Source organism: Winslowiella toletana (assembly GCF_017875465.1).
GTDB lineage: Bacteria > Pseudomonadota > Gammaproteobacteria > Enterobacterales > Enterobacteriaceae > Erwinia > Erwinia toletana.
In genome coordinates this window covers 1,260,240-1,721,612 of sequence record NZ_JAGGMQ010000001.1, presented here as the reverse complement: position 1 = coordinate 1,721,612, position 461,373 = coordinate 1,260,240, and the positions used below count along the sequence as shown (strand labels likewise).

At 54.1% G+C, this 461,373-nt stretch carries 396 protein-coding genes, 10 tRNA genes, 3 rRNA genes, 1 other RNA gene, 3 pseudogenes, 1 riboswitch and 1 other annotated feature (2 of these 415 running past the window's edge); of the genes and pseudogenes, 252 read left to right on the top strand and 161 right to left on the bottom strand.

The annotated features are described in order from the left end of the window. A protein-coding gene (locus J2125_RS07975) for an MFS transporter (protein ID WP_017801354.1) crosses the window boundary here: on the bottom strand, positions 1-527 show its 5' end (the start). It extends 784 nt beyond the left edge of the window; 527 of the gene's 1,311 nt are visible here — the first part of the coding sequence; the start codon lies at positions 525-527; the stop codon falls past the left edge of the window. A 446-nt stretch (positions 528-973) separates the two neighbouring features. Here J2125_RS07975 and uxaC point away from each other — a divergent pair, with 446 nt between their 5' ends. From uxaC to J2125_RS07960, 3 genes are read left to right on the top strand one after another with little or no spacing between them, the layout of a single operon-like run. Next, a complete protein-coding gene (gene uxaC, locus J2125_RS07970; protein ID WP_017801353.1) occupies positions 974-2,383 on the top strand; it encodes a glucuronate isomerase in 1,410 nt (469 codons plus the stop codon). A gap of 13 nt (positions 2,384-2,396) precedes the next feature. Next, positions 2,397-3,848, top strand: coding sequence for a tagaturonate reductase (locus tag J2125_RS07965; protein ID WP_017801352.1), 1,452 nt, complete (start codon positions 2,397-2,399; stop codon positions 3,846-3,848). Positions 3,849-3,855: 7 nt separating this feature from the next. Further along, positions 3,856-5,346 (top strand): UxaA family hydrolase, encoded by a 1,491-nt coding sequence (locus J2125_RS07960; protein WP_017801351.1) that lies wholly within the window; start codon positions 3,856-3,858, stop codon positions 5,344-5,346. A 64-nt stretch (positions 5,347-5,410) separates the two neighbouring features. Here J2125_RS07960 and sstT read toward each other — a convergent pair whose 3' ends face one another. The 3 genes from sstT to J2125_RS07945 all read right to left on the bottom strand — a co-directional run bounded on the left by sstT (position 5,411) and on the right by J2125_RS07945 (position 9,094). Continuing rightward, positions 5,411-6,643, bottom strand: coding sequence for a serine/threonine transporter SstT (gene sstT, locus J2125_RS07955; RefSeq protein ID WP_026111729.1), 1,233 nt, complete (start codon positions 6,641-6,643; stop codon positions 5,411-5,413). A gap of 207 nt (positions 6,644-6,850) precedes the next feature. Next, entirely contained in the window at positions 6,851-7,819 is a 969-nt protein-coding gene (locus J2125_RS07950) for a TerC family protein (protein WP_017801349.1), read from the bottom strand. 279 nt (positions 7,820-8,098) lie between these two features. Further along, complete coding sequence (locus J2125_RS07945; protein WP_017801348.1) at positions 8,099-9,094, bottom strand: Gfo/Idh/MocA family protein; 996 nt, start codon at positions 9,092-9,094, stop codon at positions 8,099-8,101. Positions 9,095-9,264: 170 nt separating this feature from the next. Between J2125_RS07945 and J2125_RS07940 the strand changes: the two genes are divergently transcribed. Continuing rightward, on the top strand, positions 9,265-10,959 hold the full coding sequence (locus tag J2125_RS07940) for a chloride channel protein (RefSeq protein WP_017801347.1): 1,695 nt from the start codon (positions 9,265-9,267) through the stop codon (positions 10,957-10,959). Here the strand turns inward: J2125_RS07940 and J2125_RS07935 are convergent. Then, entirely contained in the window at positions 10,956-11,459 is a 504-nt protein-coding gene (locus J2125_RS07935; protein WP_017801346.1) for a M48 metallopeptidase family protein, read from the bottom strand. The two genes, J2125_RS07940 and J2125_RS07935, sit on opposite strands and share 4 nt — an antisense overlap. A gap of 210 nt (positions 11,460-11,669) precedes the next feature. Here J2125_RS07935 and rlmG point away from each other — a divergent pair, with 210 nt between their 5' ends. Both rlmG and J2125_RS07925 read left to right on the top strand, forming a co-directional pair. Beyond that, positions 11,670-12,797, top strand: a complete 1,128-nt coding sequence (gene rlmG, locus J2125_RS07930; protein ID WP_017801345.1) for a 23S rRNA (guanine(1835)-N(2))-methyltransferase RlmG — start codon at positions 11,670-11,672, stop codon at positions 12,795-12,797. Between the two features lie 290 nt (positions 12,798-13,087). Then, positions 13,088-19,132, top strand: coding sequence for a hypothetical protein (locus tag J2125_RS07925; protein WP_209499482.1), 6,045 nt, complete (start codon positions 13,088-13,090; stop codon positions 19,130-19,132). Positions 19,133-19,153: 21 nt separating this feature from the next. Here J2125_RS07925 and J2125_RS07920 read toward each other — a convergent pair whose 3' ends face one another. Beyond that, a complete protein-coding gene (locus tag J2125_RS07920) occupies positions 19,154-21,175 on the bottom strand; it encodes an NADPH-dependent 2,4-dienoyl-CoA reductase (RefSeq protein ID WP_017801343.1) in 2,022 nt (673 codons plus the stop codon). A gap of 282 nt (positions 21,176-21,457) precedes the next feature. Here J2125_RS07920 and idnD point away from each other — a divergent pair, with 282 nt between their 5' ends. Genes idnD through idnR form a run of 4 tightly spaced genes read left to right on the top strand, consistent with a single transcriptional unit; the run spans position 21,458 to position 25,694 of the window. Then, positions 21,458-22,489, top strand: a complete 1,032-nt coding sequence (gene idnD / locus J2125_RS07915; RefSeq protein ID WP_017801342.1) for an L-idonate 5-dehydrogenase — start codon at positions 21,458-21,460, stop codon at positions 22,487-22,489. Between the two features lie 13 nt (positions 22,490-22,502). Further along, positions 22,503-23,267 (top strand): gluconate 5-dehydrogenase, encoded by a 765-nt coding sequence (gene idnO, locus J2125_RS07910; RefSeq protein ID WP_017801341.1) that lies wholly within the window; start codon positions 22,503-22,505, stop codon positions 23,265-23,267. Between the two features lie 58 nt (positions 23,268-23,325). Further along, the gene (locus J2125_RS07905) at positions 23,326-24,645 is read left to right on the top strand and encodes a gluconate:H+ symporter (protein WP_040462407.1); all 1,320 of its coding nucleotides are present in this window, start codon (positions 23,326-23,328) and stop codon (positions 24,643-24,645) included. A gap of 53 nt (positions 24,646-24,698) precedes the next feature. Beyond that, positions 24,699-25,694, top strand: a complete 996-nt coding sequence (idnR, locus tag J2125_RS07900) for a DNA-binding transcriptional regulator IdnR (RefSeq protein WP_017801339.1) — start codon at positions 24,699-24,701, stop codon at positions 25,692-25,694. Here the strand turns inward: idnR and J2125_RS07895 are convergent. Further along, on the bottom strand, positions 25,691-26,407 hold the full coding sequence (locus J2125_RS07895; RefSeq protein ID WP_017801338.1) for a purine nucleoside phosphorylase YfiH/LACC1 family protein: 717 nt from the start codon (positions 26,405-26,407) through the stop codon (positions 25,691-25,693). The genes idnR and J2125_RS07895 overlap by 4 nt on opposite strands. Positions 26,408-27,079: 672 nt before the next feature. On the opposite strand from J2125_RS07895, the gene J2125_RS07890 reads away from it, so the two are divergent. From J2125_RS07890 to adhP, 4 genes are all read left to right on the top strand, one after another. Next, positions 27,080-27,715: a carbonic anhydrase gene (locus J2125_RS07890; protein WP_040462466.1), complete on the top strand. Its 636-nt coding sequence runs from the start codon at positions 27,080-27,082 to the stop codon at positions 27,713-27,715. Beyond that, on the top strand, positions 27,712-29,187 hold the full coding sequence (locus tag J2125_RS07885) for a SulP family inorganic anion transporter (RefSeq protein ID WP_017801334.1): 1,476 nt from the start codon (positions 27,712-27,714) through the stop codon (positions 29,185-29,187). The genes J2125_RS07890 and J2125_RS07885 overlap by 4 nt, the downstream gene beginning before the upstream one ends. 273 nt (positions 29,188-29,460) lie before the next feature. Beyond that, on the top strand, positions 29,461-30,885 hold the full coding sequence (locus J2125_RS07880) for a GGDEF domain-containing protein (protein WP_017801333.1): 1,425 nt from the start codon (positions 29,461-29,463) through the stop codon (positions 30,883-30,885). 108 nt (positions 30,886-30,993) lie between these two features. Further along, positions 30,994-32,004, top strand: coding sequence for an alcohol dehydrogenase AdhP (gene adhP, locus J2125_RS07875; RefSeq protein ID WP_017801332.1), 1,011 nt, complete (start codon positions 30,994-30,996; stop codon positions 32,002-32,004). A 33-nt stretch (positions 32,005-32,037) separates the two neighbouring features. Here the strand turns inward: adhP and J2125_RS07870 are convergent, their stop codons facing one another. The 6 genes from J2125_RS07870 to J2125_RS07845 are packed head-to-tail and all read right to left on the bottom strand — an operon-like array spanning position 32,038 to position 37,637. Continuing rightward, positions 32,038-32,874: a phosphodiesterase gene (locus J2125_RS07870; protein WP_026111726.1), complete on the bottom strand. Its 837-nt coding sequence runs from the start codon at positions 32,872-32,874 to the stop codon at positions 32,038-32,040. Beyond that, complete coding sequence (locus J2125_RS07865) at positions 32,874-33,878, bottom strand: ABC transporter ATP-binding protein (protein ID WP_017801330.1); 1,005 nt, start codon at positions 33,876-33,878, stop codon at positions 32,874-32,876. The genes J2125_RS07870 and J2125_RS07865 overlap by 1 nt, the downstream gene beginning before the upstream one ends. Beyond that, a complete protein-coding gene (locus J2125_RS07860; RefSeq protein WP_017801329.1) occupies positions 33,878-34,699 on the bottom strand; it encodes an ABC transporter permease in 822 nt (273 codons plus the stop codon). The genes J2125_RS07865 and J2125_RS07860 overlap by 1 nt, the downstream gene beginning before the upstream one ends. Next, positions 34,696-35,583, bottom strand: coding sequence for an ABC transporter permease (locus tag J2125_RS07855; RefSeq protein ID WP_017801328.1), 888 nt, complete (start codon positions 35,581-35,583; stop codon positions 34,696-34,698). The genes J2125_RS07860 and J2125_RS07855 overlap by 4 nt, the downstream gene beginning before the upstream one ends. Continuing rightward, a complete protein-coding gene (locus J2125_RS07850; RefSeq protein ID WP_017801327.1) occupies positions 35,583-36,602 on the bottom strand; it encodes an ABC transporter substrate-binding protein in 1,020 nt (339 codons plus the stop codon). Before J2125_RS07850 ends, J2125_RS07855 begins: the two co-directional genes overlap by 1 nt. A 27-nt stretch (positions 36,603-36,629) precedes the next feature. Beyond that, positions 36,630-37,637: a LacI family DNA-binding transcriptional regulator gene (locus J2125_RS07845; RefSeq protein ID WP_017801326.1), complete on the bottom strand. Its 1,008-nt coding sequence runs from the start codon at positions 37,635-37,637 to the stop codon at positions 36,630-36,632. A 229-nt stretch (positions 37,638-37,866) separates the two neighbouring features. Here J2125_RS07845 and J2125_RS07840 point away from each other — a divergent pair, with 229 nt between their 5' ends. Beyond that, complete coding sequence (locus J2125_RS07840) at positions 37,867-38,544, top strand: helix-turn-helix domain-containing protein (RefSeq protein ID WP_017801325.1); 678 nt, start codon at positions 37,867-37,869, stop codon at positions 38,542-38,544. A gap of 4 nt (positions 38,545-38,548) precedes the next feature. Here J2125_RS07840 and J2125_RS07835 read toward each other — a convergent pair whose 3' ends face one another. From J2125_RS07835 to J2125_RS07810, 6 genes are all read right to left on the bottom strand, one after another. Beyond that, positions 38,549-39,142: a beta/alpha barrel domain-containing protein gene (locus J2125_RS07835; RefSeq protein ID WP_017801324.1), complete on the bottom strand. Its 594-nt coding sequence runs from the start codon at positions 39,140-39,142 to the stop codon at positions 38,549-38,551. Next, positions 39,132-40,025 (bottom strand): 2-dehydro-3-deoxygalactonokinase, encoded by an 894-nt coding sequence (locus J2125_RS07830; protein ID WP_017801323.1) that lies wholly within the window; start codon positions 40,023-40,025, stop codon positions 39,132-39,134. The genes J2125_RS07835 and J2125_RS07830 overlap by 11 nt, the downstream gene beginning before the upstream one ends. Next, entirely contained in the window at positions 40,022-40,918 is an 897-nt protein-coding gene (locus J2125_RS07825) for a dihydrodipicolinate synthase family protein (protein WP_017801322.1), read from the bottom strand. The genes J2125_RS07830 and J2125_RS07825 overlap by 4 nt, the downstream gene beginning before the upstream one ends. Continuing rightward, entirely contained in the window at positions 40,912-42,075 is a 1,164-nt protein-coding gene (locus J2125_RS07820; RefSeq protein WP_017801321.1) for a mandelate racemase/muconate lactonizing enzyme family protein, read from the bottom strand. Before J2125_RS07820 ends, J2125_RS07825 begins: the two co-directional genes overlap by 7 nt. A 24-nt stretch (positions 42,076-42,099) precedes the next feature. Beyond that, entirely contained in the window at positions 42,100-43,341 is a 1,242-nt protein-coding gene (locus tag J2125_RS07815; RefSeq protein ID WP_017801320.1) for an MFS transporter, read from the bottom strand. Positions 43,342-43,657: 316 nt separating this feature from the next. Further along, positions 43,658-44,620 (bottom strand): zinc-dependent alcohol dehydrogenase family protein, encoded by a 963-nt coding sequence (locus tag J2125_RS07810; protein WP_017801319.1) that lies wholly within the window; start codon positions 44,618-44,620, stop codon positions 43,658-43,660. Between the two features lie 912 nt (positions 44,621-45,532). Between J2125_RS07810 and J2125_RS07805 the strand changes: the two genes are divergently transcribed. The 4 genes from J2125_RS07805 (at position 45,533) to J2125_RS07790 (ending at position 47,303) form a co-directional block, all read left to right on the top strand. Next, positions 45,533-45,853, top strand: coding sequence for a DUF1493 family protein (locus J2125_RS07805; protein WP_017801318.1), 321 nt, complete (start codon positions 45,533-45,535; stop codon positions 45,851-45,853). Continuing rightward, complete coding sequence (locus J2125_RS07800; protein ID WP_017801317.1) at positions 45,846-46,070, top strand: phage regulatory CII family protein; 225 nt, start codon at positions 45,846-45,848, stop codon at positions 46,068-46,070. The genes J2125_RS07805 and J2125_RS07800 overlap by 8 nt, the downstream gene beginning before the upstream one ends. A 69-nt stretch (positions 46,071-46,139) precedes the next feature. Beyond that, positions 46,140-46,955: an RNase A-like domain-containing protein gene (locus J2125_RS07795; protein ID WP_017801316.1), complete on the top strand. Its 816-nt coding sequence runs from the start codon at positions 46,140-46,142 to the stop codon at positions 46,953-46,955. A gap of 9 nt (positions 46,956-46,964) precedes the next feature. Next, positions 46,965-47,303 carry a contact-dependent growth inhibition system immunity protein gene (locus tag J2125_RS07790; protein WP_017801315.1) on the top strand — a complete coding sequence of 113 codons (339 nt, stop codon included), beginning with the start codon at positions 46,965-46,967 and terminating at the stop codon, positions 47,301-47,303. A gap of 323 nt (positions 47,304-47,626) precedes the next feature. Here the strand turns inward: J2125_RS07790 and J2125_RS07785 are convergent. From J2125_RS07785 to J2125_RS07770, 4 genes and pseudogenes are all read right to left on the bottom strand, one after another. Beyond that, positions 47,627-48,773: pseudogene (locus tag J2125_RS07785) on the bottom strand (IS3 family transposase). 44 nt (positions 48,774-48,817) lie between these two features. Continuing rightward, on the bottom strand, positions 48,818-49,555 hold the full coding sequence (locus J2125_RS07780) for a hypothetical protein (protein ID WP_017801278.1): 738 nt from the start codon (positions 49,553-49,555) through the stop codon (positions 48,818-48,820). Between the two features lie 120 nt (positions 49,556-49,675). Continuing rightward, a tRNA-Ile gene (locus J2125_RS07775) sits at positions 49,676-49,751 on the bottom strand. A 198-nt stretch (positions 49,752-49,949) separates the two neighbouring features. Further along, entirely contained in the window at positions 49,950-50,750 is an 801-nt protein-coding gene (locus J2125_RS07770; protein WP_017801277.1) for an SDR family NAD(P)-dependent oxidoreductase, read from the bottom strand. A gap of 163 nt (positions 50,751-50,913) precedes the next feature. Between J2125_RS07770 and J2125_RS07765 the strand changes: the two genes are divergently transcribed. Next, the gene (locus J2125_RS07765; protein ID WP_017801276.1) at positions 50,914-51,498 is read left to right on the top strand and encodes a TetR/AcrR family transcriptional regulator; all 585 of its coding nucleotides are present in this window, start codon (positions 50,914-50,916) and stop codon (positions 51,496-51,498) included. An 18-nt stretch (positions 51,499-51,516) separates the two neighbouring features. Further along, positions 51,517-52,044 carry a G/U mismatch-specific DNA glycosylase gene (gene mug, locus J2125_RS07760; protein ID WP_017801275.1) on the top strand — a complete coding sequence of 176 codons (528 nt, stop codon included), beginning with the start codon at positions 51,517-51,519 and terminating at the stop codon, positions 52,042-52,044. Here the strand turns inward: mug and J2125_RS07755 are convergent. The 4 genes from J2125_RS07755 to rpsU all read right to left on the bottom strand — a co-directional run bounded on the left by J2125_RS07755 (position 52,041) and on the right by rpsU (position 57,366). Next, entirely contained in the window at positions 52,041-52,979 is a 939-nt protein-coding gene (locus J2125_RS07755) for a glycosyltransferase family 32 protein (protein WP_017801274.1), read from the bottom strand. The genes mug and J2125_RS07755 overlap by 4 nt on opposite strands. 251 nt (positions 52,980-53,230) lie before the next feature. Continuing rightward, entirely contained in the window at positions 53,231-55,072 is a 1,842-nt protein-coding gene (rpoD, locus tag J2125_RS07750) for an RNA polymerase sigma factor RpoD (protein ID WP_017801273.1), read from the bottom strand. 195 nt (positions 55,073-55,267) lie between these two features. Continuing rightward, complete coding sequence (gene dnaG, locus J2125_RS07745) at positions 55,268-57,013, bottom strand: DNA primase (protein ID WP_017801272.1); 1,746 nt, start codon at positions 57,011-57,013, stop codon at positions 55,268-55,270. A 137-nt stretch (positions 57,014-57,150) separates the two neighbouring features. Further along, positions 57,151-57,366, bottom strand: coding sequence for a 30S ribosomal protein S21 (gene rpsU / locus J2125_RS07740; RefSeq protein ID WP_001144069.1), 216 nt, complete (start codon positions 57,364-57,366; stop codon positions 57,151-57,153). A 305-nt stretch (positions 57,367-57,671) separates the two neighbouring features. On the opposite strand from rpsU, the gene tsaD reads away from it, so the two are divergent. Continuing rightward, positions 57,672-58,685 carry a tRNA (adenosine(37)-N6)-threonylcarbamoyltransferase complex transferase subunit TsaD gene (gene tsaD, locus J2125_RS07735; protein ID WP_017801270.1) on the top strand — a complete coding sequence of 338 codons (1,014 nt, stop codon included), beginning with the start codon at positions 57,672-57,674 and terminating at the stop codon, positions 58,683-58,685. A 138-nt stretch (positions 58,686-58,823) separates the two neighbouring features. Here the strand turns inward: tsaD and plsY are convergent, their stop codons facing one another. Then, the gene (gene plsY / locus J2125_RS07730) at positions 58,824-59,438 is read right to left on the bottom strand and encodes a glycerol-3-phosphate 1-O-acyltransferase PlsY (RefSeq protein ID WP_017801269.1); all 615 of its coding nucleotides are present in this window, start codon (positions 59,436-59,438) and stop codon (positions 58,824-58,826) included. A 107-nt stretch (positions 59,439-59,545) separates the two neighbouring features. Here plsY and folB point away from each other — a divergent pair, with 107 nt between their 5' ends. Together folB and bacA are read left to right on the top strand one after the other, a co-directional pair. Further along, entirely contained in the window at positions 59,546-59,905 is a 360-nt protein-coding gene (gene folB, locus J2125_RS07725) for a bifunctional dihydroneopterin aldolase/7,8-dihydroneopterin epimerase (protein ID WP_017801268.1), read from the top strand. Positions 59,906-60,053: 148 nt separating this feature from the next. Next, positions 60,054-60,878, top strand: a complete 825-nt coding sequence (gene bacA / locus J2125_RS07720; protein WP_017801267.1) for an undecaprenyl-diphosphate phosphatase — start codon at positions 60,054-60,056, stop codon at positions 60,876-60,878. A 29-nt stretch (positions 60,879-60,907) separates the two neighbouring features. Here the strand turns inward: bacA and J2125_RS07715 are convergent, their stop codons facing one another. Together J2125_RS07715 and J2125_RS07710 are read right to left on the bottom strand one after the other, a co-directional pair. Beyond that, a complete protein-coding gene (locus J2125_RS07715) occupies positions 60,908-62,128 on the bottom strand; it encodes a multifunctional CCA addition/repair protein (RefSeq protein ID WP_017801266.1) in 1,221 nt (406 codons plus the stop codon). Between the two features lie 147 nt (positions 62,129-62,275). Beyond that, the gene (locus J2125_RS07710; protein WP_017801265.1) at positions 62,276-62,896 is read right to left on the bottom strand and encodes a TIGR04211 family SH3 domain-containing protein; all 621 of its coding nucleotides are present in this window, start codon (positions 62,894-62,896) and stop codon (positions 62,276-62,278) included. Between the two features lie 220 nt (positions 62,897-63,116). On the opposite strand from J2125_RS07710, the gene J2125_RS07705 reads away from it, so the two are divergent. The 3 genes from J2125_RS07705 to hldE all read left to right on the top strand — a co-directional run bounded on the left by J2125_RS07705 (position 63,117) and on the right by hldE (position 68,853). After that, positions 63,117-64,442 (top strand): CYTH domain-containing protein, encoded by a 1,326-nt coding sequence (locus J2125_RS07705; protein ID WP_017801264.1) that lies wholly within the window; start codon positions 63,117-63,119, stop codon positions 64,440-64,442. A gap of 58 nt (positions 64,443-64,500) precedes the next feature. Further along, positions 64,501-67,356 (top strand): bifunctional [glutamate--ammonia ligase]-adenylyl-L-tyrosine phosphorylase/[glutamate--ammonia-ligase] adenylyltransferase, encoded by a 2,856-nt coding sequence (glnE, locus tag J2125_RS07700; protein WP_017801263.1) that lies wholly within the window; start codon positions 64,501-64,503, stop codon positions 67,354-67,356. Between the two features lie 66 nt (positions 67,357-67,422). Next, on the top strand, positions 67,423-68,853 hold the full coding sequence (gene hldE / locus J2125_RS07695; protein ID WP_017801262.1) for a bifunctional D-glycero-beta-D-manno-heptose-7-phosphate kinase/D-glycero-beta-D-manno-heptose 1-phosphate adenylyltransferase HldE: 1,431 nt from the start codon (positions 67,423-67,425) through the stop codon (positions 68,851-68,853). Positions 68,854-68,894: 41 nt separating this feature from the next. On the opposite strand, the gene ubiK is transcribed toward hldE, so the two are convergent. After that, complete coding sequence (gene ubiK, locus J2125_RS07690) at positions 68,895-69,182, bottom strand: ubiquinone biosynthesis accessory factor UbiK (protein WP_017801261.1); 288 nt, start codon at positions 69,180-69,182, stop codon at positions 68,895-68,897. Positions 69,183-69,329: 147 nt separating this feature from the next. Next, positions 69,330-69,481: riboswitch (FMN riboswitch) on the top strand. Between the two features lie 108 nt (positions 69,482-69,589). Between ubiK and ribB the strand changes: the two genes are divergently transcribed. Together ribB and ygiD are read left to right on the top strand one after the other, a co-directional pair. Beyond that, on the top strand, positions 69,590-70,228 hold the full coding sequence (ribB, locus tag J2125_RS07685; protein ID WP_017801260.1) for a 3,4-dihydroxy-2-butanone-4-phosphate synthase: 639 nt from the start codon (positions 69,590-69,592) through the stop codon (positions 70,226-70,228). 173 nt (positions 70,229-70,401) lie between these two features. Continuing rightward, complete coding sequence (ygiD, locus tag J2125_RS07680) at positions 70,402-71,187, top strand: 4,5-DOPA-extradiol-dioxygenase (protein ID WP_017801259.1); 786 nt, start codon at positions 70,402-70,404, stop codon at positions 71,185-71,187. 89 nt (positions 71,188-71,276) lie between these two features. Here ygiD and J2125_RS07675 read toward each other — a convergent pair whose 3' ends face one another. From J2125_RS07675 to tolC, 3 genes are all read right to left on the bottom strand, one after another. Next, a complete protein-coding gene (locus J2125_RS07675; protein WP_017801258.1) occupies positions 71,277-72,437 on the bottom strand; it encodes a glutathionylspermidine synthase family protein in 1,161 nt (386 codons plus the stop codon). Between the two features lie 8 nt (positions 72,438-72,445). Further along, positions 72,446-73,111, bottom strand: coding sequence for a DUF1190 family protein (locus J2125_RS07670; protein WP_017801257.1), 666 nt, complete (start codon positions 73,109-73,111; stop codon positions 72,446-72,448). Positions 73,112-73,257: 146 nt separating this feature from the next. Next, on the bottom strand, positions 73,258-74,745 hold the full coding sequence (gene tolC / locus J2125_RS07665) for an outer membrane channel protein TolC (protein WP_017801256.1): 1,488 nt from the start codon (positions 74,743-74,745) through the stop codon (positions 73,258-73,260). Positions 74,746-74,959: 214 nt separating this feature from the next. Between tolC and nudF the strand changes: the two genes are divergently transcribed. Genes nudF through parE form a run of 5 tightly spaced genes read left to right on the top strand, consistent with a single transcriptional unit; the run spans position 74,960 to position 79,426 of the window. Beyond that, on the top strand, positions 74,960-75,595 hold the full coding sequence (nudF, locus tag J2125_RS07660; protein ID WP_017801255.1) for an ADP-ribose diphosphatase: 636 nt from the start codon (positions 74,960-74,962) through the stop codon (positions 75,593-75,595). Continuing rightward, positions 75,592-76,017 carry a DUF1249 family protein gene (locus tag J2125_RS07655; RefSeq protein ID WP_017801254.1) on the top strand — a complete coding sequence of 142 codons (426 nt, stop codon included), beginning with the start codon at positions 75,592-75,594 and terminating at the stop codon, positions 76,015-76,017. The genes nudF and J2125_RS07655 overlap by 4 nt, the downstream gene beginning before the upstream one ends. Before the next feature lie 46 nt (positions 76,018-76,063). Further along, positions 76,064-76,891: a 3',5'-cyclic-AMP phosphodiesterase gene (gene cpdA / locus J2125_RS07650; protein ID WP_017801253.1), complete on the top strand. Its 828-nt coding sequence runs from the start codon at positions 76,064-76,066 to the stop codon at positions 76,889-76,891. A 3-nt stretch (positions 76,892-76,894) separates the two neighbouring features. Further along, positions 76,895-77,476, top strand: a complete 582-nt coding sequence (gene yqiA / locus J2125_RS07645) for an esterase YqiA (RefSeq protein WP_017801252.1) — start codon at positions 76,895-76,897, stop codon at positions 77,474-77,476. Between the two features lie 54 nt (positions 77,477-77,530). Further along, complete coding sequence (gene parE, locus J2125_RS07640) at positions 77,531-79,426, top strand: DNA topoisomerase IV subunit B (RefSeq protein WP_026111716.1); 1,896 nt, start codon at positions 77,531-77,533, stop codon at positions 79,424-79,426. A gap of 85 nt (positions 79,427-79,511) precedes the next feature. Here the strand turns inward: parE and J2125_RS07635 are convergent, their stop codons facing one another. Next, positions 79,512-80,597 carry an iron-containing alcohol dehydrogenase family protein gene (locus J2125_RS07635; protein WP_040462404.1) on the bottom strand — a complete coding sequence of 362 codons (1,086 nt, stop codon included), beginning with the start codon at positions 80,595-80,597 and terminating at the stop codon, positions 79,512-79,514. Positions 80,598-80,599: 2 nt separating this feature from the next. Further along, positions 80,600-81,784 carry an aminotransferase class I/II-fold pyridoxal phosphate-dependent enzyme gene (locus J2125_RS07630; protein ID WP_017801249.1) on the bottom strand — a complete coding sequence of 395 codons (1,185 nt, stop codon included), beginning with the start codon at positions 81,782-81,784 and terminating at the stop codon, positions 80,600-80,602. Between the two features lie 217 nt (positions 81,785-82,001). On the opposite strand from J2125_RS07630, the gene J2125_RS07625 reads away from it, so the two are divergent. The 8 genes from J2125_RS07625 to J2125_RS07590 all read left to right on the top strand — a co-directional run bounded on the left by J2125_RS07625 (position 82,002) and on the right by J2125_RS07590 (position 90,316). Continuing rightward, positions 82,002-82,817, top strand: coding sequence for a MetQ/NlpA family ABC transporter substrate-binding protein (locus J2125_RS07625; protein WP_017801248.1), 816 nt, complete (start codon positions 82,002-82,004; stop codon positions 82,815-82,817). A gap of 8 nt (positions 82,818-82,825) precedes the next feature. After that, on the top strand, positions 82,826-83,839 hold the full coding sequence (locus J2125_RS07620) for a methionine ABC transporter ATP-binding protein (protein WP_026111715.1): 1,014 nt from the start codon (positions 82,826-82,828) through the stop codon (positions 83,837-83,839). Further along, complete coding sequence (locus tag J2125_RS07615; RefSeq protein ID WP_017801246.1) at positions 83,832-84,500, top strand: methionine ABC transporter permease; 669 nt, start codon at positions 83,832-83,834, stop codon at positions 84,498-84,500. The genes J2125_RS07620 and J2125_RS07615 overlap by 8 nt, the downstream gene beginning before the upstream one ends. 52 nt (positions 84,501-84,552) lie before the next feature. Further along, a complete protein-coding gene (locus J2125_RS07610) occupies positions 84,553-86,874 on the top strand; it encodes a molybdopterin-dependent oxidoreductase (protein WP_040462403.1) in 2,322 nt (773 codons plus the stop codon). Positions 86,875-87,027: 153 nt separating this feature from the next. Further along, entirely contained in the window at positions 87,028-88,047 is a 1,020-nt protein-coding gene (locus J2125_RS07605; protein ID WP_017801244.1) for an isopenicillin N synthase family dioxygenase, read from the top strand. A gap of 28 nt (positions 88,048-88,075) precedes the next feature. Then, positions 88,076-88,879 (top strand): MetQ/NlpA family ABC transporter substrate-binding protein, encoded by an 804-nt coding sequence (locus J2125_RS07600; RefSeq protein WP_017801243.1) that lies wholly within the window; start codon positions 88,076-88,078, stop codon positions 88,877-88,879. Further along, positions 88,872-89,660, top strand: coding sequence for a methionine ABC transporter ATP-binding protein (locus J2125_RS07595; RefSeq protein WP_017801242.1), 789 nt, complete (start codon positions 88,872-88,874; stop codon positions 89,658-89,660). Before J2125_RS07600 ends, J2125_RS07595 begins: the two co-directional genes overlap by 8 nt. Continuing rightward, a complete protein-coding gene (locus J2125_RS07590; protein ID WP_017801241.1) occupies positions 89,648-90,316 on the top strand; it encodes a methionine ABC transporter permease in 669 nt (222 codons plus the stop codon). The genes J2125_RS07595 and J2125_RS07590 overlap by 13 nt, the downstream gene beginning before the upstream one ends. A gap of 180 nt (positions 90,317-90,496) precedes the next feature. Here J2125_RS07590 and J2125_RS07585 read toward each other — a convergent pair whose 3' ends face one another. Next, positions 90,497-92,545, bottom strand: coding sequence for a DUF4034 domain-containing protein (locus J2125_RS07585; RefSeq protein ID WP_017801239.1), 2,049 nt, complete (start codon positions 92,543-92,545; stop codon positions 90,497-90,499). Between the two features lie 272 nt (positions 92,546-92,817). Between J2125_RS07585 and J2125_RS07580 the strand changes: the two genes are divergently transcribed. After that, a complete protein-coding gene (locus J2125_RS07580) occupies positions 92,818-94,095 on the top strand; it encodes an acid phosphatase (RefSeq protein WP_017801238.1) in 1,278 nt (425 codons plus the stop codon). A gap of 128 nt (positions 94,096-94,223) precedes the next feature. Then, the gene (locus J2125_RS07575) at positions 94,224-95,123 is read left to right on the top strand and encodes a LysR family transcriptional regulator (RefSeq protein WP_017801237.1); all 900 of its coding nucleotides are present in this window, start codon (positions 94,224-94,226) and stop codon (positions 95,121-95,123) included. Positions 95,124-95,156: 33 nt separating this feature from the next. Here J2125_RS07575 and J2125_RS07570 read toward each other — a convergent pair whose 3' ends face one another. After that, positions 95,157-95,465, bottom strand: coding sequence for a putative quinol monooxygenase (locus tag J2125_RS07570; RefSeq protein ID WP_017801236.1), 309 nt, complete (start codon positions 95,463-95,465; stop codon positions 95,157-95,159). 29 nt (positions 95,466-95,494) lie between these two features. Next, positions 95,495-96,076, bottom strand: a complete 582-nt coding sequence (locus J2125_RS07565) for an NAD(P)H-dependent oxidoreductase (RefSeq protein WP_017801235.1) — start codon at positions 96,074-96,076, stop codon at positions 95,495-95,497. Between the two features lie 190 nt (positions 96,077-96,266). Here J2125_RS07565 and J2125_RS07560 point away from each other — a divergent pair, with 190 nt between their 5' ends. From J2125_RS07560 to J2125_RS07545, 4 genes are all read left to right on the top strand, one after another. Then, the gene (locus J2125_RS07560) at positions 96,267-97,001 is read left to right on the top strand and encodes a transporter substrate-binding domain-containing protein (RefSeq protein WP_100229633.1); all 735 of its coding nucleotides are present in this window, start codon (positions 96,267-96,269) and stop codon (positions 96,999-97,001) included. A gap of 168 nt (positions 97,002-97,169) precedes the next feature. Next, positions 97,170-98,309: an LLM class flavin-dependent oxidoreductase gene (locus J2125_RS07555; protein WP_017801233.1), complete on the top strand. Its 1,140-nt coding sequence runs from the start codon at positions 97,170-97,172 to the stop codon at positions 98,307-98,309. After that, positions 98,309-99,163: an ABC transporter substrate-binding protein gene (locus J2125_RS07550; RefSeq protein WP_017801232.1), complete on the top strand. Its 855-nt coding sequence runs from the start codon at positions 98,309-98,311 to the stop codon at positions 99,161-99,163. Before J2125_RS07555 ends, J2125_RS07550 begins: the two co-directional genes overlap by 1 nt. Further along, on the top strand, positions 99,160-100,116 hold the full coding sequence (locus J2125_RS07545) for an aliphatic sulfonate ABC transporter substrate-binding protein (RefSeq protein WP_017801231.1): 957 nt from the start codon (positions 99,160-99,162) through the stop codon (positions 100,114-100,116). Before J2125_RS07550 ends, J2125_RS07545 begins: the two co-directional genes overlap by 4 nt. 46 nt (positions 100,117-100,162) lie before the next feature. Here the strand turns inward: J2125_RS07545 and J2125_RS07540 are convergent, their stop codons facing one another. The 4 genes from J2125_RS07540 to J2125_RS07525 all read right to left on the bottom strand — a co-directional run bounded on the left by J2125_RS07540 (position 100,163) and on the right by J2125_RS07525 (position 102,991). Next, positions 100,163-100,501, bottom strand: coding sequence for a hypothetical protein (locus J2125_RS07540; RefSeq protein ID WP_017801230.1), 339 nt, complete (start codon positions 100,499-100,501; stop codon positions 100,163-100,165). Further along, on the bottom strand, positions 100,498-100,866 hold the full coding sequence (locus J2125_RS07535; protein WP_017801229.1) for a tlde1 domain-containing protein: 369 nt from the start codon (positions 100,864-100,866) through the stop codon (positions 100,498-100,500). Before J2125_RS07535 ends, J2125_RS07540 begins: the two co-directional genes overlap by 4 nt. A 101-nt stretch (positions 100,867-100,967) precedes the next feature. After that, positions 100,968-101,840, bottom strand: coding sequence for a VOC family protein (locus J2125_RS07530; RefSeq protein ID WP_241763952.1), 873 nt, complete (start codon positions 101,838-101,840; stop codon positions 100,968-100,970). Continuing rightward, complete coding sequence (locus J2125_RS07525) at positions 101,840-102,991, bottom strand: amidohydrolase (protein ID WP_017801227.1); 1,152 nt, start codon at positions 102,989-102,991, stop codon at positions 101,840-101,842. The genes J2125_RS07530 and J2125_RS07525 overlap by 1 nt, the downstream gene beginning before the upstream one ends. A gap of 246 nt (positions 102,992-103,237) precedes the next feature. On the opposite strand from J2125_RS07525, the gene J2125_RS07520 reads away from it, so the two are divergent. Further along, a complete protein-coding gene (locus tag J2125_RS07520) occupies positions 103,238-104,419 on the top strand; it encodes an amidohydrolase (RefSeq protein WP_017801226.1) in 1,182 nt (393 codons plus the stop codon). Here J2125_RS07520 and J2125_RS07515 read toward each other — a convergent pair. The 6 genes from J2125_RS07515 to J2125_RS07490 all read right to left on the bottom strand — a co-directional run bounded on the left by J2125_RS07515 (position 104,416) and on the right by J2125_RS07490 (position 109,745). After that, positions 104,416-105,282: a ketose-bisphosphate aldolase gene (locus J2125_RS07515; RefSeq protein ID WP_017801225.1), complete on the bottom strand. Its 867-nt coding sequence runs from the start codon at positions 105,280-105,282 to the stop codon at positions 104,416-104,418. The genes J2125_RS07520 and J2125_RS07515 overlap by 4 nt on opposite strands. An 87-nt stretch (positions 105,283-105,369) precedes the next feature. After that, the gene (locus J2125_RS07510) at positions 105,370-106,221 is read right to left on the bottom strand and encodes a class II fructose-bisphosphate aldolase (protein ID WP_017801224.1); all 852 of its coding nucleotides are present in this window, start codon (positions 106,219-106,221) and stop codon (positions 105,370-105,372) included. Between the two features lie 11 nt (positions 106,222-106,232). Next, on the bottom strand, positions 106,233-107,324 hold the full coding sequence (locus tag J2125_RS07505) for a PTS fructose transporter subunit IIC (RefSeq protein ID WP_017801223.1): 1,092 nt from the start codon (positions 107,322-107,324) through the stop codon (positions 106,233-106,235). A gap of 25 nt (positions 107,325-107,349) precedes the next feature. Continuing rightward, entirely contained in the window at positions 107,350-107,664 is a 315-nt protein-coding gene (locus tag J2125_RS07500) for a PTS fructose transporter subunit IIB (RefSeq protein ID WP_209499481.1), read from the bottom strand. A gap of 23 nt (positions 107,665-107,687) precedes the next feature. Beyond that, on the bottom strand, positions 107,688-108,158 hold the full coding sequence (locus J2125_RS07495; protein ID WP_017801221.1) for a PTS sugar transporter subunit IIA: 471 nt from the start codon (positions 108,156-108,158) through the stop codon (positions 107,688-107,690). A gap of 21 nt (positions 108,159-108,179) precedes the next feature. Beyond that, on the bottom strand, positions 108,180-109,745 hold the full coding sequence (locus tag J2125_RS07490; protein ID WP_026111713.1) for a BglG family transcription antiterminator: 1,566 nt from the start codon (positions 109,743-109,745) through the stop codon (positions 108,180-108,182). Between the two features lie 461 nt (positions 109,746-110,206). Between J2125_RS07490 and parC the strand changes: the two genes are divergently transcribed. The 3 genes from parC (at position 110,207) to ftsP (ending at position 114,913) form a co-directional block, all read left to right on the top strand. After that, positions 110,207-112,480 carry a DNA topoisomerase IV subunit A gene (gene parC, locus J2125_RS07485; protein ID WP_017801219.1) on the top strand — a complete coding sequence of 758 codons (2,274 nt, stop codon included), beginning with the start codon at positions 110,207-110,209 and terminating at the stop codon, positions 112,478-112,480. A gap of 147 nt (positions 112,481-112,627) precedes the next feature. Continuing rightward, positions 112,628-113,365: a 1-acylglycerol-3-phosphate O-acyltransferase gene (locus J2125_RS07480; RefSeq protein WP_017801218.1), complete on the top strand. Its 738-nt coding sequence runs from the start codon at positions 112,628-112,630 to the stop codon at positions 113,363-113,365. Between the two features lie 123 nt (positions 113,366-113,488). Then, positions 113,489-114,913, top strand: coding sequence for a cell division protein FtsP (ftsP, locus tag J2125_RS07475; protein WP_017801217.1), 1,425 nt, complete (start codon positions 113,489-113,491; stop codon positions 114,911-114,913). Between the two features lie 32 nt (positions 114,914-114,945). On the opposite strand, the gene dkgA is transcribed toward ftsP, so the two are convergent. Next, positions 114,946-115,770 carry a 2,5-didehydrogluconate reductase DkgA gene (gene dkgA / locus J2125_RS07470; RefSeq protein WP_017801216.1) on the bottom strand — a complete coding sequence of 275 codons (825 nt, stop codon included), beginning with the start codon at positions 115,768-115,770 and terminating at the stop codon, positions 114,946-114,948. A 222-nt stretch (positions 115,771-115,992) separates the two neighbouring features. Between dkgA and J2125_RS07465 the strand changes: the two genes are divergently transcribed. After that, the gene (locus J2125_RS07465; RefSeq protein WP_017801215.1) at positions 115,993-116,877 is read left to right on the top strand and encodes an AraC family transcriptional regulator; all 885 of its coding nucleotides are present in this window, start codon (positions 115,993-115,995) and stop codon (positions 116,875-116,877) included. Positions 116,878-116,907: 30 nt separating this feature from the next. Here the strand turns inward: J2125_RS07465 and J2125_RS07460 are convergent, their stop codons facing one another. The 5 genes from J2125_RS07460 to J2125_RS07440 form a co-directional block, all read right to left on the bottom strand. Beyond that, positions 116,908-117,573 carry a DedA family protein gene (locus J2125_RS07460; protein ID WP_017801214.1) on the bottom strand — a complete coding sequence of 222 codons (666 nt, stop codon included), beginning with the start codon at positions 117,571-117,573 and terminating at the stop codon, positions 116,908-116,910. Positions 117,574-117,708: 135 nt separating this feature from the next. Beyond that, positions 117,709-118,899, bottom strand: coding sequence for a cystathionine beta-lyase (gene metC / locus J2125_RS07455; RefSeq protein WP_209499480.1), 1,191 nt, complete (start codon positions 118,897-118,899; stop codon positions 117,709-117,711). Positions 118,900-119,013: 114 nt separating this feature from the next. Beyond that, the gene (locus J2125_RS07450) at positions 119,014-120,306 is read right to left on the bottom strand and encodes a TRAP transporter large permease (RefSeq protein ID WP_017801212.1); all 1,293 of its coding nucleotides are present in this window, start codon (positions 120,304-120,306) and stop codon (positions 119,014-119,016) included. Positions 120,307-120,315: 9 nt separating this feature from the next. Beyond that, positions 120,316-120,822, bottom strand: coding sequence for a TRAP transporter small permease (locus J2125_RS07445; RefSeq protein WP_017801211.1), 507 nt, complete (start codon positions 120,820-120,822; stop codon positions 120,316-120,318). Between the two features lie 13 nt (positions 120,823-120,835). Beyond that, complete coding sequence (locus tag J2125_RS07440; RefSeq protein ID WP_026111712.1) at positions 120,836-121,804, bottom strand: TRAP transporter substrate-binding protein; 969 nt, start codon at positions 121,802-121,804, stop codon at positions 120,836-120,838. A 318-nt stretch (positions 121,805-122,122) separates the two neighbouring features. Between J2125_RS07440 and exbB the strand changes: the two genes are divergently transcribed. Together exbB and exbD are read left to right on the top strand one after the other, a co-directional pair. Continuing rightward, complete coding sequence (gene exbB / locus J2125_RS07435; protein WP_026111711.1) at positions 122,123-122,857, top strand: tol-pal system-associated acyl-CoA thioesterase; 735 nt, start codon at positions 122,123-122,125, stop codon at positions 122,855-122,857. Positions 122,858-122,862: 5 nt separating this feature from the next. Next, the gene (gene exbD / locus J2125_RS07430) at positions 122,863-123,285 is read left to right on the top strand and encodes a TonB system transport protein ExbD (RefSeq protein ID WP_026111710.1); all 423 of its coding nucleotides are present in this window, start codon (positions 122,863-122,865) and stop codon (positions 123,283-123,285) included. A 37-nt stretch (positions 123,286-123,322) separates the two neighbouring features. Here the strand turns inward: exbD and J2125_RS07425 are convergent, their stop codons facing one another. Next, positions 123,323-125,401 (bottom strand): putative bifunctional diguanylate cyclase/phosphodiesterase, encoded by a 2,079-nt coding sequence (locus J2125_RS07425; protein ID WP_017801207.1) that lies wholly within the window; start codon positions 125,399-125,401, stop codon positions 123,323-123,325. Between the two features lie 177 nt (positions 125,402-125,578). Continuing rightward, the gene (locus J2125_RS07420) at positions 125,579-127,681 is read right to left on the bottom strand and encodes a putative bifunctional diguanylate cyclase/phosphodiesterase (protein WP_017801206.1); all 2,103 of its coding nucleotides are present in this window, start codon (positions 127,679-127,681) and stop codon (positions 125,579-125,581) included. A gap of 553 nt (positions 127,682-128,234) precedes the next feature. Between J2125_RS07420 and J2125_RS07415 the strand changes: the two genes are divergently transcribed. The 14 genes and pseudogenes from J2125_RS07415 to J2125_RS07350 all read left to right on the top strand — a co-directional run bounded on the left by J2125_RS07415 (position 128,235) and on the right by J2125_RS07350 (position 149,855). Continuing rightward, a complete protein-coding gene (locus J2125_RS07415) occupies positions 128,235-128,807 on the top strand; it encodes a Csu type fimbrial protein (RefSeq protein ID WP_017801205.1) in 573 nt (190 codons plus the stop codon). Between the two features lie 71 nt (positions 128,808-128,878). Continuing rightward, entirely contained in the window at positions 128,879-129,361 is a 483-nt protein-coding gene (locus J2125_RS07410) for a Csu type fimbrial protein (RefSeq protein ID WP_051050841.1), read from the top strand. Between the two features lie 31 nt (positions 129,362-129,392). Continuing rightward, positions 129,393-130,094 carry a fimbrial biogenesis chaperone gene (locus J2125_RS07405; RefSeq protein ID WP_017801203.1) on the top strand — a complete coding sequence of 234 codons (702 nt, stop codon included), beginning with the start codon at positions 129,393-129,395 and terminating at the stop codon, positions 130,092-130,094. A 3-nt stretch (positions 130,095-130,097) separates the two neighbouring features. Continuing rightward, complete coding sequence (locus J2125_RS07400) at positions 130,098-132,548, top strand: fimbria/pilus outer membrane usher protein (RefSeq protein ID WP_017801202.1); 2,451 nt, start codon at positions 130,098-130,100, stop codon at positions 132,546-132,548. After that, positions 132,545-133,540 carry a Csu type fimbrial protein gene (locus J2125_RS07395; protein ID WP_017801201.1) on the top strand — a complete coding sequence of 332 codons (996 nt, stop codon included), beginning with the start codon at positions 132,545-132,547 and terminating at the stop codon, positions 133,538-133,540. The genes J2125_RS07400 and J2125_RS07395 overlap by 4 nt, the downstream gene beginning before the upstream one ends. A 322-nt stretch (positions 133,541-133,862) precedes the next feature. After that, positions 133,863-135,506 carry a ShlB/FhaC/HecB family hemolysin secretion/activation protein gene (locus J2125_RS07390; RefSeq protein ID WP_017801200.1) on the top strand — a complete coding sequence of 548 codons (1,644 nt, stop codon included), beginning with the start codon at positions 133,863-133,865 and terminating at the stop codon, positions 135,504-135,506. Positions 135,507-135,518: 12 nt separating this feature from the next. After that, positions 135,519-145,118 carry a hemagglutinin repeat-containing protein gene (locus J2125_RS07385; protein WP_017801199.1) on the top strand — a complete coding sequence of 3,200 codons (9,600 nt, stop codon included), beginning with the start codon at positions 135,519-135,521 and terminating at the stop codon, positions 145,116-145,118. Positions 145,119-145,120: 2 nt separating this feature from the next. Next, the gene (locus tag J2125_RS07380; RefSeq protein ID WP_017801198.1) at positions 145,121-145,405 is read left to right on the top strand and encodes a hypothetical protein; all 285 of its coding nucleotides are present in this window, start codon (positions 145,121-145,123) and stop codon (positions 145,403-145,405) included. A gap of 136 nt (positions 145,406-145,541) precedes the next feature. Beyond that, on the top strand, positions 145,542-145,937 hold the full coding sequence (locus J2125_RS25255) for a hemagglutinin repeat-containing protein (protein WP_083865636.1): 396 nt from the start codon (positions 145,542-145,544) through the stop codon (positions 145,935-145,937). Between the two features lie 22 nt (positions 145,938-145,959). Then, a complete protein-coding gene (locus J2125_RS07370; protein WP_017801195.1) occupies positions 145,960-146,214 on the top strand; it encodes a type II toxin-antitoxin system ParD family antitoxin in 255 nt (84 codons plus the stop codon). A gap of 5 nt (positions 146,215-146,219) precedes the next feature. Further along, a complete protein-coding gene (locus J2125_RS07365; RefSeq protein WP_017801194.1) occupies positions 146,220-146,522 on the top strand; it encodes a type II toxin-antitoxin system RelE/ParE family toxin in 303 nt (100 codons plus the stop codon). 322 nt (positions 146,523-146,844) lie between these two features. Next, positions 146,845-147,051: pseudogene (locus J2125_RS07360) on the top strand (Imm8 family immunity protein); the annotation flags it as partial. Positions 147,052-147,437: 386 nt separating this feature from the next. After that, complete coding sequence (locus J2125_RS07355; RefSeq protein WP_017801192.1) at positions 147,438-148,322, top strand: Rpn family recombination-promoting nuclease/putative transposase; 885 nt, start codon at positions 147,438-147,440, stop codon at positions 148,320-148,322. A 123-nt stretch (positions 148,323-148,445) separates the two neighbouring features. Further along, on the top strand, positions 148,446-149,855 hold the full coding sequence (locus tag J2125_RS07350; protein ID WP_026111707.1) for an aminotransferase-like domain-containing protein: 1,410 nt from the start codon (positions 148,446-148,448) through the stop codon (positions 149,853-149,855). 1 nt (position 149,856) lies between these two features. Here J2125_RS07350 and J2125_RS07345 read toward each other — a convergent pair whose 3' ends face one another. Both J2125_RS07345 and J2125_RS07340 read right to left on the bottom strand, forming a co-directional pair. Next, positions 149,857-150,342 (bottom strand): YlaC family protein, encoded by a 486-nt coding sequence (locus J2125_RS07345; protein ID WP_017801190.1) that lies wholly within the window; start codon positions 150,340-150,342, stop codon positions 149,857-149,859. 118 nt (positions 150,343-150,460) lie between these two features. Further along, positions 150,461-150,748, bottom strand: a complete 288-nt coding sequence (locus tag J2125_RS07340) for a hypothetical protein (protein ID WP_157819443.1) — start codon at positions 150,746-150,748, stop codon at positions 150,461-150,463. 568 nt (positions 150,749-151,316) lie between these two features. On the opposite strand from J2125_RS07340, the gene J2125_RS07335 reads away from it, so the two are divergent. Further along, on the top strand, positions 151,317-152,324 hold the full coding sequence (locus tag J2125_RS07335) for a sigma-54 interaction domain-containing protein (RefSeq protein WP_209499479.1): 1,008 nt from the start codon (positions 151,317-151,319) through the stop codon (positions 152,322-152,324). A gap of 11 nt (positions 152,325-152,335) precedes the next feature. On the opposite strand, the gene J2125_RS07330 is transcribed toward J2125_RS07335, so the two are convergent. Then, complete coding sequence (locus J2125_RS07330) at positions 152,336-152,800, bottom strand: hypothetical protein (protein ID WP_017801187.1); 465 nt, start codon at positions 152,798-152,800, stop codon at positions 152,336-152,338. Continuing rightward, entirely contained in the window at positions 152,775-153,734 is a 960-nt protein-coding gene (locus tag J2125_RS07325; RefSeq protein WP_017801186.1) for a winged helix-turn-helix domain-containing protein, read from the bottom strand. Before J2125_RS07325 ends, J2125_RS07330 begins: the two co-directional genes overlap by 26 nt. A gap of 533 nt (positions 153,735-154,267) precedes the next feature. Between J2125_RS07325 and J2125_RS07320 the strand changes: the two genes are divergently transcribed. The 14 genes from J2125_RS07320 (at position 154,268) to mdcH (ending at position 167,113) form a co-directional block, all read left to right on the top strand. Beyond that, positions 154,268-154,957 (top strand): FliA/WhiG family RNA polymerase sigma factor, encoded by a 690-nt coding sequence (locus J2125_RS07320; protein WP_017801185.1) that lies wholly within the window; start codon positions 154,268-154,270, stop codon positions 154,955-154,957. Positions 154,958-155,189: 232 nt separating this feature from the next. Further along, entirely contained in the window at positions 155,190-155,795 is a 606-nt protein-coding gene (locus J2125_RS07315; RefSeq protein ID WP_026111705.1) for a cupin domain-containing protein, read from the top strand. A gap of 188 nt (positions 155,796-155,983) precedes the next feature. Continuing rightward, complete coding sequence (locus J2125_RS07310; protein ID WP_017801183.1) at positions 155,984-157,423, top strand: circularly permuted type 2 ATP-grasp protein; 1,440 nt, start codon at positions 155,984-155,986, stop codon at positions 157,421-157,423. Continuing rightward, positions 157,417-158,346, top strand: coding sequence for an alpha-E domain-containing protein (locus J2125_RS07305; RefSeq protein ID WP_017801182.1), 930 nt, complete (start codon positions 157,417-157,419; stop codon positions 158,344-158,346). Before J2125_RS07310 ends, J2125_RS07305 begins: the two co-directional genes overlap by 7 nt. Further along, positions 158,343-159,140, top strand: coding sequence for a transglutaminase family protein (locus J2125_RS07300; RefSeq protein WP_017801181.1), 798 nt, complete (start codon positions 158,343-158,345; stop codon positions 159,138-159,140). The genes J2125_RS07305 and J2125_RS07300 overlap by 4 nt, the downstream gene beginning before the upstream one ends. A 23-nt stretch (positions 159,141-159,163) precedes the next feature. Continuing rightward, positions 159,164-159,868, top strand: coding sequence for a proteasome-type protease (locus tag J2125_RS07295; RefSeq protein WP_026111703.1), 705 nt, complete (start codon positions 159,164-159,166; stop codon positions 159,866-159,868). 206 nt (positions 159,869-160,074) lie between these two features. Beyond that, positions 160,075-161,730, top strand: coding sequence for a malonate decarboxylase subunit alpha (gene mdcA, locus J2125_RS07290; RefSeq protein WP_209499478.1), 1,656 nt, complete (start codon positions 160,075-160,077; stop codon positions 161,728-161,730). After that, positions 161,730-162,584 (top strand): triphosphoribosyl-dephospho-CoA synthase, encoded by an 855-nt coding sequence (locus tag J2125_RS07285; protein ID WP_017801178.1) that lies wholly within the window; start codon positions 161,730-161,732, stop codon positions 162,582-162,584. The genes mdcA and J2125_RS07285 overlap by 1 nt, the downstream gene beginning before the upstream one ends. A 17-nt stretch (positions 162,585-162,601) precedes the next feature. After that, positions 162,602-162,901: a malonate decarboxylase acyl carrier protein gene (gene mdcC, locus J2125_RS07280; protein ID WP_017801177.1), complete on the top strand. Its 300-nt coding sequence runs from the start codon at positions 162,602-162,604 to the stop codon at positions 162,899-162,901. Beyond that, the gene (locus tag J2125_RS07275) at positions 162,894-163,730 is read left to right on the top strand and encodes a biotin-independent malonate decarboxylase subunit beta (protein WP_017801176.1); all 837 of its coding nucleotides are present in this window, start codon (positions 162,894-162,896) and stop codon (positions 163,728-163,730) included. The genes mdcC and J2125_RS07275 overlap by 8 nt, the downstream gene beginning before the upstream one ends. Further along, on the top strand, positions 163,727-164,530 hold the full coding sequence (mdcE, locus tag J2125_RS07270; protein WP_017801175.1) for a biotin-independent malonate decarboxylase subunit gamma: 804 nt from the start codon (positions 163,727-163,729) through the stop codon (positions 164,528-164,530). The genes J2125_RS07275 and mdcE overlap by 4 nt, the downstream gene beginning before the upstream one ends. 108 nt (positions 164,531-164,638) lie before the next feature. Then, positions 164,639-165,598, top strand: a complete 960-nt coding sequence (locus J2125_RS07265) for an AEC family transporter (RefSeq protein ID WP_017801174.1) — start codon at positions 164,639-164,641, stop codon at positions 165,596-165,598. A 4-nt stretch (positions 165,599-165,602) separates the two neighbouring features. Continuing rightward, complete coding sequence (locus J2125_RS07260) at positions 165,603-166,214, top strand: malonate decarboxylase holo-ACP synthase (protein WP_017801173.1); 612 nt, start codon at positions 165,603-165,605, stop codon at positions 166,212-166,214. Then, positions 166,211-167,113 (top strand): malonate decarboxylase subunit epsilon, encoded by a 903-nt coding sequence (mdcH, locus tag J2125_RS07255; protein WP_017801172.1) that lies wholly within the window; start codon positions 166,211-166,213, stop codon positions 167,111-167,113. Before J2125_RS07260 ends, mdcH begins: the two co-directional genes overlap by 4 nt. On the opposite strand, the gene J2125_RS07250 is transcribed toward mdcH, so the two are convergent. After that, the gene (locus J2125_RS07250; RefSeq protein ID WP_017801171.1) at positions 167,079-168,029 is read right to left on the bottom strand and encodes a LysR family transcriptional regulator; all 951 of its coding nucleotides are present in this window, start codon (positions 168,027-168,029) and stop codon (positions 167,079-167,081) included. The genes mdcH and J2125_RS07250 overlap by 35 nt on opposite strands. 260 nt (positions 168,030-168,289) lie before the next feature. On the opposite strand from J2125_RS07250, the gene J2125_RS07245 reads away from it, so the two are divergent. Next, positions 168,290-170,752 carry a sensor domain-containing protein gene (locus tag J2125_RS07245; RefSeq protein WP_017801170.1) on the top strand — a complete coding sequence of 821 codons (2,463 nt, stop codon included), beginning with the start codon at positions 168,290-168,292 and terminating at the stop codon, positions 170,750-170,752. A 36-nt stretch (positions 170,753-170,788) separates the two neighbouring features. On the opposite strand, the gene ftnA is transcribed toward J2125_RS07245, so the two are convergent. Next, positions 170,789-171,301 carry a non-heme ferritin gene (ftnA, locus tag J2125_RS07240; protein ID WP_017801169.1) on the bottom strand — a complete coding sequence of 171 codons (513 nt, stop codon included), beginning with the start codon at positions 171,299-171,301 and terminating at the stop codon, positions 170,789-170,791. A gap of 541 nt (positions 171,302-171,842) precedes the next feature. Here ftnA and J2125_RS07235 point away from each other — a divergent pair. From J2125_RS07235 to J2125_RS07225, 3 genes are read left to right on the top strand one after another with little or no spacing between them, the layout of a single operon-like run. Continuing rightward, on the top strand, positions 171,843-172,514 hold the full coding sequence (locus J2125_RS07235) for a nucleoside recognition domain-containing protein (protein ID WP_026111702.1): 672 nt from the start codon (positions 171,843-171,845) through the stop codon (positions 172,512-172,514). Continuing rightward, positions 172,504-172,977 carry a YjiG family protein gene (locus J2125_RS07230; protein ID WP_017801167.1) on the top strand — a complete coding sequence of 158 codons (474 nt, stop codon included), beginning with the start codon at positions 172,504-172,506 and terminating at the stop codon, positions 172,975-172,977. Before J2125_RS07235 ends, J2125_RS07230 begins: the two co-directional genes overlap by 11 nt. Positions 172,978-173,006: 29 nt before the next feature. After that, positions 173,007-174,110, top strand: coding sequence for a M20 peptidase aminoacylase family protein (locus J2125_RS07225; RefSeq protein WP_017801166.1), 1,104 nt, complete (start codon positions 173,007-173,009; stop codon positions 174,108-174,110). 50 nt (positions 174,111-174,160) lie between these two features. Here J2125_RS07225 and J2125_RS07220 read toward each other — a convergent pair whose 3' ends face one another. Further along, positions 174,161-175,792, bottom strand: coding sequence for an ABC transporter ATP-binding protein (locus J2125_RS07220; RefSeq protein ID WP_209499477.1), 1,632 nt, complete (start codon positions 175,790-175,792; stop codon positions 174,161-174,163). A gap of 286 nt (positions 175,793-176,078) precedes the next feature. Here J2125_RS07220 and J2125_RS07215 point away from each other — a divergent pair, with 286 nt between their 5' ends. The 13 genes from J2125_RS07215 to J2125_RS07155 all read left to right on the top strand — a co-directional run bounded on the left by J2125_RS07215 (position 176,079) and on the right by J2125_RS07155 (position 191,237). Further along, entirely contained in the window at positions 176,079-176,585 is a 507-nt protein-coding gene (locus J2125_RS07215; protein ID WP_017801164.1) for a MarR family winged helix-turn-helix transcriptional regulator, read from the top strand. Between the two features lie 111 nt (positions 176,586-176,696). Next, positions 176,697-178,028, top strand: coding sequence for an NAD(P)/FAD-dependent oxidoreductase (locus J2125_RS07210; RefSeq protein WP_017801163.1), 1,332 nt, complete (start codon positions 176,697-176,699; stop codon positions 178,026-178,028). A gap of 58 nt (positions 178,029-178,086) precedes the next feature. Next, entirely contained in the window at positions 178,087-179,751 is a 1,665-nt protein-coding gene (locus tag J2125_RS07205) for a peptide ABC transporter substrate-binding protein (protein WP_017801162.1), read from the top strand. 21 nt (positions 179,752-179,772) lie between these two features. Continuing rightward, positions 179,773-180,723, top strand: coding sequence for an ABC transporter permease (locus tag J2125_RS07200; protein ID WP_017801161.1), 951 nt, complete (start codon positions 179,773-179,775; stop codon positions 180,721-180,723). 10 nt (positions 180,724-180,733) lie between these two features. After that, positions 180,734-181,618, top strand: coding sequence for an ABC transporter permease (locus tag J2125_RS07195; RefSeq protein WP_017801160.1), 885 nt, complete (start codon positions 180,734-180,736; stop codon positions 181,616-181,618). 24 nt (positions 181,619-181,642) lie between these two features. Continuing rightward, positions 181,643-182,965: an NAD(P)/FAD-dependent oxidoreductase gene (locus J2125_RS07190; RefSeq protein ID WP_017801159.1), complete on the top strand. Its 1,323-nt coding sequence runs from the start codon at positions 181,643-181,645 to the stop codon at positions 182,963-182,965. A gap of 26 nt (positions 182,966-182,991) precedes the next feature. Further along, a complete protein-coding gene (locus J2125_RS07185) occupies positions 182,992-183,696 on the top strand; it encodes an SDR family NAD(P)-dependent oxidoreductase (RefSeq protein ID WP_017801158.1) in 705 nt (234 codons plus the stop codon). A gap of 8 nt (positions 183,697-183,704) precedes the next feature. Further along, the gene (locus tag J2125_RS07180) at positions 183,705-185,033 is read left to right on the top strand and encodes an NAD(P)/FAD-dependent oxidoreductase (RefSeq protein ID WP_017801157.1); all 1,329 of its coding nucleotides are present in this window, start codon (positions 183,705-183,707) and stop codon (positions 185,031-185,033) included. A 229-nt stretch (positions 185,034-185,262) separates the two neighbouring features. After that, complete coding sequence (locus J2125_RS07175; protein WP_026111699.1) at positions 185,263-186,282, top strand: LacI family DNA-binding transcriptional regulator; 1,020 nt, start codon at positions 185,263-185,265, stop codon at positions 186,280-186,282. Between the two features lie 17 nt (positions 186,283-186,299). Further along, on the top strand, positions 186,300-187,127 hold the full coding sequence (locus J2125_RS07170) for a sugar phosphate isomerase/epimerase family protein (RefSeq protein WP_017801155.1): 828 nt from the start codon (positions 186,300-186,302) through the stop codon (positions 187,125-187,127). Between the two features lie 277 nt (positions 187,128-187,404). After that, on the top strand, positions 187,405-188,133 hold the full coding sequence (locus J2125_RS07165) for a gluconate 2-dehydrogenase subunit 3 family protein (protein ID WP_017801154.1): 729 nt from the start codon (positions 187,405-187,407) through the stop codon (positions 188,131-188,133). Between the two features lie 18 nt (positions 188,134-188,151). Beyond that, positions 188,152-189,921 carry a GMC family oxidoreductase gene (locus J2125_RS07160; protein ID WP_026111698.1) on the top strand — a complete coding sequence of 590 codons (1,770 nt, stop codon included), beginning with the start codon at positions 188,152-188,154 and terminating at the stop codon, positions 189,919-189,921. 2 nt (positions 189,922-189,923) lie between these two features. Beyond that, positions 189,924-191,237 carry a cytochrome c gene (locus J2125_RS07155; protein ID WP_017801152.1) on the top strand — a complete coding sequence of 438 codons (1,314 nt, stop codon included), beginning with the start codon at positions 189,924-189,926 and terminating at the stop codon, positions 191,235-191,237. 41 nt (positions 191,238-191,278) lie between these two features. On the opposite strand, the gene J2125_RS07150 is transcribed toward J2125_RS07155, so the two are convergent. Together J2125_RS07150 and J2125_RS07145 are read right to left on the bottom strand one after the other, a co-directional pair. Then, a complete protein-coding gene (locus J2125_RS07150) occupies positions 191,279-192,628 on the bottom strand; it encodes an amidohydrolase family protein (RefSeq protein WP_071590509.1) in 1,350 nt (449 codons plus the stop codon). Between the two features lie 49 nt (positions 192,629-192,677). Continuing rightward, entirely contained in the window at positions 192,678-193,145 is a 468-nt protein-coding gene (locus tag J2125_RS07145) for a heme-degrading domain-containing protein (RefSeq protein WP_026111697.1), read from the bottom strand. A 305-nt stretch (positions 193,146-193,450) separates the two neighbouring features. Between J2125_RS07145 and J2125_RS07140 the strand changes: the two genes are divergently transcribed. Next, positions 193,451-194,899: a sugar porter family MFS transporter gene (locus J2125_RS07140; RefSeq protein WP_040462400.1), complete on the top strand. Its 1,449-nt coding sequence runs from the start codon at positions 193,451-193,453 to the stop codon at positions 194,897-194,899. Positions 194,900-195,011: 112 nt separating this feature from the next. Here J2125_RS07140 and J2125_RS07135 read toward each other — a convergent pair whose 3' ends face one another. From J2125_RS07135 to J2125_RS07105, 7 genes are all read right to left on the bottom strand, one after another. Then, on the bottom strand, positions 195,012-195,692 hold the full coding sequence (locus J2125_RS07135; RefSeq protein WP_017801148.1) for a DUF1989 domain-containing protein: 681 nt from the start codon (positions 195,690-195,692) through the stop codon (positions 195,012-195,014). A gap of 13 nt (positions 195,693-195,705) precedes the next feature. After that, on the bottom strand, positions 195,706-196,371 hold the full coding sequence (locus J2125_RS07130; protein ID WP_017801147.1) for an amino acid ABC transporter permease: 666 nt from the start codon (positions 196,369-196,371) through the stop codon (positions 195,706-195,708). Then, positions 196,371-197,021 carry an amino acid ABC transporter permease gene (locus tag J2125_RS07125; RefSeq protein ID WP_017801146.1) on the bottom strand — a complete coding sequence of 217 codons (651 nt, stop codon included), beginning with the start codon at positions 197,019-197,021 and terminating at the stop codon, positions 196,371-196,373. Before J2125_RS07125 ends, J2125_RS07130 begins: the two co-directional genes overlap by 1 nt. Before the next feature lie 7 nt (positions 197,022-197,028). Further along, positions 197,029-197,682 carry an urea carboxylase-associated family protein gene (locus tag J2125_RS07120; RefSeq protein WP_026111695.1) on the bottom strand — a complete coding sequence of 218 codons (654 nt, stop codon included), beginning with the start codon at positions 197,680-197,682 and terminating at the stop codon, positions 197,029-197,031. A gap of 1 nt (position 197,683) precedes the next feature. Further along, positions 197,684-198,295, bottom strand: coding sequence for a DUF1989 domain-containing protein (locus J2125_RS07115; RefSeq protein ID WP_017801144.1), 612 nt, complete (start codon positions 198,293-198,295; stop codon positions 197,684-197,686). A gap of 4 nt (positions 198,296-198,299) precedes the next feature. After that, positions 198,300-199,145: a transporter substrate-binding domain-containing protein gene (locus tag J2125_RS07110; RefSeq protein ID WP_017801143.1), complete on the bottom strand. Its 846-nt coding sequence runs from the start codon at positions 199,143-199,145 to the stop codon at positions 198,300-198,302. Between the two features lie 266 nt (positions 199,146-199,411). Next, complete coding sequence (locus tag J2125_RS07105; RefSeq protein WP_017801142.1) at positions 199,412-200,263, bottom strand: MurR/RpiR family transcriptional regulator; 852 nt, start codon at positions 200,261-200,263, stop codon at positions 199,412-199,414. Between the two features lie 218 nt (positions 200,264-200,481). Between J2125_RS07105 and J2125_RS07100 the strand changes: the two genes are divergently transcribed. Beyond that, positions 200,482-201,306 carry a Cof-type HAD-IIB family hydrolase gene (locus tag J2125_RS07100; protein ID WP_026111694.1) on the top strand — a complete coding sequence of 275 codons (825 nt, stop codon included), beginning with the start codon at positions 200,482-200,484 and terminating at the stop codon, positions 201,304-201,306. An 80-nt stretch (positions 201,307-201,386) separates the two neighbouring features. Here the strand turns inward: J2125_RS07100 and J2125_RS07095 are convergent. Further along, a tRNA-Phe gene (locus J2125_RS07095) sits at positions 201,387-201,462 on the bottom strand. A 545-nt stretch (positions 201,463-202,007) separates the two neighbouring features. Between J2125_RS07095 and J2125_RS07090 the strand changes: the two genes are divergently transcribed. From J2125_RS07090 to J2125_RS07070, 5 genes are all read left to right on the top strand, one after another. Continuing rightward, the gene (locus tag J2125_RS07090; protein ID WP_017803471.1) at positions 202,008-203,480 is read left to right on the top strand and encodes an MOP flippase family protein; all 1,473 of its coding nucleotides are present in this window, start codon (positions 202,008-202,010) and stop codon (positions 203,478-203,480) included. Further along, positions 203,477-204,403 (top strand): glycosyltransferase family 2 protein, encoded by a 927-nt coding sequence (locus tag J2125_RS07085; protein WP_071590561.1) that lies wholly within the window; start codon positions 203,477-203,479, stop codon positions 204,401-204,403. The genes J2125_RS07090 and J2125_RS07085 overlap by 4 nt, the downstream gene beginning before the upstream one ends. Positions 204,404-204,428: 25 nt before the next feature. Then, a complete protein-coding gene (locus tag J2125_RS07080; RefSeq protein WP_017803473.1) occupies positions 204,429-205,265 on the top strand; it encodes a glycosyltransferase in 837 nt (278 codons plus the stop codon). Between the two features lie 28 nt (positions 205,266-205,293). Further along, positions 205,294-205,572, top strand: coding sequence for a type V toxin-antitoxin system endoribonuclease antitoxin GhoS (locus J2125_RS07075; RefSeq protein ID WP_017803474.1), 279 nt, complete (start codon positions 205,294-205,296; stop codon positions 205,570-205,572). Between the two features lie 528 nt (positions 205,573-206,100). Continuing rightward, positions 206,101-208,242, top strand: coding sequence for an ornithine decarboxylase (locus J2125_RS07070; protein WP_017803475.1), 2,142 nt, complete (start codon positions 206,101-206,103; stop codon positions 208,240-208,242). A gap of 107 nt (positions 208,243-208,349) precedes the next feature. Here the strand turns inward: J2125_RS07070 and J2125_RS07065 are convergent, their stop codons facing one another. After that, the gene (locus tag J2125_RS07065) at positions 208,350-208,976 is read right to left on the bottom strand and encodes a TetR/AcrR family transcriptional regulator (RefSeq protein ID WP_017803476.1); all 627 of its coding nucleotides are present in this window, start codon (positions 208,974-208,976) and stop codon (positions 208,350-208,352) included. A 292-nt stretch (positions 208,977-209,268) separates the two neighbouring features. On the opposite strand from J2125_RS07065, the gene J2125_RS07060 reads away from it, so the two are divergent. Together J2125_RS07060 and J2125_RS07055 are read left to right on the top strand one after the other, a co-directional pair. Continuing rightward, the gene (locus J2125_RS07060; protein ID WP_017803477.1) at positions 209,269-210,489 is read left to right on the top strand and encodes a Tm-1-like ATP-binding domain-containing protein; all 1,221 of its coding nucleotides are present in this window, start codon (positions 209,269-209,271) and stop codon (positions 210,487-210,489) included. Positions 210,490-210,491: 2 nt separating this feature from the next. Further along, positions 210,492-211,322 carry a phosphoenolpyruvate hydrolase family protein gene (locus J2125_RS07055; RefSeq protein WP_017803478.1) on the top strand — a complete coding sequence of 277 codons (831 nt, stop codon included), beginning with the start codon at positions 210,492-210,494 and terminating at the stop codon, positions 211,320-211,322. Between the two features lie 144 nt (positions 211,323-211,466). Here J2125_RS07055 and mltC read toward each other — a convergent pair whose 3' ends face one another. Genes mltC through mutY form a run of 3 tightly spaced genes read right to left on the bottom strand, consistent with a single transcriptional unit; the run spans position 211,467 to position 213,957 of the window. Next, positions 211,467-212,546, bottom strand: coding sequence for a membrane-bound lytic murein transglycosylase MltC (gene mltC / locus J2125_RS07050; protein WP_017803479.1), 1,080 nt, complete (start codon positions 212,544-212,546; stop codon positions 211,467-211,469). Positions 212,547-212,596: 50 nt separating this feature from the next. Beyond that, entirely contained in the window at positions 212,597-212,869 is a 273-nt protein-coding gene (locus J2125_RS07045; protein WP_017803480.1) for an oxidative damage protection protein, read from the bottom strand. After that, positions 212,869-213,957 (bottom strand): A/G-specific adenine glycosylase, encoded by a 1,089-nt coding sequence (gene mutY, locus J2125_RS07040; RefSeq protein ID WP_017803481.1) that lies wholly within the window; start codon positions 213,955-213,957, stop codon positions 212,869-212,871. Before mutY ends, J2125_RS07045 begins: the two co-directional genes overlap by 1 nt. A 155-nt stretch (positions 213,958-214,112) precedes the next feature. On the opposite strand from mutY, the gene trmB reads away from it, so the two are divergent. From trmB to J2125_RS07025, 3 genes are all read left to right on the top strand, one after another. After that, positions 214,113-214,832, top strand: a complete 720-nt coding sequence (gene trmB / locus J2125_RS07035; RefSeq protein WP_017803482.1) for a tRNA (guanosine(46)-N7)-methyltransferase TrmB — start codon at positions 214,113-214,115, stop codon at positions 214,830-214,832. Continuing rightward, the gene (locus J2125_RS07030; protein ID WP_017803483.1) at positions 214,832-215,158 is read left to right on the top strand and encodes a YggL family protein; all 327 of its coding nucleotides are present in this window, start codon (positions 214,832-214,834) and stop codon (positions 215,156-215,158) included. The genes trmB and J2125_RS07030 overlap by 1 nt, the downstream gene beginning before the upstream one ends. 93 nt (positions 215,159-215,251) lie before the next feature. Beyond that, positions 215,252-215,965, top strand: coding sequence for a YggN family protein (locus tag J2125_RS07025; RefSeq protein WP_017803484.1), 714 nt, complete (start codon positions 215,252-215,254; stop codon positions 215,963-215,965). 46 nt (positions 215,966-216,011) lie between these two features. Here the strand turns inward: J2125_RS07025 and hemW are convergent, their stop codons facing one another. The 4 genes from hemW to J2125_RS07005 are packed head-to-tail and all read right to left on the bottom strand — an operon-like array spanning position 216,012 to position 219,041. After that, a complete protein-coding gene (hemW, locus tag J2125_RS07020) occupies positions 216,012-217,148 on the bottom strand; it encodes a radical SAM family heme chaperone HemW (RefSeq protein ID WP_017803485.1) in 1,137 nt (378 codons plus the stop codon). After that, on the bottom strand, positions 217,141-217,734 hold the full coding sequence (locus J2125_RS07015) for an XTP/dITP diphosphatase (protein ID WP_017803486.1): 594 nt from the start codon (positions 217,732-217,734) through the stop codon (positions 217,141-217,143). The genes hemW and J2125_RS07015 overlap by 8 nt, the downstream gene beginning before the upstream one ends. 33 nt (positions 217,735-217,767) lie before the next feature. Further along, complete coding sequence (locus J2125_RS07010) at positions 217,768-218,319, bottom strand: YggT family protein (protein ID WP_017803487.1); 552 nt, start codon at positions 218,317-218,319, stop codon at positions 217,768-217,770. Positions 218,320-218,327: 8 nt separating this feature from the next. Continuing rightward, entirely contained in the window at positions 218,328-219,041 is a 714-nt protein-coding gene (locus tag J2125_RS07005) for a YggS family pyridoxal phosphate-dependent enzyme (protein ID WP_017803488.1), read from the bottom strand. A 16-nt stretch (positions 219,042-219,057) separates the two neighbouring features. Between J2125_RS07005 and J2125_RS07000 the strand changes: the two genes are divergently transcribed. Continuing rightward, positions 219,058-220,119, top strand: a complete 1,062-nt coding sequence (locus J2125_RS07000; protein ID WP_017803489.1) for a type IV pilus twitching motility protein PilT — start codon at positions 219,058-219,060, stop codon at positions 220,117-220,119. On the opposite strand, the gene ruvX is transcribed toward J2125_RS07000, so the two are convergent. The 8 genes from ruvX to metK all read right to left on the bottom strand — a co-directional run bounded on the left by ruvX (position 220,088) and on the right by metK (position 227,516). Continuing rightward, entirely contained in the window at positions 220,088-220,504 is a 417-nt protein-coding gene (gene ruvX / locus J2125_RS06995; protein ID WP_017803490.1) for a Holliday junction resolvase RuvX, read from the bottom strand. The genes J2125_RS07000 and ruvX overlap by 32 nt on opposite strands. Next, entirely contained in the window at positions 220,504-221,067 is a 564-nt protein-coding gene (locus J2125_RS06990) for a YqgE/AlgH family protein (protein WP_017803491.1), read from the bottom strand. The genes ruvX and J2125_RS06990 overlap by 1 nt, the downstream gene beginning before the upstream one ends. A gap of 93 nt (positions 221,068-221,160) precedes the next feature. Then, positions 221,161-222,105, bottom strand: coding sequence for a glutathione synthase (gshB, locus tag J2125_RS06985; RefSeq protein ID WP_017803492.1), 945 nt, complete (start codon positions 222,103-222,105; stop codon positions 221,161-221,163). Positions 222,106-222,243: 138 nt separating this feature from the next. Beyond that, the gene (gene rsmE / locus J2125_RS06980) at positions 222,244-222,975 is read right to left on the bottom strand and encodes a 16S rRNA (uracil(1498)-N(3))-methyltransferase (protein ID WP_017803493.1); all 732 of its coding nucleotides are present in this window, start codon (positions 222,973-222,975) and stop codon (positions 222,244-222,246) included. Positions 222,976-223,050: 75 nt separating this feature from the next. Then, on the bottom strand, positions 223,051-223,764 hold the full coding sequence (endA, locus tag J2125_RS06975) for a deoxyribonuclease I (RefSeq protein ID WP_017803494.1): 714 nt from the start codon (positions 223,762-223,764) through the stop codon (positions 223,051-223,053). Between the two features lie 120 nt (positions 223,765-223,884). Continuing rightward, entirely contained in the window at positions 223,885-224,397 is a 513-nt protein-coding gene (locus J2125_RS06970) for a SprT family zinc-dependent metalloprotease (RefSeq protein ID WP_026112047.1), read from the bottom strand. A 78-nt stretch (positions 224,398-224,475) separates the two neighbouring features. Further along, entirely contained in the window at positions 224,476-225,873 is a 1,398-nt protein-coding gene (locus J2125_RS06965; protein WP_026112048.1) for a sugar porter family MFS transporter, read from the bottom strand. Between the two features lie 491 nt (positions 225,874-226,364). Beyond that, complete coding sequence (gene metK, locus J2125_RS06960) at positions 226,365-227,516, bottom strand: methionine adenosyltransferase (protein ID WP_017803497.1); 1,152 nt, start codon at positions 227,514-227,516, stop codon at positions 226,365-226,367. 860 nt (positions 227,517-228,376) lie between these two features. Here metK and speA point away from each other — a divergent pair. Beyond that, on the top strand, positions 228,377-230,353 hold the full coding sequence (gene speA / locus J2125_RS06955; RefSeq protein WP_026112049.1) for a biosynthetic arginine decarboxylase: 1,977 nt from the start codon (positions 228,377-228,379) through the stop codon (positions 230,351-230,353). Positions 230,354-230,486: 133 nt separating this feature from the next. Further along, positions 230,487-231,410 (top strand): agmatinase, encoded by a 924-nt coding sequence (gene speB / locus J2125_RS06950; RefSeq protein WP_017803499.1) that lies wholly within the window; start codon positions 230,487-230,489, stop codon positions 231,408-231,410. Positions 231,411-231,417: 7 nt separating this feature from the next. Here speB and idi read toward each other — a convergent pair whose 3' ends face one another. From idi to loiP, 4 genes are all read right to left on the bottom strand, one after another. Then, the gene (gene idi / locus J2125_RS06945) at positions 231,418-231,978 is read right to left on the bottom strand and encodes an isopentenyl-diphosphate Delta-isomerase (protein WP_017803500.1); all 561 of its coding nucleotides are present in this window, start codon (positions 231,976-231,978) and stop codon (positions 231,418-231,420) included. 66 nt (positions 231,979-232,044) lie between these two features. Beyond that, complete coding sequence (locus tag J2125_RS06940; protein ID WP_017803501.1) at positions 232,045-233,019, bottom strand: terpene synthase family protein; 975 nt, start codon at positions 233,017-233,019, stop codon at positions 232,045-232,047. 2 nt (positions 233,020-233,021) lie between these two features. Further along, a complete protein-coding gene (locus J2125_RS06935) occupies positions 233,022-234,389 on the bottom strand; it encodes an FAD-dependent oxidoreductase (protein WP_017803502.1) in 1,368 nt (455 codons plus the stop codon). Between the two features lie 98 nt (positions 234,390-234,487). Next, the gene (gene loiP, locus J2125_RS06930; protein WP_017803503.1) at positions 234,488-235,240 is read right to left on the bottom strand and encodes a metalloprotease LoiP; all 753 of its coding nucleotides are present in this window, start codon (positions 235,238-235,240) and stop codon (positions 234,488-234,490) included. Positions 235,241-235,531: 291 nt separating this feature from the next. Here loiP and tkt point away from each other — a divergent pair, with 291 nt between their 5' ends. The 7 genes from tkt (at position 235,532) to J2125_RS06895 (ending at position 243,941) form a co-directional block, all read left to right on the top strand. After that, a complete protein-coding gene (gene tkt / locus J2125_RS06925) occupies positions 235,532-237,523 on the top strand; it encodes a transketolase (RefSeq protein ID WP_017803504.1) in 1,992 nt (663 codons plus the stop codon). 332 nt (positions 237,524-237,855) lie between these two features. Then, positions 237,856-238,875 carry an erythrose-4-phosphate dehydrogenase gene (gene epd / locus J2125_RS06920; RefSeq protein WP_017803505.1) on the top strand — a complete coding sequence of 340 codons (1,020 nt, stop codon included), beginning with the start codon at positions 237,856-237,858 and terminating at the stop codon, positions 238,873-238,875. Positions 238,876-238,926: 51 nt separating this feature from the next. Next, a complete protein-coding gene (gene pgk / locus J2125_RS06915) occupies positions 238,927-240,090 on the top strand; it encodes a phosphoglycerate kinase (protein WP_017803506.1) in 1,164 nt (387 codons plus the stop codon). A gap of 96 nt (positions 240,091-240,186) precedes the next feature. After that, complete coding sequence (gene fbaA / locus J2125_RS06910; protein WP_017803507.1) at positions 240,187-241,266, top strand: class II fructose-bisphosphate aldolase; 1,080 nt, start codon at positions 240,187-240,189, stop codon at positions 241,264-241,266. Positions 241,267-241,458: 192 nt separating this feature from the next. Further along, a complete protein-coding gene (gene mscS / locus J2125_RS06905; RefSeq protein WP_017803508.1) occupies positions 241,459-242,337 on the top strand; it encodes a small-conductance mechanosensitive channel MscS in 879 nt (292 codons plus the stop codon). 144 nt (positions 242,338-242,481) lie between these two features. Continuing rightward, positions 242,482-243,105, top strand: coding sequence for an arginine exporter ArgO (gene argO, locus J2125_RS06900; RefSeq protein ID WP_026112050.1), 624 nt, complete (start codon positions 242,482-242,484; stop codon positions 243,103-243,105). A gap of 107 nt (positions 243,106-243,212) precedes the next feature. After that, the gene (locus J2125_RS06895) at positions 243,213-243,941 is read left to right on the top strand and encodes an oxidative stress defense protein (protein WP_017803510.1); all 729 of its coding nucleotides are present in this window, start codon (positions 243,213-243,215) and stop codon (positions 243,939-243,941) included. A gap of 30 nt (positions 243,942-243,971) precedes the next feature. Here the strand turns inward: J2125_RS06895 and J2125_RS06890 are convergent, their stop codons facing one another. Then, positions 243,972-244,871: a LysR family transcriptional regulator ArgP gene (locus J2125_RS06890; RefSeq protein ID WP_017803511.1), complete on the bottom strand. Its 900-nt coding sequence runs from the start codon at positions 244,869-244,871 to the stop codon at positions 243,972-243,974. 194 nt (positions 244,872-245,065) lie between these two features. On the opposite strand from J2125_RS06890, the gene rpiA reads away from it, so the two are divergent. After that, positions 245,066-245,725 (top strand): ribose-5-phosphate isomerase RpiA, encoded by a 660-nt coding sequence (gene rpiA / locus J2125_RS06885; RefSeq protein ID WP_017803512.1) that lies wholly within the window; start codon positions 245,066-245,068, stop codon positions 245,723-245,725. A gap of 314 nt (positions 245,726-246,039) precedes the next feature. After that, on the top strand, positions 246,040-247,278 hold the full coding sequence (gene serA / locus J2125_RS06880) for a phosphoglycerate dehydrogenase (RefSeq protein ID WP_017803514.1): 1,239 nt from the start codon (positions 246,040-246,042) through the stop codon (positions 247,276-247,278). A 76-nt stretch (positions 247,279-247,354) separates the two neighbouring features. Here the strand turns inward: serA and J2125_RS06875 are convergent, their stop codons facing one another. The 3 genes from J2125_RS06875 to zapA form a co-directional block, all read right to left on the bottom strand. Continuing rightward, positions 247,355-247,945 carry a 5-formyltetrahydrofolate cyclo-ligase gene (locus tag J2125_RS06875; RefSeq protein WP_017803515.1) on the bottom strand — a complete coding sequence of 197 codons (591 nt, stop codon included), beginning with the start codon at positions 247,943-247,945 and terminating at the stop codon, positions 247,355-247,357. A 65-nt stretch (positions 247,946-248,010) separates the two neighbouring features. Further along, a non-coding RNA gene (gene ssrS / locus J2125_RS06870) (6S RNA) lies at positions 248,011-248,194 on the bottom strand. Positions 248,195-248,234: 40 nt separating this feature from the next. Continuing rightward, positions 248,235-248,564, bottom strand: coding sequence for a cell division protein ZapA (zapA, locus tag J2125_RS06865; RefSeq protein ID WP_017803516.1), 330 nt, complete (start codon positions 248,562-248,564; stop codon positions 248,235-248,237). Positions 248,565-248,735: 171 nt separating this feature from the next. Between zapA and J2125_RS06860 the strand changes: the two genes are divergently transcribed. The 9 genes from J2125_RS06860 (at position 248,736) to trhA (ending at position 259,549) form a co-directional block, all read left to right on the top strand. Then, entirely contained in the window at positions 248,736-249,314 is a 579-nt protein-coding gene (locus tag J2125_RS06860) for a YecA/YgfB family protein (protein WP_040462574.1), read from the top strand. A 78-nt stretch (positions 249,315-249,392) separates the two neighbouring features. After that, entirely contained in the window at positions 249,393-250,664 is a 1,272-nt protein-coding gene (pepP, locus tag J2125_RS06855; RefSeq protein WP_051050864.1) for a Xaa-Pro aminopeptidase, read from the top strand. Beyond that, positions 250,661-251,839 carry a 2-octaprenyl-6-methoxyphenyl hydroxylase gene (gene ubiH / locus J2125_RS06850; protein ID WP_017803519.1) on the top strand — a complete coding sequence of 393 codons (1,179 nt, stop codon included), beginning with the start codon at positions 250,661-250,663 and terminating at the stop codon, positions 251,837-251,839. The genes pepP and ubiH overlap by 4 nt, the downstream gene beginning before the upstream one ends. Before the next feature lie 13 nt (positions 251,840-251,852). After that, positions 251,853-253,055 carry an FAD-dependent 2-octaprenylphenol hydroxylase gene (ubiI, locus tag J2125_RS06845; protein WP_017803520.1) on the top strand — a complete coding sequence of 401 codons (1,203 nt, stop codon included), beginning with the start codon at positions 251,853-251,855 and terminating at the stop codon, positions 253,053-253,055. A 418-nt stretch (positions 253,056-253,473) separates the two neighbouring features. Beyond that, positions 253,474-254,571 carry a glycine cleavage system aminomethyltransferase GcvT gene (gene gcvT, locus J2125_RS06840; RefSeq protein ID WP_017803521.1) on the top strand — a complete coding sequence of 366 codons (1,098 nt, stop codon included), beginning with the start codon at positions 253,474-253,476 and terminating at the stop codon, positions 254,569-254,571. Between the two features lie 29 nt (positions 254,572-254,600). Further along, on the top strand, positions 254,601-254,987 hold the full coding sequence (gene gcvH, locus J2125_RS06835; protein ID WP_017803522.1) for a glycine cleavage system protein GcvH: 387 nt from the start codon (positions 254,601-254,603) through the stop codon (positions 254,985-254,987). A 111-nt stretch (positions 254,988-255,098) separates the two neighbouring features. Then, the gene (gene gcvP / locus J2125_RS06830) at positions 255,099-257,972 is read left to right on the top strand and encodes an aminomethyl-transferring glycine dehydrogenase (protein WP_017803523.1); all 2,874 of its coding nucleotides are present in this window, start codon (positions 255,099-255,101) and stop codon (positions 257,970-257,972) included. A gap of 64 nt (positions 257,973-258,036) precedes the next feature. Then, a complete protein-coding gene (locus tag J2125_RS06825) occupies positions 258,037-258,780 on the top strand; it encodes an SDR family oxidoreductase (protein WP_017803524.1) in 744 nt (247 codons plus the stop codon). A gap of 115 nt (positions 258,781-258,895) precedes the next feature. Continuing rightward, on the top strand, positions 258,896-259,549 hold the full coding sequence (gene trhA, locus J2125_RS06820; RefSeq protein ID WP_017803525.1) for a PAQR family membrane homeostasis protein TrhA: 654 nt from the start codon (positions 258,896-258,898) through the stop codon (positions 259,547-259,549). A gap of 41 nt (positions 259,550-259,590) precedes the next feature. Here the strand turns inward: trhA and ygfZ are convergent, their stop codons facing one another. Continuing rightward, entirely contained in the window at positions 259,591-260,571 is a 981-nt protein-coding gene (gene ygfZ, locus J2125_RS06815) for a tRNA-modifying protein YgfZ (RefSeq protein ID WP_017803526.1), read from the bottom strand. Between the two features lie 230 nt (positions 260,572-260,801). On the opposite strand from ygfZ, the gene sdhE reads away from it, so the two are divergent. Both sdhE and J2125_RS06805 read left to right on the top strand, forming a co-directional pair. Next, on the top strand, positions 260,802-261,068 hold the full coding sequence (sdhE, locus tag J2125_RS06810; RefSeq protein ID WP_017803527.1) for an FAD assembly factor SdhE: 267 nt from the start codon (positions 260,802-260,804) through the stop codon (positions 261,066-261,068). Further along, a complete protein-coding gene (locus tag J2125_RS06805; RefSeq protein WP_017803528.1) occupies positions 261,049-261,441 on the top strand; it encodes a protein YgfX in 393 nt (130 codons plus the stop codon). The genes sdhE and J2125_RS06805 overlap by 20 nt, the downstream gene beginning before the upstream one ends. A gap of 27 nt (positions 261,442-261,468) precedes the next feature. On the opposite strand, the gene fldB is transcribed toward J2125_RS06805, so the two are convergent. Then, complete coding sequence (gene fldB / locus J2125_RS06800; protein WP_017803529.1) at positions 261,469-261,987, bottom strand: flavodoxin FldB; 519 nt, start codon at positions 261,985-261,987, stop codon at positions 261,469-261,471. Between the two features lie 75 nt (positions 261,988-262,062). Here fldB and xerD point away from each other — a divergent pair, with 75 nt between their 5' ends. The 7 genes from xerD to J2125_RS06765 all read left to right on the top strand — a co-directional run bounded on the left by xerD (position 262,063) and on the right by J2125_RS06765 (position 269,652). Continuing rightward, positions 262,063-262,986, top strand: coding sequence for a site-specific tyrosine recombinase XerD (gene xerD / locus J2125_RS06795; protein ID WP_017803530.1), 924 nt, complete (start codon positions 262,063-262,065; stop codon positions 262,984-262,986). A gap of 35 nt (positions 262,987-263,021) precedes the next feature. Next, positions 263,022-263,726, top strand: coding sequence for a bifunctional protein-disulfide isomerase/oxidoreductase DsbC (gene dsbC, locus J2125_RS06790; protein ID WP_017803531.1), 705 nt, complete (start codon positions 263,022-263,024; stop codon positions 263,724-263,726). 6 nt (positions 263,727-263,732) lie between these two features. Further along, positions 263,733-265,463 carry a single-stranded-DNA-specific exonuclease RecJ gene (recJ, locus tag J2125_RS06785; protein WP_017803532.1) on the top strand — a complete coding sequence of 577 codons (1,731 nt, stop codon included), beginning with the start codon at positions 263,733-263,735 and terminating at the stop codon, positions 265,461-265,463. A gap of 184 nt (positions 265,464-265,647) precedes the next feature. Further along, positions 265,648-266,746, top strand: a protein-coding gene (gene prfB / locus J2125_RS06780) for a peptide chain release factor 2 (RefSeq protein ID WP_100229665.1) whose coding sequence is annotated in 2 segments (ribosomal slippage) — positions 265,648-265,722 and positions 265,724-266,746 — 1,098 coding nt in all. Because the reading frame shifts where the segments join, the coding sequence is not laid out codon by codon here. 9 nt (positions 266,747-266,755) lie between these two features. After that, a complete protein-coding gene (gene lysS / locus J2125_RS06775) occupies positions 266,756-268,279 on the top strand; it encodes a lysine--tRNA ligase (protein WP_017803534.1) in 1,524 nt (507 codons plus the stop codon). Positions 268,280-268,435: 156 nt separating this feature from the next. After that, positions 268,436-268,957 carry a cupin domain-containing protein gene (locus tag J2125_RS06770; RefSeq protein WP_017803535.1) on the top strand — a complete coding sequence of 174 codons (522 nt, stop codon included), beginning with the start codon at positions 268,436-268,438 and terminating at the stop codon, positions 268,955-268,957. Then, a complete protein-coding gene (locus tag J2125_RS06765; protein WP_017803536.1) occupies positions 268,957-269,652 on the top strand; it encodes an amino acid racemase in 696 nt (231 codons plus the stop codon). The genes J2125_RS06770 and J2125_RS06765 overlap by 1 nt, the downstream gene beginning before the upstream one ends. A 33-nt stretch (positions 269,653-269,685) precedes the next feature. Here J2125_RS06765 and J2125_RS06760 read toward each other — a convergent pair whose 3' ends face one another. Further along, on the bottom strand, positions 269,686-270,312 hold the full coding sequence (locus tag J2125_RS06760) for a hypothetical protein (protein WP_026112053.1): 627 nt from the start codon (positions 270,310-270,312) through the stop codon (positions 269,686-269,688). 492 nt (positions 270,313-270,804) lie between these two features. On the opposite strand from J2125_RS06760, the gene J2125_RS06755 reads away from it, so the two are divergent. Then, positions 270,805-271,968: an MFS transporter gene (locus J2125_RS06755; RefSeq protein ID WP_017803538.1), complete on the top strand. Its 1,164-nt coding sequence runs from the start codon at positions 270,805-270,807 to the stop codon at positions 271,966-271,968. Here J2125_RS06755 and J2125_RS06750 read toward each other — a convergent pair. After that, positions 271,965-272,885: a LysR family transcriptional regulator gene (locus J2125_RS06750; protein ID WP_017803539.1), complete on the bottom strand. Its 921-nt coding sequence runs from the start codon at positions 272,883-272,885 to the stop codon at positions 271,965-271,967. The two genes, J2125_RS06755 and J2125_RS06750, sit on opposite strands and share 4 nt — an antisense overlap. A gap of 115 nt (positions 272,886-273,000) precedes the next feature. Here J2125_RS06750 and lysA point away from each other — a divergent pair, with 115 nt between their 5' ends. Continuing rightward, a complete protein-coding gene (gene lysA / locus J2125_RS06745) occupies positions 273,001-274,254 on the top strand; it encodes a diaminopimelate decarboxylase (RefSeq protein ID WP_017803540.1) in 1,254 nt (417 codons plus the stop codon). Between the two features lie 79 nt (positions 274,255-274,333). On the opposite strand, the gene J2125_RS06740 is transcribed toward lysA, so the two are convergent. Continuing rightward, entirely contained in the window at positions 274,334-274,648 is a 315-nt protein-coding gene (locus tag J2125_RS06740) for a PTS lactose/cellobiose transporter subunit IIA (protein WP_017803541.1), read from the bottom strand. A gap of 184 nt (positions 274,649-274,832) precedes the next feature. On the opposite strand from J2125_RS06740, the gene J2125_RS06735 reads away from it, so the two are divergent. From J2125_RS06735 to J2125_RS06705, 7 genes are all read left to right on the top strand, one after another. After that, positions 274,833-276,167, top strand: a complete 1,335-nt coding sequence (locus tag J2125_RS06735) for a PTS sugar transporter subunit IIC (RefSeq protein WP_017803542.1) — start codon at positions 274,833-274,835, stop codon at positions 276,165-276,167. Between the two features lie 11 nt (positions 276,168-276,178). Further along, complete coding sequence (locus J2125_RS06730; RefSeq protein ID WP_017803543.1) at positions 276,179-277,606, top strand: glycoside hydrolase family 1 protein; 1,428 nt, start codon at positions 276,179-276,181, stop codon at positions 277,604-277,606. Between the two features lie 10 nt (positions 277,607-277,616). Further along, positions 277,617-277,934: a PTS sugar transporter subunit IIB gene (locus tag J2125_RS06725; protein WP_017803544.1), complete on the top strand. Its 318-nt coding sequence runs from the start codon at positions 277,617-277,619 to the stop codon at positions 277,932-277,934. Between the two features lie 117 nt (positions 277,935-278,051). Further along, complete coding sequence (locus J2125_RS06720; protein WP_017803545.1) at positions 278,052-278,825, top strand: FCD domain-containing protein; 774 nt, start codon at positions 278,052-278,054, stop codon at positions 278,823-278,825. Further along, complete coding sequence (locus tag J2125_RS06715; RefSeq protein WP_017803546.1) at positions 278,825-279,292, top strand: GNAT family N-acetyltransferase; 468 nt, start codon at positions 278,825-278,827, stop codon at positions 279,290-279,292. Before J2125_RS06720 ends, J2125_RS06715 begins: the two co-directional genes overlap by 1 nt. 4 nt (positions 279,293-279,296) lie before the next feature. After that, positions 279,297-279,929 carry a YitT family protein gene (locus tag J2125_RS06710; RefSeq protein ID WP_017803547.1) on the top strand — a complete coding sequence of 211 codons (633 nt, stop codon included), beginning with the start codon at positions 279,297-279,299 and terminating at the stop codon, positions 279,927-279,929. Positions 279,930-279,959: 30 nt separating this feature from the next. Next, positions 279,960-280,154, top strand: coding sequence for a hypothetical protein (locus tag J2125_RS06705; RefSeq protein WP_017803548.1), 195 nt, complete (start codon positions 279,960-279,962; stop codon positions 280,152-280,154). Positions 280,155-280,205: 51 nt separating this feature from the next. On the opposite strand, the gene J2125_RS06700 is transcribed toward J2125_RS06705, so the two are convergent. From J2125_RS06700 to galR, 4 genes are all read right to left on the bottom strand, one after another. Continuing rightward, positions 280,206-280,499 (bottom strand): DUF805 domain-containing protein, encoded by a 294-nt coding sequence (locus J2125_RS06700; RefSeq protein WP_017803549.1) that lies wholly within the window; start codon positions 280,497-280,499, stop codon positions 280,206-280,208. Positions 280,500-280,931: 432 nt separating this feature from the next. Further along, on the bottom strand, positions 280,932-281,132 hold the full coding sequence (locus tag J2125_RS24950; RefSeq protein ID WP_241764048.1) for an ADP-ribosylation factor GTPase-activating family protein: 201 nt from the start codon (positions 281,130-281,132) through the stop codon (positions 280,932-280,934). A gap of 102 nt (positions 281,133-281,234) precedes the next feature. Next, on the bottom strand, positions 281,235-281,504 hold the full coding sequence (locus J2125_RS24945; protein WP_241764049.1) for a hypothetical protein: 270 nt from the start codon (positions 281,502-281,504) through the stop codon (positions 281,235-281,237). Positions 281,505-281,728: 224 nt separating this feature from the next. After that, positions 281,729-282,730, bottom strand: coding sequence for an HTH-type transcriptional regulator GalR (galR, locus tag J2125_RS06690; protein WP_017803551.1), 1,002 nt, complete (start codon positions 282,728-282,730; stop codon positions 281,729-281,731). A 225-nt stretch (positions 282,731-282,955) separates the two neighbouring features. Here galR and J2125_RS06685 point away from each other — a divergent pair, with 225 nt between their 5' ends. The 12 genes from J2125_RS06685 (at position 282,956) to lplT (ending at position 307,518) form a co-directional block, all read left to right on the top strand. Continuing rightward, the gene (locus tag J2125_RS06685) at positions 282,956-285,238 is read left to right on the top strand and encodes a molybdopterin guanine dinucleotide-containing S/N-oxide reductase (RefSeq protein WP_017803553.1); all 2,283 of its coding nucleotides are present in this window, start codon (positions 282,956-282,958) and stop codon (positions 285,236-285,238) included. Between the two features lie 269 nt (positions 285,239-285,507). Then, entirely contained in the window at positions 285,508-287,223 is a 1,716-nt protein-coding gene (locus J2125_RS06680) for a penicillin-binding transpeptidase domain-containing protein (protein WP_017803554.1), read from the top strand. Positions 287,224-287,658: 435 nt separating this feature from the next. Continuing rightward, positions 287,659-288,789 (top strand): efflux RND transporter periplasmic adaptor subunit, encoded by a 1,131-nt coding sequence (locus J2125_RS06675; protein ID WP_017803555.1) that lies wholly within the window; start codon positions 287,659-287,661, stop codon positions 288,787-288,789. Between the two features lie 10 nt (positions 288,790-288,799). After that, positions 288,800-291,928 carry an efflux RND transporter permease subunit gene (locus tag J2125_RS06670; protein ID WP_017803556.1) on the top strand — a complete coding sequence of 1,043 codons (3,129 nt, stop codon included), beginning with the start codon at positions 288,800-288,802 and terminating at the stop codon, positions 291,926-291,928. After that, positions 291,921-293,318 carry an efflux transporter outer membrane subunit gene (locus J2125_RS06665; RefSeq protein ID WP_017803557.1) on the top strand — a complete coding sequence of 466 codons (1,398 nt, stop codon included), beginning with the start codon at positions 291,921-291,923 and terminating at the stop codon, positions 293,316-293,318. Before J2125_RS06670 ends, J2125_RS06665 begins: the two co-directional genes overlap by 8 nt. A gap of 174 nt (positions 293,319-293,492) precedes the next feature. Further along, the gene (locus tag J2125_RS06660) at positions 293,493-294,704 is read left to right on the top strand and encodes an MdtA/MuxA family multidrug efflux RND transporter periplasmic adaptor subunit (protein ID WP_051050865.1); all 1,212 of its coding nucleotides are present in this window, start codon (positions 293,493-293,495) and stop codon (positions 294,702-294,704) included. Continuing rightward, on the top strand, positions 294,701-297,856 hold the full coding sequence (locus J2125_RS06655; RefSeq protein WP_017803559.1) for a multidrug efflux RND transporter permease subunit: 3,156 nt from the start codon (positions 294,701-294,703) through the stop codon (positions 297,854-297,856). Before J2125_RS06660 ends, J2125_RS06655 begins: the two co-directional genes overlap by 4 nt. Continuing rightward, a complete protein-coding gene (locus J2125_RS06650) occupies positions 297,853-300,951 on the top strand; it encodes a multidrug efflux RND transporter permease subunit (RefSeq protein WP_017803560.1) in 3,099 nt (1,032 codons plus the stop codon). Before J2125_RS06655 ends, J2125_RS06650 begins: the two co-directional genes overlap by 4 nt. 3 nt (positions 300,952-300,954) lie before the next feature. Further along, positions 300,955-302,382 (top strand): efflux transporter outer membrane subunit, encoded by a 1,428-nt coding sequence (locus tag J2125_RS06645; RefSeq protein WP_017803561.1) that lies wholly within the window; start codon positions 300,955-300,957, stop codon positions 302,380-302,382. 80 nt (positions 302,383-302,462) lie between these two features. Further along, entirely contained in the window at positions 302,463-304,016 is a 1,554-nt protein-coding gene (locus J2125_RS06640; protein ID WP_017803562.1) for a methyl-accepting chemotaxis protein, read from the top strand. A gap of 140 nt (positions 304,017-304,156) precedes the next feature. Then, positions 304,157-306,313, top strand: coding sequence for a bifunctional acyl-ACP--phospholipid O-acyltransferase/long-chain-fatty-acid--ACP ligase (gene aas, locus J2125_RS06635; RefSeq protein ID WP_017803563.1), 2,157 nt, complete (start codon positions 304,157-304,159; stop codon positions 306,311-306,313). Further along, entirely contained in the window at positions 306,310-307,518 is a 1,209-nt protein-coding gene (gene lplT / locus J2125_RS06630) for a lysophospholipid transporter LplT (RefSeq protein WP_017803564.1), read from the top strand. The genes aas and lplT overlap by 4 nt, the downstream gene beginning before the upstream one ends. Before the next feature lie 113 nt (positions 307,519-307,631). On the opposite strand, the gene J2125_RS06625 is transcribed toward lplT, so the two are convergent. From J2125_RS06625 to mutH, 4 genes are all read right to left on the bottom strand, one after another. Continuing rightward, entirely contained in the window at positions 307,632-308,672 is a 1,041-nt protein-coding gene (locus tag J2125_RS06625) for an NADP(H)-dependent aldo-keto reductase (RefSeq protein WP_026112056.1), read from the bottom strand. A gap of 163 nt (positions 308,673-308,835) precedes the next feature. Continuing rightward, entirely contained in the window at positions 308,836-309,051 is a 216-nt protein-coding gene (locus J2125_RS06620; RefSeq protein WP_026112057.1) for a YgdI/YgdR family lipoprotein, read from the bottom strand. A gap of 119 nt (positions 309,052-309,170) precedes the next feature. Further along, on the bottom strand, positions 309,171-309,881 hold the full coding sequence (locus J2125_RS06615; protein ID WP_017803567.1) for a TerC family protein: 711 nt from the start codon (positions 309,879-309,881) through the stop codon (positions 309,171-309,173). Between the two features lie 68 nt (positions 309,882-309,949). Then, positions 309,950-310,636, bottom strand: coding sequence for a DNA mismatch repair endonuclease MutH (gene mutH, locus J2125_RS06610; protein ID WP_017803568.1), 687 nt, complete (start codon positions 310,634-310,636; stop codon positions 309,950-309,952). A gap of 687 nt (positions 310,637-311,323) precedes the next feature. On the opposite strand from mutH, the gene rppH reads away from it, so the two are divergent. The 4 genes from rppH to thyA all read left to right on the top strand — a co-directional run bounded on the left by rppH (position 311,324) and on the right by thyA (position 315,980). Continuing rightward, positions 311,324-311,851: an RNA pyrophosphohydrolase gene (gene rppH / locus J2125_RS06605; protein ID WP_017803569.1), complete on the top strand. Its 528-nt coding sequence runs from the start codon at positions 311,324-311,326 to the stop codon at positions 311,849-311,851. A gap of 12 nt (positions 311,852-311,863) precedes the next feature. Then, on the top strand, positions 311,864-314,110 hold the full coding sequence (gene ptsP / locus J2125_RS06600; RefSeq protein ID WP_017803570.1) for a phosphoenolpyruvate--protein phosphotransferase: 2,247 nt from the start codon (positions 311,864-311,866) through the stop codon (positions 314,108-314,110). Between the two features lie 196 nt (positions 314,111-314,306). After that, a complete protein-coding gene (gene lgt / locus J2125_RS06595; protein WP_017803571.1) occupies positions 314,307-315,179 on the top strand; it encodes a prolipoprotein diacylglyceryl transferase in 873 nt (290 codons plus the stop codon). A 6-nt stretch (positions 315,180-315,185) separates the two neighbouring features. Then, positions 315,186-315,980, top strand: coding sequence for a thymidylate synthase (gene thyA, locus J2125_RS06590; protein ID WP_017803572.1), 795 nt, complete (start codon positions 315,186-315,188; stop codon positions 315,978-315,980). A gap of 84 nt (positions 315,981-316,064) precedes the next feature. Here thyA and J2125_RS06585 read toward each other — a convergent pair whose 3' ends face one another. Next, positions 316,065-316,505 (bottom strand): DUF943 family protein, encoded by a 441-nt coding sequence (locus tag J2125_RS06585; protein ID WP_017803573.1) that lies wholly within the window; start codon positions 316,503-316,505, stop codon positions 316,065-316,067. A gap of 252 nt (positions 316,506-316,757) precedes the next feature. Here J2125_RS06585 and J2125_RS06580 point away from each other — a divergent pair, with 252 nt between their 5' ends. From J2125_RS06580 to recD, 8 genes are all read left to right on the top strand, one after another. Beyond that, positions 316,758-317,231: a prepilin peptidase-dependent protein gene (locus J2125_RS06580; RefSeq protein WP_017803575.1), complete on the top strand. Its 474-nt coding sequence runs from the start codon at positions 316,758-316,760 to the stop codon at positions 317,229-317,231. Then, positions 317,222-317,773: a prepilin peptidase-dependent protein gene (locus tag J2125_RS06575; RefSeq protein ID WP_026112058.1), complete on the top strand. Its 552-nt coding sequence runs from the start codon at positions 317,222-317,224 to the stop codon at positions 317,771-317,773. The genes J2125_RS06580 and J2125_RS06575 overlap by 10 nt, the downstream gene beginning before the upstream one ends. Beyond that, positions 317,770-318,207, top strand: coding sequence for a DUF2509 family protein (locus J2125_RS06570; protein WP_040462577.1), 438 nt, complete (start codon positions 317,770-317,772; stop codon positions 318,205-318,207). The genes J2125_RS06575 and J2125_RS06570 overlap by 4 nt, the downstream gene beginning before the upstream one ends. Further along, the gene (locus J2125_RS06565; protein WP_017803578.1) at positions 318,197-318,502 is read left to right on the top strand and encodes a prepilin-type N-terminal cleavage/methylation domain-containing protein; all 306 of its coding nucleotides are present in this window, start codon (positions 318,197-318,199) and stop codon (positions 318,500-318,502) included. Before J2125_RS06570 ends, J2125_RS06565 begins: the two co-directional genes overlap by 11 nt. A gap of 108 nt (positions 318,503-318,610) precedes the next feature. Then, the gene (recC, locus tag J2125_RS06560; protein ID WP_017803579.1) at positions 318,611-321,979 is read left to right on the top strand and encodes an exodeoxyribonuclease V subunit gamma; all 3,369 of its coding nucleotides are present in this window, start codon (positions 318,611-318,613) and stop codon (positions 321,977-321,979) included. A 138-nt stretch (positions 321,980-322,117) separates the two neighbouring features. Continuing rightward, positions 322,118-325,009: a pitrilysin gene (ptrA, locus tag J2125_RS06555; protein WP_017803580.1), complete on the top strand. Its 2,892-nt coding sequence runs from the start codon at positions 322,118-322,120 to the stop codon at positions 325,007-325,009. Further along, positions 325,006-328,551, top strand: coding sequence for an exodeoxyribonuclease V subunit beta (recB, locus tag J2125_RS06550; RefSeq protein WP_017803581.1), 3,546 nt, complete (start codon positions 325,006-325,008; stop codon positions 328,549-328,551). The genes ptrA and recB overlap by 4 nt, the downstream gene beginning before the upstream one ends. Further along, positions 328,545-330,380, top strand: coding sequence for an exodeoxyribonuclease V subunit alpha (recD, locus tag J2125_RS06545; RefSeq protein ID WP_017803582.1), 1,836 nt, complete (start codon positions 328,545-328,547; stop codon positions 330,378-330,380). Before recB ends, recD begins: the two co-directional genes overlap by 7 nt. A 40-nt stretch (positions 330,381-330,420) precedes the next feature. Here the strand turns inward: recD and J2125_RS06540 are convergent, their stop codons facing one another. From J2125_RS06540 to argA, 3 genes are all read right to left on the bottom strand, one after another. Continuing rightward, a complete protein-coding gene (locus J2125_RS06540; RefSeq protein ID WP_017803583.1) occupies positions 330,421-330,984 on the bottom strand; it encodes a helix-turn-helix transcriptional regulator in 564 nt (187 codons plus the stop codon). Between the two features lie 101 nt (positions 330,985-331,085). Further along, positions 331,086-331,307, bottom strand: a complete 222-nt coding sequence (locus J2125_RS06535; RefSeq protein WP_017803584.1) for a hypothetical protein — start codon at positions 331,305-331,307, stop codon at positions 331,086-331,088. A gap of 241 nt (positions 331,308-331,548) precedes the next feature. Further along, positions 331,549-332,895 (bottom strand): amino-acid N-acetyltransferase, encoded by a 1,347-nt coding sequence (gene argA, locus J2125_RS06530; RefSeq protein ID WP_085939541.1) that lies wholly within the window; start codon positions 332,893-332,895, stop codon positions 331,549-331,551. A gap of 214 nt (positions 332,896-333,109) precedes the next feature. Between argA and amiC the strand changes: the two genes are divergently transcribed. Then, positions 333,110-334,354: an N-acetylmuramoyl-L-alanine amidase AmiC gene (amiC, locus tag J2125_RS06525; RefSeq protein ID WP_017803586.1), complete on the top strand. Its 1,245-nt coding sequence runs from the start codon at positions 333,110-333,112 to the stop codon at positions 334,352-334,354. An 88-nt stretch (positions 334,355-334,442) separates the two neighbouring features. On the opposite strand, the gene J2125_RS06520 is transcribed toward amiC, so the two are convergent. Next, positions 334,443-334,519, bottom strand: a tRNA-Met gene (locus J2125_RS06520). A 72-nt stretch (positions 334,520-334,591) separates the two neighbouring features. Then, positions 334,592-334,668: transfer RNA gene (locus J2125_RS06515), tRNA-Met, on the bottom strand. A 208-nt stretch (positions 334,669-334,876) separates the two neighbouring features. Here J2125_RS06515 and mltA point away from each other — a divergent pair. Together mltA and tcdA are read left to right on the top strand one after the other, a co-directional pair. Continuing rightward, entirely contained in the window at positions 334,877-336,028 is a 1,152-nt protein-coding gene (mltA, locus tag J2125_RS06510; protein WP_017803587.1) for a murein transglycosylase A, read from the top strand. Between the two features lie 134 nt (positions 336,029-336,162). Continuing rightward, entirely contained in the window at positions 336,163-336,969 is an 807-nt protein-coding gene (gene tcdA / locus J2125_RS06505) for a tRNA cyclic N6-threonylcarbamoyladenosine(37) synthase TcdA (RefSeq protein ID WP_017803588.1), read from the top strand. Here tcdA and csdE read toward each other — a convergent pair. Beyond that, entirely contained in the window at positions 336,966-337,403 is a 438-nt protein-coding gene (csdE, locus tag J2125_RS06500) for a cysteine desulfurase sulfur acceptor subunit CsdE (RefSeq protein ID WP_017803589.1), read from the bottom strand. The genes tcdA and csdE overlap by 4 nt on opposite strands. A 2-nt stretch (positions 337,404-337,405) precedes the next feature. Continuing rightward, positions 337,406-338,611 (bottom strand): cysteine desulfurase CsdA, encoded by a 1,206-nt coding sequence (gene csdA, locus J2125_RS06495; RefSeq protein WP_017803590.1) that lies wholly within the window; start codon positions 338,609-338,611, stop codon positions 337,406-337,408. Positions 338,612-338,834: 223 nt separating this feature from the next. On the opposite strand from csdA, the gene J2125_RS06490 reads away from it, so the two are divergent. The 4 genes from J2125_RS06490 (at position 338,835) to rlmM (ending at position 341,870) form a co-directional block, all read left to right on the top strand. After that, positions 338,835-339,059 carry a YgdI/YgdR family lipoprotein gene (locus J2125_RS06490; RefSeq protein WP_017803591.1) on the top strand — a complete coding sequence of 75 codons (225 nt, stop codon included), beginning with the start codon at positions 338,835-338,837 and terminating at the stop codon, positions 339,057-339,059. Between the two features lie 350 nt (positions 339,060-339,409). Further along, positions 339,410-340,327, top strand: coding sequence for a transcriptional regulator GcvA (locus J2125_RS06485; RefSeq protein ID WP_017803592.1), 918 nt, complete (start codon positions 339,410-339,412; stop codon positions 340,325-340,327). A 51-nt stretch (positions 340,328-340,378) separates the two neighbouring features. After that, complete coding sequence (locus J2125_RS06480) at positions 340,379-340,774, top strand: DUF423 domain-containing protein (protein ID WP_017803593.1); 396 nt, start codon at positions 340,379-340,381, stop codon at positions 340,772-340,774. Continuing rightward, entirely contained in the window at positions 340,767-341,870 is a 1,104-nt protein-coding gene (gene rlmM / locus J2125_RS06475) for a 23S rRNA (cytidine(2498)-2'-O)-methyltransferase RlmM (RefSeq protein WP_017803594.1), read from the top strand. The genes J2125_RS06480 and rlmM overlap by 8 nt, the downstream gene beginning before the upstream one ends. 57 nt (positions 341,871-341,927) lie before the next feature. On the opposite strand, the gene J2125_RS06470 is transcribed toward rlmM, so the two are convergent. The 4 genes from J2125_RS06470 to queF form a co-directional block, all read right to left on the bottom strand. Next, positions 341,928-342,491 carry a DUF943 family protein gene (locus J2125_RS06470; RefSeq protein ID WP_083865675.1) on the bottom strand — a complete coding sequence of 188 codons (564 nt, stop codon included), beginning with the start codon at positions 342,489-342,491 and terminating at the stop codon, positions 341,928-341,930. Between the two features lie 151 nt (positions 342,492-342,642). After that, positions 342,643-343,401, bottom strand: a complete 759-nt coding sequence (gene xni, locus J2125_RS06465) for a flap endonuclease Xni (protein ID WP_017803596.1) — start codon at positions 343,399-343,401, stop codon at positions 342,643-342,645. 41 nt (positions 343,402-343,442) lie between these two features. Continuing rightward, positions 343,443-344,807, bottom strand: a complete 1,365-nt coding sequence (ppnN, locus tag J2125_RS06460; protein WP_026112061.1) for a nucleotide 5'-monophosphate nucleosidase PpnN — start codon at positions 344,805-344,807, stop codon at positions 343,443-343,445. Between the two features lie 192 nt (positions 344,808-344,999). Continuing rightward, positions 345,000-345,845: an NADPH-dependent 7-cyano-7-deazaguanine reductase QueF gene (queF, locus tag J2125_RS06455; RefSeq protein ID WP_017803598.1), complete on the bottom strand. Its 846-nt coding sequence runs from the start codon at positions 345,843-345,845 to the stop codon at positions 345,000-345,002. A gap of 121 nt (positions 345,846-345,966) precedes the next feature. Between queF and syd the strand changes: the two genes are divergently transcribed. The 4 genes from syd (at position 345,967) to J2125_RS06435 (ending at position 348,696) form a co-directional block, all read left to right on the top strand. Further along, positions 345,967-346,509, top strand: a complete 543-nt coding sequence (syd, locus tag J2125_RS06450; protein WP_017803599.1) for a SecY-interacting protein — start codon at positions 345,967-345,969, stop codon at positions 346,507-346,509. Between the two features lie 620 nt (positions 346,510-347,129). Further along, positions 347,130-347,459: a YqcC family protein gene (locus J2125_RS06445; protein ID WP_017803601.1), complete on the top strand. Its 330-nt coding sequence runs from the start codon at positions 347,130-347,132 to the stop codon at positions 347,457-347,459. Further along, entirely contained in the window at positions 347,459-348,238 is a 780-nt protein-coding gene (truC, locus tag J2125_RS06440; RefSeq protein ID WP_017803602.1) for a tRNA pseudouridine(65) synthase TruC, read from the top strand. Before J2125_RS06445 ends, truC begins: the two co-directional genes overlap by 1 nt. Before the next feature lie 11 nt (positions 348,239-348,249). Beyond that, on the top strand, positions 348,250-348,696 hold the full coding sequence (locus J2125_RS06435; RefSeq protein ID WP_017803603.1) for a flavodoxin: 447 nt from the start codon (positions 348,250-348,252) through the stop codon (positions 348,694-348,696). An 82-nt stretch (positions 348,697-348,778) separates the two neighbouring features. Here the strand turns inward: J2125_RS06435 and garD are convergent, their stop codons facing one another. Continuing rightward, positions 348,779-350,338, bottom strand: a complete 1,560-nt coding sequence (garD, locus tag J2125_RS06430) for a galactarate dehydratase (RefSeq protein WP_017803604.1) — start codon at positions 350,336-350,338, stop codon at positions 348,779-348,781. 515 nt (positions 350,339-350,853) lie between these two features. Between garD and J2125_RS06425 the strand changes: the two genes are divergently transcribed. The 7 genes from J2125_RS06425 to J2125_RS06395 all read left to right on the top strand — a co-directional run bounded on the left by J2125_RS06425 (position 350,854) and on the right by J2125_RS06395 (position 358,432). Then, positions 350,854-352,200: an MFS transporter gene (locus J2125_RS06425; RefSeq protein ID WP_017803606.1), complete on the top strand. Its 1,347-nt coding sequence runs from the start codon at positions 350,854-350,856 to the stop codon at positions 352,198-352,200. A gap of 8 nt (positions 352,201-352,208) precedes the next feature. Further along, positions 352,209-353,546: an enolase C-terminal domain-like protein gene (locus tag J2125_RS06420; protein WP_017803607.1), complete on the top strand. Its 1,338-nt coding sequence runs from the start codon at positions 352,209-352,211 to the stop codon at positions 353,544-353,546. Positions 353,547-353,573: 27 nt separating this feature from the next. Beyond that, entirely contained in the window at positions 353,574-354,914 is a 1,341-nt protein-coding gene (gene gudD / locus J2125_RS06415; protein ID WP_017803608.1) for a glucarate dehydratase, read from the top strand. A 36-nt stretch (positions 354,915-354,950) separates the two neighbouring features. Then, positions 354,951-355,721, top strand: a complete 771-nt coding sequence (garL, locus tag J2125_RS06410; RefSeq protein ID WP_017803609.1) for a 2-dehydro-3-deoxyglucarate aldolase — start codon at positions 354,951-354,953, stop codon at positions 355,719-355,721. A gap of 24 nt (positions 355,722-355,745) precedes the next feature. After that, positions 355,746-356,630: a 2-hydroxy-3-oxopropionate reductase gene (gene garR, locus J2125_RS06405; RefSeq protein ID WP_209499476.1), complete on the top strand. Its 885-nt coding sequence runs from the start codon at positions 355,746-355,748 to the stop codon at positions 356,628-356,630. Between the two features lie 75 nt (positions 356,631-356,705). Next, complete coding sequence (locus J2125_RS06400) at positions 356,706-357,851, top strand: glycerate kinase (protein ID WP_017803612.1); 1,146 nt, start codon at positions 356,706-356,708, stop codon at positions 357,849-357,851. A 146-nt stretch (positions 357,852-357,997) separates the two neighbouring features. After that, positions 357,998-358,432: a DoxX family protein gene (locus J2125_RS06395; RefSeq protein ID WP_017803613.1), complete on the top strand. Its 435-nt coding sequence runs from the start codon at positions 357,998-358,000 to the stop codon at positions 358,430-358,432. 8 nt (positions 358,433-358,440) lie between these two features. Here the strand turns inward: J2125_RS06395 and barA are convergent, their stop codons facing one another. Beyond that, a complete protein-coding gene (gene barA / locus J2125_RS06390; protein ID WP_017803614.1) occupies positions 358,441-361,173 on the bottom strand; it encodes a two-component sensor histidine kinase BarA in 2,733 nt (910 codons plus the stop codon). 655 nt (positions 361,174-361,828) lie between these two features. Between barA and relA the strand changes: the two genes are divergently transcribed. The 5 genes from relA to queE all read left to right on the top strand — a co-directional run bounded on the left by relA (position 361,829) and on the right by queE (position 369,088). Beyond that, positions 361,829-364,063 (top strand): GTP diphosphokinase, encoded by a 2,235-nt coding sequence (relA, locus tag J2125_RS06385; RefSeq protein WP_017803616.1) that lies wholly within the window; start codon positions 361,829-361,831, stop codon positions 364,061-364,063. Positions 364,064-364,216: 153 nt separating this feature from the next. Then, on the top strand, positions 364,217-364,999 hold the full coding sequence (mazG, locus tag J2125_RS06380; RefSeq protein ID WP_017803617.1) for a nucleoside triphosphate pyrophosphohydrolase: 783 nt from the start codon (positions 364,217-364,219) through the stop codon (positions 364,997-364,999). A gap of 215 nt (positions 365,000-365,214) precedes the next feature. Continuing rightward, positions 365,215-366,852, top strand: coding sequence for a glutamine hydrolyzing CTP synthase (pyrG, locus tag J2125_RS06375; protein WP_017803618.1), 1,638 nt, complete (start codon positions 365,215-365,217; stop codon positions 366,850-366,852). Positions 366,853-366,977: 125 nt separating this feature from the next. Beyond that, entirely contained in the window at positions 366,978-368,273 is a 1,296-nt protein-coding gene (eno, locus tag J2125_RS06370; protein ID WP_017803619.1) for a phosphopyruvate hydratase, read from the top strand. 143 nt (positions 368,274-368,416) lie between these two features. Beyond that, positions 368,417-369,088, top strand: coding sequence for a 7-carboxy-7-deazaguanine synthase QueE (gene queE, locus J2125_RS06365; RefSeq protein WP_017803620.1), 672 nt, complete (start codon positions 368,417-368,419; stop codon positions 369,086-369,088). 130 nt (positions 369,089-369,218) lie between these two features. Here queE and queD read toward each other — a convergent pair whose 3' ends face one another. Further along, on the bottom strand, positions 369,219-369,578 hold the full coding sequence (gene queD / locus J2125_RS06360; protein WP_017803621.1) for a 6-carboxytetrahydropterin synthase QueD: 360 nt from the start codon (positions 369,576-369,578) through the stop codon (positions 369,219-369,221). A 293-nt stretch (positions 369,579-369,871) separates the two neighbouring features. Between queD and cysJ the strand changes: the two genes are divergently transcribed. From cysJ to J2125_RS06340, 4 genes are all read left to right on the top strand, one after another. Continuing rightward, on the top strand, positions 369,872-371,677 hold the full coding sequence (gene cysJ / locus J2125_RS06355; RefSeq protein ID WP_017803622.1) for an NADPH-dependent assimilatory sulfite reductase flavoprotein subunit: 1,806 nt from the start codon (positions 369,872-369,874) through the stop codon (positions 371,675-371,677). Further along, positions 371,677-373,389, top strand: a complete 1,713-nt coding sequence (gene cysI, locus J2125_RS06350; protein ID WP_017803623.1) for an assimilatory sulfite reductase (NADPH) hemoprotein subunit — start codon at positions 371,677-371,679, stop codon at positions 373,387-373,389. The genes cysJ and cysI overlap by 1 nt, the downstream gene beginning before the upstream one ends. Before the next feature lie 15 nt (positions 373,390-373,404). Next, the gene (locus J2125_RS06345) at positions 373,405-374,139 is read left to right on the top strand and encodes a phosphoadenylyl-sulfate reductase (RefSeq protein WP_017803624.1); all 735 of its coding nucleotides are present in this window, start codon (positions 373,405-373,407) and stop codon (positions 374,137-374,139) included. A 311-nt stretch (positions 374,140-374,450) separates the two neighbouring features. Further along, positions 374,451-375,170 carry a GNAT family N-acetyltransferase gene (locus tag J2125_RS06340; protein WP_157819483.1) on the top strand — a complete coding sequence of 240 codons (720 nt, stop codon included), beginning with the start codon at positions 374,451-374,453 and terminating at the stop codon, positions 375,168-375,170. A 33-nt stretch (positions 375,171-375,203) separates the two neighbouring features. On the opposite strand, the gene J2125_RS06335 is transcribed toward J2125_RS06340, so the two are convergent. Beyond that, a complete protein-coding gene (locus J2125_RS06335; RefSeq protein ID WP_017803626.1) occupies positions 375,204-376,235 on the bottom strand; it encodes an aminopeptidase in 1,032 nt (343 codons plus the stop codon). Between the two features lie 255 nt (positions 376,236-376,490). On the opposite strand from J2125_RS06335, the gene cysG reads away from it, so the two are divergent. From cysG to J2125_RS06310, 5 genes are all read left to right on the top strand, one after another. Continuing rightward, the gene (gene cysG, locus J2125_RS06330; RefSeq protein WP_017803627.1) at positions 376,491-377,906 is read left to right on the top strand and encodes a siroheme synthase CysG; all 1,416 of its coding nucleotides are present in this window, start codon (positions 376,491-376,493) and stop codon (positions 377,904-377,906) included. Positions 377,907-377,915: 9 nt separating this feature from the next. After that, on the top strand, positions 377,916-378,824 hold the full coding sequence (cysD, locus tag J2125_RS06325; protein WP_017803628.1) for a sulfate adenylyltransferase subunit CysD: 909 nt from the start codon (positions 377,916-377,918) through the stop codon (positions 378,822-378,824). 11 nt (positions 378,825-378,835) lie between these two features. Then, positions 378,836-380,263 (top strand): sulfate adenylyltransferase subunit CysN, encoded by a 1,428-nt coding sequence (cysN, locus tag J2125_RS06320; protein WP_017803629.1) that lies wholly within the window; start codon positions 378,836-378,838, stop codon positions 380,261-380,263. After that, a complete protein-coding gene (gene cysC / locus J2125_RS06315; RefSeq protein WP_017803630.1) occupies positions 380,264-380,872 on the top strand; it encodes an adenylyl-sulfate kinase in 609 nt (202 codons plus the stop codon). Between the two features lie 83 nt (positions 380,873-380,955). Further along, entirely contained in the window at positions 380,956-381,276 is a 321-nt protein-coding gene (locus J2125_RS06310; RefSeq protein WP_017803631.1) for a DUF3561 family protein, read from the top strand. Between the two features lie 41 nt (positions 381,277-381,317). On the opposite strand, the gene J2125_RS06305 is transcribed toward J2125_RS06310, so the two are convergent. Genes J2125_RS06305 through J2125_RS06295 form a run of 3 tightly spaced genes read right to left on the bottom strand, consistent with a single transcriptional unit; the run spans position 381,318 to position 383,607 of the window. Continuing rightward, positions 381,318-382,040, bottom strand: coding sequence for an amino acid ABC transporter ATP-binding protein (locus J2125_RS06305; protein ID WP_017803632.1), 723 nt, complete (start codon positions 382,038-382,040; stop codon positions 381,318-381,320). Further along, positions 382,027-382,791 (bottom strand): amino acid ABC transporter permease, encoded by a 765-nt coding sequence (locus J2125_RS06300; RefSeq protein WP_017803633.1) that lies wholly within the window; start codon positions 382,789-382,791, stop codon positions 382,027-382,029. The genes J2125_RS06305 and J2125_RS06300 overlap by 14 nt, the downstream gene beginning before the upstream one ends. A 54-nt stretch (positions 382,792-382,845) precedes the next feature. Next, positions 382,846-383,607, bottom strand: coding sequence for a basic amino acid ABC transporter substrate-binding protein (locus J2125_RS06295; RefSeq protein WP_017803634.1), 762 nt, complete (start codon positions 383,605-383,607; stop codon positions 382,846-382,848). 196 nt (positions 383,608-383,803) lie between these two features. Here J2125_RS06295 and ftsB point away from each other — a divergent pair, with 196 nt between their 5' ends. The 9 genes and pseudogenes from ftsB to rpoS all read left to right on the top strand — a co-directional run bounded on the left by ftsB (position 383,804) and on the right by rpoS (position 391,208). Beyond that, positions 383,804-384,121, top strand: a complete 318-nt coding sequence (gene ftsB, locus J2125_RS06290) for a cell division protein FtsB (RefSeq protein WP_017803635.1) — start codon at positions 383,804-383,806, stop codon at positions 384,119-384,121. A gap of 3 nt (positions 384,122-384,124) precedes the next feature. Continuing rightward, positions 384,125-384,832 (top strand): 2-C-methyl-D-erythritol 4-phosphate cytidylyltransferase, encoded by a 708-nt coding sequence (gene ispD / locus J2125_RS06285; protein ID WP_017803636.1) that lies wholly within the window; start codon positions 384,125-384,127, stop codon positions 384,830-384,832. Positions 384,833-384,844: 12 nt separating this feature from the next. Further along, a complete protein-coding gene (gene ispF / locus J2125_RS06280; RefSeq protein ID WP_017803637.1) occupies positions 384,845-385,324 on the top strand; it encodes a 2-C-methyl-D-erythritol 2,4-cyclodiphosphate synthase in 480 nt (159 codons plus the stop codon). Then, entirely contained in the window at positions 385,324-386,373 is a 1,050-nt protein-coding gene (gene truD / locus J2125_RS06275; RefSeq protein ID WP_017803638.1) for a tRNA pseudouridine(13) synthase TruD, read from the top strand. The genes ispF and truD overlap by 1 nt, the downstream gene beginning before the upstream one ends. 246 nt (positions 386,374-386,619) lie before the next feature. Next, positions 386,620-387,210, top strand: a pseudogene (locus J2125_RS06270) (hypothetical protein). A 316-nt stretch (positions 387,211-387,526) separates the two neighbouring features. Continuing rightward, on the top strand, positions 387,527-388,288 hold the full coding sequence (gene surE / locus J2125_RS06265; RefSeq protein ID WP_017803641.1) for a 5'/3'-nucleotidase SurE: 762 nt from the start codon (positions 387,527-387,529) through the stop codon (positions 388,286-388,288). Beyond that, a complete protein-coding gene (locus J2125_RS06260; RefSeq protein ID WP_017803642.1) occupies positions 388,282-388,908 on the top strand; it encodes a protein-L-isoaspartate(D-aspartate) O-methyltransferase in 627 nt (208 codons plus the stop codon). The genes surE and J2125_RS06260 overlap by 7 nt, the downstream gene beginning before the upstream one ends. Positions 388,909-389,091: 183 nt before the next feature. After that, positions 389,092-390,156 carry a murein hydrolase activator NlpD gene (gene nlpD, locus J2125_RS06255; RefSeq protein WP_017803643.1) on the top strand — a complete coding sequence of 355 codons (1,065 nt, stop codon included), beginning with the start codon at positions 389,092-389,094 and terminating at the stop codon, positions 390,154-390,156. A gap of 59 nt (positions 390,157-390,215) precedes the next feature. Then, positions 390,216-391,208 (top strand): RNA polymerase sigma factor RpoS, encoded by a 993-nt coding sequence (rpoS, locus tag J2125_RS06250; RefSeq protein ID WP_209499475.1) that lies wholly within the window; start codon positions 390,216-390,218, stop codon positions 391,206-391,208. A 76-nt stretch (positions 391,209-391,284) separates the two neighbouring features. On the opposite strand, the gene mutS is transcribed toward rpoS, so the two are convergent. Further along, positions 391,285-393,840 carry a DNA mismatch repair protein MutS gene (gene mutS, locus J2125_RS06245; RefSeq protein WP_017803645.1) on the bottom strand — a complete coding sequence of 852 codons (2,556 nt, stop codon included), beginning with the start codon at positions 393,838-393,840 and terminating at the stop codon, positions 391,285-391,287. 473 nt (positions 393,841-394,313) lie between these two features. Here mutS and J2125_RS06240 point away from each other — a divergent pair, with 473 nt between their 5' ends. Further along, positions 394,314-394,754, top strand: coding sequence for a flagellar protein FlhE (locus J2125_RS06240; protein WP_083865676.1), 441 nt, complete (start codon positions 394,314-394,316; stop codon positions 394,752-394,754). A gap of 96 nt (positions 394,755-394,850) precedes the next feature. Here the strand turns inward: J2125_RS06240 and flgE are convergent, their stop codons facing one another. From flgE to J2125_RS06220, 4 genes are all read right to left on the bottom strand, one after another. Then, on the bottom strand, positions 394,851-396,059 hold the full coding sequence (flgE, locus tag J2125_RS06235; RefSeq protein WP_017803648.1) for a flagellar hook protein FlgE: 1,209 nt from the start codon (positions 396,057-396,059) through the stop codon (positions 394,851-394,853). Between the two features lie 245 nt (positions 396,060-396,304). Continuing rightward, positions 396,305-397,456, bottom strand: coding sequence for a porin (locus tag J2125_RS06230; protein ID WP_017803649.1), 1,152 nt, complete (start codon positions 397,454-397,456; stop codon positions 396,305-396,307). A 287-nt stretch (positions 397,457-397,743) separates the two neighbouring features. Next, positions 397,744-398,625, bottom strand: coding sequence for a hypothetical protein (locus J2125_RS06225; protein ID WP_017803650.1), 882 nt, complete (start codon positions 398,623-398,625; stop codon positions 397,744-397,746). 45 nt (positions 398,626-398,670) lie between these two features. Further along, a complete protein-coding gene (locus J2125_RS06220; protein WP_157819484.1) occupies positions 398,671-399,891 on the bottom strand; it encodes an alpha/beta fold hydrolase in 1,221 nt (406 codons plus the stop codon). Between the two features lie 759 nt (positions 399,892-400,650). Between J2125_RS06220 and J2125_RS06215 the strand changes: the two genes are divergently transcribed. After that, positions 400,651-400,989, top strand: coding sequence for a zinc ribbon domain-containing protein YjdM (locus J2125_RS06215; RefSeq protein ID WP_017803652.1), 339 nt, complete (start codon positions 400,651-400,653; stop codon positions 400,987-400,989). A 42-nt stretch (positions 400,990-401,031) separates the two neighbouring features. On the opposite strand, the gene J2125_RS06210 is transcribed toward J2125_RS06215, so the two are convergent. Further along, a complete protein-coding gene (locus J2125_RS06210) occupies positions 401,032-402,198 on the bottom strand; it encodes an alpha/beta hydrolase (protein ID WP_017803653.1) in 1,167 nt (388 codons plus the stop codon). Between the two features lie 84 nt (positions 402,199-402,282). Further along, positions 402,283-403,173, bottom strand: coding sequence for a dihydrodipicolinate synthase family protein (locus J2125_RS06205; RefSeq protein WP_017803654.1), 891 nt, complete (start codon positions 403,171-403,173; stop codon positions 402,283-402,285). Positions 403,174-403,384: 211 nt separating this feature from the next. Between J2125_RS06205 and tam the strand changes: the two genes are divergently transcribed. From tam to luxS, 15 genes are all read left to right on the top strand, one after another. Beyond that, complete coding sequence (gene tam / locus J2125_RS06200; RefSeq protein WP_017803655.1) at positions 403,385-404,158, top strand: trans-aconitate 2-methyltransferase; 774 nt, start codon at positions 403,385-403,387, stop codon at positions 404,156-404,158. 124 nt (positions 404,159-404,282) lie between these two features. Continuing rightward, complete coding sequence (pncC, locus tag J2125_RS06195) at positions 404,283-404,792, top strand: nicotinamide-nucleotide amidase (RefSeq protein WP_017803656.1); 510 nt, start codon at positions 404,283-404,285, stop codon at positions 404,790-404,792. Positions 404,793-404,872: 80 nt separating this feature from the next. Next, on the top strand, positions 404,873-405,937 hold the full coding sequence (gene recA / locus J2125_RS06190; RefSeq protein WP_017803657.1) for a recombinase RecA: 1,065 nt from the start codon (positions 404,873-404,875) through the stop codon (positions 405,935-405,937). Between the two features lie 359 nt (positions 405,938-406,296). Further along, the gene (locus tag J2125_RS06185; RefSeq protein ID WP_017803658.1) at positions 406,297-406,806 is read left to right on the top strand and encodes a regulatory protein RecX; all 510 of its coding nucleotides are present in this window, start codon (positions 406,297-406,299) and stop codon (positions 406,804-406,806) included. Positions 406,807-406,944: 138 nt separating this feature from the next. Beyond that, positions 406,945-409,572: an alanine--tRNA ligase gene (gene alaS / locus J2125_RS06180; RefSeq protein WP_017803659.1), complete on the top strand. Its 2,628-nt coding sequence runs from the start codon at positions 406,945-406,947 to the stop codon at positions 409,570-409,572. 247 nt (positions 409,573-409,819) lie between these two features. Further along, a complete protein-coding gene (csrA, locus tag J2125_RS06175) occupies positions 409,820-410,005 on the top strand; it encodes a carbon storage regulator CsrA (protein WP_026112062.1) in 186 nt (61 codons plus the stop codon). Positions 410,006-410,291: 286 nt separating this feature from the next. Next, positions 410,292-410,384, top strand: a tRNA-Ser gene (locus tag J2125_RS06170). Between the two features lie 8 nt (positions 410,385-410,392). Further along, positions 410,393-410,469 (top strand) — tRNA-Arg (locus J2125_RS06165). 84 nt (positions 410,470-410,553) lie between these two features. After that, positions 410,554-410,630, top strand: a tRNA-Arg gene (locus J2125_RS06160). A gap of 83 nt (positions 410,631-410,713) precedes the next feature. Beyond that, positions 410,714-410,790: transfer RNA gene (locus J2125_RS06155), tRNA-Arg, on the top strand. 174 nt (positions 410,791-410,964) lie between these two features. Next, positions 410,965-411,041 (top strand) — tRNA-Arg (locus J2125_RS06150). A 345-nt stretch (positions 411,042-411,386) separates the two neighbouring features. After that, a complete protein-coding gene (yqaB, locus tag J2125_RS06145; RefSeq protein ID WP_017803661.1) occupies positions 411,387-411,953 on the top strand; it encodes a fructose-1-phosphate/6-phosphogluconate phosphatase in 567 nt (188 codons plus the stop codon). Then, the gene (locus J2125_RS06140) at positions 411,950-412,381 is read left to right on the top strand and encodes a YqaA family protein (RefSeq protein WP_026112063.1); all 432 of its coding nucleotides are present in this window, start codon (positions 411,950-411,952) and stop codon (positions 412,379-412,381) included. Before yqaB ends, J2125_RS06140 begins: the two co-directional genes overlap by 4 nt. 31 nt (positions 412,382-412,412) lie before the next feature. Continuing rightward, on the top strand, positions 412,413-414,017 hold the full coding sequence (gene gshA / locus J2125_RS06135) for a glutamate--cysteine ligase (RefSeq protein ID WP_017803663.1): 1,605 nt from the start codon (positions 412,413-412,415) through the stop codon (positions 414,015-414,017). Between the two features lie 155 nt (positions 414,018-414,172). Further along, positions 414,173-414,688: an S-ribosylhomocysteine lyase gene (gene luxS / locus J2125_RS06130; RefSeq protein WP_017803664.1), complete on the top strand. Its 516-nt coding sequence runs from the start codon at positions 414,173-414,175 to the stop codon at positions 414,686-414,688. A 62-nt stretch (positions 414,689-414,750) separates the two neighbouring features. Here luxS and J2125_RS06125 read toward each other — a convergent pair whose 3' ends face one another. After that, positions 414,751-416,037, bottom strand: a complete 1,287-nt coding sequence (locus J2125_RS06125) for an HlyC/CorC family transporter (protein ID WP_017803665.1) — start codon at positions 416,035-416,037, stop codon at positions 414,751-414,753. A 25-nt stretch (positions 416,038-416,062) separates the two neighbouring features. Continuing rightward, complete coding sequence (locus J2125_RS06120) at positions 416,063-416,851, bottom strand: cytochrome C assembly family protein (RefSeq protein ID WP_017803666.1); 789 nt, start codon at positions 416,849-416,851, stop codon at positions 416,063-416,065. A 169-nt stretch (positions 416,852-417,020) separates the two neighbouring features. Between J2125_RS06120 and ffh the strand changes: the two genes are divergently transcribed. The 5 genes from ffh to rplS all read left to right on the top strand — a co-directional run bounded on the left by ffh (position 417,021) and on the right by rplS (position 420,547). Continuing rightward, entirely contained in the window at positions 417,021-418,382 is a 1,362-nt protein-coding gene (gene ffh / locus J2125_RS06115) for a signal recognition particle protein (RefSeq protein WP_017803667.1), read from the top strand. A gap of 149 nt (positions 418,383-418,531) precedes the next feature. After that, complete coding sequence (rpsP, locus tag J2125_RS06110; protein WP_017803668.1) at positions 418,532-418,780, top strand: 30S ribosomal protein S16; 249 nt, start codon at positions 418,532-418,534, stop codon at positions 418,778-418,780. A gap of 18 nt (positions 418,781-418,798) precedes the next feature. Beyond that, positions 418,799-419,347, top strand: a complete 549-nt coding sequence (gene rimM / locus J2125_RS06105; protein WP_017803669.1) for a ribosome maturation factor RimM — start codon at positions 418,799-418,801, stop codon at positions 419,345-419,347. A 35-nt stretch (positions 419,348-419,382) separates the two neighbouring features. Continuing rightward, entirely contained in the window at positions 419,383-420,153 is a 771-nt protein-coding gene (trmD, locus tag J2125_RS06100) for a tRNA (guanosine(37)-N1)-methyltransferase TrmD (protein ID WP_017803670.1), read from the top strand. A 46-nt stretch (positions 420,154-420,199) separates the two neighbouring features. Next, positions 420,200-420,547, top strand: a complete 348-nt coding sequence (gene rplS, locus J2125_RS06095) for a 50S ribosomal protein L19 (protein ID WP_003849035.1) — start codon at positions 420,200-420,202, stop codon at positions 420,545-420,547. Between the two features lie 313 nt (positions 420,548-420,860). Here rplS and J2125_RS06090 read toward each other — a convergent pair whose 3' ends face one another. Next, positions 420,861-421,358, bottom strand: coding sequence for a DUF2335 domain-containing protein (locus tag J2125_RS06090; RefSeq protein WP_241764050.1), 498 nt, complete (start codon positions 421,356-421,358; stop codon positions 420,861-420,863). A 465-nt stretch (positions 421,359-421,823) separates the two neighbouring features. Continuing rightward, positions 421,824-422,954: an AI-2E family transporter gene (locus J2125_RS06085; protein ID WP_017803672.1), complete on the bottom strand. Its 1,131-nt coding sequence runs from the start codon at positions 422,952-422,954 to the stop codon at positions 421,824-421,826. Between the two features lie 291 nt (positions 422,955-423,245). Here J2125_RS06085 and J2125_RS06080 point away from each other — a divergent pair, with 291 nt between their 5' ends. Beyond that, complete coding sequence (locus J2125_RS06080) at positions 423,246-424,892, top strand: hypothetical protein (protein WP_157819485.1); 1,647 nt, start codon at positions 423,246-423,248, stop codon at positions 424,890-424,892. Between the two features lie 17 nt (positions 424,893-424,909). Here J2125_RS06080 and J2125_RS06075 read toward each other — a convergent pair whose 3' ends face one another. Then, positions 424,910-425,437: a GNAT family N-acetyltransferase gene (locus J2125_RS06075; protein WP_017803674.1), complete on the bottom strand. Its 528-nt coding sequence runs from the start codon at positions 425,435-425,437 to the stop codon at positions 424,910-424,912. A gap of 339 nt (positions 425,438-425,776) precedes the next feature. Here J2125_RS06075 and J2125_RS06070 point away from each other — a divergent pair, with 339 nt between their 5' ends. Next, positions 425,777-426,856 carry a 3-deoxy-7-phosphoheptulonate synthase gene (locus tag J2125_RS06070; RefSeq protein WP_017803675.1) on the top strand — a complete coding sequence of 360 codons (1,080 nt, stop codon included), beginning with the start codon at positions 425,777-425,779 and terminating at the stop codon, positions 426,854-426,856. Between the two features lie 3 nt (positions 426,857-426,859). Continuing rightward, entirely contained in the window at positions 426,860-427,981 is a 1,122-nt protein-coding gene (tyrA, locus tag J2125_RS06065; RefSeq protein WP_017803676.1) for a bifunctional chorismate mutase/prephenate dehydrogenase, read from the top strand. A 52-nt stretch (positions 427,982-428,033) separates the two neighbouring features. On the opposite strand, the gene J2125_RS06060 is transcribed toward tyrA, so the two are convergent. The 5 genes from J2125_RS06060 to raiA all read right to left on the bottom strand — a co-directional run bounded on the left by J2125_RS06060 (position 428,034) and on the right by raiA (position 431,697). After that, positions 428,034-428,798 carry a molybdate ABC transporter substrate-binding protein gene (locus J2125_RS06060; protein ID WP_017803677.1) on the bottom strand — a complete coding sequence of 255 codons (765 nt, stop codon included), beginning with the start codon at positions 428,796-428,798 and terminating at the stop codon, positions 428,034-428,036. Next, on the bottom strand, positions 428,798-429,850 hold the full coding sequence (locus J2125_RS06055; RefSeq protein WP_017803678.1) for an ABC transporter substrate-binding protein: 1,053 nt from the start codon (positions 429,848-429,850) through the stop codon (positions 428,798-428,800). The genes J2125_RS06060 and J2125_RS06055 overlap by 1 nt, the downstream gene beginning before the upstream one ends. Before the next feature lie 109 nt (positions 429,851-429,959). Then, positions 429,960-431,120, bottom strand: coding sequence for a bifunctional chorismate mutase/prephenate dehydratase (gene pheA, locus J2125_RS06050; RefSeq protein ID WP_017803679.1), 1,161 nt, complete (start codon positions 431,118-431,120; stop codon positions 429,960-429,962). Between the two features lie 22 nt (positions 431,121-431,142). Beyond that, positions 431,143-431,267: a sequence feature (Phe leader region), on the bottom strand. After that, positions 431,219-431,266: a hypothetical protein gene (locus J2125_RS06045; protein ID WP_198510918.1), complete on the bottom strand. Its 48-nt coding sequence runs from the start codon at positions 431,264-431,266 to the stop codon at positions 431,219-431,221. It overlaps the preceding feature by 48 nt. 97 nt (positions 431,268-431,364) lie before the next feature. Continuing rightward, the gene (gene raiA, locus J2125_RS06040; protein ID WP_017803680.1) at positions 431,365-431,697 is read right to left on the bottom strand and encodes a ribosome-associated translation inhibitor RaiA; all 333 of its coding nucleotides are present in this window, start codon (positions 431,695-431,697) and stop codon (positions 431,365-431,367) included. Positions 431,698-431,817: 120 nt separating this feature from the next. On the opposite strand from raiA, the gene J2125_RS06035 reads away from it, so the two are divergent. Continuing rightward, on the top strand, positions 431,818-431,988 hold the full coding sequence (locus J2125_RS06035; protein WP_157819486.1) for a hypothetical protein: 171 nt from the start codon (positions 431,818-431,820) through the stop codon (positions 431,986-431,988). Here the strand turns inward: J2125_RS06035 and bamD are convergent. After that, positions 431,966-432,697 (bottom strand): outer membrane protein assembly factor BamD, encoded by a 732-nt coding sequence (gene bamD, locus J2125_RS06030; RefSeq protein WP_017803681.1) that lies wholly within the window; start codon positions 432,695-432,697, stop codon positions 431,966-431,968. The genes J2125_RS06035 and bamD overlap by 23 nt on opposite strands. 129 nt (positions 432,698-432,826) lie before the next feature. Between bamD and rluD the strand changes: the two genes are divergently transcribed. The 8 genes from rluD to J2125_RS05990 all read left to right on the top strand — a co-directional run bounded on the left by rluD (position 432,827) and on the right by J2125_RS05990 (position 444,418). After that, complete coding sequence (rluD, locus tag J2125_RS06025) at positions 432,827-433,804, top strand: 23S rRNA pseudouridine(1911/1915/1917) synthase RluD (RefSeq protein WP_026112065.1); 978 nt, start codon at positions 432,827-432,829, stop codon at positions 433,802-433,804. Continuing rightward, on the top strand, positions 433,804-434,535 hold the full coding sequence (yfiH, locus tag J2125_RS06020) for a purine nucleoside phosphorylase YfiH (RefSeq protein WP_017803683.1): 732 nt from the start codon (positions 433,804-433,806) through the stop codon (positions 434,533-434,535). The genes rluD and yfiH overlap by 1 nt, the downstream gene beginning before the upstream one ends. A gap of 114 nt (positions 434,536-434,649) precedes the next feature. After that, positions 434,650-437,235 (top strand): ATP-dependent chaperone ClpB, encoded by a 2,586-nt coding sequence (gene clpB, locus J2125_RS06015; protein WP_026112066.1) that lies wholly within the window; start codon positions 434,650-434,652, stop codon positions 437,233-437,235. Between the two features lie 484 nt (positions 437,236-437,719). Further along, positions 437,720-439,262: ribosomal RNA gene (locus J2125_RS06010) — 16S ribosomal RNA — on the top strand. Positions 439,263-439,436: 174 nt separating this feature from the next. Continuing rightward, positions 439,437-439,512 (top strand) — tRNA-Glu (locus J2125_RS06005). A 226-nt stretch (positions 439,513-439,738) separates the two neighbouring features. Then, a 23S ribosomal RNA gene (locus tag J2125_RS06000) occupies positions 439,739-442,646 on the top strand. A gap of 114 nt (positions 442,647-442,760) precedes the next feature. Further along, positions 442,761-442,876 (top strand): 5S ribosomal RNA (gene rrf / locus J2125_RS05995). The 16S, 23S and 5S rRNA genes sit together here with 1 tRNA gene alongside, the layout of an rRNA operon. 237 nt (positions 442,877-443,113) lie before the next feature. After that, complete coding sequence (locus J2125_RS05990; RefSeq protein WP_017803075.1) at positions 443,114-444,418, top strand: MFS transporter; 1,305 nt, start codon at positions 443,114-443,116, stop codon at positions 444,416-444,418. Here J2125_RS05990 and J2125_RS05985 read toward each other — a convergent pair whose 3' ends face one another. The 5 genes from J2125_RS05985 to trxC all read right to left on the bottom strand — a co-directional run bounded on the left by J2125_RS05985 (position 444,419) and on the right by trxC (position 450,252). Then, positions 444,419-444,784, bottom strand: coding sequence for a YfiM family lipoprotein (locus tag J2125_RS05985; RefSeq protein WP_017803076.1), 366 nt, complete (start codon positions 444,782-444,784; stop codon positions 444,419-444,421). Positions 444,785-444,787: 3 nt separating this feature from the next. Next, a complete protein-coding gene (gene pssA / locus J2125_RS05980; protein WP_017803077.1) occupies positions 444,788-446,143 on the bottom strand; it encodes a CDP-diacylglycerol--serine O-phosphatidyltransferase in 1,356 nt (451 codons plus the stop codon). 117 nt (positions 446,144-446,260) lie between these two features. Continuing rightward, complete coding sequence (locus tag J2125_RS05975) at positions 446,261-448,918, bottom strand: bifunctional acetate--CoA ligase family protein/GNAT family N-acetyltransferase (RefSeq protein ID WP_017803078.1); 2,658 nt, start codon at positions 448,916-448,918, stop codon at positions 446,261-446,263. A gap of 33 nt (positions 448,919-448,951) precedes the next feature. Next, on the bottom strand, positions 448,952-449,653 hold the full coding sequence (locus J2125_RS05970) for a tRNA-uridine aminocarboxypropyltransferase (RefSeq protein ID WP_017803079.1): 702 nt from the start codon (positions 449,651-449,653) through the stop codon (positions 448,952-448,954). A gap of 179 nt (positions 449,654-449,832) precedes the next feature. Further along, entirely contained in the window at positions 449,833-450,252 is a 420-nt protein-coding gene (trxC, locus tag J2125_RS05965) for a thioredoxin TrxC (RefSeq protein ID WP_017803080.1), read from the bottom strand. Between the two features lie 207 nt (positions 450,253-450,459). Here trxC and J2125_RS05960 point away from each other — a divergent pair, with 207 nt between their 5' ends. Further along, positions 450,460-451,500: a tRNA/rRNA methyltransferase gene (locus tag J2125_RS05960; protein WP_017803081.1), complete on the top strand. Its 1,041-nt coding sequence runs from the start codon at positions 450,460-450,462 to the stop codon at positions 451,498-451,500. 76 nt (positions 451,501-451,576) lie between these two features. On the opposite strand, the gene emrB is transcribed toward J2125_RS05960, so the two are convergent. The 8 genes from emrB to nrdF all read right to left on the bottom strand — a co-directional run. Next, entirely contained in the window at positions 451,577-453,112 is a 1,536-nt protein-coding gene (gene emrB / locus J2125_RS05955) for a multidrug efflux MFS transporter permease subunit EmrB (protein WP_017803082.1), read from the bottom strand. 17 nt (positions 453,113-453,129) lie between these two features. Beyond that, a complete protein-coding gene (emrA, locus tag J2125_RS05950; protein WP_017803083.1) occupies positions 453,130-454,299 on the bottom strand; it encodes a multidrug efflux MFS transporter periplasmic adaptor subunit EmrA in 1,170 nt (389 codons plus the stop codon). Positions 454,300-454,452: 153 nt separating this feature from the next. After that, positions 454,453-454,983 carry a transcriptional repressor MprA gene (mprA, locus tag J2125_RS05945; RefSeq protein WP_017803084.1) on the bottom strand — a complete coding sequence of 177 codons (531 nt, stop codon included), beginning with the start codon at positions 454,981-454,983 and terminating at the stop codon, positions 454,453-454,455. A 535-nt stretch (positions 454,984-455,518) separates the two neighbouring features. Next, positions 455,519-456,703: an MFS transporter gene (locus J2125_RS05940; RefSeq protein ID WP_026111980.1), complete on the bottom strand. Its 1,185-nt coding sequence runs from the start codon at positions 456,701-456,703 to the stop codon at positions 455,519-455,521. Between the two features lie 191 nt (positions 456,704-456,894). Continuing rightward, entirely contained in the window at positions 456,895-457,890 is a 996-nt protein-coding gene (proX, locus tag J2125_RS05935; RefSeq protein WP_017803086.1) for a glycine betaine/L-proline ABC transporter substrate-binding protein ProX, read from the bottom strand. A gap of 60 nt (positions 457,891-457,950) precedes the next feature. Further along, positions 457,951-459,150, bottom strand: a complete 1,200-nt coding sequence (proW, locus tag J2125_RS05930) for a glycine betaine/L-proline ABC transporter permease ProW (protein WP_017803087.1) — start codon at positions 459,148-459,150, stop codon at positions 457,951-457,953. Next, positions 459,143-460,342 carry a glycine betaine/L-proline ABC transporter ATP-binding protein ProV gene (gene proV, locus J2125_RS05925; protein WP_017803088.1) on the bottom strand — a complete coding sequence of 400 codons (1,200 nt, stop codon included), beginning with the start codon at positions 460,340-460,342 and terminating at the stop codon, positions 459,143-459,145. The genes proW and proV overlap by 8 nt, the downstream gene beginning before the upstream one ends. Positions 460,343-460,738: 396 nt before the next feature. Beyond that, on the bottom strand, positions 460,739-461,373 hold the 3' portion of the coding sequence (gene nrdF / locus J2125_RS05920; RefSeq protein ID WP_017803089.1) for a class 1b ribonucleoside-diphosphate reductase subunit beta. Its footprint extends 328 nt past the window's final position; 635 of the gene's 963 nt are visible here — the last part of the coding sequence; its start codon lies beyond the right edge, outside the window; it ends in the stop codon at positions 460,739-460,741.

Sequence of the window (461,373 nt, the reverse complement as noted above, 5' to 3'; positions counted from 1 at the left end):
ATCATACTCAGCACACCGGTGATCACAAACGCCATCTCCCAGCTATGGGCGACGATCGCCCATACCACTAATGGCGGGGCAAGCATCGCGCCAATCGAAGAGCCGACATTAAAATAGCCGACGGCAATCGAGCGCTCTTTAGCCGGAAACCACTCGCTGGTGGCTTTTAAACCCGCCGGGATCATTGCCGCTTCTGCCGCACCAACCGCGCCACGGGCCAGCGCCAGCCCACCCCAGCTACCAGCCAGCGCCGTGGCGGCGCAGAAGATCGCCCACATAACGGCAAACATCGCATAGCCGATTTTGGTGCCGACGATATCGAGGATATATCCGGCAACCGGCTGCATAACGGTATAACAGGCTGAGTAGGCCGCTATGATGTAGGAGTATTGCTGAGTGGTGATATGCAGATCGGTTTGCAGCGTCGGCGCCGCCACGGCAATCGCATTTCGTGTCAGATAACCTAATATCGTACCGATGGTGACCAGCCCGATCATATACCATCGTAACCCTTTAATTTTACGCATTTAATACCTCTTCCAGTCTCTGTTTTCATGCGCTGATGGCATGTCTTGTTATCTGGAGCGGGACCGCTTTCGCTGGTTTATGGCCAGCACTACCCGCGAACGCGCAGCATGGCTGAGCGCCTTAAATTACTTCTTCCTCGCCAGCCCCTCGGGGCAAACATGCCAGCTTTCGATAGCGGGCTAAAGATAACTTGTCATACAGATTTAAAAGTTGAGAGCCATCACAAAAACCATCTTTCTTGTGTGGGATAATAAATTCGTCGTTTTGTCAGGGTATTAGCGATTTGTCTGGTTACAAATGGAGAAATCGAAACGATAAACATGCTGCTAATGTGAGCTGCATCTCAAAATTAGCGCTGCGCGGAGTATAATTGGTATGATAACTTTTTAGCGTCACGGCCACGCAGGCCACGACGATAAAAACGTCGATCAAAGAGGAAGCAGGTATGTCCCATTTTATGAGCGAAGATTTTTTACTGGATAGTGAGTTTGCCCGTCGGTTATTCCATGATTACGCGGCTGATCAACCGATTTTCGATTATCACTGTCACTTGCCGCCGCAGCAGATAGCCGAAAACACGCGTTTCAAAAACCTGTATGACATCTGGCTGAAGGGCGATCACTATAAGTGGCGGGCGATGCGCGCTAATGGCGTGCCGGAAGCGTTCTGCACCGGTGACGCCACTGACCGTGAAAAGTTTGACGCCTGGGCGCGCACGGTGCCACATACCATCGGTAATCCGCTCTATCACTGGACGCACCTTGAACTACGCCGTCCGTTTGGCATTACCAATGTGCTGCTGTCAGAGAAAACCGCCGACAGCATCTGGCAGCAGTGTAATCAACTGCTGGCGCAGGACGCCTTTAGCGCTCGCGGCATTATGACGCAGATGAAAGTGAAAATGGTCGGCACCACTGATGACCCGATCGACGATCTGCAATATCACGCTGCGCTGGCGCGCGACAGCAGTTTTGCCACCAAAGTGCTGCCTTCATGGCGTCCGGATAAAGCCTTTAATATTGAAGCAGAAGGCTTTGTCGACTATCTGCAGAAGCTTTCGGCCAGCGCCGATGTGGCGATTTCCCGGTTCGATCATCTGCGCCAGGCGTTAAGCAAACGGCTGGACCATTTTGCTGCCCACGGCTGTAAAGTCTCGGATCACGCGCTGGATGTGGTGCTGTTTGCCGAAGCCGATGAGGCGACGCTGGATGCCATTCTGACGCGCCGTCTCCAGGGCCAGACGCCGGATCACGCGGATATTGCGCGTTTTAAAACCGCAGTGCTGGTGTGGCTGGGGGCGGAATATGCGCGCCGCGGCTGGGTGCAGCAATATCATATTGGCGCGCTGCGCAATACCAACCGCCGCCAGCTGACGCTGCTGGGGCCGGATGTCGGTTTTGACTCGATTAATGACCGTCCGCTGGCGGAACCGCTGGCTCGCCTGCTTGATGCGCAAAACCGCAATAATGCGCTGCCAAAAACCATTCTTTACTGCCTGAACCCACGCGACAACGAAGTGCTCGCCACCATGGCCGGGAATTTCCAGGGCGAAGGCGAACCTGGCAAGATGCAATTTGGCTCTGCCTGGTGGTTTAACGATCAGCTGGATGGCATGCAGCGTCAGATGACGCAGCTGGCGCAAATCGGTTTATTAAGCCGTTTTGTCGGCATGCTGACCGACAGCCGCAGCTTCCTCTCCTATACCCGTCATGAATATTTCCGCCGCCTGCTGTGCCAGATGATTGGCCGCTGGGTAGAAAATGGCGAAGCGCCGGGAGATATCGCGTTGCTGGGCAAGATGGTGCAAAACATCTGCTTTAACAATGCTCGTGACTATTTCGCCATCGAACTTTAACCAGGGATTGACTATGCAAACGCTAAATCGCCACCAGTTTCCAGGCCGGCAGCATCCCGACCGTATTATTCAGTTTGGCGAAGGTAACTTTTTGCGCGCTTTTGTTGACTGGCAGATCGACCTGCTTAATGAACATACCGATCTCGATGCCGGTATTGTGGTGCTTCGCCCGATTAACAGTCAGACGGATAAAAGCCTGAACAGTCAGGATGGCCTTTATACCGCCCTGATCCGTGGCCTGAATGATCAGGGTGAGGTGGTAAGCGAACCGCGGCTGGTGCGTTCGGTAAACCGCGAAATCCATATTTATCGCCAGTTTGACCAGTTTCTGGCGCTGGCGCGCGATGAGCGGATTCGTCTGGTGTTCTCCAATACCACTGAAGCCGGTATCGCTTACGATGACGCGGACCGGCTGGAAGATACCCCGGCAAACAGCTTTCCGGCCAAACTGACGCGCCTGCTGTATGAGCGCTTTAAACACTTCAACGCGGCGGCGGATAAAGGCTGGATTATTCTGCCGTGTGAGCTGATTGATGATAACGGCGCGGCGCTGAAAGCGCTGGTATTACGTTATGCGCAACAATGGCAGCTGCCCGCCGCGTTTACGCAGTGGCTGGAACAGCACAACACTTTTTGTTCGACACTGGTGGACCGGATTGTCACCGGCTATCCGCAAGATGAAGCGGAGCAAATCTTCCAGCAGCTGGGCTACCGCGATGACTATCTGGATACTGGCGAGGTCTATTACCAGTTTGTGATTCAGGGACCGGCGTGGTTACAGCAGGAGCTGCGGCTGGATCGCTTTCCGCTGAATGTACGGCTGGTCGATGACATCAAACCTTATAAAGAGCAGAAAGTGGCGATCCTCAATGGCGCCCATACGGCGCTGGTGCCGTTGGCGTACCTTGCCGGGCTGGATACCGTCGGTGAGGCGATGAATGACGAAGATATCGCCGCTTTTGTCGACCGCATGCTGCGTGACGAAATTATTCCAACCTTAGATCTGCCTGCCGCACAGCTGCACGCGTTTGCTGATGCGGTATTAAGTCGTTTCCGCAATCCGTTTATTCGCCATCAGCTGTTATCTATCGCGCTCAACAGCATGACCAAATTCCGTACCCGCCTGTTGCCGCAGTTACTGGTCAGTCAGCAGCAGCAAGGCCACTGGCCGCGCCGGCTCACTTTTGCCTTCGCGGCGCTGCTGGTGTTTTATCGCGGCCAGCGTCATGGCGAGACATTTTCCCTGCAGGATGATGCTCACTGGCTGGAACGCTTCGCCACGCTGTGGCCACAGCTTGATCGCGGTGAAATTACGCCACAGCAACTGGTAGAAACGGTGCTGGCAGATAAAACCCACTGGCAACAGGATCTGACGCAGTTACCGGGACTGGTGGCGGCGGTTACCGAACACCTGCAAATAATTGTCGAGCGCGGTACACGCGCCGCAGCACAACAACTGGGGTAACACGGCTATGCAACGCATGATTAAAATAGACCCGCGCGATAATGTCGCTGTGGCGCTAAGCGACCTGGCTGAAGGGGAGACCCTGCAGCTGGGCGATCTGTCGGTGAAACTGCTGCAGCCGGTGGCGCGTGGCCATAAATTCGCGCTTCTGCCGCTGGAACCGCAGGCGCTGATTATTAAATATGGCCTGCCGATTGGTCATGCCACCCAGCCGGTGGCGGCGGGTGAGGTGATCCACTCGCAAAATGCGCGCACTAACCTCAGCGATCTCGATCAGTATCAGTATCAGCCCGACTTTCTGACGCTGCCCGCGCAGGCGGCGGATCGCGAAGTGGCGATCTATCGTCGCGCCAGTGGTGAAGTCGGTATCCGTAACGAGCTGTGGATCCTGCCAACGGTCGGTTGCGTTAACGGTATTGCGCGGCAAATTCAGGCGCGCTTTCTGCGCGAGACGGAGAATGCTGCGGATATTGATGGCGTTCATCTGTTCAGTCATCCGTTTGGCTGTTCGCAGTTGGGTGAGGACCACGAGAACACCCGCACCATGTTGCAGAATATGGTGCGTCATCCGAATGCCGGTGCGGTGCTGGTGATTGGTCTGGGTTGTGAAAACAACCAGGTGGATGTGTTTCGTGAAACCCTTGGCGAGTTTGAGAGCGATCGCGTTACTTTTATGATCTGCCAGCAGCAGGATGATGAAGTTACAGCCGGTGTTGAGCGCCTGCATCAGCTGTATAGCGTGATGCGCAACGATCGGCGTCAGCCGGGCAAACTGAGTGAACTGAAGTTTGGCCTTGAGTGTGGCGGCTCTGACGGTTTATCCGGTATTACCGCCAACCCGCTGCTGGGGCGCTTCTCTGATCAGATGATCGCCAATGGCGGTACGACAGTGCTGACCGAAGTGCCGGAGATGTTTGGCGCTGAGCGCATTCTGATGAGCCGCTGTCGTGATGAAGCGACATTTGATAAAACCGTCAGTATGATCAACGACTTCAAACAGTATTTTATCGCCCATCAGCAACCGATTTATGAGAACCCGTCACCGGGTAATAAAGCGGGCGGCATCACCACGCTGGAAGAGAAATCACTGGGCTGCACGCAAAAAGCGGGGCAGAGCCAGGTAGTGGATGTGCTGAAATATGGTGAGCGGCTGCAAGTGCATGGACTCAATCTGCTCAGTGCGCCGGGTAATGATGCGGTGGCGACCAGTGCGCTGGCGGGAGCGGGCTGCCATATGGTGCTGTTCAGCACCGGACGCGGCACACCCTATGGTGGTTTTGTACCAACGGTAAAAATCGCCACTAACAGTGAGCTGGCAGGCAAAAAGCCGCACTGGATCGATTTTGATGCCGGTAAGCTGATTCATGGCACCAGTATGGATGCGCTGTTAACTGAGTTTGTTGATCAGATTGTGGCGATTGCCAATGGCAAGCTGACCAACAATGAGCGTAATGATTTTCGCGAGCTGGCGCTGTTTAAAAGTGGGGTAACGCTGTAATACGGGAGCCGGGAACGGCTCCCCTACAATAATGCAGAGGCGGCGTTCCCGGCTCCCGTAACTATTACGCCTGCTGCGAAATACGGTTCTCTTCTGCCTGACAGACGGCCGCCGTAAACAGAATATCGGTCGAGGAGTTTAGCGCGGTTTCCGCCGAGTCCTGCAGTACACCAATAATAAAGCCGACCGCAACGACCTGCATCGCCACTTCATTCGGAATACCAAACATATTACAGGCCACCGGGATCAGCAGCAGCGAGCCACCGGCAACACCGGATGCGCCACAGGCACAGAGTGACGCCACCAGACTCAACAGAATCGCCGTCGGCACATCAATGCTGATACCCAGCGTATGCACCGCCGCCAGCGTCAGCGTGGTAATGGTAATCGATGCGCCTGCCATACTGATGGTCGCGCCGAGCGGAATGGAAACTGAATAAGTGTCTTCATCCAGGTTCAGACGTTTTGCCAGCGCCATATTCACCGGAATATTGGCTGCTGAACTGCGGGTAAAGAAGGCGGTAACGCCACTTTCACGCAGGCAGGTAAATACCAGCGGATAAGGATTGCGGCGAATTTTCCAGAACACCAGCAGCGGGTTGAAGACCAGCGCCATCAGTACCATACAGCCCAGTAGCAGCGTCAGCAGATGGGCGTAGCTCCACAGCACATCAAAACCGGTGGAAGCGAGAATTGACGCCACCAGACCAAAAATACCAATCGGCGCACAGCGGATCACCAGACGCACCATCCAGGTAACCGCGTCAGAAGCATCGTTCAGCAAGGTTTTGGTGGTATCGCTACTGTGGCGGAACGCCAGACCTAAGCCGATGCCCCACACCAGAATGCCGATGTAATTGGCATGCAGCAGCGCATCAATCGGATTGGAAACCATACTCATCAGCAAACCGCGCAGCACTTCGACAATGCCCGACGGCGGAGTAATGTCGTTACTGGCGGCGCTCAGCGTCAGGGTTTGCGGATAGAGATAGCTGCATACCACCGCCACGATGGCGGCGAAAAAAGTGCTCAGCAGATAGAGCATTACAATCGGGCGAATATTGGTTTTGGTGCCGTGCTTGTGGCTGGCAATCGCCGAGATCACCAGCACCAGCACCAGCAGTGGCGCCACCGCTTTCAGCGCGTTGACAAACAGCGAACCGAGCAGACCGACTGCCAGCGCCGTGTCTTTTGAGAACCAGGCGAGGGCAATACCGGCGACCAGGCCAAGCATAATCTGTTTCACCAGGCTGCCACCAAGAAGGCGTGCGAGCAACCCGGAAGGCTTCTTTTCCATCATCATGTTCAAAACCATTACATTAATCGTTATAAAAGTTTTTCATCCGGCATCCCTGGGTGTTGCTCCAGATGAAGTGTTTGCCCGGGGGAGTATAAGGAAATGAGATGGCAGGAAAAGAGGAAATTGCCACTATTTGATGCGGGCGGCGAGAACGCCGCCCCGGGGGAAAGGGTACAGAGTCGGCATTCTCGCCGCCCGTAAAGGTTACTGGCTGATTTTTTTCTGGTCGTTGCGGTGGTTAACCCAGGCATTGATCAGCAGGGTCAGCGCCAGAATACCGCCGACGACGCCCAGCGACACCGATACCGGAATATGGTAGATATCGACAATCAGCATCTTCGCACCGATAAACACCAGCACAATCGCCAGGCCATACTTCAGCATGGAGAAACGTTCCGCCACATTAGCCAGCAGGAAGTACATCGCACGCAGGCCGAGGATGGCGAACAGGTTAGAGGTCAGCACGATAAACGGGTCGGTGGTGACGGCAAAAATCGCCGGAATACTGTCGACAGCAAAGATCACGTCGCTCAGCTCCACCATTATCAGCACCAGCAGCAACGGCGTGGCAAACAGTACGCCATTTTTACGGGTAAAGAACTTCTCCCCTTCCAGGCTATCAGTCATCCGCAGATGGCTGCGCAGCCAGCGCACTACCGGTTTATCGCCCACCGCACTGTCATCTTCTTTCGCCAGCGCCATTTTAATGCCGGTAAACAGCAGGAAGGCGCCGAAGATATAGAGGATCCAGCTAAACTGTGTGACCAGCCAGCTACCGGCAAAAATCATAATGGTACGCAGCACAATGGCGCCGAGCACCCCGTAGATCAGCACGCGTCGTTGCAGCGCCGCCGGTACGGCAAAGTAGCTAAACAGCATCAGCCAGACAAAGACGTTATCGACCGCAAGAGCTTTTTCCAGCACATAGCCGGTGAGGAAGGCGAGGGCCTGCGTATCTGCCACTTCGCGGCCAAGGGTGCCATTAAGGTGCCACCAGAAGGCAGCGCTAAACAGTAGCGAAACGGAGATCCACACCAGCGACCAGACGGCGGCTTGTTTTAGCGACATAGTGTGGGAGCCGCGACGTCCCTGCAACAGCAGGTCAATCGCCAGCATAATAACAACGACGACAGCGAAGCTGCCCCAGAGTAACGGTGTGCCGACAGTATTCATAACTTATCCTGTAAAAACAAAAACGGCTGACATCGGAAGACGTCAGCCGCTCTGTTGACGTGCAAGCAAAACCTCGCCTTCCGGCAAGGTCTCACTTACAACGCAGGATAAGGTGCTATCCGGGTTGCCCAGTAACCGGGCTAAAATCACGCGTAATGCGCGGATTTATCATGGCCGTAATGACGATTAACTGGCTAAGAAGTTACTCCCCTTTGCTACAACGTAAGATACGTTCAGCGGCAGTCATGGTCAACGAAACAATGAAATATTTAGAAATATTTACATAGCCGAGAAATTGCGGCTGTCTGCCGGGAACACCACGCCGGTCTGACGACGAATTTCGGTCAGCAGTCTGGCGGTAATCCGCGATGATGTCAGTCCCGCATGATTCACTTCATGGTTAGCCACCAGTGCGGCGAAGTGCTCCGCTTCATACAGCATGGTATTAATATGCTGTGGCTGACTTAGCTCTCTGGCTTTGCCGCCGCGCGGCGTCAGGGTGATGCGCTGGCAGTGCGAAAGCTGGTCTATCACCAGCGAGCCGTCTTCACCCTGGATTTCGCTGGGGATCAGTGAATCACTGACTTTGGAGTGCAAAATAGTGACATCAAAATCACCGTAACTCATTACCACGGCGCCGTGGGCATCGACGCCGCTTTCCAGCAGCGTCGCCTGTGCTGTTACACGCTGTGGCTCACCCCACAGCGCGACGGCGCTGGCGAGACTGTAATAACCGATATCCATAATGGAGCCGTTCGACCAGGCGGGATTAAAGGTATTCGGGTTTTCACCATCCAGATAGCGCTGATAGCGTGAAGAGTACTGGCAGTAATTAAACAGCGCTTTACGCAGTTTGCCGACATCGGCAAGCGCCTGGCGCAGGATGGTAAAATTAGGCAGGCTGGCGGTTTTGAATGCTTCGAACAGGATCACCTGATTTTCCTGCGCGCAGGCAATCAGCTGCTCAACTTCCGCTAAGTTGGACGCCAGCGGTTTTTCGCAAATCACATGTTTTTTGTGGCGCATAAACAGCTGAGCCTGTTCTGCATGCAGGGCATTCGGGCTGGCGATATAGACTGCATCGATATCTGCCGACTGCGCCATCTGCTCCAGAGAGACAAACAGGTGTTCAACCGGGTACTCGTGGCTAAAAGCCTGCGCCTGCTCCAGCGTGCGGGAATAGACGGCGGTGAGTTTTATTTTACCGCTTTCATGCGCGGCATCGACAAACTGGCGGGTAATCCAGTTGGTGCCAACAACAGCGAGGCGAATCATGCTTTTAAGCTCCACTATCCTGTGAGTGAAGCAGCAGATTAGCACAGCCAGAAGTGAGAGCAATGATGAAGCGTGCGGCGAATTTGATACTGAGATCATGCTTCCAATATGATAGTTTTCAGCCTTTCCCGTTGCAGCCGCGGGTGTAAAAAAAAGGATCAGCAGTGGGTATGACAGTCGCCGGAAATAAACATGCACTGAACTGGACCAGCATTCTGGTGGCGATCCCGGCAGGGATTGTCGCTTCCCTGGTAACGCTGGGATTTCGTCTGGTCATTGAGCTGATCAGCCAGCTGCTGTTCGGCAGTGAGCAGGATATCACCCAGGCAGTGACGGTCTGGCCGTGGTTTTGCTGGCCGCTGATTGTGGGCCTCGGTGGGGTGATTGCCGGTTTCTTTCTTAAATACGCGACTTCGATTGAACAGCAACAGACGGTGAAAACCGACTATCTGGAGGTGATCAATGCGCGCCTTGATGCGGTGCCGACCCGAACCTCACTGTTTCGCGCGCTCTCTTCGATCGCCAGTATCGGCAGCGGTGCCTCGATAGGTAAAGAGGGGCCGATGGTGCAGCTGTCGGCGCTCAGCGGCAGCATTCTGGGCCGCTACTGCTTTAAATCGCTGGCGCTGAAAAACAGTGACGTGGTGGCGATGGCGGCCGCCGCCGGACTGGCCTCGGTCTACCACGCACCGCTGGCCTCGGCGATCTTTGTGGCAGAAATCGCTTTTGGCATCTCGGCGCTGCAACGACTGATTCCGCTGATTATCTCCGCGGCGGTGGCGGTGCTGACCATGTGGACGCTGGGCTATCGTTCGGCGATCTATCCGTTTGCCGATGTGCAGTTCCAGCTGACGCCAGCCACCATCGCGCTGACGGTGGTGATTGGTCTTGCCGCCGGACTGGCGGGCTGGCTGATGATCTTTCTGATTGGCAAAAGCAAAGGGCTGTTCTCACGGCTGAAAAGTCTGCCGTTACGGCTGGGCATCGGCGGGTTTGCCGTCGGCGTGCTGGCGATAGCGTCCAGCGATATCCTCGGCAATGGCTACGAAGTGATTGTGGAAGTGATGGCCGGTAGCCTGGCATTGCAGGCGTTGCTGTTACTGCTGGTGCTGAAAATGGTGGCTACGGCGTTATCGGTGGGATCCGGCGCGGTCGGCGGGCTGTTTACGCCATCGCTGCTGATTGGTGCGTTGCTGGGTGTGGCGATCGCCAGCGTTGCCAGCGCACTGGGGTTACCAGCGGGCAATGCGCTGCTGTATGCGGCGATCGGCATGGCGGCGGTGCTGGCTTCAGTCAGTCAGGCGCCGCTGATGGCGATCATTATGGTGCTGGAAATGACGTTAAACAGCAGCCTGCTGTTTCCGGTGATGATCGCGGCGGTGCTGGCGTCGATGATGGTGTACCGCCTGCAATCAGCCAGCACCTATCCGGTTATCAGCCATCACTTCAGCCGTTCTGACGCCAAGTTTGATTTTGATAACGGCATTATCTCGCAGTTTATTGTGCCGGGCGCGGCGCTGCTGCCGGAGCAGTCAGTGGGGGAAGCGCTGGCGGTCAGCTCGCTGAAGCGTGAACGCTTTGTCTATATCGTTAACCATCACGGTCAGTTTCTGGGCGTGGTATCGATTCATGATATCTCGCGTAAAATCCTCGACGGTGAAATTACGCTCGATTCGCCGGTCAGCACGGTAATGGACGGTGATTTCCCGTTTATCTGCGCCAGCCAGACTATTCGCGAAGGCTGGGAGGCGTTTGCGCAGGTGACGCTGGAACGCTTGCCGGTGCTGAATAATCCGGTAGAAAGAAAGTTTCTTGGCGCACTGACGAAAACCAGTCTTATCCAGAAGGCGAAAGGTTTTATTTAAGCGGCATTCCCCTCCAGCGCCTGCGCCGTCAGCCATAAACGGGTATCGAACTCAAACTGATGATAGTTGGGTTCCATATGGCAACAGAGCTGATAGAACGCTTTGTTATGGTCTTTCTCTTTGATATGCGCCAGTTCATGCACCACGATCATGCGCAGAAAAGCTTCCGGCGCGTGTTTAAAGATGGTGGCAACGCGGATCTCCGCTTTAGCCTTCAGCTTACCGCCCTGCACGCGGGAAACTGCAGTATGCAGACCAAGCGCATGCTTCATCACCTTGATTTTGCTGTCGTAAGCCACTTTATTGAGCGGCGCGGCGTTACGCAGATAACTGTTTTTCAGATCCAGCGCGTACTCATACAGGGCTTTATCACTGGTGATGTTATGCCCATCTGGATAGCGTTTCTGCAATACTTCAGCTAAACGTTGCTGTTCAATCAGCGTTTGTACCTGGCTGAGCAGTGATTCAGGGTATCCCTGCAAATAGATCAACGATGACATTAATTAGGGCTCCCGGGCGAAAAGAAAGTATACTGCGCCCCCATTTTGGGGTTATACCCGTCATACTTCGCGCTGCAGGTACGTTGGCTGCGCCTGCTCACCCCACTCACATAGTTATCTATGCTCCTGGGATTCGCAGGCTTGCCGCCTTCCTGCAACACGCATTATTTAGGGTACAGAACGCGCAAATATTATCATGCTGGAGATCCAATGAGCCAACTCGAACTGAGCAACCGCACGCTGACGCTGCATCGCTTCCCGCAAATGGATGATGAGAGCCCGTTGCAGGCCTGGGATGCCGCAGATGAATATTTGCTACAGCAGCCGCTGCCTGTCGCCAGCGACGGCCCGATCCTGATCTTCAACGACAGCTTTGGCGCGCTGGCCTGCGCACTGAGCGAGCATCAGGTGTATAGCATCGGCGACTCACTGATGAGCGAGCTGGCGACGCGCAAAAATTTAAGACTGAATGAGCTGGATGAAGATAGCGTCATCTTTCTCGACAGCATGGCGGAGCTGCCCGCTGCGCCCTCCTGCGTAATCATTAAAGTTCCTAAAACGCTGGCGCTGCTTGAACAGCAGTTGCGCGCTTTGCGTCAGGTGCTGACGCCGGACACGCTGATTATTGCTGGCGCCAGGGCAAAAGATATTCACAGTTCAACGTTGCAACTTTTCGAACGCGTGCTGGGCGAGACCAAAACCTCGCTGGCATGGAAGAAAGCGCGACTGATTTACAGCACATTCACTAAACCTGCGCTGAAAGACGCGGAGATGATCGCCGTCTGGCCGCTGGATGATACCCCTTATCAGATCCATAACCATGCCAACGTGTTTTCACGTAATGGCCTTGATATCGGCGCGCGTTTCTTTATGCAGCACCTGCCGGACAATCTCGACGGTGAGATTGTCGATCTGGGCTGTGGCAACGGGGTCATTGGTTTACTGGCGCTGGAGCAAAATCCACTGGCGGACGTGCATTTTATCGATGAGTCATCGATGGCGGTGGCGTCAAGCCGTCTGAATGTTGAGGTTAACCGCCCGCAGGATCTGAGCCGCAGCCACTTTGCGGTCAATAACTCACTAAGCGGTTTCCCGTCGGATCGCCTGAATGCGGTGCTGTGTAACCCGCCATTCCATCAGCAAAGCGCGATGCATGACTATATTGCCTGGGCAATGCTGCGTGATGCGCGCCGTTGTCTGCAATATGGCGGTGAGTTGCGTATTGTCGGCAACCGTCATCTCGGCTATTACCAGAAGATGAAGAAGCTGTTTGGCAACTGCACCACGCTGGAGTCCAATCAGAAATTTGTCATTTTGCGTTCAGTGAAATTGCGTTAAAAGCCGTAATGCCTTTCTCGGCTCCGACCGGAGCCGATTCTTCTGATTACAACCTAAATTAATTAGAGTGATAATTAATTTATTTCCAGCGATATTATTTTTTTTCGAAAAGGTATTAAATCAGATAAAGTGTCGCCAGTAATAATTCGGACATATTAATGCACTGTATTTTGCTTATTTTTTGTTTTTTTCTGAGGTGTAATCTACCTTCTTAAATAAATATCTTATTAAGAATAGCGCCATTTATCAGCAGGCACTGGTTAACAATTACATTTAACAAGATAAATCCCATGACTGATTTAAGTATTCTTAAATTTGCCGATCCCTGTGCCGGTGAGTTAAAAACTGCCGACAATAACAAATCCGCTTCCACGGTTTCTCTTATCTATTTTTCGCAACTGCATGATCATGTTAATGCTATCTGTTCAGACAGCGAACTTAATTATGAAACCTGCCAGCTGATACGTGAGGCAATCAGAGATCTGCCCTTTACGGTAATTAATAAGCTGAGATTTAACCCGATGCTTATTGATGTGCAAGATAGTGGTGAATCTTTTGATACGGTAAATAACCGGGTCTTCCTGCGTCAGCTATTGGCGCAGGGGCGTAAGCAGAGTATTGATACTGTCGGTGAAGCAGAGGTGGAAAAGCTGCGCGAAGCAATTATTGCTGAACTGACCAGTTATGCTGATTACTGGCACGAAAAAAAAAACAGTGTTTGCCCGATACCGCTCAGTTCCACTGCGCGCTCAGCTAATCCGCAGAATTATGCCGCCTTACAAAAACATGCCGATGCTCTGCAACGTAAGATCTTAAGCCATCTGATTGGGGAATCTCTGCGCCGGGCGTTTGCCGGCAGTGAAGTGGCAGCACTGGCCAGCTTGCTGCCGGATGTGGTGCTGACGCTGAAACAAATTTTTGCTGACTGGAAAGGATCGTCCCATCAGCTTGCGCTGAATAAACTGCGCCATATTGTGCCGGGGGATTCTGCGAATCAGCAGATTCGCGCGCTGCGCCTGTTGCTCGATACGCTGGTGAGCGTAGTTGAGGTGATACAGGATCCAAAATGTAGCTGGGTTGAATTACAGTTGAGAATAGGACAGCTGCAGCAGTCATGCCAGCCGGGTCAGACCCTGCAGCAGCTGTTGCCGCTGGCGGTGACTGAGCGCCTGCATCAGGGACTGCGTATTTGCGCGTTGCTGGCCGAAAAAATTGCCCAGCAGAACGCCATAAGCGGCGCCTTAAATTATGCCGAATGGCTTACCGATACAGCATGGCTGAACCAATTATTGCCACAGAATCTCCACGGGCTGGCGGCAGCGGGAGGGGAGATTTACCGCATTGGTCAGGCGATGGGTACCGTACGCAAGTTGTCGCCCGATGCCAGCCATTTGCAGCAAACTGAGCAGCTACTGCGTTTAATTAGCGCCAGTGGTTTACACAGTCAACTGAGTGTTTATCTTGGCGATCAGCTGGATGCTGTCTTCAGCACGCTGTCCGGCGCGCTCACCACTCTGGATACGCTAAGGCGTCTGCCGCAGGCCGATGCGGGCACGCTGCTCAGCGGTCTGGCGACATTGCTGGCTGACAGTCGTCTGGCATTTCCGTCACGGCTGATGGCTGAACTGACTACCTCCGCAGTATTATTACAACAGCAGGTCAGCGATCTGCCAGCGTGGCCTGCGGACGATCGCTTGCAGCAATCTCTGTGGCTGATGGCAGTGGTTAACATCCTGGCGACCTCGCCGGGGCTGGCGGGCTATTTATCTCCCCAATTTGGCTGGCTGCTCAGTCTGGCTCAGCAGGCGCAGTCGCTGGGAGAAACCGCGTTTGCCGTTAAAGCCCCAGTGGGAGCCGCAGCGCAGGCGAGCTGGCTGACTGGATTGCTCAGCGACACAGCGGTAAACCATCTGCTGCAAATGTTGTTGCCAGAGACCAGTTTCCAGCCAGTGAAAAAGGTGATGGATCGACTGGAGCAGGGATGCATGGTGCTGGAGAAGGTGCAGACTTTTCCATACCAGGGCAGCAGATCGCAGCAAGCGGGATGGATATTGCAGCTGATGGCCTGGCCGCAAGCTTTTGGCATGCTGGAGATGATCTGTCCTGGCCATTTCGGCGCGGTAGCGGACAAACTGCAAAGTTTGCTGCAGCTGCATCAGAAGTGGCTGGCTCTGCCGCCGGATGCATCCTGGGCGATGACGCTGAAAGCGATAAGTGATGAACTGCTGGCGTTGGGTCAGCAACAGATTATCGCCCGCCCTGAATTACTGCTGTCCGTGTTAAAACAGTATCCGCAAGTGGTGATTTTACATGCCGCTTTCAATGCGCAAGCCAGCATGCCTGCCAGCCTGACGCGCAGGCAGCAGCTCGAATTTATCGCTTATGAGATGGCTAACGCGCTGAGCGGCAACTGGATATTACTGTTGCGCAGCATTAAGCAGGCGCCGACATGGTTCTGCGCTGTACGTCAGTGTTATCGCTGGTATCGCGACCCGGCTAAAGCGGAACAGGCGCTGATGCATCTCGCCAGTCTGTTGCGCGATATAAGCGGTCATCCGCTGCTGGTGAAGCTATTGCCAGCGCTGCCCGGACTGTATGAAATATGGCGACGTTTCGACCTTCCGGCTGGTGCACTATATACATGGCGGGATCTCAGTCAGCTGGTGATGCTGGCGGATAATAGCAGTAATAGCGCATTGCAGGCGTTGATGGTTGAAATGGAAGAGGAGCTGAGCAAGGCCATCGCCGCTCTGCTGATCCGCAGTTTTGATCGGGTAAAGGATCAGCTGGCGGCGATATTACCCGCAGCGCATGCCACTACGATAATGCCGGAGGCAGATGTCCCGCTGGCAAGTGAGGTGAAAAAGAATATTGCGGATTTTCTGCGCATTCAGCTGGCCCACCTGCTGGACGATCAGCATAAGGTCATTACACCACCGGCGCGAGTGGTACTGGAGCAACATCTGGCCGCGCTGACGGATGATTATCTGCGCGATTATCAGACGTTATATCAAAACCGGCATGATGCTGCGGTGCGGGCGTTACTGGTTGCCCCGCGTGAGCTGGTGGATAAATCCGCAGATGCGTCTGACTCACCAAAATATCAGCAAGACGATGAGTATTGGCATGACCTGTTATTTTGCGCAGACCTGAATGCTTACCAGTTTTTGGACAGAGTGCAGATAACCGGAATCAGTTTTACCGGTTCGTCAGTACATCAGCTGAAAAACTTGCTGCAACCTGAACCGCCACGCAAATCAGAGTTTGAAGCAGCATTACAGGATCGGGCAATTGTTGCGTTGCAGAGTGAAATAGACTCCTATGAACTCGATAATCTTTGTGAGGAAGTCTTTATCGTCGCCCGGCCTCTGCTGGCGAAATGGATCACCGGATCTGCGATGTCAACCTATGCGGAATGGTACAAATCAATGCAGCAAGGGAAGGCGTTTGCGCCAGTGACATCCTCGCTTTCGCATCACGAGCTATGGTTCCGCTCATCGGGACAGGAAGCGATGCTGGATCTCTTCAGCGCAGAGTTGTCTCGCGGCATTAACGCTGCTGTGTTAGCGGCGCTGAAAGAAGTCAAACCGGGTATTGTATTGGTAAAATCTGCCGATGTGGACAAACTGGCCGATATTTATAATGACCACCTCCACCAGATTAATGAATATGGTAAGAGATATAATTACGCTAATATCAGGGACCATATTATTTCAGAAGAAATACAAGCGGTTTATGATTTGGGGTTAAGTTACAGCTGGCAGGCGAATTCGCAGCGGCTGGAAACCTTCCATGAACCGCTGGAAGAACAGCTGCAGCTTGATACCGCTATGCAGGTAGTGATTGATAATGAATATAAATCCTATACGATGCGCGAAATTGCCATGGGGGCGGTATTTAAAGACTCAGGTTCATTTTCGTCAGTTTATTATGACTGGCAGCATGGAGGTTCAGCACATAGTGTTGCCTATGTGGCAAAACTGTGGGAGCTGCCAGGGCGAGTTCAGGAGCGCCTGCAGAATGTTTTTGCTAAGTTAAAACACGATATTAAAGCCGCTGAGAGTATCAAAAAGCTCTTCTCGCTTTCAATTAACGCCTGCCTGTATCTGGTAAGGAACAAACTGGATAAGGAGTTAGCTGCGGAGTTTGGTGATATTATCGACGGATTTATCAAAGGCGAGATAGCGCCTGAATTTCTGACCATACAAAGCGGTGAGCTTTCGCAGATTATCGCACTGAAAGGCAAGAAAAACCGGCGTCTGCTTATTTCAGCGATGGATGGTAATTTTAATATCGTTAATGAAATGGAAGTGAATACGATATCATCTGGCAATGCCAGAAAACTAAGTGTGTTTGATAAAACTGATATTTCGGATGAAAAATTACGGGAGTGGTTATCCAGGCACTTATTGTATGCCGAACAGGAGAAGGTCGATGTTGCCTTTATGGGGGCCAAGTTTGACTCGCCTTCGATGGTATTTAGTTTGCCAAAAAAAGAGCGGAATTACCGGCCGATTATTTACACTGTCTCAGCTGATTACCGGACAGAACTTTTCAGACGTTATATCAATAAAAGTGCCGCCGATGCTGATGCCAGCATTAAAACGCAATTCGAGAAAGACGTGGACCGGGTGCTCGACCTTGCCAGTTACGCTGCTGGCGCGCTGGCCTTTGGCATGCCTGGCACACTTGCCGGACGCCTTATTTCACTGTTTCTGGGGCTGGCGGTTGAACCAGCGATTCAGGTGAGCAAGTTCCTGAATGCTGACACGCATGATGAAAAGGATCAGGCTATCTGGGCAATGCTGTTTGCTGGCGCCACTGGCATGCTGTTCGATGTGCCGGTGGTGGCGAAAGCCTTACGTAACAGGCTGGCAAAGCAATTTTTGGCGCGAAAATTGACGGATGGCGGCAAGACAGCGGTACTCCCTGAAGCCGTTACCAAAGCGACTACCCGTGCTGCGCCGCTGGATACAACTTACCGCTTGCAGGAATTGGTGGCGCAAGGAAAAACGGGGAGTATCTATCAGCTGGAAGCTGGTACCTTTATTAAGGATTATAAACCGTCCGTTATTGCCGCGAAGGCTCTGTCAGAGAGTGATAGTGCGGAAAAATATAGCCAGATTTTAATTGAAGCCAATAATGATTCACTGGCCTTAAACCGCTTTTATGGTCCGGGAAGCGCTATGGTTGAAATTTATCATGGTGCCGAAGTGGTGAGAGGTAATATCATTATACATATCAATAAAATTGACGGAGACTCGATTGATACGGTGTTAAAATCATTTGATGAGAAAAAATTCTACGATTTAAAATATTTTTTATCAGATGAGATTTTAGTAAATAAGAAAATCATTGAGTTATTTTCCAGGTTAAAACAAAATGGTATCTCACTGGATAATGTACGCTGGCAGGACATTCTTTTTGATAACCAGAAAAAAACCTTAAACCTGCTCAATTTTGACGGGGTGAAAGTGCGGCCAAAAAGTAACGGAGAGATAATCCCTTTATCGTCAGGTGAGTTGTCTAAGATTAAAATGGATTTCAGGCTGGAAAGGATTAAGTTAAAAAGACAACTGGATAAAATCGATCTGCTGGATCTGACTATTAACAATGATATTCCTCTTGAGAAATTAACAGGGCCACGCTGCATTGTGAAGCGTGGCGGTAAAGCAGCTTGTGTAGTTAGCCCGCTGGATATGGATCTGCTGAAAGCAAAAGAGAAAATGTTGAACGATTATCTTAATGGCTATAGCTATCAATTTGAAATGAAATTCACCCCTGAACTGAGAAGAATCAGAAAGGTCGAGGATTTAAGCCAGTACGACTATGATATCGAGAAAACCTTATTCCGCGCGCATACCGCGCAAAAAGAAGACATTGTCAAAAATGGCCTGCTGCGTCGGGTTAGCTTAAATGAAAATCGTTACCTTACAGATTTTGATATCTACCTGCGCGATATTTTCCTGCATGTGGGTTCAAACGGCACCCGGGGAAAAGCATTGTCGTTATCGACAACCCGAAGAGTTTCAGAAAGTTTTTTGCAGGATGCTGAAGCTCGATCGTTAGTTAAAATTGGCATCAAGGATTCCGAGAAGGGGCGCTTTATGTCGACGCCAGATATTATTAAAACCTATGGTGGTTATGCACTTGATAAAAATTTAATTAGTGATGAAGAAATTTGCAACAGCCTGAAGAGCCTGGAAGCCTCCTTTAGTGAAAGAGAGGTGTTCTTTATGGGGAAATATTCTGGCCTGAAATGGGGCGAGTTGCCGGTCAGGAAATGCAGCGTGATAAATGCCGGAAACGGCATCAGAAAACTGAGCTGCATCTGACTATCACTACTGACAGGCTGATTAAATCTCCAGCGCCAGCCGGGTTCCCTGCGCTATTGCCCGTCGGGCATCGAGTTCCAGCGCCACATCAGCGCCGCCGATAATATGCAGCGGAATGCCCAGTGGAGTCAGTGACGCCAGTAACGCCCGGTTTGGCTCCTGCCCGGCGCAAATCACCACATTATCCACTGCCAGCGTGAGTGGCTGACCATCACGCAGGATATGCAGCCCCTGATCGTCAATGCGCTGATATTGCACGCTTCCCCACATTTTCACGCCGTGCGCCTGTAAACTGGCGCGATGGATCCAGCCAGTGGTTTTACCCAGCGTGGCGCCAGGTTTGCCTGCTTTCCGCTGCAGAAGCCAGATTTCGCGCGGGCTGGCTGGCGCTTGCGGACCGGCGGGCGCGAGACCGCCAGCGTGCTGCAGCGAGCGGTCAATACCCCATTCGCGACAGAAGGTATGGATATCGAGGCTGCTGGCGTCTCCGGTGTGACAAAGGTATTCGGCGGTATCAAAACCGATGCCGCCTGCGCCGATAATCGCCACACGTTTTCCCACCGGCTTTTTCTGTGCAATCACCTCGAGATAACTCAGGACGCTGGGATGATCGATACCCTCAATCTGCGGCATGCGTGGTGAGATGCCGCTGGCGAGAATCACTTCATCAAATTCCGCCAGCACTGTACTGTCGGCCCACTGGTTGAGTCGCACCGTGACACCGGTCAGCGCCAGCTGACGACGAAAATAGCGCAGGGTTTCATCAAACTCCTCTTTGCCGGGGATCTGGCGCGCGATATTAAACTGCCCGCCAATATCACTGGCGGCATCAAACAGCGTGACCTGATGGCCGCGTGCGGCGGCATTGACCGCAAATGCCAGTCCTGCCGGTCCGGCGCCCGCCACTGCCAGCTTTTTCACCCGGGACGCGGCGATAACCGGCATCAGGGTTTCATGGCAGGCGCGTGGATTGACCAGGCAGGAGGTGACCTTACCGGCAAAGACTTGATCGAGGCAGGCCTGGTTACAGCCAATGCAGGTATTGATCTCATCGGCGCGGTTCTGCTGCGCTTTCCGCACAAACTCGGCGTCAGCGAGAAAGGGGCGCGCCATCGAAATCATATCGGCACAGCCCTCATCCAGCAGCGACTGCGCAATATCCGGATGATTAATCCGGTTAGTGGCAATCAGTGGCAGAGTGACATACTGCTTCAGGGTTTGCGTCACCCAGCCAAACGCGGCGCGCGGCACCGAGGTCGCGATGGTCGGTACGCGCGCTTCATGCCAGCCGATGCCGGTGTTGATCAGTGTGGCGCCAGCTTGTTCAATCGCCTGCGCCAGCTGGATGGTCTGCTCAAGGGTATTGCCTTCCTCCACCAGATCAAGCATCGACAGGCGCCAGATAATAATAAACTGCTCGCCGACCGCGGCACGTACCGCGCGGAGGATCTCAACGGCAAAACGCATACGCTGACTGAAATCGCCACCCCATTGATCGTCTCGCTGGTTGGTGCGCGCAGTCAGAAACTGATTAATCAGATAGCCTTCGGAGCCCATAATCTCCACGCCATCATAACCGGCCTGTTGCGCCAGTCGGGCGCAGTGGGCGAAATCCGCTATCAGCTGCACAATTTGCTGATGCGTCAGCTGCTGTGGTTTAAACGGATTAATCGGCGCCTGCAACGGGGAAGGGGCCACCAGTGCGGGCTGATAGCTGTAACGCCCGGCATGCAGAATTTGCAGGGCAATCTTGCCACCCGCTGCGTGTACCGCCTGCGTCACCGGGCGATGATGCGCCAGCTGCTGCTCACTGTTCAGCACCGAACCGCCAGCCACCACCACCCCTTCCGGCGAGGGAGCAATTCCGCCGGTAACGATCAGCGCCACGCCGGCGCTGGCGCGCTCCGCATAAAATGCCGCCAGCCGTGCGGCACCATCAGGATGCTCTTCCAGCCCGGTGTGCATCGATCCCATCAGCACACGATTTTTTAGCCGGGTAAAACCGAGATCGAGAGGGGAGAAAAGCGAAGGCGCTGCCTGCATAGAAATGTCCACCGGAATGTTGCAATAATGTTATGTGGTCGGATGAGTTGACTGTAGCGCCTGGCCACAGAAAAGCGCAAGCGTCGGCGATAAAGCTGTGAGGCGGGTCAAAAAAAATCCCTGGCGCAGGGAAGGGGTGAAAACCTCGCCGTTAAAGCACAACCTGGTTCACGTTATGCGTAACATCCATTCCGTAACACCCTTTTAAGTGATCTTGTTCACAGTTTTGTACTGCAGAAAGCTATCTGATGTGCAGCTGGCGGTTCAGGTGATGAGACAACAATGAATATGAAAACGCAGTCCTGCATGATTAATGGCAAAGAAAACGTCGAAGTGATCACCCAGGAAGTGAATTATCAGGGCGAGGGCACGCTGGTGCGCATCACCCGTGGCGGTATCTGTGGTTCCGATCTGCACTACTATCAGCATGGCAAAGTCGGCAGCTTCGAAGTCAAAATGCCGATGATTCTCGGTCACGAAGTGATTGGCTATGTGGTGAAAAGCGACAATCCGGCGCTGAAAGCGCAGCAAAAGGTGGCGATCAACCCGTCTAAACCCTGTGGCAGCTGTAAATATTGCCTGAATGATGAAGAGAACCAGTGTGTCAGCATGCGTTTCTTTGGCAGCGCCATGTACTTCCCGCATGTTGATGGCGGCTTTACCCAATTTAAAGTGGTGGATAGCGCGCAGTGCGTGCCGTTCGCCAGTGATGCTGATGAAACGGTAATGGTCTTCGCTGAGCCGCTGGCGGTATGCATTCATGCCGCCAATCAGGCGGGCGATCTCAGCGGCAAAAAAGTGTTTATCTCCGGCGTTGGTCCGATTGGCTGCCTGATTGCGGCGGCAGCAAAAGCCAAAGGCGCGTCAGAAATCGTCTGTGCCGACGTCAGTGAACGTTCACTGTCGATGGCGGAAAAAATGGGCGCCACCAGCCTTATCCATGCCGCCAGCGGCGATTTTACCCCGTACCTGGCGGATAAAGGTTACTTCGATGTCTCATTTGAAGCCTCCGGCCATCCTTCCTCGTTGCAGCGCTGCCTCGAAGTGACGCGCGCGAAAGGCACGCTGGTGCAGGTTGGTATGGGCGGCGCGGTGCCGAACTTCCCAATTATGTTGCTGATTGCGAAAGAGATAAAACTGGTGGGTTCCTTCCGCTTTACCCACGAATTTAACACCGCAGTGGAGTGGCTGGGCAATGGCACCGTCAACCCGCTGCCGCTGTTTAGCGGGGAGTATTCTCTGGCCGAGATTGATGCCGCGCTGGTGTTTGCCGGCGATAAACAACAAGCCGCTAAAGTTCAGCTGACCTTCTGATTCGGGGATAACCATGAGCACTCTTTTTTCGTTAAATAATAAACGCGTATTAATTACCGGTTCCGGTCGTGGCATCGGTTTCTTACTGGCAAAAGGTCTGGCGGAAGCCGGGGCGGAAGTGATTATTAATGCCACCACCCAGGCGGGGGCGGAGAAGGCGGCGCAACAGCTGATCGCCGCCGGGCATCAGGCCCATGCGGTGGCGTTTGATGTGACCCAGTCAGCGGCGGTAAATGCGGCGGTTGAGCAGATCGAAAGCGAGATTGGCGCTATCGATGTGCTGGTGAATAACGCCGGTATCCAGCGCCGTCGTCCGTTCCTCGAATTCCCGGAACAGGACTGGAATGATGTGATCGCAGTCAATCAGACCGCCGTCTTCCTTGTTTCGCAGGTGGTGGCGCGCAAGATGGTGACGCGTCAGAGCGGCAAAATTATCAATATCGGCTCCATGCAGAGCGAACTGGGTCGCGACACCATTACGCCGTACGCCGCATCAAAAGGCGCGGTGACCATGCTGACCCGCGGCATGTGCGTCGAGCTGGCGCGCCACAATATTCAGGTCAACGGCATTGCACCGGGTTACTTCAAAACCGAAATGACGCAGGCGCTGGCGGATGACCAGGACTTTACCGCCTGGCTGACCAAACGTACTCCGGCAGCACGCTGGGGCAACCCGGAAGAACTGATCGGCGCGGCGGTATTTTTAGCCACCAAAGCCTCGGATTTTGTGAACGGCCACCTGCTTTTCGTCGATGGCGGCATGCGCGTCGCGGTGTAAGCAACTATACCTTGCATACCTGTTAACTGATTCACCTGTACCCTTAAAGGAAATTTCTATGCCAATTACAATAATAGCGATAGGCGTGATTTTGCTGCTGGTGTTAATGATTGTGTTTAAGGTCAACGGCTTTATCGCGCTGGTCTTTGTCGCGGCAGTGGTCGGTATCGCCGAAGGAATGACGCCGCTGGAAGCTGTGGCGTCGATCCAGAAAGGGGTCGGCGGCACGCTTGGCAGTCTGGCGCTAATCCTCGGCTTTGGCGCGATGCTCGGCAGGCTGGTATCTGATACCGGCGCAGCGCAACGCGTCGCCACCACGCTGATTAAGGCTTTCGGAAAAGATAAGCTGCAATGGGCGCTGATGATCACCGGCCTGATTGTTGGCCTGGCGATGTTCTATGAAGTCGGTTTTGTGCTGCTGCTGCCGCTGGTGTTTACCGTGGTTGCCGCGGCGCGTATGCCACTGCTGTACGTCGGCGTACCGATGGTGGCAGCGCTGTCGGTAACTCACTGCTTCCTGCCGCCGCATCCGGGCCCCACGGCAATCGCGACTATCTTTGGTGCAAACCTCGGCACCACCCTGCTGTACGGGATGATTATTACCATTCCGACGGTGATTATTGCCGGGCCGATTTTCTCTAAGTTTCTGAAGAACTTTGAGAAAGAGCCACCGGAAGGGCTGTATAACCCGAAAATTTTTGAAGATCATGAAATGCCGGGCTTCTGGACCAGTATTTTTGCGGCGATTATTCCGGTGATCCTGATGGCGGTAGCGGCGGTGTTTGAACTGACGATGCCGAAAGAGAATCCGGCACGCCAGTTCTTCGAATTTATTGGTAACCCGGCGGTGGCGCTGTTTATTGCGGTGGTGATTGCGATATTCACCCTTGGCCTGCGCAATGGCCGCAAGGTTGAAGAAGTGATGGATATGTGTGGCGATTCGATCTCCGCCATCGCCATGATCGTATTTATTATCGCGGGCGGCGGCGCCTTTAAGCAGGTGCTGGTGGACAGCGGTGTCGGTACCTATATCGCCGATATGATGAAGGGATCTTCGCTATCGCCACTACTGATGTGCTGGACAGTTGCCGCCATGCTGCGTATTGCGCTTGGTTCCGCAACGGTGGCCGCCATTACGACCGCCGGGATTGTGACGCCGATTATTGCCGTTACCGGCGCCGATCCGGCGCTGATGGTGCTGGCAGTGGGTTCCGGCAGTGTCATCGCCTCACACGTTAACGATCCGGGTTTCTGGCTGTTTAAAGGCTACTTTAATCTCAGCGTGGTCGAGACGCTGAAAACCTGGACGGTGATGGAAACCCTGATCTCGTTCCTCGGTTTAGCTGGCGTACTGATTTTAAACGTGATAATTCATTGATTTGGCGGGCGGGTAAATCCCGCCCTTTCTCTCGCTGTAACGGACATCCCGCTGTGCGCTCCCATCGCATTTCACTACAAGATATTGCCACCCTCGCGGGCGTCACCAAAATGACGGTCAGCCGCTATCTGCGCACGCCGCATAAAGTCGCGGCCAGCACCGGCGAAAAGATCGCACAAATCATCGAAGAGATTAACTATGTGCCCAATCGCGCGCCGGAGATGTTGCTGAGTGCAAAGAGTTACACCATTGGCGTACTGATCCCCTCATTTAAGAATCAGATCTTTGCCGATCTGCTGGCGGGGATTGAAGCGGCGACCAAAGAGGGACGCTACCAGACGCTGATTGCCAACTATAACTACAATCCGCAGGCGGAAGAGGAGCAGATTATTAATCTGCTGTCGTGGAACATCGACGGCATTATCCTCAGTGAAAAGTCCCATACGCTGCGGGCGGTAAAATATCTGCGCGCCGCCAAAATTCCGGTCGTTGAAGTGATGGATACCGAAGGCGGCTGTCTGGATATGGAAGTGGGCTTTAATAATTTTAACGCTGGCTACGATATGACCAGGACCCTGCTGGAGCAGGGGCGGCGGCAGATTATTTACTTTGGATCGCAGGATGACCGGCGCGACGATCACCGTTTTCGTGGTTACAGCCAGGCGATGGCCGAGCGGGGCTTGTCGGCGCATCGCGTTAACCCGAAGTCGATCTCTTCGCAGCAGCTCGGCGCGCGCATGCTGGAGAGCGCATTACAGACGTTTCCCACGCTGGATGCGATCTTCTGCACTAATGATGATCTGTCGCTCGGTGCGCTGTTGTGGTGCCAGCGGCGTGGTATTGCGGTGCCACAACAGATTGCGATTGCCGGTTTTCACGGGCTGGATATCAGCCGTGAAATGTATCCCAGCGTCGCCAGCGTGATTACGCCACGTTACGCCATCGGCTATACCGCCGCTGAACTGCTGCTGAAAAAGATCGGCGACGCCGATTTTGTCGCCGATTCGGTGGATCTGAGTTATCAGATTTTTATGGGCGAAACCATTTAGTCCTGCCGCTGGATCCACGAATAGCGCGACGCATAGCCGTCCGCGAAATGGGTGTTGCGGCGATAGCTGGATCGCGGTTCTGCCATACAATAGGTGCAGACGGGCACTACGTCGATTTGCGCCGCCGGGATCCCCATCTGTTGCAGCATCTGTTGCGCCAGCGCGGGCAGATCAAACCAGATCCCGCCGGTGGCGCCCACCGCCTGCGGACGAATCGCCTGCGCATTCACCGGTTGTTGCTGATGCCAGCGCACTGGCTGTCCCAGCAATGGCATTTTTTCCAGTACCTCTTTTCCCAGTTCATAGCAACAGGAGCCAATCGACGGTCCGATGGCGACATACAGGCTGTCGGCAGTGGCGCCCAGCGCGAGCAGACGCTGCACCGCACTAAACAATACGCCGCTTAGCGCACCTTTCAGCCCCGCATGTACCGCTGCAACATGATGCGTGCGATCGTCGGCAATCAATACCGGTAAACAGTCTGCGGTGTACACCGCCACCGGACGTTGATCAACCGCTATCACCCCGTCAGCATCACGGCTTTTTGCCGGAGTGGTCTCTTCCGCCAGCACCACTTCGGCGCTGTGACGCTGATGCGCCCAGGTGGCGTCTGCGGGCGGCGTAGCGCCAGCAGGCAGAAACGCGTGCTCGACCCAGCCAAGCCCGGCAAGCAGTGATGAGGAGCGGGAATAAGGAGAGGGGCTGTTTTGCATAACGCGATCCTTGTGATGACTGATGGCAGAAATAGAACTCACTCTACCCTACGCGCAAAGGGTGACATTTTTAAATCTTTTCTCTGCCCTGTGACAGTGCGCCTGGCGAAAGGTGTGATTGTCAATGACGCCAGAGACAGCGCGTTTATGTAACTAAAAAAACTTATTAAATATCTGCATCAACAGCGGATTAAATAAATCATCTTTATTTAAAATAGAGTCTGGTGCAGACGCGGCAATCTTTGCACCGAAAGCATGCAATGAGCTTCATATCCTGGGTTAATTAATTTGAGACTTTGGTCTTTTATTTTCTATATCCATATAGATACTGTTGTTATGTTTTATTTGCAGTAAATGCAATGCATCTTTATTAATAATCTATTGTATTTTAAGGTTTTTATTTGTTGCGCTATTTAGTCAGTAATTACAAGTGATATCTCATTAATTTACTTAATGAATACATTAAATTTAAATAAACTTACATTAGAAGTTTTATTTAACTTTATGGGAATATTCCTAATCCTGTATTAATCTATAAAGTGTTAGAACTTATTTCGCAGGTTGTGAGCCTGTGGCTATCGCCGAGGTTAATTCCGCTGAAATTCAGTGATAAAGGTTACGCGATTTATCTGTCGCCCAGGTAGAAGCCTGTTTGTTCCCGGAAGAGAGACTATTATTTTGACGACACTTAAACCCTTGTTAGCAAAGAACCGCAGTTGGGCACTACAACGGCGCCAGCGTAATCCGCAATATTTCGACAAAAATCTGCATCAGCAGAAGCCGCACTCGCTGTGGATTGGCTGCTCTGACAGCCGCGTTCCGGCGGAAGTGCTGACCGGCGCGCATCCTGGTGAACTGTTTGTCCATCGTAATATCGCCAATATGGTGATCGACAGCGATGACAACTTTATGAGCGTGTTGCAGTACGCGCTGGAGTATCTGAAAGTCTCACGCATTGTGCTGTGCGGCCACTATGGTTGTGGCGGCGTGCAGGCCGCAGTGGCTTTGCCAGACAGCCCACTGGATAACCAGGACACGGCGCTGGCGCGACGGATTGGCCAGCTGCGTGCTGCGCTGGAGACCGGTTTAACCGCTTTTCATGCCGATGAAGATGAGGAGAGCAACCGCCAGAATCGTCTGGTGGAAGCGAATGTTATCGCCCAGTTTTCCCGGCTGGTGGCGACAGAACCGGTGATTGCCGCCTGGCGACAGGGCATTGCGCTGGATGTGTTTGGCTGTGTTTACGATCTGCAGTCAGGACATCTGAAAGAGTTAATCCAGCAATCCACAGAGGAATCCACACCATGAATCTGAGAACGCTTCGTCAGGATCTTCCTGCCGGTCTCGTCGTGTTTCTGGTGGCGTTGCCGTTGTGTCTCGGCATCGCCCAGGCCAGTGGTTTGCCGCCGTTTGTTGGCCTGCTTACCGGGGTGATTGGTGGCCTGATTGTCACTTCGCTCAGCCCGTCGCGTTTTGCCGTCAGCGGGCCTGCTGCCGGACTGGTGACCATTGTGGTGGCCGCCATCGAGACACTGGGTTCTTTCTCCGCTTTTCTGCTGGCGCTGGTGCTGGCGGGTGTCCTGCAATTTATGTTCGGCGTGATCCGCGCCGGACGCTTTATCACTTTAGTACCCGGCAGCGTAATTAAAGGCATGCTGGCGGCTATTGGCATTCTGTTGATTATGCAGCAGATCCCGGTAGCACTCGGCGCTTCAGGCGACACTGAACTCGCATCACTGTTTAGCGGCGAGTTCAGTTTCTCTTTATCGGCGATTGCAGTGGCGGCTGTCGGACTGACGGTGCTGTGGTTGTGGACCACGCCGCTGGTGAAGCGGGTAAAAGCGCTGAACTGGATCCCCGGACCACTGATTGCGGTACTGCTTGGCTGCATGGCGACGGTATTTGGCGATCGCATTCAGCCGGAGTTTGTCAGTAACCTGCCACGCATATCTCTGCCGGAATTTGGTTCGCCCGGCGCACTGGCCCGCGAGCTGGAGCGACCTGACTGGCAGGCATGGCGTAATCCTTCAGTGTATGTGGTGGCGGTGACGCTGGCGCTGGTTGCCAGTCTGGAAACCCTGCTCAGCCAGGAGGCTCTGAAGAAACTGCGGCCACAGAATCCCGCGCCTTCACCGGATAAAGAGATGCGCGCGCAGGGTATCGGCAACCTGGTCGCGGGTTTTCTTGGCGGCTTGCCGATTACCTCAGTGATTGTGCGCAGTTCGGTAAACGTCAGCGCTGGTGCGCAGAGTAAACTCTCGATATTAGTTCATGGTGTATTGCTGCTGGTGTGCGGCCTGTATTTCAGCAACTTGCTCAATGCGATTCCGCTGGCGAGTCTGGCGGCAGTGCTGCTGTATACCGGTTATAAGCTGGCGCCGCCGCGTCTGTTTATCGATCAAATCCGTATGGGCGCGCAGCAGTTTGTGCCCTTTATCGTCACCATTGGCGGGATTATCGTGTTTGGTATGCTGGCGGGTATCGGGCTGGGTATTGCCACGCAGATTCTGTACAGCGTGTATAAAAGTCATCGCAATGCATTGCAGCTTACGCGTTATGACGATCACTATGTGCTGCGCTTTCAGCAGAATCTGACCTTTATGCATAATCCGCGTTTACAGGGATTACTGGCCGAAATTCCGGAAAATAGTGTGGTGATCGTCGACCATGATAACGCCGAGTATATTGATCCGGATGTAAAAGCGGTGCTGAAAGATTTTAGTGAAAATGCCAATGAGCGTGGCATCCGACTCAGTCAGTGGCCAGCTGCGGCGAAATAATTCTGTCAGCGATTGATTAAAGCGAGTGATGCCCTTCTGGCATCACTCGCTTTCTTATGCCCGTTAACTATTTCCTGTGATAAAATTAGCCGCGCTGTAGCCAGGATTAATCTTATAAACCAATAGGCTACAGAATAATATTGCGATTATTTTTGTTTGAGTAGCTTAAAATAAAGCTCAGACTCTGCCTGATTGTTTTGCAGAAATCGCATCCGATCTCAGCTGAAACCGGCTGAGATCGTTTCAGGGGAATTATTATGGGTATCAGGGCGTATGCGATTCAAACTTTTTGACGAAAATAATAATAAAGCTAACGGGATAACGATCTTTGTTTTCACCGTCGTGTTTTGTTTTATCGGCGCCCATTTGCGTATGCCGCAGGAATTATCATTATTCTGGCCGGTGAATGCGCTGATCGCCGCCATAATTGTCCGTTTCCCTTTTCTGCATAACACCCGTATTTATCTGATCACTTATCTGGCAATGATATTCTACGATATGATGTTTTCCGGCTGGGCATCGCTGTCGGTCACCATTAACTTTGCCAATATTATTTTTATCTTTGTTGTAGCTAACCTGCTGATTAAGAAAAATAAACCAGTTGCCGGCTTCCGGCGGCCGGTGCGCGCATTACAGATTTTTCCCGCCAGCCTGCTGGGCGCTCTGCTTAGCGCCAGCTGGGGAACGCTGGCTCAGGATGGCTGGATGGGCGGCAACTTCCTTACCGCCTGGAGTGACTGGGTCAGTGAACAGTTCTCGACCGGCGTGCTGCTGCTGCCTTTTCTGCTGACCTTACCCGCCAGCATTAAGCTGGTGCTCAGACCCTGTCGCTTAAAGGATCTGTTACCGGTGGCCGCGCTGGCCGCTTCAGTGGCAGTGGCGGCGGTTATTGGCGGCGGCGGCAGTCTCTCCTTTCCGTTACCGGCGTTAATCTGGTGCGCAATCGCTTATCCACTGCATGTCACCAGTCTGATTACCCTGATTACCGGCGTTAGCGAAATTATGCTGGTGGTCAGTGGGGTGATGAATATTCAGGGCGGCGATGAGTTTCTGGCGCTGAGTCACCTGGTGTCTGCCCGCCTCGGCATTGCCACGCTGGCCATCAGTCCGCTGATTGTCGCCGTCAGTATGGATGCGATTTTGCAGCTTAATAAGCAGCTGGCGTTGCGCGCAAATTATGATTTCCTCACGCGTCTGCTGTCCCGCTCGGGTCTGTATGAACAGCTGCGTCTGCGCGATGATCAGGCGCATAACAAACCGCAGAGCGCTGGCGTGATGCTGATAGATATCGACTATTTTAAAGCGATTAATGACAGTTTTGGTCATGACTCCGGTGATGCGGTGCTGGAAGAGATGGCGAACCGGATGCGCAATGTGGTTGGCGATCACGGACTGGTGTGCCGCTTTGGCGGTGAAGAGTTTGTGGTGGTGTTTTTTGATCTGGAGCGCGCGGCGCTATTCCAGTTCGCCGAACAGATACGGCAGTCGATTGTGGCGCATAAATTTGCTCTGCAGGGCAATACCGTCGGGGTTACCGTCAGTATCGGTATTGCCAGCGAGCATCAGCAGATAAACAGCTGCGTTGAAACGGTTAATGCTCTGATTTCCGCAGCTGATAAACGTCTGTACCACTCAAAACGTAATGGTCGCAACCAGACTTCACCGCGTCTCGAGCTTGAACTGGAAGAGGTGGTCTGAGTCCGGTATTTTGATTAATATCAGGAGTGATTAAACTATTTATCGTCAGATAAAGCAGATGTTCTACGCTTAATTTTATTTAACGCGTTATCAATCAGAGGGATTTTTATGAAAGCAGCTGTGGTTACTCAGGATCATTCCGTTGAAATTCAGGACAAAACTCTGCGTAAGCTGGAACATGGTGAAGCGTTGCTGAGCATGGAGTATTGCGGGGTCTGTCATACCGATCTGCACGTTAAAAATGGTGATTTCGGTGAAGTGCCGGGAATTATTCTTGGCCATGAAGGGATCGGCATCGTTAAGCAGATTGGCCCGGGCGTGACCTCACTGAAGCCGGGCGATCGCGCCAGCGTGGCCTGGTTCTATCAGGGCTGTGGGCACTGTGAATATTGTAATAGCGGCAATGAAACCCTGTGTCGTGATGTGAAGAACGCCGGTTTCTCCGTTGATGGCGGCATGGCGGAAGAGTGTATTGTGGTGGCCGATTATGCGGTGAAAGTGCCGGACGGCCTTGATCCTGCCGCCGCCAGCAGCATTACCTGCGCCGGTGTCACCACCTATAAAGCGGTAAAAGTGTCACAAATTAAACCTGGTCAGTGGATTGCAATCTACGGTCTTGGCGGACTGGGTAACCTGGCGCTGCAATACGCCAAAAACGTGTTTAACGCCAAAGTGGTCGCGATTGATGTTAACGATGCGCAGCTGGAGTTTGCGAAAAGCATGGGCGCAGATCTGGTGATCAACCCGATTAAAGAAGATGCGGCGAAAATTATGCAGGAGAAAATCGGTGGCGCACATGCCTCGGTTGTCACTGCGGTCGCGCGTTCGGCATTTAATTCAGCAGTAGATTGCGTGCGTGCCGGTGGCCGCATTGTCGCCGTTGGCCTGCCGCCAGAATCGATGGATCTGAATATTCCGCGCCTGGTGCTGGATGGTATTCAGGTCGTGGGTTCGCTGGTCGGCACCCGTGAAGATCTGAAAGAAGCTTTCCAGTTTGCCGCAGAGGGCAAAGTGGTGCCAAAAGTGAGTAAACGTCCACTTAAAGATATCAATACCATTTTCGAAGAGATGAAAAACGGTAAAATTACTGGCCGTATGGTGATCGATTTATCGCTGTAATTGAAGGGTCGCAGCAATGCGACCCGTAAATATTTAATCCAGCAGTGCGCCATCGGCACTATAAAACGGCCAGGGGCCGGGAAATTTATCGATGACGCACTGATGGGTCACCATCCCTTGCTGTTCACGCCAGCGGTGCAGCAGAAAACCGGCCGGTTCAAGACAGAAATGAGCCGGGCCGTCCGGCTGTAAATCCAGCGCTACCTGATGCGATGCGCCCGGCGCGCTGCACGCCAGCGTGCCAGCGAAACGCACCTGCATACTGCGATGCAGATGACCGCAAAGCACGCGCTCCACCTGCGGATGACGCACAATAATCGCCGCCAGATCCTGCGGATTGATCAGCCGCTGGCGATCCATATGGTCGATGCCGCTGATAAAAGGCGGATGGTGCAGCATCACCAGCGTTGGACGATGTGGCTGAAGCTGCAGCTGTTGATCAAGCCATGCAAGGCTTTCCACCACCAGTTCACCGTGCGGCTGGCCCGGCACCGATGAGTCCAGCGCCAGCAGACGTAGCGGACCACACTCCGCCTGCCATTCCACCCGCTCCGCATGCTGATCGAGATAAGGATGATCGGCAAACGCTGCTTTCAGCTGCTGACGATCGTCATGATTTCCTGCCATCACATACCACGGAATATCCAGCGCCTCTAACGCTTCACGCAGGGTCTGATACTCATCGGCACGGCCAAAATCCACCAGATCGCCGGTGATCACCACGCAATCCGGACGCGGCTGCAACTGATTCAGGGTGGCAATCGCCTTGTGCAGCGCGCCGAGGGTATCGACTTTGCCATAAGAGAGTTTTCCCTGCGCTTTGATATGCAGGTCGCTGATCTGCGCGATTAATACGGTTTGTGCGGACATCAGCACACTTCTCCCTGTTTACTGTGAAAATGCATCAACAGATCGGCGGCGATAAACACGCCGACCTGCTGACCGCTCTGCCAGACTTCACGCGCCGGACGCTCAACCTGCAGTGGCTGCTGGCCACCGGTATCAATGATCAGGCGCTGGCTGGCGCCAAGAAATAGCTGCTGCACGATGCGACCGCGGTGAGGCGCATCGCCGACTGGACCCAGCGTGATATCTTCCGGGCGGCAGTAGAGGCCGGGGCGATCGGCTGATTCCGCTTGCAGGCAGTTAATCGCTCCGACGAAATCGGCGACAAAGCGCGTGGCGGGCTGCTGATAAAGGGTCTGTGGCGTGGCAATTTGCGCAATTCGCCCTTTTTCCAGTACCGCGATGCGATCGCCAAGCGCCATCGCTTCCTGCTGATCGTGAGTGACATAAACGGCGGTGATATGTAGCTGGCGTAATAGCTGTCCGATATCTTCGCGCAGTTTTTCGCGTAATTTGACATCCAGCGCCGCCAGCGGCTCATCGAACAGCAGCACTTTGGGCCGTGCCGCCAGTGCGCGCGCCAGAGAGACGCGCTGTTTCTGACCGCCGGAGAGCGCATTGACCGGACGCTGCGCCAGATGTTGCAAATCGACCATGGTCAGCATCTCATCGACGCGACGGTTGATCTCGGCGCGCGGCAGACGCTGGATCCGCAGACCGTAACCGACGTTCTGCGCCACGTTCATATTCGGGAACAGAGCATAGTGCTGGAACACCATGCCGACATTGCGTTTTTCAATCGGCAAGGCGGTGACATTGCGATCGCCGAACCATACTTCACCACCGGCATCCGGTTGTTCCAGGCCGCTAATAATCCGCAACGTGGTGGTTTTGCCGCAGCCCGACGGACCCAGTAGCACCAGAGTTTCCCCGGCGTTGATATCCAGATCGAGCGGGTGCAGTGCGATAGCATCGTCGCTGAAACGACGGGCGCACTGACGTAAACGAATGGCAACAGATTGAGACATCAGTGTGACTCCTGAGGCGTGGCAGGCGCGGCTTTGGCCGGGCGCTGACTAAAGCGGGAAATCCAGCTGAGCGCCAGTAATAGCGGTAAGATCATTGCAAGGAAGATCAGGGTATAAGCTGAACCGATCTCCAGGCGCATTGAGGCATAGCTGTCCGCCAGTCCGACCGGCAGGGTTTTGGTTAATGGCGTATGCAGCATCCAGGTAATATTGAATTCGCCAATCGACAGGGTCAGCACCATAAAGGCACCGGCCAGAATGCCGTTACGGCAGACAGGAATAATCACGGTAAAAAAGCGTTGCCAGAAACCAGCACCGAGACTGGCGGCGGCCTCTTCCAGCTGTGGCAGCTGGCTGGCGCGCATTACCGACAGCACCGGGCGTACCATAAACGGCAGGGTAAACAGCACATGGCCAATTAAAATAAACAGCCAGCTGCCGCGTAACCAGTGCAGATGACCATAAATCAGCAATATACCAAGCGCCGTCGCCAGCCCCGGCAGCGCCACCGGCAGTAGCAGGCACTCTTCGATGCGGCTCGCCCAGCGGGCTGGCATTTTTAACAGCGCCCAGGCTGCGGGAACACCCAGTAGCGTAACCAGCAGCAGGCAACAAACCGCAATCAGCAGCGACAGCCAGACGGTATCAGCATACATCGTCCACACCTGCTCAACCCAGCGCAACGTCAGGCCACTTTTTAGTCCGATAAAGGCGTTATTAGTGACGCCGGCGAGGCAGGATAACAACACCGGCACCAGCATAAACAGGCAGATAAACAACGTAAATCCGAACTGTAACCAGAACAGTGAACGCCGCTTCATCGCGTCCCCTCCCGACTTTCGCCCGCCAGCTTACGCGCCAGAATCAGCGCCAGCCAGGCAACGCCACCCATCACGACCGAGAGCGCAGCGGCGGTGGCAAAGTTGGCATAATTAGTAAACTCACCGTAGAGGGTAAGCGGTAAGACGTTGAGGTCAGTGCCGAGGGTAAAGGCGGTGCCAAAAGCGCCCATGCTGGTGGCAAAACAGAGCGCGCCGCTGGAGATCAGCGCTGGCGCCAGTCCGGGCACAATCACGTCGCAAATTATCCGCCACTGGCTGGCGCCCAGCGAACGTGCCGCTTCTTCCAGCGTCGGATCGAGTTTTTCGCAGGCGGCGACCAGCACCATAATCACCCGCGGAATGGAGAAGTAGAGGTAACCCATAAACAGTCCGCTCAGGGAGTAGGCAAACATCCAGCGTTCGCCGACCAGTGCTAACCCCAGCTGGGCCAGCAGCCCCTGGCGTCCGGCGAGCATCACCACCAGAAATCCAACCACCACGCCGGGGAATGCCAGCGGAAAGGTGAGGATCGCCAGCAGCAGTGATTTAGCGGGAAACTCATGACGGGCAAGAAAGCAGGCAACCACCGCCGAAATCGCCACCGCCGCCAGCGATACCAGCAGCGACAGCAGCAGGGTAATGCCAAGACTTTCCAGATACTGCGGACGGCTCAGCACCGTCCAGTAAGCATTGATATGCGAGCTGTTATCCGGCTGACTGCCCATTGCAATCAGCGTGGCAAACGGCAGCAACCAGAAAGCGGCAAAAAACAGTAAGGCAGGCATCAGCATCCACGGCAACTGGCGGCGTCGGCGCGACACAAAGCGGCTGAATAACGCCCCCGGACGGGGACGCTGCGTGTGGCGCGTTGCTGAAACGCTCATTAACGGATCTCGCTCAGGTAACGGCTGGAGAAGGCTTTCTGCACGTCAGCCATCTGCTGATAGTCGACGGTGCTGGCACGGGCATAGTCGCTGTCCGGCAGGAAACGCTTTTTCGCATCAGCTGACAGAGTGCTGGCGCGCACCGGGCGCAGGAAGGCATTGGCCCAAAGCGCCTGACCTTTATCTGACAGCACATAGTCGATCACTTTTTTGCCATCATCCGCATGCGGGGCGTTTTTCACCAGACTGATGGTGTAAGGCACGGTGATGGTGCCTTCCTGCGGAATCACAAACACCACATTGGCGTTATCTTTATATCTGGCGCGGTAGGCGTTGAAATCGTAGTCCATCATGATCGGGATTTCGCCCGACAGCACGCGCGCGTAGGCGGTTTGCTTTGGCACGATGGGTTTATTGGCCGCCAGCTTTTTAAAGTAGCTGATACCCGGTGCAAAATTATCGAGGGTGCCGCCGAGCGCTTGATTGGCCGCCACCGCTGCCACATAACCGACAAAGGCGCTGGAAGGATCAAGGAAACCGACCATGCCTTTGTATTCAGGTTTCAGCAGATCATTCCAGGATTGTGGCACCGGCAGGCCATTCAGCGCATCGACGTTAACCATAAAGCCCATGGTGCCACTGTGCAGCGCGACCCATTTGCCGTCCGGATCTTTCATTCCGGCCGGAATATCATTCCACTCTTTGGGCTTGTAAGCGGTCACGACATCGGACTTCGCCGCCTGAATGCCAAAGCTGACCCCGAGGTAAGCCACATCAGCTACCGGATTGGCTTTTTCAGCCACCATCTGCGCCAGTGCCTGGCCGGAGTTTTTATTGTCCTGCGGCACGCTGATGCCAAGATCTTTTTTGATCGCCTGTAACTGTGTGCCCCAGTCCGCCCATTCTGGTGGACAGTTGTAGCAGATGGCTTCAGCGGCCGCAGCCATCTGACTGAACAGCGCACTGCCTGCCAGCAGAGTGGCCAGCGCCAGTTTTTTAGCGGATGTATGTTGTGACATAAGATTTCCCTGGTGTTGGTTAAGTCATCAAAGTGTTTGTGCGGTGGGTGGAGCAATACTCTCCCCGTAGCGGAACTGGTGAGCCAGGCAGCCGGCCGGTGGGATCTCTCCGGCGATTTGCGCCAGTAAATGGGTGATCGCCAGGCGGCCCATCTCTTCCAGTGGCTGCACCACGGAGCTGAGTGAAGGAAACTGCATTCGTCCCATTTCGATGCCATCAAAGCCAATGACTGAGATTTGCTGCGGGATCTGGTAGCCGGTACGCATCAGTTCGCCCATCACGCTTAGCGCCAGCAGATCGTTGGTGCAGAGCAGGGCGGTAAAGGCGCGCGGGCCATGCAGTAGCGGCCGCAGAGTATTTAGATCGGAATGGATATGACTTGGCATTTCGATGACATCAGCGGGAGTCAGTCCGGCCTGCGACATCGCATCGCAATAGCCCTGATAGCGCTGGCGTGCGCGGTCAGATTGCAACATCGGCCCGGCAATCATGCCGATATGGCGATGGCCGAGTTGCAGCAACACCTCGGTGGCCTGCATCACTGCGAGGCGATTGTCGACGCGTACTGCCGGCAACGCGAGGCGCTGTGGCGAGTTATGCACCAGCACCAGTGGAATCGCTTCACGTTGCAGATCCAGCAGTACTGCGCTGTGATCCGCATCGGCGACCGTCAGCACCAGCCCGTCAACCCGCTGGCGCAGCATATTCTCCACTATCGCCGCTTCACGCTGTGGCTGGTAGTTACTGGTGGCGACCAGCAGCGAGTAACCATGCAGCTGAGCAAGATTTTCCATCGCCTGTAACTGGGCGGCGAAAATCGGATTTTGTAACGAAGGCAGCAATACGCCAATAATGCGCGTCGACTGGGTACGCAGCTGGCGCGCAATATGATTGGGACGAAAACCCAGCTGCTCCGAGGCGGCAAATATCTTGTTGCGTGTCGCTTCCCGCACCAGATCCGGCGACGAAAAAGCGCGCGCGGCGGTTGCCCGCGAAACGCCTGCCAGTTTTGCTACCTGCAATAAATCACTCATTCGCTGCTCACTTTTGCCGCATGAGATCGATCTCATTGGCAGCAAATTAACAGCGCTTTATGACGGTTATATGATGTTTTGAGGTGCGGGAGATGACAGTAAAACGTGATGCGGCAAATAGCATGGCAACAAAAATCGCTGAGACAACATCACATATCAGTATCACCGTTGTTCAGCTGCGGCGCGGCGAGCGGTAGTATAAACCCGTTCTGTTGCGGGGAGATATGGCATGTTAAATCACTCAATCTACGACGCTTTCCGTTGTCTTGATCTGTTAGCGGCCAGTCGCGAACCTGTCGGTATTCGTGATATGGGGCGCAGGCTTAATCTGGATTCCGCCAAAGTCACCCGTATTATGCAGTCGTTATTGTCGCTGGATATGGTGCATCGCAACGAAAAGCGCAAATACTCCGTCGGTATCGGCGTGCATCGTATCTCGGCGCTGTCGATACATCACTCTGCGTTCTACACTGCGGTGATAGATACGCTGGAAGAGATTGGCAAACACGACATTTCTATTGTGATTGGCGTGCTTAAAGATCGCCATGTGGTCTACCTGATTCATACCCGAAAAGGTGTCAGCGTGGCGCGCGCGATTGGCAATTACCATACGGTCGCGGCGATTGACTCGGTGATTGGTTTAAAGCTGCTGGCGCAAAAGAGCGATGAAGAGATTATCGCCTTGACTGGCATCCATGATTTCAACCTGATTGCCGACGACCTCGCACAGGCGCGTAAGAATCAGGTGTTGGTGAAAACCTTCCAGGACGATGAGTATCGCATGGCCTGCATGATCCCCGGTATGCAGGCGGCGATTGCACTCTCTAACTTTACCGGTAGCATAAAAGATCTGGATAAGCTGCAGAGCTTTCTGCTGTGCGCCGCGCAAAAGATTGGCGGGGTATAAGCCACTACAGCTGTGCGATTAGCTGGCGGCAGCGCGTATGCATCTGCTCCAGCGACTGGCCCGGCTGGTATAGCGCTGATCCAATCCCCACGCCGTCATAGTGGGATAAATACGCGGCAATATTCTGCAAGTTGATGCCGCCAACGGCACAAAACGGTATCGGCTGTTGTAGTGGCCCTTTAATCAATTGCGGATAATCGACGGGCAACGCTGCGGCCGGGAAAATCTTCAATGCATCTGCGCGTAGTGCACAGGCACTGAATATTTCGCTGGCGCTAAACACCCCGGCGCAGATTTTCAATCCTGATGTCTGAGCGTGACGTATCACTGCCGGATTAAGATTGGGCGTCAGAATATAATCTGCTCCCGCCCGCGCGCTGGCCTCTGCCAGCTGTGGTTCAGTGATGGTTCCGGCGCCAAGATGAACACTGCTGCCAAACTGCTGCTTCAGCAGGCGAATCGTTGTTTGCCAGTCAGGCGAATTGGCTGGGATCTCAATATCAGTAATGCCATATTGCAGCAGACACTCTACCTGCGACAGGCATTCATGCGGCGTGATGCCGCGTAAAATAGCCACCACCGGTCCGTTAAACATCATGTTCAAATACCTTATTGAGTCCGGCAATTAATGCCTCTTCCGCCAGCAGCGTGGTGCAGGGCAGCCCGAGATGGTGACTGGCCAGCTGGTAATGTTCCAGCAGTGATGAAGCGCCGATAAAGCACACCGACTGCTGGCGCGGGTGCCCGGTCAGCAGCTCATGGGCGGTGAGAAAGCCGGACAGCCAGCAGGCGGCGTAAGCGGCATCAAACTGTCCGAGGATATAGCGTCCACGGCAGCGAAATAGCTCGGTCATCAGATCGCGCTGCTCCGCTTTTGCCAGCGCAGCGCTATCGACGCCCGTAAGAAAATGTTCGCGGGAGAAGGTCTGTGGCGGCAAGCCTTTGCCGACCACCGAATGATTTAATAGCAGGCTATATAGCTCACCAGACATCAGGGTACAGAGGGTCGTAATCTGCTGGCGGTCACGATCAACGGTGAGCCATTTGCTGTGGGTGCCAACTGCGGAGAAAACCCGGGCATCGCTCAGATATAAAGCGCCAAGCAGCTGCATCTCCTCACCGCGACACACTTCCCACTCCGCCACGCTGGAGATACCTGCTTTAATAGTGAGTGGATTTGGCAGGATGCCGGGAAGCGGAATGCCTTTATCCTGCAGGGCGCTAAACGCCAGCGGCAGGGACTGATAACCGGCATCGTAGATACCGATATTACTGCCTGCCATGCCGCATAAAATCACCGGCAGCTGCTGATTGTAATCGTCACCGAGGCGCGTGATCTGCTGCTGCAATATCAGCGGCAGCATTTCGCGCTGGCAACGCCCAACCCCCTGATCGGACTGAACGATGGCAGCGATTTGCCCATCAGTGACGCGTATGGCGCGAAAGTTACTGGTTCCCCAGTCGACGGCGATATAGTTCATTTTGCCGCCTCCAGTATCGCCAGCGGCAGATAATCAGTTATCTGGCGCAGCTCTTCCCGCGTCTGGTCATCGATGCGTTTTGCCGGATCGCGCACCCTGTCGGTGGCGAACAGTCCCGCCTGATAAATAATCGTTTTATGGATGGCAACGCCAATTCCAGGCTGGACGCCGTAGCGTAACAAGGGCAGGTAACGATAGAAGATCTCACGAGCCTGCTGCCGATCATGCTGCCAGGCAGCAAGAATGCGATTAATGACATCAGGAAATTCACAGGCGGGCATAGTTCCGATAATGCCGCGCGCCAGCTCTTCATAAAGAAATCCGGCATTCAGACCACCGAACAGGCCAATATCATCAGCTAAAGCCTGTTTTAACTGACTGATTTTCAGGGTTGTTGGTGGTTGTTCAACTTTGATATAACGAATCTGCGGAAAGGTCTGGCACAGGCTGACCAGGGTGGCGACCGGCAGAGTTACTCCAGTCATCATCGGTGCATCCTGAATCATAATTTCAATATCGCACTGTGCGCAGATATCGCGATAGAAGCGGAAAATCTCCTCCGGTCCGGGCTTTACCACTGACGGTGGATTGACCATCGCCACCTGTGCCCCCATGCGCTCTGCCAGCTTAATCTCTTCAATGGCTACCTGACTGGAAGCACCACCCGCCGCAACCACCAGCGGTAAATCCGCCGTCATCTCCTTCACCGCAGAGAAAATAGTCTGTTTTTCGGCGCCAGTGAGGGCATAACCTTCGGAAGCATTACCAAACAGCGCCAGGCCATCGATGCCTTGTCGCAGCAGAAATGCCACCAGTTTGCGGATGGAGGGGATATCCACTTCACCCTGCAGGTCAAATGCGGTGGCCAGAATCGGTACGTTACCTTTTAGCATGATGGGCTCCAGAGATGTTCTTGTACCACGTCTTCATTGATTTCGATGCCGAGGCCTGCGCCCGACGGCAGCTGGTAGTGGCCCTCGGCGCAAACCAGCGGGGTATGCAGCAGGCTGTTTGCCACGGCAAATACCGGCGGCTGAAACTCCAGCATAAAGAGATTGGGCAGGGCCGCGGCGACGTGGATGGATGCGGCGATGCAGGGCGCCAGGCCGACGCTGAGATGCGGAGCAACCTTCAGGTTGTGGGTTTCCGCCAGTGAGGCAATACGCATCAGTTCGCTGATGCCGGTGCGTCCGACATCGGGCTGCAAAATATCTACCGCCCGCTGCTCAATAAAGGGGCGGAACTGATAACGGGTACGTTCGGTTTCGCCGAGGGCGATGGCAACGCTGGATTTCTGACGCAGCTCACGATGGCCCGCCACATCCTCCGGCAGTAAGGGCGCTTCAAGAAAACGCAGGCCAAGGGGTTTAAGTTCCTCCAGCAGGTCGCAGGCTTCGCTAACGCTATAGTTCCAGTGGGCATCAAGAAACAGCGCAATGTCATCACCGACCGCCGCGCGAATTGCGCGTACATTTCTGACGTCTTCCGCCACTCCGTAACCAAGCGCCAGTTTGATGGCGGTAAAACCGCGTTCACGCCAGCTTATGGCCAGCTCGCAGCGCTGCTCAAGTTCCGCTTGCGGTAATCCGGAGACATAGCAGGGCACCGACTGACGCCAGGCGCCACCCAACAGCTGCCAGACCGGCAAACCGAGACATTTGCCTTTTAAATCCCATAGCGCAATATCCACCGCAGCAATCGCATCCACCTGATAGCCAGTGATATAACCACGGTCGCGCATGGAGTCATACATTTTAGCCCCCAGAACATTGCTGTCGAAAGGGCTGGCACCCAGCAGTAACGGTTTAAAAAGATGATTAATAATCTCCGCAACAATATGCGGCACCACTGGCGCCAGTGCTTCTCCCCAGCCAACCAGGCCGTTATCTGCGGTGATTTTTATCAGACAGGTTTCCATTTTGCGTGAATAGACACAACGATATTCATCGCGATAATAATAATCTGGCAGGCTGTCATCTGTTTTACCGCCCAGATAAATATCCTGTGGTTTTATCTTCAGGGGGAAACACTGGATATCAACGATTTTCATACTGCACTCCCGTTATTGTTATCTTTAATCAAGGATCTTGCCGGCGGTCTCTTTACACATAAGTACGGCAATAAAAGAAATAACCGCAGTCGCCATCACATAATATGCAGGGGATAACGGGTCGCCGGTAAAGGAGATAAGTGAGGCTGAGGCCAGTGGGGTAACACCGCCAAAGAGGGCTACTGTCATGTTATAGGCGATGGCAATACTGCCGTAACGGATCGCTGTCGGAAATAACTCCACCATTGCTGCGCCACAACCACCATTGAATAAGGCAACAAATATGCCAAGCATGCTCATGGCGCCCACGGAGGTGGCGACTGAGCCCTGGGTCATTAACAGCATCGCCGGATAAGTCAGCAAAATAAATCCGCCACATCCCAGCAGCATCACCGGGCGGCGACCAATACGGTCAGAGAGATAACCGGTAAATGGCATGCAAATCGCGACGCTTAATAAACCCAGAGTGGTAATTAAATAGGAGTCGGTACGACTGTAATGCAGATGGGTCGACAGATAACCGGGCATAAATGACTGTAACACCCAGCTACTTACCGCTTTCACCACCACAAAGCCGACACAGAACAGCAACGCTTTACCCGAGGTGCGCAGAGATGTACGCAACGGAGATTTATCAATTTTCCCGCTGCTTTTCAGTTTATGAAACTCGGCGGAGTCTTCCATATTGCGGCGCATATATAAGCCACCGAGGCCAAGCGGGGCGGCAAGTAAGAACGGGATACGCCAGCCCCAGTCATTCATCGCTGGCTCACCAAGCGTGTGAGTTAACAGCAGAACCAGACCTGAACCGCATACAAAGGCCATAAAGCTGAAGTTCTCACTCCAGCAGGTGAGCGTGGCCCGGCGATGAGGTTTGGCGCTTTCCGCCAGATAAGTAATCACACCGGAACTTTCACCGCCAGCAGCAAATCCCTGTAATAAACGTGTTAACACCAGTAATGTCGGGGCAACAATACCAACCTGATGATAGGTCGGTAAAATACCCATAATAAATGTTGAGAATGAAGTAATAACGATAACGGTGACGAGTACCTTTCTGCGCCCCAGCCGATCACCCATCGAACCGAAATAAAGACCACCAAGTGGACGCATCAGAAAGCCGGAACCAAAGACGGCAAAAGATTTTAATAATGCTACTGCGGGATCACCACTGGCAAAGAAATTGCTGGCAATAATCGCCGCTAGCGTGCCGTACAGACCAAAATCAAACCACTCAATAAAATGTCCGATACCGGCAGAAAGCATTATTTTTCGGGTTCTTCCCGCCGTGTTCTTGTCTGTAGCGCCCTGATAATGTCCGGCGCTTTGCGTATTGGAATTGTCCACTTTTCCTCCAGGTAAATAGATTATTTACCACTGCCTGCGCAGAGAGTTCTGCCCTTATACGTGTCTGTGTGTCGGAACCAGGTTATGACTCTTTACCTGAAACGTAGCTGGAGTGTATCGGTACAGAGAAGTGTTGCCATTGCCGTGTATGGTTACGTGAGAGTACTCATAAAAAACGACGACATAATGCTTCACATAGTGAAGCAGTACCGTTTGACGGGAGGTGTGTGCAGGTTTAACACTGAATCAGTATCTTGCCTGTGTGACGTTGTTGCTGATAAAAATGCAGCGCTTCGGTGATTTCTGCCAGTGGGAAGATGGCGGCAATACGAGTAGTGGCCACACCATCGCGGATTAGCGCAAACACTTCATCCAGTCTGGCGGCAATCTGCGGCTGGCTGGCTTGATGGATCCACTGCCTGAGATGGAAATAACAAAAATCGATATCCGGACGTTGCAACCAGAAGGCGTTAGGAATCGCCTGCCCGGAAAGCAGGCCATAGGAGATAAACTTACCACCCGGTTTAAGCGCGGTTGCCAGCGTAAGCGCGCTATTGCCACCGATACAATCCAGCACCGCATCGACGCCTCCGGCAGCTTTTAACGCCTGCGCAGCATGTCGATCTTCTGCAGAGGCCATAATCATCACTGATGCAGCATCCAGAGATTGCGCCGCCTGCTGACTACGCACAATTGCCACCACATCCAGTTGCAGACGTTTTGCCATTTTTAACAGCATCAGACCGATCGCGGAGTTCGCCGCATTGATCGCCAGCTTTGCGCCAGCAGGCAAATGCACGGCTTCGGTTAGCATCATCCATGCCGTCATTGGATTGACATAGCTGGTGGCGGCCTGCTCGTCGGAGAGCCAGTCCGGCACCGGGAAACACCAGGCTGGATCGCTGTATTTGATCTGCTGCCATGCTCCGGCAGTCCCAAGCGGCAGCACCCGCTGGTTGCCTGCGGCGGAAGCCACGCTGCCAACCCCTTCAAAACCAGGAATAAAAGGTAATTGAGTGCGGGTGGGATAGGCGCCCGAGATGGTAATCAAATCAGAGGGATTGATGGCCGCTAACCGCATATGTACGGCAATATTGCCGGGTGACGGCGAGCGATCATTATACTGCTCAAGCTCGACGCAGTGCGCTGCAATACCAAACTGACGAACAACCGCACGTAATAAAGGAGTCGGGGACATAGCGTTCTGTCGTAATCAGCGAAAAATGGCATAGTAGCAGAATCTGGTGAGAGGAGAATGTTTTGCGGCTGATTAATGCAGTATTTCTTAGGGGTAAATAATTGTGTGTTGAATAATTTTAAATACTATATTTATTTGTAATTGCTTTATCATAAATATTACATAGTTATCAGATCTGATTCATATTTTATAAATTCCCGCTCACGCAATAGATTCAATAAGGTAAACCCGCCTGGCGGGTGCTCTGGATTTTTTTGTCCTGAGCATATGTAAGGGACAGAAAGATAAAGGCCCCACCTGATTTTAAACCAAGTGAGGCCACCCTTATGCCGACAACATAAAGGTAGCCTTTTCTCCGCTGAAAAGCAATGGAAGAAGGAGCCAAAGATGGCAGCAAAACTACTTTTACTTAGCGTGGTATTTATATACGTAACTTTCTTTTCGTTTACGTTTATAACGCGAGGTTCTCTCTGTGAAATGTCTGTTAAATACGGAGGGTGAGAGGTTGTCGCCAGGCTGGCCTGCGAATCCATCAGGTAAGGCAACCCAACGGCGGGGCAGGTCCCCGCCCGTTGGATGTTGCAGGCATAATCCATGAGCACCTTTTTTTAAATATAGTAAAGTCAGTGCGAAAGTTGTTGCGGACTAAATAGTAAGCGCTGCCCTGCTTGTTAGTATAAACGCACAAGAGGTTTATATTCCTGATTCAGTTAACAGGAAGCTATATTAAATTCAGCGTGTAACTCTGGCATTGGGGGTTGTTCCTGACATTGCATGTTCCTTTCGTTACGTATAGTGATTGTAGTTGGGGGGAAAGAAGCTGACAAGGATGCTTCAGGAATGTCTGGGGATAAGCATTAAAAAACTATTGCCAGTTGGGTTTGGATGTTTTACTGAAAAGGATAAACTTTGGTGGGGGTCTTATCAGACGACGAAATCGTTGCAGTGATACTTAAAAAGCTGCCACTGGTCACGACTATTACTTTTCGCAAAATAGAAATTGATGAGCGCTCGCCGCTTCAGGATACCTTTGAAGCTGATGATATTGAGCAGACGGCAGAAGTTGTTTTCGGGCAATTCGGTACAGATGGAAGCAGTTTCACCCTTCATCATTACTACCCGTGGAAAACAAAAGGCTTCTTTTCAAAAAAAGCGCCAGAGCAGGATAAAAAAGCACTGACTGTCAGTATGTTTGTTGAATCGGTGAAGGCCGGAAAATGGCTATATGACTGATCATGTTCTGCCCCTGACTGGTGCGTTACCGGTTTACGTTATGAAAACCATGGCTGAAGTAGGGCAGCTGGCGGCCAGCGCTGTATCAACTGAACGTATGACACCATCACGTAAAAGTGCGTTCTCAGTTAACCGAGCTGTAGTAAAAAATATTTTTGACGACGGCAATGTTGAACAAAGAGCGCAGCAAGGCGTTATTCGTATTCCGTTTGGTTGATTGAATTCTTTTTTGGGAATACCCTTACTTTCATTCAAAATTCATATTCACAGCTAAAAGGATTTGAAAATGAATGAAAATGAGGGATTAACATTAGCTGTATCACCGGTACAAATGGCAGCAATACTGCATAAGAAAACGGTGAGTGAAGGCGAAACCTGGAGTAACCGCCTTTGGGGTGGGCTGGGTGTAGTTGGCGGTGTTGTGGAATCGTTTGGCGCTGGTGCGCTATGCGTTGTGCCTGAACCAACAATGATAACCAAGGCGGGGTGCGTGGTAGTTGGAGCGCACAGTCTTGATACAATCAGGACATCGTTAAACCAGGTTATTACCGGTCGTGAATCGCAGACAGCTACAGCTGAGCTGGCTAAATTGGCCGCTGAGCAACTTGGGGCTGATGCCGCAACGGCATATAAAGTTGGTGTTACTGTTGATTTGCTGGTTCCGCTGGCTTTCGCCAGTGCTGCAGGTGCCGCGCGAATTGCATCGGTATACTCAGGTCGGATTAGGCTGGCGGAGCATGAAGGCGGGGCGCTGGGACATACCATATCGCGCCACGTAGGTCAGACATCGGAACAGTTGATAGCCCGGCTGACCGCTCCAAGTGCACCAACCCGCGCCAGTACTTTCCTGAATACACGACATGCTGAGTTGCTGATTTCAGAGGTGCTGACGCTTAAACGATTTCAGATTGAAAACGCATTAAAATATATGCGTCCGGGATCCAGACTTCGCCTCGAACATCGATTTTATTTTTCGGTTGGGCGATATATAGAGAAAGGCACTACTGCCGTTAAAAAAGCATACGGTGTAAGGGTGATTATTGAGGCTAAACAATATGGCAATAAGACTTACTATATTGTAACTGCATATCCGGTGCCGTGAGAGGGAAGAATGGATACAAATATCGAAAAATCATGTGAACTGGATAATCTGGTTATTATCTATTTTGGGCAGGATTGCGATATCTTTGATGAGAATTGCGATTTTGACAATCTACTTAATGAGTATCTGAATACCTCATCAGATTTTTCTTTAAGAATGTTGCTGGCTAATTTGACTGAGCTGAATGGCCAGGCTGACAGAAGTGAGGTGCTACTGGCTCGTTATGGTGGTGAGTTTGCGCCGGATCGCTGGGAAATGTCTGCACAAGAATGGCTTGATATCGTCAGCCAGCGTCTCGTTGAGTACATGCATGACAAAGGCTACTCCACCGAGCTGTCCCATTTTTAGAACCCGTTTTCGCTACTAACAAACCATGCATTTGTGCATGGTTTCGCATGAGTGGATCCCTCGTCTGGATCCTTTTTAGCGCCAGATCCGGTGCGGCTTCGGTGAGTTCATGCAGCTGCATGAAAACCACTACACAAAGCGGGCAGGCGTGGCCGGGGTGTGAGCACGCGCCACGGGATAAATGAATTATTGTCCGCAAAGTGCTGAGCACCAGAAATTGCGTGTGATGCAAAAGGGCAGCGGTTATACTGTGAACAGGAATCAACTATCAGAATTAACAAAATAAGGAGGGGATGAGATGACTATGAATCGCCACGGATAATTTAGACACTTCTGAGCCGTTGATAATATAGGTTTTCATATTCAGCCGGTGGCATCTGCTCGCTCGAGCCATGCCGACGCTTATTGTTATAAAAAATTTCGATGTAATCAAAAATATCGCTTCTGGCTTCGTCTCTCGTTCCGTAGATCTTTTTCTTAATCCGTTCGCGTTTCAGTAGCTGGAAAAAGCTTTCCGCAACCGCATTGTCGTGGCAGTTACCGCGACGACTCATGCTGCCTTCCAGACCGTGTAATTCAGGAACGACTGCCACTCATGGCTCGTGTACTGACTGCCCTGATCAGAGTGAACCAGTACCTGCTTTCGAGGATTACGCCTCCACACCGCCATAAGTAATGCGTTCAGGGCAATCTCTTTTGTCATGCGGGGTTGCATTGACCAGCCGATAACCTTACGTGAGAACAGGTCAACAACCACGGCCAGATACAGCCAGCCTTCGTGGGTCCTGATGTAGGTTATGTCCGTTACCCAACGCTCATCCGGAGCATCCGGATTGAACTGTCGCTGGAGCCTGTTGGGCGATGTGATGCTGGCTTCGCCTTTACGTGCCCGTGGGCTACGGCACCCAACCTGAGCTTTTATTCCGGCACGCTTCATCAGTCGCCAGACCCGGTTCACTCCGCACTGCTGCCTGGTATCACGCAGATCGAGATGGATCTTGCGATAACCATAGACGCAGCCAGACTCAAGCCAGAACTGTTTGATCTGCCCGGTCAGCATCTGGTCTGTCTGGTGACGCTGTGAATGTGGCTGCTGAAGCCAGAAATAAAATCCACTCGGATGCACATCCAGAACCCGACAGAGCAAACGAACAGGCCAGCAACGGCTGTTGTCGCGGATAAAGGCGTACCTCAGTCGGACAGCTTTGCGAAGTACGCCGCGGCTTTTTTTAATATGTCCCGTTCGTCGGTAACCCGCTTCAGCTCTTTCTGGAGACGGCGGATCTCGGCCTGAGCATCTGACTGTTCTTTATTAGTGGAAGAATCCGGACCGTACTTCTTTATCCAGGCGTAAAGGCTGTAGGTGGTGATATCGAGACGTGTTGCAACGCTGGAAACAGAATGACCACGATCAACAACCTGTTTGACTGCTTCAATTTTAAACTCTTCAGGATAACGCTTACCGCTCATGGGCACCTCTCTTTAAGTCATCTTAAATGACTCTGAGGTGTCTGTTAAACCCGTGGCGATTCAGACAGTGGGGAAGAGCCACTACTCCAAAGATGGTGGCCGAGATTTTCTAACTCTTTTGAGAGCATTGTTGGCGTTGGGACAATGCTTGTCAGAGCCTCTTTTGTTTTTTTCTTCCACAGCTCTGGCTCGTTATAAAGCAAGTACAGGGCAGCAAGAAGAATCTGCTCGCGGTTAGTAGCATGTCGTTCCGCATTAGGGTGTGGATCACGTAACGCTTTTTGCAGACGTGCGTTTTCTGACTTTAATAGCTCTATTTCGGCTATTAAAGTAGCTTCATGCCCTGTTACTAAAGTTGGAATATCTGCGGTATCGGTAAAATCTGTATCGAAGGCGCTTTTTAGATCGGCTTTTTGATATCCGTAAAGAGCTAGCTTCGGGTCGTTGATGCTTTCTTCATTCAGTTTTCTCATCAATGTTTGAGCCGACGTTCCCATAAAACGCCCCATCTCCTCAAATGAACGAGGCTTACTGTCCCTCTCTCTCTCCAGGGAAGCATTGACGATGGAAACATCAAGCATTGCTCCGTTTTCCAATCGATAAAGCTTAGGAGGGGCTTGTAGAGCAAGAAGCGTAGTTACAAAACTATCGGCAAGATCTTGCCATGAAGCTGATGGCCTGACAGATTTCATATACAAGCAAATCTGATTAAGGCTGACGAAACCAGCTTCTTTGTCACGCCGCTCACTCACTTTCTTGTCGAATCTGTCAAACAGGTTCATGTGCTCTTTATCCTGAACACAGGTCATGCAGCATGTGAGTTACATCACCCACTACGTCACCTGTAACGCCAAAAAACAAAAAGGACTCAGCCAGTTTCCTGTCTAAGTCCTTGATAAATTTGGTGGCCCCTGCTGGACTTGAACCAGCGACCAAGCGATTATGAGTCGCCTGCTCTAACCACTGAGCTAAGGGGCCTGCGGGGCGGGATTATAAAGTAACTCCGGTGCGCAATCCAGTGATAAGCATTCAGTTGTCTTTTTTTTCAGCAACTCCCGCCTGACGCAAAGCTTCTGAATCACAAGGTTTTAATCCCTCGTCCCGCACTTGCCGTTTTGCTTCGGCATCTCAATTTGGTCGGTTTTTGTTTAATCACGGCACGAAGCCCTGAAAACATTACTGACGATAGCGTGACGCCGGTTGGCTAAGCGACAGGCCGGGGATCATCGCTGAGCGTGCCGTATCGTATTGCTGCCACTGCCCGATATCTTCCAGCGCAGGAATAGTTACCACTTCGCCTGAATCCAGTCCTCTCAGGCTGGCATCCACCATCGTGGCCACTTCCATCACCATATGTGCCGGAAGATCGTCGATTGAACGACCTGAACGCTCGAAGATCTCGGTGCGGGTTAAGCCCGGCAGCACCGCCTGTACGCGTACGCCGTGTCCCTGCAATTCTCTGTCCAGTGCGCGCGTCAGCGTCAGGACAAAGGATTTGGTGGCGTTATATGCGCCATTAGCACTCTCATGCACCAGTGATAATACCGATGAAACATTGATAATCGTGCCCTGTCTGCGCGTCTTAAAGCTGTTACCGGCGGCATGGGCGAGGCGGGTTGGCGCTGTAACATTAAGCGCGATCATGACTTCAATTTTATTGATATCGGCTGTAAGGAAATCACCGTCAACGCTCATTCCGGCATTATTAAGCAGCAGTGAGATCTGCGCATCATCCGTCAGGCGCTGAGCGATGCGGCTCACATCCTCGTCGCGTGTCAGATCTGCCGCAACCACTTCAACATGCACGCTATAAGTGCTGGCCAGTGTGGCCGCCAGTGATTCAAGGCGCGCCCGATCGCGCGCCACCAGAATAAGGTCGTAGCCGCGCTGCGCCAGGCGTTCGGCGTAGGTTGCGCCAATGCCGGCAGAAGCACCGGTGACTAATGCAGTACCTGAAGATTGGTTAGCTAAAGACATGGTTAACTCCTGAATATGATGGTCATCATTTATATGCACCGATAAATATGACGATCATCATATAAACAGTCAATAGCTGCCAGGGTTTGAATATGACGGACGTAATAATTATGATGATTGTCATAACCTGTAATGGTGACTGAAGGCGAAGCGGGAGAGTGAGATGGACAATTTGAGTCACAAAGCGCGCACCCGGCAGCGCATCCTTGACGAAGCCGCCAGCGCAATGCGTGTGTTGGGCACTGAGGGAATTGGTGTCGCCGCATTGATGAAGCGGGCGGGGTTAACCCACGGCGGTTTTTATGCCCACTTCAGCTCACGTGACGAGCTGGTCGCCCATACCATCGACCATATTTTTGCCCAGTCGCAGGCAGCACTGGCGGCGACGCTGAATGAGCCTGATGCAAAAGTCGCCCTCAGGGCATTTATTGATGCCTATCTCGCCGACAGGGTGCGTCTGGCGCCAGAGCAGAGTTGCCCGCTGCCTGCGCTATCTGGTGAGGCTGCACGGTTGCCAGAAGCGGCCCGGGTGCGTTTTGATTGCGGCGTTCAGTATATGCAGCAGTTAATCAGCACGCGGCTGCAACAGAACGGAGAGAGTGATGCTGATGCGATGGCAAGCTCAGCGCTGGCAGAGTTGATTGGTGCGATGGCGCTGGCGCGCGCCTGCCCTGATGAGCAGCGTGCGGCGCAGATGCTGGTCAGTTCGCGCCATAACCTGAAGCAGCGTTTACATCTGTTACCTTAAGCGATAACCCGGAACCTTATGAACAATAATACTGAACAGCCGATTACCGATATTCTGGCGCCAGGCCTGCGCGTGGTGTTTTGTGGCATTAACCCCGGCAAATCCTCGGCGCATCATGGATTCCATTTTGCCCATCCGGGCAACCGTTTCTGGAAAACCGTCTGGCAGGCGGGATTTACTGACCAGTTGCTGAAGCCGGAACAGGAGCAGAGGCTGCTGGAGACGCGTTGCGGGATCACCATGCTGGTTGAGCGTCCCACCGTACAGGCCAATGAGTTGTCAGCACTGGAACTGCGTGATGGCGGTAAGGCACTGATTGAGAAAATTCAGCAGTTCCAGCCGGTTGCGCTGGCGGTATTAGGTAAAGAGGCATTTAAGCGCGCCTTTCGTCAGAGCAAGGTGGAGTGGGGCAGACAGGCAATCACGATTGGCGCCACCGAAGTCTGGGTGCTGCCGAATCCCAGTGGCCTCAATCGCGCGACCCAGGAGAAGATGGTAGCGTCTTATAAAGAACTCGATTCCACGCTGGCGCTGCGCGGTCTTTAACGTCTGCGGTAGAGATCGCCAATAATGCTGTTCTTATTAAGCAGCTTCAACCGCATTATGGATTCAATACCACTGCGATTCGCGCTGTTAAGTTTGATCAGTGGCGGCGGAACCAGTGGCGCGTTATTCAGGCAGAGCCATTTCGCCAGCTGATAAGCATCCCAGTTAAGATGTTCCTGATACAGAAAAGCGTTTGCTTCACTGCGTTTCAGATAAAGATTGAGGTTATCGCATTGCCGCTGCGCAATCTGCTGCGCCAGATAGACCAGCAGATAGTCTGGTTTATGGATCTTTTGTGCAATCTCGGCATAGTCATCTCTTGCCAGCATCAGCTGGTAATAGCCTCTGGCGCCCAGCTCTTTTAGCGGCGATAAAACATCCAGCCATTTTCTGATAAAGGGATTATCAGGTGGGGTACAGAGAAACCAGCTTTCAATCACCGGATAATTTCTGTTGGTGGTAGAAATATCCCGGTAAAAGCCTATCAGGTCGTGATTTGCCGCCTGATTAACCTGATGCACCCACGCCAGGCTGTGATAAAGCAGAGTAGACGCATCAATCCAGATGCCGCCAAATCTCGCGAGGATCTCCAGACGTATAATATCGGATTGATTCGCCAGCGGAATATCAGTAGCGGTAAAGTTAACGGGCAGGATATAGTCACACAGATTGTTGGCATTAAGTAATATTAACGTGTGGTCCGGATTTTGTGACTGCATGCGATTGACCATCCGCTGAATATAATCAGGCAGATTTTCATCCTGCCAGTAGATCCAGATAGTTTTGGGGATTACCCCCTTTTTTACAGACGACGTGATAACACTGATATCATCTTCGTTTAGCTGGTTATAACTGAAAAGTGGTGTGTTTTTCTGGGCTAGCGCATAGGCGGCAACATCCAGTATTTTCTTTACCCGGCTGGCAGTCTTATTCATTTATAGCCTCTGTGAAAATGAAGAAGAAATAAAAACAGCTGCCATCCTGGCATTATTTATCGCCATTTTCACACGGGGTAAAATCTGATAATTAATTTGTTAAGAGTGGGTTGAATTAAAACTGGTGCGGTTTTTAACACGGTTATGATTAATAATGAGCCAGTTAGACCGTCGCTAAAATAAAAAATAACCAGGATTCTGGCAATAAAAAACCCCGGCAAGCCGGGGTTTTTTGTCACTTCAACGCACGATTAATCGTCGAGGAAGCTACGCAGGACTTCAGAACGGCTTGGATGACGCAGTTTACGCAGCGCCTTCGCTTCAATCTGACGAATACGCTCACGCGTTACATCAAACTGTTTGCCCACTTCTTCCAGCGTGTGGTCAGTGTTCATATCGATACCGAAACGCATACGCAGCACTTTAGCTTCACGCGCGGTCAGGCCAGCCAGAACGTCATGCGTTGCAGAACGCAGGCTTTCTGACGTAGCGGAGTCCAGCGGCAGCTCCAGCGTGGTGTCTTCGATAAAATCGCCCAGATGTGAATCTTCATCATCACCAATTGGCGTCTCCATAGAGATCGGCTCTTTAGCGATTTTCAGCACTTTGCGAATTTTATCTTCCGGCATCAGCATGCGTTCAGCCAGCTCTTCCGGCGTCGGCTCGCGGCCCATCTCCTGTAGCATCTGGCGTGAAATACGGTTGAGTTTGTTAATGGTCTCAATCATATGCACCGGAATACGGATGGTTCGCGCCTGGTCGGCGATCGAGCGGGTGATAGCCTGACGGATCCACCAGGTTGCATAAGTTGAGAACTTATAACCACGGCGATATTCAAACTTATCAACGGCTTTCATCAGGCCGATGTTACCTTCCTGAATCAGGTCAAGGAACTGCAGACCGCGGTTGGTGTATTTCTTGGCGATCGAAATAACCAGACGTAAGTTTGCTTCCACCATCTCTTTCTTCGCACGACGCGCTTTCGCTTCGCCGATTGACATGCGACGGTTGATATCCTTTACCTGCTCGATGGTCAGGCCGGTCTCTTCTTCAATCTGCGCCAGCTTCTGCAGGCTGCGATAAACATCATCAGCCACGTCGTTCAGCTTCTCAGACCATGGCTTGTTCATTGCCAGTGCTGCTTTGAACCAGGTCTGGCTGGTTTCATTGCCGGTGAACAGCGTAATAAAGTTCTTCTTCGGCATTTTGCACATTTCAACGCACAGCTTCAGGATCAGACGTTCCTGCGTACGAACGCGGTCCATCATGATACGCATGCTGTTAACGAGGAAATCGAACTGTTTCGGCACCAGACGGAACTGTTTAAACACGTCAGAAAGATTCTGAATCTCAGCGGCGGCTTTCGCATGGCTACGGCCATTGGCTTTGATTACGGTACGTGTGATTTCGTACTGGTTACGTAAATCAGTAAATTTCTCGCGCGCCAGTTCCGGATCGATGCTGTTGTCATCTTCGGCGTCGTCGTCGTCATCTTCGCTATCGTCGTCGTCATTGTTACGCTCTGCTTCAGAGAGTTCAGAGCCGACGTGGGTAGCGGTTGGTGCAATATCTTCTTCGGCGTTCGGATCGACAAAGCCGGTGATCAGATCGGACAGACGCGCTTCGCCCGCTTCTACGCGGTCGTACTGCTCAAGCAGATAGGTTATGGCTTCCGGATATTCAGCAACAGAACACTGTACCTGGTTGATACCGTCTTCGATGCGCTTGGCGATGTCGATTTCGCCTTCGCGCGTCAGCAGTTCTACGGTACCCATTTCACGCATATACATGCGAACCGGGTCGGTGGTGCGTCCAATTTCAGATTCTACGCTGGATAACACTTGAGCAGCCGCTTCTGCAGCGTCTTCATCGGTATCAGAACTGTTTTCATTCAGCATCAGATCGTCAGCATCAGGCGCTTCTTCGACTACCTGAATGCCCATGTCGTTGATCATCTGGATGATGTCTTCGATCTGATCGGAGTCGACGATATCTTCCGGCAGATGGTCATTGACCTCGGCATAGGTCAGATAGCCTTGCTCCTTACCACGGGTGACAAGTAGCTTTAGCTGTGACTGCGGGTTTTGCTCCATAAGACGGTATCCACACTTCTGTTAAATTAGATTGGTGTCGGTCGGCCATGCAGCCAACAATAACAGTTGAAGGCTTTTAGGTTATTGCCGCTGCCCTCGTTGCGGCTGTCGGGTCCAGCCCGAACGATATTCGGCACTTAAGCCGCTGAGTTCTGTTCTGCAGGAGGGCTTTTTCGCCACCCTGATTAAATTTTGTTACTTTCGCGCCAGCGCCTGGTTTAGTGACCACAGCTCGCGGCGCTCTTCGGCATTCAGACCTTTGGTCCGTTCACGCGCGATAAGCTCTTCCTGGCGCTGTTCCAGCGCTGAATCGTACATGCTGGCCAGCGAATCTTTAAACATGGTTTCGACTTCTTCATCTACTACCATGTGGTTCCATGTCGCCAGCGTTTCAAGGTTCTGGCTAAAATTTGTTCCGCGATATAACTCTAGTAGCTGTCCGGTGGTCAGGCCAGGATGAGCAGTGCAAGTATTCACTAACTCAACAAACAGCGGCAGACCTGCCATCTTCGACTGCTCCAGGCCCTGCAACGATGGCACCATCGCCGCAAGCTGCGGATTTTGCACCAGCAGTCCAATAAGTATACGCATGGTGGTGCGTTTTAGCTGTGGCGCCAGATTCGGCGTGGCATTATCAGCTTTTTTCGGTAACAACTTTTCCAGCTGGTTGTCATCGAGAATGCCTAAATTTTTTCCCAGCTCCTGACGCATATAAATGCGTAGCGTTTCGCCCGGGATCTGGCTAATCAGCGGCAGCGCCAGGGTACTGAGTCGCGCACGGCCATCACGCGAAGATAAATCGACCTGCGGCATCAGTGAATCAAACAAGAAGGTGGAGAGCGGTGTTGCCTGCTCCATCCGCGCTTCAAACGCCACTTTGCCTTCCTTACGTACCAGCGTATCCGGGTCTTCGCCGTCCGGCAGGAACATAAAGCGTAGCTGACGACCGTCGGTCATGTAAGGTAATGCCGTCTCTAAAGCACGCCATGCGGCTTCGCGACCGGCACGATCGCCGTCATAACAACAAATTACGTTATCGGTCGAACGAAAAAGAAGTTGAATATGGTCAGCCGTGGTCGATGTGCCCAGCGAAGCCACAGCATAATCAATGCCAAACTGCGCCAGCGCCACCACGTCCATATAACCTTCCACAACCAACAAACGTGCAGGTTCTGGATGGTTTCTGTGCGCTTCATACAGGCCATAAAGCTGTCGGCCTTTGTGAAAAATCTCGGTTTCCGGTGAGTTCAGGTATTTCGGCATGCCATCACCTAATACTCGTCCACCAAAACCGATTACACGTCCGCGTTTATCGTGAATTGGAAACATCACGCGTTCACGAAAACGGTCATAGCTGCGACCTTTATCGTTGGTCACCAGCATGCCAGCATCAATCAGCGACTGACGATTCTCTTCGTCGCGACCAAAGCGTTTTAATACGTTGTCCCAGCCTGGCGGGGCAAAACCAATCGCAAACTGCTTAATGATTTCCGCGCTAAGTCCGCGTTGCGCCAGATAGTCACGGGCCGTCGCCGCGTTATCCTGTGGTAGTGCTTGTTGATAGAAGGTGCTTAAGCCTTCCATTAACTGATACAGGCTTTGGCGCTGATGACGTTCCAGCTGACTTGGGCCACTCCCGGCTTCATACGGCACTTCCAGGCCATATGCAGTGGCAAGCTCTTCAATGCTTTCAACAAATTCCAGACGATCGTAGTTCATCAGGAAATCAATTGCATTGCCGTGTGCGCCACAGCCGAAGCAGTGATAAAACTGTTTTTCACCATTTACAGTGAAAGAGGGGGTTTTCTCATTATGAAAAGGACAGCATGCGTGATAGTTCTTACCTTGCTTCTTTAGCTTTACGCGCGCATCGATAAGATCCACGATGTCCGTGCGAGCCAATAAGTCATTGATAAATACACGTGGAATACGTCCAGCCATAAGCCCCGTTGTTCTGCCTGTGAAAGTGATTCAGCTCATAAACGAGAACAAGCCGCGCATTCCTTTCGGAAAGCACGGCCTCTTAGTGACTCTGTCTGCGCGTAATACGCGGCGGAGGCGTGAACCTCCAGAAGAAATTAGTACAGACGAGTGCGGCGTGCGTTTTCGCGAGCCAGTTTCTTCGCGTGGCGTTTTACTGCAGAAGCTTTAGCGCGCTTACGCTCAGTCGTAGGTTTTTCATAAAACTCACGACGACGAACTTCAGCCAGAACGCCTGCTTTCTCACAAGAACGCTTGAAGCGACGCAGTGCTACGTCGAATGGCTCGTTTTCACGTACTTTAATTACCGGCATGTAACTCTCACCTCGGATAAATTCGGTTTTGCGGCTGACGTCAGTGTCAGCTCATTTCAAAATGGTGCGGAATTTTACTCCAACATACGCTGCGTTGTAAAGCACCATAAACTTATGAAACCAACAGAAGCGCCTGTGCGGCTGCCGGTTAATTTTCAGGGGGCTGATTATACATCAATCAATTTGCTCCCGGGGGAATATTTTGCGCCTTTTGGCGATTAAATAAGCGATCAGCCGTCAAAATAGCCGCAGTCAGAGGGGGGCTTATGCTAAAATGCGCGCCGCGATAATGAGGTAAATAATTGATGCGTGTACTGGGAATTGAAACATCCTGCGATGAAACCGGCATCGCAATTTATGATGATATCAACGGTCTGCTGGCTAACCAGCTGTATAGTCAGGTAAAACTGCATGCGGATTATGGCGGTGTGGTGCCAGAACTGGCCTCGCGCGATCATGTGCGTAAGACCGTGCCGCTGATTCAGGCGGCATTGCAAGAGGCCGGACTGACGGCGCAGGATATCGATGGCGTCGCTTATACCGCAGGCCCTGGTCTGGTCGGCGCGCTGCTGGTCGGCGCGACCATTGGTCGCTCGCTGGCGTTTGCCTGGGGCGTGCCTGCGGTGCCGGTACATCATATGGAAGGTCACTTGCTGGCGCCAATGCTGGAAGATAATCCCCCGGCGTTTCCTTTTGTGGCGCTGCTGGTTTCTGGCGGACACACCCAGCTGATTAGCGTGACCGGCGTGGGTGAATACACCCTGCTGGGCGAATCAGTGGATGATGCCGCTGGTGAAGCCTTCGATAAAACCGCCAAGCTGTTAGGGCTGGATTATCCCGGCGGACCGCTGCTGGCGAAAATGGCGCAGCAGGGACAGGCCGGACGCTTTACCTTTCCACGTCCGATGACCGATCGTCCGGGGATGGATTTCAGCTTCTCGGGGCTGAAAACCTTCGCGGCGAACACCATCCGTGAAAACAGTGCTGATGCGCAGACGCATGCCGATATCGCCCGTGCCTTTGAAGACGCGGTTGTGGATACGCTGGCGATTAAGTGTAAGCGCGCGCTGGAGCATACCGGCTATCAACGGCTGGTGATTGCGGGTGGCGTCAGTGCTAACCGCACGCTGCGCAGTAAACTGGCGGAGATGATGCAGGCGCGGGGCGGCGAAGTATTTTATGCGCGTCCGGAATTCTGTACCGATAACGGTGCGATGATTGCCTATGCTGGCATGGTGCGGTTAAAAGGCGGCACCCGCGGTGAGCTAAGCGTAACCGTGCGACCGCGCTGGCCGCTGGCTGAGTTGCCAGCCATTTGAATTTACCCGTCATACTTCGAGCTGCATCTGTGTTGGCTGCGTTCGCTCACCCGAATCACGTAGTTTGCTACGTTCATCGGGATTCGCGCACTTGCCGCCTTGATGCAGCTCGAATTATTGAGGGCAAATAGTCAGGCATTATGCGGATTTTTTGTTTTTACCCTTCTTTCTCTTCCAGATGCGGGTTTCCTGACCGCGCCACAGACGCTGAATATTGTCATGATGACGTAACAGTATCAGGCAGGAGAGCATCGCCACCGGAAAGGTGAACTGCGGCTTAAACCACCAGACGTAGAAAGGGGCGATCAGCGCGCTGATAATCGCGCCGAGCGAAGAGTAACCGCTGAGCAGCACGGTCAGCAGCCAGGTGCCGGTCATCAGGCCGGTCAAATCCCAGCCGATGGGCGCAATCGCGCCCAGCGCCGTCGCAACCCCTTTACCGCCTTTAAAATGGAAGAACAGCGGGTAGATATGGCCAAGGCAGGCGGCAATGCCGGTCAGGCCAAGGAAAACCGGTGAGACGCCAAGGAAGTAAGCCAGCCATACCGGCAACATTCCCTTCAGTACATCAAACACCAGCACTGCAGCAGCGGCGCCTTTACCACCGATTCGCAGCACATTGGTGGCGCCGGGGTTACCGGAACCGCTAAGGCGAGGATCGGGTAAACCTGCGAGGCGACAAACCAAAATCGCACTGGAAATGGAGCCGCACAGATACGCGAAAATGATCATACCAGGCGCGATTGCACTCATAACAACGTTCCGTTTCGTAAGGGTCGTTTTATTCTCGTCATCTGTGGATAATACGCATAATCAGCCGGAAGTGGTATCCGGCTAACGCAAAAACAGAGAGCGTCATCATGGATATCGTATTTATTGAGCAACTGACCGTCATCACCACTATTGGTGTTTATGACTGGGAACAGACCATTCAGCAGAAGTTAGTGTTCGATGTCGAAATGGCGTGGGATAACCGTAAAGCGGCCGCCAGCGATGATGTTAACGACTGTCTGAGCTACGCCGACGTCTCGGAAGCGATTATCTCCCACGTCGCGAACGGCAAATTTGCGCTGGTGGAACGTGTAGCGGAAGAGGTCGCTTCATTACTGTTGTCGCGTTTCGCTTCGCCTTGGGTGCGGATCAAAGTGAGTAAACCCGGAGCGGTAGCGCAGGCGGCGCAGGTTGGCGTATTAATTGAACGCGGGACTAATCTGAAATAAACCCAATGTGATTGCCATCACAATGAAACCAAACCACATTATGGTGTGTCATAAGCCTGTTCCGTATGTAGCTGGCATATTTTTCTGGCGGTAGCCTGCGCAGCGACCGCCTTTTTCATGGTTTAAAATTTAGGGTAGAGGACATTTGATGGCAGATATTCATCAGCTTTGGGTGGCAGCAATCCTCGGGATTGTTGAGGGGCTTACCGAGTTTCTTCCAGTCTCATCCACCGGTCATATGATCATTGTCGGCCATTTGTTGGGATTTGAAGGGCAGAAAGCTGAAACGTTTGAGGTGGTGATTCAGCTGGGTTCGATTCTTGCGGTAGTGGTGATGTTCTGGCGCCGGTTGTTTGGTCTGATTGGTATTCACTTTGGTGGCAAACCGGTTAAACATGAGGGAACCGGCAAAGGGCATCTGACGCTGATCCATATTCTGCTGGGGATGGCTCCAGCAGTGGTGATTGGTCTGGTGCTGCATGACCAAATCAAATCGCTGTTTAATCCGATTAATGTGATGTATGCACTGGTGGTCGGCGGTGTGCTGCTGCTGGCGGCCGAATTCCTGAAGCCGAAGAAACCTAAGGCGGAAGGGGTTGATGATATTACCTGGCGTCAGGCGTTTATGATTGGTTGCTTCCAGTGTCTGGCGTTATGGCCGGGCTTCTCACGCTCTGGCGCCACCATCTCCGGCGGGATGCTGATGGGGGTCAGCCGCTATGCCGCCTCAGAGTTCTCATTTATTTTGGCGGTGCCGATGATGATGGGCGCGACGGTGCTGGATCTCTATAAGAGCATGGGCTTCCTCACCATGGCTGATATGCCGATGTTTGCCGTCGGTTTTGTCACCGCGTTTATTGTCGCGCTGATCGCCATTAAGGCCTTCCTGCATATCATCAAACGTATTTCGTTTGTGCCATTCGCTATCTATCGCTTTATTCTGGCGGCAGCGGTTTATATGGTGTTTGTCTAGATTTGTTCAGGGGCCAGCGCTGCTGGCCCTTATCCTGCTTTCCACGCCGCTAGCGCCGCCACTCTTCTGCGCGTCAACTCTTCCCGCACTGCCGGGCCTGTAAAGCCTTCTGCAACCACCGCTTTACTGGAAACCGCTAACGCCACCTGAAAAGCTTCACGCAGATAGTCACCCTGCGGATAAGGATTGCTTTCAAAACCGGTGCGTCCACGCGCATCTGCCTCACTGGTCAGAGCGATCTGCTCCACACGCTGCGGTTTGCGCCAGCCATCAATCCGGTCAAATAGCTGGATCAGCGTTTCGGGCGCATGGTTCTGCACGCCATGCACCAGATCGTGAAACTCAGCGACCAGCATTGCCAGGTCGCGCGCTGCGTTCGGCACGCGCAGACGCTGGCACAGTGCAGCCACGATCGGTACACCTGCAGGGCCGTGACCGGGGTGGCTGGGCCATTTCTCCGGCGGCGTCAGCGCCTTGCCAACATCATGACACAGAGTGGCAAAACGGATATCCACTTCCGGGCTGAGCTGGGCGGCAATCGCCAGTGTCATCAGCGTATGTACGCCGGTATCGATTTCCGGATGCCATTTCACCGGCGCCGGTACGCCATACAGATTATCGATTTCCGGGAACAGCACTGCCAGCGCCTGGCAGTCGCGCAGCACCTGGAAATAGACCTGCGGATTGGGTGACTGCAGGGCGTTTTCCGTCTCTTTCCACACCCGCTCGGCGGTCAGTTCGGCCAGTTCACCGCTGGCGGCCATCTGCTGCATTAACAGCATGGTTTCATCGGCAATCCGGAAGCCAAGATGGGCAAAGCGGGCGGCGAAACGCGCCACACGCAGCACACGCAGCGGATCTTCGTTAAAGGCGGCAGAAACATGGCGTAGCAGACGCTGCTCGAGGTCAGCACGGCCACCACAGGGATCGATATATTCGCCATGCTCATCACGAGCAATGGCGTTAATCGTCAGGTCGCGGCGCAGTAAATCCTGCTCAAGCGTTACGTCGGCGGAAAAGTCGGTGACAAAACCGGTGTAGCCTTTGCCTGACTTACGTTCGGTGCGCGCCAGCGCATACTCTTCACGGCTGGCAGGATGCAGAAATACCGGAAAATCACGGCCTACCTGTTGATAACCCTGATCCAGCATGGCTTGCGGCGTGGCGCCGACCACCACCCAGTCTCTGTCTTTGATCGGCAGCTTAAGCAGTCCATCGCGTACCGCGCCACCGACAAGGTAAGTTTTCACTAACAGCTCTCCAGAACGATTTTGTCGCGAAATTCGGGGAATGAAAATCAATTAGCGTAATTGTCGCACAAATGGCGGGAAAATGCGGGCATAACAAAGAGGGCATCAGACAATGCCCTGCAATAACCGGGTTCACAACCGCCGGGTTTAGTTCATCCAGCGATCGTTCTTTTTACGACGTGGGATCATATGCGGCAGCAACAGACCCAGCAGCAGACCGACGCCCGCCACGCCGCCGCCATACATAAACCACTGCATAATAATGGTGCGCTGCTTATCATCCAGCTGCACATTGGCGGCGCTCACTTTCTTCTGCGCCACCACTAACTCATTCTTCAGTTTCTGATTTTCATCTTTCAGCCCGTCGATCACGCTATCACTGGCCGAGACTTTTTTCTGCATATCGGCGGTGCGCTGATTCCAGCTGCCATCAATATTGGCCAGCTTGTCGGTCAGATCTTTCACTTGTTGCTCTAATTCCGGCACCCGGGTGCGCAGGCTCGGTTGCGCGCTCAGCTGCGCCAGCGGGATCCAGGTGGTGCGGCCATTGGCATCGCGAATCTGACCATACTTGCTGCTGTCGTTGGTCTGCAACAGCGTCACTTCTTCGCCTGCATTGACGCTTCCCACCAGGCGGTAATCGTCACTCGGGCCACTGCGAACCCAGGTGGAAAGCTCATCGGAAATGTAACGTTTCTCTTCAGCGTGAGCGGAAAGGGCGACGGTAAAAGTGAGCAAAGTCAGGCCAATAAGCTGTGATTTCTTCATTAGATGTCGTTTTTGCATAATGTCCGGAAAAGTAAGGGCACAGTCTGGAGAGGCTCCGCATAAATCTGAATGAGAACTTTCCTGTTCTCAGCGTGATGCAAATGCGCTCGCGAAAATGTAAGAAAGCCGAGACAGCAGCGGTTTTTCTGCATTACTCTTCACTCTTAACCATTTGCTAAATCTCAGCTGCCTGTGCCAGTGAGTAATTGAATAAGAAATTATGACCATCGAAATCGAACTAAAGTTCATTGTATTGCCGCAAGCGGCAACAAAACTTGCCGCACAACTGGCGGCATGGCCACATCAGCACACCCCGGCGGTGGCGCTGACCAATATCTATTATGAGACGCCAGACAATCAGCTGCGGCGCTGGGATATGGGGCTGCGCATCCGTGGCTTTGGCGAACGTTATGAAATGACGTTAAAAACCGCCGGACAGACTATTGGCGGCCTGCATCAGCGCCCGGAATACAATATCGACTTGCAGCAGCCAGAGCTTGATATCAGCCTGCTGCCGGCTGACATCTGGCCCGCGGGCAGCGATCTGGCTGTGTTGCAGCAACAGCTGCGCGCGCTGTTCAGCACCCATTTCCAGCGCGAGAAATGGCTGGTGAGTTATCAGAACAGTGAAATCGAGGTGGCGTTTGATCAGGGCGATGTCTCGGCAGGGGAGCTGAGCGAACCTTTACATGAGATTGAGCTGGAACTGAAAAGTGGCGAACGAGATGACTTGCTGGCCTTTGCTGCTGAGCTGGCCAAAATGGGCGGTTTACGTCTGGGCAGCCTGAGTAAAGCCGCGCGTGGTTATGCGCTTAAGCAGGGCAAACCGCCGCTGGCGTTACGCCCGGTGCCGGTAATGCGCGTGAAGCGTAAGGCAACGGTAGAAGAGGGGATGCGTGCGGCCTTTATGCTGGCGCTCAGTCAGTGGCAGTACCACGAAGAGCTGTGGCTGCAGGGCCATTCGGCAGCGTTAAGCTCCGTGCAGGAAGCGCTGGAAACCCTGCGTCAGGCATTTTCCCTGTTCGGTACGCTGGTGCCGCGCAAAGCCAGCAGCGATTTGCGGCAGAAACTGACCGCGCTGGAAGAGGCGTTGCTGGAAGAGAATCTGGATGCGCAAAACGTCTGTTTCAGTCCGCTCTGGCTGGATACCCAGTTAGCGCTTACTAACTGGCTGGCAACTGAACGCTGGCGCCAGTTTATCGATGCCAAAGCGGATGCCAGACTGCAAGGCTCCTTTAAGCGCTTTGCCGATATTATGCTGGGGCGTATCGCTGCGGATCTGAAAGAGACCTTTGCCCATGTCCACCATTCTGGCGAATACCAGGATAAAGCGACGCGCCTGATGCGCCAGCTGTTAGCGGTACATTTGTTAGCTGGCGCCTACGACAACGCGGTGGTGAATAGCTGGCTGGGCAGCTGGCAGCAGCTGTTGCAGGCGATTCGCGATGGCCAGGAGAGCTGGCTGGAAGCCCATTGCCGTCAGGCGCTGAAGCAACCGGCATTCTGGATGAACGGCAGCGTAAAAGATCGTCCGGAAAGCGAGTAACGATTAACGGCCACGGGTAGCGTGGCCGATTCTGACAAAACAGGTTCAGGGAGTGTGTATGTTGCCTTTGTTATCACAACCATTGCCCGCATTATTGCTGGAGCAGGCTGCAAACGCCTGCGAACGGCTGGCGCTGCCGTTATCTCAAGCCAGCGTGCAGCAGCAGGCGGTGCTGGCGTTCAGTGATTTCGTCAGTGAAAACGTGGCTCAGCATCCGGAGTGGTGGCAACAGCTGCAACAGGCGACGCCTGAGCCTGACGAGTGGCGACACTATGCTGGCTGGCTGGATCAACAGCTGACAGCCGTCAGTGATGAAACCAGTCTGATGCGCGAACTGCGGCTGTTTCGTCGTCATATGCTGGTGCGAATCGCCTGGATGCAGACGCTGGCGATCAGCAGCACCGAGCAGTCGCTGCAACAGCTCAGCGTGCTGGCGGAAACCCTGATTATCACCGCGCGCGACTGGTTATATCAGGTCTGCTGCAACGATTTTGGCACCCCCTGTAATGCTGCTGGTGAAGCGCAACCGCTGCTGATTTTAGGCATGGGTAAACTGGGCGGTGGCGAGCTGAACTTCTCCTCCGATATTGACCTGATCTTCTCTTATCCGGAAAACGGCAGCACACGCGGTGGGCGCCGTGAGCTGGACAATGCGCAGTTCTTTACCCGTCTTGGCCAGCGACTGATTAAAGTGCTCGATCAACCGACGGTCGATGGTTTTGTCTATCGCGTGGATATGCGTTTGCGTCCGTTTGGCGACAGCGGTCCACTGGTGCTGAGCTTTGCGGCGCTGGAGGACTACTACCAGGAGCAGGGGCGTGACTGGGAGCGCTATGCGATGGTGAAAGCGCGGCTGATGGGCGGCGCAGACGATCGCTGGAGCCAGGAATTGCACCAGATGCTGCGGCCATTTGTTTTTCGTCGCTATATCGATTTCAGCGTGATTCAGTCGCTGCGCAATATGAAAAGTATGATAGCGCGTGAAGTACGACGTCGCGGACTGACCGACAACATTAAACTGGGCGCTGGCGGCATCCGTGAAACCGAATTTATCGTGCAGGTTTTTCAGCTGATTCGTGGTGGACGTGAGCGCTCGCTACAGCTGCGCTCTTTGCTGCCTGTGCTCCGGTCGATTGGTGAACTGAATCTGTTATCGGCTTCGCAGCTTAGCCAGCTGCATGATGGTTACCTGTTTTTACGTCGTGTGGAAAATCTGCTGCAAAGTATCGCCGACGAACAGACCCAAACGTTACCCGCTGATGAGCTGAACCGTACGCGGCTGGCCTGGGCGATGGGCTTTAGCGACTGGCAGGCGCTGCATGCCAGGCTGGATCGGCACATGGCGGCGGTGCGGGCGATTTTTGATGAGTTAATTGGCGATGACACGCCGGACATTGATGAACAGCAGGATGCCGCCGATTACGGCGTGTTGTGGCAGGATACGCTGGATGAAGCCGAACTGGCGCCGCTGGTGCCACATCTGGACGATATCGGCCGCCACAGCCTGCTGCGCGAAATTAATGATTTCCGCAAGGATGTGGATAAACGCACCATCGGGCCGCGTGGCCGTCAGGCGCTGGATCAACTGATGCCGCGTCTGCTCAGTGAAGTCTGTCCGCGCGATGATGCGGCGATTACCCTGAGCCGCCTGACGCCACTGCTGCTTGGCGTGGTGACCCGCAGCACCTATCTGGAGCTGCTGACCGAATTCCACGGCGCGCTGAAGCATCTGATTAGCCTGTGCGCCGCATCGCCGATGCTGGCCAGCCAGCTGGCGCGCCATCCGTTGCTACTGGACGAACTGCTTGATCCCGCCACTCTGTATCAGCCTACAGCTACCGACGCTTATCGCGATGAGTTGCGCCAGTATCTGCTGCGTATCCCGGAAGATGATGAAGAGCAGCAGCTGGAAGCGCTGCGCCAATTTAAGCAGGCACAGCATCTGCGCATTGCGGCGGCGGATATTGCGGAAACGTTGCCGGTAATGAAGGTCAGCGATCATCTCACCTGGCTGGCGGAAGCGATTATCGAATCGGTAGTGCAGCAGGCGTGGAATATGATGGTGCAGCGTTATGGCGCGCCTGCGCATCTGACGCAGGGCGGTGAGCGCGGTTTTGCCGTGGTGGGCTATGGCAAGCTGGGCGGCTGGGAGCTGGGATACAGTTCCGATCTCGACTTAGTGTTTCTGCATGACTGTCCGGTAGATGCGGTGACCATTGGCGAACGCAGTATCGATGGCCGCCAGTTCTATCTGCGTCTGGCGCAACGAATTATGCATCTGTTTAGCACCCGTACTTCGTCCGGTATTCTGTATGAGGTGGATGCGCGTCTGCGTCCGTCTGGCGCGGCGGGTATGCTGGTCAGTACGTTTGACGCTTTTGATGATTATCAGCGCAATGAGGCCTGGACCTGGGAGCATCAGGCGCTGGTGCGCGCCCGGATAGTCTATGGTGAGCCGCAACTTAGCCGCCGTTTTGATGATATCCGGCGCGGTATTCTCTGCCTGCCGCGCGACGCTGAACAGCTGAAAACCGAAGTGCGTGAGATGCGTGAAAAGATGCGTGCCCATCTTGGCAGTAAGCATCGCGGGCGCTGGGATATCAAAGCTGATGCAGGAGGTATCACGGATATTGAATTCATTACGCAATATCTTGTCTTACGTTACGCTTCACAACAGCCGAAGTTAACGCGCTGGTCGGATAATGTGCGCATCCTTGAACTGCTGTCAGCGTACGGCAAGATGGAAGAGGCGGAAGCGAAAGCGCTGACCACCGCTTATGTCACATTGCGTGACGAGCTGCATCATCTGGCATTACAGGCGTTGCCGGGGCATGTTGATGACGAGTTGTTCTCTGAGGCGCGTCAGGAAGTTACCGCCAGCTGGCAGCGCTGGTTTGATCATCCGCAGGGATAGATAGCAGCTAGCGCAATTGTGCTATTATCCCGCGCAATATTTTTTTCGTAGTCTGGAGTGTCAGGAATGAAAGTAACACTGCCCGATTTTAGCCGTGCAGGCGTGCTGGTAGTTGGCGATGTGATGTTGGATCGTTACTGGTATGGCCCAACCAGCCGGATTTCCCCGGAAGCACCGGTGCCGGTCGTTAAAGTGGATAACGTTGAAGAGCGTCCGGGCGGCGCGGCTAACGTGGCAATGAATATTGCGTCGCTGGGAGCCGGGTCGCGACTGGTGGGGCTGACCGGTGTCGATGACGCCGCGCGTGCGCTCAGCGCGACGCTGAATAACGTCAATGTGCAGTGCGATTTTGTCGCGGTGCCGACCCATCCGACCATCACCAAATTACGTATCCTTTCACGTAATCAGCAGCTGATTCGCCTCGATTTTGAAGAGGGCTTTGAGGGTGTTGATCCGCAGCCGATCCATCAGCGTATCAGCGCTGCGTTACCGCATATTGGTGCGCTGGTGCTATCAGATTATGCGAAAGGCGCGCTGGCCAGTGTGGAAACCATGATCAAACTGGCGCGTGCGGCAAATGTGCCGGTGCTGGTCGATCCGAAAGGCACCGACTTTGCCCGCTATCGCGGCGCAACGCTGCTGACGCCGAACTTCTCGGAGTTTGAAGCGGTGGTCGGCAAGTGCAAGGATGAGGCGCAGATTGTTGAGCGCGGCATGCAACTGATTGCGGACTTTGAACTGTCGGCGCTGCTGGTGACGCGTTCAGAAAACGGCATGACCCTGTTGCAGCCGGGCAAAGCGCCGCTGCATCTGCCGACTCAGGCGCAGGAAGTGTTTGATGTTACCGGCGCTGGCGATACGGTAATTGGCGTGCTGGCGGCAACGCTGGCGGCCGGAGATACGCTGGAAGAAGCCTGTTTTATGGCTAATGCGGCTGCGGGCGTGGTGGTTGGTAAGCTGGGTACGTCAACCGTCAGCACCGTGGAGCTGGAAAATGCTATTCGTGCGCGTCCGGAAACCGGGTTTGGCGTGATGGATGAAGCGCAGCTGAAACATGCGGTTGAGCAGGCGCGTAAGCGTGGCGAGAAAGTGGTGATGACCAATGGTTGTTTCGATATTCTGCATGCCGGCCATGTCTCTTACCTCGCGAATGCGCGCAAGCTGGGCGATCGTCTGATCGTGGCGGTAAACAGCGATGCGTCGACCAGACGTCTGAAAGGCGAAAGCCGTCCGGTTAACCCGCTGATCAATCGTATGATCGTGCTGGGTGCGCTGGAAGCGGTGGACTGGGTTATTCCGTTTGAAGAGGATACGCCACAGCGTTTAATCGCTGATGTGTTGCCGGACCTGCTGGTAAAAGGCGGCGACTATAAACCGGAAGATATCGCAGGCAGCAAAGAGGTGTGGGCGAACGGCGGTGAAGTTCGTGTGCTGAACTTTGAGGACGGTATCTCGACCAGTAACATCATCAAAACCATTCGTTCCGGCAAAAGCTGACGTCTGGCAAGGGGACGGGCAAGGCCCGTCCCGATTCAGTTTTACTGTGGATCTTCGGTTTTAATCACTTCTTTCGGCACATTTTCGCTGGCACGACTTTCCAGTGTCGCCAGGCGTTGTTCCAGTGCCGCCAGTTTTTCACGTGTACGCAGCAACACCTGAGTCTGCACATCAAACTCTTCGCGATTTACCAAATCCATTCGCGTTAGCTGTGCCTGTATTACCTGACGGATTTTCTTTTCAACGTCGTCGCCGAATTCACGAATGCCTTTAGGCATCGACTCATGAACCTGACGAGCAAGTTGTTCAATTTTTTTCGGGTCAATCATGGCGGTTTCCTGGTCACAACAAGTATCTGATAAGTGTAATGCCTGAATGCAAAAGGATAAACCTCTAAACGATAAAGCAGCAATCTGCATATCAATTTGCCGTTTTTGTTCGTTGCTCTGATTTTTTATTGGCGCTATAGTGAGTTTGCTTATTCTCAGGGCGGGGCGAAATTCCCCACCGGCGGTAAATCAGCTTATGCTGAAAGCCCGCGAGCGCTTCAGGCCGCCAGGTCTGAAGGTCAGCAGACCCGGTGTAATTCCGGGGCCGACGGTTAGAGTCCGGATGGGAGAGAGTAACGGCAATTGTCGGACTGAAGTCCGGCTGCGTTATTTTTTTGTCACTGCATGACACTCCTCAAGATCGCCCTGATTCTGGTAACCCATACACTTATAAAGGTTTATTTACCATGAATCAGACGCTACTTTCTGAATTTGGCACGCCGGAACAGCGTGTAGAACGTGCAATCTCAGCGCTGCGTGATGGCCGCGGCGTAATGGTCCTCGACGATGAAAATCGTGAAAACGAAGGTGATATGATCTTCGCTGCTGAGACCATGACGGTTGAACAAATGGCCCTCACCATTCGTCACGGCAGCGGCATTGTCTGCCTGTGCCTGACCGAAGATCGTCGTCAGCAGCTTGACCTGCCGATGATGGTGGAAAACAACACCAGCTCCTACGGCACCGGCTTTACCGTCACTATTGAGGCGGCAAAAGGTGTAACTACCGGTGTGTCGGCCAGCGACCGTCTGACCACAATTAAAGCCGCCATCGCCGATAATGCTCAGCCTTCAGACTTAAACCGTCCGGGCCATGTATTCCCGTTGCGTGCCCATCCGGGCGGCGTACTGTCACGTGGTGGCCATACCGAAGCCACCATTGACCTGGTGACGCTGGCAGGATTTAAACCGGCTGGTGTGTTGTGCGAACTGACCAATGATGATGGTTCAATGGCCCATGCGCCTGAAGTTATTGCATTTGCGAAACAACAGAATATGCCGGTAGTAACGATTGAAGATCTGATTGCTTATCGTCAGAGCCGTTAATCTGAACGTTATGGGCGGTGAGATCGCCGCCCATGCGATAACCCACCTCAGCACACTCCTCAACTCCGTTCAAAATTATTGACTATCTTCATCACGCTTATCCGGGTTCATCTGATAACCAAAGGGCGTAATGTAACTGACATCAACCATTACACTCTTTCCGGGGATCAATTATGAGTCAGACTCGTATGCCGGCTCTGTTCCTGGGCCATGGCAGCCCAATGAACGTGCTGGAAGAAAATATCTATACCGAAACCTGGCGCAAGCTGGGTGAAACCCTGCCGCGCCCGCAGGCGATTGTCGCGGTCTCTGCACACTGGTACACCCGTGGCACCGCCGTGACGGCGATGGAAAAACCGCGCACCATTCATGATTTCGGTGGTTTTCCGCAGGCGCTGTTTGATACCCGCTATCCGGCGCCCGGATCACCTGCGTTAGCGCAGCAGATTGCCGAACTGTTATCACCAGTTGATGTGCAGCTCGATCAGGAGTGGGGTTTTGACCACGGTTCCTGGGGCGTGTTGATCAAAATGTATCCGGATGCGGATATCCCGGTGGTGCAGCTGAGTGTCGATGGTACTAAACCACCGGCTTATCATTTTGCGCTGGGCCGTAAACTGGCGGCACTGCGCGATCAAGGGGTAATGATTGTCGCCAGTGGTAATGTGGTGCATAACCTGCGGATGGTGAAATGGCAGGGCGCTGCGGGAGCTTATCCGTGGGCTGAGTCGTTTAATCAGTATGTGCGCGATAATCTGAGCTGGGAAGGGGCCGTTGAAGAGCATCCACTGGTGAACTTTATGGATCATGAAGGTGCTGCTCTCTCTAACCCAACGCCGGAACACTATCTGCCGCTGCTGTATGTTCTGGGCGCCAGAGCGCAGGGCGAAGCAGTGTCGATCCCGGTGGATGGTATTGAGATGGCGTCGTTGAGTATGTTGTCGGTGCAGGTAGGTTAAGTTGTAGTGCAAATCATTGGCACGGGCGGCGATAACGCCGCCCCTACACCATTACTCCGTAGGGGCGGCGTTATCGCCGCCCGTTACAGTCACTCGATAAAAGCGTGCGGATAGAAGCGTGACAGATCCTGGGTGATCAGCGCGCGATCTTCGCGCAGACCAATACCTGCCGGTTGATCATCAATCAGCCAGCTACCGATTAGCGTATAACTGTCGCCAAACTTCGGTAGTTCGTGGAACTGCTGCACAATCATGCCCTCTTCGCCATATGGCCCGTCGACACGCGCAATTTCCTGACCATTTTCGACAATGCGAATATTGGCCCCTTCACGCGAAAACAGCGGTTTCACCACATATTTATCCATCGCCGGCACATCATCTTCGGCAAAGTAAGCGGGCAGAAGATTAGGGTGATTGGGGAACATCTGCCACAGCAGCGGCAGCAGTGCTTTATTGGAGATAATGCTCTTCCAGCCTGGTTCCAGCCAGCGCACGCCAGCATCTTCCAGTTTGGTGGAGAACATCTCGCGCAGCATAAACTCCCACGGATAGAGCTTAAACAGGTTACCAATCACCTGATCGTGCACATCAGTAAACTGGCCCTTTTCACCAAGGCCAATTTCATCGATATAGAGAAATTCGCTCGGCAGACCGGCTTCGGTGGCGCAATCCTGCAAATACTGCACGGTGCCACGATCTTCATCGGTATCACGGCAGCAGGCAAAGTGCAGCCAGCTAAATCCGTGTTGCTGATGCAGGGTGGCGAAGCGCTCAATCAGCTTCTCCTGCAGGCTGTTAAACTGGTCGCTGCCCGCCGGAAGATGGCCGGCATTCAGCTGGTCTTCCAGCCAGATCCACTGGAAAAATGCTGCTTCATACAGCGAGGTCGGTGTATCGGCATTATTTTCCAGCAGCTTAGCATCGCCCTTACCATCCCAGGCGAGATCGAGACGCGAATAGAGTGACGGCTGCGAGGTTTTCCACGAGTGACGCACAAAGTCCCAGGTGTGTTTTGGAATGCGGAACTTAGTTAACAACTCTTCGCTGTTAACCACTTTTTCCACCACCTGTAAGCACATCTGGTGCAGTTCGCGCGTGGTATCTTCGAGGTAATCGATTTGCTCCAGCGTAAACTGGTAGTACGCGTCTTCACACCAGTAGGGTTCACCGTGCATGGTGTGAAAACGAAAACCGTACTCGGTGGCTTTCTCGCGCCAGTCTGGTCGTTCGGTAATAGCAATACGCTTCATCAGGCTGATTAGCCTCCGTAAGAACGGCTGGAGCCAGAAGCGGCGCTGCTGCGTTGCATGCTGGTTTGCTTCGCTACGCTTTCACCAAAGCCGCCACGGGTGACGGTGCTGGTAGTCGCAGGCTTCGGCGCCAGCGCGGTTTTTGGCACGGTCATCGTACGGCCTGAAGTGGCGTTGCCGTAGTTACGACCGCTGGCGTCAACAAACTTACCGTTGGCCGGGCTGTTTGGCGCGCGTGAGGTAAACAGCGGTTGCGATGCGCCACCACCCATCATGCGGCCCATCATATAACCGGCCATCAGCGGCATCCAGAAGCTGCCGCTCTGCTGCGTTTCGGCATTGTTGGTGGTGGTCCCCACACCTGCCTGCGCAGGCGTCTGCTGACACTGACTTTCGCCAAACTCAGCCACACAGTCTTCGCGGGTCGCATATTTCGGCGCGGTTTTTTCCGCTTCTTTTAATGCGGTGTTATAGGCGGTAGTGCACTGTGCGCTCTGGTCTGGATTGGCTTTCGAACAGTCATCGGCGTTCTGGTACATAGAGACGGTTTCATCTGACTGCTCACAAGCTGACAACATAAATACTGCAGTAACGGCCAGCGCAACTGGCGTTAAATGACGTGCGCTCCAGCTCTTACGGAAGGAGGCATGATTAATTTGTTTAGTCCGTTTCATAGCAATCTGTCCTGTGCCCAAAGGTAAGCGCATAGAATAGGGGAAGAGTGGTGAAATATGAAGCGATCAACCCAGGTGAAATGGGGATCTTTACTTAGCTATACGTTTGATTGTGAAAGGGGCAGTGATTACTGCCCCTGCAATGCTTATTGTGCGAACGGGTTACGTGAAGAGCTGGCGGCAGCGCGTGGTGCCGCGGCAGGTTTTGCCTGTGCAGCAGCCGGAGCTGTGGCCAGATTGCCACCGTTATCGGCGGCGCTATCCTGTTGCGGATTTTCTGGCGCGACCGCTTCTGGCGTAGTGGCGATATCCTTGCCTAAACGGTTGTTCAGCGCCAGCAGATCTTGTTCGTTCAGCGTACCCAGCGCAGATTTAATATTCAGCTCGTTAATCATATAGTCATAACGGGCGTCAGACAGCTGCTGCTTGGCATTGTATAGCGTGGTGGTGGCATCCAGCACATCAACGATAGTGCGCGTACCTACCGAGTAACCGGCTTCCATCGCATCCAGTGAACTCTGCGCCGACACCACAGCCTGCTTGTAGGCATTGATGCTGCTGATCGAAGCATTCACATTATTGAATGATGAACGCACGGTCTGCACTGTAGAGCGGTGCGCGCTTTCCAGCTGCTCACTGGCGCTAACGAAGGCGTACTGCGCCTGTTTCACCTGTGAGGTCACTGATCCGCCACTGTACAGCGGCAGCGTAAAGCTCAGGCCCACCTGGTTGCTGCCGGTGATGCTGTCGTTGGACGAGGTGCTCTGTCCGGCGCGGCTGCCGCCATATTTGCTGTTGGTCATACCGCTGGAGGCGGTCAGATCAACCGTCGGCATATGGCCGGTTTCTGCGGAACGAATCTGCTCACGCGCCAGATCCTGTGACAGACGGGCGGATAACAGACTCAGGTTACGACTTTCCGCCTCTTTCAGCAGCGTATTGACCGGCTGTGGCTTATCCGTCTTAAAGTTATCGACATTCAGCGACGCCAGTGACGGATAGTAATTACCGGTCACCTGACGCAGGGTTTCCAGCGCATTATCCAGGGCATTACGGGCAGAGACTTCATTCGCCAGCACACTGTCGTACTCGGAGCGTGCGTTCTGCACATCGGTGATCGCCACTAAGCCGACGTTAAAACGCTGAGTGGTTTGATCCAGCTGGCGATAGATCGACTGTTTCTGCGCTTCGGTGTAAGAAAGTGAGTCAATGGCGCGTAATACGTTGAAATAGGCGGTGGCGGTGTTCAGCATCAGCGTCTGCTGCGCCGTCTGATAAGTGACGTCCTGAATACCGGCGGTTTTTTCCTGCAGTGTCAGCGCACGCCATTTTGACATATCGAACAGAGTTTGCGTCAGCTGCAACGTCCCGCTGGTCGTATTGGAGTGCAGACCGCTGCTGTCGCGATAGCCGTTGTTATAGGTATAATCTGCGCCTAAACCGAGTTGTGGCAACAGTGGGCTGCGAGCTTCATTGATTTTTTCGAATGCAGCATCACGGTCGGCAGCCGAGCTACGAAGGTCAGGGTTAGTAATGCGTGCCTGTTGATAGATCTGCAACAGGTTCTCTGCCTGACTTGCGACGCTGAAGCCACCCAGGCTCAGGCCGATAAGTAATGGGAGCAGTTTCTTCATTTGCATTCCTTGTAGTGCAGCAATATTGCTATGGTAGCGCTGACATAAGTCAAAAAATAATCGCCGATTCTAGCAGAGTCTGCCGTGAGGATAAGTTGGCTGAACGTGCCATCTTTCCTTAATTTACGTAAATAATTCAGAAAGAACCATACTTCTGCAGGATTCAAATTTCAGAACCCCGATTTTATTGCCGAATGATTAAGGAAGCGGAACGATGAGCAGTGAAAAAAAATCCCCTGTGACTTTTACAAAAAACGATGTAGAAATTATTGCACGTGACTCGCTTTACGACGGTTTTTTTTCATTACAGCGTTATCGCTTTCGTCATCGCCTGTTTAGTGGCGAGATGAGCGGCATCGTCGAGCGCGAAATTTTTGAGCGTGGTCATGCCGCAGTGCTGCTACCCTATGACCCAGTCCGCGATGAAGTGGTGTTAATCGAACAGATCCGCATCGCTGCTTACGATACCAGCCCGACCCCCTGGCTGATGGAGATGGTGGCCGGTATCATTGAGCCGGGTGAAAGTGTTGAAGATGTGGTGCGGCGTGAAGCGGTCGAAGAGGCCGGCGTCAATGTTGGCCGGGTCAAACCGGTGCTGAACTATCTGGCCAGCCCTGGCGGCACCAGCGAGCGCTTATCAATTATGGTTGGCGAAGTGGATGCCAGCGTGGCGAAGGGATGCCACGGTCTGGAGGAAGAGAATGAGGATATTCTTGTCCATGTGGTAAGTCGCGAACAGGCTTATCAGTGGGTGGAAGAGGGGAAAATAGATAACGCTGCTTCTGTCATCGCCTTGCAATGGCTGGAGCTGCACCATAAGAAACTACGCGAAGAGTGGGATCCGAAATGACCAAGCGCTACACTCCTGATTTCCCCGAAATGATGCGCCTGTGCGAAACTAATTTCGCTCAGCTGCGTCGCTTACTGCCGCGCAACGATGAGGCGGGTGAAGCGGTGACTTATCAGGTCAATAGCGCCAGCTATAGCATCACTATTCTGGAGTCTACCCGTTACACCACGCTGGTTGAAGTGAAGCAAACCGCGCCCGCCGTCAGTTACTGGAGCCTGCCATCGATGTCGGTCAGGCTGTACCATGATGCAATGGTTGCGGAAGTGTGTTCAACGCAGCAGATCTATCGCTTTAAAGCACGCTATGATTATCCGAATAAAAAGTTGCATCAACGTGACGAAAAGCATCAAATAAACCAGTTCCTTGCTGACTGGTTGCGCTACTGTCTGGCGCATGGCGCGATGGCTGTACCGGCCTGTTAACCGTGCGATTAAGAAGCGATAATGGCGTGGAGACTAAGGATACTCTTTGGATAGCCTGTTAAAACTTCCTGTGTCGAGTGGGGACAAAATCAGGATTTTACAAATAACGGATACCCACCTTTTCGCAGGTAAAAATGAAACGCTGCTGGGTGTGAATACCTGGGCAAGTTATAACGCGGTGCTGGAAGCGATTGAGGCAGAAGGGCGTTATTACGATTTGATCGTTGCGACTGGCGATTTAGCTCAGGATCATACGGTCGAAGCCTATCAGCATTTCGCTGAGGGTATCTCGCGCCTGCCTGCGCCATGTGTCTGGTTACCGGGCAATCACGATTTCCAGCCTGCCATGTTTAATACCCTGGCCGAGGCGGCGATTGCTGACGCCAAGCATGTGCTGCTGGGCGAGCACTGGCAGGTGGTGTTGCTGGACAGTCAGGTATTTGGCGTGCCGCACGGTATGCTGAGCGACTATCAAATTGAGTGGCTGGAAAAGACCCTTGCCCTGCAGCCGCAGCGCCATACGCTGGTGTTACTGCATCATCATCCGCTGCCATCGGGTTGTAACTGGCTTGATCAACACAGCTTACGTAATCCTCATACGCTGGATGCGGTGTTGCAGCACTACCCGCTGGCGAGAAACCTGTTATGCGGCCATATCCATCAGGAGCTTGATCTGCAGTGGAATGGACGGCGCGTACTGGCTTCCCCTTCGACCTGCGTCCAGTTCAAACCGCACTGCACCAACTTTACCATCGACTCAGTCGCGCCGGGCTGGCGCTGGTTAGATCTGTATGCCGATGGGCGCATGGAAACTGAGGTTCAGCGCCTGCAGACCCAGGCGTACAGCCCCGATCTCGATGCCGAAGGTTACTGAGTTATGGCCACGCTGCTCTATCTGCATGGTTTTAACAGTTCGCCACAGTCGGCCAAAGCGACGCAGTTTAAACAGTGGCTGGCGCAGCATGCGCCGGAGATCGAGATGCTGGTGCCGCAGCTGCCTGCTTTTCCTGACCAGGCGGCGTTATTGCTGGAAAAACTGGTGATGGATCGCGCTGGTGAACCCCTCGGCGTAGTGGGCTCCTCATTGGGGGGGTACTATGCCACCTGGCTGTCGCAATGCTTTCTGTTACCGGCGGTGGTGGTTAACCCGGCGGTGCGCCCGTTTGAGCTGCTGGCTGACTATCTGGGCGACAACGAGAACCCATACACCGGTCAGCAATATGTGTTAGAGTCTTGCCACATTCACGATCTGAAAGTCATGCAAATTGACCCGCTGGAGTCGCCGGATCTTATCTGGTTACTGCAACAAACGGGCGATGAAGTGCTCGATTACCGTCAGGCGCTGGACTACTACAGTGCCTGCCGCCAGACGGTAGAAGAGGGCGGAAACCATGCCTTTATCGGATTCGAACGCCATTTCTCGCCGATTCTCGACTTTATTGGTCTGAATCACGCCTGAAGCGCTTGCGCGAGCATGGCTAATCGTTTTTAAGCCACCAATCAGATTTATACGATGACTCAATCCAGCTATAACGCTGATTCCATTGAGGTGCTCAGCGGCCTCGAACCCGTTCGCCGACGTCCGGGAATGTACACCGACACCTCGCGCCCGAACCATCTCGGCCAGGAAGTCATAGATAACAGCATTGATGAAGCGTTAGCTGGTCATGCCAAACGTGTGGAAGTGATTCTGCATGCCGATCAGTCACTGGAAGTGATCGATGACGGCCGCGGTATGCCGGTAGATATTCATCCGGAAGAGGGAGTGCCAGCCATTGAGCTGATCCTCTGTCGTCTGCATGCCGGTGGTAAATTCTCCAACAAAAACTACCAGTTCTCAGGCGGCCTGCACGGCGTCGGTATCTCGGTGGTTAACGCCCTGTCGACGCGCGTGGAAGTCACCGTACGCCGTAATGGCGAAGTGTACGAAATGGCCTTTGAAAATGGCGATAAAGTGCAGGATCTTACGGTAACCGGCACTGTCGGTAAGCGTAATACCGGCACACGCGTGCATTTCTGGCCAGATGTCTCCTTCTTTGATAGTCCACGTTTCTCGGTCACTCGTCTGGCGCATGTGCTGAAAGCCAAAGCGGTGCTCTGCCCGGGCGTGGAAATCGTATTTAAAGATAAAGTTAACAACACCGAGCAGCGCTGGCACTACGAAGATGGTCTGAATGACTATCTTGCGGAAGCGGTCAACGGCCTGCCGACGCTGCCGGAAAAACCGTTTATCGGTTCGTTCTCCGGCGATGTTGAAGCGGTGGACTGGGCGCTGCTGTGGCTGCCGGAAGGCGGCGAACTGCTGACCGAAAGCTACGTTAACCTGATTCCGACCATGCAGGGCGGCACCCATGTTAATGGCCTGCGCCAGGGGCTGCTGGATGCGATGCGTGAGTTCTGTGAGTTCCGCAATATCCTGCCGCGCGGCGTGAAGCTGTCGGCGGAAGATATCTGGGATCGCTGTGCTTATGTGCTGTCGGTGAAAATGCAGGATCCGCAGTTTGCCGGTCAGACCAAAGAGCGTCTCTCTTCACGTCAGTGTGCGGCATTTGTTTCCGGCGTGGTGAAAGATGCTTTCAGCCTGTGGCTGAACCAGAATATCCAGATCGCCGAACAGCTGGCGGAACTGGCGATCTCCAGCGCCCAGCGGCGGATGCGTGCGGCGAAAAAGGTGGTGCGTAAAAAGCTTACCAGTGGTCCGGCGCTGCCTGGCAAACTGGCGGACTGCAGCGCGCAGGATTTGACCCGCACCGAACTGTTCCTGGTGGAAGGGGATTCGGCAGGCGGATCGGCCAAGCAGGCGCGCGATCGTGAATATCAGGCGATCATGCCGCTGAAAGGTAAGATCCTTAATACCTGGGAAGTCTCTTCCGATGAGGTGCTGGCCTCACAGGAAGTGCATGATATTTCGGTGGCGATCGGTATCGATCCGGACAGCGAAGATCTGAGCCAGCTGCGTTACGGTAAAATCTGTATCCTTGCGGATGCGGACTCCGATGGTCTGCATATCGCCACGCTGCTGTGCGCGCTGTTTGTGCGTCATTTCCGTACGCTGGTGAAAAATGGTCATGTCTATGTGGCGATGCCACCGTTGTACCGTATTGACCTCGGCAAAGAGGTCTATTACGCCCTCGATGAAGAGGAGAAAGCGGGTATCCTCGAGCAGCTGAAGCGTAAAAAGGGCAAGCCTGGCGTGCAGCGCTTTAAAGGTCTGGGTGAGATGAACCCGCTGCAATTGCGCGAAACCACGCTCGATCCCAATACCCGCCGTCTGGTGCAGCTGACGATCGACGACGATAATATCGATCAGACCTTAGCGGTGATGGATATGCTGCTGGCCAAAAAGCGTTCGGAAGATCGCCGTAACTGGCTGCAGGAAAAAGGCGATACGGCTGAGATTGAAGTTTAAGTTTCACCGCATCCGCACTGACTGTGTTCCGGGCAACCCCTGCCCGGAACCGGTTGGAAAAAACGTGGTTTACAGCGATAAGTAATTAAACTGCGGTATCGATACTATCCGTAGCGATAAAGGCGGCAAGCACCTGCTCGCGGGTGACCGTAAACGGCAGCTGTGCCGGGATATCCGTAGCGACAACGATCGCCTCAGCCAGCGTCGTAAGCAGGCTACTCTGTTGCGCCAGACCAAATTGTTGCAGGGTGGCTGGTGCATGATAACGCCTCAGCAGTTTCCTTAATCCCTGTTGTCGTTCATCTTCAATCTCTTCCAGCTGGCTCTGGACGTTAAGGCTGAATCCAACCATCTCACCGTGTAGCCAGCCATGACATTGCGGGTAGCGGGTGAGCACATCATGAATTAAATGCGCCATCCCCGCGCGCGGCACATCATCGAAAATACTGTTTGCCAGCCCGGCTAAAGCAATATTCGCATCGATCACCTGGCTTAACGCGCCTGAGACGATATGCTGTGTATTGTCGGCTACCGCCTGCCCGCCATAATGATTAATCACCTCCAGCGCAGATTTGGCTGCCTGAATTTTCAGTTGTAAGCCCAGTCCGGCGTCGCTGTGGTGCTGATAGAGTGAAAACTCGTACCATTTGGCAATCGCATCGACAATGCCGGCCCTTAAATAACGCACCGGCGATTGCGCAATAATCGCGGTATCGACCAGCACCCAGACCGGCGGGCGCTGCTGCACTACTGAGTTATGATGTCCGCCCTGTTGATCATATAGCACGGTGATCGGTGACCAGGCGGCGCAGGTCGCGGCAATCGTCGGGACATTAATCACCGCCAGATTACCCAGCAGTCCGCCAATTCCCTTCGCCGCATCCATTACCCGGCCGCCGCCGACACCGGCAATCAGCTCTGCTCCCTGTTTGTCGATCTCTATGGCGAACTGTTGCAGCGTCTCCAGGCAACAGGGGCCGGTGAGAAACCACACCTGATAGTGAATAGCATGGCGTTGCAGGCTGGTTTCAACCGCCTGACGAGTGACTTCCCATGCGGTCGGGCTGGTGATCAGCGCAATGCGTTGTGCCAGCGGCGCAATATAATCGCCGATCTGATTAATCCCCCCGGATTGATTCAGATAATTTCCCGGCGTTTTAATGGCTATCATCGTCATCCTTGCTGGAACAGTTGCAGCGCCGCAATGCGCTGTAAGGCGCTGCATAAAGCGTCATCATCAGCGGTCAGACTGATACGAATAAAACCTTCGCCGCCCGCGCCAAAGCCCGCGCCCGGCGCTACCAGCACATGGGCTTCTGTCAGTAATCGGCGGGTCAGTTGCTGGCTGCTGTAGCCCACCGGTACTGGCAGCCAGAGGAAAAAGGTGCCCTGATTCGGCGGAACTGGCCAGTTCATCTGCGCCAGTGTTTCCACCACCTGCTTACGCCGTCGGTGATAATGCGAAAGATGCTGTTCAAGACGCGCAGCCGGCATCGCCAGCGCCGTCACCGCCGCATCCTGAATCGCGCCAAACACCGTGCTGTAGCTATGGGTATGCAATTTTTTAAACGCCTGAATAATAGAGGCATTACCTGCCGCAAAGCCAAAACGCCAGCCCGCCATATTGAAGGTTTTTGACAGCGTATAGGTTTCCACCCCCCACTCTTTCCCTCCGGCTATCGACAGCAGACTTACCGGTGGCTGCTGTGGCGTGCTGCCAATAGCGGCGTAGGCGAAGTCATGCAGTATTGGTATCTGGTAACGTTGCGCGAAGGCCAGCGCCGAGTGGAATAGTTCAGGCGTGGCCATCGCGCCGGTAGGGTTGTGCGGATAGTTAAGCAGCAGCAGACCGGCTTGTCGGGCGATATCAGGCGGTACCTGGTCAAAATCAGGCAGGAAACCGCGCTGCTGTTCCAGCGGAATGCCAAAAAATTGCGCCTGCGCCTGGATTGCGGCCGAACGGTAGATCGGATAGCAGGGATCGGTGGAAATAATCGTCTGACCGGGACTGACCACCGCGCGCGGAATGCCGCTGACGCCAATATGCGAGCCCTGAAAAACGGCAATTTCGCGCTCAGGATCGAGTTCGACAGCATAATTACGCTGATAGAAAGCCGCAATCGCCTCTCTGACTGCGGGTTTACCCCAGAAAGAGGGATATTCATGATTTTCCGCGTTATCTACCGCCAATTTCAGCGATGCGATAATTTCCGGCGGCGTACGTTGATGCGGGCTGCCGCTCGACAGGTCAATCAGCGGCTTATCGGCAGTATTAAACTGCGCCGCAATTTTTTCCAGCACGCTAAACAGGTTCTCTTCCAGCTGATTTATCAGCGGCGAGGCAGCAAAATCAGGCATATATTTCTCTGAGTTTTTATTTGTACCGCTGTAATGCTCTGCGGCAAAAGAATTTATCTGATAATGATAATAACCGGCACAGATTCAACAATGCATGAATCTTTTATGGATAACGTTATCAGTAAATAGCAATTGAAAACGCATCAACCTCTCTTTTAAAGCCTATATACCTGTGGTTTAATCTTTTTTCTTGCGGAAACTATTCAGAGAGTTAGTTATGAAGGCATTATCATTGCGTCGGTTTTTATTGCTGGTTTTATCTGCCGCCTCATTTCTGGCGAGTGCTCAGGGTCAGGACGATAAAACGATAAGATTAGGTTTTAATCCAGGTCCTTACAAAGAGCAGTTTGAAAAAGGTGTGGCGCCATTACTGATAAAAAAAGGCTATAAAGTAGAGTATAAAGATTTTAGTGATGGCATTCAGGTCAACGACGCAGTCAATAGTGGCGCGATTGAAGCCAATATTATGCAACATCCCATTTATCTTAAATCGGTAAATGATCGTTTAGGCATTAATAATATTGGCATTGTGCAGGTGCCAACGCCGCCAATGGGCATCTATTCGCAGAAGTTTAAACAGGTGGATAAACCTGCCGCCGGAACCACCATTTCAGTGCCGAATCAGGCCTCCAATGAATACCGCGCCGCGCTGTTATTGCAGAATCTCGGCTGGCTTAAAATCAGCCAAAACAGCGATCCTGCTACCTTTTCACAGAAAAATATTACGGAAAATCCGTATAAAATCATACTGAAAGAGATGGATAACGCCCAGCAGGTTCGTGCCTTACCGGATGTGGATTTTGGCGTTATTCAGGGTAACTTTGCGGTATCGAGTGGTATGAAACTCTCTTCGGCGCTAAAGCTGGAGGATCCGGTGGTTGGTTTTATCAATGTGGTGACCATTGCCGGTAAAAATAAAGATGCGCAGTTTGCCAAAGACATTATCGATGGTTACCATTCAGCAGAGTTTAAACAGTACATTCTTACGCATGAGCAGTATCAGGGTTATCTGTTGCCCGATTATCTGAAATGAGTCATACGATGATTGAATTTCGTCATGTCAGTAAAGTTTTTTCCCGCAAGGGTAATGATTTCCTTGCCCTGGATAATATCGATCTGAAAGTTGAACAGGGTGATATTTTCGGCATTATTGGTTATAGCGGTGCCGGGAAAAGCACGCTGTTACGCTTAATTAACAATCTTGAAACCCCAACGCAAGGTGAAGTGATTGTTAATCGCAAGGCGTTGCAGGAATTTAGCAAAAGTCAGCTCAATGCCGTAAAGAAAAATATCGGCATGATTTTTCAGAATTTCAATTTGCTGAATGCCAAAACCGTTTATCACAATGTGGCGATCCCGCTGATTCTGCAAGGACGCGATAAAGCCTTTATTCAGGCGCGGGTTAAAGAGTTGCTGGCGTTTGTTAACCTCAGTGAAAAGATCCATAGCTATCCTGATGAATTATCCGGCGGGCAGAAACAACGCGTCGGTATTGCCCGCGCGCTGGCCACCAACCCATCGATTTTGCTATGCGATGAAGCCACTTCAGCGCTGGATCCGCATACCACCGTACAAATTTTGCTGCTGCTGAAAGAGATCAACCTGCGTTACGGCATCACTATTGTGCTGATCACCCATGAAATGTCAGTGATCCAGAAGATCTGCAACAAAATGGCGGTGATTGAGCAGGGACGGGTAGTCGAGCAGGGAGAGGTGCTCAGCCTGTTCGCCCATCCACAGCACCCGGTGACAGCAAGCTTTGTGCAGACGGTAATTCACGACCGTCTGCCGGAGAAGGTGGTGCAGTCACTGCGTGATAGCGATAGCAGCGTGTTGCTGCGGCTGGAATTTCTCGGCGCCACCGCCCGCCAGCCGTTGATCACTGAAGTGATCAAAGCATATGACTTAGAGGTCAATATCCTGTTCGCCAGTATGTCGGAAGTCCAGGAGACGATCCTCGGTTTTATGATTGTGCAGTTACGCGGGGATCGTTCGCAAACTGAAGCGGCAATGGGTTTTCTCAGTTCTGCGGGGGTAAAAATCAGCCATGTTTGATCTGTTTAATACCGCGGTCACCGGCGACCAGTTTTTACTGGCGATGCATGATACCCTGGTGATGATCAGCGTCTCGCTGGCCTTTGGCTCACTGCTGGGTATTCCTCTGGGGATCCTGTTAGTGGTTTGCCGTGCCGGCGGCATTTTGCCGAATCGCTTTGTCCATCGGGTACTGAATCCGGTGATTAATATTATCCGCTCATTACCGTTTATCATCCTGCTGATCACTATCCTGCCGCTGACCCGGCTGATTGTGAACACCACCATTGGCACACCGGGCGCTATCGTGCCGTTAATTCTGTTTATCGCTCCCTATATTTCACGGCTGGTGGAAAACTCGCTGCTGGAAGTGGATGCCGGCATCCTCGAAGCCGCTAACGCGATGGGCGCCACCACGCTGCAAACCATCTGGCATTTTATGCTGCCGGAAGCGGCCTCTTCACTGGTGCTGGCGCTGACGACCGCCACTATTGGCCTGCTGGGCGCGACGGCGATGGCTGGCACCGTGGGTGGCGGCGGCATTGGTGACCTGGCGATTACCTATGGCTATCAGCGCTTCGACGCCTTTGCCACTTTCTCTACCGCATTGGTGCTTATTGTGATTGTTCAGTTACTACAAACCATTGGCGCCTGGCTGGCTCGCCGCATCCGCCGCGAGTAACCGTTACCAGCGCTTGTTATTGCTTAAATAATGCACTAATCGGGTTAAGCAGATGAAGCCTTCAGCAGAGCAATACCATGATTTAGCGGTTATGCATTGGGGCACCTATCGGGTGCGCACCGCGAACGGCCAGCTAACCGGGATGGATCCGGTTGAGTGGGATCGCAACCCTTCGGCTATCGGCCAGTCCCTGACCGAATCCGTGCAGGGACCGGTGCGGATCAAACGTCCGGCGGTGCGCCTCGGTTTTTTGCAAAATCGCGCCGCATCGCGTGATGCGCGCGGGCAGGAACCCTTTGTTGAAGTCAGCTGGGAGCAGGCGCTGACGTTGGTGGCCGGTGAACTGGCGCGGGTCAGATGCGAGCAGGGCAATCAGGCGATTTACGCAGGCTCCTATGGCTGGTCCAGCGCTGGCCGGTTTCATCATGCTCAGAGCCAGCTGCACCGCTTCTTTAACTGTTTTGGCGGTTACAGCGGCAGTACCAATACTTACAGTATTGCCGCCGGTGAACGCATTCTGCCGCATATTCTCGGCGATCTCGATACCCTGCAACGGCAGCATACCCACTGGTCGGTACTGGCTGAGCATTGCGAATTATTTGTCGCGCTTGGCGGCTTGCCATTGCGTAATGCGCAGGTTAATGGCGGCGGCGCCAATGATCATGGGCTAAATGACTGGCTACAAAAGATGAGTCGCAATGGCGTGCGATTTATCAATATCAGTCCGGTCAAAAACGATCTTTCCGCTATCCCGCAGGCGCAGTGGCTGGCGATCAGGCCGGGAACCGACACCGCATTGATGCTGGCCATCGGCTATCTGCTGGTGACTGAAAATCTCTACGACAGGGATTTTGTCGCCAGCCATACGGTAGGGTTTGCGCAATATAGCGCTTATCTGCTCGGCGAGCAGGATGGTGTCGCCAAAACGCCCGCCTGGGCTGCCGCCATCACCGGGCTGGCTGCCGCTGATATTACCGCGCTGACCGGTGAAATGGCGCGTCATAAAACAATGATCAATATTGCCTGGTCCATACAGCGCGCCCGTCAGGGAGAGCAGGCGTATTGGGCTACTGTGGCGACCACCGCGCTGTTAGGGCAAATTGGCACCGCTGGTGGCGGATTAGGTTTTGGCTATGCCTGCACCAACCTTGCTGGCGCGGAGCGGCGCGTGTTTTCCGGACCGCGTCTGCCGGTGGGCCATAATGCGGTTGCGACGCGTATCCCGGTCGCGCGTCTGGCGGATATGTTACTGCAACCCGGTGAACCCTATGATTTTGACGGCCAGCGATTGCGCTATCCTGATATCCGTCTGGTTTACTGGGCCGGTGGCAATGCCTTTCACCATCATCAGGATCTCAATAAGCTGATTACCGCATGGCGGCGTCCGGAAACGGTTATCGTCCATGAGCAGTACTGGACGGCACAGGCAAAATTTGCCGATATTGTGCTGCCCGCCACCACCTCGCTGGAACGTGAAGATATCGGCAGCGCCAGCAATGACGGTTTTATGATTGCCATGCGCCAGCATATCGACGCCTTTGCTGAAGCGCGCAGCGATTACCATATCTTTAGCGCACTGGCGGAAAAGCTGGAGTTTGCCGCATCCTTTACCGAAGGGCGGGACAGCTTCGCCTGGCTACAACATCTGTATGAGGCTTCACGGCCACGGGCGGAGGCTGATGGTATTACCTTGCCGCCGTTCGCGGAGTTCTGGCGTACAGGCAAGCTGGAATATGCCCGGCCCGATCGGCCGCAAATCCTGTTGCAGGCATTTCGTGATAATCCCGAACTGGCGCCACTCAGCACGCCTTCCGGCAGGATTGAACTGTTTTCGCAAAGCGTGGCGGATTTCGCTTATGCCGAGTGCCCGGGGCATCCTTACTGGCACCAGCCGGAAGCTGACTATCAACAGGCAGTAGCCCGCGAGTGGCCACTCCAGCTGCTTTCCAGCCAGCCACGCACCCGTCTGCACAGCCAGTACGATCATGGCAAGGTCAGCCAGAAGAGTAAAATTTCCGGTCGTGAACCTATCTGGCTGCATCCCGCTGACGCCGCCGCACGTGGTATTGCTGCGGGAGACATCGTAAAAGTATTCAATCAGCGCGGCGCTCTGCTGGCCGGAGTACAGCTTAGTGAGGCGATTATGCCCGGCGTGGCGCAAATGGCGACCGGCGCCTGGTACGATCCGCTGGATGTGACGCAACCCAACTCGCTGGATAAGCATGGCAATCCGAATGTGCTGACCGAAGATTGCGGCAGTTCAAGAGTAGGGCAGGGATGTACGGCGCAAAGCTGCCGGGTGGAAATTGTGCGTTTTGATGATCCCTTGCCACCGATAACCGCTTATCAACCGCCGCGATTTGTTAATTATTGATCCGCAATTGCGGCAGGATGTTATTAACCTTTTATTCTGTCTTCCGTTATTTTTGAATCCCACTTTCTGGCTATGGATAGCATATTATTTTCGTAGCTGAATTTCAGGCAAACTGGCAAGGTGAAGTTTCATAAATAACAGGAGTATTTATTAATGAGTAACGTGAAGCCGCTGGATCTTCCGGTTATTGATTTTTCATTGCTGCACGGTGATGAAAGTCAGCGTCAGCATTTTTATGAAAAACTTGGCCAGGCTGCGCGTGATGTTGGCTTTTTTTATCTAATCAATCATGGCATTGATGCGCAGTTATTAAATAACGTTCAGCACGTATCGCGGGCATTTTTTGATCTGGATAAAGAACAGAAACTCAGCGTGAAAATGGCGAACTCCCCCCATTTTCGCGGCTATAATCTTGAAGGGGTGGAAATCACCCGCGGTGAGCCAGATTATCGTGAACAATTCGATCTTGGCGCAGAACGACCAGCGCTGACGTTAGATGAAAATTCGCCCGCCTGGGCGCGTTTACAGGGACCGAACCAGTGGCCCGGCGCGTTACCGGAATTGCAGACAGTGTTAACCACTTATCAGCGGGCAATGACCAGCATGGCGCTGGAAATGCTGCGCGCATTTGCTGTCGCGCTGCATCTGCCGCGCAATGCTTTTGATAATCTTTATGGCTCGAAGCCTAATGAACATATCAAGCTGATTCGCTATCCGGGCAGGCCGGGAAAGGGTTCCCGTCAGGGCGTGGGCGCGCACAAAGACTCCGGATTCCTCACTTTTCTGTTGCAGGATAAGCAACCGGGATTACAGGTTGAAGTGACGCCAGATCATTGGGTCGACGCGGTGCCGGTTGACGACGCTTTTGTGGTCAATATTGGAGAGCTGCTGGAGCTGGCGACCAACGGTTATCTGCGCGCCACCGTCCATCGGGTGGTGTCGCCGCAGGCAGAGAATGAGCGTCTGTCGGTGGCCTTTTTCCTTGGCGCTGAACTTGGCGCTGTCGTGCCGGTTTATCAGTTACCGGAGTCACTGGCCAGCCTCGCTCAGGGGCCAGCCAGCGATCCGCTTAATCCGCTATTACGCGATGTGGGCTGGAATTACCTGAAAGGGCGACTGCGCTCGCATCCTGATGTGGCAAAACGTTTTTATGCCGACCATATCCAAAAATAATCACACACAAAAAATAAGAGCCAATAAAATGATCAAATCAACCGCATTAACGTTGTCCGGCTTAATTCTGTTAATTTCACAGGGGCTGCAAGCCGCCCCATTGCGGGTCGCTGCCGATCCGCTGCCCCATGCGGAAATTTTAGAATATGTGAAGAAAATAGATCCATCGCTCGATTTTACCGTTATTGAATTAAGCAATGGCGTGAATGCTAATGAACTGCTGGCGGCCGGTGATGTTGATGCTAATTACTTTCAGCATTTACCTTATTTGCATGATCAGGAGAAAGCATTAGGCAAAACATTTAATGTCGCCGCCAGCGTGCATATCGAACCGCTGGGCATCTATTCACACAAAGTAAAGAGTCTGGCGGCGCTGCCTGAAGGGGCAAGCATTGCGGTACCGAATAATACGACCAATTTAAGCCGTGCGCTGTGGCTGTTGCAGGATAAAGGGGTAATTCGCCTGAAAGCGGAAGGTGGGGCGGGATCGACGCTGGTGACCCCGGCGGATATCAGTGAGAACCCTAAGAAAGTGAAAATCGTGGAAATTGAATCGCCGCAGATCCCACGCGCTCTTGATGATGTTGATGCGGCCATTATCAACGGCAACTACGCGCTTGAAGCGGGACTGGTGCCAGCTAAAGATTCGCTGGGGCTGGAGTCTGCGGTCCATAACCCCTACGCCAACTTGCTGGTCACTAACCCACAGCTGGCGAAGGATCCACGCGTAATTCAGCTGGCAAAAGATTTAACTTCACCGCAGGTGGCTGAGTTTATCCGTCAGCACTACAACGGCTCGGTGATTCCGGTTGCGGATCAGAAGAATGATTAAACTGGAAAAGCTCTCGAAACATTATCCTGATACGCCGATGCCGGCTTTGCAGGAGGTTTCGCTACAGATTGAGAAAGGGAGCATTTTCGGCATTCTGGGTCGCAGCGGCGCAGGCAAGAGCACCCTGTTGCGCTGTCTCAATTTACTTGAACGGCCCACTTCGGGTGCAATCACTGTCGACGGGCATGATATTACCCGCTTAAGCGTGGCTGAGTTACGTCGTCAGCGGCAGCAGATGGGGATGATCTTCCAGCATTTTAACTTACTGCATTCGCTAAATGTGGCGGCGAATATCGCCTTGCCGCTGGAGATCGCCGGTATGCCGGTAAGCCAGCGTCGGCAGCGCGTCAAAACGCTGTTGCAACTGGTGGGGCTGGAAGAGTTTGCCGATGCCTGGCCTTCTCAGCTATCCGGCGGCCAGAAACAGCGCGTTGGTATTGCCAGAGCATTAGCGGTGCAGCCTGACTATTTACTCTGTGATGAGGCGACCAGCGCGCTGGATCCTGAAACCACGCTGTCAATTCTGGATCTGCTGGCGGATATTCAGCGCCAGTTACATATCACGGTGGTGTTGATCACCCATGAAATGACGGTGGTGAAACGCATTTGTCATGGCGCTGCGTTGCTGGAAAAAGGCCGGCTGATTGAAAGTGGTTCCCTGCCACAGATTATGGCTAACCCGCATAGTCGTCTGCGCCAGATGCTGGTACAGGATGGCGCAGCGGATCGCGCATTTCTTGCCAGACACTGTGCAGAGGAGCTTTCTCAATGGGTAGCGTAAGCTGGGATCGCTTTCAGACATTGCTGCTGAACGCCACGCTGGAAACCTTATATATGGTGGCGCTGGCGACGCTGTTTACGGTGATTATCGGCCTGCCGGTTGGCGTGCTGCTGTTTCTCACCCGTCAGGATGGCATCTTTCCGCAGCGCTGGCTCTCGCGACCATTAAATTTGCTGGTGAATATTGGCCGGGCATTGCCCTTTGTGGTGCTGCTGATTGCGCTAATCCCCTTTACCCGCCTGCTTATCGGCACCACGTTAGGCAGCACGGCGGCGGTGGTGCCGATTACATTGGGCGCTTTCCCCTTTTTCGCCCGAATTGTTGAGAATGCCCTTGAAGAAGTCGATCGCGGACGGGTGGAAGCGGTTATCTCGATGGGCGGTTCCAACTGGCATATCGTCAGCCGCGTATTGCTTCCTGAAGCCTTACCGGCGCTGATGAGCGGCATTACGCTGACGGTGGTGATGCTGATTGGCTTTTCCGCGATGGCAGGCGTTATCGGCGGCGGCGGGCTGGGTGATCTGGCGATTCGCTACGGCTACCAGCGTTTTAATAACCAGATAATGATCGCCACGGTGATTGTATTACTGCTGCTGGTCTGGCTGGTGCAAAGGATGGGAGACCAGCTGGTGCGCGGGCTGGCGCATCGTCGCTAGCGGCCAGCACGGCTTAACGCCGGAACGCGTAAATCTTTCCTCGTTCCGGCGTTAAACGTTGTCGTTTACTTACGGCGCGGCAGTGGATCTTTCAGGTAACGCTGAACATTTTTCTTATGCTTACGCTGCGCAAATACGGCGGCGATCAGTCCGAAAAAAATCATTAAATACATCATATTGTTATTCTCCTGAAGGCATCATATTCACTAAGTCCATTTGCCATGCCGGTACTTTAGAGGCGTCCTGTTTTGCGCGGATACGAAAGATAAAACGCAGAGTAAAATAGTCGGTCATCATTCGGCGCATCTGACGGTAATCCTCAGCACCATCCCAGCTTTGCGCATACTCAATCCAGTATTTCGCCAGCCACATATTTTTCGCCATACCCCGGCCATTCCAGGCTGCATAAGCATACAGATAGGCGATATAGGCGGTTTGTTGCGGACCCACTTTGCCATCCAGTAGCAGCAGAGCGCACTGCTGCTCCAGCGCAGAACGCTGATCGACAGCATCATCTGACCAGAACAGCACGCAGGCGTAATCATATCGCGCCATGGCATGCCCGCGATCTGTCGCCTCGATCAGTAATGTTATCCGCTCAGCATTCAGGCGACTGCTCTCTGCCGGTGACGATGCGGCCAGCGCCTGCTCTTCCAGCGCACGGCTCTTACGGAACAGCGCCTCGGCGGAACGCTTCTGACAGGCGATATCCAGGTAGTATTCAGCTTTATCGGCCGCGGGGGTAAGCTCCAGCCGCTCAGCCAGTTTAGGATGTTGTCCGGCAAAGAGTTCTGTTAGTAAAAGCGTGCCAGGCAGATACTCTCGGGCGCTTAGCTGCAACAAAAAATCTTTCGCCCCTGTCGCATGGCCTAAACCACAGAGGCGCTTGATAATCACCCCCAGCATCTCCACTGGCATCGACTCAGCGGAATCCAGCAGGCGCTGAAGCCACCGATCGGCGGGTTGCTGTAGCTCAATATCAGGTGTCAGATAAAGGCGGGCAAAAGCGCTGAACACCAGCTCGGTGAAATTTTCACCATTACCTTGTGTCGCTTCCAGATAACGCTTTAACAGGTGATCAGTATCAGCAACCTGGTAATCCGGGTGGGAGGTGATTTCACTTAGCCACAGGATAAGACTCTCACCGAGGCTGTAAATTACCCAGCTTTGATCGCTGTTAAGCACATACCTGATGCTGTCATAAATACGGCGGGCAAAATAAGGGCTTTGCGCGTAGAGCTTGCCATTATTATCCAGCAGGAAATGTGAACACATATCGATATAGACAATATGCGTCACCGCCATATCATGCGCTGGCATATTAAGTGATAACAGCTGGCGGAACTTTTCATCGTGCTGCTTTAATTTTTTGGCATTACTGTAATCTGGCCAGTGCTCAATGTTATTCACTTTATCCAGCATTTTGGTGCGATACAGGATATTACGCTGCGGCTCGCTCAGGCTTTGACAGTAATCACCAGCCAGAAATGTATCTATTGCCTGGTGCTTCTCATCGCCATACCAGCGTGGATAGAGGTAGTTAATGTAGAGGGTGCGGGCAACAATATTTTGCGCATCGCATTCCAGTGCACGGTTTAGCCAGTAGAGTGGCGCGAATGTAGCTTCTTCCGCGCTGGGCTCCGGCAGACCGGTGTTAAATGGTGCATCGGATAACGGTAAGCCGCCTTTTGACTGGGCAAATTCCAGGGCTGTTGAACCATACCAGGCTAAGTCGAACTGCACCGCCTCATGACGGTTGCGAAACCACTCCGGCTCCTGAAAATGGCCTGTTGCTGAAAGCAGGTGTTGATAAAGCGTTGTGCAATGATTGTCGAGGGAAATGGCTTTTGCCGCCCAGTAAAACATTAAATTGTTACTGATAGCGGCACGCTGCCACTGATTATGGCTGACAACCTCAGCGTACTGACCGCCGCGCTCTTCGCCAGCAATAGTCAGCCAGTGCTGCGCCAGTAACTGGCAGGGATAGCTGCTCATCGGCTGAGCCTGGTGCCAGTCGATTAAATATTGCGAGATGGTTTTGTGGCTGTATATTTTCGGGCTAAGCAAAAAATCAAAATCGATAATATAGAGGTAGACACTATTATCGCGATTAGCCTTAAAATCGGCATGGGCGTTGGCGAAGCATTGCGTTAGTTTTTCATACTGTTTGCTCTGCAGGTACTCTCTTAATTGTTGACGTAGAGCAAATATTTCATTTAAAGACAGCACAATGAGATCCTTCCCGTTTGGTAATAGGCATTTCATTATATGACGCTGATTGCATATTGCAGTAAATAAGGTGATAAATTTCAATATGTTTAATAACGTATTGGAACTATCTGTTATTTACTGGAGAGCGGTTTCCGCCATGACCACCTCAGGAAAGATTTTTTCTGCGCGTATCAAGGCATGTCAAAACGTTACCTTGCCACAAAAGTGTCATCCGGCACTGCCAGACTCGAAAACAGGCAAGGTAATGTTCTGATTATAAGGAAAAATAAATGAAAATTCGCTTAACGGTAGTGGCGGCTGCATTGCTGTTCGCTCAGCAGGTGCAAGCCAGTACAGCTTCTTTGTCACAAGCGGCCGCGCTGGCAAACAGCACTTCACCAGCCTCGACCAGTCAGACATTTGGCGCGCTGGAGATGCAGATCCTGCAGGCGCAGCGCAATGCGTTAAAAGGCACAGCGGCGACGCTGACGCGTGACCAGCTGGAGAAGGCGCAGCAAACGGATACCCAGGCTGACCGTGCATGGCTGAAGGCCAGCGGCTATCACTTCCAGACCAAAGCCATGCAGCAGGCGGGCATCGAACTGTTATCCGCTTTCAGCTCGCTACCGGATTCCGTATTGCAGGCCAACCGCGACACGGTGGCGTCGATCAACCTTAATGCTGTTCAGGGCACGCGGCATCAGGCGCTGGCGGATGCTGAAGGCATTTCCTGTCTCTATTATCTGGCTGATGCCCTGGGCCCGCGCTTAGGCCAGGCTTTCCTGACTGCCTATGACAAAGGCGAGCTTAGTAAAGCGGCGGCGCTGATTAAAGCCAGTGAAGTCAGCACCAGCGCAGCGAAAAAACACTTTAACTATCCGCGTCCTTTCCTGGTGAAAGGCAACAGCATTCATCTGGTGCCGGATGATGTGGTGGTGAAAGATAACCAGCCCTACACCGCCGATGGCGGCTCATTCCCGAGCGGACATACCAATACCGGCTATACCGACGCGCTGCTGCTGGCGGAAATGGTGCCGGAGCGCTTTGACTCGCTGGTGGAGCGTGGCGCGCGTTATGGCTACTCGCGTATTGTGCTGGGCGTGCATTACCCGCTGGATATTATCGGTTCCAGGATGGTAGTTCAGCGCAATGTCGCGCATTACCTTAACGATCCGCGCTATCACGCCCTGTTTAGCGAGGCGCGGGATCAGCTGCGCAGCGCGCTGGAAAAAGAGTGTGGCACCTCACTGGCTGAATGCGCGCAAACCGCTGGCAAGGATGATCCTTATCGCTCCCCGGCAATGAAAGATTTCTATCGCTTTACCATGAGTTATGGCCTGCCGCAGCAGCAGGCGTCCTCATCGCGCCTGGTGGCGCCAGAAGGGGCGGAAGTGCTGCTGGAGACCGCGTTACCTGAGCTGTCTGCCGCCCGGCGCCGTGCGTTAATGGTCAACAGCGCGTTACCGGCCGGTTACCCACTTTCCGGTTCGTCGCCCGACCAGGCGTTCTGGCAGCGCCTCGATCTGTCGGCAGCCTTTGCGCTGGCGAAGCCTGCTCACCGCCACTGATTTAGGCCAAAAATGTCAATTGATGGCCCGGAAAACATGATAAGTTGAATTAACGTTTTGCGTTAAATTTACCAAAGTCAGGGCGACAACCAGGTCGCCCTTTTTGTTTCCGGTGTGCGGGATAGTCTGTGAAAATCACCCTTGAAGAACTACGTGCCTGGGTGGTGGTGGTCGATACCGGTTCGATTACTGCTGCTGCTGAACAGCTTAGCCAGACCAGTTCCGGCATCAGCCGCGCGCTGAGCCGCCTGGAAAATAAGCTGCAAACCACTTTACTCCACCGCACCACGCGCCGGCTGGCGCTGACCGAAGAGGGGCAGGTATTTCTGGAACATGCGCGGCAGATCCTCGCCTCGGTGGAAACCGCCGAAGAGCAGATCGCCCAACGCCGTGAGATCCCATCTGGACGACTGCGGGTGAATGCCGCCACGCCTTTTATGCTGCATGTGATTGTGCCGCTGGTGGCGGAGTTTTCGGCGCGCTTTCCGCTGATCCAGCTTGAACTGCATACTGACGATGTGGTGATCGATCTGCTGGAGCAGCAGACTGATATTGCCATCCGCATTGGTGAACTGCGCGATTCAACCATCCATGCGCGCAATTTAGGCAGCAGTAAACTGCGTTTGCTGGCCAGCCCGGCCTATCTGGCAAAATATGGTCAGCCCGCCAGCGTCGCCGATCTGGCTAATCACCGGCTGATCGGTTTTACCCAGTTAGATAAACATAATATCTGGCCGGTATGGCGCAGTGAGGGGCAGTTTTTGCAGGTAAAGCCAGATGTGTCAGCCTCCAGCGGCGAAACCATTCGTCAGCTGGCGGTGTATGGGCAGGGGATTGCGCGGATCTCGGACTTTCTCAGTCGTGAGGATCGTGACAGTGGCCGGCTGGTGCCGGTGCTGGAGCAGGAGACGCAGGAGATGCGCCATCCAATCAGTGCCGTATATTACCGTAATACCACGCTATCCGCGCGTATCACCTGTTTTCTCGATTTCCTCAGCGAGCAAATCGCCAGCAAACCGTTGTTATAAGCCGGACGTAGCAAACGCTGCCCGGCTTACCGATTATTTTGCAGCTTCCAGCACAAAAATCTTCACATCCAGCACATCATCTTTAATCGCGTTGCGATGGGTTTCCATATGCGGCATCTGCTGATGCTGCTCGAGGTGACGCAGCGAATCCCAGTGTTCCAGCATAAAAATGGAGTCCGGTGAGTGTTGTTTCCACGGCACCTGCGCTTTATGGTCAAGTAGTGCCTGATAAGAGCCGCAACCCTCCTCCTGCAATACCACAGGGGTTAAACGCGCGATCGCGGCCATCACGTGGTCGCGACGGCCCGGTTTAACACAGATTTCAGCAATTACGGTCAGCATACTGCGACTCCTGAGGGCGGATAACTAAGTTAAGCAAAGATCTTGCCGAGATGCTCACGATAACGCGCGATATCGCGTGGAACATCGGGCTGCTTCATTACATCGTTGCAGATAAAGGTCGGCAAACCTTCCATGCCAAGGAACTGGTTTGCTTTATGGAAGTGCAGATACAGACCATCGACGCCGACACCTTCAAAGAACTGTTCCGGATCGGTAAAGGCCTGTAGTGGTGCGTTCCAGGTCAGCGACAGCATATAGGTTTTGCCCTGGATCAGGCCGCCGGAACCATATTTTTTCTCCGCATCGGAACGGGTGCGACCATCGCTGGCATACAGTTTGCCGTGGCCTTCGGTAAACACTTCATCAATATATTTTTTCAGGATCCATGGCTCACCCATCCACCAGCCAGGCATCTGATAAATAACCGTATCCGCCGCGAGGTACTTCTCAATTTCGGCTGAGACGTCATAGCCTTCATCCACCATGGTGATCCCGACATCATGGCCGTTATCGCGCAAAAAGGTGGCGGCAACGTTGGTCAGGGTATGGTTCAGCTCACCTTTGGAATGGGCAAACGATTTACCCGCATCAATAATAAAAATCTTGCTCATGCGCTTTTTCTTCTCCAGTTCATGAATTTAAGTCAGTGTACGCGCGTACCGGCCAGAGAAAAATGTGCGTTTGATCACAACACCTTTGCTTTGGCAGCAATAATGGCGACGGCTGGGGTAAGGTTTCCGCCGATAAAGAAACAGAAAAGAGGACAGTGCAGTGATAAATAAATTATGCGCCGTGGCATTAATGATGGTGGCAGGTGGCGCCAGCGCGCAGTCACATCTTGATCGTGTGATGCAGAGCAAAACCCTGAACGTTTGTACCACCGGCGATTACAAACCCTATACGTTTTTGCGCAGTGACGGCAGCTATGAAGGCATCGATATCGCCATGGCGCAGTCGCTGGCGGAGAGTCTGGGGGCAAAAGTAAACTGGGTGGCCACCAGCTGGAAAACCCTGACGCCGGATTTCCTGGCAAAACAGTGCGATATCGCGCTGGGCGGGGTATCCGTGACGCTGAAACGTCAGCAAACCGCGTGGTTTGCTAATCCGCTGGGCACCGACGGCAAAATTCCGCTGGTACGCTGCGCGGATAAAAAGAAATATCAGACCATCGAACAGCTGAACAAGCCGCAAGTGCGACTGGTGGAACCGGCGGGTGGCACCAATGAAGCCTTTGTCCACAGCCATCTGCCCAACGGCAATCTGACCCTGTTCCACGACAATGTCACTATCTTCCAGCAGCTGGTGGATAACAAAGCCGATGTGATGATCACCGATGCTTCGGAAGCGCTGTATCAGCAGAAACGCTATCCGCAGCTGTGTGCGGTCAACCCGGATAAGCCGATGCAGTACGGCGAAAAAGCCTGGATGTTGCCGCGCGATGATATCAGCTGGAAGCTGTACGTTGACCAGTGGCTGCATCTGAGCACCGCCACCGGTGAGTACCAGAAGATTGTCGGCCAGTGGCTGGCTATCTGAAACGCCGCCCCTACATAAGCCTGAGATTTTCTGTAGAGGCGGCGTTCTCGCCGCCTTTATACCCTCTAATGCCGCTTTCAGGCAAAGCTTACCCATTTTGATTGTTTTTCACTGGCTGACAGATTTGCTATTGCTGTGGTTCTTTTTTTTCAGCCAGGACACAACGTAATGGAAATTTACTGGTATCTCACCGCGCCAGACGGCCCGCAACCCTGGACTGCCAGCGGCAGTCGTCAGGTGAATTACGCCTATTTTCAGCAGGTGGCGCGCGCGGTAGATCATCTCGGCTTTACCGGTGCGCTGCTCGCCACTGGCGCACACGATCCCTGGATCCTTGGCGCATCGCTGATCCCCTATACCGAGCGGATGAAGTTTCTGATCGCTATTCAGCCGGGCCTGATCTCGCCGACGCTGCTGGCGAAAATGGCGGTCACCTTTAATCAGTTCTCCAAAGGGCGCGTGCTGCTGAATGTGGTCAGTGGCGACAAAAATACCCTCGGCGCTTACGGCATGCATCTTGACCATGATGAACGCTATGCGCTGAGTGATGAGTTTTTGCGTGTGCTGCGCCCGTTGCTGGCGGAGCAGCAGGTCGACTTTGATGGCGACCATTACCAGATCTCTGCGGCGAAACTGGCGCTCAGTAATGGCGGTTATCCACCGCCGTCGCTGTGGTTTGGTGGCTCGTCTGCCGCGGCACAGGAGGTCGCGGCGCAGCATATTGATACGTATCTCTCGTGGGGAGAAACCCCGCCGCAGGCCGCAGAGAAAATTGCCGAAGTGAAGGCGCGGGCGGCGAAATATGGCCGTCAGTTGCGCTTTGGTATCCGGTTGTATGTGATTGTGCGGGAAACTGATGAGCGCGCCTGGCAGGCGGTAGATGAACTCTATGCCTCAATGGATGATAAGGCGATTCAGGCACGGCAGCAGCTGGCGCAAGGCTCCGACTCGGTGGGACAGGCGCGAATGGGGGCGCTGCATAATAATCAGCGTCCGGACAATGCACGCGATCTGGAAATCTACCCCGGTCTGTGGGCTGGTATCGGGCTGGTTCGCCCCGGCCCCGGCACCGCGATTGTCGGCAGTCCGCAGACGGTAGAACGTACGCTGCGCGCCTATCAGGACGCGGGTGTTGAGGTGTTTATCCTCTCCGGTTTTCCGTTGCTGGAAGAAGCCTATCGCTTTAGCGAGTTAGTGATGCCGCTGCTGGATGTCACGCGTGACGAAAGTCCGGCGGCCGACCGCCATGATACCTTTACCTGGGGCAATCTGTGGGATCGTCCGGTCAGCGAAGTGGAGCCGAAGTGATGCAGATTCGGCTCGGCAGTCATCCCAACAATCTGTCACTGTTTATTTTACGCCATCGCGGCGTGCTGGAGCCTGCGGCGCAACAGCAAGGCTGGCAGATAGCCTGGCTCGACTATCAGCAGGGCGGTGACAGTGGCCGTTTGCTGCGCGAGGATCGGCTGGATATCGTCGGCACCGGCTCGACACCGCCGGTCACCAGCGCGGCAGGCGGGCTGGATGTCGCTTACCTCGCCAGCTCCACGCCGCGAAATGCCAACTGCGCTTTGCTGAGCGTGGCGGGCAACGATCTGACTTCGCTGCGCGCTAAACGTCTGGCGGCGATGGTGGGTTCCTTTACCGATCACTTTCTGGCGCGCCTGTTACAGCAGCAGGGTCTGCGCCGTGACGATATCGATTTACAGGATCTGCGCGGACAGGCGGCGCTGGATGCGCTGCTCAGTGGTGAGATTGATGGCTGGCTGGCGATTGATCCCTGGCTGACGCGCGCTGCCGTCACTGCAGGCGTGCAGCGTATTGCTGAAGTAGGTGAGTTAATCGTCAACCGTTCACTGTTCTGGACGCGCCGCGACTGGTCTGCGGCCCATCCGCAGGCCGCTGCCTGGCTGGTGACGCAGCTACAGCACAACGATCGCTGGATTGCGCAGCATCAGCCGGACGTGGCTGATTTACTGCACCGTCATCTGAATAACACCATTACCCGTGAAGAGTGGCAAAGCACGCTCGCCGCCCGTCCATGGGGCATTATCCCTGCCGATGCCGCACTGCTTAATGAGCAACAACAGCAGGCTGATGACCTGTACGCTGCCGGTTTTATTGACACCTCTTTTTCGTTAACACCACGGAGTAACGCATGACCCTCTGGAAAAAAAACGGCTGGCTGGGCGCACTGCTGCTGTGCAGCGCGCTTAGCGGCGCGCATGCCGCTGATGAGATTACCTTACGTATTGGTTTTCTGCGTGGGCCGACCGATCTGGCGCTGGCAAAAGAGAAAGGTACGCTGGAAAAAGCGCTGGCGGCCCATCAGGTCAAAGTGCAGTGGGCAGGGCCGTTTTCCGCTGCGGCGCCGGCTTATGAGGCGCTGAACGTTGGCTCGATTGATATGACTACCGGCAGCTCCACCGCCTTTGTCACCGCCATTGCCGCCGGATCGCCATTACGCTTCTTCGCTTATCAGGCAATGCCTGCCGACGGTGAAGGGATTGTGGTGCGTAAAGACAGCCCGATAAACAGCATCGCCGACCTGCGCGGCAAAAAGGTGGCGGTTAATAAAGGCGGCACCGGCGAATATCTGCTGTCACGCGCGCTGAGCAGCGCCGGGCTGGCGGAAGATGCGGTTCAGAAGGTCTATCTCAGTCCTTCTGACACCGGCACCGCATTTGTTGGCGGCCATGTTGATGCCTGGGCTATCTGGGATCCGTTCCTGTCGCTGGCGCAACAGAGCTACGATGCACGCCTGTTAAGCAACGGCAAAGCGGTGGGATCTGAAAACGCCGCCGGTTACTTTGTCAGCGATGCATTTTACCAGCAGCATCCGCAGGTGCTGAAATGGGTCTACGAGGTACTGCAACAGGAGAACGCCTGGGCGAAAGCGCATCCGCTGGAGGCGGGTAAAATCTGGGCGTCGCAGATGGGTCAACCCGGTGACGCACTGGCGCAGCAGCTGGGTAACGTCAATACCGTGCCGGTCACTACGCTGGGTGAAAAAGAGGTGGCGCATATCGCGCATATCGCCGCCTGGTATCAGCAGCAGGGAATTATCAAAGCGCTGCCGGATATCGCCAGCCATGTGATTAATCTGGCTGAATAACTGCCGGTAAAGGGGACTACGAGCGCCCCTTTTTATTCAATCAACATTAGTGATTGATTGAGGTTTTCGACACCTGGAAAACGTTTACCTCGCTGGCAGAGCACTCTTCCTGAGTGGCATCGCTTTGTGTAATCAGGTCATACGATTTACTGTGTTTATCATGGAAGGTAAAATGATAAACCTGAGTATACAAACCTCCCTTTTTCTTTTCAGACGCGAGTAATTTAAACTCTGTCTTTGGCTCATCCAGTTGGTTTATATCCACGATTTTTTCGTTTTTCAGCCAGACCTCCGCCATATTCATCGGCCAGGAGTGGCAATCAGGCATTCTGGCAGTAACAGACACAGAAAACAGTAGCCCGGCAGTTAGCAAAGCCTTTTTCATGGCACAACCTCCACACGACGATCTCCACTGGACCAGATTGTATGCCGGATATTCAACGGCATAACGATACACCCATTAGAAGCGCTGCCAGGATGAGCGGCACTATCACCATGTATAAGGAACCCGGCACGGCCGTACATAATGTTTGAAGGATCAGGTTGCAAACGCATGGAGTAATTACCGGTGTGGGGGTGATGAAACGGATGGCCGATAATTGTGTATTTACCTCTCGGTAGTGGCCCGGTGTCGGCAGTCGCCTGTAACTCGGGATTGTTCTTTCCACCGTCTTTGCCCGCATACCCGGTAGCGATCAGTTTACCATCCCGCGAGAGCCTTCCTGTACTCTGCTGAAAAATCCAGGTCATAATTGATATCCTTATCTTAAGTATCAGTCCATTTAAAGCCAGATGCATGATAGCGCCAAACCAGGAAAGTAAAAAATATGTTTTAAAGTCTCAAAGCGCGCTTAACGGTGAAAACGCAGCGTCAGATTAAACGCATTTGCGGCATCGACCACCAGCGCATCCTGCTGTTCACGCCATGGCACCTCGCCGCGCAGCAGGCTGGAGCGGGTTTTGGTCAGATCGTCACTTTGCAGGCTGATTGCCACCATCCGCGCCTCACCCTGATAATCAGCGGGCAACGCGCCAAAGCGGTTCTCGACATAGCTGGCGGCGGCAAAGCGCACGGTGGCCGCGCCAGCACGTAATACAAACGCGCCATCCAGACAGGCCAGAATACGATTGCTGCCAAACAGCTGACTGTAAACCTGCGCCACCCGCGCCGGATCCTGGGCGACAATGACAAATTCGCTGATATGGCTGACGGCGTTCGGATGCTGTTGCCACGCGGGTTGCCATACTGACTGCGGCGTCAGGTGCTGGCAGAAAAAACTGCGTCCGTTGGCGACCAGATCAGGGCGTAATGGCACAGTGCGAAAGCGCGCCTCCTGCTGGTTGCCATCGGGCAGGGTAACCGCACGATAAAAAGCTGCTGGCGCAGCGCCATCCAGATCCTGGCGTTGCAGATGCTGATAAACCGCATCGACATCGTCAGTCTTCCACACCAGCGCATTCAGACCCGGTGCAGAATGTTGCAAATCCGCACGCAGATGGGTGCGTCCGTTCTCCAGCCCCAGCAGCTCAAGATAGTTATGTTTAAACACCGCCAGATGATTACTGAAGCCGGTCGAATGGTGACCACGCGGTGTCAGCTGGAAACCCAGCCGCTGGTAAAGCGCGCTGGCGCTATCCAGCTGGCCGGCAACTGTGATTACCACATGATCCAATTCCGGAACCGGCACCGGAATCACCACCGCGACTCTCCTTGTTTTTGCCATCAGGATGCCAGGCTCTCCTGCTGCGTCAGAGCGAGCAGGGCGCGTGGCGCCAGCGTGGTAAAATAGTCGACCGCCGGTCCAATCAGCGCTTCAGCGGGATCAAATCCCGGATGGTGCAGACCAAATTCACTGGCGCTGCCAATGCTGACAAACGCCCCCGGGATCTGTTGCAGATAGAAAGCGAAATCCTCACCCCCCATCTGCGGCGTCGCCACCTCGCTGCGATAACCGGACTCCTGCGCCAGTTGCAGGGCAAAATCCGCCCACTCTGGCGTATTCACCAGCGCTGGCGGGCCGGCCTGCCAATCCAGCTCAGCCTCAGCGCCAAAACCGGCGGCAATACCGCTGATAATCGCCTTAATACGCTGCGGGATCTGCTGACGAATCGCATGGTTATGGGTGCGTACTGTGCCCTCCAGTTCGACAGTTTGTGGCAATACATTCCAGGTATTGCCAGCGCTAAAGCGCGTAACGCTTACCACCACTGACTCCAGTGAACTGAAGACGCGGCTCGGCAGCGCCTGCAACGCCAGTACAATCTGGCTGCCAATGACAATGCTATCCACCCCTTCATGGGGGCGGGCGGCATGCGCGCCTTTACCATTAATGCGGATCACAAAGCGATCAACATTGGCATACAGCGCGCCACCACGGGTTTTCAGCGTGCCGAGCGGCAGATCTGGTGCATTGTGCATGCCGAATATCGCCTGTACGCCCTGTAATGCCCCGGCATCGATCAGCTGCTGCGCGCCATTAAAAGTCTCTTCGGCAGGCTGAAACAGAATGCGCACCCGGCCAGGCAGCGATTGCTCCTGCTGGCGCAGACGATGCGCCACGCCGAGCATCACCGAGCTATGCACATCATGGCCACAGGCGTGCATCACGCCGGGGTTTTGCGATTTCCATGAGTGGCTGGTGTCTTCTTCAATCGGCAGTGCGTCGATATCGGCGCGCAGGGCAATCAGCCCCTGACCATGGCCGATTTCCGCCACCACGCCGGTTTTCAGCGACAGCGGCAGCAGACGAATATCCGCCTGTTGCAGCCAGCGGGTAATACGTCTGGTGGTATCGAATTCGTGGTTCGACAGTTCAGGATGCTGATGCAGCTCGCGACGCCAGCGTACCAGTTGTTCCGTGGAGATCTCCGCCATGCTTATCCTCAGGATTATGTAACCAGGAGCCAGCTGCCTATCATGTTCAATTGAGCGGTGTGAGAGAAACCAATGATTTGCACTAAGCTTTTGCGAAAATAAGCAATAGGGGGAGTGGGTGGCGGCAAAGCCAGACCGCGCCTTTCTTATGCCATTTTTTAAGGTCACTAACGCAGATTTGTTGTTTTACCAAATAAGCTCCCGATCCCACTATCAATACCATTGATAGCTGAAAAGGAATCTGTGATGAGCGAACGTCTGGAAGCCCAACTGATCACCTGGCGGCGTGAGCTGCATAGCTGGCCGGAACTGTCGAATCACGAACAGGCGACCAGCGCGCGTATTCGTGGCTGGCTGACTGAGGCGGAGATCCATATTGTTGATTACCCGATTGCCAGCGGCGTGATTGCTGAAATTGGCCACGGGGAGCCGCTGATCGCCCTGCGCGCTGATATTGATGCATTGCCGATCCATGAAGCCACCGGGCTGAGCTATCGCTCGCGCCATGAAGGGGTAATGCACGCCTGTGGTCACGATATTCACAGCGCGGTGATGCTAGGCGCTGCACGGCTGTTAAAGGCGCAGGAAGCGGAACTGCCTGGCCGTATTCGCCTGTTGTTCCAGCCGGGTGAAGAGAACTGTACCGGCGCGCGCCAGCTGATTAAAGCGGGCGCGCTGAATGGGGTGCAGGCGATTTTTGGCATGCATAATGAACCCGGCCTGCCGACCGGCACCTTCGCTACGCGTGCGGGCGCTTTCTATGCCAATGCCGACCGCTTTGTGATCCGCGTGGAGGGCAAAGGCGCGCATGCCGCGCATCCGGAGCAGGGCGTCGATGCGATTGTGATTGCCAGTCAGATTATCCAGGCGCTACAGGCGCTGACCAGCCGCAGTTTCAACACGCTGGACAGCCTGGTGCTTAGCATTACGCGTATTGACGGCGGTAAAACCTGGAACGTGTTACCCGGCGTGGTGGAGTTTGGCGGCACCGTGCGGACGCATGATTTGCAGGTGCGCGCCCGGCTGGAGCAGCGGGTGCGTAAGGTGGTGGAATCGGTGGCACAGGGTGCGGGGGCACAGGCGACGCTTAGCTGGCATCCGGGTCCGCCGGTGCTGATCAATGATGCGGCATGGGCAGCTTTCAGCAGCGAGGTGGCGCGCCAGAGTGGTTACCGGGTGCAAACCGCCGATCTGCATCTTGGTGGCGAGGATTTTGCCATCTATCTGCAGCAGATTCCGGGGGCTTTTGTCAGCATTGGCAGCGGCAGTGAATACGGTTTACATCACGGCGGGTTCAATCCTGACGAAGCGCTGATTGCCCCCGCTGCGCACTACTTCGCCGCGCTTGCCCGCCAGGCGCTGCAGCGGCTGAACCGGCAAACTACCAGCCCTGTCAGCGTGCTGACAGGGCATAATCAGCGCAATTAATGACGATACAGATGTGCTTTACCGGTACCGCCAAATAGCGCCATTTTATAGCGGATCACCTCTTTTGCCGCCTTGATCGGCTCCGGATAGATGGCATTGGGATCCCACCAGCTTTCACGGCTGAGGATCTCACGCGCTTTGGCGAAGTAAGCATATTTCATATCGCTGGAGATATTGATCTTGCCGACGCCAAGGGTCACCGCTTCCGCCACTTCCGCATCCGGATTGGCGGATCCGCCATGCAGCACCAGCGGGATCGCGACGCGCTGCGAGATATCGCGCAGGATATGCATCTGTAGCTCTGGTTTCATATTTTTCGGGTAGATGCCGTGCGCGGTGCCAATCGCTACCGCCAGCGTATCGACGCCGGTACGTTTAACGAAATCTTCCGCCTGCGCCGGATCGGTGTAGATCACTTTACTGACCCCGCCTTCAATGGTGGTGCCGGTATCGCCTATCGTCCCCAGTTCACCCTCCACCGAGATGCCAACCGCATGCGCCAGTTTCACCACTTCGCGGGTCAGCGCCACGTTTTCTTCATACGGCAACAGCGAGCCGTCGATCATTACCGAGGTAAAGCCGCACTGGATCGCACGCTGTACATGGGCAATTGAGGCACCGTGATCGAGGTGGATGACAAAAGGCACTTTACTGCGCAGGGTTCTTTCACGCACATAGGCAAAGAACTCGTCGGTCACAAACTCCAGCTCGCTGGGGTGAATCGAGATAATCGCCGGGGTATCGGTAGATTCTGCTTCTTCGACTACCGCACGGATAAAGCAGCTGTCGGCAACATTAAACGCGCCAATCGCAAAACGGTTTTCACGGGTAGGTTTCAGCATTTCGTGCATTGAAATCAACATGTTACTTCTCCATCAGGGTTAATTTTGGCATAAGTGTTCCCGCATCAGTACACAGGCACTGACGGGCATAACGGTAAAAGGGTCAGATCAGGCTTTGCTGGCGGCGCCTGACCAGCTGAGGTACTGATACACCACCTGCTGACAGGCGGACTCCATCTGCGCCAGCAGATCGGCCAGTTCGGCAGCCGGTTGCTGTTGCAGGGCAGTTTGCAGCGCATTTTTTCCGGCTTCAAACACCGCCGCGCCGACGTTGATTTTCGCTACGCCATGCTGGCTGACGCGGCGGATATCATCGGCTTTAGTGCCGCTGCCACCGTGCAGCGCCAGCGGCACGGGAGATTCGCGATGCAGCGCCGCCAGACGCTCAAAGTTAATTTGCGGCGTAACGTTCGCCGGGTAGAGGCCATGCGCGGTGCCGACCGAGACCGCCAGCAGATCGATGCCGGTCTGGCTGATAAACGGCATCACATCCTCCACCTGGGTCATTTTTACCGCCGCATCGTCGAGGTCATATACCGGCGCATCGGCGATATGTCCCAGCTCTCCTTCAACGCAGACATCGGCGGTGGATGCCATCTGCACCACCTGGCGCGTCTGGCGAATGTTTTCCGCCAGCGGATGGCTGGAGGCGTCGATCATCAGGCCGGTAAAGCCCGCGCGGAACGACTGACCAATCAGGTCAAAGGCTTTGCCGTGATCGAGGCTCAGCGCCACCGGCACCGAGGCCTGTTGCGCCAGCGCCTGCACCAGCGGCATGGCGATATGTGGCGGAAAGTGACGGCTATGGCCCTGATATACATTGAGAATCAGCGGCGCCTGCTGCTGTTCTGCGGCGGCGATGGCGGCGCGCGCAGTCTCCAGGTTAAAACAGTTAATCGCTAATACCGCGTACTGGCGCTGCCAGGCGTCATCAATCACGGCTTTCATTGAGGCGTACATAGCTGCTCCTGTTATTCGAGGGTGAATTTAATGTCTTCATCACGCACATTGTGGTCTTCGACGTCATCGAACTCTTCGTCGGCCTTGGTGACCGGTTTCTTAATCAGCGACAGCATGACGCCGCAGATGGCGGTACCGATAGCGAGTGCCAGACAGAACATCAGCGGTTTGGTAAACAGCGGCACCACAAACATTCCGCCATGCGGCACCGGCGCTTCCACGCCCCACACCATAATCAGGCCACCGGCAATCGAAGAGGCGACGACACAGCTAGCGACGACTCGCAGCAGATCCCGCGCGGCGATCGGAATCACCCCTTCGGTAATCATGCAGATACCCATCGGAAACGCCGCCTTCAGCGCCTCTTTTTCCGCCCCGGTATATTTGTGGCGCGTCAGCAGAAACGACAGGGTGATACCAAATGGCGGGATAATCGAACCGACAAACTTCACCGCTTCCGGGCCGTAGATACCATCAACCAGCATGCCGTCGGCAAACAGCGACATGGTTTTATTGACCGGTCCGCCGAAGTCGAAAGTGGCCATCGCGCCAAGGATCGCCCCCAGCAGAAACTTCGAGCCACCCTGCATCGATTCCAGTAGCGCGATCAGCGCCTTCTGTAACCAGATAATCGGCTGGCCGATAAAGGTCATCATCAGCAGCCCGGCGATAATGGTGCTCAGTACCGGCAGGATCATCACCGGCATCAGTCCCTGCATCGATTGCGGTAATTTAATGCTGCGTCGCAGCAACAGGACGGTGTAACCGACGAGAAAACCACCGAGGATCCCGCCGATAAAGCCGGTCTGAATCTGGCCGCAGATAAAGCCGACAATCAGGCCAGGGGCGAAACCAGGGCGATCGGCAATCGAATAAGCAATTGCGGCGCTAATCAGCGGCACAATCAGTCCCATGCCCCAGCCACCGATTTGATTCAGCATCCAGGCGATACTGCCGGTTTTTTCCGCGACGTTAGTGCCGCCAATCACCTGGCCGAGGGCGATACAGATACCGGCGGCGACAATCAGCGGGATCATCCACGAAATTCCGGTAAGCAGATGCCCCTTAATCTGCTGACCGACTCTGTTTTTGTTGTCGTTCATCATGTCTCTTCCGAAAAGTTAATATTCAGGCGCGTTCTAACGAGCCCGCCACTTTTTCCAGAAACTTAACCGGGGACTTAATCACAATATCGGTTTTCACCCGTACCACAGGTTTGCCTTTAAAGCGCTCTTCGCCTTTGATCTTGATATCGATAGCTAAAATCACTACATCGGCGGCGGCGATTTCACTGGCGGTTAATTCATTTTCGATGCCGATGGTGCCCTGCGTTTCAACGCGAATATCATGGTTTAACGCTCTGGCGCCTTTCAGCAGTTTTTCGCGCGCAATATAGGTATGCGCGATGCCTGCGGTACAGGCGGCTACACAAACTATTTTCATGGTATGCCTCGTCTTATTAAGGGTTAGCAGAGGTCGGTTTCCGCATACTGACTGAACAGTTGAATAATCCTTTCCGGGTCGGTCTCCTGTAACAGCTGAGCAATCACCTCATCGTCGGCCAGCGCACTGGCAACCTGAGACAGCAGGCGAATATGTGTGGTGTTCTGATCTTCCAGACGCACGGCAAACAGAATAATGCAGCGTACCTTGCTGCCATCCAGCGTCTCCCAGGCGATATCCTGGCGTGTGCGGCCAATCGCCAGCGTGGTCTGTTTTACCGCCGAGGATTTGCCGTGCGGAATGGCAATATGGTTTTCAAAGCCGGTAGAACCTTCGGCTTCACGCAGATAAACATCACGAATAAACGCCTCTTTGCAGCTGAGCGCGCCATCCTGATACAGCAATTCGGTCAGCTCCTGAATCGCCTCATCCTTGGTGGTGGCGTTCATGGTTAACGTGACGCGATTTGCATTAAGAATTTTATTAATATCCATTTACTTCACCTCATCAGAAAATTAATGCTCAGCCGCTGAGAGTGCATTCACCGCCTGATGCAATTTGCTGGCAATCACGCTCTCAGTGACGCGTTTAATATCGTCGTCATTAAAAAATGCCGAAACATAGACCACCGGAATCTGTGGCGCCTGCAAATGAATGGTGGAGATCACCAGCTCAATATCTTCATGCTGGCAAAAGCTGACCATATTGCTGGCGGAGACTACGCCGACGATGATCCAGTCAGGAAAGGCGCGCAAAATACGGCTTTTCAGCAGGTGCGAGGTGCCAACACCGCTGGAACAGACCAGCAGGATACGTTTATGGGCAATCTGGCGTTCCAGCGCGGCCTGAAAATGAATGCTCAGATAACCGGTTTCATCTTCAGCAATGTCCTGTAGCTGGAAGCGCAGGCACAACTGGCTAATCGCCTGTTGCGTAATCTGGTAAATATCACGCAGTTCATTTTTAATATCGTCTAATAACGGATTGCGAATGCGGATATGATATTTAAGCCGGTTAAGTAACGGTTTGACGTGAATTAACAGGCCGTCATAGAGCAATTTATCACTGCGCAGGTCAATATTAATCAGGTCGGAAAACAGATCAATTAATGACAGCGTTAAACGCCTTGATTCACCATTGGCATATTTATAATGCGGCGGCTGGTTGTCGGCGCGCTCTTCCAGCACAATACCGGAGGAGATAATATACTGGTAAATAAACCACACTTCATCGGCGGGCAGTGAATTCGCCACGCGCTGTTCGATTTGCTGCACCATATTGCCAGCGATAGTAAAAATATGATTATCCACCTGCTGATAAATGGTCTCATCGCTAAGGGTTAAGCAATTTCCCGCCGCCATACGGTGCATCATAATTAAGATATGGGTAAAAATATTGACGTAGTAAGGTTCGCCCAGCTGCCATGCCAGCTGTTGCTCCATCTCCTGTAGCAGCTGCTGGACAAAATCGACATCCGCTGCGCCAAAATAGTGAGTCAGGGCATGATAGCTGCCTGGGTCGAGGCGCGAATGGTTGACCATCCCCGGCTCTTTATGGCTCATCACCTGATTGATTAACGACACCATCGCCTGGCGCACGCAGCTTTCGCTGCCTTCAATATGGGTGCCGCTCTGGCTGCGTACCAGCGTCAGGCCGAGCGGCTGCATCCAGCTTTCAATCACCTTCAGATCGTTAACAATCGATGCGCTGCTGATAAAATAGCGTTCGGAGAGCTTGCTGATTGAGGTTTCCCGTGGCGTATCGCTTAGCAGCTGCGAGGCAATCTTCACCCGGCGTGCATTGTTGGCCAGCGCGTCGCTTTCGCCGTCATCCACCACAATCTGCTGCTCCAGCAGAATTAAACGCTGGTTATCGGCGGCGATTAACATAATGCCGGCGCCGACCTTTTTGTCCGGGTAAATATTCCACGCGGCAAGCATGGCCTCAACAAACTGCATATCGCGATGAACGGTTTTTTCTGAGACATCCAGATAATGTGCAATATTTTTAACCGTTACATGCTCCTGATGTTGCAGCAAGTATTTCAATAACCGGTTTTGTCGTGAGGTAAGAGGCTGCATCATATTACCCTTCTTATGTGCGTCAGATTTTCTGATGCTTATTATTGATGAGTGTTGGTTACAGGTTTCCTTAGTTGTTTTCGGGTAGTGAATGGATGTTTAACGGACTGTGATGATTAATCTAGTCGCCGTTAGCCAAAGCGACAATACTAAATACTGTCCGCCGGATGGGACAAAATTAAAACATCGGCCAGCATGGCTAATTAATTGAGATGGCGGTCACACTCTGGCGCCAAATAAATAAGTGTGACCCCGTTCGCATATTAAATATAATTTTAATCATTGCAGGGAAATAATCCGCCTTAAACTATTCCAGCGATCGCAGAGGGTTTTAGCCGCGCGGGCTCGCGGTTCTCTGTGACAGAACATCACCAGATAAGGTACTATCCTCGCCAAACTTACCGCTGTGCGGCGTGTCGAAGTGAGCAGTCATCGCGCTGCGATGTGAGGAAATGAGAATAATGAGTGACTTGACGCAGGATGGTGCAGAGCGTCTTGCCCTGCATACCTTTACAGAGAATGCGTACCTCAACTACTCCATGTACGTCATCATGGACAGGGCGCTTCCTTATATTGGCGATGGCCTGAAGCCGGTTCAGCGCCGCATTGTCTACGCCATGTCGGAGCTGGGGCTGAACAACAGCGCCAAATTTAAAAAATCCGCGCGTACCGTCGGTGACGTGCTGGGTAAATACCATCCTCATGGCGACAGCGCCTGTTACGAGGCGATGGTATTAATGGCGCAGCCATTCTCCTATCGCTATCCGCTGGTTGATGGTCAGGGGAACTGGGGTGCGCCGGATGATCCGAAATCCTTTGCGGCGATGCGTTATACCGAATCGCGCCTGTCTAAATATGCGGAAGTGTTGCTCGGCGAACTGGGGCAGGGCACGGTGGATTATGTGCCGAACTTTGACGGCACCATGCAGGAGCCGAAAATGCTGCCTGCGCGCCTGCCCAATATTCTGCTGAACGGCACCACCGGCATTGCGGTGGGGATGGCGACCGATATTCCGCCACATAACCTGCGTGAAGTGGCGAAAGCGGCGATTACGCTGATCGACAGCCCGAAGACCTCGCTGGATGAACTGCTGGATATCGTGCAGGGGCCGGACTACCCGACCGAAGCGGAAATTATTACGCCACGTAATGAGATCCGTAAGATCTATGAAAATGGTCGTGGATCGGTGCGGATGCGTGCGGTGTGGAAGCGCGAAGATGGCGATGTGGTGATCACCGCCTTACCGCATCAGGTTTCCGGCGCGCGCGTGCTGGAACAGATCGCGGCGCAGATGCGCAATAAAAAATTACCGATGGTCGAGGATCTGCGTGATGAATCGAATCACGAAAACCCGACGCGACTGGTGATTGTGCCGCGCTCCAACCGGGTGGATATGGATCAGGTGATGAACCACCTGTTTGCCACCACCGACCTGGAAAGAAGCTACCGCATTAACCTGAATATGATTGGCCTCGACAATCGTCCGGCGGTGAAAAACCTGCTGGAGATCCTCAGCGAGTGGCTGGTGTTCCGCCGCGATACGGTGCGTCGTCGTCTGAATTACCGTCTGGAAAAAGTGCTGAAACGCCTGCATATCCTTGAAGGTTTGCTGGTGGCATTCCTCAATATCGACGAAGTGATCCATATCATTCGTACTGAGGATGAGCCGAAGCAGGTGCTGATGTCGCGCTTCGATATCAGCGAAACCCAGGCCGAAGCGATTCTGGAATTAAAACTGCGTCATCTCGCCAAACTGGAAGAGATGAAGATTCGCGGTGAGCAGGATGAGCTGGCGAAAGAGCGTGACCAGTTGCAGGCGATTCTCGCTTCAGAACGCAAAATGAATACCCTGCTGAAAAAAGAGCTACAGGCTGACAGCGATGCCTATGGCGATGACCGTCGTTCGCCACTGCGGGAACGTGGTGAAGCGAAAGCGATCAGTGAACATGAGCTGGTGCCATCAGAGCCGGTGACGATTGTACTGTCACAGTCTGGCTGGGTGCGCAGCGCCAAGGGCCATGATATTGACCCGGCGGGGCTGAGCTATAAAGCGGGCGACAGCTATCGTGCGGCGGCGCGCGGCAAGAGTAATCAGCCGGTAGTGTTTATTGACTCTACTGGTCGCAGCTATGCGCTGGATCCGATTACGCTGCCGTCGGCGCGCGGACAGGGTGAGCCGCTGACCGGCAAACTGACGCCACCGCCGGGCGCGGTGATTGAACAGGTGCTGATGGAGGCCGACGATCAGAAACTGCTGATGGCGTCTGACGCCGGTTATGGTTTTGTCTGTACCTTTAGCGATCTGGTTTCACGCAATCGCGCCGGTAAAACCCTGCTGTCGCTGCCTGCCAATGCCCGCGTGATGACGCCAATGGCGATTCACGACGACAACGATCTGCTGCTGGCGATCACCAGTGCCGGTCGTATGTTGCTGTTCCCGGTGGGGGATTTACCGCAGCTGTCGAAAGGCAAAGGCAATAAGATTATCTCTATTCCATCGGCGCAGGCCGCATCGGGTGAAGATAAGCTGGTATGGCTGCTGTTGCTGCCTGCCAACAGCGCGGTAACCCTGCACGTTGGCAAGCGCAAACTGACGCTGCGTGCCGAAGAGCTGCAGAAGTTCCGTGCTGAACGTGGTCGTCGCGGCACGCTGTTGCCGCGTGGTCTGCAACGTATCGACAAGGTTGAGGTTGATGCGCCTGCACGCCCGACGGTGGCGGATAGCGAAGAATAACGCTAATACCGGGCGCGTTGACGGCACGATAAGTGTTGCTGCGCCCGGTGTGTTTTCTGCGGAAGACAGTATACTGAGCGTCTGGCGCCCAAAGGTAACAATAGCCTGCCGTCAGGTTCTTAGCTCGGAAGTAACCACGAGGTTGTGATGCTCTTAATTTTACGTGCCATTTTTGTCGTTATTTATTCGGTTCTGGTTTGCGTGTTTGGCTGTATTTACTGCCTGTTTTCACCACGAAATCCTCGTCATGTTGCGACGTTTGGACGCCTGTTCGGACGCCTGTCGACGGTTTTTGGCCTGAAAGTGGAGCTGCGCAAGCCTGAAGGTGCTGAAAACTATGGTAATGCTATCTATATAGCTAATCACCAGAATAACTACGATATGATCACTGCCGCCAATATGGTGCAGCCCACCACCGTGACTATCGGCAAGAAAAGCCTGTTATGGGTGCCGTTCTTTGGCCTGCTGTACTGGCTGACCGGCAACCTGCTGATTGATCGCGACAACCGCGCCAAAGCTGCGGGCACCATTGGTGAAATGGTGAAGCAGTTTCAGAAGAAGCGGATCTCGTTCTGGATGTTCCCGGAAGGTACGCGCAGCCGTGGTCGCGGTTTACTGCCGTTCAAAACCGGCGCTTTTCATGCCGCGATGACCGCTGGCGTGCCGATTATCCCGATCGTCGTCTCTACTACGCACGACAAAATTAAACTGAATCGCTGGAACAATGGCCTGGTGATTATCGAAATGCTGCCGCCGGTAGATGTGAAGCAGTTCGAAAATCAGTCGGTGCGTAAGCTGGCGACCCACTGCCGTGAGCTAATGACTGCTAAGCTTGAACAGCTGGATGCCGAAGTGGCCGAGCGCGAAGCGAATAACAAGGTTTAAGCCGATATTCAGGGCTGACGGCGCATCATAGTGTCGTCAGTTATTAACACAGCACATCTCATATCATAAAAAAATGGAAAGCGGCCTGTTCTCCTTAGCCGCGCTTACGGGTACGGAGTTTTTATGTCCTTCAGTCGACGTCAATTTATTCAGGCATCGGGCATCGCCCTGTGCGCGGGCGCAGTGCCTTTCAGCGCCCGTGCCGCGGCAGCTAAGGGAACCGCGCTGCCGGTTCCGCCGTTGCTGGAATCCCGTCGCGGTCAGCCACTGTTTCTCACCCTGCAACGCAGCCACTGGTCATTTAGCGGTGACAATAATAACAAAGTGCCGGTGTGGGGTATTAATGGCATCTACCTTGGGCCGACGGTACGCGTCTGGAGCGGTGATGATGTCAAACTGATATACAGCAATCGCCTGAATGAACCGGTATCAATGACGGTGGCTGGACTGCAAGTACCGGGCGCACTGATGGGCGGCGCACCGCGGATGATGTCGCCAGGCATTGACTGGTCGCCGGTAGTGCCGATCCGTCAGGCCGCCGCCACCTGCTGGTATCACGCCAACACCCCGAACCGTATGGCGCCGCATGTCTATAACGGCCTGGCCGGGATGTGGCTGGTGGAGGATGAGATCAGTAAAAATCTGCCGATTCCTAATCACTACGGCGTCGATGATTTTCCAGTTATTATTCAGGATAAACGGCTGGATAATTTTGGCGCGCCGAAATATGAACCCCCAGCCAGTGGCGGCTTTGTCGGCGATACGCTGCTGGTCAATGGCGTGCAAAATCCTTATGTCGAGGTATCGCGCGGCTGGGTGCGTTTACGTCTGCTGAATGCGTCCAACTCGCGTCGCTATCAGCTGGTGATGAGTGATGGCCGCCCGTTTAATGTTATCGCCAGCGATCAGGGCTTTTTGCCTGCGCCGGTGGCGGTGCTACAGCTGTCACTGGCGCCGGGCGAACGCCGTGAAGTGCTGGTCGATATGTCGCAGGGGGAAGAGGTGTCGATTACTGCCGGAGTGGCGGCGGGGGTGATGGATCGTCTGCGTGGTTTCTTTGAGCCTTCCAGCATTCTGACCTCGACGCTGGTGCTGAACCTGCGACCTACCGGGCTGCTGCCGTTAGTGACTGATAACCTGCCGATGCGACTGGTCGCCGATCAAATCCTTGATGGCCTGCCGGGTCGTACACGCGAGTTCCGTCTGGGCGATGCGCTGCCGGGCATCAATGGTGCGCTGTGGGATATGACGCGCATTGATACGCAGTCGCAACAGGGGACGTTTGAGCGCTGGATTATCCATGCGGATTCGCCGCAATCCTTCCATATTGAAGGGGTGATGTTCCTGATCAAAAGCGTTAATGGCGCGCAGCCGATGGGTGAAGATCGCGGCTGGAAAGATACGGTCTGGGTGGATGGCGATGTGGAACTGCTGGTGATGTTTACCCAGTCATCGTCAGAGCATTTTCCGTTTGTCTATCACAGTCAGGTGCTGGAGATGGCCGACCGTGGCTCCGCAGGGCAGCTGCTGGTGCAGCCTGCGATCTGATAAGGGCGACAAGAACGCCGCCCTTGCTGCAATTAATTCAGCTCATCCGGATCCGGGCCTAACCGGTTGCCTTTATCCAGCTTCGCAATGTCGCTGATCTCCGGTTTTTCCAGACGGAAATCAAACACTTTAAAATTCTCTTCAATGCGCGCCGGGGTGATGGATTTCGGGATCACCACCAGGCCGCTGTCGAGGTGCCAGCGAATCACAATCTGCGCCGGGGTTTTGCCATATTTCTTCGCCAGGTTTTTAATAATCTCCTGATCAAAGACCCCTTTACCTCCCTGCGCCAGCGGGCTCCAGGATTCGGTCTGAATCTGATGCATCGCATTCCACGCATGCAGTTCACGCTGTTGCAGCATCGGGTGCAGCTCAATCTGGTTAACCACCGGCGTGACGCCGGTTTCATCAATCAGGCGTTTCAGATGCGGCTGGTTGAAGTTACAGACGCCGATGCTTTTGGTCAGCCCCTGTTTTTGTAACGCAATAATCGCGTTCCACGCTGCCACATAGTTGTCTTTTTGCGGACAAGGCCAGTGCATCAGATAGAGATCAACACTCTCCAGCTGCAGTTTTTTCAGGCTGGTTTCCAGCGCCTGTTCGGCATTTAGCTGGTCGTCATTCCACAGTTTGGTGGTAATAAAGATATCGTCACGCGGCACATCCGTTTCCTGCAGCGCCTGACCAATGGCCTCTTCATTTTTATAAATGGCGGCGGTGTCTATCGAACGATAACCAACGCTAAGCGCTTTAACTGCCGCATTGCGTGCGTCCTCAATACTTGCCTGCCAGACGCCAAGCCCCAGTTGCGGCATCATATTGCCATCGCGGAGTTTAATAATCGGTTGATCTGCCATAACGTCTCCTTTCGAGCGAGTGAACCGGCGCCAGCGACGCCGGTTTAACTTTAGAGTCTAGTCAAGAAGCTGAGTTCAATGGGATTATAATATCGCTGGTGAAACAAATGGCCTGCTTCCCGTGCCCGTTTCTGCTGTAATCTTGCCTGATTCTGCAAGTCGCTGGAGAAAAGCGCACTGAACAGGCATATTTATTCTGTTGCTAAGCAAGCGGGAATTTTTATGGATCATCAGGCTATCTGTACACGGCTGGCGCAGCAGCTGCTGGCACTTCAGGCCAGCGGCAAAGCGGCGTCGGTGAAGGACATTAATCTGTTTTGCGCCAGTCAGCCATCGGGCCGTACGCCGGTGATGTACAAGCCGGGGATTGTGATTCTGTTTCAGGGGCAGAAGACCGGTTACCTCGGCACCAGTGTATTTCATTACGATGCCACCAAGTATCTGATGCTGACGGTGCCGCTGCCGTTTGAGTGCGAGACTTTTGCCACCGCAGAAGCCCCGCTGGCCGGATTATCTCTGCATGTTGATACCATCACGCTGCAGGATCTGCTGATTGATATCGGTGATGACGACAGCTTCCATCCGCAGCCGCAAACGCGCGGGATTCACTCGTCGCTGCTGACCGAAGAGATGCTGTGCGCCTGCGAACGCCTGCTGGATGTGATGTCCAGCCCGCGCGACGCCCGGGTGCTGGGGCCGCAGATTGTGCGTGAGATCCTCTACCATGTGCTGGTGGGGCCGTGTGGCGGTGCGCTGCTGTCGCTGATTAGTCGTCAGACGCAGTTCAGCCAGATAACCCGCGCGCTGCGCCGCATCGAGCATCACTATACTGACAACCTCAGCGTTGAACTGCTGGCTGCCGAGGTCAATATGAGTGTGTCAGCGTTTCATCATAACTTTAAAGCGGTGACCAGCACCTCGCCATTGCAGTATCTGAAAAGCTATCGTCTGCATCAGGCGCGTATGATGATGCTGCACGACGGTCTGAAGGCCAGCGCGGCGGCAATGAAAGTAGGCTATGAGAGCGCATCGCAGTTTTCGCGCGAATTTAAGCGCTTCTTTGGCGTCACGCCGGGAGAGGAAGTGTCGAGAATGCGCGCGCCCTGAGGCGGCGCATGACCAGCAGGCCTGACATGTTCAGGCCCGCTGCTTGTTCTTTTTGTGTTTCCACACCATCACAATGCTGCCGGTCAGACCGATAAACAGCAGCGCAACCGGCAGAATCATCAGCACCGCCATCATCTGATCTTCATGACGTTTAATAAACGGCACCTGGCTGATGCCATAGCCAAACGCCACGACAATCGTCACCCACAGCAAGCCACTCAGCCAGTTAAAGAACTGAAAACGACCGTTTTTCAGCCCCGAAATACCGGCCATTGTCGGTAACAATGTACGCACAAAAGCGAGAAAACGTCCTACCAGCAGCGCCATTAAGCCGTGACGATTAAACATATGCCAGGCGCGCTGATGATATTGCGCGGGCAGATGCAACAGCCAGCTTTTCACCAGCTGGGTATTACCGAGCCAGCGGCCCTGTAAATAGCTTAACCAGCAGCCGAGACTGGCGGCGGTGGTCAGGATCACCATGGTCGGGATAAAGTCCATCACCCCTTTGGCCACCATTGCGCCAGCCAGCAGCAGCAGGCTGTCGCCGGGTAAGAAGGAGGCGGGCAGCAAGCCATTTTCCAGAAACAGAGTAATAAACATCACTCCATAGACAATCCACACCACATCCGGATTGGCCAGCGCAGCAAAATCCTGATGCCAAAGCGCCTGCACAATCTCATGTAACACACCCATGTTTCATCCTGTTTGCTGCGGTTATCAATAATTGTAACCGCAAAAGGCAAGCGACATCTTGATCTATGGCGCGAAGGTGCGGGTTGGTTGAGCTTTAATTAACATTTCTCACCGCAGCCTGCGCCTGTTTTGTGGTTATTGCGTCAGTCGGGCAAATCCGGCGGCCAGGTCGTCGATTAAGTCATCAACATTTTCCAGGCCGATATGGACGCGCACCAGTGTACCGCTAAAGTCGACACCGGCGACAGGACGGATTTCCGCCAGCTCCTCCGGCTGGTTGGCCAGAATCAGCGACTCATAGCCACCCCAGGAGTAGGCCATGCTGAAATGCTCAAAATGATCGAGGTAATCAGCCAGCTGCTGCGCGGTTAATTTCTCTTTCAGCACAAAGGAGAACAGGCCGCTGCTGCCGCTAAAATCACGTTGCCAGAACTGATGCCCTTTGCACTGCGGCAGCGCCGGATGATTAACCACCGCCACTTCCTCACGTTCCGCCAGCCAGCTGGCGATGCGGAGGCCGCTCTCTTCATGCTGACGCAGACGGACAGCCAGCGTGCGCAAGCCACGGCTGGCCATATAGGCGGTATCGGCATCCACCATCTGACCCATCAGATAGGAATTTTCCCGCAGCTGCGCCCAGCAGCGCTCATTGGCCACGGCAGTACCAATCATGGCGTCAGAGTGACCGATCAGATATTTCGTCCCGGCCTGAATTGAGATATCCACGCCAAAATCGAGGGCGCGGAACAGAATGCCAGCTCCCCAGGTGTTATCCAGCATAATCACCGCATCCGGCGCTTTACTGCGCACCGCGGCGACAATCGCCGGAACATCCTGCACTTCCATGGTGATCGACGCCGGTGATTCAAGGAACACCACTTTGGTATTCGGCTGCACCAGATCGGCAATTTCCGCGCCGCTGCTGTGATCGAACCAGCTGGTGGAGACATTCATTTTGCTAAGGATTTTCGTGCAGAAGTCCTGCGTCGGTTCATACACCGAGCCGCTCATCAGGATATTATCGCCCGCGGCGACAAAGGCGAGAATCGCATTGGCTACCGCCGCCGCACCGCATGGATAGAGCGCGCAGCCCGCGCCGCCTTCCAGCTCGGTCATCGCTTCCTGTAATGAAAAGTGGGTCAGGGTGCCGCGACGGCCATAAAACAGCTCGCCGCTGGCGCGTCCGGCGGCGGCGCGTTTTTTATCGGCCACGGTGTCAAAAACCAGTGAAGAGGCGCGCTGAATAACGCTGTTAACCGAACCCTGAGTGAATTTTTTTGCCCGACCAGCACTGATCAGTGTGGTCTCAATTTTCTTCGTCGTCATACCAAAGCGGCCCTGCTAAATCGATAAGAAAGAAATAACTTAACACGATTAACCACCACGGGTTTAGACGGAATATTAATAACAGCATCACGCCCGGCAGGCCCGGGCGCTCCTTTAGCCAGTCATCACGCCAGCCAGTCGTGGCAGCCACAGCGAGATGGCCGGCACATAGGTAATCAGCAACAGAATAAACAGCAGCGCGCCATAGAACGGCAGCATCGCGCTGACGACCTGTTCAATCTTCTGCTTGCTGACCGCACTGGCGACAAACAGCACCGAACCGACCGGCGGTGTAATCAGGCCGATCCCCAGATTGACCATCATAATCATGCCAAAATGCACCGGATCGATGCCAAGCGCGTTGGTCACCGGCAGCAGCACCGGGGTTAATATCAGAATAATTGGCGCCATATCCATCAGAGTGCCAATCAGCAGCAGCATGATATTAATGCACATCAGGATCACATACTTATTATCGGAGATGCTGGTGAAGAAGTCGGTGATGCGATCCGGTAGTTGCATCCAGGTCATTACGGCGCCAAAGGCGGCGGCAAAGCCGATCAATACCATCACAATGGTGACGGTTTTCACCGTGCGGCACATCAGTTTCGGCAGTTCATGCCATTTATAGTCGCGATAGATAAACATGGTGACGAAAAAGGACCACAGGCAGGCAATCGCCGCGGACTCGGTAGCGGTAAACACCCCGCTGAGAATCCCGCCGAGGATAATCACCACTGTCATCAGGCCCCAGAGCGCATCGAGCAGAATTTTTAGCGCCTGTTTAAAGGGAATACGCTCGCCCTTCGGGTAGTTGCGGCGATGGGCAAAGGCGATGCACATCACCATCAGGGTGATCCCCAGCAGCAGACCCGGCAGCACGCCAGCCACAAACAGCGCGGCAATCGACACCGTGCCGCCCGCCGCCAGCGAATAGATCACCGCGTTATGGCTCGGCGGGATCAGGATCGCCTGCACCGATCCACTGGCAGTCACTGCGGCGGCGTAATCGCGCGGATAGCCTTTCTCCTCCATCTGCGGGATCATTACCGATCCAATCGAGGCGGTATCAGCCACCGAAGAGCCGGAAATGGCGCCAAAAAAGGTGGAGGCGACAATATTCACCAGCGACAGGCCGCCGCGGATAAAGCCGACAAACACATAGGCGAAATTCACCAGCCGTCGCGCAATACCGCCTTCGGCCATAATCGCTCCGGCGAGAATAAAGAAGGGGATCGCCAGCAACGAGAATTTATTTACGCCGCTGGTCATCTGAATCATCAGCGCTTCCAGCGGCAGATCGATCCACCAGGCGCCGACCAGCGCGCTGAGTCCCACCGCATAGGCGACCGGCATGCCGACCGCCAGCAATACAGCTAAGCTAAAAAGCAGTACAAAAGCATCCATGGTGAACCCTCAGGTATTACCCATAATGACAACCGGACGATGTTCCTGCGAACCAAACGCCAGACGTTCCAGCACAAACAGCAGCGTCAGCGCGGCGCCGATCGGCACCGGCAGATAGCTCTGCCCGGCGCTTAACAGCGGGAATTCCGCGATCGGCTGGCCCCACAGTTGCAGACAGAGCTGGCTGCTGTACCAGAGAATAAACAGCGAAATCACCAGCATCAGCAGATCGGCGACGCGTGACGCCAGCAGGCGCAGGTTTTCCGGCAGCCGGTCCGTCAGCATTGATACGGCAATATGCGAACCGGCACGATAGCTCACCGCCGCGCCGATAAAGGTAAAGGTCACCATACACATAATCGCCAGCGGTTCCGGCCATGGCGAGCCGTCGTTCAGCACGTAGCGCATAAAAATGGCAAAGGGCACCACCAGCGTCATTACCAGCAGCGCGGCGCCGGAAAGCACCATTGCCGCCAGATAGATCCCATCCATCAGGCTGTGACATTTATTGGCCATGATTGGCTCCTGATTATTGAACGTCAGCGATGGCTTGCATCAGCTGCTGATGTTGCGCGGCATATTTATCGCGCACCGGTTTAGTGGCGGCGATATAGGGGGTTTTATCGATGTCATGGAACTGCACGCCACCGGCTTTCATTTTATCAATCGACTGCTGATTGTAGGTCGCCCATAGCTGGCGCTGCTCCGCCTGCGCCTCTTTCGCCAGTTTGATAATCAGCTGCTGATCTTCCTTGCTCAGCTTGTCCCATTTCACTTTTGAATAGAGAAACAGCTCCGGAATAATAAAGTGGCCGCTCAGGGTGTAATTTTTAACTACCGGCAGATAGTTATGGGCGACAAAAGTCGGTGGATTGTTTTCCGTACCGTCAATCACCCCGGTCTGCATGCCGCTAAACACTTCACTGACGCCCATCGGCACCGCATTGGCGCCCATCGCTTTTAACGTATCAATCGCTACCGGACTGCCCTGCACGCGGATTTTCATCCCGCGCAGATCGTCAGCTTTCAGTACCGGTTGTTTGGTGATCAGATTGCGCGTTCCGCCATCCATCCAGCCAAGAAACACCAGCTTTGAAGCGGGGTTATTAGTAATTTTATCGCCAATCTGCTGGCCGATTTGGCCATCCAGCACCTTATGCAGATGATCTTCATCACGGAACACATAGGGCAGGGTAAAGACTTCGATCTCTGGCAGAATCGCCGCCACCGGCGCCATCGAGACACGAATAATATCGATTGCACCCAGCTGCGCCTGCTCGATCATCTGTTTTTCATCCCCCATTACGCCGCTGGGAAACACTTTAATTTCAAGGCGATCATCGGTGGCTTGCGCCAGCTTCTGACCCATATGTTCTACCGCCACTACGTTGGGATAACCTTTGGGGTGGACGTCGGCGGCACGGAGGGTAGCGGCTTGCAGCGCAGGGAATGAGGCAGTCAACAAACACAAGCTGAGTACAGTTCGGGTTAAATTCATCTCAGGCTCCAGAGGTCAGGTCATTGTCATACTAAGTGGCTAAAAAAGTAGCGGTAAAAATCATCAGCCGCGGTGAAGCGACTCACAGTTTTGTAATATTTTGAAATGTCATTCGCTAATTAATAAAACATCATTTCATAAATGTGATGGCGGTTGGATGTTCAGAGTTAAGCTGGTCTTGCTTTTAAACAATACGGGCGCTGAAAAACGCCAGTAAAATGTAAATAGTAATGAGAACTACTATCAATTCAGCGCTAATTTGATATGATCCGCGCTTGATTTATTGATGTTGTTAATCGAGGTTGGAGACACAGCGTGGTGACCAATAATCTGATGCAAACAGATCTCTCTGTTTGGGGTATGTATGAACATGCCGACATCGTAGTAAAAGCGGTAATGATTGGACTGTTGTTGGCATCCGTCATCACCTGGGCGATCTTCTTCAGTAAGAGCGTCGAACTGCTGTCAGCGAAACGCCGTCTGAAGCGTGAGCAGCAGGCGCTGGCGAGCGTGCGTTCGTTGAATGAAGCAACGGAAAACAGCAAAAGTTTTAAAGCGGGCAGTCTCAGTACTCAGCTGATTCATGAAGCGCTGAACGAACTGGAACTCTCTGCCGGTTCAGATGATAACGACGGCATTAAAGAGCGCACCGGCTTCCGCCTGGAGCGTCGTGTGGCGGCCTTTAGCCGACATGCCGGCCGTGGTAATGGTTATCTTGCCACCATCGGCGCCATCGCGCCGTTCGTCGGTCTGTTCGGTACTGTCTGGGGCATTATGAACAGCTTTATCGGCATTGCGAAAACCCAGACCACCAATCTGGCGGTGGTTGCGCCAGGTATCGCTGAAGCGCTGCTGGCGACCGCGATTGGTCTGGTGGCGGCGATCCCGGCGGTGGTGATTTACAACGTCTTTGCCCGCATGATTGCAAACTACAAAGCCTCGCTGGGCGATGTGGCGGCGCAGGTATTGCTGTTGCAGAGCCGCGATCTGGATCTGGCCAATAGTGCCGATACGCATCGCAGCGCCGCGGCGCACAAGCTGCGGGTGGGTTAAGCATTATGGCCATGCGATTAAACGAAGATCTCGACAGCAACGGTGAAATGCATGAGATCAACGTCACGCCGTTTATCGACGTGATGCTGGTGCTGCTGATCATATTTATGGTTGCCGCGCCGCTGGCGACAGTGGATGTCCGCGTTAATCTGCCTGCGTCAACCAGTGCGCCACAACCGCGTCCGGAAAAACCGGTCTATCTGTCGATTAAAGCGGATAAGCAGCTGTTTATCGGCAATGAAGCCGTCAGCACCAGTAACCTGGTTGCGGTGCTTGAAGCGCAGACCGAAGGGAAAAAAGACACCACTATTTTCTTCCAGGCGGATAAAAGCGTCGATTACGAAACCCTGATGGGCGTAATGGATTCACTGCGTCAGGCTGGCTATCTGAAGATTGGTTTGATGGGTATGGAAACCGTCAGTAAGTAACGCCGATACGGGAGCTGATATCAGCTCCCGCACATCCCTATTTTGTCTCTTCCTCGCCACCGACATAATTTCTCAGCTCCGTCACTTTCTCCGGAGAAATGGGACGACCCAGCAGATATCCCTGTAGCGTATTGCAACCCAGCCCGGTCAGAAATTCCTGCTGTGCGGTGGTTTCCACCCCTTCAGCCACCACCTTCAGATTGAGTGATTGCGCCAGCGCGACAATCGCCGAGACGATAGTGGCATCTTCGGTATCAGCCTGTAATTCATTCACAAAGGCGCGGTCGATTTTCAGTTCACTGGCTGGTAAGCGCTTCAGATAGAGCAGACTGGAGTAACCGGTGCCAAAATCGTCAATCGATGCCTTTACCCCCAGCTGGGTTAATTCGGTCAGAATACGCACGCTCTCATCCGGATCCCGCATGGCGGTGGTTTCGGTGACTTCCAGCGTCAGTAAATCCGCCGGTATCTGATGATTTTCCAGCGCATTAACCACCGTTTCCACCAGGTTGTTCTGTTCAAATTGCAACGCTGACAGGTTAACTGCCACCGACCAGTGCGGATGTCCCTGCAGATGCCAGACCCGCAGCTGACGACAGGCTTCGTCAATCACCCAGTTGCCAATATTGACGATGATGCCGGTTTTTTCCGCCAGCGGCAGGAAGACGTCCGGCGTCAGCAGGCCGCGCTCCGGATGCTGCCAGCGCAGCAGCGCTTCAAAGCCAATAATCGGGCCGTGGGGCGCGCAGTATTTTGGCTGATAAAACAGCCGTAGTTGCTGATGCTCCAGCGCCAGCCACAGATCGTTAATCAGCTGCAGCTGATTTTGCGCAATGCTGTTCATCGATGGCTGGAAGAAGTTGTAGCCGTTACGGCCATTATTTTTGGTGTGATACATCGCCGCATCAGCATTAAATAGCAGCTCGCGTTCATCGACGCCGTCGCCCGGAAATACGGCGATGCCAATACTCAGTGATACCACCAGTTCGTAACGCGAGATCTCAAACGGTCGATCAACGGCTTTCACCAGCATATCGGCGACGGCGGCGGCATCATTGGGATCATCAATCTCGATTAACAGCACAAACTCATCACCGCCAAGGCGTGCGAGCGTAAAGTGGCCGGTCATATTGGCTGTCATACGTTCGGTGACGGCAATCAGCAGGTTGTCGCCAATATGGTGACCAAAGGCATCGTTGACCGCTTTAAAGCCATCAAGATCCATAAACATCAGCGCAAACTGCGATTTTTCGCGGGTAGCTTTATTAATCGCCTGATCGAGACGATCTTCCAGCAGGATACGGTTGGGCAGACGGGTCAGATTATCATGCAGCGCCAGCTGCGCCAGTTCGCGATTGGCTTCCGCCAGTGAGGAGGCGAGAATGGAAGTACGCGCCTGCATACGCGCATCCAGCATCGATACCAGCAGAGTGATACCGAGGATCGCCAGCGTCACCACCATCACCAGAATCGCCAGCCAGTTGCTGTTCACGCCATAATGCGTGGTGTGACTGCCTTGCGGAAAGTTGGCGGCAGCCATTCCGGTATAGTGCATACCGGCAATGGCGATACCCATAATCATGGCGGCGCCAGCGCGTAACCAGCCGGTATGAGCGCTGTGTTTACGCAGATTAAACGCCAGCCACAGCGCTGCGCCGGAAGCGCCGAGTGCAATTAATACCGAGCAGGCCACCCAGCCCCAGTTCCAGACAATACCCGGCTGAAACATCAGTGCGGCCATGCCGGTGTAGTGCATGGCGGCAACGCCGCTGCCCATCACTACGGCACCGATGCACAACCGCAGCAGCGGCAGCTCGCCATAGCAAACAATCCACAGGGCAAATATCGACGCGGCAATGGCGATAACCATCGACAGCGCAGTCAGTGAGGCGTTATAGCTCATCACCATCGGTAAACTCATCGCCAGCATGCCGATAAAATGCATTGACCAGATGCCTATCCCCATGGCGAAACCACCACCGAGCAGCCAGATAATCGCGGTTTTACCACTGTTGCCGCCGACGCGCCCGGCCATATCCAGAGCGGTATAGGAGGCCAGGATCGCGACAATAAACGAGACGATGACCATAACCTGATCGTAAGAGCTAACAAGCATAAGTATTTCCAGGTGCGGTGAACCAGCAAGCTGGCTGCAGAGAGTTAATCGTATTATAAGACAATATTTTTAATAATTTTCAGGTTGAAATATCGGCAGATCACCGCTATCACTTCAGCCGACTTCGATGAAAATCACCGATGCCACTGAGCAGTTTTTTTGGTAAATGCTTTAACTTCAGGCGGAGGCCAGCGGTTGCTGGCTGTCGACATCAGGAGGTGGCGCAGCCTCACTGATAAACTGCAGTTCGCCCACCTGATCGGCAGGCATCGGTTTACCTAATAAATAACCCTGCAAAGTATCAAATCCCAGACCGGTTAACAGCTGTTGCTGCTCAAGGGTCTCAACTCCTTCGGCCACAATGCGTAAGTTAAGGCGCTGCGCCATCGCCACCATCGCGGTGATAATGGTGCTGTCGTCGCTGCCCAGTTTGAGTTTATTGATAAATGTGCGGTCGATTTTTAGTTCACTTGCCGCCAGCCGTTGCAGATGCAGCAGGTTGGCGTAGCCAATGCCAAAATTATCGATCGATATCCTGATACCCAGTTCCGCCAGCGCCGCAATAATATGCTGACTGAATTCCGGATCGCGCATCGCGATCGCTTCAGTGACTTCCAGCATCAGTGACGACGCCGGCAGCTGATAGTGCTGCAGCGCATGCTGGACGGTAAATATCAGCTCGCGCTGGGCAAACTGTAATTCCGATAAGTTGACTGATACCGTCCACTGCTGATGCCCCTGCTGGCGCCAGCTTTGCAGCTGACGACAGGCTTCATTAATCACCCAGTTGCCGATCGAAATAATAAATCCGGTTTTTTCCGCCCGCGGCAGAAACATCTCTGGCGTCAGCAGACCATGTTGCGGGTGCTGCCAGCGTAGCAGCGCTTCAAAGCCCAGCAGGGCGCCATCGGCGGCAGAGAACTTCGGCTGGTAGAACAGGCGCAGCTCATCATGCTCGAGGGCGGTCCACAGATCGTTGGCCAGTTGCAGCTGATGTTGCGAGAGGGTGCCCATCGACGGTTCAAAGAAGTGCCAGCCGTTACGCCCACTGTGTTTGGTGTGGTACATCGCCATATCGGCATTCAGCATCAGGTCGTGTTGTTCAATGCCATCATTGGGAAACAGCGCGATACCAATGCTGAGTGATACCGATACATGGTAGCGCGCCATTATAAACGGTTCTTCGATGGCCCTGACCAGCGTGGCGGCAAGCTGCGCGGCATCATCGGCCCCGGCGTCCTCCAGCAGCAGAACAAACTCATCACCGCCCAGTCGGGCCAGCGTATGGCGGACATTGAGCCGGCTTAACAGCCGTTCTGCCACACAGGTCAGCAGCCGATCGCCAACATGGTGGCCGTAAGCATCATTGACGGCTTTAAAACCATCGATATCCATCAGCATCAGGGCAAAGTGCGAATTACGCTGCGTGGCCTGTCTGATTGCCAGATCGAGCCGCTTTTCCAGCTGAATGCGGTTTGGCAATTGGGTCAGCGGATCATGGGTGGCGAGCTGCTCCAGCTCGTGGTTGGCGTGCGCCAGGCGGGCGGTTAAGCGCGAGGTGCGTATTTGCGCCTCCAGCATCGATACCAGCAGGGTAATGCCAAGGATGGCAAGGGTGATGGCGGTGACCCACACCGCCAGACCATGCTCGCTGACGCCGGTGGTGAACATCTCACTGCCATCGGCGAACTGCGCGGCAGCCATGCCGGTGTAGTGCATACCCGCAACCGCAATGCCTAAAATGATCGACGCCAGCGCGCGACGCGCCAGCAGCCCACGCTCGCCGCGTCGCAGATGAAAAGCCAGCCACATCGCGCTGCCGGAAGCCAGCAGCGCGATAACCAGCGACAGCGCGACCAGCCCCGGTCGCCACTGAATGGCCGGCGTGATCATCAGCGCCAGCATGCCGATAAAGTGCATCGCTGCCACGCCAGACGCGAGCAGCAGCGATCCGCGCATCAGGCGGGCTGGCGTCAGCTCACTGCGGCACACCTGCCATAGCGCCAGTATTGAAGCGACGATGGCGCTAATCAGTGAAGCGCCGGTCAGCGCCAAATCGTAATGCATCTCCATTGGCAGCATCATCGCCAGCATACCGATAAAATGCATCGCCCAGATGCCGATGCCCATGGCGGTGCCACCACCCAGTAGCCAGTAAAGCGCGGCGCGTCCCTGTGATATCGCCACCCGTCCAGCGATATCAAGTGCAGTAAATGAGGCGATAAATGCAACGAAAAAGGAAACGGCGATCAGTACAGGATCCCAACTGGTGACGAGCATGACTCATTCCTCGTGTGGCCAAGAACACCGCCAGAGATGCTGGTCGGTTATATAAAAATTATTGTTATGTCGTGCTCAGAATTATGCCGCCAGCACTACGTATTAACTGCTGCGCGAGTTATTTTTCATCTAAGGAAAGTCTGAGTCACGTGGCGCTCATCGCTGACGATGAATACCCATATAATTTATTAAGTTAATTAATATCGTTTGATATTCCCTAAAAATACCATCCGAACCAAAATTCGGATAGATCCTGTCGACATTATCTTTGTAAGCGCAGCGTAAGCCTTGATTTGTCACGCGGGTAAATCATTAATCAGCCTGAAAATAAAACTTAAGTATAATTTTTGACTTTGCGCTGACGATTACTACCAGCCTGTTCTATAGTAAATAAATCTGATGTGTGATGATAAATGCAAACCTTGGGGTCGCACGCAGAGAAACTCTTAATATCGCCATTCAGAGCGAAAACATTACGTTTTTTTATTTCTTGTTGCTGATTGCTCACCAGACTGGAAAGCACACAAATCACTCTTATCTGTAAGGAATGGTTATGAAAATAAAGCTTTTTCTGGTGGGCTGTGGCCTGAGCCTCGGTGTTGCCTCTTCAGGCTTTGCCGCCACCACAACGGGAACAATGAACGCCACCCTGACGCTGACAACGGGTTGTCTGGTCAATGGCGGGACTGCAACGACCGGGGTTAACTTCGGTACTTTAGACTTCGGTAGCAGCGCCGCCACCTTTGACACCCTCAATGCTACCCTGGTGGCGCCGGGTTCAGCAGGCAATGGCATCAATGTGCGCTGTACCACCGGTCAGACTTTCAATGTGCGTATCACCAGCAGTAATCCGGCGCCAGGTACGGTGTATGGCACCGTAACCAGCGCACCGCGTTACCTGGTGCTCGGCAGTGATGCTACTCAGGGCATCGCCTATACCCTCTATAGTGATGCTGGGTTCGCCACCTCAATTGCCAACAACGCCGATCTGGTCTCCAGTGGCACGCCTGACCCGGTACTGGGCACTAACTTCCCGGTTTATGGTCGTGTCACCGGTGGTGGTCAGAATGCCGCCATTCCCGCAGGGACTTACACTGATACCATTAATGTCGCTGTGAACTACTGATCGGGGCTGGCAGGGAGGTCACAGTGCCGGGGAAGCCATGGATTATCGCGGTCTGCGTACGGCCGCTGTGCATGTTGCTGATGCTGTATGTCAGCAGTGCACAGTCATTGCCGACGCAGACCTTTCAGGTCGCCGCATCGATTGTGGCGGGCTGCGTGGTTTCCAGTACTAACACCGGCGTATTTGGCGCACTTGATTTCGGCACACGATCCGGTGTCGAAACCAGCAGCGTCAGCGCCAGCTATGTACAGAGCTCCACTTTCACCCTGGCCTGCACCCCTGGCACCACCCTGAATATGAGCATTAATGGCGGCAGCAACTACTCCACGACCCGTAACCTGAAACTGGCGAACTTCAGTAATGTTGTCGGCTACAAAATTTTTACCAGCTCCAGCCACAGCGCTGCCAGTGAAATCCCGGTCAATCAGAACGTCGCGTTGAGCTACAGCAATGCTAATAACATCACCTTACCGATTTATGGCCTGCTGCAACTCAACGGTGTCAACCGAGCCGGAAATTACACTGACACGCTGACCATTACCCTGAGCTGGTAATGCTTTACTTCTCTTTATAAGGACATCAGGCATGAATATCCGCGCCGCACTGCTTTTTCTGGCATCCCTGTTTGCCACTGTTGCCCACGCAGGTAACTCGGTGCTGATTTGGCCCATCGATCCTAAAATCGTCGGCGACGAGAAAGCGACTGAGTTATGGCTGGAGAATCGTGGCGCCAGCACCACCCTGATGCAGGTACGCGTGTTTAGCTGGGCGCAGGTCAATGGACAGGAGCAGTATCAGACCCAGCAACAGCTGGTGGCCAGTCCACCGCTGGTGCGCATTGAGCCGGGGCAGAAACAGCTGGTACGTCTGATTAAGCAGACCGCACCGCCAACCGGACAAGAGGCGGCTTATCGCGTGCTACTCGATGAGATTCCCACGCCGCAGCAGCCGGGAGATAATCAGGCCGGGCTGAATTTCCAGATGCGCTATTCGGTACCGTTATTTGTCTACGGCAACGGCCTTGACGCGGACAGCGCCAGACCGCAACTAAGCTGGCAGATTGTCCGTCAGCAGGGCAAACCTTTCCTTGAGATGACCAATCGTGGCGCCGGTCATGCGCGTCTGAGTAAAGTGACGCTTGGCGGGCGTAGTTTGTCCGACGGTCTGCTGGGCTATGTGCTGGCTAATTCTACGTATCGCTGGCCGCTGCCGTTCCCGGCTTCGGCCAGTTCCGAGCTGGCAGCGGAACTGAATAATAAAAGCTGGCGCAGTACCGGTTCACGCTAACGGATGAGCACTTCTTCGCTGGCTCCTCCGCAACGTTACTCGCTGTTGATGACTGCGCTGTTAAGTTGCCTGTTTCCGTCAGCCGGCAGTGCGGAAACCTATGACGCTTTACCGCCGCCGCCAGCGGTGACCAGTGGCGCCAGTAACCAGCAATATATGCTGGGTCTGGTAGTGAACGGGCGCGATAACGGCGATATTGTGCCGGTTGAGTTTCGTGATGGACACTACCTGATTCGCGCCGGGGATCTGCAACGCGCCGGTCTGCCGCAGGAGAAACTGGGCGCTCCACAGGTGGATGTGTCGGCGATGCCGGAAGTAAAGGCGGAGTACGACAGTCAGCGTCAGCGCATTCTGTTAACCGTGCCTGCCGGCTGGCTGCCAGCGCAGACCATTGATGGTGAAACGAAAGGGCCGCGCTATCCGGGACGCACCAGTACCGGCGCGCTGATTAACTATGACTTTTATGCCAGCCGTACCGAGAGCAGCGGCACCCGTCTTTCGGCATGGAATGAATTTCGTCTGTTTGGCGATGCGGGTCAGTTTGTCAGCAACGGCACCTGGCAGCAGCAGCTGGAAGGCGGCGCCGGAACGCTTGATGAAGGTTATCTGCGTTATGACACCTTCTGGACCAACCAGGATGAAGCCGACACGCTCAGCTGGCGCGCAGGTGATCTGGTGACCGACGCGCTGTCATGGAGCAGTAGCGTGCGCCTTGGCGGGTTGCAGATTGGCCGCGACTTCTCGCTGCGTCCGGATCTGGTGACCTACCCGTTACCGACCTTTGCCGGTCAGGCGTCGGTGCCATCAACCGTTGATCTGTTTATTAATGGTTACCGTAACAGCTCAAATGATGTGCAGCCTGGCCCTTACTCGCTGACCAATATGCCGTTTGTTAACGGCGCCGGTAATGCGGTGATTGTCACCACCGATGCGGTCGGGCGCCAGGTGACCACCACACTGCCTTTCTATGTTTCCAGCAATCTGCTGAAACCCGGTTTATCTGATTTCTCCTTTGCCGCCGGGTCGATCCGTGAAAATTATGGCATCAGCAATTTCGATTATGGCCCGGCGGCGGTCAGCGGCTCATATCGTTATGGCGCCACCGACTGGCTGACGCTGGAAACCCATGCCGAGGGGGCGGAATCGCTGGCGCTGGGCGGCGGCGGGGCGCAGGTCAAAATGGGGCCGTTGGGGGTGATTAATGGCGCAGTGGCGCAGAGCCAGATGTCAGGCCAGACCGGCACCCAATACAGCTGGGGTTATCAATATAATGCCAACTGGTTTAGCGTCGGCACCCAGCATACGCTGCGCACCAGCGAATTCGGCGATCTGGCGCTATATGGCAATCGCCTGGGCAGCACCGCCAGCAGTAGCTATACGCTGAGTCGCCGCAGCGCACAGTACAACGCCAGTATTTCACTGGATCGTTATGGCAGCATTGGCGCCGCCTTTATCGATATCACCGGTGGCGCAGGCGATCGTACCCGTTTATGGAATCTCTCCTGGAGTAAAAATATCTGGGGCAGCAGCAGCCTGTATATCTCCGCCAGCCGCGATCAGCAGCAGGGGGACTGGACCGGCGCTATCTCGCTGATGATTCCGTTTGGTGAACATGGCAACGCCAGCCTGAGTGTTGAGCGCGATCAGCAGGGCGGCGCTACCCAGCGCGCCTGGGTATCACGTTCGATGCCGAGTGATGGCGGTATCGCCTGGGACGCCTCCTGGGCGAATCAGAGCACCGGAGGGGATTACCGCCAGGGCAGTCTGAACTGGCGCACGCAGAAGATGGAAACCTCAGCGGGCTTCTATGGCAGCGACGACAACACCACCGAATGGGCGGATCTCTCCGGTGCGCTGGTGTTAATGGATGGCGGATTCTTTGCCGCCAATGCGGTTAACGATGCCTTTGTGCTGGTAAAAACCGGTTACCCGGATGTCAACGTACGTTATGAGAATCAGTCGATGGGCAAAACCGATAAGCAGGGCTATCTGCTGGTGCCGGGCATCAGCTCCTATTATCCGGCGAAATATGATATCGACACCCTCGATCTGCCTGCCGATATGACAGCTTCACGGGTTGAGCAACGTTTTGCGGTGAAGCGCCAGAGTGGCTATCTGCTGAACTTCCCGATTGAAACTCTGCGCGCGGCCAGCGTGGTTTTGCACGATCAAAATGGTCAGCCGCTGCCGGTTTCGACGCAGATTATGCGTCCGGGCCAGGCGACAGAATATGTCGGCTGGGATGGTATCGTCTGGATGGACAATCTGGCGGCGGATAACCCGATAGCCGCGCTGACCCCGGATGGTCGCCGCTGCGAAACCCGCTTAGCGATTGCCGGAGGCCAGCCGAAAGCGCTGAACACTTATGGCCCGTTAATCTGCTCATTGCCGCCGCTGCCTGCGGGGGCTTCCAGCGCGCCACAAACCAATACGCTTTCAGGAAACCGACCATGAACCGACTCTTATCCGTCTTTATCGCGCTGATCGCCCTCGGATTTGCCGCCAGCAGTCAGGCGGCCTGTACCCTGCCCGCCTCAAGCGCCAGCTTTGGCACCGTGACTTCATTTACGGTCGGTAGCGCGGTCAGCTCCACTTCCACTACCGCCAACGTCAACTGCGGCTCAGGCCTGATTATCGGCTTACTGAACAGCAATAACATCACCCTGGCGCTGGGATCCGCCACCAATGTCGCCAGCGCGCGCGGCATTATGAAACGCGCAGGCGATACCGGCAGCGATAATATTCCGGTGCAGCTCTGTTCGGTATCGACCTGCGCAACCGAGATGACCATCGGCGCCACGCCGGTAACCTACAGCTCCAGTTCGCTGCTTAACCTCGGGCTGGGCGGCACCTATAACTTTGCCCTGCCGCTCTATTTGCGCACTATGTTACCCAGTCAGCCGGTGGCCGCTGGCACTTATACCGTCACCTTAAATGTCGCGGTAACCTATCGTATCTGTACCGGGCTGGGGATAGGGGGATTGATCTGTCTTTCCGGTCAGGATCAAAACGGATCCGGCACTATTCCGATCACTGTCACTATGGTTGTCACCAATGACTGCACCACCATCACCGCCCCCAATGTCAGCTTCGGCAGCGCGCCGCTGGTCAGTAGCTTTATGCCCGTATCGCAGTCAATCAGTGTAATTTGCACCAAAGGCAGCACCTATACTGTAGGTTTAAGCAATGGCTCCCATGCGGCAGGCAATGTGCGCAATATGGCCAATGGCAGCGCGATGCTTAGCTATGAGATTTATAAAGGCTCTTCCACAACTGACCGCTGGGGACCAACGGGCAGCGAGCGTCAGAGCAGCGCCAACGCCAGTACCACCAGCACCGATGGCGTCACGCGCACTTATAGTTACACCGCCAAAGTACTGGCTACCCAGAATACGCCAGCAGCCGGTAATTACACTGATAATGTGGTGGTTGATTTATCGTTCTGATAATAACCAGCAGAGCGTTAATTTGCGTTATCTTTATTGTTAAATAAATATGGATAATGCAAATAACGCACTGTCAGGAGATTGTAAGGGAGATTGTAGTCTTATTTATTTCTGCGCTACAGTATGCTGCTATTTTGTTAATTATGATAACTAATTTGGCTTTATTATTTGTTCTGCGCTTATCTTAAGCGCAATTTATTATATTTAATCTTTTATTAGTCTGAGTAAACTGTATTTCTAAATATTAATGGTAATCTGTTGCGCATTCTTTGTTCATCAGAATTATCTGTTTATTATGATCACTTTCCGTGTATGGAAACACATGCTCGCCCTGATGGCGCTGACTGGCGCGCCGGCCTGGGCCGCGCCGGTGACACCCGCTGAGCGTGACCAGCAACAGCAAACACAGCAGTCACTGTTGCAGCAAAACCAGCAACAGCGTGAAGAACTCAGCCGCAGTTTTATGTTGCCAAAGCCCGAAGTCAATCATCAGCCAAGCGACGAACAGCGCTGCTTTATTATTCATTCGATTCAGATTGAGCAGGCGACATTATTATCGCCATCAGTACGCGAACGAATTACTGCTCCGTTTATCAATCAGTGTCTGGGTATTACCAAAATAAGTCAAATGGTGGCGCAAATCTCTGACTGGTATATCAGTCGCGGTTACGTTACCAGTCGGGCTTTTCTGGTCGAACAGGATCTCAGTTCCGGAGAATTGCATATTCCGGTACTGGAAGGGAAATTACAAAAAATCGTGATGGATAATACGCCATCACGCCAGCTGTATATGGCCTTCCCGGGTCTGCAAGGCAAGGTGCTTAATCTGCGCGATATTGAGCAGGGAATGGAACAGATTAATCGCCTGCGCAGCCAGCCTGCGCAGATAGAGATTCTGCCGGGCGATCAGGCGGGCTACTCGATTGTTAACCTGACGGCGACACCAGAATTTCCGTTAACTGCATCCTTCGGTTTTGATAATAGCGGCCAGAAAAGTACCGGTACTGGCCAGCTTAACGCCTCGCTGGTGGCGAATAACCTGCTCGGGCTGGCCGATAAATGGTTTATCGGCGGCGGACGCAGCAGCGACTTTTCTACCGCTGGCGATGCCAGCAATCTGCAAACCGGCGTCAGTATTCCCTGGGGTTATGGTTTGCTGGATTACAGCTACAGCCGCAGTGACTATCGCAGCACCTTCGATAATCAGGGCTTTGCGTGGTACTCCCGTGGCGACAGTCAGGTTCATCGTCTGACCGGTAACTGGGTGGTTTTTCGCAACGGTGATATGAAGAGCGGCGTAATGGCCGGTATCAGCCACCATATCAGCCGCAACTGGCTGAATGACGCCCTGTTGCAGAGCAGCAGCCGCAAGCTTACCAGCCTGCAATTCGGCATTAACCATACGCAAAAACTGGCGGGCGGCGTCGCCACCTTTAACCCGACCCTCAGTCGCGGTGTCAGCTGGTTTAACGCCGAAAGCGACGGCGATAAAACCGCCGACCAGCCGAAAGCACAGTTTCGTAAATGGAGCCTGAGCGCCAGTTTCCAGCGCCCGCTGGCGCAGGATCTCTGGTGGTTAAGCAGTCTGTATGGCCAGTGGTCACCCGACCGGCTGTACGGCAGCGAGCGCTTAACGCTGGGTGGCGAAAGCTCGGTGCGCGGTTTTAAAGAGCAGTACCTCTCCGGCGATAACGGCGGCTATCTGCGTAACGAAATCAATTACACCCTGTTTACCCTGCCGGTGATCGGCCAGGTCAGCGCCCTTGCGGCGGTGGATGGCGGCTGGCTGCAACAGGATCAATATGACCCCTGGGCGTCCGGCACCTTATGGGGCAGCGCTATCGGCCTGGGCACCACCAATCGCTATGTGGCAACCCAATTTACCCTTGGTATCCCGGTGAAGTACCCCGACTGGCTGGCGCCAGATCATCTCACCGCCTACTACCGTATTTCACTGGTGTTTTAAAGGGCTATGGTTATGGAAAATCGTCTTCACCCGCTGCGTCTGCCGCAACGTCTGCTGAGCTATCTGATTTGCGGCTTAATCGCCTGGCAGCCGCTGCTGCCGGCGATCGCAGCCAGCATTAACCCGGTTAATGGCAATACGCAGCTGGATAAAGCGGGCAATGGCGTGCCGGTGGTCAATATCGCCACGCCGAATAACGCAGGCATTTCCCATAACCAGTTTAAGGATTACAACGTCGGTAAAGAGGGGCTGATCCTTAATAACGCCACGGGACAGCTGACGCAAACACAGCTGGGCGGGCTGATCCAGAACAACACTCATCTGACCGCTGGCAAAGAAGCGAAGGGCATTATCAACGAAGTGGTGGGCGCTAACCGCTCTCAGCTGCAGGGTTACACCGAAGTGGCGGGCAAAGCCGCCAACGTGATGGTCGCTAACCCCTATGGTATTACCTGTAGCGGCTGCGGTTTTATCAATACGCCAGACGCCACTTTAACTACCGGCAAGCCTTCGTTTGACAGCAACGGCAATTTACAGGCGCTGACCGTCAGCAAAGGCACCATCACGGTTGAAGGTCAGGGGCTGGATGCCAGCCAGAGTGATGCGCTGTCGATAATCGCGCGCGCCACTGAAGTGAATGCGGCGATTTATGCCAGAGATCTGAAAGTGGTTGCTGGCGCCAGTAAAGTGGCGGCAGACGGTAGCGTCACCGCCATTGCGGGCGAAGGCATTGCGCCGACAGTGGCGGTAGATACCGGCGCGCTCGGCGGAATGTATGCCAACCGTATTCATCTGATCTCCAGCGATAAAGGCGTGGGGGTCAACCTTGGCAACCTTAATGCCCGTCAGGGCGATATGGTGCTGGACGCCAGTGGCAAGCTGGCGCTGAATAACAGCCTGACCAGCGGCGCGCTGACGGCCAAAGGCGCCAGCGTCACGCTGAGTGGCGATAACAAAGTCAGCGGTGGCGCAACCGTCACTGCGCAGCAGGATCTCACGCTGCAAAATGGCGCGCTGGTCAGTGATAAAAGTATCGCGCTGAGTGGCGGCGAAAATATGCGGCTCAGCAACGCGAAACTTACCGCTGGCGGAGATATTCAGCTGGCAGCGGGCGATCTGACGGTGGATAAAGCCAGCGCCGCTGACGCCACCGGCAAGATCGGTGTCAATGCGCAACGCAGCATGGATAACGCCGGGCAGTTTACCGCCGGATCGGATATCGATCTGCGCGCCGCCACTGCCAGCAACAGCGGTACGCTGGTGGCAAAAAAACAGCTCAGCAGCCGTAGCGAGCAGCTGACCAACAGCGGCAAACTGGTTGGCGACACGCTGGATATCGACAGCAAAATGCTGAATAACCGCGGAGAGCTGCTGGCGGGCCAGCAGCTGAAGGTTGCCGCCAGCAGCCTGCAACAGAGCGGCACGCTGAATGCCAGAGGCAGCGCGCAACTGGCGGTCAGCGGAAAAATCATTAACGCGGCTGGCGGTAAAATCAGCGGCGACCAGCAGTTGCAGATCAGTTCGGCGGCGCTAGTCAATAACGGCACCCTGTCGGCAAATAACTTAGCGCTGGATAGCCGCGAGATCGGCAACAGCGGACTGATGCAGGGGACGCAGTCGCTAAGCCTGCTTAGCGACAAGCTCGACAACCTGACAACCGGCAGCATTTATACGGCGGGCGGTCTGACGCTCGATCTGCCGCAGTTTACCAACAGCGGCTTGCTGACCAGCGACAGCGCTATGTATCTGAGTGGCGACCGGCTAACCAACGATGGAGAGATTAACGCTGCGACACTGACGGCGGATAACCGCCTGTTTAATAATGGCGCGCAAGGGGTGATGCTGGCAAGCGGTACGATGCAGTTAAATCATGCTCAGCTGGATAACAACGGTCAGCTGGCGGCGAATCGCCTCGACCTGCATGCTGATACGCTGAATAACAACGGTAAGATTATCGGTCAGCAGGCGGTTGACGTTGAATCCGCTACCGTCGATAACCGCGGCTGGCTGACTGGCAAAGCGCTGACGCTGAAGGGCGATCTGGTAAATAGCGGCCTGCTGCAGGGTGACCAGAGTCTGGTATTGCAGGGCGAGCAGCTGGTCAACGCCAGTGAAGGTCAGGTGCTGACTGGCGGCAACGCCACTATTGCGGCGGATAGCCTGGAGAACCGTGGTCTGGTACAGGCGGATCGATTGCAGGTCAGTGTCCGTCAGTGGGATAACCGCGGCACGGCGCTTGCCACCAGCACGCTGGATGCTGAACTGACCGATAAGCTGGATAACAGCGGTTCGCTGCTGAGCAAGGGGGCGATGCAGTTATACGCGCAGAGCCTGACTAACAGTGGTTCGTTGCTGGGTGGCGAAGATATCACGCTAAATGGCGGTATGCTGACCAATAGCGGCAGCGTGCAGGGTAAAACGCTGGGTATCGCATCGTCGCAGGTCAGCAACCGTGGCGCGCTGATCGGTCTGCAGGCGCTGACGCTGGGTCGGGGACTGCCTCCGGTGGGACGTATGGCGTTAGCTGCACCGGCACAGGAATTACGCAATGAAAGCAACGGTACGCTGTTAACCCAGGGAACCCTGACGGTAAATGGCGGCATGGTGACCAATAACGGCAGCTGGCAGGGACAGCAGATCCTGCTGAACGCGCAGCAGCTAAATAACAACGGCGCTATCCAGAGTGCTGGCGATCTGCAACTGGTACTTAGCGACAGCCTGAACTCGGCTGCTGGCAGCAAAATCAGCGCCAGCGGTAATGCCGCATTGCAGGCACTGGCGCTGACCAGTCAGGGGGAGTGGATCGCCAAAAATCTGACGTTAAATGGCGGCACGCTCAATAATGATGGCGCCATTAGCGGCGTGGAGAGCCTGACGGCAGATCTGAGCGGAGGCTTTACCCAGCAGCAGAATAAAAAGATGTTAAGCGGCGGCGCGCTGACACTCAATGCTGCCTCGGTAAACAACCTGGGAAGTTTGCAGGGCGATACGCTGCAGATTGGCAGCGGCGTGCTGACGAACAGTGGTCGTTTGCAGGGTGATAATCGCCTGACGCTGAATCTGACCGGCAACCTGACCAACACTGCCTCCGGCACGCTGCTGAGCCAGCAAGGGGTGAATCTCACCACGCCGAACCTGATTAACTACGGCCTGATTCAGGGCGGGGCGACCTCGACGGTCAATGCCACCAGCAGCGCGCGCAATGAAGGTAAATTACTGAATAGCGGTCAGCTGACGCTTACTACACCGCAACTGACTAACAGCGGCTGGTTGCAGGCGACCACGCTAATTCTGAATGCCGCTAATGCAACTAACAGCGGCACCTTACTGGCGGAGCAGCAGGGCACGCTGACCGGTAATACGCTGACTAACCAGGGCGCGACCCAGGCCGCTAATCTGGCGGTCAATTATCAGCAGCTAACCAACAGCGGCACACTGCTGGGCAATAGCCAGCTAACTGTGACGGCGGCACAGGTAACGCAGCAGGCGGCGGGCAAACTGTTTAGCGGCGGTAATCTGCTGCTGGCCAGCAACGGTTTCGACCAGCTGGGTCAGGTGGTGGCGCTGGGCGATGCAACCCTGAAGCTGGTCAATGCCTTTACCGGCCGTGGCACTGTCGCTGCCGGGAATCGCCTGACGGTCAGCAGTGATGGCAATTTGCTGAATAGCGGCGTCATGCAGGGGCAGGGACTGACGTTAACCGCTGGCGGCACGCTGACCAATAACGGCCAGCTTACCAGCGGCATTGGCGACAGCGCGTTCAGCGGCAGCCAGATTGCGATGAACAGCGCTGGCTCATTGCAGGGCGGCGGTAATGTCTCGCTGACCAGCCGGGGCAATATCACGCTCAATGGTTTTACCGGCACCAAAGGCACCATGACGCTGACGGCGCCGGGCAGCATTATCAATACCGCACTGCTGTATGCCGGTAATCATCTCTATCTGCTGGCGAACAGTATTAAAAATCAGCGCGGCGATATCCTCGCCGGTAATAGCTTATGGTTACAGCGCGATGCGGCGGGTAACGCCAGTACAGAAGTGATCAATACTTCCGGCACCATTGAGACCAATAACGGCGATATTACGATTAAGACCGGGCATTTATTGAATACGCGGGAAGGATTGAGCGTTACCTCAACAGCGCAAAAAGCATCTGATGTGCCAGAGGGAACAGGTGCGGCTACCGTGGATGTCCGTTTGGGAGACCTGGATGAAAGTGAGCTGGGTTACAACCTCAGGACACGCGAAAGTGGTGGGAGTGAAGCTAACGGCGCTGGCAAGCACGAAATTAGATATTACACTCTGGCGCCGAATGAACTGGGAGCTGTGAAACGTTATTTGTCGGAAATTTTAACTCTCGAAGTGACTGCAACAGGCGGTAGTGGACGTATTGCCTCAGGACGTAACTTAGATATTACTGCCACAACACTGGATAACCAGGCCAGCGCCATTCTGGCTGATAAAATGATTACGTTACGAGGCAGTTCACTAAATAATGCATCCTGGTTGAACAGTGTTCGAAATACATATTTAACTTATCAGTTTGATGGCCAGCCAGCGACATACGAACTGGATGAAGATCATGGGATGACCTATTTTGCTGGACTGCCGATCGTAACGAATACCCAGGTTCGGGTTAATAATTTAGATTCACATGTCACTTACCGTCTTGCCAGCGCACCTGAGTATGAAACCCTATCGACTGGCGGCAATTATCGTTCTGTTATCCAGGCAGGGGGGACAGTTAACGCCAGTTTCAGCAACAATATCAGCAACACCAGTACCAACGCCAATGCAGGCGGCATCAGCAATACACTCGCCGCACCTTCGCTCAATACGCTGAGTCAGGCTGGAATCAGTGGCGCGCAGCAGAAGCAAGCGCTGTCTGGCAGCGACAAAGTAACGATAGATTCGCCACAGTGGCACGATCAGTTGCAGGATGCGCTACAGATAATCAGTGGTGGCGATCCACTGGCTAATTCGGGTACCTCCGATAATTTGCAGGGAAAATCGGTCGACACCAGTGCTTACCCACTTCCAACCAGTAATAGCGGCTATTTTGTCACCTCGGGCGATCCGAAAAGTCCCTACCTGATTAATGTTAACCCGAAGCTAAATGGTCTGGGGGAATTAGATCAGAACTTATATGGCGATCTGTACAAGTTACTGGGGCAACAACCGACGGGGGCGTCGCAGGAAACCCGCAGCCAGTATACCGATGAGAAGCAATTTCTTGGTTCCGCTTATCTGCTGGATCGCCTGCAACTGAATCCCGAATATGATTATCGTTTTCTGGGAGATGCGGCTTTTGACACGCGCTACGTCAGCAATACCGTGCTGAACCAGACCGGTAGCCGCTACCTTAATGGCCTCGGTTCTGAGCTGGATCAGATGCGTTACCTGATGGATAACGCTGCGGCCACACAGCAATCGCTGGGGTTAGAATTTGGCGTGTCGCTCACCGCCGACCAGGTGGCCGCGCTGGATCACAGCATCATCTGGTGGGAAGCGAGCACAGTCAATGGCGAAACGGTGATGGTGCCGAAAGTTTATCTGTCGACAAAAGATGTGACGATAAATAACGGCAGCGTGATTGCCGGTAATAGTGTGATGCTGGACGCGGGTTCCGTGACCAATACCGGCAGTACAGTGATCGCCGTAAATGATCTGACTGTTGATAGCCATAATAGCGTCAGCAATCTCAATGATGCGTTGGTTAAAGCTGGCGGTAATCTGCAACTGAGCGCGCTGGGCGATATTAATAATATCGGTTCCGCTATCAGCGGGAAAATGGTCGCTCTGGAAAGCACCAACGGCAGCATTAATAATATCACTCAAGCTACGCAGTGGCAGTTAAATAGCTCAGAGGAGGGTGGCGAAAAAGTTGGCCTCAGTCATACCTGGCTGGGTAATAGTGCTGCTATTACCTCGCTGGACAGTCTTACGCTGAACGCCGGGAAAGATATTGCCATTACTGGTGCGCAGATTAAAGCAGGCGGTGACTTACAGATGAATGCCAGCGGTGATATTGCCATCACGGCAAATACCATCAATGACAGTCAAAGCCAGTCTGGATTTGCTTATAACGCGCGGAATCAAGTGCAGAGTTCCAGCAACACCGACGTTAGCCATGAGGGCAGCACAGTTTCTGCTGGTGGCAATATCGGGATAAGTGCCGGGAATAATCTGACTGTCAGCGCCAGCGCGGTGGATGCGGGTAAAAACGCCAGTCTGGCGGCGGGCAATGATCTTAATCTGGAAGCAAAAACTACCCAGCAAGCCAGCAGTAAAGGCCATGCTGAATCACATGCCAGTGGACTGGATCGCACCACCCTGACCAGTGGCGGCGATCTGACATTAAACGCCGGACGTGACCTTACCAGTCAGGCGGCAGCGATGGCGGCGGAAGGGGATGTGGCGCTGCAGGCCGGACGCGATATCAATTTGCAGGCGGTGGCGACCACTTCTGGCAGCAGCTATCACTCGAGCAATAAAACCGAAATCGATGAGTCGGTGCGTCAGCAAGGGACGGAGATTGCCAGCGGGGGTGATATTGCGATGCAGGCGGGCCGTGATATCTCAGCTAAGGCGACGACGGCAAATGCCATTGGTGATTTAGCGCTTCAGGCCGGACGTGATATTGCTATCGGTACGGCGACGGAGAGTGATTACAGTTACGATGAAGAGACCAAAGTTAAGAAAGGCCTGTTCTCGAAAAAAACCACGCACACCATTGTTGAGGATTATGCCACCACCGAACAGGCGTCGTCGCTAAGTGGCAACAAGGTCACTATGGTGGCGGGCAATAACCTCGGTGTGACAGGCTCCAGCGTCGTGGGCGAGGGTGATGTCACGCTGAAAGCGGGCAATAATCTCGTTATCACCGCTGCTACTGAAGAGCAGTCCAGCTATCGCCTGAAAGAAGTGAAAAAGAGCGGCATGTTCAGTGGCGGCGGCATTGGCGTGACTTTCGGTAGCGCCTCATCACGCCAGCAGCTCAATCTTGACGGTACCACCCAGAGCCAGAGCGCCAGCGCGGTAGGCAGTACCGGCGGCAACGTTAATCTGATTGCGGGGGGCAACGCCCATATCAGTGGGTCGGATGTTATTGCCCGTAATGATCTGAATGTGGTGGGGGGATCGGTCACTATTGATCCTGGTAATGATCTCCTAACCCGCAGGCAGGTGATTGAGCAGAAGCAAAGCGGTCTTACCCTGCAGCTGACCAGCCCGGTTACTGATGCGCTGCTTTCACTGGCGAGTACCGTAAAACAGTCATCCGAGGCCGGTGATAGCCGTCTGAAAGCGCTGTATGCGGTGAAGGCGCTGGAAAGTGGCTGGGCGTCAGCGACAGATAAGGAGACCATGAGTTCGGCGGCGGCTATGGCGAAAGGCGATATGGATAATGCCGGGATTAAGATCCAGTTAAGCGTGGGCGCCAGCAAGAGTATATCTACCTCGGAATATGCGCAAAACACGGTTAACGGCAGTACGCTGAATGCAGGTGGTAATGTTGCGGTGGTCGCTACGGGTAGCAATGGTCAGAGTGGTGATTTGAATGTGATCGGCAGTGGAATTACCGGTAAAGATGTGACGCTGGCGGCCAAAAATGATCTGAATCTGGTAGCGGCCAGTAACAGCGCCGAGCAGAAAGGCAGCAATAAAGCCAGTGGCTGGAGTGGTGGGGTACATATCGCCATTGGTAAAGAGACCGGCATCGGTATTCAGGCCAGCGGTTATATGATGAATGGCGAGGAGAACGGTAACACGACAGAATTCGTTAATACCCGTGTTAACGCCAGCGATACGCTGACACTTAGCAGTGGCAACGATACGGTTCTTGCGGGCGCACAGGCGCTGGGTAATCGTATTGTTGCTGATGTTGGCAATAATCTGACAATGACCAGTCTGCAGGACATTGATAACTACCAAAGCAAGCAGACCAGCGTAAGTGGCGGTTTTAGCTTTACCTTCGGGTCAATGACCGGCTCGGCCAGCCTTAATGTCAGCCAGTCAAAAGTGAACAGCGAATACGCCAGCGTAGGCGATCAGAGTGGGCTTTTTGCCGGTGATGGCGGCTATGATATCTATGTGGGTAATCATACCCAGCTGAACGGCGCGGTTATCGCTTCAACTGCCGATGCGGCTAATAATGCACTCTCCACCGGAACGCTGGGATGGGACAGCATAGAAAACTATGCCGATTATCAGGCCAGCAGCTTCTCGGCAGGTGGTTCCGCAGGAACCAGTGGTGGCTCTTTTGCCCCACCGGCTGCGGTACATATCAGTGAAAGCGCTTCAGGCACGACGCGTTCGGCGGTATCTGACGGCAGCATCACCATACGTAATACAGATGCGCAGAGTCAGGATGTGGCGACGCTCAGTCGTGATACTGACAATGCCAACGGCAGCATCGATAAGATTTTCGACAAGGAGAAAGTTGAGAATCAGATGGAGTTTGCGAAGGGCGTGATGCAACTGGCCGGGCAGTTCACCAACGACCTGAGCCGCAATAAGATGCAGGATGCCGAGGCGAAGGCCAGAGCGAAACTCAGTGCGGAAGACCCGGATTTTGCACAGCTCTCTGCAAAGGAACAGAGTGCGCTTATCGGCAAAGATCCTGACTATCAGGAAACAAATAAAACCTGGGGCACCGGTGGCACCTTCGCCATGGCCGGAGCTGCGGTCAGCGCCGCGCTGGGTGGCTTAAGCGCCGGTAATCTTGCCGCTGCTGCCAGTGGAGCAGCGGCGCCTTATCTGGCCAGTGCCATTAAGCAGGCCACCACCACAATTGATCCGGTCACCGGGAAAGAGAGCACCAACGTTGTTGCCAACGCCATGGCGCATGCGGTTGCGGGAGCCGTACTGGCACAGATGGCAGGCAACAGCGCCACAGCGGGTGCGGCAGGCGCTGCCACGGGTGAGCTTGGTGCCAGAGCAATTATTGCGGTAATGTATCCGGGACGTGAAGCGAGCGAACTGACCGAAGAAGAAAAACAGACCGTCAGTGGTCTGTCGCAGCTTGCCGCAGGGATTGCCGGAGGGGTAAGCAGTGACTCCGTTGCTGGCGCTACCAGCGGGCAGATAGCTGGTAAGAATGCGGTGGAGAATAATGCGCTGGGCTGTACGCCTCTCACCTGCAAAACCGGGATCGACCTTAACGGCGGCCCGATGGGCGGTGGTCTTATCTCCGGCGGCGGTGGCGCAGCTATCGGAGCAGTGATCGCTGACGGGCTGTCGGATGATAAGGATGGCGGCCAGCCAAATGCTGGTAAGGATCTGACGGATGCTGAGAAAGCAGAGGTGGGTGGATCGGGTTCAGGTACGCCGGGCGGCTGGGAGCCAGGGGATGATGGACAGGGCAGTCATAAGGAGCTTAGTACTTCTGATCAAAGGTCAGTCAAGTCTCTGGAAGAACAGATTAGGGTTCACGAAGAAAAGCTTGAAGCGTACAAGAATGATCCTGATGCCTTTGATAACAAAGGTTATCTTCAGAATGCACCGAGCGAAGAGGTCAGACAAAATATAATCAATGGCCGTATCCGCCATCTTGAACAAGAGATAAAAACGTTCCAGAAAAACATTGGTGAAATTAAAAATGGTAAGGGTTGAATATGGAAATAGATCTTGATGTTCTGGAAAGTGCGGTGCAAAAGATATTCTCGGACATGCGTTCACAAGGTGTTAACAGTGTGCCTTTGGAGGCTGATTTTTACTGGAATATCCCTTCAGAGGCGCTTTACGACCCTTACAATAAGCCAGCAGATCTGGATATAGGGCAGTTAGAAGAAGACTATGAAAACCTTGTTCAGACAAGTAAGAGAGATCTTTTAATAGGTTATAACTTAAAAAATATCTCAGTATTACTTCGATACCTATCAGAAAAACATCCATCGTAAAGAAAACCCTCGGCCATCGAGCCGGGGTTTTACGTTATTAGCCTACCGGATGGTTATCTGCCCCGGCTGCGCGATCACTTCTATCTTTTGCCCGATCTCAAATCCAAATTTATCCATCGCGTGGATCTCGGGCTGACTGCGTAAACTGTCGCTAAGCCTAAGTAAGTCATATGCAGTTGAATCAGATATCACCCTTGATGCTGCGCGGGATATCACGCTACAGGCGGCCAAAGATAGCCAGAAACAGGAGGGGAGTAATTCCAGCAAAGGCGGGTCCATCGGCATTGGCCTGACTGCGGGACCCGGCGGAACCGGCCTGACGATTTCGGCCAGTATGAACGCCGCAAAAGGCAATGAGAAAGGCAACAGCACCAGCTGGAACGAAAGCACCATTGATGCAGGCAACCAGGCAAATCTTATCAGCGGTCGTGATACCACACGGAAAGGCGCACTGGTCAATGGCGACAGCCGAATAAATCAGCAGTTGATGATAAAGCACGACTCTGAAATACTAACAGATAATAACTGTTAGTAATCGAGGCGGAGAAAGCATCATGCCAACCAGTGTAGCCCTTAGTCCCTACTTCGAAGCATTCATCCGGGAGCAAATCGATAGTGGACGCTATAACAACACCAGCGAGGTTATCCGTGCCGGACTGCGTGCGCTTGAGGAACGGGAACAACAGCTGAAGCTTGAAGCGTTACAAAAAGCGGTCAGCGCAGGGATCAATAGCGGTGAAGGCAGGGATGCTGAAGAAGTATTCGGTCGTCTGTCACGTAAGTATCGCCGTATGGCCGAAGGTGACTAAAAAGCATGAAGCTGAGTGTATCGCCACTGGCCGAACAGGATATAGAAGCCATCGGTGACTATATCGCACAGGATAACCCGGTAAGAGCAGTCGGTTTCACCGAAGAGCTGTACCAGCAATGCCTGCTAATAGGTGAAACGCCGGTGCATTATCGGCAAAGGCCTGAGCTGGGAAGACATATCAGAAGCTGTGCTTACGGGCGTTATCTTATTGTGTTCAGTGCTCGTGATACGGAAGTAAGAATTGAACGGGTACTGCACGGAGCCAGAGATATCAACAACCTGTTCCAGGAACCACCAGAAAGCTAACTGGTTATCTGTAAGCCTCTTTGGTTTGCCGCCGAGGAGTAAAACAAAATGGACAGCGGACGTTCCAGCCTAAAGGGCAGCAGCAATAATAACGGCAGCAGTACTGATGTGATGTATGGAGTCTGGCTCCTTAAAACAGTAGAAAAATGCGCGTCGGGGCAAAACGCTGCGGTGCCGAAAATGCACGGGCGAAAACTTGCTGCAAGCTGCTGACTGCACAGGGAAATGCGGTGTACGGCGGCTGACTCCGCAACGGAAGATGTTGTTGTGGAGAATAATGCGCTGGGCTGTACGCCTCTCACCTGCAAAACTGGGATCGACCTTATGCAAACATCACTGGCTACCTGAACTGATGCGACACACGCTTCTGGTACGTAAATACGATTTGGATGAGATCACAAAAACCATCACAAATTATACAGATCAATGCGAAGATAAAGACTGGATGGAAATAGCGCAAAAAATCTTCCGTGTCTTTGCCTGGGAATATGAAGACTATCAGCCTTATACGACAAATCCCGACGACTAAGCCGGGATTTTACATGCTCAGCCGGGTGTCGCCAGCCGGATGATCATCTCTCCCCGCCTGGTCTCAAACCCCAGTGCCGCCATCAGATAGCTCTTAAAGATAGTGGGCGCGGTTGGGGTAGTAGTAAGAGATAATTTTACGGGATTAATAAATCTGGGGTTATGCCAGTATGTTATTTAACTTCTATCGTTAATATGAAATATCTATTAACCTGGTGTTTATGAAAACGCCTGAAAAAAATCATATTTTTCTACGGCATTTCTCACGAATATATAAATTGCGCCTTTGTTTTTATTTTCTTCCTGGTTATTTTTACCACCGCTCTAATGCAAGGCTTTTCTGCTGAAAGCCAGGTAATGTCAAACGGAATGACGGGACGAAGTAACATGGCCATCACCTCTACACCACATGATACGGTGTTTAAACAATTTCTCTCTGACCCGGCAATAGCCAGATATTTTCTGCAGGCTCATCTGCCAGCTGCTTTTTTACGGCGTTGCAATCTGGATAGCCTGCAGCTGGCGTCAGGCAGTTTTATCGACAATAACCATCGGGAACTTCGCGCGGATATCTATTACTCAATGAAAAGTACTAGTGGAAACGGTAATATTTATTGCGTGATTGAACATCAGAGTTCACCCCACAGACATATGGCTTATCGGCTGTTGCGCTATGTTGTTGCCGGGATGCAGCCCTGGTACGATGCCAGACGCAAGTCATTACCGCTGGTTATTCCGATTGTTTTCTATCATGGGCGTCAAAGGCCCTATCCACATTCACGCTATTTGCGAAAGACTACTAATGAGCCGGAATTGGTGATGGGACTGCATGACACCTGTTTTCTGCTGGTGGATATTTCAACCATTCCCGATGATGAAATTATCAGTCATAAAGGGTTGGCACTGCTTGAGTTTATGCAGAAGAATATTTTTGCGCGAGATCTGTCGGTACACTTTGAGCAGCTGGTTATGCTACTGGAAAGCAATATGAATACGGAGGCACAGCGCGCTGCGGCGATTAAATATATACTACGGGCAGGAGACACAGCAGACACAACATCATTTATCCATATGCTGGCGAAACGTTTACCACAAGACAAGGAGTTAATTATGACTATGTCGCAGAAACTGGAGCTGAAAGGGCGTCAGGAAGGGCGTCAGGAAGGCGTGCTTAAAGTTGCCCGTGCAATGCTCCGGGAAGGAATGAAAATGTCTACCGTGATGAAAGTAACCGGTCTGACAAAAGCCGATCTTAAACGACTCGGTCATTGATAACTGTTAAAGGTGGCATATCAGCCCGTACCATTCACTGCCACCTTCACTATCCGCCACGACAATCCCGCCGCCATTATCTATAATAGTTCCCTTCTAACCCCAAATGGCCTGTAACAGATCGTGGCAAAATACCAGCAGTTGGTGCATCAGATACGTGCGCAGATTGAAGCAGAAGTGTGGCAACCTGGCGAACGCCTGCCTTCATTGCGCGAGCAGGTAGCGCTTAGCGGCCTGAGCCTGATGACGGTGATGCATGCTTATCAGGTGCTGGAGAGTCAGGGCTGGATCCTGTCGCGTCCGCAATCTGGCTACTATGTGGCGCCGCGCGCAGAGTTCCTGAGCCAGCCGGTCAGCCATCAGAAGGTGCAACTGGCGGAAACCGTTGATATCAATGCCTTTATCTTTGATGTATTACAGGCCTGCCGCGATCCTGCGATTATGCCGTTTGGTTCCGCTTTTCCCGATCCGGAGCTGTTTCCGCAGCGGCAGCTGATGCGCTCGCTTAATAGCGTGTCGCGCACGCTCACCTCCGCCGATGCGATTAATAACCTGCCGCCGGGTAATGAAGCGCTGCGCAAAATGCTGGCGCAACGCTATGCCCAGCAGGGCGTTACCGTATCACCAGATGAAATTGTGATTACCAACGGCGCGATGGAAGCGCTGAACCTTAGCATGCAGGCAGTGACCGAACCGGGTGACTGGGTAGTGATTGAGAACCCTTCATTTTACGGCGCGTTACAGGCGATTGAGCGGCTCAAACTCAAGGCGGTGGCCATTGCCACCGACCCGCAGCATGGTATGGATCTCGATGAGCTAAGAAGGGCGCTGGCGCGCTGGCCAGTCAAAGCCTGCTGGCTGATGACCAACCAGCAGAATCCGGTAGGCTTTACACTGACGGCGGAAAAAAAACAGCAACTGGTCGCGCTGCTGGCGGAATATAACGTGGCGCTGATTGAAGATGATGTTTACAGCGAGCTCTATTTTGGCGGCGAAAAGCCGTTACCGGCAAAGGCGTTCGATCACGCCAGCAATGTGCTGCATTGTTCTTCATTCTCGAAAAATCTGGTCGCCGGTTTCCGTGTCGGCTGGGTGGCAGCGGGCAAACATGCCCAGCGCATTCAGCGTTTACAGCTGATGAGCACCCTGTCGACCAGTACGCCGATGCAGCTGGCACTGGCCAACTATCTTGGCACACGCAGTTACGACAGCCATCTGCGCAAGCTGCGTCAGCTGCTGGAGCAGCGTAAAAATCTGGCGCGCCAGTCGTTAAAACGCCACTTGCCGGATGGCACGCGGATTAACGATTCGCGTGGTGGCTATTTTCTCTGGATTGAGTTGCCGAAGCAGGTCAATGCCACTGAGCTTTATTACCAGGCGCTAAGCCACCAGATCAGTATTGCGCCGGGCAGCATGTTCTCGTCAGGCCAGCAGTATACGAACTATTTTCGTTTTAATGCGTCGTGGGCATGGGATGATGCGCAGGAAACGGCAGCGGCGACGCTTGGCGGCCTGATAGCCGCCATGATGTGATTTAAACTGTGGCCGCCGGGGTGTTGCCCCAGGTCAGAGAATAGACGTCATAAAAATCCACTTCGCCTTTCTTCGATAGCAACTGGTTAATGCCGGCTTTGACATTTTCCGGGGTGGCGTGATGGTTAAGGATCTCGGTGATCGCCTTATCAGACAGGGTGCGCACATAATACCATTCGCCGTAATAACAGACGCGCAGATCGTGCAGGTGGTCGATATCCTCAAAGCGATATTTCGGATTAATATCCAGCAGCATCAGCACGCTCATCACCAGGATAAACACCGTTGCGCCCCAGAATGCCGGCCAGCCAAGAAAATCGGTGGTAAAGATCAGTACCACGGTCAGGGCGTAACAGATATACATCGACAGCCACAGGCCAGGATGGGTTTTAAGAAAGTTAAAGCTGAAGCGAGGTTTATTGTCGCGCTGCTCTTCACGATTGAGTACGTCGATCTCACGCTGCAGGATCTGTTTTATTTCGTTCATTATTCACCTCGGTGCACAAACTCCAACCAGAGTAAAATTAGAACACGTGGCGCCAGATAATAACAGACACAGTTATGGCTCATTTTTCTATAACAGTTACTGCAGGTGGCGCAAAATGCTACTCCTGGACGTGCTGGCGATCTTTTGCCGCGGCGTCGCCATCCGGGCCATCTTCCGGTTCAGCTGGCTGGCTATCACTCCGACGCAGTATCAGGCTGGCGACCATCATTGCCGCCGGGATCGGCAGCAGAGTGACGAGGAATTTGAGTACTACCAGCACATTGGTCAGCATCAGCTGACCAGGCGCGCTGTTTTCACTGAGCTGCATCGCAATCTGATTGATCGACTCAATAGCGTCCTCGATCAGCTGCTGATAGTAAGAAAAGAAAAATGCTACGGTAAACACACTGGTCACCAGACCCGTCGTCAGGGTGGCATCTATTAAACGCGGGCGCCTCCTCTTGACGCGCGCCCGCGCCTCACACCGTTTGCTAACATCAGGCTTTTCACTTTTATCACCACTACTGTTACCTGACATCATTACGTCCTCAAACGTTAAACTCCTTCGCCAGACCGTAATAATGCTGAAAAGTATTCAGTAGTAATACGCGTGGATTTAAAACTTTGGTTGCCAGCGGTGATGATAAAAATCTGACGATTTTTATCAATCAATCTGAAATTGTACCGGTTTTAACGTGACAAACAGGTGCGCCTTATCATTCAACTCCGCAGGGAATGTATTTGTCTGCATTAAATAGGATGCTTATGTAACATGCAATACCGTTTCGCTTATTAATGAATTAATTTTTATTTTATGAGATAATTAATATTAATTTATAACTGCATGATTTTATTGAATTAAAGCTTTAATTTTCCATTAATTCTGGTTATGAAATTAGTCATGAGTATATACTTGTGAGATGTTTTAACGGCAGCTGGTAATATTTAAAGCTACAGGGTGGAGGATTATTGTTATGGATTGGATTGGGGGTTTTCCCGATAAAAAACATGGCGATTATATTGCTAAAGCACCATCCAGTGTCAGTCTGTTCTCGCTGGCCAGCCGGCTGGCTCAATTCAATGTTCCGGTATTGATTACCGGTGAAACCGGTACCGGAAAGGAGTGCGTGGCGAGATATATTCACCACGCCGCTTTTGATCAGGCAGCACCCTATGTTGGGGTTAACTGTGCGGCGATTCCGGAGAATATGCTGGAAGCCGCTCTCTTTGGCTATGAAAAGGGCGCTTTTACAGGTGCGATTAACAGTCAGCCGGGAAAATTTGAGCAGGCAAATGGCGGAACATTATTGCTGGATGAAATCGGCGATATGCCACTCTCATTGCAGGTTAAATTACTGCGCGTGTTACAGGAGCAGGAAGTTGAGCGACTTGGCAGCTATAAAAAAATCTCTCTGAATATCCGGCTGATCGCCTCGACCAATAAAGATCTCGGTGTGGAGATCGCTGAAGGGCGCTTCCGCCTGGATCTCTATTATCGGCTTGCGGTGGTGCCGATTCATATTGCACCGCTGCGTGAGCGTAAGCAGGAGATTATTCCACTGGCCGAATTCTTTATGCACAAATATCGTCAGTTGCTGCCACAAACGCCGACGCTAACCGATGACGCCCGCCTGCTGCTGGAAGGTTATCACTGGCCTGGTAATGTACGCGAGCTGGAAAATATCGTTCAGCGCGGGCTGATTATGAGTGTCGATGGCAAGCTAAACGCCGCGTGCTTTGGTCTGCAACTTTCAGGTGAGTTAGTGTCGGAGGTGATGCTGAGCAGCGGTATGCCGGGGGAACTGAGCGGCAAAATTTCGATCAAACAGCGTGGACGTATCGCCGAGTTTCAATACATCGTCGATCTGCTCAATCACTATCAGGGAAATAGAGCAAAAACCGCTGAGTTCCTCGGCATTACACCGCGGGCGCTGCGTTACCGGCTGGCCTCTATGCGCCAGCAGGGGTTTAATCTGGGATGAACAGTCGACACTCATTTATCGTAACTCAATATCAATCCTGACGGCATAACCACCACCCGACGATTTTCAAACTCAAAACCATTCAGCGTTGCGCCGTTATGCGCCATAAAACTTAAAACATTCTGCACCAGTCGATGACCTTGCGGGTTGGCATAGTAGAGTGGCTGATAACTGTAAAGTAAGCCGGCAGGAGTGCGGTGTTGCAGCTGCATCTTTATTCTGCTGCTGAAGCGGTTATCATCAGGGCTGGTGAGGGTGATAAACACCACCCCGCCGCGCACTTCAAAGCGCGGATTGTAAAGCTCACGTTTATTGCCCAGTAAATCGTAATAGCCCAGCTGAAGATTTTCGCTGGTGATCTGCGGTAAAAAAATATTGCTGGTATTGGTCGCTGGCAGCGAACGGACCAGCATTGCCAGCAACAGAATCAGAAATACCAGTACCATCAGGCTAATTGACGCAAACTGCCATTTCATTAAGTTTTCGCTCCGTTTCATCGAAAATCAGGGAATTAAGCTGAGTGATATCCTGCCGCCAGTGAAAGAGATTCATTGCCAGCTGACGTTGATCGCAACGACTGCGTAAACTGATTGTCAGGTTGAGCAAGGTAATCGATGAGTGAAAATAGATATCCATTTTCACCTGTCGCTCTTTGAGAAGGTGATCGAGCTTTAATAGTGTGGCGCCCATGATGCTATTTAACTCTTCACGTGTTCCTTCATTACCAGGATTAAATTGCTCTAATTGCAGCAGCCGAATCTGGCGGTAAACCCCGGCCTGATATTCTGTAAAGCGCGGTTGCGGCGTATGATCGTTAAGCCAGATTACGGTGGCTAAGGTCAGCACGATAATCTGTAACAGAAAAATCCCCTGCCACAAACGACGCGAATGTTTACCGTGTTGCGTGGCAGACTGTTGTTCGTTTTCCGGCAGTGGTGCTGCCATCCACTCCTCCGCCGGTGAGCTTTCCGCTGGCGGCAATCTTTCTGGCTCCTCGCCAGCAATCCGCTCTTCACCGTTTTCTGACGGTTCATGCTGCGGATCTTTTTCATGGCGACGAAAATGACAAAAGGAGGCATCCAGCATATAGCCTTTTTTCGGAATGGTTTTAATAATGCGCTGCTGTTTACCGTCATCTTCCAGTGCCACACGCAGCGCATGAATGGCATTCGGTAAGCTGTTACTGCCAATCACCCGGCGTTCCCACACCAGCGTATTCAGCTCTTCACGTGTAAGAATCTGGTCAGCATGCTTGATCATCACAATCAGTAATTTCAGCTGATATTCACCCAGCCGCCGCTGTTCACCACTCTGCTGGTGAATTAATGCGCCTGCGCTGATATCGATAAGCCAGTTGTTAATGACACATTCGGCATTTATGCCGGTCCGCAAGGTTGAAATACTTAGCATTGCTATAATGAATCACTCAAAAATGCGCCTGATGTAATTAAAGCAAGAAAAATCTTAATCCGCCAGGGCTGAAGATTAATTCACTTGCCGTATATTGTTTATATTTAGCGCAGGGTTATTGCGCCATTTAACCTATTCTGAAACGCTTTAAGAGTAAAGGGCATTTTTTTGATGTTTCGGACTTCTCTTTTTTTAATAACAGCTTATATATCAAGGCATTTTAAAAGGCACTGTTCAATAATGTTAAAAAATATTAATAACTTTTAAATGATATTATATTTACATAAATGGTTTTAACTTTCCGTTTAAGATTGGTTTATTTTACGTTGCGCTTATTTCCGTTTCAGGGAGGTTAACTTCCCCTGGAGCGGAAGAGAAATTTCCTATGGTTTTGCCATCAGGCTGGTTTTATTCTGTTTTAAATCCTGGCATGCGCTTTGCTATATAACTGGCCTGGCATTTGCCTGGATGGTGATAAGTTGCCTTTTGCGGACGTATTAATTTATGGAATGATTTTCTGATGATTATTTAGCATGAGCGTATTTAACGATATTACCACTCTTACACCAGCAGAAGAGAGTCACTATTTACAGCAGTGGTTGCCATTAGTTAAAGGTGTGGTGCGCCAGCTCCTGATGCAGGCCGATAGCGTCATGGGACGCGACGATTTGGAGCAGGTGGCATTAATCGGGTTGCTGGACGCGCTGCGCCGTTATGGTCGTCCCGACGAGCAGTTTGCCTGCTACGCCTTACAGCGCGTCCGCGGAGCGGTGCTCGATCAGTTGCGGCTGCACGACTGGCGCCCGCGTCGTTTGCGACAGAAAACGCATAAAATCAACGATGCAGTACGCGAACTGACGCGCAAGCTGGGTTATCAGCCCACCGAGGAGGAGATCCGTACTCATCTGGGCCTGAGCAGCAAAACATTCCATGAATATCTGCTGCTGGAAACCGCCGGCAGCATGGAAAGCTTTGACGATCTGCTGCTGGTTGACGGGCTGGGTTCGGCATTACAGGGACGGATTATGGAGGAGGAAATTGAGGTTCAGCGCACCTTTATGCTGGCGCTCAGTTCACTTGATGAGCGTGAGAAAGTCATTCTGATGCTCTATTACCAGAAAGAGATGAGTCTGAGGGAAATAGCGTTAATGCTGGATTTAACAGAGGCGCGCATTTGCCAGCTGAATAAAAAGATCAGTGAAAAAATCAGAAAATTCTTCTGAGTGAAACCCGCATCCGGGCCTGCCCGACAATCAGTTGCTCATGTTTTAGAACTCTGTCATTGGTTCTGCCGGTGAACATCGACACCGGTTTTTTTTGCTTATTAATGGAATTTGACTTAAGTGGATAAAAATTAAGTGATTATGTGATCGTGATGGCCATGATTTGTGTTGCACCTCTGTTAATAACTGCCACACTGAATATATCGGTTTTCTTTTTAACGGGAGAAGTCATATGTTCCCCTCCTCAGGCAATTTGTTATTAATGATGTCATTTGCCGCCGGAACCTTTTCAGCCGGGATCTCTGGCAATCCTCAGCATCTGATGCTGGGAGCGCCAGCCAATGGTGTGCCCAATAATCCCTTGCCGCTGATTATTTATCCGCGCGTGGTGCCGGATGAGATTGAAGATATTGCGGCTTATTTTGAACAGCAGTTTGCTCAACATGGCTGGAGCCCACGCTGGCGTGCGCCGGTGTTTCCTTATACCCATTATCACTCCAACACCCATGAGCTGCTGGGCGTCTGTGAGGGTTGGGCTGAAATCCTGTTTGGTGGCGAGAGTGGTCGTATGGTGACTCTGCGCGCTGGCGATGCGGTACTGATCCCGGCGGGGGTCGGTCATCGACAAGTTGCCGCCAGTGAGGAATTTTTCACCGTTGGCGCCTATCCTCAAGGTATGGAGCCCGATACGTTGCGCGATGACCAAAGTAAAATGGCGCAGGCTATCGAAAATATTCAACGTGTGCCGATGCCGCCAACCGATCCGATTACTGGCGGCGAAGGCGCCGTGACGGAACTCTGGCATCCCATCGCGACCCAGGAACGATTTGCACTGTAATGGTGCGTGAAGTCTCTTTCACCGCATTACCCTTTGACGGGAGCGCACAGCGGCGCTCTCGTTGACATTTCTTACCCTCTCGCAGGGAGCGAATTGACTCGCTCCGCATCAACACCGATATCTGTTGAACTGACTGGCACACTTTGTGCAGTTCAATAGCTGGGTCCACTGACAGCGGTAGGGAAATCATGAATCAAAGCTATGCACTGGCGCCAAATTTTTATGATGAGATGTTGCTGAACGATGGCCAATATCGTCAGCATTACCGCGAATACTGGAACTGGTTAAAGCAGGCTGATAAAGAGGCGATTGCGCGTAAGCGTGAAGAAGCCGAACTGCTGTTTCACCGTGTCGGCATCACCTTTAACGTCTATGGCGATGATGACGGCGCTGAACGCCTGATTCCATTCGACAGCGTACCGAGGATTATTCCCGCCAGCGAATGGGCGATGCTGGATCGCGGGATCCGCCAGCGCGTTCAGGCGCTGAATACTTTTCTGCATGATATCTACCATCAACAACATATCCTGAAAGCGGGCATTATTCCGCCCGAACAGGTGATGGTAAACGATCAATACCAGCCCTGCATGCAGGGGGTCGATCTGCATCGCAATATCTATGCGCATATTGTCGGTGTCGATATGGTGCGCAATAACGATGGCGAATATTACGTTCTCGAAGATAACCTGCGTACCCCGTCCGGCGTCTCCTATATGCTGGAAAACCGCAAAATGATGATGCGGCTCTATCCCGAGCTGTTTGCCCAGCAGCGTATCGCGCCGGTGGAGCGCTATCCTTCGCACTTGCTGCAAACCCTGCGTGAAAGCACGCCGGTTAATGATCCGGTGGTGGTGGTACTGACGCCGGGGCGTTTTAACAGCGCCTATTTTGAACACAGTTTTCTCGCCCAGCAGATGGGTGTGGAACTGGTGGAAAGCGCCGATCTGTTTGTTAAAGATGGCGCGGTGCTGATGCGCACCACCGCCGGGCCGTGCAAAGTGGATGTGATTTACCGCCGCGTGGATGATGCTTTCCTCGATCCGCTGGCGTTCCGTCCGGATTCAATGCTCGGCGTGCCGGGGCTGCTGTCGGTCTATCGCGCCGGCAATGTGGTGCTGGCCAATGCCATCGGCACCGGGGTGGCGGACGATAAATCGATCTACCCGTATGTACCGGATATGATCCGTTTTTATCTCGATGAAGATCCGATTCTGAATAATGTGCCGACCTGGCAGTGCCGACGCCCGGCGGATCTCTCGTGGGTGCTGGCCAACCTGCCCAAACTGGTGGTGAAAGAGGTGCATGGTGCCGGTGGTTACGGCATGTTAATTGGCCCGGTGGCCAGCCGCAAACAGCTGGAAGATTTCCGCGCGCTGCTGCTGGCGAAGCCGGAAAACTATATTGCGCAGAATACGCTGGCGCTTTCCACCTGCCCGACATTTATTGATAACGGTCTGGCGCCGCGGCATATCGACCTACGTCCGTTCGCCCTGAGCGGCGCCGAGATGCGATTGGTGCCTGGTGGTCTTACCCGCGTCGCGTTAAGCGAAGGCTCGCTGGTGGTCAACTCCTCACAGGGTGGCGGCACCAAGGATACCTGGGTTCTGGAGGATGACGCATCATGCTAAGTCGCACAGCCAGTGGGCTTTACTGGATGGCACGCTACCTGGAGCGCGCGGAGAATATCGCCCGTATTCTCGATGTCACTAACCGCCTGACGCTGATGCCGGTCCGCGGCAGTCACGAAGATGAACTGCTGGTGCCGCTGAGCCTGACCGGCACCAAAGCGCTGTTTGATAGCCTTAGCCTGCCACTCACCATGCCGGAGCTGTTTAAATTCTTTGTACTGGATGAGCGCAACCCGAGCAGTATCTTCAGCTGTCTGCAGGCAGCATGGAACAATGCCCATGCGGTGCGCGGCAGCCTGTCATCAGAAGTGTGGGAAAGTATTAATTCCAGCTGGATCGATATGCGCAATATCCGCCGCAAAGGGGTAGTGAATGCTGATGCCGACAGCTTTTTTGACTGGGTGAAGGAGCGCTCGCATCTGTTTCGCGGCGCGATGTTTGGCACTCTGCTGCGCGGTGATGCGATGTCGTTTATTCGCCTTGGCACCCTGCTGGAGCGCTGTGACTGCACCGCGCGTCTGCTGAATATTAACCAGTATCTGCTGGAGAAGCATGACGATTCGGTGCGGGAATACTATCGCCTCGATACCCTGCTGCGTGCGGTGTCAGCGCGTGAAGCCTATAACGCCATTTTTAAACAGCAGCTGATGGCGGAAAACGTCAGTGAGATGCTGATTCTGCGCAATGAAAGTCCGCGCTCCCTGCGCGCCTGCATTGAAGAGATTGATAATCAGCTGGGGCTGATTGGCAGCAGCGGCGACGATCGGCCGCGCTATCTGGTCAGCGTGCTGCATGCGGAAATGCGTTTTACCAGTTACGCCACCCTGACCAGTGACGGATTACATCGCTGGCTGGACCGTTTTCTCAGTGATATCAACACCCTCGCCATAAGTATTAACCTGACCTATCTGGAGGCAAAATGAGGCTGAATATTGAGCATAAAACCGCTTATACCTACGAAAGTCTGGTAAAAAGCAGTACGCAATATCTGCGTCTGACGCCCCAGGATTCGGTACACCAGCATATTATCTCCTGGCAGCTGATTCTGCCGGAAGATGCGATCCGCACTACCGACACTTATGGCAATGTGCTGCATGTGCTGACCATGGACAAACCGCATCAGCTGCTGGAAATTGAGGCGCGCGGAGTGGTGGAGATCTACGATGAAGTGGAAATGGCGCCCGATCCGGAGTGCCTCCTGTCGCCGCTGATCTTTCTGCGCTTTAGCCCGCTGACGCAGCCCGACGCGGCGATCCGTGATTTTGCCCAGCGTTACTGGCGCGCTGAGGCGCCGCTGGAGAGTCTGGAAACGCTGATGGCTGAACTGCTGCTGAAAATGCCTTATCAGCCGGGCAGCACCACGGTGACCGATAACGCAGCGAAAGTATTTGCCGCCGGGACCGGGGTTTGCCAGGATCACAGTCATGTATTTTTAGCCTGTTGTCGTAGCTTAAGTATCCCGGCTCGCTATGTCAGTGGATACCTTTATACTGACAACGTCGAACATGTCGCCACTCACGCCTGGGTTGAAGTCTGGCTTGATGGCAGTTGGCACAGCTTTGATATCACTAATAATACCCGCAGTTTACGACAGCATCTGAAACTGGCCGTCGGCGTCGATTATCTTGATGCCTGTCCGGTGCGGGGGATGCGTCTGGGCGGCGGCGGTGAAGATATGCTGGCAATGGCTGCAGTGCAGAAGGCGCACCCGCAGTAGAGATCCATTTATCGGGCGTTTTTATGACTTATTGTGTGGCAATGCGGCTGTCATCAGGGATGATCTTTGTTTCCGATACGCGCACGAATGCGGGTGTCGATCATATCTCTTCATTCCGTAAACTTCATGTCTTTCAGCAGGATGATGAGCGAACGCTGGTGCTGCAAAGCGCCGGTAATCTGGCGACGACGCAAAGCGTGCTGAGTCTGCTGCGGCGTGACTGCGGCAGCGCGGAAAAAGCCAATCTGATGAGCTGCAGCAATATGTACGATGTGGCGCTGCTGGTGGGCGATATGCTGCGCGACGTGCTGAAACGTGATGGCGAAGAGTTTAGCGGTACGCTGCTGCTCGGCGGGCAGATTAAGGGCGAAGAGCCGCGTCTGTTCCAGATCTACCCGCAGGGCAATTTTATCGAAGCCAGTGTTGATACGCCGTACTTTCAGATTGGTGAAAGCAAATATGGCAAGCCGATTATCGATCGCGTGTTGCGTTACGATACGCCGCTGGACCAGGCGATGCAGTGCGCGCTGATTTCGATGGACTCCACCCTCGCCAGTAATATTTCGGTCGGTCTGCCGCTGGACGTGATGTTTTATCACAGCGATACCTTTAGCGATGGCGAGCAGTACCATATCACTGAGCAACATCCCTACTATTCACAAATCCGCCAGTTATGGAGCAAAGGGCTGCTGAGCGTGTTTTCTCAGCTACCGCCGTTGCAGTTGTAGACAGGACGGGCGGCGTGCTCGCCGCCATTTTGTGACCTCAGCCACTCCCACCAGTTTTTAACTCCATGAATATTTTACTAAAATTATAATCATTACCCTCAGGCTAATGTTCCGTCGCGCTGCTTGATTGATGCCGCCTGGTCAACTTCTTACACTTAATCTCAGTCAGGTTATTCACAGAACTGAATTGAATCAGGAGGTTAACCATGTTGCCTGGACAAGCGTCTCCACGTGTCTGGGATACGCGCCGCAGCGAAAAGCGACGTCGCATCGCATCCCTGAATTTACAGGGAAAAGTCTTACCCACTGCCGATTTACCGGCTTTACTGGAAAAACTGATCGCCCCCGGCGATCGGGTGATCCTCGAAGGTAATAATCAGAAACAGGCCGATTTTCTTTCTCGCATGCTGGCGGAAGTCGATCCGGCGAAAGTACACGATCTGCATATGATTATGCCGAGTGTCGGGCGCAGTGAGCATCTGGATATCTTCGAGAAAGGCATTGCGCGTAAACTCGATTTCTCCTTTTCTGGTACGCAGAGCCTGCGTATCTCGCAGCTGCTGGAAGATGGCGTGCTGGAGATCGGCGCGATCCACACCTATATCGAACTCTATGCCCGTCTGTATGTCGATCTGATCCCCAATGTAGCGCTGGTGGCGGGCTTTAAAGCTGACCGCAAAGGCAATCTCTACACCGGAGCGAGCACCGAAGATACGCCCGCACTGGTGGAAGCGGCGGCTTTCCGTGATGGCCTGGTAATTGCGCAGGTCAACGAGCTGGTGGATGACGAGAGCGATCTGCCGCGCGTCGATATTCCCGGCTCCTGGGTCGATTTTGTGGTGGTGGCGGACAAGCCATTCTTTATCGAACCGCTGTTTACCCGCGATCCGCGCATGATCAAACAGGAACATATCCTGATGGCGATGATGGCGATTAAAGGCATCTACGCTGAGCATCAGGTGCAGTCGCTGAATCACGGCATTGGCTTTAATACCGCAGCAATCGAACTGCTGCTGCCGACTTACGGCGAGCAGCTGGGTCTGAAAGGCAAAATCTGCCGTCACTGGACGCTTAATCCGCATCCAACGCTGATCCCCGCCATTGAAAGCGGCTGGGTGGAGAGTGTCCACAGCTTTGGTAGCGAGCTGGGGATGGAAAACTATATCGCCGCGCGTCCTGATGTGTTCTTCACCGGATCCGACGGATCGATGCGATCGAATCGCGCCTTCTGTCAGCTGGCCGGGCAGTACGCGGTGGATATGTTTATCGGCTCGACGCTGCAAATCGATGGCTACGCCAACTCCTCAACCGTGACCCGTGGACGCCTCTCCGGCTTCGGCGGTGCGCCAAATATGGGCCACGATCCGCATGGTCGTCGCCACGCGACTCCCGCCTGGCTGGCGATGATCGACAAACCCGATCCGATGGTTCGCGGTCGCAAGCTGGTGGTGCAGATGGTGGAAACCTTCCAGGCCGGGGTTAAGCCGACCTTTGTCGAAAAACTCGATGCGGTTGAAGTAGCGAAAGCGGCGGCAATGCCGCTGGCGCCGGTGATGATCTACGGCGATGACGTTACCCATGTGCTGACCGAAGAGGGAATTGCCTACCTCTATCGTGCGCAGTCGATGGAAGAGCGTCGCGCCATGGTGGCGGCGGTAGCGGGTATTACCGATATCGGCCTCGGCGTTGATGCTGGTCGTGTGGCGCAGCTGCGTCGTGAAGGCAAAGTGGCGTTCCCGGAAGATCTGGGGATCCGCCGTACCGAAGCCAGCCGTTCATTGCTGGCGGCCGGTAGTGTGGCGGATCTGGTCGAATGGTCCGGCGGTTTATATAACCCGCCAGCGAAATTCCGGAGCTGGTAATGAAGCTACAACCTGGTTTTTCCACCACTGACGCCGAGCAGAGCGCCGGGTATTTAGCCCGAGTGGCGACGGCGTGTCTGATTGCGGAAGCCCGCCTCAGTCCGAAACCCGGGCTGGTGGATGCTCGCGGCAATGGCGCGCATCAGGATTTAACTCTGGCGCTGATGGAACGTTCAGCCCACAGCCTGACGCCAACTTTTTATCACCTGGCGCTGCACAGCTGGCAACGCCGTGCGGATATCGCGCTGCGTCAGCAGGCAGGAAAACTGGGGCGCGAGGGGGAGGCCAGCATGATGGCGGCGACCGCCGGGGTGAATACCCATCGCGGCGCCATCTGGGCGCTGGGTCTGCTGGTATCGGCGGCGGCGATGCATGCTGGTATCGCCACTGCTGCGCAGCTTACCGACAGCGCCGCCCGTCTGGCGCGGCTGCCTGATGAGGCGGCGCCGAAGTCATTCAGCAAAGGTCTGCGCGCCACCCGGCGCTATCAGGTTCCGGGTGCGCGTGAAGAGGCGCAGCAGCGCTTTCCGCATGTGATGCAGCTGGCGCTGCCGCAGCTGCATTGCAGCCGTCAGCAGGGCGCCAGCGAAGCGGAGGCGCAACTTGATGCGCTGATGGCGATTATGACCTCGTTAAGCGATACCTGCGTGCTGTCGCGTGCCGGACTGGCTGGCTTACAGGCGATGCAGCAGGGCGCGAAGGCGGTGCTGAGCGCTGGCGGCTGTGCGCAGCCTGACGGACGCGCAGCCCTGGCGCAGCTCGACAGTCAGATGCTGGCATTGAATGCCTCGCCGGGCGGCGCTGCGGATCTGCTGGCCGCCACCCTGTTTTTAGACCGAATAACAGAAAATTAATTATCTGAGAGGACGTTATGGAACAAATCACCTTATCGTTTCCGGCCACGCGCACCCTGCAAGGCAGAGCGCTGGCGGGCGTGGTGGGTTCTGGCGATCTGGAAGCGCTGTTTGTGGCGAACACTGACAGCACGCTGCATGTCGCCATTACCACTTCGGTAGACAACAGTGAAGCGCGCTGGCGTGCGCTGTTTGACCGCTTAACCGCGCTCAGCAATCTGCCGGGCGGCACGCTGACGATTCACGACTTTGGCGCCACGCCAGGTGTGGCGCGTATCCGTATTGAACAGGTATTTGAGGAGGCGAGCGATGCGTGACGATCGCAGTTTTATCGAGCTGAAAGCGCGTGAGCGCGCCCGTCAGCTGCTGGATAGCGGCAGCTTCCGTGAACTGCTCGACCCTTTTGCTGGCATCACTTCTCCCTGGCTAAGTGGCCAGGGTATCGTGCCGCAGGCCGATGACGGCATGGTAGTAGCCAAAGGCACAATTAACGGTCAGCCCGCGGTAGTTATCGCTGTTGAAGGGGCGTTCCAGGGCGGCAGTATGGGCGAAGTTTCCGGCGCGAAAATGGCGGCGGCGCTGGAGCTGGCGGCGGAGGATAACCGCAACGGCATTGCCACCCAGGCGGTGCTGTGCCTGGAAACCGGTGGCGTGCGCCTGCAGGAAGCCAACCTCGGGCTGGCGGCGATTGCCGATATCCATGCGGCAATTGTCGATTTGCGCCGTTATACCCCGGTGATCGGCGTGATCGCCGGCACCGTCGGCTGCTTTGGCGGGATGTCGATTGCAGCGGCGTTATGCAGTTATCTGATTGTCACCCGCGAAGCGCGCCTCGGCCTCAATGGCCCGCAGGTAATAGAGCAGGAAGCGGGAATTGATGAGTACGACTCACGCGATCGTCCATTTATCTGGAGTATGACCGGCGGTGAAGTGCGCTATCAGAGCGGGCTGGTCGATGCGCTGGTCGGCGACGGTATCCAGGCGGTGAAACAGGCGGTCAATGCCGCGATTGCCAAAGGGGTGCCGCTACAGCATCGCTCTGATAACTATCACTACTATCTGCCGCTGTTGCAGCGGTTCGATACCAGCAAACAGGCCGACGCGCAGCAGATTCAACAGCTGTTCGCCGACAAGGAGGGTTTATGAGTCATCCAGTCAGTCGCGGTGAACGCTGGCTTTCACTGCTAAGCGCAGGCGGTCAGCGCCTGACAGGTCTCTGCCCGTCAGTACAGGTGGTGGATGGCAGCCTGGCGGGTCAGCCAGCACGATTTATCGCCGTGGTGCCGGATGCGGATAATCACTATCCGCGCGCGGCCAGAGGGGAAGTGGGACTACTGGAAGGCTGGACGCTGGCCAAAGTGGTTAACGAAGCAGTCGTCGCCGACGCCGGGCGTGCGGAAAAACGCATTATCGTGGCGGTGATTGATGTGCCAAGCCAGGCCTATGGCCGTCGGGAAGAAGCTTTTGGCATTCACCAGGCGCTGGCTGGCGCCGCAGGCGCATACGCTAACGCGCGGCTGGCCGGTCATCCGGTGATTGGTCTGATCGTCGGCAAGGCGATGTCCGGAGCATTTCTGGCTCATGGTTACCAGGCTAATCAGCTGATTGCATTTAACGATCCTGACGTGATGATTCATGCAATGGGCAAAGAGTCGGCGGCGCGCATCACCCTGCGCAGCGTTGAGGCGCTGGAGAAACTGGCGGCCACGGTGCCACCGATGGCCTACGACATCGGTAACTATCAGACGCTGGGCTTACTGGACAGCTTGCTGGATATTCAGCACCCCGACCAGCCCACTGAGGCTGATGTTCAGCAGGTAACCGACACCCTGATCGCCGCGGTCAGTCAGGCACGGGCTGGCGATCGCACGCTGTGTCACCGCCTGCGTGGCGCTAACCGACGCAGTTCCGCGCGGGTGCGCGAGCGTATGCGCGCCGACTGGTAAACCATTCCAGGACAAACCTGCCAGGGGTGTCCGTTATGGCCGCCCCTGAAAAAATAATAAATTCATCGCACCTGTGCTTAATCATAACTAATTGTTAACAGGTGATTTATGACTTACGTAATTGTTCATGCCCTTGCACCGATCTTTATTATTATGCTGTTAGGGTTTTATGCCGGTAAGGCGAAAATGGTCGATAACCATAACGTCTCACTGCTGAATATTTTTGTGATGGATTTTGCTCTGCCTGCGGCGCTGTTTGCCGCCACCGTGCAGACGCCGTGGAGCGGCATTGTGCAACAGTGGCCGCTGGTGGTGGTACTGACGCTGGCGATGTGGATCACCTATGGCGCTATCTATCTGCTGTGTACCAAAGTATTTGGTAAAACTCCGCAGGATGCGGCGGTGCTGACCCTGACCGTGGCGTTACCAAACTATGCCGCGCTGGGACTGCCGATTCTGAGCAGCGTGCTGGGCGATGGATCCACCACTTCGCTGTCGGTCGCGGTGTCGATTGCCTGTGGTTCGGTGCTGATGACGCCATTTTGCCTGCTGATCCTCGAACGTGAGAAAGCGTTAAAAGCGGGCGGTCACGCCGGTTCTTCGCTGGCGATGCTGCCGGTGCTGATGTGGCGTTCCGTCACCAAACCGATTGTCTGGGGACCGCTGCTGGGCGTGGTGCTGTCAGCTTTTGGCCTGCGGATGCCGGAGCTGCTGCTGACCTCGATCAAGCCACTGGGTCTGGCCGCTACCGCGGCGGCGCTGTTCCTGACCGGCGTAATTTTGTCGGCGCGCCAGCTGAAAATTAACCGGGTGGTGATAATTGGTAGCCTGGTGACCATGCTGGTTCAGCCGTTTATTGCCTGGGGACTGGTATTTATCCTCGGCATCCATGGCTCGCTGGCGATCACCGCGATTCTGATGGTGGCGCTGTCAGCCGGTTTCTTTGGCGTGGTGTTTGGTAACCGCTTTGGCGTTGAGTCGCCGGATGCTGAAGCCACATTGCTGATTAGCTCGGTGCTCTGTATTGTCACCCTGCCGCTATTTATCTCTCTGACCGCAGGAATCTGAACTGATGTCGCCACGCCCGCACGACCTGATCTGGCTGAATGCCGTTAACGCACTACAGGGAGAGCTGCCAGAGTGGGTCAGCAGCCAGTGGCGCGTCGCGCTGCCGCTGGTGGTGCGCCGTGATAGTCATCCGCAGGGGCTGATTGCGGTTGGCGTGCGTGGCCTGCGCCGCGACCAGCGTGCGGCGGGTTGGGTGGCGCCTGACGCCATTCAGCGCACGTTGACGCCGGAAACGCTGGCCGATGTCCAGCGGCTGCTGCGCTCGCCGTTTGTCTCACAGCAGCCGGTCCAGGCGGCGATTTTGCTGGCACAGCAATCCTGGTCGTGGTCGTGGGGCATTACCGGCAGCTGCGGCTATGCGCTGGCCAGCGAGGTGCCGGTGATGCATGGCGACAGCGATCTCGATCTGCTGATCCGCGCGCCGCAGCAGCTGGCCGCTGAAGAGCTGGCGCGCTGGAGCAGGAGGGTGGCCAGCCTGCCGTGTCGGGCGGACACTCAGGTAGAGACCCCGTATGGCGCTTTCGCCCTTAATGAATGGCTGCGCGATGGCCGGGTATTGCTGAAAACCAATTCTGGCCCGCGCATCACCTCAACCCCCTGGCAGGAGGCCGAATGAAAATCTTATTTACCTTTCCGGGACAGGGGCCGCAGCGTCCCGGCATGTTGCAGAATCTGCCGGATGGCGACAGTTTGCTGGATTGCGCCAGCGATATTCTCGGCGAGGATGCGCGCCAGCTCGATAGTGCTATGGCGCTGCAACATACCCGGGCGGTGCAGCTCAGTTTATTGATCTGCGGTGTGGCCTGGGCGCGGCAGTTAATTGCGCAGCAGGTGACGCCGGATTTTGTCAGTGGTCTGTCAATTGGCGCGTTTCCGGCGGCAGTAGTGGCCGGATCGCTGAGCTTTAACGATGCCCTCAGACTGGTGGCACTGCGCGGTGAACTGATGGAGCAGGCGTATCCGCAGGGTTACGGCCTTACCGCGATTGTCGGTCTGACGCAGAACCAGCTGGAGCCGCTGCTGGGCGCAACCTATCTGGCGAATATCAATGCTGAACAGCAACTGGTGATTGCTGGCAGCGATGCGGAGATGGCGGCAACCGCACAGCGCGCGCTGGCGGCAGGGGCACATAAAGCCCACCGGCTGGCGGTTAGCGTACCGTCCCACTGCGCGCTACTTCAGCAACCGGCGCAGCAGCTGGCGGCGGCTTTCACTGAGGTGAGGTTGCAGCGTCCGCGCTATGGTTATCTCAGTGGTAGCAGCGGCCGGGTGTTGTGGCAACCGGAGCGGATTGCGCAGGATTTAGCGCTGAATATGGCGCATACCGTCTGCTGGCACGAGGCAATGGTCGCCGCCAGCGAGCGCGAAGTCGGGCTGGCGATTGAGATGCCGCCGGGCGCGGTGCTCAGTGGCCTGACGCGCCAGGCGTTTTCCCATGGTGAAGCTATCGCGCTGGAGCAGAGCGGCAGCGAGCTGGCAATTAAACTGGCTCGTCGGGTGCGGGCGTTGCGCTAAACGGGGTATCACGGCTGTACATGCGTCCTTCAGCGACTAACGCCAGCAGGTTAGGGTCATGCTCACGGTTACTGTTAAAGACGATAGCGATGGTTTGTCGCATCTGATACGGTTCGGCCAGCTTCATCAGTTGCACTGAATTTTCATACACCTTTTTCATCCGGCCCGGCACCAGAGTCAAGCCCACACCGGCCTGGACCAGGCTCAGCAGCGAAAAGATGTCATTCACCCGCATCACGATATCCGGCTCAAATCCGGCGGTATGAAAGGCCTCCTGAAAACCGTGCCAGGTGGCGAAGCCCTCCGCCAGCGAGACAAATTTATGCTGGTGAAAGTCGCGCAGATCCGCTTCGCCGCTGAACTGCAGTGCTGAAGTGACAGGAGCGGCGAGAAAAATATCATCTTCAAACAGCGGCAATATCTGATGGCGACGGGAATCGATCTGGCTGTCGGTCAATGACAGTAAAATAGCATCCAGCTGATCCTCTTTCAGCTTATCGAGCAGCATCTGGTTGGAACCCATCACCAGCTCCAGTTCGATATCCGGACGGCGCAGTTTCATCCCCATAATCAGGCGCGGCACGGTTTCCAGCGTCAGTGAGTAGAGTGTGCCAATGCGCATCCGCCCCAGGCCAATGCCTGCGGCATTTCGCGTTTCGGTAATGCCGCACGCCATTACCTCCACCGCATCGATGCTATGCGCCAGCAAGGTATGCGCCGCCGGTAGTGGCACCAGATATCGCCCTTTATGCATAAATAGCGGGCAGCGCATATTCTCTTCCAGCGTGTGCAGCGCGCGATGCACGCTAACGCTGCTCAGGCCAAGCGCTGCGCCGGTACTGGCTATATTGCCACTCGCCATAAATGCGATAAAGATTTCCAGTTTACGGAAAGTTATATCAGTATCGATTTTCATCTGCTGACCTTAAGCTGAAATTAACTTGCTGTAAATAAGCGTAAAGCATCGTTTTTGCGGCTGCAGCGCGGTTTGTAGCACAAAATAGCGATGAATATTTTTTCATCAATGCCGATAAATTCCTACACAAACTATGACTGTCGCTGATAGTCACTTGTGGGCATGGGCATTTTCAGTTAATAGCTGGTTAAAACGTTAAAAATTATTGCCGTCTCTTTTTGGTTGCCTTCAACCGGCTCAGCAATCGGGTAAAAAATATAATGAATGAAAACTCTGATGTAATGTATCGGCTGTTGGTACAGAGCGTGGTTGATTACGCCATTTATATGCTAAAGCCAGATGGTACCGTGGCAAACTGGAATGCAGGCGCGCAGCGGGCCAAGGGGTATCTGTCCGAAGAGATTGTCGGCAAACATTTTTCGCTGTTTTACAGCGTGCAGGAGCGGATGGCTTACATCCCGGAAAAAAACCTGCAACAGGCGTTTCGCACCGGACGCTTTGAAGATCAGGGCTGGCGTTATCGCAAAGACGGCAGCGCCTTCTGGGCGAATGTGGTCATCGACGCTATTTACGATGACGCCGGAAAATTAATTGGTTACGCCAAAATCACCCGTGACTGCACGGAAGAGCAGCGCGCCAGGCGTGAGCAGAGTGAGCAGGAGCAGAAGTTTCGCCTGCTGGTGGAAGGGGTCACCGACTACGCCATCTATATGCTGGATCCGCAGGGCCGGGTCGTCAACTGGAACGCCGGTGCGCAACGCGCCAAAGGCTATCTGACGGATGAAATTGTCGGACGCCACTTTTCGGTGTTTTACAGCGCTCAGGATCGTCTGAACAAATTGCCGGAAGTGAATCTGGCTACTGCACTGCGAGTCGGGCGCTTTGAAGATGAAGGCTGGCGTTATCGCAAAGATGGCAGCGCCTTCTGGGCCCATGTGGTGATTGACGCCATCTACGATGACAATCGCAGCCTGATTGGCTACGCCAAAATCACCCGCGATGTCACCGAACGCCGTGAGTACGAGCAGCAGATCCTGCGTGCGCGTGATCTGGCTGAAGCCAACAGCACAGCGATGGATGCACTGTCAAAGTTCCTCGATACCATTATTACCAATATCCCTTCCTGCGTGATCGTCGAGGATGCGATCTCGCGTGAGATTTTGCTGGTGAACAGCAAAGCAGAATCGCTGCTCGGCAGCTCCAAAACGCGTATGCAGGGGAAAAAGCCCCATGAGTGTATGACGGCGGAATTAAGTGACTATTTTAATCGTCTGTCTGATGAAGCATTACGTAGTGAAGGTTTGCATAAAAGTGAGCAATTACTTGCAACCTCCGGCGGCGATCGCATTCTGCATACCCGGGCAGTAATGGCGCGAGGTAGCGATGCGCGCACCCACTATGTATTGCTGATTGCCGATGATGTTACTGACCAGCGCGCCGCTGATGCGCGTATTCACCATATGGCGCATCACGATAATCTCACCAGCCTGCCCAACCGCGTGTTGTTTAGCCAGCGGCTGAATGATGCGCTGCGCCATGATGCGGCCAGCGGCAAGCGGACGGCGGCATTGTGTCTCGATCTGGACAACTTTAAAAACGTTAATGACTCGCTGGGACATCAGATTGGCGACGAACTGCTGCGCGCGGTGGCCAAACGGCTGCGTGGGGTGCTGCGCGATGAAGATACGCTGGCGCGAATTGGCGGCGATGAGTTTGCTATCGTGTTGCCAGCGTTGAGCCATCAGGAAGAGGCTGAAGCGATTGCCATACGCCTGATTGATGTGGTGCGGCCGGTGGTGAATATTGAAGGGCATAATTTAGCCGTCGGGCTAAGTATTGGCGTGGCGCTGGCCTGCGCTGATCTTACAACCCCCGATCATCTGCTGCGCTGCGCCGATATGGCGTTGTATGAAGCCAAGCGTAACGGGCGTAATCGCTATGAGAATTTTACCCTCGAGATGGACAATCTGGCGCGTAAACGGCGTATCGTGGAAAACGATCTGCGAGAGGCGATCACCAGCGGACAGCTGAAGTTGTACTATCAGCCCATCACCAATGCCGAACAGCGCGATATTATTGGCTATGAGGCGCTGATGCGCTGGCACCATCCGTTGCAGGGGCTGATTATGCCCAATGACTTTATCCCGATTGCCGAAGAGACCGGGCTGATTCACAGCCTCGGAGCCTATGCGCTGTATGAAGCCTGTCGTGAAGCGGCGAAGTGGCCTGCGCATCAGACGGTGTCAGTCAATCTTTCGCCGTTGCAGTTTAAAAATAGTGAACTGGTATCGGTGGTAGAAGCTGCACTTAAGGAGTCCGGACTGGAACCGCATCGTCTGGAGCTGGAGATCACCGAGTCGGTGCTGCTGGATGATTCGCTGGGGAATTTGCGCGTGCTGCAACAGCTGAAAGGTCTGGGCGTGCTGATTGCGCTGGATGATTTTGGTACTGGCTACTCTTCGCTGAGCTATCTGCGCTCGTTTCCGTTCGACAAAATCAAAATTGATAAGTCATTTATCAATGATATGCACAAGAGTCGTGAAGCACTGGCGATTATTCGCGCCATTACCGGTATGAGTCGCAGCCTGGATATTCAGATTACCGCCGAAGGGGTGGAGAGCGCCGCACAGTTTGAAAAGCTGAAGGCTGAAGGTTGCACATTGTTCCAGGGCTATCTGTTTGGCCGTCCGCAACCCGCGGAAACCCGGTTAAAGGATTTGTAGTCACAGGGCTGGCCGGGGATCCCCGGCCAGCCGATATCAGGCCGCAGGACCGTGATTTTCGCCGCCCATCTTGCCAAGATCTTTATCAATAAAGAACAGGCCTTCGCCGCTGTTGCCCAGCAATGCCAGTTTATCCAGCACCGATTTAAACAGCTTCTCTTCTTCATGCTGCTCGGAGACATACCACTGCAGGAAATTAAAAGTGGAGTAATCCTGAGAGGTCATGGAGAAGTGCGCCAGCTCATTAATTTTGCTGGTGATCAGTTTTTCATGCTCGTAAGCTTCTTTCAGTACTTCGCCCAGCGAGTTAAATGAGACCGGTGGTGCGGTGATGGTGCCCAGCACCGGCATCGCGCCGGTATCCGCCAGATAGTCAAACAGGCGCTGCATATGCTGCATCTCTTCGCGTGAGTGTTCTCTGAGGAACGCCGCTGCGCCTTCAAAGCCTTTATCACCACACCATGCGCTCATCTGCAGATAAAGATTGGCGGAGTAGAACTCCAGATTCAGCTGGTCATTCAACCGCGCGGTCATTTCATTGGTCAGCATAGCAGCTCCATAAAATTATACAGGGGAATTTATTCTTAATGGTTAAGAGTGAATTATGCATCAGTAAATATAAAAGAGATATATTTTTAACGAAAAAACCACAAATAGATCTGTTGTTTTTAAATATAATTACTTCACTTGTTGAATGCTATTGATTCTCATTTTTGCCTGGATTACGGGTAACCGGCGGCAGACGGGAAAACCGCACGCGGATAAATAAATATATTTAGCGGCGAATTAATATTAATCGCTGGGGGCTATATTTATTTTTCCGCAGAGGATAAGCATAATTTTATTATCAGTCTGGTTATTATTTCAGCACGCCCGTCCATAGTGCCGCTGCCCCATTATCATGCACTAAAATGATCGGCTGATTGCGTGCTTATTGAACGACTAAATATACAGACTGGTTTTTCTGTTTAATAAAACAACAATCGCACGGATTAACCCCATTCTGGCACAGAAGATGCTTTATCCAGTTACAGACAGCAATTATCGACAGACCATTGAGCATTTTTTTATCGCCACAGGGAATAGCATTATGTCAGATGAGAAAGTATTGCCGCAAACTGAGAGCCTGGTCGCCGGGAAAGGGGCTTATCTGGCGTTGATCGCCGCGATTCTGTTTTTCTCCGGACTGTTTTTTAAGGTAGAGGGGATGCAGTGGCTGGGAGCGTTTGATTTCACAACGCTTGGCGGCAGCTTTGGCACCATGAAAGAGGCCGGAAGCAGTACCTTTGTGGGGAGCGGCGGCGTCAGTGCGAAAGCTGGTTTCCTGTTTGCGCTGTCGCTGGTGCCGACGGTGATGCTGGCGCTGGGGCTGCTGGAGATTTTTACCCATTACGGCGCGATTCGTGCCGCACATAAATTATTAACTCCGTTACTAAAACCGTTATTAGGTCTGCCGGGTCGCTGCGGACTGGCGTTAATTACCGATCTGCAAAGTACCGATGCCGGTGCAGCGTTGACCAAAGAGTTATATGACAGTCAGCAGATTAATAAAAAAGATGTGGTGGTAATGGGTGCCTGGCAATATTCCGGCGCCGGACTGATTAATAACTACTTCTCCATCGGTTCGGCGCTGTTTGCCTCCATGACATTGCCGATTATTATTCCGCTGGTGGTGATGTTTGTGCTGAAATTTGTCGGCGCCGCGCTGGTGCGTGCGGTACTGAATAGCGTATATAAAAAGGACTTCAATCATGGCGAATAATAATCCAGCTACTACCAGTAACAATCCATTTGATATTTTTGTGACTGGCGCGCGCAAAGGCTTCCATATCGCCATTAATAATCTGCTGCCCAATGTGCTGATGGCGTATGTGATCGCCGAAGTGCTGAACCTGCTGGGGATTATGGGCTATATCGGCCAGATCTTTGCGCCGGTGATGGGGTTATTTGGTTTACCCGGCGAGGCGATCACCGTACTGTTAACCGCATGGCTCTCGTCATCTGCCGGTACCGGGGTTGCGGTCAGCCTGCTGGCGAAAGGCGTGCTGGCCGGGGGCGATATCACCATTCTTGCCCCGGCGATTTTCCTGATGGGTTCGCAGCTGCAATATATGGGGCGTCTGCTGGGCGTTTCTGATGTACCGAAAAAATACTGGCCGCTGTTAATGCTGACCAGCATCCTGAACGCCGCCATCTCAATGGTGGTAATGCGCTTTTTCGCCTGAGGCCACCACCTCACCAGGAGATAACTTACGTGTCGAATGTTTTACAGCACTATCACTACTTACATGAAATTCCTGAACTGGGTTTTCAGGAGTTCAAAACCTCCGCTTATCTCGCTGCGGCGCTGGAGCAGGCGGGATTTAAGGTCACGCGCAATATTAATCAAACTACCGGCATTGTGGCGGAGCTGGATAGCGGTGTACCCGGCCCGGTGCTGGCGCTGCGCGCCGATATGGATGCTCTTGGTCATGTGATTGATGGTGTTGCCTGCGCGCGCCATACCTGCGGCCATGATGCACACTCATCCGTGGTGCTGACCGCTGCCGAGGAGATTATCCGTCAGGGCATGGTTAAAAAAGGACGCCTGAAAATTCTGTTCCAGCCCGCTGAAGAGCTGGGAGCCGGAGCGCTGGCGATGGTTGAAGGTGGCGCACTGGACGATGTCGACATGCTGCTGGGTTTTCATCTGCGTCCGCTGGAGGAGTGTACGCTCGGCCAGGCGGTGCCAGCGATGATCTACTCGGCATGCAGTACCCTCGAAGCCACCATTAAAGGCGTACCTGCGCATGCCGCCCGCCCGCACCTTGGGGTGAACGCGCTGGATGCGGCGGTGATGGCGGTGCAGGCGGTTAATGCCATCCATCTGGCGCCGGGTTTAAGCTGGAGCGCCAAAGCGACCCGCTTCCTGTGTGATGCCGGGGTAACGAATTCGGTGCCGGATCTGGCGCGCGTCTGCTGGGATCTGCGCAGTCAGAGCAATGCGCCGATGGATGAGCTGAAAGCGAAAGTTATCCGCGCCATTGAACAGAGCGTGGCTGCGCTGGGAGCCAGTGCGGAAGTGGTGGTGCTGAAAGAGATGCCGGCGGCGGAAATTCATCCGGAAATGACCGCGCTGATAAGTGAGTCGATTGTTGAAGTGCTGGGCGCGGCGGGATTAACTGAGGCGAAAACGACGCCGGGCAGCGAAGACTTCTTCCACTATGCGGTACAGCGTCCGCAGGTGAAAGCCGGATTCTGGGGTTTAGGTACCAATCTGACGCCAGGACTGCACCATCCTGAGATGCGTTTTGATCTCAGTTCGCTGGAAATCGGCGTGAAGATTTTTAAAACTGCGGTCAGTAAAGTGCTGGGATAAATCCTCACAGGGCGGCTAACGTCGCCCTGTATTAACACCTGTAAGCCATCTTAGCGGTCACTGCCCGGTATCGCGCTGACCAGTGTTTGCGTATAGCGATGTTGTGGCGCAGTAAACACTGCTTCCGGCGTACCGGTTTCCACCACATCGCCTTTATACAATACCAGAATTTCATCGCAAATCTGGCTGGCGACACGCAGATCGTGAGTAATAAACAGAATCGAGACATGGGTTTTGCGTTGTACTTCAGTCAGTAACGCCAGCACCTGCGCCTGCACCGAGACATCCAGCGCTGAAACCGACTCATCCGCCACCAGCAGCAGCGGATCGAACATCAGCGCCCGCGCAATACCAATTCGCTGGCGCTGGCCACCGGAAAATTCATGCGGATAACGCTCGTAAGCACCGGGTTCCAGCCCGACCAGCGCCAGCAACCGCAGCGCCTTTTGCCGTACTTCAGCGGCGGTCATGCCGCCATGGGTCAGCGGGCCGACCGAAAGAATGGTGCCGATGGTATGGCGCGGATTCAGTGAGGCGAACGGATCCTGAAAGATCATCTGAATCAGCGGGCGCAGCGGACGAAACTCATTTTCCTTAATCGGCACAATATCGCGGCCATCAAAGAAGATCTGCCCGGAATCCGCCGCCAGCAGTTTGACCAGTACGCGGCCCAGTGAAGATTTACCCGAGCCTGATTCGCCCACCACACCGAGGGTTTCCCCTTTGCGCAGCGTAAAGCTGACGTTATTCAGCGCTCTGACCTCGCGGCCACGGCTGAAGAAGCCGCTATTTTTCTGGTAGGTTTTACACAGATCCACCACTTTCAGCACTACCGGTGGATTAACCTGACGCGACCTGGCTGCATTTCTCAGCTGTGGTACTGCATCAAGCAGCTGGCGGGTGTAAGGGTGCGCTGGATCGGTTAACAGCTGGCGCGCCGTGCCCTGTTCAACAATCTGGCCACTGCGCATCACAATAACCCGATCGGCAATCTCTTCGACCACGCCAAAATCATGGGTGATAAACATCACGCTCATCTGTTTACGGCTTTGCAGCGTGCGGATCAGCTGCAAAATTTGCGCCTGGGTGGTGACATCCAGCGCGGTGGTCGGTTCATCGGCAATCAGCACATCGGGATCAAGCGCCAGCGCCATGGCGATCATCACGCGCTGGCGCTGACCGCCTGACAGATTAAACGGGTACTGATGTTGCACACTGGCGGGATCCGGCAAACCCACCTCTTCCAGCAGCGACAGCACTTTCTCCTGACGACTGGCGGCGGTGCCAACATTGTGCGCCGACATCACTTCGGCAATCTGCTTGCCGATGGTCATAATCGGATTCAGCGCCGAAAGCGGATCCTGAAATACCATGGAGATGGTATTGCCTTGCAGGCTGCGCAGCATGGCGGGTGAGGCGGTAAGGATATCCTGGCCGGTTAACACCATTTCACCACGGGTGACGGTTAATGCTGCCGGTAGCAATCCCATGGCGGCATGGGCGGTGACCGATTTTCCGGAACCGGATTCACCAATAATGCACAGGATCTCGCCGGCAATCAGATCAAAAGAGATATCTTCAACGGCACAGGCGCGATCCATTCCTTCAGGCAATGACACCGTTAAATGGCGAACCGACAGTAGCGGCGGCTGATGCAAAGGTTGGGTCTGTTCCATGGTCATTTACCTCTATCCTGGTGGTGACAGAAGAAATACAGGGGGCCGGAAAGTTAAATTATCACCCGCTTATCTGGTGCGATAAGATCGTTTTATTATGGCGGCCATAAATCATAAATTTAACCTGCTGTTCACCATGTAATCACAAAATCGTATGGTAAAACTGGTTGTGACTGTCCACTAATCTGTTAATAATCGATTTGCAGCCACAATTAAGCCATTAATGTTGTTCCCGGCGAATGCCACAGGGGAGCAGCAAGCAAAGAACTCTTATTCTGTGCAAGGTGAAACCATGACGAAAGTGGAAAGTGCGGCAGAAAATAAACCTCCTGACTTTACCGATTTAGGCGGGCTGGAACAGCTGCTAAGTTTCTCTATTCGTTGCCTTAATATTGTCGTTTCACGCGATCTCGACAGAAAACTATCCGGCCTGGATGTGGCGAAAGGAACCGGTAAAATCAGTACCTTACTGATTGTCTCACGCCATCCCGGCATCCGTCCTTCCTGTATTGCTGATCTGATTATGCGCGACCGCTCATCAATGGGCCGACTGATTGATAAAATGGAATTGCAGGGTTTACTGCGGCGCACCGTTGCGCCGGATGATAGTCGATCGCAGGCGTTATATCTTACCGGGCAGGGAAAAAAGCTGGCCAGCAAGGTTATTCTGCTGGCGCAGAAACAGGATGGTGATTTTTTTCACGCCATATCCGCACAGGATAAATCGACGATGATTACTCTCTGTAAAAAAATACTCGCCAGTCATCGTGAGCAGCAGTCCAATTATTTAATCTATTAACGTTATGGCTGGCGATTAATAGTGTTATTAACATTTAATCCACCGCTGGCTAAATAGATCGGTTACTGATTTCATCCTGATAAATAATGCAACCTGGGGAAAAGTCTGCTTATGCCTGGTCCACGTGTGACGCCGGTTTATGGCGATAACGATTTACCTGCAAGCGTTGATGTGGTGGTGATCGGCGGCGGCATTATTGGCGTCTCAACTGCACTGGAGCTGGCGGAGCAGGGCATCCGCGTCGCGCTTTGTGAAAAGGGCCAGATTGGTCATGAACAGTCGAGCCGTAACTGGGGCTGGGTGCGCATCTCGCGTCGCGACCCGCGCGAAGTGGCGTTAATGGCTGAAGCGCTGTCAATCTGGCAAGGCCTTGATCGCCGTATTGAAGCCGATAGCGGCTACACCCGGGCGGGAATTGTGTTTGCCTGTCACGATGAACAGCAACTGCAACAGAATCAGCAGTGGCTGGAGCAGGTCAGGGATTATCCGGTCAGCTCGCAGATGCTGGATGCGGGCCAGTTCCGGCAAAAATTTCCGGGCGCCAGACTGGCAGTGAAAGGTGCATTGTACACACCGGAAGATGGCCGCGCCGAACCGCAGAAAGTGGCGCCAGCGATTGCCGAAGCCGCACGACGTAAAGGCGCTTTTATCCTGACGGAATGTGCAGTGCGCGGCATCGAAACCCAGGCGGGCAAGGTTTCTGCGGTGATCACCGAGCGCGGCGAAATCGCCTGCCAGAGCGTGGTGCTGGCGGGTGGCGCCTGGTCGTCGCTGTTTACCGCGCGCCACGGTATCCGCTTGCCGCAGCTTAAAGTGATGAACTCGGTTATTCGCACCGCACCGCTTAGCGGTGGACCGGAAGAGGCGCTGTGGTGTCATGACTTTGCTATTCGCAAACGTCAGGATGGCGGTTATACCGTGGCGGATGGTCATGCCAATATCGCCGATATTGTCCCTGACTCTTTCCGCTACGCCGCTGATTTCTTCCCGGCGTTGCGCAGTGAATGGCGCGCGTTACGTCTGCGCCTTGGCGCTCGTTTCTTCGATGAAGCGCGCTTCAATCGCAACTGGCGTATGGATCAGGCGTCGCCGTTTGAGTATTGCCGGGTGCTGGATCCGCTGCCGTCATATCCGATGGCCGATGGCGCGCTCAGCAAGCTGCAACGTGATTTTCCGCTATTTCGCGAAGCGAAAATTGCCCAGTACTGGGCGGGTTGTATCGATGTAACGCCGGATGCGGTGCCGGTGATCTCGGCGGTCGACAGCCAGCCCGGTTTTTTTATCGCCACCGGTTTTTCCGGCCACGGTTTTGGCATTGGCCCGGCGGCGGGACGCCTGATGGCGGATCTGGTGCTGGCCCGGCAACCGGTGGTTGATCCCCATGCATTTCGTTTTTCCCGTTTTTCTGATGGCTCAAAAATTCAAATTCTAAGCGGTGTCTGACGGCGCGCGGCGCTGAAGGCAGTTATTCGTTTGATTAAACGTAACCAGAGGAATCCAGATGACCAACAAGTTCAACGACAGGCTGCATCTCTCCCGGCGTCAGGCGCTGGTGTATATGGCGGCGGGCGCGGCTTCGCTGGCGCTGCCCAATCTGTTTGGTATCGGTATGGCGCAGGCGGCGGTGACGCCGCAGCGCAAAGGTCAGATGGTGATTGGCTTTTCTCAGGAGCCAACGGTGTTTAATCCGCATATGCCGCATATTGAAGTGGATGAAGGGATCCACTTCAGTGTGTTTGACCCGCTGTTTGCCATTGATGATAAAGGGGCGTTTATTCCCTCGCTGGCGCTGGAAGTGCCGACGGTGGAGAACGGCGGCATCTCCGCCGATGGCTTACAGTTCCATATTAAACTGCGCGACAAGGTGAAGTGGCATGACGGCAAGCCTTTTACTGCTGAGGATGTGAAGTTCACCCTTGAACTGCTGGTCGATCCTGATTTCCGCAGCTGGCGTAAAACCGGCCATGATCTGGTGCGCGATATTAAAGTGATTTCGCCGACGGAAATCAGCTGGCGGATGGATAAACCTTTCGCCCCTTATCCGGCGATTCTGGCGTCGACCTTTATTGTGCCGCAGCATATTCTCGGCGCGGTAAAAGATAAAAACAGCACGCCATTCAACAATGCGCCGGTCGGCACCGGGCCATTCAAATGGGTGCAGCGCGTGCCGGGCGATCATATCGAACTGGCGGCCAACACCGACTACTTTAAGCCGGGGCCGTACCTTGACCGCGTGGTGTATAAATATATTCCCGACCTCAATGTGATGTATACCCAGTTCGCTTCCGGCGATATTGATGTGGTGGGCTTACAGTGGATTTCCGCCGATCACTACGATGAGGCGAAAAAGCTGCCGGGCAAACAGGTGGATGTCTCTTCAAGCGCCACCATCGAAAACTTTGCCTTTAACCTTGGCCGTCCGCAGTTTCAGGAGCTGGCGGTGCGTCAGGCCATCTACTACGCCATCGATAAACAGACGATTATCGACTCGCTCTATTACGGCCTGCCAAAGCCCACCGAAACCTATATGCCGCTCGGCTCTTATTACTACAATCCGGCGCTGCCAAAACATGAGTTTAACCTCGACAAAGCCAAAGCGTTGCTGGACAGCGCGGGCTGGAAACCGGGCGCCGATGGCATCCGCCAGAAAAATGGCGTGCGCTTAGCGTTTACCAACTCCACCACTGCAGGTAACCACCTGCGCGAACAGACGCAGCAGTTCCTGCAACAGACCTTCCAGGAGATTGGTATGGAGATGAAAATCGCCAACCTGCCACCGGCGGTGATGTGGGGCGAATACTGGATGATGTCGAAATTTGACAGCGTGATTGTCGGCATGAGTTTCCTCACCGGCGCCGATCCTGATACCTCCGACTATCTGCGATCCAGTTCGATCCCGGCGAAAGGCGGCGCAGGACAGAATACTTTCCAGTACCAGAGCGCGCAGGTCGACGATCTGCTGACGCAGGGCAGCAAGCTGTTTGTCCCGGAGGAGCGCAAAGCGGTGTATCTGAAAATTCAGGAAATCGTGCGCCAGGATATGCCGTTTCTGCCCCTGTTCCCGTTTGCCAATGTACGCGGCCATAAGCAGGGCGCCAGCAATGTGATCCCGAACGTCAACGTGCGTATCGACAGCTGGAATGTGGGAACCTGGTATTGGGCGTAACCGCCGCAGGAGAGGACTGATATGCTGAACTTTCTGCTACGACGCTTAGGCCAGAGTGTGGTGCTGCTGTTTCTGGTGTCGCTGATTGGCTTTGCGGCGCTGACGCTGGCCCCCGGCGGCCCGCTGTCGCAATACGCCCTGACGCCCGGGATGAGCCAGCAGGCGCTGGATCGCCTGGCGGAGCAGATGGGGCTGAACCGGCCGCTGCCGGTGCAGTATTTTGACTGGCTAATCCATTTGCTGCGCGGCGACTGGGGACGGTCCTATCGCGATGGTCAGCCGGTGCTGGCGGTGATCTTCTCCCATCTGCCCGCTACCCTGCTGCTGATGGTGACCTCCACCATTCTGGCGATCGGTATTGGCGCCTGGGTAGGGGTTAAAAGCGCGGTCAAACGCTATAGCCTGTTTGATGACGTGGCGACCATGGCGTCGATGATTGCGCTGTCGATTCCCACTTTCTGGTTCGGACTGGTGGCGATCTATTTCTTTGCCCTGAAATTACAGTGGTTCCCGGCGGGCAATATGTACACCATGGGCGACGGCTCGGTGCTGGATGTGCTGCATCATCTGGTGCTGCCGGTGATGGTGCTGACCTTTGTCGATGTGGCGGTATGGAGCCGTTATATGCGCAGCGCCACGCTGGAGACCATCAATCAGGACTTTGTGAAAACCGCGCGCGCCAAAGGTCTGGCGCCGCGCCGGGTACTGCTGCGCCATGTGGTCGGCAACGCGATGCTGCCGATGATTGCGCTGGCCGGTATGCAGCTGCCGACCATTCTGGGCGGCGCGCTGGTGGCGGAAACCGTCTTCACCTGGCCCGGTATGGGACGCCTGTTCCTCGACAGCCTTGGCTACAGTGATTATCCGGTGGTGATGGGGCTGTTGATGTTCTCGGCAATTTTAGTGCTGCTGGGCAATCTGGCGGCAGACATCATTACCGCGCTGGTCGATCCGCGCATCCGTCCCGCTTAAGGAGCTGACTATGGTTGTATCTGGCGTTTTGGCCTCGCCCGCTGGCGCGGCGCGCTGGTGGCAGAACCGTACGCTGCGCCGTTTCCTGCGTCATCGTATGGCCTGCGCCGGCCTGATTCTGATTATCCTGATGGCGCTGGCCTGTGCCTTTGGCCCGCTGCTGCTGCCGTTTGACGATCTGCATATCGATTTGCGCAACCGTTTTGCCCCGCCGCTGACCGGCTGGCATATCCTTGGCAGCGATCCGTTAGGGCGCGATACCCTCGCGCGTCTGCTGATGGCCGGGCGCATTTCACTGCTGGTGGGCTTCTTCTCGATGCTGCTGAGCATCGCCTTTGGCGCGGTCATCGGCATTATTGCCGGTTATTACGGCGGACGGACTGGCAGTGTCTTAATGCGTATTGTCGATGCGTTTCTGTCGTTTCCCAGCGTGTTTCTGCTGCTGGCGCTGGCGGCGTTTCTGAAACCCAGCCCAATGATGATTACGGTGATTATTGCCATAACCAGCTGGATGGAAGTGGCGCGTATTGTCGAGACCGAAGTGCGTTCACTGCGCGAGCGTGAATTTATTCTGGCGGCGAAAATGCTCGGCTTGTCCGGACGCTGGATTATGTTCCGCGAGCTGCTGCCAAACGTGGTCGGGCCGATTATTGTCGCGGCGACGCTGACCGTAGCCCGCGCCATCCTGCTGGAGGCCTATATCAGCTTTCTTGGTTATGGCATTCAGCCGCCATTGCCCAGCTGGGGCAATATGCTGAATGGCGCGCAGCAATATCTGGTGCGCGCACCCTGGCTGGCGCTGGCGCCCGGACTGGCGATTACCCTCGCGGTAACCTGTTTTAACTGTATCGGCGATGGCCTGCGTGATGCACTGGATAGTCGCAGCCAGCAATAGTTCTGGTCACGGGAGTGAGAAGAGATGGCGATATTTTCACCGTTTGAGCAGTCGTTATGGTTTGCCACTGCGCCAGATGCCGCTGCTGGCAGCATGCTGGAGGGGGAAGTGCAGGCGGATGTCTGTGTGGTCGGCGGCGGTTATACCGGCCTGACTACCGCGCTGGAGCTGGCGCGTCAGGGCGTCGCGGTGGTGCTGCTGGAGGCGCAGGAAGCGGGATTTGGTGGTTCAGGGCGCAATGCCGGGCACTGTACACCGACATTTACCCACTACAGTTTGCCGGAATTGCATAAGCTGCTTGGCGCGCCCTGGGCCGAACGACTGATTGCGCGCCAGACGCAAGCCAATAAGCGGGTAGCGGCGATGATTGAACGCTATCAGATTGCCTGCGAATGGCAGCAGAACGGTTATATCCAGGCTGCCGCGTGGCCCGGCGCGGTGAAAACCATCAGACAGAAAGTGCGCGATTATAACGCCGCTGGCGCGCAGACCCGGTTGTTGTCGGCGCAGGAAGTGGAAACCCTTAGCGGCAGTCCGCGTTTTTATGGCGGCTGGTTTCATCCCGAAGGTGGACACCTTAATCCACTGGGTTACGCGCGTGGGCTGGCGCGGGCAGTGATGGCGGAAGGCGGACGCATTTTTACCCGCTCCGCCGTCAGTCAGGTGACAAAACAGGGACAGCGCTGGCGAGTGGCGACTGAGCGCGGCAGCGTGCTGGCGGAAAAAGTAATTTTCGCCACCGGCGCTTATACGGTTAATGGCTGGCCGGGTCTGGCAGAGAGTTTCAAAATCATGAAGGTGTTTGTCGCCGCCACGCAGCCGTTAGCTGACGCCACACGGCGTCAGGTTCTGCCCGCGAACACCACCATTCATGACGGCCGCGGTGATATCTATGTCTATAAATACAACGCCGAAGGGCGGATTGTCGCCTCCATGTTCCCGATGGGCCAGCGCGGGCGCGATCTGGCGCTGACCCATAAGATCATGAGCGATCGTCTGCAGTGGCTGCATCCGCAAATCAGTGAGCCGATCCGCTGGGATTATCTGTGGTTTGGCGAGCTGGATATGCAACAGCGCACCATCCCGCGACTCTATCAGCTGGCACCCGGCGTGGTGGCGTTAACCGGTCTTTCCGGCCGCGGCGTGCCTACCGGCAGCATGCTGGGCAGCATTCTCAGTGAATGGGCGCTGGATGTACCGCAAAATCAACTGGCGCTAAAAATTGAACCACTGCATCGCGCGCCGTTCTGGATGGGGTTTGGCCCACATTTAACTCTGCGTTATTACCGGGTGCGTGACTGGATGCGCAGTAAAGCGCAGAGATCGCAGTTGCCGCCGCACGCCTGATAACTGAAAACTGCAAAGAGGACGTTATGTCGCAAAGCATCACACGCGTTGCCATGATCAGCGGAGGCAGCCGCGGCATTGGCGCTGCTATTGCCAGCGATCTGCTAGCCCATGGCTGGGCGGTCAGTCTTGGTTGTCGCACGCCGCACGCCGTGGCGAATGATCACCCCGGCCAGCAGATTAACTGCCACTACGATGCGCTGGATGCCGACAGCGATGCGCGCTGGATTGCGGAAACCCTGAACGCCTTTGGCCGTATTGATGCGGTGATCCATAACGCCGGCATGATGATCCCGCGCTCGGTGCTGGAGGCCAGCGACGAGGAGTTTGATCAGCTGTTTGCGGTTAACGTGAAAGCGCCGATGCGTCTGAGTCGCAAAGTTTGGCCATATCTGAAACAGAGCGGCAGCGGACGGATTGTGATGCTGGTTTCCCTCTCAGGAAAACGGGTGAAATCGGCGCAGTCCAGCCTGTACGCCATGAGCAAGTTTGCCGCACTGGCGCTGGCTCATGCATTGCGACGACTGGGCGATGAGGAGGGGATTCGCAGCAGCGCCATCTGCCCGGGGTTTGTCGCCACCGATATGGGCACCGCGCTGACCGAAGTGCCCGCCGAAAAAATGACCCAGCCGCAAGATATCGCCGTGCTGGTTCGCACCTTACTGCACTTACCCAATAGCGCCAGCATCGCCGAAATTCCGGTTAACTGGACGGTTGAAGACAATTACTGAGGTAGATAATGGGACCAAATGTGGATTTAGTCACCTCGTCAGCGGAGTTTCCCAAAGAAACCGAGGTGGTGGTGATTGGCGGCGGGATTATCGGTGTGGCAACCGCGCTATCGCTGGTATCACGCGGCGTGCCGACGGTGCTGCTGGAAAAAGGGCTGGTAGCCGCCGAGCAGTCGAGTCGCAACTGGGGCTGGTGTCGCCGCACCGGGCGCGATCTGCGTGAATTGCCGCTGATTAATCTCAGTATGCAGCTGTGGGAAGGAATGAATCAGCGGCTGGGGCGTGAAACCGGCTTTAGCGTCACCGGTATTGCCTACGCTGCGCGCAGCGAGAAGCAGTGGCAGCGCCATCAGCAGTGGCGTGAAGCGGCGCGGCAGCACGATATTCATAGCGAGTTACTTGATGGCGATCAGCTGCAGGCGCGTTTTCCCGATCTGCAGGGAGCGTTTAACGGCGCGCTGTTTACCGCGCTGGATGGGCGTGCGGAACCGCAAAAAGCGGCGCCGGCGATGGTGATGGCGGCGAAAGATCTGGGATTAAATCTGCAACAGCACTGTGCGGTGCGCAGCATCGAACAGGCGGCGGGGCAGGTCAGTGAAGTGGTGACGGAGCGCGGCGCTATCCGCTGCCGTGCGGTGGTAGTGGCCGGTGGCGCCTGGTCGCGCCTGCTGATGCAGGGCTGCGGTCTGACGCTGCCACAGTTAAAAGTACTGAGTGCGGTTTATCGCACCAGCCCGACCGATTACGATCCGGGGATCTGTGTCAGCTTCGGCAAAGTGGCGTTACGCAAACGGCGCGACCAGGGGCTGACCGTTGCCAGTTCCGCCACCAGTATTACCGATCTGACGCCGGACAGTGTGCGGTTCAGCCGGTTGTATATGCCCGCTTACCGTGAAGAGCGCCAGAGCATCAATCTGCGTTTGGGGAGTCGTTTCTGGGAAGAACTGACGCGCTGGCGTGCCGGTGAGCCGGATAAAATCTCGCTGTATGAACGCATTCGCGTACTCGATCCCCATCCGGAAGCCAGAGTGGTGCGCGCCATCCGGCAGAATCTGGTGGATACCCTGCCGGGTCTGGCGTCGCTGGCGATTGAGCAGAGCTGGGGTGGTTTGATCGATACTATGCCGGATGCGATTCCGGTGATTTCGGCCATCGATGCGCGTCCCGGCTTATATCTGGCTACCGGCTTCTCCGGTCATGGTTTTGGCATCGCGCCGGGCGCGGGTCAGTTAATGGCGGATCTGGTGACCAGCAGTACGCCATCCGTTGATGCCCATGCTTTCCGCTTTAGCCGTTTTAGCGATGGCGAAGCGATTAAGGCTCAGCACTGGTTGTAAGGACAAGGGCGGTATGATCTATGCCGCCCACACTCTGACGATAAACTTTGCACCCGGTTGCAAGAAGTATTTGCAATCGGGTGCAAACGGCAACATAATCGCAACATGATGGCAGGTAAGGAGAATGACCTGCGTTTTTATGATGAAGGTTGATGCTGGAAGTAGTTTTTCCGCTGTGTTTCGCGTTCAATGTCTTAAAGATAAAGCCGAACAGCAAAATGCAGGGAATATGACGAAGAAATCCGCAGCAGTACCGCATAAAAAAGCGACTGCCACTGATGTGGCGCAGCTGGCAGGCGTATCGAAATGGACGGTGTCGCGGGCGTTTACCGCAGGCGCATCGATATCCGACAACGCGCGTGTTCAGGTGCTGGCGGCGGCGAAGCGCTTAGGCTATCGCCCTAATCTGCTGGCGCGCAGCCTTTCGCAGAAGCGTACTCATATTGTCGGCGTTGCTATCGATCAGCTGCAAAACCCGCATGCGATGTTATTGCTTGATGAGGTGTCAAAGCAGCTGCAGCTGCGCGGCTATATGGCGTTGCTGATGAATATCACCGAAGGCAAACATTATCAGTCGATAATGGCGATGGCCGATCAGTTGCAGGTGGATGGCATCCTGTTTCTCGGCACCATCCTGACCGATGAGCTGATTACCATTGCCCATGATATGCACCATATTCCGCTGGTGCAGGTGGGACGTAACACCGATGGCCAGGATCTGGATATGGTCAATGTCGATGGCTATCAGGCCGGGCAACAGATCGCCAGGCTGCTGCTGGATCAGGGCTATCAAAGCTTTGGTTATATGAAAGGGCCAGATACCCCCTCCAGCCATCTGCTGCGCATGGACGGGTATCGCGATGCCCTGCAGGCGGCCGGCCGGCAGCTCAATACCGAGCTGATCGCCGGGCATTATGATCGCCAGCGGGCGTATCAGACGATGGCGGATTATTTGCGTATAACGCCGGTTGCAGAGCGTGTCGACGCGATGTTCTGTGAGAACGATATTCTGGCGCTGGGCGCAATGGGCGCGCTGCGCACCGCCGGGCAGCAAAGCACGATGGGCATCGTGGGCTTTGATGATATTGACGAAGCCAGCGCGCCAGACTGGCAACTGACCAGTTACAGTCAGGGCACGGGCAGGCTTATTCATGAAGCGCTTAACCGTCTGATTGATGGTGAAGCCAGTGAAGAGGGTGAGTGGCGTAAGGGGGAACTGCGCGTCAGACGGTCTCATCTGAAAACGTAAACCGGCAAGGAATAGAGATGAAGTTGTCATTGCACGGCGTTTCGCTGTGGTACAGCAATGCTGTCACCCAGTTACGTGTTGCCCGTGATGCTGATTTTAGCGGGCTGGAACTGCTGCCTGAGCATCTGTTTCGTTATCTGGAAAATGGTGGCAGTTTCGCCGCTTATCGCCAGCTGATGGCGCAATACCAGATCGAGATCACCTGCATCAACGCTCTGAAGCGCATCGGTCGCCACCAGCCGGAAGAGCGGGCGGCGATGCTGCAGGAAGCAGAGAAAATCTGCCGTGCGGCGGTGGAGCTGGGATGCCCGGTGGTGCAGATTATGGCGCTGACGGAACTTGATCATCTCTCTGAGTCAGAACGAAACCGTATCCTGCTGGAAAATATCTCCGCCATTGCCGATATCGGCAAGCCGATGGGCATCAAATTCCAGATCGAAGTGGTCGCCTTTACCGCCTTTAACTCTCTGAGCCAGGCGCTGAACATTATTGCGCAGAGCGGCAAAGACAATGTCGGGCTGGTGATCGATTTCTGGCACCTGCATGCTGGTGGCAAAACCCAGCCAGCTGAAGTGGCGGCGATGGATAAACAGCTGATTTATGGCGTCCATTTCTGCGACGGCCGCGCCGCTGATGCGGGTGAAGCCTGGGACGAGTGGGTACAGCGTAACTATGCGCCGGGCGAGGGCGAGGTGGATATTCCGCGTTGGGTCGAAGCGGTGAAAGCCACCGGTTATAGCGGCGTCTGGTCGCCGGAATGGCTCAGCCCGCGGTGCTGGGAACAGGATCTCTGGGAGACTGGCCGTCAGAGCCGGGAAAGTCTGAGCCATTATGGCGTGGCATAATATCACGCATAAACCAGATCAGTTATTCAGACAATAAACTTTGTACCCTGTCAATATTATAAATATCACACCGACAGAGGATAATCTGTCGGCAAGTGATCGCATTAATTAATTTCCTCGGGTTAATAAAGAGCGCCAATATAATTACACTCTGAGAACGTATAAAACCCTATATTCGTGCAGGGCCGATCGCTTATTGCCATTTCTCTGGCAAGGCGTCGTTATGCCCGCGAGCCGAAAACCCATAAAGCATGTCGTGATATTTAAGGGAAACAGAATGAACCGTAGAGAGGCGATATTTTCGCTAACCACTGTCGTGACTGCGCTGGCGGTGACGCCAAAGCTTAGCGCACGCGAAATGCATAACGTGCCGTTAGAGACGTCGCAGAATGCCGATCACCTGCCGCAGCCGCTATGGCAACAGGGCTATCGGGTACTGACCAATGAGACTGATCGCCAGAACCTTACGGCGATCTTTGACCGCTTAATTCCAGCCGACCAGCACGGTCCTTCCGCCAGTGAAGCGGGATGCATCGAGTTTATCGATGGTGAACTGGCGGGTGAGTATGGCGCGGGCGCTGCACTCTATCTTGATGGCCCAATGCAGCGTGAAAATGAAGAGCAGCTGATGGGCAGCCCGCAATTTCTGGCGACGCCGAAAGAACGCTATATGACCGGACTTAAAGCGCTGGAAGCCTGGGCGCAGGTGCATCATCAAGCTTCATTCCATACTCTGCAGGCCGATCAAATCGATGAGTTTCTGCGCGCGATGGAGACCGGGAAAATTAATCTTAGTGAGCAGGTAAACAGTCAGGCGTTTTTTGAACTGATGCTGCAAAACGCCCGCGAAGGATATCTGTCCGATCCGATTTATGGTGGCAATAAAAATATGGCTGGCTGGAAAATGATTGGTTTTCCCGGCGCACGCTATGACTACCGTCCTTATATCGAACGTCGCAATGAAAATCTGGCACTTATTCCCGTCAGCCTTATTCCTGACAATTAATTTCCCGGAGCAGAACAGATGTCACAAATAAGAAAAAGAGTCGATGTGGTGATTGTCGGGATGGGTTGGGCTGGCTCAGTTATGGCCGAAGAACTTACTCGTGCCGGTCTTGAAGTGGTAGGGATTGAGCGCGGCGCGTGGCGTGATACCTCCACCGATTTCCCGCCTGCGGTGGATCCCGATGAGTTGCGCTGGCATACACGCCGCAAAATCATGCAGCCGATGAGCGTGGAAACCACCACTTTCCGTAACCGCAGCGATCAGCAGGCCGCTCCGGTGCGTAACTGGTCCGCGTTTCAGTATGGCTGGAACGTCGGCGGCGCCGGGACACACTGGGCCGGGATGTCCTGGCGCTTCACACCGTGGGATTTTGCAGCCGCCACGCAGACGCGCGAACGCTATGGCGCGGCGAAAATGAAAGGTCTGCAACTGCAGGACTGGGGTGTGACCTACGACGAAATGGCGCCGTTTTACGACCGCTTTGAACGTATTGCCGGGACATCCGGCATTGCCGGAAATCTTAATGGCCAGCCGCAGAAAGGCGGCAACGTTTTTGAGGGACCACGTTCACGGGATTACCCGACGCCGCCGCTAAAAGATACCCACTGGATGCGCCGCTATCGCCAGACCACCGAACAGATGGGCTATCACCCGTTTACCATTCCGGCGGGCAATATTTCACAGGCTTATGTTAATCCGCTTGGCGTGACCATGGGTCCCTGCACCTATTGCGGCTTCTGTGATTTCCACGGTTGCGGCAACTTCTCTAAATCGTCGCCGCAGGCCTGTATTTTGCCCGCGCTGATGCGGCGTAAAAACTTTACCCTGCTAACGGAAACCGAAGTGCTGCATGCGGTAAAACACGACGATGGCAAGACAGTGAAAGGGGTGAACTTTATCACCAGAGACGGCGAGGTCGGATTCCAGCCGGCGGATATCGTCTGCATTACCGCTTATCAGATGGACAATGTACGCCTGATGCTGCTGTCGGATATCGGCGAAAAATACGATCCGCGCACCGGTAAAGGCACCATTGGCCGCAACTATAACTATCAAACCTGTTCGACGGTGACCGGCTTCTTTGATGGCGAACATATGAACCCGTTTATCGGCGGCGGCGCGCTGGCGGTGCAGATCGACGATTTCAACGGCGATAACTTTGATCACAGCAATCTGGACTTTATTGGCGGCGCCGGAATTATGGGCTTCTCCACCAACGGACGGCCAATTCAGAATATGAATGCTCTGCGCCCGGGCACGCCGCGCTGGGGCAGTGAATGGAAAGCGGGTTATGCCCGTGATTATCAGACTGCGGGCACCATTTTCTGTCAGGGCACCTCAATGCCGGTGCGTGATGCCTACCTCGATCTCGACCCGCGCTATAAAGATCGTCACGGTCAGCCGCTGATCCGCATGACCTTCGACTGGAACCAGAACGATATCAATATGGCGAAGTACGTTACCGATCGCGCAGTTGAGATTATGAAACAAACCGGCGGCCAGCATCTGACGATTGATAATCAGTCGGAGAAGAGCTGGAACCCCTATATGCAGCACAGCTCGCATACCATTGGCGGCGTGGTGATGGGCGCCGATCCCACCACCTCGGCGTTGAATCCGTTCCTGCAAAGCTGGGATGCGCACAATCTGTTTGTGGTTGGCGCGTCCGCGTTCCCGAATAATGGCGGCTATAACCCAACGGTGACGGTTGGTGCGCTGGCTATCCGTGCGGCACAGGCGATTTATCAGACGTATATGAAAAATCCGGCCCCGCTGGTGGAGGCGTAATCATGAGCAAAAAGAAGAAAATAGTCCTGAGCCTGGCGGCGCTGGCGGTTATGGCCGGCATTGGCGCGTTCGGCAGATTGTGGATGGTGATGGACAGTTCGCGTTCGGCGGTGGCTGACGATAGTGTAAAGCTGGCGGATTTCCATAGTCAGGATCGGGATGCGATTAAGCGCGGCGAGTATGTGATGCGCCTGTCTGACTGCGCCGCCTGCCATCAGACCGACTTCTCCGGCGGCTATAAAATCAATACGCCGTTTGGTGAGCTGCTGACCTCTAATATCACCCCGGATAGCGCGACTGGTATCGGTAAGATGACCGAGCGCGATTTCTTTAATGCCGTACGTCAGGGGCGCGGCGATCATGGTTTCCTCTATCCGGCGATGCCGTATACCGCTTATAGCAAAATCAGCGACGACGAAATGCATGATCTCTGGGCGTATATGTCGACCGTTCCGGCGGTAAAGCGTGAGATTGATGAAAATGTCGGGATGAATTTCCCCTATAACATTCGTCTGGCGATGGCGGGCTGGAATATGTTGTTCTTCGATAACAGCAGCTTCAGCGCGGAGAGCGCACAAAGCAGTGAGTGGAATCGCGGCAAATATATCGTTGATGGCCCGGCGCACTGTAGCGTATGCCACACCGCGCGCAACTTGCTGGGCGGCGAAGTCAGCGACGGTTATCTGCAAGGCGGCAGCCTCGGCGACTGGTATGCGCCAGATATTTCACCCAACCCGCATAGCGGTATCGGCAACTGGAGTGATGAGCAGATTGCGGACTATCTGAAGAGCGGATCGAATGGCGAAAGTGTCGCCGCAGGTCCAATGGCGGAAGCGGTTGAGCATTCAACGCAATACTTTACCAATGACGATCTGCAGGCAATCGCCACTTACCTGCGCGGGGTGCCGGCTTCAGCTACGCCAGCATCGCAGGGCTATACGCTGGCTGCACCGCGTCGCAAGCAGGCGGCGCTGAGCTACGAAGTGAACTGCTCAGCCTGTCACGGATTGCACGGCGAGGGGATAAAAGGGATGGTGCCTGCTTTTACCGGTAATAATGCGATGCAGAATGATCCGACCAATATGATCCACGCTATGCTGCGCGGCGCGCGTGCGCCTCACACGGAGGAGCGTCAGACTGCTGCCGGGATGCCAGCATTTGACTGGAAAATGAATGACCAGCAGATGGCGGATATCCTCAACTACGTGCGCAACAGCTGGGGTAATAAAGGCAACGAAGTGACGGCGGAGAATGTGGCGGCGCTACGTAAACAGACCGGCGCAGGCGATAAGCTAAAAACCCCTGCCGCTCAGTAGCCAGTCTGACAGCCTGTCGCTGATGCGGCAGGCTGTCAGTGTTAATCTGCTGCGCGTTGCCGCATACTTTCGGCAGATTGCTGTGCCTCGCTTAACACCTCAGCCATATTGATTCCCTGCATTTCACCGTGATGTTTTACTATTTTGCCATCGACAATCACTGTCTCGACATTTTCTGGTCTGGCCGAGTAAACAATAAACGCCGCCGGATCGCCGCCAGCAAAACCGCTCATATTCAGCGCCTGTGGATTAATAATCTGCACATCGGCACGTTTAGCGCTCTCCAGCGTGCCGGTAATCGTCCCCAGTCCGAGCGTCTGCGCCGCACGACGCGTTACCAGTTCCAGCAACTGGCGCGGCTGCGGACGGGTTTCGTCGGTTGTCGCGCCGCTGAGCGTCAGAGCCAGCAGGCGCATACTGGCGAACATATCCGCGCTGCCCGCCAGCGAGTTGCCGTCGATCCCCAGTCCCTGACGCGTCACCGTACTGAAATGGTCGAGCCGCGTCAGGCCGTAACCAACGCGCTGTTCACTGAGTGGCGTCAGCGCCAGGCTGCCGCCAGCCTTTTCCAGTGCCGCCAGCTGCTGCGGTGTGGCGTCGGTGGCATGGACTACCGTCATCGATGGATTAAGGTAGTTGCCGCGAATTAATGCGTTAAACATCGCGTCGGCATCGCCGCTGACATGAACCTGTAGCGGTAGTTTATGCGCCTGAGCAAACTGATACTCCTGTTTGCGTAGTGTCCAGTTGCTCTGATCGTTCAGGTCGCGCGGCAGACGCCAGGCCAGTCCCGGCTGTACACGCTCGTCCTCCTGCGCCGTCAGGGTGGCAAGATGTTTAAGATCGATCGGCTGTCTGGTGGTTTTGTCCGGTCCGCCGTAATACATTATCGCGCGAATACCGCTCTGTTTCAGTGCTTTAAATCCCGCATCGCCCCAGGCTGGCCCCTGGATATTGTCAAAGAAATCGCCGCTGGTGGTGATCCCGCCCTGCAACAGTTCCAGCGCGCCACTGTACATGGCGGTATAGATATCATCGGGTTGCATCACCTGCGCGAGGCGGTTGCTGACCGGGAAAAACTTACCCTGCTGGTTGCGAAACTGACCGCGCATGGTGGTGACTGACAGATGCGAGTGCGCGTCAACAAAACCGGGCAGCACCATTTTTCCTTTAGCATTAATTACTTGTGCGCCGGGCGCCGCCAGATCGTTGCCGATCCGGGCGATCTGATTACCGCGGATCAGTAAATCGGCATCCTGCAAATCTGCCTCGCCAGCTTTCATGGTGAGGATATAGCCATTGCGGATTAGCAGGGTGTCGTTAGTCGCCGCTATGCCTGGAAAGCTGCACAGCAAGATGAGGAGAAGTAACAATCGTTTTGAATACATCATCAGCTCCGGATAAACAGGGAAGGGCGGCGTTTACGCCGCCTGTGCAGAATCAGCGTTGCTGTAACTGACGGATCCCCCATAGCGCCAGGGCATGATCGTCTGCCGAGGGCAGGCCACTGACGCTGACCGCCCCTATCACCGCGCCACTCTGATTAAGCAGCGGGAAGGCGCCACCATGGTCAGTATAATCATACTGATTAATAAACGACTGGATCGCCATCGGTTCGCCATTTTGCGTATTGATTACCCCGACATACATTGACGAGTTGCCATAGCGCAACACGGTATTGCGCTTGCGTCGCATCCACTCCAGATTGTTGGCGGCGGAACCTGGCAGGGCGGCGAGAAACAGTTGCTGACCAAAAGCGTAGACTTCAATCGCCACTGGTAACTGTTGCTCAGCGGCGCGTGCCTGGATGAGCTGGCCCAGCCGCCAGGCTGACTGAAAATCAAAATGGCGCAGACGGCTGTCTGCTTCCTGTTGCAGCAACAGGGCAGGCGCGAGAGCATCAGACATAAGCATCCTTAATGATGAAATTTTATTTTCAATAAATTTATCATCAAAAAAAATATTTTGCATATGATCTTCATCACAATCGCTTAACCTGCTGGTAATGTCCGCTTTTTTCTGTCTCCCCCTCACTTTGCTGGTAAAAAAATAATTTTAACCGGCTCACATATCAAGAATAAATAATTCGATATTTAATAATTTAGAAAATATATTCCAGTTCAGGATTCTGCAACCTGCGGGCACATGCTCATAACAATCATGTCATTTTTGACCGCAAAGCGGGTCAGAGAACAGCGATAAGGGCCAGCAAGATGGATACCAGGAAAACGCGTTACAACATGAAGTACGTCATGCTCTGCTGTACGGTGGCGGCCTTTGGCGGGCTGCTATTGGGCTATGACTCCTCGATTATCTCCGGGGCAATTGAACCGCTCAGTGAACATTTCCGGCTCTCTCCGGCAGAAACCGGCTGGGCGGTGTCGAATATCCTGCTGGGCAGTCTGATAGGGTGCTTTATCGCGCCGAAACTCAGTGACAAGCTGGGGCGTAAAAAATCCCTCGCCATTACCGCGCTGGTATTTACTGTCTCGGTGGTGGGAACGGTTATCGCGCATAACTTTACCGTCTTTGTCATCGCCCGCATGCTCGGCGGGCTGGCGATTGGGCTGGCTTCGGTGATTTCACCGATCTATCTTGCCGAGCTTTCACCCTCGAAATTCCGTGGGCGCACCACCGCGCTCTATTCGGTCTGTTGCGTTGGCGGTCAGTGCGTGGTGCTGCTGACTAACTACTATATTCACCAGTTTATGGCGGCAGAGGCGATGGTCGATACTGGCTGGCGCTATATTCTGGCCACCGCGCTGCTGCCCTGCGCGCTGTTTATTCTGTTTGTTCTGTTTATTCCGGAATCACCACGCTGGAATATGCTGAAAGGGCGTGAGAAACCGGCGCTGGATACCCTGACCAAAATCTCCAATGCTGAGCATGCGCAGAGCGTCTTCAATGAGATTAAAATTTCACTCAAGCACTCCGCAGCCAACAGTCATAAAACCCGCTTCAGCTTTAATAAAACCACCGTGCCACTGCTGATTGTCGGTGTCGGTCTGGCAGTCGGCAACCAGATTAGCGGCATCAATGTGATTCAATATTTTGGTCCTTCGCTGCTGAAAAATGTATTTCCTGACTCCGGCTCGGCGCTGTTGCAGACCTTCTGGCTGTCGATCTGTCAGTTTATTGGCGTATTAATTGGGATGTCGATGATTGATAAAGTCGGGCGTCGCAAACTGCTGTTACTGGGGGCGATCTCCTCCTGCGTATTTCTTACCTATTCGTTTATCGCCTTCTACTACCATTTGCCGGGCATGCTGGCGGTGATCGGCCTGTTCGCTTATATGGTGTTCTTCGGCATTACCTGGGGGCAGATTGTCTGGACGGTGCTGGGTGAGCTGTTCCCGACGGAGATCCGCGCGGTCTGCGTTGGTATCTCTATCTGTATGATGTCGCTGGCGAACTTTATTATCAGCACCACTTTCCCGATTATGAACAGCAATCCTTACCTGCTGGAACTGTTCCATGGTGGTTTCCCGCTGCTGCTGTTCGCGATTTTCTCTCTGGGTATGTATTTCTTCACTTACCGCTTCCTGCCGGAAACCGCGGGCGTGTCACTGGAAAAAATTCATGGTCTGGTACTGGAGAAGTTCAATGTCGAGGTGCCAGCGGATCAGCTGCCGGTAAGCCGCGCCGGGCAGCTTAAACCTTAAACGGCAACAGGCCGTTCAGCCAGCTTCCGGGGGGTAACTGGAGAGCGGCGCTGTTGCTTTGTTAGATCGCCGGCTGGCAATAATTGTCAGCCGGCATTTTTTTACGCCAAAATCAGGCGCTTTTTTCCGGCACCCATGCCCCTTTCACGACGGCGTCAGGGAAACCACCGGTCAGAATACGCAGTTGCGCATCACGCGGGGTGTTATCCCCCTGACCCTGAATACTGACAATATCCTGCGGACAGGCGGAGAGCGCTACATAGCAGTCCATCTCGGCGCGCAGAGTAATATAATCGCCGGGCTGGGTGACGGTTGGCAGCGTCTTCAGCGTAATACCATCCGGCTGCACCTGAATATTCATAAAGATATTAAATGACGCCAGATTGCCGTGCGGCAGCGTGACATTCAGCGCCGCCAGACCTTCATGCAGATTATCGTGACAGTTACGATGCGGCTCGCGGCAACCCAGCAGCTCATAGCGACGCGCATCGCAGGCGGCCATAAAGGTATCGTGTACGCCGGGTGAGGTGTCTTCCACCAGCGTCAGAATCGGATGGCGCATATTGGTGATAAAACTGTCGCCCACGCGCGGATTAAGCCGCTGATTCCACACGCGCGTCGCTTCCATACACATATATTCACTGACGTCGGCGGCATTATAAGCCCAGCAATCCACCACCTGAGTACCGTGCAGATTAATCACCTGCAGCGCTTCACCGGCGGCGAGAAACACCGCTTTGCCGTGGCGTGCGGGGATTAACTGCTCAGCACGGCAGTTTGTTGTAGTCGTCATATTATTCTCCTGGTTAATGTGGCACGCGCAGGCTGTAACGCGTCATCCGCTGTTCAAGGCGGCGTGCCAGCAAATCGATAAAGGTGTTAAGCAGCCAGTAGCAGAGCGCCACAGCCAGATAGATCTCCAGCGGCGCATAGGTGGCGGAGATCGCCTGCTTCGCCTCGTACATAAACTCCGGCACCGAGACAATCGACAGCAGCGCCGAGTCTTTAATCAGGCCAATCAGCAGACCCATTAGCGGCGACAGCATTTGCGGCAGGGTTTGCGGCAATACCACGTCGCTCATAGCACGAAAATGGCCCAGCCCCAGCACCCGGCAGGCCTCCCACTGGCCAGCAGGCAACGCGCCAATTGCCGCACGAATCACCTGGGCAATATAGGGCGCGTAATACAGCGTCAGCGCCAGCACGCCCACCACCGGCGAAGAGAAGGTGATGTCGTATTCCGGCAGCACAAAATAGAGCAGATAGATCACCACCAGCAGCGGTAATCCGAGCGTTACGGCGGTCCAGATACGTAACAGCGATTGCAGCAGCGGCGGTCCGCGCATCAGCAGCAGCGCCAGTAATGCTCCCGCCAGTAACGAACAGATTGCGGCGATAACACAGAGTTGCAGGGTGATTTGTAATCCCTGCCACAGCGACGGCGCCGATGAGATAACTGCCTGCCAGTCCATTATGCCCACCTCCCTTTGCCTTCCAGATAACGTGCGAGGCCAATCATCGGCAGCGCAATCAGCAGATAGCCCACTGCCACCAGCAGCAATACCTGAGTGGCTTCATAACTGCGGGCAATGACAATCTGCCCGGCATAGGTCAGCTCGGTTAATGCGACCACCGAGGCCAGCGGCGTGGTTTTCAGCAGGATAGTGAACTCATTGACCAGCATTGGCAGGCTGGCGCGCAGCACCTGCGGATTCACCACATACCACCAGGTCAGGAAGCGGCCCAGCCCCAGCGTGCGGCAGGCTTCCAGCTGACCCGCAGTGACCAGACGGCGATTGACGCGCAGAATCTCCGCTACGTAAGCGCCGCTGTTCATACCGATAGTAATCACCGCCGCCAGCAGCGGCTGTCCGCCCAGTCCGAGTAGCGGCAGGGTAAAGAACACCACAAACAGCTGCACAATCGCCGGAGTGCCGCGCATCAGGCTGATATACAGCCGTCCCAGCAGACGCGGCAACAGGCGACGATGCAGTTGCAGATAGCAACCAGCCTGCCCCAGCACCAGGCTTAACAGTGCCGCCAGCACAGTCAGTTCGAGGGTGACCAGCAGCCCTTTGGCTAACTCCGGTAATCCGGCGCTGACTTGCGCATCCAGCCACATTATTGCCTCACTCAGACGGGAAAGCCGTCAGATCTTCCGCCACCGACAGGCTGAGCGGGGCGGGGCGATCGTTGCCTTCAATCCCGGTACAGCAAGCCGAAACGATAAACAGGGTATCGACCACCACGCGACAGGTAATGCTGTCACCGCGTTTGGTCAGATTGGGCTGTGGCGTAATATCGCCATTCCGCGCCAGATCGACATGCATAAACAGATTGATCGGATCCGGCAGCTTTGGCGCCACCATACCGACGCGCGCCAGTTCTGCGTGCAGAGATTCAACACAGCCCTGCTGACCGTGGTAGCCGCGTTCCGCCAGCCATGCGCTGGTAGATGCTGGCAGCAGCAGATCGTGACGCCGCACGCTGTCTTTACCTAACACCATCATCGGACGGCGGCGGTTGTTCACCATACGCATGCCGGAACCGAGCAGATAGCTGTTGCTGAATACCCGGGTGTGATGCACTGACAGCCAGACCGCCGGGTCGGCAATGCTGAAACCAAACAGCGATGCCACGGCGCCGTCGCCAAGCGCGGTAATCCGCAGCAACTGGCCGCGCAATACGCGAATCGAACCGGCGGTTCCCGGCGCGACGGTAACGGTGCTGGCAACAGTACGTGGCGCTTCTTCACTGGTGAAGCCTTCTTTCATTAATAACATTTCAGGCCTCAGTGGTCAGAGTATCGGAAATATGGATATCAATCGGTGTCACCTGCAGACCGTTGCCCGGAATAATGTCCTGCGGACAGGAGGAGACGGCGCAAATCAGATCGCACAGCGCGCGGAAAGTGACGCGATCGCCAGCACGGCTGTTGGGATCGGTAACTTCCATGCGGCCATCCGGAGTAACCGGACCGTTCTGGAACAGGTTAAACGGCTCCGGCAGGGTGAAGTAATTCACGCCGTAAGCGCGCATCCCTTCCAGCATATTGTCGACGCAGTTGCGATGCCCCTCGACACCGAAATCGATGCTAAAGCGGGTGCGGTCGCAGGCCGGAACATTGGCATCGTGAATGCCGATGCTGTCGGCGATAATCTCCAGCATGGCGCGGTTTTCGCTCGACCAGAGTGCATCACCCGGCTTAAAGAACAGCGAGCGCAGATGCTGGCGGGTATGGACTGGCGACAGCTTTTCCGCCGGGTTCGCCGCGTTTACCGCGACAAAATCCGCAGCCTGCTGACCTTCGCTATCAATGATGGTCAGATATTGCCCCTGACGGACAGTAAACGCCTGGCCGTGCCCGGCGGTAACATGCACATGATGCTGACACATGGCCTTACTCCTGAGGAATGAAGTTGTCGGCCGGAACCGTAAAGGTGGTGCCAAGATATTGCGTTTGCAGTGCGCCGAGTTCGCCGGATTTCTGCATCGCCAGAATGTGGTCGCTGATGGCTTTGTTCAGTGCGCTGTCATCTTTACGCGTTGCCCACGCCATCCACTGTGACGGACCGATGTCGCCGACCTGCGCCACTTTTGCCGGATATTTCTTCACCACTGGCGCCAGCACCGAGATATCGTCGATCACAAAGTCGGCGCGTTTGGTCATCAGCGTGCTGACCGTCTGATCCAGCGTATCAACGCTGATAATGGTGATCGGCTTCAGCCCCTTGCTTTGCAGCGTTTCATTAAAGGTTTTCAGCAGCTGCTCAGGCACGCTGGCGCTTTTGGCGGCGCCGCGCAGACCGGCAAGATCTTCAATCTTCAGCGGCTTGCTGGCGAATTTTCCTGCTTCGTCATGGCGTACCAGTACGGCGTTGACGGTTTTACTGAACGGCACGGTAAACAGCACTTTTTTCGCGCGCTCGGCAGTGACGTTAAGCGAGGAGCCTTCAGCATGGAAGGAACCGGAAATCAGGCCGGGAATGATGCCGCTAAAGGCCGTCTTCTGAAACTCCAGTTTCACGCCCAGCGCTTTGGCCACTGACTTCATAATTTCGGCGCTGTAACCCACCACTTCACCCTTATCGTTGGTGTACTCATATGGGGGAAAGGTAGGATCGACGCCGACGGTCATGGTGCCGCTGGATTTAATATCCGCCAGCGTATCGGCGCGGGCGAAGCCACTGAGGGATCCCGCGGTGAGCAGTGCAGCTGCAGCAATAAGTAATGTGATTTTTTTCATTATGGTGTTCCCTGATGTTGGTGAGATACATCAGGAGTAAGGCAGGTTTCGTGCCAGATTATGCAGCACAGCAGGCAGCGGAGTGGCAGAGAAAAGTAATAATCCTTAAGAATCACCGAGAAACACGTGTTTCATTATCGTAAAATTATTTTTCATTGGTTTCATGTGGCGTGAAAAGCACGGGGCGGCGGAACATTGTTGCGCACTAAAATGGTGCGCAGTAAGTGAGCAGTTGCACCATCGCGATAGCATGGTGCAGCTCTGGGTTACTCCAGCTCATCAAGCCACTGATGAACCGATTCGATTAACGTCAGCTGGTCGTTGCTGACTTTGCCGCGCTCACGCGCCACCAGCGAGCAGATCAGATTACATACTCCGGAGAGTGAGGCGGTGCTGTCAAAAATCAGGCTGCCGTCAGTATGGCAACGAATCACCCAGGTCGCCTGTTTTGCCGCTTTGCCGGGCAGCACATCGGAGAGATAGAGCATCGGTACTTTAAGTTCGCTCATGGCGTTCATCGCCGCTTCCAGCGCTGGCATACGGCGGCGTAAGCCGATGCAGATCGCCACATCCTCAGGCCCTAATGCGGCCAGATATTCCGCCAGTGAATCCCCGGCGCGCGGCAGCAGGCGCACATCGTTATGCACATGAACCAGATCGCGGTACATCAGGGCGGCGATGGTCTGGCTGTGACGCCAGCCAAGCAGCACAATGCGCCGCGCGCCGGCAATCGTCCTGATCACCTGATCCAGCTGTTGCGTATCAAGAGCGCGATAAGAGTTAACCAGATTGGCGACCTCGCGTTCCAGATGGCTCTGGATCAGCGTATCCAGCGGCGAGCCGCTCTGAAAGTCCTGCAGGTAGAGTGGTGAGCCGCTGTTTTGCATTTCCCGCGCCTGGCGCCGCGCTTCTTCATAGTTTTCATAACCGAGGTGGCGAAAAAAACGCGTGGTGGTGGCTTTCGATACGCCGGCGCTGATCGCCAGTTCCGTGGCGGTATTCATCGCCAGCTGACCCGGCGCCGCGAGGACCACATCCGCCAGACGCTGTTCATGGCTGGAGAGTTGATCCCAATACTGGCGAATGCGGCTTTCAAGCGAAACCGTTTTGGCGCTCATTTGTTTACCCTGGAAAAATAAAATCCATCCTGCACAGAGCGGGCGGGCTTGTCATGTAAAAAATGAGATTGATTAGTGATTGGCTATTAGCTGCATCGACAATCCACACAAAACCTTAAAAGGGGATCGAAACCGGCAGAGACATCCCTGTTACGCCACCCCTTTTCTGGATAGGATAAACGTACTTCCCCCATCTTACTTAATCAGCAGGTGCAGGCGTGTCAGTAAAATTAGTCGCAGTTGATATGGACGGAACCTTCCTCAATGCCTCAAAAAACTATAACCGTGAACGTTTTCAGCAACAGTACCTGGCGATGCGCGAGCAGGGGATACGTTTTGTGGTGGCCAGTGGCAATCAGTTCTGGCAATTGCTGAGCTTTTTCCCGCAGATTGCCGGTGAGATTTCCTTTGTTGCCGAGAATGGCGCCTGTGTAGTAAGCGAAGGGGAAGAGATCTACTGCGGCCATATTCCACAGTCGCTGGTGGTCAGCATTCTCAGCGAACTTGAGCCGTTTAGCGATATTTACACCGTGGTGTGCGGTAAACAGACCGCATGGTTACATCAGCGTGCGCCGGAAAAGGTGGTGGCGCTGATGTCGCGGCATTACCATCGGTTGCAGCGTTATCAGTCAGTGGATGAGATCGGCGATGATATTTTTAAAATTGCCCTGACGCTGGAAGATACGCGCATTCCGCAGCTTAAGGCGCATCTGAGTCAGGCGCTGAATGGCGACCTGACTCCGGTGACCAGCGGCTTTGGCTTTGTTGATCTGATTATTCCCGGTATCCATAAAGCGCACGGGCTGAAAATCTTGCAGCAGCGCTGGGGTATTGCCGATGAAGAGGTGATGGCGATTGGCGACAGCGGTAATGATCGCGAAATGCTGCTGCAGGCGGGGTACAGTTTTAGTATGGCCAACGCCAGCGAGGAGATTCGCCAGGCCGCGCGCTATCAGGCCGGGGATCACAATGATGAAGCGGTACTGGATGTTATCGATGATATGTTAAATGGGGTTTATCCGTTTAGCGTATCTGCGCATTAAATCTGCTTTCCGGCAACGCAACATAACCTGGTGACGCTAAAACGCAAAACGGACGTCCGAAGACGTCCGTTTATAAATGATGGTGCCCGAACCCGGAATCGAACCAGGGACACGGGGATTTTCAATCCCCTGCTCTACCGACTGAGCTATTCGGGCAACGGGGCGCATTAAACCTTATGCAGGCCGGAGCGTCAAATACTTTTCCCGGCAGAAAGCGCGATTGCTTTCTTTTTCATCCCTTTGCCGCGAAAATCGACAGATTACCCTGCGATGTGTGTTTTTTGGCACGAAACCCCGCCGTTTAAAAAGTATGCATCATTTATGGATGAAACCAGCGCTTAATAACAGCGCCAGTAATAATAAAAATCATAACAATTATATCATTACTAAAACACAGAAGTGTTTTCTGGAATTAAGCTCCAGCTAATAGCAAAGTTAACCAATAAAATTTAAATTAAAACAGACTTAAATCATAATTCCCTATAGCTATTTTAAGATTAATGCATTTAATCATTTGTCCTAAAAAATAACCCCTGTATTGATTCGCATTAAAAATATGCTGATATTGGCGTAAGAGGGAAAGTCTGTCACCACCTTTTAATATCATTTTTAACTATGCTTTGCAGTTTAACGCCTGCTACTGATTTGGCTGGTATAACGGCTTCGCTTGCCCATTGTTTGACCACCAACCAGGATTTATTATGTCATTAAGAAATAAAACACTTAGTGCAGTAAAATGGAATCTGCTTGCCACCCTGATTACCACATCATTGGGTATCATATTACTGTGGGCGCTTTCTCACTTATTAACCACTCAGCAGTATGGCGTGGTCAGCGCCGCATTGATTGTCAGTACATTTTGCATGATGTTAATTGATTTTGGTATTTCCAATTCCATTATCCGCAGCCGATCGTTGCAGGCGGATGAGTTATCATCGTTGTATGTGGTTAATGTGGTGCTGGGTGTGGTTATCTGCGTAGTGATCCTGCTGTTAAGTTCGCAGATTACGGCTTTATTTAAAGCAGACGCAATGCTAACCAGCCAGATTCGCCTGATGGCGTTGGGCTTTATTATTCTCTCATTTGGCCTGCAGCCACGGGCGTTACTGACCCGTGAGATGCAGTTCCGCCCGCTGGCGCAAATTAACATCGCCGCGACGATCACCAACTTTATTGTCGCCATTAGTCTGGCCTTGATTTACCACACCAGCTGGTGCATCGCGCTGGCCTTTCTGGTCAGTTCAATGGTGAATGCCGTCGCATCGGGCTGGGCTGCACGGCCATTAATGGCCTGGCAGTTCCGCTTTCGTATCGGTGCGATTAACAACCATCTGCATTACGGCACACAACTGGTGATGGATTCGTTGATTAATCAGATCAGTATTAATACCTATCCGGTGCTGATGTCCCGGTTAATCAGTATTACCGCGATTGGCGGTTATAGTATCGCATACAGTATCAGTATCGCCTTATTTGAAAAGTTAAACCCGGTACTGTCACACGCCTTGTTTCCCGCTTTTTCCCAGATTGGTCATAATGCGTCGCGGCTGAAAGAGACTTTTTTAAAAGTGACGACCTTTAGCGCGCTGGTTAATTTCCCGTTATTAACCGGTATGTTGCTGATCGCCGATCCATTGGTAAAGGTATTTTTTGCCGATAAATGGCATTTTATTATTCCGGTAATCCAGTTGCTTTGTATTGTCGGCGCAGTGCGATCGATTGATACCGCGGTGATTGCGGTACTGCTGGTGAAGGCCAAAATGTATCTCAATGTACGGTTTGGCATTGTTAAATTACTGGCTGGCATCCCGCTGACCTGGTTTATGGGCACCACCTTTGGTCTGCCGGGCATTGTCTGCTCATTCCTGATTATTCAGGTTGTTAATACCTCGCTTGGCTATTTTTTACTGCTACGCCCCTGTATTGGCAATATCGGCGTGGCATATTTCCGTGCGATTAGCGTGCCGGTACTGCATGTTATGCCGATGCTGGTGATATGCAGCCTGATAAATCAGCAAGCCGCTGCACTGCGGCACAGTGAACTACTGGCGCTAACCATTTTTACCGGCGTCATGGTTTATACCCTGACCATTCTGTTATCCCCCAGCCAGAGCGTACGCGAGTTTCGCCAGCTCGCCATCCAGGCGGTAATGATAAAGAGGGCGGTAACATGAGGTTATCCATCGTTATCCCCTGTTATAACTGTGCTGGCACTATCCTCTCGTTGCTGGAATCTCTCTGGCGGCAGCGTGACCCTCTGCTGGAAGTGATTCTGATTAATGATGGATCAAGCGATGCCAGCGAGCGCGTGATTAAAAGCTTTATCGCCAGGCATCAGCAGGGAAACTTTAATTTATATACCACCGCTAACGCCGGTGCGGCGGCGGCGCGCACCCGGGGAATGATGCTGGCCTGCGGAGAATATCTGTTTTTTTGCGACGCTGATGATGCTGTCGCGCCGGACTTTGTGATTACCGTGCTGGAGCAGATTGCTCAGCAGCCTGATCTGCTCTATTTCAGTTCGGTGAGGGTGTATGGCAAGGGGGCGCAGCAGCGGATCAGCGACAAAATATGCTTTGCTGAAGACCGGGTATGGTCTGACGCCGATGGTTTTTTGCGCTGGTTGCTGGATCGCAAAGCCTATACCGCGGCGGTGTGGACCTATGTATTCCGCCGCAGGCTGGCGCAGGAGAGTGATGCCTGTTTTACGCCGCGTAAGTCCCATGAAGATCATCTGTTTACTTTGCGCCTGATTGCCCATGCGGCGAAAATTATAGTGATCAGCAAAAGATTATATTTCCAGTATATCACCGAGGGTTCCCTGACCAATTCGGTTAAAGATGGACAATATATTGATGACCGCTTATCCGCTTTCCAGGAAGCGCGGAAAGATATGGTGCAAAAATTCAGCCAGCAGGCGGTGGCGCTCTATGCTGAATGGTCAGTACGATCGTTAATTAGCCTCTGTTTCAGTAATCCGCTGGCGATGATTGACTCACTATTAGTACAACGAAATTTATATCTGTTTATCTGGCGCGATCGCAGTCATGTATCACGGACGGTTAAGAAAATGATGTATCAACGATTTTTACGTTAGCTTATCAATCAGGGCGGAAAGCATAATGTATAACCTAAACTTAACCACGACACGCGGTCGGCTGGATTTATGTTCAGCCACAGTGTGGTCGTTGATACATCAGACGTTTACGCCAGACACTATTATTATCTGGGTCTCGCGTGAGCCTTATATGTCTGATGAAGGTATTAATGAATATCCAGGCTGGCTGCCGGAAATTAACCGGATTAAAAATATCGTCAAAATCGTCCATGTAAGAAACACAGGGCCTTATCGAAAAATTATTCCGGCGCTGCGTGCAGCAGAACTTGATGATGTGCTTATTTACGCCGATGATGATGTTATCTATGGCAGCATGTGGCTGGAAACCTTGCTGAAATCTTACCATCAGCATCAGGGTAAACATGTCATCGCCGCGCGGATTCGGGTAAAGAGTAAAAATGTGCTGGGATTTGATAAAAGCTACAATCATTATAAGATTTGCGCGACGCCGACCAATTTCACCGCTAACTTTATTATCACCGGTGTCGGGGGGTGTGTGATTGCCCGTCGGCATGTTCGTCGCGAATTACTTAATATTGATGCTTTTATTGAAGTAGCGCCTAAAACTGACGATTTGTGGATTAGCAAAATTATCGAATTATCGGGTACTACGGTAACCTGTTCTCCCGAGGCAATGGATCATGTGCTGGAAATTAACCACAGCAATAATGCACTCAGTCATAGCAATACGATCATTTCACTACAACATACCCTGATAAATAAAATCGTCAGAAAAATATATTATATAATGATGGGTTATTTTGGTTTTGCGATATCGAATAATGATACTGCCATGAAAAAAATTAACGCTTTTTTTAAACTGCGCAAAGCCAGACTTTAATCGCTGCTATTAAAAAAAGGATATTACAATGGCTAATTTTACTGTTCGTATAGAACTGAATCAGGCCACCTATGACGATCTTGAACGGATGCACGATCTGCTGCTGGCGGCGGGCTATTCCAATTTAATTGAAGATGTCTCAGGTGCGCGCTTTTATTTGCCGCTGAAAGAGTATGTGCTTACCAGTAACAGTTCGGCGCAGCAGGTACTTAAGCAGGTCGAGTGGATTGCCGCATCGGTGCGGCCCGATCCGAAAATCCTCGTAACGGAGGCGGTTTCCCGCTGCTGGCGGTTAGCTGAACGGTAAATCTGCCTGGATCGGAAACTGACTGGAATTTGCATAACTAACGGATTAATAAACATTTATATTGCGTTTATTTGATAACTATCATTATTAATCAAAGAGTTAGTGGTTTGTCGTTTTTGGGATTTAATTCACTTTAGCGGGTTGTGTCTGAAAAAAAATAATGCCATTATTGCGCAAATTTTGCAGCCATATCATCACCATTCATTTGAGGTCGCCGCCATGAACGGTTCAATGCTGAAAAAGAGCACTTGTTCCCGCCATCTTCGGATGTCGCACTACGCGCGATCGTCACACTGCAACACCCCATCGATACACTCTCTCACCATGCGGTGAGGCCGTCTGTGCTTGCTGTTGGACATGAGTAAAAACAGACGCGATCTGATTTTACTGATGTCTATCGGTTATAGCTGAAGCCAATTCTGCTTAGTCGAACGCTGACATATTACGTCAGGAATGGCCTCCGGCTGGAGCCTGTTCCTGGGATGTGCCTATGGCACCCCTCATCCTTGACCGGCAGGGATTTGAGCTATGACAACACTGAAAATTGCCGCCAGCGCCGCCATTGCGCCGAACCTCCACACCACCCGCGACATCGTTGCGCTGGATAGTACCGATTTTACCGATGTGGCGGCGGTGGTCGTCTCCGTTGCGGATTCCCGCAGCGGCATGCTGGCGTTGCTGCGCCACACCGGTTTTAATCTGCCGGTGTTTATCGCGCTGGACGGCGCAGAGCAGCGTCAGGCGCTGCCGGAAGTCACCGGTTTACTGACCGGCGACGCTGAGTCTGCCGCGCGACTGGAAGCTGCCGCCGCGCAATATGAAGCCGCGCTGCTGCCACCGTTTTTCGATACGCTGACCAAATACGTCGCGATGGGGAACAGCACCTTCGCCTGTCCCGGTCATCAGGGCGGGGCGTTCTTTAAAAAGCATCCGGCCGGACGTCAGTTTTTTGATTTCTTTGGCGAGAATGTGTTTCGCGCTGATATGTGCAATGCCGACGTTAAGCTTGGCGATCTGCTGATTCATGAAGGCTCCGCCAAACATGCGCAGAAATTTGCCGCCAAGGTATTTAACGCCGATAAAACCTATTTTGTGCTGAACGGCACGTCCAGCGCCAACAAAGTGGTGACTAACGCCCTGCTGACGCGTGGTGATCTGGTGCTGTTTGACCGTAATAACCATAAATCCAATCACCATGGCGCACTGATCCAGGCGGGCGCGACGCCGGTCTATCTGGAAACCGCGCGCAATCCGTTTGGTTTTATTGGCGGTATTGATGCGCACTGTTTTGACGAGCGCTATCTGCGCCAGCAGATCAAAGAAGTCGCGCCGGAACGCGCTGCGGAAGCTCGTCCGTTCCGTCTGGCGGTGATCCAGCTCGGCACCTATGACGGCACGGTGTATAACGCCCGTCAGGTGGTTGACCGTATCGGCCATCTCTGCGACTACATTCTGTTTGATTCGGCATGGGTTGGCTACGAGCAGTTTATTCCGGTTATGGAAGCCTGTTCGCCGCTGTTACTCGATCTTAAACCCGAAGATCCAGGTATTTTTGTTACTCAGTCGGTGCATAAACAGCAGGCCGGTTTCTCGCAGACTTCACAGATTCACAAAAAAGATAACCATATTCGCGGTCAGCAGCGTTTTTGCAGCCATAAACGCCTGAACAATGCCTTTATGTTGCACGCCTCAACCAGTCCGTTCTATCCGCTGTTCGCCGCGCTCGACGTCAATGCCAAAATACACCAGGGCGCGGCGGGGCGTCGTTTGTGGCATGAGTGCGTTACGCTCGGTATTGATGCGCGTAAAGCGATTCTGACGCACTGCGAGATGATTCAGCCGTTTCTGCCGGACAGCGTCGACGGCAAGCCGTGGCAGGATGCGCCGACGGAAACTATCGCCAGCGATGCGCGCTACTTCAGCTTTGCGCCGAAGGCAAAATGGCACGGCTTCGACGGCTACGCACGCGATCAATATATTATCGATCCGTGCAAGCTGCTGCTGACCACGCCGGGCATTGATGCGGCCACTGGCGAATATGCTTCATTTGGTATTCCGGCCACCATCCTCGCCAGCTATCTGCGTGAGAATGGCGTGGTGCCGGAGAAGTGCGATCTTAACTCGATTCTGTTCCTGCTGACGCCAGCGGAAAGCGCCGATAAAATGGCGCATCTGGTGGCGAAACTGGTGCAGTTTGAGCAGCATGTGAAAGATGATGCCTTGCTGTGTGATGTGCTGCCAACGGTGTATCGCAAAAACGCTGCGCGTTATCAGGGTTACACCCTGCGCCGTCTGTGTCAGGAGATGCACGATCTCTATGTCAGCTACGGGGTGAAAGATCTGCAGAAAGCGATGTTCCGTCAGGAGAGTCTGCCGAAAGTGGCGATGAATCCGCAGGATGCCAATATCGAATTTATTCGCGGCAACGTCGAGCTGGTGCCGATCGCCAAAGCCGAAGGGCGTATCGCCGCGGAAGGCGCGCTGCCTTATCCTCCGGGCGTGTTGTGCGTGGTGCCTGGCGAAGTGTGGGGCGGCGCGGTGCAGCGCTATTTCCTCGCGCTGGAAGAGGGAATTAACCTGCTGCCAGGTTTTTCACCGGAGCTGCAGGGTGTTTACGCCGAAGCCGATGAGCGCGGTGTGAAGCGTTTGTGCGGTTATGTGATGGCGTAAAACGCTGCTGCATAAATCTGTAGGGGAGCCGTTATCGGCTCCCGTCTGGCTGACAGACAAAAACACCCGCCAGCAATACGGGCGGCGTTAACGCCGCCTCTACAGTTTTACGAGCCGGTATTGCAGGGCGATAACGCCTCCGCATCTTCCCGCGCCTGACGCACAATGGCTTTCGCCATCCATTTCGCCACATCCTGCAACTCAGCGTTATCACAGCCCCAGATATCCTTCATAACCAGAAAAATCTCTGAGCCATACACCAGCGATAGCGCATGCAGTACGCGTTGCATCAGTTCCGGCGGCAGCTCGCTGGCCAGCGGCTCCACCACCTTCTGCAGTAACTGTTTACGGTTGCCGCGCACCAGTCGCTCTTTGATCGGAATCGCATCCTGTGACTGCGATTGCGCCCACTGGGTCAGCGACAGATGCAATGCCGCGCGCAGCGTGCCTTCATGCTGCAACATTCGCGGAAAGGCGAAGGTCATCAATTCATCAATGCGCGCACTGGCTTCTTTCTGACTTGGCTGCCAGCTATTCATCGGACTCAGGGTTTCGCCGACAATCGCGGTCACCAGTGCGCTTTGCGTTGGGAAGTAACGATAGGCAGTAGCACGCGACAGCTGCGCTGCCTGAGCAACTTCACTGATCGAGGGAAACGCGCCTCCATCAAACAGTTGCATGGCAGTATTGATCAGCAGGCGGCGCGTTCGTGCGCGAGTAGATGTCATCGACATAGCTTCTTGGTTTTCCTTTTGAACCACAATAACCTCTGTATAAATGTGCCTGATTTCAGTTACTTAATGGATGCTGGCAATGATAAACTGTGCCCTGTCCTGTACTGATAGCGTTTCAGGCTCGGTGTAATAATGAATGAGACTACAGTTTCATTCTATTGATTTATCAATTAAATGGGTGGTACTGTAATCCCGGCTGAAAGTGACAGTTTCTATCACAAAGGATATTGTGGTTTTTATTTCAGGTTTATCAACTCTTTATTAACATAAATAACAGGATTGAGCCAAAGAAATGAAAGAGAGTACCGGCTACATCTACGCCGTGGCAACGGCAGATACTAAAGGAAAGGAACTGTATTTCGTTCGCGATCTGATTGCTGCCTGTGGCGCGAAAGTGGTTACAGTTGATCTGTCCACTCAGACACTTAGCAGCGACTCAGCGGCCGATTTTAGCGCCGAAACCGTGGCGGATTTCCACCCGCAGGGCAGGGCCGCAGTGTTCTGTGGCGACCGTGGCCGTGCGATTAACGCCATGGCTGACGCATTTGATATTTTCCTTAGTCAGCGTGAGGATATTGCCGGCATTATTGGTCTTGGCGGCTCCGGCGGCACGGCGCTGATTACGCCAGCGATGCAGGCATTGCCGGTGGGTATTCCTAAAGTGATGGTGTCGACTATGGCTTCCGGCGATATTTCCGGTTACGTCGGCGCCAGCGATATCAGCATGCTCTATTCGGTAACCGATGTTTCCGGCCTTAATCGCATTTCGCGCCAGGTACTGGGCAATGCGGCGCATCAGATTGCCGGGGCGGTACTGTTTCAGGTTGAACCTGACGCCAGTGATAAACCGGCGCTGGGGCTCACCATGTTTGGCGTCACCACCCCCTGTATTCAGGCGGTGAGTCAGGCGCTGGAAGGGGATTATGACTGCCTGGTGTTTCACGCGACCGGTAGCGGCGGTAAGGCGATGGAGAAACTGGCGGACAGCGGAATGCTGGCTGGTGTCCTCGATCTGACTACCACCGAGGTGTGTGATTTACTGTCTGGTGGCGTACTGGCCTGTGGCGAAGATCGTTTTGACGCCATTGCCCGTTCGGCGGCGCCTTGTGTTATCTCCTGTGGCGCGCTGGATATGGTTAATTTTGGCCATCCGTCGACGATACCCGCCAGATATGCCGACCGGCTGTTCTACCACCACAACGCGCAGGTTACCCTGATGCGCACCACGCCTGAAGAGAATGTGGCGATGGCGAAGTGGATCGCGGCCAAACTTAATCGCTGTCAAGGCGAGGTGCGCTTTCTGATCCCACAGGGTGGGTTCTCGGCGCTGGATGCGCACGATCAGCCGTTCTGGTCGCCGCAGGCGAATCAGGCGTTTATCAGCACGCTGGAGGCGGAACTGTTACAGACTGACCAGCGCAAAATTCATTATCTGCCTTACAACATCAACGATCGGTTGTTTGCAGAAGCAGCGGTGGCGGCGTTTCGCGCCCTCGTAGCCCGGGAGAAATAGTTATGGCTGGATTTACGCGCCAGGAGTTACTGGCCAGATTTCAGGCAATGATCGCGCGCCGTGAACCGATTATCGGCGGCGGCGCAGGCACTGGCCTGTCGGCAAAATGCGAAGAAGCGGGTGGGATCGATTTGATTGTGATCTACAACTCCGGACGCTATCGCATGGCGGGACGCGGTTCGCTGGCTGGTCTGCTGGCGTATGGCAACGCCAACGAGATTGTGGTCGATATGGCGAAAGAGGTGTTGCCGGTGGTGAAGCGCACCCCGGTACTGGCGGGCGTTAACGGCACCGACCCCTTTTGCCAGTTCGACCGCTTTCTTGACGAACTTAAAGCGCTGGGTTTTTCCGGCGTGCAGAACTTTCCAACGGTTGGCCTGATTGACGGCAACTTCCGCGCCAATCTGGAAGAGACCGGTATGGGCTATGCGCTGGAAGTGGAGATGATCCGCCTGGCGCATCAGAAAGATATGCTGACCACGCCGTATGTGTTTAGCCAGCAGGATGCGGTGGCGATGACCGAAGCCGGTGCAGATATTATCGTGCCGCATATGGGACTGACTACCGGCGGCAATATCGGCGCTGAAACCGCACTGAAATTAAAAGATTGTGTACCGCTGATTAACCAGTGGGCGCAGGCCGCTAAAGCGGTGCGTGAGGACGTGATTGTACTTTGTCATGGCGGCCCGATTTCAACGCCGCAAGACGCGCAATATATTCTCGATAACTGCCCGCTTTGCGATGGTTTCTACGGCGCCAGCTCGATGGAGCGTCTGCCGACAGAAGTGGCATTGACGGATACCACCAGGCAGTTTAAAAAGATTAATCGCTAACAAGCATGCGGGCGGCGAGAACGCCGCCCGCGCCAGGAATTTGCACCAGCTACCCATTTCTACATCACTTTGATGCCAACACCAGGGGAATTTTCCCGTAAGCAAAACGGCGAGCTAATGCTCGCCGTTTTTATTGCTGCGCTATCAGTAAAAACGATAGGCTTTCTGCGCCTTACTGACTTTCACCAGATAACGACGTGATTCCGCCGACGGGTGGTCGTTGGCCAGGGTCTGATAGACATCCCCCGACGACATTCCGTTAATCTTACTGAAAGCGCTGTTCTTATCGCTGGAGAAGGTGCGCAATACGCTGCCCGCGCCACCGTTATAAGCGGTAATCACCGCATAACGACGTGAAGTCGGGTCGGAAATACCGGACAGATAGCTGCCCTGCAAAATCGACAGGTAAGCCGTACCGGCATCAATATTGTTTTCCGGATCGAACAGATAGCTGCGGCTCGGTTTGCCCCATTTTCCTTTCAGACGGAACACATCGACACCTGCGGTATGCTGCACCACCTGCATCAGGCCCAGCGCATCCGCATGGCTGACCGCATAGGGGTTGAAGCTTGATTCAATCTGCATAATCGCCAGAATCAGCGACTGATCGACGCCATATTTCTCCGCCGCTTTGCGTACCATTGGCAGATATTTATGCGCACGTTTATCCAGATGGTTTGGCACCATCGGAATGGTAACCGACCAGATCACATGCAGACCGGAGTTGCGGCGTTGCAGCTTATTCTGAATCAGATAATCAGCAAAGCTGGCGGCGCGACCCTGCCAGCGGATCGGCTGGCCGGTGTTATCCAGCACCTGACCGTACAGCAGCGGCTCTTTACTGATCTGAATATCGTTGGCGTCAGAGTAGAGATCGACATTGCCCGGATCTTCACCGATCAGCAGGGTGGTGATAATCGCCTGGCGCAGGCTGGCTGTCGGATTGGTGCCGGCAATGGTTTCAATGGTAATGCTGCCCGAATCAAAGTTGATATGGCTGCGGGTATAGTACTGATCGCTGTATTTGACGTAGTCCTTCGGACCGGCGATCAAAACCTCATTGATACCCCAAATATTCTCAATGTTATGGGCAAACTGACCCATCAAAATATCAAAACCGTTGGTGTCCTTTACCCATTCTTCGTGGAATGCATCTTTTTTATTACTTGAGCAGGAGATCAACAGCGGTGCTAACAGTAGCAAGGCAATAAATTTTTTTTTCATTTTGACAATGTTTAGCCCAAAAAATGGGGCCTGCGACAGGCCCTGATTCGTTATTCTTCTGGCGGGGTATAGCCTTCGATATGCACATCTTTGCCTTCGAACAGGAATTTCACCATCTCCTGTTCCAGCTGTTTGCGATCGTCGGGGTTCATCATGCTGAGCTTTTTCTCATTGATCAACATGGTCTGCTTGGTCATCCACTGCGACCAGGCCTCTTTAGAAATGTCGTTATAGATGCGTTTGCCCAGTTCGCCCGGATAGAGCTGGAAGTCCTGTCCCTCGGCATCGCGTTGCAGAAACGTGCAAAAAATTGTGCGGCTCATTACTCTTCCTCTTGTGTCGCGCGTGTATTCAGCGTCATTTGCTGTGGTTGCCGTAATTCATGCAGCAGCCGCTCAACCGGAGCGGCCAGTCCCACAGACGGCGGCTGCGCTAAGTTATACCAGAGACCCGCGCCTTCATCCATGGCTCCACGTGCAGAAGGCAGTTCCAGCCACATTGGCACGATATCCAGATGAAAATGGCTGAAAGTGTGGCGGAAGGCTACCATCTGGCTTAACTGGCTGCCATCAATCGCGCGGCTGGTTAACCACTGTTGCAGTTCTGGCAGGGTGGTAAATTGCGGGAAGCAATACAGGCCGCCCCACAGGCCGACAGGCGGGCGCTGTTCCAGCCAGACGCCGCTGCCACGCTGCATCAGTAAAAACCAGCCGGTGCGTTCTGGCAGCGTCTGTTTCGGCTTCTTGCCCGGGTACTGCGCCCAGCTGCTGTTGGCATATGCCACACAACCGAGGTTTACCGGGCAGATCTCGCATTTTGGTTTTGATCGGGTGCAGACCATCGCGCCCAGATCCATCATCGCCTGATTAAACTGGCTGACGCCAGCGGCTGGCGTCACCTGCTCGCTGATATCCCATAACTGCTTTTCGACATCTTTCTTGCCCGGCCAGCCATCAATGGCGTAGCAGCGCGCCAGCACACGTTTAACGTTGCCATCCAGAATCGGATAGTGCTGACCCAGCGCCAGCGACAGGATTGCGCCTGCCGTTGAGCGGCCGACGCCCGGCAGGTCGGCGACCGCTTCGAAGGTCTGCGGGAATTTTCCGCCATGCAGCTCCACAACCTGTTTTGCCGCTTTGTGCAGATTGCGCGCACGGGCGTAGTAGCCGAGACCGGTCCACAGATGCAGCACTTCATCCAGCGGCGCTGCCGCCAGATCGGTCACCGTCGGGAATCGCGCCATAAAGCGCTCAAAGTAGGGGATCACCGTAGCAACCTGGGTTTGCTGCAGCATCACTTCCGAGAGCCATACTTTGTAAGGCGTTTTTTCTAACTGCCATGGCAGGGTTTTGCGACCGAAGCGCTGATACCAGTCCAGCACTTGTTGCGCGAACTGTTGCGCTTGCATCATCAGGAGGAAATTTTCCGTTATTACTCTACACTCAGGCTGGAATTGCAGCACAGACGCCGGATGCTGTAAACCGGAACTTTGTGGGGCTTGCTTCTCAGCCTTAACTTTGCATAATGCCCGCATATTCCTGAATGCGCAGATTAACAGGCAGCCACATGAAGAATGACGTCATTTCACCCGATTTTGATGAAAACGGGCGCGCGATGCGCCGTATCCGCAGTTTTGTCCGCCGTCAGGGCCGGTTAACCAAAGGCCAGCAGCTGGCGCTGGATAACTACTGGCCGGTGATGGGGGTTGAGTATCAGGCGGAGCCTGTTGACCTGGTCGGGCTGTTTGGCCGCGAAGCGCCGGTGGTGCTGGAGATCGGTTTCGGCATGGGCGCTTCGCTGGTGACGATGGCGGAAAATAATCCGCAGCAGAACTTCCTCGGTATTGAAGTGCATTCGCCGGGCGTCGGCGCTTGTCTGGCTACCGCCCATGAAGCGGGCGCCGATAACCTGCGCGTGATGTGTCATGACGCGGTGGAAGTGCTGGAGCATATGATCCCGGATAATTCGCTGCGGATGGTGCAGCTGTTCTTCCCGGATCCGTGGCACAAAGCGCGTCACAACAAACGCCGTATTGTGCAGGTGCCCTTTGCTGAGCTGGTGATGCGTAAGCTGAAGCTGGGCGGTACTTTCCATATGGCCACCGACTGGGAAGCCTATGCAGAACATATGCTGGAAGTGATGAGCAGCATTGAAGGTTACAAGAATCAGTCGGAAGAGAATAACTATGTGCCGCGTCCTGAATCGCGGCCATTGACCAAATTTGAACAGCGTGGCCAGCGTTTAGGTCACGGTGTTTGGGATCTGATGTTTGAGAGGGTTAAATAATGGCTACACAACGCAGTCGTCGTCTTCGTAAGAAAATGCATATCGATGAGTTCCAGGAACTCGGTTTCTCCGTTAACTTCACCTTCCCGGAAGGCAGCAGCGAAGAAGAGATCGATACCACCGTTGATGCACTGATTAATGAAGTGATCGAGCCGAACGGTCTGGCGTTTGATGGTAGCGGCTACCTGCAGTGGGAAGGGCTGATCTGTCTGGAGAAGATCGGCAAATGTACTGAAGAACACCAGGCGCTGGTACGCAAATGGCTGGAAGCACGCGAGCTGAAAGATGTGCGTGTTTCTGAACTGTTTGACGTTTGGTGGGACTAATTAACTGTGGGCGGCGATAACGCCGCCCCTGCATTGGATCTGCCGTAGGGGCGGCGTTATCGCCGCCCTTAATATTTTCATTCAGGAGAGTTCATGATTCGTAAAGCACTGGTTATCACACTGTTGCTGGCCGCAGGTCAGGCGCAGGCCGCTTATGAGTGTAGTGTGAAGCCACAGGATGATGTGGTCATTAAACCACAAAGTGTGCAGGTGGTTGGCGCCAGCGGCAATCTGGTGATCTCTCCTGAGGGTAATCTGCAGTTTAATGGTAAGCAGGTGGACGTGGATACCGCGACCCGCCAGAAAGCGATTGATTATCAGAATGCCCTGCGTCGCGATCTGCCATGGATCGATCAGGGCGCTACACAGCGTCTGGAAAAAGGGCGTGTGGCGCTGGATGGCGTGATTGTCGAGAAACTGGGCAGTGAAAGCCATGCGCGTTCGCGTCTGACCACTCTGAGCAGCCAGCTGAAGCAGCAGATGAACCGTATTATTGAGCATCGCAGCGACGGTCTGACCTTCCACCACCAGGCGATTGACCAGGTGCGTCAGGACGGAGAACGTCTGGCGCAGAATGCGCTGGGTGGTCTGGTGCAGGACAGTCTGAATGAGATGGGCAAAAAGCAGGCGGGCGCCAGCGATAATCCGTTACAGGCGATTATGGGCAATCTGGGCGGTTTGCAGCAGGCGGTAAAAGACGAGTGGAGCAAGCAGGAGCAGGATTTCCAGAACTTTGGTCATGAAGTCTGCAACCGCGTTACCGTGCTGGAAACGCAGCGCAAAGAGGTGTTAGCGGGCGTGAAATAATTTGTTTTGCCAGCGGGCGGCGAGAACGCCGCCCGCGTCAATATTGTCAATCCGCCAGAAACAGTTCCAGCAATGAATTAAGAAACAACTTACCTTGATGGGTGATCTGCCAGTGTTCCGGCGTTTCCGTCAGATATCCTTTCGCCAGCGCCTGATTGATTTGCGGGCGAATCACTGACTCATCTAATCCGGTATAGCGTACAAACTCCTCACGCGGCGCAGCTTCCAGCAGGCGGAAGCGGTTCATAAAGAACTCAAACGGCTTCTCACTGGCTTCCACTTCATGCTGACGGTCAAGATATTTTCCGGCCATAAAGCCACGCGGATGGCGTGTCTTGGTGGTGCGAATAATCCGCCCATCTTCCTGCGTCAGCTTGCCGTGCGCGCCACAACCAATGCCGAGGTAATCACCAAAGCGCCAGTAGTTAAGGTTATGTTCGCAGCGATAGCCAGCTTTGGCATAGGCAGAGGTTTCATACTGCTGATAACCGGCAGCGGTCAGCAGCTGGTCACCCTGTTCGAAAATATCCCACAGCGCGTCGTCATCCGGCAGTACCGGCGGGCGCGAGCTGAACAGGGTATTAGGTTCAATCGTCAGCTGATACCACGAGAGATGCGGTGGATTCAGCGCAATTGCCTTGCGCAGATCGTCCAGCGCCTCTTCCAGCGTCTGGTCCGGCAGGCCGTGCATCAAATCGAGGTTAAAACTGCGCAGGCCGAGATCGGCGGCCAGATGCGCCGCGCGCACTGCCTCTTCCGGGCCGTGAATACGTCCCAGACGCTGCAGCTTCTGCGGGTTAAAGCTCTGCACGCCAATGGAGATACGGTTGATGCCGGCACGCTGATAGCCGCTGAAGCGATCGGCTTCCACCGTCCCCGGATTGGCTTCCATGGTAATTTCCGCCCCGGGCGCCAGCGGCAGGCGCGCGCGCACGCCGTCCATCAGCAGCATCATCGCTTCACTGCTCAGCAGGCTGGGGGTGCCGCCACCGATAAAAATGGTGCCAACTTCCCGGCCGCCGGTTAACGGCAGATCGTTATCCAGATCGGCCAGCAGGTGGCGCACATACTCTTCGTGCGGCACCTCGCCCTTTAACGCATGCGAGTTGAAATCGCAGTAGGGGCACTTCTGCACACACCACGGAATATGAATATACAGGCTAAGTGGTGGACGCTCAGACATTACGCATAGCATCCAGCAGCAGCGTCAATGCTTTACCCCGATGGGAAACCGCGCGTTTCTCATCCTTAGTCAGTTCCGCGGCGGTTTTACCCAGCGCCGGAACATGGAAGATCGGATCATAACCAAAACCGCCTTCACCGGCGGCGCTGCGGGTGATTACCCCTTCCCAGCTGCCGTGAAACACCAGCGGGGTCGGATCCGCAGCGTGACGCAGATAAACCAGCACGCAGTGAAACTGTGCCTGACGACGTTCGTCCGGCACATCCTGCAGCGCCACCAGCAGTTTTTCCAGATTCTGCTGGTCGCTGGCATCTTCTCCGGCGTAACGCGCCGAATAGATCCCCGGTGCGCCACCCAGCGCATCGACCGCGAGGCCGGAGTCATCGGCAATCGCCGGTAAACCGGTGATCTGCGCCGCATGACGCGCCTTCAGAATGGCGTTTTCGATAAAGGTTAAACCGGTCTCTTCGGCAGACTCTACACCGAGATCGGTCTGCGCCACGATATCGAGGCCAAAGGCCGCCAGAAGGTCGGCCAGTTCGCGGACTTTGCCCGGGTTACCGGTTGCGAGAACAACTTTTTGCATAACAGATCCACAATCGTTGACGACAAAATAAAATTACAGCTGCGCCCAGCCAGGAATAAAATCCATACCCAGATAGTTCAGCATATACAGAATCAGAATAACCGCCATCGCCGAGAAATCGATGCCGCCCATGGCCGGGATAATTCTGCGTACCGGCGCCATCAGCGGCTCGGTCAGCTGAATCAGCACGTAATCAACCGGGTTGCGCCCCTGGCTGATCCAGCTCATCAGGGAACGGATAATAATCACCCAGAACACCAGCACACCTGCCGCTTTCACCACGGAAACCAGGCCAAAATAGAGGAAGATGGGATCAAAGATAAAGACCCGGCTCTGAATGGCGAACACCAGCGTAAACGACAGCACGCTAATCACATACGCCAGCAGCAGCGAGGCGCTGTCGAGCGGTCCAATTGATGGGATCACACGTCGCAGCGGCTTGACTACCGGTTGGGTAATTTTCACCACAAATTGGGAGAATGGGTTGTAGAAATCACATCTTGCCCACTGCATCCAGATGCGCAGTAACAACACTTTGACGTACAGGTTAAATATCGTTGTTACCAGAAAAGTCAACGTCAGCATGGGGTTCCTCAGTTATTGTTGTGAGTGGCGTGCGAGTAATCCCGCGCGCCAAAAATTGCGGTGCCAATACGCACCATGGTGCTGCCAGCCGCGATTGCGGCATCCATATCGTCGCTCATTCCCAGAGAGAGCGTATCGACGGCCGGATAGTCCTGCTTAAGCTGTTCCAGCGCGGCGGCCATCTGCTGGCACACCGCCAGCTGGCGCGCATAATCACTTTCCGGCGCCGGAATAGCCATTAAGCCGCGCAACTGCAAATGCGGCAGCTGAGCGATTTCCCGCGCCAGATCAGGTAACGCATCCAGCATGATGCCAGATTTGCTCTGTTCGTCACTGATGTTTATTTGAATCAGCACGTTTAATGGCGCCAGATGCGCAGGGCGCTGCTCGTTCAGACGCGTCGCGATGCGCAGCCGATCCACGGTATGACACCAGGCAAAGTTTTCTGCTACCAGCCGGCTCTTGTTGGATTGCAGCGGGCCGATAAAGTGCCAGACCAGCTGCGGGTAAGCGGCCAGCGCCTGAATCTTATCGACCCCTTCCTGCACATAATTCTCACCAAATGCGATTTGACCGGCGGCGACTGCTTCTTCGACCGCGCTCGCAGGTTTGGTTTTACTGACTGCAAGCAGCGTAACTTCTGCTGGATCGCGGCCGCAACGTTCGGACGCCGCTGAGATTCGCTGGCGAACTTCCTGTAGGTTTTGCTGGATTGAGATCATAGTCAGGGAGAACTTTATGGATATGGAAGAAATTGTGGCCCTTAGTGTAAAGCATAACGCCGCCGATCTGCACCTGTGCAGTGGTCATTCGCCAAAGTGGCGCTGTCAGGGACGCCTGTCAGCGATTCCCGGACAAGCAAAAATCAGTGCTGGCGCGCTGGAATCGCTGGCGATGGGCTGGCTGGACAGCAGTCAGCGCGCCTGTTTCGCATCTACCGGCCATGTCGATTTCGCGCTTACGTTAAGCTGCGGCGTTCGTCTGCGCGCCAATCTGTTTCAGCAACGCCATGGGGTGTCGCTGGCGTTGCGCCTGATCGCCAGCCACTGTCCGCCGCTGGAGACGCTGGGACTTCCTGATATTATCCCGACATTGTTACAGCAGCAGGACGGCCTGTTGCTGATCACCGGCGCCACCGGCAGCGGAAAATCTACCACGCTGGCGGCGATGATTGATCTGCTTAATCAGCAGCACGATCTGCATATCCTCACCCTTGAGGATCCGATCGAGTTTATCCATCACAGCAAGCAGTCATTGATCCAGCAGCGGGAAATTGGCCAGCACTGCAGCTCGTTTTGTGAGGGACTGCGCGCGGCGTTGCGGGAAGATCCCGATGTGATTTTACTCGGTGAGCTGCGCGACAGTGAGAGTATCCGCCTGGCGCTGACTGCGGCGGAAACCGGTCATCTGGTGCTGGCGACCTTGCATACCCGCGGTGCGTCGCAGGCTGTCGATCGGCTGGTGGATGTGTTTCCGGCGCAGGAAAAAAACCTGGTGCGCTGCCAGCTGGCGGGCAGCCTGCGGGCGGTTATTGCCCAGCGTCTGGTGCCTGGCGTTGTTGCGGGCCGGGTGGCGCTGTTTGAGGTGCTGATTAATACTCCGGCGGTGGCGAATCTGATCCGCGAAGGCAAAAACCACCAGCTGCCCGGACTGTTACAGACCGGGATGCTGGCCGGTATGCGCACCTTTGAGCAGAGCTGGCGTGAGCGTATTGCCGAAGGTGCGGTGGTGGATTGTGCCGTGGATCGCGGGCAGGGGAGTGGGCGTTTTAGTGATTCTCGAACCAGCTTTCCAGGATAATCACCGCAGAGAGTGAGTCGACGCTGCCTTTGGTCAGCGCGCGAAAACCGCCGCGGGCAAACAGATCGGCACGCGCTTCCACGGTGCTCAGGCGTTCGTCATGCAGTTCAACCTGCACCCCAAAGCGGCCATGCAGGCGGTTGGCGAACTTACGCGCTCTGGCGGTAAGCGGCTGTTCGGTGCCATCCATATTCAGCGGCAGGCCAACCACCACCCGATCGGGTTGCCACTCTTTCAGCAGACGCTCGATAGTGTTCCAGTCGGGAATGCCGTCATTGGCTTTGATTGCTGTCAGCGGGCGTGCGGTGCCGGTAAGTTGCTGGCCAACCGCCACGCCAATACTTTTGGTGCCGAAATCAAACGACAGTAGCGTCATGGTCGACATCAGGCGTGGCCTGCTTCACTGGTGATATTATGGATATCGACCCCAATGCTTTTCGCCGCTTCGCGCCAGCGTTCGGCGATGGGCGTATGGAACAGGATATTGCTGTTCGCCGGGGTGGTGAGCCACGCATTTTCCAGCAGCTCATCTTCCAGCTGATCCTTTTCCCACGCGCAGTAACCCAGCGCAACCAGCACCTGTTCGGGTTGCTCGGGAGTGCCGATCGATTCCAGCACATCGCGTGAGGTGGTGATCACCGTGTTATCGGAAACCCGGATACTGGAGGAGAACACCCTCTGCGCCGAGTGCAGAATAAAGCCGCGATCTTCCGCCAGCGGGCCGCCGGAAAATACCGGTTTATCCAGTTTGATTTCAGGATCGCGTAGCGTCGGGGAGATTTTTAGTTTTTTAAGAATCCCGTCAACCGTTAAGTTATCCATCGGTTTATTGACGATCAAACCCATGGCCCCGTCGTCATTGTGCTCGCAGATATAGACTACTGAGCGCTTAAACAAAGGGTCCTGTAATCCAGGCATCGCAATCAAAAAGTGGTGCTGTAAATTCATTGTCACTCGTTCTGTGTTTTGGTTAACAGCAACGGCGTTCGCGCACAGTACTGTTAACGGGTTAGCAGCGGGGCTTGCGCCCCGTGTAAACAATCACGCCAGACGTTTTTCAATCGCATCCATCAGCATGCCGGTAACAGAGATCGGGAACGCCGCTTCGATTTCACGCACGCAGGTTGGACTGGTGACGTTAATCTCGGTCAGCTTGTCGCCGATAATATCCAGACCGACAAAGATCAGACCTTTGGCTTTCAGCGTCGGGCCAACGCGGCGGGCAATTTCCCAGTCGCTTTCGCTTAACGGACGCGCTTCACCACGTCCACCGGCCGCCAGATTGCCACGGGTTTCGCCTGATTTCGGGATGCGCGCCAGGCAGTAAGGCACCGGCTCACCGTCCACCACTAACACGCGCTTATCGCCATCTTTAATCGCTGGCAGATAGTTTTGCGCCATACAGTAGAAATTGCCGTGTTCGGTCAGGGTCTCGATAATCACTGACAGATTCGGATCTTCCTGCTTGATGCGGAAAATCGACGCGCCACCCATGCCATCAAGTGGTTTCAGGATAATATCGCCGTGTTGCTGCCAGAATTCGCGGATCTGGTGCGCATTACGCGTCACCAGCGTATCCGGAGTCAGTTCGGCAAACCAGGCGGTAAACAGCTTCTCGTTACAGTCGCGCAGGCTCTGCGGTTTGTTAACAATGAGCGTGCCCTGCTCTTCCGCGCGCTCAAGAATATAGGTGGCATAGATAAATTCAGTATCGAACGGCGGATCTTTACGCATCAGGATCACGTTAAGATCGGCCAGCGCAATATCCTGCTCGCTGCCAAACTCGAACCATTTGTCGTAGTTCTGCTCAACGCTCAGGGTGCGGGTGCGGGCACGACCTTCACCGGCACGCAGATAGAGATCGTTCATCTCCATATAATGAATTTCGTAACCGCGGCGCTGTGCTTCCAGCAACATAGCGAAGCTGGTGTCTTTTTTAATATTGATGGAGGTAATCGGGTCCATCACAATGCCAAGCTTAATCATCTGTTCTCCTGAATTCGCCGGTATGGGCGGTATTGCTGCCGCCCGTGCTTATTATCAGCACATCTCTTTTATTTACGCTGCCGCAGCCTGACACAAAATCGTCACTGATATTATACCCATCGGGCTACAGTGAGCGCTCTAGCCAAGGTCACCAAAACGCACTTGCAAGGCAGTTATCGCCGTCAGCGCGGTGGTTTCGGTGCGCAGTACGCGCGGTCCTAACAGAATATCGGTAAAGTCATGTTGCGCGGTCATGGCGATCTCTTCCGCCGATAAGCCGCCTTCCGGGCCAATCAATAAGCGTACGCGCTCAACAGGCTGTGGCAGGGTATTAATGCTGTGCTGCGCGCGCGGATGCAGATTAAGTTTCAAACCGCTGTCGCTTTCCGCGCACCAGCTCTCCAGCGTCATCGCTGCGCGTACTTCCGGCACCGCATTACGGCCGCACTGCTCACAGGCGGCTACCGCAATTTTTTGCCACTGCTGAATCTTTTTCGCTAAGCGTTCTGCATCCAGCTTTACGCCACAGCGCTCAGAAAACAAGGGGGTAATCACATTTACCCCCAGTTCAATCGATTTCTGGATGGTGAATTCCATCTTCTCACCACGCGACATTACCTGACCCAGATGGAGATGAAGCGGTGATTCACGGCTGTCAGCGCGGCTTGAGACGATCTTAACTTTGACGTTTTTTTTATCGGCCTGAATAATCTCGGCGGCAAAAGTCAGATTACTGCCATCAAACAATTCCAGCGCCTGGCCACTGCTCATCCGCAGAACGCGGCCAATATGGTTCGCGGCATCTTCGAACAGGGCAATTTCACTGCCGACCTGCAAGCTGTCGGGATGGTAAATGCGGGGTATACGCATACTGATCCTGAATAATTAGCCGCGCGGCACAACCGCACGGCATAAAGATGAATGGCTTAGTTTAGAGGAGTGATTTTACCGCTGGCAAGCTTGCTGTACATATGGATTGTGGTTGCCCTGCACTCGGGCGATGCGTTTATCGCGTTCACACTCCCATGGCGTCACCGGATAGAGCTTGTTCCAGGCGGTCATTAACTGGCTTTGCTGCTTTGACAGTTGCAGCTGGTATTGATCGCGCATATAGAAATAAGTGCGGGCAATTGCGCCACGGGCCCGCGCCGGTGGCTCGGCCAGTTTCTGTTTAAAGTCGACTTTCATCTCGCAGCGACCATACTGTTGTGCGCCGCCTTGCCACTGACTATACATAAAGTTACCGCGGTCGCCATTCACTTCACCCACCGCCGGTTGCAGATTGTGCAGATCGGTTTCTATCTTGCGATAGAGCGGATCTTTACTGCAGTTTTTGCGGCCGCCATTCTGCCAGCACTGACGCTGATGACCAAATTGCCAGGCGGGAACCACATGTTCCCACTCGATACGTTCGGCGCGGTTGGCGCTTTTACGCACCTGATAGCCGCAGGAGGCGAGGTCAGGAACCCCTTTTTTGCCGCGCCACGCTATTTTGCAGCCGCAGTAAAAGCTGCCCGGGGCATCGGCATTAATTTGCGCGGCATAGGCTTTCGCCTGCGAGAAGTTATTCTGATGGTAGTTATCAAGGCTGAGGCTTTGCGCCGCAAACGACGTAAGCAGCAATATCAGTGCAAATGAGGGGGATATTTTACGCGACATAATCCGTTTTTTACTATTCCGAAAAACAGCGCGCAGGTTAACAGATAGCGCCATAATTGCGCATTACACCGATAGCAATCAGAGAGTTAACGTTTAATTTTTAGCCAGCATTCAGCATTTTTAAGAATTGAGGAAGTCGCCGGGTTGCAGAATATCGCCACAGCGCAGACAGCGATACTCGCTCTCACCGCGTAGTACGCGGTTGTGGCGGCGTATTGATAGCTGATGCTGCTGGCAGCTACAGCGATAGGGGAAAGCGCGGCTGCGGACGGAGTCCAGCTCAAACTGATGCGTGCGGCGTGGGGCGACCTCCAGCACGGTTGCCATCATCCATTTCCACTCTTTTCCGTGCGGCGCCACGCGGCCAAAATATTTCCATACCAGCAGATGCGCCAGTTCATGCGGGATCACTTCATCGATAAATGCCTGCTGATTTTCCAGCAGTAATATCGGATTGAGGCGGATTTCCCAGCTTTGCAGCCATGCGGTGCCAGCCGCAGTGCCGCGCTGCTGATAAACCAGCTTCGGTTCCGGATAGTCGCGCTCAAGGCGCTGGTTGGCCTGTTGCAGGTTGCTACGCAAAGCGCGCATCACAGACTGCTGTAAAGCGATGGGGAGTCGGGAAGATTTCATATCGGGAAGAATAATTCGGGCAGGGAAGGGATGCAACTGATGACGTACGGGCAGCTTGCGCCACCCGTACTGCCACGATTAATCGCGTGAACCGATTTCGCGTAGTTTTTTACCAGACAACAGGTTGCGCTCGATATGCTCCAGCGACACACCTTTAGTTTCAGGAATCAGCCACAGGGTCAGCAGAATAAAGAAGACATTCAGACCGGCATACACCCAGAAGGTGTTGGCATTCCCCAGCGTGTTCAGCATGGTCAGGAAGGTTGCTCCGACAATCATGTTGGCAATCCAGTTGGTCGCGGTTGAGACAGTGATACCAAAATCACGTCCTTTCAGCGGCTGGATCTCTGAACAGAGCACCCAAATCAGCGGTCCGGCGCTCATCGCAAAGCCGATGATAAACATCAGCAGCATGGCCACTGCAAAGTACTGTGCGCCAACACTGTGAATGCCGATATGCAGCATGGTGCCAAGAATACCCATACCTACCGCCATCACCAGGAAGCCCAGCGTCAGGGTTGGTTTGCGTCCCCAGCGATCCACCAGACCGATAGCGATAAAGGTCGCCAGTACGTTGATCAGGCCAACGATTACGGTGCCCCACATCTGCTGAGTGGTGTTGGTAAAGCCAGCAATTTCAAAGATTTTCGGCGCGTAATACATAATGACGTTCATACCGGTGAACTGTTGCATCACCTGTAACAGTACGCCAAGGAACACCGCACGACGGAAGTTACTGTTGTCTTTAAACAGACTCCAGCCAGACTGCTTTACTTTCAGGCTTTCACGAATCTCATCCAGTTCACGTTTTGCCTGTTCGCTGGTATCACGCAGGCGATCAAGCACGCGCTGGGCGTCGCGGAAGTTACCTTTCGCCGCCAGCCAGCGTGGACTGTTTGGCAGGAAGCAGACGCCAATCAGCAGCAGCAGGGCAGGAATGGTGATCACGCCCAGCATCCAGCGCCAGTTTCCGGTATAGCTGAAAGCGGTATCAGAGAGATAAGCGCCCAGAATACCGATGGTAATCATCAGCTGGTACAGCGAGATCATACTGCCGCGAATTTTCTCCGGTGCGATTTCCGAGAGATACAGCGGGGCAGTGTAGGAAGCGATACCTACCGCCAGACCCAGCAGCACGCGCGCCACAATCAGCATCTCCGGGTTCGGGGAAAAGGCTGACCACAGTGAACCGATAACAAACAGGATGGCGCCAGCCATCAGGCTTTTTTTACGGCCAAGGCTGGAGGACATCCAGCCGCTCACTACGGCGCCAACAGCGGCGCCAAACATCATTGAGCTAACGATCCACTCCTGCTGATGATTGGTGACGTCAAAATCTTTAGCGATAAAGGGCAGAGCTCCGGCAATCACGCCGATATCCAGTCCAAACAGCAGCCCTGCGAGAGCTGCAAGAAAGCAGACAAACAAGGTCATTGCCTTATTTGAAGTTCTGCTTTTATGTGTATTGCCAGGCATGTAGCCTCCACGAAGTAACTATGTTGTTTTTATCAATGTTAGAGAACCTTTAGCGGGTGAAAAGTGAGGTCGATCACACTAGTGTAATCGGTTACACTCGCCGGAACCCTGTAAACCAGCATTTTTCACTCTTTCCAGGTTAATTAACCACTAAGTTATAGCACCTGATAAGTTTCTGACATTATTCCAGTTATTGGCAATCAGACGACGCTGAAAATAGCGCATTTTCTGGCTGATTAATACGCCGTAAAAATCCTAAATTACCGATAAATAAAGCGTTTCAAAATGTAATCGTTATCATCTGTTTGGTGTCAAACGGTAAAAAACCTCTGTAGGGGCGGCGTTCTCGCCGCCCGTGTTAAAGATTTGCACTCATTATGCTGACGGCGTTCTCGCCGCCTGCGCGAAAGTCTGGCGCCGAGGCAGCATAAAAAAGGGAGCCGAAAACGGCTCCCCTACAATGGTGTTACAGATATGAATGTTATCGAAAATTACAGACCCGCAGCGTCGCGCAACTGCGCAGCTTTGTCGGTTTTTTCCCACGGGAAGTGCTCACGGCCAAAGTGACCATAAGCTGCCGTCTCGCGGTAGATTGGGTGCAGCAGATCGAGCATCTGGATCAGACCGTAAGGACGCAGGTCAAAGAACTCGCGCACCAGCAGGGTCAGCTGCTCGCTGGCGATTTTCTCAGTACCGAAGGTTTCCACCATGATTGATGTCGGTTCAGCCACACCGATAGCGTAGGAAACCTGAATCTCACAGCGATCCGCCAGACCAGCGGCAACGATGTTCTTCGCCACGTAGCGTGCAGCGTAGGCTGCTGAGCGGTCAACTTTCGATGGATCTTTACCGGAGAATGCACCGCCACCGTGACGCGCCATGCCGCCGTAGGTATCCACGATGATTTTACGACCGGTCAGACCGCAGTCGCCCATCGGGCCACCGATAACAAAACGGCCAGTCGGGTTAATAAAGAATTTGGTGCTGGCGGTCAGCCACTCGGTCGGCAGAACTGGCTTGATGATCTCTTCCATCACCGCTTCCTGCAGATCTTTCAGGCCAATCTCTTCCGCGTGCTGAGTTGACAGCACTACCGCGTCGATGCCGACAATATTGCCGTTATCGTACTGGAAAGTGACCTGGCTTTTCGCATCAGGGCGTAACCATGGCAGGGTGCCGTTCTTACGCACTTCTGCCTGACGCTGTACCAGACGGTGCGCATAGGTTACTGGCGCAGGCATCAGCACATCGGTTTCGTTGGTGGCGTAACCAAACATCAGGCCCTGGTCGCCAGCGCCTTGCTCCAGCGGATCGGCGCGGTCAACACCCTGATTGATATCCGGGGACTGTTTGCCAATGGCGTTTAACACCGCACAAGAGTTGGCGTCAAAGCCCATATCGGAATGGACATAGCCGATTTCACGCACCGTATTACGGGTGATCTCTTCGATATCGACCCAGGCGCTGGTCGTAATTTCGCCGCCAACCAGAACCATGCCGGTTTTGACGTAGGTTTCACAGGCAACGCGTGCTTTTGGATCCTGTTCGAGGATGGCATCCAGCACGGCATCGGAAATCTGGTCGGCGATTTTGTCAGGATGTCCTTCTGATACAGACTCGGACGTAAAAAGGTGTTTAGCCATTTTATTCTTTACCTTACTAAAACGGGTGGAATAACAACTGCATAGCGAAGAGACAGGTTAGCCTGAATCCACGCCCCCTCAGGCAAAGCCGTGAGCAGTTCATTGGTGCAGGCAGTAATGTCACAGTAGTACTGACAGCCTTACAGCGGCATAGCAGTCCAGAAGTTAGCCAGTATAGACGGATTAACATCTGGACGGCTATTTTAGGTTACTCGTTAATCGAATTGCCAGCGATTTTTGCCGTTGCGCATTTTTGGCCTCTGCCGGAGTGGCAAATTTTCCTGACAGCAGTCTCAGTCAGCACATTTTAACTTTGCATTTTGCCGTCCGGAGCTGTATAAAACGCCGCTGCCTTTCAGGCAGATAAGGGCGCTGCGCCGCTGCGGTGTGGCCTCAGTCAGACAACCAGCGCGTTGCTGGTCTGCACCCTCTGACCCGTTTTTTTCCATATGCTTACAGGGCATATGTGGAGGTGATACGAGTAATGAACCACGTTTTCGCTATGCACGGTTCGCTGCGCCACACTGGCGTACTTCAATCCCTTTCTGTTTCTCCGTCGATTCTGCTCTCTCGCCGAAGTTATATTCGTTTCGGTAATCTTCACGACACCTGCGCCGGTTAACCTTTTGCTACAGTTTTGCAAGGGGACTCTCAGTTTACTGTGGGTCGACTGCCGCTTTTTCTGACCCGTTTAACGGAGTTCGGCGACGTGTTTTATACTGAAAAATCATTTAACCCGCACTGTGCGCTGACAAAGTCATTGATGCCGGGTTTATCGACAGCCTGCGGGTTGTTCTGGCAGGATCGACCTGCGATAGTGGTTAACTGTTCCGCATCATTACTTAAAATTGAGGTTCGCGATGTCTGACGACATGAAGACAATTAAGGGTTCGTCAGCAGGCGAACAGGGTGTACTCCGCTCAATGCAGGAGGTGGCCATGAGTGATCAAGACGCCAGCAAAATGCTGCGCACCTACAATATTGCCTGGTGGGGCAATAACTACTACGACGTCAATGAGCTGGGCCATATCAGTGTTTGCCCGGATCCCGATGTGCCGGAAGCGCGTGTCGATCTGGCGAAACTGGTTAAAGAGCGTGAGGCTGACGGCCAGCGTCTGCCAGCGCTGTTCTGCTTCCCGCAGATCCTGCAGCACCGCCTGCGCTCGATCAATGCGGCGTTTAAACGTGCGCGTGAATCTTACGGCTATAAAGGGGATTACTTCCTCGTTTATCCGATCAAAGTAAACCAGCACAAACGTGTGATCGAATCGCTGATCAACTCTGGTGAGCCGCTGGGTCTGGAAGCCGGATCCAAAGCCGAACTGATGGCGGTGCTGGCGCATGCCGGTATGACGCGTTCGGTGATTGTCTGTAATGGTTATAAAGACCGTGAATATATTCGTCTGGCGCTGATTGGCGAAAAGCTGGGACACAAAGTGTACCTGGTGCTGGAAAAAATGACCGAAGTGAAGCTGGTGCTGGAAGAAGCAGAGCGCCTGAATGTAGTACCGCGTCTTGGCATCCGTGCGCGTCTGGCTTCGCAAGGCTCGGGTAAATGGCAGTCAAGCGGCGGCGAGAAATCGAAGTTTGGTCTGTCAGCGACTCAGGTATTGAAGCTGGTGGAGATTATGCGTGCAGCGGGTCGTATCGACAGCCTGCAACTGCTGCACTTCCATCTTGGCTCACAGATGGCCAACATCCGTGATATCGCCACCGGTGTGCGTGAATCGGCGCGCTTCTATGTGGAACTGGCTAAGCTGGGCGTTAATATCCAGTGCTTCGATGTCGGCGGCGGGCTGGGCGTGGATTATGAAGGCACCCGTTCGCAGTCGGACTGCTCGGTGAACTATGGCCTGAACGAATACGCCAATAACGTGATCTGGGCGATTGGCGATGCCTGTGAAGAGCATAATCTGCCGCATCCAACGGTGATCACCGAGTCGGGCCGTGCGGTCACCGCGCACCACACGGTGCTGGTGTCGAATATTATCGGTGTTGAGCGTAACGAGTTCAGCACGCCACTGGCGCCAAACGCGGACTCACCGCGCCCAATCGTCAGCATGTGGGATACCTGGCAGGAGATGCATGAGCCGAATAACCGTCGCTCACTGCGCGAATGGCTGCACGACAGTCAGATGGACCTGTTTGATATCCACAGTGGCTACTCGCAGGGCACCTACGATCTGACGCAGCGCGCCTGGGCTGAACAGCTCTATCTCAGCATTTGCCACTATATCCAGCTGCATCTGGATCCAAGCAATCGTGCGCACCGGCCGATTATTGATGAGTTGCAGGAGCGTATGGCGGATAAGATTTACGTCAACTTCTCGCTGTTCCAGTCAATGCCGGATGCATGGGGTATCGATCAGCTGTTCCCGGTACTGCCGCTGGAAGGGCTGAATAAATCCCCGGAACGTCGTGCGGTGTTGCTGGATATTACCTGTGACTCTGACGGTACGATTGACCACTACATTGATGGCGACGGCATCGCAACCACCATGCCAATGCCGGAATATGATGTGGAAAATCCACCGATGCTGGGCTTCTTTATGGTCGGGGCTTATCAGGAGATCCTTGGCAATATGCATAACCTGTTCGGTGATACCGAAGCGGTGGATGTATTTGCCTTTGCTGATGGCAGCGTGGAAGTACAGCTTTCCGATGAAGGCGATACGGTCGCGGATATGCTGGAGTATGTGCAGCTGGATCCGAAAGAGCTGCTGCGTCACTTCCATAACCAGGTAAAAGAGACCGATCTTGATGAAGAGCTGCGCGCGCAGTTCCTCGAAGAGTTTGAAAGTGGTCTGTACGGCTATACTTACCTGGAAGACGAATAAACTGCCAGTAACGGGCGGTGATTACGCTGCCCCTGAATATGTATACCCCTAAATCCCTTCCTCGTCGGGTTAACGACGCGGAGGGGATTTTTTTCATCTATAGCTGAATAATAGATTTAAAGAGGACAGTATTATGAATAACACCCTGGGCAATGAGTACGATAACTCACTGGTTTCTAACGCCTTTGGTTTTATGCGCTTCCCGGTAAACTTCCAGCCATACGACGCTGACGCCGAATGGGTGATTACCGGTATTCCTTTCGATGCCGCCACCTCCGGTCGTCCGGGCAGCCGTCTGGGGCCGAACGCCATCCGCCAGATCTCGACTAATCTGGCGTGGGAGGGGTGCCGTTATCCGTGGAATTTCGATCTGCGTAAGCGTCTGAAAGTGATCGACTGCGGCGATCTGGTGTATGCCTTTGGTGATTCACAGGATCTGACCGACAAACTGCAGGCGCACGCGGAAAAACTGCTGGCCAATGGCAAGCGCATGCTGAGCTTTGGTGGCGATCACTATGTCACGCTGCCGCTGCTGCGCGCCCATGCCAGATACTTTGGCAAAATGGCGCTGGTGCACTTCGATGCGCATACCGATACCTACTCCAATGGCGCTAAGTTTGATCACGGCACCATGTTCCACCATGCGCCAGCTGAAGGCTTGATCGATCCCGATCACTCCGTGCAGATCGGTATTCGCACTGAGTTTGATAAAGATCTGGGTTATCACGTGCTGGATGCGGCGCAGGTTAACGATCGCGGCGTTGACGATATTCTGGCGCAGGTGAAGCAGATTGTCGGCGACCTGCCGGTTTATCTGACCTTTGATATCGACTGTCTTGATCCGGCCCATGCGCCAGGCACCGGCACGCCGGTGATTGGTGGCCTGACCTCGGATAAAGCGCTGAAACTGGTGCGTGGATTGCAGGGGCTGAATATTGTCGGCATGGATATCGTTGAAGTCGCGCCTGGCTATGACCAGTCGGATTTGACCGCGCTGGCCGCGGCCACGCTGGCGCTGGATATGCTGCATGTACAGGCGGTAAATAAAGGCGAATAAATCCGCTTTAATCAGGGTGGAAATCCTTCCACCCTGATCGTAACAGCCGTGGCTGCTGGCGGACAATTTTGGTAAACCAGATGGTGAAATCAGCGGGATGAGCGCTCAGCGCCTGCCCGACTTCATCGGGGCTGCGCCATGCCCAGTCAGCTACTTCGGCAGGGTCGGGCTGCGGCGTGCCGCCGAAGACGCCGATATACAGATGATCATACTCATGTTCAATCAGGCCATTCGCCAGCTCTGCGCGATAGATAAAAGCCGTTACCCACTGTAATTTACACTGAAATCCCATCTCCTCCTGCAGACGACGTAAGGCGGCGCAGTGGGTCTCTTCCTGCGCGCGCGGATGACCACAACAGGTATTGCTCCATAATCCCGCCGAATGATACTTGCCTGATGCACGTTGCTGCAGCAGCAGGCGTCCCGCATCATCGAACACGAAAATGGAGAAGGCGCGGTGCAATATCCCGAGCTGGTGAACCTGTAACTTACCGGCAACGCCGATCTGGCAATCACTGTCATCAACCAGAATAAGCGATTCGTCGTCTGGTGACCCCTTATCATGCATGATCACAAGAGACCTCCCGAAAATGGGGTTAGCGGATTGCCCCCGGCAGCGATGGTCGCGCGGAGGCTACTCTTTTTGCTGGTGATTGTAGCGCGGCGTAGCAGAAGACCATTCGAGATTACCCCGCATCCAGTGTTCCATGCCGGCGATATAACGCAGCACAATTTTCCGATCTACAGCAGAGAGGTGAAGTTTGTACAAAAACGCGGAGAGTTGTGTACGGGCATGCAGAAAACATTTCACGCGTGAGGTGATTAAATGATTAACCATAACCATCGCACTGCTGATATCGCAGCCCATATGATGCGCAAAAATAACCACATAGCTGTTACTGGATGGATGGTCGATCTCTTTAGCATAAGACCAGATATCGTTGGTCATGCCGGTTACATCACAGGTGACATCGGTCAGCACGCGGTTGAGATCGCTTTCAAAGAATCCCGGCGGCAGCTCTTTATGCCAGGCGTATTCATTGATGCTGAGGGTGGTTTTCACCGCGCCGGTATTGCGCCGTATTTCGGCAAAGGTCAGTAAGTCGGGAATATAGCCCTCCGCCGTCATGGCAATCTCTTGTTGCAGCGAAACCAGGTACTGGTCAACCGTCAGCAGAAAGCGTTGTTGCGCATGCTGGCCCATACCCGCCGCGAGTTTCTGCCACAATATTTCCCACGCCGTCTCAAGCGTGGTCCGGGCGGTGACCTGCGCGTCAGCTTTAATCAGCTGGCGTAAATGTTCAAGCATCGCCAGCGTATCATCGGCGGCTGACTGGCCGCCCGGCTCATCCACCTGGTCATCCAGAATAAACAGCCAGTTGATCCAGTTAATAATTTGTTCTAATTCGGCTGCGCCGACATCAGGATAGGTTCTGGCGGCAAGATCGCCGAAAGTGACGAATTGCTGCAAACGGTCGCGGTCATTTTCGGCATCCACCAGTGCGGTTACTTGCAGCCAGGCCAGTGCGTTTTGGGTGGCAATCTGCTGGTGCCGGTTCAGGCGAGTGGTAAATGGAATATAGAATTCAGCTAAATCAAACGCATGCATGATTATCTCCTGAACCAGCCGATTGCCATGCGCGCCGCAACAGAGGGCGCAAACAGCACTGACGGCGGATCGACCATATTCATCACCCGCACGAAGCGCTGATAAATATCAGGGTATTTTGTCGCCATTATCAGAACCTGATTAAGGTAATGCTGTGCAAGTCGGGCATGCCATGCGTTCTCACCGCCTTCAGTGGTGGGATACAGCAGGTCTGCCCCTGTCGCCATGGTCCATGGCCACGCACATAGCGCCGCAAGTTGTTGCTGAAATGAGGTGGTGATATCGGCCAGTCCGGCGCGTGAGTGTAACGTCTTGTCCAGAAGCTCAGCAGAGAGGGCCGCAACCGTCATACCCTGACCATATATTGGATTAAATCCACAAACTGCATCACCCATCACAATCAAACCAGCAGGCCATTTCGCCTGGCGCTCATAATGGATCCAGCGGTTTTCTGTCCGCCGGTAATGCCATACAGGTGAGACCGGTTCAGCATCTTGCAGCGCCTGATACAGCCCGGGATCGCGCAGACTGTGGGCAAAATTAAGAAAACCGGCTTCATCCTTTGGCGGATAATCGCCGCCGCCGCCCATCAGCACCACCATCCATTGATCATGCTCAATAGCAAACATCCCGCCAGCGCGAAAACAGTCTGGCGGCTGGGCGCTGATGATTAATGCCTTCCATGGCGCAGAGCTGGCGCCAGTGGGGCGACGGTAGAGGCGGGACGAGTAACCGAGGAAGGCATTAACCACGCGTTTTTGCGCCTGACCATAACCCAGATCGTTGAGCCATCTGGCGGTCTGTGACGAGCGTCCGCTGGCATCAATGACAACATCTGCTGCGAGGGTTTGCCCGGCGGCGAGGTGCGAGTGGCGCGGCATCACCCGTACTGCGCGGATCTGCCCGGTTTGCGCATCAACTTCAAGTCCGGCCACTTTATGCCGGGAGATCAACTGCACGCGGTTATCAGCCACGACACGCTGTCGCAGCGCGAACTCAAGCAGATCGCGGCTGGCGGAGCAGGTGATTAATCCATTGCCGCCATTGGCCATCCAGCCGGCAGGGCCGTACCAACGTACATCGGCATACCAGTCCAGTGGAATAGCGCCCCGGCTAAATAACTCAGCGCCCAGATCGGGGAAAAAATGGTCGAGCACACGTCGTCCGCGCACCATTAAAAGATGAACATGACGAGCTTGTGGCACGCCATTACGCGCTTGCGGCGTTGCCGGTAGCTCATCCTGTTCAATCAGATATACATGGGGAAAGTGGTCGCATAGCACCCGGGTTGCCAGCAGACCGGCAATGCCGGCGCCGATAACAACAGCGCAGCGTTGAGAATGGGTGATTGGCGGGCGACAGCTGTTCATGATCTGGCGTCACTCTCTGTATGGATGATACTCACTGACGACAACATTGAGTATCATCCATAGCGATCAATTACAGAGAGTGTTACCGGAATTGCAGGTTATTTTCCGGCAGCAATACGCTCTTTAATATGCTCTGCGCGCGCTGCAGAAGCAGGGTGCGAGTCAAACATGCTGCTCTGATGGCCGCCTTCCAGCTTCGCCAGTTTTTCAAAGCTGGTGACCAAGCCGTTCGGGTTAATGCCACGTTTTTTCAGCAGATCAAATGAGTAGTCATCCGCCTGTGACTCCTGAGTCTGGGAGAACTGCGCATTGACCAGTTTCTCGCCGAGGTCGCCGAGCTGCGATTGTGACAGTGAGGCGGCAATGCCACCGGCAGCGCCAGCCGCCGAACGGGCAGCGGTGGTGGCATAAGCAACCTGCATCGCTTTACGCGTGTGGCCCAGCGCCACGTGGCCCATTTCATGACCCAGCACGCCTTCAACTTCATTGTCGGTCATCATATCCATCAGGCCGCTATAGACGCGGATACAGCCGTTAGCCATCGCCCAGGCGTTGACGTCTTTGGTCACGTAGACCTTATAGTTGGCCGGTGTGCCGTTGATATTGTCACCCAGCGCGGCGGAGATTTTTGCCAGTCGTTTAGCGTAGGTGCTGCTGGCAGGGGCAATTTGTGCTTCGCTGTCCATCTGCTGACAGGATTTATCGCTTAACTCTTTAACCTGTGCATCGCTCAGCGTGGCGGCCTGATAAGCCTGGGCGCCGGACTGCATCAGAGCGCTGGTATCAAGGTTTTGGCAACCAGCAAGCAGGGTAGCAACACTAAATGCTAAAGCGGCAGTTTTTAATTTCATTCCATTTATCCCAAATTTAGTAACAAGGTAATAAAAACAAACACCTGAAAAAATCTCAATCAATGAGATTTTTGCAGAACAGGGTTTTTATAGCCCTTTAGTGAGCAAATGCATAGCAGACTGCGTCGCAAAGCGCGAATTGTGCCGGTTTTTTTGCAATATACGCCATGTACATTTCACCTGTTTTTCATGTACATTGATTGTCGTCTTTCCTTTGGCTTTGCCTGATAACTGATTAATTACAATAAGTTAGGGACGGCGAAGCGAATCATTCCCGAACTGGAGTAGAAAATGCCTTCTCGTAAAGAGCTTGCCAACGCCATTCGCGCACTCAGTATGGATGCAGTGCAAAAAGCCAAATCTGGTCACCCGGGCGCCCCGATGGGCATGGCGGATATCGCGGAAGTATTATGGCGCGACTATCTGAACCACAACCCAACCAACCCGCTGTGGGCCGATCGTGACCGTTTTATTCTGTCTAACGGCCATGGCTCAATGCTGATTTACAGCCTGCTGCACCTCAGCGGCTACGATCTGCCGATGCAGGAGCTGGAAAACTTCCGCCAGCTGCATTCCAAAACCCCAGGCCACCCTGAGTATGGCTATACCGCAGGTGTTGAAACCACTACCGGTCCACTGGGCCAGGGCATTGCTAACGCGGTTGGTTTCGCCATCGCAGAACGTACTTTAGCGGCGCAGTTTAACCGTGAAGGCCACGATATCGTCGACCACAACACCTGGGTGTTTATGGGCGACGGCTGCATGATGGAAGGCATCTCCCACGAAGTCTGTTCACTGGCGGGTACGCTGAAGCTGGGCAAACTGGTGGCTTTCTATGATGACAACGGCATCTCCATCGATGGTCATATCGACGGCTGGTTTACTGACGATACCGCGCAGCGTTTTGAAGCTTACGGCTGGCACGTTGTGCGCGGCGTTGACGGCCATGATGCAGCGGCGATTAAAGCCGCCATCGAAGAAGCGAAAACCGTTAGTGACAAGCCTTCACTGCTGATGTGCAAAACCGTAATCGGTTTTGGTTCACCAAACAAAGCAGGCACCCACGATTCACACGGCGCACCGCTGGGTGATGACGAAATCGCACTGACCCGTAAGCAACTGGGTTGGGAGCATGCGCCATTTGTGATCCCACAGGATATTTACGCGCAGTGGGATGCGAAAGAGGCCGGTCAGGCGAAAGAAGCGGCCTGGAACGACAAGTTCGCCGCCTACGCTAAAGCGCACCCGGAACTGGCTGCTGAGTTCAAACGTCGTAGCGTCAATGCGCTGCCGGAAAACTGGCAGGCAGAGTCACAGAAATATGTTGAGCAGCTGCAGGCTAACCCGGCGAAAATCGCCAGCCGTAAAGCCTCGCAGAACGCTATCGAAGCCTTTGGTAAGCTGCTGCCGGAATACCTGGGCGGTTCCGCTGACCTGGCACCGAGCAACCTGACTATCTGGTCTGGCTCGAAACCGATTAACGAAGATCTGGCGGGTAACTACATCCATTACGGTGTGCGTGAGTTCGGTATGACCGCCATCGCTAACGGCATCGCGCTGCACGGTGGTTTCCTGCCGTACACTGCGACCTTCCTGATGTTTGTCGAATATGCGCGTAACGCCGCGCGTATGGCCGCGCTGATGAAAATTCGTCAGATTATGGTCTATACCCACGACTCTATCGGTCTGGGTGAAGATGGCCCGACGCATCAGCCGGTTGAACAGATGGCCAGCCTGCGCGTTACACCAAATATGAGCCTGTGGCGTCCATGTGATCAGGTTGAGTCCGCGGTGGCCTGGAAATATGCCATCGAACGTCAGGATGGCCCGACGGCGCTGATCTTCTCCCGTCAGAACCTGGCGCAGCAGGATCGTACTGCTGAGCAGCTGGCAAACGTGGCGCGCGGTGCTTACATCCTGAAAGATTGCGCAGGCCAGCCTGAGCTGATCCTGATCGCGACCGGTTCTGAAGTTGAACTGGCGGTAGGCGCTTATGACCAGCTGACCACTGAAGGCCGCAAGGTGCGTGTGGTGTCGATGCCGTCTACCGACGCTTTCGATAAGCAGGATGCAGCTTACCGTGAGGCTGTGCTGCCTAAAGCGGTCAGCGCGCGCGTCGCCATCGAAGCGGGTATCGCTGATTACTGGTACAAGTACACCGGTCTGAACGGCGCGGTAATCGGCATGACCAGCTTCGGCGAGTCAGCACCGGCTGAGAAGCTGTTTGATCTGTTTGGCTTTACGGTTGCCAATGTTGTGGCAAAAGCGAAAGAGCTGATCTAATCGTGTGGAACGGGTGGCGATAACGCCACCCTACATAGCTTTGTGTAGGGGCGGCGTTATCGCCGCTTTTTTTTATCTCTTCCCCCTGATTATTCCTTTTGTAATAGCCGCCTTTTGTTCAGTTTTGTGATGTAGATCTAATATTGAGCAGCGTTATTGATCACAATCATTCCCGCTATTCTTCACTTCATTTATTCTAGCTGAAGCGTTTCAGTTGGTGATAGTGGCAGGCTGTACAGCAAAGTTCAGGCAGTGAGAATTCCCTGTACAAATTAAGACAGCTGGCACAGGCTATCGGCTGTTTAACCAGTGAATTCTGACGCAGGAGTGTTATGACCGTTCGTGTAGCGATTAATGGCTTTGGGCGCATCGGACGCAATGTGTTACGTGCTTTATACGAAACCGGGCGTCGGGCTGAAATTACCGTGGTTGCCATCAATGAACTGGCCGATGCCACGGGGATGGCGCATCTGCTGAAATATGATACCAGCCACGGGCGTTTTGCCTGGGATGTGCGGCAGGAGCGCGACCTGTTAACGGTCGGCGATGACACCATCCGCATCCTGCACCTCGCGCCGATTGCGGAGTTACCCTGGCGCGAGCTGAACGTGGATGTGGTGCTTGATTGTACCGGGGTTTACGGCAGCCGTGCCGATGGCGAAGCGCATCTGCAGGCCGGGGCGAAGAAGGTGCTGTTCTCCCATCCTGGCGGCCACGATCTTGATGCCACGGTGGTATTTGGCGTCAATGAGAAAGCGCTGCGGCCCGCTGACCGGATTGTGTCTAATGCATCCTGCACCACCAATTGCATTATTCCAATTATTAAGCTGCTGGATGATGCCTTTGAGATTGAATCCGGCACCGTCACCACTATTCACTCGGCGATGCACGATCAGCAGGTTATCGACGCTTATCATCCTGATTTGCGCCGTACCCGTGCTGCCAGTCAGTCGATTATTCCGGTTGATACCCGTCTTGCCGCTGGCATTACCCGTATTTTTCCGAAATTTAACGACCGCTTTGAAGCTATAGCGGTACGTGTGCCGACGATTAACGTAACGGCCATCGATTTAAGCGTCAGTGTGCGCGAAGCTGTCAGCGCATCTGAGGTCAATGCCTTACTGCAAAATGCCTCAGAAGGGGCATTTAGTGGTATAGTTGACTATACGGAATTACCGTTAGTCTCTATTGATTTTAACCATGATCCGCACAGCGCCATCGTTGATGGCACGCAGACGCGGGTCAGCGGTCAGCACCTGATTAAGACCTTGGTCTGGTGCGATAACGAATGGGGCTTTGCTAACCGGATGCTCGATACCACGTTAGCGATGGCCGCAAGCGGTTTCAGGTAAGACGCGGTCTGCGTCTGGCAAAACTTATGAGAATCAACGAGAGGGTTCACCATGTCTGTAATTAAGATGACCGATCTGGATCTTGCTGGTAAACGCGTATTAATCCGTTCGGATTTGAACGTGCCAGTGAAAGAAGGGAAAGTGACGTCTGATGCACGTATTCGCGCTTCTCTGCCGACTATCGAACAAGCACTGAAGCAGGGTGCGAAAGTGATGGTAACGTCTCACCTGGGTCGTCCGACCGAGGGTGAATACAACGAAGAGTTCTCTCTGTTGCCGGTTGTTAATTACCTGAAAGACAAACTGGGTGCTGATAATGTCACCCTCGCTAAAGATTACCTCGACGGCGTTGAGCTTACCGCAGGCAAACTGGTGGTGCTGGAAAACGTTCGCTTTAACAAAGGCGAGAAGAAAGATGACGAAGCGCTGTCAAAAAAATATGCGGCGCTGTGCGACGTGTATGTGATGGACGCCTTCGGCACCGCACACCGCGCCCAGGCATCAACCCACGGCGTCGGCAAATTTGCGCCAGTCGCCTGTGCTGGCCCGCTGCTGGCCGCTGAGCTGGAAGCCCTGGGTAAAGCGCTGAAAGCCCCTGCGCGCCCAATGGTCGCCGTCGTGGGTGGTTCTAAAGTTTCCACTAAATTCGACGTGCTGAACTCTCTGGTCAAAATCGCTGACACCGTCATTGTCGGCGGCGGTATCGCTAACACCTTCGTGGCTATCGACAACAATGTCGGTAAATCGCTGTATGAGCCAGACTTCGTTGCAGCGGCCAAAGGTCTGCGTGATGAGTTCGGTATTCCGGTGCCAACTGACTCCCGCGTTGGTACGGAATTCTCTGAAACTGCCCCTGCAACAGTGAAAAAAGTTTCCGAAGTGCAGGATAATGAAGAGATTATGGACTTCGGCGATGAAACCGCAGAAGCGATGGCGAAACTGCTGAAAGAAGCCAAAACCATTCTGTGGAATGGCCCGGTTGGTGTGTTCGAGTTCCCGAACTTCCGTAAAGGCACCGAAATTATCGCTAAAGCAATTGCTGAAAGCGACGCATTCTCTATCGCTGGCGGTGGTGACACCCTTGCAGCGATTGACCTGTTCGGCATTGAAGACCAAATCTCCTACATCTCTACCGGTGGCGGCGCATTCCTTGAGTTTGTCGAGGGCAAAGTACTGCCAGCTGTAGCCATGCTGGAAGAGCGTGCTAAGCAGTAATGCTTGCGGCAGGGCATGGTCCCTGCCTGGAATCGCCTGAAACAGGCGAAGCTGAACTCACTTTTTTAATACTGCCAACGAAACAGGACAAATAGCATGTCTAAAATTTTTGATTTCGTAAAACCAGGCGTTATCACCGGTGATGACGTACAGAAAGTTTTCCAGGTAGCGAAAGAGAACAAATTCGCTCTGCCAGCAGTTAACTGCATCGGCACTGACTCAATCAACGCCGTTCTGGAAGCTGCTGCTAAAGTTAAAGCGCCGGTTATCGTCCAGTTCTCTAATGGCGGCGCCGCGTTTATCGCTGGCAAAGGCTTTAAATCTGATGTGCCACAGGCTGCGGCAATTCAGGGCGCCATCTCTGGCGCGCATCATGTGCATCAGATGGCTGAACAGTATGGCGTGCCGGTGATCCTGCATACCGACCACTGTGCGAAGAAACTGCTGCCATGGATCGACGGTCTGCTGGACGCCGGTGAAAAACACTTTGCAGCGACCGGTAAACCCCTGTTCTCTTCTCATATGATCGACCTGTCAGAAGAGTCTCTGGAAGAAAATATCGAGATCAGCAGCAAATATCTGGCGCGCATGGCGAAAATCAACATGACGCTGGAAATCGAACTGGGTTGTACCGGTGGTGAAGAAGATGGCGTTGATAACAGCCATATGGATGCATCTGCACTGTATACCCAGCCGCAGGACGTTGATTACGCTTACGAAAAACTGAACGCGATCAGCCCGCGTTTCACTATCGCTGCCTCTTTCGGTAACGTACACGGCGTGTACAAGCCAGGCAACGTTAAGCTGACCCCAACTATCCTGAAAGATTCTCAGGAATACGTCAGCAAGAAACACGGTCTGCCGCACAACTCGCTGGATTTCGTTTTCCACGGTGGTTCCGGTTCTTCTGCGCAGGAAATCAAAGATTCAATCAGCTACGGCGTAGTGAAAATGAACATTGATACCGATACTCAGTGGGCGAACTGGGACGGCATCCTGCAGTACTACAAAAAGAACGAAGGTTATCTGCAATCGCAGCTGGGTAACCCGGAAGGCGCTGATAAGCCAAACAAGAAATATTACGATCCACGCGTATGGCTGCGTTCTGCACAATCCTCAATGGTTGTGCGTCTGGAGCAGGCATTTAAAGAACTGAACGCGATCGACGTTCTGTAATCTTTAAACGTGACTGATAAAAAAGGCCCTGAGGGGCCTTTTTTTATGGGCAAACGGCGGAAAAATGTAAGGAAATTCTGCGGTTGTTTGGCAGAGGCGGCATTTTTTGTTTACCCTTTGTGAACTGGATTGTCAGATCGCTCTGGCAATATTTTGTCATTTCCCACTGGGGATTTACTACAGGGCTGATAAATGGAAGATTTAAACGTGCTAAATGGCATCAACAGCGCCGGTGGCTGGCTGGTGCGTAACCAGGCATTGCTGCTGAGCTATGCGGTCAATATCGTCGCCGCCATTGCGATTATTATCGTGGGTATGATTGTGGCGCGCATTATCTCTAATGGTGTAAACAGAGTGCTGCTGGCGCGCGGTATTGATGCGACGGTGGCGGATTTCCTGTCGGCAATGGTGCGTTACGGGGTGATTGCTTTTACCCTGATTGCTGCACTGGGACGCGTCGGGGTGCAAACCGCTTCTGTCATCGCGGTGCTGGGCGCCGCCGGTCTGGCCGTGGGTCTGGCGTTGCAAGGCTCGCTGGCTAACCTTGCGGCTGGCGTCCTGCTGGTGACCTTCCGTCCTTTCCGTACCGGTGAGTTTGTCGACCTTGGCGGCGTGATGGGCACCGTGCTCAGCGTGCAGATCTTCTCCACCACGCTGCGTTCTGCCGATGGCAAAATGGTGGTGGTGCCAAACGGTAAAGTGATTGCCGGTAATATTGTTAACTTCTCGCGCGAACCGGTGCGCCGTAACGAGTTTATCGTTGGCGTCGCTTACGATGCGGATGTTGATGAAGTAAAACAGCTGCTGCGTGAAGTGGTGGAAGCGGATGATCGCGTGCTGAAAGATCGCGGCATCCAGATAGGCCTGAATGAACTGGCGGCCTCTTCGCTGAACTTTGTGGTGCGTTGCTGGAGCAACAGTGGCGATCTGCAGGATGTTTACTGGGATCTGCTGGCGAACTTTAAAAAAGCGCTGGATAGCAAAGGTATCGGCATTCCTTACCCACAGATGGATGTGCATCTGCATCACAATAAGGCTCCGCAGCAGCAGGAACCCGCCCCGACTGAGTAATGCTTTAACCGGGTGGTGGGGCGCTGTCGCCACCACCCGCCCCGCTATTAGCATTTCTGATGCTGCATTAATTCTTTCAATTTCCGCTAATAATTACGCCAGGTTAAACTTGCCCGCATCAGGATAGTTAAGAGGGCGTTGCCGGTGTTTTCAATTTATTTTCAGGGTGTTGCCTTAGGCGCGGCACTGATATTACCGCTTGGCCCACAAAATGCTTTTGTGATGAATCAGGGCATCCGGCGCCAGTATCATCTGATGACTGCTGGTCTCTGTTCGCTGAGCGATATCCTGCTGATCTGCGCTGGCGTGTTTGGCGGTAGCGCGTTGCTGAATCAGTCGCCGCTGCTGCTGAATCTGGTCACCTGGGGTGGGGTGGCGTTTCTGTTGTGGTATGGCTGGGGCGCGCTGCGCACCGCATTAAGCGGCAATATCGCGCTGGCTTCCGCCACGCTGTTGCAGCAGAGCCGCTGGCGCATTATCGCCACCATGATGGCGGTCACCTGGCTGAATCCGCATGTATACCTCGATACCTTTGTGGTGCTGGGTAGTCTCGGCGGTCAGCTACCGGCAGAAGCGCGCTACTGGTTTGCGCTGGGCACCATCAGCGCGTCGGTATTGTGGTTCTTCGGCCTTGCGCTGCTGGCATCCTGGCTGTCGCCGCTATTAAGCACCCGTAAAGCCCAGCGGATTATCAATCTGCTGGTGGGGCTGGTGATGTGGTTTATCGCCTTTATGCTGGCGCAGAAGGGAATCGCCGGATTTAACTGAGATCCGTCCGTTGCGCCAGGGGTTTATAAGAGCATTACGTATGTTGACAATTATCGCGATAAGATACTCTGGTAAGAATACTACTATGTCTTCAGGGAGGACTTCAGGTGAAATTGAAAGCGCTGGCTCTGGCCGCAATGATGGGCGCAGGAACACTGCCTTTAGCAGTGCAGGCAGAAGAGTTGCCAAATGGCCCGCATGTGGTCACCTCCGGGCAGGCAAGCGTCGATGCCACGCCGGATATCGCCACGCTGGCGATTGAAGTGAACGTGTCATCAAAAGATGCCGCCGAAGCCAAGAAGCAGGCCGATACCCGTGTGGCACAGTATTTCGATCTGCTGCAGAAAAACGGTATCGACAAGAAAGATATTGATGCTGCCAATCTGCGTACTCAGCCAGAATACGATTATACCAAAGAGGGTAAATCGATACTGAAGGGCTATCGCGCGGTGCGTCAGGTGCAGGTGACGCTGCGTCAGCTGGATAAACTTAACGACCTGCTTGATGGCGCGCTGAAATCCGGTCTGAATGAGATCCGTTCAGTCGAACTGGGTGTGGCGCATCCGGACGAGTATCGTAATCAGGCGCGCAAAGCAGCGATTGATAATGCGACTAAACAGGCCGCTGCGCTGGCGGAAGGCTTTAACGCGAAGCTGGGACCGGTTTACAGCATTCGTTACCATGTGGCCAATTATCAGCCGATGCCAGTGGCGCGGATGTATAAAACCGCCGATGCAGCGCCAATGACCTCTGCTGAACAGACCTACGAGCAGCAGAGCATTCACTTTGACGATCAGGTGGATGTGGTGTTTGAGATTCAGCGTAACCAGCAGTAAAAAAACAGGCCGGAGTGTCCGGCCTGTTGACTATTCAGTATCCTGACGTAGCACCCGATGACCATGCGCCAGCAGGGCGTCGGTCACCCGCCGCATCAGCCGGCTCTCCGGCGCAAAACGGTGCCAGTAAAGCATCCGGCGCTGTAACAGCCCCGGCGTTAAATCAATCAGTTCACCGCTGGCCAGCTCTTTCTCGATTTGCAGATGCGGGATCATACAGCAGGTCGACCCCTGACGCGCCAGCTGCACAAAAGCTTCCGACGAGTTAACGATATGGCAGGGCACGCTGCCCGGCGACAGATCGAAGTTTTGCTGCAAAAACGCCTGATGCATATCATCCAGATGGTCAAAGGCTACCGCCGGGGCTTTCAGCAGCGCGGAGCGCGTGACGCCATTCGGGAAGTAGCGATCGGCAAACTCTCTGGAGCCGACAAACAGATAGTCCAGCGCACCCAGCTGATCGACCAGACAGCTTGGCAGTGGCTGCGGCTGGATCGAAACCGCCCCCACCACTTCACCACGACGCAGACGCTCCTGAGTGCGGGTCTCATCTTCGACCTGCAAATTCAGACGCACCGGCGAGTCGGTCAGCACGGTTTTCAGTGCCGGCAGCAGCCAGGTCGCCAGACTGTCGGCGTTGACCGCCAGTGACAGTAGCAGCGGGGTAGCGCCGCCATTTTCATCACCCAGCCACTCCTCTTCCAGCAGCTCTACCTGATGTAACAGCGCCAGCAGCTTCTGCCCCTGTTCTGTCGGGCGCGGCGGCACGGTTCGCACCAGCAGTGGCTGGCCAAACATATTCTCTAACTGCTTAATCCGCTGTGATACCGCGGATTGGGTAATGCATAGCTTTTGCGCAGCACGTTCGAAGCCACGCTCACGAATCACCGCATCCAGCGCCTGAAGCGTTCTGTAGTCCGGGCGTTTCATTATTGTTGTCTTCTCCTTCAGGGATGGTGCCAGCACTATGCCATAAAAACTGGCGTTTGCCCTGACCTTACTTTTCAATCACTTTGTGCACTGGCTTCCACTCCTGTCGATCGAACACCGCAGAACCGAACATTTTGCGTGAAGCTTGCTTTATACTAGCTGCACACTGAAGCAGCACAGGCTTTAAACATACCATGACGCAGGATGAACTGAAAAAAGCAGTCGGTTGGGCAGCGCTCGAATACGTGCAACCCGGAACCATTGTCGGTGTGGGCACCGGCTCCACCGCCGCACACTTTATTGATGCCCTCGGATCGATTAAACATCAAATCGAAGGCGCAGTTTCCAGCTCTGACGCTTCCACCGCCAGACTGAAAAGTTTAGGGATTCAGGTGTTCGATCTGAATGAAGTGGATGCGTTATCAATCTACGTTGATGGCGCCGATGAGATCAACCCGCAGATGCAGATGATCAAAGGCGGCGGCGCGGCGCTGACGCGCGAGAAAATTATCGCTGCGGTGGCGGATAAGTTTATCTGCATTGCTGATGAGTCGAAACAGGTAGATGTGCTGGGTAAATTCCCGCTGCCGGTGGAAGTGATCCCGATGGCCCGTGCGTTTGTGGCGCGTGAGCTGGTGAAGCTGGGCGGCCTGCCGGAGTATCGTCAGCATGTGCTGACCGATAACGGCAACATTATTCTCGACGTGCATAATCTGCAAATTCTTGAGCCGATTGCGCTGGAAAAAGCGATTAATGCGCTGCCAGGCGTGGTGACTGTCGGCTTGTTTGCCAGCCGCGGCGCGGATGTGGCGTTAATCGGCACCGCTTCAGGTGTGAAAACTATCGATAACTGATCGGTATGCCAGCAGTTATTTACCATAAAAAAATATCTTTTCTTCAGCAGGCTAAATTTGGTGACTTATGTCACATAACTTCGGCCTGCTGCACCATCGTTCTGAGATGGTGAACGGTATCGCTATAATCTGCCGCATTGTTCTGTCTGCCCATGTGGCCGTACTGAAGCGCAGGCAATCGTTTGTATTGCTGCGCGCGTATTTTTTGATATTTTGACAGAAGGCTGGCTTATATCCCGGTAATCCGTACAGAACACCGGCGATGCCCAATAGTTCTTAAGTTACATCTGAAGTCTGCAAACTAAGGTCGGGAAATGGCAAAGGTATCACTGGAGAAAGACAAGATTAAATTCCTGCTGGTGGAAGGTGTTCACCAGAGCGCGCTGGAAAATCTGCGTGCGTCAGGCTATACCAATATCGAATTTCATAAAGGCGCGCTGGATAGCGACTCTTTAAAGGAATCCATCCGTGATGCGCACTTCGTTGGCATCCGTTCGCGTTCGCAACTGACCGAAGAGATTTTTGCTGCGGCGGAAAAACTGGTCGCGGTGGGCTGCTTCTGTATCGGCACTAACCAGGTGGACCTGAATGCAGCGGCGAAACGCGGGATTCCGGTGTTTAACGCGCCTTTCTCCAATACCCGATCCGTTGCTGAGCTGGTGATTGGCGAGCTGCTGCTGATGCTGCGCGGCATTCCTGAAGCTAACGCCAAAGCCCATCGCGGTATCTGGAATAAGCTGGCGGTTGGCTCTTTCGAAGCGCGTGGCAAAAAGCTGGGCATCATTGGTTACGGCCATATCGGTATGCAGCTGGGCGTGCTGGCGGAAAGCCTCGGTATGCATGTGTTCTTCTACGATATCGAAAACAAGCTGCCACTGGGTAACGCCACCCAGGTTCGCCATCTCTCCGACCTGCTGAATATGAGCGATGTGGTCAGCCTGCATGTACCAGAAACCGCTTCAACGCAGAATATGATGGGCGCGGAAGAGCTGGCGCTGATGAAGCCAGGTTCGCTGCTGATTAACGCTTCACGCGGCACCGTGGTGGATATTCCGGCGCTGTGTGAGGTGCTGGCGAATAAACATCTGGCGGGCGCGGCGATTGACGTGTTCCCGGAAGAACCGGCAACCAATACCGATCCATTTAACTCGCCGCTGTGTGAGTTTGACAACGTGATTCTGACGCCACATATCGGCGGTTCCACCCAGGAAGCGCAGGAAAATATCGGCATTGAAGTGGCGGGCAAGCTGGCGAAGTACTCTGACAACGGTTCAACCCTGTCAGCAGTTAACTTCCCGGAAGTCTCGCTGCCGATGCATGGCGCTGCGGTGAGTCGTCTGCTGCATATCCATGAAAACCGTCCAGGCGTGCTGACGGCGATTAACCAGATCTTTGCCGAGCAGGGCATCAATATCGCCGCGCAGTATCTGCAAACCACCCCGCAGATGGGCTATGTCGTCATTGATATCGATGCGCCGCAGGATGTGGCCGACAGAGCGCTGCAACTGATGAAGGCGATTCCAGGTACTTCACGCGCACGTCTGTTGTACTGATGGAACGGGCGGCGATAACGCCGCCCCAACAGCATCATGTAGGGGAGCCGTTTTCGGTTCCCTTTTTAATCGCCTGTCACCACTGCCATACCTTCGACGGCGTAATCATCGCCGACAACGGCACATCCCACTCCGCGACCGGTAGTTCATCCACCTGCTGACAATCATGCGCCAGACCAATCGGCAGAAAGCGGTGTTGCCGCCAGTTCTGCAAGGTACGGTCGTAGAAGCCGCCGCCCATCCCCAGACGATGTCCGGCAGGATCAAAGGCCACCAGTGGCATCAGCACCACCTCCAGCTCGCTTAACGGTAGCAGGTTAAGGATATTCAGCGGCGGCTCAGGAATGCGCAAGCGGTTAGGCTGCAGCGGCGTTGCGGCGTCGTAATGCATAAACAGCAGTTGTCCACGGGCAAAAGGGTGCAGCACCGGCAGATAAACCTGTTTTTTCTGTTGCCACAGTTTGGCGATCAGCGGACGGGTATTCAGTTCGCCATCGACCGAGAGAAACAGGGCGATATTACGGGCTTGCTGGATGGGGGCAAAATTAAGCGCGCGCTCGGCGGCTTGTTCGGCGGCCTGTTGCTGTTGCTGGTCGCTTAACCCCTGACGCAGATGGCGAACATGGGTCCGAATATCCTGACGATCTGACAATAAAAGGGCTGTCATATAGGGAACTCGTCGTTGCTGAGGGTTGCCCGAAGGCAGAAACGGTCTGGCCGTTTTTAGGAAGGGGAATCTCCGAGATGCCGCAGCTGGCTGTAACCCTTGAACCCATGGTTCAAGGTGAGTATGCCGTCGCAACCATCAGGCTTCTCGGACGGACCGAGCATGCGCACAGGTTACAGAGCGTCACACTCTGTTGGTATTAAATATCGGCTCAGGGGACGGGCCCGCTTGCAAACATCTCAGAGAAAATTTACTTCACCGTCACTGTATCACAGCTAACCATGAAGTGTTATTCGAACTTAGCACCCTGGCGATCAGATATGCGACCTTGTTCAAGCAGCGCTTGCTCAATGGTCTGTTGCAGCATACGAATGCGTTGTTCCATGTTGGCGGCATAGTCGCGTGTTTTGACTTTTTCCTGCGCCAGTTCATGACAAATATTCAATGCAGCGATAAACACCAGTTGCTCGGTATTTGTGACTCTAGTGCGAACTTTTAAATCTTGCAACCGTTGATTGAGGTCTTCCGCAGCCATGTTCAGCGCATCTTGCTGTTCAGGCGGACAATTCACTCGTAATGAACGGCCAAAAATTTGAATATCTACCGGTTGTGCAGACATGCCACCATCCTGACTAATTACCGCGCCCGCTAATCGCCCTTGCCACTCATGGGCTTGGGAGGGGCGCCACTATATATACCCGAAACAGAAGAAACAAGCGCTTTCTGGAATCCTCGAGGCACCTGGTGTTAGCATAACACGAACTTATCCTGCCAACGACGATGAATACGTATGTCTATACAGAACACAATGCCGGGTTATAACACTCTGGCCTCGGCTCTCACCCTGCAAGGGGTTGGGATGACACCGGCGGAAATGCACGGTTTAATCAGCGGCATTATCTGCGGCGGCCCCGGCGACCGCAACTGGCAAACACTGGTGCATGAGCTGACCAACGAAGGACTGGCGTTCTCGCAGGCGCTGTCGCAACCGTTGCAGCAGCTGCATCAGGGCATCAGCGAAATGCTGGAAGATGATGGCTTTCTGTTCCAGCTCTATCTGCCGGATGAAGATGACATCACGGTATTCGATCGCGCTGACGCACTGGCGGGCTGGGTTAACCATTTCCTGTTAGGTCTTGGCGTAACGCAGCCGAAGCTGGACAAGGTGAAAGGCGAGACCGGCGAAGCGATTGACGATCTGCGCACTATTTCCCAGCTGGGTTATGATGAAGACGAAGATCAGGAAGAGCTGGAGAACTCACTGGAAGAGATTATTGAGTATGTGCGCGTTGCCGCGCTGCTTTGCCATGATACTTTTACCCGTCAGCAGCCAACTGCCGTTGAGATAAAGAAACCAACGCTACACTAAACAGAGATTTTAACAGGGAGTCGTATTGTGGTGAATCTTTCAGCGTTTTTGCAGCGCCGCCAGGCACTGTTAGCCAAAATGGCTCCGGCCAGTGCGGCGGTGATTTTTGCTGCGCCAGAAGCAACGCGCAACGCAGACAGTGAGTATCCGTATCGCCAGAACAGCGATTTCTGGTACTTCACCGGTTTTAACGAGCCGGAAGCTGTGCTGGTACTGATTAAAAGCGATGAAACGCACAACCACAGCGTGCTGTTTAACCGCGTACGCGATAAGACTGCTGAGATCTGGTTTGGCCGTCGTCTCGGTCAGGAGGCTGCGCCGGAAAAACTGGGTGTCGACCGCGCATTGCCGTATGACGATCTCCAGCAGCAGCTGCATCTGCTGTTGAATGGTCTGGATGTGGTGTATCACGCCCAGGGCGAATCTGCGGCGGCGGACAGCATTCTGTTTAGCGCGCTGGATAAATTGCGTCGCGGCTTCCGCCAGAATTTACGCGCGCCGGATACGCTGGTCGACTGGCGTCCATGGGTGCATGAGATGCGTCTGTTTAAATCCGCGGAAGAGATTGAAATCCTGCGTCAGGCGGGGAAAATCAGCGCACTGGCCCATACCCGCGCGATGCAGCAGTGTCGTCCGGGCATGTATGAATATCAGCTGGAAGGTGAAATTCAGCATGAGTTTAACCGCCACGGCGCACGCTTCCCGTCTTACAGCACCATCGTTGGCGGCGGCGAAAACGGCTGCATTCTGCACTATACCGAAAATGAATCACCGCTGCGTGATGGCGACCTGGTGCTGATTGACGCTGGTTGCGAGTTCCACGGCTACGCTGGCGATATCACCCGTACCTTCCCGGTTAATGGCAAATTCAGTGCGCCGCAGCGCGCCATCTACGACATTGTGCTGGCATCGTTGTACCGTTCGCTGGAGCTGTTTGCGCCCGGCGTCAGCATTCGCGATGTTAATCAGGAAGTGGTGCGGATTATGGTCACTGGTCTGGTTGAGCTTGGCGTGATGAAAGGCGAAGTCGATCAGCTGATTGCCGATGCAGCGCATCGCCAGTTCTTTATGCACGGTCTCAGCCACTGGCTGGGTCTGGATGTGCATGATGTCGGCGATTACGGCACCGTCGACCGTGGCCGCACTCTGCAACCCGGCATGGTGCTGACCATCGAGCCAGGCCTGTATATTGCGCCGGACGCCGATGTGCCTGCGGAGTATCGCGGAATCGGCATTCGTATTGAAGACGACATTGTGATCACTGCCGAGGGTAATGAAAATCTTACCGACACTGTGGTGAAAGATGCCGATGACATTGAAGCATTAATGGCGGCAGCTAAAGCGTTATGAGCATAATTATCGCAGGCGGCGGGATGACCGGCGCGACCCTGGCGCTGGCGATTTCACAGCTTTCGCAGGGCAGACTGCCGGTGACGCTGATTGAAGCCACGGCGCCGGGCGAGCGCGATCATCCAGGTTACGATGGCCGGGCGATTGCGTTAGCCGAAGGCACCTGCCAGCAGCTGGCGGCGATTAATATCTGGCCGTTTCTGCAGGATTGCGCCACACCGATTACCCATGTCCACGTCAGCGATCGCGGCCATCCTGGTCTGGTATCGCTGAATGCGCAGGATTACGCGGTTTCCGCTCTTGGTCAGGTGGTTGAACTGCATGAGGTCGGCCAGCGGCTGTTCAGCATGTTGCAGCAGGCGCCTGGCGTCACGCTGCGCTGCCCGGCGGCGGTAACCGCAGTGGAACGCACTCAGCAGCAGGTGACGGTAACGCTGGACAGCGGCGAACAGCTTAACGGACAGCTGCTGGTGGCGGCGGACGGTTCGCGATCCGGAATAGCAGCTTCATGCGGCATCCAGTGGCAGACGGAAGATTATCGCCAGCTGGCGGTGATCGCGAATGTATCAACCCAGTTGCCGCATAATGGCCGTGCCTTTGAGCGTTTTACCCGTTACGGACCGCTGGCGGTATTGCCAATGTCCGCCAGCCGTTGTTCGCTGGTGTGGTGTCACCCGCTGGAAGACCGCGCGCGAGTGGATAGCTGGAGTGGCGATGAATTCTTACGCCAGCTGCAAAACGCTTTTGGCTGGCGGCTGGGCAAATTTACCCAGGTGGGGCAGCGGGTCAGTTATCCACTGGCGCTGCAAACTGCCAGCCAAAATACCAGCCATCGTCTGGCGCTGGTGGGCAATGCGGCGCAGACGTTGCATCCGATTGCCGGTCAGGGTTTTAATCTCGGCCTGCGCGATGTGATGTCGCTGGCGGAAACCCTGGCCAATGCCGAACGTCATCAGCAGGATCCCGGCAGTTTTGCTGTGCTGCAACATTATCAACAACGCCGTCAGCCCGATCGGCAGGCCACCGTCGCTATTACCGATGGCCTGGTGCGTCTGTTCGCCAACCGCTATCAGCCGTTGGTGGTGGCGCGTAATCTCGGCCTGATGGCCATGGACAATTTACCGCTGATGCGCAATATGCTGGCCGAGCGCACGCTCGGCTGGGTAAAGCGTTGATAAGAGGATTTGAATGCAAACATTTGACGTAGTGATCGCTGGCGGCGGGATGGTTGGCCTGGCGGTGGCTTGCGGCTTGCAGGGCAGCGGACTGCGGGTGGCGGTACTGGAAAAATCGCCGCCGCAGGAGATGGCTGCCGATGCCGCGCCGGGACTGCGCGTGTCGGCGATTAACGCCGCCAGCGAGCGTCTGTTACAGCATCTTGACGTCTGGTCGGCGATCCTCGCACTGCGCGCCAGCCCGTATCACGGTATGCAGGTGTGGGATCGCGACAGCTTTGGTCAGATCGCCTTTGATGATGAGCAGCAGGGCATGTCGCACCTTGGACATATTGTTGAAAATCAGGTGATTCATCAGGCGTTGTGGCAGAAAGCCAGCCAGCTTAGCGATATCACGCTGATTGCGCCCGCTCAGCTGCAGCAGGTGGCGTTTGGCGATAACGAAGCCTTTGTCACCCTGCAGGATGGCAATATGATGAGCGCGCGTCTGCTGATTGCCGCAGACGGAGCAAACTCCTGGCTGCGAAATAAGGCTGATATCCCGTTAACCTTCTGGGATTATCAGCACCATGCGCTGGTGGCGAATATTCGCACTGAACAGCCGCATGATGCGGTGGCGCGTCAGGTATTTCATGGCGACGGTATTCTCGCCTTTCTGCCGCTAAGCGATCCGCATCTGTGCTCGATTGTCTGGTCGGTTTCGCCACAGGAGGCCAGCCGTCTGCAATCAATGCCAGCCGAACTGTTTAACCAGCAGTTGTCGGTCGCTTTCGATATGCGAATGGGATTGTGTCAGGTTGAAGGCGAACGTCAGACCTTCCCGCTAATGGGACGTTATGCGCGTAATTTTGCCGCGCATCGTCTGGCGCTGGTGGGCGATGCCGCGCATACCGTGCACCCGCTGGCCGGGCAGGGCGTCAATCTGGGCTTTATGGATGCCGCAGAGCTGATTGGCGAGATCAAACGTCTGCATCAGCAGGGTAAAGATATTGGTCAGCACCTCTATCTGCGTCGCTATGAGCGCAGCCGTAAGCATAGCGCGGCGTTGATGCTGGCGGGTATGCAGGGCTTTCGTGAGCTGTTTGCCGGTAATAATCCGGCAAAGAAATTGCTGCGTGATGTCGGCCTGAAACTGGCGGACACGCTGCCAGGGGTAAAACCGCGTTTGTTGAAGCAGGCGATGGGATTAAACGATCTGCCCGACTGGCTGAAATAGTCTGAACCCCTGAAAGGCGGCGTTTTCGCCGCCCTTTTTTTATCTGGTGGTGGCGATCGCCCTGTTTTGGTGCATGTTTGAAATATTCTAATTTCACCCTCTAATTCGCATTACATTTTCTCATGCATAATGCATTCCGCAAAAGTCATTTTTTATCCTCCTTGCTCACAACTCTGCTTATTAACCTGTATTAATGGCTTACAGTTGTTCATTGTGTGCCTTGTGGCGCAGTTTTTCAGTGAAAAACTCTGCAGAATTAACGCGCATCGTTATTGTGCAACCGCGATTCGCCCTCGTATAGCTTATGGTTAATCCCTGCATTCAGTGGTAACTTCAGGGCAAAGGTAACGTTTGCGTCGCACCGTTTACCGGTATGAAGCGCGAATCTGTGAACAACTTGCTTATGCACAGGATAGATATGACCCAGCAGACTCCTTTATTCGAACAGCATCAGGCCTGCGGCGCCCGCATGGTGGATTTCCATGGCTGGATGATGCCACTGCATTACGGTTCGCAGATGGATGAACATCATGCGGTACGCAGTGATGCCGGTATGTTTGATGTTTCGCATATGACCATTGTCGATCTGCACGGCGCGCGCAGCCGTGAATTCCTGCGTTATCTGCTGGCTAACGACGTCGCTAAGCTCACAATCCCTGGCAAAGCCCTGTATAGCGGCATGTTAAACGCTTCAGGTGGCGTAATTGACGATCTGATTGTTTACTTTATGACCGAAGAGTTTTTCCGTCTGGTGGTGAACTCCGCCACGCGCGAAAAAGACCTGGCATGGATTAGCCAGCACGCCGCCGATTACGGCGTGCAGCTGACCGAGCGTGACGATCTGGCGTTAATCGCCGTGCAGGGGCCAAATGCCCAGCAGAAAGCGAACAGCCTGTTCGATGATGCTCAGCGCCAGGCCGTCGACGGCATGAAGCCATTCTTTGGCGTGCAGGCAGGCGAGCTGTTTATCGCCACCACCGGCTACACCGGCGAAGCGGGCTATGAAATCGCGCTGCCGGTCGGGCAGGCCGCCGGTTTCTGGCAGCAGCTGGTGGCTGCAGGCGTTAAACCTGCGGGTCTGGGCGCGCGCGATACGCTGCGCCTTGAAGCGGGAATGAACCTGTATGGACAGGAGATGGATGAGAGCATCTCTCCGCTGGCGGCCAACATGGGCTGGACCATCAGCTGGGAACCTGCCGACCGCGATTTTATCGGGCGTGAAGCGCTGGAAAGCCAGCGTGAAAGAGGCACCGACAAGCTGGTGGGCTTATTGATGACGGAAAAGGGCGTGCTGCGTAACGAGCTGCCGGTTCGCTTCAGTGATGCAGCAGGCAATCTGCATGAAGGTGTGATTACCAGCGGATCCTTTTCCCCGACCCTGGGTTGCAGCATCGCGCTGGCGCGTGTGCCGGCTGCAATCGGTGATAAAGCAATTGTACAGATCCGCAACCGCGAAATGCCGGTGCAGGTCACCAAACCTGTTTTTGTGCGCTCCGGTAAGCCGGTCGCTAAATAACCCGTTTATTTTTTCTGGAGAGTATGGCAATGAGCAATGTACCAGTTGAACTGAAGTATCGTGACAGTCATGAGTGGGTGCGTAAAGAAGCGGACGGCAGCTACACCGTTGGCATTACCGAGCACGCACAGGAGCTGCTGGGCGATATGGTCTTTGTGGATCTGCCGGAAGTCGGTGCCACTTTTGCCGCCGGTGATGACTGCGCGGTTGCCGAATCGGTAAAAGCGGCATCAGATATCTATGCGCCACTGAGCGGTGAAATCGTTGCGGTGAACAGTGAGCTGGAAGCGAATCCGGAGCTGGTCAACAGTGACCCATACAGTGATGGCTGGTTATTTAAGATCAAAGCCAGCGATGAATCTGAACTGGATTCAATGATGGATGCGGATGCTTATAAAGCTTCTATTGACGAGTAATCACTCACCTTCCTCCGTTTAACGGGGGAAGGCCGGGAGGGGGAGCCGCAGACCCGGTTCCCCTCCCTGAGAATGACATTTTATTCATGCCCGATGCAGGATTTACCGCTAATGACTCAGACTCTCAGCCAGCTTGAACACACCGGTGCGTTTATCGAGCGCCATATTGGCCCATCACAGGAACAGCAGGATGCGATGCTGGCTGCGGTGGGCGCGGCTTCAGTTCCGGAACTGATTGCCTCGATTGTACCCGCCGACATCCAGTTGCCCAGCCCTCCGGCGATTGGTGACGCACTGACTGAACATCAGGCGCTGGCTGAGCTGAAAGCAATTGCCAGTCAGAATCAGCTGTATAAATCCTATATCGGCATGGGGTATGCCCCGGTACTGACGCCGCCGGTGATCCTGCGCAATATGCTGGAAAATCCGGGCTGGTACACCGCCTATACGCCGTATCAGCCAGAAGTGTCGCAGGGCCGTCTGGAAGCGCTGCTGAATTTCCAGCAGGTGACGCTGGATCTTACCGGGCTGGATATCGCCTCCGCTTCACTGCTGGATGAAGCCACTGCGGCGGCGGAAGCGATGGCGATGGCCAGACGCGTCAGCAAACTGAAAAACGCCAATAAATTCTTTGTCGCGGATGATATTCATCCGCAAACCCTCGATGTGGTGCGTACCCGCGCAGAAACCTTTGGTTTTGAGGTGCTGGTGGATAAAGCCGATAAAGCGCTGGATCATCAGGATCTGTTTGGCGTGCTGCTGCAGCAGGTTGGCACCACCGGTGAAGCTCATGATTATCGCCAGCTGATTAGCGAATTAAAAAGCCGTAAAGTGGTGGTCAGCGTGGCCGCCGACTTTATGTCACTGTTGCTGCTGGAAGCGCCGGGCAAACAGGGCGCGGATATCGTGTTCGGTTCTGCGCAGCGTTTCGGCGTGCCAATGGGTTACGGCGGCCCGCATGCGGCATTCTTTGCTGCCCGTGATGAGCATAAGCGTTCGATGCCTGGGCGTATTATCGGCGTATCGCGCGATGCGGCCGGTAAAACGGCGCTGCGTATGGCGATGCAGACCCGTGAACAGCATATCCGTCGTGAGAAAGCTAACTCCAACATCTGTACTTCGCAGGTGCTGCTGGCGAATATCGCCAGTCTGTACGCGGTTTACCATGGCCCGGTCGGACTGAAACGCATTGCCGGTCGTATTCATCGCCTGACCGATATTCTGGCTGCTGGCCTGAAGCAGGGCGGACTGACGCTGCGTCATAGCAGCTGGTTCGATACCCTGACTGTCGAAGTGGCCGACAAAGCGGCGGTGCTGGTTCGCGCGCTCAGTTTTGGCGCTAACCTGCGTACCGATATCCACCATGCGGTGGGCATCACGCTGGACGAAACCACCACCCGTGAAGATGTGGCGGCGCTGCTGTCGATTCTGCTCGGCGAAAACCATGGTCTGGATATTGATCGGTTAGATGCGCAGGTTGCCGCTGACAGCCAGTCGATTCCGGCCGATCTGCTGCGTCAGGATGCGATCCTGACCCATCCGGTATTTAACCGTCATCACAGTGAAACAGAGATGATGCGTTATATGCACAGCCTGGAGCGTAAAGATCTGGCGCTGAATCAGGCGATGATCCCACTTGGCTCCTGCACCATGAAGCTGAACGCAGCGGCGGAGATGATCCCGATCACCTGGCCTGAATTTGCCGGATTACATCCGTTCTGCCCGGCGGATCAGGCTGGCGGTTATTTGCAGATGATTGGTCAGCTGTCACAGTGGCTGGTACAGTTAACCGGTTATGATGCGCTATGCATGCAGCCGAACTCCGGCGCGCAGGGGGAATACGCCGGTCTGCTGGCGATTCGTCGTTATCACGAAAGCCGCAATGAAGCGGGCCGTAATATCTGTCTGATCCCCAGCTCGGCGCATGGTACTAACCCGGCGTCAGCGCAGATGGCGGGCATGGCGGTAGTGGTAGTGGCTTGCGATAAGCAGGGCAATATCGATCTGCACGATCTGCGTCTGAAAGCGGAGCAGGCGGGTGAAGCGCTCTCCTGCATTATGGTCACCTATCCGTCGACCCACGGCGTATATGAAGAGACTATTCGTGAAGTGTGCCAGATCGTGCATCAGTTTGGCGGCCAGGTGTATCTCGACGGCGCCAATATGAATGCGCAGGTCGGCATCACCACGCCGGGCTATATCGGCGCTGATGTATCGCACCTTAACCTGCATAAAACCTTCTGTATCCCACACGGCGGCGGCGGACCTGGTATGGGGCCGATTGGCGTAAAAGCGCATCTGGCGCCTTTTATCCCGGGTCACAGCGTGGTGCAGATTGAAGGCGTGCTGACGCAGCAGGGCGCGGTATCTGCCGCACCGTTTGGCAGCGCGTCAATTCTGCCAATCAGCTGGATGTATATCCGCATGATGGGTGCCGAAGGACTGAAACAAGCCAGTTCGGTAGCGATCCTGAATGCCAACTATATCGCCAGCCGCCTGCAGTCGGCGTATCCGATTCTTTATACCGGCCGTGATGGTCGTGTGGCGCACGAATGTATTCTGGATATCCGTCCGCTGAAAGAGCAGACCGGCATCAGTGAACTGGATATTGCCAAGCGTTTAATCGACTACGGCTTCCACGCGCCAACCATGTCGTTCCCGGTTGCCGGGACGTTGATGGTTGAACCGACTGAATCAGAAAGCAAAATCGAGCTGGATCGCTTTATTGATGCGATGTTGTCGATTCGCATGGAGATCGATCGGGTTGCCGACGGCGAATGGCCTGCGGAAGATAACCCGCTGGTCAACTCTCCGCATACCCAGATGGAGATTGCCGGCGAGTGGACGCATCCGTACAGCCGTGAGCTGGCGGTATTCCCGGCTGGCAGCGACAATAAATACTGGCCGACGGTGAAGCGTCTTGATGACGTATTTGGTGACCGCAATCTGTTCTGTTCCTGCGTGCCGATAAGTGATTATCAGTAGTCATTAATTTCACAAAATCGTCATAACGGCCGGGCTTGCCCGGCCTTTTTTATGGGAGAAAAATATGAAAATTGCCCTGGTAACCGGCGGCAGCCGTGGCATTGGTCGTGCAACAGCATTAATGCTGGCGCAATGTGGCTATCAGGTGGCGGTGAATTACCACCGGCGCGCTGATGCGGCGGAAGAGGTGGTGCAGCTGATTGAGCAGGCTGGTGGCAGCGCCTTTAGCGTGCAGGCGGATATCGCCGATGAAGCGCAGGTGGTGGCGATGTTTCAGCAGATTGATCAACAGCCCGGCGTGCTGAGTGCGCTGGTGAACAACGCCGGTATCCTGTTTCAGCAATCCACCGTTGAGCAGCTCACTGCCGAACGCATTAATCGGGTATTTGCCACCAATGTCACCGGCAGCTTTATCTGTTGTCGCGAGGCGATTAAACGGATGGCGTGGCATCACGGCGGTAAAGGCGGGGCGATTGTTAATGTCTCATCGGCGGCGGCGCGTACCGGTTCGCCGGGCGAATATGTCGATTATGCCGCATCAAAAGGGGCGATGGATACGCTGACCCGAGGTTTATCGCTGGAAGTGGCGGCGCAGGGCGTGCGGGTAAATGGCGTGCGACCGGGGCCGATCTATACCGAGATGCATGCCGATGGCGGCGAAGCGGATCGGGTGAATCGCGTCGCGTCAACCATCCCGATGCAGCGTGGCGGTCAGCCGCAAGAGATCGCCAACGCTATTGTCTGGCTGCTGAGCGATGAAGCCTCATATATTACCGGATCTATTATTGATGCCGCGGGCGGGCGTTAAAAAGGTTGTGTGAAGCGGTTACACTTAATTTTGGCTTACATGTGTACTCTGAAATTATTCTCAGTTACGCTGTATCTGTACAAATTTACTGCACCGCTGCGGAGATAATCTTTTTATGACCAATAATTCGCTGATTGCACAGGGATATTCCCTGGCTGAAGAGATTGCTAACAGCATCAGCCATGGTCTGGGATTTATCTTTGGTATTGTGGGGCTGGTATTACTGCTTGATCAGGCGATTGATGCGCAAGCCGGGGCGATGGCGATTACCAGCTATAGCGTCTACGGCGGCAGCATGATCCTGCTGTTTCTCGCTTCCACGCTCTACCATGCGATTCCACATCCGCGCGCCAAATACTGGCTGAAAAAGCTCGATCACTGCGCCATCTATGTGCTGATTGCCGGTACCTATACGCCGTTCCTGCTGATTGCGCTGAAATCGCCGCTGGCGCACTGGCTGATGGTGGTGATCTGGAGCCTGGCGCTGGTCGGAATTGGTTTTAAACTGTTGTTCGCGCACCGCTTTCCGGCAATGTCGCTGATTACTTATCTGCTGATGGGCTGGTTATCGCTGATTGTTATTTATCAGCTGGCGATGAAACTGTTACCTGGCGGTATCTGGTTGCTGGCGGCTGGCGGGGTGATCTATACGCTTGGCGTGATTTTCTACGCGGTGGAGCGTATCCCCTATAACCACGCCATCTGGCATGGTTTTGTGCTGGGCGGCAGTCTATGCCACTTCCTCGCCATCTACTTCTATGTGATGTAAAGCAGCGGGCGAGGCATTGCTGCCCCGCCCGCCATTAGGTTTTACGTAATCTCATAAGGCAGTGGCTGAATCGCTAATGTGCCGCCTTCATCGCCATGCACTCGCAAAATGCTGTCCGCTTCCAGATCGTTATTCAGTACCGCCTGCACCCAGACATCACCATTATCCAGCTGGGTTGCCGCCAGAATGGTGCCGGTGCGGCGCCAGTTGTCACCCAGTTTAATCTCCAGTGAATCACCCGCTTCCGGTACGCGACTGGCGCTGCCCGCCAGCCAGTAGAGCGCACGCTTATTGGCGCCACGGAATTTGGCGCGCGCCACCATCTCCTGACCGGTGTAACAACCTTTTTTAAAGCTAATGGCATCCAGCGCCTGCAGGTTGGTGGCCTGCGGAATAAACTGGGCGCTGTTTTTCTCATCAATAACCGGCAGGCCGGCTTCAATATTCAGCGCCAGCCATTGCGCGCTGTCATTAAATTGTGCTTCGCCCACCAGCTTTTGCTGAATGGCTTGCGCCTGTTCTGCGCTGGTTACCAGCAGGAAGCGTTCGGCAGGATGGGCAAACCACAGCAGCGTGCTGTCGCCTTGCTGCACCACCGGCGTTTCAGCATCCGGCAGTTGATCAAACAGACCGGCCAGCGCGCCACGCGCCTGGAAGCCCGCCAGCCCCAGCAGTACGGACTCATCGTCCGCAACAATGGTGACTTTGGCAAACACCGCATATTTTTTCAGTTCGGTAATCTGCGTATCACGCAGGCTGCGGCGCTCGATATAAGCAAAGCCTTCGCCGCGATGAAACAGACGCAGGTTACTCCACATTTTTCCTTTGGCATCACAGTGAGCGCAGGGAAGATGCTGTCCGGCAGCCAGCGCTGCGACGTCGAGCGTCACCTGGCCTTGCAGATAGCTGACGCTGTCCTGACCCTGCACGGTCGCCAGCGCCCAATCTTCCAGCGAGATCAACGTCAGCGGCAAACGCGCGGAAGCCACAGGCTGACGGGGCGGTAATGTAAAGGTCGGCATAGTTATATCCTGAATGGAGGGTTCAAAAGCCATCAATATGTTTCTCATGTTAAAAGAGCATACTGGCTTTGCAACCTGTTTTCGGACGATGACGCACAAAACGCGTGTTAACCCTGTATCTTGTGGCCGCGCTTTGCGCGTTATGCCGCAGGGGAAAAATTTGCGTATCGCGCACTTTGCATAAAAAGCGCTAAACTAGCGGCCATGTCTGGCTAACTGAGGGTTGGAAAATGGATATTAACAACAGAGCACGGGTTCACTGGGCCTGCCGTCGCGGCATGCGTGAGCTGGATATCTCGATTATGCCGTTCTTCGAGTATGAGTATGATTCGTTAAGCGATAACGATAAGCAGGTGTTTATTCAGCTGCTGGAGAGTGACGACCCGGATCTGTTCAACTGGCTGATGAATCATGGCGAACCTGCCGATGCCGAGCTGAAACGCATGGTGCAACTGATTCAACTGAGAAATAAACAACGTGGTCCTGTGGCAATCTGATCTGCGTGTCTCCTGGCAGGCGCAGTGGGTTTCACTGCTGCTGCATGGAATAGTTATTCTGCTGTTGTTACTGGCGCCCTGGCCACCGGATTATACCGTGGTGTGGCTGATATTAGTGACACTGGTGGTGCTGGAGAGTGTGCGCAGTCAGCGGCGTATTCGTCGCCGCGAAGGGGCGGTTGCCCTGCTGAGTAAACGGCGTTTGCGCTGGCGTCAGCAAGAGTGGGATATCACCCGCCGCCCGTGGAGGATTGGGCAGAGCATCTTATTGAGTTTACGGGATAATAAAGGCCAGCGTGAGCGGTTGTGGCTGGTGCGTGACAGCATGGAAGAGGCCGACTGGCGTCAGTTACGTCAGGCACTTGAACTGTAGGGGCGGCGTTCTCGCCGCCGGTGCGTATTACAGCAGCTCCGCCATTTCCGTCAGTACCTGTTCGCACCACTGTTCGATGCGTTCGTCGCTGACTTCATACTGATTAACATCATCCAGCGCCAGACCGACAAACTGTTTGCCGTCGCGGGTGAGCGGCTTCGGGCTGGTGAATTCGTAGCCCTCCAGCGGCCAGTAGCCGATAAAGGTAACGCCCATTGGCGTCAGCAGTTCATGCAGCATTCCGAGGGCATCAAGGAACCATTCGCTGTAGCCAATCTGGTCACCCATGCCGTACAGCGCCACCACTTTACCGCGCAGATTAAGCGACGGAATATCGGTCCAGACCGCTTCCCAGTCTTCCTGCAGTTCGCCAAAATCCCAGGTTGGGATCCCCATAATCAGCAGGTCATACTGTTCCATCAGCGCTGGCGCATCATCTTTCAGATTATGCAGCGTCACCAGCTCTTCACCGATAAAGTCACGCATCTTTTCCGCTGCCATTTCGGTGTAGCAGGTACTGGAGCCGTAAAAAAGGCCAATTTTCATGCGGGAAAACTCATTCTTAATGCAATTATCCCGATTGTATCAGAACCGGGCGCGGATCAGGCATAATGAGCACAAATGCTCACTGATAAAGCGCCGGAGAAAGTCGTGCCAGATACCGATTTGATTGAGCAGTTTCTCGATGCGCTATGGATTGAACGCAATCTTGCGCAGAACACTCTGGCATCCTATCGCCTTGATCTGCTGGCGCTGGCCGGCTGGTTACAGCATCATAAGCGCTCGTTGCTAAGCGCCGACGCGGCGGATCTGCAATCCTTTCTCGCTGAACGGCTGGAGGGAGGCTACAAAGCCAGTAGTTCGGCGCGCTTGCTGAGTGCGATGCGGCGGCTGTTTCAGTATCTCTACCGCGAAAAGCAGCGCGATGACGATCCCAGTACGCTGCTCTCGTCACCAAAACTGCCGCAGCGCTTGCCTAAAGATCTCTCTGAAGCCCAGATTGAGCGGCTGTTGCAGGCGCCTGGCACCGATCAGCCGATTGAGCTGCGCGATAAAGCGATGCTGGAGCTGCTGTACGCCACCGGACTTCGCGTTTCAGAACTGGTAGGCTTAAATCTCGGCGATGTCAGCCTGCGCCAGGGAGTCGTGCGGGTGATCGGTAAAGGCAATAAAGAACGTCTGGTGCCGCTGGGCGAAGAGGCGGTGCACTGGATTGAGCAGTTTATTGAGTATGGCCGCCCGTGGCTGATGAATGGTCAGACTAACGACGTATTGTTCCCCAGCAACCGTGCTCAGCATATGACACGGCAAACTTTTTGGCATCGGATTAAGTATTATGCGACGCTGGCGGCTATCGACAGTGAAAAATTGTCGCCGCATGTACTGCGCCACGCATTTGCCACCCATCTGCTGAACCACGGCGCTGATTTACGTGTCGTACAGATGCTGTTAGGCCACAGCGATCTGTCGACGACACAAATTTATACGCATGTCGCCACCGAGCGGCTGCGCCAGTTACATCAAAAGCATCATCCGCGCGCCTGAAGCGCCGGTGTGAAAGTTAAAGATTAAGGACCAATATGAAAAAGCGTTTTATGCTGATATCACTGCTGATTGCGTCAGTGACTGGCGTTGCTCAGGCCGATGATGCGGCCATTCAGGCGTCACTAAAGAAGCTGGGTTTACAGCAAATTGAAATTCAACCTTCGCCACTGGCGGGCACCAAAACCGTATTGACCGAAAGTGGCGTGCTCTATGTTTCTGACGACGGTAAACACTTTATTCAGGGGCCACTGTATGACGTCAGCGGCGCGCAGCCGGTGAATGTCACCAATAAGCTGCTGGAGAAAAAAGTCGACGCGCTGGCGAAAGAGATGATCGTGTATAAGGCGGCGAAAGAGCAGCATGTGATTACCGTCTTTACCGACATCACCTGTGGTTACTGCCGCAAGCTGCATGAGCAGATGGCGGACTATAACGCGCTGGGGATTACCGTGCGTTATCTGGCGTTCCCGCGTCAGGGGCTGAACAGCCCGACGGAAAAAGAGATGAAGTCCATCTGGTGCGCGGCGGATCGCAACAAAGCCTTTGATGCGGCGATGAAAGGCGAAGAAGTGTCGCCAATCGACTGCAAAATCAACCTCGATGAACATTACAAACTCGGCGTGCTGTATGGCATCCAGGGGACGCCTGCCATTCTGCTGGAAAACGGCATGATGGTGCCAGGCTATCAGGGACCGAAAGAGATGAAGCAGATGCTTGATGGTCAGAAGCGTGGTGGTTAAGTTTCAGTGAATAAACCAACTCAACTTCGTCGCCGACAGGCGGAGGACGCGGCGCAACTTCCGGCAGAACTTCATCCGCTGTTACGCCGTTTATACCGTCATCGCGGTATCCGGCAGGCCAGTGAGCTGGAGCGCGGTGCAAAATATCTGCTGCCTTTTCAGTCGTTAAGCGGCATTCAGCGCGCGGTGGAAATATTGCATCAGGCGCTGGCGCAGCATAAACGTATTATGATTGTCGGCGATTTTGATGCCGATGGCGCCACCAGTACTGCGCTGACCGTGCTGGCGTTACGTAGTATGGGTGGCCGCAATATCGACTATCTGGTGCCGAACCGTTTCGAAGATGGCTACGGCCTGAGTCCGGAAGTGGTGGAGCAGGCGGCGGCGCGCGGCGCAGAGCTGATCGTCACTGTTGATAATGGTATTTCATCGCTGGCGGGCGTGGTTTACGCCCATCAGAAAGGTATTCCGGTGGTGATTACCGATCACCACCTGCCAGGTGAAACCCTGCCGGCAGCTGAAGCTATCGTTAACCCTAACCTTGCTGACTGCGAATTTCCGTCACGCTCGCTGGCCGGAGTGGGTGTTGCCTTCTATCTGATGCTGGCGCTGCGCGCGCATCTGCGCGATCAGGGCTGGTTTGAACAGGGGCTGGCAGCACCCAATCTTGCCGAACTGCTGGATCTGGTGGCGCTGGGCACCGTGGCCGATGTGGTGCCGCTGGATGCCAATAACCGCATCCTGGTGTGGCAGGGATTGAGCCGTATTCGCGCCGGGAAATGCCGTCCGGGTATTCGCGCGTTGCTGGAGATCTCCGCTCGTGACGCACGGCAGCTGGCCGCCAGCGATCTTGGCTTTGCTCTCGGACCGCGTCTGAATGCCGCCGGACGTCTTGATGATATGTCGGTCGGTGTGGCGTTACTGCTGACGGAAGATGTCGGACAGGCGCGGATGCTGGCGCATGAACTGGATGCGCTGAATCAGACGCGCAAAGAGATTGAGCAGGGCATGCAGGCTGAAGCGCTAAGTTTATGTGACAAGCTGGAGCGCAGCAGCGAAGCGCTGCCGCTCGGCATCGCCATGTATCATCCCGAGTGGCATCAGGGCGTGGTCGGCATTCTGGCCTCGCGGCTGAAAGAGCGTTTTCATCGTCCGGTGATTGCCTTCGCACCTGCCGGTGACGGCACGTTAAAAGGATCCGGACGTTCGGTCTCCGGCCTGCATATGCGTGATGCGCTGGAGCGTATCGATACGCTGCACCCGGGACTGGTGCTGAAGTTTGGTGGTCACGCGATGGCGGCCGGGCTGTCACTGGAAGAGGCGCGCTTTACGGAGTTTAGCCAGCGTTTTGCCGAACTGGTCGGCGAATGGCTGGATGCTGACGCATTGCAGGGCGTGATCTGGTCTGATGGCGAACTGGCGGCGCAGGAGCTGACGCTGGCGACGGCGGAACTGCTGCGTGAAGCTGGCCCGTGGGGACAGGCCTTCCCGGAGCCGATTTTCGATGGCAAATTTAAGTTGCTGCAACAGCGGCTGGTGGGCGAGCGTCATTTAAAAGTGATGATCGAACCGCTCGGCGGCGGCCCGTTGCTGGATGGCATCGCTTTTAATATCGATACCGCACTGTGGCCAGACCCGAGCGTTAAACAGGTTGAACTGGCCTATAAGCTCGACGTAAACGAGTTTCGCGGCAACCGCAATGTGCAGCTGATTATTGAACATCTGTGGCCGTTGTAAATTAGGGCGGCGCAAATCATCGACACGGGCGGCGAGAACGCCGCCCCGACGTCGGGCTCTCTGAAAAACCGTAGGGGAGCCGTTTTCGGCTCCCGTTCACAGCATCAACGCTACAAACCTCGCCGCAATTCAGTTAAACTGCCCCGTTATATTACAGACATCCCTGACTAAAAGATTCTTAACCATGTTTGAAATTAATCCGGTAAAAAACCGTATTCAGGATCTCACGGAGCGCAGCGACGTTCTTCGGGGGTATCTTTGACTACGATGCTAAGAAAGAACGCCTCGAAGAAGTAAACGCCGAACTTGAACAGCCTGACGTCTGGAACGATCCAGAGCGTGCGCAAGCGCTGGGCAAAGAGCGTTCAACGTTAGAAGCGATCGTCGAAACCTTCGACCAGATGACGCAAGGCCTGGAAGATGTGGCGGGCCTGCTGGAACTGGCGGTTGAAGCCGACGATGAAGACACCTTTAATGAAGCCGTCAGCGAGCTGGATGGGCTGGAGAAAAAGCTGGGCGAACTGGAATTCCGCCGCATGTTCTCTGGCGAATACGACAGCGCTGACTGCTATATCGATATCCAGGCCGGTTCCGGCGGCACCGAAGCCCAGGACTGGGCCAGCATGCTGGTGCGTATGTACCTGCGCTGGGCGGAAGCCAAAGGCTTTAAAACCGAAATTATTGAAGAGTCTGATGGCGATGTGGCCGGGATTAAATCCGCCACGCTGAAAATCAGCGGCGACTACGCCTTTGGCTGGTTACGTACTGAAACCGGTGTGCATCGCCTGGTGCGTAAAAGCCCGTTTGACTCCGGCGGCCGTCGCCATACTTCATTCAGCTCTGCTTTTATCTATCCTGAAGTGGATGATGATATTGATATCGAAATCAATCCGGCCGATCTGCGTATCGACGTCTATCGCGCATCCGGCGCGGGTGGTCAGCACGTTAACCGGACTGAATCCGCAGTGCGTATTACCCATATCCCGACCAATACCGTGACCCAGTGTCAGAATGACCGTTCTCAGCATAAGAACAAAGATCAGGCAATGAAGCAGATGAAGGCGAAGCTGTACGAGCTGGAAATGCAGAAGAAAAATGCTGAAAAAGCGGCGCTGGAAGAGACTAAGTCAGATATCGGTTGGGGCAGCCAGATTCGTTCTTACGTCCTTGATGATTCACGCATCAAAGATCTGCGTACCGGGGTGGAAACACGTAACACCCAGGCGGTACTGGATGGCGATCTGGATCGATTTATTGAAGCAAGTTTGAAAGCAGGGTTATAAGGAACCGACATGTCTGAACAACAACCGCAGGGTGCTGCTGATGCCGCAGTTGAGCTTAATAACGAACTGAAAGCGCGTCGCGAAAAGCTTAGCGCGCTGCGTGACAATGGCGTGGCGTTTCCGAACGATTTCCGCCGCGACCGCACTTCTGACCAGTTGCATGCCGACTTTGACGCTAAAGAGAGCGAAGAACTGGTCGATCTGAACATCGAAGTCAGCGTTGCTGGCCGTATGATGACGCGCCGCATTATGGGTAAAGCGTCATTTGTTACCCTGCAGGATGTGGGTGGCCGTATTCAGTTGTATGTGTCGCGCGACGATCTGCCAGAAGGTCACTACAACGAGCAGTTCAAGAAGTGGGACTTAGGCGATATTCTCGGCGCACGCGGTAAGCTGTTCAAGACCAAAACCGGCGAGCTGTCGATTCACTGTAGCGAACTGCGTTTGCTGACCAAGGCGCTGCGTCCGTTGCCGGACAAATTCCACGGTCTGGCCGATCAGGAAACCCGTTATCGCCAGCGTTACCTTGATTTGATTGCCAATGACGAATCACGCAACACCTTTAAAGTGCGTTCACAGATCATGGCTGGTATTCGCCAGTTTATGGTTGGCCGCGACTTTATGGAAGTTGAAACGCCAATGATGCAGGTGATCCCGGGCGGCGCTTCTGCGCGTCCATTTATCACCCACCATAATGCGCTGGATATTGATATGTATCTGCGTATTGCCCCGGAGCTGTACCTGAAGCGTCTGGTGGTGGGGGGCTTCGACCGGGTGTTTGAGATCAACCGTAACTTCCGTAACGAAGGTATTTCGCCACGCCATAACCCTGAGTTCACCATGATGGAACTCTATATGGCGTATGCGGATTATCGCGATCTGATCGAACTGACCGAGAGCCTGTTCCGCACCCTGGCGCAGGATGTGCTGGGCACCACCGTTGTGCCTTACGGTGAGCAGGAATTTGATTTCGGTAAGCCATTCGAAAAACTGACGATGAAAGAAGCGATTCTGCGCTATCGTCCGGAAACCGATCTGGCAGACCTCGACGATCTGGCAAAAGCTTCGGCTATCGCTACCTCGCTCGGCATCAAAATTGAGAAGAGCTGGGGTCTGGGCCGCATCGTAACGGAGATCTTCGAAGAGACCGCAGAAAGCCATCTGATTCAGCCGACCTTTATCACCGAATATCCGGCCGAAGTCTCACCGCTGGCGCGTCGTAATGATGACAACCCGGAAATCACCGACCGCTTCGAGTTCTTTATCGGCGGGCGTGAAATCGGTAACGGCTTCTCTGAGCTGAACGATGCGGAAGATCAGGCTGAGCGTTTCGCCCAGCAGGTGAATGCTAAAGATGCCGGTGATGATGAAGCGATGTTCTATGATGAAGATTACGTCACCGCACTTGAACATGGTTTGCCGCCGACTGCCGGTCTGGGCATTGGTATCGACCGTATGGTGATGCTGTTTACTAACAGCCACACCATTCGCGACGTGATCCTGTTCCCGGCGCTGCGTCCAACCAGTAAGTAATCGGGCGCTTCGTATGCGAATAACGGTCAGCTGATGCTGGCCGTTTTTTTTTTGCCGTTTTTTCAGCCTTTACCTGCGGGGATGGCGTACAGTATTTTAGTGATGCAGACAGATATCAAATTTTGAACATGTTCGCATATCGGTGAGGAGTAAAAAATGACTCACAAAAACCGTCCTGACTTTATCCGTAACTGGCGTGAACTGGAGGGAGAAGATAATGAACATTATCCCGACAGTGATGAATTAATGTCGATTGGCACCGTACTCAGTTACCGGCTGGGACTGACGCGGATTGGCATTCACCATGAGCGTCTGTTACCCGGGCGGCGGATGTCATATCCACACGCGGAGAGTGCGGAAGAAGAGTTTGTCTATGTGCTGGAAGGACATCCGCACGCATGGATTAATGGCGAGATGTTTGCGCTGCAACCGGGGGACGCCGTGGCGTTTCCCGCCGGTACCGGCATCTGCCACACCTTTATCAATAACAGCGATCGCGAAGCACGCCTGATAGTAATTGGTGAGGCGAATAAAGCGGAAAACCGCATCTTCTACCCGAAAAATCAGGTGTATGAAGCGACGCGCGAAGATCGCTGGATCGATGCGCCAGAGCAGCAGTTTGGCGCGCATAATGGCCTGCCGGATGCATTAAATCCGCCAGTGAAAAAGGATAACTGATGAAGACGCTGGGACTGATTGGTGGCATGAGCTGGGAATCGACCGTGCCTTACTACCGGATGATTAATCAGGGAGTTAAACACCAGCTGGGTGGGCTGCATTCGGCAAAACTGGTGCTGTATAGCGTGGATTTCCATGATATTGAGCGCTGTCAGGCCAGTGGTGAATGGCAGCAGGCCGGACAGATGCTGGCGGATGCCGCGCTGACGCTCAAGGCCGCCGGAGCGGAAGGGATTGTCCTCTGTACAAACACCATGCATAAAGTGGCCGATGCCATCGTGGAGCAGAGTGGCTTACCGTTTTTGCATATTGCCGATAGCACCGCGCAGGCCATTCAACAGCGTGGTCTCTCGCGAGTGGCGCTACTGGGCACGCGCTATACCATGGAGCAGGATTTTTATCGTGGCCGGCTGGCGCAGCAGGCAGGCATTGAGACGCTGGTGCCGGATGCCGCCGCCAGAGAAAAGGTTAACCAGATTATCTTTGATGAACTCTGTCTTGGTCAGTTTAGCGCGCAGTCACGTGAGTACTATCAGCAGGTGATTACTGAGCTACAGGCACAGGGCGCGGAAGGGGTGATTTTTGGTTGTACCGAAATCGGCTTGTTGCTGAGCGCCGCACAGAGTCCGTTACCGGTTTTTGATACCGCTGCGCTCCACGCCGAGGCTGCGGTGACATTTATGCTGGCTGACTGAAAAATGGGCGACATTTGTTGCCGCCCGTGTCGCTTAAGATTTCAGCGCGGTATCCAGCCAGTCCTTAAAGCGCGCGTAGGGCACATACAGCGCCACATCTTTATACAGCGTCTTGCCGGTTTTATTGTCGTTCACCTCACTGGTGTAGCCAACAATCACGCCGCCGATACTGTCATCTGAGGCGTTATACACCGCGCCGCCGGACATACCTTGCACCACACCGGCATTGGCGGCAACCACCACGCAACTCGGCTTATTCCACTTATTTTTTAACCCGGTATTGATCAGGTTAGTGCCGCTTGAAGCTACCGGCATCGCGGAAATAAAGCTGTATCCATACAGATTGACTTTGTCGCCCATTCTGCCATTGCGGAAGCTCGGTGGCAGACTGGCTTCGTCGTTCTTGTGGTAAACCACCGCCAGGTCGCATTCCGGATGGTAGGCTTTCACTTTATACATTGAGAATTTCGCCACATGGGCGGCGGTCAGGCTGTATTGTGATGTTAAGGGTATGGTGGTGCCCAGTGTGCCGATGCCCATAACTGTCGGGATACCGGTTACCGTCATATCGACCCTTTTTTCAGCTTCTTTGCTGTACTGATAATTCCCTACTGAGCATCCACTCAGGAAAAACATCATTAAGGATGTAACCAGTCGCATTTTGTCTCCCCGACGTTGATTATCAAGCAACGTTACTATTAACCTGCACGTTCCATGTACAAGGTATCGGCTGAACGGCCATATTCTTTAAAGCTGAATTTGCGCCAAAGCCTAAAGATTTCAACGAAGATGGCAACGCTTCATTTGCCAAAAAGCCGAAACTGAGATCAATCTTAGCGCGGAATGTTAAGAATTGATAAAGTTTAGAACGGAAATTAGAATAAAAATTCCATCAGACGTTAATCCAGGCTACCTGTCAAAAGTGTATTTTTCATGACGATTTTCTGAATATCGCTGACCGCGATTATTGCTTGTGCAGCAACAGACCCTTGCGCCATGCGGGGTGTAACTGAATTGTTAGCTATGCTATTAATAGCGTTGTGACAGAGATCAAATTGTAAGCACGATAAAAAACCGGCCCTGAAAGCGGATTTATTTTCAGAAACATCCTGCCTGCATTATCAAATGGTTTAATTTTTGGGAGAGAGTGATATGCCCGTTTCATTACTGGCGCTGGCGTTAAGTGCGTTTGCTATCGGCACCACTGAGTTTGTGATTATGGGATTGCTGCCCGAAGTCGCGAAGGATCTGCAGGTATCGATTCCATCCGCTGGCTGGTTGATCAGCGGCTATGCGCTGGGCGTGGCGATCGGCGCGCCAATTATGGCGCTGCTGACGGCCAGACTGCCGCGTAAGCGTACGCTGGTGCTGCTGATGTCGATCTTTATTATCGGCAATATTCTTTGTGCGCTGGCCTACAACTACAACCTGCTGATGCTGGCGCGGGTGGTGACCGCCCTGTGTCACGGCGCTTTCTTCGGTATTGGCGCGGTTGTGGCCGCCAGTCTGGTGGCGCCGGGGAAACAGGCATCGGCAGTGGCGCTGATGTTTACCGGCTTAACGCTGGCGAATGTGCTGGGCGTACCGCTCGGCACCTGGTTTGGTCAGCTGTTTGGCTGGCGCGCCACTTTCTGGGCGGTTTCGGTGATTGGCGTGCTGGCGTTTATCGCGCTGATTATCAGCCTGCCGGTAAATAAACAGGAAAAACCGGTCCATCTGGCGAGTGAAATTGGTGCGCTGGCAAACGGTAAGTTGTGGTTGTCGCTGACAATGACGATGTTTTTCGCCGCCGCCATGTTCGCCCTGTTTAGCTATATTGCTCCGCTGCTGCTGCAGGTGACCGGCATAAGCGATCGTGGTGTCAGCTGGACGCTGTTCCTGATTGGTGGTGGCCTGACGGTCGGTAATATTCTCGGCGGCAAACTGGCGGACTGGCGCGTATCCTTCAGCCTGATTTTAAGTTTCTCGCTGATCGCCATCTTCTCACTGCTGTTTAGCTGGACCAGCCATGCGCTGTGGCTGGCGGAAATCACCCTGTTCTTGTGGGCGATGGCTACCTTTGCCACCGTTCCGGGTCTGCAAATTAACGTGGTGCGCCACGGTAAAGATGCACCGAATCTGGTATCGACCCTGAATATTTCGGCATTTAACGTTGGCAACGCGCTTGGCGCATGGGTAGGCGGCGCAGTCATTGGCGGCGGCTATGGTCTGACGGCGGTGCCGGTCGCGGCGGCAGTACTGGCGGTGATCGGGCTGATTGTCTGCCTGATTACCTTCCGTGGTGCAGGCGGTCAGACGCAGACGGTCAGCGCTTAAGCCAGTAAGGCGTCAAGGCGCTGGCTGAACAGGCTGATATGCTGTTGCAGATGCTGGCTAAAGGCATCGACCAGCGCCGATGCCGGACGATGGCGTGGCCGGATTAAGCTGACGGTGAAGGGTACATCGACACTAAAGCGTCGAATCACCACACCGTTGTCAGCGTAATCCAGCGCTGTCAGCGGATTCACTATCGAGACACCCACGCCCGCTTTGACCATCGCACAGACCGAAGCGGCGCTGTGGGTCTCCATCACCATCCGCCGCTGCACACCCTCGGCGGCAAACAGTTTATCCAGCAGCTGACGGTAGCTGTCGCTGCGTGACAGGCTGATATAGTTCTCGTCGGCAAAATCCTGCGGCTGAAGTTCGGCGCGATCCGCCAGCCGGTGACCGCGCGGTAGCACACAGACTTCGTTACGCGTCAGCAGTTCAATACGATCGGTTCCTGCCGGGGTGAGGGTCGTTTCGGTCAGTCCCAGATCGTAACGTTGTGCCGACAGCCACTCTTCCAGCAGCGGCGACTCCTGCGGAATAATATTCAGGCTCAGATCGGGATAGCGCTGCAAAAATGGCTGGCACAACAGCGGCAGCAGAGACTGGGAGAACACCGGCAGGCAGGCGATGGAGAGTTCGCCCTGACGAAACTGGCGCAGCCCTTCCGCCGCATCGATAATGCGATCCAGTCCGTACCATGAGCGCTGCACCTCTTCAAACAGGCGTAACCCCTGCACCGTTGGTTGCAAACGGCCACGCACCCGTTCAAACAGCTGTAAACCAATCAGCTTTTCAAAGCGTGCCAGCTCGCGACTGACGGTCGGCTGCGAGGTATGCAGCATCGCGGCCGCTTCAGTCAGATTGCCGCTGGTCATCACCGCATGAAAAATCTCGATATGACGCAGGTTAATATTGGCCATGTTCCGCTTCCGCCGCTGAAAGCCATATCATATTTGCATAGACATGGATTAAACAGATATTTTTCAACAAGAGTGGCCTGTGGCGTAATAAGCGCATCACTACAGGAGAATCGCCATGCCACGCCCGCTCGATAACAATCAAACCGCACTGAACCATAACAATCTGCTTACTCTGGCGCGTCAGTACGACTGCCCGGTCTGGGCGTATGACGCCGATATCATTCAGGCGCGTATCGCTCAGCTGCAGCAGTTCGATGTGATTCGCTTTGCGCAGAAGGCCTGCTCGAATATTCATATTTTGCGTCTGATGCGTCAGGCCGGGGTAAAGGTGGACTCGGTATCGCTGGGTGAAATTGAGCGGGCGCTGGTTGCCGGGTTCCAGCCGGGCGACGATGAAATTGTGTTTACTGCCGATGTATTTGATACGCCAACCCTTGCGCGCGTGGCGGAGAAAAAAATAACCGTCAATGTCGGCTCTGTCGATATGCTTAATCAGCTGGGCGCGGTGTCACCCGGCCATCGTGTCTGGCTGCGGGTTAATCCGGGCTTTGGTCATGGCCATAGCCAGAAAACCAACACCGGCGGCGAAAACAGCAAGCATGGCATCTGGTATACCGATTTAACCCTCGCGCTGACGGCGATCCAGCAGCATGGTCTGCAACTGGTCGGCATTCATATGCATATCGGTTCAGGTGTTGATTATGGTCATCTGGAGCAGGTATGTGATGCGATGGTCGACCAGGTGGTCAGCTTCGGCCAGGATCTGGAGGCGATTTCTGCCGGTGGCGGTCTGTCGATTCCTTATCACTATGGCGAAGAAGCGATCGATACCGGGCACTATTATGGTCTGTGGAATGGCGCGCGCGCGCGTATTGCCGCCCACCTTGGTCATGCCGTGAAGCTGGAAATTGAACCAGGACGCTTCCTGGTGGCGGAGTCCGGCGTGCTGGTCTCGCAGGTACGTGCGGTTAAAGCGATGGGCAGCCGTCACTTTGTGCTGGTGGATGCTGGTTTTAACGATCTGATGCGCCCGGCAATGTACGGCAGTTACCATCATATTTCGGCCATCGCTGGCGATAATCGTCAGATCGATGAGCAGCAGACTATCGACAGCGTGGTGGCCGGGCCATTGTGCGAATCCGGTGATGTCTTCACCCAGCAGGAAGGCGGCAAGGTGGAAACCCGCGCGCTGCCAGCGGTGCAGGTTGGCGATTACCTGGTGTTCCATGATACCGGCGCGTATGGCGCGTCGATGTCTTCCAACTACAACACTCGCCCGCTATTGCCGGAAGTGCTGTTTGAAAAAGGCCAGCCGCGCGAAATCCGCCGTCGGCAGACCTTTGCCGAGCTGCTGGCGTTAGAGATCTGAATCATCAATAGGGAATACGGGCGGCGAACGCCGCCCCTGCAACAGAGCTGCCGTAGTGGCGGCGTTCTCGCCGCCCGTGTTAAACCTCAGCAAATATCTCCTTCCTTAGCAATACAATCTCTTCGGCCAGATCGCGGCACAGCATCGCATTCATCAAATGATCCTGTGCATGCACCAGGATCAGCGTCACCGGTACTTTCCCCACCCCTTCATCAGCGCCAATCAACCAGGTCTGAATCTGATGGGCGGCTTTAGCTGCTGCCACTGATGCCGCCAGCGCATCGTCCGCGTTCTGCCACTCGCGTTTGCGGGCAAACTGGATGGCGCTCATCGCATGGGATCGCGCTTCGCCGGCGTTAATCAGCAATTCCATCATAATCTGTTCAAAATCCATACTGACCTCAATATTGGTATGCCAAATAATGTTATTTCATAGTATTGGAATTCCAAAACACGGTTCCGAGAACTGAATCACAGAAAAATAAATCAATCTGGTTAATTTTGGTATGCCAGGTGAACGGAATATCACCGCTGACCCTATAACCGGATGCCGCCACTTTTACTTTGAGGTATGACTCATGTCTCTACAGGATCGTCTCATCGACTCTCTGGGGAGTTTCGCCACCAAATTTAATAGCTACCGCTATATCATGGCGATCAAAGCATCGTTTATTACCCTGATGCCGGTGATTATTGTCGGCGCTTTCTCGGTATTGATCTCCAATATGGTGCTGGATCCGAAAAATGGCCTCGCCAGTTTTTCCGCACTCTCATTCCTTGCTGAACTAAAGCCGATTACCACCAGTATTAACTACGCCACGCTCAGCTTTCTGAATATCGGCGCGGTGTTTCTGATTGGCATTGAACTGGGCAAAATCAACGGCATTAAGACGCTGTTTCCCGGCTTACTGGCGATTATCTGTTTTATCGCCGTGACGCCGACCACGCTGCAAATGATGGTCGGTGGCCAGATGCAGCTGGTGACCGATGTGCTGGCCAAACAGTTTTCCGATACCAAAAGTCTGTTCCTCGGTATGTTTATTGCCATTCTGTCGGTGGAGATCTACTGCCGGCTGGAAAACGTTAACCGCCTGAAAATCAAAATGCCGGATACTGTGCCACCCAATGTGGCCGCTTCATTCTCCGCGCTGATCCCGGCGATTATTACCGTTACCGCCATCGCCACACTGGGCTTTATCTTTCACCGTATTACCGGCATGTACCTTTACGATGCGGTGTACAAAGTGGTGCAGGAGCCGCTGGAGTCGGTGGTGCAGAGCCTGTGGGGCATTCTGCTGCTGATGTTTGTCGCCCAGTTGTTCTGGGTGATCGGCATCCATGGCAACCAGATGATTAAACCAATTCGTGAGCCGCTGCTGCTGGGGGCGATTCTGGTGAATATGAATGCCTTTGAGCAGGGCAAAGAGGCGCCGAATATCATCACCATGCCGTTCTGGGATGTGTATATGAGCATCGGCGGCTCCGGCCTGACGATTGGTCTGCTGACAGCGGTGATGCTGGCGACTAAACGCAAAGAGATGCGTGAAATCGCCAAGCTGTCGTTTGGCCCCGGGTTGTTTAATATCAATGAGCCGGTGATCTTCGGCATGCCGATTATGCTGAATCCGATTCTGGCGATCCCCTTTATTATCACCCCGCTGATTACCGGATCGATTGGTTACTTCGCCACCGTTACCGGTTTTGCCGGTAAAGCGGTGGTGATGGTGCCGTGGACCACGCCGCCGATTATCAATGCCTGGCTCTCTACCGCTGGTTCGATGGGCGCGGTGGTGACGCAGATTGTCTGCATTCTGGTGTCGGTGGTGATCTACTTCCCGTTTGTCAAAATCGCCGCCCGACGCGCGCAAGCCGCTGAAGATAAAGCGCTGGAACCAGAACTGGCCAATAACTAACAGGAGTCATCATGAGTAAGGTAACCGTCACCCTTCCGGATGACTTTATTCTCGGCGCAGCCGCCTCAGCCTGGCAAACCGAAGGCTGGAGCGGCAAGAAAGCGGGGCAGGACTCGTGGATCGACGCCTGGTATAAGAACGACCGCCAGGTGTGGCATAACGGCTATGGTCCGGCGGGGGCCACCGATTTTATCAATCGCTATCAGGAAGATGTGGCGCTGATGAAGGCCACCGGTCTGACCCACTACCGCACCTCGATTAACTGGTCGCGCTTTCTTACCGATTACGAAAATGCGGTGGTGGATGAAGAGTATGCGCGCTATTACGACCAGCTGATCGATGAGATGCAGCGTCAGGGCATCGAGCTGATGCTCTGCCTTGAGCATTACGAACTGCCCGCTGTGTTGCTGGAACAGTATGGCGGCTGGGGATCGAAGCATGTGGTGGAGCTCTATATCCGCTATGCGGAAAAGGTGTTCGAACGTTATGCCGGCAAAGTGACGCGCTGGTTCACCTTTAACGAGCCGATTGTGGTGCAAACCCGGGTTTATCTGGATGCGTTGCGCTGGCCGTATGAGCAGAATACGCATAAGTGGATGCAGTGGAACCACCATAAAAACCTGGCGACCGCCAGAGTGGTGAAGCTGTTTCGTGAGCAGGGGTATCAGGGCACAGTCGGCACTATTCTGAATCCGGAAGTGACTTATCCGCGCTCCAGCGCGCCCCATGATGTGCAGGCCGCTGAGATGTACGATCTGTTCTATAACCGCGTATTTCTTGACCCGGCGATTAAAGGCGAGTATCCGGCGCAGCTGATGGCTTTGCTGGCCGGACACCAGGTGCAGTGGGAGTATGACGCCGCCGAATTGCAACTGATTGCTGACTACCGCGTCGATGAAGTGGGGATCAATCTCTATTATCCGCATCGCGTTAAAGCGCCATCCCATGCCTGGCATCCGCAGACGCCATTCCATCCGGCTTATTACTATGAGCATTTTGAACTGCCGGGACGCCGCATGAACCAGTCGCGCGGCTGGGAAATCCGTCCGCAGATTATTTTTGATATGGCGATGCGTATTAAACAGGAGTACGGCAACTTCCCGTGGTTTGTCGCCGAAAGCGGGATGGGCATCGAAAACGAAGCGCAGTTCCGCAATGCTGACGGCCAGATTGAAGATGACTATCGCATCGAATTTATCGGCGAACATCTGTATCAGACGCTGAAAGCGCGTGAAGCGGGCGCGAACTGCCAGGGGTATATGTTGTGGGCGTTTACCGACAATGTTTCGCCGATGAATGCTTTTAAAAACCGTTATGGATTAATCGAAATCGATCTGGACAACCAGCGCCAGCGGCGGATGAAGAAGTCGGCCCACTGGTATCGCAGCCTGCGTGACAGCCATCAGCTGACCATCACGCTTGATGATCAATGGAAATAAGGAACTGATAATGAAAAGAATCGTCCTGGCCTGCGCGGCAGGCATGTCGACCTCAATGGTGGTGACCCGCATGGAGAAAGAGGTGACGGCACGTGGTCTTGAGTACCAGATTTACGCTATTCCGGAACAGAATCTGCGGGATGAGTTGCAGGAGAATGGCAACGAAGTAGTAGTGGTGCTGCTGGGGCCACAGGTGCGCTTTAAACTTGAAGAAAATCGCAAACTTACCGACAGCTATCATATCCCGATCGCGGTCATCGATTCGGTCGCTTACGGCACGCTTAACGGCGCAAAAGTACTCGATCAGGCGCTGGCTTTGGTAGACTAGAGGCGATATCGTCGCAGATGGGCCAGACGTGGAGTGCTGGCCCGGATAACGTGACAGCTCGAAGCGGAAGCGGGTCGACGATATTCTCAACATCGTCAATGGGTTAAGGGTGATTAAGTGGATAAGGGCGCACCTCCGCAAGAGAGAAAGCAGTATCAGGAAATTGGTCACGATCTGCGTCAGCAGATTATTGCTGGACACTATCCGGTCGGTTCCCGCCTGCCGCCGGAGCGTAATATCGCGGAAACCTGGGGCGTCAGTCGTACAATTGTGCGCGAGGCGTTGCTGATGCTGGAACTGGAAGGCACCGTCGATATCCGGCAGAGTTCCGGCGTCTACGTGATGCGCATTCCTTCGGAAAGTGGCGATGAAGAGGAAGCTTTTTTCCGCAGTGACGTCGGGCCGTTTGAGATGCTGCAGGCGCGCCAGTTGCTGGAGAGCAATATCGCCGCCTTTGCCGCGAAGATGGCTACCAAAGCGGATATCGAAAACCTGAAACGTACGCTGGAGCAGGAGCAGAAGGCGATTGCCATCAATGACTACAGCCAGGATAACGACAAGATGTTTCACCTGCTGCTGGCGGGCGCGACGCAAAATCAGATGCTGCTGGATACCGTCAACAGCGTCTGGCGCCATCATGAAAGCAGCCCGTTGTGGCAGCAGTTACGCAGTCATATTGAAACCCGCAGCTACCGGCTGAAATGGCTGGGCGATCATCAGACCATTCTGGCGGCATTGCGCCGTCGCGATGTGATGGGTTCCTGGCAGGCGATGTGGCAACATCTGGAAAATGTGAAAAATACCCTGCTGGAGTTATCCGATGCCGATGCGCCGGATTTCGACGGTTATCTGTTCGAATCGGTACCGATTTTTCAGGGGAAGCTGATCTGATGGCGCTGCGTATTGTCTCGCTGACTGAAGCGCCAGAACATCGGGAACTGATTACCGACTGGCTATGGCAGGCGTTTGGTAGTGACAACAGCCGTGACTTTTATGCCAGTGTGATTAACAGCTGTCTGAGCGGCCAGCATCTGCCGCTGACTTTTGTCGCGCTGGAAGGCTCGCAGCCGGTGGGCACCGTTGGCGTCTGGCGTTGCGATCTTATCAGCCGTCAGGATCTGTTTCCGTGGCTGGCGGCGCTGTACGTCGCACCGGAGTATCGCGGCAGAGGCGTAAGCGAGCAGCTGCAACAGCATGTCATCGCCTGGTGCCAGGCGCATAATTATCCTGAGATCTGGCTTTATTCCGCCTGTGCTGACTATTATGAGCGCTTTGGCTGGCGTTACATTGGCGATGCACTGGATTATCCGGATATACCGGTGCGTCTGTATCATCAAGCGATTTCAGGTACAGCTTAACAACATGCGAGATGAAAAAAGTAAAACGGGGATGATGGCGCCATCAATCTCCCATACCACTGCGGATGACGTTTATGGCCTTGCGCTGGGGGTGATGTTTATCTCCATTGGCCTGAATATGCTGCATTTTTCCGGCATGGTGACCGGCGGCGTGGCGGGGATTGCGCTGCTGCTTTCGTACTTTGTGGCGATGAAAATCGGCACTCTGTTTATCCTCGTCAATCTGCCATTTATGGCGTTCTCCTGGTGGAAAATGGGCGGTGCTTTTACCTTTAAGACGTTAATGGTTAATTTTGCCTTAATGGCCGCTTCGCTGGTGATCCCTGACTTGCTGAAAATCGACTATATCCATCCGGTATTCTCTTCGCTGGTGGGCGGCACCATTATCGGCATGGGGATTTTATGCCTGGCGCGCCATAACGCTTCGGTGGGCGGCACCGGAGTGATTACGTTATGGGGGCAGAAGGTTTACGGCGTTAACGCCGGGAAGACGCAGATGATGCTGGATGTGGTGGTATTTGTAATTGCACTGGCGAAAGTGCCTGGCAACTTATTGCTGTGGTCGGTACTTAGCGCGGTGGCGATGAACGCCATGTTATTACGGTGGCATAAGCCGGGGCGTTATAGCGGGGCTTAGGAAAGCCCTAATCTAAAAGGGAAAGATAAGATGGTTGATAAACGCATTCTTAAAATGCAGACATTGATTCAGCGCCAGCACAACGCTGGTACTGCCAGCGATAAGGCGCTACATGAAATTAATGCCATAGTTGCAGATGCAAAGCACGAAGATGCGAAAGCATCAATTATTGCTATATCAGACAAACGTGGCCGCGCTATTGGTGACTTCCAGCAGCGGGGCTGAAGGGACGACTTGTTTAGGGTGAGATGATAAATGGCTATATTTATCAAAAGCTTAATATTTTTTTTGCTCATCTTTTTTCAACGGCGCTGGAAAGAAAAGAAACGGTATCATTAAATAGGGTGCAATTATAAGAAGTATAATCACGGCCTTAGAATAACCAATATCATTAATTCTGCGAACAGCAGATGAGAGTAATGGGAGGATAAAGAGCAAAAGAGGAAGGATGGCGATAGTATCATTAACAGTAATAAATTTAAGGTATAACGTAAACCAGCAGAGCTGGAATAACACAAATGTGACATATTCCAGGCGTGAATCCTTTCCCTCATAATTAAATGAGTTCATAAAACCACGCCGCAGGATATTAACTAAGGATTTTAGCATAGATATTAATCACTAACAGGCTAAGAGAAGAAAAGAACGATGCCAGATAGACTTTAAAGAAAGGTATGTTTTGGAAATCAATCAAGACATCATAATGCTCTGCGGATTCCATACCTTCTGTAATGAAAAAATATGAAAATATGCACAGGAATATACAATATAAAATAATTGTAAAGAAATAAAGGTGACTTTTTTTACTTTTATAACTCACTAAAAACACAATGAGAAATGAAAGTAAGAAAGAAACGAACGCTCCCAATTTGAAAGCAAGAAAATATCGCATGTCAGATATTGATATATTGAAAGGAATGAAATATTTCATTATAAACGGTAGCGAGAAATACCCAGCCATTAAATATAGTATCCCTGCGAAAATTGTTATGATTTTGTATTTCATCTTTTCTCTGCCTTTTTTAATATTTTCATTAAATCAGGCAACTCATTTCGGGGATGCACCATGACAAGCTGTTTAATTTTGGAATCGTACTTTGCTGCAGCTTCTGGAGTGCCTTTTCCTCCATCCGAAACAAAGAACTCTGCTTTTTGATTGCCAAAAAGCGTGATGTTAGGAATAGGATCGGTTCCAAAACTCAAAATTCTATCCGTGGGTATTTTCCACCCTTTTTTAAGACCTCTGGAATATACTCTGATTTGAACCCATCTAACGGCGTATAAACGAATCTTGAACCGCTGTATTCAAGCACGAAGTTCAGCTCTTTTTTTTACACTATCTTTCATTACCAAAGTGGCACCAAAGAGAATTTTTAAATTCTGCCAAAGTGTGGTGGTGTCAGGGGTTATAATCTCTCCTTCCATGTAAACATCTTGTTTTTTGCAGAGCTGATACACCATCTTATGCACTTGCATCATGGTTGAACCTATACCGTGCCAGTTGGGTGCCTCACGATTATAGACCCTTTCAGTGACGACGTAGATTCCAATCCCTTTGTAGGTGTCTGTAGCCATTGTTGATAAAACCTCCTTGTTGTTAAATGTTATTCTTTGAATGTTAATGCTTTTCAAAAAAATAATTGTTGAGTCTGGAACTATATTTAATCTTATACTCTTACATAGACTAAACATCATAATTCATAAGTTTGACTAATGTTGTTGGTGTTTTCAAGCACATATTGACTAATCTTCCTCACTATCATTAGCCTGCCAACGACACTATGCGCTAATAGCAAATTTTAACCTGGCGCTCCCACCGAATGACGACGCACCAGCGTCGGGCTAAACATATTGGTGACTTCCGGCAGCGGGGCGCCATGCGCCAGCGCCAGCGCCAGTGCGGCCGCCTGCTGTGCCATCGTGACAATCGGATAACGCACGGTGGTCAGACGCGGGCGCACATAGCGCGACACCAGCACATCATCAAAACCGATCAGTGACATCTCTTCCGGCACGCGAATGCTGTTATCACTCATCACCGCCAGCGCCCCAGCGGCCATCGAGTCGTTATAGCAGGCTACCGCGCTGAAGTTTTTACCGCGCCCCAGCAGTTCGGTCATCGCCTGCTCGCCACCCAGTTCGTCCGGTTCACCAAACGCCACTAACCGGTCGTTACACGGCAGATTGTGTTCGCGCAACGCGTCGTAATAGCCCTTCAGACGATCTTCGGTATCGGAAATGGCGTGGGTCGAGCAGATAAAGCCAATATTATTATGGCCCTGCTGAATTAAATGGCGGGTTGCCAGCCAGGAACCATAGCGGTCATCAAGTGCAATACAGCGTTTTTCAAAACCGGCAAGGGAGCGATTTACCAGCACCATTCCGGGGATCTGCTTCATCAGCCCGGCCAGTTCTTCGTCGGGGACTTTTTTGGCATGCACCACCAGTGCTGCGCAGCGATGGCGCATCAGTTGTTCAATGGCTTCGCGCTCTTTCTCTTCATCATGGTAACCGTTACCAATCAGCAAAAAGTTTCCCGTTTGCCAGGCCACCTCATCAACCGCTTTTACCATGGCGCCAAAAAAGGGATCGGAAACATCGCCGACCACCAGCCCAATGGTTTCGGTTGATTGTTGCGCCAGCGCGCGTGCATTGGCGTTTGGATGATATTGCAACTGCTCCATGGCGCTGTTAACTGCCAGTCGGGAGCTTTCACTCGCTTTCGGTGATTTATTGATCACACGCGATACGGTGGCGACAGAAACGCCCGCCAGTTTTGCAACATCCTTAATGGTAGCCATCTGTTTACTTACTTCCCGGGAAAACGTTTACACATAAATTCAGTGTTGCGGAAAATGCAGGCTGATTCAAGCCGCGAGAATGCCAGCGGTGTCGCAAAGCGTGAGGAAAGATGACGCTTTGCACCCTGAAGTCGCCGAATGCGACTCGCATCACATAGCGGCTGACGGCGATGTAAAAAATGATATGCTGGTGGCAGACTTTTCCACCTGCAAGCCGGACAACAGATGACAATCAAGAAAGTGCCACATCTCGCCCACTGGGGCGCGTTTACCGCCGTAACGGATAGCGGCAAACTGACAGGCTGTGAGCCTTTTTTTGCTGACCAGGATCCGTCACCGATGCTTAACACCATCCCTGAACTGGTCTACTCCGATAAACGCATCCGTAAACCGATGGTGCGCCGCTCATGGCTGAAGTCACGCGAAAACAGCGATCGCACGTTGCGCGGACGTGAAGACTTTGTCGAAGTGGACTGGGATACCGCACTGGATCTGGTGGCTGAAGAGAACCGCCGGGTGCGCGATCGCTATGGCGCTTCGGGGATCTTTAACGGCTCTTACGGCTGGTCATCTGCCGGACGCGTCAACCATGCGCGTACCCTGATTCGTCGCTTCTATTTTAGCGGTGGCGGCGGTGTTGATCAGCAGGGTAACTATAGCTGGGGCGCGGCGCAGTTTTTCCTGCCCTATGTGATTGGCACTTATATGCCGTTAACCGGCCGCGTCACCGACTGGCCAAATGTGGTCGAGCATTGCCAGCTGTTTGTCGCTTTTGGTGGATTAGCGCTGAAAAATGCGCAGGTCGCCTCCGGTGGCGCCGGACAGCATAGTCTGAAACCCGCGCTGCAAAAGCTGGCGGAGAAAGGCACGCGGGTGATCAATATCAGCCCGATGCGCGACGACTGCCCGGAATTTGTTAACGCAGAATGGATCCCGATCCGCCCGAATACCGATGTGGCGCTGATGCTGGCGCTGGGTTACGAAATTGAACGGCGAGGCGCGGTCGATAACGCTTTCCTGCAGAGTCACTGCGTCGGTTACAGCGAGCTGCGCGCCTATCTGACCGGTGAGAGTGATGGCGTCGCTAAAACGGTGGAGTGGGCCAGCGCCATTACCGGCATTCCGGCGGCGCGTATCGCGCAGCTGGCGCAGCAACTGACTGGCGTGCGCAGCTTTATTACCTGCTCATATGCGGTACAGCGCGCGCATCGTGGCGAGCAGCCATACTGGATGATGATTGCCTTATCATCAATGCTTGGCCAGCCTGGCTTGCCGGGCGGTGGCTTCTCCTTTGGTCATGGCTCAATGAACAGCGTTGGCAATCCACGCGTCGAAGCGCCTGCGCCACAGATGTCTACCGGGCCAAACCCGTCAGGACTCTCGATTCCGGTGGCGCGTATCAGCGATATGCTGCTTAAACCCGGCCAGCCGTACAGCTTCCAGGGCGAAACGCATCATTACCCGGATATTCATCTGGTGCACTGGGCGGGCGGCAATCCGTTCCATCATCATCAGCAGCTTAATCGCCTGGTCGAAGGCTGGCAGCGCCCGGATACGGTGATTGTGCAGGATATCGTCTGGACGCCAGCGGCGCAGATGGCCGATATCGTGCTGCCGGTAACCACCACGCTGGAGCGTAATGATATCGGCGGCTCGTCGCGTGACCGCTATGTGTTAGCCATGCACCAGGCGATTAAGCCGCAGCATCAGGCGCGTAACGACTTTGATATTTTTGCTGATATTGCCGATCGTCTCGGCTTCCGCGCGCAGTTCACCGAAAATCGTAATGAGATGCAGTGGATTGAGCACCTCTATCAGCAGTGTGCGGTAGCCCATGCCAGCAAAGGCGTACACTGGCCGGAGTTTGATGAGTTCTGGCAGCGTGGTTTTATTGAAATCCCGCAAGGCGATAAGCCGTATATCTTTATGGAAGATTTCCGTCACGATCCGCAGGCCAATCCGATTAAAACCGCCAGCGGTAAAATCGAACTGTTTAGCAGCACCATTGCCGGTTATCAGCTGGATGACTTTGCCGGACATCCGGAGTGGCGGCCGCCGCAGGAGTGGCTGGGCGCGGAGATCAGCCACGATTATCCACTACATATGATCTCGATTCAGCCGGGCGACCGTCTGCACAGTCAGCTGGATGCCACGCCAACGGTGCAGGCCAATAAAACCGCCGGACATGAAACGCTGTGGATGCATCCGCAGGATGCGGCCACCCGTGGTATTGGCGATGGTGAAGCAATTAAAGTCAGCAATGCGCGCGGCGCAATGCTGGCTGGCGTGCGTCTGACGGACGGCGTCACGCCAGGCGTGGTGCTGATCTCCACCGGCGCCTGGTTTGACCCGGGATTTGGTAAAGCCGAATGGCAGCCGTTCGATCGCGCCGGTAATCCGAACGTGTTAACGCTGGATATCGGCACCTCGTCGCTGACCCAGGGACCGAACGCCATGAGTTGCCTGGTTCAAATTGAAAGCGCTAATGATTGCAAAAGTGTTGAATAATCACATAGCTGGTTACACTTTGCGGTTAACTGTTGCGAATCATTGATGGCGGCCCATCAGCCGGACTTGCTAAATTTTAAGTCCCAGAGGTATTGATGGGTGAACATCAAAACGTTTTATTTGCTTGATTACACCAACCTGCGCAGATGCGCAGGTTTTTTTTGTGCAAAAAACATCCATCATGAAATGAAACACAGTTTTCCTGTTAACTGGCCGGGCTATTCTCTATAACCCGTTGTAAGACACTCTTTTAATTCAGCCAATATAAAATGCCGCGACTAAAAAAAATTCTGGGTAAAGATCAGATCAAAGCCTCATTTAATCCTTTTCGCTTCCGCCTGATCTGTCTTGGGGTGTTTGGTTGCATGGTGCTGCTGCTGGGATGGGTGGGCGATCTGCAACTGATTAACCATCCGATGCTGGAGCATGAGGCCGATCAACGTTCCCTGCGCACGGTAACGTTGCCAACCAATCGCGGCACCTTACTGGACCGCAATGGCGAAGCGCTGGCGCTCAGCGTGCCATCACGCGATGTGATTGCCGATCCAAAGCGCGTACTGGAAGCCCATCCGGATTTCAGCAGCGCCAAATGGCAATACCTCGGCAATGCGCTGAATCAGTCGCCTGACCAGATTGCGGCGCAGATTAACGCTAACCCGCAGCGCCGTTTTCTGTTTCTCGGACGCAAAATCGAACTGGGTATCGCCAAAGATATCGGCCAGCTGCATCTGAAAGGGATCTCCACCCAGTATGATGACAGCCGCTTTTATCCGATGAGTGAGGCGACCGCACCGCTGCTGGGCATTGTCGGCACCGATAATAAAGGGCTGAACGGGCTGGAACATGGTTACGATAAGCTGTTGCAGGGTGAGGCGGGTCATGAGCAGTATCGTCAGGATGGCGACGGCAATATTATCGCCATGATCGACTATCAGCCGCCACAGCAGCCGCCAACGGTGCAGCTGAGCATCGATAAATTCGACCAGTACACGATGTACACCAAACTGCGTGAAGGCGTGTTGCTGAATAAAGCGGATTCCGGCGCGGCGGTGCTGATTAAAATCGATACCGGTGAAGTACTCGGCATGGCCTCTTACCCGTCGTTTAATCCAAATAATTTCGCCGATGTCTCACCGGCGCAGATGCGTAATGCGGCGATTAATGACAGCTTTGAGCCTGGCTCGACGGTGAAGCCGCTGGTGGTGATGGAAGGGCTGGAACGCAAACTGGTGCGTCCCGATTCGGTGCTGGATACCACCCCTTACCGGGTTAATGGTCACTTAATTCGTGACGTTGGCCACTGGCCGCGTCTGACGATGACCGGAATTTTGCAGAAATCGAGTGATATCGGCGTATCGCATATTGCGCTGGCGATGCCGGCGCAGGTGCTGGTGAATACCTTTAGTAACTTTGGCCTCGGCAAACCCACCGGACTGGGACTGAGCGGCGAGAGTGTCGGTTACTTCCCGCTGCACCGGCAGCGCTGGGCCGATATTGAGCGCGCCACCTTCTCCTTTGGCTATGGACTGCGCGTCACGCCGTTACAGATTGCGCGTGAATACGCCACGCTGGGGTCGTTCGGCATCTACCGTCCGTTATCGATTACCAAAGTGACGCCGCCAGTGATCGGCACGCGGGTGGCGAATGCCGATACGGTAAAAGCGGTGGTGCATATGATGGAGAGCGATGCGCTGCCGGGCGGCAGCGGTGTGCGCGCTGCGGTGCCGGGCTATCGTCTGGCGATTAAAACCGGTACTGCCGAGAAGATGGGGCCGGAAGGAAAATATGATGGCGGCTATATCAACTACACCGCTGGCGTGGCGCCCGCCAGTAATCCGCAGGTCGCGCTGGTGATTATGATTAACCATCCCACCGCAGGCGATCACTTTGGTGGCTCGGTGGCCGCGCCGGTATTCGGCAATATCATCGGCCCGGTATTAAAACATATGAATGTGGCGCCGGATGCGCTGTACGGGCATGGTTGAGCCTGTTATCAATAAGGCGGCGTTCTCGCCGCCCGTCGTATAAGATAATTCTCAATAAAATCAGACTGTAACAACATAGTGGAAAATTCACACCTGCTTTCACTTCGACGGACTCATTTGCTTTTTGCCGCTGGTTTCCGTGGCGGCGTATTGAGAGGATAAGGGTCCCAGAGGTATTACTTGGTGAGAATGCAGCCTGTCCGACAGGCTGACACCCTGTTCAGTTGCACCAACCCACGCAGATGTGTGGGTTTTTTTTTGCCTTCCGCTCACCCTCCTGCACATTTCCGCCACATTTCGTCCAGACGTAGTGTTTCGCAAACATGCTTTACGCAAACTTAACACCGCCGCTTTTGCGTCCAACTTATAATGCCTCTCTTTTGAGAATGATCGTTCTCGTATTTTACTAAAATAACATCCAATCGAGAGTTCACCATGCAGCTTAAATTCCTCTCCGCGAGTGTGATTTTTTTGCTGGCCGCCTGCGACCAGAGTTCAGCGCCCGCCACCAGCAACCCGGTTACTGAAGTTGGGGTCGTGACCTTGCAGGCCGAACCGGTCACGTTAATGACCCAGCTGCCTGGCCGCACCACCGCGGTCAGAAGTGCTGAAGTGCGTCCGCAGGTTAGCGGCATTATTACCCAACGTCTGTTTACCGAAGGCGGCGAAGTCACTGCTGGTCAGCCGCTGTATCAAATCGATGCCGCCAGCTATCAGGCGGCGTATGACAAAGCGCAGGCGACGCTGACGAACGCCAGTATGCTGGCGAAGCGCTATAAACCGCTGGCGGCGGCGCATGCGATTAGCGGGCAAAGTTATGATGACGCGGTCGCCGCGGCGAAAGAAGCGCAGGCCGATCTGGAAACGGCGCGCGTTAACCTTAACTACACCCGGGTGCGTGCGCCGATCTCCGGCCATATTGGTCGTTCGCTGTCAACCGAGGGGGCGCTGGTGACCGACGGCCAGAGCAGCTACCTCACTACCATTCAGCAGCTGGATCCGATCTATGTTGATGTCAGCGAGTCGTCGCAGGATCTGCTGCGTCAGCGCCGTGCGCTGGCCAACGGTCAGCTGACGGCGGCGGGCGATAACGCCGCGGCGGTAAAACTGACGCTGGAAGATGGCTCCGCATACGCTCAGCAGGGCAAGCTGGAGTTCTCCGAAGTAACAGTCAACGAGAGCACCGGCACTGTCACCATGCGCGCCTCTTTCCCGAATCCGCATAACGAGCTGTTGCCTGGCATGTTTGTCCACGCCAGCTTTCCGCAGGGGATTGCCGCACAGGGACTGCTGGTGCCGCAGCAGGCGATCGGCCATGACGTTAAAGGCAAGCCGTATGTCTACGTGGTGAATGCGGACAGCACCGTGGCGCAGCGCACGGTGACCACTGGCGAAATGATGCAGGACAAATGGCTGGTGACCGCCGGGCTGCAAGCAGGCGAAAAAGTGGTAGTCAGCGGCCTGCAATCGATCCGCAGTGGCGTAAAAGTCGATGCCAGAGAGAGCGATCTCAGCAGCACCCGCTCAGCCGCCAATCTGACCACCACCGATGCCTCCGCGCAATAGGGAATAACCGATGTCGAAGTTCTTTATCGAACGCCCCATTTTTGCCTGGGTGGTGGCGATTATTGTAATGCTGACTGGCGGCATCTCGATTTTGTCGCTGCCGATTAATCAGTACCCCAATATTGCGCCGACAGCTATCTCCGTCAGCGTGACTTATCCGGGCGCCAGTGCGGAAACCACCCAAAACACCGTGGTGCAGGTGATTGAGCAGCAGCTGAATGGTATCGATAACCTGCGCTATATCGAGTCGCAAAGTAACAGCGACGGCAGCGCTACCATTATTGTCACCTTCGATCAGGGCACCGATGCGGATATCGCCCAGGTTCAGGTGCAGAACAAAGTCTCGCTGGCGGAGTCACAGCTGCCGACTGAAGTGACGCAGCAGGGCATCAATGTGCGTAAATATCAGGCCAACTTTATGATGGTGGTGAGCCTGATTTCGCAGGATGGCAAGCTCAGCAATGGCGATCTCGCTAACCTGCTGGTGTCGAAGCTGGAAGATCCCATCGCCCGCAGTAAAGGGGTTGGCGACTTTATGGTGATGGGTTCGGAATACGCGATGCGTATCTGGCTCGACCCGGCAAAACTGTTTAAATATCAGCTGATCCCCAGCGATGTGACCACCGCGATTAGCCAGCAAAACGTGCAGGTTTCCTCCGGTAAACTGGCGGGACTGCCGACGGTGCAGGGGGCGAAAACCAGCGCCACCATTATTGGCAAAACCCGTCTGCAATCGGTGCAGCAGTTTGACAATATACTGCTGAAAGTGAACAGCGACGGTTCGCAGGTGCGCCTCAGCGATGTGGCGAGGGTCGATCTCGGGCCGCAGGATTACAGCATTTCCGCCACCTATAACGGCAAGGCGTCAGCCGGTATCGCGCTGCGTCTGGCCAGCGGCGCAAATCTGCTGGATGCCACTTCAGCGGTGCGTGACACGGTGAATAACCTGAAATCCAGCCTGCCGGATGGCGTGGATGTCGCCTTCCCTTATGACACTTCGCCAGTGGTCAGCGCCTCAATCGAAGAGGTAGTGAAAACCCTGTTTGAAGCCATTGCGCTGGTATTTATGGTGATGCTGGTATTCCTGCAAAACCTGCGCGCCACGCTGGTGACGACCATGGTGGTGCCGGTAGTGCTGCTTGGCACCTTCGGTATTCTGGCTGCTTGTGGTTACTCGATTAACACCCTGACGATGTTTGGCATGGTGCTGGCGATCGGTCTGCTGGTGGATGACGCGATTGTGGTGGTGGAGAACGTCGAGCGTGTGATGCATGAAGAGGGGCTGGATCCGAAACAGGCCACCATCAAATCGATGACGCAAATCCAGGGCGCGCTGTTTGGAATTGCGCTGGTGCTGTCGGCGGTGCTGCTGCCGATGGCGTTCTTTAGTGGTTCTACCGGGGTTATTTATCGCCAGTTCTCGATCACTATCGTCTCGGCGATGGCGCTGTCGGTGCTGATGGCGCTGACGTTTACCCCGGCGCTCTGCGCCACCATCCTGCGATCCAGCGCTGCTGAACATAAAACCGCCGGTCTGGCCGGCTGGTTTAACCGTAAATTTGACGCCGGTACGCTGCGCTATACGAAGAGCGTCGGTACGGTAATTTCACGGCGTAATCTGTTCCTGGTGATCTACTTAGGCATTATCGTCGCCACTGGTTATCTGTTTACCCGCGTGCCGACCTCATTCCTGCCCGCCGAAGATCAGGGCGTGATGATGATGCAGGTCACCTTACCGGCGAATGCTTCCGCTGAGCGCACCCAGCAAGTGCTGGATGAGATGGGCGACTGGCTGCTGACCAGGGAGTCTGACACCGTCAGTTCGGTATTTGCGGTAAATGGTTTTAGCTTCTCTGGTCGTGGTCAGAACAGCGCGATGGCGTTTGTGAAGTTAAAAGACTGGAGCCAGCGGGGCAGCCAGCAGTCAGTCGCGTTGCTGGCGCAGCGCGCGATGGGCCATTTCTCCACCCTGAAGGACGCCAAAGCCTTTGCGCTGGTGCCGCCAGCGGTGATGGAACTGGGTAACGCTACCGGTTTTGACTTCTTCCTGCAGGACACCAAAAACCAGGGGCATGAAAAGCTGATGGCGGCACGTAATCGGTTCCTGCAACTGGCGGCGCAGGATCAACGCCTGACGGCCACGCGCCCGAATGGCATGGAAGATGAGCCGCAGTATCAGCTGGAAATTGATGATGAGCGCGCCCGCGCCCTTGGACTGAGCCTGGAAGATATCAATGACACCCTGTCGGCGGCCTGGGGCTCCAGCTATGTTAACCAGTTTATGTACCAGGGCCGCGTGAAGAAGGTGTATATCCAGGGAAACGCCGGTTCCAGGGTAACACCGGAAGATATGAACAAGTGGTATTTCCGCAACAGCAGCGGCGAGATGGTGCCGTTCTCCGCCTTTGGCAGTGGCAAATGGGGCTATGGCTCGCCGCGCTTCGAACGTTTTAACGGTGTCTCGGCGGTAGAGATTATGGGGTCGCCAGCCAGCGGCTACAGCTCTGGCGATGCGGTCAGCGCGGTCAAAGAGATTGCGGCGAAACTGCCTGCCGGTTATGCAGTGTCATGGCATGGACTCTCTTATGAAGAGCAGCTCTCCGGTTCACAGACGCCAGCGCTGTATAGCCTGTCGATTCTGGTGGTGTTCCTCTGCCTGGCGGCGCTGTATGAGAGCTGGGCGATCCCGTTCTCAGTGCTGCTGGTCATTCCGCTTGGCGTGCTCGGCACCATTGCGGCGGTACTGATGCGCGGGCTGCAAAATGATGTGTTCTTCCAGGTAGGTTTGCTGACCACTATCGGACTGGCAGCGAAAAACGCCATTCTGATCGTTGAGTTCGCCAAAGAACTGCATGAGAAAGAGGGCAAAGGGCTGGTGGAAGCCGCGATCGAGGCGGCCAAAATGCGTATTCGCCCGATTATTATGACCTCGATGGCTTTTGTGCTGGGGGTGCTGCCGCTGATGTTATCGCACGGCGCTGGCGCCGGTAGTCAGCACTCAATTGGCACCGCGGTGGTTGGCGGCATGATCACGGCGACTTTCCTCGCCATCTTCTTTGTGCCGATGTTCTACGTGGTGGTAGCACAGCGCTTTGCCGGTAACAAAACCGCCCATTCTGAGGTTAACAATCATGATTAAAACCACATTGTCGCTGGCGATTAGCCTGCTGCTGGCCGGTTGCAGCCTGCAGCCCGATTATCAGCAGCCAACGCTGCCGGTTGACAGTCAGTATCACGCGCCGGTCGCGCAGCAAGCGGGCAATGGCGCTGATATCGCCTGGCAGGACTTCTTTACCGATCCGGTAATGAAGCAGCTGATTAGCCTGGCGCTGGAAAACAATCGCGATTTGCGCGTGGCGGCGTTGAATGTCGACGTGGCGCGCTCGCAGGTGCAGATTGATCGCGCCGCGCTGCTGCCGACGGTATCGCTGTCTGGCAGTGAGACGGCGCAGCATCTGCCCGGCAATCTCTACAGCACCAAAAGTTCCGGGCCGGTGACTTATCACCAGTTTGATAGCAGCCTGGGGGTGACATCATGGGAGCTGGATTTTTTTGGTCGCCTGCGCAGTTTGCGCGATCAGGCGCTGGAGAGCTATCTGGCAACCGACGCCACGCAACGCGCCACGCGTATCAGCCTGATTGCTGAAGTGGCTTCCGGCTATCTGTCGCTCTGCGCGGATAATGCGCTGCTGAAACTGGCGCAGCAGACGGTACAGAGTCAGCAGGCCTCTTATGATCTGACCAGACGGAGCTTTGATGCCGGGGTTAGCAGCGATCAGGAGCTGGCGCAGGCGGAAACCTCGGTGCGCAGTGCGCAGGCCGATGTCGCCTCTTATACCCGCCAGCTGCGTCAGGATGTCAACGCCTTAACGCTGCTGGCCGGTACGCGTCTGCCGTCAGATTTACTGGCCAGCGCCGAACTGAAACAAACCTGGCGCTTTCCGGCCACCCCGGCGGGTCTGCCGTCGGATCTGCTGACGCGCCGCCCGGATATTATCGCCGCGGAACATACGCTAAAAGCGGCGAATGCCAATATCGGCGCGGCGCGCGCGGCGTTCTTCCCCAGCATCAGTCTGACGGCATCCGGAGGGTCGTCAAGCAGTAGCTTAGGCCATCTGCTGGAGGGCGGCACCGCGGCCTGGTCGTTTGGCCCGTCAGTTAACCTGCCGATTTTTGACGGTGGGGTGAATCAGGCTAACCTTGATGTGGCGCAGCTGCAGAAGCGCATCGAAATCGCCAGCTATGAGAAAGCGATTCAGACCGCGTTCCAGGAAGTGGGCGATGCGCTGGCCGGTGAGGATACATGGAAAGCGGAGCTGCAGGCGCGTCAGCAGGATCAGGCGGCTAACCAGCGCTATTACCACTATGCCGAAATCCGTTTCCAGCAGGGGGTCGATAACTATCTTAATGTGCTGGTGGCGCAGCGTTCGTTGTATAGTGCCCGGCAGGCAGCGATTAGTGCTCAGCTGGGACAGCTTAATCAGCAGGTTACACTGTATAAAGCGCTCGGTGGTGGCTGGAAGTCTTGATTGCTTTCGCAATCCTTACACTCTGAGCATAGAAATTAATCAGCTACCCAGATGATAATGTATCGCAATTGTACCCGTCATACTTCAGGCTGCATCTTTGTTGGCTGCGCGGGCGGCGTTAACGCCGCCCCTACAGGATGTTTTAACTAATTTTATTTGATTAAAAAGAACCTCATGACCTTCACCGCTAAAAAATCCCTGTTTCGCCGCATCCTGTTGGTTGTGATTCTGTTATTGATTATTGCCGCGCTGGTGTGGCGCTTCTGGCCAACGGGTCAGCAGAGCGCGGGAGGTCCTCCTGGTGGCTCTGGTGGCCCGGGTATGATGGGCGGCGGTAGCACGCCGGTGCATAGCGGTGAGGTCACGCTGGCCGATGTCCCGGTCTATCTGAATGCGCTGGGCACGGTGATCCCTAATGCCAGTGTGACGGTGACCAGCCGGGTGGATGGGCAGCTGACAAAAGTGCTGTTTACCGAAGGTCAGCAAGTGAAGGCCGGACAGCTGCTGGCGCAGATCGATCCGCGCAGCTACCAGGCCACCATGGCGCAGTATCAGGGCACGCTGGCCGAAAATCAGGCGCTGCTGAAAAGCGCCGAGCTGACGCTGAAACGGTATCAGAAACTGTACGCCCAGGATTCTCTGGCGCGGCAGGATCTGGATAGCCAGATTGCCACCGTGGGTCAGTATCGCGGCACGATTAAAGCGGCGCAGGCGCAGATTGATGCGGCAAAACTGGACATTGAATATGCCAGCATCACTTCGCCAATCAGTGGCCGCGCCGGTTTACGGCTGGTGGATGCCGGTAATATGGTGCACAGCAGCGATACCACCGGCATTGTCACGATTACGCAAACCCAGCCTGCCGCCGTCACCTTCAGCGTGCCGCAGAGCAATATCCCGCTGCTGGCGAAAGCGCTGCATAACGGCCAGACGCTGCCCGCCACCGCTTTTGATCAGGATGGCAGCACGCAGCTGGAGCAGGGCGTGGTGCAGTTTATGAGTAACTCAATCAATACCGATACCGGCAGCGTTGAGCTGAAGGCAACCTTTGCCAATCAGCATGATGCGCTCTACCCGAACCAGTTTGTTAATGTGCGGCTGCAAACCGGCACCCTGAAGCAGGCGACGGTGATCCCGGCGCAGGCGTTACAGCTGAGCAGCGACGGCAGCTTTGTTTATCTGATTAAGCAGGACAACACCGTCAGCCGTACCGCAGTGCAAACCGGTCCAGGCTTTGGTGAAGATCAACAAGCGATCCTCTCCGGGGTAAAAGCGGGCGATCGGGTGGTGACAGAGGGGATTGATCGCCTGTCAAACGGTAGCAAAGTCGAGCTGGTCAGCGCGCAGCAGACTAAAGCCGCTGGCGGGAGCGCGCAGGCGCAATGAATCCTTCGCGTATCTTTATCGAACGTCCGGTAGCCACCATCCTGCTGATGGTGGGGGTATTACTCTCCGGGCTGTTTGCTTATCGTTTTCTCTCCACTTCGGCGCTGCCGCAGGTGGACTATCCGACCATTCAGGTCACCACTCTTTATCCCGGCGCCAGCCCGGATGTGATGGCCTCTTCGGTCACCGCGCCGCTGGAGCGTCAGCTGGGGCAGATGGCGGGACTCAGCCAGATGACTTCCAGCAGCGCCAGCGGTTCGTCGGTTATTACGCTGAAATTCTCGCTGGAACTGTCGCTGGATGTGGCGGAGCAGGAAGTGCAGGCGGCGATTAATGCCGCCGACAGCCTGCTGCCGGGCGATCTGCCCAACCCGCCAACCTATAAAAAGGTCAATCCGGCGGATAGCGCGGTAATCACCCTGGCGGCGACCTCCGATACCCTGCCGCTGACCAAAGTGCAGGATCTGGTAAATACCCGTATTGCGCTAAAGCTGTCGCAAATTTCCGGCGTCGGTATGGTGACGCTGGCGGGCGGCCATCAGCCAGCGATCCGCGTGCAGATGGATCCGAAAGCGCTGGCGGCCCATGGGCTGACACTGGAAGACGTTAATACCCTGATCAGTAACAGTAACGTTAATGGCTCGAAAGGGGGCTTTGACGGCAAGTACCACTCGGTGACCATTGATGCCAACGATCAGCTGCGTACTGCAGAAGAGTACGGCAACCTGATTCTGACATATCAGAATGGCGCAGCGCTCAGGCTGCACGATATCGCGCAGATTTCTGAGGCGGCGGAGAACAGCTACCAGTCGGCATGGGCGAACCGCAGTCCGGCGATTGTAATTAGCGTGCAGCGCCAGCCGGGCGCCAATGTGATTTCGGTGGTGGATAATATTAAGGCTCAGCTGCCGACCTTGCAGGCGGCGCTGCCGGATGGCGTAAAGGTACAGATCCTGTCGGATCGCACTCAGACCATCCGCGCCTCCATCAGCGATGTGCAGTTTGAACTGATGCTGTCGATTGCGCTGGTGGTGATGGTCACATTCCTGTTCCTGCGTAATGTCGCGGCGACGCTGATCCCCAGCGTGGCGGTGCCGTTGTCGCTGGTCGGCACCTTTGGCGTGATGTATCTGTGCGATTTCAGCCTGAATAACCTGTCGCTGATGGCGCTGACTGTCGCCACCGGCTTTGTTATCGATGATGCGATTGTGGTGGTGGAGAATATTTCGCGGCGGCTGGAAGAGGGGGAAACCCCGATGCAGGCGGCGTTAAAAGGATCGGCGCAGATTGGCTTTACCATTATCTCGCTGACTTTCTCGCTGATTGCGGTGCTGATCCCGCTGCTGTTTATGGGCGATGTGGTCGGGCGGCTGTTCCGCGAATTCGCTATTACGCTGGCGGTGGCGATTCTGGTGTCGATGCTGGTGTCATTAACCCTGACGCCAATGCTGTGCGCTTATCTGCTGCGCCATATTCCTGAACATCGTCAGAGCCGCTTCTACCGTAAAGGGGGCCAGTTTTTCGATATGCTGGTACGCGGCTATGACCGCATGCTGACGGTGGTGCTTAATCATCAGCGCATTACGCTGCTGGTGGCGCTGGCGACGCTGGCACTGACCGCGCTGCTGTATCTGGTGATCCCTAAAGGCTTTTTCCCGGCACAGGATACCGGGCTGATTCAGGGGGTGACCGTTGCCTCGCAGGATGTCTCGTTTGGCGAGATGGCGAAACGCCAGCAGCAGCTGGCCGATATTATTCTGCAAAACCCGGCGGTGGACAGCCTCTCCTCGACCGTCGGTATTGATGGCAATAACACCAGCCTGAATAGCGGTCGCTTGCAGATTAACCTGAAGTCATTTGACCAGCGTGATGAGCGCGCCGATACGGTTATCGCCGGGCTAAAACAGGCGACACAGCAGGTGCCCGGCATTCAGCTGTATATGCAGTCGTCGCAGGACTTAACCGTTAATGACCAGGTGACGCCAAGCCAGTACCAGTTCACGCTGGATGATGCCGATAGTGAAAGCCTGGTGCAGTGGTCACCGCAGCTGGTGGCGGCGATGCAGAAGCGCCCCGAGTTTAACGCGGTGGTGAGTAATTTACAGGATCAGGGGCAGGTGGCGTATGTGGAGCTGAACCGTGATGCGGCGGCGCGCTACGGCATTACCGCTTCCGATGTCGATACGGCGCTGTACAATGCCTTTGGTCAGCGGCTGGTATCGACCATTTTCACCCAGTCGAATCAGTATCGCGTGGTGCTGGAAGTACAGCCGAAATACCAGCAGTCACCGGCATCATTTGATGATATCTGGCTGGCCAGCAGCACCTCGTCGTCGGACAGTTCGACAACCACTACTTCGACCTCCTCCACAACCACCAGCAGCGGTATGGTCAGGCTGACATCGATCGCTAAAATCCATCAGCGCACCGGTTCGCTGGTGCATATGCGCCTTAATCAGTTCTCCGCGGTCACTGTCTCCTTTAACCTCAACGAAGGCTATTCGTTAGAGCAGGGACAGCAGGCGATTAGCGATCTCAGCAAGCAGCTGGCGCAGCCTGCCAGTATCACGCTGCGCTATCAGGGCGAAGCGGCGGCATTCCAGAGCGCCACCAGCAATACGCTGTGGCTGATTCTGGCTGCGCTGCTGACCATGTATGTGGTGCTGGGGATCCTGTATGAGAGCTTTATCCATCCGGTTACTATTCTGTCGACCCTGCCGTCGGCGGCGGTGGGCGCGCTGTTAACTCTGCTGCTGGCGGATACTGAATTCAGCCTGATCGCGCTGATTGGCGTGATCCTGCTGATCGGCATCGTGAAAAAGAACGCGATTATGATGATCGACTTTGCGCTGGAGGCGGAGAATAAGCAGCATCTCAGCCCGCGCGAGGCGATCCATCAGGCCTGCTTACTGCGTTTCCGTCCGATTCTGATGACCACCATGGCGGCGCTGCTTGGTGCGCTGCCGCTGATGCTGGCGCAGGGATCCGGCGCGGAGCTGCGTCAGCCGCTGGGACTGGTGATTGTCGGCGGGCTGATCTTCAGCCAGGTGCTGACGCTGTTCTCCACACCGGTGATCTATCTGTGGTTTGACGGCCTGTCGCAGCGCAGCAAACGCTATCTGCGTAACGCGCAGCAGCGGAGAGGCGAATGAATATCGTCAGACTGTTTATCTTCCGCCCGGTCGCCACACTGCTGTTAACCCTTGCGCTGCTGTTGCTGGGCGCGCTGGGTTATCGCCTGCTGCCAGTGGCGCCGCTGCCGCAAGTGGATTTCCCGACGATTATGGTTTCCGCCAGTCTGGCGGGCGCCAGTCCGGAAACCATGGCGGCGACGGTGGCGACCCCACTGGAACGCGCGCTCGGCCAGATCGCCGGGATTACCGAAATGAGCTCCAGCAGTTCGCAGGGGTCGACCAACGTTATTCTGCAGTTTGAGTTAAGCCGCGATATTAACGGCGCGGCGCGCGATGTGCAGGGGGCGATCAATGCCGCACGCAGCCTGCTGCCAAGCAGCATGGCGTCGCTGCCGACATACCGCAAAGCCAACCCGTCGGATGCGCCGATTGTGATGCTGGCGCTGACCTCCTCGGAGGTCAGTAACGGCGAGCTGTACGATCTGGCATCCAGCAAAATTAAGCAGAAAATTGCTCAGGTGCAGGGCGTAGGCGAAGTGTCGCTGGTGGGCAGTGCGCTGCCAGCGGTGCGCATCGATCTGCAACCGCAGCAGCTGACCCATTTTGGCGTCTCGCTGGATACGGTGCGCAGCGCTATCGCTAACAGCACCACTAATCTGCCAAAGGGGATGCTGGAAGGCAGTAACCAGTCGTGGGTGGTGGACAGCAACGGCCAGCTTGACAGCGCCAGCCAGTATCGCAATCTGGTGGTGAGTTATCAGAGCGGCCGCGCCATTCACCTTAGTGATGTGGCGACGGTATATGACTCGGTAGAAGATAAATATAACGTCGGTTACTACAACCAGACGCCATCGGTAATGCTTGGCGTAACGCGTTCGGCTGGCGCCAATATGCTGGAAACCATTGATGCCATCAAGGCGCAGCTGCCGGCGTTGCAAAAGGATCTGCCGGGCGATGTCAGCCTGAAGATCGTGGTCGACCGCTCACCGAATATTCGCGCCTCGCTGTATGACACCGAGGAGACGCTGCTGATCGCCATTGCGCTGGTGATCGGCGTGGTGTTTGTCTTTCTGCGCAATCTGCGCGCGCTGATTATCCCGGCGGTGGCGCTGCCGGTGTCATTAATTGGCACCTGCGCGGTAATGTATCTGCTGGATTACAGCCTCGACAACCTGTCGCTGATGGCGCTGATTATCGCCACCGGCTTTGTTGTCGATGATGCGATTGTGGTGCTGGAAAATATCACCCGCTATATCGAAGAGGGACTTAGCCCGGTGCGCGCCTCGCTGAAAGGGGCACAGGAAGTAAGCTTTACCGTGCTGTCGATGACGCTGTCGCTGGTAGCGGTATTTATCCCGATTCTGCTGATGGGCAGTATTGTCGGACGACTGTTCCGTGAATTTGCCGTTACGCTGACGGTATCGCTGATTATCTCGATGCTGGTGTCGCTCAGTCTGACGCCGATGCTCTGTTCACGTCTGCTGCGCCGTAAGCCAAAAGTAACGGAGCGCCCGCATCCGGTCTATCAGTGGATTGAAAACCGCCTGAACGGGCTGCTGGCGGCCTATGCGACGGCGCTGAACTGGGTGATGCGCCATCAGCGTCTGACCCTGTTCAGCCTGATGCTGACGATTATCCTCAATGTCTTTCTCTATTCAGTGGTGCAGAAGGGCTTTTTCCCCAACCAGGATACCGGCCTGCTAATGGGGATGCTGCGCGCCGATCAAAATATCTCGTTCCAGGCGATGGAGCCGAAACTGAAGACCTTCGCCAACATGATTCAGCAAGATCCGGCGGTGGATGGCGTGATGTCATCGATCGGCAGCGGTGCTTTTGGTTCGCGTAACAGCGCCAACTTCTTTGTCCATCTGAAAGATTTCGATCAGCGTGACGCCAATGCGACTGAAGTGGCGAACCGCTTAAGCGCCAAAGCGCGCAATATACCGGGCGTCGAACTGTTTCTGATGGCGGCGCAGGATATTCATATCGGTGGACGCAGCGCCAACGCACAGTATCAGTACAGCCTGCAGGCTGACGATCTCGATACTCTGCGTATCTGGACGCCGAAAGTGAAAGCGGCGCTGGAGAAGATCCCGCAGCTGACCAGCGTCGACTCCGATTCGCAGACTGGCGGTCAGGAGGTGATGATCACTATCGATCGTGAGCGCGCCACCCGGCTTGGCGTCGATGTCAATATGGTCGATACCCTGCTGAATAACGCCTTCAGCCAGCGTCAGGTGGCCACCCTGTACCATACGCTGAATCAGTATCATGTGGTGATGACGCTGGATGAGAAGTACACCCGCGATCCGGCGATGCTGAATCAGCTGTTTGTGGTTAATGACAATGGCGATCAGGTGCCGCTTTCCGCTTTCGCCAGCTTTAGCGGCGGCAATTCACCGCTGTCGGTCTCCCATCAGGGGCAGTCGGCTACCAGCACGATCGCCTTTAACCTTGCCGATGGCGTTTCGCTGGAGCAGGCGCAGGCGCTGATTAAAACCGCGATGGCGCAAATCGCCCTGCCGGATACCATCCAGGCCGGTTTCCAGGGCACAGCGAAAGCCTTTGCCGAGCTGACATCCTCAATGCCATGGCTGATTCTGGCGGCGCTGGCGGCGGTGTATATCGTGCTGGGCATGCTGTATGAGAGCTATATCCATCCGCTGACCATCCTGTCGACGCTGCCTTCCGCCGGCGTCGGGGCGCTGCTGCTGTTGCTGCTGACCAATACTCAGCTCACGGTGATCGCGCTGATCGGTATTCTGCTGCTGATTGGCATCGTGAAAAAGAACGCAATTATGATGATCGATTTTGCGCTGGCCGCCGAGCGCCAGCAGGGCATGACGCCGCAGCAGGCGATCACGCAAGCCTGTCTGATGCGCTTCCGCCCGATCATGATGACCACCCTGGCGGCCTTTTTCGGCGCACTGCCGCTGGCGCTGGGCAGCGGTGGCGACGCCGATCTGCGCAGCCCGCTTGGCCTGGCGATTGCTGGCGGCCTGGCGCTTAGCCAGTTACTTACGCTGTTCACTACTCCGGTGGTGTACCTCTATCTTGATCGCGCCAGTCGCGCCACCAGACGTCAGTGGCAACGACTGCGCCATGCTGAATAATTGATGATGAAAACCAAACCCGCGATTTACCCGGCATTACTGTTAGCGTTACTGGTTACTGGCTGTGCGGTGGGGCCTGACTATCAGCGTCCGTCGGCGGCGGTGCCGACCCACTACAAACATGCTGCGGGCTGGCGTGAAGCCACGCCGCAGGATGACCAGAGCAAAGGCGAGTGGTGGACGGTCTATCAGGATGCGACCCTGTCAAACTTGCTGAGTCAGGTGAAGATTTCCAATCAGAACGTGGCGCAGTATGAAGCGCAATATCGCCAGGCGGTAGCGTTAGCGGCAGAGTCACGCGCCGATCTGCTGCCAACCGTGAGCGGCACCGCCAGTTCCACCCGCAGCGGCAGCCAGAGCACCACCACCAGCGGCGGCAGTCAGCGCAGCGTCAGCAACAGCCATTCGTTGCAGGCCAGCGCCAGCTGGGAGCTGGATGTGTGGGGCAAACTGCGCCGCACGCTGGAGGAAAATCGCGCCAGCGCCGACGCCAGCGCCGCCGAGTTAGCCAATATCACCCTCAGCGCCCAGTCAACGCTGGCGCAGGACTACTTTCAGCTGCGGGTGATGGATCAGCAGATTGCGCTGTATCAGCAGAGCGTCGCGGCCTATCAGCGCTATTTACAGGTGATAGAAAATAAATACCAGGCTGGCGCCGAGTCGCGCGGCACGCTGGCGCAGGCACAGACCCAGCTGGAGAGCGCCCGTGCTTCGGCGCTTGATCTTAGCTGGCAGCGCGCGCAACTGGAAAATGCCATCGCCATGCTAATCGGCAAAACCCCGGCGGAGTTCAGCCTGCCGGTTGCGCCGCTGACTGCCAGGATCCCGGCGATCCCGGATGCGTTGCCATCGCAACTGTTGCAGCGTCGACCGGATATCGCTTATGCCGAACGCAATGTAGCGGCAGCCAATGCCGCAGTGGGGGTGGCGATTGCCGGTTACTATCCGGATCTTACTCTTAGCGCCAGCGGTGGCTTCAGCGGCTCGGTGCTGCATAATCTGGTTTCACTGCCCAATCGCGCCTGGTCGCTGGGGCCGGAGCTGAGCGGAACGCTGCTTGATTTTGGCGCGACTTCCGCCAAAGTCGGGCAGGCGCGCGCCTCTTATGACGCCAGCGTCGCCAGCTACCGTCAGGCGGTGCTGGAAGGCTTCCAGGAAGTGGAAAACTATCTGGTCGAACTGAATACTCTGCAAACGGAAGTGCAGGCGCAGCAGCGTGCCGCCGATGCGGCGAAAGAGTCGGCGCGTGTCACCTATAACCAGTATCAGGCGGGGATGATCGATTATCTTGATGTGGCCAGCACCGAAAATACCAGTCTGAGCCAGCAACAGAGCCTGCTGTCAGCGCAAAGTACCCAGTGGGTGACCAGCGTAGAGCTGATTGCGGCGCTGGGTGGCGGCTGGCGTGATACCTCAATAGCGGAGAAATAAATAGCTAGCTATTAAAGGTGATCCTGATCACGCCGATAGATCCAGCATTGAGTTAATTCTGTTAACCAGGTGCTGCCACAATGAAAAATATTTCTATCCGAACCGGCTTGTTATCGCTGCTGGCCCTGATGACCACACTGCTGCTGATTGTCAGCGTGATGGGCATGGTGGCGATTAACAAGAGCTATCAGGCGCTGCTGGCGGTCAATGATACCCAGGGTGTGCAACTGGGTAATCTGGCCAGCAGTAACACCAATATGCAGCGTATCCGCGTGGTTGCCTCGCTGGCGGTGCGTAATATCGAACTGAATAAACTGGAAGATGGCGCTGCCGCCGCGCAGCGTGCCGCCAGTTATGCCGATATCGCCGACCAGGAGTTACAGCGATTCTTTGCCGCTGTTGAGGGCCAGGATCAGGCTGCTGCATTGGGGCTGGAGATTAAAAAGGCTTATCAGGACTATCGCGAAAAGGGGTTAAACCCGATGATTAATGCGCTGAAACAGCGCGATCTTAAGACCTACTACGCGATGATCGATACCCAGCTGCGCCCATTGGGTATCGCCTTTGATAAAGCCAATAAAAACTTCTTCGAGTATGCGCAGGGCGTCGGCCAGCTGCAGCTGGATAATGCCGCCACCGACAAAACCATGATGATGGTGATGATCGCCTGCTGCGTGGTGTTAACGCTGGCGCTGATGCTGCTGGCATGGATGGTGATGCGCTTGATGCTGATTAATCCGCTGCACCAGGCGGTCAGATTGCTGGAGTATATCTCCGCAGGCGATCTTACCCAGCCGATTCCGGCGGCCAGCCGCAATGAACTGGGCCGACTGAATGCCGGTCTCGGCGTGATGCAGCAGTCGCTGGTGGCATCGGTATCGCGGGTGCGTGACGCCAGTGTGCAGATCGAAACCGGCAGCGCCGAACTGGCCAACGGCAATGATGATCTGTCACGGCGTACTGAAATGTCAGCCTCGTCGCTGGAAGAGACGGCGGCCAGTATGGAACAGCTGACCGCTACGGTAAAACATAACGCCGAGAATGCGAAGCAGGGCCACGAGCTGTCGGAAAGTGTCTCCTCCACCGCGCAGGCCGGCAGCAAAGTGATGCTCGACGTGATGGACAATATGCAGGAGATCGCGCGCAGCTCCGATCAAATCGCCAATATTCTTAGCGTGATTGACGGCATTGCTTTTCAGACCAATATCCTCGCGCTTAACGCCGCGGTAGAAGCGGCGCGTGCCGGCGAGCAGGGGCGTGGTTTCGCGGTGGTGGCGAATGAAGTACGCGTACTGGCGCAGCGCAGCGCCCAGGCCTCCAAAGAGATCCACGAGCTGATTGCCAGTTCGCGCAGCCGGGTGGAAAATGGCTCGCAGCTGACCACCCGCGCCAGTGAAACCATGAGTGAAATCGCCGGGCAGATCATCAATATCAATGTGCTGATGCGTGAAATTGCCAGTGCTTCGAAAGAGCAGAGCCTGGGCATCGACCAGATTAATATTGCGGTAAACCAGATGGAAGATGTGGCGCAGCAGAACGCCGCGCTGGTCGAGCAGTCGGCAATGGCTACCCGTTCGCTGAAAGAGCAGACCCAGCAGCTGGTGCAGGCGATGGCCTCGTTCAAACTGGCTTAAGCGGGCGTTCAGGCGGGGAAACCCGCCAACCCCCTATTTATCACAGCAATAATTTCTCCGTTTTGACTTATCGCGCATTGAGTTACGCCGCCATATCCTGCATCGTGATACGCAATATTTGTCGCTGCTAAGGAGCTGGCATGCTGTTCTCGTTTTTCCGCTTTTTATTCCGCCTGATGTACCGCGCTGAACTGCGCGGCGATATCGCTGCGCTGTACAAAGAGCGGGTGCTGATCACGCCAAACCATATGTCGTTTCTCGATGGTGTGCTGCTGGCGGTATTTCTGCCGATTAAGCCGGTATTCGCCGTCTACTCTTCGGTCAGTGAAAAGTGGTATATGCGCTGGGTGAAGAAGGTGATCGATATTGTGCCGCTCGATCCCACTAAGCCGATGGCGGTTAAACATCTGGTGCGGATGATTGGTCAGGGCCGCCCGGTGGTGATTTTCCCCGAAGGGCGCATTACGGTGACCAGTTCACTGATGAAAATTTATAGCGGCGCCGGGTTTGTCGCCGCAAAATCGCAGGCGACCGTAGTGCCGCTGCGTATCGAAGGGGCGGAATATACGCCGTTCGGTCGCCTTGGCGGGGTGTTTAAACGTCGCCTGTTCCCGCGTATTACCATGACGGTGCTGCCCGCCACTTCGATTCCGATGCCCGATGCGCCGCGCGCCCGTGAGCGCCGTATTCTGGCCGGTGAGCATCTGCATCATGTGATGATGGAAGCGCGCATGGCGGTGCGTCCGCGTGAAACCCTGTATCAGGCGTTTCTCAGTGCGCGTACCCGCTATGGCTACTTTAAAAACTGCATTGAAGATATCAACTTTAAACCGGACAGTTACAGCGGCCTGCTGAAGAAAGCGCTGGGCGTCGGGCGTATTCTTGAACGCTATACGCAGCCGGGTGAATATATCGGTTTGCTGCTGCCGAACGCCACGGTGACCGCCGCAGCGATTCTTGGCGCGTCGATGCGTGGCCGTATTCCGGCGATGCTGAATTATACCGCTGGTGTGCAGGGTGTCAGCAGCGCACTGAAAGCCGCCGAAGTGAAGACAGTATTTACCTCGCGCCAGTTCCTTGAGAAGGGCAAACTGCAACATCTGCCGGAAGGGATTACGCAGGTGAAATGGATCTTCCTTGAAGATCTGAAAGATACGGTGACGCTACGGGATAAGTTATGGATCCTCACTCACCTGCTGATACCGCGCCGTGCGATGCTGGCACAGCAGCCGGAAGATGCAGCGATGGTGCTGTTTACTTCCGGTTCGGAAGGCCAGCCGAAAGGGGTGGTTCACTCGCATAAAAGCCTGCTGGCAAATGTCGAACAGATCCGCACCGTTGCCGATTTCACTCCGCGCGACCGCTTTATGGCGGCGCTGCCGCTGTTCCATGCGTTTGGTCTTACCGTCGGCATGTTTACGCCGCTGATGACCGGCGCTGAAGTGTTTCTCTATCCCAGTCCGCTGCACTACCGCATTGTACCGGAGCTGGTATATGACCGTAACTGCACCGTGTTGTTTGGCACCTCGACCTTCCTGGGTAACTATGCGCGTTTTGCCAATCCGTATGATTTTGCCCGCCTGCGTTATGTGGTAGCCGGCGCGGAAAAACTGCAGGAGCACACCCGTCAGCTGTGGCAGGACCGTTTTGGCATCCGCATTCTGGAAGGCTATGGCGTCACTGAGTGCGCGCCGGTGGTGGCGATTAACGTGCCGATGGCGGCGCGCCCGCACAGCGTTGGCCGTATTTTACCGGCGATGGATTCACGTCTGATTGCGGTGCCGGGCATTGAGCAGGGTGGACAGCTGCAGCTTCGCGGGCCGAATATTATGAAAGGCTATCTGCGCGTCGAGCGGCCGGGCATCCTTGAGGCACCGCAGGCCGATAATGGCGAAGGGCAGATGGAAGCGGGCTGGTACGATACCGGTGATATCGTCAGCTTTGACGAACACGGTTTCTGCCAGATTCAGGGGCGGGTAAAACGCTTTGCAAAAATCGCCGGTGAGATGGTGTCACTGGAAGCGGTGGAGCAGATTGCGTTAAAAGCTTCGCCTGAGAAGCTGCATGCGGCATCGATGAAAGCCGATGGTCAGCGTGGAGAAGCGCTGGTGCTGTTTACCACTGACAGCGAACTGACGCGCGAACAGCTGCAACGCGCCGCCCGTGAACTGGGCAGTCCGGAACTGGCGGTGCCACGCGATATTCGCTGTATGAAACAGCTACCGCAGCTGGGCAGCGGTAAACCGGATTTTGTTACCCTGCGTAAATTAGCAGAAGAAGAGGCGCAAGAGGCATGAGCAATACCCTGACCGACGAACAACCGCTGCTGTCGCGAGGCATGATGGCGGTGATCGCCGCCCAGTTTCTCTCGGCGTTTGGCGATAACGCGCTGCTGTTCGCCACGCTGGCGGTAATTAAAAATCAGCTCTATCCGGACTGGAGTCAGCCGGTATTACAGATGGTGTTTGTCGCCACCTATATCATCCTCGCGCCTTTTGTCGGCCAGATTGCCGACAGCTTTGCCAAAGGACGGGTAATGATGTTTGCCAATGGCCTGAAGCTGCTGGGCGCGCTGGTGATCTGCTTTGGTCTCAATCCGTTTGTTGGCTATGCGCTGGTAGGTGTAGGCGCTGCGGCCTATTCGCCTGCCAAGTATGGCATTCTGAGTGAAATCACCAGTGGCGAAAAGCTGGTGAAGGCCAATGGTCTGATGGAAGCTTCCACCATTGCCGCCATCCTGCTGGGGTCGGTGGCAGGTGGGGTATTAGCTGACTGGCACCTGCTGGCGGCGCTGATTGCCTGCGTGCTGGCCTACGGGCTGGCGGTGGCGGCTAACCTGCTGATCCCAAAACTGGCGGCGGCGCGCGCCGGACAGAGCTGGCATCCGTTAACTATGTCACGCAGTTTCTTCCATGCCTGCCGGGTGTTATGGCGCAATGGTGAAACCCGTTTCTCGCTGGTGGGCACCAGTCTGTTCTGGGGCGCCGGGGTAACGCTGCGTTTTCTGCTGGTATTGTGGGTGCCGGTGGCGTTGGGGATTACCGATCTCAGTACGCCGACCCAGCTGAATGCGATGGTGGCGATCGGTATTGTATTCGGTGCCGCAGCGGCGGCGAAGCTGGTGACGTTAAAAACCGTCGGGCGCTGTATGCCTGCCGGGGTTCTGATTGGCGTGGCGGTGGTGATTTTTGCCGTGCAGCACAGTCTGCTGAATGCATATCTGCTGCTGGTGATTATCGGCGTGCTGGGCGGCTTCTTTGTGGTGCCGCTTAATGCGCTGCTACAGGAGCGCGGTAAAGCCACGGTGGGCGCCGGTAATGCGATTGCGGTACAGAATCTGGGTGAGAACAGCGCGATGCTGATCATGCTGGGACTCTATTCGCTGGCGATTAAACTGGGCGCACCGCCGGTTGCCGCCGGGATCGGTTTTGGCGCACTGTTTGCGCTGGCGATTGCGATGCTATGGGGCTGGCAGTTAGCGCAGAAGAGAAAGGCGGTTTAAGTGGCGCGGGCGACGAGAACGCCGCCCCTATATAAGCCCACCGTTTCATGTAGGGGCGGCGTTATCGCCCCGGATATAATGGCGGCGTTATCGCCGCACGTGTTAATGCGCTATCAGGGAGCCGGATAGGTATAACGACGATGAATCGCTTCCAGCCCCTGCATCACCTCTTCATCCAGCGTCAGGTTGAAGCTGTCGATATTGATCTTCAGCTGTTCCAGCGTGGTGGCGCCTAATAAGGTACTGGCGACAAACGGTTGCTGACGCACAAAGGCCAGCGCCATCTGTGACGGATCCAGATTATGCTTACCGGCTAATGCCACATACTCGGCAATTGCCTGTTGCGACTGTTCGCCACTGTAACGGGTAAAACGACTAAACAGCGTATTACGCGCGCCAGCCGGTTTCGCGCCATTCAGATATTTCCCGCTCAGCGTACCAAACGCCAGGCTCGAATAGGCCAGCAGTTCGACGCCTTCATGCTGGCTGATCTCCGCCAGATTCACTTCAAAACTGCGGTTCAGCAGGCTGTAGGGGTTCTGAATGGTGACGATGCGCGGCAGCTCATGTTTTTCCGCCAGTTGCAGGTAACGCATTACGCCCCAGGCGGTTTCGTTAGACACGCCGATATAACGAATTTTACCGGCGCGTACCTGCTCGTTCAGCGCTTCCAGGGTTTCCAGCAACGTAACCGGCACGCTGGCGTCGCTGTATTCATATCCCAGCTTGCCAAAGTAGTTCGCCGGGCGCTGTGGCCAGTGCAGCTGGTAAAGATCGAGATAGTCGGTATTCAGACGTTTTAATGAAGCGTCCAGCGCCTCACGGATATTTTTACGATCCAGCGCCTGCTGCGGACGAATCGAGGCATCATTGCCGCGTGACGGCCCGGCGACTTTCGACGCCAGCACGATTTTATCGCGGTTGCCGCGCGCCTTGATCCAGCTACCAATATAGCTTTCGGTTAACCCCTGGGTTTCCGGGCGCGGTGGCACCGGGTACATCTCAGCAGTATCAATCAGATTGATACCGGAACTTAATGCCAAATCCAGTTGAGCATGGGCGTCGGCTTCGCTATTTTGCTCACCAAACGTCATGGTTCCTAACCCCAGCGTGCTGACTTCCAGTGTGCTATGGGGGATGCGGTGATATTGCATTTGCCGGCTTCCTTTTTTCATTATGGAAAGGTTAATTCCTGTTGCAGCTTTTTTGACTATAACCCGTGCTGGCGCAGAGGGGGAAGAGGGGATTTAACGGGAAATGCGCAGGTTAAGCCCGCCGCATCTCCGGAAAGAGTGCAGCAGGTAAAATTCAGGAGGATTAACGCTCGATGATGGTAGAGACTTCGTCACCGTTGATCTGCAATTCATGTCCCGACTGATCGACATATTTTACCAGCCCGGTATCTTTATCGATAACCGGTTTGCCATCGGTCATAATCATATTGCCGTCTTTCGTCGCCATCACATAATCACTGCTACAACCGCTTACCAGTAGCGCTACTGCGATCGCGGCTGTACTTAACATCCACTTCATCCATGCTCTCCCTCAGTTTTCTCTTCAGTTTACCAGTGTAGTAATAAACCATTTACTGTGGGACGTTAATCGCACGATTCTGAATTGCAATGGCGAGCACAACTCGCCATTGACAGGGATTACTGCGGTTTTTTCCGGCTACGCATCAGGTTCAGGCTCTCTACCGCCATGGAGAAGAACATGGCGAAATAAATGTAACCTTTTGGTACATGGATGTTAAAACTTTCCAGAATCAGGGTAAAACCGACCAGAATCAGGAATGCCAGCGCCAGCATTTTCACCGATGGATGGCGATCAACAAACTCACCGACCGCCCGGGCGGCAAACATCATTACGCCCACCGCGATCACCACTGCGGCCATCATAATAAACAGATGGTCAGAGAGGCCGACGGCGGTAATTACCGAATCGAGGCTGAAAATAATATCCAGCAGCATAATCTGCACGATGGCGCCAAAAAAGGAGTGCACATTGGTGTTATTTTCGCTTTCACCGCCCTCAATGGTTTCATGGATCTCCATACTCGATTTCCACAACAGGAACAGGCCACCAAACAGCAGAATCAGATCGCGTGCTGAAAAAGCGTGGTCCATCAGGGTGAACAGCGGGGTGGTCAGGCGAATAACCCAGGCTATCGACGCCAGCAGTCCTAAGCGCATCAGCATTGCGCCAGCCAGACCCAGGCGGCGTGCTTTGTTCTGTTGATGCTTTGGTAGCTTAGCGACAACCAGTGAAAGGAAGATAATATTATCAATACCAAGAACGATTTCCAGAATGGTCAGCGTTCCGAGCGCCAACCAGGCATTGGGGTCTGCAATCCAGTCAAACATTGTGCCAGCGTATCCTAAACGAAAGTTAAACGGCGATTATACCGATGATTGACAGCGGCGGGAAAACTTTAAAGTAAAAAGTGCCGTGCCAGCAGTGGGCCGGTAAAGGTTTTCTTCAGATAAAAGCCGCGCGGCAGGGTCATAATCGGCTGACCGTTTGCACCGATCCCTTCAGTCAGTGCTTTGCTGTTAGCAGCTTTAGGGCGAATTTGCAGCACTTCACCATGGCGTGCAGTGATACGCTCCACCTGACCAAGCACAATCATATCCATTAACTCTTCCCAGTCGCGTCGCAGCTGATCCTCTTCGGCGGCGCTCGGACTCCACAGCAGCGGCGCGCCGACGCGGCGTTCAGCCAGCGGGATGGCGCGATCGCCTTCAACCGGGATCCATAGCACCCGCGTCAGTTTGTGGCGCACATGGCTGTTGTGCCAGGTCACGCCGCTATTGCCGGTCAGCGGCGCCACGCAAACAAAGGTGGTTTCCAGCGGTCGTCCCAGGCTGTCTACCGGAATGGTTTTCAGTTCGATGCCGATGGCAGCGAAGTCCTGTTCGGGCTTACTGCCAGCGCTGGCGCCGAGATGGATCTCCAGCAGTGCGCCTACCCAGCCTTTATCCCGTTTCAGATCCGCCGGTATCGGCAACTGCGCTTTCAGGGCCAGTTCTGCCAGCGTAAAGCCAGCCAGCGCCTGCGCACGCGCCAGCAAGGTGGCTTCATCTTCCGGCGGAAGAATAGACGGAAAATCAACAGCCATAACAATTCCTGCGGTGAAGGTTAAAAAACAGTCAGTTATGACGCATAATAAATCACGCGCCCAGTCTGTTGTGTAAAACAGCAATAATAGCATGATTACTCATGCTTTTTTACCCTGCACGCCAGCCGCCACTTTTTGCCGTGTGGCGGGTTTTCCCATGTTGTCATCAACAATGAACAGGTTCTACCCCCCGGTTATCCACAGAAATGTGGGATAAGTCGCTTTTTAAAAGAATACTGTTTTGATTTACAGCCTTGACGACCCGCTTTTTTACGCGAACAGTGCATTTTGTGCGTAACTTATTGGCATAATCTGTGGATAAAAAGCTCAGCGTTCGATCTTTCACCAGTTACGAAAACAGGGCTATTTAGTGGAGCTTATTAAGCCGCTAAAGCCTGTGATCAACCTTATCATCGGATTGATTAATATAGGTTAATTCCTAAGGTTAAAAATCGTTTTTCTCTTGCCGCAAAAAGTTTTACCCGGTTATGTACCGAGTTCTGCACAAAGCTATCCACAGAAAACGTGAATAAGATCGCCCTTTTTTAGTCGCTCCTGTTTATAACTTTGCTGATATCTGTGAGTTATCCCATTGTTATCCGTTGTTCACAGCCGTAACCAGTGGTTTACCGCCTGTAAGGAGTATGAAACAATCAGAACATCCGAGTATTAGTTTGAGGTAGTCCGGTGATCGATGATGATGGCTACCGCCCGAATGTTGGTATCGTAATCTGTAATAAGCAGGGACAAGTGTTGTGGGCCAGGCGTTATGGGCAACACTCCTGGCAGTTTCCTCAGGGAGGGATTAATCCTGGTGAGACTGCGGAACAGGCGATGTACCGCGAACTTTTCGAAGAAGTTGGTTTACACCGGAAAGACGTCCGTATTCTTGCTTCTACCCGTAACTGGTTACGTTATAAGTTGCCAAAACGTTTGGTGCGTTGGGACACAAAGCCGGTTTGTATCGGCCAGAAACAAAAGTGGTTTCTTCTGCAGTTGATGTGTAATGACGCGGATATCAATATGCAAACCAGCAGCACGCCAGAGTTCGATGGCTGGCGCTGGGTGAGCTTCTGGTATCCGGTACGCCAGGTGGTTTCTTTTAAACGTGATGTTTACCGCCGCGTTATGAAAGAGTTTTCTGGTGTGGTAATGCCGTTGCAGGAGAGTTCTGTGCAGCGCAATGCGCCTGCTTATCGACGGAAAAGAGGTTAAGCCACGCAGATTATGCTCACTCAGTTGCGCGATATTGTTGAGAAAGTGGCGGGCGCTCCGCGCTTAAATGAGTCGCTGGAGATCCTGGTTAACGAGATTTGCCTGGCGATGGATATTGAAGTCTGCTCGGTGTATCTCGCTGACCACGATCGTCAATGCTACTACCTGATGGCAACGCGCGGGCTGAAAAAGCCGCGTGGTCGCACGGTTACGCTTGCGTTTGATGAGGGGATTGTCGGGCTGGTTGGCCGTCTGGCCGAGCCGATTAATCTCGCGGATGCGCAAAAGCACCCGAGTTTTAAATACGTGCCGGCCGTAAAGGAGGAACGCTTCCGCTCCTTCCTTGGCGTGCCGATTATCACCCGACGCCAGTTACTTGGCGTGCTGGTGGTGCAGCAGCGTGAACATCGCCAGTTCGATGAGAGCGAAGAGTCTTTCCTGGTTACCCTTGCCACTCAGATGGCAACCCTCCTTTCGCAGTCCCAGCTTCATCAGCTTTTCGGCCAGTTCAGACAGACGCGCATCCGTGCGCTGGCCGCAGCGCCAGGCGTGGCGGTAGCGCCTGGCTGGCTTGATACTACCCAGCCGTCGCTCGATCAGGTTTCCGCCGCGTCGACGCTGGACAGCCAGCGTGAACGCGAACGTCTGCTGCTGGCGATGGGTGAAGCCTCAAATGAGTTTCGCCGCTTCAGTAAACGTTTCACTGCCAGCGTGCAGAAAGAGAGTGCGGCGATCTTCGATCTCTATTCGCACCTGCTAAGCGATGCGCGGCTGAAAACCGATCTGTTTGCCGAAATTGATGCCGGTTCAGTGGCGGAGTGGGCGGTGAAAACCGTGATTGAGAAATTTGCCGCGCAGTTCGCCAGCCTGCAGGATAACTATCTGCGCGAACGCGCCGGTGACCTGCGCGTGCTGGGCCAGCGCCTGCTGTTTCACCTCGACGACAGCCTGCAGGGCACCAATGCCTGGCCAGAACGCTTTGTGCTGGTGGCCGACGAGTTAACCGCCACCACGCTGGCGGAGTTGCCGCAGGATCGTCTGGCTGGCGTGGTGGTGCGCGATGGCGCCGCCAACTCCCATGCCGCGATTCTGGCGCGCGCCATGGGCATCCCGACGGTGATGGGCGCCGATATTCAGCCGGAGCTGCTGAATAAACGCTTACTGATTGTCGATGGCTATCGCGGCGAACTGCTGGTTGATCCCGAGCCGGTGCTGGTGCAGGAGTATCAGCGCCTGATCAGCGAAGAGAACGAGCTGAGCAAGATGGCGGAAGATCTTGTTGAGCAGCAGGGCGCATTAAAAAGCGGCGAGCGCGTGCAGGTGATGCTGAATGCCGGTCTCAGCGCCGAACATGAGCAGGCGCTCGGCAGCTGGGTGGATGGCGTCGGCCTGTATCGTACCGAAATCCCGTTTATGCTGCACAGCGGCTTTCCTTCGGAAGAGGAGCAGGTGGCGCAGTATCAGGGCATGCTGCAACTGTTTCTGAATAAGCCGGTCACGCTGCGTACGCTGGATATCGGCGCGGATAAACAGCTGCCGTATATGCCGATTAGCGAGGAGAACCCCTGCCTCGGCTGGCGCGGCATCCGTCTGACGCTCGATCAGCCGGAGATCTTTCTGGTGCAGGTGCGGGCGATGCTGCGCGCCAATGCGGCGACCGGTAATCTGAGCATTCTGTTGCCGATGATCACCAGCATTGATGAGATCGACGACGCAAAACGCCTGATCGAACGCGCCGGACGCGAAGTCGAAGAGATGCTCGGTTACGTTATTCCGCAACCGCGTATCGGCATTATGATTGAAGTGCCGTCGATGCTGTTTATGATCCCGCATCTGGCCGGACGCGTCGATTTTGTCTCGGTTGGCACCAACGATTTAACCCAGTATCTGCTGGCCGTCGATCGCAACAATACCCGGGTGGCAAACCTGTACGACAGTCTGCACCCGGCGATGCTGCATGCCCTGCAGGGTATCGCTATCCAGGCGGAGCGTGCGGGCATTGAACTCTGTCTGTGCGGCGAGATGGCGGGCGACCCGATGTGTGTGGTGCTGCTGATTGGCCTCGGCTATCACCATCTCAGCATGAACGGGCGTAATGTGGCGCGGGTGAAATATCTGCTCAGCCATATCGATCGCGAAGAGGCGGAAAAGCTGGCGGAGAGCAGTCTGCTGGCGCATACCGCTGGCGGCGTTCGTCAGCAGGTAGCGGCTTTTATGGAGCAGCGCGGGCTGGGCGGATTGATTCGTGGCGGACGTTAAGCCGCTGCGAAACAAGGCTTTATTAAAGTTTACACGTTCTGGCCCCCGCATTAATTCGGGCTGTGATATGATTCGCAGCCTTAATTATCTGTGGTTTATGGCCGCAAGGCGGCAACAACGCTGCGGATAAGCGCCTGTGCGCACTGGTATAATCATTCAGCCGCCCCCCGTTCAGGGCAAAAATTTATGGTGAAAGATGAATAACGGCTATCTGGCTTTCCCTCAATTCGACCCGGTGATCTTCTCTGTCGGGCCGGTTTCCCTTCACTGGTACGGCCTGATGTATCTGGTGGGTTTCGTCTTTGCTATGTGGCTGGCGGTGCGCCGGGCCAATAAACCTGGCAGTGGCTGGACCAAAGACGAAGTCGAAAACCTGCTGTATGCCGGTTTCCTCGGCGTGTTCCTCGGTGGTCGTATCGGTTACGTGTTGTTCTACAACATGCCGCTGTTCCTCGATAATCCCCTCTACCTGTTTAAAGTCTGGGATGGCGGCATGTCATTCCACGGCGGTTTGCTGGGCGTGATCGGCGTAATGCTGTGGTTTGCGCACCGCACCAAACGCAACTTCTTCCAGGTGTCGGATTTTATCGCGCCGCTGATTCCGTTTGGCCTCGGCGCGGGTCGCCTCGGCAACTTTATTAATGGCGAGCTGTGGGGCCGTGTGGCGCCGGATCTGCCTTGGGCAATGCTGTTCCCCGGCTCGCGTGGCGAAGACGTGGCGCTGGCGGCAACCCATCCGCAGTGGCAGTCGCTGCTGGCCACCTACGGTGTACTGCCGCGTCATCCGTCGCAGGTTTACGAACTGCTGCTGGAAGGGATTGTGCTGTTTATCATTCTTAACCTGTTTATTCGTAAGTCGCGCCCGATGGGAGCCGTCTCCGGCCTGTTCCTGATCGGCTATGGCGCTTTCCGCATCTTTATTGAGTTCTTCCGCCAGCCGGACGCGCAGCTTGGCCTGTTCGATGGTGTGATTAGCATGGGTCAGATTCTGTCGGTGCCGATGATTCTGGCCGGTGTGATAATGATGATTTGGGCGTACCGTCGTCGCCCGCAGCAACAAATTTCGTGAGGAAAAATGAAACAGTATCTGGATTTAATGCAGAAAGTGCTCGCTGAGGGCACAGCGAAAAACGATCGTACCGGAACCGGCACGCTGTCGATTTTTGGCCATCAGATGCGTTTCAACCTGCAGGAAGGTTTTCCGCTGGTCACTACCAAACGCTGCCATCTGCGCTCCATTATCCATGAGCTGCTGTGGTTTTTGCAGGGTGATACCAATACCGCTTATCTGAAAGAGAACAAAGTCTCTATCTGGGATGAGTGGGCGGATGAGAACGGTGATTTAGGCCCGGTATACGGTAAGCAGTGGCGCAGCTGGGGCGCGGCGGATGGTCGTCAGATTGACCAGATCAGCAAAGTGCTGGAACAGCTGAAGCAGGACCCGGATTCCCGCCGTATTATCGTCTCGTCGTGGAACGTTGGTGAGCTGGATCAGATGGCGCTGGCGCCGTGCCACGCTTTCTTCCAGTTCTATGTTGCCGATGGAAAGCTCTCCTGCCAGCTGTATCAGCGCTCCTGCGATGTGTTCCTTGGCCTGCCATTCAATATCGCCAGCTATGCGCTGCTGGTGCATATGGTGGCGCAGCAGTGCGATCTGACCGTCGGTGATTTTGTCTGGACCGGTGGTGATACCCATCTCTACAGCAACCATCTGGAACAGACCGATCTGCAGCTGTCGCGCGAGCCGCGTCCGTTGCCGAAGCTGGTGATTAAGCGTAAGCCTGCATCGATTTTTGATTACCGTTTCGAAGATTTCGAGATTGAGGGTTACGATCCCCACCCGCCAATTAAAGCGCCGGTAGCGATTTAACTAACGGTTGCGGTGGTCAGTTTGCTGGCCACCGCATGGTTTATGATGTACCCGGTACAGAAAATGTCGGGGCAAGGCGGACATTTATTGTACGCGAATTAAACGTTTATCATTGTCCGGTTGATAGACGCTATCATGAAACCCTATGACAAAATAAACCTTCTGCCCGGGTATATTCTTGATGGTAAGTAACAGATTTTTTTCAATACAGTTATCCTGGCTTTCCATATCTTTAAAGCACAGCAAATCTTGTTTATAGCTCTGATCGTAATTGAGATACCCTTTGCCGGCAGCCCACACCGAAACATCAAAGTTTCCTGACTCTGAAGGCGCGGGGATATGGTATTTCTCCCGGAACTCCTGCTGATGATCTAACCACCAGTTAACTTTTGCTTTGTCAGTAAAAGGAAGGTGGTCAACTATCACATAGCTAAAATCATTGTGGTAATGAACGCCGATGACGTTGACAGGACGAAGGCTCCAGAAGTAACAGGCAGCCATCAGCAGGATGCTTGCTGATAACATAGTCTTACCAGACCTTTTCATTTTTATATTCTTCAATCTCAATTTCTGCACTGTTTGCCGCAATCAGTTCAGTTTCATACGTCATAAGACATCCTTGTCTGTTTATCCTGGCGTCGAGTCAGTGGCCGATCCGGAAGCAGGATCACAGCGCTATGTGACTGGCTGCAAACGGGTAAATCTTATTTCGCGCCATGCCGATAAGTACGTCAATGCTGCTCGTATCCTGCCATTGTTTACTTCACATTATCTGCAATGAAAACAAAAAACTCACAAGGCTATACCTTGCCGGAACTGCTTATCGTGCTGATGATTGCTGGCATCCTTGGCGTCAGCGCGATGGCCGGCTGGGTACGCTGGCAACAGCAGCAGCGACTGGCGGAGACCGCACAGCAGATCCAGCATTTCCTGCACCAGCTGCGTGCCTGGGCTAACTGGCACAACAGCGAACAGGTGCTGTGGCTGAAGCCGGGAGCACGCTGGTGTCTCGGCAGTGGCGTGATGCCCGCCGGAGCTTGTGAAAGCGGGCGACGCGACCAGCTGATCGCGCCCCATGCCGATGTTCAGCTGCTGAATCTCACTCAGGGGATGGGGTTCTATGGCAAACGAAATGTGGCGCGGGCGGGCAATATCGAATTTGCCAATGGCGCGGGCAACTGGCGGATTATTGTCTCCGCGCGGGCGCGTATCCGCCTGTGTAAAGCTGAAGAACAGGGAAACTGCCAGTGAAAACGCAAGGATTTAGCCTGATTGAAATGCTGATCGTTATGGCGCTCAGCGGGGTGTTAATGCTGGGAGCCATGCGGTTGTTGCCACAGCTTCAGGGGCAGAATATCCGGCTGATGGCGCAGTTACATCTTGAGGAGGAGCTACAGCAACTGATGATGACGCTGGAGAAAGCGCTGCGCCGCGCCGGTTACTGCAATGGCCAGTGTAGCGGCGAGGGGTTGCAGATTGCTGATAACGGACGCTGCATACTCATCAGATGGGATGAAAACAGTAATGGCCGCTGGGAAGAGCCTGCTCATGCGGAAAGCGAATTTTATGGTTACCGTTTACGTAATGAGAGCTTCGAGATGCAGCGCGGCGTCAGCAGTTGTGAGGGCGGCGGCTGGGAGCGCCTTACCGACCCGCAGGCCGTCACGCTGACCCAGTTTTATGCGTTGCGTGATAACCGCACGATTAAACTTAGATTAAGTGGTTATCACCCGGCCTCGCCTGCGCGCGCGGTGACGCTGGAACAGTGGGTAAACGGAATGAATTTGCCATGAGCCAACAACAGGGAAGCGGGGTATTGAGTATGGTGGTGATGATCTTACTACTGGGAACGGCGCTGCTGCATGCCACGCGTCAGCAGCTTGCGGCTTCGTTGTCGCTGGTGGCCCACGAGCGGCGGCATATTATCGATTTTTATGCAGCGCAGGGCGCGCTGGCATGGGGCAGTCAGCTGTTATGGTCAGAAAACAGCGGCTGGCAGTGCCAGACGGAACCGCAGCAGCAGTGGCGTGCCTGCCTGAATGACGCTAATGCCCAGCGCGGATTGTTGCGTGGCGAACATCTTAATGACGCCGGGCCTGCATTAACCCTCTGGCGCTGGGTGCAGCCTGATGCGGCCGTGCAGGGGCGCGTACTGCCGTTGGCCCACGGCTGGATTGATTTCTGCCCGCTTAACGATGCGGCGGAGTGCGATCCTGATGTTCACTGAGCGGCAGCAGGGTTTCAGTCTGGCGGAAGTGCTGTTTGCCCTGCTGCTATTTAGCCTCAGTTTAACCGCATTGTTGCAGTACCAGCGGGTACTGACGTCCGGCTTTGCCCAGCAGTGGCAGCAGCGTCAGGCATGGCGCAATGCCGCGCAACGTATTGAGGGGCATATGGTCGATGGCTGGCAGACGGAGCTGCTGGCGCAGCCCGGGCCTGGCGGTTGTCAGTTACTGAGCGCGCAGGCGCGCGGACCACTGGGACGTGAAGCGCAGCTGACGACGCTGCGTTGTGACCCCTGATAGTATTGCACCGCGTAAATTGCGCGATCGCGCGTTTGCTTCGCGCTATATCCGGGTTACAGTGTCGACGCCAGCGCCGCGCATTAGCAGGATTGAACAGGAGCAACGATGTTTACGGTTTACCACTCCAACCAGCTTGATTTACTGAAATCGCTGGCGGCATATCATATTGAAAACCAACCGTTACGTGATCCTTTTCAGTCTGAAGTGGTGCTGGTGCAGAGTCCGGGAATGGCGCAGTGGCTACAGATGTCGCTGGCCGAGCATTTTGGCATCGCCGCCAATATTGAATTCCCGCTGCCCGCCAGCTTTATCTGGGATATGTTTGTACGCGTATTGCCCGATATTCCCAAAGAGAGCGCCTTTAATAAAGCCAGCATGAGCTGGAAACTGATGACGCTGCTGCCGCAGATGCTGACGCGTCCCGAGTTTACTGCGCTGAACCACTATCTTACCGACGACGATGATAAACGTAAGCTGTTCCAGCTGGCGGCACGTGTCGCCGATCTGTTTGACCAGTATCTGGTTTACCGTTCTGACTGGCTGAACCGCTGGGAGAAAGGAGAGCTGCTGCTGGATATTGGGGAGGCTGAGCAGTGGCAGGCGCCGCTATGGGCAGCGCTGGTGGAATATACCCGTCAGCTGGCGCAACCGGAATGGCATCGCGCCAATCTCTATTCACGCTTTATCTCGCGACTGGAACAGAGCAGCGAACGCCCGGCTGGCCTGCCGGATCGGGTATTTATCTGCGGCATCTCAGCATTGCCGCCGGTCTATTTGCAGGCGCTTCAGGCGCTTGGCAGGCATATCGATATCCATCTGCTGTTCACCAATCCCTGTCGTCATTACTGGGGCGATATTCAGGACTATGGTTTTCTCGCCAGGCTGCAAAGTCGCCGTCGTCGTCATTTCCAGCAAAAGCGCGAGAGCGGACTGTTTCGCGATGCGGATAACGCCGCGTCACTGTTTGATGCCGCCGGTGAGCAGCAGCTAAGTAATCCATTACTGGCCTCGTGGGGCAAACTGGGCCGCGACAATCTGTTCTTACTGGCGCAGATGGAAGCGCAGGAGATCGATGCCTTTGTCGATGTCGCGGCCGATTCGCTGTTGCAGGCGGTGCAGCGCGATATGCTGGAACTGGATGACAACGCGGTTATCGGTATCAGCGCCGGGGAACTGGCAACCAGCGAGCAGAAGCGTCTGTTGCAGCTGCAGGATCGATCCATTGCCCTGCATATCTGCCACAGCCCGCAGCGTGAAGTGGAAGTGTTGCAGGATCGTCTGCTGGCGATGATGGCGGATAATCCTGAACTCTCGCCACGCGACATTATTGTGATGGTCGCCGATATCGATGCCTATACGCCGTTTATTCAGGCGGTATTCGGCAATGCCGCCAGTGAGCGTTTTCTGCCGTTTGCCATCTCTGACCGTCGCGCCAGTCAGGCGCATCCGTCATTGCAGGCCTTTCTCAGCCTGCTCAGCCTGCCGGACAGCCGCTTTGCCAGCGAAGAAGTGCTGGCGCTGCTGGAGGTTCCGGCGCTGGCGGCACGCTTTAATATTGATGAACCGGGCCTGCGTCGTCTGCGCCAGTGGGTAGCGGAATCCGGTATTCGCTGGGGACTGGATGACGATAACGTGCGCGATCTGGCGCTGCCCGCCACCGGTCAGCACACCTGGCATTTCGGTATTACGCGCATGCTGCTGGGTTACGCTATGGAGAGTGAGTCCGGCGACTGGCAGGGCATCTTGCCCTACGACGAATCAAGCGGCCTGATTGCCGAACTGGCCGGCAACCTCGCGGAGCTGCTGATGCAGCTAAACCAGTGGCGTCAGCGTCTGTCGCAGGCGCGTGAGCTGGAAGCCTGGTTACCGCAGTGTCGCCAGCTGCTGGACGATTTCTTTGTCGCAGATGCCAATACCGAAGCGGCACTGGCGCTGATTGAAGAGCAGTGGCAGCAGGCGATCACTTTTGGTATTCAGGCGCAGTATCAGCAGGCAGTGCCGCTGACGCTGCTGCGTGATGAGTTGTCGTCGCGTCTCGATCAGCAGCGCATCAGCCAGCGCTTTCTCGCCGGACCGGTCAACTTCTGTACCCTGATGCCGATGCGTTCAATTCCGTTTAAGGTGGTATGCCTGCTGGGGATGAATGATGGCGTCTATCCACGTACTCTGCCGCCGCTGGGTTTTGATTTAATGAGTCAGCAACCGCGTAAGGGCGACCGCAGTCGTCGCGATGACGACCGTTATCTGTTCCTTGAAGCGCTGCTGTCGGCGCAGAAACAGCTGTATATCAGTTATATCGGTCGCTCAATTCAGGATAATTCAGAACGCTATCCATCGGTACTGGTCAGTGAGTTAGTGGATTATATTGCGCAAAGTTTTTGTCTGCCCGGCGATGAAAAACTGGATGTCGACCGCAGTGCGCAGCGGGTGCGGGAGCATCTGCAACATCTGCACAGCCGCATGCCGTTTGCCGCCGAAAATTTTGCGCCGGATGCCGAGTATCAAAGTTTTGCCGCCGAGTGGCTGCCCGCGGCCAGTGGCAGTGGCGAACCGCATCCGCCATTTATGCAGGCGCTGCCCGTACAGGAACTGACGGAACTGAATTTCGATCAGCTGGTGCGCTTCTGGCGTCATCCGGTTCGCGCTTTCTTTAGCATGCGACTGGGCGTTGGTTTCCACCTTGAAGAGAGCGAACTGCCTGACGCTGAACCGTTCGAGCTCGACAGCCTTGGCCGTTACCAGATTAACGCGCAGCTTCTCAATGCGCTGATTGACGGCAAAGATGGCGATCAGCTGTTTGCTTATCATCGTGCGGCGGGCGATCTGCCTTATGGCGCCTTTGGCCAGCTGTTCTGGCAGGCACAGCGCGATGAGATGGTCACGCTGGCGGAACAGGTGCGTGAACAGCGGCAGAGCAGTGAAAGCTGGGAGATTAATCTGCAGATCGGTGAGGTGCAGCTTAGCGGCTGGCTGTCGCAGGTGCAGAGCGATGGTTTACTGCGCTGGCGTCCGGGCGTACTGAATTTTAACGATGGCCTGACTTTGTGGCTGGAACATCTGGTGTATTGCCGGATGGGCGGCACGGGTCGCAGCCGCATGTACGGGCGTAAAGAGAGCCAGTGGGCCTTCGATGCCATTGATCCTGAAGCGGCAAGCGAATGGCTGACGCGTTTTATCGACGGCTATCGACAGGGCATGTCGGCGCCGCTATTACTGCTGGCGAAAACCGGCGGCGCCTGGCTGGCTGCCAGCTATGACGAGAAAAGCGATTCCCTGTTGCTGGATGATGCCACTCAGGCGAAAGCGCGGGTAAAACTGTTGCAGGCCTGGCAGGGTAATTATCAGCTGGAAGGCGAGGGGAGCGATCCTTATCTGCAACGACTGTTTCGCGTACTGGATGAGGAGCAGGTGCGACATATTTGCCGTGAAGCAGAGAGCTGGTTGCTGCCATTACTGCGCTTTAACCAGAGCTGAGTTCGCGGTATCTGCCCGGCAGAGCCGCAGCGGCAACTTCAATTACTCCAGGTATGGTGTTACTTTGTAACAGACTTACTTTTTTGTGGTACTTATTTTTTGTGGCGTACACACAGGCGCTATTGTTGAGGGGTTTGAATGCGTAAGCACGTTGTCTGGATCACGAGTCTGTTTATTTGCTTTACCTTCTGGAGTCATTTTTCGCAGGCAGCGAACGGCTGGCAACCGATGGCCGAAACTATCCGCAAAAGCGAAAAGGACCCGCGTCAGTACCAGGCAATCAAACTGGAAAATGGTATGACGGTACTGCTGGTATCCGACAAGCTGGCGCCCAAATCCCTGACCTCACTGGCGGTGCCGATCGGCTCACTGGAAGATCCCGATAATCAGCTGGGGCTGGCGCATTACCTCGAACATATGGTGTTAATGGGCTCAAAGCGTTACCCGCAGCCTGATAACCTTGCTGAATTCCTCAAAAAGCATGGCGGCAGTCATAATGCCAGTACTGCCTCGTATCGCACCGCTTTCTATCTGGAAGTGGAAAATGATGCGCTGGAACCGGCTGCCGATCGTCTGGCGGATGCGATTGCCGAGCCGCTGCTGGATACGGTAAATGCCGATCGCGAACGTAATGCGGTGAATGCGGAACTGACCATGGCGCGTTCCCGTGACGGGTTGCGGATGGCGCAAGTGGGGGCGGAAACTCTGAACCCGCAGCATCCGAGCGCCCGCTTCTCCGGCGGTAACCTCGAAACCCTGCGTGATAAGCCTGACAGCAAACTGCATGATGCACTGACCGCGTTTTATCAGCGCTACTACTCGGCCAATCTGATGAAGGCGGTGATCTACAGCAATAAATCGCTGCCGGAAATGGCGCAGATCGCGGTGAAGACCTACGGGCGTGTCGCGAATCGTCAGGCCAGCGTGCCAGAGATTACGGTGCCAGCGGCGACCGAAAAGCAGAAAGGTATTATCATTCACTATGTGCCTGCTCAGCCGCGTAAGCAGTTAAAAATCGAATTCCGCATTGATAATAATAGCGATAAATTCCGCAGTAAAACCGATACGCTGATCGGCTATCTGATTGGCAACCGCAGCAAAAATACCCTGTCCGACTGGTTACAGAAAAGCGGCCTGGCGGATTCGATCAGCGCGGGCGCTGATCCGGTGATCGATCGTAATGGCGGGATCTTTGCCATTTCGGTTTCTCTGACTGATAAAGGACTGGCGAATCGCGATCAGGTGGTGGCGGCGGTATTCAGCTATATCAATATGCTGCGCAAAGATGGCGTCGATAAACGTTATTTTGATGAAGTGTCGCATGTGCTGGATCTCGATTTCCGTTATCCGTCGATCACCCGTGATATGGACTATATCGAATGGCTGGTGGATACCATGCTGCGTGTGCCGGTAGAGCATACACTGGATGCGCCTTACATCGCCGATCAATACGATGCGGCGGCGATCGAAAAGCGTTTGCAGGGCATGACACCAGAGAATGCACGGATCTGGTATATCAGTCCGAATGAGCCGCACAATAAGAGCGCCTATTTTGTGGAAGCGCCTTATCAGGTCGATAAAATCACCCCACAGCGCTTCGCTGACTGGCAACAGCAGGGGGAAGCGATTGCACTTTCACTGCCGGTGCTTAACCCCTATATCCCGGACGATTTCAGCCTGATCCCTGCCGGCAAAAAAAGCTGGGAACATCCACAGGAGTTGATCAATGAGCCTGGCCTGCGCGTATTTTATATGCCGAGCCAGTTCTATGCTGATGAGCCAAAAGCCAATATCACCCTGGCGCTGCGTAATAAAGCCTCGATGAATGACGCGCGTAGCCAGGTGTTGTTTGCGCTGAATGACTATCTGGCCGGTGTGGCGCTGGACGAACTGAGTTCGCAGGCGTCGGTGGGCGGCATCAGCTTCTCGACTTCCGAAGACGACGGCGTGATGTTTAGCGCCAGTGGTTTCACCCAGCGCCTGCCGAAGCTGCTGAAAACTCTGCTGGCAGGCTACGCCAGCTTTACCCCGGATGAGGCGCAGCTGGAACAGGCGAAGTCATGGTATGCCGAGCGTCTGGATTCGGCGGATAAAGGTAAGGCGTTTGAACAGGCGATTCAGCCGGTACAGATGTTGTCGCAGCTTCCTTATACTGAGCGCAGCGAGCGTCGTAAGTTATTGTCGTCGATTACGGTGAAAGAGCTGCTTGCGTACCGTAAGCAGCTGCTGGAAAACGCCACGCCGGAAATGCTGGTGGTGGGCAATATGACGCCGGATGCGGTCAGTACACTGGCGCGTGATGTGCGTGACCAGCTGAAGTGTAGCGGTGAGAACTGGTGGCACAGTGAATATGTCGCGGTTGATAAGCCGATGCTGGCGAATATTGAAAAAACCGGCAGCAGCACGGATTCGGCGCTGGCGGCGGTTTATATTCCAACCGGCTATGCTGAACATCAGAGTATCGCCAGCAGCGCGATGCTCAGCCAGATTGTACAGCCATGGTTCTATAATCAGCTGCGTACTGAAGAGCAGCTTGGCTATGCGGTATTTGCCTTCCAGATGCCGGTCGGGCGTCAGTGGGGCATCGGTTTCCTGTTACAGAGCAACAGCAAGCAGCCGGCATACCTGCTACAGCGCTATCAGGCATTTTATCCAACCGCGGAAAAACGTCTGCGCGCGATGAGCAAAGACGATTTTGCCCAGTATCAGCAGGCGATGATTAATGAACTGAAACAGCGGCCGCAAACGCTGGATGAAGAGGCCGGGCGTTTTACCAAAGATTTTGACCGCGAAAACTACCGTTTTGATACCCGTGACAAAGTGATCGAGCAGGTTAAGCTGCTGACGCCAGAGACGCTGGCGGACTTTTTCCATAATGCGGTAATGAAACAGCAGGGCCTGGTGCTGATGTCGCAAATCTCCGGTACCCAGCATGCTAAACCGGACTATGCCCAAGGCGAAGGCTTTAAAACCTGGGAAAATGTCTCCAGCCTGCAACAAATTTTACCGGTAATGAGTGAGAAAAAATGAGTGATCCGATTCCGCAGCGCCTTGACCCCTTAACCCTGCCGCTGGCGGGTGAGCGGCTGATTGAGGCTTCTGCGGGAACCGGTAAAACCTTTACCATTGGCCTGCTCTATCTGCGGTTGCTGCTGGGGCTCGGACAGCAGGCGGCGTATCCGCGTCCGCTGTCGGTAGAGGAGATACTGGTGGTAACCTTTACCGAGGCCGCCACTGCCGAGCTGCGCGGGCGTATTCGTAGCAATATTCATCAGCTGCGTATTGCCTGTGTGCGCGGCGCCACTGATGATCTGATGCTGCAACAGCTACTGCTGCAAATCGACGATCTGCAACAGGCGGCGTCAATGCTGCTGGCGGCGGAGCGGCAGATGGATGAGGCGGCGATTTTCACCATCCATGGTTTCTGCCAGCGTATGCTGAATCTTAATGCTTTTGAATCCGGCATGCTGTTTGAACAGCAGCTGATCGAGGATGAGCATACGCTGCGCCGTCAGGCGACCGCCGATTTCTGGCGTCGTCACTGCTACCCGTTGCCGCTGTCGATTGCGCAGGTAGTGGCGGCGGAGTGGAGTGGGCCGGATGCGTTGCTGTCAACGCTGTCGCCCTGGCTACAGGGTGAATCACCCACGCTGAAATATCCGCCGGCACTGGATGAGACGCTGAGTGAACGCCATGCGAAGCTGATTGCCCGTATCGATCAACTGAAAGCGCAATGGCGGGCGGCTGCGGCTGAACTGCATGCGCTAATCAGTGATTCTGGCGTCGATAAACGTAGCTACAGCAGTAAACATCTGCCGAACTGGCTGGAGAAAATCGGCCAGTGGGCGGAAGAAGAGACGCAGACCTACACGGTGCCAAAGGATCTGGAGCGTTTTGCGCAGAGCACGCTGGATGAGAAGACCAAAAAAGGTCAGGCCCCGCGGCATGCCTTGTTTAGCGCGGTTGAGCTGTTTCTGGCGGAGCCGCTGTCGCTGCGTGACCTGGTAATTGCCCGGGCGTTACAGGAGATTCGTTTTGCCACGCGGCGGGAGAAGCGACTGCGTGCGCAGCTGGGCTTTGATGACCTGCTTAGCCGGTTTGACGAGGCGTTGCAGCAGCCCGGCGGGCCGTTGCTGGCCAGCACCATCCGTAACCGCTATCCGGTGGCGTTAATCGATGAATTCCAGGATACCGATCCGCAGCAGTACCGGATTTTCCGCACGCTGTATGTCGGGCAGCCGGAAAGCGCGCTGCTGCTGATTGGCGACCCGAAACAGGCGATCTATGCGTTTCGTGGCGCGGATATTTTCACCTATATGAAAGCGCGTTCCGAAGTGAGTGCGCACTATACGCTGGACACTAACTGGCGCTCCTCGCCGCCGATGATTGCCAGTGTTAACCGGCTGTTTTCGCGGCTGGACAATCCGTTTTTATTTCACGAGATCCCCTTTCTGCCGGTACAAGCCGCAGCGCCCAACCAGGCGCTGCGTTTTACTGTAGAGGGGCAGCAGCAACCGGCGTTGCGCTTCTGGTTGCAGCCGGGCAGCGGCGTTGGCGTCAGTGAGTATCAGCAGTATATGGCGCGTCAGTGTGCTGCTGAGATCCGTCACTGGCTGAGCGCTGGGCAGCAGGGGAAAGCGCTGATCGGCAAAGGCGAACAGATGCGCGCGGTGCAGGCATCGGATATCACCATTCTGGTACGCAGTTATGGTGAAGCGGCTGTGATGCGCGAAGCGCTGAACGGCCTGAATATTCCTTCAGTTTATCTCTCCAATCGCGACAGCGTGTTTTCCACCCCGGAAGCGCGGGAACTGTTATGGCTGTTGCAGGCGGTGCTGGCGCCGGAGCAGGAGCGTACCCTGCGCAGCGCGCTGGCGACCAGCATCCTCGGGCTGGATGCGCCTGCCCTCGATAGTCTGAGTCAGGATGAACGCGCCTGGAACCGGCTGGTGGATGAGTTCGACCGTTATCGCCAGCACTGGCTGAAGCGCGGTGTATTGCCGATGCTGCGTGAACTGATGGTGAAGCGCCATATTGGCGAAAATTTGTTGCTGTCCGCCAGTGGCGAGCGTCGGCTTACCGATCTGCTGCATCTTGGAGAGCTGTTGCAGGAAGCGGCGACCCAGCTCGACAGTGAACATGCGCTGGTGCGCTGGCTGGCGCAGCAGATTGCGCAGCCTGACAGCCAGGCCTCTAATCAGCAGCTGCGGCTCGAAAGCGATCGCCATCTGGTGCAGATTGTCACCATCCATAAATCCAAAGGGCTGGAATATTCGCTGGTGTGGTTGCCGTTTGTCGCCAATTTCCGTGAGGCGGCAAACGGCATTTATCACGATCGGCAAACCTTTCAGGCGCTGCTCGATCTGCAGGGTGATGAAGAGAGTCAGCAACTGGCGGAACAGGAGCGGCTGGCGGAGGATTTACGTCTGCTGTATGTGGCGCTGACGCGTTCCATCTGGCATTGCAGTATCGGTATTGCGCCACTGGTAAAGGGCAATCGCAAGAAAGAGGGCAGCAGCGATCTGCATAAAAGCGCCCTCGGCTTCCTGCTGCAACGCGGCGAGGAGGCTGACAGTGAGCAGTTGCTTGCGTTGTTACAGCAGCTGGATGGTGAAGAGATGGCACTGACCCGCGAAGAGGTTAGCGATAATACCCCCTGGCAGCCCGCATTAACGGATCAGCAACCGCTCAGCAGCCGGCAGGTTGGTCGCGCGTTGCGTGATGAGTGGCGCGTAACCAGTTACTCCGGTTTACAGCAGCATGGGCCCACTATGGCGCTCGATCTGACGCCGCGTTTTGATGTTGACGCTGCGGGTGAAGCGGGTCAGGTAAGTGAGCCAGCACTTACTCCGCACAGCTTTCCCCGTGGCGCATCGCCGGGCACTTTTCTGCACAGTCTGTTTGAAAATATCGATTTTACCCAGCCGCTAAACCGCGAATGGCTACAGCAACAGTTGCAGCAACAGGGCTACGATGAGATATGGCTGCCGGTACTGGAGCAGTGGGTCGAACGTATTCTGGCGACACCGCTGAATAACAGCGGCGTCAGCCTTAGTCAGTTGCAGCCGCAACAGATGCAGGTCGAACTGCAATTTTATCTGCCGATTAGCGCGCTGCTAAGCGCGCCTGCGCTCGACAAAGTGATGCGTCAGCATGATGCGCTGTCAGCACAGGCGCCTGAACTCAATTTCCAGCAGGTGCGCGGTATGCTGAAAGGCTTTATCGACCTGGTGTTCTGCTGGCAGGGGAAATATTACCTGCTGGACTATAAATCTAACTGGCTGGGCGACGAGAGTGCAGCCTATACCCCGCAGGCGATGGAGCAGGCAATGATCGCCCATCGTTATGATTTGCAGTATCAGCTCTATACGCTGGCGCTGCACCGATATCTGCGCCACCGGCTGGCGGATTATGACTATCAGCGTCACTTTGGCGGCGTGCTGTATCTGTTTTTACGCGGAGTCGACGGTAGCGCCAGTGAAAACGGCGTATTTCACACCCGCCCTTCCGGGGAATTTGTGACGGCGCTGGACCAGTTATTTGCCGGTAGCGCACAGGAGGCGACATGCTGACCGATCTGTTGCGCCAGGCGGTAGAGAAACGGCTGCTGCGTGCGCTGGATGTGCAGTTTGCGCGGATGCTGGCCGATGAATCGCAACCGGCGCTGATGCTGGCGGCGGCGTGGATCAGCGCCGAAGCCGGGGAGGGCCATGTCTGCCTGCCTTTGTCGCAACTAACGCAATCGGCGCTGTTTGCCGGACGTCATCCCGAACTGGCGGCGGCAATCTGGCAGGCGGCAGAAGCGCCCGATGACTGGCAGGCCTTGCTGTTAAACAGCGAGGCGGTTAGTGATGGCTCACTTGCGACCCCGCTGGTATTGCAGCAGCAGCGTCTGTACCTCAACCGGATGTGGCAGGGCGAAGGTAAAGTTGCGGCATTTATTGCTGCTGAACCTGCGCCTGAGCTTACCGATCGCAGTGTATTGCGTACGGTACTCGATCAGCTGTTTGGTCAGCAGCCGGATGACTGGCAGAAGATTGCTGCAGCGGTGGCGATAACCCGCAAGATATCGGTTATTTCCGGCGGCCCCGGCACCGGTAAAACCACCACGGTAGCCAAATTGCTGGCGGCGCTGATCCGCCTGACGCCTGGCCCGCTACGTATTCAGTTAGCTGCGCCAACCGGTAAAGCGGCGGCGCGACTGACGGAGTCGCTGGGCAAAGCGCTGCACGGGCTGGATCTCAGCAGTGATGAGCAGCAAAAATTTCCGGCAGAAGCCACCACCTTACACCGGCTGCTGGGCGCGCAGCCGAACAGCCAGCGTATGCGCTACCACGCGGGCAACCCGCTGCATCTTGATGTGCTGGTGGTGGATGAGGCATCGATGGTCGATTTACCGATGATGGCCAATCTGATTGCAGCACTGCCAAAGCAGGCGCGGGTGATTTTTCTTGGCGACCGCGACCAGCTGGCGTCGGTTGAGGCTGGCGCAGTGCTGGGTGATATCTGCCGCTGCGCCGAGGCAGGCTACAGCGTTGAACGTGCGCAACAGCTGACACAACTGACCGGCTGTCAGGTGGAAGGCCAGCGTGATGAACAGGCTTCGGCGGTACGCGACAGTATCTGCCTGTTGCGTAAAAGCTATCGTTTTGATCAGCAGTCGGGGATTGGTCAGCTGGCGCTGGCGGTTAATGCCGGTGATCTGCGAGCCGCTGATGCGGTATTCAGTGCCGGTTACCACGATATTGAACGTTATCCGCTTGCCAGCGCTGAAGATTATCAGCAGTTACTTAATGACTGTGTGGCCGGTTATCGTCCTTATCTGCAACTGGTTGCGCAGCAGGCGCCACCACAGCAGGTGATGGCGGCGTTTTCGCGCTATCAGTTACTCTGCGCATTGCGTGAAGGGCCATTTGGGGTGGTGGGGCTGAACGAGCGTATTGAACTGACGCTGCATCAGCGGCGACTGATCCAGCGTCCGCCAGTGGCCAGCAGCAAATGGTATGCCGGGCGTCCGGTGATGATCGCCCGTAATGACCGTGCCCTTGGCTTGTTTAATGGTGATATTGGCATTGCGCTGCATGATGAAGAGAATGAGTTAAAAGTGTTCTTTCCGCTGCCTGATGGCACCATCAAAGCGGTGCAGCCCAGCCGTCTGCCGCCGCACGATACCGCTTTCGCCATGACGGTACATAAATCGCAGGGATCGGAGTTTGAACATACCGCGCTGGTGATGCCCAACCATTTTCTGCCGGTACTGACGCGCGAACTGGTTTATACCGCGATTACCCGCGCCCGTGCGCGGCTGACGCTCTATGCGGATAATTCGGTCTGGAGTAAAGCGGTCAGGATGCGCACGCAGCGACGTAGCGGATTGCAGGAGCGGCTGGTCGGACGCTGAACGGGCTGTGGGCGGAACAATGTGACCACAGCCGTCAATATTACGCCTGTAAGCGTAATTGCTCTTTCAGCTGTTCAAGAATATGCAGGCATTCTGTAATCTTCGCCTGTTCTTTTGATGCGCGAATTCGCAGCGCCAGATTCCAGTTATTCAGTTCCCTGGCATTGTTCACCAGCCCTGAATCGGCCGCGATTCTGCCGCACTTTTCCAGCCATTGCGCCACTTCCGCCCAATCCCAGAGCGGTGACTGACCGGTGATTCGTTGAATCGGATTGGGGAAGTCACCTTTGCCACGTGTGCCGTCTTTCAGCATGGTGATTGCCTGGCGCGACAGGTCTGAAAGTTCCGCAATATCGCTCAGGCCGACAAGGGTTGAATCAACAGATTCAACACGTGCGCCGATATCAGCGCCTTCGATATCCCGAATGGCGGTTGCAATCGCACTGTTTAGCGAGGGGGCATCACGCTCAAACTCCAGATAGATGGCTTTGCCATAATAGCTAAGTACAGCGTCGTCACAACCCGCGGCAAAAAGCGCATCTTCATGGCCTGCTGTGTCGAGATTAATGCCGGATACCGTCAGAGTGAAGTTATAGAATGCCATGCTGGCTCCTGTTGCCTTTTAAGTTTAAAAGGCGGTAATAACCCCCGCCTTTGGGATAAACAAAAAAACTGACTTATTTTACGGTTGCAGTCATATCACTGTTAAGGCAGACATTTATTGATGTAACGAATGATTTGTCTGGCAAAGTGTTCAGGGTTTTTTGGTGTCGACCAGATACTGTGCATATGTTCGGTGTGCCCCGCAATGCCACAGCGAATTTTGCAGAACGGGTGAGCTTTGCTGCTGCACTCGACAATAATCCAGCCATTTGCTAATGCATGATCGATCGCTGCCTGAATGTCCTTATGTGGGTGCTTTTTCATTAGCCTCCGGTTGCGCTAATAATAGGCAGAGTGTGAACCTGTGTCAACGGTCAGTGATGCTGATGGTGTAGACCCTTTGTCGCACAAGCCACGCCAGTTACGGCAGACAGCCTGCAGCTGCCACCGGTGCGCTTAAATTACCCTATGGAGAAATTTGGTTTTTCGAGGAGGTTCAGAGAGTTATGTAAATTTTTTTCAGCAGCGTATCAGGGCGACAAGAATACCGCCCTGGCAGGGAAATCTAGCGTAAATCCGCCATCAGCACTTTGGAGCGACGCTGATAGTTATACATCTGCTTTTTACTCTCCGGCAGCACTTCAATATCAACCGGCGTAAAGCCGCGTTCCTGGAACCAGTGAATACTGCGGGTGGTCAGCACAAACAGCTTTTTCAGTCCCATCTGGCGCGCCTGTAGCGCTACTCGCTCTAACAGCGCTTCACCGCGTGATGAGCTGCGATAATCCGGATGCACCGCCACACAGGCCATTTCACCGATCTTCTCTTCCGGGAAGGGATAGAGTGCGGCACAGGCGATAGTCAGATTGTCGCGTTCGATAATCGTGAACTTGTCGATTTCCATCTCCAGCTGTTCACGTGAACGACGCACCAGAATTCCCTGCTCTTCCAGCGGGCGAATCAGTTCCAGAATACCGCCGATATCGTTAATGGTGGCGCGACGGATCTGCTCGGACGACTCCATCACAATTTGCGTACCAATACCGTCGCGCGAGAACAGTTCCTGCAACAGGGCGCCATCCTCCTGATAACTGATCAGATGGCTGCGACGCACGCCGCTGCGGCAGGCTTTCACTGCGCCACGCAGAAAACGTACCGTGCCGGAGAGGTAGTCGCCTTCCGTTTCCTGCGCTTCAATCAGCGCCTGTGCATCGTTGGGGAACAGTTCGGAGATAATATTGCCTTCATCATCCGTTACCCCTTGCTCAGAGCAGAAGCCGATCATCTTTTCTGCTTTTAACTTGATGGCAAGCTGGGTAGCCACCTCTTCTGAGGTAAGGTTAAAGCTTTCGCCAGTCACCGATACCGCCACCGGCCCCATCAGCACAATCGCGCCGCTATCGAGCTGACGATGAATCGCTTCTTCGTCGATACGGCGGATACGTCCGCTATGACAGTAGTCAACGCCGTCATCAATACCCAATGGCTGGGCAATAATAAAGTTACCGCTGACCACATTGATATGCGCGCCCTGTAGCGGCGTATTATTCAGGCTCATCGACAGGCGGGCGGTAATGTCCAGCTGTAAGCGACCGGCGGCCTGCTTGACCAGCTCTAACGAATGCGCATCGGTAACCCGGGTATGCTTATGATAAATCGGTTCGAGCTGATGTTCAGCCAGGTTGGCGTCAATCTGCGGACGCGCGCCATACACCACCACCAGGCGGATGCCGAGGCTGTGTAACAGGCCGATATCATTGACGATGCTGGAGAAGTTTTGGTGCTCAATCGCTTCGCCGCCGAGCATAATGACAAAAGTCTTACCCCGGTGCGTATTGATATAGGGAACGGTGTGGCGAAAACCCTGAACCAGTTCAGTACTACGTTCCTTCACGGCAAACCCTCTTTGCATGTTTATTCGAAATTTTTGTATTTTTATTCTTTTATCGCTTCTGATGCAAGAGGCAATTATCCTTAGTTATCACCAGCTACGTCATTTTAGTCCGGCTAATTCTCTGCATTTATTCGCTTTTTCCGGGTGACAGCGATTAACGGATTGGTTAAAGTTTTTGCCTTATTTTTCTTTTTGGCTGTTTTTTAGACATACCACAGTAATCTGGAGCGGCATGACCGAATCAAACTCTTTCCTCAGTCGACGCCGGTTGTTACAAAGCGCCGGCGCGGTTTGGCTGCTAAGCGTCAGTCCTGCTGGCTTCGCCGCCAGCAGTCATATCGTGGCGGTGCGCATCTGGCCCTCATCAACGTACTCGCGCTTAACGCTGGAATCGAATATCCCGCTTAAATATAAGCAGTTTGCCCTGAGTAATCCTGAACGTGTGGTGGTCGATATCGAGAATATCCACCTCAATAAGGTGCTGAAAGGGGTAGGCGAGCTGGTGCTGAATAATGATCCCTATATTAAAAACGCCAGGGTAGGGCAGTTTGACCAGCATACTGTTCGTCTGGTGCTGGAACTGAAGCAGAACGTCTCACCGCGCATTTTTACCCTGCCGCCAGTGGCAGGGATCAAAGATCGTCTGGTGCTGGATCTTTATCCGGTGCAGGGCAAGGTAGAAGACGATCCACTGCTGGCGCTGCTGGAAGAGTATAACCAGGGCGATCTGGAGCGATCGCAACCAGCAGAAGCGCCGTTACCGGGTAAAGCCGGACGTGATCGGCCGATTGTGATTATGCTCGATCCGGGCCATGGCGGTGAAGACTCGGGGGCGGTGGGCAAAAATAAAACGCGTGAGAAAGATATCGTGCTGAAAATTGCCCGCCGCCTGAAAGCGATGATCGACAAGCAACCCAATATGCGGGCTTATATGACACGTAATGAAGACGTGTTTATTCCGCTAAAAGTGCGGGTGGCAAAGGCGCGCAAGCAGCGTGCCGATCTGTTTGTCTCAATTCATGCTGATGCTTTTACCAGCCGTGCCGCACGCGGTTCATCGGTTTTTGCGTTATCGACAAAAGGGGCAACCTCAACGGCGGCGCGTTTTCTGGCGCAGACCCAGAACGAATCGGATTTAATTGGCGGCGTCAGTCGCAGTGGCGACCGCTATCTTGATCACACCATGTTCGATATGGTGCAAAGTCTGACGATTAATGACAGCCTGAAGTTTGGTAAAGAGGTGCTGTCGCGACTGGGCAAGGTAAATCATCTGCATAAGCGTACCGTCGACCAGGCTGGATTCGCAGTATTAAAAGCGCCAGATATCCCGTCGATTCTGGTGGAAACTGCGTTTATCAGTAATCTGGAAGAGGAGCGTAAGTTGCGTACCACAAAGTATCAGCAGCAGGTGGCCGATGCGATTCTGTCCGGAATAAAGGCTTATTTTGCCAGTGGCGCGGCGCTGGCCGGGAAATAACAGGTTGGGGCGGCAGAGATGTCGCTCCTGCCTGCAGAATCTGGCGAATGCCAGAAACAAAAAAACACCCGAAAGGGTGCTTTAATAGTGGTTGCGGGAGCCGGATTTGAACCGACGACCTTCGGGTTATGAGCCCGACGAGCTACCAGGCTGCTCCATCCCGCGTCCGATTGACTGTCGCTTCCGTCACGACAGGTACTTCTTTGTTTACTGCCTATTCGCCATCATGCTGCGAATTGGTTGCGGGAGCCGGATTTGAACCGACGACCTTCGGGTTATGAGCCCGACGAGCTACCAGGCTGCTCCATCCCGCGTCCGTGGAAGCGCACTATACTCTCCGCGCGTTTTGATGCAACCCATTTTTGCAGAAAATTGATTTAAATACCCGGTATTGACCAATTTGTCCGCCAGTTGCTGATTTGTTGCACAATGCGCCCGGTTCTTTTTTTTCCTGATGCATTTTAATCTGATTTCGCCTTTGCTAGGCTTCGGCATGGATCACTGGCGAGATAAGAGAAAGCAATGAAAGGATGTTGGTTAAAGTATGTAATCACCGGCGCGCTACTGGCGCTACTGGCGGGATGCTCGTCTAAACCCACTGACCGGGGACAACAATATAAGGATGGCAAGCTGGATCAGCCGCTGGAGCTGGTAAATCAGCCCAATGCCAAAGGACGTCCGGTTAATGGCCGCGACTTCTCCGATCAGGTTGGCGCGGTAAAAGTTGCTTCTCCGGGGATGTTCACTCGCCAGAACGGTACCTGGAGTGCAATCGAAGGCTGGTTGATGTCCGGTGGTGATACCCGTCAGCTGCGCCAGTTTGGTCTTGATGCTTTCCAGATGGAAGGGGTCGATAACTACGGTAACGTACAGTTTACCGGTTACTACACGCCAGTGATCCATGCGCGCTATACCCGTCAGGGTGAATTCCAGTATCCGCTGTACCGTATGCCACCACGCAGTAAAGGACGCCGGCTGCCAAGCCGTGCCGAAATCTACAGCGGTGCGCTTGATGAGCGCTATGTAGTGGGGTACAGCAATTCGCTGATCGATAACTTTATGATGGATGTGCAGGGCAGTGGCTACGTCGACTTTGGCGATGGTCGCCCGCTGATGTTCTTTGGCTACGGCGGCAAGAATGGTCACGGCTATCACAGTATTGGCAAGACATTGATCGATCGCGGTGAAGTGAAGCGCGAAGATATGTCGATGCAGGCAATCCGTAAATGGGCTGATGAACATAGCCCGGCGGAAGTGCGTGAATTGCTGGAAACTAATCCTTCATTTGTCTTCTTTAAGCCAGAGGATTTCGCGCCGGTGCGGGGCGCCAGCGCTGTACCGCTGGTGGCGAAGGCGTCGGTGGCGGCTGACCGCTCACTGATCGCACCGGGCACTGTGCTGCTGGCGGAAGTGCCGCTGCTGGATAATAACGGTAAATTTACCGGTAAATATGAGATGCGGGTGATGATGGCGCTGGATGTTGGCGGCGCCATCAAAGGCCAGCACTTTGATATCTACCAGGGAATTGGCGCAGAAGCCGGTCATATGGCGGGCTTCTTTAACCATTATGGCCGCGTCTGGGTATTACGCAGCGCGCCGGGCGCTGCCACCACGCTGTTCAGCAGTAACCAAAACGGCAATAATGGTTCAATGCTGACCAGCGCAAACCAGTAAACTGCCATCGGTGCGGGAGCCGAAAACGGCTCCCCTGCACTGTTTCAACTAACACATTGCACGGGCGGCGTTCTCGCCGCCCGTGCTGATGAATTGTACCATCCCGCTTTATCGATTCTAACCAGGGCAGATTCATGATTTCTCTTTCCGACGCCTGGCGCCAGCGCTTTGGCGGCACCGCACGTTTATATGGTCAGGATGCACTGCAGCTTTTTGCTGAGGCGCATGTCTGTGTCATCGGTATTGGCGGTGTCGGTTCATGGGCGGCAGAGGCGCTGGCGCGTACCGGTATCGGCGCGATTACCCTGATTGATATGGATGATGTTTGCGTCACCAATACTAACCGTCAGGTGCATGCGCTGCGTGACAATGTCGGTAAGGCGAAAACCGAGGTGATGGCGGAACGTATTCTGGCGATTAACCCGGAGTGCCGGGTGATTTGCGTTGATGATTTTATTACCGCAGAAAATACCGCTGAATTGCTGAGCGGCGGATTTAGCTATGTGATCGATGCGATTGACAGTGTGCGGCCTAAAGCGGCATTGCTGGCATGGTGTCGCCGCAACAAAATGCCGCTGGTGACCACCGGCGGCGCTGGCGGGCAGATCGATCCAACCCAGATTCAGGTCGTGGATCTGGCGAAAACCATTCAGGATCCGCTGGCGGCTAAGCTACGCGAACGTCTGAAGCAGGATTTCGGCATCGTGAAAAACAGCAAGGGCAAGCTGGGCATCGACTGTGTGTTCTCTACTGAAGCGCTGATGTATCCACAGCCGGATGGCACGGTATGCGCCTCACGCAGTACCGCCGAGGGACCGAAAAAAATGGACTGCGCCGCCGGCTTTGGCGCTGCCACCATGGTGACGGCGACCTTTGGTTTTGTCGCCGTTTCTCATGTACTGAAAAAGATGATGGCAAAGGCGGCGCGGCAGGCGGTTTAAGCTACCGCGCGGCTGACGGCATCCGCCAGCGCCTGTAATCCACTGCTGCGCGAGCTGCTTAACTGCTGGCGCAGTCCCAGTTGATCAAATAGTGTCAGCGGATCCTGCCGCCGCAGCGCTGCGGCGGTTTGCCCTTCAATGGCGGTCAGCAGCACCGCCAGTAAGCCACGTACAATACGGCCTTCACTGTCACCATAAAAGTGCAGAGTGCCATCCTCCAGCAGCTGATGGCCAAGCCAGACACGGTTTTCACAGCCGCTCAGTTCAATTTCACTGTTTTTCAACTCTTCAGACAACGCAGGAAGTTGCTTGCCCAGTAAGATCAGCTGGCGATAGCGATCTTCCCATTGCTGAAAGGCGGAGAATGTCTCCAGCAGGCTTGTTACGGTAATTGATGCGCCAAATGGATGCGGCGCCAGCACGGCTGAAGTCATAATTAATCTGCCAGTAAGTGAAGAGCGGTGTGCATGGCGGCGATCAGGGTATCGACGTCCTGCAAGGTATTATAAGGGGCGAACGACGCACGCAGTGTACCGCTGATGCCCAGCGCCGCCATTAATGGTTGCGCGCAGTGCTGTCCGGCGCGTAATGCAATGCCGCTTTCGGCCAGCAGGGTCACCAGATCGCTGTGATGAATACCGACGATATCAAATGACAGTACGCTGGAGCGGCTGCTGCGAAAGCTGCGAAAGCCTGGCAGTTCCGCCAGACGCTCTTCGGCCAGACTCGCCAGGCCACAGCTCCACTGTTCGGCGGCGGCAATATCGATCTCTGCCAGCCACTCCAGTGCGGCGCTCAGGCCGATAACCCCGGCGACATTTGGCGTTCCTGCCTCAAAGCACCACGGGGCTGGCTGCGGCGTAAAACCAGTAAACGACACTTCCGTCAGCATTTTACCGCCGCCCTGCACCGGCTGCATTGCCGCCAGAAGCTCAGGTTTGCCGTACAGCGCGCCGATGCCCATCGGACCGTAGAGTTTATGTGCTGAAAAGGCGTAGAAATCGATATCCAGCGCCTGAACATCCGCCGGATGGTGAACGACACCCTGCGCACCGTCGATCATTACCTGCGCGCCGACGCTGTGCGCCAGTTCAGTTGCGCGTCTGATATCCGGGCAACCACCCGTCACATTGGACATTTGCGTGAGCGCCAGCAGACGCGTGCGCGGGCTGAGTAACTCAGGCAGGATTTCCATATCCGGCAGGCGATGTTCGTCCAGCGACCATTTCACGATGCGGGCGCCGGTTTGCTGCGCCAGCATCAGCCACGGCACCAGATTGGCGTGATGCTCTGCGACGCTGACAATAATCTCATCGCCCGGCTGCAATCGTGGACGCAGCCAGCTTTGCGCCACCAGGTTGATGGCGTCGGTGGTGCCGCGTGTCCAGACGATGGCCTGTGGTGATGGCGCGTTCAGCCACTGCGCTACCTGCTGGCGCGCATGTTCATAGCGCTCAGTGAGCTGGCGCGCCTCGGCAAACTGGCTGCGATGAACAGTACCAGCGCTAAGACTATAAAACTGACGCGTCGCCTCAATTACCGTTAGCGGTTTAAGGGCGGTAGCGGCGCTGTCCAGATAGACACCCGCATCGCTAAGCGCTGGAAACTGCTGACGAAACTGCGCCGGATTAAAAGAGTTCATACTGTTCTCGTCGTGATCTCACTGATTTATTACACCTGCGTAAGCACCAGGATATAACTGAATTCAACGCGTTAAACTGGCAAAGCGCTGAAAGCGCGTTATGCTAATTATTGCAAGGTTTAAGCTATTACCCGCATAAAGAGGCCGTGGCTTCCGAAGAAACTGCTTCTCTTCAGGCTCAGGCGGGTGGTTTATCGCAATGTATCTGTATGGAGATAGAAAAATGAAAAAACTCACCGCAGTACTGGCCGCATGTGCCCTGACGTTTACTCTGGCCGCCTGTTCCAGCAATTATGTGATGCACACCAATGATGGACGCACCATCGTTGCCGACGGTAAACCTCAGGTAGATTCTGATACCGGTATGATCAGCTACAAAGATGCGAATGGCAACAAGCAGCAGATCAATCGTACCGATGTTAAAGAGATGGTTGAAGTAGGGCAGTAAGCGACAGGCAAAAAAAAGCACCGCAATTTGCGGTGCTACATAATATCACTATGGACAGACAGGATAAATCTACAGGAATTAAATGGGTAGCCAGGCTACCTGATCTGAAAATCGTCAGATCAAATGCAAACACAACATCACGACCACAAGCCAAAAGCTCTCCAAAATTCCGCGATCTCTCACACAAATTCTGAACAACTTTTCGTTCCGGCTCTGGAAGTGCGGCAACTATAGGTATTTGCTGGAGCTTCCTCAACGGACAATTTATAATGTCTCGGATAAAAAAATCTAATACGTAACACTGCATTGCAGAGTTACGTCCGGTTGTTACAGAAAACATTGCGGAAACCATGTCAAAACGTCTTCCTCCCCTTAATGCACTGCGCGTTTTTGACGCAGCGGCGCGGCATCTCAGCTTTACCAAAGCGGCTGAAGAACTGTTTGTGACTCAGGCTGCAGTGAGTCATCAAATAAAATCTTTAGAGGACTTTTTAGGCCTCAAGCTGTTTCGCCGCCGTAATCGCTCGCTGCTGCTGACAGAAGAGGGGCAAAGTTACTATCTGGATATTAAGGAAATTTTCTCATCGATCAATGATGCCACCCGCAAGCTACAGGCGCGTAGCGCGAAGGGCGCATTGACGGTCAGTTTGCTGCCGAGTTTTGCCATTCAGTGGCTGGTTCCACGCCTCTCCAGTTTTAACTCAGCTTATCCGGGCATCGATGTGCGTATCCAGGCGGTTGACCGTGATGAAGAGAAATTAGCCGATGATGTCGACGTGGCGATTTTCTATGGTCGCGGCAACTGGCCCGGTCTGCGGGTGGAGAAACTTTACGCCGAATATTTACTGCCGGTCTGCTCGCCGTTACTGCTGACGGGCGATAACCCGCTAAAGGTTCCTGCCGATCTGGAAAAAGTCACGCTGCTGCATGATGCCTCGCGGCGTGACTGGCAGTCCTATACCCGTCAGCTGGGCCTGCAACATATTAATGTGCAGCAGGGACCGATCTTCAGCCACAGTGCGATGGTGTTGCAGGCGGCGATCCATGGTCAGGGAGTGGCGCTGGCCAATAATGTTATGGCGCAGACGGAACTGGAAGCCGGACGGCTGGTGTGTCCGTTTAACGATGTTTTAGTCAGTAAAAACGCTTTTTATCTGGTTTGTCATGACAGTCAGGCAGAACTGGGTAAAATAGCCGCCTTTCGTCAGTGGATTCTGGCAAAAGCTGCGAGCGAACAGGAGAAGTTTCGCTTTCGCTACGATCATTAATAATGGCGATGCGTGGTGTAAATACGGCGCATCCGGGTTGAGGATAGTTCGATGTCCAGTCGTGCAATGTTGATTTTTTCCGCTATTAGCGGATTTATCTTCGTGATGTTTGGGGCATTTGGTGCTCATGTTTTAAGCCGGTCACTGGGTCCGCAAGAGATGGCGTGGATTCATACCGGTCTGGATTACCAGGCGTACCATACACTGGCGATTCTCGGTCTGGCCGCAGCGATGCTGCGCCGGGCCAATATCTGGTTCTACTGGAGCAGCGCGTTTCTGGCGCTTGGCACCGTACTGTTTAGCGGCAGCCTCTATTGTCTGGCGCTGTCGCATTTAAAGATGTGGGTCTGGGTTACTCCGGTTGGCGGCTTCTGTTTCCTTATCGGCTGGGCATTGATGTTAACTGGCGCACTGCGTCTGAAGAAAAGGGCAGATCGCCATGAATAAAGTATTGTTGTATTGCCGCCAGGGTTTTGAAAAAGAGTGTGCGGCTGAAATTACCGCTAAAGCCACCCAGCGCGAAGTGTTCGGTTTTGCGCGAGTGAAAGATGACTCTGGCTACGTGCTGTTTGAGTGCTATCAGCGTGAAGATGCCGATAAGCTGATCCGGGAACTGCCGTTCAGCGAGCTGATTTTTGCGCGTCAGATGATTGTTGTCGGTGAACTGCTGCGCGATCTGCCACCGGAAGATCGTATTACGCCGGTGGTGGGGATGCTGACTGGCGCGATTGAGAAGGCAGGCGATCTGCGGGTCGAAGTGCCGGATACCAACGAAAGCAAAGAGCTGCTGAAATTCTGCCGCAAATTTACCGTGCCGCTGCGTGCGCGCCTGCGTAGCGAGAATATTCTGCTGAACTACGAATCGCCGAAACGTCCGGTGGTGCATGTGTTCTTTATTGCGCCGGGTTGCTGCTATGTCGGCTACTCTTATTCCGATAATAATTCGACCTTCTTTATGGGCATTCCGCGTCTGAAATTTCCGTCAGATGCGCCAAGCCGTTCGACCCTGAAGCTGGAAGAAGCTTTTCACGTATTTATTCCCGCTGATGAGTGGGATGAGCGCCTGGGCAGTGGTATGTATGCGGTTGATCTCGGCGCCTGTCCCGGTGGCTGGACTTATCAGCTGGTGCAGCGCAGCATGATGGTCGATGCGATTGATAACGGTCCAATGGCGCCAAGCCTGATGGATACCGGACAGGTAACGCATCATCGTGAAGATGGTTTTAAATACCGTCCAACGCGCACCAATATCTCGTGGGTAGTATGCGATATGGTGGAGAAGCCGGTGCGCGTCGCCAATCTGATGGCTGACTGGCTGGTCAACGGCTGGTGTCGCGAGGCGATTTTTAACCTTAAGCTGCCGATGAAAAAGCGCTATGAAGAGGTGTCGCAAAACCTGGCGATGATTGAAGAGAAGCTGAAGGCCAATGGAATAAATGCGCAGATTCATGCGCGTCAGCTCTACCACGACCGTGAAGAGGTGACAGTGCATATTCGTCGTATCTGGAGTGCGACGCCTGGACGCCGCGACGAACGCCATTAATTAATGATTCCCAGCGGGATAGCAGCTGAACGCTGTCCCGCCTGAGTTAACTGATAGCTAATAAACCTGATATATATCCTTATCGTCACCACCTCTGCGCTGCCGGTATTCTCTGGCATTGCTGCTGTTATAATCCATATTAAAAACCACACTACCATTTTTGCAATATCTGACGCGTAACACCAGATTGTCTTTGCGAATACAATTGCTGCGGCCTTCCATCTCTGCAAAGCAAAGTAGTTTGCTATCTTTTTTGCTGGCGGTGCTATAGTCCGAATCATAAATAAGCCAGGTGTAGTCAGCTTCGCTGGCCGCAATGCCACTCTTACTCTGCAACGTTAACTGATGCCGCTGCCACCACTGGATACGTTCCTCATCGGTATCGGGAAAGTTATTCACCACTACCACTGTTTTGTCAGTGGCAATGTTATGCACCCCATGTATTTTGGTCGGCAGCATTAGCAGCCAGAACAGTACCGGCGTCAGCAGTATTACAGCAATAAAATAATTTTTATATGAGGCCAATTTATCTTCCTGATAGTTTACCTTTCCTGTTTTAATTGTTATTGATGGTTTAATTAATATGGTTGCTAAGTAATACTCTCCCCGAACTCTCAGCATAGTATATGAATGGGGTGGCTAATGAAATAGTTGTCGGTAAATCAGAGGTTGGCGAGTAATTAACTATTACTCTGCTATATAAAATGAATTTCTTATTATTTAATTTCGAAAAGTTAACTGTCTGGCGGTGATTACCAGACAGCCATAACCCCTATTCTGCCTGATAACGCAGTTCTTTAAGATTACCATCCAGCACTAAATCGGTTTTCAGTGTCGCCACCTGCTGGCAGATAAAGGCCATCTCGCGATGCTGCTCCAGCTTGTTGCGCCATTTCTCTGGCACCGCATCCAGTTGTTGATAGATGCCCGCCAGTGAACCAAATTCAGCCAGCAACTGACTGGCGCTTTTCGGTCCGATACCGGTGACACCAGGAATTTTACTGCTGCTGATACCTGCCAGTCCCCAGTAATCGGTAAGCTGTTGCGGGGTGACGCCAAACTCTTTGGCAATAAAAGGCATATCCAGCCAGCGCTTCTGAAAGTAATCGCGAATAAAAATCGTCGGCGCCAGTAGCTGGCAATAGCCTTTATCCGTTGAGACAATGGTTGCCTGATGGCCACCGGAGGCCACTTTTACCGCCAGCGTGGCGGCAAGGTCGTCGGCTTCATCGCCGGGTGACGTCCAGCAGCTGACTCCTGCGGCGGCAAATGCCTCGCGCAGCAGCGGCATTTCCGTCAGCAGATTATCCGGCATCGGTGGGCGTCCGGCTTTGTAGTCAGGCAATAGCTGATGACGCCAGCCATCGCGGCGTTCGTCATCATCAAATACCGCCACCACATGGGTCGGACGGGTATGCAGTAATAGCTGCTGTAGCGCGTGGACACAGGCCTGCTGGCAGGGGGAACCCTGCACAGCATGAATACGTCGAATCAGGTTCAGCGCATCAACAATTAACAGATGATTAGTCATAATCTCATAAGCTGAGCGGCGTTGAGCCGCTCTGTTGCAGGTTACTTAATGATTTCATAACAGGGGATATAGGCGGTACCCGGCAGCTTCATACGATGCTGCGCGACAAATCCCTGTAGTAAATCGTCCATGCGGTGCATCATTTGCGGATCACCATGCAGTTTGTAGCGCCCTTTTTCTTTAATCTCGCGGATGCCCATCTCTTTCACATTACCGGCGACGATGCCGGAAAATGCCCGGCGCAATGCGGCAGCCAGTAACTCTGGCGGCTGGTCAGGGTAAAGATTCAGGTTAGCCATATTTTCATGAGTCGGAATAAACGGTACCTGCAACTCTGGCGCAATGCGAATTGACCAGTTAAAGCTGTAGGCATCGCCAGTCTCACGGCGGTTCTCTTTCACCCGTGGCATGGCTTTTTTCATCTGACGGGCCACTTCCGCTGCATCATCAATAATGATGGTGTAGTAACGACGCGCCTCTTCACCCACCGTATTGACGATAAACTCGTCCAGCACACGGAAATAGTCGGCGCTCTCTTTCGGCCCGGTCAGGATTAGCGGCAACACCTGGTCATGGTTTTGCGGGTTCATAAGAATACCCAGCAGATAGAGGAACTCTTCTGCGGTACCGACGCCGCCCGGGAAAATAATGATGCCATGGGCGATACGCACAAAGGCTTCCAGCCGTTTTTCAATGTCCGGCATAATAATCAGCTCATTGACCAGCGGGTTAGGCGGTTCGGCGGCAATAATTGATGGCTCAGTCAGGCCTATAAAGCGGCCATCGCGATAACGCTGTTGCGCATGACCCACCGCCGCGCCTTTCATCGGCGCTTCCATGACGCCGGGACCACAACCGGTACAGATATTCAGTTCACGCAGACCCAGCTGCGAACCGACATTACGGCAATACTGATACTCAGTGGCGTTAATGGAGTGGCCACCCCAGCACACGACGGTATTTGGCTCTTCGCCAATATGCAGGGCGCGTGCATTGCGCAGAATTGAAAACACCAGATTCGTGATATGGATGGAGTCTGCCTGGTTCAGATGCTGGAAGCGCTCGGCATGGGTGATCTGTCCATTAACAAACAAAATATCACGCAGCACCGCAAACAGGTTGGCCTGTAGCGAACGGATGATTCGGCCATCAACAAAGGCTTCTTCCGGCGGATTAATCAGTTCCAGTTTCACGCCACGTTCGCGGCGCAGCACATTGATATCAAAGCTTTCAAAGCGTGAGAGCAGCTCATGGCTGCTGTCGGTTTGACTGCCGGAGTTAAGCACGGCGAGTGAGCAGTTACGAAACAGCTGGTAGAGGTCACTACTGGCTGTGCGCTTCAGCATGTCGACTTCCAGCTGCGAGAGCAAATCCATCGAGCCAAGAGGGCTAATATGTGTAATCAAGTGAACTCCTTTGCACCGGCCAGGGTGGTTGGTGACTTAGCCCGCAGCAAAATGACGCATGCGGCGCAGAGACGGAAAATCCTTTCACGGCGCTGGCATTGCTGCCACCGCTGATCTCCAGATTAGCGTTGTCGGCACCGCTTTCACAACTGATTCCTGATCCTGTCTCAGGCCTTGCGAGATATCTCGCAATTACTGGCGAACCAGCCGCGAACGCGACGGTGAGAAATCGGTGTTGGTGCGCCACGGGTTGATATCCAGCCCGCCACGACGGGTATAGCGTGCATAGACCGAGAGCTGTTCTGGCTGGCAGAAGCGCTGAATATCATTAAAAATACGCTCGACGCACTGCTCATGGAATTCGTTATGGTGGCGGAACGAGACCAGGTAGCGCAGCAGCGCTTCGCGGTCGATACGCGGGCCTCGATAGCGGATCTGTACCGAACCCCAGTCGGGCTGATGGGTAATCAGGCAATTTGATTTCAGCAGATGGCTGACCAGCGTCTCTTCCACCACTTCTTGCGCTGTAGCCTGCGCCAGATAGTCGGCGTTAAACTGGTAGTTATCGATAGTAATATCCTGCTCATCAATGCAGGTGCCGCTGAAATGGCCGATCGGCTGGCCTTCCACTTCCTGCAGGCGGAACAGCGCCACACGCACGTCACCCTGCGCACAGGCTTGCAGATCGCGTTCGAGCGTCTGACGCACTACACCCCAGTCGGCGAACGATGTCTGATTAAAGCTGTTCAGGTAGAGCTTAAAGCTTTTCGACTCTATCAGATTCAGGCTGCTGGCATTCAGCTCCACTTCGCCGACGGCAACTTGCGGCACGCCTTTGCTGTTCAGCCATGACAGTTCATACAGGGTCCAGATATCAGCACCGGTGAAGGGCAGGCTATCCGGATAGAGGCCCAGTGGTTCGCGGTTCATGCTGCGCGGAACGGCCTGCAATAAACTGGCATCGTAATTATCGTGATATTCTGTCGGCTTACCTAAGGTCAGGCCGTGCAAAGCCTGATGCTGATCGTGTGTAGACATACGGTTTCCTTAATTGCCCGCTCCGCAGGCCTGACGGTCAAATCCTGTGAAACGCAGTTGTTTGCGCCAATATAATCGGCTGTAAGTGTAACTTAGCCAGCCCATAGTGAGAAAATTAAAGATGGAAGAGACCACGCAAGCGTTGCAAGATTTCACCGCCCGTTACTGTGCGCTGTGGCAACAGGAGTGCGGTCATCTGCCCGCCAGCGAGGCGTTGTACGGCATCGCCTCTCCCTGTGTGGCGGAAACCCTGTCGGGGGTGATTTACTGGCAGCCGCAGCCCTTTACGCTGGCCAAAAATCTTGCCGCCGTTGAGCGTGCGCTGGATCTGCGCCTGCAACCGGCAGTGATTGATTTTTACACCACCCAATTTGCTGCGGATATGAGTGCGCGCATCGGTGGACGTGAGTTAAGCCTGGTGCAGGTGTGGAGTGAAGAGGATTTTGTTCGGGTACAGGAAAATCTGATTGGCCATCTGGTGATGAAACGCCGCCTGAAACATTCACCCACGCTGTTTATCGCCACTACCGAGTCAGAATTAGAGGTGGTTTCGCTGTGCAATATCAGCGGGGAAGTGATCCTGGAGCAGCTGGGTACACAAAAACGCGACGTGCTCGCGTCATCACTGCCAGAGTTTCTTACGCTAATACAAGCTGTTAGATAATTATTTTGCGATATTGCCTCGCGGGTTTGTGCGATATCTCTTACAAGTTATGTGAGAGATCACCTGAAAATCCATATTCTCATTTGTCGTCTCAATTGTGAAAATATTGTAAATCATAAGGTTAGGGTGAGACATGGATTTTATTGAATGTAAGACGAATCCATAAACGCTGCAACTATCTTGTATGCGAATAGTGTTATGGCAGAATGTCCGGCAACAGAAGGGAGTCTGTGGATTGGATAGCGTCAGGATGAGGCTACTTCAGGATGAAGCGGAATAACCATCAGGAAGATGCAGGGAAGGGCTTCAGGAAGAAGCAGGATATCTCCGGATCGAGATATGGACACCTCCAGGAAGGAGAATGAGAGCCGTAACAGGATGTTGTGGTGGGTCAGGATGCCAAAGGAACGCGGGCCGGGATGGCTTAATGTGACAGGATGACACACAGGACAAGTTTTCAAGGATGAGCAGGGAGCACTAAAGTAGCTGGACCGCTGCAAACGAACCGGGAGCACTGTTTTTAACAGTGCTCCCTTTTTTTCGTGCATACTTTTTACCAGAGCCTCTGGCGGATGCTATTCTTGCCGGCTATTTTGTTTACCCTATTTGAGAGGTCGCCGATGAGCCTTGAACAACAGGTGCGCCAGCGTTTGCTGGACGTGGCGCAGGTCATGCACGATAACGGTATGTGGCAGGGACATGCACCGGATACTGCAGCCTTTAACAGCACCGAGCCTTTCTGCGTGGACACTATGCTGCCGCTGGAGTGGTTGCAGTGGGTGTTGTTGCCGCGTATGCAGGCGCTGCTCGACAGTGATACGCCACTGCCGGCAAATTTTGCCCTGACGCCTTATTATGAAATGGCGCTGGAAGCCAGTGTTCCCGGACGTCTGCTGCTGCTGAGCCAGCTGCAAGCGTTAGATGATCTTTTTACGGACAGCGCGAACTGATGCTGGAAATTATTTATCAGGATGAGCATCTGGTGGCGGTGAATAAACCCGCTGGCTGGCTGGTGCATCGCAGCTGGCTGGATCGCAAAGAGAAAGTGGTGGTGATGCAGACGGTGCGTGACCAGATTGGTCAGCATGTGTTTACCGCCCATCGTCTCGATCGCCCGACCTCGGGCGTGTTGCTGATGGGGCTGTCGAGTGAAGTCGGCCGGCTGTTGTCGCAACAGTTCGAGCAGCATCAGATGCAAAAAACCTATCATGCGCTGCTGCGTGGCTGGCTGGATGGTGAGGCGCGGCTGGATTATCCGCTGACCGAAGAGCTGGATAAAATTGCGGATAAATTTGCCAGCGGTGATAACGGACCGAAGTCAGCGATCACCGATTATCGTTCGCTGGCGCAGGTCGAGATGCCGTTTGCCATTGGTCGCTACGACTGCGCGCGCTACACGCTGGCAGAACTGCAACCGCACACCGGGCGTAAACATCAGCTGCGTCGTCATATGTCGCATCTGCGTCATCCCATTATTGGTGACAGCGCCCATGGCGATCTCAAACAGAACCGCGGTGCGGCACACTATTTTGGCTGTCAGCGCCTGATGCTGCACGCCAGCAGTCTCGCGTTAAACCATCCGGTTACCGGTGAACCGCTGGTGATCCGCGCCGGTCTGGATCAGGTCTGGCAAAATATGATGTCGCAATTTGGCTGGCAGGATTGTCTGCCTGAGGTGCCGAGGGTTGAGTTTGTCGCGGCGGCAAGTCAGGATAGTGCACCAATTTAAGGAGATAAGTTATGGCGCAGGTCGGTATTTTTGTCGGGACCGTTTACGGTAATGCTCTGCTGGTAGCGGAAGAGGCGGATGCCATTCTGCAGGAAGCCGGACATCAGGTGCAGATTTTTGACGAGGCGAGCCTCAGTGACTGGCAGCAGTACAGCGATAAAGTGGCGCTGATTGTGACCTCCACCACCGGTCAGGGCGATTTCCCGGACAGCATCGCCGCACTGTTCCATGGGATTAAAGATCAGCTGGGCCATCAGCCGCAGCTGCAATATGGTGTGATTGCGCTGGGCGACAGCAGCTATGACAACTTCTGCGGTGCGGGCAAACATTTTGATCAGTTGCTGCAGGAGCAGGGGGCAAAGCGCATCGGTGAACTGTTAACCATTGATGCAACAGAAGATCCGGAACCGGAAATTGTCACCTCGCCGTGGGTTGAAGCCTGGGCGAAACTGATTTAGCCACTGGCAAGGGCGGCGAGCACGGCGCCCCTACAGTCACAAACATGCTTTTGTAGGGGCGGCGTGCGCGCCGCCCGCAGAATCAGGTTACCGGTGCCGGGTTAAACACCGCCAGTGCATTGCGGATCCCCCAGCGATCGGACCATGTCTGTTTTCTGCCGCTGGCAATATCCAGAATCAGCTCAAACAGCCGCCAGCCGACTTGTTCAATGCTCTCTTCACCGGTGGCGATGGTGCCAGCGTTAATATCCATCAAATCGTGCCAGCGCTCAAACAGCGCATTGCGCGTCGCCATTTTGATCACCGGAATCGCCGCCAGTCCGTACGGCGTACCGCGCCCGGTGGTAAACACCTGCAAGGTAATGCCGGACGCCATCTGTTGGGTACCGCAGACAAAGTCGCTGGCTGGCGTCGCCGCGTAGATTAATCCGCGCTGCGTTGGCCGCTGACCCGGCGACAGCACTTCGGCAATTGCACTGCGTCCGGATTTAGCAATTGAGCCGAGCGCTTTTTCCACCACATTCGCCAGTCCGCCTTTCTTGTTCCCCGGAGAAGGATTTGCGCTGCGGTCGGTTTTGCCCTGATTAAGATAGTCGTCATACCACGCCATCTCCTCCAGCAACCTTTTGCCTACCGCCTGATTAACCACGCGTGGGGTCAGCAGATGAATGGCGTCACGCACTTCGGTGACTTCGGAAAACATCACCGTTGCGCCACAACGCACCAGCAGATCGGAAGCAAATCCCACCGCCGGATTAGCGGTCACACCGGAGAACGCATCGCTGCCGCCGCACTGCATACCCACAATCAGCTCTGATGCCGGGCAGACTTCGCGCTGGCGCTGATTCAGCCGCTGCAAATGACGTTCAGCGACCTGTAAAATCTCCTGCACCATCGCCTGGAAGCCAACCAGTTTTTCATCCTGCAAACGCACAATATCTTGATCGTCGAGGGAGATGGCCTGCACATCCTCGGTGCCGGTCAGCAGTTTTTCCGGTTGCAGCTTCTCGCAGCCAAGACTGACGATCATCACTTCGCCGCCGAAATTAGCATTCAGCGCGAGGTTATGAATGGTGCGGATCGGGATCACTGCTGCCGGCGCGTTAATCGCCACGCCGCAACCATACAGATGATTAAGCGCCACCACGCCATCGACATTGGGGTAACGCGGCAGTAACTCTCGCTCAATAATATTGACCACATAGTCAACCACCCCCGCCACGCAGTGGACGCTGGTGGTGATGCCCAGCAGATTACGCGTGCCGACGCTGCCGTCAGCATTGCGATAACCAAGGAAACTGTAACCTTCCAGCGCCGGAAGTGGTTCGGGAATACGATTCGCCAGCGGTAAGCTGGCCAGCGGTGGTGCTTCGGGCAGCGCCACCAGCGATTCGTCAATCCAGCTGCCGCGCGCAATATCACGCAGCGCATAACCAATCACCTCACCATAACGAATAATATTGCCGCCGCTGGCGATATGACTTAACGCCACTTTATGTCCCTGTGGGACATGCTCAATTAATTGCAAACCGCAGCTAAAAGTGGTGCCTGCAGGCAGGCCGTTATTATTTACCACAATTGCCACGTTATCCGTTTCATGCACCTTTATATAAAGAGGGACTTCATCGGTTATTTTATTCATTGCTTTATTGTCCTGATTTTATCTGCCGGGACAGGCTTCCAGTTAATACATTACCACGATGATATTAAGGCCATTTGCTGAGAGAGAGTATATGTTGCCAGATTTGCCACGGCACTATGCAAGTGTCGCTGTTTCAGGCTTAAATCCTTTTTTGTTTTGTGCAGAATGCCAAAAGCAAGCGAAGGCGGTCACAAACAAAAACGCGGAAAATCACAGTGTGCGCCACCTCGCTATGAAAAAAGCAATTCCGTGAGCCGTCACGCAGCGGGCTGTGCAGATGCCATAAAAAATGGCGAAAAACATGTTAAATATCATGCAATGTTCTGGTGTTTCAGCGCGTCGGGATTCTTATACTGATTCCCGTGTTGAACGTTAGGTTATTCGTCACGCTGCGTAATTAAGCTATTTGCTAATAACTAAATCGCTGTGTTAACCCAACATCATTCTGATACCCAATCCATGGTGTCTGTTGTTCAGAGTGAAAGTAGCTAACTGCTATATTTCAGGAGTGCATCATGAATTCTGTCAGCCAGGCCGCGAGCGCAGTACAGAAAAGAACTAACGCGCGCTATTGGATCGTGGTGATGTTATTTATCGTCACCTCATTTAACTATGGCGACCGTGCAACCATTTCCATTGCCGGCTCCGCCATGTCTAAAGATATCGGGCTGGATTCAGTGGGTCTGGGCTATATCTTCTCGGCTTTTTCCTGGGCGTATGTCATCGGTCAGATCCCTGGCGGCTGGTTACTGGACCGCTTCGGCTCGAAACGGGTCTATTTCTGGAGCATCTTTATCTGGTCGCTGTTCACCCTGTTGCAGGGCTTTGTCGACATTTTTTCCGGCTTCGGCATTGTGGTTTCCCTGTTTGTCCTGCGCTTTATGGTCGGTCTGGCTGAAGCGCCCTCCTTCCCCGGCAACAGTCGCATTGTGGCGGCATGGTTCCCGGCGCAGGAGCGCGGCACAGCGGTGTCGATTTTTAACTCCGCGCAGTACTTCGCCACGGTGATCTTCGCGCCGATTATGGGCTGGTTAACCTCTGAAGTGGGCTGGGCGCATGTGTTCTGGTTTATGGGCGGCCTCGGCATCATTATCAGCTTTATCTGGCTGAAAGTGATCCACGATCCGAATGACCATCCCGGCGTCAATAAAGCTGAGCTGGAGTATATGGAGCAGGGCGGCGCGCTGATCAATATGGATCAGAAGAATGAGTCGCACAAAGTCAGCTGGGCCGAAAAGCGTTCTCAGATTAAGCAGCTGGTCACTTCGCGCATGATGCTGGGCATCTATCTCGGCCAGTACTGTATCAACGCTTTAACCTACTTCTTTATCACCTGGTTCCCGGTCTATCTGGTGCAGGCGCGCGGCATGTCAATTCTGAAAGCCGGATTTATCGCCTCGGTTCCGGCAATTTGCGGCTTCCTCGGCGGCGTGCTGGGCGGGGTGATCTCCGACTGGCTGATGCGCAAAACCGGCTCGCTGAATATCGCCCGCAAAACGCCGATTGTGCTCGGCATGCTGTTATCGATTTCGATGGTGGTGTGTAACTACGTCGATACCGAAGCCGTAGTGGTGTTCTTTATGGCGCTGGCATTCTTTGGTAAAGGCATCGGCGCGCTGGGCTGGGCGGTGATGGCGGATACCGCGCCGAAAGAGATCAGCGGCCTGAGCGGCGGACTGTTCAATATGTTCGGTAACGTCTCCGGCATTGTGACGCCGATTGCGATTGGTTACATCATCGCCACCACCGGTTCCTATAACGGCGCGCTGATATACGTCGGCATCCATGCTTTTGTCGCGGTGCTCAGTTATCTGGTGCTGGTCGGCGATATCAAACGTATTGAACTGAAAGTTAAAGCTTAGGAGCGAGCATGAACACGCAAAGCACCCCGGTGATTACCGATATGAAAGTGATCCCGGTTGCCGGTTATGACAGCATGCTGCTGAATATTGGCGGCGCCCACGGCGCCTTCTTTACCCGCAATATTGTGGTGCTGACCGACAGCGCCGGTCATACCGGTGTCGGTGAAGCACCGGGCGGCGAAGTGATTTATCAGACGCTGGTGGATGCGATTGAGCAGGTAAAAGGGCATCAGGTGGCGCGGATGAACCGGCTGGTACAGCAGGTGCACCAGGGCAATCAGTCGGCGGATTTCACTACCTTTGGTAACGGCGCCTGGACCTTTGAGCTGCGGGTCAATGCGGTGGCGGCGCTGGAAGCGGCGCTGCTGGATCTGCTCGGTCAGTGCTTGCAGGTGCCGGTAGCGGAGCTGCTGGGCCCGGGCAAGCAGCGTGATGAAGTGACGGTGCTGGGTTATCTGTTTTATATCGGCGACCGTGAAAAGACCGACCTGCCATATCTTAACGGCGAAAACGCCAGCCACGACTGGTATCGCCTGCGTCATCAGGCAGCGATGGACAGCGCCGCAGTAGTACGTCTGGCCGAAGCGGCGCAGGATAAATACGGTTTTAAAGATTTCAAACTAAAAGGCGGCGTACTGCCGGGCGAGCAGGAGATCGATGCGGTAAAAGCGCTGAAACAGCGTTTCCCGGATGCGCGTATTACCGTGGATCCGAACGGCGCCTGGCTGCTGGATGAAGCGATTGAGCTGTGCAAAGGGATGCAGGGCATTCTGACCTACGCGGAAGATCCCTGTGGTGCTGAACAGGGCTATTCCGGCCGTGAAGTGATGGCGGAATTTCGCCGCGCCACTGGCTTACCGGTGGCCACCAATATGATCGCCACTAACTGGCGCGAGATGAACCATGCGGTAATGCTGAACGCAGTGGATATCCCGCTGGCGGATCCGCACTTCTGGACCTTAAGCGGTGCGGTGCGTGTGGCGCAGCTGTGCGATGAGTGGGGACTGACCTGGGGTTGCCACTCCAACAATCACTTCGATATTTCACTGGCGATGTTTACCCATGTCGGCGCAGCCGCGCCCGGCAAACCGACCGCCATAGATACCCACTGGATCTGGCAGGAGGGCGATCAGCGCCTGACCAAAGAACCTCTGCAGATCCGCAATGGCAGGATTGCAGTGCCGGATAAACCAGGGCTCGGCATTGAGCTGGACTGGCAGCGGCTGGAGCAGGCGCATGCGTTATATAAAACGCTGCCTGCGGGGTCGCGCAACGACGCGGCGGCGATGCAGTATCTGGTGCCGGGCTGGAAATTTGATCGTAAACGTCCGGTGTTTGGACGCTAAATCGGCTGATTTACAAGGAAAATAATCATGAGTCAACAAAGTGCGACCCCCGTTATCACGTCATTACAGGTGATCCCGGTAGCGGGCTACGACAGTATGTTGCTGAACCTCAGTGGCGCCCATGCGCCATTCTTCACCCGCAATATCGTGATCATTAAAGATAATGCCGGTAACACGGGCGTCGGGGAGATCCCAGGCGGTGAGAAGATCCGTAAAACGCTGGAAGAGTCCGCAGCATTGCTGAGCGGTAAGCGCATCGGTGAATATAAAAACCTGCTAAGTCTGGTGCGCCAGACCTTCGCCGACCGCGATGCGGGAGGACGTGGCAATCAGACCTTCGATCTGCGCACCACCATTCATGTGGTGACCGGTATTGAAGCGGCGCTGCTGGACCTGCTGGGCAAACATCTCGGCGTCAACGTCGCCAGCCTGCTGGGCGATGGTCAGCAGCGCGACAGCGTTGAGATGCTCGGTTATCTGTTTTATGTCGGCGACCGCCGTAAAACCTCGCTGCCCTATCAGAGCCAGAGCGATGAACAGTGTGACTGGTATCGCCTGCGTCATGAAGAGGCGCTCAGCCCGGAAACGGTGGTACGGCTGGCGGAAGCCGCTTATGAAAAATATGGCTTTAATGATTTCAAACTGAAGGGCGGCGTGCTGGCCGGTAGCGAAGAAGCAGAAGCGGTGACCGCGCTGGCAAAACGTTTCCCTGAAGCACGTATTACGCTCGACCCAAATGGCGCCTGGTCGCTGACTGAAGCGATCGAACTCGGCAAACAGCTGAAAGGCGTACTGGCGTATGCGGAAGATCCTTGCGGCGCTGAACAGGGCTATTCCGGCCGCGAAGTGATGGCGGAGTTCCGCCGCGCCACCGGCCTGCCGACGGCGACCAATATGATTGCCACCGACTGGCGTCAGATGGGCCATACCCTGTCACTGCAATCGGTGGATATCCCGCTGGCGGATCCGCACTTCTGGACCATGCAAGGCTCGGTGCGCGTGGCGCAGATGTGCCACGACTTCGGTCTGACCTGGGGTTCGCACTCCAATAACCATTTTGATATCTCGCTGGCGATGTTTACCCATGTGGCGGCGGCGGCACCGGGCAAAATCACCGCGATTGATACTCACTGGATCTGGCAGGAAGGCAATCAGCGTCTGACTAAGCAACCGTTACAAATCAAAGGCGGCATGGTGCAGGTGCCACAGCAGCCAGGATTAGGCGTGGAGCTGGATATGGATCAGGTAATGACGGCCCATGCGCTGTATCAGAAACATGGTCTGGGCGCGCGTGATGATGCGCAGGCGATGCAGTTCCTGGTGCCGGAGTGGCGGTTTGATAACAAACGACCTTGTCTGGTGCGCTAAACCATCGGGCTTTATGCGAAATACACAGGAGTCACTATGAGCAATACAAACTATCCCAACCGTTTTCGTCAGCGTCTGCTGGGCGGTGAAACCCTGATTGGCAGCTGGTGCGGGCTGGCCAATCCGATCACTACCGAGGTGTTGGGACTGGCGGGTTTTGACTGGTTGTTACTGGATGGCGAGCACGCACCGAATGATATCACCACCTTTATTCCCCAGCTGATGGCGCTGAAGGGCAGCGTCAGCGCGCCGGTGGTGCGTCCACCTTGCAACGAACCGATTATTATCAAGCGCCTGCTGGATATCGGTTTCTATAACTTCCTGATCCCATTTGTTGAAACGGAAGAAGAAGCACGGCGTGCGGTGGCGTCGACGCGCTATCCGCCTGCCGGCATTCGCGGCGTATCGGTTTCTCATCGCAGCAATATGTACGGCACTTTGCCGGACTACAACAGCACGATTAACGACAACGTCAGTGTACTGGTGCAAATCGAAACCCAGCTCAGCGTTGACAATATTGATGCGATTGCCGCGGTGGATGGCGTGGACGGGATTTTTGTCGGCCCGGGCGATCTCTCGGCGGCGCTCGGTTATCTCGGTCAGCCTTCACATCCGGAAGTGCTGAAAGTAATCAAACATATTTTCGATCGCGCCAAAGCGGCGGGTAAAGCCAGTGGCATTCTCGCGCCGGTGGAAGCGGATGCACGGCGTTACCTGGAGTGGGGCGCTGGTTTTGTCGCTGTCGGCAGCGATCTTGGCGTATTCCGCAATGCCACTCAGGCGCTGTGTGACCGTTATAAAAAATAACTGATGGTTAAGGGGAGAAGCGTAATGAAAATTGGATTTATTGGCCTCGGCATTATGGGCAAACCGATGAGTAAAAACCTGCTGAAAGCGGGTTACAGCCTGGTGGTGCGCGATAACAATGTTGAAAGCGAAGCCGAGCTGGTGACTGCCGGGGCGATTACCGCCAGCAGCGCGAAAGCGGTGGCGGAGCAGTGCGATGTGATTATTACGATGCTGCCGAACTCGCCGCAGGTGAAAGAGGTGGTGCTGGGTGAGGGCGGCGTGATTGAGGGGGCAAAACCCGGCACGGTAGTGATCGATATGAGCTCAATTGCACCACTGGCAAGCCGCGAGATCCATGCTGAGCTGGCTAAGAAAAATATCGCCTTGCTGGATGCGCCGGTCAGTGGCGGCGAGCCGAAAGCGATTGAAGGTACGCTATCGGTGATGGTTGGCGGTGATAAAGCGCTGTTTGATAAATATTACGATCTGATGAAAGCGATGGCCGGTTCAGTGGTGCATACCGGTGATATTGGCGCCGGTAACGTCACCAAGCTGGCGAACCAGGTAATTGTGGCGCTGAATATTGCGGCGATGTCGGAAGCGCTGACGCTGGCGACCAAAGCTGGTGTCGATCCCGATCTGGTATTCCAGGCGATTCGTGGCGGGCTGGCGGGCAGCACGGTGCTGGAAGCGAAAGCGCCGATGGTGATGGATCGCAACTTTAAGCCAGGTTTCCGTATTGATCTGCATATTAAGGATCTGGCGAATGCGCTGGATACGTCGCACGGCGTTGGCGCGCAGCTGCCGCTAACGGCGGCGGTGATGGAGATGATGCAGGCGCTGAAGGCCGATGGCATGGGCACGGCCGACCATAGTGCGCTGGCCTGCTATTATGAAAAGTTAGCGAAGGTTGAAATTTCCCGGTAACAGGACCCTTCGGCGCCGCTGACCGGCGCCGAACCGGTCGTTTCTTTCGGCCAGCTAACAGTGCTCGGAAAACCTATGAAAATAGTAATCGCACCGGATTCATACAAAGAGAGTTTATCCGCCCTACAGGTCGCGACGGAGATTGAAGCGGGGTTCCGTGAAATTTTCCCTGATGCGCACTACGTCAAGCTGCCGGTTGCGGATGGCGGCGAAGGTACGGTGGAAGCGATGGTAGCGGCAACGCAGGGAAAGATTGTCAGATTAAACGTGACTGGCCCGCTGGGCGAGCAGGTTGAAGCATTCTACGGTCTTTCCGGCGATGAGAGCTGTGCCTTTATCGAAATGGCGGCAGCCAGTGGTCTGGAGCTGGTGCCGGCGGCGCAGCGCGATCCATTGATCACCACCTCGTGGGGAACCGGTGAACTGATTCGTAACGCGCTGGATAACGGCGTAAAACATTTTATTATCGGCATCGGTGGCAGCGCCACCAATGACGGTGGTTCCGGTATGGTGCAGGCGCTGGGCGCGCGCCTGCTGGATAAGCAGGGGCAGCAGATTGGCTATGGCGGCGGCAGCTTAACCGATCTTGTCAGCATTGATATCAGCCAGCTCGATGAGCGTATCGGTCAGTGCCGCTTTGAGGTGGCGTGCGATGTCACCAATCCGCTGACCGGTGACGAAGGGGCATCGGCTATTTTCGGTCCGCAGAAGGGCGCGACACCGCAGCTGGTGGCGCAGCTGGATCAGGCCATGGCGCACTACGCGAAGATTATCCAGCGCGATCTGGATATTGATGTGCTGCATATTCCCGGCGGCGGCGCGGCGGGTGGCATGGGCGCGGCGTTGCATGCGTTCTGCCATGCTGAACTGCGACGCGGTATTGAGATTGTCACTGAAGCGCTGGGACTGGATAAGCTGGTGCAGGACGCCACGCTGGTGATTACCGGCGAAGGGCGGATCGACAGTCAGAGCATTCACGGTAAAGTGCCGATTGGCGTGGCGCAGGTGGCGAAGCGCTATAACAAACCGGTGATCGGTATTGCCGGCAGTCTGACCGAAGATGTGGCGGTGGTGCATCAGCACGGACTCGATGCAGTGTTTAGTGTGATTTACAGTATCTGTACGCTGGAGGAGGCGCTGGATAATGCCGCCGACAATGTACGGATGACGGCACGCAATATTGCCGCCAGTCTGGCGATCGGGCAGAGTTTTAATCAGTAATTCCAGGGGCGGCGTTCTCGTCGCCCGGGCCGAAGATTTACTGCCTTCTGTTTCTTGATGTCGGACAAATATTCAGCGGATTGTCGTATGCGGAAATAGCCGTAAGGGTAATATCAGATGATTACCTTACGGAGAAAAAAAATACGATGATTACCAAAACACTTTCAGCTTTTAATCAGCAAGTTAACCATGCGGAACTCGGCAAGTTATTGCTGCGTTTATCGCTGGGCGGCCTGCTGTTATTCCATGGCTGGCATAAACTGCTGGCCGGTACGGCGGGCATTCAGGGGATGCTGACCGCGCATGGCCTGCCCGGCTTTATTGGCTACGGCGTGCTGATAGGCGAAGTGGTGGCGCCAGTGATGATAATTCTTGGCATTCTCTGCCGTCCGGCGGCGCTGGTGATTATCGGCACCATGATTGTTGCCTGGCTGCTGGTGGCAGTGGATAAAACCTTTCAGCTGGATGCGGTAGGGGCATGGGCGCTGGAAAGCATCGCTTTTTATCTGCTGATGTCGCTGGTGCTGCTGTTCCTCGGCGGCGGCAAATATTCGCTGATCAAAAATCCTGACTGGCGCTGAACAGCGCCTTACTGCTGACGTAGCACTTCAGTTGCCAGGCGGGCGACATTATCCATTTCATCAAGCAACTCCAGCAGCTCTGGCTCGATATCGGCAATGCCGGAATCGAGCCGCAAGTGGTGTTCCAGCTGCTGACACAGCTGCTTCAGACGCGGCACGCCGCTGTAGCTGGCGCTGCCGTGCAGCTTATGAATAATATCGCGCAGGCCACTGCTGTGATTGTTGCTCAGGTTATGCTCCACCTTTTCCCGTACTTCCGGCAGAAAATCGACCAGCATTTGCAGCAGATCGCGCGCCAGATCGGTTTTATTCGCCGCCTGGCGTAGTGCCAGCGGCCAGTCGAGTGAAGGCGATACCTGTGGTTGCCGTTCCTGTACTTCCGGCTGCAGGCCCGGCGAGTAACGCGCCAGCAGATGGCTGAGTTTCACTTCATCAATCGGCTTCGCCAGATAGTCATTCATGCCGGCCTTGATTAACCGCTCGCGCTCGCCATCGATCGCATGGGCGGTCACCGCCACAATCGGCGTATTGGTATGCTGCGGCAGTTCGCGGATCAGCTCACTGGCGCGGATGCCGTCGATTTCCGGCATCTGAATATCCATCAGAATAATATCCAGCTTCTGGCTGCGCGCCTGTTGAATCGACTTTTCGCCACTGTCACACAACACAATATGGTCAACCTGTTCTTCCAGCAGGGCGCCGATCAGCTTCAGGTTGGCCGGATTATCATCCACCGCCATCACCGTCAGCGGCAGACGCGTGCGCTCTGGCAGGTCGTACAGTTTGCGCGCCAGCAGGTCCAGCAGGCCCGGCATCAGGCGCGTCATCGATACCGGTTTTATAATACAGCCGTCGACGCCGCGTGCCTTTAGCTCCTCGGCGTAAACCTGCATCTGGCAGGGGAGCGCCATAATCAGGCAGTCGGCGCGATCCAGTAACGGCTTAAGCAGCGCATCGGGAATATCCTGATTCTGGCGCTGCATCACCGGAATACCCACCAGCAGCACATCATAGTGATCTTCGCTCAGACCACTGATTGAGGTGCTGTAACTGATATTCATCGGTGTGGCGCTCAGCATATCCAGCGTGGCCTGCGCTGCCGCCGGATTCGCTTCCACATACGCCAGCCGTTTGCCCTGCAGACCGTCCAGCGCGCGCGGATCGCTGGCGGCATTAGGATTCAGTTCAAGATTTACATGGAACCAGAAAGTTGAACCGTGACTGAGGCGGCTGTGGAATGAGATATCGCCGCCCATCTCTTTCACCAGTTTTTGCGTAATCACCAGCCCAAGCCCGGTGCCGCCATGGCGGCGCGAGATACTGGCGTCCGCCTGACGAAACGCCTGGAATAGCTGCGATTGCTGCTTCTCGGAAATGCCGATCCCGGTGTCATGCACCTGCACTTCCAGTTCCACTTTATTGTTGCCCTGCGTGCGTTTCTCAATGCGGATATCGATATTGCCGCGTTCGGTAAACTTAATCGCATTGCCCAGCAGGTTGGTGACAATCTGTTGCAGGCGCAGCGGGTCGCCAATCACGTTATCCGCAACATCGCTCTGAATATTGATGGTCAGCTCCAGCCCTTTCTCATGGGCGGCCTGCGCCAGCAGCACCACGGTCTCATCCAGCGTGGCGCGCAGCGGGAAGGGGATGGTTTCCAGCACCAGTTTGCCGGCTTCCAGCTTCGAAAAGTCGAGAACGTCGTTGATAATGCTCAGCAGGTTATTGGCTGAACGTTCAATGGTATGCATATAGTCGCGCTGTGTGGCATTGAGCGGCGTTTTCAGCGTCTGGCGGGTAAAACCAATCACGCCATTGAGCGGCGTGCGCAGCTCGTGCGACATATTGGCGAGGAATTCTGACTTGATGCGCGCCGCTTCCTGGGCGCGTTTTTTGGCTAAATCCAGCTCGACGTTCTGGATCTCCATCTGTTCAAGGGTTTCACGCAGATCAGACGTGGCCTGATCGATATTCTGCTGCATCTCTTCGTGGTAGGCGGTCAGTGACATCGCCATCGAGTTGATGCCATTTTTCAGCACATCAAGTTCGCCGAGCATATAGCCTTCCACCCGGCTGTCGAGCTGACCGCGACGGATGCGGTCGACAGTGCTGACCATATTTCGAATCGGCCCGGTGACGTCGCGCATCAGGCGATAAGCAAACAGCATGGCGATGCACAGACAGAACAGCAGCAGCAGGGTTGAGATAAACACCTCTTTATACTGCTGTAAGCGCACCGATTGCAGATCCAGTTCAATCGCCACATAGCCAAGCGGATTACCGGTGGGTTTGGCATCGCGTCCGGGAGATTCATCCGGATAGTAACTTTCAGAGAGGATCGGCGTGCGCAGAATCATGCTGTTGCCACGGCGTTCAATAGCAATCGAAACCGGCGGTTTCTGGCCGTCAGCAAGACGTAACAGGTCAGGATCTGGCTGGAAATTGGAGGTGACAAACAGCTGATTATTATCATCAAACACGGTAATTGCGCGCACAATATCCGAGTGGCGGCGATGCAGCAGGCTGACCAGCTGGCGTACCGATTCGCGGCTGTGGAACGTCATGCCATATTCACTGGAGACGGCCAGCGGTTCGATAATATTGGCGCCGGCATCGACCAGCTGCCGTTGCAGTTCGTTGTAGCGATGCACGACAAAAAAGGTGCTGAGCAGCAGGCCGATCATCAGCGTCGGCGCCAGGATTAAAATCATCATTCTCGCCCGCAGGCTGTATTTGGTCATGGATTTCCACTATGCGACAATAATGACAATACCCCTGAGTGACGGCGGGTACTGGATTCAGCTCAGCTACGTCGTTATCAATAATGGCGCAATTCTACTCTGCAAAGCGGCACAAAACGACCCGCATGCCCCATTTTGCAGCGTGAAGCCATTGCGCCGGATCGCGCACCCTGGCTATGGCGAGGCTGAATAGCCTACTGGCGCTGGCCTGCTGTGGGTTTTACCGTAACCACGACAACCTGGAACAGTTTTCGCATAACCCTCCGGTGGCGCTAATCTGACGCCTTGTTTACGTGCCAGATCGCCAGTAAAAGGTGCAACAAAATGTTCACTGTGTGGAAGCTGTTGCAGCAATAGTTGCTAAGGCTGCGTATAATAGTTACTTGAATAATATGAAAGATATCCGGATTTTTGTAGCAGAATTAAACAGATATCGCCGGTCAGTTGGCGGCGCAGCCGTTGACCATCAAACTTGCGCGATAACCAGATGTCTATCTATTCGTTAATCCGTCTACACTTGCCGTGACAGTCAGACGTTGCTGACTTCCGGTTACCAATTGGAAAGGGTCGTGATGCCCGCACTGCGGCGATCACGAATCCATGGTGCTATTTGCGAAACTTAGCTGCCCGAGCGGGAGCTTTGCCAGGAGAGGATATGGTTGCGGTAAGAAGTGCACATTTGAATACGGCTGGCGAGTTTGCACTCGACCAATGGATCACCAGTTTGGGGATCTCTAACCAGCAGTCATGTGAACGACTGGCCGATACCTGGCGCTATTGTGAAGCCGCCACGCAAAATCATCCCGACCAGGCAGTGCTGTTATGGCGCGGTATCGAAATGGTGGAAATCCTGACGATGCTGAGCATGGATAATGACAGCCTGCGCAGCGCGCTGCTGTTCCCGCTGGCCAATGCGAATGTGGTATCGGAAGAGACGCTGGAAGAAGATTTCGGCAAAGGGATTGTCTCACTGGTGCATGGTGTGCGCGATATGGACGCCATTCGCCAGCTGAAAGCGACACATAACGACTCGATGGCGTCGGAGCAGGTGGATAACGTCCGCCGTATGCTGCTGGCGATGGTGGAAGATTTCCGCTGCGTAGTGATTAAGCTGGCGGAACGTATTGCCCATCTGCGCGAAGTGAAAGATGCGCCAGAAGATGAACGCGTGCTGGCGGCGAAAGAGTGTACCAATATCTATGCGCCGCTGGCCAACCGCCTCGGCATCGGCCAGCTGAAGTGGGAGCTGGAGGATTTCTGCTTCCGCTATCTGCATCCTGATGAATACAAACGCATCGCTAAACTGCTGCATGAGCGGCGTATCGATCGCGAACAGTATATTGAGACCTTTGTCGATAATCTGCGCAAAGAGATGGCGAAAGAGGGCGTGAAAGCCGAGGTGTATGGCCGGCCGAAACATATCTACAGTATCTGGCGCAAGATGCAGAAAAAGTCACTGGCGTTCGATGAGCTGTTTGACGTGCGCGCGGTGCGTATCGTCGCTGAGCGTTTGCAGGATTGCTACGGCGCGCTCGGCACCGTGCACACCCTGTATCGCCATCTGCCGGATGAGTTCGATGACTATGTTGCCAATCCGAAACCCAATGGTTATCAGTCGATTCATACCGTCGTGCTGGGGCCGCAGGGTAAAACCGTTGAAATTCAGATCCGCACCCGTCAGATGCATGAAGATGCCGAGCTGGGTGTGGCCGCGCACTGGAAGTACAAAGAGGGGCCGGGCGTCAGCCAGGCTCGCGGTGCTTCCGGTCATGAAGAGCGCATCGCCTGGTTGCGTAAGCTGATCGCCTGGCAGGAAGAGATGGCGGATTCCGGCGAAATGCTGGATGAAGTGCGCAGCCAGGTGTTTGACGATCGCGTCTATGTATTTACGCCGAAAGGGGATGTGGTCGATCTGCCTGCCGGATCGACACCGCTCGACTTCGCTTACCATATTCACAGTGATATCGGTCATCGCTGCATCGGCGCCAAAATTGGCGGCCGCATCGTGCCCTTTACCTATCAGCTGCAGATGGGCGACCAGATCGATATCATCACCCAGAAGCAGCCGAACCCCAGCCGCGACTGGCTGAATCCTAACCTCGGTTATGTCACTACCAGCCGCGGGCGCTCGAAAATTCACGCCTGGTTCCGTAAACAGGATCGTGACAAAAATATCATTGCCGGTCGCCAGATCCTCGATAACGAACTCGATCATCTGGATATCAATCTGAAAGACGCCGAAAAGCTGCTGTTGCCGCGCTATAACGTCAACAGCATGGATGAGCTGCTGGCGGCGATTGGCGGTGGTGACATCCGCCTGGTGCAGATGAGCAACTTCCTGCAGTCGAAGCTGAATAAGCCGAGTGCCGAAGAGGAAGATCGCGAGGCGCTGCGTCAGCTGACGCAGAAAACCCACTCCAACAGCGCGCGCAGTAAAGAAAGTGGCCGGGTGGTGGTGGAAGGCGTCGGTAATCTGATGCACCATATCGCCCGCTGCTGCCAGCCGATTCCTGGCGACGAGATTGTCGGCTTTATCACCCAGGGACGCGGCATTTCCATTCACCGCGCTGACTGCGACCAGCTGGCCGAGCTGACTTCCCATGCGCCGGAGCGTATTGTCGATGCGGTGTGGGGGGAAAGTTACTCCAGCGGCTATTCGCTGGTGGTGCGGGTCACCGCCAACGATCGCAGCGGACTGCTGCGTGATATCACCACCATTCTGGCGAATGAAAAGGTCAATGTGCTGGGCGTCTCCAGCAGGAGCGATACCAAAAAGCAGCTGGCAACCATCGATATGGATATCGAAATCTACAATCAGCAGGTGCTGGGACGGGTGCTGGCGCGGCTTAATCAGCTGCCGGACATTATTGACGCTAAGCGTTTACACTGACTGCAGGCCATATGCCACGCCAAATTTTAGGGGAAACACACCGATGGTTCCGGAGCGGCGTTGCCCGCGAAGGAACGCGGGGTGGTCGCCCCGTGTATTTCGATCTTCCAGACATTTTTATCTGTTAGCAGTCCATTATATTTAAGGAGTCCAATGAACGCTCTCGATCGCCTGCTGGGCATCATGAAAACCCTGCGCGATCCGCAGAACGGCTGCGCATGGGATCGCCAGCAAAGCTACGCCACCATTGCCCCCTATACCCTCGAAGAGACTTATGAAGTGCTGGATGCTATTCAGCGCGAGGACTATGCCGATCTGCGTGATGAGCTTGGCGATCTGCTGTTCCAGATCGTGTTTTACGCGCAGATGGCCAGCGAAGAGGGGCGCTTTACCTTCGACGATATCTGTCACGCCATTAGCGACAAGATGGAGCGCCGCCACCCGCATATCTTTAGCGATCGGCTGGTGGATAGCAGCGTGGAACGCAGCGTACAGTGGGAACAGACTAAAGCGGCGGAACGCGCCAATAAAGAACAGCATTCTGCGCTGGACGATATCCCCGCGGCACTGCCGGCGCTGATGAAAGCGCATAAAATTCAGAAACGCTGTAGCGCCGTCGGTTTTGACTGGCACACCATCGGCCCGGTGCTGGCAAAAGTGTATGAAGAGATCGACGAAGTGATGGAGGAGGCACAGCAGGCGGTGGTGGATGAGGAGAAACTGGAAGAGGAGATTGGCGATCTGCTGTTTGCCACGGTCAATCTTTCGCGTCATCTGGGCAAAAAAGCCGAAACCGCGCTGCAAAAAGCCAATCGTAAATTTGAACGTCGTTTTCGTCAGGTAGAACAGATTATCGCCGCCCAGGGAATGGCGATAAATGACGCCACCCTTGAACAAATGGAAGCTGCCTGGCAGCAGGTTAAATCGACGGAGTAATCGACGACTGACCCGATTCAGCTAAAAATATTTAACGCGCGATCTTATGACCAAAATCAATCCGGGTCGCGGGTTTGTCGGCTAATTTAGCCTGATAAAAACGTTGTCGCGCACACAACCAGAAAGGATCAATTGTCGGCTCAGGGGGTTTCCGGTATACTGTTTTCCCGTCCTGGTTATTCCATCGTCTTTAAACCTAAACTCTCAGGTTCAGCATGACAACGAATTATATTTTTGTGACCGGCGGGGTCGTATCCTCTCTGGGCAAAGGCATTGCCGCAGCCTCCCTGGCAGCTATCCTCGAAGCTCGTGGTCTTAACGTGACCATCATGAAGCTGGACCCGTATATCAACGTGGATCCAGGTACTATGAGCCCTACACAGCACGGTGAAGTCTTTGTGACCGATGACGGTGCTGAAACCGATCTGGATTTAGGTCACTACGAGCGTTTTATCCGTACCCGGATGACACGCCGCAACAACTTCACCACTGGCCGTATCTACTCCGAAGTGCTGCGTAAAGAACGCCGCGGTGACTATCTGGGCGCGACCATTCAGGTTATCCCACATATCACTAACGCGATTAAAGAGCGCATTATCGCCGGTGGTGAAGGTCACGACGTAGTGCTGGTTGAAATCGGCGGCACCGTTGGTGATATCGAATCACTGCCGTTCCTCGAAGCCATTCGCCAGATGGCGGTGGATGTCGGTCGTGAACATACGCTGTATATGCACCTGACGCTGGTGCCGTATATGGCGGCAGCGGGCGAAGTGAAAACCAAGCCTACTCAGCATTCGGTGAAAGAGTTGCTGTCGATTGGTATTCAGCCCGATGTGCTGATTTGCCGCTCCGATCGCGCGGTCCCGGCCAACGAGCGGGCGAAAATCGCGCTGTTCTGTAACGTGCCGGAGAAAGCGGTAATTTCTCTGAAAGACGTTGATTCTATCTATAAAATCCCAGGCATGTTGAAATCACAGGGCCTTGACGATTATATTTGTAAACGATTCAGCTTAAACGCGCCGGAAGCTAACCTCTCCGAATGGGAGCAGGTGATTTACGAAGAAGCGAATCCGGGTGGCGAAGTAACGATCGGTATGGTCGGCAAATATGTCGAGCTGCCGGATGCCTACAAATCAGTGATTGAAGCACTGAAGCATGGTGGCCTGAAGAACCGCGTTACGGTAAACATTAAGCTGATCGACTCGCAGGATGTTGAAACCCGTGGTGTCGAATTACTGAAAGATTTAGACGCTATCCTGATCCCTGGCGGTTTTGGTTACCGTGGTGTGGAAGGCAAGTTGATGACTGCGCAGTATGCGCGTGAAAACAACGTGCCTTACCTCGGTATCTGCTTAGGTATGCAGGTGGCACTGATGGAGTTCGCCCGCAACGTCGCAGGCATGGAAGGGGCTAACTCCACTGAATTTGTGCCAGACTGTAAATATCCGGTAGTTGCATTAATTACCGAATGGCGTGATGAAGAAGGCAATGTTGAGATGCGCTCCGAACAGAGCGATCTGGGCGGCACCATGCGCCTCGGCAGTCAGCAGTGCCAGTTGACCGATAACAGCCTGGTCCGTCAGATGTATGGTTCTGACACCATTGTGGAACGTCATCGTCATCGCTATGAAGTGAACAACATGCTGTTGAAGCAAATCGAAGCTGCTGGATTACGTGTGGCAGGCCGCTCCGGGGATGACCAGCTGGTAGAGATCATTGAGATCCCTGACCATCCATGGTTTGTTGCGTGTCAGTTCCATCCGGAATTCACCTCAACACCGCGTGACGGGCACCCGTTGTTTGCTGGCTTTGTTAAAGCCGCAAGCGAGTACCAGAAGCGTTTAGCGAAATAACAGAACAACGCACAATTCTCCCCGCAAGATTTCGCGTTGCAGCCAGCATTGCTGCGGCGCGAAAGATAAAGGGGAAGCGCGTTGTTTGTCTGAGTCTTAGCTTAACTTGTACTGAGGAAAATCTAATGTCCAAAATCGTTAAAGTCATCGGTCGCGAAATCATCGACTCTCGTGGTAACCCGACTGTTGAAGCTGAAGTTCATCTGGAAGGCGGCTTTGTCGGTATGGCTGCTGCGCCATCAGGTGCTTCTACCGGTTCTCGCGAAGCGCTGGAACTGCGTGACGGTGACAAATCTCGTTTCCTGGGCAAAGGCGTCACTAAAGCCGTTGCAGCAGTTAATGGCCCAATCGCGAACGCGGTGCAGGGTAAAGATGCGAAAGACCAGGCAAACATCGATAAGATCATGATTGAGCTGGACGGTACTGAAAACAAATCTAACTTCGGTGCTAACGCTATTCTGGCGGTTTCTCTGGCTGCTGCTAAAGCCGCTGCTGCTGCTAAAGGCATGCCGCTGTATGAGCACATCGCTGAACTGAACGGCACCCCAGGTAAATTCTCTATGCCACTGCCAATGATGAACATCATCAATGGTGGCGAGCATGCCGACAACAACGTCGACATCCAGGAATTTATGATTCAGCCAGTGGGCGCGAAAACCCTGAAAGAAGCCATCCGTATGGGTTCTGAAGTGTTCCACACCCTGGCGAAAGTGCTGAAATCGAAAGGCATGGGTACTGCAGTAGGTGACGAAGGCGGCTATGCGCCAAACCTTGGTTCTAACGCTGAAGCTCTGGCGGTTATTGCTGAAGCCGTAGAGAAAGCGGGCTACAAGCTGGGTACTGATATCACCCTGGCGATGGACTGTGCAGCGTCTGAATTCTACAAAGACGGTAAGTACGTTCTGGCTGGCGAAGGCAACAAAGCCTTCACGTCAGAAGAGTTCACCCACTTCCTGGAAGACCTGACTAAGCAGTATCCAATCGTCTCTATCGAAGACGGTCTGGATGAATCTGACTGGGCGGGCTTTGCTTACCAGACTAAAGTGCTGGGCGACAAAATCCAGCTGGTTGGTGACGATCTGTTCGTGACCAATACCAAAATCCTGAAAGAAGGTATCGACAAAGGTATCGCTAACTCCATTCTGATCAAATTCAACCAGATCGGTTCTCTGACCGAAACGCTGGCGGCGATCAAAATGGCGAAAGATGCTGGCTACACTGCAGTTATCTCTCACCGTTCAGGCGAAACCGAAGATGCAACTATCGCCGATCTGGCGGTGGGTACTGCTGCTGGCCAGATCAAAACCGGTTCTATGAGCCGCTCTGACCGTGTTGCTAAGTACAACCAGCTGATTCGTATCGAAGAAGCGCTGGGCAGCCGTGCGCCATTTAACGGTCTGTCTGAAGTTAAAGGTCAGTAATAAATTCCACAGCTTATCCCGCGGGTAAGCTGTGGTGATAAGATAGAGCCTCGTGCCTGCACGAGGCTTTTTTTATGGCGCGCGCGCAGAGGTTTTTTCTGCCATAATCTGCGCCCCTGATTCCCCCCACTAGCGAGAAAGTAATGCAGTACCCGATTAATGAGATGTTCCAGACGTTGCAGGGCGAAGGTTTTTATACCGGCGTACCGGCAATTTTTATCCGCTTGCAAGGATGCCCGGTTGGCTGCAGCTGGTGCGATACCAAACATACGTGGGATAAGCTGGCCAATCGGGAGACCTCGCTGGGCGATATTCTGGTGAAAACGGTTGAGAGTGACGCCTGGGGTTCGGCGGATGCTGACGGGCTGCTGGCGATGATTGGTCAGCAGGGCTGGACGGCACGTCATGTGGTGATCACCGGCGGTGAGCCGAGCATCTATGATTTGACGCCATTAACCAGCGTGCTGGAAGCTGCTGGCTACAGTTGCCAGATCGAAACCAGCGGCACTCATGAAGTCCACTGCTCGGCCAATAGCTGGGTGACGGTTTCACCGAAGGTCAATATGCGCGGCGGTTATGATGTATTGTCACAGGCGCTGGTGCGTGCCGACGAGATTAAACATCCGGTGGCGCGTCAGCGGGATATTGAAGCGTTACAGGCGCTGCTGGCTACGCTGAGCGATGATAAGCCACGCATCATTGCGTTACAGCCAATCAGCCAGAAAGAGGATGCGACGAAGTTGTGCATCGAAACCTGTATTGCGCATAACTGGCGCTTATCGATGCAGACCCATAAGTATCTGAATATTGCCTGATCGGGCTCGGGCGGCGAGAACGCCGTTACCACGATTCGTGCAAACCATCTGAACGGGCGGCGAGAACGCCGCCCCTGCATTGTTCTGAACGTAGAGGCGGCGTTCTCGCCACCGGTGTCAAAGAGATGCATCAACCGCGATAAACACACCCGGCGGTACAGGTCTCTTTTACCAGCACTGCGCTCAGTTCCGGCAGCGTGGGCTTCATCTGATCCCAAATCCATTTTGCCAGCACTTCGCTGGTAGGGTTTTCGAGGCCTGGAATATCGTTCAGATAATAGTGATCCAGACGATCGTATAACGGCTTAAAAGCCGCCTTCAGCTCAGCAAAATCCATTACCCAGCCGGTATGCGCATCCACTTCGCCGGTGATTTCAATACGCACCAAAAACGAGTGTCCGTGCAAACGGCCACACTTATGGCCTTCCGGCACATTTGGCAGATGGTGCGCGGCTTCAAACTGGAAATCTTTAAATAGCGTGGTTGCCATCGTTACAGTCTCAATCTCATCAAAAAACCGACGAAGTCTAACGGAAAACAGCTTTTTTCGCACCCGTTAAGCGCAGGATCGCGCCAGTAACTTTACTCTTAATCGCCTGGTGTTGTTAACTTATTGATTAAAATGATTTTAGTTAACCGCTTTTGCTGTTAACCGTTACCCGAAAAACCACTTAGTCATTTTGGTTATTTATTATTTCTAACCCTTATTTAATGGTTATTATGTCACTCGGTAACCTACCTCCTCTTACGTCCCGGACCACAGACACTGGAATTTTCAACGCAATGACGACTCAGGCTCCCCCAGGTAATCTGCTTCCGCTTAACCCGGAGCAATTCGCGCGCTTGCAGGCGGCGACAGGTGATTTCTCTACCACGCAGCTGGCATGGCTTTCCGGCTATTTTTGGGGGATGGTCAATCAGACGGGGGGCGCTGCTGTCGCCACGGCTCCGGCAATGGTTGAGACACCGGCCATCACCATTCTGTCCGCTTCGCAGACCGGCAATGCACGTCGGCTGGCGGAACAGCTGCGTGATGACCTGCTGGCGGCTAAGCTGAATGTCAATCTGGTGAATGCTGGCGACTACAAATTTAAACAGATCGCGCAGGAAAAACTGCTGGTGGTGGTGACCTCCACCCAGGGTGAGGGTGAACCGCCGGAAGAAGCGGTGGCGCTGCACAAATTCCTGATGTCGAAGAAAGCGCCGAAACTGACCGATACCGCTTTTGCGGTGTTTGGCCTCGGCGACACCTCCTACGAGTTTTTCAGCCAGGCGGGCAAAGATTTTGACGGCAAGCTGGCGGAACTGGGCGGCGATCGCCTGCTGGCGCGCGTCGATGCCGATGTGGAATACGCGGCTGATGCTGAGCAGTGGCGTAAGCAGGTGGTTGAGGTGCTGAAAGCACGCGCGCCGGCTGAGTCACCGTCGGCGGCGGCGCAGACCGCCAGCGGCAGCGTTAATCAGGTCGATAGCACGCCTTATACCAAAGAAGCGCCGCTGGTTGCCAGCTTTGCGGTAAACCAGAAAATTACCGGTCGCAACTCCGATAAAGACGTCCGTCATATCGAAATCGACCTCGGCGACTCAGCACTGCGCTATCAGCCGGGTGATGCGCTCGGCGTCTGGTTTGAAAACGATGCGGCGCTGGTGCAGGAACTGGCTGAACTGCTGTGGTTAAAAGGCGATGAGAGCGTGGTGGTTAATGGCGCCACGCTGCCACTGGCGGAAGCACTGCAGAAACATTTCGAACTGACGGTCAATACGCCGCAAATCGTCGAGCGTTTTGCCCATCTGTCGCGCAACGATGCGCTGCTGGCGCTGGTGTCTGATAAGGCGAAGCTACAGCACTATGCGCAGAGCACGCCGATTGTAGATATGGCGCGTCAGGCGCCAACCGAACTGCATGCTGACCAGTTAATTGAGCTGCTGCGGCCGCTCACTCCGCGCCTCTACTCGATCGCCTCTTCACAGGCGGAGAACGAAACTGAGGTGCATATTACGGTCGGCGCGGTGCGTTATGAGATTGATGGCCGTGCGCGTGCCGGTGGCGCCTCCAGCTATCTGGCCGATCGTCTGGAAGAGGACGGCGAGATTCGCGTGTTTATCGAACATAACGATAACTTCCGTCTGCCCGCCAACCCGGAAACGCCGGTGATTATGATTGGGCCTGGCACCGGGATTGCCCCGTTCCGCGCCTTTATGCAGCAGCGCGACAACGACGGCGCGGGCGGTAAAAACTGGCTGTTCTTTGGCAACCCGCACTTTACCGAAGATTTCCTCTATCAGGTGGAGTGGCAGCGCTATGTAAAAGATGGCCTGCTGACCAATATCGATTTAGCCTGGTCACGCGACCAGCAGCATAAAGTCTATGTACAGGACAAAATCCGCGCGAAGGGCGCGGAAGTGTGGCGCTGGATTCAGCAAGGCGCACACATTTACGTCTGCGGCGATGCTAATCGTATGGCAAAAGACGTTGAGCAGGCATTACTGGAAGTGGTAGCCGAATACGGTGGCATGGACATCGAAACGGCTGACGAATTTTTAAGCGAGCTGCGCATTGAGCGCCGTTATCAGCGAGACGTGTACTAATGAGCGAAAAACATCCTGGACCGTTGGTCGTTGAAGGCAAACTGACTGACGCTGAACGCCTGAAAAAAGAGAGTAACTACCTGCGTGGCACCATCGCTGACGATCTCACCGATGGCCTTACCGGTGGTTTCCGTGGCGATAACTTTCTGCTGATCCGTTTTCACGGTATGTATCAGCAGGATGACCGCGATATCCGCGCCGAACGCGCCGAGCAGAAGCTGGAGCCGCGTCATGCCATGATGCTGCGCTGCCGTCTGCCGGGCGGGATTATTACCCCGACCCAGTGGCTGGCGATTGATAAGTTCGCCGAAGACAATACCATTTACGGCAGCGTGCGCCTGACTAACCGTCAGACCTTTCAGTTTCACGGTATTCTGAAAGGCAATGTGAAACCGGCGCACCAGATGCTGAGCGAAGTCGGACTCGACTCGCTGGCCACCGCCAACGACGTTAACCGTAATGTGCTCTGCACCTCGAACCCGGTGGAGTCAGAGCTGCATCAGGAAGCCTATGAGTGGGCAAAAAAACTCTCAGAGCACCTGCTGCCGCAGACGCGCGCCTATGCCGAAATCTGGCTGGATAAAGAGAAGGTCGCGACCACTGATAAAGAGCCGATTCTCGGTGAAACCTATCTGCCACGTAAGTTTAAAACCACCGTGGTGGTGCCGCCGCACAATGATGTCGACCTGCACGCCAACGACCTGAACTTTATCGCCATTGCCGAGAACGGCAAGCTGGTGGGCTTTAATCTGCTGGTGGGCGGTGGTCTGTCGATCGAGCACGGTAATAAAGCGACTTATGCCCGTACTGCCAGTGAATTTGGTTATCTGCCACTGGATAAGACGCTGGCGGTAGCGGAAGCGGTTGTGACCACCCAGCGCGACTGGGGTAACCGTACCGACCGCAAAAACGCCAAAACCAAATACACCCTTGAACGCGTCGGCGTTGAGACCTTTAAGCAGGAAGTTGAACGCCGGGCTGGCATTACGTTCGAACCGATTCGTCCGTATGAATTCACCACCCGTGGCGACCGCTTTGGCTGGGTGAAGGGTATTGATAACAAATGGCATCTGACGCTGTTTATTGAAAACGGCCGTCTGCTGGACTACCCAGGCCGCGCGCTGAAATCCGGCGTGGCTGAAATTGCCAGAATCCATCCTGGTGATTTCCGTCTGACCGCCAACCAGAACCTGATTGTGGCGGGCGTACCGGAAACGCTGAAGGACAAAATCGAGGCGATTGCCCGCAGCCATGGCCTGATGGAGAACGTCACTGCCCAGCGCGAAAACTCGATGGCCTGCGTGTCGTTCCCTACCTGTCCGCTGGCGATGGCGGAAGCTGAGCGCTTTCTGCCGGAATTTGTCACCAAGGTCGAAGGGCTGATGAATAAACACGGCGTCGGGGAAGAGCACATAGTGCTACGCGTAACCGGTTGTCCGAACGGTTGCGGCCGTGCCATGCTGGCTGAAATTGGTCTGGTCGGTAAGGCGCCGGGTCGCTACAACCTGCACCTTGGCGGTAACCGCACCGGTACACGTATTCCGGCGATGTATCGTGAGAATATCAACGAAGACGATATTCTGGCGAGCATTGATGAACTGGTCGGACGCTGGGCAAGCGAGCGTGAAGCCGATGAAGGCTTTGGCGACTTCACCATTCGCGCCGGCGTGGTGCGCGAGGTTCTCGATCCGGCACGTGATTTTTGGGAATAACGGAGGCGACTGATAATGTCTGTATTCGATCTCGCAGCACTGAACGATATGCCAAAAGTCGAGCGCGTGATGGCGCTGGCGGAAGTAAATACTCAGCTGGAGAAACTCTCCGCTGAAGAGCGCGTCAGCTGGGCGCTGGAAAATCTGCCGGGCGATTTTGTGCTGTCATCCAGCTTTGGCATTCAGGCAGCGGTGTCGCTGCATCTGGTAACGCGCCAGAAGCCAGACATTCCGGTGATCCTGACCGATACCGGTTATCTGTTTGCCGAAACCTACCAGTTTATCGACTCGCTGACCGAGAAGCTGGATCTGAATCTGAAAGTGTTCCGCGCCGAGCAGTCAGCGGCATGGCAGGAAGCGCGCTACGGCAAACTGTGGGAGCAGGGCGTTGAAGGCATCGAAAAGTACAACCAGATTAACAAGGTTGAACCGATGAACCGCGCGCTGGAGACACTGGGTGGTCAGACATGGTTTGCTGGTCTGCGCCGCGACCAGTCTGGCAGCCGCGCACATCTGCCAGTGCTGGCGATTCAGCGCGGGGTATTTAAGATCCTGCCAATTATCGACTGGGACAACAAACAGGTGTATCAGTATCTGCAACAGAATGGTCTCAGCTACCATCCGCTGTGGGATGAAGGCTATCTGTCGGTCGGCGATACCCATACCACGCGTAAGTGGGAGCCGGGTATGGCAGAAGAAGAGACGCGCTTCTTTGGCCTGAAACGCGAGTGCGGCCTGCATGAAGGTTAATGATAAATTATGCTAAACTAATTACCCGATAGTTTATCGGTGTTTATTAGTTAATTTATTGTATTTTCGTTAATGCATTAATTTTTTGTTACTTTATTGTTTAATTTATCTAATCGATCAATCCTTGTTGGGTGGAAGTTTTACTCACTCAGCAAGGAGAGAACACAGTGTCAGATAAAGCCCTGACGTCGTCTGTACCCCATAAAAAACCATCTTCCGTCGTGAAGAATTCCCTTCGTTTTGGTAAACAACACTCAACTGACGAAATCGATATTCGCCAGGTGAGTACACTGCAGGATTTTTTTACCGGCATGGGAAAATTACACGCGGAGTACCTCAAACTCGGTCTGGTGGCGCCTCAGCCAGGCAATATGTTGTTTTCACCCTGGTTCTTCACCGCCGCGAACCGCCTGTTTCTGGCTAAAGTCGATAATGATGTGATTGGCACCATTGCGCTGATTAAGCAGAGCGGGCAGGGATTACCGGCGGAGAAGATATTTGCCGACGAGATTTGCCAGTCAGGCTGTCAGCCGGAGCATACCGCAGAGATTGGCTCATTATGCATTGATGCCTGTTATCGCGGTGGTGGTGTACTACGTGCGCTCTACGGCTGGATTATTCTCTATGCCGCCTTCTTTCAACGCATTGATACGCTGTTTATCCAGGTGGAGGCGCGTAAAGCACGCTTCTACCAGGATAATCTGTTTTTTCATCAGGTGGGGGAGAGCCGCCTGCATCCTGCGTATCAGAACAAACCGGTGGTCTTACTGCGTGCCGATATTCGCCAGACGCTGGCTTTCCTGCGCAAAAGCTTATCGCCGCATAAACGCCTGAGTGTCAAAGAGGTGATGGTGTCGATGAATATCAGCAATCTGTATCACAGGCTGGTGGCATGCATGAAAGAGGAGAAGGTGTTTCGCTGGACGGCGGAGCATGCCCGCCACTACTGCGATCGCTGCTGTGTCAAAAATGACACGCTGAGCAGCAAACAACGGGCGGCATTACACAGCATCCTGAACCGACATTTGTAACTGATGAAGCGGGCGCCACGGCGCCCGCAACGATCAGAGCGCCTTTTTGGCGGCGGGATTAGCCAGTTCAGTGATTAACGGCAGCAGGATTTTCACCGTGTCATGGCTGCGCCGGGCGATACGGCCAGGCAGCCAGCGATCAAGATAACTGAGATTATCGCGCTCAGTCTGATGGCGGCTGATACCCTGCGGGAAATGCGGCGAGATACGACGCTGCTGGCGACCATCTTTATTTCCCAGCGTCCAGTTTGCGGCGCGCACATTCAGCAGTGGAAAACCGGCGCTGTCAAAGGCGTTATCCGCCGGATAATCTCCTTTTGCCGGAGTATGGCTGTCGGCAGCAATGCCGTAACGACGGGCGATAGCCAGCGCGCGATCGCGCGTCTGACGTGCTACTGCGGCAGGGGTATTGCTACCGCTGTTAAAATAGAGCTTATCGCCGACAATCAGACTGTCGAGGTTAATCACCAGCAGAGTGTTTTTCTTCTCTTCAGGTTTCATCCGCGTCAGATAATCTTCACTGCCGCGATGACCAATCTCTTCACCGCTTAGCGCGACAAAGCGCACGCCATAATGCAGCGGGAGCTGGCTGAGACGTTGCGCCAGTTCCAGCATCACGCCCAGACCGGCGGCGTTGTCGTCGGCGCCCTGCAAGCGCAGGCCTCCGAGATTATGTTCTACATCGGCATCGCTCTGCGGACTCCAGGTATCGAGATGCGCCACCAGCAGAATTTGCTGCGGCGCCTGACCTTCACGCGCGGCAATCACCGAGGTGCCGGTGACATTGCGCCAGACGGCGCTGCCATCTTTGTGCAGATATTGATAACGGGTATGAAAATCGCGTTTGTCGCTGTGGTAACCCATTGCGCTGAACTGTTGTTGCAGATAGTCGGCGGTCAGCAACTCGGCCGGACTGCCGATCATGCGGCCAGGGAACCAGGTGGCGATATTACGTAGCTGCTGTTCAGCCTGTTTGCCGACGGCAGGTTCCGCCGCCGTCACCGGTAAAGCAATACCGCAACTGAGCAGCGCAGCCAGCGCAGTCAGGCGGAGGGTGGAAAACATTTCAGGATCCTTAGGCGTCATCCCCTGACGCAAAGCAAAATTTTTTTACTGCGCTAGTATGAAATTGTGATCGCAGTCAGACAATTACATTCGTTCTGAAAGCCGCTAAATATCATCTGTTAAGCACATTTTGTTCTCAACTTAGTCAGCTCGTTATTCCATTCAGTAACTACTCATTCCAATAAGTAATTTCATCTGACGGAAGCAGCAGACGTATAGTCGCGTTAACTTTTTGTTATTTCATATAAGGCCGACGTGGACTATCTCCCGATTTTTGCCGATCTCAAGTCTAAGCCGGTACTGGTGGTAGGCGGTGGCGACATTGCGGCGCGCAAGATTGAACTGCTGCGCCGGGCAGGCGCGCGCATCCAGATTGCCTCACGCGCGCTGTGCGAAGAGCTGCAGGCGTTAGCGGAGATAAATGCAGTCGAATGGCTGGCTACCGAGTTCGACGAAGCACAGCTCGATAGCGTGTTCCTGGTGATAGCCGCCACTGATGACAGCCAGCTTAACGCCAGGGTATTTGCGGCGGCGAATCAACGCTTCCGGCTGGTGAATGTGGTTGATGACCAGCCGAAATGCACCTTTATCTTTCCTTCGATTGTCGATCGCTCGCCATTGGTGGTTGCGATCTCCTCCAGCGGCACCGCACCGGTTTTAGCGCGTTTACTGCGGGAAAAACTGGAAGCCTTGTTGCCCGCTAACCTCGGCCAGATGGCGCAGATTGCCGGTGAGTGGCGCGGCAAAGTGAAGCAGCGTTTTCACAAGATGTCGGATCGCCGTCGTTTCTGGGAGCGCGCGTTTAATGGCCTGTTCGCCAGTCAGGTGGCTGCCGGTAATGTGCAGGGGGCGAAGCAGACGCTGGACGATCAGCTGGTCAACCCGGAGAAAGCACAGGGCGAAATCGTGCTGGTTGGCGCCGGGCCAGGTGATTCCGGTCTGCTGACGCTGCGTGGTTTGCAGGTGATGCAGCTGGCGGATGTGGTGCTGTATGACCATCTGGTCAGCGATGAGATTCTGGATTTAGTCCGCCGCGACGCCGACCGCATCTGCGTTGGCAAACGCGCTGGCGCCCACTCGGTGCCGCAGGAAGAGACCAACCGCCTGCTGGTGGAGCTGGCGCAGCAGGGCAAACGGGTGGTGCGCCTGAAAGGCGGCGATCCCTTTATCTTTGGCCGTGGTGGCGAAGAGTTACAGGCCGCGCAGGCCGCTGGCATTCCGTTTCAGGTGGTGCCGGGCGTCACCGCCGCCGCGGGCGCGACTGCCTACGCCGGTATTCCGCTGACCCATCGCGACCACGCGCAAAGCGTACTGTTTATTACTGGCCATTGCCGCACCGGCGGCGATGGCATCGACTGGCCTTCGTTAGCGCGTGCGCGTCAGACGCTGGCGATCTATATGGGCACGGTGAAAGCGGCGGAAATCAGTCAGCAGCTGATTGCCCACGGGCGCGACGCCAGCACGCCGGTAGCGGTGATTGGTCGTGGCACCCGTCAGGATCAGCAGGTGTTAACCGGTACGCTCGAACAGCTCGAAGAACTGGCGCAACGCGCCCCGACGCCAGCGCTTTTGGTGATTGGCGAAGTCGTCAATCTGCATGCGCAGTTGGCCTGGTTTCAACATTCAGCACAGCAGGCCGGACGTGAATCCGCCGTTGTGAATTTGGCTTGAGGAAAGATTATGGATCAAAAACGACTCACTCATCTGCGTCAGCTGGAGGCGGAAAGCATCCATATTATCCGCGAAGTGGCGGCGGAGTTCTCCAACCCGGTGATGATGTACTCCATCGGTAAAGATTCATCCGTGATGCTGCATCTGGCGCGTAAAGCCTTCTACCCGGGAACCCTGCCGTTCCCGCTGCTGCATGTTGATACCGGCTGGAAATTCCGTGAAATGTACGAGTTCCGCGACCGTATGGTGAAAAGCATCGGCGCTGAACTGCTGGTGCACCGTAACCCGGAAGGGGTGGCGATGGGGATTAACCCGTTTGTCCATGGCAGCGCCAAACACACCGATATTATGAAAACCGAAGGACTGAAGCAGGCGCTGAACAAATACGGCTTTGACGCGGCATTCGGCGGCGCCCGTCGCGACGAAGAGAAGTCGCGCGCGAAAGAGCGTATCTACTCGTTCCGCGACCGTTTCCATCGCTGGGATCCGAAAAACCAGCGCCCGGAACTGTGGCACAACTACAACGGCCAGATTAACAAGGGCGAAAGCATCCGTGTGTTCCCACTGTCAAACTGGACCGAGCTGGATATCTGGCAGTATATCTTCCTCGAAGATATTGAGATCGTTCCGCTCTATCTGGCGGCGCCACGTCCGGTGCTGGAACGTGACGGTATGCTGATGATGATCGATGACGACCGTATCGATCTGCAACCTGGTGAAGTGATCGAACAGCGGATGGTGCGTTTCCGTACCCTTGGCTGCTGGCCGCTAACCGGCGCCGTCGAGTCTGAAGCCCAGACGCTGCCGGGGATTATCGAAGAGATGCTGGTTTCGACTACCAGTGAACGTCAGGGACGCATGATTGACCGCGACCAGGCAGGCTCAATGGAGCTGAAGAAACGCCAGGGTTATTTCTAAGGAGCCGCCAGATGAACAACGTTATTGCACAACAAATTGCCGATCAGGGTGGTGTAGAAGCCTGGCTGCATACGCAGCAACATAAAAGCCTGTTGCGTTTTCTTACCTGTGGCAGCGTCGATGACGGGAAAAGCACCCTGATTGGTCGTCTGTTGCACGATACCCGGCAGATTTATGAAGATCAGCTCTCTTCGCTGCATAATGACAGCAAACGCCATGGTACTCAGGGCGAGAAGCTCGATCTGGCGCTGCTGGTGGATGGTTTGCAGGCTGAGCGCGAGCAGGGCATCACCATTGATGTGGCGTATCGCTACTTCTCTACTGAGAAGCGCAAATTTATTATTGCCGACACCCCGGGCCATGAGCAGTATACGCGCAATATGGCCACCGGCGCGTCGACCTGCGATCTGGCGATCCTGCTGATCGATGCGCGTAAAGGCGTGCTGGATCAGACGCGTCGCCACAGTTTTATCTCCACGCTGCTGGGGATCAAGCATCTGGTGGTGGCGATCAATAAAATGGATCTGGTGGAGTATAAGCAGGAAACCTTCGAGCAGATCAAACAGGATTACCTCGATTTTGCGACTCAGCTGCCAGGCGATCTCGATATTCGCTTTGTGCCGCTGTCGGCGCTTGAAGGCGAAAACGTCGCTGCACCAGGTGCGGCAATGGCGTGGTACAGCGGCCCAACCCTGCTGGACGTGCTGGAAACCGTGGATGTGCAGCGCGTGGTGGAGCAGCAGCCAATGCGCTTCCCGGTGCAGTATGTTAACCGTCCGAATCTCGATTTCCGTGGCTATGCCGGTACGCTGGCATCCGGGACAGTGCATGTCGGTCAGCGGGTGAAAGTGTTGCCGTCTGGGGTTGAATCCACTATCGCCCGGATCGTTACCTTTGATGGCGATCTGCAGCAGGCAATTGCCGGTGAAGCGCTGACGCTGGTGCTGAAAGATGAGATTGATATCAGTCGTGGCGATCTGCTGGTGACCGCCGATACCGATCTGAAAGCGGTGCAGGGCGCATCAATTGACGTGGTATGGATGGCGGAACAGCCACTGTCGCCGGGCCAGAGTTATGATGTGAAAATTGCCGGTAAGAAAACCCGCGCCCGTGTCGAAAAAATTCAGCATCAGGTTGAAATTAACAGCCTGGCGCAACATGAAGTGGACAGCCTGCCGCTCAACGGTATCGGCCTGGTGGATGTCACTTTTGATGAGCCCATGGTGCTGGATGCCTATCAGCAGAACCCGGTAACCGGCGGGATGATCTTTATCGATCGTCTGAGCAACGTGACGGTGGGGGCGGGCATGGTGCGTCATACACTGGAAGATGCGCCGCAGGGCCGCGGTGATTTCAGCGCCTTTGAGCTGGAGTTAAACGCGCTGGTGCGTCGCCACTTCCCGCACTGGGGTGCGCGTGATCTGCTGGGTGGCAAATAAATGGCCGCCACACATGATGAAAATGTTATCTGGCATGCGCACGCGGTAACGCGTGCCGAGCGCGAGACGCTGCATGGTCATCAGGGCGTGGTGTTGTGGTTTACCGGGCTTTCGGGCTCGGGTAAATCCACCGTCGCCGGGGCGCTGGAGCAGGCGCTGCATCAGCATGGCGTCAGCACCTATCTGCTGGATGGCGACAATGTGCGTCACGGTCTGTGTCGCGATCTTGGCTTCAGCGATGAGCACCGCAAAGAGAATATTCGTCGCGTCGGTGAAGTGGCGAAACTGATGGTCGATGCCGGTCTGGTGGTATTAACGGCGTTTATCTCACCGCACCGCGCCGAGCGACAGATGGTGCGCGATATGGTGGGAGAAGGACGTTTTATTGAGGTGTTTGTCGATACGCCGCTGGCTATCTGTGAAGCGCGTGATCCGAAAGGTTTGTACAAAAAAGCGCGTGCCGGTGAACTGCGTAATTTTACCGGTATTGACTCGGCTTACGAGGCGCCGGAACAGGCTGAAATCCATCTGGATGGCGAACAATTGGTAACAAAATTGATAGCGCAATTGTTAGACGTGCTGCGTGGTCGCGATATTATCAACTGCTGAGATAGTTACGGTATGCCCTCGGGCACTACGCGCCTGAGAGCAAACGCCAGAGAGCGGGCCGACAACGCGTCAACAGGATACTTATGCAGAACGTTACCCCCATGCTTGCTCGTAAAGATGAACGTGACCAGGAGGAGCACACCTGGTCATTCCCCGGTGGGGTCATCGGCTTTGTTTCATACTGGTTCGCACTGGCGATTCCTTTTCTGCTGTACGGCTCTAATACGCTGTTCTTCTTTCTGTATACCTGGCCTTTCTTCCTTGCGCTGCTACCAGTTTCGGTATTAATTGGTATTGCTTTTAGCCTGCTGTTACGCGGACGCCTGATGTGGACGCTGATTGCCACGGCGCTGGTGGTGGTTTGCCTGTTCTGGCTGCTGTTTTCATTTCTGACTGGCTGGTAGGGGAAAGGGGCGACGAGAACGCCGCCCGATGTTTCGCTGCGTTACAAAACTTTGCTAAGAAATGAAGCGGTGCGCGGGTTAGCTGGCGTGCTGAACAGCTGCTCAGGTTTGCCCATCTCCTGAATCACGCCCTGATCGATAAACATCACCCGGTCTGACACTTCGCGGGCAAACGCCATCTCGTGGGTGACAATCACCATCGTCATCCCTTCCTGCGCCAGTGTTTTCATTACGGCCAGCACTTCGCCGACCAGCTCCGGGTCGAGCGCCGAGGTTGGTTCATCAAACAGCATGATTTTCGGCTCCATCGCCAGCGCACGGGCAATCGCCACACGCTGCTGCTGACCACCGGAAAGGCTGTTTGGCCAGGCGTCAATCTTATCGCTCAGTCCCACTTTCGCCAGCAGCGCTTTTGCCTGCTCCACCGCCACCTTACGTGACAGCTTACGCACGTCCATTGGCGCCATAATCAGGTTTTCCAGCACCGACATATGCGGGAACAGGTTAAAGCGCTGGAATACCATACCGACTGATTCACGCAGCTGGTTGATATTGCAGTTTACATCGTGAACCGCGAAGCCACTGACCTCAACGCTGCCGCCATCAACGCTTTCCAGCCCGTTCAGACAGCGCAGGAAGGTACTTTTCCCCGAACCTGAGGGGCCGATAACGCAGACCACTTCCTGCGGCGCGATATCGCAGCTGATGCCGCGCAGGACCAGCGTTTCACCAAACTGTTTCTGCAAATTATTAACGTGAATCACTTTTGCCGAACCTCTTTTCCATATGTTGAACCAGCAGCGAAAGCAGGAAAGTAAACACCCAGTAGACCAGTGAGATCACCAGGTAGGGTTCCCAGTAGGTGGCGTAAGCGCCGGAGACGGTTCGCGCGGCATAAGCCAGATCGGCAAGGCCGATAGCGGAAGCCAGTGAAGAGTCTTTGACAATCGCAATGGCGTTATTACCCAGCGGTGGCAGCATACGGCGAAACGCCTGCGGCAGAATCACTTTGCGCATGGTGCGGCCGTACGGCATACCGAGCGAACGTGAGGCTTCCATCTGACCGCGATCGATAGACTGAATACCGGCGCGGAAGATTTCTGAGACATAAGCGCCGGCATTCAGGGTGATCGCCACGATGCAGGAGAGAAATGCGCCATACTCGGAACGCAGCATGCGCGCGAATTCCGCCGACATCAGGCCGCTGCTGACCATTACGCCATCACGCGGATTGATAAACAGTGGAATTAAGGCGAAATGCACCACCATAATCTGCACGAACAGCGGCGTGCCGCGAAAAGCGCTGATATAGATACGTACCGGCCACTGCACGCCGTAACGCAGAACAGGTTTCCACGGCCCATGCGGCGCCTGCGCCAGCCGGCCCAGGCCGAGAGTCAGACCCCAAAGTGTGCCGGTGATCACGCAGATCAACGTACATTTCAGCGTCATCAGCGCGCCGTCGATAAACAGCGGCAAATACTCCTGAATGATTTCCCAACGAAATCCAGTCATACAACAACAATCCTGTAGAGAGAATTCGCCGCACAGAGCGGCGAAAAAGAGGGGTTACTCAGCGGGCAGGGTCGGGACGTTAGTGTCAAACCAGGTGCTGTAGATTTTGGCGTAAGTGCCGTCGGCGATGATTTGTTTCAGACCGGCGTTAATTTTACTACGCAGCGCATCATTGCCTTTGGCTACCGCGATACCGAAATACTGACGTTCAAATTTCGCATCCGGTACCAGTTTAAACTGTTTCTCCGGATGGGTTTTGATGTAGTACTTAACGACGCCAACATCACCCACTGCTGCGCCGATACCATCTTCGTACAGCTCCTGCAGCATTAACGGCGTATTGTCAAAACGCTTGATCGCCGTGCTGTTTTTACCCAGCACATCCGAAACCACGATATCGCCGGTGCTGGAATTCACTACACCAACATTTTCACTTTTCAGCGCCGCCAGCGAATCCACTTCAGAATCCTTCGGCACCACAATTGACTGTTCCGCCGGGAAGTAAGGCGCGGAGAAGTCCACCATCAGCTTACGTTTATCAGTAATGGTAATACCGGAGATAATAATGTCGCGGTCACCGGAATTCAGCGTGGCAAAGATGCCTTCCCACGGCGTGTTGACCAGTTTGATATCAAATTTTGCGGCTTTCGCCACGGCCTTAATAACATCAATATCAAAGCCTTCCAGTTGCTTCTGGCTGTTTTCAAACTCGAAAGGACGGTAAGTGCCGCCGGAACCCACTACGTAAGTTTCTGCATGAGCAGCAGAGGCAAACAGCGCCAGTAACGTACTGATTAGCGCAAACTTTTTAAACATGACTTCTCCTGGGGAATAAATAAAAAATCCTGATTATGCATTTTAAGTGCATAAAAATACATTTTAGCGCGCATCCAGGCAAGCACTGTTTGCAGCGCTTTTGCCCGTCATTCCGATAAAGCAGCTCAATTTCGCCTGCACAGTGGAGTCGGGCGAAAAGTTATGGGATGATTGAGCCGTTTTTCAGGGGGCGTGGATGGGTAAACTGACGCTGTTGTTACTTGTACTATTAGGCTGGCTGCAATATTCGCTCTGGCTGGGCAAGAACGGCATTCATGATTATACGCGCGTCAACGATGACGTCGCGGTGCAGCAGGCGAATAACGCCAAACTAAAAGCGCGTAACGATCAGCTCTTTGCCGAAATCGATGATTTGAATGGCGGCTCGGAGGCGATCGAGGAACGCGCACGTAGCGAGCTGGGCATGATTAAACCCGGCGAGACCTTCTATCGCCTGGTGCCGGATCAAAACAGACGAAACGCGCAACAGGCAGCTCAAAATCAACAACGATAACTAATGACCAACATTGCAGGTTCCTTCCCCGAGATTATCGCCGTGGTTCCCGCGGCCGGTATCGGCAGCCGCATGCTGTCTGAGTGTCCGAAACAATATCTGACCATTGGCACGCAAACTATCCTCGAACACAGCATTGCCAGCCTGCTGGCGCACCCGGCGGTGACGCGCGTGATTGTGGCGCTCAGCGATGACGACGTGCAATTTCAGCAGCTGGCGATTGCGCGGGACAGGCGTATCACCACGGTCACTGGCGGACGGCAGCGCGCGGATTCGGTACTGGCGGGATTGCAGGCGGCAGGTGACGCTGAGTGGGTGCTGGTGCATGATGCCGCGCGCCCCTGTCTGCATGCCGACGATCTGGCGCGGCTGCTGGCGATTGCCGCCACCAGTCGTATCGGCGGCATCCTTGCCGCGCCGGTGCGCGATACCATGAAGCGCGCGGAGGCTGGCAAAGAGGCGATTGCCCATACCGTCGAGCGCGAAGCTTTATGGCATGCGCTGACGCCACAGTTTTTTCCGCTCGATCTGCTGCGTACCTGTCTGCTGCGTGCGCTGCATGATGGCGCGATCATTACTGATGAAGCCTCGGCGCTGGAGCATTGTGGCTATCACCCTGAGCTGGTGGCAGGGCGCAGCGATAATATTAAAGTGACGCGGCCGGAAGATCTGGCGCTGGCCGCGTTCTATCTGACGCAATTACATAAATAAGGAGAGCGCAATATGCGTATCGGTCACGGTTTTGATGTCCATGCTTTTGGTGGCGAAGGCCCGCTGATTATCGGTGGTGTGCGAATTCCTTATGAAAAAGGGTTGCTGGCGCATTCGGATGGCGATGTGGCGCTGCATGCGCTGACTGACGCGCTGTTGGGAGCGGCGGCGCTGGGTGATATCGGTAAGCTGTTCCCGGATACCGATGCGGCGTATAAAGGCGCCGACAGCCGTGTGCTGCTGCGCGAAGCCTGGCAGCGAATTCAGCAAAAAGGTTATCAGCTGGGCAATGTTGATGTCACCATTATTGCGCAGGCGCCCAAAATGCTGCCGCATATCCCGCAGATGCGTATCAATATTGCGGAAGATCTCGGCATCCATATGGATGACGTCAATGTGAAAGCCACCACTACCGAAAAACTCGGTTTTACCGGGCGTGGTGAAGGCATTGCCTGTGAAGCGGTGGCATTGATCCATAAGGCTAATTCCTGATGGATATGATGAATCTGAGCTGGATGCATGGCAAACCTGACGTAAGCGGCAAGTTAAAAGCCAATCCGGAAGATTTTGTCGTCATCGAAGATCTGGGTTACGGCCCGGATGGCGAAGGTGAGCATCTGCTGGTGCGTCTGCGCAAGAATGGCTGCAACACGCGCTTTGTCGCCGATGCGCTGGCTAAGTTTACCGGCATTCCGCCGCGCGAAGTCAGTTTTGCCGGAATGAAAGATCGCCATGCGGTCACCGAACAGTGGTTCTGTCTGCGCCTGCCGGGCAAAGAGACGCCGGATATGTCGGCTTTTGATCTGGAAGGCTGTGAAGTGCTGGAAAGCGCGCGCCATAAACGCAAGCTGCGCACCGGTGCGCTCCAGGGCAACGCTTTTAAACTGATTTTACGTCAGATTAGCGATCGCGATGCGGTTGAACAGCGTCTGACGCAGATTGCACAGCTGGGTGTGCCTAACTATTTTGGCCTGCAACGTTTTGGCCGCGGTGGTAATAACCTGCATCAGGCACGCCGCTGGGCGGCAGATGAGATCCGCGTGCGTGAGCGCAATAAGCGCAGCTTTATGCTGTCGGCCGCGCGCAGCGCGATGTTTAACCAGGTTACCAGCGATCGTCTGGCGCAGCAGCAGTCTCTGTCTCTGGTAATGGCGGGCGATGCCTTACAGCTTACCGGTCGTGGCAGCTGGTTTGTCGCTGATGCCGCTGAACTGGAGACGTTGCAGCAGCGCGTCGATCAACATGAGCTGCGCATCACCGCGCCGCTGCCGGGCAGTGGCGAGTGGGGAAGTCGTGACGCGGCGCTGGCATTTGAACAGCAGTGTCTGACAGCAGAATCAGCATTAATCGCGCTGCTGGAGCGTGAACGTGTTGAAGCGGCACGCCGCGCGATGCTGGTTATCCCACGCGAACTGCGCTGGAGCTGGTGGGATGATGTGACGGTTGAACTCAATTTCTGGCTGCCAGCCGGTAGTTTTGCCACCAGCGTGGTGCGTGAAATCCTGCAACAGGAAGGCGATGACGTGGATATTGCTGAGTAACTATCCAAACGCAGACTTTTGCCCCCGCCAGCTAAAATCTCCAGTTGGCGGAGTGCAAATCGCACAAAAATAAAACAATTGCAAATTCAAAACGATGGGAAAAAACCAGCGAGCGGTGTGCAACCTTTGATTGCAACCGCATTATTTCTTGCTCTTAAATCATAGAAATAGCTGTAAACAGAAAGGTCGTAGCGGGACGCTGCGGCTAACTTTGTCAGAGGTCTCCTGCTATTTAAGGAGCACGTTATGCAAACTAACCTAGTGAACGACAGGATGCCGTTACTTATCCCTTCTGCAGGCTTTGATACTAAGCTGAGTATGACTGAGAAAAACATTGAACACAGCGAGTCCTTTATCGCTTCTGGTGTGAATGAGTTCTCTTTGCCTGGATTTGTTATCCCGCATGGTTATCGTTTACTGAGTTCGGTAAAAGGCGATCAATATCGTCTGGTCACTGATTCTGAGATCCCAGAAACCATCTATGCAGTAAAATTAGCACTGCATGATCGCATCATCACCGGGCGTAACGTCTGAACGCAAATTCTGGTCTGGCGTACGGTTCAGCCACAGCATGATGCTGCTGTAAATGGTTTGCCACAGGCGTTTTTCCGGCACTTCCTTCTCCACTATTCGATCCGGGAAAGAATGATCGCCTGGGCTATCCAGACGGATGGCTACTATGTCTATCTCTCTGATGGTACAGAAGAAGATCGTCCACTGGCCGTCATCACCTCATGGGATGATTTCTATCAACGCTGGGCTGACTTTTGCTGGGGCACTGATAAAAATTGTCACGCCCATCGATTATTTGTCATCAGTACTGAACAACTACTCTGATGTCCGGCTTAGCTATCAAACCTACCGTGAGGAGGGTTTTGCAATATTATGAACTGACGCCTGCCAAAGTGAAAATCATGATCGCTATCCTGCAATTTGAAATAACCGTACATACTCAGGCCTGACAACACCACGCACAAACACTCAGAATTTACGCCTACCACTTACCCCTCCAGACAGCTAGAATGCACCATGCCGCAAGGCTCAGTTTTGCGTGAAAAATTGGACCGGCAAAAAATTAAACAGGATAATCAACAGGACAATAAAAGCCTTGATAGTATTCATGGTCTATAAAATTCAAAGGGTTACCTATTAAATGCGGATATTGCTGAGTAACGATGATGGTATTCATGCGCCGGGCATTCAGATTCTGGCGCAAGCCTTGCGCGAATTTGCTGAGGTGCAGATTGTTGCGCCCGACCGCAATCGCAGCGGCGCGTCTAACTCGCTGACGCTGGAAACGCCGTTACGTACTTTTCCTTATCCTAACGGCGATATTGCGGTGCAGATGGGAACGCCTACGGATTGTGTCTATCTTGGCGTTAATGCGCTGATGCAGCCGAAACCGGATATCGTGGTTTCCGGCATCAATGCCGGGCCGAATCTGGGTGACGATGTGATTTATTCCGGCACTGTTGCGGCGGCAATGGAAGGGCGTCATCTCGGCTTACCGGCGCTGGCGGTCTCGCTTGACGGGCATCAGCACTATGACACCGCCGCAGCGATTACCTGCAAGATACTGCGCGCACTCCAGCGTGAACCGCTGCGCACCGGACGTATTCTTAATATCAATGTGCCGGATCTGCCGCTCGAGCAGATTAAAGGTATTCGCGTCACGCGCTGCGGTAGCCGTCATCCTGCCGATCAGGTGATTCCGCAGCAGGATCCGCGTGGCAATACGCTCTACTGGATCGGTCCGCCCGGTGATAAATTTGATGCCGGTCCGGATACGGATTTTGCTGCTGTCGACGAAGGTTATGTTTCGCTGACGGCATTGCATGTCGATTTAACTGCGCATGGCGCGCAAGATGTGGTCTCAGGCTGGTTAACCAAAGCTGAGGTTAATGGGGAATGGTGAGCAAGCGTATTGATACGTTGCTGGAACAGTTACGCCAGCAGGGCATTGACGATGAGCGTTTGTTAAAGGCAATTGAGGATGTGCCGCGCGAGCGTTTTGTCGATGAGGCTTTTGAACATAAAGCCTGGGAAAACGTGGCGTTACCGATTGGCTCCGGCCAGACTATTTCGCAGCCCTATATGGTGGCGAAAATGACCGCATTACTGGAGCTAACGCCCACTTCGCGGGTGCTGGAGATTGGCACCGGCTCTGGCTACCAGACGGCGATACTTGCGCATCTGGTCGAGCATGTCTGCTCAGTCGAACGCATTAAAGGCTTGCAGTGGCAGGCCAAACGTCGTCTGAAGCAACTCGATTTACATAATATCTCTACCCGCCACGGTGATGGCTGGCAAGGCTGGCCGTCGCGTGGCCCTTTTGATGCGATTATAGTCACCGCCGCACCGCCTGAAATTCCGACTGAACTGATGTCGCAGCTGGATGAAGGCGGCATTATGGTGTTGCCGGTGGGGGAAGAGCAGCAGGTATTAAAGCGCATCCGTCGTAAAGGCGGCGAATTTGTGGTCGATACTGTAGAAGCGGTGCGTTTTGTCCCGCTGGTGAAGGGCGATTTGGCATAAAGCCTCGCGCCATCTGCGATTGTCAGCATTTCTACACAACTGTTTAATGGCACGGTTGTTTCGATATTGTTAGTATCATCAATAATTTCTGCCCGCTGTCGCTGCCGGCCAGACGCCACGCTTTGCGTGTGCCGCCGGATTGATGCTGACAACGGGTTACAGTTTTGCCGTCACGGGGGATAGATGAGCACGGGAAGCCCAGTATTTAAATTTAGCCGTATCGCGGCAGTTTCGCTTGTTGGTTTTTGGTTGGCAGGTTGCTCTAACGACTCTACGCAGGCTCCGATTAGCAGCGTTGGCGGTGACTCTGGCATCAGCAGCCCATCTTCCAGCGGCGGTATGCTGGCGGGGCGCGCACCGGCCAGCACCATGGGGTCTGCGCAAAACATGGGTTCCGCGGAAAGCAACGTGCAGACTCAGAATGGTCGTATTGTCTACAACCGGACGTATGGGAACATTCCTAAAGGCAGTTACAGCGGGCAGACCTACACGGTCAAACGCGGCGACACACTGTTCTATATTGCCTGGATTACCGGCAATGATTTCCGTGATTTAGCACAGCGTAACAATGTCGCTGAACCTTATAGCCTCAATGTCGGCCAGACTTTGCAGGTTAGTAATGGCTCAGGTTCTTCAATTACCGGCGGCAATGCGATCACTGTTGCTGATGCAACTCAGGGCGGCGTACCCACGCCACCGAGCTCCACGCAAATTAAATCTTCAACGGTTGCACAACAACCGGTTATTACGTATTCTGAAGATTCTGGTAAATCAAGTGGAGGCAAAATGTTGCCTTCGTCGGGAACAACTGTTGCAACGACAACAGCCCCGGTTACCGCTCCGACAGTCAGTAGCACCACGAATAGCTCAACCCCGGTTGGGAGCTGGCGTTGGCCTACTGATGGTAAGATCATCGATAACTTCTCTGCTTCCGAAGGTGGCAATAAAGGCGTCGATATCGCGGGTTCACGTGGTCAGCCTGTTGTATCAACCGCTTCAGGGCGTGTTGTCTACGCAGGAAATGCCTTACGTGGATACGGTAATCTGATTATCATCAAACATAACGATGATTACCTCAGTGCATATGCGCATAACGACACAATGCTGGTCCGCGAGCAGCAAGAAGTGAAAGCGGGTCAGAAGATTGCGACGATGGGCAGCACCGGTACCAGTTCAGTTAGATTACATTTTGAAATTCGTTACAAGGGGAAATCCGTCAACCCGTTGCGTTATTTACCGCAGCGATAAACCGGCAGAACCCGAAAGCTAAGGTGTTCTGCCCTGGGAATCACGGGTAGGAGCCGCTTATGAGCCAGAATACGCTGAAAGTTAACGAGTCACATGAAGATGCGGAATTCGACGAGAACGGAGCTGAGATTTTTGACGAGAAGGCTCTTGTCGGAAACGAACCTGGTGATAGTGAGTTAGCTGAAGAAGAGTTGATGTCGCAGGGTGCGACACAAAGAGTCCTGGATGCGACGCAGCTCTATTTAGGAGAGATCGGATATTCTCCTCTTCTGACGGCCGAGGAAGAAGTTTTCTTTGCTCGCCGTGCATTACGTGGTGACATCCCGTCTCGTCGCCGCATGATTGAGAGTAACTTACGCCTGGTGGTTAAGATTGCCCGTCGTTACAGCAATCGTGGTCTGGCGCTGTTGGATCTGATTGAAGAGGGTAATCTCGGTTTAATTCGCGCGGTTGAGAAGTTTGACCCTGAAAGAGGGGTCCGTTTCTCTACATACGCCACCTGGTGGATTCGTCAGACTATTGAACGGGCGATTATGAATCAAACCCGTACCATTCGTCTGCCGATTCATATCGTTAAAGAACTGAATGTTTATCTGCGTACAGCGCGCGAACTTTCTCACAAGCTGGATCATGAGCCGAGTGCGGAAGAGATTGCTGAACAGCTGGATAAGCCTGTTGATGATGTCAGCCGTATGCTGCGTCTCAATGAACGCATTACATCAGTCGATACCCCGTTAGGGGGTGATTCTGAAAAAGCGCTGCTGGATATCCTGGCCGATGAGAAAGACAACGGTCCGGAAGACACCACGCAAGACGATGATATGAAACAAAGCATCGTTAAATGGCTGTTCGAACTGAACGCCAAGCAGCGTGAAGTACTGGCTCGTCGCTTTGGCCTGTTAGGCTATGAAGCGGCAACGCTCGAAGATGTGGGTCGCGAAATTGGTTTGACCCGTGAGCGTGTACGTCAGATTCAGGTTGAAGGTCTGCGTCGTCTGCGTGAGATTCTGCAGACTCAGGGACTGAATATTGAAGCACTGTTCCGCGAATAATAAGATGCGGCAGGCTTTAAGTGACTAAGTGAATGCGAAAGCGGTGGTTAATACCACCGCTTTTTTATTGCCCTGATTACACCAGTGCTTTCAACCGGTAGATCCATTCCAGCGCCTGACGCGGCGACAACGAATCCGGATCCAGCGCTTCAAGCGCTTCTACCGCAGGCGAAGTCTCTTCCACCAGCAATGGCAACTGTGCGCCATCGGCGCTGGATGCAGCTGCACTGCCTGATAACGCTTCCAGTTCTTTCAGCTTTTGCCGCGCGCGTTTGATCACATCCTTTGGTACACCCGCCAGCAAGGCGACAGCCAGACCATAACTTTTACTGGCGGCGCCTTCCTGTACGCTGTGCATAAAGGCGATGGTATCGCCATGTTCAATTGCATCCAGATGGACATTCACCACCCCTTCCATTTTTTCCGGCAGCGTCGTCAGTTCGAAATAGTGGGTGGCAAATAGCGTCATCGCTTTGATGCGGTTCGCCAGGCTTTCCGCACAGGCCCAGGCCAGTGAGAGTCCGTCATAGGTTGAGGTGCCACGGCCAATTTCATCCATCAGCACCAGGCTATATTCCGTCGCGTTATGCAGAATATTGGCGGTTTCGGTCATCTCAACCATAAAGGTGGAACGGCCTGAGGCAAGGTCATCCGCCGCGCCGACGCGGGTGAAAATACGGTCGATAGGGCCGATAACCGCCTGTTCCGCCGGGACAAAACTGCCGATATAGGCCATCAGCGCAATCAGCGCGGTCTGCCGCATATAGGTGCTTTTACCGCCCATATTCGGACCGGTAATCACCAGCATACGACGTTGTGGCGCAAGGGTTAGCGGGTTAGCGATAAATGGCTCTTTCAGAACCTGCTCTACTACCGGATGACGGCCGCCGGTCAGTTTGATGCCGATTTTATCGCTGAGCACCGGGCGCGAGTAATTCAGCGTCCATGCGCGTTCGGCGAGGTTGGCTAACACATCGAGTTCCGCCAGCGCGCCAGCACTCAGCTGCAACGCTTCCAGATGGGGCAGCAGCAGATCGAACAGCTCGTCGTACAGGCTTTTTTCCAGCGCCAGCGCTTTACCTTTTGAGGTCAGGACTTTGTCTTCGTACTCTTTCAGTTCCGGAATGATATAGCGCTCGGCATTTTTTAGCGTCTGGCGGCGTACATAGTTGATTGGCACCAGATGACTCTGTCCACGACTGACCTGAATATAGTAGCCATGTACCGCATTAAAGCCGACTTTTAGCGTATCCAGACCCAGCTTCTCGCGCTCACGGATCTCCAGGCGATCGAGGTAATCCGTCGCGCCGTCGGCCAGCGCGCGCCACTCATCCAGCTCGGCGTTGTAACCCGCGGCAATCACGCCGCCGTCACGCACCAGCACCGGCGGCGCATCTTTAATCGCCCGCTCCAGCAGGTCGCGCAGCTCATTAAACTCACCCATCTGCTCGCGCAGGGTTTGCAGATGCGACACTTTGCTGGACTCCAGCTGCGCGCGCAGATCCGGCAGCTGCTGGAAGGCGTGGCGCATGCGCGCCAAATCCCGTGGTCGCGCGGTACGCAGCGCCAGACGGGCCAGAATACGTTCCAGATCACCTACCTGGCGCAGCGCCGGTTGCAGTTCTGCCCCGGTCTCCTGCAACGCCTGAATACTCTCCTGGCGATGATTGATAGTTACCGCATCACGTACCGGCATATGCAGCCAGCGTTTCAGCATACGGCTGCCCATTGGCGTAACGGTGCGATCCAGCACCGAGGCGAGGGTATTTTCAATACCGCCCGCAAGATTCTGGGTGATCTCCAGATTGCGGCGAGTCGCCGCATCCATAATGATGCCATCCTGCTGACGCTCCATGGTCAGCGAACGGATATGCGGCAGGGAAGTGCGCTGAGTATCTTTGACATATTGCAGCAGACAGCCTGCCGCGCGCAGCGCCATATGCGCCTGCTCCACGCCAAAGCCGCTCAGGTCGCGGGTGCCAAACTGCATATTCAGCTGCTGGCGCGCCGTATCGGGTTCAAATTCCCATAGCGGCCTGCGGCGCATGCCGCGACGATTATCGATCAGCTCCATCGCTGCAAAATCTTCCGGATAGAGCAGCTCGGCGGGATTGGTGCGTTGCAGTTCCGCCGCCATGGTCTCTTTATCGGTCGGCTCCGCCAGACGGAAACGGCCGGAGCTGATATCAAGGGTGGCGTAGCCAAAACCGCGTGAACCTTGCCAGATCGCGGCCAGCAGATTGTCCTGGCGCTCCTGCAGCAGCGCTTCATCGCTGATGGTGCCGGGGGTAACAATTCGCACCACCTTGCGTTCAACCGGGCCTTTACTTAACGCCGGATCGCCGACTTGTTCACAGATAGCCACCGACTCACCGAGCTGCACCAGTTTGGCGAGGTAGTTCTCTACCGCATGATAGGGGACGCCAGCCATCGGAATCGGTTCGCCTGCTGAAGCGCCACGTTTGGTCAGCGATATCTCCAGCAGCTGCGAGGCGCGTCTGGCGTCGTCAAAAAACAGTTCGTAGAAGTCACCCATACGGTAAAACAACAGGATGTCGGGATGCTCCGCTTTCAGGCGAAAGTACTGCTGCATCATCGGCGTATGGGCGTCGAGCTTATCTGTAGTGGTCATAAGGTTACCGGCTTCAGTCCATTGAAATTTGAGTTAATTGTGATGTCGTTTTCATCATTAGGTATCACAGGGTCTGGTGAAAAACAGGGGTGAGCAAAGTGACTGCTGCTCAGCTAAATCAAACAGTTATATTTAAAGTCATCGTTATCTGACTGACAAAGGGACTGGCAAATGGCCGCGCCCGCAACAGATTAGATTTTTTCAGTGGCTATACTAGCCCAGCGGGCAATCCGCTGTCACAGCTAAAAGCGGAAAGTATGCCGTAAAATTGCGATGTAACAGCCGGGCCATTGCATAGAGGGGTGGCGTAATCCACGAGAAAGCGGCGATATTTTGCCACTTCTCAGCTGATGGTCGCAACAGATGCGGTATAAGATGGATAATTGAAGGGTCTTGCCTGTAAAAGACCGAATTCGGCATCGCTTGCTTACGCAGCAAGCGATAGTGGCTGGTTTTCAGAGTGAACAATAATAATGACTAACTCTTCTCGTTGCCTCTTACTGCTGTCGCTGTTGTCCTGCGGAGTGAGCGCGGCGGCGGCAAATAGCGGCTCCAGCATGGCGATACTGCACGGTGCGATGAGCGTCGGCGTCGCGAACAATATTTATAAGAATAACTTTGTGTTAAACAGTGCGCCATTGCCGCAGGCAACGGTCACCAAAGTGTTCTGGAATTACTCGCTGGGCCAGAGTCAGATCCCCGCCGGCGGCACTTTGCAGGTCTATCTGTGTCAGGGATCGACCAGCAGCTGTGTTGATATCTCCAGCGAGCAGCAGGGCGCTACCAGTTATTTCTTCGGTAAGGTGGCGCAGATGCCGTTTTATCTCTACTACCGGGTGAATGGCCGCGTACCGATGCGTTATGTGCAGGGCAACGGCGATACGCAGTTAAGCATTAACTGGGAAGTAAAATAGATAATAAAAAACCCGCTGCGAATGGCGGGTTTTTTTATCGCAATAATAAAAAATCCATCATAGCGATGGATTTTTTTGACGCACAGGAGAGGATTATTAACGCAAGTTAACCAGGGTGTTAAGGATCTGGTCCTGGGTTTTAATGGTCTGCGCATTCGACTGATAGTTACGCTGAGCAACGATCATATTGACCAGCTCTTTACTCAGATCGACGTTGGAAGATTCCAGCGCGCCGGAAGTCAGGGTGCCGAGGTTACCGGTGCCTGCCACGCCAATCAGCGGCTGACCGGAAGAGGTGGTTTCCTGCCAGACGTTATCGCCTGCGGAAGAGAGACCTTCCGGGTTAGCAAAGTTAGCTAAAGCAATCTGTCCCAGTACCTGAGTACGGTTGTTGGAATAACTACCAACGATAGTACCGTCATCACTGATTGAGTATGAAGTGAGGTCGCCCGGTGCATAACCATCCTGCGTCGGGTTGCCAAAGGTATCGGCGCCCGTGTTCTGCTGCATACTGCCGGTCATCGACAAATTAAAACTTGATGCATCGGCACCATTTAATGATGTCATCGCGATCGGCTGCGCGGTGGTTGGGGTGAGCAATTCGCCGGTGGCGCTGCTGAATGTCATCGTAAAGTCAGCAGCAGCATCGCCGGTGCTGGCATCAACCGGATGAACCGTCCATGAGTTATCGGTAGCATCTTTGACAAAGTAGAGATCGATCTGATGGGTGTTACCTAATGAGTCATAGGCAGTGACAGTGGTTTTGGCGTTATAGCTGTCTGCATCAGTGGTGGAGAAAGTAGCATTGGTCGGTACAGAGTCTGATGAGTTCAGGTTGGCCACCAGAGAGGCTGTCGAGGTCGCTTTCGCCGTCATCTGGGTGGTTGGGATCGTCAGGGCAACCGGTGAGGCGCCAGTCTGAACCGCCATCGGGCTGCCGGATGCCGGATAGCCGGTCACTTTTAAGCCCTGGGTGTTAACAATGTTACGGTTCTCATCAAGCGTAAACTGACCGTTGCGGCTGTAGTAGACCGCGCCAGCGGTGTCGGTTAAACGGAAAAAACCTTGTTTATTGATCGCCACGTCGAGGCCACGGCTGGTAGTTGTCGCGGTGCCATCGTTAAAGTTCTGGATAACGCCGGCGACTTTTACGCCCATACCAACGTTAGAACCGGCGAACATATCGGCAAAAGCGACGGTGCTGGATTTAAAGCCTGAGGTTGCTGAGTTGGCGATATTGTTACCAATAACGTCAAGGTTGCTGGAAGCCGCGTTTAAGCCGCTTACTGCTTGTGAAAATGCCATGTAACACTCCTAACCTGTGAGTCTGATGAAGTCGATGCGCGGAAGTTTTGTACACATCACCTGTGTGTCTGTGTGCATTCATCATTCTATCGGTCGGGTTAACACGGCTATCCCAGGAATAGACGGCAATACTGTGGTTAATTTGAGCTTAAAAATGAGCAATTTAACTTAAGTCAGTTTTTGGCTGCTTTGGGGCATATAAAGAAGGGGAGAAATAAGCGCCCCGCAGAGGGGGCGCCTGATAATCAGAAGTCGTAACGCAGACGCACCAGAGTCATATCACCGAGGTTATCGGTGCTGGAGGTAAATACATGTTCCACATCGGCGCGGAAGCCGTAGTCGAACTGGAAGGTAATACCGGCGCCGTTATCAATACGCTGATAATCACGACCAGTAACATACTCCAGACGGTCACCCATCACGTAAGGCATAATCGATTTCACGGCATACTGACCCACCGGCACGGTATAACCCGCGAGGTATTCAACCCCCCACGCATCGCCAGCAAAGTAGTTATCGACATCAACTTGTTTGGTGGTGAGGAAGTTATCGTACCAGCCGCCACCCGCGCTAAGCGTCCAGTTGCCTGGTTTCCAGCTCAGTGCGGTGCCGATAATATTCTGGTTGTAATCTTTGCTGTTGCCATCAGCAGGGTCACGCATCTCCGCTTTGGTGTAGTTCCAGGAGGTGCCCCAGCTCAGGTCATGGGTGAGATGATAATCAATACCCAGTGAGCCGCCGCCCTGGCGCTTATAACGCAGACCGTTACCCGGCAGGTACTCATTATCGCTGAACAGATAGGAGGCATAGATATCGGCATCGCCAAAGCTGTTTTTATACTTCAGCATTTTGCGCGAACGATAAGAGCCGTCGTAGTCGCCATTAATTCCGTTGCCTGGCGCCTGCGCCAGCATATCGTAATCCCAGATATCGGTTTTCGCGCCGACCACATCATAATAAACGCTGTTTTGCTGACCAAAGGTCAACATACCCCAGGTTTTACTTTTCAGACCGGTATATAACATACGGCGGCTGGTATTATTGGCGCCATCGGTGTAATGATGATCCCAGTCAAACAGCGCCGGAATATTAACACCCAGTTCATAATAATTTACCCAACTGATATCATCGAACAGATAATAGTCTGCCGCAAAGCGGAAACGGGTGCCGCCATCAAAGCCATTGCGTTTATATGAACCATTATCGCCGCCGCCGGTCATATTATTGAACTGGGGACGGATACTGCCGCCAATGGTGAAGTTAAGACGGCTCAACGGGTCACCCGCCTGCGGATCCTGTTTTAACAGAGTGATTTCTGCATGTGCTGCAAAAGAGGTGCTGCCGACAACCAGGGCTAAACCAATCACCTGGCTTAAAACGCGCATTTTAATTGCCATTATTATTCCTGCTTACCATTGCCAACGTTATAACGCACCGGCGTTAATCTTTTTTATTGTGCGGACAGAAAAGTCGCGCACTGGCTTTTATCATTATCCTTAGCGGGCTAATTAACAAAAAGCGTCATCAATGGTAAAAACGGGTTAAATAGCATTTTGAGTAAAGTATGGTTACGATTTGAAATATTCTTTATAGCTCCGCGCTATATAGATTATTTAAATATTGTTGTAATCGTCTTGCACGGGCGGTGAGAGGATGCGCGTGCAAGTCGATAAAACATAAGCGATCAGATTAGCAGCAGCTTGTCGGCAATCGCCATCCAGCCCGCCGGTTCTTTAATCAATTTTTCTACATTATGTTTGCCCCAGATAAAACCGGTGACGCCCCGGCGCGCGAACAGCTCAAACAAAATCTGTCGCGCCGGTCCGCTGTCCTCCGCTTTATCCGCTCCCTGGCCTTCAAGGATGACGGTTTCCTGATATGCGCGCCAGTGCAGATCCATCGCGGTCATGCGGCAGACATTGGTAAACTTCAACTGAATACCAAGTTTTGCACCGGTGGCGACGCTGCTGCCTATAATCGACATGGCCGTCGACAACGCCGGTATCGTCACCAGCACGGTGGCGCTAAGCTGACCGCCTCGCACCGCCAGCTTCATATGTTTCATATTAATGATCACCTCCAGCCAGCACTGAATGGTGATGCTTTCGCGGTGTCTTTTGGCGATATCATGAAACATCTTCAGATGGGCCAGCGTAGAGGCGGAGGCGGTGCTGTTTTGTGCCAGCGAGCCGATATCGACAAAAGTCACCAGCGAACCGATCCCCCCACCGGCGGCAGTGATGGTGGCTGCCACGCCGGTATAGCCTCTTTTTTCCAGATAAGCGTGCGTCTCGGGACTGCGGCCCTCATCGTGTTTATGCCAGACAAACCATGGGTTAGGCGTCGTAGTGGCCGGATAGTCATTAATCAGGCCGTAAAGCTCTTTGAGTACGCTGCTGGAGGTATTCAGCATCGGTATCCCGGTCAGGGCGTCCACCAGCGCGGTCGAGGCGTCGGCAAAAGTCCACAGCAGCTGTTTACGATCCACCCCATCATGGGCCGCCTGTTCAATCATCTGGCGAATATGACGATGGTAATCACCCGTACTCATCTTATTTTTTTTCATCTTAATATCCTTATTTCAGACAGGGGATACTGCAACGACGGGTAATTAATTCTCTGTAGCAGAGGTAATTACCACGTGATTATTTGACGCTTTTTTGGCTTCTTTTTCGGTAATGTCAATCAGGCCGATATACATTTGCCTGACGAATGACATCAGTTTTGGATTGAAAATATCATTATGATCGCGGCTTATGTCATGGCTGGTCTGAATAACCCAGAACGGATTCATTTCAGGACGCCATTGTGGAGTAGCGACAAGTTCCAGCCGTGAGCAGAGATATTCATGACGATGGATACCGCGCTGCACTATTTCCGTCATTCGCTGGCTCTCCCGCTGCAGCAGGGTTCCCGGGCTGTTACATACCCGCAGACAGGAAAGATCATCTTGCGCACAGAGAGAGAGCTTGTGGGTCGTATAGCGAGAATTGTGACCGACGGTTTTCAGTGTGGCCAGCCGCTGCTGATCCGATACTTTGCGCAGCAGAGTGGGCGCCAGCCGTCCCAGCGGAAAGGCTATGCCTGTCGCCAAATCGGCGGAGGAGGTGATGGTAAGCACCAGCGGAAATTGATAACGCGACAGGCACTTCAGCCTTTCTGCGGCCACTTTTATCGGTTCGTAGATTGATCCTTCAAATGCCGGATTGACCAGCACCAGCAGATCGCCATAGCGTGACAGAAACTTACGCTGCTCACAGCTATCAGCGGAGAGCGCATTGCTATAGCGTGATGCGGCGCGAAGAAATTCACCACTCATCGCCCGCCAGGCAATCAGGCCGCCAAATGAGTGGCCAATTACCAGCATTCGAATTTTGCGTTCCCCCGCTTCGTTGCGACCGCTATCGCGCCAGGCATGCAGCCAGGAGAACAGCTCACGCACCGAACCTTGAGCCACACGTTCGGCGGCACTCATGCGATTCCAGAACGACAGCATTTCGATGCCAGGCAGACTGATGGCATCGCCGCGCCAGCCAATATACACCCCAATAGTGCGGCGGCCATTAGCGCCTTCTGCTTCGGCAATCGTGTTGAGCAGGGCGCGAAAGTTACGCACGTTGCTGTCATTGGCAGCAGCATTGTGAGTCCAGCCATGCACGTATACCACCAGTGAGATGCCCTGTTGTTGATATTGCTGCTGGTAGTGGTTTAGCCGGGCAATAAAATGGTCCATAAAATCTCGCGTCGGATGGGCGTTGCGATCTTCACCCTGATACCAGCCTTCGTCATCAAATTCAGCAATAACCAGATCATAATTAGCGCGTTCTTCCACGGCACGCTGCAGGCAAATATGCTGTTCTTTCGCGACCTTTTTCAGGTTGATTTCCTGTTTGTCCGGGAATTGATTATAAAAACTCTCGCACTGGGGGGCATCGACAAACCCGGCCGGGCGTGCTGGCCCGCTGGGGGTACAGGCCGCTGGAAGAAGAATAAATATTGGCAGGGCCAGTAATATGAAAATATATCTGGCCTGCATAAACTGTAAGCTATTCCTTACCAAAGTAAACGGCTCCCTGCCTGCATTTTTATCCTGAAAATCACCCTGATAATAATAGAACGGATGAGTCAGTAAAAGAGGGGCGGCAGTTGATTTTATTTAAAGGGTTAACGTAATGTTTATATAACGATGCGCTGAGTTTTTAGGTTTATTATCTTTAACGGGAAATAACTAAATATTAATAAAGTGATAATAGATAAAAGGCGTCAATACTATCTGGTTGCAGGCATGCTGCGATCTATGGACGATTACCGCCCAGACTGCCATTATCCGGCCGTTATCAGCCTGGCGGATAAAAGCATTACAGGGGCTGTTTTACTGCGTGCCCTGGGTAGCCGTCATGATGGCCGGGGGAGAAGGTAAGTTATTGTCTAATCACAGTTTCAGACAATCAGTATCAGGAAATGAATATTTAACCCGATTATCGTGCTGTCTTTTTCGCGCGCATCGGGTGTAAAATGTATACCTATAAAGATTGTGGTTTATGATTCGCAAGGCTTTTAATGTTATTTAATTCAATTTTAAGGGGTTAAGGTGCAACAGCTACCAAACTGTCCAAAATGTAATTCCACGTTCACCTGGCAGGAAGGCGACCAGTTGAACTGTCCTGAATGCGGTAATGAATGGTCGGCTACTGCCGCCTCTGCCGAAGATGAGGGGCTGATTGTGCGTGATGCCAATGGCAACCTGCTGGCGGATGGTGATGCGGTGACCGTGGTTAAAGACCTGAAAGTGAAAGGCAGCTCGTCCACCCTGAAAATTGGCACCAAAGTGAAAAGCATTCGTCTGGTGGAAGGCGATCATAATATCGATTGTAAAATCGATGGCTTTGGCCCGATGAAGCTGAAATCAGAGTTTGTAAAGAAAAGCTGATTTCTCTCTGCCGTTGCCACTAGCTGCGCAACGGCAGCAGCATTACTTCTGCGCCATTACCTGCTGCATGATCTGATTTTGCCAGGCAAAATAAGGGTTCCACGTCAGGCGTGCGTGAATTTTACCTGTTTCGCGATAGCCCCAGTCAGAAAACCACACCTCCGCACCGGCGCGACAGGCGCGATAATCGCTCTCCGTTTGACCATTTTCACATATACGATCGCTACCGTGCTCACCGTACAGGGGATTGTCTGGCGCAAACAGCACTGACATATGCGAAAACTGACTAATATGTCGATCGGGCAGGCGGTCTGGCCGGATTAGCACCCGTGAAGAGAGTACCGGTGAGGCCGGTTTATTGCCGTACCAGATCAGGCGGCTGGCGGGATGAGTAAAAGTACTGTCGAACTGGTTAAGAAAGCTCATGGTGGCCAGCACCGAGTCATGCTCAGTCAGCACCATTAGCGTTGGTTTACTGTAACCGTTGCGGCTTAGCAGCTGTTGGGCGGCGGCGCTGGTGCGGTAAAACTGGGCGAAGCCATTGGTCGGCACCAGCATATAGCGCGTCGCGCGCTGTTCCGGATAGCCAGCACGCGGCTCACGCAGCCAGTCGGTAAATACCGCCAGCAACGGGGTGATAAAATCGAAGGTTACGTTGGATTTTATGGCTGGTGAGAACAGCAGCAGACCTGCCACCTGCGGCTGTTCAATGGCATATTCCAGCGCCAGGTTACCGCCAGTGGAAAAGCCGCCGAGCCACACCTGTCCCACATCCTGTTGCAGGATCGCCGCCTGTTCATTGACCACCCGTCGCCAGTCATCAATCGAGACGCCAATCAAATCCTGCGGTCGGGTGCCGTGGCCGGGCAGCAGCAGCGTACGCACCAGATATCCCTGTCGCGCCAGCTGCGGGCCAATATCGCTGAAGGAACCCGGCGCATCCCCGAGGCCGTGGATCAGCAGCACCCCTTTGTCAGGCTTGCCGCCGACGGGTCGCCACTCCTGCGGCGTATTCCAGAGTAATTCCTGCTGGCGATGGTTGCTCTGAAAGTGACGATGCTGCTGCACCCAGGCGGTGGTTTCCCGCTGATAGTCGGCAAACGTCGCCTGCCCGTCAGGCGGTAGCGCAGAAGGCGCGCGGGCGCAGCCACTGAGCGCAACCAGCCATGCCAGCGCAAGCAGCGCAGCTAATTTTAAGCGTAACGTCACTAAGCATTTCCTGAATCATCCGGCTGAAGCAGCAGCATAACCTGGTCTGCGCAGCACTGCCTGATGCTTATGACATCAGAATGGTTATTCAGCGAACAGGCGATCCAGCGTCTGACACTGCTGTTCACTCAGGGCGCCGCCATAGTTGCGCGATGCGGCTGTCATATAACCATGCTGGCGCGCCACGGCGGTTTTAATCGCGCTGACAAAATCATCGCCAAGGGTATAAATCGCCATCAGTTTGCCAATCCGTTGCTGAATACGCGTCAGTTCCGCCAAATCTTGTGCTTTCCATGCCTGCATGGCGCGGGCAAACAGTTCGGGCACCAGATTATTCAGGCCGCAAATCACCCCGGCGCCGCCTGCCAGCAAATTGGGCAGTAAATATTCATCGTAGCCAGACAGCACCGCGAAATCGGGACGCACTTTTTTCGTCTCTTCAATCAGCTGGCGGTTATGGGACAGGCAGTCCATGGTGTCTTTAATGCCGATAAATTTCGGCAGTTCCGCCGCCAGTTCCGCCACCAGCGCGGCATCGAGATCGCAACCGGTACGCGCCGGAAAGTTATAGGCAAACCATTTGCCCGGCAGACGCTGGTCCAGTTCACGGTAGTAGCTCAGCAGCTGTTTTCGCGTCTGGCCAAAGTAATAAGGCGGTAACACCATCACAGCATCATAACCGGATTGATCGGCCTGCTCCGCCAGTTGCAGCATATCGGCAACGCAGGTCGTGGATACGTTGGCAACCATTGGCAGCGTTGACATGGCGCGCGCTTCGCGAATCAGCAGCAGGCGCTCCTGCTGGCTGAGCGAGACGAATTCACCAATACTGCCCATCAGCAACAGCGCATCAATTCCTGCGGCGGTTAAGCGTGTAAAATGTTGATGTAGCGCATTAAGGTCGACATTACCCTGACTATCAAATGGGGTAACGGAAGGGCACCAGACACCACTAAATTGGCTTTCTACAGACATAACAGGCTCCGGATGGTTAGTGATCAAATTGAAACGTTGTTTTAACTTACTGATGAATGGCGGCGGACGCCATACTTGTCGTGGTAATTACCCGAGCTGCTTCGCATTTTTTGTTTTGTGCGCAGGCTGAATAAGGTGCTGAACTTAAGCGGTCTGTGTTTTTCAACATTGCCGCCAACCGTCGTTGGTTTAACCTGATTGCGAGGTTCGCATGAAAGAGTGGAATCCTGAGCTGTATCGTCAGTTTGAAGCAGAAAGAACCCGTCCGGCGCTGGAGCTGGTGGCGCGAATCCCGGCGATTGAGATTCATAACGCCACTGACCTTGGCTGCGGTCCTGGCAACAGTACCGAACTGCTCTGGCGTGCCTGGCCGCTGGCGAAAATCACCGGGCTGGACAGTTCGCTGACCATGCTGCAACAGGCGCAGCAACGTTTACCTGATTGCCATTTTGTCGCGGCGGATATCCGCAGCTGGCAGGCCTCGCCGCAACAGGATGTGATTTTCGCCAATGCCTCACTACAGTGGCTGAATGACCATCCGCAGCTGTTTCCTCATCTGGTAGCGCAGCTGGCGGAATATGGCGTGCTGGCGATCCAGATGCCCGATAACCTCGATCAACCCAGCCATCGCCTGATGCGCGAAGTGGCCGGACGTGCGGCATGGCGTGAGAAAATCGATAGCCATGCGGCGGATCGCAAAAAGTTACTGAGCGCGGAGCACTATTATGACTTGCTGACGGTGGCCGGTTGTCGCGTCGATATCTGGCGCACCACTTACTATCATCTGATGCCTGATGCCGCGGCGATTATCGACTGGCTGCGCGCTACCGGGCTGCGTCCTTTTCTCGCAGCGTTAAATGAGCGTGAGCAGCAGGCATTTTTGCAGGCGTATCTGGCGGAAATCAGTGAGGCTTATCCGCCGCAGGCCGATGGTCAGGTATTACTCGCCTTTCCGCGTCTGTTTATGGTGGCGCAAAAGCATTAAGCCGTTGTTTCTGAAGGTAGCGCGCAAAATGCTGATTTACGCCGCCGCCTGCGACGAAAAGTGCTACGCCTTTCCCGCTATTTATTGCTACCGTTGCAGCTTGCCCGTAGCCAGGACTATCGATATGACTGACGACCAATTAAACCAACTGAGTGCCGCCATCGGGGCGCAATTGCAGCGCCGCAACGCCACCGTCACTGCGGCGGAATCCTGTACTGGAGGTTGGATCAGTAAGGTGATTACTGATATTGCCGGCAGTTCGGCGTGGTTTGAACGCGGCTTTGTCACTTACAGTAATGAGGCGAAGCAGCAATTAACTGGCGTCACCGCCACTGCGCTGGAGCAGTTCGGCGCGGTCAGTGAGCAGGTAGTGCGTGAAATGGCGCTGGGGGCATTGCAGGCGGCGCATGCTGATTTCGCCATTTCGGTTAGCGGCATCGCGGGCCCGGATGGCGGCACCGCCGAAAAACCGACCGGCACCGTGTGGTTTGGCTTTGCCAGCGCCAACGGAACTGTGCTGACCCGGCGGCAACATTTTGCCGGAGACCGCGAGGCGGTTCGCCGTCAGGCAACCGGCTGGGCGCTGCAAACGCTACATGATGATTTTCTCGAAAATAAACTTGATACTGTATGACCATACAGTATAATCACGGTTATTCGTATTACAGCAAAGCAACCTCGAGTGTGCTTTACCCTGCATGATTAGGAGTGGAAATGGCTATTGACGAAAACAAGCAAAAAGCACTGGCAGCCGCGCTGGGCCAGATTGAGAAGCAGTTCGGTAAAGGCACCATCATGCGCCTGGGTGAAGACCGCTCAATGGACGTGGAGACCATCTCTACCGGTTCGCTTTCACTGGATATCGCACTGGGTGCAGGCGGCTTGCCGATGGGCCGTATTGTTGAGATCTATGGCCCTGAGTCTTCCGGTAAAACGACGCTGACGTTACAGGTGATTGCTTCTGCACAGCGTAAAGGTAAAACCTGCGCCTTTATCGATGCCGAGCACGCACTGGATCCGGTCTACGCCAAAAAACTGGGCGTGGATATCGATAATCTGCTCTGCTCGCAGCCGGATACCGGTGAGCAGGCGCTGGAAATCTGTGATGCGCTGGCGCGTTCTGGCGCGGTTGATGTGATTATCGTCGACTCCGTTGCCGCGTTAACGCCGAAAGCTGAAATTGAAGGTGAAATCGGTGACTCTCATATGGGCCTTGCAGCACGTATGATGAGCCAGGCGATGCGTAAACTGGCCGGTAACCTGAAGCAGTCCAATACGCTGCTGATCTTTATCAACCAGATCCGTATGAAAATCGGTGTGATGTTCGGTAACCCGGAAACCACTACCGGTGGTAACGCTCTGAAGTTCTACGCCTCTGTTCGCCTCGATATCCGCCGTATTGGCGCGATTAAAGAGGGTGATAATGTGGTCGGCAGCGAGACCCGCGTAAAAGTGGTGAAAAACAAAATCGCTGCGCCATTTAAGCAGGCTGAATTCCAGATTATGTACGGCGAAGGTATCAATATTTACGGCGAGCTGGTTGATCTCGGCGTGAAGCATAAGCTGATTGAGAAAGCCGGTGCATGGTACAGCTATAACGGCGACAAAATTGGTCAGGGTAAAGCTAACTCAGGTAACTTCCTGAAAGAAAACCCGGCGGTGGCTAATGAGATTGAGCAGAAACTGCGTGATATGCTGCTCAATACGCCGGCTGAGAAAGCTGACTATGTCGCTGAGGTTTTTGAGAAAGAAGCCAGCGAAACCAACGAAGATTTCTGATCGTTGTCGGGCGGCGCGAATGCCGCCCCTGCATAACCCGTACGGGTGCCGCGAATGCCGCTTCTGCATAAACCCGTAGGGGCGGCGTTCTCGCCGCCCGTATCAATGACTGGCACAATATCCAAAAGCATCCGCATCGCCAATATTGATAATTGCCACCAGCCGCCATAACGACACTACGCCCTGCTTTTATCTGCCTTAATCGCCTTATCCTCTGCTTTACCGCGCCTTATCCTGCTGTTTCTGTCGCCAGTCGGCTAACTTTCTTTGTTTCTCAGCCCGTTTCTGGTTAGGCTCTGCTATTCAGGCAGGCGATCGCCTGAATTGGTATCACCAGGTTTAAACTGTTTCGGAGTATTATGTCAGACGCCACCACCGCCCGTAATCAATATGCTCGTCTGCTCGATCGCGCAATGCGCATTCTGGCGATGCGTGATCACAGCGAAGCAGAGTTTCGCCAGAAGCTGACGCTTTCCATGCAGCGTTCGGCACGCTTCCATCAGGAGGAAGCGCCTGAGATTGCCGAAGAAGATGTCGAAAAAGTGGTGGCCTGGTGCTATGAGCATAGCTGGCTGGATGATAACCGTTTTGCTGAGCGCTTCGTTGCCAGTCGCAGCCGTAAAGGCTATGGTCCGCAACGTATCAGAATGGAGCTGGGGCAAAAGGGCATTGGCCGCGAACTGACTGCTGCGACCTTAGAAGGCGCGGAGATTGACTGGTCAGCACAAGCCTTCGATGTCGCAGAACGTAAGTTTGGCTTACCGCTGCCGACAGAATGGAAGGAAAAAGCTAAAGTGCAGCGTTATTTGCTGTCGAAAGGCTTCTTTATGGAAGATATTCAGGCCATTTTCAGAAATTTTGACAATTGACCCCCGATGGGATTTTACTTCGTACTGAAGAAAATTTATCTTATTCCCACTTTTTGTTCGTGTGTCACCGGGCTGCCAGACGGGTTGTCCGCGTCGTAAGATGCACGAAACGTTCGTTAGCGTGATTCCAGGATAATTATGAGCAAGAGCACTGCTGAGATCCGTCAGGCGTTTCTCGACTTTTTCCATAGCAAGGGACATCAGGTTGTAGCCAGTAGCTCCCTCGTGCCCCATAACGACCCAACGTTACTGTTTACTAACGCCGGGATGAACCAGTTTAAAGACGTTTTCCTCGGTCAGGATAAGCGCAATTACTCGCGTGCGACCACTTCGCAGCGCTGTGTTCGCGCTGGTGGTAAGCATAACGATCTTGAGAACGTCGGCTATACCGCACGTCATCACACTTTCTTTGAAATGCTGGGCAACTTCAGCTTTGGCGACTATTTCAAGCGCGAAGCAATCGGCTTTGCCTGGGAGTTACTGACCGGCGAGCAGTGGTTTAATCTGCCGAAAGAACGCCTGTGGGTCACCGTTTACGAGACCGATGACGAAGCATTTGATATCTGGGAAAAAGAAGTGGGTGTGCCGCGTGAGCGCATTATCCGTATCGGCGACAATAAAGGCGGTGCTTACGCGTCAGATAACTTCTGGCAGATGGGCGATACCGGTCCTTGTGGCCCATGCTCTGAAATCTTCTATGACCACGGCGATCATATCTGGGGTGGCCCACCAGGTTCAGCAGAAGAAGATGGCGATCGCTATATTGAGATCTGGAACATCGTCTTTATGCAGTTTAACCGTCAGGCTGATGGCGCGATGTTACCGCTGCCAAAACCGTCGGTTGATACCGGGATGGGTCTGGAACGCATTACTGCGGTACTGCAGCATGTTAACTCCAACTATGAAATCGATCTGTTCGCCAACCTGATTAAAGCGGTAGCGGAAGTAACCGGTGCTACCGATCTGGCCAATAAATCACTGCGCGTGATTGCTGACCATATTCGCTCCTGCGCGTTCCTGATTGCTGATGGGGTGATCCCATCCAACGAAAACCGTGGCTATGTGCTGCGCCGCATTATTCGCCGCGCGGTGCGCCACGGTAATATGCTGGGCGCTAATGGCACCTTCTTCTACAAACTGGTTGCGCCACTGATTGCCGTGATGGGCAGCGCCGGGGAAGAGTTGCAGGCACAGCAGGCGCAGGTTGAGCAGGTGCTGAAAGCGGAAGAAGAGCAGTTTGCTAAAACGCTGGAGCGCGGTCTGGCGCTGCTGGATGAAGAGCTGGCGCAGTTGCAGGGCGATACGCTGGATGGCGAGACGGTCTTCCGCCTGTATGACACCTTTGGTTTCCCGGCCGATTTAACCGCTGATGTGTGTCGTGAGCGTAATCTGAAAATTGATGAGGCCGGTTTCGAGCTTGCAATGGAGCAGCAGCGTCGTCGTGCGCGTGATGCCAGCGGTTTCGGTGCCGACTATAACAATGTGATTCGCATTGATTCTGCCTCTGCGTTTAAAGGCTATCAGCAGCTGGAACTGACAGCCGCGATCACAGCGATCTTCGTCGATGGTCAGCAGACTGATGAAATCACAGCCGGTCAGGAAGGGGTGATTGTTCTTGATGAGACGCCGTTCTATGGTGAATCGGGTGGCCAGGTTGGCGATACCGGTGAGCTGAAAGGGAACAATGCGCTGTTCGCCGTCAGCGATACGCAGAAATATAGCCAGGCGATTGGTCATATTGGCACGCTGGTTTCTGGTCATCTGCGCGTCGGCGATCGTCTTGATGCGCAGGTGGATGAGGCGCGTCGTGCGCGTATCCGTCTTAATCACTCCGCTACCCACTTGCTGCACGCGGCATTGCGTCAGGTGCTGGGTGACCACGTCGGTCAGAAAGGCTCGCTGGTCAACGATAAGTACCTGCGTTTTGACTTCTCCCATTTTGAAGCGATGAAGCCAGAACAAATTCGTCAGGTAGAAGATATTGTTAATGCGCAGATTCGGCGTAATCTGGCGATAGACACCAATATCATGGAGCTGGAAGCGGCGAAAGCACTAGGCGCGATGGCGCTGTTCGGCGAGAAGTATGATGATCACGTGCGGGTGTTAAGCATGGGCGACTTCTCCACCGAGCTGTGTGGTGGCACCCATGCCAGCCGGACCGGTGATATTGGACTGTTCCGCATTACTTCTGAGTCCGGCACCGCGGCAGGCGTACGTCGTGTTGAGGCGGTTACCGGTGAAGGCGCGCTGGCGCAGGTGCATGCCCAGAGCGAGCAACTGCAGGATATTGCTCAGCTGGTAAAAGCGAATAACAGTAATCTGAACGAGAAAGTGCGTTCGGTGATTGAACATGTTCGCCTGCTGGAGAAAGAGCTGCAGCAGTTGAAAGATCAGCAGGCTGCGCAGGAGAGTGCCTCCCTGAGCAGTAAAGCGCTGGAAGTGAAGGGGACGAAATTGCTGGTCAGTGAGCTCAGCAATGTTGAACCTAAAATGCTGCGTACGATGGTTGACGATCTGAAAAATCAGCTCGGTTCTGCAATTATTGTGCTGGCAACAGTGGTAGATGGAAAAGTATCCCTGATTGCCGGGGTGACAAAAGACCTTACCGACCGTGTGAAAGCGGGTGAGCTGGTTGGCGCGTTAGCGCAACAGGTTGGCGGTAAGGGCGGCGGACGCCCTGATATGGCTCAGGCGGGTGGTACAGATGCTCAGGCGCTGCCTGCGGCGCTGGCTGGCGTTGAGTCATGGGTTGCTGCAAAACTGTAACGATAAAAATGTATCGCTGGAGTGCGTCCGGGCCTTTGTGTCCGGACGTTTTGACCAAGTGGTACGCACCCTGTAATCATAAAGTCAGGTTGATGTAGTGTATTTCGGCTAAACTAAGTATCAGCAGAATGTATTGGCGCGACGATACTTAATGATGTATTTGTCATAGTGTACGTTCAGCGAATTATGATGGATACGGCCGGGAGCCTCACAAACCCGACTCTTTTAATCTTTCAAGGAGCAAAGAATGCTAATTCTAACTCGTCGAGTTGGTGAAACCCTCATGATCGGTGATGAGGTGACTGTAACGGTGCTGGGCGTCAAAGGTAACCAGGTCCGCATCGGTGTTAACGCACCTAAAGAAGTTTCGGTGCATCGCGAAGAGATCTATCAGCGCATTCAGGCCGAAAAAACGCAGCCAACGAGTTACTAACGGATCCAGCGTCTCGCTGTTTTTAGCGAGGCGCTACCGCTTTCCCCCTCTTTTCCTGTTCTTTCTCCCGGTTTTACTTTTCCTGTTTTCGCAAAGTTCCCGGTGTTTTTCTGTTGATAAATCACTCTTTTTGTCGTCAAAGTCGCCGGATTGCCTGTGATTTGTGCAATCAGGCGAGAAGGCGGAAAAAATGGTTTGACTTATAAGTGCGGGAAAGTAATATGTGCGCCACGCAGTGCCGATGAGCAGAAACAAGTTCAGCAGCACAGTTCGCAAGAACGCGTATGGTGAGGTGGCCGAGAGGCTGAAGGCGCTCCCCTGCTAAGGGAGTATGCGGTCAAAAGCTGCATCGAGGGTTCGAATCCCTCCCTCACCGCCATTACTGATGCATCCATAGCTCAGCTGGATAGAGTACTCGGCTACGAACCGAGCGGTCGGAGGTTCGAATCCTCCTGGATGCACCAAACAGTAATGAGTTGTCCGATTCGTGTTAGCAGCGCGTATCAAGGTGAGTAGTTGGCACCCTGCGTTATACAAGAATTAGTTATGCATCCATAGCTCAGCTGGATAGAGTACTCGGCTACGAACCGAGCGGTCGGAGGTTCGAATCCTCCTGGATGCACCATATTCAATAAGTTTGTCCGCAAGCATCCTTATAAAGTATTCCCTCAGGTCAGTCGCATTATCTCCCAAATTTGCTTTTCCGATGCATCCATAGCTCAGCTGGATAGAGTACTCGGCTACGAACCGAGCGGTCGGAGGTTCGAATCCTCCTGGATGCACCATCTTGCTTTAAATGAACAGCAACTTTGTTCTGGCATGTTGTAAAAGCATTACCGCCAGCAACAAGGAGGAGAACGTTGCTTCAGCAACGGCCCGCAGGGCGAGGCGAAGCCGGGTCATCCTCCAGGATGCACCATTTAAGCAGTCTTGCAGTATCCCGCAACATGTTTCCCCATGCATCCATAGCTCAGCTGGATAGAGTACTCGGCTACGAACCGAGCGGTCGGAGGTTCGAATCCTCCTGGATGCACCATATTGCTCTCAGCGAATCGCAACTTTGTTCTGGCATGCAGTAAAAGCGTTACAGCCAGCGACAAGGAGGATAACGTTGCTTCAGCAATGGCCCGCAGGGCTAGGCGAAGCCGGGTCACCCTCCTGGATACATCATTTGCCGTTTCTCTCCTGATAAATTAAACAATCACTCCACACTCCCTGTTTTCGCTGAAATTATCTGTTTTTAATGGTTTTCCCTCCCTGACCTTTATCTGATTTATAAAATCCCCAATGCTTTCAAAGCATTTGCTGTTAATCGCTAACAGCGACAACCCAGGGACTTTACGATAAAGTAAAGACTGGTTGCGATAATGCTGGAGAGACAATGTACGATCGTTATGACGGCTTGATTTTCGATATGGACGGCACCATCCTGGATACGGAGCCGACGCATCGTAAAGCCTGGCGCGAAGTGCTGGCGCGTCACGGCATGACCTTTGACGAAGCCGCTATTATCGGACTGAATGGCTCTCCAACCTGGCGCATTGCGCAGTTTATTATCGCCAGCCATCAGGCGGATCTCGATCCTTATGCGCTCGCCGCTGAGAAAACCACAGCGTTGAAAGAGATGCTGCTGGATTCAGTGCAGCCTCTGCCGCTGGTTGAGGTGGTGAAGGCGTATCACGGGCGTCGTCCAATGTCGGTCGGTACCGGAAGTGAGCATCAGATGGCCGATATGCTGCTGCGTCATTTAGGGATTCGCGACTGCTTTGATGCGCTTGTCGGCGCTGACGATGTGCAGCGCCATAAACCTGAGCCAGATACTTTTCTGCGCTGCGCACAGCTGATGGGCGTTGAGCCTGGCAAGTGCGTGGTATTTGAAGATGCAGACTTTGGTCTGCAGGCGGCAAAAGCCGCCGGGATGGACGCTGTCGATGTCCGTCTGCTGTGAGTGAGTGGTTGAGTTACGGTTCATTGTTTGCCAGTAGCTTTCTCAGCGCTACGCTGCTTCCGGGCAGTTCTGAGGTGCTACTGGTCGCTTTACTGGTAGCAGGGACGTCGTCAGTGACTGGGTTGATTTTTATCGCCGCATTGGGGAACACACTCGGCGGTTTGACGAATGTTTTCATTGGTCGCTTACTGCCGCAGACAAAGCAGCAGGGGCGATGGCATAACACAGCAACAGCGTGGTTGAATCGTTTAGGTCCTGCAGCACTGTTATTAAGCTGGTTGCCGGTAGTTGGCGATCTGCTGTGCGTTATTGCTGGATGGCTGCGTTTGTCGTGGCTGCCGGTGGTGCTGTATTTAGCTATTGGAAAGACACTACGTTACATAGTGGTTGCGATCGCAACATTACAGGGCATGGAGTGGTGGCATTGATTCTTGCTGATTCGGGGCTACGGTTAACATTATGCTAAACAATAATAAATTTTTCTCTGAGCGGGAGGTCAATTTGATCCCGGACGTATCACAGGCGCTTTCCTGGCTGGAAGCTCATCCCAACGCGTTAACTGGCATCTGCCGCGGTATTGAACGTGAAACACTGCGCGTCAGGCCAGATGGCCGTCTGGCAACCACCGGACATCCTGACTCTCTCGGTTCAGCGCTGACCCATAAATGGATCACCACCGATTTTGCTGAGACGCTGCTCGAATTTATTACTCCGGTTGATGATGATATCGATCATTTGCTGGCCTTCCTGCGTGATATCCATCGTCATGTGGCGCGCGATCTCGGTGAAGAGCGGATGTGGCCGTTTAGCATGCCGTGCTTTGTTGATGCCGGTGACGATATTGAACTGGCGCAATATGGCAGTTCCAATATTGGCCGCATGAAGACCCTGTATCGTCAGGGGCTGAAAAACCGTTATGGCGCGCTGATGCAAACTATCTCCGGCGTCCACTATAACTTCTCGCTGCCGCTGTCGTTCTGGCAGGAGTGGGCGGGCGTGGAAGATATCGAGAGCGGTAAAGAGGCGATCTCCGACGGTTACCTGCGGCTGATCCGTAACTACTACCGCTTCGGCTGGATTATTCCTTACCTGTTTGGCGCCTCGCCGGCCATCTGCTCCTCTTTCCTGCAAGGCAAAGAAAGCAGTCTGCCGTTTAAGAAAAGCGAGAAGGGCATGCTGTATATGCCATATGCCACCTCGCTGCGCCTGAGCGACCTTGGTTACACCAATAAGTCGCAGAACAGCCTTGGCATCACCTTTAATAATCTGCCTGACTATGTTGATGCGCTGAAGAAGGCGATTAAAACGCCATCGGCAGAGTACGCGGAAATCGGCGTTAAAGATGAAAACGGCAACTATTTGCAGTTGAATACCAATGTGTTGCAGATTGAAAATGAACTCTATGCGCCGATTCGACCGAAGCGGGTCACCAAATCGGGCGAAGCGCCTTCCGATGCGCTGCTACGTGGCGGGATCGAATATATCGAAGTGCGCTCGCTGGATATCAACCCGTTCTCACCGATCGGCGTCGATGCCAACCAGGTGCGTTTCCTCGATCTTTTCCTGATTTGGTGTACTCTGGCAGATGCGCCAGAAATGAGTAGTGATGAACTTCTCTGCACCCGCAAAAACTGGAATCGTGTGATTCTGGAAGGGCGTAAACCGGGCCAGACTATCGGTATGGGCTGTGAAGAAGCGCAGGAACCGCTGATGGATGTCGGCAAGAAACTGTTCCGCGATCTGCGTCGCGTCGCCGAAACCTTAGATGGTAATCAGGGCGATCGTCGTTATCAGGAAGTGTGCGATCAGCTGGTGGCGTCGTTTGACGATCCGGAGCTGACTTATTCAGCGCGAATTCTGCATGCGATGATGGAAAACGGTATCGGCGGCACGGGCTTAGCGCTGGCGGAGCAGTATCGCCATATGCTGGCAGAAGAGCATTTAGAAGTGCTGAGTGAAGAAGATTTTACTGAAGAAGCGCAGCGTTCCCGTGCCAGTCAGCAGCAAATTGAAGAGAGCGATACGTTAAGTTTTGAAGCGTTCCTCGCCAGTAAGGCGGGCTAGAAAAGAAAATGGCCACATCAATGTGGCCAAATTAACATCTCTGTGTTGTCAGGGATGATGATAACAAAATGCGCGTCTTTCACTTATTCAGACGTACGGTGATAAGAAAAGTTTCATCGTTCTGAAAATATTTTCTAAAAACAGGAGGTGACAATATGCCACTGCTGGATAGCTTTACTGTCGATCATACGATCATGGCCGCACCTGCGGTACGCGTTGCAAAAACCATGAATACGCCACATGGCGATGCCATCACCGTTTTTGACCTGCGTTTTTGCAAGCCGAACAAAGAAGTGATGCCAGAGCGTGGTATTCATACGCTGGAGCATCTGTTTGCCGGCTTTATGCGTAATCACCTGAATGGCGACGGTGTGGAAATTATTGATATCTCACCAATGGGCTGCCGTACCGGCTTCTATATGAGCCTGATTGGTACGCCGGATGAGCAGCGTGTGGCTGCCGCATGGAAAGCCGCGATGGGCGATGTGCTGAAAGTGACCGACCAGCGTAAGATCCCGGAACTGAATGAATATCAGTGTGGTACCTTCGAAATGCACTCACTGGACGAAGCGCAGGAGATCGCGCGTCATATCGTTGATAGTGACATTCGCGTTAATCACAATGATGAACTGGCGCTGCCAAAAGATAAACTGCAGGAACTGCATATCTAGAAGTGGGAGCCGATAACGGCTCCCCTACAGAAGCGTAGGGGCGGCGTTCTCGCCGCCCGTTTTCAGGATCCCACGGACTCTTTCAGCGGTTTCTGCGGTGTAATCTTTACCTGCTTGACCATATTTTCCTGCACATCAAGAATATCGATAGCGTAATGGCCAATACTGACCGTGGTGCCGGCAGAAGGGATCTCCTGTAACGCCTCCAGCAGCATGCCATTGACGGTGCGGGCATCCTCTTCCGGTAGCGTCCAGTTAAAGGCCTTATTCAGCTCACGCAGGTTAGCGCTGCCTTCAATCAGTACTGAACCATCATTCTGCGGCATCACTTCTTCGGCCAGCGTTGGCGACATTGAGGTGGTGAAATCACCGACAATCTCTTCCAGAATATCTTCGATGGTGACCAGCCCTTTAATATCGCCATACTCATCGACCACCAGACCCGCTTTCTTCTTATTGCGCTGAAACTTCACCAGCTGCACATTCAGCGGCGTACCTTCCGGCACGTAGTAGATCTCATCCGCCGCGCGCAGCAGATTCTCTTTAGTAAACTCTTTCTTCTCGGTCATCATGCGCCAGGCTTCGCGTACGCGCAGCATGCCGACAATATCCTCCAGCGAATCGCGATACAGCACGATGCGACCGTGCGGGGAGTGGCTGAGCTGACGGATAATCGACTTCCAGTCGTCATTAACGTTGATGCCGACAATCTCATTGCGTGGCACCATAATGTCGTCCACGGTGACCTTTTCCAGATCCAGCACCGACAACAACATATCCTGATTGCGACTCGACATCTTCGAACGTGACTCATAGACGATGGTGCGCAGCTCATCTTTGCTCAGCGCAGCGCTGATCGCGCCATCGGTCTTCATGCCAACCATGCGCATCAGCATGCGTGTAATGGTATTCAGCAGCCATACCAGCGGCATCATCACAATCTGTAGCGGCCCAAGCAGCACGCTGCTGGGAAACGCCACCTTTTCCGGATAGAGCGCCGCCACGGTTTTCGGCAGCACTTCGGCAAACACCAGAACGACAAACGTCAGCACGCCGGTAGCAATCGCTACACCGGCGTCACCATACAGCCGCATACCGACGATAGTCGCCAGCGAAGAGGCGAGAATATTAACGAGGTTATTACCGATCAGCACCAGGCTGATAAGGCGATCGGGACGGCGCAGCAGTTTCTCGACGCGGCGCGCAGCGCGGTGGCCATTTTTCGCCTGATGCCGCAGGCGATAGCGGTTAAGCATCATCATCCCGGTTTCCGAACTGGAGAAGTAAGCGGAAATCAGGACCATAATGACCAGCGTGATAATCAGGGTGGTGGTGGAAACATGTTCCAACGCAAAAATTCCTTGTGGTGAAAGGTCAGGACATGAGGTGTTGCAGGACGCGACTACCGAAGTAGGCCATGGTCAGCAACAGTGCGCCGCCACAGTTAAACCAGACGACGCGACGACCGCGCCAGCCCTCATGATAGTGGCCCCAGAGCAATACGATGTAAACAAACCAGGCGAGAATCGACAGTACTGCTTTATCGACGTTTTCGCGGTTAAAGAGATCCTGCATATAGAACAAGCCAGTGCAGAGCACCAGCGTCAGCAGCACAACGCCAACCTGAGTGATATGGAACATTTTGCGTTCAATCACCATCAGCGGCGGCATATCCTGGCTGAAGGCCAGCTTTTTATTTTTCAGCTGATAATCAATCCATGCCAGTTGCAGCGCATAAAGCGCGGCGATAATCAGGGTGGCATAGGCCAGCAGCGCCAGACCAATATGAATCATCATCCCCGGCGTGGTTTCCAGATGGGTGATAAACGCATTGGGCAGAAACGCGGCAAAGGCGAGATTAATCAGCGCGAAGCTATACACCAGCGGCAACAGCACCCAGCCACGATTGCGCGAAGCGACGATGGTCATAATCAGACAGATCAGCAGGCTGACCAGCGACCCGATATTCAGCAGGCTAAGATTCTGACCTCCGTCCATGGCAAATATTCGTTGCTGCAACGCTATACCGTGAGACACCAGCGCGACGCAGGCAGAGAGAACCGCCAGACGCCGCCATGCGCTGTTTTTACGCAACAGGCTGGGGATGATCAGGGCAAGGCTGATTGAGTAGGCGAGAAGCGCCAGAATCGCGAAAACGAACATAGATGTTGTCAGGTACCGGCCAGTGAATAAAAACAGCAGTATAGCGCCCGTAGCAGCAGGCTCCAAACGTTCTGATCGCCGATTGCAGAGATCGTCATTGCTTCGTGCTATAATCCGCCGAATTGTGTCGCCTGGGCGACCTCTGTATATGACGTAAAAGCGAGAGACAATGTTTGATAATTTAACCGATCGTTTGTCGCAGTCCCTGCGCAATATCAGTGGACGCGGACGGCTGACCGAAGAGAACATCAAAGAAACCCTGCGCGAAGTGCGCATGGCGCTGCTGGAGGCCGATGTCGCCCTGCCGGTAGTTCGTGACTTCATTAATCGCGTCAAAGAGCGCGCGGTGGGTCATGAAGTGAACAAAAGCCTGACCCCAGGTCAGGAGTTCGTCAAGATCGTGAAAAACGAGCTGGTCGCAGCGATGGGTGATGAAAATAACACCCTGAACCTGGCGGCGCAGCCACCGGCCGTGGTACTGATGGCGGGCTTGCAGGGCGCCGGTAAAACCACCAGTGTCGCCAAACTGGGTAAGTTCCTGCGCGAGAAGCATAAAAAGAAAGTGCTGGTGGTGTCGGCTGACGTCTATCGTCCGGCGGCAATCCGTCAGCTGGAAACGCTGGCCGAACAGGTTGGCGTTGATTTTTGTCCGTCGGACCTGAGCCAGAAGCCGGTTGATATCGTCAACAATGCGCTGCAAATGGCCAGACTGAAGTTCTACGACGTGCTGCTGGTGGATACCGCCGGTCGTTTACACGTCGATGAAGCGATGATGGACGAAATCAAACAGGTTCACGCGGCGATTAACCCGGTGGAAACCTTGTTTGTCGTCGATGCGATGACCGGCCAGGATGCGGCGAATACCGCTAAAGCGTTTAATGAAGCGCTGCCGCTGACCGGTGTGGTGCTGACAAAGGTTGACGGCGATGCGCGCGGTGGTGCGGCGCTGTCAATTCGTCATATTACCGGTAAGCCAATTAAGTTTATGGGTATCGGTGAGAAGACCGATGCGCTTGAGCCATTCTACCCGGAACGTATCGCCTCGCGTATTCTCGGCATGGGCGATGTGCTGTCGCTGATCGAAGATATCGAAAGCAAAGTGGATCGCGCGCAAGCGGAGAAACTGGCTACTAAGCTGAAAAAGGGCGATGGTTTCGACCTTAACGACTTCCTTGAGCAGCTGAAACAGATGCGCAATATGGGCGGTATGGCCAGCCTGATGGGCAAACTGCCAGGTATGGGGCAGTTGCCGGACAATGTTAAATCCCAGATGGATGACAAAGTTCTGGTGCGTATGGAAGCGATGATCAACTCCATGACGCGCAAAGAGCGTGAGAAGCCAGAAATTATTAAAGGTTCGCGTAAGCGCCGCATTGCAACCGGTTCCGGTATGCAGGTGCAGGACGTGAACCGCTTGCTGAAGCAGTTCGACGACATGCAGCGTATGATGAAAAAGATGAAAAAAGGCGGCATGGCGAAGATGATGCGTGGCATGAAAGGTATGATGCCGCCGGGATTCCCCGGTCGCTAACCAGGCCCGAAAATCGGCTGGCCGGAAAGCATAGTGAGCTTTCGATTGCTTTTTGCGCCAAAATGAGTAAAATTTTCGGGCTTTTTATATTGCACCCGGGTCCCGCCCCTCGCTGGGTCCCGGGTGTTTTATTAACTTAAGAGGATGTTATGGTAACAATTCGTTTGGCACGTCACGGCGCGAAAAAGCGTCCGTTCTATCAGGTAGTTGTCACTGACAGCCGCAATGCACGCAACGGTCGTTTCATCGAGCGCGTTGGTTTCTTCAACCCGATCGCATCTGGTCAGGCTGAAGCACTGCGTCTGGATCTGGACCGTATTGAGCACTGGGTTGGCCAGGGCGCAACGCTTTCTGATCGCGTTAACGCGCTGATCAAGACTGCAAAGAAAGCAGCTTAATCTGTCACGGTGGTCAACATGAGCAAGCAACACGCCGCGAAATCCCCTGTTCAGCCGTTAATTCTCGGTAAGATGGGTGGAGCCTACGGTATCCGTGGTTGGCTCAAAGTGTTTTCCTCCACCGAAGACGCCGAAAGCATTTTTGACTATCAGCCGTGGTTTATCCAGCGTGCGGGTCAATGGCAGCTTATCGAGCTGGAAGGCTGGAAGCGCCACAATCAGGATATGATCATCAAAGTCAAAGGCATTGACGATCGTGATGCTGCGGGACTCTTCACCAATTGCGAAATTGTGGTCGATTCCGGGCAATTGCCAGCGCTGGATACGGGTGACTATTACTGGAAAGACCTTATTGGTTGCCAGGTTGTCACTACGCAAGGCTATGAATTGGGTAAAGTCACTGAGTTGATGGAAACCGGTTCAAACGACGTTCTCGTCGTCAGAGCAAACCTGAAAGATGCATTCGGTGCAAAGGAGCGGTTAATTCCGTTTCTTGATGAACAGGTTATCAAGAATGTCGATCTCACTACCGGCACCATTGAAGTAGATTGGGATCCTGGTTTTTGACCTCCGAAGATTGCGGTAAACAGACGGTTCCATCAATGTGGATTGGCATAATTAGCCTGTTTCCAGAGATGTTTCGCGCGATTACCGACTACGGAGTAACTGGTCGGGCAGTAAAAAACGGCCTGCTAAGCATTCAGAGCTGGAGTCCTCGTGACTTCGCTTATGACCGGCACCGTACCGTAGACGAACGTCCTTACGGCGGCGGACCGGGAATGCTGATGATGGTGCAACCCTTACGGGACGCCATCCACGCAGCGAAAGCAGCGGCAGGGGAAGGCGCAAAGGTGATTTATCTTTCACCTCAGGGGCGCAAACTTGACCAAAACGGTGTTTGCGAACTGGCGACCAACCAGAAGTTAATTCTGGTGTGTGGTCGTTATGAAGGGATTGATGAGCGCGTAATCAAAACCGAGATCGACGAAGAATGGTCGATTGGCGATTATGTGCTGAGTGGTGGTGAGCTACCAGCAATGACCCTGATTGATTCAGTATCCCGGTTTATTCCAGGCGTACTGGGCAAACAGGCTTCAGCCGAAGAAGATTCGTTTTCGGAAGGTTTGCTGGATTGTCCACACTACACCCGACCTGAAGTGTTAGCAGGGATGGAGGTTCCGCCAGTCTTACTGTCGGGCAACCATGCCGATATTCGCCGGTGGCGTCTGAAACAGTCGTTGGGCCGTACCTGGCTTAGAAGACCTGAACTTCTGGAAAACCTGGCTCTGACTGAAGAGCAAGCAAGGTTGCTGGCAGAGTTCCAACGGGAATTCTCCGGGCACCAAAACGATGATGCGGCAGGTAAAGCGTAACGCTACCTCCTTAAATATCAGTTTACCCAGGATAAGAGATTTAATTATGAGCAACATTATTAAGCAAATTGAACAAGAGCAGATGAAACAGGATGTACCTTCATTCCGTCCGGGTGATTCCGTGGAAGTGAAAGTATGGGTCGTTGAAGGTTCTAAAAAACGTCTGCAGGCATTCGAGGGCGTGGTTATCGCTATTCGTAACCGCGGTCTGCACTCTGCATTCACTGTTCGTAAAATTTCTAACGGCGAAGGTGTTGAGCGTGTATTCCAGACGCATTCACCAGTAATCGACAGCATCGCTGTTAAACGTCGTGGCGCCGTGCGTAAAGCCAAACTGTACTACCTGCGTGAGCGTACTGGTAAGTCAGCTCGTATCAAAGAGCGTCTTAACTAAGATACAGCTTACGCTGCATCCAAAAGTTAATAGCAAACAAGGGGTTGGCCAACTGGTCAGCCCCTTTTTTTGGTTGTGGCTACAAAGGGATGGAATATACATGCATGACTATGTTGAAGCTTATGATGGGTACTGGCAGGCTTTACTTGCTTTCAGATCGTGATCTAACATACACATTAAGAGACATTATTGCAGATTTTATATAACATCGAAAAGGTGAAATTAGGTGGGCAACGGCTTGTCAATTATAATTACTTTCTTCCTGCCAACAGCTACCGTCGCAGCTACTGAATAAATCGTTATACCAGGTTATTTACAAGGTCTCATCAGGAGATTTGATAATCCGTCCCAAGGCGAATATTGATACAAGACCGATTAAATCAATAGTAATAAGTGTCCCCGCGAAAACCACTTGCCCTTTCCAGGCAAAAATAGTCGCAATAGCTAAAATTAAAAGAGTTATTGAGAAAGCCATCCATTGTCCCCGACGGCCCTTACCTATGTTTCCATCGACACTATTTTCAGTGACCTTATGACGATGCAACTGCTCTCTTTCACTTCGCTCCATAATCCATTTAACCGCGTCAGGATCTATATCTTTATAGGCTTTCAGCATTGCTGGGGGAGGAAGTGGGCCTTTGAAAGCGGTGCGACCGACAAGCGACATCACTTGTGGCCTGCTAAGTAGTAGCTCAAGGATTACCGGGTTGTCGACTAATTCGGACTCAATCTTATCAACGAGCTCGTTTGACTGCGACTCTTTAACTTCTTGTGGTTGCGTGCAGCCGTCCATGCCTTTGATCTCTTCCATAATCACTGATACTCATTTCGATGTCATTTCCTATAGATCTGCAATCACCTGCCATGTTTTCAGCATCAGTCTTTTGCAATATCAGCCTGGTATAATTGGTCGCAGGCATCAAATCAAAGATGCTTCCGGCAGTTTGTAAATATCTTTGGATAACGCGTAACATGATATGCCTTTTCGTTAAGGTAAACAGGAAGAGTCGATCAATACTTTAAAGGTAGATTACTCGTTTTCAGAAAGGTTGAAAACAGAAATAAACATTTTGACGTTGTGGTTATTTGAAATTACTAATTATGTAATATGTGTTAATTGTGTTTTTATTTATATTTTCTTTATTTATTAAGTGGGATTTATATTATTAGCCAACAGTGACCAGCACTGGTGAGCCAGTCAATTAGCATAGCCACCACTTTTCTCACCCAAAAAAAGAGCGGCAAATAAGCCGCTCTCCAGTGTCTGCATTATAAGCTACGGATTATCCTTCTCCGCTTCAGCCTCTGGGGCATCCTTACCTTCTTCGATAAACTCCTCATCGATCTCATCGATATTGCCCTGGTGGTCGCGTCCGGAAAGCAGATTCCAGCAGGCAATAAACAGCGCGGCAATAAGCGGTCCAATAACAAAGCCATTGATGCCGTAGACCTCCATACCACCCAGGGTAGAAATCAGAATCAGATAGTCAGGCATTTTGGTATCTTTGCCGACCAGCAGTGGTCGCAGAATATTATCGACCAGACCGACAATCACCACAAAGAACACCACCATAAAGATGCCTTTCCACAGCATGCCTGAGGCAAACAGGTAAATTGCCGCCGGCACCCAGATGATGGCTGAACCTACCGCCGGTATCAGCGATAAGAAGGCCATTAACGCGCCCCACAGCATACTGCCGTCAATATCCGTGAAGTAAAACGCCAGTCCACCCAGCAAGCCCTGAACGGCGCCTACCACCACCGTGCCTTTCACCGTTGCGCGGGCAACCGCCGCGAACTTCATCAGCAGATGGTGCTTAACATAACTCGACAGTGGCAAAGCCTGCAGAATCAGGTTAATCAGATAAGCGCCATCTTTTAGCAGGAAGAACAGCAGATAAAGCATCACGCCAAAACCAACCGCAAAGCTGAAAGTCCCTTTACCGATCAGGAACACACTGCCGGCTAAATACTGTCCGCCACGCAGTGCAAAATCTGACATTTTTTGCTGAATCTCTTTCGCATTATTCAGATCATGCTCGGTAAGAAATTGCTGCGCCCAACCGGGAAGATGCTGCAGGGTGTCGGCAAGAATTGTCGGCAGCTGTGTATTGTTGTTCTGCAGTTTCTGATACACCACATTAAATTCAATCGCCAGCGATGACGCAATCAGGCTGAGAGGGGTAAATACAATCAGGCATATCACCAGAATGGTAAGCAGTGAAGCCAGTCCATTTCTGTCACCCATTGCATTACGCATTTTGGTCTTTAGCGGATGGAAAATAACCGCCAGTATGGTTGCCCACAACACCGATGAATAGTAGGGCTCTAAAACCCCAAAAAAAGCCAGCGTGACTAAGAAAAGGATCAATATAAAGAATCCTTTGGCGATGCCTTTCACTCTCATTTTTATCTCTCAGGAATATGCATTTGCCACGAATCATATTAGGAAATGCTGATTAAGCAACTTAAGCGAGAAGAGCAGAAAAGAGATTGTGTTCTACTTCGTTGTTTATCATGGTTTTTAACCACCAAATTAATCTTGTTTTTTTACCGACTGCGCTATTAACCGGCACTGACGCAGCGGCCATTTATTGAGCTGCTTCACAGATGTATAAGAAAAAGTGATTTCTCTGCAACCCATTTTCTGCCATTGCCACTTATGCATATCGTTGTTTATTTCTTGTATGGAGTGGTATTGATTATGCAAAACGGCATCTCCGCTAACGGTCAGCGACCGATACCTAATTTTTCCCGTCCCACCAATTCTCAGCCAGAACAGACCCGGGGTAACAGCCTGAGTCGTACGAACAGCAGCAGCAGTACCAGCAGCGCCAGCAGCGTGGAATCTGAGAGCCAGAGAAACATCAGCGAGTTGCATAATCTGTTAAGAGACTATTTCCCGGGCGGCGAAGGTATGGAGGAGCTGATGCATGACCGCGCTACCGGACTGGATGAAATGGGTTATGACCGCGATAGCGCCAAAGCCGTGCTGAGCAAGGGGCTGAAACTGGATGATATTACCGCTGCGGCTGAAGGGGCGCTCACCACTGTTTCATTTGCGGCTTCCGGCTTCCCGGCTGAAACGCTGTCGACTGCCGCCAATCTGTTTTTTAACACCACCAAAGGCTCACTGACTTCCGATGTTATTGGTGGGGTAATGGCGGGCGGTTCCGCCATCGTGCTGAAAGCGTATTCAGATAAGGTGCTGGCTAATGCGGTGAAAGATGCCAAATGGATGGTCGCCGACCATGACAAACTTGAGCCGGTGATGCAGGAGCTGGTTGATCGCCGCGAGGGGCTTGGGCATAGCATGCAACAGGCGCTGTTGGGCGGAACCGGTTTTAACGCCAGAAACCTGGTAACAGGTACTGCCGCCGTTGGCACAGCGACTTTAGCCGAAAAACCACGTCTGGCGGCGAATACCACCCTGGGCACGGCATTAACGCCAGCCGCTGGCGCGCTGAGTAATGTTGTCGCCAACAGAAATAATTCTCTGCACGGCCCGGAGTTTTTACTCGGTCGCACTGACTGGCGGGAGCGTTTCCGGCAACTCGACCAGACCACTATTAGCGGGCAGATGATCTCGGGAACCAAAGACCGGCTGATTACTGCCGCTCAGGATATGCTGACTTCGCCGCGCCAGATTGCGAAAGGGCTGATGAACCCGTTTTCCGGCAATATGGTTGCGGAAACCATGACGCTGGCGGCTGGTCTGGGTGGTGTCAATGCATTAAAGAATCTGACGCGCGCCCATATGCAAAGTGGCACTGAGAACCTCGCGTCACAGCAGGCGGTAGAACAGGCGGTGAACCTGGTGACCTCGGCTGGCGCCTATGCGTTGCAGGGCATTGCCGGCACCATTGCCGGACCCGCGCCGACACGTAACGATCAGGCGATTGATCACTTTTTTGATACTCACCCGCAACTGGATGTCGCTAAGCGGCTCTGGGGCGAAAACAATACCACTAACGCGCCAGCTGAGGAGGCTCCTCCACGCCCGGGTAACCCGGTGGCGGCGGATCTTGAACGCCAGAGTCTGGAGTCCGCGGGTGACAGCACCAGCATCGCGTCGGGCGAGTCGAACAGCATTCCGCTGCAAACCTTTTCCCGGCCAGGCAATCCGGTGGCGGCGCAGCTGGAAGGCGAAAGTATGGAGTCACTGCAAAACAGCGCCAGGACGCCGGTCAGCGCTGAAATGTCACGCCCGGCGCGTGCGGGTGGATCAAACTGGCAAACAGCGGTGGCGAAGGTGGGATCGCGCGATGAGCTTAATGCCCTGCAGATGCAGCAAAAATTCGCCACAAACGCAGGTGGCCGCTCAGTCAAAGATAAACCGGATTAACTGATCCGGTTGTCCATTTATTTATGAGCCTGATGCGGCCGCTTTAAATGATAAATAGCGGTATTGACTGGCCCGCTGTCGAGAATAATTAAACCGTAGCGCAGGTCGATAAACTCTGCGCCGCTGGCAACCGCCACCGCACGACTTGCCAGATTGGCTTCTGCTGCCAGAATTTCAATGGTGTTAATCTCCGGGCACTGGAAGGCCAGCGCCGCCAGCTGTTTTACCGCCTGGCGGGCAATCCCTTTACGCTGCTGACTGCTGCGTACCCAGTAGCCAATGGCGCACAGGCTGGCTTTATCCTGTGGATAGCGTAATCCGGCGCCGCCTAGCAGCTGGCCCTGATCATCGTAAATACCGAACTCATCGGCTTCGCCTTTCTCGCGCTGCATATGGGTAAAGGCAAACCATTGACGCGCCTGTTGTTTGTTATAACCGGCATGCGCCCAGACCATCCAGGGCAGTAAACTCTCCAGCGATTCATTAATCGCGGTGGCGAAAGCGCCTGCATCCTGCATGGCAAAAGGACGAAGATGGATATTCATTGGCAGCTCCTCGCTTGTCTCTGCTGCTTTACAGCATAAAGCGACAGGGCAGGGATTGCGATTTTAATGCAGGTAACGGATTTTACGGCGATTTATAGCGCTAGTGAAACAAAATGGCACTCATGACTGTAAAGTTAAATATACACTTTGCTGTCTTGGTGTTAATTTGATATGCATTTGATTTATATGTATTTTTATAGAAAATAACAGCGTTTTTATATTAAGTGGTAAATAAAGTGTACACTCATGGATTGCAGGCTTTACGTTCTGTGGTAAAGTAAGCCTGACCTCATTGAGGATCACCACGAACGCATAAACGAGTGAGAAAGGATCAGGATCATGCAAAAAGACGCGCTGAATAATGTTCATATCGCTGATGAACAAGTATTGATTACTCCGGAAGAGCTGAAAAAACAGTTTCCGTTAGACGCCCAGCTGGCCGCACAGATTTCCGCTTCCCGTCAGACTATCTCTGACATTATTAGTGGTAAAGATCATCGCCTGTTGATCGTTTGTGGTCCCTGCTCGATTCATGATCCTGAAGCCGCGCTGGAATATGCCCGTTCTCTGAAACAGATCTCTGAGCAGCTGAAGGATCAGCTGTATATCGTGATGCGCGTCTATTTTGAAAAACCCCGTACCACCGTCGGCTGGAAAGGGCTGATCAACGATCCTTATATGGACAATTCATTCGATATGGAAGCGGGCCTGCATATTGCGCGTCGCCTGCTGCTGGATCTGGTGGAAATGGGGCTGCCGCTGGCCACAGAGGCGCTGGATCCTAACAGCCCGCAATACCTTGGCGACCTGTTTAGCTGGTCGGCGATCGGTGCGCGTACTACCGAATCACAGACGCACCGCGAAATGGCTTCTGGCCTGTCGATGCCAGTTGGTTTTAAAAACGGTACAGACGGCAGCCTCGGCACCGCGATCAATGCCATGCGCGCCGCAGCGATGCCACACCGCTTTGTCGGCATTAACCAGGCGGGTCAGGTTTGTCTGCTGCAAACCCAGGGCAACCCGGATGGCCATGTGATTTTACGTGGTGGTAAAGCGCCGAACTACGGCCCGCAGGATGTGGCGCAGTGTGAAAAAGAGATGCTTCAGGCGGGACTCCGTCCATCCTTGATGATAGATTGCAGTCATGGCAACTCAAACAAAGACTATCGTCGTCAGCCCGCTGTGGCTGAGTCTGCAATCGCGCAGATTAAAGATGGCAACCGTTCGATTATCGGCCTGATGCTGGAAAGCAATATTAATGAAGGCAATCAGTCTTCTGAACAGCCACGCAGCGCCATGCGCCACGGTGTTTCCGTGACTGATGCCTGCATCAACTGGGAAACCACCGATACGCTGCTGCGTGAGATTCATCAGAGCCTGAGCGGAGTGCTGACGGCGCGTCTGTCACAAGAGGTTTAATGTATGGTGGCTGAACTGACCGCGCTACGCGATCAAATCGATGAAGTTGATAAAGCGCTGCTCGATCTGCTGGCCAGACGACTGGAACTGGTTGCCGAAGTTGGCGAAGTGAAAAGTCGTTATGGATTACCGATTTATGTTCCGGAACGCGAAGCCTCAATGCTGGCTTCGCGGCGTAAAGAGGCGGAAGCGCTGGGCGTACCACCTGATTTGATTGAGGATGTGCTGCGCCGTGTGATGCGCGAATCCTACTCCAGCGAAAATGATAAAGGTTTTAAAACGCTCTGTCCTGAACTGCGTCCGGTGGTGATTGTCGGCGGCAAAGGGCAGATGGGACGGCTGTTTGAAAAGATGCTTACCCTGTCGGGCTATCAGGTGAAAATCCTCGATAAAGGCGACTGGGATCAGGCGGAAAGCATGCTCAGCGATGCCGGAATGGTGATGATCAGCGTGCCGATCCATCTGACTGAGCAGGTGATTGCTGAACTGCCGAAGCTGCCGGATGACTGTATCCTGGTCGATCTGGCATCGGTAAAAAATCGTCCGCTACAGGCGATGCTGGCGGCGCACAGCGGTCCGGTATTGGGTCTGCACCCGATGTTTGGCCCGGACAGCGGCAGCCTGGCGAAACAGCTGGTGGTCTGGTGCGATGGCCGTCAGCCGGAAGCGTATCAGTGGTTGCTGGAGCAAATTCAGGTGTGGGGCGCGCGGCTGCATCGCATCAGCGCCGTGGAACATGACCAGAATATGGCATTTATCCAGGCACTGCGCCACTTCGCCACGTTTGCCTATGGTCTGCATCTGGCGGAAGAGAATGTGCAGCTGGAGCAGCTGCTGGCGCTCTCTTCACCGATTTACCGGCTGGAGCTGGCGATGGTAGGACGTCTGTTTGCCCAGGATCCGCAGCTGTACGCAGATATTATTATGTCTTCCGGCCGCAATCTCGAACTGATCAAGCGCTATCATCAGCGTTTTGGTGAGGCGATTAAACTGCTGGAGCAGGGCGATAAGCAGGCGTTTATCGACAGCTTCCGTCGTGTGGAGCACTGGTTTGGTGATTATGCCAAACGCTTCCTGGTGGAAAGCCGCACGCTGTTGCGTCAGGCTAATGACAGTCGTTTGTAACTAAAGGCCTAAGACAGAGGGCGGCGAAAACGCCGCCTTTACGAAACCAGTCTCATGTAGGGGTGGCGTTTTCGCCGCCCGTGTCGATGATTTCACTCCAGCTTTCTTCTTGCCTGAACCCGGCCGCCGCCAGCAGCCGCTGCGCTTCTGCCGCTAACAGAAATTCTGCCAGTGGCTGAGCCTGCGGCTGACAAACCGCGAAAGCATAGGCTATCGCTGGCTGATAAGCGGGTGCAATAGCAAGGGTGCGCAGAGTCGGCCCGGTCTGTAATTCCGCCCAATAACTGGCGTAGCCGAGAAACAGCTCGGCGCGATGATGATTAATCAGCCAGCTGGCGGCCAGCTCTCCGGCGGGAATCGGCGGGCTTTCCGCGCCTCCCACCAGACAGAGTGCGCGCTTTTTCAGGCTGTTGCCAACGCCCGGATGCTGCTGCTCAATCCGATCAAACAGCTGCCAGGCGTAATCTCCGGAAGGATCGCTTTCCGGCGTTGAGGTCGCCAGCCGCAGTTGCGGCCGGGCGAGCAGGGTCAGCCAGTTATCATCAGCCTGTACCACGTCAGCTTTCGCCGTCAGGCAGAGCTGATTATGGGCAAAAACCGCCACCTGCAAAGCATGCCCCTGCTGCTGTAATGCCGTGGGATGTGCCAGATTGGCTGAGGCAAACAGATCGCAGGGTTCGCCGCTGATAATCCGCTGGCGCAACAGTCCGGCGGGAGCAAATTGCGTTGTCACCCTGATGCCGCTCTGCTGCTGGAATGCCGCCATCAGCGCAGGCCATACCTTACGCAGGCTGCCCGCCGCCAGCACCCGCAACATTAGTTGGCGCCCTGATAATCAGTACGGTAAAAGCGCTGATACCAGTTTTGCGCCAGCGTCTGCATATCAATATCGGCAAATTTTTGCGGATAAAGTTTCTTCGCCATCCACAATTCACCCAGACCTACCGCTTCCGGCATCGGATAACCCCATGCTTTGGCGTATTCCGGCATCAGATAGACGCGATGCTGTTTTACCGCGCTGATTACCTGCCATTCCGCCGCGCTGTTGATCTGCGCCGGTACCTGTGGATAACGATCCTGCACAAAGATGACCTGCGGGTCCCATGCCAGCACCTGCTCCATGGCCACCTGCTTAAAGCCTTTAACCGTGGCGGCGGCGACATTCAGCGCACCGGCATGAGCCATCATCAGACCGGTATATTTGCCGGAGCCATAGGTGGTCAGTTCAGGATTGGCCATATAGACCCGAATGCGTTGCTGCGGAGCGATATCCTGTAAGCGCTGAGCGATAAGCGCACGCTGAGCAAAGGCCGCCTGGATTAACGCTTCAGCCTGCTGCTGACGGTTCACGACTTCGCCAATCAGCCGGATACCCTCTTTCAGTCCCTGATCGTAAGCCCGATCTTCATCCTGGAGTGAGGGATTCAGCTGCGCCTGTTGTTTTGCATCGCCTGAACGTAACGAAATGGCGATAACCGGAATGCCAAGCCGGGAGATTTGATCGATCATCTCCTGCGGCGCGTAGTTGGTGACAAACACCACCTGCGGATGCAGCGCTACCAGTTTTTCCGGGTCGACGTGGGTTAAATCGCCCAGCAGCGGCACGCTGTTTAGTGCGGGCGCCAGACGTTGATAGTGATCGCCAAGCTGCTGCTTCCAGTTACTGAGAATGCCGACCATGGTTTGTGTGGCATCGAGCTGAACCAGCAGATTGAGCGTCTGATGTTGCAATACCACCACACGATCGACGCGATCCGGGATGGTGACCTGGCGGCCAAGCTGGTCGGTCACCTGACGTGCAGCCAGCGTTGGGCAGGAAATTAACAGCAGAGACAACAGGACAGCGCAGTGTTTGAAGCGGGTTACCATTTTTATCACCTTATCGTTATATACTTTATAATATAGCGATAAGCTGAACCGGTAAATCACTGTTTGAGGTCTGAATCGACCCGCAGGCGGGCCGATTCTGAGCGGGGTGCTATTGCGGATCGACCGGCACCACATTTTCACTCGGGTAGCAGCCGAGCACTTTCAGCGAACGGGTAATCGCCGTCAGTTCACGTAGCGCCTGCTGCATCTCGGCGGAACGCAGATTGCCCTGCACATCGATATAAAACATCTCTTCCCACGGATTACCATTAATCGGACGTGATTCGAGTTTGCTCATAATCAGATTATGCTGGCGCAGCACCAGCAGTGCTTCCACCAGTGCGCCGGACTGCTGCCCGGTAGCCATAATCAGCGTGGTTTTGGCCGGAACCTGTTGTGATACTTCGACAGGCTTACGCGCCAGAATGATAAAGCGAGTGATATTCTGCTGCTGATTGGCCAGATCGCGCTCCAGCACTTGCAGATTATAGAGTTCGCCACCGGCTTCACTGCCCAGCGCGGCCGCTTTCGGCGAGTTCAGGGCGGCGACTTTTTCCATCGCTGCAGCGGTACTTTCGGTGTACTCAATCTTCCAGTGCGGGAAGCGGTTAATAAACTGGCTGCACTGCTGGAAAGGCTGCGGATGGCTGTAAACTGTTTCAATCTGCTGGAGATCGGTGCTGTCTGCCACCAGAACGCAGTGGTTAATCGGCACCGTCATCTCACCCACCAGTGACAGGCTGGTTTGTTGCAGCAGATCGTAAACATCGTTGATCGAGCCGGAACTGGTATTTTCAATCGGTAATACCGCGTAATCGGCCTGACCGGTTTCAACCTGATTGATAATGTCATGGAATTTCAGACAGCCACTTTCAATAAAATGCTCAAAGTGGCGCGCGGCATAGCGACGGGCCGCAAGGTGCGAGTAAGAACCCTTCGGACCGAGAAAGGCAATTCGCGCCGAATGGGAATCAGGTTGATTGAGGTGTTTCTGCAACAGCGCCTGCTGAGTCAGCACTGAATCTTCAATGATCTGCTGGAACAGGCGGGTGATGTAGTGCGCATCCAGCTGGTGGCGTTTGCCCACCGTAATCAGATGTTCCAGCAGATCGCGCTCGCGATCGATATCGCGAATCGGGCGCTGGGTCGCCATTTTGGCTTTCGCCACTTCAATCGCCAGTCCGCGCCGCTCGGCAAGCAGCGCTAATAATTTTTCATCCACGGCGCTGATCTTATCACGCAGGGCCAACAAAGGGTTTTCGGTATTCATTATCGCTACCTGTCAGATGTGCAAAAAAAAAGCCTCCCGTTTGGGAGGCTTTGTTGTTCGTCTTCGCATTCATTCTTACACGACGAATTGCCTCCCAATCAGGGGAAGGTAAAAAAGAATGCGAAGAAGAACAGGTGTGGTTTCATGGTGGTTTCCATTATCAGTGAACGTTTACAGTAACCGTTGCAATTTATCACTGTCAATAAAAAACGCGCCCTCAGGCGCGTTGATGCTGTTTACTGCGTTACTCTTCGTCGACCACGCTGAGATCTTTAACACTGGCTTCAGCGCGGCGGGCTTCGCCTTTGTGCTGAACTTTATTCAGCTGACGCTCCAGTTTATTAATCAAATCGTTGATTGCTGCATACATATCTTCTTTCTTTGCGCTGGCAATCAGCTGGCCATTTGGCGTGTTAATCGTCGCGTCAGCGACAAATTCCTTCGGCTCTTTCGACAACACAATATGCGGATTTATCAGATGGGTTTGCCACTTTTCAAGCTTCGCGAGACGGTCTTCGACATGCTGGCGGATGGCCGGTGTGATTTCCATTTGCTTGCTGGTAATGTTCAGAACCATAGTACTTACCTCTCTGTCATTTCCGTCTTGGTGAACCCAGCATAGCGCGAAAAAGGGTGTAATGCGTGATTGAGATCACGAAAATTTGTCACTTTTTGTCAATCAGGAGAAATCTGTGAAATGGGCCAGTTATTACGCGAGAAGGGCTTGCGGGGCTGCTTTTTAGCGGGCATTATTGATGAGTTAACCCGGCCGGGAAATCTGAAATATGAGGTTTTTTTGGCCAAAAAAATGGCAGCCTGTTGGCTGCCATTTTTGTCTCTTTCTCTTACGCCTGATTGGCAGCGATAATTTTCGCTACTTTCTCAGCCTCAGCATTCAGCTGCAGCTGGCGGTAAGCATTTTCCATCAACGGCAGGGCTGTTCTGGTGGCCTGTGTATCCGGATAATCCTTCATCATCTGTTCAACACGATTAACCACAGCGACATAAGCACCACGCTTAGTATAGAATTGCGCCACGGAAAGCTCATATTTGGCCAGGCGATCTTTCAGATACACCAGACGTTTGCGTGAATCCGCAGCATACTGGCTATTCGGATAGCTGCGCAGCAACTGTGAGAAGTCACGGAAAGCATCGCGTGCATGCTCAGGATCGCGGTCTGATCGATCAACACCAAAGAAGCCCTGTAGTGCTGAATCATCCAGAGCCATATCCGTCAGACCTTTCATATAGACGACATAGTCGATGTTTGGATGGGTTGGGTTCAGGCGCATAAAGCGATCGATTGCGGCCTGCGCCAGCGGTAAATCGGCATTTTTATAGTAAGCGTAGATCAGATCTAGCTGAACTTGCTGGGAGTAAGGGCCGAACGGGTAGCGGTTATCGAGCGCTTCCAGTTGCGTTATTGCTCCTTTAAAGTTACCGTCCTGCAGTTTTTGCTGGGCCGTAGCGTAAAGCTCAGATGGTGGGCTGTCAGGAACCACATCCTTGGAGCTGGAACAACCAACCAGTGCCAGGCTCAACGTGGCTGCAGCCACCAGATATTTCATACGCGTCATGACGATTTGATTATCCTCAAGTGTTATTGCGGAAGCTGTCCGTTAAGCTCCCTTTAGTGACCAGGTACGATAGCACATTATATTAAACGGCATCGCCGTGAAAACCCAACGTTAACGAAGAAGCTGTTTATGGCACAACTAGTACAACTCACCGCAACGGTGTCCGAATCACAACTCGGACAACGCTTAGATCAGGCTTTAGCGGAAATGTTCCCTGATTATTCACGTTCTCGCATAAAAGAGTGGATCCTTGACCGTCGCGTGACGGTTAACGGCAACGTGATCGACAAGCCAAAAGAAAAAGTGCTGGGTGGCGAGAAGGTCGCTATCGATGCCGAAATTGAAGAAGAAGCGCGCTGGGAAGCCCAGGATATCGCGCTGAATATCGTCTATGAAGATGACCATATTCTGGTGATCAACAAGCCGCGCGACCTGGTGGTCCACCCTGGCGCGGGTAATCCTGACGGTACCGTACTCAATGCCCTGCTGCATTACTATCCGGCCATTATGGATGTGCCGCGTGCAGGCATCGTGCATCGTCTGGATAAAGATACTACCGGATTGATGGTGGTGGCGAAAAGTGTTCCGGCGCAAACTCATCTGGTGGAGTCACTACAGTTACGTGAAATCACCCGTGAGTATGAGGCGGTGGCGATTGGTAATATGACCGCTGGCGGTTCAGTTAATGAGCCGATTAGTCGTCACTCCACCAAACGTACCCATATGGCAGTGCATCCGATGGGCAAACCGGCGACGACGCACTATCGCATTATGGAGCACTTCCGTGCCCATACGCGTCTGCGACTGCGTCTGGAAACCGGGCGTACTCACCAGATCCGTGTGCATATGGCGCACATTAACCATCCGCTGGTGGGTGATCAGCTGTACGGCGGCCGTCCGCGTCCACCGAAGGGCGCTTCTGATGCCTTTATCAGTACCTTGCGTGGTTTTGATCGCCAGGCGCTGCACGCCACAATGTTGCGTCTTTATCATCCGATTACCGGTATCGAAATGGAGTGGCATGCGCCATTACCACAAGATATGGTTGATCTGATAGACGCGCTGAAAGCCGATACCGAAGAATTTAAAGATCAGATGGACTGGTAATGAGTGAGCTGATTATTCCCGACTGGCCGGCGCCAGCCAATGTGCGTGCCTGTTCCACCACGCGTGCTGGCGGTGTCAGTCGCGCGCCCTGGGATGCGCTGAATCTGGGCGCGCACGTGGGGGATGATCAGGTGGCAGTGCAGGCCAACCGCGAACGTTTAATCGCGCTGGCGGATCTCCCTGCAATGCCGGTGTGGCTGGAACAGGTGCATGGCACGGATGTTCTGTATCTGAATGATGATGCGCCGGACGACTTGCGGGCTGATGCCGCCTGGACCGATCGTGCTGGTGTGGTCTGCGCCGCAATGACCGCTGACTGTTTGCCGGTGCTGTTCTGTTCGCAGGACGGTAAACAGGTGGCCGCAGCCCATGCCGGATGGCGCGGGCTGCATGCCGGCGTATTAGAAGCAACGCTGGCCAGTTTCTCCTGTCCCGCTGGCGAAATCCACGCCTGGCTGGGACCGGCGATTGGGCCGACGGCATTTGAAGTGGGCAGAGAGGTGTTTGACGCCTTCGTTACTGATAATCCCCAGGCCGCAACGGCATTTAAGCCGGCTGGCGCAAAATATTTTGCCGATATCTGGTTGCTGGCACGCCTGCGACTGGCAGCACAGGGTGTGCTTTCTATCAGTGGCGGCGGGCTCTGTACCGTGACGCAAGCCGGACAATTTTTCTCCTTCCGACGCGATGGCGCCACTGGCCGCCTGGCAAGTTTGATCTGGCTGATATAACCTAGACCGTCAAGACGATCCAGTTAGCGTGTTTTTTCGCCGTTAATTCAGGTCAATAACCTTGAATAATTTGAGGGATGACCTCATCTAATCTCCAGTAGCATTTTGACCTGTATGGGAGGAATTATGCGTCTGGATCGTCTTACTAATAAATTCCAGCTGGCACTCGCCGACGCTCAGTCACTCGCACTGGGGCGTGACAACCAATTTATCGAGCCTTTGCATCTGATGAGCGCACTGCTTAATCAGGAAGGGGGATCGGTGCGTCCGTTACTCACCACCGCCGGCGTTGATGTCGCCACATTGCGTACCGGCATTGAGCAGGCGGTCAGCCGTTTGCCGCAGGTGGAAGGGACTGGTGGTGATGTGCAGCCTTCAGCCGACCTGGTTCGGGTACTTAACCTTTGTGACAAGCTGGCGCAAAAGCGCGGCGACAACTTTATATCATCTGAATTATTTGTTCTCGCAGCGCTCGACTCGCGCGGCTCGGTAGCGGATTTACTGAAATCTGCCGGCGCAACCAGCGACAAGCTGACACAAGCGATTGAGCAAATGCGTGGAGGAGACAGCGTGAACGATCAGGGGGCTGAAGATCAGCGCCAGGCTTTGAAAAAATACACCATCGATCTGACCGAGCGTGCGGAACAAGGCAAGCTCGACCCGGTTATCGGCCGTGATGAAGAGATTCGTCGCACCATTCAGGTGCTGCAACGCCGTACCAAAAACAACCCGGTGCTGATTGGTGAACCGGGCGTCGGTAAAACCGCGATTGTCGAAGGACTGGCGCAGCGCATTATCAATGGTGAAGTGCCGGAAGGTCTGAAAGGACGCCGGGTGCTGTCGCTGGATATGGGCTCGCTGGTGGCGGGCGCTAAATACCGTGGTGAGTTTGAAGAGCGCCTGAAAGGGGTGTTAAGCGATCTGTCAAAACAGGAAGGCAATGTCATTCTGTTTATTGATGAGCTGCACACCATGGTTGGCGCCGGTAAAGCCGATGGCGCGATGGATGCCGGTAATATGCTGAAACCTGCGCTGGCGCGCGGTGAGTTGCACTGCGTTGGCGCCACCACACTGGATGAATATCGCCAGTACATCGAAAAAGACGCGGCGCTGGAACGTCGTTTCCAGAAAGTGTTCGTTGCTGAGCCGAGCGTTGAAGACACCATCGCGATTTTGCGCGGTCTGAAAGAGCGCTATGAGCTGCATCACCATGTGCAGATCACTGACCCGGCGATCGTTGCGGCGGCGACTCTGTCGCACCGTTATATTGCTGACCGTCAGCTGCCGGATAAAGCGATCGACCTGATTGATGAAGCGGCGTCGAGCATTCGTATGCAGATCGACTCGAAGCCGGAGGCTCTCGACCGTCTGGAGCGCCGCATTATTCAGCTGAAGCTGGAACAGCAGGCGCTGAAGAAAGAGTCGGATGACGCCAGTATCAAACGTTTAGAGATGCTGGAAGATGAGCTGGGGCAGAAAGAGCGCGAATACTCCGAGCTGGAAGAGGAGTGGAAAGCCGAGAAGGCTTCTCTTTCCGGTACTCAGACGATTAAAGCTGAGCTGGAGCAGGCCAAACTTTCGATGGAGCAGGCACGGCGCGTTGGCGATTTGGCTAAAATGTCCGAGTTGCAGTACGGCCAGATCCCGGAACTGGAAAAACAACTGGCATCCGCTACGCAGTCAGAAGGCAAAACCATGCGCCTGTTACGTAACCGCGTAACCGACGTTGAGATTGCCGATGTGCTGGCACGCTGGACCGGCATTCCGGTGGCGCGCATGATGGAAGGTGAACGCGATAAGCTGCTGCGCATGGAGCACGATCTTCATCATCGGGTGATTGGCCAGGATGAAGCGGTGGAAGCGGTATCGAATGCTATCCGTCGTAGTCGCGCCGGTTTAGCGGACCCGAACCGTCCGATTGGTTCATTCCTGTTCCTCGGACCTACCGGTGTCGGTAAAACTGAGTTGTGTAAGGCGCTGGCCAACTTCCTGTTCGACAGCGACGATGCGATGGTGCGTATCGATATGTCGGAGTTTATGGAGAAACACTCAGTGTCGCGGCTGGTCGGTGCGCCTCCGGGATATGTCGGTTATGAAGAGGGTGGTTACCTGACGGAAGCGGTACGTCGTCGTCCTTATTCTGTCATCCTGCTGGATGAAGTTGAGAAAGCGCATCCTGATGTGTTCAACATTCTGTTGCAGGTGCTGGATGATGGCCGACTGACCGATGGGCAGGGCAGAACCGTCGACTTCCGTAACAGCGTGGTGATTATGACCTCGAACCTTGGTTCCGATCTGATTCAGGAGCGTTTCGGCAATCTGAACTACGGCGAGATGAAGGATATGGTGATGACAGTGGTCGGGCATCATTTCCGCCCTGAGTTCATTAACCGTATTGATGAGCTGGTGGTATTCCACCCACTGGGTGAGCAGCACATTGCTTCTATCGCCAAAATTCAGTTGCAGCGTCTGTATCATCGTCTGGAGGAGCGTGGCTTCAGCATCCATATCTCGGATGAGGCAGTGAAGCTGATTGGCGAAAATGGTTACGACCCGGTTTACGGTGCGCGGCCATTAAAACGTGCCATCCAGCAGCAAATTGAGAACCCGCTGGCGCAGCAGATTCTCTCTGGCGTGCTAATTCCGGGTAAAACCATCGAGATGGATGTTAAAGATGGGCATATTGTTACTCAGCAATAAACCGCTGTTATAAAGAAAAACGGGCCGAAAGGCCCGTTTTTGTATGTTAATTGCCCGCTATTTGCCCTTTTACATGCTGCTTGCATGAAAAGTGAGCACTTGAGCAATTTATTCAATTTAATACTTGTCACCCGCCAGAAATTCCCTATACTGCGCCTCCACTGACACGGAACAACGGCTTACACAGCGCGGTGTCGGGAGGTTCGGGAAGCGAGTTAATCGGTTCTGAACCGCCGGAGAAAAACTTCTGAAAACGGGGGTTGACTCTGAGGGAGGAAAGCGTAATATACGCCACCTCGCAGCAGCAGACGAAGTCGCTGATTGCACTGCTCTTTAACAATTTATCAGACAATCTGTGTGGGCACTCGCAGGGTTGATATCGCAAACCATCCCCGGATGGAAAAAATTTGAAATATCAAGTCTCAAGAGTGACTACTATATTCATTACGAATAACAGTTTTAATTCTTTGAGCATCAAGCTTTTTAATTGAAGAGTTTGATCATGGCTCAGATTGAACGCTGGCGGCAGGCCTAACACATGCAAGTCGGGCGGTAGCACAGAGGAGCTTGCTCCTTGGGTGACGAGCGGCGGACGGGTGAGTAATGTCTGGGGATCTGCCCGATGGAGGGGGATAACTACTGGAAACGGTAGCTAATACCGCATAATCTCGCAAGAGCAAAGTGGGGGACCTTCGGGCCTCACACCATCGGATGAACCCAGATGGGATTAGCTAGTAGGTGGGGTAACGGCTCACCTAGGCGACGATCCCTAGCTGGTCTGAGAGGATGACCAGCCACACTGGAACTGAGACACGGTCCAGACTCCTACGGGAGGCAGCAGTGGGGAATATTGCACAATGGGCGCAAGCCTGATGCAGCCATGCCGCGTGTATGAAGAAGGCCTTCGGGTTGTAAAGTACTTTCAGCGGGGAGGAAGGCGATGTGGTTAATAACCGCGTCGATTGACGTTACCCGCAGAAGAAGCACCGGCTAACTCCGTGCCAGCAGCCGCGGTAATACGGAGGGTGCAAGCGTTAATCGGAATTACTGGGCGTAAAGCGCACGCAGGCGGTCTGTTAAGTCAGATGTGAAATCCCCGGGCTCAACCTGGGAACTGCATTTGAAACTGGCAGGCTAGAGTCTCGTAGAGGGGGGTAGAATTCCAGGTGTAGCGGTGAAATGCGTAGAGATCTGGAGGAATACCGGTGGCGAAGGCGGCCCCCTGGACGAAGACTGACGCTCAGGTGCGAAAGCGTGGGGAGCAAACAGGATTAGATACCCTGGTAGTCCACGCCGTAAACGATGTCGACTTGGAGGTTGTGCCCTTGAGGCGTGGCTTCCGGAGCTAACGCGTTAAGTCGACCGCCTGGGGAGTACGGCCGCAAGGTTAAAACTCAAATGAATTGACGGGGGCCCGCACAAGCGGTGGAGCATGTGGTTTAATTCGATGCAACGCGAAGAACCTTACCTGGCCTTGACATCCACGGAATTCGGCAGAGATGCCTTAGTGCCTTCGGGAACCGTGAGACAGGTGCTGCATGGCTGTCGTCAGCTCGTGTTGTGAAATGTTGGGTTAAGTCCCGCAACGAGCGCAACCCTTATCCTTTGTTGCCAGCGCGTGATGGCGGGAACTCAAAGGAGACTGCCGGTGATAAACCGGAGGAAGGTGGGGATGACGTCAAGTCATCATGGCCCTTACGGCCAGGGCTACACACGTGCTACAATGGCGCATACAAAGAGAAGCGAACTCGCGAGAGCAAGCGGACCTCATAAAGTGCGTCGTAGTCCGGATCGGAGTCTGCAACTCGACTCCGTGAAGTCGGAATCGCTAGTAATCGTAGATCAGAATGCTACGGTGAATACGTTCCCGGGCCTTGTACACACCGCCCGTCACACCATGGGAGTGGGTTGCAAAAGAAGTAGGTAGCTTAACCTCCGGGAGGGCGCTTACCACTTTGTGATTCATGACTGGGGTGAAGTCGTAACAAGGTAACCGTAGGGGAACCTGCGGTTGGATCACCTCCTTACCTATGTGAAGATGCCCCGCGCAGTGCCCACACAGATTGTCTGATGAAAAAAGTAATGAGCAAGCGTCTTTTTGCGTAAGGTTCGGTGACAAATAAGTTTGTCGCTCAGATTTGCAGGCAAATCTTCACCTTTACACAAAAATAGCCAGTCAGTGACTGGCTGACAATTTTTGTGTCCCCATCGTCTAGAGGCCCAGGACACTGCCCTTTCACGGCTGTAACAGGGGTTCGAATCCCCTTGGGGACGCCATACTCTGATAACGATGTGAAAGACGTTATCAACCCAGTATCTCAAAACTGATTAGGCCGCAAGGCGAGTCACGTTTGAGATATTTGCTCTTTAAAAATCCGGAACAAGCTGAAAATTGAAACGATATGTCGTCTCATTTCTCCGTAATAAGAAATGAAGCACGATATATTCGAGTCTCTCAAATGCTTGCAGCTCTGAAGAGTCGAAAGACACTTCCGGGTTGTGAGGTTAAGCGACTAAGCGTACACGGTGGATGCCCTGGCAGTCAGAGGCGATGAAGGGCGTGCTAATCTGCGATAAGCGACGGTAAGCCGATATGAGGCGCTATACCCGTCGATACCCGAATGGGGAAACCCGGTGCACTGCGGTGCATCATCGTTAAGTGAATACATAGCTTAACGAGGCGAACCTGGGGAACTGAAACATCTAAGTACCCAGAGGAAAAGAAATCAACCGAGATTCCCCCAGTAGCGGCGAGCGAACGGGGAACAGCCCAGAACCTGAATCAGTTTGTGTGTCAGTGGAAGCGTCTGGAAAGTCGCAGGGTACAGGGTGATACTCCCGTACACAAAGGCACACTTGCTGTGAGTTCGATGAGTAGGGCGGGACACGTGACATCCTGTCTGAATATGGGGGGACCATCCTCCAAGGCTAAATACTCCTGACTGACCGATAGTGAACCAGTACCGTGAGGGAAAGGCGAAAAGAACCCCGGCGAGGGGAGTGAAACAGAACCTGAAACCGTGTACGTACAAGCAGTGGAAGCCCTCTTCAGGGGGGTGACTGCGTACCTTTTGTATAATGGGTCAGCGACTTATATTCTGTAGCAAGGTTAACCGTATAGGGGAGCCGCAGGGAAACCGAGTCTTAACTGGGCGTTAAGTTGCAGGGTATAGACCCGAAACCCGGTGATCTAGCCATGGGCAGGTTGAAGGTTGGGTAACACTAACTGGAGGACCGAACCGACTAATGTTGAAAAATTAGCGGATGACTTGTGGCTGGGGGTGAAAGGCCAATCAAACCGGGAGATAGCTGGTTCTCCCCGAAAGCTATTTAGGTAGCGCCTCGTGAATTCATCTCCGGGGGTAGAGCACTGTTTCGGCTAGGGGGCCATCCCGGCTTACCAACCCGATGCAAACTGCGAATACCGGAGAATGTTATCACGGGAGACACACGGCGGGTGCTAACGTCCGTCGTGAAGAGGGAAACAACCCAGACCGCCAGCTAAGGTCCCAAAGTCATGGTTAAGTGGGAAACGATGTGGGAAGGCACAGACAGCCAGGATGTTGGCTTAGAAGCAGCCATCATTTAAAGAAAGCGTAATAGCTCACTGGTCGAGTCGGCCTGCGCGGAAGATGTAACGGGGCTAAACCATGCACCGAAGCTGCGGCAGCGACGCGTATGCGTTGTTGGGTAGGGGAGCGTTCTGTAAGCCGTCGAAGGTGGACTGTGAGGTCTGCTGGAGGTATCAGAAGTGCGAATGCTGACATAAGTAACGATAAAGCGGGTGAAAAGCCCGCTCGCCGGAAGACCAAGGGTTCCTGTCCAACGTTAATCGGGGCAGGGTGAGTCGACCCCTAAGGCGAGGCTGAAAAGCGTAGTCGATGGGAAACAGGTTAATATTCCTGTACCCGGTGTTACTGCGAAGGGGGGACGGAGAAGGCTATGTTAGCCGGGCGACGGTTGTCCCGGTTTAAGCGTGTAGGCTTGCGTTCCAGGCAAATCCGGAACGCTTTAAGGCTGAGGCGTGATGACGAGCCACTACGGTGGTGAAGTAACAAATGCCCTGCTTCCAGGAAAAGCCTCTAAGCATCAGGTAACATCGAATCGTACCCCAAACCGACACAGGTGGTCAGGTAGAGAATACCAAGGCGCTTGAGAGAACTCGGGTGAAGGAACTAGGCAAAATGGTGCCGTAACTTCGGGAGAAGGCACGCTGCTGGTAGGTGAACCCCCTCGCGGGCGGAGCCGAAGGCAGTCGAAGATACCAGCTGGCTGCAACTGTTTATTAAAAACACAGCACTGTGCAAACACGAAAGTGGACGTATACGGTGTGACGCCTGCCCGGTGCCGGAAGGTTAATTGATGGGGTTATCCGCAAGGAGAAGCTCTTGATCGAAGCCCCGGTAAACGGCGGCCGTAACTATAACGGTCCTAAGGTAGCGAAATTCCTTGTCGGGTAAGTTCCGACCTGCACGAATGGCGTAATGATGGCCAGGCTGTCTCCACCCGAGACTCAGTGAAATTGAACTCGCTGTGAAGATGCAGTGTACCCGCGGCAAGACGGAAAGACCCCGTGAACCTTTACTACAGCTTGACACTGAACATTGAGCCTTGATGTGTAGGATAGGTGGGAGGCTTTGAAGCGCGGACGCCAGTCTGCGTGGAGCCAACCTTGAAATACCACCCTTTAATGTTTGATGTTCTAACCTGGCCCCGTAATCCGGGGTGGGGACAGTGTCTGGTGGGTAGTTTGACTGGGGCGGTCTCCTCCTAAAGAGTAACGGAGGAGCACGAAGGTCAGCTAATCACGGTCGGACATCGTGAGGTTAGTGCAATGGCATAAGCTGGCTTGACTGCGAGAGTGACGGCTCGAGCAGGTGCGAAAGCAGGTCATAGTGATCCGGTGGTTCTGAATGGAAGGGCCATCGCTCAACGGATAAAAGGTACTCCGGGGATAACAGGCTGATACCGCCCAAGAGTTCATATCGACGGCGGTGTTTGGCACCTCGATGTCGGCTCATCACATCCTGGGGCTGAAGTAGGTCCCAAGGGTACGGCTGTTCGCCGTTTAAAGTGGTACGCGAGCTGGGTTTAGAACGTCGTGAGACAGTTCGGTCCCTATCTGCCGTGGGCGCTGGAGAATTGAGAGGGGCTGCTCCTAGTACGAGAGGACCGGAGTGGACGCATCACTGGTGTTCGGGTTGTCATGCCAATGGCATTGCCCGGTAGCTAAATGCGGAAAAGATAAGCGCTGAAAGCATCTAAGCGCGAAACTTGCCTCGAGATGAATTCTCCCTGACTCCTTGAGAGTCCTGAAGGGACGTTGAAGACTACGACGTTGATAGGCCGGGTGTGTAAGCGCAGCGATGCGTTGAGCTAACCGGTACTAATGACCCGTGAGGCTTAACCTTACAACACCAGAAGTGTTTTGGTGAGCGTTATGAGAGACGCGACAGTATTCAGCTTGTTCATAAACGGATTAATTTGTGTGGTCACCGGAGTGACGGCACAAATAACAGAATTTGCCTGGCGGCTTTAGCGCGGTGGTCCCACCTGACCCCATGCCGAACTCAGAAGTGAAACGCCGTAGCGCCGATGGTAGTGTGGGGTCTCCCCATGCGAGAGTAGGGAACTGCCAGGCATCAAATAAAGCGATAACCCTTATGCGAAAGCATAAGGGTTTTTTGCGTCTGAAACTTGCCAGAAATCAGTAATAACCCCTGAAAAATACCCGCCATTTATTCGGTTAAATCCGTCAAAACGTTACTTAATTCAAATTGTTGCAATCATAATGCAAAAAATTTGATTTAGGGATCGCCGAAGTGCTTTACTGAATTCTTTGGTGCTGATTTTATCAGCAAGGAACAGAGGGAATTCAATGGCTGACCTGATAACAGAACAAGATCAACCGCAGGCTGAAACCGCGCAACAGACCAGAAAACGTATCTGGGCCATCGTTGGTGCCTCTTCGGGCAATCTGGTGGAGTGGTTCGATTTCTATGTTTATTCTTTTTGCTCACTTTATTTTGCCCATATATTCTTCCCCACAGGTAACCCCACTACCCAGCTGGTACAAACTGCCGGTGTTTTTGCCGCAGGCTTTCTGATGCGCCCGATTGGCGGCTGGTTGTTTGGTTATATCGCTGATAAACATGGCCGTAAAACATCGATGCTAATCTCGGTCTGTATGATGTGCTTTGGCTCACTGGTGATCGCCTGCCTGCCGGGATACGCCACACTCGGTGTCTGGGCGCCGATATTACTGCTGCTGGCACGACTGTTCCAGGGGTTGTCGGTAGGGGGCGAATATGGCACCAGCGCCACCTATATGAGTGAAGTGGCGGTGGAAGGACGCAAAGGTTTCTATGCGTCCTTCCAGTATGTCACCTTAATTGGCGGACAGTTGCTGGCGCTGCTAACGGTGGTGATCCTGCAACAGATCCTGTCAGATGAAGATTTGCACCGCTGGGGCTGGCGCATTCCGTTTGCTTTAGGCGCGGTACTGGCGGTAGTCGCGCTATTTCTGCGACGTTCCCTGGATGAAACCTCCGACCATAAAACCCGCGCGCACAAAGATGCTGGCAGCTTACGCGGCCTGTGGAAGCATCGCCGGGCGTTTATTATGGTGCTGGGCTTTACCGCCGGTGGCTCGCTAAGTTTCTACACTTTCACCACCTATATGCAGAAATACCTGGTGAATACCTCGGGTATGGATGCGAAAAGCGCCAGCGCGCTGATGACCGGCGCACTGTTTGTCTTTATGCTGGTGCAGCCGTTGATTGGTGCGCTGTCCGATAAAATTGGCCGTCGCAGTTCGATGCTGATCTTTGGTGGTTTTGCCGCCGTGCTGACGGTGCCGATCCTGACGATCCTGCAAAGCGTGAACAATAGCTGGATCGCTTTTGCGCTGGTGATGATCGCACTGCTGATCACCAGTTTTTACACCTCGATCAGCGGTATCCTGAAAGCCGAGATGTTTCCACCGGAAGTGCGTGCGCTGGGGGTCGGATTATCCTATGCGGTTGCGAATGCGATTTTTGGTGGTTCTGCGGAGTATGTTGCGTTATCACTGAAAGCGGCAGGGCATGAAACCAGCTTCTTCTGGTATGTCTCGCTAATGGCGGCGGTGGCATTTATTGTATCGCTGTTGCTGCATCGTCGGGGTAAAGGGATCAGGCTCTGATTACTGGCCAATATTCCATAATGCATAGCCGGTGGCGGCGCCGGCTATATCCCAGCCAAAATCCTTCCAGCTCCAGCCACTACCTGCTGCGCGGCTGTCATACAGCTCTTTCGCCGCGCCGAGGCTAATCGCAAACATCAGACCAAAGCTGTTACTGCGTGTATCGCTCCAGTGCTGTTTTTGCCCATACTCATTGCCCGCCACGGAAAGTACCGCAGAGGCGATAAAGTGTTGTGCTTTGTCCTGGCCGGTCCAGTTATCCTGCGCCATATGCGTACAGCCTGAACAGAGAAGCAGGGGCAGCAGCAGATATTTCACCATCAGCACCTCAATAAAAAGCCCCGCAATAAACGGGGCTTTCAGCATCAGTCAAAGGATACGGCTGATCAACTTATCAATACGAATACGGCGTAAGCGCCGGATCAGCTTGCGCACTTTCACCGGATAATCGGCAATACTGTCTAAATCGCGAAAATGTTTTACCACTGAAGTATGGGTACGGATCAGCGCCAGCTCGCGTTCGCGCTGCTCTGCCAGCTGTTGCAGCGGATCGTGGATCAATACCGCATTTTCTAGATCCAGTCGCCATGCGCGAGGATTCAGGTTATTACCGGTAATCAGCATCCATTCATCATCCACCCACATGCCTTTCAGGTGGTAACTGTTTTCGCCATCTTTCCACAGTCTGACCGTCAGCTGTCCGCTGGTGACATAGTATTGCAGGCGGCTAAGGAAACGGCGCAAGTTGATTTCATACAGATAGGGCAGGGCGCCAATAATCTTAAACGGCTGATCTTCCGGGATATAGAAGTCATTAGCGGTCTTATCGCCGATGATAATCTCCACCTCTTTGCCCTGACGCAGCAAGTAAATAATATTGCGCGCCAGCAGAGCCGGCAGATTGAAGTATGGCGTACAGATCGTCAGCTTCTTCTCGGCGCAGGGCATCAGATGATAGATGGTTTTATTCAGCAGGCTGCGTTTTCCGAGGCCGACTAACGGCGTAACCGCCAGCTCTTCATTATTGGCGTTACCAGTAAACTGGTAGTCAAAGCCGCGTAAATCCTGGCGGAACTGGCGGGTTTCATTTTTAATTTCAGGGCTTTTTGGCCGCTCATGGCGATCAAGACGATGAACCGCGACCGCGGCCTTCAGATTTTTATCAATCCACGTCAGCATGGTATCCGCCAGTTGCGGATTGCGGATCAGCTGATAACGGTCATAACGATATTTATCATGCTGATGCAGATAGACATCATTGATGCTGGCTCCGCTATACAGTACGCAGTCATCAATAATAAAGCCTTTCAGATGCAGGACGCCAAGCGCTTCGCGGGTATTTACCGGAATGCCATATACTGGAATGGCGATGTTCGGATTGTTCGCCGCCATCTCACAATACCAGTCAGCATTGGTAGCTGCCGCTGCAGCGCCAATACGCCCACGCTGAGCACGATGCCAGTCAACCAGTACGCTAATCTCAAGTTCCGGACGCGCGCGCTTTGCCGCATACAGCGCTGACATAATGCCGCGACCGGCATCATCATTTTCCAGATAGAGTGCCACAATACAGATGCGACGCGTCGCACCGGCGATTTTTTCCAGCAATGTTTCGCGAAAATCGCTCGGTGAAAACAGCGTTGTCACATCAGCTACTGACTGAGACAGTTTTGGCAATTGTGCAAGGTGTTGTTGGTGTTTATTGCGCTTAAATTTGGACAACATCACAGTGCGCTTCTTCTCTGTTCATTGAATGGCCTTTTGCCATTAAATCATGACTGTAACCAACAATATTAACATCAACTGCAGCGGAAGGCGTTAATTTTACCTTTCTCTACATGGTTAGCTGCTGGTTGTCGTAAGGGGTAATGCCAGCGCGACAATGCCGTCTTCCAGCTGAATATCGATGGCAAATCCCAGTTTGCGCGCCAGCGTGATCATGCCACGATTACCCGGCATGGTGATGCCGTTCAGCTGTTGCAGACCATGCTCACGTGTATAAACGATCATTTTTTCCAGTAAGCGGCGGCCTAAGCCGAGCCCTTTCAGGTCAGAACGCACCAGTACCGAGAATTCCGCATCGATATTGTCGGCATCCGAGATGGCGCGCGTCACGCCAATAATCTCACTTTCCCCCTGATACTGGCGTACCGCGACGATCGCCATTTCCCGATCGTAGTCGATCTGCGTCATATTCGCTAAGTCATCATGGGTGAACTCATTGATCTCGCTGAAATAGCGATAGTAAAGATCCTCTCTGGTCACCTGAGCAATAAAACGCTGCAGCAAGGGTTCATCTTCCGGCAGAATTGGCCGGAACAGGCAGCGCTGACCATCCTTCAGTGTCACCAGCTCTTCCAGCCGATGCGGATAGGGGCGGATTGCCAGCCGTGCTTCAGCATCGCCACTGAATGGCGCCAGCGCCATCGTGACATCCAGCAGGGTAAACTCATCACCGGCGGCTAACAGCGGATGAATATCGAGGCGCTGGATATCGGGGCAATCGACAATCAGGTTAGAAACCTTTACCAGCACCTGGCTGATACCGGCAATATCCAGTGGACGCAACGCGCTGCGGTCACGGATCTTGCCGCTTTTAATCGCCTGGATTACCAGGTAGCGCGCCAGCGTCATATTCAGCGGTGGTAACGCGACGACCGCCTGGCGGTCGGCATGCCACTCAATGCCGCCTTCGCCCAGCATAATAATTGGGCCAAACAATGGATCCTGTTCGACAACAATGCGCAGCTCCTGCGCTCCGGCGCGGTTTGCCATGCTCTGCACCAGCAGGCCATGAATACGCGCCTGCGGCCAGGCTACTCTGACGCGGTCGATAATTGCATCGGCAGCCTGTTGCACCTCGCTGGCGGTACGCAGATAGAGCATGACTCCCTGAACTTCCGATTTATGCGGTATATCCGGCGAGCGCAGCTTCAGCGCCACCGGATAGCCAATTTGTCCGGCGATATGCATCGCTTCCACGCTGTCATTGGCAATCCAGGTCGGCAGGGTGTTCAGCCCATAGGCTTGCAGGATCGCCTGCACTTCATGGGTATCGAGGCTGGCTGGCCCCGCATACAGCGCCTGCCGGATCAGCAGATGCGCATGTGCGGTATCCTGCTGCAAATCTGCAGGCAGTGCGGGCGTCTCCCGCAGCTGTTTCTGGTTACGACGATACTCGACCATATGCATAAAGGCGGTGATGGTGCCCTCTGGCGTGCGATAGGTAGGAATACCGGCATCGCTAAAGGCGCGGCGCGCATCGGGAGAGGAGAATTCGCCGCACCAGTTAGTCAGCATAGTGACCGCCTGGCCGCGCGGATGTTGTTTAATCGCGGCGATCAGCTGGTGAGCGGTGACGGTCGCTGGCGCCACCGCGCTCGGCGCGTGGACAATCATCAGCGCATCGAAATCATGGCTGTCCAGCAGCAGCCTGACCGCGCTCAGATAGTGTTCGGGTGAAGCGTCATCTTTTAAATCCAGCGGGTTACCGGGGGTAATCGCCGAGGGCAGCGCTGCGCGCAAGACCTCAAGGGTATTATCACTCAGCGTTGCCAGCTTGCCGTTACGCGCATCAAGCGCATCGAGCGCCAGCGCCGCCGGCGCCGCGCCGTTACTGATAATCATCAGGCGCTCACCGCGCAGCGGGCGCATATGGCTTAAGGTTTCCACTGCGGAAAACAGTTCATGAGTATCCTGTACGCGCAACAAACCGGCGCGCTGGATGGCGGCGTCCCAGGCGGCATCAAGGCCGGGATGGGTTTTTAACAGTGCCTGCGCCTGACTGCTGCGACCGCTTTTGATCACCAGAATCGGTTTATTACGTGAAGCGCTACGCGCGGCGGAGACAAAGCGCCGTGCATCACTCAGATGTTCGAGGTACAGCAGAATCGCACTGGTCTTGCCATCGCGCGCAAGGAAATCAAGCAGGTCATCGGCGTCGATATCGAGGCTGTCTCCGAGGGCGATAAACCATGAGAAACCCAGCTGCCGCTGCTGCGCCCAGTCAAGGATGGTATTGGATACCGCCGCCGACTGTGAAATAAACGCCAGTTTGCCTTTCTCAATTGGCACCGGTGAAAAGCTGGCGTTCAGCCCCTGCCAGGGCGCCAGCAGCCCGAGACTGTTCGGACCGAGCAGGCGGATCTGCCACTGACTGGCGCAGGCTTTCAGTTCCGCCAGCTGGCTGTCAGGGGCGGAGAGGATAATGCAGGCTTTACAGCCACGTTCACCCAGCTGCTGCAGCAAACTGAGATTGCGACTGGCATTGGTGCAGATAATCGCCAGGTCGGGAGCCAGCGGCAGACTGGCGATATCAGGGAAGGCCAGCACGCCGCACACCGCTTTATACTGCGGCGTCACCGGCAGTATCGGGCCACTGAAGTTGCCGTCCAGCAGATTGCGCATCATCAGATAACCTGCGCGCTGTGGTTTTACCGATGCACCTATCACCGCAATCGATTTAGGACGTAACAGTGCTTCCAGGCCGCGTTGGCTCATTTCCGGCTCCCGTAGAAAGTGATAAGCCTGATTCTAAATGCTTTCTGTGACTTCTGCCGTGAGATGGATTGGATGATGGGGTTTTCCCGCCAGATAACGTTGACGGAACAGGCTGAAATGCTGTGACAGGGCGGCGGAAGCTGCGCTGTCACCGGCCTGGGCCAGCAGCTCGGCGGCCACTTCTGCGGTGCAGTGCTGTCCGGCGCCGTGGGATTCACGCAGGGTATAGCGGGAGACGGTGGTCAGCGACAGCGACATCACCGGCAGCGCATCAAGCCACGGGCTTTTGCGAAACATCTTGCGCGCTTCGGTCCAGGTGCCATCGAGCATAATAAATAACGGCGGCTTGCCACTGCGCGGCGGGGTATTCAGCACCGGCCGACCGGCGTCGGCATAGGATTCGGGAAACACCACCATCGGCTGCACCGCAGGATCCTGTACTGCCGCCAGTAGGGCCGCATCGGGTTCGGTACGCGACCAGCCATAAGCCTGGGTATCCGGCAGAATATCGGCAATCAGACGACCAGTATTACTCGGTTTCATCGGTTCGGTATCAAACATCACCAGACAGAAACGGCTGCGCGCCAGCTGTGGCGAAATGGTTTCGCACAGGCAATTTTTCTCAGGCAGCAGGCAGTGCTGACATCGGATGGTGCGATTGCCGCGCGCCAGAAACGGGCGGGTGGCGCGCGCAAGGCGCTCGGCGCGCAGACGAAGAACGGCGTTTTCGATCATAACAGGCTATTAAAATGAAAACGCCATATTAGCGGAAATTATCGGGGAAGTCGTCTGAGGGATCGAGATAGCCGGGGCGACCATCACGAGATCCTTCGCAGGCATCGCGATGTTTCCCCTGCCACAGGCGTGTTTAGTTGCCTGTGGCAATGCTATCTGGTTAACCGGTGACATCTTGCTTAAACCGATTCATCCAGCCATTCAGAAAAGGGCGCTTTTGGCATCGCGCCGTTCAGCATATCGACCATCTGCCCCTGTTTAAACAGCATAATGGTGGGGATACTGCGGATACGGAAGCGTGCGCTTAGCTCGGGTTCCGCTTCGGTGTTAACTTTAATAAAGCGCACTTTGCCGCTGCGTTCTTCCGCTACATCTTTATAAACCGGCGCAAAGTTAACGCATGGGCCACACCATGGCGCCCAGAAGTCCACCACCACTGGCAGATCATCCTGCAGATATTTATCAAAGGTTGCCGTAGTGGCATTGATCACGTCGCCGTCAAATAACTGGCTGCCGCAACGACCGCATTTCGCACTGTCGGTAATACGATCTTCCGGAACGCGATTCGTCGCCTGACATGATGCACAAACCGTATTCATTCTTCACCTCAAAGAGTGGGTTAGTGGTGAGCGTTTACTTACCGCCCGGCGCATTTCCTGAGGCTAATTATCGGACGACCTCGCTACATCAACAACGTGGAATCCCCAATGGGTATAATAGTTAATAGCTTTTGGTGGAAGTTAATAGCTTAGCGTGGTCACATCAGGTAATCTGCGCGCTTCGCGCTCAGCCAGGTGGAGGAAAAGATGAACGACGAATTTAAAGGTAAAAGCGGCAAAGTCAAAGTGATGTATGTCCGCGGTGATGACGAGAATGACAAGCGTGGGCAAAATCCACGTACCGGTAAAGGTGGCCGTCCGGCCGCAGCTCGTCAGGATGGCAATCGTCGTCCTTCCCGAAATGCTGATGATAAGCCTCGCGGCGGGCGCGATAGCGGTCATAGTGACTCGCCATGGCGTACGGTTTCACGTGCTCCAGCTGCTGTTGCAGATGACAGTAAACCCGATCACGGTGGTATCAGCGGGAAAAGTTATATCGATCCAGAGCAGCTGCGTCGCCAGCGTCTGGAAGAAACACGTGTCTACGGCGAAAATGCCTGTCAGGCGCTGTTTCAGAGCCGTCCGGAATGTATCGTCCGTGCATGGTTTGTACAGGAAGTTACGCCACGTTTTCGTGAAGCGTTGCGCTGGATGGCGGCGAATCGTAAGGCCTATCATGTGGTCGATGAAGCCGAACTGGCGAAAGCTTCAGGTACTGAGCACCATGGTGGTGTTTGTTTCCTGATCAAGAAGCGCTCAGGGATGCCGGTCAGTGAATGGCTTGCTGATGCAGGTGAAAAAGATTGTGTGCTGGCGCTGGAAGATATCGGCAACCCGCATAACCTTGGCGGCATTATGCGCAGCTGTGCGCACTTTGGCGCTAAAGGTTTACTGGTTGATGATGCTTCACTGCTGGAGTCCGGTGCAGCAGTGCGTACGGCTGAAGGCGGCGCGGAGCATGTGCAGGCGATTAGCGGCGAGAGTTTTGTCGCGGGTCTGGATGCATTCCGTAAAGCAGGTTATACCATTGTTACCACTTCCAGTCATAAAGGTACCCCGCTGTCGCGCGTTGAGCTGCCAGCGAAAGTGGTACTGGTGCTGGGACAGGAACGTGATGGTCTGTCAGACAGCGCCTGGCAGAAAGGCGATCTGAGCGTGTCGATTGGCGGTACCGGTAAGGTGGAAAGCCTGAACGTATCGGTCGCGACCGGCGTACTGTTAGCCGAATGGTGGCGTCAGAATAGTTAATCGTTAAAGAGTGACGGGCGGCGAGAACGCCGCCCCTACGTATGATGGATGTAGGGGCGGCGTTTTCGCCGCCTTTTTAATGGGCGCCACCGCCGCCACCGCCAGAAGTAAATGGCGGACGGGCAAACCACAACACTATCAGCAGCACCAGGAACACACCGGCAGAGAGCCAGAAAATCTCGTTGGCGGAAATAATCAGCCCCTGATTGGTGATCTGCTGCGCGATATACGCCGACGCCTGTTGCTGCGTCAATCCTGCCTGCTCCAGCTGACGATACATCTCCTGAGAGTTGACATTAAATGGCGTCACTGACTCACTCAGATAACTATGATGCATCGACTCACGATTGATCCACATAGTCGTGGTGATCGAGGTGCCAATCGAACCCGCGAGAGTACGCGTAAAGTTGGACAAGCTGGATGCCGCCGCCATTCGCTCCGGCGGGAGGCCCGACAAGGTAATGGTGGTCAGTGGCATAAAGAAGCAGGCAATGGCAAAGCCCTGGATAAACTGCGGCCAGGCCGAAGCGGCAAAGTCCATGCCGGGTTCAAAGGTATAGGCGCGCCAGTAGAAACAGACGGCATACATAATAAAGCTGAAGGTGACCAGTTTGCGCATATCGAGTTTATGGGCAAAGCGGCCAATAATCGGCGACAGGATCACCGGAATAATCCCCACCGGCGCTGAGGCCAGACCCGCCCAGGTGGCGGTATAGCCATATACCTCCTGCAACAGCTGCGGCAACAGCACTATCGAGCCGAAGTAAAGCATATAGGCCAGGCTGATTGACAGGCAGCCGATGGTAAAGTTGCGCGACTTAAACAGTGACAGATCGACTATCGGATGGTCATCGGTCAGCTCCCATACCAGCAACACCAGTAGCGACACGACGGCGACCACCGTCAGTACAATAATTTCTGTCGAGTTAAACCAGTCCAGCTCCTTGCCCTGATCCAGCATAATCTGCAACGAACCGATCCCCACCACCAGCAGCACCAGACCGACGGTATCAATCGGCTTGATCTCGGTTTTGGTTTCGCGCGTGCGCAGCGTTTGCAGCGTCAGCATCACCACCACCGCACCAATGGGGACGTTGATAAAGAAGATCCAGCCCCAGTGATAGTTATCGCTGATCCAGCCACCGAGAATTGGACCTAAAATCGGCGCAACAATGATTGTCATCGCCCATAACGACAGGGCGACGCTGCGTTTCGCAGGCGGATAGTTATTCAGCAACAAACTCTGCGATAACGGAATCAACGGCCCGGCGACCACGCCCTGAATCACGCGGAAGAAGATCAGCATACTCAGGCTATTGGACATGCCGCACAGCCACGACGCAATGACAAAGGCAATGGTTGAGCCGAGGAACAACCGCACTTCGCCGACCCGTTTCGCCAGCCAGCCGGTGATCGGAATCGAGATCGCATTGGCCACGCCAAACGAGGTGATTACCCAGGTGCCCTGTGAGGTCGAGGAGCCGAGGTTACCGGCAATCGTCGGGATTGCCACGTTAGCGATAGTAGAGTCCAGCACCTGCATAAACGTCGCCAGCGACAGGGCGATAGTCATCAGGACTAACGGGGCTCCCTCAAGCGGTTTTTGTGCCATAACAGCCTCCCGCTTTCTTAGCCCGCATTGGCGCGAATAATTTCGGCAATCAGCTGATTAACCGGCGCTAAATCCAGTGCCAGCGCATTAGTTTCATACGCCGGTGTCTGACGTACGCTGTTAGCCAGCACCATCCCTTCTTTATTCTGGGTATCAACTTTCACCAGCGTTGAAAGACCAATACGCAGTGGATGTTTTTCCACTTCAGCGGCGTCCAGTTCGATACGTACCGGCAGACGCTGGACCACTTTGATCCAGTTACCAGTGGCGTTTTGCGCCGGCAGCAGGGAGAACGCGCCGCCGGTACCCATATCGAGGCCGACTACTTTGCCGTGATACTCGACATCATCGCCATAGATATCGCTGACTACCGTTGCCGGTTGGCCAATACGCACGCCAGCGAGCTGTGTCTCTTTAAAGTTGGCGTCAATCCACAGATTTTTTGCCGGAACCACCGCCAGCAACGGGGTTGTGGAGGTGATCTGCGAACCCGGTTGTACGCTGCGGCGCGAAACAAAACCATCGATTGGGCTGACGACTTCGGTACGCTGTAGCGCCAGCCAGGCGTCACGCAGTGCGGCGGCGTTCTGTTTTACCGCTGGCTGGTTTTCCAGCGCAGTATTCAGAATCATCGCCTGATTGGCGTTGTACTGCTGAATGGCGACATCCAGCTGGGCTTTGGCGGTAGCGACCGCATCACGCGAGTGCTGTAACTCTTCGCGGCCAATCAGATTGGCGCTGCCCAGCGGCTCACGACGCTTCAGGTCCGCTTCTGCCTGCGTAAGCGCGGTTTTCTGCAGATCGATTGAGGCCTGATACTGTTTACCGTTAATCATCAGCTGATGCGTCTGACGCACGCTGGTGGCCAGTGCGGTCTGAGCTTTTTCAAACGCCTGTTCGGCATCGGTTTTGTCGAGAGTGAGCAGGACGTCGCCTTTTTTCACATAGTCGGTATCGTCGAACCACACTTTATTGACGCTGCCCGACACCTGCGCCATCACCTGCACCTGGTTACCGGCCACATAGGCGTCGTCGGTCTCCTGATAGTGGCGCAGGACTAAAAACCAGTAAGTCAGCCAGGCGATGCCAGTCACGATAAACACGACAGCCAAAAAAATAAGCGCGGTTTTGCGCTTTTTCTTTTTATTGTTTGGCTGCTGCGGTTGCATCTCCGCATTTGCACTCATGGTGTTCTCCACGTTTTTCACGTATTACGGGGTTGCGCGCATCCTTGTACGCAAGGTCCCGAGCCTAAAATGCCAGCGGGATTAGCGCTGGCATGGATAAATGGGGGATTAAAATAGCGGTTTCTAAGCGTGATTGTGTCGCAGTTATTGCTATTAACGCGAAAGGGACGAGATAACTTGCTCTTCATCCATCTGATCAAGGCGATTCAGCAGCTTACGGGTAATGCCTTCCAGCTGACTTTTTTCTGCGGTGCTGAGTGAAGACCATAAATGCTGCAGGCTCTGATGCTGCGGTGGCAGCAGCTGGCGCAGGAACTCATTACCTTTCTCGGTCAGGGTCAGGTACAGGCAACGACGGTCATTGTCGCTTTCACGACGCTCAATCCAGCCGCGCTTTTCCAGCTCATCCGCAATACGCGTGGCATTGGTGCGCGATGAGCCAAGTGCAGAGCTCAGTTCTGACGGTTGAATGCTGTGGTTTTCCTGCGCATCCAGAGTAATCAACGCCATAAACAGTGTCTCGTTAATCCCCTGAGCTTTCAGCATCTTATTGCGATTTTCCAGCAGCTTGCTCTGCATATGCATACACAAGCGCGTCAGCATAATTTCCTGCAAAGGGAAGTCTTTCTGACGGTTGGCGCGAAAATTTAGCATCTGTTCAATGGGAGTAAACGAACTTTCCATCTTGGGGGAACCTCATTAGTTGCAACTGGTATAGTAACGATGGTGACTTATAAAGTATAGGTACTTTTTGAGCAGGGATTGTCTTCAGGCTCACAAAATCATCATCAACAATTTCCAGGTCAATCCATAACCCAGGGCACGCAACAGCGTGGTAAATCCGGTGCTGCTGGTCTGTAAAAAGGTACTTTGTTACCGGCCCGGAACGGCAAGGACTGGTATTGAAAGGCAATAAATAAGCAGCGTCTGGGCTACGCGTAACCGTGCCGGAGGCGCACTGAAGGCGGCTACCGGTTACCGTGGCAAAAAGGGAAGGCTGGGAAACGGTCTGAAGGCGGTTATCTCTGGCAGGCGGGCAGGGGGCAGATTGCGCCAGTGCGGTGCGGACCACGCTGCTGGACACTATTCCTTTCCGATTGCTTATTAGTTGCATGCGTAAAAATAACCAGCCTGAATAAGTAACGTTAAACAATACCAGACTGCGGTAGGGCTTAATACCCCGCAGCCGGTGAAAATCCCTCAATTTACTATTTGCAGGCTAATTGCTGCGGTCTTCGTGACGGAATCCCCGCCACCAGCTCAGTAAATTGAGTAATGTCAGCAGCGCGCCAGCGCCACACACGCCATACCAGCCAGCGTGCTGAAAGGCGGTGGCTGATACCAGCGAACCGACCGCACCACCAATAAAATAGCTGGTCATATAGCCAGAAGTCAGACGGTTACGCGCTTCCGGCATGCGGCGATAAATCACGCTCTGGTTGGTGATATGCACCCCCTGTACCGCCAGATCAAGCAGGATAATGCCGACGATCAGCGCAATAAGTGAGTGAGCACCAACTGCGGTAATAGCCCAGGAGGCCAGCATAATCAGCAGTCCGGCCGTGGTGGTGAGACGCGCTTTGCCTTTATCCGCCAGGTTGCCCGCCTGACGTGCCGCCAGCGCGCCCGCCGCGCCAACCAGTCCCAGCAGACCAATCATTCCTTCAGAGTAGTTATAAGGCGGGGATGCCAGCAGAAAGGCCATTGAGGTCCACAACACACTGAAATTAGCAAATGACAGGCAACCAATGATGGCGCGGGTGCGGATCACCCGGTTACCGGCATACAGCTGGAAAATGGACGCCAGCAGCTGCGGATAGTTAAGCGCAGTGGACTGGCGATAGCGTGGCAGATAGCGCCACAGCGCCAGCGACATCAGCACCATCAGCACGCTGGCGACCCAGTACACCGTGCGCCAGCCGCCAAGCTGCGCCAGACCACCGGCGACGGTACGCGCCAGCAGGATGCCCAGCAGCAGGCCGCTCATCACGGTGCCAACCACCTTGCCGCGCTTCTCTGGCGCGGCCAGCGTGGCGGCGAGCGGCACCAGAATTTGCGCCACCACCGAAAACAGGCCGGTCAGCACAGTGCCAGTCAGCATCATCGTCAGGCTGGATGAGAGGGCGGTGACCACCATCCCGCCAGCCGCCAGCAGGCTCATCACCACAATCAGGCCACGTCGTTCCAGCATATCGCCCAGCGGCACCAGCAGCAATAACCCTGCGGCATAGCCCAGCTGCGCGGTGGTGACGATAAATCCGGCCTGATTAATGGAGAGTTCAAAGCTGCGGGCAATGGTTTCCAGCAATGGCTGGACATAGTAATTACAGGCAACGGAGAGGCCGGTTGCCAGCGACATCAGGGCTACCAGTGGTGTATTCAGTCCCTGAGGGGCAGATTTCATAAGCAGTTAACAACGTTGATAAGTGGGATAAACTAATAGTAACTCAAATAACTATTTCAATGTTGTTGTAGTTAACAGGACAAACCAGTAAAAAAGCGGCCAGAGGCCGCTTTTTTACTAGGGGCGGCGTTCTCGCCGCCCGTGCTAATAGTTCACATCTTAATTGCTGTAAGACGGGAGCCGATCTGCGCTTATTTAGCCGCTGCTGCAGCGTCAGAAACCCACTTATCAAACTGTGCCTGATGGCCTTTGATCCAGCCATCGACATGACGGTTGATATCCGCTTCAGATGCTTCACCAGCATGCATACGTGCATTCTGTGCATTGATGTCCGCGATAGGCAGTTTCATCTCAGCAAACAGTTTGCCTGCCGCCGGGTTTTTCTCTACCCACGCTTTGTTCGCGACGATATGCATGGTATTGACCGGGAAGCCATAGTTAGCGCCGTTTGGCAGCTTAGTATCCACATCTTTCTGCTCGCCTGGCAGTGAAGAGAATGGCACCTGCAACCAGACCACATCTTTGCCCGGAACCAGTACGTCGCTCAGCCAGTAAGGTGTCCAGGTGTAATAAATCACCGGTTTACCCTGCTTATAGCGCGCCATTACATCGGCAATCATTGCTGAGTAGTTACCCATATTCGCTTCAACCGTTTTAGTCAGGCCGTAAGCGGGCATCTGGTGGTTAATCACCGCTTCACAGCCCCAGCCCGGCGTACAACCGGTCAGATCGGCTTTGCCATCACCATTGGTATCAAACAGTTTGGCGATTTTCGGATCTTTCAGCTGTTCGATATTGGTAATTTTGTATTTCTCAGCGGTTTTCTTATCAATCAGATACCCCTGAGCAGCGCCCTGGACATAAGTCCCCTGACGATAAAGCTTATTATCACCGCCTGCGGCTTTATACATATCGTCATGCAGTGGCTGCCAGTTAGCAGCGACAAAAGTGGCATCGCCAGCAGCAATGGTGGTATAGCCGACGTTGTAATCAACTTCGCTGGTGGTATTGACGGTATAACCGAGCTTCTCCAGCGCGCGGCTGACCAGCAGCGTCTGGAACGTCTCTTCGGCAATGGAGCTTTGTACTGGGGTAACGGTAACGCCCTTACCTGGCATTTCCGCAGCGGAAACCTGTGTCGCGGCCAGAGTGGCTAAGGCGGTCGCCAGAATTGCTGTCTTGCGCATAGTGATTCCTTTTTCTTGTGAGTATTAGCAGACGGTGCGTCTGGCGCACCGCCTGAAAAATTACTTTTTGATAAACGGACGGGTCAGCAGGCCGACAGGGCCACTGGCATACCAGCTGCGGGGGCCACGGGTGCGGCTGTCGCGCCCCAGTGACTGCGTCAGACGGTCAAGGATGATGGCGAGGATAACGATACCGACACCGCCAACGGTGGCGAGGCCCATATCCAGACGGCCAATGCCACGCAGAACCATCTGTCCCAGACCACCAACGGCGATCATCGAGGCGATAACCACCATTGACAGCGCCAGCATCAGCGTCTGGTTAACACCAGCCATAATGGTTGGCATCGCCAGCGGCAGCTGAACCTTAAACAGCATCTGACGCGGGTTAGCGCCAAACGACTCAGCGGCTTCGATCAGATCGGCTGGCACCTGTTTAATACCAAGAATGGTCAGACGCACAATCGGCGGCAGAGCAAAGATAATGGTGACCACCACGCCAGGCACGTTACCGATACCAAACAGCATTACAATCGGCACCAGATAGACAAACGCTGGCGTGGTCTGCATCGCATCCAGCAGCGGACGAATAATTTTCGCCGCCCGTTCGCTACGCGCCAGCCAGATACCGAGCGGCAATCCGATAATAATGCAGAACAGCAACGCGGTAAGCACCAGCGCCAGCGTCACCATCGCCTGCGACCAGGCGCCAATCGCGCCAATAATCACCAGTGATATCAGTGTGGCGATGCCCATACCGACGCTGGAGAGCTGCCAGGCAATCAGGGCGAAGAGAATAATCGCCACCGGCGCCGGCATACCCAGCAACAGCTGCTGGAAAGCGCTAAGAATATAATCCACTGGCACGCGAATGCCCTGGAACAGCGGACGGAAATGGGTAACCACCCAGTCGATACCTTCCGTCACCCAGCTATCCAGCGGGATCAGCGTCTTGTGGAAAGGATCGAGAATATTAAAGTGTTCCGCCTGCGGTGCTGGCGCGCTGCTCAGCCAGTCCGTGTTGCTGGCGGCGGCGTCATGACCGCCGCTGGCGGACTGGGCCGGTGCGCCCCAGGCATCCGCACCGCCACTGCTGCTGGCACCGCCATCAGCTGGCGCGGCGTTAGTGGCGCTATCTGCAGGCGTACCCCAGGGATCGCTGCTGCTGGCGGCACTGCTGGTGCTGTCAGCGGCGGGTGCGGGTGCTGATTCGGTTTGCGCTGGCGCGGTTTCCCACGGATTTGCCGTTTGCTTACTCATTGTTTGCCCCCTCGCGATCTAATGCCTGTAGTAACGTGCCTTTGGAAATGATACCGATGTACTGATCTTCCTCGCCGACGATCGGCACCGCGCACGGCGCCTGCGCCACATGGGACAGCAGTTCATTCAGTGAGGTATCACCCTGTACCGCAGCAGGCGACTCAAGCAGGGCGGCATCCAGCCCTTCACCAGCAGCCAGTGCGGCTTTCAGTGAATCGACCGAGACGATACCAACAAATTTCTGCCGCTCCAGCACGTAACCATATTCGCGGTCCGCATCCTGCAGCAGTTTGATCGCAGAACGTGGGCCAAAGCCGGGTGCTTTACGGATCAGGGCGCTGGCGCTGCGACGTGCAATATCTTTAGCGCTGAACACATGACTGATATCCACACCGCGGAAGAAGGTGCGCACATAATCATTGGCGGGGTTGTTGAGGATTTCATCCGGTGTACCGACCTGGATCACTTCGCCGCCCTGCATAATGGCAATACGGTCGCCAATACGCATCGCTTCATCGAGGTCATGGGAGATAAACACGATGGTGCGCTGATGCCTGGATTGCAGCTTCACCAGCTCATCCTGCATCTCGGTACGAATCAATGGGTCAAGTGCGGAGAAGGCTTCATCCATCAGCAGGATATCCGGGTTAATCGCCAGCGCACGGGCTAATCCGACGCGTTGACGCATACCACCGGAGAGTTCATCAGGATAAGCGTGGGCATAATTATCCAGCCCGACCTGACGCAGCGCATCCAGCGCTTTTTCCTGACGTTCCGCCAGCGGCACACCGGCTAATTCCATACCAAAAGCGGCGTTATTTAATACCGTCATATGCGGCATTAGCGCGAAAGACTGGAATACCATACTGATTTTATTTCGGCGTACCTGACGGAGTTCACTGTCAGATATTTTCGCGATGTCGACACCATCAATTATGACCTGCCCGCGAGTAGGTTCTATCAGACGATTGAGAAGGCGAACCATGGTGGATTTACCGGAACCGGATAATCCCATGATGACGAATATCTCGCCTTCTTCAATGGCCAGACTGGCATCTTTAACCCCGAGAGAAAGGCCGGTTTTCTCCAGCAACGCTTCTTTGCTGATGCCTTTCTCAATGTGCTTGAACGCACGGTCAGGATTTTCCCCGAATACTTTATATAAATTTTTGACTTCTAGTTTAATTGCCATGCAATAATTAAATTCCTGTTGAGTGGTTAATTATCTTATATTTCTTCTTTTGCCCAGGTTAAATAAATGCGGCATATACCCTAACACACTGAGATTATCTGACAACCCTTGGCGGGCGTGGCGGGGGAATTCTGCGAGACACGAATCTTTGATGATGCCAGAGTCCATAAGGGATTGCGACGGATGAAAAAGATGAAAATTAGTTGCTATTTCTTACAGAATCTTCTCATTCGGTCGGGGATTATTGCACTAAAAAGGTAACGATATTTAATGTAAGCGGAGAAATATGACGAATTTATTATCGGGAAATAATCTGGCTTATCGACTGAAATTAAGGGAATAAAATAGTATTAATTTGAAATAGATGGCGCCCGGTCAGCGCCATCTCTGTAGCAGTTAAAAGTTCCAGTCATCATCCTCGGTATCGACCGCTTTTCCCATCACATAGGAAGAGCCGGAACCGGAGAAGAAGTCATGGTTTTCATCGGCATTTGGCGACAGCGCTGAGAGGATCGCCGGGTTGACGGTGGCCATTTCCGCCGGGAACAGCGCCTCATAACCGAGGTTCATCAGCGCCTTGTTGGCGTTGTAATGCAGGAAGGCTTTCACCTCTTCACTCCAGCCCACGTCATCGTAAAGATCGTCGGTGTAGGCCAGTTCATTCTCATACAGCGCCAGCATCAGATCACAGGCAAATTGCTGCAGCTCTTCACGGCGCGCATCATCGGCTTTTTCCAGCGCCTTCTGATACTTATAACCGATATAATAACCATGTACTGCTTCATCACGAATAATCAGGCGGATCAGATCGGCGGTATTGGTCAGCTTGCCACGGCTCGACCAGTACATCGGCAAATAAAAGCCGGAATAGAACAGGAAGGATTCAAGAAATACGCTGGCGATTTTTTTCTTCAGCGGATCGTCATTATGGTAGTGCTGCAGAATAATATCAGCCTTGCGTTGCAGCGGCTGATTCTCTTCGCTCCACTGGTAGGCGGCATCGACATCGCTGGTATGGCACAGCGTTGAAA

Bases quoted from the DNA above. Each gene is read 5' to 3' on its own strand.
- sstT (WP_026111729.1), bottom strand. From the start codon at position 6,643: ATGGAAAAGAAGCCTTCCGGGTTGCTCGCACGCCTTCTTGGTGGCAGC.
- J2125_RS07835 (WP_017801324.1), bottom strand. From the start codon at position 39,142: ATGATGTTTAACGGACCGGTGGTGGCTATTTTACGCGGCATCACGCCG.
- J2125_RS07535 (WP_017801229.1), bottom strand. From the start codon at position 100,866: ATGACCTGGATTTTTCAGCAGAGTACAGGAAGGCTCTCGCGGGATGGT.
- parE (WP_026111716.1), top strand. From the start codon at position 77,531: ATGACTCAATCCAGCTATAACGCTGATTCCATTGAGGTGCTCAGCGGC.
- J2125_RS07105 (WP_017801142.1), bottom strand. From the start codon at position 200,263: ATGAGCGCCAAAACGGTTTCGCTTGAAAGCCGCATTCGCCAGTATTGG.
- lysA (WP_017803540.1), top strand. From the start codon at position 273,001: ATGCCACGCCCGCTCGATAACAATCAAACCGCACTGAACCATAACAAT.
- J2125_RS07185 (WP_017801158.1), top strand. From the start codon at position 182,992: ATGTCGCAAAGCATCACACGCGTTGCCATGATCAGCGGAGGCAGCCGC.
- J2125_RS07230 (WP_017801167.1), top strand. From the start codon at position 172,504: ATGGCGAATAATAATCCAGCTACTACCAGTAACAATCCATTTGATATT.
- J2125_RS07635 (WP_040462404.1), bottom strand. From the start codon at position 80,597: ATGATAGCCATTAAAACGCCGGGAAATTATCTGAATCAATCCGGGGGG.
- J2125_RS05975 (WP_017803078.1), bottom strand. From the start codon at position 448,918: ATGAGCCAACGCGGCCTGGAAGCACTGTTACGTCCTAAATCGATTGCG.
- ptsP (WP_017803570.1), top strand. From the start codon at position 311,864: ATGCTCACTCAGTTGCGCGATATTGTTGAGAAAGTGGCGGGCGCTCCG.
- J2125_RS06535 (WP_017803584.1), bottom strand. From the start codon at position 331,307: ATGAAAAAGCACCCACATAAGGACATTCAGGCAGCGATCGATCATGCA.
- J2125_RS07600 (WP_017801243.1), top strand. From the start codon at position 88,076: ATGATCAAATCAACCGCATTAACGTTGTCCGGCTTAATTCTGTTAATT.
- dsbC (WP_017803531.1), top strand. From the start codon at position 263,022: ATGAAAAAGCGTTTTATGCTGATATCACTGCTGATTGCGTCAGTGACT.
- J2125_RS07795 (WP_017801316.1), top strand. From the start codon at position 46,140: ATGAATGAAAATGAGGGATTAACATTAGCTGTATCACCGGTACAAATG.
- J2125_RS07025 (WP_017803484.1), top strand. From the start codon at position 215,252: ATGATTCGTAAAGCACTGGTTATCACACTGTTGCTGGCCGCAGGTCAG.
- tam (WP_017803655.1), top strand. From the start codon at position 403,385: ATGAAAGAGTGGAATCCTGAGCTGTATCGTCAGTTTGAAGCAGAAAGA.
- mdcA (WP_209499478.1), top strand. From the start codon at position 160,075: ATGTTGCCTGGACAAGCGTCTCCACGTGTCTGGGATACGCGCCGCAGC.
- J2125_RS06240 (WP_083865676.1), top strand. From the start codon at position 394,314: ATGACTAACTCTTCTCGTTGCCTCTTACTGCTGTCGCTGTTGTCCTGC.
- J2125_RS07480 (WP_017801218.1), top strand. From the start codon at position 112,628: ATGCTCTTAATTTTACGTGCCATTTTTGTCGTTATTTATTCGGTTCTG.
- rpsP (WP_017803668.1), top strand. From the start codon at position 418,532: ATGGTAACAATTCGTTTGGCACGTCACGGCGCGAAAAAGCGTCCGTTC.
- J2125_RS06295 (WP_017803634.1), bottom strand. From the start codon at position 383,607: ATGTTTAAAAAGTTTGCGCTAATCAGTACGTTACTGGCGCTGTTTGCC.
- J2125_RS07045 (WP_017803480.1), bottom strand. From the start codon at position 212,869: ATGAGCCGCACAATTTTTTGCACGTTTCTGCAACGCGATGCCGAGGGA.
- mutH (WP_017803568.1), bottom strand. From the start codon at position 310,636: ATGGCTGTTGATTTTCCGTCTATTCTTCCGCCGGAAGATGAAGCCACC.
- ygfZ (WP_017803526.1), bottom strand. From the start codon at position 260,571: ATGCCGACCTTTACATTACCGCCCCGTCAGCCTGTGGCTTCCGCGCGT.
- xerD (WP_017803530.1), top strand. From the start codon at position 262,063: ATGCTCACTGATAAAGCGCCGGAGAAAGTCGTGCCAGATACCGATTTG.
- eno (WP_017803619.1), top strand. From the start codon at position 366,978: ATGTCCAAAATCGTTAAAGTCATCGGTCGCGAAATCATCGACTCTCGT.
- J2125_RS06650 (WP_017803560.1), top strand. From the start codon at position 297,853: ATGAATATCGTCAGACTGTTTATCTTCCGCCCGGTCGCCACACTGCTG.
- J2125_RS07500 (WP_209499481.1), bottom strand. From the start codon at position 107,664: ATGAAAATAGTTTGTGTAGCCGCCTGTACCGCAGGCATCGCGCATACC.
- amiC (WP_017803586.1), top strand. From the start codon at position 333,110: ATGACCGAATCAAACTCTTTCCTCAGTCGACGCCGGTTGTTACAAAGC.
- yfiH (WP_017803683.1), top strand. From the start codon at position 433,804: ATGAGTGAGCTGATTATTCCCGACTGGCCGGCGCCAGCCAATGTGCGT.
- J2125_RS07710 (WP_017801265.1), bottom strand. From the start codon at position 62,896: ATGAAGAAATCACAGCTTATTGGCCTGACTTTGCTCACTTTTACCGTC.
- J2125_RS06075 (WP_017803674.1), bottom strand. From the start codon at position 425,437: ATGAATATCCATCTTCGTCCTTTTGCCATGCAGGATGCAGGCGCTTTC.
- queE (WP_017803620.1), top strand. From the start codon at position 368,417: ATGCAGTACCCGATTAATGAGATGTTCCAGACGTTGCAGGGCGAAGGT.
- glnE (WP_017801263.1), top strand. From the start codon at position 64,501: ATGTTGCCTTTGTTATCACAACCATTGCCCGCATTATTGCTGGAGCAG.
- trhA (WP_017803525.1), top strand. From the start codon at position 258,896: ATGACCAATAATTCGCTGATTGCACAGGGATATTCCCTGGCTGAAGAG.
- mazG (WP_017803617.1), top strand. From the start codon at position 364,217: ATGAACGCTCTCGATCGCCTGCTGGGCATCATGAAAACCCTGCGCGAT.
- J2125_RS06755 (WP_017803538.1), top strand. From the start codon at position 270,805: ATGCCCGTTTCATTACTGGCGCTGGCGTTAAGTGCGTTTGCTATCGGC.
- J2125_RS07140 (WP_040462400.1), top strand. From the start codon at position 193,451: ATGGATACCAGGAAAACGCGTTACAACATGAAGTACGTCATGCTCTGC.
- J2125_RS07010 (WP_017803487.1), bottom strand. From the start codon at position 218,319: ATGCTGACGTTGACTTTTCTGGTAACAACGATATTTAACCTGTACGTC.
- J2125_RS07110 (WP_017801143.1), bottom strand. From the start codon at position 199,145: ATGAAAAAAATCACATTACTTATTGCTGCAGCTGCACTGCTCACCGCG.
- dkgA (WP_017801216.1), bottom strand. From the start codon at position 115,770: ATGGCAGATCAACCGATTATTAAACTCCGCGATGGCAATATGATGCCG.
- J2125_RS07880 (WP_017801333.1), top strand. From the start codon at position 29,461: ATGCGATTCAAACTTTTTGACGAAAATAATAATAAAGCTAACGGGATA.
- J2125_RS06185 (WP_017803658.1), top strand. From the start codon at position 406,297: ATGTCAGACGCCACCACCGCCCGTAATCAATATGCTCGTCTGCTCGAT.
- hldE (WP_017801262.1), top strand. From the start codon at position 67,423: ATGAAAGTAACACTGCCCGATTTTAGCCGTGCAGGCGTGCTGGTAGTT.
- speB (WP_017803499.1), top strand. From the start codon at position 230,487: ATGAATAACACCCTGGGCAATGAGTACGATAACTCACTGGTTTCTAAC.
- J2125_RS07465 (WP_017801215.1), top strand. From the start codon at position 115,993: ATGGATCATCAGGCTATCTGTACACGGCTGGCGCAGCAGCTGCTGGCA.
- J2125_RS06680 (WP_017803554.1), top strand. From the start codon at position 285,508: ATGCCGCGACTAAAAAAAATTCTGGGTAAAGATCAGATCAAAGCCTCA.
- J2125_RS06685 (WP_017803553.1), top strand. From the start codon at position 282,956: ATGACAATCAAGAAAGTGCCACATCTCGCCCACTGGGGCGCGTTTACC.
- J2125_RS07940 (WP_017801347.1), top strand. From the start codon at position 9,265: ATGACAGTCGCCGGAAATAAACATGCACTGAACTGGACCAGCATTCTG.
- xni (WP_017803596.1), bottom strand. From the start codon at position 343,401: ATGACTAATCATCTGTTAATTGTTGATGCGCTGAACCTGATTCGACGT.
- J2125_RS07220 (WP_209499477.1), bottom strand. From the start codon at position 175,792: ATGACCATGGAACAGACCCAACCTTTGCATCAGCCGCCGCTACTGTCG.
- J2125_RS06725 (WP_017803544.1), top strand. From the start codon at position 277,617: ATGAAAAGAATCGTCCTGGCCTGCGCGGCAGGCATGTCGACCTCAATG.
- bamD (WP_017803681.1), bottom strand. From the start codon at position 432,697: ATGACGCGTATGAAATATCTGGTGGCTGCAGCCACGTTGAGCCTGGCA.
- rpoS (WP_209499475.1), top strand. From the start codon at position 390,216: ATGAGCCAGAATACGCTGAAAGTTAACGAGTCACATGAAGATGCGGAA.
- J2125_RS06645 (WP_017803561.1), top strand. From the start codon at position 300,955: ATGATGAAAACCAAACCCGCGATTTACCCGGCATTACTGTTAGCGTTA.
- hemW (WP_017803485.1), bottom strand. From the start codon at position 217,148: ATGTCTGAGCGTCCACCACTTAGCCTGTATATTCATATTCCGTGGTGT.
- J2125_RS07565 (WP_017801235.1), bottom strand. From the start codon at position 96,076: ATGAGCAAGATTTTTATTATTGATGCGGGTAAATCGTTTGCCCATTCC.
- J2125_RS06260 (WP_017803642.1), top strand. From the start codon at position 388,282: ATGGTGAGCAAGCGTATTGATACGTTGCTGGAACAGTTACGCCAGCAG.
- J2125_RS06890 (WP_017803511.1), bottom strand. From the start codon at position 244,871: ATGAAACGCCCGGACTACAGAACGCTTCAGGCGCTGGATGCGGTGATT.
- J2125_RS07115 (WP_017801144.1), bottom strand. From the start codon at position 198,295: ATGTGTCAGCATCATGTGCATGTTACCGCCGGGCACGGCCAGGCGTTT.
- mug (WP_017801275.1), top strand. From the start codon at position 51,517: ATGAACAATAATACTGAACAGCCGATTACCGATATTCTGGCGCCAGGC.
- J2125_RS07215 (WP_017801164.1), top strand. From the start codon at position 176,079: ATGACGAAAGTGGAAAGTGCGGCAGAAAATAAACCTCCTGACTTTACC.
- thyA (WP_017803572.1), top strand. From the start codon at position 315,186: ATGAAACAGTATCTGGATTTAATGCAGAAAGTGCTCGCTGAGGGCACA.
- J2125_RS07370 (WP_017801195.1), top strand. From the start codon at position 145,960: ATGCCAACCAGTGTAGCCCTTAGTCCCTACTTCGAAGCATTCATCCGG.
- recD (WP_017803582.1), top strand. From the start codon at position 328,545: ATGCTGACCGATCTGTTGCGCCAGGCGGTAGAGAAACGGCTGCTGCGT.
- J2125_RS07170 (WP_017801155.1), top strand. From the start codon at position 186,300: ATGAAGTTGTCATTGCACGGCGTTTCGCTGTGGTACAGCAATGCTGTC.
- gshB (WP_017803492.1), bottom strand. From the start codon at position 222,105: ATGATTAAGCTTGGCATTGTGATGGACCCGATTACCTCCATCAATATT.
- trxC (WP_017803080.1), bottom strand. From the start codon at position 450,252: ATGAATACGGTTTGTGCATCATGTCAGGCGACGAATCGCGTTCCGGAA.
- loiP (WP_017803503.1), bottom strand. From the start codon at position 235,240: ATGAAATTAAAAACTGCCGCTTTAGCATTTAGTGTTGCTACCCTGCTT.
- J2125_RS07610 (WP_040462403.1), top strand. From the start codon at position 84,553: ATGAAGCCTTCAGCAGAGCAATACCATGATTTAGCGGTTATGCATTGG.
- rluD (WP_026112065.1), top strand. From the start codon at position 432,827: ATGGCACAACTAGTACAACTCACCGCAACGGTGTCCGAATCACAACTC.
- speA (WP_026112049.1), top strand. From the start codon at position 228,377: ATGTCTGACGACATGAAGACAATTAAGGGTTCGTCAGCAGGCGAACAG.
- pncC (WP_017803656.1), top strand. From the start codon at position 404,283: ATGACTGACGACCAATTAAACCAACTGAGTGCCGCCATCGGGGCGCAA.
- alaS (WP_017803659.1), top strand. From the start codon at position 406,945: ATGAGCAAGAGCACTGCTGAGATCCGTCAGGCGTTTCTCGACTTTTTC.
- J2125_RS07810 (WP_017801319.1), bottom strand. From the start codon at position 44,620: ATGTCCCCGACTCCTTTATTACGTGCGGTTGTTCGTCAGTTTGGTATT.
- idnO (WP_017801341.1), top strand. From the start codon at position 22,503: ATGAGCACTCTTTTTTCGTTAAATAATAAACGCGTATTAATTACCGGT.
- J2125_RS07180 (WP_017801157.1), top strand. From the start codon at position 183,705: ATGGGACCAAATGTGGATTTAGTCACCTCGTCAGCGGAGTTTCCCAAA.
- J2125_RS07630 (WP_017801249.1), bottom strand. From the start codon at position 81,784: ATGCCTGATTTTGCTGCCTCGCCGCTGATAAATCAGCTGGAAGAGAAC.
- J2125_RS07555 (WP_017801233.1), top strand. From the start codon at position 97,170: ATGGAAATTTACTGGTATCTCACCGCGCCAGACGGCCCGCAACCCTGG.
- ubiH (WP_017803519.1), top strand. From the start codon at position 250,661: ATGAGCATAATTATCGCAGGCGGCGGGATGACCGGCGCGACCCTGGCG.
- J2125_RS06860 (WP_040462574.1), top strand. From the start codon at position 248,736: ATGTCTATACAGAACACAATGCCGGGTTATAACACTCTGGCCTCGGCT.
- J2125_RS07780 (WP_017801278.1), bottom strand. From the start codon at position 49,555: ATGAACCTGTTTGACAGATTCGACAAGAAAGTGAGTGAGCGGCGTGAC.
- J2125_RS07770 (WP_017801277.1), bottom strand. From the start codon at position 50,750: ATGTCTTTAGCTAACCAATCTTCAGGTACTGCATTAGTCACCGGTGCT.
- lplT (WP_017803564.1), top strand. From the start codon at position 306,310: ATGAGCAATACCCTGACCGACGAACAACCGCTGCTGTCGCGAGGCATG.
- J2125_RS07250 (WP_017801171.1), bottom strand. From the start codon at position 168,029: ATGAAAATCGATACTGATATAACTTTCCGTAAACTGGAAATCTTTATC.
- luxS (WP_017803664.1), top strand. From the start codon at position 414,173: ATGCCACTGCTGGATAGCTTTACTGTCGATCATACGATCATGGCCGCA.
- zapA (WP_017803516.1), bottom strand. From the start codon at position 248,564: ATGTCTGCACAACCGGTAGATATTCAAATTTTTGGCCGTTCATTACGA.
- plsY (WP_017801269.1), bottom strand. From the start codon at position 59,438: ATGAGTGCAATCGCGCCTGGTATGATCATTTTCGCGTATCTGTGCGGC.
- J2125_RS06230 (WP_017803649.1), bottom strand. From the start codon at position 397,456: ATGGCAATTAAAATGCGCGTTTTAAGCCAGGTGATTGGTTTAGCCCTG.
- J2125_RS06675 (WP_017803555.1), top strand. From the start codon at position 287,659: ATGCAGCTTAAATTCCTCTCCGCGAGTGTGATTTTTTTGCTGGCCGCC.
- J2125_RS06225 (WP_017803650.1), bottom strand. From the start codon at position 398,625: ATGAAAAAAAATAAGATGAGTACGGGTGATTACCATCGTCATATTCGC.
- J2125_RS06090 (WP_241764050.1), bottom strand. From the start codon at position 421,358: ATGGAAGAGATCAAAGGCATGGACGGCTGCACGCAACCACAAGAAGTT.
- recC (WP_017803579.1), top strand. From the start codon at position 318,611: ATGTTTACGGTTTACCACTCCAACCAGCTTGATTTACTGAAATCGCTG.
- J2125_RS07945 (WP_017801348.1), bottom strand. From the start codon at position 9,094: ATGATTCGCCTCGCTGTTGTTGGCACCAACTGGATTACCCGCCAGTTT.
- metK (WP_017803497.1), bottom strand. From the start codon at position 227,516: ATGGCTAAACACCTTTTTACGTCCGAGTCTGTATCAGAAGGACATCCT.
- J2125_RS07560 (WP_100229633.1), top strand. From the start codon at position 96,267: ATGATGGTGGCAGGTGGCGCCAGCGCGCAGTCACATCTTGATCGTGTG.
- J2125_RS07845 (WP_017801326.1), bottom strand. From the start codon at position 37,637: ATGAGTGATTTATTGCAGGTAGCAAAACTGGCAGGCGTTTCGCGGGCA.
- rpsU (WP_001144069.1), bottom strand. From the start codon at position 57,366: ATGCCGGTAATTAAAGTACGTGAAAACGAGCCATTCGACGTAGCACTG.
- J2125_RS06660 (WP_051050865.1), top strand. From the start codon at position 293,493: ATGACCTTCACCGCTAAAAAATCCCTGTTTCGCCGCATCCTGTTGGTT.
- trmB (WP_017803482.1), top strand. From the start codon at position 214,113: ATGAAGAATGACGTCATTTCACCCGATTTTGATGAAAACGGGCGCGCG.
- J2125_RS07415 (WP_017801205.1), top strand. From the start codon at position 128,235: ATGAAAATAAAGCTTTTTCTGGTGGGCTGTGGCCTGAGCCTCGGTGTT.
- J2125_RS07425 (WP_017801207.1), bottom strand. From the start codon at position 125,401: ATGCTTGTTAGCTCTTACGATCAGGTTATGGTCATCGTCTCGTTTATT.
- idnD (WP_017801342.1), top strand. From the start codon at position 21,458: ATGAATATGAAAACGCAGTCCTGCATGATTAATGGCAAAGAAAACGTC.
- epd (WP_017803505.1), top strand. From the start codon at position 237,856: ATGACCGTTCGTGTAGCGATTAATGGCTTTGGGCGCATCGGACGCAAT.
- J2125_RS07245 (WP_017801170.1), top strand. From the start codon at position 168,290: ATGAATGAAAACTCTGATGTAATGTATCGGCTGTTGGTACAGAGCGTG.
- J2125_RS07210 (WP_017801163.1), top strand. From the start codon at position 176,697: ATGCCTGGTCCACGTGTGACGCCGGTTTATGGCGATAACGATTTACCT.
- J2125_RS06730 (WP_017803543.1), top strand. From the start codon at position 276,179: ATGAGTAAGGTAACCGTCACCCTTCCGGATGACTTTATTCTCGGCGCA.
- J2125_RS06585 (WP_017803573.1), bottom strand. From the start codon at position 316,505: ATGTTATCAGCAAGCATCCTGCTGATGGCTGCCTGTTACTTCTGGAGC.
- pgk (WP_017803506.1), top strand. From the start codon at position 238,927: ATGTCTGTAATTAAGATGACCGATCTGGATCTTGCTGGTAAACGCGTA.
- J2125_RS07820 (WP_017801321.1), bottom strand. From the start codon at position 42,075: ATGAAAATCGTTGATATCCAGTGTTTCCCCCTGAAGATAAAACCACAG.
- lgt (WP_017803571.1), top strand. From the start codon at position 314,307: ATGAATAACGGCTATCTGGCTTTCCCTCAATTCGACCCGGTGATCTTC.
- J2125_RS06710 (WP_017803547.1), top strand. From the start codon at position 279,297: ATGCGAGATGAAAAAAGTAAAACGGGGATGATGGCGCCATCAATCTCC.
- J2125_RS07405 (WP_017801203.1), top strand. From the start codon at position 129,393: ATGAATATCCGCGCCGCACTGCTTTTTCTGGCATCCCTGTTTGCCACT.
- J2125_RS07160 (WP_026111698.1), top strand. From the start codon at position 188,152: ATGTCACAAATAAGAAAAAGAGTCGATGTGGTGATTGTCGGGATGGGT.
- rlmM (WP_017803594.1), top strand. From the start codon at position 340,767: ATGAATAAAGTATTGTTGTATTGCCGCCAGGGTTTTGAAAAAGAGTGT.
- J2125_RS07540 (WP_017801230.1), bottom strand. From the start codon at position 100,501: ATGAAAAAGGCTTTGCTAACTGCCGGGCTACTGTTTTCTGTGTCTGTT.
- J2125_RS07510 (WP_017801224.1), bottom strand. From the start codon at position 106,221: ATGTACGCCTCAATGAAAGCCGTGATTGATGACGCCTGGCAGCGCCAG.
- nudF (WP_017801255.1), top strand. From the start codon at position 74,960: ATGAGCAGTGAAAAAAAATCCCCTGTGACTTTTACAAAAAACGATGTA.
- J2125_RS06345 (WP_017803624.1), top strand. From the start codon at position 373,405: ATGTCTGTATTCGATCTCGCAGCACTGAACGATATGCCAAAAGTCGAG.
- J2125_RS05940 (WP_026111980.1), bottom strand. From the start codon at position 456,703: ATGAAATCTGCCCCTCAGGGACTGAATACACCACTGGTAGCCCTGATG.
- tcdA (WP_017803588.1), top strand. From the start codon at position 336,163: ATGATTTCTCTTTCCGACGCCTGGCGCCAGCGCTTTGGCGGCACCGCA.
- metC (WP_209499480.1), bottom strand. From the start codon at position 118,899: ATGACGACGAAGAAAATTGAGACCACACTGATCAGTGCTGGTCGGGCA.
- J2125_RS07120 (WP_026111695.1), bottom strand. From the start codon at position 197,682: ATGTTATTAATGAAAGAAGGCTTCACCAGTGAAGAAGCGCCACGTACT.
- queD (WP_017803621.1), bottom strand. From the start codon at position 369,578: ATGGCAACCACGCTATTTAAAGATTTCCAGTTTGAAGCCGCGCACCAT.
- J2125_RS06035 (WP_157819486.1), top strand. From the start codon at position 431,818: ATGGGCCAGTTATTACGCGAGAAGGGCTTGCGGGGCTGCTTTTTAGCG.
- J2125_RS07380 (WP_017801198.1), top strand. From the start codon at position 145,121: ATGGAAATAGATCTTGATGTTCTGGAAAGTGCGGTGCAAAAGATATTC.
- J2125_RS07595 (WP_017801242.1), top strand. From the start codon at position 88,872: ATGATTAAACTGGAAAAGCTCTCGAAACATTATCCTGATACGCCGATG.
- J2125_RS06060 (WP_017803677.1), bottom strand. From the start codon at position 428,798: ATGTTGCGGGTGCTGGCGGCGGGCAGCCTGCGTAAGGTATGGCCTGCG.
- J2125_RS07150 (WP_071590509.1), bottom strand. From the start codon at position 192,628: ATGATGTATTCAAAACGATTGTTACTTCTCCTCATCTTGCTGTGCAGC.
- J2125_RS07060 (WP_017803477.1), top strand. From the start codon at position 209,269: ATGAAAGAGAGTACCGGCTACATCTACGCCGTGGCAACGGCAGATACT.
- J2125_RS07275 (WP_017801176.1), top strand. From the start codon at position 162,894: ATGCGTGACGATCGCAGTTTTATCGAGCTGAAAGCGCGTGAGCGCGCC.
- recB (WP_017803581.1), top strand. From the start codon at position 325,006: ATGAGTGATCCGATTCCGCAGCGCCTTGACCCCTTAACCCTGCCGCTG.
- J2125_RS07345 (WP_017801190.1), bottom strand. From the start codon at position 150,342: ATGAACGAAATAAAACAGATCCTGCAGCGTGAGATCGACGTACTCAAT.
- folB (WP_017801268.1), top strand. From the start codon at position 59,546: ATGGATATCGTATTTATTGAGCAACTGACCGTCATCACCACTATTGGT.
- ftsB (WP_017803635.1), top strand. From the start codon at position 383,804: ATGGGTAAACTGACGCTGTTGTTACTTGTACTATTAGGCTGGCTGCAA.
- J2125_RS24945 (WP_241764049.1), bottom strand. From the start codon at position 281,504: ATGGCTACAGACACCTACAAAGGGATTGGAATCTACGTCGTCACTGAA.
- J2125_RS05985 (WP_017803076.1), bottom strand. From the start codon at position 444,784: ATGCTGAAAGCCCCGTTTATTGCGGGGCTTTTTATTGAGGTGCTGATG.
- J2125_RS06665 (WP_017803557.1), top strand. From the start codon at position 291,921: ATGATTAAAACCACATTGTCGCTGGCGATTAGCCTGCTGCTGGCCGGT.
- J2125_RS07410 (WP_051050841.1), top strand. From the start codon at position 128,879: ATGTTGCTGATGCTGTATGTCAGCAGTGCACAGTCATTGCCGACGCAG.
- ispF (WP_017803637.1), top strand. From the start codon at position 384,845: ATGCGTATCGGTCACGGTTTTGATGTCCATGCTTTTGGTGGCGAAGGC.
- garR (WP_209499476.1), top strand. From the start codon at position 355,746: ATGAAAATTGGATTTATTGGCCTCGGCATTATGGGCAAACCGATGAGT.
- J2125_RS07030 (WP_017803483.1), top strand. From the start codon at position 214,832: ATGGCTACACAACGCAGTCGTCGTCTTCGTAAGAAAATGCATATCGAT.
- J2125_RS06760 (WP_026112053.1), bottom strand. From the start codon at position 270,312: ATGCGACTGGTTACATCCTTAATGATGTTTTTCCTGAGTGGATGCTCA.
- J2125_RS07615 (WP_017801246.1), top strand. From the start codon at position 83,832: ATGTTTGATCTGTTTAATACCGCGGTCACCGGCGACCAGTTTTTACTG.
- J2125_RS06580 (WP_017803575.1), top strand. From the start codon at position 316,758: ATGAAAACAAAAAACTCACAAGGCTATACCTTGCCGGAACTGCTTATC.
- J2125_RS06570 (WP_040462577.1), top strand. From the start codon at position 317,770: ATGAGCCAACAACAGGGAAGCGGGGTATTGAGTATGGTGGTGATGATC.
- argA (WP_085939541.1), bottom strand. From the start codon at position 332,895: ATGCAAAGAGGGTTTGCCGTGAAGGAACGTAGTACTGAACTGGTTCAG.
- mscS (WP_017803508.1), top strand. From the start codon at position 241,459: ATGGAAGATTTAAACGTGCTAAATGGCATCAACAGCGCCGGTGGCTGG.
- mdcH (WP_017801172.1), top strand. From the start codon at position 166,211: ATGAAAATCTTATTTACCTTTCCGGGACAGGGGCCGCAGCGTCCCGGC.
- J2125_RS07790 (WP_017801315.1), top strand. From the start codon at position 46,965: ATGGATACAAATATCGAAAAATCATGTGAACTGGATAATCTGGTTATT.
- J2125_RS06940 (WP_017803501.1), bottom strand. From the start codon at position 233,019: ATGCATGCGTTTGATTTAGCTGAATTCTATATTCCATTTACCACTCGC.
- J2125_RS07870 (WP_026111726.1), bottom strand. From the start codon at position 32,874: ATGTCCGCACAAACCGTATTAATCGCGCAGATCAGCGACCTGCATATC.
- J2125_RS07850 (WP_017801327.1), bottom strand. From the start codon at position 36,602: ATGTCACAACATACATCCGCTAAAAAACTGGCGCTGGCCACTCTGCTG.
- J2125_RS07070 (WP_017803475.1), top strand. From the start codon at position 206,101: ATGACAACACTGAAAATTGCCGCCAGCGCCGCCATTGCGCCGAACCTC.
- ubiI (WP_017803520.1), top strand. From the start codon at position 251,853: ATGCAAACATTTGACGTAGTGATCGCTGGCGGCGGGATGGTTGGCCTG.
- J2125_RS05990 (WP_017803075.1), top strand. From the start codon at position 443,114: ATGGCTGACCTGATAACAGAACAAGATCAACCGCAGGCTGAAACCGCG.
- garL (WP_017803609.1), top strand. From the start codon at position 354,951: ATGAGCAATACAAACTATCCCAACCGTTTTCGTCAGCGTCTGCTGGGC.
- J2125_RS06825 (WP_017803524.1), top strand. From the start codon at position 258,037: ATGAAAATTGCCCTGGTAACCGGCGGCAGCCGTGGCATTGGTCGTGCA.
- J2125_RS07765 (WP_017801276.1), top strand. From the start codon at position 50,914: ATGGACAATTTGAGTCACAAAGCGCGCACCCGGCAGCGCATCCTTGAC.
- truD (WP_017803638.1), top strand. From the start codon at position 385,324: ATGGATATGATGAATCTGAGCTGGATGCATGGCAAACCTGACGTAAGC.
- J2125_RS07155 (WP_017801152.1), top strand. From the start codon at position 189,924: ATGAGCAAAAAGAAGAAAATAGTCCTGAGCCTGGCGGCGCTGGCGGTT.
- J2125_RS06435 (WP_017803603.1), top strand. From the start codon at position 348,250: ATGGCGCAGGTCGGTATTTTTGTCGGGACCGTTTACGGTAATGCTCTG.
- csdE (WP_017803589.1), bottom strand. From the start codon at position 337,403: ATGACTTCAGCCGTGCTGGCGCCGCATCCATTTGGCGCATCAATTACC.
- flgE (WP_017803648.1), bottom strand. From the start codon at position 396,059: ATGGCATTTTCACAAGCAGTAAGCGGCTTAAACGCGGCTTCCAGCAAC.
- J2125_RS07175 (WP_026111699.1), top strand. From the start codon at position 185,263: ATGACGAAGAAATCCGCAGCAGTACCGCATAAAAAAGCGACTGCCACT.
- surE (WP_017803641.1), top strand. From the start codon at position 387,527: ATGCGGATATTGCTGAGTAACGATGATGGTATTCATGCGCCGGGCATT.
- mutY (WP_017803481.1), bottom strand. From the start codon at position 213,957: ATGATGCAAGCGCAACAGTTCGCGCAACAAGTGCTGGACTGGTATCAG.
- J2125_RS07625 (WP_017801248.1), top strand. From the start codon at position 82,002: ATGAAGGCATTATCATTGCGTCGGTTTTTATTGCTGGTTTTATCTGCC.
- J2125_RS06400 (WP_017803612.1), top strand. From the start codon at position 356,706: ATGAAAATAGTAATCGCACCGGATTCATACAAAGAGAGTTTATCCGCC.
- J2125_RS06205 (WP_017803654.1), bottom strand. From the start codon at position 403,173: ATGTCTGTAGAAAGCCAATTTAGTGGTGTCTGGTGCCCTTCCGTTACC.
- queF (WP_017803598.1), bottom strand. From the start codon at position 345,845: ATGTCTACACACGATCAGCATCAGGCTTTGCACGGCCTGACCTTAGGT.
- J2125_RS07960 (WP_017801351.1), top strand. From the start codon at position 3,856: ATGCAACGCATGATTAAAATAGACCCGCGCGATAATGTCGCTGTGGCG.
- galR (WP_017803551.1), bottom strand. From the start codon at position 282,730: ATGGCTACCATTAAGGATGTTGCAAAACTGGCGGGCGTTTCTGTCGCC.
- J2125_RS07605 (WP_017801244.1), top strand. From the start codon at position 87,028: ATGAGTAACGTGAAGCCGCTGGATCTTCCGGTTATTGATTTTTCATTG.
- J2125_RS06935 (WP_017803502.1), bottom strand. From the start codon at position 234,389: ATGAACAGCTGTCGCCCGCCAATCACCCATTCTCAACGCTGCGCTGTT.
- J2125_RS07590 (WP_017801241.1), top strand. From the start codon at position 89,648: ATGGGTAGCGTAAGCTGGGATCGCTTTCAGACATTGCTGCTGAACGCC.
- J2125_RS07335 (WP_209499479.1), top strand. From the start codon at position 151,317: ATGGATTGGATTGGGGGTTTTCCCGATAAAAAACATGGCGATTATATT.
- J2125_RS07655 (WP_017801254.1), top strand. From the start codon at position 75,592: ATGACCAAGCGCTACACTCCTGATTTCCCCGAAATGATGCGCCTGTGC.
- J2125_RS07525 (WP_017801227.1), bottom strand. From the start codon at position 102,991: ATGGCGGAGATCTCCACGGAACAACTGGTACGCTGGCGTCGCGAGCTG.
- J2125_RS07530 (WP_241763952.1), bottom strand. From the start codon at position 101,840: ATGGCAAAAACAAGGAGAGTCGCGGTGGTGATTCCGGTGCCGGTTCCG.
- J2125_RS07815 (WP_017801320.1), bottom strand. From the start codon at position 43,341: ATGCTTTCTGCCGGTATCGGACATTTTATTGAGTGGTTTGATTTTGGT.
- gshA (WP_017803663.1), top strand. From the start codon at position 412,413: ATGCTAAACAATAATAAATTTTTCTCTGAGCGGGAGGTCAATTTGATC.
- J2125_RS07825 (WP_017801322.1), bottom strand. From the start codon at position 40,918: ATGCTAAAAGGTAACGTACCGATTCTGGCCACCGCATTTGACCTGCAG.
- J2125_RS06070 (WP_017803675.1), top strand. From the start codon at position 425,777: ATGCAAAAAGACGCGCTGAATAATGTTCATATCGCTGATGAACAAGTA.
- garD (WP_017803604.1), bottom strand. From the start codon at position 350,338: ATGAATAAAATAACCGATGAAGTCCCTCTTTATATAAAGGTGCATGAA.
- pepP (WP_051050864.1), top strand. From the start codon at position 249,393: ATGGCTCCGGCCAGTGCGGCGGTGATTTTTGCTGCGCCAGAAGCAACG.
- proX (WP_017803086.1), bottom strand. From the start codon at position 457,890: ATGCGCAAGACAGCAATTCTGGCGACCGCCTTAGCCACTCTGGCCGCG.
- J2125_RS06425 (WP_017803606.1), top strand. From the start codon at position 350,854: ATGAATTCTGTCAGCCAGGCCGCGAGCGCAGTACAGAAAAGAACTAAC.
- J2125_RS06540 (WP_017803583.1), bottom strand. From the start codon at position 330,984: ATGGCATTCTATAACTTCACTCTGACGGTATCCGGCATTAATCTCGAC.
- nlpD (WP_017803643.1), top strand. From the start codon at position 389,092: ATGAGCACGGGAAGCCCAGTATTTAAATTTAGCCGTATCGCGGCAGTT.
- J2125_RS06700 (WP_017803549.1), bottom strand. From the start codon at position 280,499: ATGAACTCATTTAATTATGAGGGAAAGGATTCACGCCTGGAATATGTC.
- J2125_RS07550 (WP_017801232.1), top strand. From the start codon at position 98,309: ATGCAGATTCGGCTCGGCAGTCATCCCAACAATCTGTCACTGTTTATT.
- mprA (WP_017803084.1), bottom strand. From the start codon at position 454,983: ATGGAAAGTTCGTTTACTCCCATTGAACAGATGCTAAATTTTCGCGCC.
- tsaD (WP_017801270.1), top strand. From the start codon at position 57,672: ATGCGTGTACTGGGAATTGAAACATCCTGCGATGAAACCGGCATCGCA.
- J2125_RS06705 (WP_017803548.1), top strand. From the start codon at position 279,960: ATGGTTGATAAACGCATTCTTAAAATGCAGACATTGATTCAGCGCCAG.
- J2125_RS07330 (WP_017801187.1), bottom strand. From the start codon at position 152,800: ATGAAATGGCAGTTTGCGTCAATTAGCCTGATGGTACTGGTATTTCTG.
- J2125_RS06670 (WP_017803556.1), top strand. From the start codon at position 288,800: ATGTCGAAGTTCTTTATCGAACGCCCCATTTTTGCCTGGGTGGTGGCG.
- J2125_RS07545 (WP_017801231.1), top strand. From the start codon at position 99,160: ATGACCCTCTGGAAAAAAAACGGCTGGCTGGGCGCACTGCTGCTGTGC.
- J2125_RS07200 (WP_017801161.1), top strand. From the start codon at position 179,773: ATGCTGAACTTTCTGCTACGACGCTTAGGCCAGAGTGTGGTGCTGCTG.
- J2125_RS07935 (WP_017801346.1), bottom strand. From the start codon at position 11,459: ATGTCATCGTTGATCTATTTGCAGGGATACCCTGAATCACTGCTCAGC.
- ftsP (WP_017801217.1), top strand. From the start codon at position 113,489: ATGTCCTTCAGTCGACGTCAATTTATTCAGGCATCGGGCATCGCCCTG.
- J2125_RS07015 (WP_017803486.1), bottom strand. From the start codon at position 217,734: ATGCAAAAAGTTGTTCTCGCAACCGGTAACCCGGGCAAAGTCCGCGAA.
- J2125_RS06395 (WP_017803613.1), top strand. From the start codon at position 357,998: ATGATTACCAAAACACTTTCAGCTTTTAATCAGCAAGTTAACCATGCG.
- J2125_RS07315 (WP_026111705.1), top strand. From the start codon at position 155,190: ATGTTCCCCTCCTCAGGCAATTTGTTATTAATGATGTCATTTGCCGCC.
- J2125_RS07620 (WP_026111715.1), top strand. From the start codon at position 82,826: ATGATTGAATTTCGTCATGTCAGTAAAGTTTTTTCCCGCAAGGGTAAT.
- pssA (WP_017803077.1), bottom strand. From the start codon at position 446,143: ATGTTGTCCAAATTTAAGCGCAATAAACACCAACAACACCTTGCACAA.
- J2125_RS06485 (WP_017803592.1), top strand. From the start codon at position 339,410: ATGTCAAAACGTCTTCCTCCCCTTAATGCACTGCGCGTTTTTGACGCA.
- J2125_RS07165 (WP_017801154.1), top strand. From the start codon at position 187,405: ATGAACCGTAGAGAGGCGATATTTTCGCTAACCACTGTCGTGACTGCG.
- ptrA (WP_017803580.1), top strand. From the start codon at position 322,118: ATGCGTAAGCACGTTGTCTGGATCACGAGTCTGTTTATTTGCTTTACC.
- ygiD (WP_017801259.1), top strand. From the start codon at position 70,402: ATGAGTCAGACTCGTATGCCGGCTCTGTTCCTGGGCCATGGCAGCCCA.
- J2125_RS05970 (WP_017803079.1), bottom strand. From the start codon at position 449,653: ATGATCGAAAACGCCGTTCTTCGTCTGCGCGCCGAGCGCCTTGCGCGC.
- J2125_RS07265 (WP_017801174.1), top strand. From the start codon at position 164,639: ATGACTTACGTAATTGTTCATGCCCTTGCACCGATCTTTATTATTATG.
- syd (WP_017803599.1), top strand. From the start codon at position 345,967: ATGGAAGAGACCACGCAAGCGTTGCAAGATTTCACCGCCCGTTACTGT.
- tyrA (WP_017803676.1), top strand. From the start codon at position 426,860: ATGGTGGCTGAACTGACCGCGCTACGCGATCAAATCGATGAAGTTGAT.
- J2125_RS07965 (WP_017801352.1), top strand. From the start codon at position 2,397: ATGCAAACGCTAAATCGCCACCAGTTTCCAGGCCGGCAGCATCCCGAC.
- parC (WP_017801219.1), top strand. From the start codon at position 110,207: ATGAGTGACTTGACGCAGGATGGTGCAGAGCGTCTTGCCCTGCATACC.
- J2125_RS07260 (WP_017801173.1), top strand. From the start codon at position 165,603: ATGTCGCCACGCCCGCACGACCTGATCTGGCTGAATGCCGTTAACGCA.
- bacA (WP_017801267.1), top strand. From the start codon at position 60,054: ATGGCAGATATTCATCAGCTTTGGGTGGCAGCAATCCTCGGGATTGTT.
- J2125_RS07515 (WP_017801225.1), bottom strand. From the start codon at position 105,282: ATGTTGATTTCAATGCACGAAATGCTGAAACCTACCCGTGAAAACCGT.
- ispD (WP_017803636.1), top strand. From the start codon at position 384,125: ATGACCAACATTGCAGGTTCCTTCCCCGAGATTATCGCCGTGGTTCCC.
- J2125_RS07310 (WP_017801183.1), top strand. From the start codon at position 155,984: ATGAATCAAAGCTATGCACTGGCGCCAAATTTTTATGATGAGATGTTG.
- J2125_RS06470 (WP_083865675.1), bottom strand. From the start codon at position 342,491: ATGCTGAGAGTTCGGGGAGAGTATTACTTAGCAACCATATTAATTAAA.
- J2125_RS07885 (WP_017801334.1), top strand. From the start codon at position 27,712: ATGAATCTGAGAACGCTTCGTCAGGATCTTCCTGCCGGTCTCGTCGTG.
- J2125_RS07285 (WP_017801178.1), top strand. From the start codon at position 161,730: ATGAAGCTACAACCTGGTTTTTCCACCACTGACGCCGAGCAGAGCGCC.
- rimM (WP_017803669.1), top strand. From the start codon at position 418,799: ATGAGCAAGCAACACGCCGCGAAATCCCCTGTTCAGCCGTTAATTCTC.
- J2125_RS07675 (WP_017801258.1), bottom strand. From the start codon at position 72,437: ATGAAGCGTATTGCTATTACCGAACGACCAGACTGGCGCGAGAAAGCC.
- gcvH (WP_017803522.1), top strand. From the start codon at position 254,601: ATGAGCAATGTACCAGTTGAACTGAAGTATCGTGACAGTCATGAGTGG.
- J2125_RS06490 (WP_017803591.1), top strand. From the start codon at position 338,835: ATGAAAAAACTCACCGCAGTACTGGCCGCATGTGCCCTGACGTTTACT.
- J2125_RS06625 (WP_026112056.1), bottom strand. From the start codon at position 308,672: ATGCAATATCACCGCATCCCCCATAGCACACTGGAAGTCAGCACGCTG.
- ruvX (WP_017803490.1), bottom strand. From the start codon at position 220,504: ATGTCGACCATGACGCTACTGTCGTTTGATTTCGGCACCAAAAGTATT.
- yqiA (WP_017801252.1), top strand. From the start codon at position 76,895: ATGGCCACGCTGCTCTATCTGCATGGTTTTAACAGTTCGCCACAGTCG.
- J2125_RS07385 (WP_017801199.1), top strand. From the start codon at position 135,519: ATGGAAAATCGTCTTCACCCGCTGCGTCTGCCGCAACGTCTGCTGAGC.
- J2125_RS07490 (WP_026111713.1), bottom strand. From the start codon at position 109,745: ATGCAGCCTCTTACCTCACGACAAAACCGGTTATTGAAATACTTGCTG.
- J2125_RS07855 (WP_017801328.1), bottom strand. From the start codon at position 35,583: ATGAGCGTTTCAGCAACGCGCCACACGCAGCGTCCCCGTCCGGGGGCG.
- J2125_RS07520 (WP_017801226.1), top strand. From the start codon at position 103,238: ATGAGCGAACGTCTGGAAGCCCAACTGATCACCTGGCGGCGTGAGCTG.
- J2125_RS07505 (WP_017801223.1), bottom strand. From the start codon at position 107,324: ATGAACGACAACAAAAACAGAGTCGGTCAGCAGATTAAGGGGCATCTG.
- cysN (WP_017803629.1), top strand. From the start codon at position 378,836: ATGAACAACGTTATTGCACAACAAATTGCCGATCAGGGTGGTGTAGAA.
- J2125_RS07005 (WP_017803488.1), bottom strand. From the start codon at position 219,041: ATGATCTCAATCCAGCAAAACCTACAGGAAGTTCGCCAGCGAATCTCA.
- recA (WP_017803657.1), top strand. From the start codon at position 404,873: ATGGCTATTGACGAAAACAAGCAAAAAGCACTGGCAGCCGCGCTGGGC.
- J2125_RS06340 (WP_157819483.1), top strand. From the start codon at position 374,451: ATGGGAAAATTACACGCGGAGTACCTCAAACTCGGTCTGGTGGCGCCT.
- ftnA (WP_017801169.1), bottom strand. From the start codon at position 171,301: ATGCTGACCAATGAAATGACCGCGCGGTTGAATGACCAGCTGAATCTG.
- endA (WP_017803494.1), bottom strand. From the start codon at position 223,764: ATGTCGCGTAAAATATCCCCCTCATTTGCACTGATATTGCTGCTTACG.
- J2125_RS07235 (WP_026111702.1), top strand. From the start codon at position 171,843: ATGTCAGATGAGAAAGTATTGCCGCAAACTGAGAGCCTGGTCGCCGGG.
- J2125_RS07085 (WP_071590561.1), top strand. From the start codon at position 203,477: ATGAGGTTATCCATCGTTATCCCCTGTTATAACTGTGCTGGCACTATC.
- J2125_RS06750 (WP_017803539.1), bottom strand. From the start codon at position 272,885: ATGGCCAATATTAACCTGCGTCATATCGAGATTTTTCATGCGGTGATG.
- rplS (WP_003849035.1), top strand. From the start codon at position 420,200: ATGAGCAACATTATTAAGCAAATTGAACAAGAGCAGATGAAACAGGAT.
- J2125_RS07075 (WP_017803474.1), top strand. From the start codon at position 205,294: ATGGCTAATTTTACTGTTCGTATAGAACTGAATCAGGCCACCTATGAC.
- J2125_RS06055 (WP_017803678.1), bottom strand. From the start codon at position 429,850: ATGGTAACCCGCTTCAAACACTGCGCTGTCCTGTTGTCTCTGCTGTTA.
- J2125_RS07190 (WP_017801159.1), top strand. From the start codon at position 181,643: ATGGCGATATTTTCACCGTTTGAGCAGTCGTTATGGTTTGCCACTGCG.
- J2125_RS07205 (WP_017801162.1), top strand. From the start codon at position 178,087: ATGACCAACAAGTTCAACGACAGGCTGCATCTCTCCCGGCGTCAGGCG.
- J2125_RS07295 (WP_026111703.1), top strand. From the start codon at position 159,164: ATGACTTATTGTGTGGCAATGCGGCTGTCATCAGGGATGATCTTTGTT.
- J2125_RS07325 (WP_017801186.1), bottom strand. From the start codon at position 153,734: ATGCTAAGTATTTCAACCTTGCGGACCGGCATAAATGCCGAATGTGTC.
- gcvT (WP_017803521.1), top strand. From the start codon at position 253,474: ATGACCCAGCAGACTCCTTTATTCGAACAGCATCAGGCCTGCGGCGCC.
- cysJ (WP_017803622.1), top strand. From the start codon at position 369,872: ATGACGACTCAGGCTCCCCCAGGTAATCTGCTTCCGCTTAACCCGGAG.
- J2125_RS06770 (WP_017803535.1), top strand. From the start codon at position 268,436: ATGACTCACAAAAACCGTCCTGACTTTATCCGTAACTGGCGTGAACTG.
- J2125_RS06765 (WP_017803536.1), top strand. From the start codon at position 268,957: ATGAAGACGCTGGGACTGATTGGTGGCATGAGCTGGGAATCGACCGTG.
- mltC (WP_017803479.1), bottom strand. From the start codon at position 212,546: ATGAAAAAAAAATTTATTGCCTTGCTACTGTTAGCACCGCTGTTGATC.
- J2125_RS06640 (WP_017803562.1), top strand. From the start codon at position 302,463: ATGAAAAATATTTCTATCCGAACCGGCTTGTTATCGCTGCTGGCCCTG.
- adhP (WP_017801332.1), top strand. From the start codon at position 30,994: ATGAAAGCAGCTGTGGTTACTCAGGATCATTCCGTTGAAATTCAGGAC.
- ffh (WP_017803667.1), top strand. From the start codon at position 417,021: ATGTTTGATAATTTAACCGATCGTTTGTCGCAGTCCCTGCGCAATATC.
- rsmE (WP_017803493.1), bottom strand. From the start codon at position 222,975: ATGCGTATACCCCGCATTTACCATCCCGACAGCTTGCAGGTCGGCAGT.
- ribB (WP_017801260.1), top strand. From the start codon at position 69,590: ATGAATCAGACGCTACTTTCTGAATTTGGCACGCCGGAACAGCGTGTA.
- J2125_RS07755 (WP_017801274.1), bottom strand. From the start codon at position 52,979: ATGAATAAGACTGCCAGCCGGGTAAAGAAAATACTGGATGTTGCCGCC.
- J2125_RS06335 (WP_017803626.1), bottom strand. From the start codon at position 376,235: ATGTTTTCCACCCTCCGCCTGACTGCGCTGGCTGCGCTGCTCAGTTGC.
- J2125_RS07400 (WP_017801202.1), top strand. From the start codon at position 130,098: ATGAGCACTTCTTCGCTGGCTCCTCCGCAACGTTACTCGCTGTTGATG.
- idi (WP_017803500.1), bottom strand. From the start codon at position 231,978: ATGCATGATAAGGGGTCACCAGACGACGAATCGCTTATTCTGGTTGAT.
- fbaA (WP_017803507.1), top strand. From the start codon at position 240,187: ATGTCTAAAATTTTTGATTTCGTAAAACCAGGCGTTATCACCGGTGAT.
- J2125_RS07895 (WP_017801338.1), bottom strand. From the start codon at position 26,407: ATGCAAAACAGCCCCTCTCCTTATTCCCGCTCCTCATCACTGCTTGCC.
- J2125_RS06740 (WP_017803541.1), bottom strand. From the start codon at position 274,648: ATGGATTTTGAACAGATTATGATGGAATTGCTGATTAACGCCGGCGAA.
- J2125_RS06875 (WP_017803515.1), bottom strand. From the start codon at position 247,945: ATGACAGCCCTTTTATTGTCAGATCGTCAGGATATTCGGACCCATGTT.
- J2125_RS07800 (WP_017801317.1), top strand. From the start codon at position 45,846: ATGACTGATCATGTTCTGCCCCTGACTGGTGCGTTACCGGTTTACGTT.
- truC (WP_017803602.1), top strand. From the start codon at position 347,459: ATGCTGGAAATTATTTATCAGGATGAGCATCTGGTGGCGGTGAATAAA.
- J2125_RS07450 (WP_017801212.1), bottom strand. From the start codon at position 120,306: ATGGATGCTTTTGTACTGCTTTTTAGCTTAGCTGTATTGCTGGCGGTC.
- J2125_RS07420 (WP_017801206.1), bottom strand. From the start codon at position 127,681: ATGCTCGTCACCAGTTGGGATCCTGTACTGATCGCCGTTTCCTTTTTC.
- J2125_RS06655 (WP_017803559.1), top strand. From the start codon at position 294,701: ATGAATCCTTCGCGTATCTTTATCGAACGTCCGGTAGCCACCATCCTG.
- proW (WP_017803087.1), bottom strand. From the start codon at position 459,150: ATGAGTAAGCAAACGGCAAATCCGTGGGAAACCGCGCCAGCGCAAACC.
- J2125_RS07860 (WP_017801329.1), bottom strand. From the start codon at position 34,699: ATGAAGCGGCGTTCACTGTTCTGGTTACAGTTCGGATTTACGTTGTTT.
- J2125_RS07950 (WP_017801349.1), bottom strand. From the start codon at position 7,819: ATGAATACTGTCGGCACACCGTTACTCTGGGGCAGCTTCGCTGTCGTC.
- cysD (WP_017803628.1), top strand. From the start codon at position 377,916: ATGGATCAAAAACGACTCACTCATCTGCGTCAGCTGGAGGCGGAAAGC.
- rpoD (WP_017801273.1), bottom strand. From the start codon at position 55,072: ATGGAGCAAAACCCGCAGTCACAGCTAAAGCTACTTGTCACCCGTGGT.
- uxaC (WP_017801353.1), top strand. From the start codon at position 974: ATGTCCCATTTTATGAGCGAAGATTTTTTACTGGATAGTGAGTTTGCC.
- trmD (WP_017803670.1), top strand. From the start codon at position 419,383: ATGTGGATTGGCATAATTAGCCTGTTTCCAGAGATGTTTCGCGCGATT.
- J2125_RS07000 (WP_017803489.1), top strand. From the start codon at position 219,058: ATGGATATGGAAGAAATTGTGGCCCTTAGTGTAAAGCATAACGCCGCC.
- J2125_RS07320 (WP_017801185.1), top strand. From the start codon at position 154,268: ATGAGCGTATTTAACGATATTACCACTCTTACACCAGCAGAAGAGAGT.
- J2125_RS06970 (WP_026112047.1), bottom strand. From the start codon at position 224,397: ATGAAATCTTCCCGACTCCCCATCGCTTTACAGCAGTCTGTGATGCGC.
- emrB (WP_017803082.1), bottom strand. From the start codon at position 453,112: ATGGCACAAAAACCGCTTGAGGGAGCCCCGTTAGTCCTGATGACTATC.
- J2125_RS06420 (WP_017803607.1), top strand. From the start codon at position 352,209: ATGAACACGCAAAGCACCCCGGTGATTACCGATATGAAAGTGATCCCG.
- mutS (WP_017803645.1), bottom strand. From the start codon at position 393,840: ATGACCACTACAGATAAGCTCGACGCCCATACGCCGATGATGCAGCAG.
- csdA (WP_017803590.1), bottom strand. From the start codon at position 338,611: ATGAACTCTTTTAATCCGGCGCAGTTTCGTCAGCAGTTTCCAGCGCTT.
- J2125_RS07125 (WP_017801146.1), bottom strand. From the start codon at position 197,021: ATGTGGCTGGATGCGCAAGTCAGCGCCGGATTACCGGAGTTAGCCAAA.
- clpB (WP_026112066.1), top strand. From the start codon at position 434,650: ATGGGAGGAATTATGCGTCTGGATCGTCTTACTAATAAATTCCAGCTG.
- J2125_RS07065 (WP_017803476.1), bottom strand. From the start codon at position 208,976: ATGTCGATGACATCTACTCGCGCACGAACGCGCCGCCTGCTGATCAAT.
- proV (WP_017803088.1), bottom strand. From the start codon at position 460,342: ATGGCAATTAAACTAGAAGTCAAAAATTTATATAAAGTATTCGGGGAA.
- J2125_RS07090 (WP_017803471.1), top strand. From the start codon at position 202,008: ATGTCATTAAGAAATAAAACACTTAGTGCAGTAAAATGGAATCTGCTT.
- J2125_RS06735 (WP_017803542.1), top strand. From the start codon at position 274,833: ATGTCTCTACAGGATCGTCTCATCGACTCTCTGGGGAGTTTCGCCACC.
- J2125_RS07460 (WP_017801214.1), bottom strand. From the start codon at position 117,573: ATGGGTGTGTTACATGAGATTGTGCAGGCGCTTTGGCATCAGGATTTT.
- tolC (WP_017801256.1), bottom strand. From the start codon at position 74,745: ATGAAGAAACTGCTCCCATTACTTATCGGCCTGAGCCTGGGTGGCTTC.
- J2125_RS07055 (WP_017803478.1), top strand. From the start codon at position 210,492: ATGGCTGGATTTACGCGCCAGGAGTTACTGGCCAGATTTCAGGCAATG.
- J2125_RS07925 (WP_209499482.1), top strand. From the start codon at position 13,088: ATGACTGATTTAAGTATTCTTAAATTTGCCGATCCCTGTGCCGGTGAG.
- raiA (WP_017803680.1), bottom strand. From the start codon at position 431,697: ATGGTTCTGAACATTACCAGCAAGCAAATGGAAATCACACCGGCCATC.
- barA (WP_017803614.1), bottom strand. From the start codon at position 361,173: ATGACCAAATACAGCCTGCGGGCGAGAATGATGATTTTAATCCTGGCG.
- J2125_RS07390 (WP_017801200.1), top strand. From the start codon at position 133,863: ATGCTCGCCCTGATGGCGCTGACTGGCGCGCCGGCCTGGGCCGCGCCG.
- J2125_RS05960 (WP_017803081.1), top strand. From the start codon at position 450,460: ATGAACGACGAATTTAAAGGTAAAAGCGGCAAAGTCAAAGTGATGTAT.
- mltA (WP_017803587.1), top strand. From the start codon at position 334,877: ATGAAAGGATGTTGGTTAAAGTATGTAATCACCGGCGCGCTACTGGCG.
- J2125_RS07395 (WP_017801201.1), top strand. From the start codon at position 132,545: ATGAACCGACTCTTATCCGTCTTTATCGCGCTGATCGCCCTCGGATTT.
- aas (WP_017803563.1), top strand. From the start codon at position 304,157: ATGCTGTTCTCGTTTTTCCGCTTTTTATTCCGCCTGATGTACCGCGCT.
- J2125_RS07445 (WP_017801211.1), bottom strand. From the start codon at position 120,822: ATGGCCAATAAATGTCACAGCCTGATGGATGGGATCTATCTGGCGGCA.
- J2125_RS06120 (WP_017803666.1), bottom strand. From the start codon at position 416,851: ATGTTCGTTTTCGCGATTCTGGCGCTTCTCGCCTACTCAATCAGCCTT.
- J2125_RS07145 (WP_026111697.1), bottom strand. From the start codon at position 193,145: ATGTCTGATGCTCTCGCGCCTGCCCTGTTGCTGCAACAGGAAGCAGAC.
- J2125_RS06480 (WP_017803593.1), top strand. From the start codon at position 340,379: ATGTCCAGTCGTGCAATGTTGATTTTTTCCGCTATTAGCGGATTTATC.
- J2125_RS06085 (WP_017803672.1), bottom strand. From the start codon at position 422,954: ATGAGAGTGAAAGGCATCGCCAAAGGATTCTTTATATTGATCCTTTTC.
- J2125_RS06990 (WP_017803491.1), bottom strand. From the start codon at position 221,067: ATGAATTTACAGCACCACTTTTTGATTGCGATGCCTGGATTACAGGAC.
- J2125_RS06715 (WP_017803546.1), top strand. From the start codon at position 278,825: ATGGCGCTGCGTATTGTCTCGCTGACTGAAGCGCCAGAACATCGGGAA.
- rlmG (WP_017801345.1), top strand. From the start codon at position 11,670: ATGAGCCAACTCGAACTGAGCAACCGCACGCTGACGCTGCATCGCTTC.
- J2125_RS07920 (WP_017801343.1), bottom strand. From the start codon at position 21,175: ATGCAGGCAGCGCCTTCGCTTTTCTCCCCTCTCGATCTCGGTTTTACC.
- J2125_RS07355 (WP_017801192.1), top strand. From the start codon at position 147,438: ATGGCCATCACCTCTACACCACATGATACGGTGTTTAAACAATTTCTC.
- lysS (WP_017803534.1), top strand. From the start codon at position 266,756: ATGTCTGAACAACAACCGCAGGGTGCTGCTGATGCCGCAGTTGAGCTT.
- mdcC (WP_017801177.1), top strand. From the start codon at position 162,602: ATGGAACAAATCACCTTATCGTTTCCGGCCACGCGCACCCTGCAAGGC.
- sdhE (WP_017803527.1), top strand. From the start codon at position 260,802: ATGGATATTAACAACAGAGCACGGGTTCACTGGGCCTGCCGTCGCGGC.
- J2125_RS07865 (WP_017801330.1), bottom strand. From the start codon at position 33,878: ATGTCTCAATCTGTTGCCATTCGTTTACGTCAGTGCGCCCGTCGTTTC.
- J2125_RS06300 (WP_017803633.1), bottom strand. From the start codon at position 382,791: ATGACTGGATTTCGTTGGGAAATCATTCAGGAGTATTTGCCGCTGTTT.
- J2125_RS07840 (WP_017801325.1), top strand. From the start codon at position 37,867: ATGTTAAATCACTCAATCTACGACGCTTTCCGTTGTCTTGATCTGTTA.
- fldB (WP_017803529.1), bottom strand. From the start codon at position 261,987: ATGAAAATTGGCCTTTTTTACGGCTCCAGTACCTGCTACACCGAAATG.
- pyrG (WP_017803618.1), top strand. From the start codon at position 365,215: ATGACAACGAATTATATTTTTGTGACCGGCGGGGTCGTATCCTCTCTG.
- J2125_RS07905 (WP_040462407.1), top strand. From the start codon at position 23,326: ATGCCAATTACAATAATAGCGATAGGCGTGATTTTGCTGCTGGTGTTA.
- emrA (WP_017803083.1), bottom strand. From the start codon at position 454,299: ATGAGTGCAAATGCGGAGATGCAACCGCAGCAGCCAAACAATAAAAAG.
- J2125_RS06615 (WP_017803567.1), bottom strand. From the start codon at position 309,881: ATGTTTGACTGGATTGCAGACCCCAATGCCTGGTTGGCGCTCGGAACG.
- csrA (WP_026112062.1), top strand. From the start codon at position 409,820: ATGCTAATTCTAACTCGTCGAGTTGGTGAAACCCTCATGATCGGTGAT.
- J2125_RS07300 (WP_017801181.1), top strand. From the start codon at position 158,343: ATGAGGCTGAATATTGAGCATAAAACCGCTTATACCTACGAAAGTCTG.
- cysI (WP_017803623.1), top strand. From the start codon at position 371,677: ATGAGCGAAAAACATCCTGGACCGTTGGTCGTTGAAGGCAAACTGACT.
- J2125_RS06310 (WP_017803631.1), top strand. From the start codon at position 380,956: ATGCAGAACGTTACCCCCATGCTTGCTCGTAAAGATGAACGTGACCAG.
- J2125_RS07365 (WP_017801194.1), top strand. From the start codon at position 146,220: ATGAAGCTGAGTGTATCGCCACTGGCCGAACAGGATATAGAAGCCATC.
- tkt (WP_017803504.1), top strand. From the start codon at position 235,532: ATGCCTTCTCGTAAAGAGCTTGCCAACGCCATTCGCGCACTCAGTATG.
- J2125_RS06965 (WP_026112048.1), bottom strand. From the start codon at position 225,873: ATGCCTGGCAATACACATAAAAGCAGAACTTCAAATAAGGCAATGACC.
- yqaB (WP_017803661.1), top strand. From the start codon at position 411,387: ATGTACGATCGTTATGACGGCTTGATTTTCGATATGGACGGCACCATC.
- J2125_RS07195 (WP_017801160.1), top strand. From the start codon at position 180,734: ATGGTTGTATCTGGCGTTTTGGCCTCGCCCGCTGGCGCGGCGCGCTGG.
- ubiK (WP_017801261.1), bottom strand. From the start codon at position 69,182: ATGATTGACCCGAAAAAAATTGAACAACTTGCTCGTCAGGTTCATGAG.
- J2125_RS07305 (WP_017801182.1), top strand. From the start codon at position 157,417: ATGCTAAGTCGCACAGCCAGTGGGCTTTACTGGATGGCACGCTACCTG.
- J2125_RS06445 (WP_017803601.1), top strand. From the start codon at position 347,130: ATGAGCCTTGAACAACAGGTGCGCCAGCGTTTGCTGGACGTGGCGCAG.
- J2125_RS07830 (WP_017801323.1), bottom strand. From the start codon at position 40,025: ATGAACTATATCGCCGTCGACTGGGGAACCAGTAACTTTCGCGCCATA.
- J2125_RS06565 (WP_017803578.1), top strand. From the start codon at position 318,197: ATGTTCACTGAGCGGCAGCAGGGTTTCAGTCTGGCGGAAGTGCTGTTT.
- J2125_RS07080 (WP_017803473.1), top strand. From the start codon at position 204,429: ATGTATAACCTAAACTTAACCACGACACGCGGTCGGCTGGATTTATGT.
- J2125_RS07135 (WP_017801148.1), bottom strand. From the start codon at position 195,692: ATGACGACTACAACAAACTGCCGTGCTGAGCAGTTAATCCCCGCACGC.
- J2125_RS07440 (WP_026111712.1), bottom strand. From the start codon at position 121,804: ATGAATTTAACCCGAACTGTACTCAGCTTGTGTTTGTTGACTGCCTCA.
- relA (WP_017803616.1), top strand. From the start codon at position 361,829: ATGGTTGCGGTAAGAAGTGCACATTTGAATACGGCTGGCGAGTTTGCA.
- rpiA (WP_017803512.1), top strand. From the start codon at position 245,066: ATGACGCAGGATGAACTGAAAAAAGCAGTCGGTTGGGCAGCGCTCGAA.
- J2125_RS07130 (WP_017801147.1), bottom strand. From the start codon at position 196,371: ATGGACTGGCAGGCAGTTATCTCATCGGCGCCGTCGCTGTGGCAGGGA.
- exbD (WP_026111710.1), top strand. From the start codon at position 122,863: ATGGCCATGCGATTAAACGAAGATCTCGACAGCAACGGTGAAATGCAT.
- mdcE (WP_017801175.1), top strand. From the start codon at position 163,727: ATGAGTCATCCAGTCAGTCGCGGTGAACGCTGGCTTTCACTGCTAAGC.
- J2125_RS06620 (WP_026112057.1), bottom strand. From the start codon at position 309,051: ATGAAGTGGATGTTAAGTACAGCCGCGATCGCAGTAGCGCTACTGGTA.
- cysC (WP_017803630.1), top strand. From the start codon at position 380,264: ATGGCCGCCACACATGATGAAAATGTTATCTGGCATGCGCACGCGGTA.
- pheA (WP_017803679.1), bottom strand. From the start codon at position 431,120: ATGAATACCGAAAACCCTTTGTTGGCCCTGCGTGATAAGATCAGCGCC.
- J2125_RS07570 (WP_017801236.1), bottom strand. From the start codon at position 95,465: ATGCTGACCGTAATTGCTGAAATCTGTGTTAAACCGGGCCGTCGCGAC.
- J2125_RS07670 (WP_017801257.1), bottom strand. From the start codon at position 73,111: ATGAAACGGACTAAACAAATTAATCATGCCTCCTTCCGTAAGAGCTGG.
- J2125_RS07495 (WP_017801221.1), bottom strand. From the start codon at position 108,158: ATGGATATTAATAAAATTCTTAATGCAAATCGCGTCACGTTAACCATG.
- dnaG (WP_017801272.1), bottom strand. From the start codon at position 57,013: ATGGCTGGACGTATTCCACGTGTATTTATCAATGACTTATTGGCTCGC.
- gcvP (WP_017803523.1), top strand. From the start codon at position 255,099: ATGACTCAGACTCTCAGCCAGCTTGAACACACCGGTGCGTTTATCGAG.
- serA (WP_017803514.1), top strand. From the start codon at position 246,040: ATGGCAAAGGTATCACTGGAGAAAGACAAGATTAAATTCCTGCTGGTG.
- J2125_RS07580 (WP_017801238.1), top strand. From the start codon at position 92,818: ATGAAAATTCGCTTAACGGTAGTGGCGGCTGCATTGCTGTTCGCTCAG.
- gudD (WP_017803608.1), top strand. From the start codon at position 353,574: ATGAGTCAACAAAGTGCGACCCCCGTTATCACGTCATTACAGGTGATC.
- J2125_RS07705 (WP_017801264.1), top strand. From the start codon at position 63,117: ATGACCATCGAAATCGAACTAAAGTTCATTGTATTGCCGCAAGCGGCA.